431 protein-coding genes, 4 pseudogenes and 4 riboswitches (2 of these 439 only partly in view) are annotated in these 461373 nt (G+C 44.1%); of the genes and pseudogenes, 198 read left to right on the plus strand and 237 right to left on the minus strand.

What is annotated here, in order from left to right:
• From ACQCN2_RS04425 to ACQCN2_RS04435, 3 genes are all read left to right on the plus strand, one after another.
• On the plus strand, window positions 1-383 hold the end of the coding sequence (locus ACQCN2_RS04425) for a c-type cytochrome (RefSeq protein WP_426927686.1). It extends 409 nt beyond the left edge of the window; the window shows 383 of its 792 coding nt (coding positions 410-792); its start codon lies off the left edge, out of view; it ends in the stop codon at window positions 381-383.
• 94 nt (window positions 384-477) lie between these two features.
• The gene (locus ACQCN2_RS04430) at window positions 478-1077 is read left to right on the plus strand and encodes a DUF1405 domain-containing protein (RefSeq protein WP_426927687.1); all 600 of its coding nucleotides are present in this window, start codon (window positions 478-480) and stop codon (window positions 1075-1077) included.
• Between the two features lie 48 nt (window positions 1078-1125).
• Complete coding sequence (locus ACQCN2_RS04435; protein ID WP_426927688.1) at window positions 1126-1941, plus strand: sporulation protein YpjB; 816 nt, start codon at window positions 1126-1128, stop codon at window positions 1939-1941.
• 81 nt (window positions 1942-2022) lie between these two features.
• Here ACQCN2_RS04435 and ACQCN2_RS04440 read toward each other — a convergent pair whose 3' ends face one another.
• Window positions 2023-2883 carry a YitT family protein gene (locus ACQCN2_RS04440; protein ID WP_426928168.1) on the minus strand — a complete coding sequence of 287 codons (861 nt, stop codon included), beginning with the start codon at window positions 2881-2883 and terminating at the stop codon, window positions 2023-2025.
• Window positions 2884-3065: 182 nt separating this feature from the next.
• On the opposite strand from ACQCN2_RS04440, the gene ACQCN2_RS04445 reads away from it, so the two are divergent.
• From ACQCN2_RS04445 to ACQCN2_RS04530, 18 genes are all read left to right on the plus strand, one after another.
• Window positions 3066-3398: a nucleotide pyrophosphohydrolase gene (locus tag ACQCN2_RS04445; protein WP_426927689.1), complete on the plus strand. Its 333-nt coding sequence runs from the start codon at window positions 3066-3068 to the stop codon at window positions 3396-3398.
• A gap of 7 nt (window positions 3399-3405) precedes the next feature.
• Complete coding sequence (gene dapB, locus ACQCN2_RS04450; protein ID WP_426927690.1) at window positions 3406-4212, plus strand: 4-hydroxy-tetrahydrodipicolinate reductase; 807 nt, start codon at window positions 3406-3408, stop codon at window positions 4210-4212.
• Window positions 4213-4256: 44 nt separating this feature from the next.
• Window positions 4257-4652, plus strand: a complete 396-nt coding sequence (locus ACQCN2_RS04455) for a methylglyoxal synthase (RefSeq protein WP_426927691.1) — start codon at window positions 4257-4259, stop codon at window positions 4650-4652.
• A gap of 6 nt (window positions 4653-4658) precedes the next feature.
• Window positions 4659-5363: a bacillithiol biosynthesis deacetylase BshB1 gene (gene bshB1, locus ACQCN2_RS04460; protein ID WP_426927692.1), complete on the plus strand. Its 705-nt coding sequence runs from the start codon at window positions 4659-4661 to the stop codon at window positions 5361-5363.
• 30 nt (window positions 5364-5393) lie between these two features.
• The gene (bshA, locus tag ACQCN2_RS04465; protein ID WP_426927693.1) at window positions 5394-6557 is read left to right on the plus strand and encodes an N-acetyl-alpha-D-glucosaminyl L-malate synthase BshA; all 1164 of its coding nucleotides are present in this window, start codon (window positions 5394-5396) and stop codon (window positions 6555-6557) included.
• Between the two features lie 123 nt (window positions 6558-6680).
• Window positions 6681-7937, plus strand: coding sequence for a CCA tRNA nucleotidyltransferase (locus ACQCN2_RS04470; RefSeq protein WP_426927694.1), 1257 nt, complete (start codon window positions 6681-6683; stop codon window positions 7935-7937).
• Window positions 7900-8883 carry a biotin--[acetyl-CoA-carboxylase] ligase gene (locus ACQCN2_RS04475; protein ID WP_426927695.1) on the plus strand — a complete coding sequence of 328 codons (984 nt, stop codon included), beginning with the start codon at window positions 7900-7902 and terminating at the stop codon, window positions 8881-8883. The genes ACQCN2_RS04470 and ACQCN2_RS04475 overlap by 38 nt, the downstream gene beginning before the upstream one ends.
• A gap of 249 nt (window positions 8884-9132) precedes the next feature.
• Window positions 9133-9993 carry a 3-methyl-2-oxobutanoate hydroxymethyltransferase gene (panB, locus tag ACQCN2_RS04480; protein ID WP_426927696.1) on the plus strand — a complete coding sequence of 287 codons (861 nt, stop codon included), beginning with the start codon at window positions 9133-9135 and terminating at the stop codon, window positions 9991-9993.
• On the plus strand, window positions 9990-10841 hold the full coding sequence (panC, locus tag ACQCN2_RS04485) for a pantoate--beta-alanine ligase (RefSeq protein WP_426927697.1): 852 nt from the start codon (window positions 9990-9992) through the stop codon (window positions 10839-10841). Before panB ends, panC begins: the two co-directional genes overlap by 4 nt.
• 51 nt (window positions 10842-10892) lie before the next feature.
• Window positions 10893-11276 (plus strand): aspartate 1-decarboxylase, encoded by a 384-nt coding sequence (gene panD, locus ACQCN2_RS04490; protein WP_426927698.1) that lies wholly within the window; start codon window positions 10893-10895, stop codon window positions 11274-11276.
• 114 nt (window positions 11277-11390) lie between these two features.
• Complete coding sequence (locus ACQCN2_RS04495; protein WP_426927699.1) at window positions 11391-12842, plus strand: tetratricopeptide repeat protein; 1452 nt, start codon at window positions 11391-11393, stop codon at window positions 12840-12842.
• 78 nt (window positions 12843-12920) lie between these two features.
• The gene (gene dinG / locus ACQCN2_RS04500) at window positions 12921-15815 is read left to right on the plus strand and encodes an ATP-dependent DNA helicase DinG (protein WP_426927700.1); all 2895 of its coding nucleotides are present in this window, start codon (window positions 12921-12923) and stop codon (window positions 15813-15815) included.
• A 35-nt stretch (window positions 15816-15850) separates the two neighbouring features.
• Entirely contained in the window at window positions 15851-16738 is an 888-nt protein-coding gene (locus ACQCN2_RS04505) for a ComEC/Rec2 family competence protein (protein WP_426927701.1), read from the plus strand.
• A 17-nt stretch (window positions 16739-16755) separates the two neighbouring features.
• On the plus strand, window positions 16756-17376 hold the full coding sequence (locus ACQCN2_RS04510) for a redox-sensing transcriptional repressor Rex (protein WP_426927702.1): 621 nt from the start codon (window positions 16756-16758) through the stop codon (window positions 17374-17376).
• 47 nt (window positions 17377-17423) lie between these two features.
• A complete protein-coding gene (locus tag ACQCN2_RS04515) occupies window positions 17424-18719 on the plus strand; it encodes an amidohydrolase (protein ID WP_426927703.1) in 1296 nt (431 codons plus the stop codon).
• A 397-nt stretch (window positions 18720-19116) separates the two neighbouring features.
• Complete coding sequence (locus tag ACQCN2_RS04520; protein ID WP_426927704.1) at window positions 19117-19815, plus strand: hypothetical protein; 699 nt, start codon at window positions 19117-19119, stop codon at window positions 19813-19815.
• A gap of 56 nt (window positions 19816-19871) precedes the next feature.
• Window positions 19872-20360, plus strand: coding sequence for a cell wall elongation regulator TseB-like domain-containing protein (locus ACQCN2_RS04525; RefSeq protein WP_426927705.1), 489 nt, complete (start codon window positions 19872-19874; stop codon window positions 20358-20360).
• A gap of 178 nt (window positions 20361-20538) precedes the next feature.
• Window positions 20539-21846, plus strand: coding sequence for a DUF3880 domain-containing protein (locus ACQCN2_RS04530; RefSeq protein WP_426927706.1), 1308 nt, complete (start codon window positions 20539-20541; stop codon window positions 21844-21846).
• A 7-nt stretch (window positions 21847-21853) separates the two neighbouring features.
• Here ACQCN2_RS04530 and ACQCN2_RS04535 read toward each other — a convergent pair whose 3' ends face one another.
• Window positions 21854-22837, minus strand: coding sequence for a CgeB family protein (locus ACQCN2_RS04535; protein WP_426927707.1), 984 nt, complete (start codon window positions 22835-22837; stop codon window positions 21854-21856).
• Between the two features lie 134 nt (window positions 22838-22971).
• Between ACQCN2_RS04535 and ACQCN2_RS04540 the strand changes: the two genes are divergently transcribed.
• The 19 genes and pseudogenes from ACQCN2_RS04540 to ACQCN2_RS04630 all read left to right on the plus strand — a co-directional run bounded on the left by ACQCN2_RS04540 (window position 22972) and on the right by ACQCN2_RS04630 (window position 47027).
• Window positions 22972-23685: a glycosyltransferase family 2 protein gene (locus ACQCN2_RS04540; protein ID WP_426927708.1), complete on the plus strand. Its 714-nt coding sequence runs from the start codon at window positions 22972-22974 to the stop codon at window positions 23683-23685.
• Between the two features lie 173 nt (window positions 23686-23858).
• Window positions 23859-24389, plus strand: coding sequence for a hypothetical protein (locus ACQCN2_RS04545; protein ID WP_426927709.1), 531 nt, complete (start codon window positions 23859-23861; stop codon window positions 24387-24389).
• Entirely contained in the window at window positions 24382-25887 is a 1506-nt protein-coding gene (locus ACQCN2_RS04550; RefSeq protein ID WP_426927710.1) for an AAA family ATPase, read from the plus strand. Before ACQCN2_RS04545 ends, ACQCN2_RS04550 begins: the two co-directional genes overlap by 8 nt.
• Before the next feature lie 106 nt (window positions 25888-25993).
• Window positions 25994-30526 (plus strand): WIAG-tail domain, encoded by a 4533-nt coding sequence (locus ACQCN2_RS04555; protein ID WP_426927711.1) that lies wholly within the window; start codon window positions 25994-25996, stop codon window positions 30524-30526.
• A gap of 201 nt (window positions 30527-30727) precedes the next feature.
• Complete coding sequence (locus ACQCN2_RS04560) at window positions 30728-31903, plus strand: pyridoxal phosphate-dependent aminotransferase (protein ID WP_426927712.1); 1176 nt, start codon at window positions 30728-30730, stop codon at window positions 31901-31903.
• A 115-nt stretch (window positions 31904-32018) separates the two neighbouring features.
• Complete coding sequence (asnS, locus tag ACQCN2_RS04565) at window positions 32019-33326, plus strand: asparagine--tRNA ligase (protein ID WP_426927713.1); 1308 nt, start codon at window positions 32019-32021, stop codon at window positions 33324-33326.
• Window positions 33327-33462: 136 nt separating this feature from the next.
• Window positions 33463-34131, plus strand: coding sequence for a DnaD domain-containing protein (locus ACQCN2_RS04570; protein ID WP_426927714.1), 669 nt, complete (start codon window positions 33463-33465; stop codon window positions 34129-34131).
• A gap of 123 nt (window positions 34132-34254) precedes the next feature.
• Window positions 34255-34605 (plus strand): hypothetical protein, encoded by a 351-nt coding sequence (locus ACQCN2_RS04575; RefSeq protein WP_426927715.1) that lies wholly within the window; start codon window positions 34255-34257, stop codon window positions 34603-34605.
• A gap of 179 nt (window positions 34606-34784) precedes the next feature.
• The gene (pepF, locus tag ACQCN2_RS04580) at window positions 34785-36596 is read left to right on the plus strand and encodes an oligoendopeptidase F (protein WP_426927716.1); all 1812 of its coding nucleotides are present in this window, start codon (window positions 34785-34787) and stop codon (window positions 36594-36596) included.
• Between the two features lie 104 nt (window positions 36597-36700).
• Complete coding sequence (locus ACQCN2_RS04585) at window positions 36701-37828, plus strand: FtsW/RodA/SpoVE family cell cycle protein (RefSeq protein ID WP_426927717.1); 1128 nt, start codon at window positions 36701-36703, stop codon at window positions 37826-37828.
• Between the two features lie 190 nt (window positions 37829-38018).
• Complete coding sequence (locus tag ACQCN2_RS04590) at window positions 38019-39239, plus strand: efflux RND transporter periplasmic adaptor subunit (protein ID WP_426927718.1); 1221 nt, start codon at window positions 38019-38021, stop codon at window positions 39237-39239.
• A gap of 2 nt (window positions 39240-39241) precedes the next feature.
• The gene (locus tag ACQCN2_RS04595) at window positions 39242-42325 is read left to right on the plus strand and encodes an efflux RND transporter permease subunit (protein WP_426927719.1); all 3084 of its coding nucleotides are present in this window, start codon (window positions 39242-39244) and stop codon (window positions 42323-42325) included.
• A gap of 222 nt (window positions 42326-42547) precedes the next feature.
• On the plus strand, window positions 42548-42976 hold the full coding sequence (locus tag ACQCN2_RS04600) for a hypothetical protein (protein ID WP_426927720.1): 429 nt from the start codon (window positions 42548-42550) through the stop codon (window positions 42974-42976).
• 28 nt (window positions 42977-43004) lie between these two features.
• Window positions 43005-43400 carry a hypothetical protein gene (locus tag ACQCN2_RS04605; RefSeq protein ID WP_426927721.1) on the plus strand — a complete coding sequence of 132 codons (396 nt, stop codon included), beginning with the start codon at window positions 43005-43007 and terminating at the stop codon, window positions 43398-43400.
• On the plus strand, window positions 43372-44625 hold the full coding sequence (locus ACQCN2_RS04610; RefSeq protein ID WP_426927722.1) for a glutathionylspermidine synthase family protein: 1254 nt from the start codon (window positions 43372-43374) through the stop codon (window positions 44623-44625). Before ACQCN2_RS04605 ends, ACQCN2_RS04610 begins: the two co-directional genes overlap by 29 nt.
• 24 nt (window positions 44626-44649) lie before the next feature.
• Window positions 44650-45048, plus strand: coding sequence for a DUF350 domain-containing protein (locus tag ACQCN2_RS04615; protein ID WP_426927723.1), 399 nt, complete (start codon window positions 44650-44652; stop codon window positions 45046-45048).
• A 61-nt stretch (window positions 45049-45109) separates the two neighbouring features.
• Window positions 45110-45898: pseudogene (locus ACQCN2_RS04620) on the plus strand (SDR family oxidoreductase).
• Window positions 45899-45937: 39 nt separating this feature from the next.
• On the plus strand, window positions 45938-46429 hold the full coding sequence (locus ACQCN2_RS04625; protein ID WP_426927724.1) for a YajQ family cyclic di-GMP-binding protein: 492 nt from the start codon (window positions 45938-45940) through the stop codon (window positions 46427-46429).
• 133 nt (window positions 46430-46562) lie between these two features.
• The gene (locus tag ACQCN2_RS04630; protein ID WP_426927725.1) at window positions 46563-47027 is read left to right on the plus strand and encodes a hypothetical protein; all 465 of its coding nucleotides are present in this window, start codon (window positions 46563-46565) and stop codon (window positions 47025-47027) included.
• Between the two features lie 68 nt (window positions 47028-47095).
• Here ACQCN2_RS04630 and ACQCN2_RS04635 read toward each other — a convergent pair whose 3' ends face one another.
• Window positions 47096-48367: a MerR family transcriptional regulator gene (locus ACQCN2_RS04635; protein WP_426927726.1), complete on the minus strand. Its 1272-nt coding sequence runs from the start codon at window positions 48365-48367 to the stop codon at window positions 47096-47098.
• 118 nt (window positions 48368-48485) lie between these two features.
• On the opposite strand from ACQCN2_RS04635, the gene ACQCN2_RS04640 reads away from it, so the two are divergent.
• The 3 genes from ACQCN2_RS04640 (at window position 48486) to ACQCN2_RS04650 (ending at window position 52462) form a co-directional block, all read left to right on the plus strand.
• Window positions 48486-49760 carry an NAD(P)/FAD-dependent oxidoreductase gene (locus ACQCN2_RS04640; protein WP_426927727.1) on the plus strand — a complete coding sequence of 425 codons (1275 nt, stop codon included), beginning with the start codon at window positions 48486-48488 and terminating at the stop codon, window positions 49758-49760.
• A gap of 172 nt (window positions 49761-49932) precedes the next feature.
• Window positions 49933-51603: an AMP-binding protein gene (locus ACQCN2_RS04645; RefSeq protein WP_426927728.1), complete on the plus strand. Its 1671-nt coding sequence runs from the start codon at window positions 49933-49935 to the stop codon at window positions 51601-51603.
• A 142-nt stretch (window positions 51604-51745) separates the two neighbouring features.
• Window positions 51746-52462 (plus strand): polysaccharide deacetylase family protein, encoded by a 717-nt coding sequence (locus ACQCN2_RS04650; RefSeq protein ID WP_426927729.1) that lies wholly within the window; start codon window positions 51746-51748, stop codon window positions 52460-52462.
• A 215-nt stretch (window positions 52463-52677) separates the two neighbouring features.
• On the opposite strand, the gene leuD is transcribed toward ACQCN2_RS04650, so the two are convergent.
• A complete protein-coding gene (gene leuD / locus ACQCN2_RS04655; protein WP_426927730.1) occupies window positions 52678-53265 on the minus strand; it encodes a 3-isopropylmalate dehydratase small subunit in 588 nt (195 codons plus the stop codon).
• A 28-nt stretch (window positions 53266-53293) separates the two neighbouring features.
• On the minus strand, window positions 53294-54712 hold the full coding sequence (leuC, locus tag ACQCN2_RS04660; protein WP_426927731.1) for a 3-isopropylmalate dehydratase large subunit: 1419 nt from the start codon (window positions 54710-54712) through the stop codon (window positions 53294-53296).
• A gap of 121 nt (window positions 54713-54833) precedes the next feature.
• Between leuC and ACQCN2_RS04665 the strand changes: the two genes are divergently transcribed.
• From ACQCN2_RS04665 to ACQCN2_RS04725, 13 genes are all read left to right on the plus strand, one after another.
• Window positions 54834-55721 (plus strand): LysR family transcriptional regulator, encoded by an 888-nt coding sequence (locus ACQCN2_RS04665; protein ID WP_426927732.1) that lies wholly within the window; start codon window positions 54834-54836, stop codon window positions 55719-55721.
• 83 nt (window positions 55722-55804) lie between these two features.
• On the plus strand, window positions 55805-56155 hold the full coding sequence (locus ACQCN2_RS04670; protein WP_426928169.1) for a thioredoxin family protein: 351 nt from the start codon (window positions 55805-55807) through the stop codon (window positions 56153-56155).
• A 92-nt stretch (window positions 56156-56247) separates the two neighbouring features.
• A complete protein-coding gene (locus tag ACQCN2_RS04675; protein WP_426927733.1) occupies window positions 56248-56967 on the plus strand; it encodes a glycerophosphodiester phosphodiesterase in 720 nt (239 codons plus the stop codon).
• A 19-nt stretch (window positions 56968-56986) separates the two neighbouring features.
• Window positions 56987-57895, plus strand: coding sequence for an RluA family pseudouridine synthase (locus ACQCN2_RS04680; protein ID WP_426927734.1), 909 nt, complete (start codon window positions 56987-56989; stop codon window positions 57893-57895).
• Between the two features lie 118 nt (window positions 57896-58013).
• Complete coding sequence (locus ACQCN2_RS04685; RefSeq protein WP_426928170.1) at window positions 58014-59099, plus strand: YheC/YheD family endospore coat-associated protein; 1086 nt, start codon at window positions 58014-58016, stop codon at window positions 59097-59099.
• Window positions 59100-59265: 166 nt separating this feature from the next.
• Window positions 59266-59793: an ACT domain-containing protein gene (locus tag ACQCN2_RS04690; RefSeq protein ID WP_426927735.1), complete on the plus strand. Its 528-nt coding sequence runs from the start codon at window positions 59266-59268 to the stop codon at window positions 59791-59793.
• Between the two features lie 31 nt (window positions 59794-59824).
• Window positions 59825-60628, plus strand: coding sequence for a DUF92 domain-containing protein (locus ACQCN2_RS04695; protein ID WP_426927736.1), 804 nt, complete (start codon window positions 59825-59827; stop codon window positions 60626-60628).
• 18 nt (window positions 60629-60646) lie between these two features.
• Window positions 60647-60871 (plus strand): hypothetical protein, encoded by a 225-nt coding sequence (locus tag ACQCN2_RS04700; RefSeq protein ID WP_426927737.1) that lies wholly within the window; start codon window positions 60647-60649, stop codon window positions 60869-60871.
• A 34-nt stretch (window positions 60872-60905) separates the two neighbouring features.
• Complete coding sequence (gene kapB / locus ACQCN2_RS04705; protein ID WP_426927738.1) at window positions 60906-61295, plus strand: kinase-associated lipoprotein KapB; 390 nt, start codon at window positions 60906-60908, stop codon at window positions 61293-61295.
• Between the two features lie 237 nt (window positions 61296-61532).
• Window positions 61533-61787: a hypothetical protein gene (locus ACQCN2_RS04710; protein ID WP_426927739.1), complete on the plus strand. Its 255-nt coding sequence runs from the start codon at window positions 61533-61535 to the stop codon at window positions 61785-61787.
• Between the two features lie 242 nt (window positions 61788-62029).
• Window positions 62030-62497, plus strand: coding sequence for a hypothetical protein (locus ACQCN2_RS04715; RefSeq protein WP_426927740.1), 468 nt, complete (start codon window positions 62030-62032; stop codon window positions 62495-62497).
• Window positions 62487-63557, plus strand: a complete 1071-nt coding sequence (locus tag ACQCN2_RS04720; protein WP_426927741.1) for a phosphodiester glycosidase family protein — start codon at window positions 62487-62489, stop codon at window positions 63555-63557. Before ACQCN2_RS04715 ends, ACQCN2_RS04720 begins: the two co-directional genes overlap by 11 nt.
• Before the next feature lie 28 nt (window positions 63558-63585).
• Window positions 63586-64659 (plus strand): phosphodiester glycosidase family protein, encoded by a 1074-nt coding sequence (locus ACQCN2_RS04725; RefSeq protein WP_426927742.1) that lies wholly within the window; start codon window positions 63586-63588, stop codon window positions 64657-64659.
• Between the two features lie 94 nt (window positions 64660-64753).
• Here ACQCN2_RS04725 and ACQCN2_RS04730 read toward each other — a convergent pair whose 3' ends face one another.
• Window positions 64754-65107 carry a nuclear transport factor 2 family protein gene (locus tag ACQCN2_RS04730; RefSeq protein WP_426927743.1) on the minus strand — a complete coding sequence of 118 codons (354 nt, stop codon included), beginning with the start codon at window positions 65105-65107 and terminating at the stop codon, window positions 64754-64756.
• 95 nt (window positions 65108-65202) lie between these two features.
• Window positions 65203-66420 carry a branched-chain amino acid ABC transporter substrate-binding protein gene (locus ACQCN2_RS04735; RefSeq protein ID WP_426927744.1) on the minus strand — a complete coding sequence of 406 codons (1218 nt, stop codon included), beginning with the start codon at window positions 66418-66420 and terminating at the stop codon, window positions 65203-65205.
• Window positions 66421-66786: 366 nt separating this feature from the next.
• On the opposite strand from ACQCN2_RS04735, the gene ACQCN2_RS04740 reads away from it, so the two are divergent.
• A complete protein-coding gene (locus ACQCN2_RS04740) occupies window positions 66787-67119 on the plus strand; it encodes a magnetosome magnetite crystal formation protein family (RefSeq protein WP_426927745.1) in 333 nt (110 codons plus the stop codon).
• A gap of 51 nt (window positions 67120-67170) precedes the next feature.
• Here the strand turns inward: ACQCN2_RS04740 and ACQCN2_RS04745 are convergent, their stop codons facing one another.
• Window positions 67171-67386, minus strand: coding sequence for a hypothetical protein (locus ACQCN2_RS04745; RefSeq protein WP_426927746.1), 216 nt, complete (start codon window positions 67384-67386; stop codon window positions 67171-67173).
• Between the two features lie 170 nt (window positions 67387-67556).
• Here ACQCN2_RS04745 and ACQCN2_RS04750 point away from each other — a divergent pair, with 170 nt between their 5' ends.
• The 6 genes from ACQCN2_RS04750 to ACQCN2_RS04775 all read left to right on the plus strand — a co-directional run bounded on the left by ACQCN2_RS04750 (window position 67557) and on the right by ACQCN2_RS04775 (window position 75398).
• On the plus strand, window positions 67557-68315 hold the full coding sequence (locus ACQCN2_RS04750) for an NUDIX domain-containing protein (RefSeq protein ID WP_426927747.1): 759 nt from the start codon (window positions 67557-67559) through the stop codon (window positions 68313-68315).
• Between the two features lie 40 nt (window positions 68316-68355).
• A complete protein-coding gene (locus ACQCN2_RS04755; RefSeq protein WP_426927748.1) occupies window positions 68356-68910 on the plus strand; it encodes a cysteine hydrolase family protein in 555 nt (184 codons plus the stop codon).
• 3 nt (window positions 68911-68913) lie between these two features.
• Window positions 68914-70356, plus strand: coding sequence for a nicotinate phosphoribosyltransferase (locus ACQCN2_RS04760; protein WP_426927749.1), 1443 nt, complete (start codon window positions 68914-68916; stop codon window positions 70354-70356).
• A 146-nt stretch (window positions 70357-70502) separates the two neighbouring features.
• Window positions 70503-72716: a GDYXXLXY domain-containing protein gene (locus ACQCN2_RS04765; protein WP_426927750.1), complete on the plus strand. Its 2214-nt coding sequence runs from the start codon at window positions 70503-70505 to the stop codon at window positions 72714-72716.
• A 208-nt stretch (window positions 72717-72924) separates the two neighbouring features.
• Window positions 72925-74214, plus strand: a complete 1290-nt coding sequence (locus ACQCN2_RS04770; protein ID WP_426928171.1) for an NCS2 family permease — start codon at window positions 72925-72927, stop codon at window positions 74212-74214.
• Between the two features lie 131 nt (window positions 74215-74345).
• Window positions 74346-75398: an Ig-like domain-containing protein gene (locus ACQCN2_RS04775; protein ID WP_426927751.1), complete on the plus strand. Its 1053-nt coding sequence runs from the start codon at window positions 74346-74348 to the stop codon at window positions 75396-75398.
• Between the two features lie 90 nt (window positions 75399-75488).
• Here the strand turns inward: ACQCN2_RS04775 and ACQCN2_RS04780 are convergent, their stop codons facing one another.
• Complete coding sequence (locus tag ACQCN2_RS04780; protein ID WP_426927752.1) at window positions 75489-76853, minus strand: peptide MFS transporter; 1365 nt, start codon at window positions 76851-76853, stop codon at window positions 75489-75491.
• Between the two features lie 424 nt (window positions 76854-77277).
• Window positions 77278-77607 carry a rhodanese-like domain-containing protein gene (locus tag ACQCN2_RS04785; protein ID WP_426927753.1) on the minus strand — a complete coding sequence of 110 codons (330 nt, stop codon included), beginning with the start codon at window positions 77605-77607 and terminating at the stop codon, window positions 77278-77280.
• A gap of 402 nt (window positions 77608-78009) precedes the next feature.
• On the opposite strand from ACQCN2_RS04785, the gene ACQCN2_RS04790 reads away from it, so the two are divergent.
• From ACQCN2_RS04790 to ACQCN2_RS04810, 5 genes are all read left to right on the plus strand, one after another.
• Window positions 78010-78210: a cold-shock protein gene (locus ACQCN2_RS04790; protein WP_426927754.1), complete on the plus strand. Its 201-nt coding sequence runs from the start codon at window positions 78010-78012 to the stop codon at window positions 78208-78210.
• Between the two features lie 146 nt (window positions 78211-78356).
• Window positions 78357-78785 carry a universal stress protein gene (locus ACQCN2_RS04795; protein WP_426927755.1) on the plus strand — a complete coding sequence of 143 codons (429 nt, stop codon included), beginning with the start codon at window positions 78357-78359 and terminating at the stop codon, window positions 78783-78785.
• 173 nt (window positions 78786-78958) lie between these two features.
• Complete coding sequence (locus ACQCN2_RS04800; protein WP_426927756.1) at window positions 78959-80647, plus strand: methyl-accepting chemotaxis protein; 1689 nt, start codon at window positions 78959-78961, stop codon at window positions 80645-80647.
• 134 nt (window positions 80648-80781) lie between these two features.
• Window positions 80782-81642 (plus strand): AraC family transcriptional regulator, encoded by an 861-nt coding sequence (locus tag ACQCN2_RS04805; RefSeq protein WP_426927757.1) that lies wholly within the window; start codon window positions 80782-80784, stop codon window positions 81640-81642.
• A gap of 85 nt (window positions 81643-81727) precedes the next feature.
• On the plus strand, window positions 81728-83107 hold the full coding sequence (locus tag ACQCN2_RS04810; RefSeq protein ID WP_426927758.1) for a DUF1254 domain-containing protein: 1380 nt from the start codon (window positions 81728-81730) through the stop codon (window positions 83105-83107).
• A gap of 131 nt (window positions 83108-83238) precedes the next feature.
• On the opposite strand, the gene lgt is transcribed toward ACQCN2_RS04810, so the two are convergent.
• Window positions 83239-84030, minus strand: coding sequence for a prolipoprotein diacylglyceryl transferase (gene lgt, locus ACQCN2_RS04815; RefSeq protein ID WP_426927759.1), 792 nt, complete (start codon window positions 84028-84030; stop codon window positions 83239-83241).
• 237 nt (window positions 84031-84267) lie between these two features.
• On the opposite strand from lgt, the gene ACQCN2_RS04820 reads away from it, so the two are divergent.
• Complete coding sequence (locus tag ACQCN2_RS04820) at window positions 84268-84645, plus strand: rhodanese-like domain-containing protein (protein ID WP_426927760.1); 378 nt, start codon at window positions 84268-84270, stop codon at window positions 84643-84645.
• Window positions 84646-84954: 309 nt separating this feature from the next.
• On the opposite strand, the gene ACQCN2_RS04825 is transcribed toward ACQCN2_RS04820, so the two are convergent.
• From ACQCN2_RS04825 to ACQCN2_RS04865, 9 genes are read right to left on the minus strand one after another with little or no spacing between them, the layout of a single operon-like run.
• Window positions 84955-85698 carry a polysaccharide deacetylase family protein gene (locus ACQCN2_RS04825; RefSeq protein ID WP_426927761.1) on the minus strand — a complete coding sequence of 248 codons (744 nt, stop codon included), beginning with the start codon at window positions 85696-85698 and terminating at the stop codon, window positions 84955-84957.
• 43 nt (window positions 85699-85741) lie between these two features.
• Window positions 85742-86692, minus strand: coding sequence for a Gfo/Idh/MocA family oxidoreductase (locus ACQCN2_RS04830; RefSeq protein ID WP_426928172.1), 951 nt, complete (start codon window positions 86690-86692; stop codon window positions 85742-85744).
• A 57-nt stretch (window positions 86693-86749) separates the two neighbouring features.
• Window positions 86750-87448 carry an N-acetyltransferase gene (locus tag ACQCN2_RS04835; RefSeq protein WP_426927762.1) on the minus strand — a complete coding sequence of 233 codons (699 nt, stop codon included), beginning with the start codon at window positions 87446-87448 and terminating at the stop codon, window positions 86750-86752.
• 37 nt (window positions 87449-87485) lie between these two features.
• Window positions 87486-88709: an acyl-CoA reductase gene (locus ACQCN2_RS04840; protein WP_426927763.1), complete on the minus strand. Its 1224-nt coding sequence runs from the start codon at window positions 88707-88709 to the stop codon at window positions 87486-87488.
• Window positions 88709-89797, minus strand: coding sequence for a LuxE/PaaK family acyltransferase (locus ACQCN2_RS04845; RefSeq protein ID WP_426927764.1), 1089 nt, complete (start codon window positions 89795-89797; stop codon window positions 88709-88711). The genes ACQCN2_RS04840 and ACQCN2_RS04845 overlap by 1 nt, the downstream gene beginning before the upstream one ends.
• Entirely contained in the window at window positions 89794-91188 is a 1395-nt protein-coding gene (locus ACQCN2_RS04850; protein WP_426927765.1) for an AMP-binding protein, read from the minus strand. The genes ACQCN2_RS04845 and ACQCN2_RS04850 overlap by 4 nt, the downstream gene beginning before the upstream one ends.
• On the minus strand, window positions 91185-91928 hold the full coding sequence (locus ACQCN2_RS04855; protein ID WP_426927766.1) for an SDR family NAD(P)-dependent oxidoreductase: 744 nt from the start codon (window positions 91926-91928) through the stop codon (window positions 91185-91187). Before ACQCN2_RS04855 ends, ACQCN2_RS04850 begins: the two co-directional genes overlap by 4 nt.
• Window positions 91928-92164, minus strand: coding sequence for an acyl carrier protein (locus tag ACQCN2_RS04860; RefSeq protein ID WP_426927767.1), 237 nt, complete (start codon window positions 92162-92164; stop codon window positions 91928-91930). The genes ACQCN2_RS04855 and ACQCN2_RS04860 overlap by 1 nt, the downstream gene beginning before the upstream one ends.
• A 14-nt stretch (window positions 92165-92178) precedes the next feature.
• Window positions 92179-93042: a DapH/DapD/GlmU-related protein gene (locus ACQCN2_RS04865; protein ID WP_426927768.1), complete on the minus strand. Its 864-nt coding sequence runs from the start codon at window positions 93040-93042 to the stop codon at window positions 92179-92181.
• A 302-nt stretch (window positions 93043-93344) separates the two neighbouring features.
• Between ACQCN2_RS04865 and ACQCN2_RS04870 the strand changes: the two genes are divergently transcribed.
• The 5 genes from ACQCN2_RS04870 to ACQCN2_RS04890 all read left to right on the plus strand — a co-directional run bounded on the left by ACQCN2_RS04870 (window position 93345) and on the right by ACQCN2_RS04890 (window position 98952).
• On the plus strand, window positions 93345-93863 hold the full coding sequence (locus tag ACQCN2_RS04870; RefSeq protein WP_426927769.1) for a hypothetical protein: 519 nt from the start codon (window positions 93345-93347) through the stop codon (window positions 93861-93863).
• A gap of 56 nt (window positions 93864-93919) precedes the next feature.
• Window positions 93920-94897, plus strand: coding sequence for a CgeB family protein (locus ACQCN2_RS04875; RefSeq protein ID WP_426927770.1), 978 nt, complete (start codon window positions 93920-93922; stop codon window positions 94895-94897).
• A 355-nt stretch (window positions 94898-95252) separates the two neighbouring features.
• On the plus strand, window positions 95253-95783 hold the full coding sequence (locus ACQCN2_RS04880; protein WP_426927771.1) for a hypothetical protein: 531 nt from the start codon (window positions 95253-95255) through the stop codon (window positions 95781-95783).
• 190 nt (window positions 95784-95973) lie between these two features.
• A complete protein-coding gene (locus ACQCN2_RS04885; RefSeq protein ID WP_426927772.1) occupies window positions 95974-97449 on the plus strand; it encodes a protein adenylyltransferase SelO in 1476 nt (491 codons plus the stop codon).
• Window positions 97450-97611: 162 nt separating this feature from the next.
• Complete coding sequence (locus ACQCN2_RS04890) at window positions 97612-98952, plus strand: 2-carboxy-D-arabinitol-1-phosphatase (protein WP_426927773.1); 1341 nt, start codon at window positions 97612-97614, stop codon at window positions 98950-98952.
• Between the two features lie 125 nt (window positions 98953-99077).
• Here the strand turns inward: ACQCN2_RS04890 and ACQCN2_RS04895 are convergent, their stop codons facing one another.
• The 3 genes from ACQCN2_RS04895 to ACQCN2_RS04905 are packed head-to-tail and all read right to left on the minus strand — an operon-like array spanning window position 99078 to window position 102837.
• Window positions 99078-100187 (minus strand): Ger(x)C family spore germination protein, encoded by a 1110-nt coding sequence (locus ACQCN2_RS04895; RefSeq protein WP_426927774.1) that lies wholly within the window; start codon window positions 100185-100187, stop codon window positions 99078-99080.
• Window positions 100184-101284 carry a GerAB/ArcD/ProY family transporter gene (locus tag ACQCN2_RS04900; protein WP_426927775.1) on the minus strand — a complete coding sequence of 367 codons (1101 nt, stop codon included), beginning with the start codon at window positions 101282-101284 and terminating at the stop codon, window positions 100184-100186. The genes ACQCN2_RS04895 and ACQCN2_RS04900 overlap by 4 nt, the downstream gene beginning before the upstream one ends.
• The gene (locus tag ACQCN2_RS04905; RefSeq protein WP_426927776.1) at window positions 101281-102837 is read right to left on the minus strand and encodes a spore germination protein; all 1557 of its coding nucleotides are present in this window, start codon (window positions 102835-102837) and stop codon (window positions 101281-101283) included. Before ACQCN2_RS04905 ends, ACQCN2_RS04900 begins: the two co-directional genes overlap by 4 nt.
• Before the next feature lie 205 nt (window positions 102838-103042).
• Here ACQCN2_RS04905 and ACQCN2_RS04910 point away from each other — a divergent pair, with 205 nt between their 5' ends.
• The gene (locus tag ACQCN2_RS04910) at window positions 103043-103336 is read left to right on the plus strand and encodes a hypothetical protein (protein WP_426927777.1); all 294 of its coding nucleotides are present in this window, start codon (window positions 103043-103045) and stop codon (window positions 103334-103336) included.
• 82 nt (window positions 103337-103418) lie between these two features.
• Window positions 103419-105074 carry an AAA family ATPase gene (locus ACQCN2_RS04915; RefSeq protein WP_426927778.1) on the plus strand — a complete coding sequence of 552 codons (1656 nt, stop codon included), beginning with the start codon at window positions 103419-103421 and terminating at the stop codon, window positions 105072-105074.
• Between the two features lie 330 nt (window positions 105075-105404).
• On the opposite strand, the gene ACQCN2_RS04920 is transcribed toward ACQCN2_RS04915, so the two are convergent.
• Entirely contained in the window at window positions 105405-105581 is a 177-nt protein-coding gene (locus ACQCN2_RS04920) for a hypothetical protein (RefSeq protein ID WP_426927779.1), read from the minus strand.
• A gap of 192 nt (window positions 105582-105773) precedes the next feature.
• On the opposite strand from ACQCN2_RS04920, the gene ACQCN2_RS04925 reads away from it, so the two are divergent.
• The 16 genes from ACQCN2_RS04925 (at window position 105774) to ACQCN2_RS05000 (ending at window position 123838) form a co-directional block, all read left to right on the plus strand.
• Window positions 105774-107693 (plus strand): putative thiazole-containing bacteriocin maturation protein, encoded by a 1920-nt coding sequence (locus ACQCN2_RS04925; protein WP_426927780.1) that lies wholly within the window; start codon window positions 105774-105776, stop codon window positions 107691-107693.
• Window positions 107690-109633 carry a TOMM precursor leader peptide-binding protein gene (locus ACQCN2_RS04930; RefSeq protein WP_426927781.1) on the plus strand — a complete coding sequence of 648 codons (1944 nt, stop codon included), beginning with the start codon at window positions 107690-107692 and terminating at the stop codon, window positions 109631-109633. Before ACQCN2_RS04925 ends, ACQCN2_RS04930 begins: the two co-directional genes overlap by 4 nt.
• Before the next feature lie 22 nt (window positions 109634-109655).
• Window positions 109656-111236, plus strand: a complete 1581-nt coding sequence (locus ACQCN2_RS04935; RefSeq protein ID WP_426927782.1) for a SagB family peptide dehydrogenase — start codon at window positions 109656-109658, stop codon at window positions 111234-111236.
• A gap of 181 nt (window positions 111237-111417) precedes the next feature.
• Complete coding sequence (locus tag ACQCN2_RS04940; RefSeq protein ID WP_426927783.1) at window positions 111418-111855, plus strand: CcdC protein domain-containing protein; 438 nt, start codon at window positions 111418-111420, stop codon at window positions 111853-111855.
• A gap of 66 nt (window positions 111856-111921) precedes the next feature.
• Complete coding sequence (locus ACQCN2_RS04945; protein WP_426927784.1) at window positions 111922-113163, plus strand: sensor histidine kinase; 1242 nt, start codon at window positions 111922-111924, stop codon at window positions 113161-113163.
• A complete protein-coding gene (locus ACQCN2_RS04950) occupies window positions 113160-113834 on the plus strand; it encodes a response regulator (protein WP_426927785.1) in 675 nt (224 codons plus the stop codon). The genes ACQCN2_RS04945 and ACQCN2_RS04950 overlap by 4 nt, the downstream gene beginning before the upstream one ends.
• 139 nt (window positions 113835-113973) lie before the next feature.
• A complete protein-coding gene (locus ACQCN2_RS04955) occupies window positions 113974-114792 on the plus strand; it encodes a MerR family transcriptional regulator (protein WP_426927786.1) in 819 nt (272 codons plus the stop codon).
• A 30-nt stretch (window positions 114793-114822) separates the two neighbouring features.
• The gene (locus ACQCN2_RS04960; protein WP_426927787.1) at window positions 114823-116046 is read left to right on the plus strand and encodes an MFS transporter; all 1224 of its coding nucleotides are present in this window, start codon (window positions 114823-114825) and stop codon (window positions 116044-116046) included.
• Window positions 116047-116333: 287 nt separating this feature from the next.
• Window positions 116334-116813, plus strand: a complete 480-nt coding sequence (locus ACQCN2_RS04965; protein ID WP_426927788.1) for a DUF6530 family protein — start codon at window positions 116334-116336, stop codon at window positions 116811-116813.
• Between the two features lie 23 nt (window positions 116814-116836).
• The gene (locus ACQCN2_RS04970) at window positions 116837-117961 is read left to right on the plus strand and encodes an AAA family ATPase (RefSeq protein ID WP_426927789.1); all 1125 of its coding nucleotides are present in this window, start codon (window positions 116837-116839) and stop codon (window positions 117959-117961) included.
• A gap of 68 nt (window positions 117962-118029) precedes the next feature.
• A complete protein-coding gene (locus tag ACQCN2_RS04975) occupies window positions 118030-119049 on the plus strand; it encodes a vWA domain-containing protein (RefSeq protein WP_426927790.1) in 1020 nt (339 codons plus the stop codon).
• 166 nt (window positions 119050-119215) lie between these two features.
• Window positions 119216-120040, plus strand: a complete 825-nt coding sequence (locus ACQCN2_RS04980) for an aminoglycoside adenylyltransferase domain-containing protein (protein WP_426927791.1) — start codon at window positions 119216-119218, stop codon at window positions 120038-120040.
• 127 nt (window positions 120041-120167) lie between these two features.
• Complete coding sequence (locus tag ACQCN2_RS04985) at window positions 120168-120899, plus strand: YheC/YheD family protein (RefSeq protein ID WP_426927792.1); 732 nt, start codon at window positions 120168-120170, stop codon at window positions 120897-120899.
• Between the two features lie 161 nt (window positions 120900-121060).
• Window positions 121061-122095, plus strand: a complete 1035-nt coding sequence (locus ACQCN2_RS04990) for a DinB family protein (RefSeq protein ID WP_426927793.1) — start codon at window positions 121061-121063, stop codon at window positions 122093-122095.
• Between the two features lie 171 nt (window positions 122096-122266).
• Window positions 122267-122413 carry a DUF488 family protein, N3 subclade gene (locus ACQCN2_RS04995; RefSeq protein WP_426927794.1) on the plus strand — a complete coding sequence of 49 codons (147 nt, stop codon included), beginning with the start codon at window positions 122267-122269 and terminating at the stop codon, window positions 122411-122413.
• Window positions 122414-122651: 238 nt separating this feature from the next.
• A protein-coding gene (locus ACQCN2_RS05000) for an IS3 family transposase (RefSeq protein WP_426927795.1) occupies window positions 122652-123838 on the plus strand; the annotation gives its coding sequence in 2 pieces (ribosomal slippage) (window positions 122652-122937 and window positions 122937-123838; 1188 coding nt in all).
• 64 nt (window positions 123839-123902) lie between these two features.
• Here ACQCN2_RS05000 and ACQCN2_RS05005 read toward each other — a convergent pair.
• On the minus strand, window positions 123903-124568 hold the full coding sequence (locus ACQCN2_RS05005) for a tetratricopeptide repeat protein (RefSeq protein WP_426927796.1): 666 nt from the start codon (window positions 124566-124568) through the stop codon (window positions 123903-123905).
• Between the two features lie 528 nt (window positions 124569-125096).
• A complete protein-coding gene (locus ACQCN2_RS05010; RefSeq protein ID WP_426927797.1) occupies window positions 125097-127160 on the minus strand; it encodes a response regulator transcription factor in 2064 nt (687 codons plus the stop codon).
• A gap of 149 nt (window positions 127161-127309) precedes the next feature.
• On the opposite strand from ACQCN2_RS05010, the gene ACQCN2_RS05015 reads away from it, so the two are divergent.
• The 3 genes from ACQCN2_RS05015 to ACQCN2_RS05025 all read left to right on the plus strand — a co-directional run bounded on the left by ACQCN2_RS05015 (window position 127310) and on the right by ACQCN2_RS05025 (window position 131070).
• Window positions 127310-128542 (plus strand): DUF418 domain-containing protein, encoded by a 1233-nt coding sequence (locus ACQCN2_RS05015; protein ID WP_426927798.1) that lies wholly within the window; start codon window positions 127310-127312, stop codon window positions 128540-128542.
• 165 nt (window positions 128543-128707) lie between these two features.
• The gene (locus tag ACQCN2_RS05020; RefSeq protein WP_426927799.1) at window positions 128708-128857 is read left to right on the plus strand and encodes a hypothetical protein; all 150 of its coding nucleotides are present in this window, start codon (window positions 128708-128710) and stop codon (window positions 128855-128857) included.
• 161 nt (window positions 128858-129018) lie between these two features.
• On the plus strand, window positions 129019-131070 hold the full coding sequence (locus ACQCN2_RS05025; RefSeq protein ID WP_426927800.1) for a thioredoxin domain-containing protein: 2052 nt from the start codon (window positions 129019-129021) through the stop codon (window positions 131068-131070).
• Window positions 131071-131214: 144 nt separating this feature from the next.
• Here ACQCN2_RS05025 and ACQCN2_RS05030 read toward each other — a convergent pair whose 3' ends face one another.
• The gene (locus ACQCN2_RS05030; protein ID WP_426927801.1) at window positions 131215-132612 is read right to left on the minus strand and encodes a hypothetical protein; all 1398 of its coding nucleotides are present in this window, start codon (window positions 132610-132612) and stop codon (window positions 131215-131217) included.
• Window positions 132613-132706: 94 nt separating this feature from the next.
• Window positions 132707-132868, minus strand: a complete 162-nt coding sequence (locus ACQCN2_RS05035) for a hypothetical protein (RefSeq protein WP_426927802.1) — start codon at window positions 132866-132868, stop codon at window positions 132707-132709.
• 174 nt (window positions 132869-133042) lie between these two features.
• On the opposite strand from ACQCN2_RS05035, the gene ACQCN2_RS05040 reads away from it, so the two are divergent.
• Genes ACQCN2_RS05040 through ACQCN2_RS05050 form a run of 3 tightly spaced genes read left to right on the plus strand, consistent with a single transcriptional unit; the run spans window position 133043 to window position 137257 of the window.
• On the plus strand, window positions 133043-134347 hold the full coding sequence (locus ACQCN2_RS05040; protein ID WP_426927803.1) for an AAA family ATPase: 1305 nt from the start codon (window positions 133043-133045) through the stop codon (window positions 134345-134347).
• A gap of 18 nt (window positions 134348-134365) precedes the next feature.
• Complete coding sequence (locus tag ACQCN2_RS05045; RefSeq protein WP_426927804.1) at window positions 134366-136069, plus strand: vWA domain-containing protein; 1704 nt, start codon at window positions 134366-134368, stop codon at window positions 136067-136069.
• 18 nt (window positions 136070-136087) lie between these two features.
• The gene (locus tag ACQCN2_RS05050; protein ID WP_426928173.1) at window positions 136088-137257 is read left to right on the plus strand and encodes a glycosyltransferase family 2 protein; all 1170 of its coding nucleotides are present in this window, start codon (window positions 136088-136090) and stop codon (window positions 137255-137257) included.
• Between the two features lie 29 nt (window positions 137258-137286).
• Here the strand turns inward: ACQCN2_RS05050 and ACQCN2_RS05055 are convergent, their stop codons facing one another.
• Window positions 137287-138165, minus strand: a complete 879-nt coding sequence (locus ACQCN2_RS05055; protein WP_426927805.1) for a 5'-3' exonuclease — start codon at window positions 138163-138165, stop codon at window positions 137287-137289.
• An 84-nt stretch (window positions 138166-138249) separates the two neighbouring features.
• On the opposite strand from ACQCN2_RS05055, the gene ACQCN2_RS05060 reads away from it, so the two are divergent.
• The 8 genes from ACQCN2_RS05060 (at window position 138250) to ACQCN2_RS05095 (ending at window position 144804) form a co-directional block, all read left to right on the plus strand.
• Window positions 138250-138594, plus strand: coding sequence for a DUF952 domain-containing protein (locus ACQCN2_RS05060; RefSeq protein WP_426927806.1), 345 nt, complete (start codon window positions 138250-138252; stop codon window positions 138592-138594).
• A 198-nt stretch (window positions 138595-138792) separates the two neighbouring features.
• Entirely contained in the window at window positions 138793-138987 is a 195-nt protein-coding gene (locus ACQCN2_RS05065) for an alpha/beta-type small acid-soluble spore protein (protein ID WP_426927807.1), read from the plus strand.
• 205 nt (window positions 138988-139192) lie between these two features.
• A complete protein-coding gene (locus ACQCN2_RS05070) occupies window positions 139193-139471 on the plus strand; it encodes a hypothetical protein (protein ID WP_426927808.1) in 279 nt (92 codons plus the stop codon).
• Between the two features lie 111 nt (window positions 139472-139582).
• The gene (locus ACQCN2_RS05075; protein ID WP_426927809.1) at window positions 139583-140476 is read left to right on the plus strand and encodes a M23 family metallopeptidase; all 894 of its coding nucleotides are present in this window, start codon (window positions 139583-139585) and stop codon (window positions 140474-140476) included.
• Window positions 140477-140618: 142 nt separating this feature from the next.
• On the plus strand, window positions 140619-141431 hold the full coding sequence (locus ACQCN2_RS05080; protein WP_426927810.1) for a GTP pyrophosphokinase: 813 nt from the start codon (window positions 140619-140621) through the stop codon (window positions 141429-141431).
• A 191-nt stretch (window positions 141432-141622) separates the two neighbouring features.
• A complete protein-coding gene (locus ACQCN2_RS05085) occupies window positions 141623-142888 on the plus strand; it encodes a D-alanyl-D-alanine carboxypeptidase family protein (RefSeq protein ID WP_426927811.1) in 1266 nt (421 codons plus the stop codon).
• A gap of 99 nt (window positions 142889-142987) precedes the next feature.
• The gene (gene pyk, locus ACQCN2_RS05090; protein WP_426927812.1) at window positions 142988-144076 is read left to right on the plus strand and encodes a pyruvate kinase; all 1089 of its coding nucleotides are present in this window, start codon (window positions 142988-142990) and stop codon (window positions 144074-144076) included.
• A gap of 269 nt (window positions 144077-144345) precedes the next feature.
• A complete protein-coding gene (locus ACQCN2_RS05095; RefSeq protein ID WP_426927813.1) occupies window positions 144346-144804 on the plus strand; it encodes a MarR family winged helix-turn-helix transcriptional regulator in 459 nt (152 codons plus the stop codon).
• Between the two features lie 103 nt (window positions 144805-144907).
• On the opposite strand, the gene ACQCN2_RS05100 is transcribed toward ACQCN2_RS05095, so the two are convergent.
• The 3 genes from ACQCN2_RS05100 to ACQCN2_RS05110 are packed head-to-tail and all read right to left on the minus strand — an operon-like array spanning window position 144908 to window position 148619.
• Window positions 144908-146041, minus strand: a complete 1134-nt coding sequence (locus ACQCN2_RS05100) for a Ger(x)C family spore germination protein (protein ID WP_426927814.1) — start codon at window positions 146039-146041, stop codon at window positions 144908-144910.
• 13 nt (window positions 146042-146054) lie between these two features.
• Window positions 146055-147149, minus strand: a complete 1095-nt coding sequence (locus tag ACQCN2_RS05105) for a GerAB/ArcD/ProY family transporter (protein WP_426927815.1) — start codon at window positions 147147-147149, stop codon at window positions 146055-146057.
• Between the two features lie 33 nt (window positions 147150-147182).
• Window positions 147183-148619 carry a spore germination protein gene (locus ACQCN2_RS05110; protein ID WP_426927816.1) on the minus strand — a complete coding sequence of 479 codons (1437 nt, stop codon included), beginning with the start codon at window positions 148617-148619 and terminating at the stop codon, window positions 147183-147185.
• A 122-nt stretch (window positions 148620-148741) separates the two neighbouring features.
• Between ACQCN2_RS05110 and ACQCN2_RS05115 the strand changes: the two genes are divergently transcribed.
• Window positions 148742-148960, plus strand: coding sequence for a hypothetical protein (locus ACQCN2_RS05115; RefSeq protein ID WP_426927817.1), 219 nt, complete (start codon window positions 148742-148744; stop codon window positions 148958-148960).
• A 29-nt stretch (window positions 148961-148989) separates the two neighbouring features.
• On the opposite strand, the gene ACQCN2_RS05120 is transcribed toward ACQCN2_RS05115, so the two are convergent.
• Window positions 148990-149427, minus strand: a complete 438-nt coding sequence (locus ACQCN2_RS05120; protein WP_426927818.1) for a chemotaxis protein CheW — start codon at window positions 149425-149427, stop codon at window positions 148990-148992.
• A gap of 223 nt (window positions 149428-149650) precedes the next feature.
• Between ACQCN2_RS05120 and murI the strand changes: the two genes are divergently transcribed.
• Complete coding sequence (murI, locus tag ACQCN2_RS05125) at window positions 149651-150442, plus strand: glutamate racemase (RefSeq protein ID WP_426927819.1); 792 nt, start codon at window positions 149651-149653, stop codon at window positions 150440-150442.
• A gap of 93 nt (window positions 150443-150535) precedes the next feature.
• On the opposite strand, the gene cls is transcribed toward murI, so the two are convergent.
• Window positions 150536-151978, minus strand: a complete 1443-nt coding sequence (gene cls, locus ACQCN2_RS05130) for a cardiolipin synthase (RefSeq protein WP_426927820.1) — start codon at window positions 151976-151978, stop codon at window positions 150536-150538.
• 298 nt (window positions 151979-152276) lie between these two features.
• Between cls and ACQCN2_RS05135 the strand changes: the two genes are divergently transcribed.
• The 9 genes from ACQCN2_RS05135 (at window position 152277) to ACQCN2_RS05175 (ending at window position 159058) form a co-directional block, all read left to right on the plus strand.
• A complete protein-coding gene (locus ACQCN2_RS05135) occupies window positions 152277-152411 on the plus strand; it encodes a hypothetical protein (RefSeq protein WP_426927821.1) in 135 nt (44 codons plus the stop codon).
• 314 nt (window positions 152412-152725) lie between these two features.
• Window positions 152726-153979 (plus strand): MFS transporter, encoded by a 1254-nt coding sequence (locus tag ACQCN2_RS05140; RefSeq protein WP_426927822.1) that lies wholly within the window; start codon window positions 152726-152728, stop codon window positions 153977-153979.
• A gap of 226 nt (window positions 153980-154205) precedes the next feature.
• The gene (locus ACQCN2_RS05145; protein ID WP_426927823.1) at window positions 154206-155072 is read left to right on the plus strand and encodes a GNAT family N-acetyltransferase; all 867 of its coding nucleotides are present in this window, start codon (window positions 154206-154208) and stop codon (window positions 155070-155072) included.
• A gap of 40 nt (window positions 155073-155112) precedes the next feature.
• On the plus strand, window positions 155113-155589 hold the full coding sequence (gene ybaK / locus ACQCN2_RS05150; RefSeq protein ID WP_426927824.1) for a Cys-tRNA(Pro) deacylase: 477 nt from the start codon (window positions 155113-155115) through the stop codon (window positions 155587-155589).
• Between the two features lie 66 nt (window positions 155590-155655).
• Window positions 155656-156408, plus strand: coding sequence for a hypothetical protein (locus tag ACQCN2_RS05155; RefSeq protein WP_426927825.1), 753 nt, complete (start codon window positions 155656-155658; stop codon window positions 156406-156408).
• A gap of 139 nt (window positions 156409-156547) precedes the next feature.
• Window positions 156548-157228 carry a metal-dependent hydrolase gene (locus ACQCN2_RS05160; protein ID WP_426927826.1) on the plus strand — a complete coding sequence of 227 codons (681 nt, stop codon included), beginning with the start codon at window positions 156548-156550 and terminating at the stop codon, window positions 157226-157228.
• A 15-nt stretch (window positions 157229-157243) separates the two neighbouring features.
• Window positions 157244-157624, plus strand: a complete 381-nt coding sequence (locus ACQCN2_RS05165; RefSeq protein ID WP_426927827.1) for a VOC family protein — start codon at window positions 157244-157246, stop codon at window positions 157622-157624.
• Window positions 157625-157939: 315 nt separating this feature from the next.
• On the plus strand, window positions 157940-158389 hold the full coding sequence (locus ACQCN2_RS05170) for a MarR family winged helix-turn-helix transcriptional regulator (protein WP_426927828.1): 450 nt from the start codon (window positions 157940-157942) through the stop codon (window positions 158387-158389).
• A gap of 33 nt (window positions 158390-158422) precedes the next feature.
• Window positions 158423-159058 (plus strand): nitroreductase family protein, encoded by a 636-nt coding sequence (locus ACQCN2_RS05175; RefSeq protein ID WP_426927829.1) that lies wholly within the window; start codon window positions 158423-158425, stop codon window positions 159056-159058.
• Window positions 159059-159108: 50 nt separating this feature from the next.
• On the opposite strand, the gene ACQCN2_RS05180 is transcribed toward ACQCN2_RS05175, so the two are convergent.
• Window positions 159109-160662: an alkaline phosphatase family protein gene (locus ACQCN2_RS05180; RefSeq protein ID WP_426927830.1), complete on the minus strand. Its 1554-nt coding sequence runs from the start codon at window positions 160660-160662 to the stop codon at window positions 159109-159111.
• A 136-nt stretch (window positions 160663-160798) separates the two neighbouring features.
• Here ACQCN2_RS05180 and ACQCN2_RS05185 point away from each other — a divergent pair, with 136 nt between their 5' ends.
• On the plus strand, window positions 160799-161398 hold the full coding sequence (locus ACQCN2_RS05185; protein WP_426927831.1) for a GNAT family N-acetyltransferase: 600 nt from the start codon (window positions 160799-160801) through the stop codon (window positions 161396-161398).
• 28 nt (window positions 161399-161426) lie between these two features.
• Here the strand turns inward: ACQCN2_RS05185 and ACQCN2_RS05190 are convergent, their stop codons facing one another.
• A complete protein-coding gene (locus ACQCN2_RS05190; protein WP_426927832.1) occupies window positions 161427-162341 on the minus strand; it encodes a class I SAM-dependent methyltransferase in 915 nt (304 codons plus the stop codon).
• A 190-nt stretch (window positions 162342-162531) separates the two neighbouring features.
• On the opposite strand from ACQCN2_RS05190, the gene ACQCN2_RS05195 reads away from it, so the two are divergent.
• From ACQCN2_RS05195 to ACQCN2_RS05205, 3 genes are all read left to right on the plus strand, one after another.
• On the plus strand, window positions 162532-163506 hold the full coding sequence (locus ACQCN2_RS05195; protein ID WP_426927833.1) for a quinone oxidoreductase family protein: 975 nt from the start codon (window positions 162532-162534) through the stop codon (window positions 163504-163506).
• 338 nt (window positions 163507-163844) lie between these two features.
• Complete coding sequence (locus tag ACQCN2_RS05200) at window positions 163845-164930, plus strand: GRAS family protein (protein WP_426927834.1); 1086 nt, start codon at window positions 163845-163847, stop codon at window positions 164928-164930.
• A gap of 597 nt (window positions 164931-165527) precedes the next feature.
• The gene (locus ACQCN2_RS05205; RefSeq protein WP_426927835.1) at window positions 165528-166094 is read left to right on the plus strand and encodes a GNAT family N-acetyltransferase; all 567 of its coding nucleotides are present in this window, start codon (window positions 165528-165530) and stop codon (window positions 166092-166094) included.
• Window positions 166095-166246: 152 nt separating this feature from the next.
• On the opposite strand, the gene ACQCN2_RS05210 is transcribed toward ACQCN2_RS05205, so the two are convergent.
• Together ACQCN2_RS05210 and ACQCN2_RS05215 are read right to left on the minus strand one after the other, a co-directional pair.
• Window positions 166247-166816 carry an adaptor protein MecA gene (locus tag ACQCN2_RS05210; RefSeq protein ID WP_426928174.1) on the minus strand — a complete coding sequence of 190 codons (570 nt, stop codon included), beginning with the start codon at window positions 166814-166816 and terminating at the stop codon, window positions 166247-166249.
• A gap of 123 nt (window positions 166817-166939) precedes the next feature.
• A complete protein-coding gene (locus ACQCN2_RS05215) occupies window positions 166940-167488 on the minus strand; it encodes an MOSC domain-containing protein (protein WP_426927836.1) in 549 nt (182 codons plus the stop codon).
• Between the two features lie 222 nt (window positions 167489-167710).
• Here ACQCN2_RS05215 and ACQCN2_RS05220 point away from each other — a divergent pair, with 222 nt between their 5' ends.
• The 3 genes from ACQCN2_RS05220 to ACQCN2_RS05230 are packed head-to-tail and all read left to right on the plus strand — an operon-like array spanning window position 167711 to window position 169942.
• Window positions 167711-168487 (plus strand): amino acid ABC transporter substrate-binding protein, encoded by a 777-nt coding sequence (locus tag ACQCN2_RS05220; RefSeq protein ID WP_426927837.1) that lies wholly within the window; start codon window positions 167711-167713, stop codon window positions 168485-168487.
• A gap of 33 nt (window positions 168488-168520) precedes the next feature.
• Window positions 168521-169180 carry an amino acid ABC transporter permease gene (locus ACQCN2_RS05225; protein ID WP_426927838.1) on the plus strand — a complete coding sequence of 220 codons (660 nt, stop codon included), beginning with the start codon at window positions 168521-168523 and terminating at the stop codon, window positions 169178-169180.
• Window positions 169181-169195: 15 nt separating this feature from the next.
• Entirely contained in the window at window positions 169196-169942 is a 747-nt protein-coding gene (locus ACQCN2_RS05230) for an amino acid ABC transporter ATP-binding protein (RefSeq protein WP_426927839.1), read from the plus strand.
• A 66-nt stretch (window positions 169943-170008) separates the two neighbouring features.
• Here ACQCN2_RS05230 and ACQCN2_RS05235 read toward each other — a convergent pair whose 3' ends face one another.
• Window positions 170009-171346, minus strand: coding sequence for an amino acid permease (locus tag ACQCN2_RS05235; protein WP_426927840.1), 1338 nt, complete (start codon window positions 171344-171346; stop codon window positions 170009-170011).
• Between the two features lie 264 nt (window positions 171347-171610).
• On the opposite strand from ACQCN2_RS05235, the gene ACQCN2_RS05240 reads away from it, so the two are divergent.
• From ACQCN2_RS05240 to ACQCN2_RS05255, 4 genes are all read left to right on the plus strand, one after another.
• Window positions 171611-172036, plus strand: coding sequence for an SRPBCC family protein (locus ACQCN2_RS05240; RefSeq protein WP_426928175.1), 426 nt, complete (start codon window positions 171611-171613; stop codon window positions 172034-172036).
• A gap of 1 nt (window position 172037) precedes the next feature.
• Complete coding sequence (locus tag ACQCN2_RS05245) at window positions 172038-172364, plus strand: ArsR/SmtB family transcription factor (protein WP_426927841.1); 327 nt, start codon at window positions 172038-172040, stop codon at window positions 172362-172364.
• A gap of 184 nt (window positions 172365-172548) precedes the next feature.
• Window positions 172549-173169 carry a nitrite reductase gene (locus tag ACQCN2_RS05250; protein WP_426927842.1) on the plus strand — a complete coding sequence of 207 codons (621 nt, stop codon included), beginning with the start codon at window positions 172549-172551 and terminating at the stop codon, window positions 173167-173169.
• Window positions 173170-173285: 116 nt separating this feature from the next.
• Entirely contained in the window at window positions 173286-173930 is a 645-nt protein-coding gene (locus tag ACQCN2_RS05255) for a histidine phosphatase family protein (protein WP_426927843.1), read from the plus strand.
• A gap of 1224 nt (window positions 173931-175154) precedes the next feature.
• Here ACQCN2_RS05255 and ACQCN2_RS05260 read toward each other — a convergent pair.
• The 4 genes from ACQCN2_RS05260 to ACQCN2_RS05275 all read right to left on the minus strand — a co-directional run bounded on the left by ACQCN2_RS05260 (window position 175155) and on the right by ACQCN2_RS05275 (window position 178065).
• The gene (locus ACQCN2_RS05260; RefSeq protein WP_426927844.1) at window positions 175155-175778 is read right to left on the minus strand and encodes a DUF2306 domain-containing protein; all 624 of its coding nucleotides are present in this window, start codon (window positions 175776-175778) and stop codon (window positions 175155-175157) included.
• A 94-nt stretch (window positions 175779-175872) separates the two neighbouring features.
• Complete coding sequence (locus ACQCN2_RS05265; protein ID WP_426927845.1) at window positions 175873-176460, minus strand: TetR/AcrR family transcriptional regulator; 588 nt, start codon at window positions 176458-176460, stop codon at window positions 175873-175875.
• A gap of 227 nt (window positions 176461-176687) precedes the next feature.
• Window positions 176688-177245, minus strand: a complete 558-nt coding sequence (locus ACQCN2_RS05270) for a sugar O-acetyltransferase (protein ID WP_426927846.1) — start codon at window positions 177243-177245, stop codon at window positions 176688-176690.
• 370 nt (window positions 177246-177615) lie between these two features.
• Complete coding sequence (locus ACQCN2_RS05275) at window positions 177616-178065, minus strand: hypothetical protein (protein WP_426927847.1); 450 nt, start codon at window positions 178063-178065, stop codon at window positions 177616-177618.
• Window positions 178066-178192: 127 nt separating this feature from the next.
• Between ACQCN2_RS05275 and ACQCN2_RS05280 the strand changes: the two genes are divergently transcribed.
• Complete coding sequence (locus ACQCN2_RS05280; protein ID WP_426927848.1) at window positions 178193-178516, plus strand: DUF3899 domain-containing protein; 324 nt, start codon at window positions 178193-178195, stop codon at window positions 178514-178516.
• A gap of 189 nt (window positions 178517-178705) precedes the next feature.
• On the opposite strand, the gene ACQCN2_RS05285 is transcribed toward ACQCN2_RS05280, so the two are convergent.
• From ACQCN2_RS05285 to ACQCN2_RS05350, 14 genes are all read right to left on the minus strand, one after another.
• On the minus strand, window positions 178706-179722 hold the full coding sequence (locus tag ACQCN2_RS05285; protein ID WP_426927849.1) for an ABC transporter ATP-binding protein: 1017 nt from the start codon (window positions 179720-179722) through the stop codon (window positions 178706-178708).
• A gap of 11 nt (window positions 179723-179733) precedes the next feature.
• Window positions 179734-180675 (minus strand): ABC transporter permease, encoded by a 942-nt coding sequence (locus ACQCN2_RS05290; RefSeq protein WP_426927850.1) that lies wholly within the window; start codon window positions 180673-180675, stop codon window positions 179734-179736.
• Between the two features lie 2 nt (window positions 180676-180677).
• Entirely contained in the window at window positions 180678-181610 is a 933-nt protein-coding gene (locus tag ACQCN2_RS05295) for an ABC transporter permease (RefSeq protein WP_426927851.1), read from the minus strand.
• An 82-nt stretch (window positions 181611-181692) separates the two neighbouring features.
• Complete coding sequence (locus tag ACQCN2_RS05300) at window positions 181693-183351, minus strand: peptide ABC transporter substrate-binding protein (RefSeq protein WP_426927852.1); 1659 nt, start codon at window positions 183349-183351, stop codon at window positions 181693-181695.
• 71 nt (window positions 183352-183422) lie between these two features.
• Window positions 183423-183761 carry a cupin domain-containing protein gene (locus tag ACQCN2_RS05305; RefSeq protein ID WP_426927853.1) on the minus strand — a complete coding sequence of 113 codons (339 nt, stop codon included), beginning with the start codon at window positions 183759-183761 and terminating at the stop codon, window positions 183423-183425.
• Between the two features lie 95 nt (window positions 183762-183856).
• Window positions 183857-184411, minus strand: a complete 555-nt coding sequence (locus tag ACQCN2_RS05310) for a helix-turn-helix domain-containing protein (protein ID WP_426928176.1) — start codon at window positions 184409-184411, stop codon at window positions 183857-183859.
• Between the two features lie 392 nt (window positions 184412-184803).
• A complete protein-coding gene (locus tag ACQCN2_RS05315) occupies window positions 184804-186453 on the minus strand; it encodes a M20/M25/M40 family metallo-hydrolase (protein WP_426928177.1) in 1650 nt (549 codons plus the stop codon).
• Window positions 186454-186496: 43 nt separating this feature from the next.
• Window positions 186497-186700 (minus strand): 2-keto-3-deoxygluconate permease, encoded by a 204-nt coding sequence (locus ACQCN2_RS05320; RefSeq protein ID WP_426928178.1) that lies wholly within the window; start codon window positions 186698-186700, stop codon window positions 186497-186499.
• 145 nt (window positions 186701-186845) lie between these two features.
• Complete coding sequence (locus ACQCN2_RS05325; protein WP_426927854.1) at window positions 186846-187568, minus strand: amino acid ABC transporter ATP-binding protein; 723 nt, start codon at window positions 187566-187568, stop codon at window positions 186846-186848.
• Complete coding sequence (locus tag ACQCN2_RS05330) at window positions 187565-188293, minus strand: amino acid ABC transporter permease (RefSeq protein WP_426927855.1); 729 nt, start codon at window positions 188291-188293, stop codon at window positions 187565-187567. The genes ACQCN2_RS05325 and ACQCN2_RS05330 overlap by 4 nt, the downstream gene beginning before the upstream one ends.
• 51 nt (window positions 188294-188344) lie before the next feature.
• A complete protein-coding gene (locus ACQCN2_RS05335; protein ID WP_426927856.1) occupies window positions 188345-189154 on the minus strand; it encodes an ABC transporter substrate-binding protein in 810 nt (269 codons plus the stop codon).
• Window positions 189155-189176: 22 nt separating this feature from the next.
• Window positions 189177-190748 carry an aminomethyl-transferring glycine dehydrogenase subunit GcvPB gene (gene gcvPB, locus ACQCN2_RS05340; RefSeq protein ID WP_426927857.1) on the minus strand — a complete coding sequence of 524 codons (1572 nt, stop codon included), beginning with the start codon at window positions 190746-190748 and terminating at the stop codon, window positions 189177-189179.
• A gap of 28 nt (window positions 190749-190776) precedes the next feature.
• The gene (gene gcvPA / locus ACQCN2_RS05345) at window positions 190777-192165 is read right to left on the minus strand and encodes an aminomethyl-transferring glycine dehydrogenase subunit GcvPA (protein ID WP_426927858.1); all 1389 of its coding nucleotides are present in this window, start codon (window positions 192163-192165) and stop codon (window positions 190777-190779) included.
• 51 nt (window positions 192166-192216) lie between these two features.
• Complete coding sequence (locus tag ACQCN2_RS05350; RefSeq protein WP_426927859.1) at window positions 192217-192999, minus strand: SDR family NAD(P)-dependent oxidoreductase; 783 nt, start codon at window positions 192997-192999, stop codon at window positions 192217-192219.
• 280 nt (window positions 193000-193279) lie between these two features.
• Here ACQCN2_RS05350 and ACQCN2_RS05355 point away from each other — a divergent pair, with 280 nt between their 5' ends.
• Complete coding sequence (locus ACQCN2_RS05355) at window positions 193280-194758, plus strand: sigma-54 interaction domain-containing protein (RefSeq protein ID WP_426927860.1); 1479 nt, start codon at window positions 193280-193282, stop codon at window positions 194756-194758.
• Between the two features lie 413 nt (window positions 194759-195171).
• Here ACQCN2_RS05355 and ACQCN2_RS05360 read toward each other — a convergent pair whose 3' ends face one another.
• The 4 genes from ACQCN2_RS05360 to ACQCN2_RS05375 form a co-directional block, all read right to left on the minus strand.
• Window positions 195172-195738 carry an SLOG family protein gene (locus tag ACQCN2_RS05360; protein WP_426927861.1) on the minus strand — a complete coding sequence of 189 codons (567 nt, stop codon included), beginning with the start codon at window positions 195736-195738 and terminating at the stop codon, window positions 195172-195174.
• 83 nt (window positions 195739-195821) lie between these two features.
• A complete protein-coding gene (locus ACQCN2_RS05365; RefSeq protein WP_426927862.1) occupies window positions 195822-196793 on the minus strand; it encodes a DUF6946 family protein in 972 nt (323 codons plus the stop codon).
• Between the two features lie 324 nt (window positions 196794-197117).
• Complete coding sequence (locus ACQCN2_RS05370) at window positions 197118-197270, minus strand: DUF5071 domain-containing protein (protein ID WP_426927863.1); 153 nt, start codon at window positions 197268-197270, stop codon at window positions 197118-197120.
• A 94-nt stretch (window positions 197271-197364) separates the two neighbouring features.
• Window positions 197365-197715 carry a hypothetical protein gene (locus tag ACQCN2_RS05375; protein ID WP_426927864.1) on the minus strand — a complete coding sequence of 117 codons (351 nt, stop codon included), beginning with the start codon at window positions 197713-197715 and terminating at the stop codon, window positions 197365-197367.
• A 568-nt stretch (window positions 197716-198283) separates the two neighbouring features.
• Between ACQCN2_RS05375 and ACQCN2_RS05380 the strand changes: the two genes are divergently transcribed.
• The gene (locus ACQCN2_RS05380) at window positions 198284-198778 is read left to right on the plus strand and encodes a hypothetical protein (RefSeq protein ID WP_426927865.1); all 495 of its coding nucleotides are present in this window, start codon (window positions 198284-198286) and stop codon (window positions 198776-198778) included.
• A 361-nt stretch (window positions 198779-199139) separates the two neighbouring features.
• On the opposite strand, the gene ACQCN2_RS05385 is transcribed toward ACQCN2_RS05380, so the two are convergent.
• Both ACQCN2_RS05385 and ACQCN2_RS05390 read right to left on the minus strand, forming a co-directional pair.
• Entirely contained in the window at window positions 199140-199850 is a 711-nt protein-coding gene (locus ACQCN2_RS05385; protein ID WP_426927866.1) for an alpha/beta hydrolase, read from the minus strand.
• Window positions 199851-200176: 326 nt separating this feature from the next.
• Entirely contained in the window at window positions 200177-201082 is a 906-nt protein-coding gene (locus ACQCN2_RS05390) for a DMT family transporter (RefSeq protein ID WP_426927867.1), read from the minus strand.
• Window positions 201083-201192: 110 nt separating this feature from the next.
• Here ACQCN2_RS05390 and pdxR (ACQCN2_RS05395) point away from each other — a divergent pair, with 110 nt between their 5' ends.
• Complete coding sequence (gene pdxR, locus ACQCN2_RS05395) at window positions 201193-202584, plus strand: MocR-like pyridoxine biosynthesis transcription factor PdxR (RefSeq protein WP_426928179.1); 1392 nt, start codon at window positions 201193-201195, stop codon at window positions 202582-202584.
• 171 nt (window positions 202585-202755) lie between these two features.
• On the opposite strand, the gene ACQCN2_RS05400 is transcribed toward pdxR (ACQCN2_RS05395), so the two are convergent.
• The 25 genes from ACQCN2_RS05400 to ACQCN2_RS05520 form a co-directional block, all read right to left on the minus strand.
• Window positions 202756-203505: an SDR family NAD(P)-dependent oxidoreductase gene (locus ACQCN2_RS05400; RefSeq protein ID WP_426927868.1), complete on the minus strand. Its 750-nt coding sequence runs from the start codon at window positions 203503-203505 to the stop codon at window positions 202756-202758.
• A 20-nt stretch (window positions 203506-203525) separates the two neighbouring features.
• Complete coding sequence (locus ACQCN2_RS05405) at window positions 203526-204302, minus strand: enoyl-CoA hydratase/isomerase family protein (RefSeq protein ID WP_426927869.1); 777 nt, start codon at window positions 204300-204302, stop codon at window positions 203526-203528.
• Window positions 204303-204344: 42 nt separating this feature from the next.
• On the minus strand, window positions 204345-205499 hold the full coding sequence (locus ACQCN2_RS05410; RefSeq protein ID WP_426927870.1) for an acyl-CoA dehydrogenase family protein: 1155 nt from the start codon (window positions 205497-205499) through the stop codon (window positions 204345-204347).
• Window positions 205500-205517: 18 nt separating this feature from the next.
• On the minus strand, window positions 205518-206369 hold the full coding sequence (locus ACQCN2_RS05415) for a 3-hydroxyacyl-CoA dehydrogenase (RefSeq protein WP_426927871.1): 852 nt from the start codon (window positions 206367-206369) through the stop codon (window positions 205518-205520).
• 19 nt (window positions 206370-206388) lie between these two features.
• Window positions 206389-207582 (minus strand): thiolase family protein, encoded by a 1194-nt coding sequence (locus tag ACQCN2_RS05420; protein WP_426927872.1) that lies wholly within the window; start codon window positions 207580-207582, stop codon window positions 206389-206391.
• 48 nt (window positions 207583-207630) lie between these two features.
• Window positions 207631-208377 carry an SDR family NAD(P)-dependent oxidoreductase gene (locus ACQCN2_RS05425; RefSeq protein WP_426927873.1) on the minus strand — a complete coding sequence of 249 codons (747 nt, stop codon included), beginning with the start codon at window positions 208375-208377 and terminating at the stop codon, window positions 207631-207633.
• A gap of 30 nt (window positions 208378-208407) precedes the next feature.
• On the minus strand, window positions 208408-210057 hold the full coding sequence (locus ACQCN2_RS05430; RefSeq protein WP_426927874.1) for an AMP-binding protein: 1650 nt from the start codon (window positions 210055-210057) through the stop codon (window positions 208408-208410).
• A 34-nt stretch (window positions 210058-210091) separates the two neighbouring features.
• Window positions 210092-210889, minus strand: a complete 798-nt coding sequence (gene menB / locus ACQCN2_RS05435) for a 1,4-dihydroxy-2-naphthoyl-CoA synthase (protein WP_426927875.1) — start codon at window positions 210887-210889, stop codon at window positions 210092-210094.
• A 19-nt stretch (window positions 210890-210908) separates the two neighbouring features.
• Window positions 210909-212063: an acyl-CoA dehydrogenase family protein gene (locus tag ACQCN2_RS05440; protein WP_426927876.1), complete on the minus strand. Its 1155-nt coding sequence runs from the start codon at window positions 212061-212063 to the stop codon at window positions 210909-210911.
• 189 nt (window positions 212064-212252) lie between these two features.
• The gene (locus ACQCN2_RS05445; protein ID WP_426927877.1) at window positions 212253-213593 is read right to left on the minus strand and encodes a sigma-54 interaction domain-containing protein; all 1341 of its coding nucleotides are present in this window, start codon (window positions 213591-213593) and stop codon (window positions 212253-212255) included.
• A 12-nt stretch (window positions 213594-213605) separates the two neighbouring features.
• A complete protein-coding gene (locus ACQCN2_RS05450) occupies window positions 213606-214028 on the minus strand; it encodes a MaoC family dehydratase (protein WP_426927878.1) in 423 nt (140 codons plus the stop codon).
• A 222-nt stretch (window positions 214029-214250) separates the two neighbouring features.
• Window positions 214251-214985, minus strand: a complete 735-nt coding sequence (locus ACQCN2_RS05455; RefSeq protein ID WP_426927879.1) for a 4'-phosphopantetheinyl transferase family protein — start codon at window positions 214983-214985, stop codon at window positions 214251-214253.
• Complete coding sequence (locus ACQCN2_RS05460) at window positions 214982-220198, minus strand: SDR family NAD(P)-dependent oxidoreductase (RefSeq protein WP_426927880.1); 5217 nt, start codon at window positions 220196-220198, stop codon at window positions 214982-214984. Before ACQCN2_RS05460 ends, ACQCN2_RS05455 begins: the two co-directional genes overlap by 4 nt.
• Complete coding sequence (locus tag ACQCN2_RS05465) at window positions 220195-220716, minus strand: hypothetical protein (protein WP_426927881.1); 522 nt, start codon at window positions 220714-220716, stop codon at window positions 220195-220197. Before ACQCN2_RS05465 ends, ACQCN2_RS05460 begins: the two co-directional genes overlap by 4 nt.
• A 38-nt stretch (window positions 220717-220754) precedes the next feature.
• Entirely contained in the window at window positions 220755-225497 is a 4743-nt protein-coding gene (locus tag ACQCN2_RS05470; protein WP_426927882.1) for a beta-ketoacyl synthase N-terminal-like domain-containing protein, read from the minus strand.
• Window positions 225498-225952: 455 nt separating this feature from the next.
• The gene (locus ACQCN2_RS05475) at window positions 225953-227020 is read right to left on the minus strand and encodes an ABC transporter substrate-binding protein (protein ID WP_426927883.1); all 1068 of its coding nucleotides are present in this window, start codon (window positions 227018-227020) and stop codon (window positions 225953-225955) included.
• Window positions 227021-227055: 35 nt separating this feature from the next.
• A complete protein-coding gene (locus tag ACQCN2_RS05480; RefSeq protein WP_426927884.1) occupies window positions 227056-227838 on the minus strand; it encodes an ABC transporter permease in 783 nt (260 codons plus the stop codon).
• Entirely contained in the window at window positions 227839-228735 is an 897-nt protein-coding gene (locus tag ACQCN2_RS05485) for an ABC transporter permease (protein WP_426927885.1), read from the minus strand.
• A 14-nt stretch (window positions 228736-228749) separates the two neighbouring features.
• Window positions 228750-229883 (minus strand): ABC transporter ATP-binding protein, encoded by a 1134-nt coding sequence (locus ACQCN2_RS05490; RefSeq protein ID WP_426927886.1) that lies wholly within the window; start codon window positions 229881-229883, stop codon window positions 228750-228752.
• Between the two features lie 28 nt (window positions 229884-229911).
• Window positions 229912-231510 carry an amidohydrolase gene (locus ACQCN2_RS05495; protein WP_426927887.1) on the minus strand — a complete coding sequence of 533 codons (1599 nt, stop codon included), beginning with the start codon at window positions 231508-231510 and terminating at the stop codon, window positions 229912-229914.
• A gap of 54 nt (window positions 231511-231564) precedes the next feature.
• Window positions 231565-232767, minus strand: a complete 1203-nt coding sequence (locus ACQCN2_RS05500; protein ID WP_426927888.1) for a saccharopine dehydrogenase family protein — start codon at window positions 232765-232767, stop codon at window positions 231565-231567.
• A 417-nt stretch (window positions 232768-233184) separates the two neighbouring features.
• A complete protein-coding gene (locus ACQCN2_RS05505) occupies window positions 233185-234534 on the minus strand; it encodes an MFS transporter (protein ID WP_426927889.1) in 1350 nt (449 codons plus the stop codon).
• A gap of 213 nt (window positions 234535-234747) precedes the next feature.
• The gene (locus ACQCN2_RS05510) at window positions 234748-235869 is read right to left on the minus strand and encodes a cupin domain-containing protein (RefSeq protein WP_426927890.1); all 1122 of its coding nucleotides are present in this window, start codon (window positions 235867-235869) and stop codon (window positions 234748-234750) included.
• 27 nt (window positions 235870-235896) lie between these two features.
• The gene (locus ACQCN2_RS05515) at window positions 235897-236370 is read right to left on the minus strand and encodes a DinB family protein (protein ID WP_426927891.1); all 474 of its coding nucleotides are present in this window, start codon (window positions 236368-236370) and stop codon (window positions 235897-235899) included.
• A 16-nt stretch (window positions 236371-236386) separates the two neighbouring features.
• Window positions 236387-237322: a fumarylacetoacetate hydrolase family protein gene (locus tag ACQCN2_RS05520; RefSeq protein ID WP_426927892.1), complete on the minus strand. Its 936-nt coding sequence runs from the start codon at window positions 237320-237322 to the stop codon at window positions 236387-236389.
• Window positions 237323-237640: 318 nt separating this feature from the next.
• On the opposite strand from ACQCN2_RS05520, the gene ACQCN2_RS05525 reads away from it, so the two are divergent.
• Entirely contained in the window at window positions 237641-238399 is a 759-nt protein-coding gene (locus ACQCN2_RS05525) for an IclR family transcriptional regulator (RefSeq protein ID WP_426927893.1), read from the plus strand.
• 326 nt (window positions 238400-238725) lie between these two features.
• A complete protein-coding gene (locus ACQCN2_RS05530; protein ID WP_426927894.1) occupies window positions 238726-240480 on the plus strand; it encodes an LTA synthase family protein in 1755 nt (584 codons plus the stop codon).
• Between the two features lie 77 nt (window positions 240481-240557).
• Here the strand turns inward: ACQCN2_RS05530 and ACQCN2_RS05535 are convergent, their stop codons facing one another.
• The 7 genes from ACQCN2_RS05535 to ACQCN2_RS05565 form a co-directional block, all read right to left on the minus strand.
• On the minus strand, window positions 240558-241364 hold the full coding sequence (locus tag ACQCN2_RS05535) for a histidinol-phosphatase (protein ID WP_426927895.1): 807 nt from the start codon (window positions 241362-241364) through the stop codon (window positions 240558-240560).
• 176 nt (window positions 241365-241540) lie between these two features.
• A complete protein-coding gene (locus ACQCN2_RS05540; RefSeq protein WP_426927896.1) occupies window positions 241541-242440 on the minus strand; it encodes a DMT family transporter in 900 nt (299 codons plus the stop codon).
• A 296-nt stretch (window positions 242441-242736) separates the two neighbouring features.
• Window positions 242737-244377, minus strand: a complete 1641-nt coding sequence (locus ACQCN2_RS05545; protein ID WP_426927897.1) for an amidohydrolase — start codon at window positions 244375-244377, stop codon at window positions 242737-242739.
• A gap of 310 nt (window positions 244378-244687) precedes the next feature.
• Complete coding sequence (locus ACQCN2_RS05550; protein ID WP_426927898.1) at window positions 244688-246295, minus strand: amidohydrolase; 1608 nt, start codon at window positions 246293-246295, stop codon at window positions 244688-244690.
• A 49-nt stretch (window positions 246296-246344) separates the two neighbouring features.
• Window positions 246345-247826 carry a sodium:solute symporter family protein gene (locus ACQCN2_RS05555; RefSeq protein ID WP_426927899.1) on the minus strand — a complete coding sequence of 494 codons (1482 nt, stop codon included), beginning with the start codon at window positions 247824-247826 and terminating at the stop codon, window positions 246345-246347.
• Window positions 247826-248023, minus strand: coding sequence for a DUF3311 domain-containing protein (locus tag ACQCN2_RS05560; protein ID WP_426927900.1), 198 nt, complete (start codon window positions 248021-248023; stop codon window positions 247826-247828). The genes ACQCN2_RS05555 and ACQCN2_RS05560 overlap by 1 nt, the downstream gene beginning before the upstream one ends.
• 19 nt (window positions 248024-248042) lie before the next feature.
• Window positions 248043-248255 (minus strand): DUF3311 domain-containing protein, encoded by a 213-nt coding sequence (locus tag ACQCN2_RS05565; protein ID WP_426927901.1) that lies wholly within the window; start codon window positions 248253-248255, stop codon window positions 248043-248045.
• Between the two features lie 210 nt (window positions 248256-248465).
• Between ACQCN2_RS05565 and ACQCN2_RS05570 the strand changes: the two genes are divergently transcribed.
• Both ACQCN2_RS05570 and ACQCN2_RS05575 read left to right on the plus strand, forming a co-directional pair.
• Window positions 248466-249887, plus strand: a complete 1422-nt coding sequence (locus ACQCN2_RS05570; protein ID WP_426928180.1) for a sigma-54 interaction domain-containing protein — start codon at window positions 248466-248468, stop codon at window positions 249885-249887.
• A 121-nt stretch (window positions 249888-250008) separates the two neighbouring features.
• Entirely contained in the window at window positions 250009-250596 is a 588-nt protein-coding gene (locus tag ACQCN2_RS05575) for a TetR-type transcription factor C-terminal domain-containing protein (RefSeq protein ID WP_426927902.1), read from the plus strand.
• Between the two features lie 45 nt (window positions 250597-250641).
• Here the strand turns inward: ACQCN2_RS05575 and meaB are convergent, their stop codons facing one another.
• The 15 genes from meaB to ACQCN2_RS05650 all read right to left on the minus strand — a co-directional run bounded on the left by meaB (window position 250642) and on the right by ACQCN2_RS05650 (window position 268959).
• Window positions 250642-251598: a methylmalonyl Co-A mutase-associated GTPase MeaB gene (gene meaB / locus ACQCN2_RS05580; RefSeq protein WP_426927903.1), complete on the minus strand. Its 957-nt coding sequence runs from the start codon at window positions 251596-251598 to the stop codon at window positions 250642-250644.
• A 16-nt stretch (window positions 251599-251614) separates the two neighbouring features.
• Window positions 251615-252976 carry a phenylacetate--CoA ligase family protein gene (locus tag ACQCN2_RS05585; RefSeq protein WP_426927904.1) on the minus strand — a complete coding sequence of 454 codons (1362 nt, stop codon included), beginning with the start codon at window positions 252974-252976 and terminating at the stop codon, window positions 251615-251617.
• Window positions 252977-253015: 39 nt separating this feature from the next.
• Window positions 253016-253408 (minus strand): cobalamin B12-binding domain-containing protein, encoded by a 393-nt coding sequence (locus ACQCN2_RS05590; protein ID WP_426927905.1) that lies wholly within the window; start codon window positions 253406-253408, stop codon window positions 253016-253018.
• Between the two features lie 16 nt (window positions 253409-253424).
• Window positions 253425-255050: an acyl-CoA mutase large subunit family protein gene (locus ACQCN2_RS05595; RefSeq protein WP_426927906.1), complete on the minus strand. Its 1626-nt coding sequence runs from the start codon at window positions 255048-255050 to the stop codon at window positions 253425-253427.
• Between the two features lie 212 nt (window positions 255051-255262).
• Window positions 255263-256873, minus strand: coding sequence for an FAD-dependent oxidoreductase (locus ACQCN2_RS05600; protein WP_426927907.1), 1611 nt, complete (start codon window positions 256871-256873; stop codon window positions 255263-255265).
• A gap of 33 nt (window positions 256874-256906) precedes the next feature.
• Entirely contained in the window at window positions 256907-258100 is a 1194-nt protein-coding gene (locus tag ACQCN2_RS05605; RefSeq protein WP_426927908.1) for a saccharopine dehydrogenase family protein, read from the minus strand.
• A 91-nt stretch (window positions 258101-258191) separates the two neighbouring features.
• A complete protein-coding gene (locus ACQCN2_RS05610; protein WP_426927909.1) occupies window positions 258192-260249 on the minus strand; it encodes a copper amine oxidase in 2058 nt (685 codons plus the stop codon).
• Between the two features lie 37 nt (window positions 260250-260286).
• Complete coding sequence (locus ACQCN2_RS05615; protein ID WP_426927910.1) at window positions 260287-261717, minus strand: purine-cytosine permease family protein; 1431 nt, start codon at window positions 261715-261717, stop codon at window positions 260287-260289.
• A gap of 28 nt (window positions 261718-261745) precedes the next feature.
• Window positions 261746-261907 carry a hypothetical protein gene (locus ACQCN2_RS05620; RefSeq protein WP_426927911.1) on the minus strand — a complete coding sequence of 54 codons (162 nt, stop codon included), beginning with the start codon at window positions 261905-261907 and terminating at the stop codon, window positions 261746-261748.
• A gap of 57 nt (window positions 261908-261964) precedes the next feature.
• Window positions 261965-263395 (minus strand): gamma-aminobutyraldehyde dehydrogenase, encoded by a 1431-nt coding sequence (locus tag ACQCN2_RS05625; RefSeq protein ID WP_426927912.1) that lies wholly within the window; start codon window positions 263393-263395, stop codon window positions 261965-261967.
• An 86-nt stretch (window positions 263396-263481) separates the two neighbouring features.
• Window positions 263482-264195, minus strand: coding sequence for a GntR family transcriptional regulator (locus ACQCN2_RS05630; protein WP_426927913.1), 714 nt, complete (start codon window positions 264193-264195; stop codon window positions 263482-263484).
• A 265-nt stretch (window positions 264196-264460) separates the two neighbouring features.
• Window positions 264461-265867, minus strand: a complete 1407-nt coding sequence (locus ACQCN2_RS05635; protein ID WP_426927914.1) for a DJ-1/PfpI family protein — start codon at window positions 265865-265867, stop codon at window positions 264461-264463.
• 182 nt (window positions 265868-266049) lie between these two features.
• Entirely contained in the window at window positions 266050-267324 is a 1275-nt protein-coding gene (locus tag ACQCN2_RS05640) for a sensor histidine kinase (RefSeq protein WP_426927915.1), read from the minus strand.
• 88 nt (window positions 267325-267412) lie between these two features.
• Window positions 267413-268087: a response regulator transcription factor gene (locus ACQCN2_RS05645; protein ID WP_426927916.1), complete on the minus strand. Its 675-nt coding sequence runs from the start codon at window positions 268085-268087 to the stop codon at window positions 267413-267415.
• 2 nt (window positions 268088-268089) lie between these two features.
• On the minus strand, window positions 268090-268959 hold the full coding sequence (locus ACQCN2_RS05650) for a hypothetical protein (protein ID WP_426927917.1): 870 nt from the start codon (window positions 268957-268959) through the stop codon (window positions 268090-268092).
• A 211-nt stretch (window positions 268960-269170) separates the two neighbouring features.
• Between ACQCN2_RS05650 and ACQCN2_RS05655 the strand changes: the two genes are divergently transcribed.
• The 3 genes from ACQCN2_RS05655 to ACQCN2_RS05665 all read left to right on the plus strand — a co-directional run bounded on the left by ACQCN2_RS05655 (window position 269171) and on the right by ACQCN2_RS05665 (window position 270476).
• Window positions 269171-269443 carry an autorepressor SdpR family transcription factor gene (locus ACQCN2_RS05655; protein WP_426927918.1) on the plus strand — a complete coding sequence of 91 codons (273 nt, stop codon included), beginning with the start codon at window positions 269171-269173 and terminating at the stop codon, window positions 269441-269443.
• On the plus strand, window positions 269440-270105 hold the full coding sequence (locus ACQCN2_RS05660; protein ID WP_426927919.1) for an SdpI family protein: 666 nt from the start codon (window positions 269440-269442) through the stop codon (window positions 270103-270105). Before ACQCN2_RS05655 ends, ACQCN2_RS05660 begins: the two co-directional genes overlap by 4 nt.
• Before the next feature lie 74 nt (window positions 270106-270179).
• A complete protein-coding gene (locus ACQCN2_RS05665; RefSeq protein ID WP_426927920.1) occupies window positions 270180-270476 on the plus strand; it encodes a hypothetical protein in 297 nt (98 codons plus the stop codon).
• Between the two features lie 153 nt (window positions 270477-270629).
• On the opposite strand, the gene ACQCN2_RS05670 is transcribed toward ACQCN2_RS05665, so the two are convergent.
• From ACQCN2_RS05670 to ACQCN2_RS05780, 23 genes are all read right to left on the minus strand, one after another.
• Window positions 270630-271739 carry a PRK06851 family protein gene (locus ACQCN2_RS05670; RefSeq protein ID WP_426927921.1) on the minus strand — a complete coding sequence of 370 codons (1110 nt, stop codon included), beginning with the start codon at window positions 271737-271739 and terminating at the stop codon, window positions 270630-270632.
• A 264-nt stretch (window positions 271740-272003) separates the two neighbouring features.
• Complete coding sequence (locus ACQCN2_RS05675) at window positions 272004-273371, minus strand: right-handed parallel beta-helix repeat-containing protein (protein ID WP_426927922.1); 1368 nt, start codon at window positions 273369-273371, stop codon at window positions 272004-272006.
• 84 nt (window positions 273372-273455) lie between these two features.
• Window positions 273456-275324, minus strand: a complete 1869-nt coding sequence (locus tag ACQCN2_RS05680; protein WP_426927923.1) for a polysaccharide biosynthesis protein — start codon at window positions 275322-275324, stop codon at window positions 273456-273458.
• Window positions 275325-275344: 20 nt separating this feature from the next.
• Window positions 275345-276301, minus strand: a complete 957-nt coding sequence (locus ACQCN2_RS05685; RefSeq protein WP_426927924.1) for an ATP-grasp domain-containing protein — start codon at window positions 276299-276301, stop codon at window positions 275345-275347.
• Window positions 276301-277578, minus strand: coding sequence for a type III PLP-dependent enzyme domain-containing protein (locus tag ACQCN2_RS05690; RefSeq protein WP_426927925.1), 1278 nt, complete (start codon window positions 277576-277578; stop codon window positions 276301-276303). The genes ACQCN2_RS05685 and ACQCN2_RS05690 overlap by 1 nt, the downstream gene beginning before the upstream one ends.
• Window positions 277565-278743, minus strand: a complete 1179-nt coding sequence (locus tag ACQCN2_RS05695) for a DegT/DnrJ/EryC1/StrS family aminotransferase (protein ID WP_426927926.1) — start codon at window positions 278741-278743, stop codon at window positions 277565-277567. Before ACQCN2_RS05695 ends, ACQCN2_RS05690 begins: the two co-directional genes overlap by 14 nt.
• Before the next feature lie 45 nt (window positions 278744-278788).
• A complete protein-coding gene (locus tag ACQCN2_RS05700; protein WP_426927927.1) occupies window positions 278789-279451 on the minus strand; it encodes a sugar transferase in 663 nt (220 codons plus the stop codon).
• Window positions 279448-280344: a UTP--glucose-1-phosphate uridylyltransferase GalU gene (gene galU / locus ACQCN2_RS05705; protein ID WP_426927928.1), complete on the minus strand. Its 897-nt coding sequence runs from the start codon at window positions 280342-280344 to the stop codon at window positions 279448-279450. The genes ACQCN2_RS05700 and galU overlap by 4 nt, the downstream gene beginning before the upstream one ends.
• Window positions 280341-281618, minus strand: a complete 1278-nt coding sequence (locus ACQCN2_RS05710; protein WP_426927929.1) for a glycosyltransferase family 4 protein — start codon at window positions 281616-281618, stop codon at window positions 280341-280343. Before ACQCN2_RS05710 ends, galU begins: the two co-directional genes overlap by 4 nt.
• 90 nt (window positions 281619-281708) lie before the next feature.
• Window positions 281709-283583 carry an asparagine synthase (glutamine-hydrolyzing) gene (gene asnB, locus ACQCN2_RS05715; protein WP_426927930.1) on the minus strand — a complete coding sequence of 625 codons (1875 nt, stop codon included), beginning with the start codon at window positions 283581-283583 and terminating at the stop codon, window positions 281709-281711.
• A 4-nt stretch (window positions 283584-283587) separates the two neighbouring features.
• Complete coding sequence (locus ACQCN2_RS05720; RefSeq protein ID WP_426927931.1) at window positions 283588-284712, minus strand: glycosyltransferase; 1125 nt, start codon at window positions 284710-284712, stop codon at window positions 283588-283590.
• Window positions 284709-285845 carry a glycosyltransferase gene (locus ACQCN2_RS05725; RefSeq protein WP_426927932.1) on the minus strand — a complete coding sequence of 379 codons (1137 nt, stop codon included), beginning with the start codon at window positions 285843-285845 and terminating at the stop codon, window positions 284709-284711. Before ACQCN2_RS05725 ends, ACQCN2_RS05720 begins: the two co-directional genes overlap by 4 nt.
• A gap of 5 nt (window positions 285846-285850) precedes the next feature.
• Window positions 285851-287059, minus strand: coding sequence for an O-antigen ligase family protein (locus ACQCN2_RS05730; RefSeq protein WP_426927933.1), 1209 nt, complete (start codon window positions 287057-287059; stop codon window positions 285851-285853).
• Window positions 287060-287070: 11 nt separating this feature from the next.
• Window positions 287071-288423, minus strand: a complete 1353-nt coding sequence (locus ACQCN2_RS05735) for a phenylacetate--CoA ligase family protein (RefSeq protein WP_426927934.1) — start codon at window positions 288421-288423, stop codon at window positions 287071-287073.
• A gap of 2 nt (window positions 288424-288425) precedes the next feature.
• Window positions 288426-289802 carry a phenylacetate--CoA ligase family protein gene (locus ACQCN2_RS05740; RefSeq protein WP_426927935.1) on the minus strand — a complete coding sequence of 459 codons (1377 nt, stop codon included), beginning with the start codon at window positions 289800-289802 and terminating at the stop codon, window positions 288426-288428.
• The gene (locus ACQCN2_RS05745; protein ID WP_426927936.1) at window positions 289799-291160 is read right to left on the minus strand and encodes a lipopolysaccharide biosynthesis protein; all 1362 of its coding nucleotides are present in this window, start codon (window positions 291158-291160) and stop codon (window positions 289799-289801) included. The genes ACQCN2_RS05740 and ACQCN2_RS05745 overlap by 4 nt, the downstream gene beginning before the upstream one ends.
• A complete protein-coding gene (locus ACQCN2_RS05750; protein ID WP_426927937.1) occupies window positions 291111-293453 on the minus strand; it encodes a nucleotide sugar dehydrogenase in 2343 nt (780 codons plus the stop codon). The genes ACQCN2_RS05745 and ACQCN2_RS05750 overlap by 50 nt, the downstream gene beginning before the upstream one ends.
• A gap of 22 nt (window positions 293454-293475) precedes the next feature.
• Complete coding sequence (locus ACQCN2_RS05755; RefSeq protein WP_426927938.1) at window positions 293476-294240, minus strand: tyrosine-protein phosphatase; 765 nt, start codon at window positions 294238-294240, stop codon at window positions 293476-293478.
• Window positions 294241-294260: 20 nt separating this feature from the next.
• A complete protein-coding gene (locus tag ACQCN2_RS05760; protein WP_426927939.1) occupies window positions 294261-294944 on the minus strand; it encodes a CpsD/CapB family tyrosine-protein kinase in 684 nt (227 codons plus the stop codon).
• Window positions 294934-295647, minus strand: coding sequence for a YveK family protein (locus ACQCN2_RS05765; RefSeq protein WP_426927940.1), 714 nt, complete (start codon window positions 295645-295647; stop codon window positions 294934-294936). The genes ACQCN2_RS05760 and ACQCN2_RS05765 overlap by 11 nt, the downstream gene beginning before the upstream one ends.
• 208 nt (window positions 295648-295855) lie before the next feature.
• Complete coding sequence (locus ACQCN2_RS05770) at window positions 295856-296374, minus strand: methylated-DNA--[protein]-cysteine S-methyltransferase (protein ID WP_426927941.1); 519 nt, start codon at window positions 296372-296374, stop codon at window positions 295856-295858.
• An 18-nt stretch (window positions 296375-296392) separates the two neighbouring features.
• Window positions 296393-297019 (minus strand): bifunctional transcriptional activator/DNA repair enzyme AdaA, encoded by a 627-nt coding sequence (locus tag ACQCN2_RS05775; RefSeq protein ID WP_426927942.1) that lies wholly within the window; start codon window positions 297017-297019, stop codon window positions 296393-296395.
• 215 nt (window positions 297020-297234) lie between these two features.
• Window positions 297235-299001: a methyl-accepting chemotaxis protein gene (locus ACQCN2_RS05780; protein ID WP_426927943.1), complete on the minus strand. Its 1767-nt coding sequence runs from the start codon at window positions 298999-299001 to the stop codon at window positions 297235-297237.
• Between the two features lie 211 nt (window positions 299002-299212).
• Between ACQCN2_RS05780 and ACQCN2_RS05785 the strand changes: the two genes are divergently transcribed.
• The 4 genes from ACQCN2_RS05785 (at window position 299213) to ACQCN2_RS05800 (ending at window position 302634) form a co-directional block, all read left to right on the plus strand.
• Complete coding sequence (locus ACQCN2_RS05785) at window positions 299213-300544, plus strand: cytochrome ubiquinol oxidase subunit I (protein WP_426927944.1); 1332 nt, start codon at window positions 299213-299215, stop codon at window positions 300542-300544.
• Between the two features lie 21 nt (window positions 300545-300565).
• Entirely contained in the window at window positions 300566-301606 is a 1041-nt protein-coding gene (locus ACQCN2_RS05790; RefSeq protein WP_426927945.1) for a cytochrome d ubiquinol oxidase subunit II, read from the plus strand.
• Window positions 301607-301679: 73 nt separating this feature from the next.
• On the plus strand, window positions 301680-302327 hold the full coding sequence (locus ACQCN2_RS05795) for a TetR/AcrR family transcriptional regulator (RefSeq protein ID WP_426927946.1): 648 nt from the start codon (window positions 301680-301682) through the stop codon (window positions 302325-302327).
• A 94-nt stretch (window positions 302328-302421) separates the two neighbouring features.
• Window positions 302422-302634: a hypothetical protein gene (locus ACQCN2_RS05800; RefSeq protein WP_426927947.1), complete on the plus strand. Its 213-nt coding sequence runs from the start codon at window positions 302422-302424 to the stop codon at window positions 302632-302634.
• Window positions 302635-302825: 191 nt separating this feature from the next.
• Here ACQCN2_RS05800 and ACQCN2_RS05805 read toward each other — a convergent pair whose 3' ends face one another.
• The 5 genes from ACQCN2_RS05805 to ACQCN2_RS05825 all read right to left on the minus strand — a co-directional run bounded on the left by ACQCN2_RS05805 (window position 302826) and on the right by ACQCN2_RS05825 (window position 307000).
• Complete coding sequence (locus tag ACQCN2_RS05805; protein ID WP_426927948.1) at window positions 302826-303809, minus strand: ketoacyl-ACP synthase III; 984 nt, start codon at window positions 303807-303809, stop codon at window positions 302826-302828.
• A gap of 185 nt (window positions 303810-303994) precedes the next feature.
• Window positions 303995-304531 carry a cysteine hydrolase family protein gene (locus ACQCN2_RS05810; protein WP_426927949.1) on the minus strand — a complete coding sequence of 179 codons (537 nt, stop codon included), beginning with the start codon at window positions 304529-304531 and terminating at the stop codon, window positions 303995-303997.
• Between the two features lie 33 nt (window positions 304532-304564).
• Window positions 304565-304924 carry a Lin0512 family protein gene (locus ACQCN2_RS05815; RefSeq protein WP_426927950.1) on the minus strand — a complete coding sequence of 120 codons (360 nt, stop codon included), beginning with the start codon at window positions 304922-304924 and terminating at the stop codon, window positions 304565-304567.
• A 123-nt stretch (window positions 304925-305047) separates the two neighbouring features.
• Window positions 305048-305368 carry an MGMT family protein gene (locus ACQCN2_RS05820; RefSeq protein WP_426928181.1) on the minus strand — a complete coding sequence of 107 codons (321 nt, stop codon included), beginning with the start codon at window positions 305366-305368 and terminating at the stop codon, window positions 305048-305050.
• Between the two features lie 39 nt (window positions 305369-305407).
• Window positions 305408-307000: a long-chain-fatty-acid--CoA ligase gene (locus tag ACQCN2_RS05825; RefSeq protein ID WP_426927951.1), complete on the minus strand. Its 1593-nt coding sequence runs from the start codon at window positions 306998-307000 to the stop codon at window positions 305408-305410.
• A gap of 157 nt (window positions 307001-307157) precedes the next feature.
• Between ACQCN2_RS05825 and ACQCN2_RS05830 the strand changes: the two genes are divergently transcribed.
• Window positions 307158-308441, plus strand: a complete 1284-nt coding sequence (locus ACQCN2_RS05830) for a hypothetical protein (RefSeq protein WP_426927952.1) — start codon at window positions 307158-307160, stop codon at window positions 308439-308441.
• A gap of 23 nt (window positions 308442-308464) precedes the next feature.
• On the opposite strand, the gene ACQCN2_RS05835 is transcribed toward ACQCN2_RS05830, so the two are convergent.
• From ACQCN2_RS05835 to ACQCN2_RS05855, 5 genes and pseudogenes are all read right to left on the minus strand, one after another.
• Entirely contained in the window at window positions 308465-308896 is a 432-nt protein-coding gene (locus tag ACQCN2_RS05835; protein WP_426927953.1) for a DUF3147 family protein, read from the minus strand.
• Window positions 308897-308901: 5 nt separating this feature from the next.
• A complete protein-coding gene (locus ACQCN2_RS05840) occupies window positions 308902-309270 on the minus strand; it encodes a DUF3147 family protein (protein ID WP_426927954.1) in 369 nt (122 codons plus the stop codon).
• Window positions 309263-310093, minus strand: a complete 831-nt coding sequence (locus ACQCN2_RS05845; RefSeq protein WP_426927955.1) for a formate/nitrite transporter family protein — start codon at window positions 310091-310093, stop codon at window positions 309263-309265. Before ACQCN2_RS05845 ends, ACQCN2_RS05840 begins: the two co-directional genes overlap by 8 nt.
• A gap of 221 nt (window positions 310094-310314) precedes the next feature.
• Window positions 310315-310827 (minus strand): hypothetical protein, encoded by a 513-nt coding sequence (locus tag ACQCN2_RS05850; RefSeq protein WP_426927956.1) that lies wholly within the window; start codon window positions 310825-310827, stop codon window positions 310315-310317.
• 40 nt (window positions 310828-310867) lie between these two features.
• A pseudogene (locus ACQCN2_RS05855) lies at window positions 310868-310990 on the minus strand (IS1595 family transposase); the annotation flags it as partial.
• Between the two features lie 473 nt (window positions 310991-311463).
• Here ACQCN2_RS05855 and adhE point away from each other — a divergent pair.
• The 3 genes from adhE (at window position 311464) to pflA (ending at window position 317184) form a co-directional block, all read left to right on the plus strand.
• Window positions 311464-314073, plus strand: a complete 2610-nt coding sequence (adhE, locus tag ACQCN2_RS05860) for a bifunctional acetaldehyde-CoA/alcohol dehydrogenase (RefSeq protein ID WP_426927957.1) — start codon at window positions 311464-311466, stop codon at window positions 314071-314073.
• Between the two features lie 89 nt (window positions 314074-314162).
• Window positions 314163-316424 carry a formate C-acetyltransferase gene (pflB, locus tag ACQCN2_RS05865; RefSeq protein ID WP_426927958.1) on the plus strand — a complete coding sequence of 754 codons (2262 nt, stop codon included), beginning with the start codon at window positions 314163-314165 and terminating at the stop codon, window positions 316422-316424.
• 4 nt (window positions 316425-316428) lie between these two features.
• Window positions 316429-317184, plus strand: coding sequence for a pyruvate formate-lyase-activating protein (gene pflA / locus ACQCN2_RS05870; RefSeq protein WP_426927959.1), 756 nt, complete (start codon window positions 316429-316431; stop codon window positions 317182-317184).
• Window positions 317185-317292: 108 nt separating this feature from the next.
• On the opposite strand, the gene ACQCN2_RS05875 is transcribed toward pflA, so the two are convergent.
• The 3 genes from ACQCN2_RS05875 to ACQCN2_RS05885 form a co-directional block, all read right to left on the minus strand.
• Window positions 317293-318054: an SDR family NAD(P)-dependent oxidoreductase gene (locus ACQCN2_RS05875; protein WP_426927960.1), complete on the minus strand. Its 762-nt coding sequence runs from the start codon at window positions 318052-318054 to the stop codon at window positions 317293-317295.
• Window positions 318055-318186: 132 nt separating this feature from the next.
• Entirely contained in the window at window positions 318187-318525 is a 339-nt protein-coding gene (locus ACQCN2_RS05880) for a zinc ribbon domain-containing protein YjdM (RefSeq protein ID WP_426927961.1), read from the minus strand.
• A 37-nt stretch (window positions 318526-318562) separates the two neighbouring features.
• On the minus strand, window positions 318563-319336 hold the full coding sequence (locus ACQCN2_RS05885; protein ID WP_426927962.1) for a Cof-type HAD-IIB family hydrolase: 774 nt from the start codon (window positions 319334-319336) through the stop codon (window positions 318563-318565).
• Between the two features lie 173 nt (window positions 319337-319509).
• Here ACQCN2_RS05885 and ACQCN2_RS05890 point away from each other — a divergent pair, with 173 nt between their 5' ends.
• The 3 genes from ACQCN2_RS05890 to ACQCN2_RS05900 all read left to right on the plus strand — a co-directional run bounded on the left by ACQCN2_RS05890 (window position 319510) and on the right by ACQCN2_RS05900 (window position 322147).
• Window positions 319510-319695, plus strand: a complete 186-nt coding sequence (locus ACQCN2_RS05890) for a CDGSH iron-sulfur domain-containing protein (RefSeq protein ID WP_426927963.1) — start codon at window positions 319510-319512, stop codon at window positions 319693-319695.
• 204 nt (window positions 319696-319899) lie between these two features.
• On the plus strand, window positions 319900-320697 hold the full coding sequence (locus ACQCN2_RS05895) for a copper amine oxidase N-terminal domain-containing protein (RefSeq protein WP_426927964.1): 798 nt from the start codon (window positions 319900-319902) through the stop codon (window positions 320695-320697).
• A gap of 520 nt (window positions 320698-321217) precedes the next feature.
• The gene (locus ACQCN2_RS05900) at window positions 321218-322147 is read left to right on the plus strand and encodes an acetamidase/formamidase family protein (protein WP_426927965.1); all 930 of its coding nucleotides are present in this window, start codon (window positions 321218-321220) and stop codon (window positions 322145-322147) included.
• A gap of 393 nt (window positions 322148-322540) precedes the next feature.
• On the opposite strand, the gene ACQCN2_RS05905 is transcribed toward ACQCN2_RS05900, so the two are convergent.
• The 6 genes from ACQCN2_RS05905 to ACQCN2_RS05930 form a co-directional block, all read right to left on the minus strand.
• Window positions 322541-323413, minus strand: coding sequence for an alpha/beta fold hydrolase (locus ACQCN2_RS05905; RefSeq protein WP_426927966.1), 873 nt, complete (start codon window positions 323411-323413; stop codon window positions 322541-322543).
• Between the two features lie 69 nt (window positions 323414-323482).
• On the minus strand, window positions 323483-324400 hold the full coding sequence (locus ACQCN2_RS05910) for a helix-turn-helix transcriptional regulator (protein WP_426927967.1): 918 nt from the start codon (window positions 324398-324400) through the stop codon (window positions 323483-323485).
• 262 nt (window positions 324401-324662) lie between these two features.
• The gene (locus tag ACQCN2_RS05915; protein WP_426927968.1) at window positions 324663-325736 is read right to left on the minus strand and encodes an ABC transporter substrate-binding protein; all 1074 of its coding nucleotides are present in this window, start codon (window positions 325734-325736) and stop codon (window positions 324663-324665) included.
• On the minus strand, window positions 325733-326536 hold the full coding sequence (locus ACQCN2_RS05920; protein ID WP_426927969.1) for an ABC transporter permease: 804 nt from the start codon (window positions 326534-326536) through the stop codon (window positions 325733-325735). Before ACQCN2_RS05920 ends, ACQCN2_RS05915 begins: the two co-directional genes overlap by 4 nt.
• A gap of 10 nt (window positions 326537-326546) precedes the next feature.
• Window positions 326547-327338: an ABC transporter permease gene (locus ACQCN2_RS05925; RefSeq protein ID WP_426927970.1), complete on the minus strand. Its 792-nt coding sequence runs from the start codon at window positions 327336-327338 to the stop codon at window positions 326547-326549.
• Complete coding sequence (locus ACQCN2_RS05930) at window positions 327328-328434, minus strand: ABC transporter ATP-binding protein (RefSeq protein WP_426927971.1); 1107 nt, start codon at window positions 328432-328434, stop codon at window positions 327328-327330. Before ACQCN2_RS05930 ends, ACQCN2_RS05925 begins: the two co-directional genes overlap by 11 nt.
• A 317-nt stretch (window positions 328435-328751) precedes the next feature.
• On the opposite strand from ACQCN2_RS05930, the gene ACQCN2_RS05935 reads away from it, so the two are divergent.
• From ACQCN2_RS05935 to ACQCN2_RS05965, 7 genes and pseudogenes are all read left to right on the plus strand, one after another.
• Window positions 328752-330086 carry a protoporphyrinogen/coproporphyrinogen oxidase gene (locus ACQCN2_RS05935; RefSeq protein WP_426927972.1) on the plus strand — a complete coding sequence of 445 codons (1335 nt, stop codon included), beginning with the start codon at window positions 328752-328754 and terminating at the stop codon, window positions 330084-330086.
• An 8-nt stretch (window positions 330087-330094) separates the two neighbouring features.
• Window positions 330095-330706: a TetR/AcrR family transcriptional regulator gene (locus tag ACQCN2_RS05940; protein WP_426927973.1), complete on the plus strand. Its 612-nt coding sequence runs from the start codon at window positions 330095-330097 to the stop codon at window positions 330704-330706.
• Between the two features lie 30 nt (window positions 330707-330736).
• On the plus strand, window positions 330737-331168 hold the full coding sequence (locus ACQCN2_RS05945) for a DUF3995 domain-containing protein (RefSeq protein WP_426927974.1): 432 nt from the start codon (window positions 330737-330739) through the stop codon (window positions 331166-331168).
• Between the two features lie 58 nt (window positions 331169-331226).
• The gene (locus ACQCN2_RS05950) at window positions 331227-331349 is read left to right on the plus strand and encodes a LuxR C-terminal-related transcriptional regulator (protein ID WP_426928182.1); all 123 of its coding nucleotides are present in this window, start codon (window positions 331227-331229) and stop codon (window positions 331347-331349) included.
• A gap of 60 nt (window positions 331350-331409) precedes the next feature.
• The gene (locus ACQCN2_RS05955) at window positions 331410-331826 is read left to right on the plus strand and encodes a heme-copper oxidase family protein (protein ID WP_426927975.1); all 417 of its coding nucleotides are present in this window, start codon (window positions 331410-331412) and stop codon (window positions 331824-331826) included.
• 114 nt (window positions 331827-331940) lie between these two features.
• The gene (locus ACQCN2_RS05960; protein ID WP_426927976.1) at window positions 331941-332087 is read left to right on the plus strand and encodes a hypothetical protein; all 147 of its coding nucleotides are present in this window, start codon (window positions 331941-331943) and stop codon (window positions 332085-332087) included.
• A 31-nt stretch (window positions 332088-332118) separates the two neighbouring features.
• A pseudogene (locus ACQCN2_RS05965) lies at window positions 332119-333569 on the plus strand (IS1182 family transposase).
• Window positions 333570-333767: 198 nt separating this feature from the next.
• Here ACQCN2_RS05965 and ACQCN2_RS05970 read toward each other — a convergent pair.
• From ACQCN2_RS05970 to ACQCN2_RS06005, 8 genes are all read right to left on the minus strand, one after another.
• Window positions 333768-335741 carry a methyl-accepting chemotaxis protein gene (locus tag ACQCN2_RS05970; RefSeq protein WP_426927977.1) on the minus strand — a complete coding sequence of 658 codons (1974 nt, stop codon included), beginning with the start codon at window positions 335739-335741 and terminating at the stop codon, window positions 333768-333770.
• Window positions 335742-336066: 325 nt separating this feature from the next.
• A complete protein-coding gene (locus tag ACQCN2_RS05975) occupies window positions 336067-338040 on the minus strand; it encodes a methyl-accepting chemotaxis protein (RefSeq protein ID WP_426927978.1) in 1974 nt (657 codons plus the stop codon).
• A 237-nt stretch (window positions 338041-338277) separates the two neighbouring features.
• Complete coding sequence (locus tag ACQCN2_RS05980; protein ID WP_426927979.1) at window positions 338278-339573, minus strand: VTT domain-containing protein; 1296 nt, start codon at window positions 339571-339573, stop codon at window positions 338278-338280.
• 203 nt (window positions 339574-339776) lie between these two features.
• On the minus strand, window positions 339777-340763 hold the full coding sequence (locus ACQCN2_RS05985; RefSeq protein ID WP_426927980.1) for a 5'-nucleotidase, lipoprotein e(P4) family: 987 nt from the start codon (window positions 340761-340763) through the stop codon (window positions 339777-339779).
• 330 nt (window positions 340764-341093) lie between these two features.
• Window positions 341094-341762, minus strand: coding sequence for a beta-phosphoglucomutase (gene pgmB / locus ACQCN2_RS05990; protein ID WP_426927981.1), 669 nt, complete (start codon window positions 341760-341762; stop codon window positions 341094-341096).
• A 26-nt stretch (window positions 341763-341788) separates the two neighbouring features.
• Window positions 341789-343522: a glycoside hydrolase family 3 protein gene (locus ACQCN2_RS05995; protein ID WP_426927982.1), complete on the minus strand. Its 1734-nt coding sequence runs from the start codon at window positions 343520-343522 to the stop codon at window positions 341789-341791.
• Between the two features lie 100 nt (window positions 343523-343622).
• On the minus strand, window positions 343623-344993 hold the full coding sequence (locus tag ACQCN2_RS06000) for an MFS transporter (RefSeq protein ID WP_426927983.1): 1371 nt from the start codon (window positions 344991-344993) through the stop codon (window positions 343623-343625).
• A 254-nt stretch (window positions 344994-345247) separates the two neighbouring features.
• Entirely contained in the window at window positions 345248-347761 is a 2514-nt protein-coding gene (locus ACQCN2_RS06005; RefSeq protein WP_426927984.1) for a GH39 family glycosyl hydrolase, read from the minus strand.
• A 189-nt stretch (window positions 347762-347950) separates the two neighbouring features.
• On the opposite strand from ACQCN2_RS06005, the gene ACQCN2_RS06010 reads away from it, so the two are divergent.
• Window positions 347951-348442: an NUDIX hydrolase gene (locus ACQCN2_RS06010; protein ID WP_426927985.1), complete on the plus strand. Its 492-nt coding sequence runs from the start codon at window positions 347951-347953 to the stop codon at window positions 348440-348442.
• Window positions 348443-348506: 64 nt separating this feature from the next.
• Here the strand turns inward: ACQCN2_RS06010 and ACQCN2_RS06015 are convergent, their stop codons facing one another.
• The 5 genes from ACQCN2_RS06015 to ACQCN2_RS06035 all read right to left on the minus strand — a co-directional run bounded on the left by ACQCN2_RS06015 (window position 348507) and on the right by ACQCN2_RS06035 (window position 351754).
• Window positions 348507-349049 carry a 1,2-dihydroxy-3-keto-5-methylthiopentene dioxygenase gene (locus tag ACQCN2_RS06015; protein ID WP_426927986.1) on the minus strand — a complete coding sequence of 181 codons (543 nt, stop codon included), beginning with the start codon at window positions 349047-349049 and terminating at the stop codon, window positions 348507-348509.
• Between the two features lie 162 nt (window positions 349050-349211).
• A riboswitch (SAM riboswitch) is annotated at window positions 349212-349315 on the minus strand.
• Window positions 349316-349400: 85 nt separating this feature from the next.
• Window positions 349401-350267 (minus strand): aldose epimerase family protein, encoded by an 867-nt coding sequence (locus tag ACQCN2_RS06020; RefSeq protein ID WP_426927987.1) that lies wholly within the window; start codon window positions 350265-350267, stop codon window positions 349401-349403.
• 273 nt (window positions 350268-350540) lie between these two features.
• Window positions 350541-350825, minus strand: a complete 285-nt coding sequence (locus tag ACQCN2_RS06025) for a hypothetical protein (RefSeq protein WP_426927988.1) — start codon at window positions 350823-350825, stop codon at window positions 350541-350543.
• Window positions 350826-350987: 162 nt separating this feature from the next.
• Window positions 350988-351173 carry a hypothetical protein gene (locus ACQCN2_RS06030; protein ID WP_426927989.1) on the minus strand — a complete coding sequence of 62 codons (186 nt, stop codon included), beginning with the start codon at window positions 351171-351173 and terminating at the stop codon, window positions 350988-350990.
• Window positions 351170-351754 (minus strand): PadR family transcriptional regulator, encoded by a 585-nt coding sequence (locus ACQCN2_RS06035; protein WP_426927990.1) that lies wholly within the window; start codon window positions 351752-351754, stop codon window positions 351170-351172. The genes ACQCN2_RS06030 and ACQCN2_RS06035 overlap by 4 nt, the downstream gene beginning before the upstream one ends.
• Window positions 351755-351964: 210 nt before the next feature.
• Between ACQCN2_RS06035 and ACQCN2_RS06040 the strand changes: the two genes are divergently transcribed.
• The 3 genes from ACQCN2_RS06040 to ACQCN2_RS06050 all read left to right on the plus strand — a co-directional run bounded on the left by ACQCN2_RS06040 (window position 351965) and on the right by ACQCN2_RS06050 (window position 356730).
• Window positions 351965-353170, plus strand: coding sequence for an alpha/beta hydrolase family protein (locus ACQCN2_RS06040; protein WP_426927991.1), 1206 nt, complete (start codon window positions 351965-351967; stop codon window positions 353168-353170).
• Window positions 353171-353210: 40 nt separating this feature from the next.
• Window positions 353211-353377, plus strand: a riboswitch (M-box (ykoK) riboswitch).
• 317 nt (window positions 353378-353694) lie between these two features.
• Window positions 353695-355419: an ABC transporter permease gene (locus ACQCN2_RS06045; protein WP_426927992.1), complete on the plus strand. Its 1725-nt coding sequence runs from the start codon at window positions 353695-353697 to the stop codon at window positions 355417-355419.
• 12 nt (window positions 355420-355431) lie between these two features.
• The gene (locus ACQCN2_RS06050; RefSeq protein WP_426927993.1) at window positions 355432-356730 is read left to right on the plus strand and encodes an ABC transporter ATP-binding protein; all 1299 of its coding nucleotides are present in this window, start codon (window positions 355432-355434) and stop codon (window positions 356728-356730) included.
• A 56-nt stretch (window positions 356731-356786) separates the two neighbouring features.
• On the opposite strand, the gene infC is transcribed toward ACQCN2_RS06050, so the two are convergent.
• Window positions 356787-357272: a translation initiation factor IF-3 gene (gene infC, locus ACQCN2_RS06055; RefSeq protein ID WP_426927994.1), complete on the minus strand. Its 486-nt coding sequence runs from the start codon at window positions 357270-357272 to the stop codon at window positions 356787-356789.
• Window positions 357273-357481: 209 nt separating this feature from the next.
• On the opposite strand from infC, the gene ACQCN2_RS06060 reads away from it, so the two are divergent.
• From ACQCN2_RS06060 to ACQCN2_RS06070, 3 genes are read left to right on the plus strand one after another with little or no spacing between them, the layout of a single operon-like run.
• Window positions 357482-359104 carry an SWIM zinc finger family protein gene (locus tag ACQCN2_RS06060; protein WP_426927995.1) on the plus strand — a complete coding sequence of 541 codons (1623 nt, stop codon included), beginning with the start codon at window positions 357482-357484 and terminating at the stop codon, window positions 359102-359104.
• Window positions 359101-361935 carry a DEAD/DEAH box helicase gene (locus tag ACQCN2_RS06065; protein WP_426927996.1) on the plus strand — a complete coding sequence of 945 codons (2835 nt, stop codon included), beginning with the start codon at window positions 359101-359103 and terminating at the stop codon, window positions 361933-361935. The genes ACQCN2_RS06060 and ACQCN2_RS06065 overlap by 4 nt, the downstream gene beginning before the upstream one ends.
• Window positions 361936-361942: 7 nt before the next feature.
• Window positions 361943-362086: a hypothetical protein gene (locus ACQCN2_RS06070; protein ID WP_426927997.1), complete on the plus strand. Its 144-nt coding sequence runs from the start codon at window positions 361943-361945 to the stop codon at window positions 362084-362086.
• A gap of 48 nt (window positions 362087-362134) precedes the next feature.
• Here the strand turns inward: ACQCN2_RS06070 and ACQCN2_RS06075 are convergent, their stop codons facing one another.
• Together ACQCN2_RS06075 and ACQCN2_RS06080 are read right to left on the minus strand one after the other, a co-directional pair.
• Entirely contained in the window at window positions 362135-362455 is a 321-nt protein-coding gene (locus ACQCN2_RS06075; RefSeq protein WP_426927998.1) for a DUF3986 family protein, read from the minus strand.
• Window positions 362456-362719: 264 nt separating this feature from the next.
• Window positions 362720-362956 carry a DUF3892 domain-containing protein gene (locus tag ACQCN2_RS06080; RefSeq protein ID WP_426927999.1) on the minus strand — a complete coding sequence of 79 codons (237 nt, stop codon included), beginning with the start codon at window positions 362954-362956 and terminating at the stop codon, window positions 362720-362722.
• A gap of 89 nt (window positions 362957-363045) precedes the next feature.
• On the opposite strand from ACQCN2_RS06080, the gene ACQCN2_RS06085 reads away from it, so the two are divergent.
• Window positions 363046-363252: a cold-shock protein gene (locus tag ACQCN2_RS06085; protein WP_426928000.1), complete on the plus strand. Its 207-nt coding sequence runs from the start codon at window positions 363046-363048 to the stop codon at window positions 363250-363252.
• 146 nt (window positions 363253-363398) lie between these two features.
• Here the strand turns inward: ACQCN2_RS06085 and ACQCN2_RS06090 are convergent, their stop codons facing one another.
• Window positions 363399-363608 carry a hypothetical protein gene (locus tag ACQCN2_RS06090; protein WP_426928001.1) on the minus strand — a complete coding sequence of 70 codons (210 nt, stop codon included), beginning with the start codon at window positions 363606-363608 and terminating at the stop codon, window positions 363399-363401.
• Window positions 363609-363709: 101 nt separating this feature from the next.
• The gene (locus tag ACQCN2_RS06095) at window positions 363710-366013 is read right to left on the minus strand and encodes a heavy metal translocating P-type ATPase (RefSeq protein WP_426928002.1); all 2304 of its coding nucleotides are present in this window, start codon (window positions 366011-366013) and stop codon (window positions 363710-363712) included.
• A 162-nt stretch (window positions 366014-366175) separates the two neighbouring features.
• On the opposite strand from ACQCN2_RS06095, the gene ACQCN2_RS06100 reads away from it, so the two are divergent.
• Window positions 366176-366547: an ArsR/SmtB family transcription factor gene (locus ACQCN2_RS06100; RefSeq protein ID WP_426928003.1), complete on the plus strand. Its 372-nt coding sequence runs from the start codon at window positions 366176-366178 to the stop codon at window positions 366545-366547.
• A gap of 50 nt (window positions 366548-366597) precedes the next feature.
• Here ACQCN2_RS06100 and cobT read toward each other — a convergent pair whose 3' ends face one another.
• The 22 genes from cobT to ACQCN2_RS06210 all read right to left on the minus strand — a co-directional run bounded on the left by cobT (window position 366598) and on the right by ACQCN2_RS06210 (window position 390548).
• Window positions 366598-367656 carry a nicotinate-nucleotide--dimethylbenzimidazole phosphoribosyltransferase gene (gene cobT, locus ACQCN2_RS06105; RefSeq protein ID WP_426928004.1) on the minus strand — a complete coding sequence of 353 codons (1059 nt, stop codon included), beginning with the start codon at window positions 367654-367656 and terminating at the stop codon, window positions 366598-366600.
• A complete protein-coding gene (locus ACQCN2_RS06110) occupies window positions 367653-369161 on the minus strand; it encodes a cobyric acid synthase (RefSeq protein ID WP_426928183.1) in 1509 nt (502 codons plus the stop codon). Before ACQCN2_RS06110 ends, cobT begins: the two co-directional genes overlap by 4 nt.
• Window positions 369162-369207: 46 nt before the next feature.
• On the minus strand, window positions 369208-370587 hold the full coding sequence (locus tag ACQCN2_RS06115) for a cobyrinic acid a,c-diamide synthase CobB (protein ID WP_426928005.1): 1380 nt from the start codon (window positions 370585-370587) through the stop codon (window positions 369208-369210).
• Entirely contained in the window at window positions 370580-371731 is a 1152-nt protein-coding gene (locus ACQCN2_RS06120) for a cobalt-precorrin 5A hydrolase (RefSeq protein WP_426928006.1), read from the minus strand. The genes ACQCN2_RS06115 and ACQCN2_RS06120 overlap by 8 nt, the downstream gene beginning before the upstream one ends.
• Window positions 371728-372507 (minus strand): precorrin-4 C(11)-methyltransferase, encoded by a 780-nt coding sequence (gene cobM / locus ACQCN2_RS06125; protein WP_426928007.1) that lies wholly within the window; start codon window positions 372505-372507, stop codon window positions 371728-371730. Before cobM ends, ACQCN2_RS06120 begins: the two co-directional genes overlap by 4 nt.
• The gene (gene cobI / locus ACQCN2_RS06130) at window positions 372504-373214 is read right to left on the minus strand and encodes a precorrin-2 C(20)-methyltransferase (RefSeq protein WP_426928008.1); all 711 of its coding nucleotides are present in this window, start codon (window positions 373212-373214) and stop codon (window positions 372504-372506) included. The genes cobM and cobI overlap by 4 nt, the downstream gene beginning before the upstream one ends.
• Window positions 373207-374427 carry a precorrin-6y C5,15-methyltransferase (decarboxylating) subunit CbiE gene (cbiE, locus tag ACQCN2_RS06135; RefSeq protein ID WP_426928009.1) on the minus strand — a complete coding sequence of 407 codons (1221 nt, stop codon included), beginning with the start codon at window positions 374425-374427 and terminating at the stop codon, window positions 373207-373209. The genes cobI and cbiE overlap by 8 nt, the downstream gene beginning before the upstream one ends.
• A complete protein-coding gene (locus tag ACQCN2_RS06140; protein ID WP_426928010.1) occupies window positions 374411-375514 on the minus strand; it encodes a cobalt-precorrin-5B (C(1))-methyltransferase in 1104 nt (367 codons plus the stop codon). The genes cbiE and ACQCN2_RS06140 overlap by 17 nt, the downstream gene beginning before the upstream one ends.
• A 6-nt stretch (window positions 375515-375520) precedes the next feature.
• On the minus strand, window positions 375521-376168 hold the full coding sequence (locus ACQCN2_RS06145; protein WP_426928011.1) for a precorrin-8X methylmutase: 648 nt from the start codon (window positions 376166-376168) through the stop codon (window positions 375521-375523).
• Between the two features lie 2 nt (window positions 376169-376170).
• Complete coding sequence (cobK, locus tag ACQCN2_RS06150) at window positions 376171-376947, minus strand: precorrin-6A reductase (protein ID WP_426928012.1); 777 nt, start codon at window positions 376945-376947, stop codon at window positions 376171-376173.
• The gene (locus ACQCN2_RS06155; protein ID WP_426928013.1) at window positions 376944-377981 is read right to left on the minus strand and encodes a sirohydrochlorin chelatase; all 1038 of its coding nucleotides are present in this window, start codon (window positions 377979-377981) and stop codon (window positions 376944-376946) included. Before ACQCN2_RS06155 ends, cobK begins: the two co-directional genes overlap by 4 nt.
• Window positions 377982-377997: 16 nt before the next feature.
• A complete protein-coding gene (gene cobJ, locus ACQCN2_RS06160; protein ID WP_426928014.1) occupies window positions 377998-379623 on the minus strand; it encodes a precorrin-3B C(17)-methyltransferase in 1626 nt (541 codons plus the stop codon).
• A gap of 18 nt (window positions 379624-379641) precedes the next feature.
• Window positions 379642-380331, minus strand: coding sequence for a HoxN/HupN/NixA family nickel/cobalt transporter (locus ACQCN2_RS06165; protein ID WP_426928015.1), 690 nt, complete (start codon window positions 380329-380331; stop codon window positions 379642-379644).
• Window positions 380332-380470: 139 nt separating this feature from the next.
• Window positions 380471-380684, minus strand: a riboswitch (cobalamin riboswitch).
• On the minus strand, window positions 380679-381329 hold the full coding sequence (locus tag ACQCN2_RS06170; protein WP_426928016.1) for a histidine phosphatase family protein: 651 nt from the start codon (window positions 381327-381329) through the stop codon (window positions 380679-380681). (Overlaps the previous riboswitch by 6 nt.)
• The gene (locus ACQCN2_RS06175) at window positions 381326-382063 is read right to left on the minus strand and encodes an adenosylcobinamide amidohydrolase (RefSeq protein WP_426928017.1); all 738 of its coding nucleotides are present in this window, start codon (window positions 382061-382063) and stop codon (window positions 381326-381328) included. Before ACQCN2_RS06175 ends, ACQCN2_RS06170 begins: the two co-directional genes overlap by 4 nt.
• Window positions 382064-382104: 41 nt before the next feature.
• The gene (gene cobO, locus ACQCN2_RS06180) at window positions 382105-382647 is read right to left on the minus strand and encodes a cob(I)yrinic acid a,c-diamide adenosyltransferase (protein WP_426928018.1); all 543 of its coding nucleotides are present in this window, start codon (window positions 382645-382647) and stop codon (window positions 382105-382107) included.
• Window positions 382648-382786: 139 nt separating this feature from the next.
• Window positions 382787-382987, minus strand: a riboswitch (cobalamin riboswitch).
• 107 nt (window positions 382988-383094) lie between these two features.
• Window positions 383095-383679 carry an HAD family hydrolase gene (locus ACQCN2_RS06185; RefSeq protein ID WP_426928019.1) on the minus strand — a complete coding sequence of 195 codons (585 nt, stop codon included), beginning with the start codon at window positions 383677-383679 and terminating at the stop codon, window positions 383095-383097.
• A gap of 150 nt (window positions 383680-383829) precedes the next feature.
• Window positions 383830-384369, minus strand: a complete 540-nt coding sequence (locus tag ACQCN2_RS06190; RefSeq protein WP_426928020.1) for a C40 family peptidase — start codon at window positions 384367-384369, stop codon at window positions 383830-383832.
• A gap of 396 nt (window positions 384370-384765) precedes the next feature.
• Window positions 384766-386193, minus strand: a complete 1428-nt coding sequence (locus ACQCN2_RS06195) for a HAMP domain-containing sensor histidine kinase (RefSeq protein WP_426928021.1) — start codon at window positions 386191-386193, stop codon at window positions 384766-384768.
• Window positions 386190-386870: a response regulator transcription factor gene (locus ACQCN2_RS06200; protein ID WP_426928022.1), complete on the minus strand. Its 681-nt coding sequence runs from the start codon at window positions 386868-386870 to the stop codon at window positions 386190-386192. The genes ACQCN2_RS06195 and ACQCN2_RS06200 overlap by 4 nt, the downstream gene beginning before the upstream one ends.
• A gap of 98 nt (window positions 386871-386968) precedes the next feature.
• Entirely contained in the window at window positions 386969-388276 is a 1308-nt protein-coding gene (locus ACQCN2_RS06205; protein WP_426928023.1) for a ribonuclease H-like domain-containing protein, read from the minus strand.
• A complete protein-coding gene (locus tag ACQCN2_RS06210) occupies window positions 388266-390548 on the minus strand; it encodes a DEAD/DEAH box helicase (protein WP_426928024.1) in 2283 nt (760 codons plus the stop codon). The genes ACQCN2_RS06205 and ACQCN2_RS06210 overlap by 11 nt, the downstream gene beginning before the upstream one ends.
• Before the next feature lie 142 nt (window positions 390549-390690).
• On the opposite strand from ACQCN2_RS06210, the gene ACQCN2_RS06215 reads away from it, so the two are divergent.
• Window positions 390691-391254 carry a hypothetical protein gene (locus ACQCN2_RS06215; protein WP_426928025.1) on the plus strand — a complete coding sequence of 188 codons (564 nt, stop codon included), beginning with the start codon at window positions 390691-390693 and terminating at the stop codon, window positions 391252-391254.
• A gap of 6 nt (window positions 391255-391260) precedes the next feature.
• Here the strand turns inward: ACQCN2_RS06215 and ACQCN2_RS06220 are convergent, their stop codons facing one another.
• The 6 genes from ACQCN2_RS06220 to ACQCN2_RS06245 form a co-directional block, all read right to left on the minus strand.
• A complete protein-coding gene (locus ACQCN2_RS06220; protein WP_426928184.1) occupies window positions 391261-391830 on the minus strand; it encodes a GNAT family N-acetyltransferase in 570 nt (189 codons plus the stop codon).
• A gap of 158 nt (window positions 391831-391988) precedes the next feature.
• Window positions 391989-393566 carry a hypothetical protein gene (locus ACQCN2_RS06225; RefSeq protein ID WP_426928026.1) on the minus strand — a complete coding sequence of 526 codons (1578 nt, stop codon included), beginning with the start codon at window positions 393564-393566 and terminating at the stop codon, window positions 391989-391991.
• The gene (locus ACQCN2_RS06230; RefSeq protein ID WP_426928185.1) at window positions 393550-394065 is read right to left on the minus strand and encodes an RNA polymerase sigma factor; all 516 of its coding nucleotides are present in this window, start codon (window positions 394063-394065) and stop codon (window positions 393550-393552) included. Before ACQCN2_RS06230 ends, ACQCN2_RS06225 begins: the two co-directional genes overlap by 17 nt.
• A 68-nt stretch (window positions 394066-394133) precedes the next feature.
• Complete coding sequence (locus ACQCN2_RS06235) at window positions 394134-395288, minus strand: hypothetical protein (RefSeq protein WP_426928027.1); 1155 nt, start codon at window positions 395286-395288, stop codon at window positions 394134-394136.
• A 27-nt stretch (window positions 395289-395315) separates the two neighbouring features.
• Window positions 395316-396350 carry a hypothetical protein gene (locus ACQCN2_RS06240; RefSeq protein WP_426928028.1) on the minus strand — a complete coding sequence of 345 codons (1035 nt, stop codon included), beginning with the start codon at window positions 396348-396350 and terminating at the stop codon, window positions 395316-395318.
• Window positions 396351-396546: 196 nt separating this feature from the next.
• Complete coding sequence (locus ACQCN2_RS06245; RefSeq protein WP_426928029.1) at window positions 396547-397221, minus strand: tetratricopeptide repeat protein; 675 nt, start codon at window positions 397219-397221, stop codon at window positions 396547-396549.
• A gap of 163 nt (window positions 397222-397384) precedes the next feature.
• On the opposite strand from ACQCN2_RS06245, the gene ACQCN2_RS06250 reads away from it, so the two are divergent.
• From ACQCN2_RS06250 to ACQCN2_RS06290, 9 genes are all read left to right on the plus strand, one after another.
• Window positions 397385-397963 (plus strand): undecaprenyl-diphosphatase, encoded by a 579-nt coding sequence (locus ACQCN2_RS06250; RefSeq protein ID WP_426928186.1) that lies wholly within the window; start codon window positions 397385-397387, stop codon window positions 397961-397963.
• Between the two features lie 23 nt (window positions 397964-397986).
• Window positions 397987-398514 carry an RNA polymerase sigma factor gene (locus ACQCN2_RS06255; protein WP_426928030.1) on the plus strand — a complete coding sequence of 176 codons (528 nt, stop codon included), beginning with the start codon at window positions 397987-397989 and terminating at the stop codon, window positions 398512-398514.
• A 12-nt stretch (window positions 398515-398526) separates the two neighbouring features.
• Window positions 398527-399003, plus strand: a complete 477-nt coding sequence (locus ACQCN2_RS06260) for an anti-sigma factor family protein (RefSeq protein ID WP_426928031.1) — start codon at window positions 398527-398529, stop codon at window positions 399001-399003.
• A 9-nt stretch (window positions 399004-399012) separates the two neighbouring features.
• Window positions 399013-399843, plus strand: a complete 831-nt coding sequence (locus tag ACQCN2_RS06265) for a hypothetical protein (RefSeq protein ID WP_426928032.1) — start codon at window positions 399013-399015, stop codon at window positions 399841-399843.
• A 53-nt stretch (window positions 399844-399896) separates the two neighbouring features.
• Window positions 399897-400496 carry an undecaprenyl phosphate transporter UptA gene (gene uptA / locus ACQCN2_RS06270; RefSeq protein ID WP_426928033.1) on the plus strand — a complete coding sequence of 200 codons (600 nt, stop codon included), beginning with the start codon at window positions 399897-399899 and terminating at the stop codon, window positions 400494-400496.
• A 5-nt stretch (window positions 400497-400501) separates the two neighbouring features.
• Window positions 400502-401659 carry an MFS transporter gene (locus ACQCN2_RS06275; protein ID WP_426928034.1) on the plus strand — a complete coding sequence of 386 codons (1158 nt, stop codon included), beginning with the start codon at window positions 400502-400504 and terminating at the stop codon, window positions 401657-401659.
• A gap of 20 nt (window positions 401660-401679) precedes the next feature.
• Window positions 401680-402336 (plus strand): phosphatase PAP2 family protein, encoded by a 657-nt coding sequence (locus ACQCN2_RS06280; protein WP_426928035.1) that lies wholly within the window; start codon window positions 401680-401682, stop codon window positions 402334-402336.
• A 48-nt stretch (window positions 402337-402384) separates the two neighbouring features.
• Window positions 402385-402552: a hypothetical protein gene (locus ACQCN2_RS06285; RefSeq protein WP_426928036.1), complete on the plus strand. Its 168-nt coding sequence runs from the start codon at window positions 402385-402387 to the stop codon at window positions 402550-402552.
• Between the two features lie 114 nt (window positions 402553-402666).
• A complete protein-coding gene (locus tag ACQCN2_RS06290; RefSeq protein WP_426928037.1) occupies window positions 402667-403221 on the plus strand; it encodes a GNAT family N-acetyltransferase in 555 nt (184 codons plus the stop codon).
• Here the strand turns inward: ACQCN2_RS06290 and ACQCN2_RS06295 are convergent.
• Together ACQCN2_RS06295 and ACQCN2_RS06300 are read right to left on the minus strand one after the other, a co-directional pair.
• Window positions 403205-404092 (minus strand): GNAT family N-acetyltransferase, encoded by an 888-nt coding sequence (locus ACQCN2_RS06295; protein ID WP_426928038.1) that lies wholly within the window; start codon window positions 404090-404092, stop codon window positions 403205-403207. The two genes, ACQCN2_RS06290 and ACQCN2_RS06295, sit on opposite strands and share 17 nt — an antisense overlap.
• Window positions 404093-404199: 107 nt before the next feature.
• A complete protein-coding gene (locus tag ACQCN2_RS06300; RefSeq protein WP_426928039.1) occupies window positions 404200-404940 on the minus strand; it encodes an SDR family NAD(P)-dependent oxidoreductase in 741 nt (246 codons plus the stop codon).
• A gap of 118 nt (window positions 404941-405058) precedes the next feature.
• On the opposite strand from ACQCN2_RS06300, the gene ACQCN2_RS06305 reads away from it, so the two are divergent.
• The 4 genes from ACQCN2_RS06305 to ACQCN2_RS06320 all read left to right on the plus strand — a co-directional run bounded on the left by ACQCN2_RS06305 (window position 405059) and on the right by ACQCN2_RS06320 (window position 407976).
• Window positions 405059-405946 carry a LysR family transcriptional regulator gene (locus tag ACQCN2_RS06305; RefSeq protein WP_426928040.1) on the plus strand — a complete coding sequence of 296 codons (888 nt, stop codon included), beginning with the start codon at window positions 405059-405061 and terminating at the stop codon, window positions 405944-405946.
• Window positions 405947-405970: 24 nt separating this feature from the next.
• Window positions 405971-406759, plus strand: coding sequence for an arylamine N-acetyltransferase family protein (locus ACQCN2_RS06310; RefSeq protein WP_426928041.1), 789 nt, complete (start codon window positions 405971-405973; stop codon window positions 406757-406759).
• 333 nt (window positions 406760-407092) lie between these two features.
• Window positions 407093-407605, plus strand: coding sequence for a GNAT family N-acetyltransferase (locus tag ACQCN2_RS06315; protein ID WP_426928042.1), 513 nt, complete (start codon window positions 407093-407095; stop codon window positions 407603-407605).
• Window positions 407606-407709: 104 nt separating this feature from the next.
• On the plus strand, window positions 407710-407976 hold the full coding sequence (locus tag ACQCN2_RS06320; protein ID WP_426928043.1) for a DUF1259 domain-containing protein: 267 nt from the start codon (window positions 407710-407712) through the stop codon (window positions 407974-407976).
• Between the two features lie 425 nt (window positions 407977-408401).
• Here the strand turns inward: ACQCN2_RS06320 and ACQCN2_RS06325 are convergent, their stop codons facing one another.
• Window positions 408402-409094 (minus strand): hypothetical protein, encoded by a 693-nt coding sequence (locus tag ACQCN2_RS06325; protein WP_426928044.1) that lies wholly within the window; start codon window positions 409092-409094, stop codon window positions 408402-408404.
• Between the two features lie 880 nt (window positions 409095-409974).
• On the opposite strand from ACQCN2_RS06325, the gene ACQCN2_RS06330 reads away from it, so the two are divergent.
• On the plus strand, window positions 409975-411252 hold the full coding sequence (locus ACQCN2_RS06330; RefSeq protein ID WP_426928045.1) for an erythromycin esterase family protein: 1278 nt from the start codon (window positions 409975-409977) through the stop codon (window positions 411250-411252).
• Between the two features lie 113 nt (window positions 411253-411365).
• Here ACQCN2_RS06330 and ACQCN2_RS06335 read toward each other — a convergent pair whose 3' ends face one another.
• The 5 genes from ACQCN2_RS06335 to ACQCN2_RS06355 all read right to left on the minus strand — a co-directional run bounded on the left by ACQCN2_RS06335 (window position 411366) and on the right by ACQCN2_RS06355 (window position 417405).
• Window positions 411366-412550, minus strand: coding sequence for an aminotransferase class I/II-fold pyridoxal phosphate-dependent enzyme (locus ACQCN2_RS06335; RefSeq protein WP_426928046.1), 1185 nt, complete (start codon window positions 412548-412550; stop codon window positions 411366-411368).
• Window positions 412543-413481, minus strand: coding sequence for a D-alanine--D-alanine ligase (locus ACQCN2_RS06340; RefSeq protein WP_426928187.1), 939 nt, complete (start codon window positions 413479-413481; stop codon window positions 412543-412545). The genes ACQCN2_RS06335 and ACQCN2_RS06340 overlap by 8 nt, the downstream gene beginning before the upstream one ends.
• Window positions 413482-413527: 46 nt before the next feature.
• Window positions 413528-415018 carry a MocR-like pyridoxine biosynthesis transcription factor PdxR gene (gene pdxR, locus ACQCN2_RS06345; protein WP_426928047.1) on the minus strand — a complete coding sequence of 497 codons (1491 nt, stop codon included), beginning with the start codon at window positions 415016-415018 and terminating at the stop codon, window positions 413528-413530.
• Window positions 415019-415115: 97 nt separating this feature from the next.
• The gene (locus ACQCN2_RS06350; RefSeq protein WP_426928048.1) at window positions 415116-416126 is read right to left on the minus strand and encodes an LCP family protein; all 1011 of its coding nucleotides are present in this window, start codon (window positions 416124-416126) and stop codon (window positions 415116-415118) included.
• Window positions 416127-416394: 268 nt separating this feature from the next.
• Window positions 416395-417405: a YpdA family putative bacillithiol disulfide reductase gene (locus ACQCN2_RS06355; RefSeq protein ID WP_426928049.1), complete on the minus strand. Its 1011-nt coding sequence runs from the start codon at window positions 417403-417405 to the stop codon at window positions 416395-416397.
• 390 nt (window positions 417406-417795) lie between these two features.
• On the opposite strand from ACQCN2_RS06355, the gene ACQCN2_RS06360 reads away from it, so the two are divergent.
• Window positions 417796-418158, plus strand: coding sequence for a hypothetical protein (locus ACQCN2_RS06360; protein ID WP_426928050.1), 363 nt, complete (start codon window positions 417796-417798; stop codon window positions 418156-418158).
• Here ACQCN2_RS06360 and ACQCN2_RS06365 read toward each other — a convergent pair.
• The 12 genes and pseudogenes from ACQCN2_RS06365 to ACQCN2_RS06420 form a co-directional block, all read right to left on the minus strand.
• Window positions 418150-418773, minus strand: coding sequence for an NUDIX hydrolase (locus ACQCN2_RS06365; RefSeq protein ID WP_426928051.1), 624 nt, complete (start codon window positions 418771-418773; stop codon window positions 418150-418152). The two genes, ACQCN2_RS06360 and ACQCN2_RS06365, sit on opposite strands and share 9 nt — an antisense overlap.
• Complete coding sequence (locus ACQCN2_RS06370; protein ID WP_426928052.1) at window positions 418773-419387, minus strand: DJ-1/PfpI family protein; 615 nt, start codon at window positions 419385-419387, stop codon at window positions 418773-418775. Before ACQCN2_RS06370 ends, ACQCN2_RS06365 begins: the two co-directional genes overlap by 1 nt.
• Window positions 419388-419452: 65 nt before the next feature.
• On the minus strand, window positions 419453-419764 hold the full coding sequence (locus ACQCN2_RS06375; protein ID WP_426928053.1) for a hypothetical protein: 312 nt from the start codon (window positions 419762-419764) through the stop codon (window positions 419453-419455).
• 47 nt (window positions 419765-419811) lie between these two features.
• The gene (locus ACQCN2_RS06380; protein WP_426928054.1) at window positions 419812-420405 is read right to left on the minus strand and encodes a YdeI/OmpD-associated family protein; all 594 of its coding nucleotides are present in this window, start codon (window positions 420403-420405) and stop codon (window positions 419812-419814) included.
• A 124-nt stretch (window positions 420406-420529) separates the two neighbouring features.
• A complete protein-coding gene (locus tag ACQCN2_RS06385; RefSeq protein ID WP_426928055.1) occupies window positions 420530-421327 on the minus strand; it encodes an ABC transporter ATP-binding protein in 798 nt (265 codons plus the stop codon).
• Window positions 421320-422279 carry an ABC transporter permease gene (locus ACQCN2_RS06390; RefSeq protein WP_426928056.1) on the minus strand — a complete coding sequence of 320 codons (960 nt, stop codon included), beginning with the start codon at window positions 422277-422279 and terminating at the stop codon, window positions 421320-421322. The genes ACQCN2_RS06385 and ACQCN2_RS06390 overlap by 8 nt, the downstream gene beginning before the upstream one ends.
• Before the next feature lie 32 nt (window positions 422280-422311).
• Window positions 422312-423319 (minus strand): ABC transporter substrate-binding protein, encoded by a 1008-nt coding sequence (locus ACQCN2_RS06395; RefSeq protein WP_426928188.1) that lies wholly within the window; start codon window positions 423317-423319, stop codon window positions 422312-422314.
• Between the two features lie 202 nt (window positions 423320-423521).
• The gene (locus ACQCN2_RS06400) at window positions 423522-424535 is read right to left on the minus strand and encodes an ABC transporter substrate binding protein (RefSeq protein ID WP_426928057.1); all 1014 of its coding nucleotides are present in this window, start codon (window positions 424533-424535) and stop codon (window positions 423522-423524) included.
• Window positions 424536-424704: 169 nt separating this feature from the next.
• Complete coding sequence (locus ACQCN2_RS06405) at window positions 424705-425541, minus strand: metallophosphoesterase (RefSeq protein WP_426928058.1); 837 nt, start codon at window positions 425539-425541, stop codon at window positions 424705-424707.
• A 128-nt stretch (window positions 425542-425669) separates the two neighbouring features.
• A pseudogene (locus tag ACQCN2_RS06410) lies at window positions 425670-425891 on the minus strand (DUF3892 domain-containing protein); the annotation flags it as partial.
• 483 nt (window positions 425892-426374) lie between these two features.
• The gene (gene rarD / locus ACQCN2_RS06415; protein WP_426928059.1) at window positions 426375-427259 is read right to left on the minus strand and encodes an EamA family transporter RarD; all 885 of its coding nucleotides are present in this window, start codon (window positions 427257-427259) and stop codon (window positions 426375-426377) included.
• Window positions 427256-428353, minus strand: a complete 1098-nt coding sequence (locus ACQCN2_RS06420; protein WP_426928060.1) for an AbrB family transcriptional regulator — start codon at window positions 428351-428353, stop codon at window positions 427256-427258. The genes rarD and ACQCN2_RS06420 overlap by 4 nt, the downstream gene beginning before the upstream one ends.
• Window positions 428354-428552: 199 nt before the next feature.
• On the opposite strand from ACQCN2_RS06420, the gene pdxK reads away from it, so the two are divergent.
• On the plus strand, window positions 428553-429371 hold the full coding sequence (gene pdxK / locus ACQCN2_RS06425) for a pyridoxine/pyridoxal/pyridoxamine kinase (protein ID WP_426928061.1): 819 nt from the start codon (window positions 428553-428555) through the stop codon (window positions 429369-429371).
• 89 nt (window positions 429372-429460) lie between these two features.
• On the opposite strand, the gene ACQCN2_RS06430 is transcribed toward pdxK, so the two are convergent.
• On the minus strand, window positions 429461-431614 hold the full coding sequence (locus ACQCN2_RS06430) for an ATP-dependent Clp protease ATP-binding subunit (RefSeq protein WP_426928062.1): 2154 nt from the start codon (window positions 431612-431614) through the stop codon (window positions 429461-429463).
• Window positions 431615-431808: 194 nt separating this feature from the next.
• On the opposite strand from ACQCN2_RS06430, the gene ACQCN2_RS06435 reads away from it, so the two are divergent.
• Both ACQCN2_RS06435 and ACQCN2_RS06440 read left to right on the plus strand, forming a co-directional pair.
• Window positions 431809-432036: a DUF3951 domain-containing protein gene (locus ACQCN2_RS06435; protein WP_426928063.1), complete on the plus strand. Its 228-nt coding sequence runs from the start codon at window positions 431809-431811 to the stop codon at window positions 432034-432036.
• Window positions 432037-432143: 107 nt separating this feature from the next.
• A complete protein-coding gene (locus ACQCN2_RS06440) occupies window positions 432144-432740 on the plus strand; it encodes a hypothetical protein (protein WP_426928064.1) in 597 nt (198 codons plus the stop codon).
• A 59-nt stretch (window positions 432741-432799) separates the two neighbouring features.
• Here the strand turns inward: ACQCN2_RS06440 and ACQCN2_RS06445 are convergent, their stop codons facing one another.
• Both ACQCN2_RS06445 and ACQCN2_RS06450 read right to left on the minus strand, forming a co-directional pair.
• Window positions 432800-434062, minus strand: coding sequence for an MDR family MFS transporter (locus ACQCN2_RS06445; RefSeq protein WP_426928065.1), 1263 nt, complete (start codon window positions 434060-434062; stop codon window positions 432800-432802).
• A gap of 103 nt (window positions 434063-434165) precedes the next feature.
• A complete protein-coding gene (locus tag ACQCN2_RS06450) occupies window positions 434166-434729 on the minus strand; it encodes a GNAT family N-acetyltransferase (protein WP_426928066.1) in 564 nt (187 codons plus the stop codon).
• An 86-nt stretch (window positions 434730-434815) separates the two neighbouring features.
• On the opposite strand from ACQCN2_RS06450, the gene ACQCN2_RS06455 reads away from it, so the two are divergent.
• Entirely contained in the window at window positions 434816-435418 is a 603-nt protein-coding gene (locus tag ACQCN2_RS06455) for a cupin domain-containing protein (protein WP_426928067.1), read from the plus strand.
• A 113-nt stretch (window positions 435419-435531) separates the two neighbouring features.
• Complete coding sequence (locus ACQCN2_RS06460) at window positions 435532-435828, plus strand: hypothetical protein (RefSeq protein WP_426928068.1); 297 nt, start codon at window positions 435532-435534, stop codon at window positions 435826-435828.
• A gap of 259 nt (window positions 435829-436087) precedes the next feature.
• Here the strand turns inward: ACQCN2_RS06460 and ACQCN2_RS06465 are convergent, their stop codons facing one another.
• Genes ACQCN2_RS06465 through ACQCN2_RS06480 form a run of 4 tightly spaced genes read right to left on the minus strand, consistent with a single transcriptional unit; the run spans window position 436088 to window position 440651 of the window.
• Window positions 436088-436369 (minus strand): cupin domain-containing protein, encoded by a 282-nt coding sequence (locus ACQCN2_RS06465; RefSeq protein WP_426928069.1) that lies wholly within the window; start codon window positions 436367-436369, stop codon window positions 436088-436090.
• Between the two features lie 45 nt (window positions 436370-436414).
• Entirely contained in the window at window positions 436415-437833 is a 1419-nt protein-coding gene (locus ACQCN2_RS06470) for an MATE family efflux transporter (protein WP_426928070.1), read from the minus strand.
• 45 nt (window positions 437834-437878) lie between these two features.
• Window positions 437879-439351 (minus strand): aldehyde dehydrogenase family protein, encoded by a 1473-nt coding sequence (locus ACQCN2_RS06475; RefSeq protein ID WP_426928071.1) that lies wholly within the window; start codon window positions 439349-439351, stop codon window positions 437879-437881.
• Window positions 439352-439364: 13 nt separating this feature from the next.
• A complete protein-coding gene (locus tag ACQCN2_RS06480) occupies window positions 439365-440651 on the minus strand; it encodes an NAD(P)/FAD-dependent oxidoreductase (RefSeq protein WP_426928072.1) in 1287 nt (428 codons plus the stop codon).
• Between the two features lie 163 nt (window positions 440652-440814).
• Between ACQCN2_RS06480 and ACQCN2_RS06485 the strand changes: the two genes are divergently transcribed.
• Window positions 440815-442050, plus strand: coding sequence for a MerR family transcriptional regulator (locus ACQCN2_RS06485; protein ID WP_426928073.1), 1236 nt, complete (start codon window positions 440815-440817; stop codon window positions 442048-442050).
• 57 nt (window positions 442051-442107) lie between these two features.
• Here the strand turns inward: ACQCN2_RS06485 and ACQCN2_RS06490 are convergent, their stop codons facing one another.
• The 4 genes from ACQCN2_RS06490 to ACQCN2_RS06505 form a co-directional block, all read right to left on the minus strand.
• Complete coding sequence (locus ACQCN2_RS06490; protein WP_426928074.1) at window positions 442108-443022, minus strand: radical SAM/SPASM domain-containing protein; 915 nt, start codon at window positions 443020-443022, stop codon at window positions 442108-442110.
• A 216-nt stretch (window positions 443023-443238) separates the two neighbouring features.
• The gene (panD, locus tag ACQCN2_RS06495; protein WP_426928075.1) at window positions 443239-443619 is read right to left on the minus strand and encodes an aspartate 1-decarboxylase; all 381 of its coding nucleotides are present in this window, start codon (window positions 443617-443619) and stop codon (window positions 443239-443241) included.
• 100 nt (window positions 443620-443719) lie between these two features.
• Window positions 443720-444769: an Ldh family oxidoreductase gene (locus tag ACQCN2_RS06500; RefSeq protein WP_426928076.1), complete on the minus strand. Its 1050-nt coding sequence runs from the start codon at window positions 444767-444769 to the stop codon at window positions 443720-443722.
• 71 nt (window positions 444770-444840) lie between these two features.
• Window positions 444841-445620 carry a YheC/YheD family protein gene (locus ACQCN2_RS06505; RefSeq protein ID WP_426928077.1) on the minus strand — a complete coding sequence of 260 codons (780 nt, stop codon included), beginning with the start codon at window positions 445618-445620 and terminating at the stop codon, window positions 444841-444843.
• A 171-nt stretch (window positions 445621-445791) separates the two neighbouring features.
• On the opposite strand from ACQCN2_RS06505, the gene ACQCN2_RS06510 reads away from it, so the two are divergent.
• A complete protein-coding gene (locus ACQCN2_RS06510) occupies window positions 445792-447207 on the plus strand; it encodes an APC family permease (RefSeq protein WP_426928078.1) in 1416 nt (471 codons plus the stop codon).
• A 70-nt stretch (window positions 447208-447277) separates the two neighbouring features.
• On the opposite strand, the gene ACQCN2_RS06515 is transcribed toward ACQCN2_RS06510, so the two are convergent.
• Complete coding sequence (locus ACQCN2_RS06515; RefSeq protein WP_426928079.1) at window positions 447278-448222, minus strand: NAD-dependent epimerase/dehydratase family protein; 945 nt, start codon at window positions 448220-448222, stop codon at window positions 447278-447280.
• Window positions 448223-448362: 140 nt separating this feature from the next.
• Between ACQCN2_RS06515 and ACQCN2_RS06520 the strand changes: the two genes are divergently transcribed.
• Both ACQCN2_RS06520 and ACQCN2_RS06525 read left to right on the plus strand, forming a co-directional pair.
• Complete coding sequence (locus ACQCN2_RS06520; RefSeq protein WP_426928080.1) at window positions 448363-448713, plus strand: winged helix-turn-helix transcriptional regulator; 351 nt, start codon at window positions 448363-448365, stop codon at window positions 448711-448713.
• 88 nt (window positions 448714-448801) lie between these two features.
• The gene (locus ACQCN2_RS06525) at window positions 448802-449140 is read left to right on the plus strand and encodes a histidine triad nucleotide-binding protein (RefSeq protein ID WP_426928081.1); all 339 of its coding nucleotides are present in this window, start codon (window positions 448802-448804) and stop codon (window positions 449138-449140) included.
• 52 nt (window positions 449141-449192) lie between these two features.
• On the opposite strand, the gene ACQCN2_RS06530 is transcribed toward ACQCN2_RS06525, so the two are convergent.
• The 4 genes from ACQCN2_RS06530 to ACQCN2_RS06545 all read right to left on the minus strand — a co-directional run bounded on the left by ACQCN2_RS06530 (window position 449193) and on the right by ACQCN2_RS06545 (window position 451947).
• The gene (locus tag ACQCN2_RS06530; RefSeq protein ID WP_426928082.1) at window positions 449193-449873 is read right to left on the minus strand and encodes an NUDIX hydrolase; all 681 of its coding nucleotides are present in this window, start codon (window positions 449871-449873) and stop codon (window positions 449193-449195) included.
• The gene (locus tag ACQCN2_RS06535) at window positions 449870-450289 is read right to left on the minus strand and encodes a MerR family transcriptional regulator (RefSeq protein ID WP_426928083.1); all 420 of its coding nucleotides are present in this window, start codon (window positions 450287-450289) and stop codon (window positions 449870-449872) included. The genes ACQCN2_RS06530 and ACQCN2_RS06535 overlap by 4 nt, the downstream gene beginning before the upstream one ends.
• Window positions 450286-451305, minus strand: coding sequence for a medium chain dehydrogenase/reductase family protein (locus ACQCN2_RS06540; RefSeq protein ID WP_426928084.1), 1020 nt, complete (start codon window positions 451303-451305; stop codon window positions 450286-450288). The genes ACQCN2_RS06535 and ACQCN2_RS06540 overlap by 4 nt, the downstream gene beginning before the upstream one ends.
• Before the next feature lie 123 nt (window positions 451306-451428).
• Window positions 451429-451947 (minus strand): hypothetical protein, encoded by a 519-nt coding sequence (locus ACQCN2_RS06545; protein WP_426928085.1) that lies wholly within the window; start codon window positions 451945-451947, stop codon window positions 451429-451431.
• A gap of 164 nt (window positions 451948-452111) precedes the next feature.
• Here ACQCN2_RS06545 and ACQCN2_RS06550 point away from each other — a divergent pair, with 164 nt between their 5' ends.
• Together ACQCN2_RS06550 and ACQCN2_RS06555 are read left to right on the plus strand one after the other, a co-directional pair.
• Entirely contained in the window at window positions 452112-452648 is a 537-nt protein-coding gene (locus ACQCN2_RS06550; RefSeq protein ID WP_426928086.1) for a GNAT family N-acetyltransferase, read from the plus strand.
• Between the two features lie 23 nt (window positions 452649-452671).
• Complete coding sequence (locus ACQCN2_RS06555; RefSeq protein ID WP_426928087.1) at window positions 452672-453163, plus strand: GNAT family N-acetyltransferase; 492 nt, start codon at window positions 452672-452674, stop codon at window positions 453161-453163.
• On the opposite strand, the gene mug is transcribed toward ACQCN2_RS06555, so the two are convergent.
• Window positions 453143-453646, minus strand: a complete 504-nt coding sequence (gene mug / locus ACQCN2_RS06560) for a G/U mismatch-specific DNA glycosylase (RefSeq protein WP_426928088.1) — start codon at window positions 453644-453646, stop codon at window positions 453143-453145. The two genes, ACQCN2_RS06555 and mug, sit on opposite strands and share 21 nt — an antisense overlap.
• Window positions 453647-453850: 204 nt before the next feature.
• Between mug and ACQCN2_RS06565 the strand changes: the two genes are divergently transcribed.
• The gene (locus tag ACQCN2_RS06565) at window positions 453851-454660 is read left to right on the plus strand and encodes a TrmB family transcriptional regulator (RefSeq protein WP_426928089.1); all 810 of its coding nucleotides are present in this window, start codon (window positions 453851-453853) and stop codon (window positions 454658-454660) included.
• A gap of 101 nt (window positions 454661-454761) precedes the next feature.
• Window positions 454762-456108 (plus strand): amino acid permease, encoded by a 1347-nt coding sequence (locus tag ACQCN2_RS06570; protein WP_426928090.1) that lies wholly within the window; start codon window positions 454762-454764, stop codon window positions 456106-456108.
• A gap of 73 nt (window positions 456109-456181) precedes the next feature.
• Here ACQCN2_RS06570 and amrA read toward each other — a convergent pair whose 3' ends face one another.
• On the minus strand, window positions 456182-457588 hold the full coding sequence (amrA, locus tag ACQCN2_RS06575) for an AmmeMemoRadiSam system protein A (RefSeq protein ID WP_426928091.1): 1407 nt from the start codon (window positions 457586-457588) through the stop codon (window positions 456182-456184).
• A 134-nt stretch (window positions 457589-457722) separates the two neighbouring features.
• On the opposite strand from amrA, the gene ACQCN2_RS06580 reads away from it, so the two are divergent.
• The 3 genes from ACQCN2_RS06580 to ACQCN2_RS06590 all read left to right on the plus strand — a co-directional run bounded on the left by ACQCN2_RS06580 (window position 457723) and on the right by ACQCN2_RS06590 (window position 460591).
• Window positions 457723-458091, plus strand: a complete 369-nt coding sequence (locus tag ACQCN2_RS06580; RefSeq protein ID WP_426928092.1) for a hypothetical protein — start codon at window positions 457723-457725, stop codon at window positions 458089-458091.
• 126 nt (window positions 458092-458217) lie between these two features.
• Complete coding sequence (locus ACQCN2_RS06585) at window positions 458218-459819, plus strand: flavin monoamine oxidase family protein (protein WP_426928093.1); 1602 nt, start codon at window positions 458218-458220, stop codon at window positions 459817-459819.
• A gap of 469 nt (window positions 459820-460288) precedes the next feature.
• A complete protein-coding gene (locus ACQCN2_RS06590; protein WP_426928094.1) occupies window positions 460289-460591 on the plus strand; it encodes a hypothetical protein in 303 nt (100 codons plus the stop codon).
• A 482-nt stretch (window positions 460592-461073) separates the two neighbouring features.
• Here the strand turns inward: ACQCN2_RS06590 and hmpA are convergent, their stop codons facing one another.
• A protein-coding gene (gene hmpA, locus ACQCN2_RS06595; RefSeq protein WP_426928095.1) for an NO-inducible flavohemoprotein crosses the window boundary here: on the minus strand, window positions 461074-461373 show its end. It continues 981 nt past the right edge of the window; only the last 300 of its 1281 coding nucleotides appear in the window; the start codon falls outside the window, past its right edge — the gene reads right to left on this strand; its stop codon occupies window positions 461074-461076.

Consider the following 461373-nt stretch of genomic DNA (forward strand, 5'->3'; position numbering starts at 1 on the left):
CGATCGCTACAGGGTTGATGCTTCTTTCGCTCGTTGGAATCTTTTATCTAACCAATGCGGCGATGGTAGAGCATAACGCCAAACATGCGAGCAACCATGGCGGTGGAGCAGGTGGAGGTCAAGCAGCGGCGCCTGCAGACCCGAGCTTTAAGCCGGATGAAATTTGGACGAAACAAGCTTCTTGCCAAGGCTGCCACGGTGCCAACATGGAAGGTCAAATGGGTCCGAACCTGCAAAAGATCGGAAGCAAGTACAACGCTCAACAAATCGAGGAGATCATCGCAAAAGGCAAGACTGGAACTATGGGTGCTATGCCTGGCGGAATGATCAAAGATCCAGCTGAAGTGAAAAAACTTGCTGAATATATGGCAACCTTGAAATAATTTGATATAATAAGTTAGGAAAAGCTGGCTAACATGGTCAGCTTTTCCCTTATAAAAGGGGCAGAGTTAGGCTATCCGTATAGGAGAGATATTCATGAAGTGGGCATGGGAGTGGTTCTGGGGATCTTTAGGGAAACCCTGGTTTCTCTGGATATTACTCATAATCAATTTTTTGGGAACAATCTATGGTTTCATCTGGTATGGCAATCAGTTGGCAGATACACCAGCAATGCTAAGGATTTTCGTGCCTGATAGCCCTACGGGTAGCGGCCTGTTTACCCTCGTGCTTTTGAGTTATTTACTGGGACGTCATTTTCCTTTTCTTGAAGCGCTGGCTGGTATTACCAATTTCAAATATGGAATATGGGCGTGTGCCATTATCGTGTCTGGATGGATGCTGGGTAACGAAGTGCACTGGACAGACATTATGCTGCTTACATCTCATGCGGGAATGGCAGTGGAATCAGCGTTGTATACCAAGTTCTATCGCCTCAGCTGGCTTCCTGTGGGCTTTGCGGCGTTATGGACGTTAAATAATGACTTTATCGATTACGTGATGGATACACACCCCTGGTTGCCTGATCAACTTGTTCCTTACACGACGATCGTTGGTTTATGTACGGTGGCGCTTAGTCTGGTTTCCATCGCTTTGATCTGGTATCTGAACGATCGGCTTACAAGAAAAAAGGTCTAATCTTGTCCTCCTTTCCATAGTCTGTACTATGGGAAGGAGGTTTTTCGTTTGAAGAAAAATATGAAGATTTTACTGTTCTTACTCGTGGTTGGACTCCTGCTGGCTGTACCGATCAGTAATTTCTTTCAGTTATTTGATGTTCCCCCTACTCAAGAACAGATAGGGAAATTAGATAAATTAGCGGACGAAATGCTGGAAGCTGCGAAAAAAGGGGATATGGATACAGCGCGTGTCCGTTTGAACCGTCTGGCTGAAATGTTCCCCAATCAAACGTTGCCCGTTACCATTCGGATTGAAAGCTTGAATGCGATCACTCAGTCTATCCTTGCTGCTAAACAAACGTTCTCTTCTGCGAAAGCGGGGGAGGATCTATATATCTGGCACGCGACCAGAGTAAGAGTGGCCATTGATGCATTGAGCCACGAACATCAGCCGATGTGGAAAAATTATTATCCTTCCTACAGTGATCAAATGCAGCATTTGTTACAGGCCTCGGTAGAAAGGAATGCGGGAATGTTCAGGGCACAGCTTGAGGAGAATTACCGACTTTTCCTCGCCATTCGTCCCGCGATGAGTATTCATCTGAAAGAACAGCAGATGAATCTTATCACCACAAGTTATGAACAATTAACAAAAGAATTGAAGAAGGAGAATCCTGATTGGCAGATGGTAAGAGAAACGCTGAGAGATCTTCATTCGACGATGCAGGAATCCTTCTCGGGAAATGAGACAAGTGCATGGGGAGTTCTGGTTGAACCGGGTTCTCCGTTTATGATGATCATGACGGTTTCCCTGGCGGTTACGCTTACGCTTGCCTATGTGGCATGGAAGAAATATTCAGGTGAACAAGGAAAACTTGTGTAAATGTGAACAGCCGATCCTAAGGAGGATCGGCTGTTTTGTATAGATCTTGCTATGTCCATGCTAAGTTTATTGAGACTTCATTTAATTGTGCAGTGGCTTTTTATTTTCATCCAACGTGAAACCTTCACCAAGCACTTCATGCACGTCGTTCACTACGACGAATGCGTGGGGATCAATTTCTTGCACGATATTTTTATAGCGCGCCACTTCATTGCGGGCTACGACACAGTATACGACCTCTTTATCCGATCCGGAGTAAGCCCCTCTTCCGGACAACAAGGTAACACCTCGTCCAAGATTCAAGAGCTCTTGGGCGACATCAGTGGCATGTTCGGAAATGATGGTTAATGCTTTTGCCGCGTACGCCCCGTCTTGTAAGAAATCGATTACCCGTGCCGCGATAAAAACGGCTACCAAGGTGTACATGGCGCTTTCGACACTTAAATAGACAAGGGAAGAGCCAATCACCAGGATATCGCTTAGAAATAAGGTTCGGCCGATACTTACTCCAAATTTAAGTTGGAACCATCGAGCGATGATATCAACGCCACCCGTTGTACCCCCGTAGCGAAAGATAATTCCCAATCCGGTTCCCACCGTCACACCGGCATAAAGGGAAGCGAGTAGACGGTCCTGCATCACTGCTGGATGAAGAATGATATCAAAGATAGAAAGTGCGGCGGATAATGAAAGTGTTCCAACGATGGTATAGATGAATGCGGTTCGCCCTAACACTCTCCAGCCGATGATGAAAAGGGGCACATTGAGAGCCAGGTAGACAAGACCTTGATCAAGCGAGGGAACCAGGAGTTTAATGATAATACTGATACCGGTAATCCCGCCTTCAGCCAAGCTGTTTGGAATATTGAATTGATTAATGCCGAAACCCATAATAATTGTACCAATGATGATGGCCAGAATGCTTTTCAGCCTGATTTGCACCATTCCCTCACTCCTTATATCAATGATGAATAATATGGACATGGCTTCCAGAGCCATTATAATCGAGGTTTTTCGGCTTGTCCAATCTGTGATACACTATTAACCGTACATGATTTGGCAAATCGTGTTTGTATACGTTACGATAGTAAGAAACCTGACGGTATTAAGACGAGGAGGCTGTTATGGATCAAGCGAAAACGATGCGTGAGATTCAACAGGAAGTCGATCAATACATATCTCAATTCAAGGAGGGGTACTTCTCGCCGCTCGCGATGATGGCCCGAATGACCGAAGAAGTGGGAGAATTAGCACGTGAAATCAACCATTATTATGGAGAAAAACCTAAGAAAACAGATGAAGAGGCAAAAACCATTGATGAAGAATTAGGTGACGTTCTGTTTATTGTCATCTGTTTTGCCAACTCGTTGAATATCGATTTGCAAGAAGCGTTTGATCGTATTATGCACAAGTTTAATACGAGAGACAAAGATCGTTGGACACGAATAGAGGAGTAGAACACAAATGAACCATTCCAAGATTAAAGTTGCTGTTGCTGGCGCAAGGGGCCGTATGGGTCAAGAAGTGGTAAAAATGTTGCTTCTGGAAGAACAGTTTCAATTTGTCGCCGCTATTGATACCAAGTTCAATGGTGAGGACATTGGGAAGTTTGTCGGGGGAAAGGAATTAGGAGTTCCGATCTACACGTCAATAGAGGAAGCTTTTACGACAAAGAAACCGGATGTACTGGTTGACTTTACGACCCCGCAGAGCATTTACCATCATATGGATGTCGCCTTGTCACATCGTGTACGACCTGTAGTGGGTACGACCGGGCTTACTGCTGAACAAATGGATGAATTAAAAAAGCGCTCCAGTGAATCGGGAGTCGGAGCCATTATTGCGCCTAATTTCGCGATTGGAGCCATCCTTTGTATGAAGTTTGCCAGTATGGCGGCGAAATATATGCCGCATGTGGAGATTATCGAGCTTCATCACGATAAAAAACTGGACGCACCAAGTGGAACAGCATTGAAAACAGCCGAACTAATTGCAGAGGCGCGCACGATGGTCTCCCAAGGACATCCAGATGAAGAAGAGAGTATCAAGGGTGCCCGAGGTGCTGAATATAACGGTTTCCGCATTCATAGTGTTAGATTACCGGGAATGGTAGCCCACCAGGAAGTTTTGTTTGGAGCAACGGGACAGACCTTGTCCATTCGCCATGACTCCATTAATCGGGAATCGTTTATGCCTGGCGTCAACATGGCTATCAAAGCGGTCATGAATCTCGATCGTTTGATTTATGGTTTGGAACACTTGATTGATTAGCATAAAACCTAGAATAAGTTGATCCTTTTAAGGAGAAATGAACGATGAAAATAGCGCTAATCGCACATGATCGTAAAAAAGAAGAAATTGTACAGCTGGCTGTGGCCTATGAAAATATTCTTTCTGGACACGAGTTGTTCGCAACAGGTACGACGGGAACACGCATCATGGAGAATACCCATTTAGATGTGACTCGCTTCTTGTCAGGGCCACTCGGGGGCGATCAACAAATTGGTGCCATGATCGCTCAGAATCAAATGGATATGATTATTTTCTTACGTGATCCACTGACGGCACAACCGCATGAACCAGACATTATTGCGCTCTTAAGATTATGTGACGTGCACAAAATTCCATTAGCCACCAATATGGGAACCGCGGAAGTATTGCTGAAAGCACTTGCGCAAGGGGATCTTGACTGGCGACAAGTAGTAAGCTGAGAGGGTATGCATATGAAACCATTAGATATTTTAGCGATTGGCGCTCATCCCGATGATGTCGAGATTGGTGCTGCGGGAACGTTAATCAAAGCGGCCAGAAGCGGCAAGCGTGTTGGAATTATGGACTTGACGTATGCGGAATTGTCCTCAAACGGCACGGTCGAACGCAGACAGGAAGAAGCGGCAGCTGCGACGCAATTGATCGGGTTGGCTGAGCGAATCCAGTGTGATTTCCCAGACCGTGGGTTAGAGGAAGTAAGATCGGAAGCCATTCGCAAAGTGGTAGATGTGATTCGCGAAACTCGTCCAAACGTTGTCATCGCGCCATATTTTCAAGATCGACATCCTGATCATGAGAGTGTCAGTCGAATTGTCAAGGAAGCGATATTTAACGCGGGTATCCATAAATATCAAGGATATCAAGCATTACCTGCGTATCGTCCGAGCAAGTTTTATTATTATTTTATCAATACAACGGTTACACCTAGCTTTTTTGTCGACATAACCGACATATATAGTGAGAAAACAGCCGTGCTTTCTTGCTATCGTAGTCAATTCGAGCAGGAAGCTGGAAGTGTTGTGACCCCATTGAACAATGGATACATCGAGTTGGTGGAAGCAAGAGAACGATTATTTGGACAACAGGCTGGAACAACATATGCTGAAGGGTTTGTAAGCTCAACTCCACTCGTCTTGGATTATTTGCCATAGGCAGAAAATAGGGCAAAGGAGAGCTTTGAGATGAACATAGGAATTACGTGTTATCCAGCGTTGGGAGGTTCAGGCGTCGTAGCGACAGAGCTTGGCAAGTTGCTGGCTGAACGGGGGCATAACGTTCATTTTATTACCTCGGGTATGCCATTTCGCTTAGGACAGTTTCACCCCAATATTTTTTATCATGAAGTTGAAGTGAATCAATATGATGTGTTTAAATATCCGCCTTACGATTTAACTTTAGCGAATAGAATGGCCCAGGTAGCGATGAACGAAAATCTGGACATCTTACATGTTCATTATGCGGTTCCTCATGCACTCTGCGCCTATTTGGCTAAACAAATGGTCGGGGAACATTTGAAGGTTGTGACTACGCTTCACGGAACAGATATTACAGTCCTTGGCTATGACCCAAGTCTGCAAGAGATGATTCGTTTTGGGATTGAGCGAAGTGATATGGTAACAGCGGTTTCACAAGATCTGATCGAGGAGACTGCAGAACTTCTTCAGGTGAGCAAAAAGATTGAGCTTGTCTATAATTTTGTGGATAAGCGTCGTTATTATCGTCGTGAAGTAAAACAATGGAAACAAATGTTTGCTCCTCATGGTGAAAAAATCCTCATGCACATTTCCAACTTCCGTCCGGTGAAACGTGTGGCCGACGTCATGGAGGTGTTTGATCGAGTTCACCAAAAAATTCCTTCTAAGCTGTTGTTAATTGGTGAAGGACCTGATTTATCGTTAGTTCGCAAAATGGTTTGTGAACGTGAACTAGGTAATGACGTGATCTTTTTGGGGAAACAAGAGGATGTTGCTGAAGTCATTTCGTTAGCCGACATCATGTTGTTGCCTTCTGAAAAAGAAAGCTTCGGTTTGGTGGCCTTGGAAGCAATGGCATGTGGTGTTCCGGTTGTCGCTACAAGGGCAGGGGGAATTCCTGAAGTTGTTCTAGATGGTCAAACCGGATTCCTGAGCGAAATTGGCGACGTGAACAAAATGGTCCAAGATATTATGGTGCTTCTGACGAACGACTCATTGTACCAGGAGTTTTCTCGTACATCGGTGGAACGATCCTGTAATACCTTCTGTCATGATACCATTGCCTCCCAGTATGAGAGGTTGTATCTGAAGCTGCTCGGTCGGCATGAGGAGTCAACCCTTAATCCATGCTCCTTTAATGCTTCGGTTTAAATATCCGAAGCATCTGCAATAATTTTGCAATTAAGATCATAAAGCCAAAGAATGCTCTCATCTCAATTCTGACTCCTTTCCATTGTGTTGATGAGTCGGTATTTTAGAACAGGAGGAATTGTGGTGTTGAAGCAACTTGCAAGTGAACTGATTAAAGAATTAGAAAGCAATGGATACGAAGCTTTTTTCGTTGGAGGATGCGTCCGGGATTGGCTCATGAATAGACCCGTACATGATATAGATATATGTACGAATGCCCATCCCTGCGACGTCAGCCGAATTTTTCCGAATCATATCCCCACTGGATTAAAGCACGGCACCATTTCCGTGAAGCATGGCGGTCATTTGTTTGAAGTCACGACTTACCGTACGGAAGGAAAATACTCGGATAATCGCCGGCCAGACGAAGTGATGTTCGTCGCTGATCTGACGGAAGATTTGGCGCGCAGAGACTTTACGATGAACGCAATAGCAATGTCCCGTACTGGAGAAGTCATCGATCCATTTAACGGTCAATCCGATTTAGATAAGAAGATCATCCGGGCTGTCGGAGATCCGGCTACTCGATTCCAAGAAGATGCCCTGCGGCTGTTGCGTGCTGTGCGTTTTGCCGCACAATTAGGCTTTACGATCGAGGAGAAGACCAAACAAGGAATGGAAGTAACGGCAGTCTATTTATCACGGATCGCCATGGAACGGATTCGTGATGAAGTCTTAAAGATGTTTGCGAGCGATTATCCACTGCTTGGGTTTGAGACAGTGAATAAAACCTCCTTGCTTCAAGTATTTCCTCTTCTCCACAATCTATTTCAGATGGCTGAATCCCAAGTTTGGCGACTTGTGCATGTCCCTTCAATTCAGCAGAAGGTGGCTTTCGTCTGTTTTGCCGGATTGAAGGATCAAGCGGCGGCGGATACCGAAACAATATGTCAGTTCATTCGATTATCCAATAAAGATCGGGATTCCATTACCAATTTGGTTACGATCCTCTCGAGACTGAAACCTGTTTGGGATCACCCCCATTCTATTGAGTGGGGACCTTTACTGGTCAAATATGGACAAGTTGTCTGTGAACAGGTGGATGTGATACTACAGGCAATCTGGTGGAGGAATCGAGACGGACTGAGTACAAAGCGATTAACGGAAACGTATCAAGAAATGCCGATTCATCATCTTAAGGAATTAGCGATTAGCGGCTTAGAGCTGCAACAAGCCTTTGACCGTAAAAAAGGCGAATGGATTGGCTGCACGCTTCACTATTTAGTTGAACAGGTAGCCCTGCATCACTTACCGAACACCCCAGAGGAACTGCTTATGGCTGCACGAAAAGAGGTGGAAAAGAATGAACATCAAACAGGAGATATTGAAGGCGTTTCATGACCATCCTGACCAATTTATATCAGGTGAAGAATTGAGTCATACTTGCGGTTGTTCCCGAACAGCTGTATGGAAGCACATTGAGGAGCTTCGGCACGAAGGTTATGAGATTGAAGCTGTCCGCAAATCGGGATATCGTTTGCTTACGGCACCTGACAGTATTTTGGGAGAAGAGATCATGCTGAACCTCGATTCCCGATGTATTGGCCGGAATGTGATTAGTTATGACAGTGTAATGTCGACGCAACCGCTGGCACATGAAGCAGCCGTCAAAGGAGCCGTCGAAGGCACCCTGATTATTGCGGAGGAACAGACTGGCGGGAAGGGTCGAATGGGTCGACCATGGCACTCTCCCAAAGGAAGCGGAATTTGGATGAGTCTTATCCTGCGGCCTGATATTCCATTGCCAACCGCCCCGCAAATCACGTTATTAACAGCAGTCGCCATGGCGAAAACCATGCAAGAAGCTTTGGGCGTAGAGGCAAAAATTAAGTGGCCCAACGATATTTTTATCAACGGTAAAAAAGTTTGCGGTATTCTCACTGAATTGAATGCTGAAGCCCATCAAATCAAGTACTTAGTGGTAGGTATGGGGATCAACGCCAATTTATCCTTGCAAGAGTTTCCGCCTGAGCTGCGAGAGATCGCTACCTCTTTACAGATTGAAGCAGGACGGCCGATTCGGCGCGCAAACTTTATTCAAGACTTTTGCCGGACGTTTGAGCGGTTGTATGAAGGCTATCTGGAACATGGATTTGCTCCGATTCGCGCCGCGTGGGAAGCGAATTCTTATACGATTGGCAGACAGGTACAAGTACACTCTTCACAGACACCGCTGTCGGGTACAGCGATTGGGCTTGATCCAGATGGTGTATTAATTGTACAAGACGCACTTGGTCAAGAACACAAGGTCTATTCTGCTGACGTGGAATATGATGCAAAAAAATAATGAATCTGTTATACTTCCGTAGTGAGGCTGTATCGCTCTTCTATAGCGAATGGCACTCATCGGAAGTTCTTTGTTTTACCATTCATTTTACATTCTGCTCTGAGCCAATCAGGACCGAGACAGAAGGACATCCAATGTATCGTCATTACACATGGACGACCTTCTTTGCTTTGGTAAAAGAGGGTTTTTTGCATTTGGGTGAGTTCGTGTTGGTTGAAGGCGAAGAAGCAAGACGAGGTGGGGGAAGCCATGTTAGGTAAAAGTGCTCCTGTAACAACATCGGATCTTCGCAAAGCAAAACAGGAAAAAAGTCCAATCGCAATGGTAACAGCGTATGATTATCCATCTGCGAAAATCGTGGACGAAGCGGGAGTCGATATGATTCTCGTCGGTGATTCACTGGGAATGGTCGTACTCGGTTATGAATCGACAATCCCTGTTACGATGGAAGACATGATCCATCATACCAAGGCGGTAACTCGAGGCGCCAAGCGAGCGTTTGTGGTCGCGGATATGCCTTTCCTCAGTTACCATGGTACGCCTGAAGAAGCGATCCGCAATGCTGGACGCCTGATGCAGGAGGGGCTTGCCAAAGCAGTGAAAATCGAAGGCGGTCTGGAAGTCGCACCTTTGGTGAAACGGATGACGCAAGCCGGAATCCCGGTAGTCGGTCATATCGGGTTGACACCGCAGACTGTTTACCAGATGGGCGGTTACAAAGTGCAAGGAAAAGATATCGAAGCTGCTCACCGATTGATAGAAGAGGCTAAAGCGCTTGAAGAAGCGAATGCTTTTGCCATCGTTCTGGAATGTGTGCCAGCCGAAGTCGCTGCCAAAGTAACCGAGAGTGTCAGCATTCCGACAATTGGAATCGGAGCTGGTGCTGGTTGTGATGGACAAGTACTTGTCTTCCACGATATCCTAACCTATGCTTCAAGCCTAAAGCCCAAATTCGTGAAACAATACGCGAATGTTGGTGAAATGATCTACCAAGCTGTTTCCTCTTATGTTGAGGAAGTGAAGGACAGACGTTTCCCGGCGCGTGAACATACATTTGCAGCATCTGAAGAGACGATTGCACAATTATATGGTGAAGGAGTTAAGCTATGATCCAGGTATCGACCATCACCGAATTACGAAGCTATTTGAAAGATAAACGTCGAGAAAATCTTACAGTAGGGTTTGTTCCGACGATGGGATATTTGCATGAGGGCCATATGAGCTTGATCCAAGCGGCGAAAGCGCAAAGTAATGTGGTTGTCATGAGTATTTTTGTCAATCCGTTGCAATTTGGACCTAACGAAGATTTTGATCGTTACCCACGCGATATAGAGCATGACCGAACATTGGCGGAAGCGGCTGGTGTTGATTTTCTGTTCACACCAAGCGTTGAAGAGATGTATCCAAGAAAAATGCTGACACAGGTTATGGTTTCTCAAGTAAGCGAATCCTTGTGTGGCAAATCTCGACCAGGTCATTTCGATGGAGTTGCCACCGTAGTGTCGAAGCTCTTCCAAATCGTGCAGCCTGATAAAGCCTTCTTCGGTCAAAAGGATGCGCAGCAAGTCGCCGTCATCGAACAAATGGTGCATGACTTGTCTATTCCTGTTGAAATCGTCCCTTGTCCGATTATACGTGAAGCAGATGGACTGGCCAAAAGCTCCCGCAATGTCTATTTAAAAACAGACGAACGCGAACAGGCATTGGTTCTAAATCAAAGTCTCCAGTTGGCGAAAGAAAGAATAGCCAAGGGTGAACACTCAACCGAAACCCTCGTGGAGATCGTTAAGGCCACCATTGCAGAGAAACCGCTTGCCCAAATCGATTATGTGGAACTTTTGAAGTATCCAGAATTGGAAGTGGAATCAGAGTTGCAAACCGGTGAGACTTATTTGCTTGCGTTAGCCGTGAAGTTTGGTGTAACGCGTTTGATTGATAATGTGATCATAACTATCTAATTTGTCGTTCTCATAGAAATTGACACCCAACCATTTTGAGGAGGAAAACACATGTTCCGCACGATGATGAAAGCGAAAATTCATCGAGCTACGGTTACCGAAGCCAATCTCAATTATGTAGGAAGTATCACGATTGATAAAAAAATCCTAGATGCGCTCGACCTTCTTCCGAATGAAAAAGTACAAATCGTGAATAACAATAACGGAGCAAGACTGGAGACCTATATTATTGAAGGGGAACCTGGAAGCGGCGTGATTTGCTTAAACGGAGCAGCTGCGCGTTTAGTGCAGCCCGGCGATGTTGTGATTATCATCTCCTACGCTATGATGACGGATGAAGAAGCAAGAACTCATCAGCCGAAAGTAGCGATTATGGGAGAGAATAACCAGATCGTAGAGATTATCGGAGAAGAGATTCACGCAACGATTCGTTAAGAAGCTCACTCTGCTGTTCTCAATCGTACTGACTCGGCAGGTAAGGAATTGAATAGAGCCACCCTTCCAGTGGGACAATGAAGTTATCAGTGTTCTACTAGGGGGTGGCTTTTTATGAAGTTTGAAGAGTATTTCAGTTCCTTATTGAACCAGATTGATCGTATCGAGAGAGATTGGGAGACAGCTGATGGCAATCGTCGAATGATGCTGGCCGGGGAATTGCGTGAGCATCGTCAAATTAGTGATCAGATTGTAGATCAGTGGATTCAATATGAAGAAAAGCTCTCCCATCTCATTAAAAAAGTAAAGCAGTCCACCATAAAAGCCTTCGAGGAAGAGCAAATCATGCAATCCCATTCGCAACTCTTTACGCAAGCTCCTACAACACCCTCGAAGTGGACGAAACAAGAAGAAGCGGAAGAGACTTATCAGCATCTATTTCGCAAAGGTGAAGGTTTTTATCATTTGAGGTTGTTTGAGGATGCGAAGTCTCATTTTGCCGACTTGATCCAACACTATCCGGATTGGGAGCACGGACGTTTGTATTATGCATACAGTCTGTTGTTTTCCGGAGATACGGAAGCGGGCATCAAAGAGTTTCGACTACTAAGTCGCTCCGCCAGTTCCCCAAAAGTAGCTACTATCAGTTATAATGCGATAGGAAGCATATTGGCTCAAACTCAACAGTATCTCGAAGCGTCTCAAGCTTTTCAAGAGGCGTTAGAAATTGCGCCAGATCATCCTGAAAGCTTATATAACCTTGCCCTATGCTACTTGCATACAGGGGATGCGCAAGAGGCCATCGAAGCGATCGAGGAGTATTTAGAAAACCAGGAAGATGATTGGGAAGCACATGTTGTGTGGATGCGAGCGGCCAAGCTATTACATTCACAGGATCAGACGGTGAGATATGTTCCCCCTGTACGTATCCAGGTGCCTACACGTGACTCCGATCCGCAACTGCTTCGCGAGATGGCTATGAACTACGAAGCCAACGGGCAGATTCATCTTGCCTATAAATGCTACCAAATACTGGTGGAGGTATGTCCGGGACAAGGCTGGACATGGCATGGACTGGCTTGGAATTCGTGGCTGATTGAAGGGAAAGAGCGCGCAATCCCGCTTATCAAGAAAGCGATCAGCTTGGCTCCCAAGAATGTGGATTATCTGTTTTCATATGGCTGGATGCAGCTTTGTGGCGGGCAGATAGACCAAGCCGTTAAGATTTTTCGTTTTATCCTTTCAACCAATCGCAATCATTACCTTTCCTTGTCTGGTATGATTTCCGTTTATGCCAAACTGGGAGATTATCTGGAAGCGAAGCGGATCGCCCAATCGTTTCTCGACGCAGAAGATCGTTATGTTCGGTCATTGGGATGCTATCATTTGGGCAGAATCGCTGTATCACAAGAAAACTGGAAACTGGCAAAACACTACTTTAAGCAAGTGATATATGACACGGATCAGTTTAAAGAAGTACCCCACTATATCCAACTGTGTAATCACAAATTGGGTGTGCAACACTCGCTGCAAGATGAAAATCTCTACCCAGTCAACAGTATGTAAGCAGGATTTTTTACATAACTGCCGAATGCTACGAAGGGATGAATAAGCGAGGCAGCTTACATATAGAGGTGACGATTGTTGAATAGTTTCATCGTCGTTGATTTTGAGACAACAGGGACCCATCCCAAACAAGGGGACAGCATCATTCAGATCGGTGCGGTAACCATTGAGGATGGGCAAATTATAGAGCAATTCTCGACATTAGTGAATCCGGGACAGCCGATTCCGCCATTTATTACAGTATTGACGGGAATAACGGATGAGATGGTAGCTGATGCTCCCGTTTTGGAAGAAGTTTTACCGGAGTTTTTAAGACTCTTGGACGGGCGAACATTTGTTGCGCACAATGCTTCTTTTGATTTGAACTTTTTACAAGAAGCCCTGCTGAGTCAGGGCTATTATCCATTTGACGGAGATTCGATCGACACAGTAGAGCTGTCAAGATTTTTACTTCCAATGCAAGAGAGCTACCGTTTGGTTGAACTTGCCGATGAATTTGAGATCCAACACGAAAATCCGCACCAAGCGGACAGTGACGCCTTGGCCACAGCGGAATTATTTTTGCATCTGCTTCAATTGTTGAAAGAATTGCCGCTTGTGACCATCCAACGGCTGCAATTGCTCGTTTCTTCGTTTCGTTCGGATATCGGCAAACTGCTCCGCCATATGGAGATGGAGAAAATGCTTTCGCTTTCTTTTGAAGAGGCGGAGCAAGCGATCGATTCAACCAAGGATGAGCAGTGGGATATATACAGACAGCTTGCTCTTCGCAAACGACCGAACATCCTTTCTGCCAAGTCAGATCCGCTGTATTCGGACTATGAACTTGAGGTTTTTCTGGAGAGTTTGTTAGGCGAAGGAGGAACCTTATCCAAGACCCAGACAGGTTATCAACGCAGGGAAGAGCAGGAAGCGATGATTCGCGCCATTTATGAGGCCATTACGGATGAGGTTCATCTATTTGTCGAAGCCGGAACGGGAACGGGTAAATCGCTTGCGTATTTAATTCCAAGTGTTCTCTGGGCCAAAATGAATCAGCAGCAGGTCATGATCAGCACGCATACCATTCAGTTGCAGGAGCAGCTTTTTCAAAAAGACATCCCGAATTTGCAGCAAGCGCTTCCTTTTGAACTAAAAGTCGCTCAACTGAAGGGACGAGGGAATTATATCTGTCTGCGTAAATTCGAACATGCCTTGTTGGAACCGACGGAATCAACTCACGAGATGTTTCTCGCCAAAGCCCAAATCGTAACCTGGTTGACGCAAACCGTTACGGGTGATTACGAGGAGTTAAGTCTTCCTCCCGCCGGTAATCTCTTGTGGCAGCAAATCAAGAGTGATACCCACTCCTGTCTCAATCGACATTGCCCGTGGTTTTCGCGCTGCTACTATTTTCAGGCGAAGGAACGAACGAGAGACGCTGATCTCGTGATCGTGAATCACGCCTTATTGGTAAGCGATATGCAGGCAGAGAGCAATATTTTGCCGCCAAGCGATGTGATGATTATCGACGAGGCGCATCAGCTTGAAGACGTGGCTAGTCAGCATCTCGGGCTGAATTATTCCACTGTTCAACTCGTTCAGTTATTGGATCGGTTGGAAGTGGATGAAGAAAACGGCATGCTTGATTCCTATGGAAGAGAGTTGATTGAATGGCGCCCGGCACTTTTCCAGTCCGTAGAGAATGCGCGTCACGAGCTGCGACAATCTCATATCCAGGCGAAAGAGGATGCTTCGCAATGGACTCAGCTTCTGTACCACTGGGCGTTGAAGCGCGCGAAGGAAACCACAGAGATTGGGCGTGCGACCATTCGTTATAAACTGTCGGACTTCTACGGAAAAGACGAACGGATCCGCAAAACATCAGATAAACTGATCGTGAGTTTGACTCGATTCGCGGAACAATTGGAAGCGTACCTCAATCTGACCAAGTCTGTTGAGGATACGTTCACCTATTCTATCAGAAGCTATCAGACGAATATGAGAGGACTTCTGGAAGAAATCAAGCAAACAACTCAAGCAATTCATATCCTGCTCGTGGAAGAAAGAGAAGACTTGGTAAAATGGATGGAGATTGAATCACGCACATCCCGCAAACATCTCTTCCTGTTCAGCTCTCCACTCGATATCGCCGAAGCTATGAGAGAGCAATTGTTTGAGAAGAAACGTAGTGTGATTCTTACTTCAGCGACGTTGACGGTGAAAAATAGCTTTGACTACCTAGTGGAACGATTCGGATTTGATCCCAAGCAATCAAAGAATTATCGTACGCTATCGCTGCCGTCTCCGTTTCATTATGAAGAACAGGGATTGCTGTTACTGCCTGCTGACTTGCCGTCTATTGCGGAAAGTGATGGACAGTATCTCAATGCTGTCATTCAGGGATGTATTGACGTAATTTTGGCTGCACAGGGAAGAACACTCATCTTGTTTACTTCCTACTCCATGCTTCGTCAGGTATATGATGGGCTGAAAACAAGATTGCCGGACGAGGAAGGCATTACCTTGTTAGGTCATGGCATCGACAGCAGTAATCGAAACAAATTAGTTCGCAAGTTTCAGCGGGAGCCACGAACGGTATTGCTTGGGACGAGCAGCTTTTGGGAAGGGGTAGACATACCGGGTGATGCTTTAAGTTGCCTGATTATCGTTCGGTTGCCTTTTGCGCCGCCAAATCACCCATTAACGGAAGGGCGTTCGGAGAAACTAAAGGAAGAGAAGAAAAATCCGTTCATGGCCTTGTCGCTACCTCATGCAATCATACGATTCAAGCAAGGAGTAGGACGTCTGATACGCCATCATCAAGATCGTGGAGTCATTGTGGTATTTGATACCCGCATTGTCGAATCCAGGTACGGACGATCCTTCTTGAAGTCGCTACCGCCTTTTCAGACGAAGACAGGTACCTGGACACAATTGCGTGAAATGATTCGACCATTTTTGAACGGTATGCTAGTGGACGAAGAGTCATAGAATGAACCAACTGTTTTATAAGGGTGGTTGGTTCCATGAAATATACGTACCCATTGCTTCTGATTCTTACTTTACTACTTGCGGCCTGCACAATAGATGAGCATCTGAAGAATGTCGTCAAAGTGGACGACCCCATTTTGAGCGAAAATGAGAATGACTTTATCGGCATGGTGACAACATTTTTCCCGCTGAATGAGGGAGAGAGCACACTGATCCGCTTCCCGAATGGCAAGAAATTGCTGATTGATACAGGCAGTGCACAAGATGCTTCAGATTTGATAGAGTTATTACAGGAACGCAAAGTAACCAAACTGGATTATGTCATCATTACCAACGATTTACCCAACCATGCGGGAGGTTACCAGACACTCGCCAATAGCTTACAGATTGACACGGTAATGATACCAGAAGCCATCAGCAGATCCATTCGCCATGTCGTTCCGATTGGTCAAGCTAAAAAACTAGTCCTTCTTCGGGAAGGAGATGAGCTGGCCTTCGATCATGAGATCACCATAAAAGTACTCAATCCAAGTGAGCCGTTATTTCTTTCTCCACAAGATCATTCTCTGGTGTTCCTTTTACGGCAAAATAAAATAAAGTATCTATTCACAAGCGGCATTGGAGAAAAAAGTGAAGAAAGACTCCTGGAGCGCCATCCAAAACTTTTGCGAGCTGAGATTCTAAAGGTGGCGAATCAGGGAAGCAATCAAGCCTCTTCGCAGGTGTTTTTAAGTAAAGTGGACGCGCAGGTGGCTGTTATCGAGTCCGGAATCTTGGAGAACGGATTCAAGGGAACCCAGTCGGAGATCATGGAACGATTAAGCGAATCCTGGGCGGAAACATACGTAACAGGACAACACGGAACGATTACGATTTTATCCAATGGAAAAGACTACAAGGTTTTAAAGCGTAAAAAGGAATAGAGAGGGGGAATTGGAGCATGAAAGCACCTAAAATTTCAGATGCAGTTGTCAATCGACTTCCAATTTATTTGCGTTATTTAACTTCATTGAAGCAAATGGACGTTAAAACGGTTTCTTCTCAACAAATGGGAAAAATATTAGACGTGAATCCGGCCCAAATCCGTAAAGATCTAGCCGCGTTCGGGGATTTTGGGAAAAAAGGGATTGGTTACGATGTCGATTATCTTATCGAGAAAATCAGACAAATTCTAAAGCTTGACCAGGAAATCCATGTTGCTCTGGTGGGGGCAGGTCACCTGGGACATGCGATCAGTAACTATAACGTCTATTTGAAGGACAACATGCGGATCGTCGCTATTTTTGATGCGGATGAATCCAAGCAAGGAAAAGAGATTGCCGGCTTAAAAATTTATTCGATGAACTCCCTAAAAGAAGTCGTGTCCAGCATGCAAATTCGTTTGGCCATCATCACTGTACCTGCTCAGGCAGCGCAGGAAGTAGCGAATTTGTTAGTCGAAGCGGGAATTGAAGGGATACTTAATTTTGCGCCAATGAATCTTCGAATGGAAAAGGATGTGCGAGTGCATAACGCGGATGTGACATCCAGTTTGCAAAGCTTAGCGTACTACCTTACCTAATGGCTAAAGGTTTGTATATCACACAATGATTGGAGAGTCCTAAGAAAATGAAAACGATCATTACACATGCTACTATCATAACCGTGAATCCAACGAATGATGTGATTCTGGATGGAGCAGTTGCTTTCGAAGGAAATATCATTACATATGTAGGTGAGACCCCAGCGGATCTGTCTGGCTATGATGAAATCATTAACGGGAAAGATAAATACATACTCCCAGGTTTTGTTAATACTCATGGACACGTGGGAATGTCCCTTTTGCGCGGGTATGCGGACGACCTTCCGCTTCAGCAGTGGTTGGAAGACAAGATGTGGCCGCTCGAAGCTCAATTTACGGCTGATCACGTCAAATGGGGAGCTTATTTGTCCATTATCGAAATGATCCGTACAGGTACAACCACCTTTGTGGATATGTACGATCACATGAATGAAGTGGCCCAAACTGTACAAGACTCTGGTATGCGCGCTCGTTTGTGCCGCGGTATGATTGGATTCTGCTCAGCTGAAGAGCGTAAGGCCAAACTAGAAGAAGCCACTCGATTTGCCCGTGACTGGCACAATCAAGCAGATGGACGCATCACTGTGATGATGTCTCCACATGCGCCGTATACTTGTACACCAGATTTTATTACGCAAATTCTTGAACGCGCTCATGAGTTGGACCTTCCGATGCATATTCATATGTCCGAAACGGCTTTTGAAGTGGAGCAAAACGTGAAGGATTATGGAGTTCGTCCAGTAGCCCATCTGGAGAATTTGGGAGTATTTTCACGACCAACGCTTGTGGCGCATGCCGTACATTTAACGGATGAAGAGATCGATACTTTGGCAAAATATGATGTGAAAGTATCTCATAACGTCGTGAGCAACCTAAAATTGGCGAGTGGTGTAGCTCGGGTTCCTGACATGCTTGCGAAAGGCATCAGTGTATCGCTTGGAACAGACAGCTCAGCCAGTAACAACAACCTGAACCTGTTTGAAGAGCTGAAGTTGTCAGCTATTCTTCATAAAGGTGTGAACCATGATCCGATTGCCGTTCCAGCCGAACAGGCACTTCGTATGGCAACGATCCTTGGAGCAGACGGTGTCTTCCAAAAAGACAAGCTTGGTTCACTTGAAGTCGGCAAACAAGCGGATATGATCATGCTCAACAGTGCCCAAGCTCACTTCCATCCTGCGCATGACCCTATCTCGCATGTGGTGTACGCAGCCAATGGACGTGACGTATCCGATACGATTGTTGCGGGTCAATTTATCATGCGAAATAACGAACTTCTGACGGTCGATGAAGAACAAGTTATTTTTGAAGCGAATCGTATGTTTCAAAAGCTGAATCGATAAGTTTCACCCTCATGGAGATGAATGAAAAAGTCCTCCCATCAGAGCATTGACGGGAGTTTGGTGCGGCAAAAAGTGTAGGTAGGGGTATTTTGGTTAGCTTCCATCGTGGCAGTTCCGCCAAATGTGTTTCAATGAGGTGTGGCGATAATCAATTGTTGATGGCTGAGGTAATGCTCTAAGCGGTGATGATAACCCTGCCCAGGAAACGGTGTACTCCTGTAGCAACGACTCCATTGGATCCAGGGTTGTCGTCGGCAGTTTCACACGCTCACCTCCTTGGGGTGTAACTGTAGTATGACCCTTCGTCCTTTCGCTATGTTTAGCAAGTTTTCGGCATCGTTCTAAAACCTTCTTGTCCTGCATAATTTTTAGGAACCTGGGACGAGGGGGGATAGAATTGTACATCAGACGAAAACAGCTTTGGTGGCTATTTCCTATTTTTGTGAGTTTGTTTGTACTTGGAGTCGCCCTGGCGAAATGGACAGAACAAACCTTACCCCTCTATGCACACTCAGCAACTGATGGTGAAGAAGGTACGCTTGATGCAAACCGGATTCAAGTAGAGAAATTAATCAACCAACTAAAGGCAGATTATCCAATCTCCTATCAAGTCCAGACGCGGGGTCAGTTATACCGGGGAGTGTATCATGGAGAAGGGTTTGACTTATCCGGTGAGGTGTCAGGTCACACCATCAACATGAAGCGCTCAAACTCAAAGCTTTCCCTTGTGATAGATGGTCACCAGGAGAATCCGGAGTTCTTACCCTACGCCTTGTTTACACCATATGAACATGCAGCAGTGATTCAGGGACAATTACATTCCATTGAACCCCGTATTCTGGAGGGGAATCCATCTAATCGTAAAGGATTCCAGTTCACTCTTCCTGCCGATCAGGTTCGTGAGATGTTAGCCTTATGGTTAGGTCCTCAATTTCAAGCAGATGCTGTCCTAGATCACTATATGGAGAGTGTAGTCATCCGCTATGAGCTGTGGTATGATACGAATGATCATCAGTTGAAACAGTTGACTGTCAATCTGGAAGCCAGTCAATCGCAACTTTCAAAACATGATCAACTAATTTTTCGGTTTTCTTAAGAGAAGAAGCAATTCCTTATGGATCATGGTTGCTTGGATAAAAGGAGTAAACGTTTGTGTATCTTCGGATTGGATTAGTCATTGTAGCGATTGTGTTGGTAATCGGCGGCTTTTCGTATAACATGATTTCAAATGTGATTAGCGACAAGAATCAGTATGAGGATCAGGTTCGACAATGGACCAAAGAACGAACAGGAATAACCCAGATCGATCAGATTGATGAATACCGTGGCAATAAAACATATGCGGTTGTCATTGGAAAGAACCAAGTTGGTACACCTATCGTTGCTTGGTTGACTCCTGATTCTGTTGATTTTGAGATTCTTGATGGCGCCGTTACCAAAGAAAGCGTGAAGACCGCCTTGGAAAAAGGGTACAAAAACCCGAGAATTATTCACATTGTTCCAGGCAAGGACGCTAAGAATAAGTTCTGGGAAGCCGTATTTGTCGATCAAGAAAATCGTTACAATTACGTCTATTATGATTTTTGGACTGGCAAAGTCATCAAGTCTTATCGTCTCAACGCAGTTACAGCTGCTTCATAAGCGTTAAAACCTTCCCTATAACAGGAAGGTTTTTTTGTTATGTGCACTTGACCAATTATATTTGGAGTGGTGAATTCGCTCAGGACGATGATGAAGGTTCCCAATATAATAACATCATCGATCGTGAACAAAGGACAGTGTTGCGTTATTAAATTTTGAAGGGGTGGGGGTTACATTCATGCGAGTGCTATTTTTGGAAAGTCACCCCAAGTGGATAAATGGACTTCCAAACGGCTTTCGTGATGCAGGCCATGAGGTAAAGGTATCGGAAGCGTTTAACGATGTCAATCAGCTCAAACAGATTATCGCTCAATTTTCTCCTGATTTAATGATAACGATAGGTTGGACGAAAGAATTTTCAAAAGAAAAACAGAAGTGGATTCGGAAGGCTGTCAAGGAAGCCGGGGTGCCACATGTTTTTTGGGCAACTGAAGATCCTAACTGTACAGCGCAATACTCCTTACCTTATATCGAGAATACAGCTCCAGATTTTGTATTTACCGCCTGTCCGTCTTCAGTCAATTTGTATCATCAAAAGGGGATTGCAGCAGCATATTTAGGCTTTGGATACTATCCAAGTAGTCATCATCCCGCAGAGCCGGAAGACAAGTATCGCTGCAGGATTGCCGTGGTTTCTAATGCCTTTCCTGCTCAGCCGCTTCAGGTATACCCGGATCTCTGCCGTATTCAAGCGATGAACACACTGATTCGACCACTATTGCAAGAGAATATCCGAGTAGATTTTATGGGAACGGGTTGGGAACGAATGGGGTCATTTTTTGAGCAAGACATCCCTAGTGAATGGAATCACGGATATTTGGAGGATTCGGAGTTAAAAAAAGTTTACTCTTCAGCCGATATCCTGATTTGCTTGCAAAATAGTGATACAAAAGTATCGATGGAAACCTATGAAATTCTTGCTTCAGGGGGCTTTCTTCTCACTCTTGATACCCCAGCTATTCGGAATCTGTTTCGACCCGGAGTGGATCTTGTGGTTGCAGATTCTCCTGAGAGTACATTGACTTTGGTTAACCACTACCTGCGAAATCCAGATGAACGCAATCGGATTCGTAAGCAGGGAAGGGTTGCCGTAGCCAATCATCATTATAGGAATCGCGCAGAGAAAATAATTACGGTCTTGAGCTGTCATGGTATGTTAAATCATTCAGATCCACTTTTTCATTCAACCATACTTGTGTCATCAAGCAAATCAAGGAAAGTCCAGAAGAAAAACAGTGCGAAGACGAAGAACACGAAGCTAAAGAATACGAAGCTAAAGAACACGAAGAGGAACAGCGGTGCCAAGTCAATAAAAGCGCAGAAGAAATCATCTAGGCGTGTTATCTGGTATAAAGTAATCGAAGGAGATACGATCGTTAAAATTGCTCGAAGATTTGGTGTAACCGTCAGACGAATCATGCAATTAAATCACTTGGGTACTCGTGTGCTTAACGTCGGTCAACTTCTCAAAATTAGAGGGAAGTAAGCAAGGATTAAGGATTTAACAAGCCATGTTCGATAAGCCGTTCAATAATGTATTGGGCACGATTCCGATACGAGTGCTGTAGTATTGCTTCAGGGGCTCTTTTACGAATTTCAAGGCGACGTTTTGGGTGAGTGAGGTAGTAATTGATTTGGTTGAGAGTCTGTCTTGGAGAGGCGGAAGTGATCAGGTGTACGCCCGAATGAAATTGCTGTTGAATAGCTGGTGTATCAAGGGTAAGCATAAGTCCTCCCGCAGCCAAAATTTCATAGGTCCTCTGGCTTACTTGATCCATTCGGTTCTGCAATCCAATCACGATGTCAGCAGAATTATATACGTGGTTGGTTGCTTTGTACGGGATTTTTCCGTGAAGCCACCCCATTGGAATGTGAACGCCTAGAAATCGCTCTGCATTCTTCCATCCTTCTCCCCAAAAGTCCACCCGGATTTTTCTCTTCAGCAAAGGCTTTACCAACACCTTCAGAGATTTTAACCTTTCGTTGCCCTCCATACCAAACGTATAGGCTTGCGCGTTAGCGACCACGGCGATTCTTCGTTTATACTTCTTATTTTGATTTGTCGGGTAATGAATGCCCGAAGAATATCCAAAGTCTAAATAGTCAGCGTGAAACCCAAGAGACCTGTATAGATCAACGGTTTGAGACGAAATCGTAAATATATAATCAGGCTGCATGGTTTGTACTAAAGGAATACAGAAGCTGTGGGTGTGTATGGGGTCCTCGACTGACCAATAAATGTGCGGAATGCCTCGTAGTTTTACTTGGTTTCGGATCCATTCTTTTGAAATTCTTGACGTTTCTCTGCTCCACCCTTGTGTAACGACTAAATCCGGAGAATAATCATCTATCATTTTGGCTAAATCATTTTCGTTTGTTAGTCGGCCAGAAATTTTAACATTGTGGGAAAGTTCTTGAAAGCCTTGGGAGAGAGTATGTTGCAACTTATAATTACTATCAATGAATAAGACCCTCATGTCAGGTTTTCCCCCTCGAAGCGTGCTGATTTATTCTTTCTATTCACCTTCGGAAAAAAGGGTTCTGAGCAAATCATCATATTCTAATCCTCTAGAAGTGTTAAGGAGAGGTGTGAAGGAAGGTGGGTACGCCGATGAAAACGGATGGTGTTACCATCATTACATGTACGAATAAACCATATTACATGGATAATATTTTTGATAATTATCATAAACAACTTTGGGATAAGAAAGAACTGATTATCATCTTAAATAGAGATGATTTTGATTTGAATGAATGGACCATAAAAGCAAGCGGCTATCCAGATGTATCTGTTTTCCAGCTCGAGTCTTCTATAAGCTTGGGTCGATGCCTGAACTTCGGAGTAGAAAAAAGCAAATATCCGTACATTGCCAAGTTTGACGATGACGACTTTTATTCACCTTACTACCTGAGATCCTCAATACGAGCATTTAATAGAACCAAAGCGGACATCGTAGGCAAACGATCGTATTACACTTTTTTTGAGGAAGACAAAGCGTTATACATCCGATTTCCGAATAGAGAGAGGTCTTATCAAAAGAGGGTAGCGGGTGCGACCATCATGTTCAAAAAGAAAGTGTTTAAGCAAGTATCTTTTAGAGATGTGACGCTTGGTGAAGATTATCACTTCCTAAATGATTGCAGGAGAAAGGGATTTAAAATATATTCAACCAATCGGTACAATTACGTGTCGATCAGGAGAAGTGACCCTAGCTATCATACATGGATCCCAACAAAAGAATATATTCGCGGAACAGGAAAATTCGTCGCGTATACGGACGATTTTTACAAATACTCGGTAAGACCTATATCGAGGATGTCTTAAGAGACCAACAAGAGCTGATAGATGATCTATCAGTTTTTTTGTTTTATGATCTCCCTCTTTATCCATTATCTACATAGGAATGACGATTGCTAAATGTGCTATACTTAAAAACGTCCCGAAATGATAGATGAAAATCTATACGAATGGTATACAAATAGAAAGGGGAGTATTTCATGCAATTGCGTAAGGCACCGATTCTTATATCATTGCTGGTTACGATGGCTCTCCTGTTTGGCGGTTGGTTTTTATATCAAAAGGTAGAAGTAGAAGAACCAATTCGTACTGAAATATCAGGAATGACGTCAGCGACACTGGCAGATTTACAGATCAATAAAGATCAGATATTGATTAAATTGACAGTGACCAATCCGGACAAGTTTCCTGCAGAATATATGGATTTACAGAACTATATCGCTCAAGATATTACCAATAAAAAGGTGGAAGTCGATCTGACTAACCAGAATCCTGCGTTAAAACAGATCTGGATGGATGGTACTTTCGCGTTTACCGAAGCATTAGATCTTCGAGAATACAGCAAGATCCCTCAGCTTGTTAGCGATTGGAAAGTGAAAAACCACTTGGACAATGCGTCCACCGCTATGGATCAGAACAACATCTATGTCTTCTTGAAACGTGGATCTGAAGAATACTATACAATCGTTCCGCGCAATACCACAGATGGAGAGGTGAGCGCGCGTGGGTAAAGAAATATTGTACGGGGTCGTCCCGGCAGTTATCATTTTTCTATTGTATTTAGGAATTAACATTGGTCCTTTCTTGTTGTTTGCAGCTGTTTTGGCAGGTCTGTACTTTTTGGTGTCTCGTCAAGGAGGGATTGGTGCCACAGCCAAGAATGGTCGTAAAGGCAAGCATACGGTTCCCAAGACGGATATGACGTTTGCCGATATTGGCGGACAAGAGCGTGCAAAGAATGAGCTGAAGGAGGCTCTTGATTTTCTGGTTCAAAAAGACAAAATTAACCATTACGGAATTCGTCCGATGAAGGGTGTGCTCTTAACTGGACCTCCTGGAACGGGCAAAACCTTGATGGCAAAAGCGGCAGCCAATTATACGAATTCAGCTTTTCTTGCGGCTTCCGGTTCACAATTCGTGGAGATGTATGTAGGGGTTGGTGCCCAGCGGATCCGTGAGTTGTTTCGTGAAGTGAAGACGATGGCTGAACGGAATGGACAGGATTCGGGGATTATTTTCATCGACGAGATCGATGTAATTGGTGGAAAACGTGAAGGCAATCAACAGCGAGAGTACGATCAGACGTTGAACCAATTGCTGACGGAGATGGACGGTATTCAGACGGAAGAGAAGCCGCGAATCCTCTTGATCGCAGCTACCAACCGTAAGGATATGCTTGATTCCGCTTTACTTCGTCCTGGCCGCTTTGACCGTCACATCGTTGTGGATTTGCCTGATAAAAAAGCGCGTGAACAAATCCTGCAAATTCACACCAAAAACAAGCCGATTTCTCAAGAAGTTACAATCGGGAATGTTGCTCAGGAGACCTTTGGATTCTCCGGCGCACAGTTGGAGAGCGTTGCCAATGAAGCAGCCATCTATGCGATGCGTGAGCAGTCTGATGTCATTTTGTCAAGCCACTTCTCCATGGCTGTTGATAAAGTGATGATGGGTGAGAAGAGTGACCGCGAAGCGACGGGCGATGAGAAAAAACGCGTTGCCCTTCACGAATTAGGCCATGCGATCATCAGTGAACAGGTACGTCCAGGTTCAGTCTCTCAAGTTACCCTTAGCCCGCGTGGTCAAGCGCTCGGTTATGTTCGACAGAATCCAATGGAGGATCGCTACCTGTATACGAAGGAAGCGTTGGAGAAACAAATCATGGTTAGCCTCGGAGGAGCCGTAGCCGAAGAAATTTACTACGGTGGCCGAAGCACAGGCTCTCGCAATGACTTTGAACAAGCGTTGGGTATGGCGCACGAGATTGTAAAAAGCGGTATGTCCAAGCTTGGGATCATTCACGTCGACTATATCGATAAAAATCAAATTCATGAAGAAGTGAATCAGACGCTGGAAGAGCTTCTGACAAGAACAAGAGAAGTTCTCAAGCAATACGATGATGTATTCAAAAATAGTTTGCATATTCTATTGGAGCAAGAGGTACTCAGCGGAGATCAATTCCGTGAGATGCTTCAAAAAATCCAGCTTACAGAAGAACTAGTAGGATAATTCCTGCTAGTTTTTTATTTTCTCCGAAACTTGTGCCAACTATATGGGTGAATGAATATGCTACATATGACATGAACAGGAGAATTGGAAAAGGAAGGGAACCAAAATGGCCAAACCACAGCGAAGAAGAAAGAAGCTAAGCCAAGAGCCAGCCAATTTGTTTGAATCAGAAGTGTATCAGCCTCAGCTTGAGTGGCTATCAGATAATGATCAAATACCGCTCAGGGAAACGGCTTCGAACAACGTAAAATCATATCCTCCATTGCGTTCGGTACCAATGGAGTCTACTCATCAGGAGTCGACCGCATCCAAAGAGACACACTCACCTCGTGAAGATGCGCCTTCGAAAGAGACGAAAATTACAAACCAGAAGAAATTCACCAAAGTCGTCAATGAACGAAAAGAAGAGTTTCCTACCGCCACTTCCGTCATATACACAGATGATTTGATGGATCAGTCCATAACAACGGAGAAGATTGCCAATCGTTCCATCACCGCAAGCAAAATTAAACATGGAAGCGTGGAAAGGGAACTGATTCAAGATTATGCGATTGATCATACGAAGCTGGCTAATCACTCGGTAACCTCCAGTAAAATTGCGCCATATTCCATCGGAGAAGAGCATATCGCGAATCAGGCAATCTCTGGAGAGAAACTGCAGGACCGATCCATCCACGGCAGTAAACTGATGAACAATAGTATCACGTCGGATAAGCTAGCAGATAAAACGATTGATTCGATCAAAATAGCTGAGGGCTCTATCCAATCCAGACACATACATGATCAAGCCATTACATCTGAATTGATTCAAGATCAGGCAATTGTCTCTGAAAAGATTAAATACGGATCCATTCAATCGAACAATATAGCCAATGGTGCCATTAATTCCGTCAAGCTGTCGGATGGTGCTGTGACATCGTCCAAGTTGAGAGATGGTGTCATCACGTCAGAGAAGCTTGGTGACGAGGTTATTGGCGCACATCACTTACAACTGCATGTCATTCAAAACAAGCATTTAGCTGAAGGGGCTGTTCTAGGCGAAAATATTGCGTTTGATCAGGTTAGTGGAGAGCACTTGAAAGAAGAAATAATCGACACCAGCCACTTAAGCAGTGAAGCTGTTACGGCAGAAAAAATCGCCAATAACGCGATTACTAGCCAGCACCTTCAAGATCAATCGATTGTCTCTTCAAAAATTTCACGTGAAGCGATCAGCGATATTCATTTGCAGCCTTTTTCGATTCAAACCAGGCATTTACACGATTATTTAATCACGAATAAAAAAATCGGTGACCAGCAAGTAACTGAATCCAAGATAGCGGATGCGTCAATCACGACCGCCAAAATTGCGGAGCAAAGCATTGCATCACAACATATCGGGCTCGATATGATTCAAACCGAACATATTCAAGATAGCTCCATCACCGCAGCCAAGCTGGCGAAGCGGAGCGTCGAGCAGGCTCATCTCAAGGATCGAATTATAGACCGTCAACATATCAGTGAAGCGGCTGTACAGACGAATCATTTGGCGGAGCAGTCCATTACAGCCTCCAAGCTTGCTTCAGAGTCAGTTTCAACCGATAAATTGACGGGTTCCGCCGTTACAAGCAGCAAATTATCGGATTACTCCGTCACTTCGTCCAAAATTGCCAACGAAGCGGTAAAGAATCATCACATCGCTACCGGTGCAATCAGTAAAGAAAAGATTGGGGACAAAGTGATTTTTGGTCAACATCTTGCAACCAACTCGATTTCCACTGAACATCTGCAAGAAAAGGTTGTCGGGACGGTACATCTGATGAACGAGGCCGTAACATCCGAAAAAATCGCCGAAGAGAGCATTAAAGCAGCCCATCTGCAGCTCAAAAGCATACGTCACGAGCATCTCGGGCTAGATTCTGTTCAAAGTAGAAATATCCAGCAAGGAGCCATTACTGCTGATCATATTGAGCCGTTTTCCATTACAAACAAACACATCTGCTCTGAAGCAATAACGAGAGACAAGATTGGTGAACTGGAAGTCATGAACAAACATCTTGCCAATCATTCAGTGTCGTCTCTCAAAATTATGAATGAAGCGATTGAAGAGAACCATCTAAAGCCATTCGTGATTCAAAGCCAACATCTAGCAAACGAAAGTGTTACTTATGAAAAAGTGGGGAAACAGCAAATTCAAGGATATCATCTAGCTGAAGCCGCCATTACAGCTGATAAAGTTGCTGACGGCAGCATTCTCTCCCACCATATTCAGGGTGGGGCCATTACCACTTCTCATCTCTCTGATTACAGTGTGAGCAAGGAGAAAATCGATGATGACTCAATCACGACTGAGAAAATCATTAATTACTCCATTACAGCTGAGAAAATCGCCTATGGCGCAGTAACGACGGAAAAAATAACCGACGACTCGATCACAACCGAAAAAATCGCTTCGGCTTCGGTAACCAAAGAGAAAATTGCTGACGCTTCTGTCACCACGGAAAAAATCGCCGAAGATTCCGTAACAACTGAGAAATTGATAGACGCTTCTGTTTCTACAGAGAAAATGGCAAATTCGTCAGTAACGACGGAGAAAATCGCCGATGTGGCGATTACCTCAGAAAAAATTGGCAACACAGCCATTACGACAGAGAAAATCGCTGACGGTTCAGTAACGACGGAGAAATTGGCGAGTGCTTCGGTTACCTCCAAAAAGATCGCAGAAGGCTCAATTACTACCGAGAAAATCGCGGAAGACGCGGTAACGACGAATAAAATCATCGATGGAGCGATCACCTCAGACAAATTGTTAGATGCTTCCATCACGGCAGCGAAAATTTCGGATGCCTCCATTACGTCAGGTAAAATTGCCAATACCGCTGTCACGACCAAGAAGATTGCCAATGCAGCCATCACCACGGAAAAACTTTTTGACGGGTCCATCACTAGCGAAAAAATCGCAAATAACAGTGTAAATTCAGGTAAAATAGCTAACTCCGCAGTGATAACCGACAAGATTGCCGACGAAGCAGTGACGACAAAAAAGCTAATGGACGCTTCTGTAACGACAAAGAAACTGACCAATTTATCCATTACCGCAGACAAATTGGCGGAGGCTTCTATTACAACGCCAAAGATCGCCAATACTTCCATCACAACAGATAAACTGACTGACAAATCTGTAACGGAAGATAAATTGGCGGATGCATCGGTAACAACCGATAAACTCGTGGATACTTCTGTGATTACAGATAAAATCGCTTTTGCCGCTGTTACGACCGAAAGGATTTCTGATCAAGCCATCACTACAGAGAAGCTCTTTCAGTCAGCGGTCACAACCGACAAGATTGCCAATGCTTCTGTGACAAGCGAAAAAATCTCTGAAGCAGCCATCACTGTTCATAAAATTGCGGAAGACGCGGTTGCTACTGATAAAATCGCTGACACAGCAGTGACAACAGAAAAAATCGCCGATGCGGCTATCACCAAAGAGAAAATTGCGGATGGTTCCATTTCTTCAGATAAAATCGCCGATGCCGCTGTAACAACTGTCAATATCTCGAATTTCGCGGTATCCACGAAAAAAATCGCCGATGCCTCCGTCACAAGTGAAAAAATAGCGGACGCGGCGATCACGACCGAAAAAATTGCCGATGCTGACGTTACAACCGAGAAAATCGCGAACTCATCGATTACGACCAGGAAACTGGCCAATGCCTCTGTTTCAACCGATAAGTTAGCGGATTCGTCTGTCGTGTCTGAAAAACTTGCCAACGCTTCGATCACAACCGATAAAGTTGCCAATGCTGCCATCACGACTGAGAAAATTGCCGATTCTTCCATCGAACCAAAGAAGCTTACTTTCTCACCCGTAACCACAACAAGTGGAGAAAGCCGGAATTTACAACAGTGTGGAATTGTACCTTTTACGATGGAAAACAAAAAACAATCGCTTCAGATAGAAGTTCAATTCCCAGAACCATATGCAACGAACCAGTATGTGATTGTTGCAACGACCAATTCTCCTTCTTGCCATGTCTCGATCCACACATTGAACCGTACACGCGCGATTTTATCCATTGATCGGTATATTGCAAGTGGTCTCGTGAACGGCGTGGTTCATTGGATTTCCATGGGAGAGAAATTATTAAACCCGTTAGAAATTAATGAATCAACCATGGAAACGGCCAATACTCATGCGCAGGATCCAACCTCTGTGGAAACAATCCGTCAAGTGGTCGACGATACAATAAATGAAGTAATTACAGAAAGCGCTATTGATGAAGTTGAAGTTGTAGAGGAAATTGACGGGGAGATGGAAGTAGTAGAACCACTTAGCGAAGTTGAAGAGGTGGAAGCAATTGAGGAAGAAGTGGATGAGGTACACGAATCCGCAGAGTCCATCGTCCATCAGCTCGAGGAAGTCAATGATCTAACAGAAGGATTGGTGGATAAACTAACGGTTGAACTAATAGATGAATGTACCGATGAAGTTACGGTTGAAATAACAGTTGCAATAACAGATGCAATAACAGGTGAAGAACCCGAAGACGATAGCGACCATTTTTTCGATGAATTTGAAGGGAACTGGGACGATAACGATGAGATTGAAGATGAGCCGAAACAAGAAGCGACAAAAGCGCTAAATCGTTTTGAATGAAGGTTAACCAGGACATAACCCGCCATTCTGATTGAAGATTCGTGTTAAAGAATGGCGGGTTTCTTTTGTTTTGTTTTAGGGGATTACTATACAAAAGAAAGGATGATATGTTAGGCTAATCGTAGTATCATTATCCAGTTGAGGATAAATAGAATACATAACAAGTATTATGTTAACTTGTTGAGGGGGTTCCTTTTTACCATGAAACTATCGAAACGAGTCTCAATTCTTGCACCATCTCCTACGCTTGCGATCACTGCCAAGGCGAATGAGTTGAAGCGTCAAGGAGTAGATGTGGTTGGTTTAGGTGCAGGCGAACCAGATTTCAACACACCAACTCATATCATTGAGGCAGCGGAAAAAGCGATGCGTGAAGGAAAGACCAAGTACACGGCCACTGCAGGTGTACCGGAACTCATTCAAGCCATTCGAGAAAAATTCGAACGAGACAACAATTTATCCTTCGGCCCTAAGCAAATCATCGTAACCAATGGAGGGAAGCACGCTTTATTTAACCTCTTCATGTCCTTGCTTGATCCAGGTGATGAAGTAATCATTCCAATCCCGTTTTGGGTAAGCTATCCAGAAATGGTCAAGGTAGCGGATGGGGTGCCTGTTTTCATCGAAGGACCAGAAAGCAATCAATTCAAAGTAACGGCTGATCAGGTAAAGGCTGCCATTACTCCACGCACCCGCGCAGTGGTTATCAACTCTCCAAGCAATCCTACCGGAAGTATTTACAGCCGTAAAGAATTAGAAGAGATTGCAGATGTTTGCTTGACTCATAAAGTATTAATGATATCTGATGAAATTTATGAAAAGTTAATTTACGATGGCCAGGAGCATTTCAGTGTAGCGAACTTGAGCCAAGAAGCGTTTGAAAATACAATTATTATTAACGGTATGTCCAAGCCGTATTCGATGACAGGCTGGCGGATGGGCTATGCGGCAGGGAACCAACAGCTTATTCAGGCAATGGTTGACCTGTCTAGCCACTCTACCTCCAATCCGACTTCATTTGCTCAATTCGGTGCCTTAGCTGCTCTCACTGGTTCACAAGAACCACTCGAAACCATGAAAGTGGAGTTTGTTAAGCGCCGTGATCGAGTGGTTGAATTGCTGAACCAAATTGATGGGATTTCCTGCTTGAAACCACAAGGAGCCTTTTACGTATTCCCTAACGTAGCTGGCGCTATGGAGAAGAAAGGGTATACCAGTGTTGATCAATGGAGCGAAGCGTTACTTGAAAAGGAAAAAGTAGCGCTGATTCCCGGAAGCGGATTCGGTTCTCCGAATAACGTCCGTATTTCTTATGCCGCTTCCATGGAACAGCTGGAAAAAGGTATTGAGCGCATTAAACGATTTGTGGAAGAATAGGAACATCTTCACGACCTGTCCTTATTGGGGGCAGGTTTCTTTTTGTCGAATGATCGTGCGACGATTGAATTACGTATGTGGTAATAGTATAATTGTGAAGGTTATCTGTAAGGTAATGGAGGGAATTTCTTTGACACTAACAACCATTGCCCAAGTAGGGCAGCATGTGGGACAAGAAGTACGAATTGGCTGCTGGCTGTACAATAAACGCAGCAGTGGGAAAATCCAATTCCTCCAACTTCGTGACGGTTCCGGTTTTATTCAGGGAGTCGTGGTGAAAGCGGAAGTGAGCGAGGAAGTGTGGGAAGCCGCAACCAAGCTTACACAAGAAAGTTCGATGTACATAACCGGGATTGTCCGTGCGGAAGAGCGCGCTCCAAGCGGTTACGAATTAACCGTAACGGGAATTGAGATTATTCAGATTACCGAAGAATATCCAATCTCTTTGAAAGAACACGGCGTTGATTTCTTGATGGATCACCGTCATCTCTGGTTACGTACACCTCGCCAACGTGCGGTAATGGCGATTCGTTCCGAGATTATTCGTGCTGTATACGAGTTCTTCCAACAAAATGGCTTCTTTAAAGTAGATCCGCCAATTCTCACACCAACTTCTGCGGAAGGAACAACGAACCTATTCCACACCAAGTATTTTGAAGAGGATGCGTATCTTTCCCAAAGCGGTCAGCTTTATATGGAAGCAGCTGCGATGGCATTAGGTCGCGTGTATTCTTTTGGCCCGACTTTCCGCGCTGAGAAATCCAAAACCCGCCGCCACCTGATCGAGTTCTGGATGATTGAGCCGGAAATGGCGTTCGTTGACCACGAGGAAAATCTGCGAATTCAAGAGCAGTTTGTTTCACATATCGTTCAATCTGTTCTGAAAAATTGCCAAAGAGAATTGAAAGCACTGGATCGAGATGTCTCCAAGCTGCAAAACGTTCTCGCGCCATTCCCGCGGATTACGTATGACGATGCAATCAAGCTGTTGCAGGAAAAAGGAAGCGAAATCAAGTGGGGAGACGACTTTGGTGCTCCGGATGAGACAATGATTGCCGAGCATTATGAGAAACCGGTTTTCATTACTCATTACCCAACTGAAATCAAGGCGTTCTACATGAAGCCACATCCAGAGCGTCCAGAGGTAGTGCTTTGCGCTGACCTTATCGCACCAGAAGGCTATGGCGAAATTATCGGCGGTAGCCAACGGATTGATGATCCTGAATTGCTGGCTGAGCGCTTTAAAGAACATGAGCTTTCCGAAGAATCCTACAAGTGGTATTTGGATCTTCGCAAATACGGAACTGTGCCTCACTCCGGTTTTGGGTTAGGACTAGAGCGTACGGTAGCATGGATCTGCGGACTGGATCATGTTCGCGAAACGATTCCGTTCCCACGTCTTCTGTATAGACTCTACCCATAATTGGTTCTTTACACAATAAGGTCTCATGTGAAACAATAATAGTACACTCCGTTACTTGCGTAGCGGAGTGTCAATTTTTTTACATTCGTTTTTTATATTCGTGATTGGTATAATGAGTTAGAGGTGACGTATTATCATGGATCAACATATTCTTCAAATTCTGCAAGAGGGTGCGACGTCCGTATCCAATTTACTACTAAAAAGATATAAGCGGATGGCTCTTTCAGATAAAGAGATGATGCTGATTATCCACCTCTTATCCTTTCAGCAGGAAGGAAATCTATTTCCAACCCTCGTTCAATTGGAAGAACGCTTATCCATGACCAGTTTGGAATTGATTCAACTGCTGCAAAGGCTGTTAAAGGAAGAATACTTAACCATTGATGAGATGATTGATGAGCAGACAGGAGTTCGCTCCGAGCGATATAATTTGGAACCACTATTCCGACGTCTGTATCACTGCCTAAACGATGAACATCGGGCTACCTCAGCTTCAATGGATGAATCGATTTCGGAGGTGGCGGCGAGCCAGCATTTGGGAGGCGTCTACCAGCAATTTGAACATACATTTGGCAGACCCTTATCGCCATTTGAAATCGAGACCCTGCAAATTTGGCTTGAACAGGATCGGTACCCAACGGAATTAGTGCTTACCGCATTGCGGGAGGCTGCTTCGGTTGGCAAGCTTTACATTCGTTATATTGATCGAATTTTGTTAGAGTGGCAAAGACAGCGAATTACAAGCGTTGAGGAAGCGCGCAATTATATTTTACGTTTTCGACGACAATCCTCTGCGAATGTATAATCAAGTTAGAGAACCGTTTCAGACGACAAGGTCTGGAACGGTTTTTTTGTGATCCTGTCTTCTGCTTTTTTTGTACCCGTAGTTCAGTGCCTACATATGATATAGGGAAGGAGGATGGGCTGGATGGAAGACCGCAAACATTTTATGAATTCTCATTGGATTACACCCGATGTATTTAGTGGTGAGATTCAACATGCAGTCGGACAGAGTAATTATGTCAAACGAGTTATGGAGTTTGAGCAGCAAGAAGTGACCATTGAAGAATCCGATGTAAAATGGAATGAACTAATCGAAACGATTGCTGACCTGAAAAATCGCGTGGTTCAACTGGAAGAAAGTGTGACCCAACAGCAAGAAAAAATGGATGATCTCAAGAAATATATTCGTGAATTAGAGGAGAATCAAACAAAAGAACGAGCACATTTATATCAGGTTGTTCTATTGTTGAAACAAGAATGGGAAACCCTCAAATAGTACAGTGACTCCCCAAAGGTGCCTGTTCCTTTTGGGGGTTTTCTCATTTCGGGAATAGGAAGATGAACGTATTAACAAGATTGACGCAAGGTAAGAATTGGGATACGTTATGTAATAAGCCAGATTGGCATACTATGCAATGACGCGCTGATTGAATGATTGATTAAAGGAGTGACATGATGAATAAATCCAAAGCGTTGCCCAAACGAAGTGAAATCCCTCAAGATTTCAAGTGGAAGCTTGAAGACATTTACGCCACCGATCAAGATTGGGAAAAAGACGTCAAGGAAGCCAAAAGCCTGATCGAAAAAGTTCAAGCGATGAAAGGCTCCTTAGGGGAATCAGGAAAAAATCTGCTCGAAGCCTTGACCTTGCAGGATGAATTGACCAAATCATTGGATCAAATTTACGTATATGCGAGAATGCGACGTGATGAAGACAATGCCAACGCAACCTATCAAGCGTTGACCGATCGTGCGGCCACACTAAGCACGCAAGCCTACAGTGCGATATCTTACATACAACCAGAAATTCTGGCTATCCCTACGGAGAAACTGAACGAATTACAGAAGAGTGAAGCAGGTCTTGAGCATTACCGATATATGTTGGAAGAGATCAGCCGTCTGAAACCACATACCTTATCAGAACAGGAGGAAGCCCTCCTCGCCCAGGTTAGTGATATTTCACAGGCTCCTTCAACGATTTTTGGCATGCTGAACAACGCCGATATCAAATTCCCGACAATTGTGAATGAAAAAGGGGAAGAGGTGGAGGTAACCAAAGGACGATACACTCAATTCATGGAAAGCAAGGATCGCCGTGTCCGCAAAGATGCCTTTGAAGCATTGTATTCAACATATGGCAAGCATCGCAATACCATTGCGGCTACCTTGACTTCCGTTGTGAAGCGTGACGTGTTCTACGCGCGCGTACGCAAATATCCATCAGCGCTTGAGGCTTCTTTGTTTGCTGACAACATCGATCTTAGTGTATATGATAATTTGATCGAAACCGTGCGTGAGCATCTTCCATTGATGCATCGCTATGTTGCGCTTCGCAAACGTCTTTTGGGCTTGGACGAACTTCATATGTACGATCTGTATGTTCCAGTTGTGAAAGAAGTGCATATGGAGATCCCGTATGAAGAGGCGATCGGTACCATCAAGGAAGCGCTTCATCCACTTGGCGATAATTATGCTCAGGTACTTGAAAAAGGGTTTACGTCTGGCTGGATTGATGTCTACGAGAATGAAGGAAAGACGAGTGGAGCTTATTCTTGGGGTTCTTACACCACTCATCCTTACGTCCTCATGAACTATCAAGACAACCTCAACAACATGTTTACATTGGCTCATGAGATGGGGCACGCTCTGCACAGCTATTACTCTAATCACAATCAGCCTTACACGTATGCCGATTATCGCATTTTCGTTGCTGAGGTAGCATCGACCCTGAACGAAGCTCTCCTCATGCATCATGTATTGGATACAACCAAGGAAAAAGATCAACGTATGTATCTGTTGAACTACTACCTGGAACAATTCCGCGGAACGGTGTTTAGACAAACCATGTTTGCTGAGTTCGAGAAAATTATTCACGCCAAAGTGGAAGCCGAAGAAGCTTTGACAGCGGATACGTTAAGCGAAATCTATCGCAACCTGAACGTGGAATATCACGGAAAAGAGATGGTTGTGGATTCAGAGGTCGATCTGGAATGGGCTCGAATCCCGCATTTCTATAACAACTTCTACGTGTATAAGTATGCGACTGGCTTCTCAGCGGCTACGGCGCTCTCCAAACAGATTCTGGAGGAAGGACAGCCTGCCGTTGAGCGGTACCTCAGTTTCTTGAAAAGTGGCGGATCTGATTATCCGATCAACCTGTTGAAAAAAGCAGGGGTAGACATGAACACGGCAGAACCAATCCGAGAAGCGTTAAGTGTGTTTGAACAGTTGCTGGGAGAAATGGAAGAGTTAGCTGGAGTCAAATAATACAAGAATTTAAGAATCACAGTAACAAGCTCGCATAGCGTATGCGGGCTTTTCTCTTTTTCTGGGTACACTAAACGCTGATCGTCAGAAGGAGGGGAACAAGCTTGGAAAAGATCGAGAAGAAGAATCCTGCTATCCTTTATCTCGTTTTATGCGGGCTTGTTTTCTACAGCTTGGCAGCAGTATCGACGGCTACCAAATCCAGTCCGGTCAGCGTACTTACCTATAAACAAACCGTCTGGGTAGGAATTGGATTTGTGGCGATGATGGTCATCAGCCGTATGGATTACCGAATTTGGGCGAAGAAGGCGTTTTGGCTATATGGTTTTGGGATTCTTGCGGTTTGCAGTGTGTTTGTATTTGGAAAAAAAATTAACGGTGCCCTAAGCTGGATTGACTTAGGCGTACTCAGCATCCAGCCCTCCGAATTAACCAAAATCACCACTCTGATTATGTTGGCCCGCATATATGAACTGCACGATGGAGTATTTTACCGCAGCGAGCAATTAATTCTCGTGGGAGGAATCATCGCCCTTCCAACTTTATTGGTATTGATTCAACCTGACTTAGGAATGGCTTTGGTTTATCTCTCCTTACTTGGATGTTTTATGCTTGTGACACGAATACCGGGCTGGGTTCATCTGGCTTTGGTGACAGCTGTACTGGGATTGATTCTTGGGTTGTTTTCTCTGTATAGCTTCTCTGAGAAGCTATTCTATCAAGTGATTCGCCCTCATCAGTTTGAACGGCTAACCTCGTTCTTGCATCCCGAAGACGATCCGCTGGAAAGTGGGTATCAATACATTCTGGCTAAAAAAATAGTGGGGAGTGGTCAGCTTGGCGGAATGGGGATCTTGCAACTATTAAATTCTTCCCATGAGAAGCTTCCGGAACAACACACGGACTTTATATTCGCCGTCATCGCACATCAATGGGGGTTCGCAGGAGCCAGCGCTCTCTTAATCCTCTATTTTTTACTGTTTACGCAGCTTGTTCATTGGGCGATGAATACTCCCGATTTGTTTGCCAGCTTTTTTATCAGTGGAATGGTTACGATGTGGTCTTTTCAGATCTTTGTCAATATTGGCATGAACATTGGGCTATCTCCGATTACAGGTCTTACCTTGCCGTTTATTAGCTACGGAGGAAGTTCATTTATTACCAATCTCATGGCTTGCGGGTTTCTGCTTAGCATGCATACACCATCTCCGACTAGGCAGCTCGAGAAATAATTTTTTATTAATTTTGTGTATATATCTTGCAATTATTTCCTCCTTGCTTCGTAATGTTAATAGGTAACTCTAACCATATATGGGGTTCTCCGTCTTAAGGAGGAGAACATTTCCTGCTGGTGACCGTTACACATGATAGAAGAAACTGGCAAACTGGTATTACTGATCATATGATTTGGAGGAAATCACCGTGAAAAAAGGATTAACGCTATGCCTCGCTACTGTTCTGATCCTGACAGCAGGCTGTGGTGCGAAGCCGGATGAAGCAGTTAAACAAGAAACAAAAAGTAAGGTGGTGGAAGTTTACAAGATTCCAACTCAAACACCAAACGTGATTCTCTCTGCAACGGGAATTGTGTCTCCGAAAGAGGATGTTTCGCTCTCGTTCGGGACGTCGGGTAAGATTGTTCAAATGAAAGCGCAAAACGGCGTGTTTGTCGGCAAAGGAGAGGTTCTGGCTACTCTTGATACCACCTATGCCCAAAAAGAGCTTGAAGCAGCTTCCGGGCAAATTGATGAGGCATATGCCAAACGTACGAAAACACTAAAAGGAGCCACCCAGGAAGCAATTGAACAGGAGCGTCTCCAATTAAAAAGTGCTCAGCAACGTTTGGATAAAGCAAGATCGGATGTAGCTCAAAGCCAACAGTTGTTTGAAGGTGGAGCAATATCTCAAAATGAGTTAACGAATAAGAAACGGGATCTGCAGCAGGAAGAGATTTCTTTCAGGAATCAACAAATCTCCTTGGAGGAACTCCTCAAGGGTGCCAAACCTGAGGATATCGCAGTAGCTGATGCGTCGATTAAATCAGCTTCAGGACAGATTGCTCAAGCGAAGAAGTCATTGCAAGATACTAAGCTTATTGCGCCATTTGCCGGAACAATTGTGCAAGTCAATCAACAGGTTGGAGAAATGGCTAGCCCAGGTCATGATGTCATTCATCTCGTTGACTTGTCAGAGGTGAAAGTTGCCATTGATGTAACTAATGATGTGATTGGTCAGTATAGAGAAGGCGAAACCGTCAATGTATCCAATACAAGTGGTTTGAAATCAACAGGAAAAATCAAATTCGTTTCTCCGGTGGTTGATGAGAAAACGGGTAAATATCATGTTGAAATAACGGTGCCGAACCAAGATCGCTCTTGGCGTGGCGGGATGCTGGCAGCGGTTGAGAAACCAAGAAAAGTGAATGGACTCATCGTTCCGCTGGAGAGCGTGGGCATTAATCAATCGAAGCGATTTGTCATGATCGTTAAAAATGGAATTGTGAAAAAACAGGAAGTGCAAGTCGGTCAGATCATTGGGGAGCAAATGGAAATAATGTCCGGGGTGCAAAGCGGCGATCAACTGATTCGTTCGGGTATCACTTATTATGCTGACGGCGAAAAAGTTGTGCCTAAAGGAGAGTAAGCATGGAAAAATTAATATATTTTTTATTGAGACGTAAACTCATCGTCTTTTTAGCCACCTCCCTGATTGTCTTGGCAGGGTTAGGATCGCTTTTCAGCTTTACGGTGGCGCTTGTGCCTAAAGCCAACTTCCCAATTATTAGTGTTAGTGTAACAGGAGGTTCTCTCCCTCCAGAGGAAATGGAGGAGAAGGTCACCAAACCAATTGAAAAAGAAATCAAATCCATTGCCGACGTAAAGGATTACACGTCTAATACAAGTACTGGTTCTTCATTCATCACGATTAAGGCCGAGGAGAAATCCGGAGAGAAGGTAAAGCAAGACGTTCAGAATGCGGTAAACCGTCTTCGTAACTCGTTTCCCAAAAGCGTAGATACAGTTAATATCAGACAGGATAGCTTTGGAGACGACAATCTGATCGATTTTGCACTATCTGGATCGGATCCGCAAGTATTGATGACATTGGCGAAATCTACGCTAAAAGATAAAATCGAAGCCGTACCTGGCGTGAAAGAAGTAAAAGTAGAAACCATTGGTTTTGAGAATAAAATTGCTGTTACTTTCAAACCAGATCAATTAGCAGCTTATAACATTACACCACAGGACGTCATGAATCAGTTGCAGCAAGCCAACTGGAAACAAGCGGTCGGAACCTTGCAAAATGCTGGTTATGATACAGTCATCATGATTGATCATTCACTTAAAACGATCCAGGATATTGGGAATGTCATGATCAAAACTCAAGATGGCCCTGTGAGAATCGGGCAGCTGGCTACCATTGATGATTTACGCGGTAAAATGAATGATGCGGTAGGACTGCACGATGGTAACCCTTTTGTCTGGATGAGTGTCAAGAGAACTGCGGATAGCGATTTGATTTCAACTCAGGATGCTGTTGAAAAAGTAGTAGATGAAATTAACAGGAATGCAAGCGGAAGCTACAAAATGTACGTCATGTTTGAAGCCGTTTCGTTTATTAAGCACGCGGTGAATAATCTGAGTACAGATGTAGTGATCGGGGGTGCGCTCGCGATCCTGATCCTGATTGTGTTCCTGCGCAACTGGCGCGTCACATTGGTTATTGCAACCACATTGCCACTGTCCGCATTTATGACGTTCATTGCGATGAAGGTTGGCGGTTATAACATCGATTTGGTTACATTAATCTCGCTGAGTCTCTCCGTCGGTTTGATCGTAGATGCGGCGATTGTGGTACTGGAGAGCATCTATCAGTTCCGTGAAAAAGGCGAACCATTGGAGAGGGCAATCGTCCTTGGTACCAAAGAGGTTATGACTCCAGTTATCGCTTCTCAGATTACCTTGATCGCTGTATTCTTACCGCTCGTATTTGCTAATTTTGAGGATTGGCTGAAACCGATTTTTATGACCATAGCGTTTACGGTGACAGCTACGATTGTATCTTCTACGGTTGCTGCATTCTTCTTTGTTCCTGTGTTTGCTGAGCGTTTCCTGCGTAAAGACAAACAAGGATTGCATAGTGAAGAAAATCATGGGAAGAAACAAAATAAAATCGTGCAATGGTTTAACAAACTGCTTCAAGTTGCCTTGAACCATCGTGTCAAAACCTTACTGGTTGCTTTTCTCATGTTTGTCGGGGCGATTTTCTTGGCGCCGATGGTTAAAGTAGAACTAGGCATGAATGAGAACGAAAATTTCATTTATGCCAAGGCCGATCTGGCGGATGGTACACAAGCTGCGACGACCATTAAAGAAGCGACTGCCGTCGAAAAGTCGCTACGTCAAGTTCCAGAAATCAGTGACTTGTTTGTAATTGTGGAAAAGAATTCCGCTCAGTTCTTTATCCAATTAGTAGGCAAGGCAGAACGAAAACGCAATAAAGAGGAAATGTCCAAGGATATCAACGATCGCCTCAATAAAATTCAAGGTGTGGATAAAATAGCGATGTCTTTTGGCAGCCAGAATGATAAACCGCCTGTTCAGGTGGACGTTATCGGTCAGGATTTAGATACTACCCGCCAATTAACAGCGGATGTTGAAAAAATGTTGAGTACGATCCCAGGTCTGTCAAACGTCCGAGACGATTTTCAAAAAGGCACCGAAAAAATCACTCTGGTTCCGAAAGAAGACGTCATGGAACAGTTAAATGTCAATCCACGTTCCATGCTTGCTCAAATTAGTGGGTTCATTGGCGAGCAGAATGTGACGACCATAACGGCTGATGGGATTGATCTCGACGTCGTGGCCCGTTATCCTAAAGAGTGGATGAAACACCCTGATCAGTTAAAACAATTGTTAGTTACCACAGAAACAGGAAATAAGGTTCCGTTAACTGATTTAGTAGAATTGAAATACACCAAGTCTCCTATTACCTTAACCCATCAAAAAGGTGATCGTATCGTAACAGTATCTGCCGACGTATTAGGTGGAGACGTAGGCGCAGCGGGACGTCAAATTGAAGAGAAGCTCGCACAGTTTGCTGTTCCAGCAGGCTACAAGGTGGAGATTTCAGGTAAACTGAAAGAACAAGGCGCGAACTTTACAGCATTAGCTATGGTTCTATTTGGGGTAATTGCCCTGATATACATGATCATGGTGACACAATTCGGCCGACTCTCTCATCCGTTTATCATCATGTTAACCATTCCGATGGCGGCTGTCGGGGTAATTGTCGGATTCGTCATAACCCAGCGATCGTTTGGTGAGATGGCAATGATCGGGATCATCATGTTGGTTGGGATTGTCGTCTCCAACGCTATCCTTCTCATCGACCGGATCAACTTGCTTAGAAGCCGTGGGATGGACGTTAAAGAAGCGATTCTTCAAGGAACCAAGGACCGTATTCGCCCCGTACTAATGACCAAATTGACTGCAATCTTGGGTATGCTGCCGATGGCCTTGGCTTTTTCAGAAGGTGCTGCTATGGAAGCACCATTGGCAACCGGTGTAATTTTCGGTCTCGCGTTCCACACTGTGGTTACATTGATTTTGGTTCCAGTGATGTATTCGTTGTTTGAAAGCTACTTCGCTCGGAGGTTGGCACGTAAAGAACGCAAGCTGCAACGAAAATTGGAACGAAGCATGATGAAAGAAATTCCGAATTCTTAGTACCTAAAAATGATGAAGAGACACTCGAGGAAGGCGTGAAAACATGCCTTCCTCTTCGTTTTCGTTCACATCCTCCGACGGCTCAATCGGAGCTAATCTTGATCGTTATGATTACATTTCAGATGGTAATTTTTAGTTGAACTGTAACCAAATCCTCTGACATTCGTATAAACGATATGGTAAAACAATAAAGGATGTTTGTAAGAAAGCGGGGGAAACATCTTGCACCTTGTCTATAAGCTGTTGAATCGATCCAATGTAGAAGCGTCAACGATCTTGCGTGAAGTTGAGTGCTCTCAGGAGGAATTGCATGTACGAAAGCTGGTGGATGCCAGCTTGTTTACCGGGACCTTGTACGAACATACCTCCAATGCGTTAGAAGAGCTAGAGGTCGTGTATGTGGAACAACCAAAGATTCCGCCTTCTTTGCCCAAGCACCATCAGCATGTATACGGGTATACAGTTGAATATTACGAACAATTGGATGACTCCCTACGATTGGTGCAAAGTAAGAATTTTGCTGATTTTGCTTCAATTGTTACCCGATTGCTTGATCATTACACCGTACTTGGCGGAAAGGATTACGAGTTGACCTATACCATTCTGGACGAGAACAGAGGTTGTGTCCTTATTTATGTCAAACCGGAATGAACTGTAGGTATGAAAGGAGCAGAACCAGATGAATTGGAACATGTGGGTGGAGAGAACCTTTGAACGTGAATGGAAAAAGCATTCGAGCTCCTTTCCAGGGCAAAAAGCTTCCAAGGTCTCTTTTCACCAAAAAGCTCTTGTGGCCACTGGGGTAATTACACTATCGGCACTAGTAAGTGGCTGTGGAAGTGATGACGCTAGCCCAACGGCTTATGAGGAGTGTAAGTGGGAAGCCTCCAAGGGAAACACCTATAACTGTGATGACGACACCGGTTCTTTTTACACATCAAGAGGCTATTCTCGAGGCAAAAAAACCGTCCTCTCATCAACATCCGAGTATGCGAAGTATAAAGCGAGTCAAATGAGTTCAAGCAGTTCCAAAGGAGGCATTGGAGGTGGAGGATCCGGTTTTTTCGGGGGTTAAAGTAGAGGCACTGCCAGTTTCACATGAAAAGGCATTCTCTATCACCAGAGACTGGTGCGATTGGGATCGCATGCATGGCAGCGAATACTTGGTTCCATCCGTACTTGTATTCTCCAAAGAGCGAGTGAAGCAAATCGCCACCTTGACTGAAGAAGCTTATCAGATCTTCCAGAAGACCCTTCGCTACGTGCAACAGGAAGTTCCGGATCCTTATCTGATTCACCAATTAGGAATTCCTGAATCCCTCGTGTACGCTTCTCGTTCTTATGTTCCGTTTGATGCCATTACTCGCTTCGACATTGCGATCAGTGATAAACGGATGGTCATACTTGAATATAATTCAGATACGCCAACTGGAGTAGTGGAATCCGCATATGTTGCCAATTCGGTCATTCGTCGATATACCGCATATGAGAATCCGTCAGCTAAATTAAACGATCGTATAAAAAAATCGATTCGAAACTGCATTCATTATTATCATCATCAAGGATTTCAGGGTGACATTCTGTTTAGTGCGACGAAATATAGCAACGAAGACATCGGAACGGTGCGATACGCTCAAGCAATTAGTCAAGTAGAATCTGTATACGCGCACCTGGAAGATTTGCGACTACGCGCCGAAGGTCTGTATGCTGGTGAGAAAAAATCCTCCATCTGGTATCGGTTGTATCCTTGGGAGCATCTGCCTCACGACGTTGATCAGGATGGGTTTCCGGTTGGGAAGGCTCTCATTTCTTTGATTGAAGAAAATAAACTTGCGACGATTTCTCCACCCCAATCGATCATTACTCAATCCAAGGGACTCCAAGCCTTCATATGGGAAATGGCGAGGTTACGCCACAGGATTTACGATGATGCTGAGCGTGACTTGATTCAACGCTTCATGCTGCCCAGTTTCTTTGATTCCGATCACTTTCGATCACAAGGGATTCCGTATGTATCGAAGCCGTTGTTTGGGCGTGAGGGAGGAGCAGTTAGGCTATTTGGTTCCAACGGACAATTGGAAGAGCAAGATGAAGCCGAGCATTATTGGGATCAGCCTGTTATTTATCAGCAAAGAGTGGATTTGCCTCAAGTACATATTCAGACGGAAGAAGGACCGTTCAGTGGTTTTATGTTAATTGGAGCTTTTTGTGTAGGTGGTAAGTTTGCTGGAATACTACCTCGAGTTGGAGGTCGTATCACAGGCAACCTGGCTTACTACTTGCCAGCAGCAATGAATTAATCGATTGGATAGGAGGGCTCTGGAATGGCCTTATTTTTAACGTACTCTTTTCTTGGTTTTTTGCTTCTGATTGGAAGCATTCTGATTATCCCTTTAGTGACACCGCATCATGAATGGAAACTGATCAAAGAGAAAAATCGCTCCGCCGTCATCGTTTTCGCCGGACAAATCTACGCGATTTCGAATAACCTGTATTCCGCGATCGCCAATAGTGTCAGTATTCCTGATTTTTTACTATTCGGGGCTGTGGCGATTATTTGGCAGATTCTGTTGTTCTATCTGGTTGAATTGGCCACGACAAAGATTTTTTACAAACAACGTTTTTCGAATCTCATCATTGAGAATCAGATCGAACCGGCGATTTTGTTCGCAGTTTTTGCCGTTTCCGTCTCGAATGTCATCAGTCCTAGTTTAATTTCCTAGATCGGGAGTATACAATATGTAATAATGATTCACTATCAGATAATCAGTTGGAGATGATCAAATGGATCTGCAATTAACCGGTCGTACGGCCATTGTGTTGGCTTCTAGTAAAGGGTTAGGAAAAGCAACAGCAGTATCGTTGGCTAGTGAAGGAGCACAAGTAACCATTTCTGGACGGGACGAAGTGGCATTGCATGAGACGTCGAAGGAGATTGAAAAGGTATCAGGGATGGCGCCGTTAACAGTAGTCACAGATGTCACCAGTAAAGAAGATATCGAACGGCTCGTTGCCAAAACAGTCGAGCGATTTGGTACAGTCGATATCCTGATCAATAATGCGGGAGGACCTTCTGCAGGTACCTTTGATTAAATGACGGATGAACATTGGCAGCAAGCGTTCGAATTGAATCTGCTTAGTTTTGTGCGTTCTATCCGTTCTGTACTTCCCTTCATGCGCGAGCAGCAGTTTGGGCGAATTGTCAATTTTGCCTCGTCTTCCATTAAGCAACCCATCGAGAATCTCATTTTATCCAATACGTTTCGTACCGGGATTATCGGTTTAGCCAAGACGTTGTCCACCGAGTTAGGTCCTGACGGTATTCTCATCAATACAATCGGGCCAGGTAGAATTTCGACGGATCGAGTCGCTTCTCTGGATCAATTGACCGCCAATAGAAAAGGAGTAGATCGTGAACAAATTCGTCAGCAGGTGGAAGATCTTATACCACTAAGACGGTACGGAGAACCTGAAGAGTTTGCCCGAGTCGCAACTTTTCTGGCTTCACCCGCGAATAGTTATGTGACAGGTCAAGCATTGCTGGTAGACGGAGGATTGGTTCGTTCCATCTAATAGTCAAGTACATACTGTTTACAATAAGGGAGGGTCTATATGAGTAAAGAAAGCTCGTTTGATATTGTTTCGAAGGTGGATATGGCGGAAGTGAATAATGCGATTTATACCGCGATGAAGGAAATTGAGAACCGCTTTGATTTTAAAGGTAGCAAAAGCTCCATCAGCTTGGATAAAGAAGAAATGGTTTTGGTCTCTGACGATGAGTTCAAATTAAGTCAACTCAAAGACGTTCTGCTAGGTAAACTAGTAAAGCGGGAGGTCTCGATTAAGAATATGGATTACGGCAAAATTGAGCCAGCTGCGGGATCAACTGTACGCCAACGGGTTAAACTTGTACAGGGTATCGATAAAGACAATGCCAAGAAAATCAATACAATCATTAAAGATACGGGGCTAAAGGTCAAAAGCCAAATTCAGGATGACCAGATCCGCGTAGTCGGGAAAAGCAAGGATGAACTTCAAGTGATTATCACTGCGATTCGCAAGGCCGACTTGCCAATTGAAGTCCAGTTTATCAATTATCGCTAGTACATAGGTAAAAAGCAGAAGGACAATCCTTCTGCTTTTTTGTTTAATCTCTGCTTTTTTCGTAATCTCTGATTCTATCGTTCGCTCTTCTTGCGTAAGCATGTACAAATAGGCAAGAAAGGGAGAATGGATTATGAAGGTTTTCGTCATTAGTTTACGCAATCTTATCATTGGTGCAGTTGTCGGTCTGTTCATCATCATCGGTGCGATTATTCTGGTCGTAAAAGATCCAATCAATGTCTCAAGTTCATTTAAACCTGAATCAAGTTCGATTCCAACCGCTTCCCCAAATCCATTTGAATCACCAAAGCCAAGCTTGTCTCTAGATGTGCAGCAAGATGGATCCACCGCTCATGTCAAACTGATCACGCAGAACTTCAAGTTTGAACAGCAGGGGAGCAGTGACTCAACCAATGTCACCCACGGAATGGGACACGCGCATCTTTATATTGATGGTACCTTGATCAAACAGGTATACAGCCCCGAGTTCATTTTGAAAAAGTTGCCAGAAGGTGAACATGAATTGAAAGTAGAATTGGTTTATCCGAACCATATGTCCTATCAAGTATCCCAGACCAGAATACTTTCCGTGAATTAACGTTCCGATCATGGAGCGTTTTTTCTTTTGCATTCAATTCAGCCAGCTTGATTTGTCGGAATCCCTTTCTATTGAGTTGCTGTATACGCGATAAAGTGTAATTTTTCTTCATCCATATGAAAATCCACGTAACGTCCTGGATTCATTGTATTACCCACGTATTCTTGCTCCGTAATCCGAAATTCATTGCGTTTCATATGCTCTTCATAATAACCCGGACACAAGTTGAAACGATTAGAGCCCTTATAGAGCTCCCGCATATTGGCTAAGGATTTGGCATTAGCGTCATAGTAGGAAAAGTTCCCAATAATCTTACTTTTCTGGTGCAGATATGGTTTTATTTTTTCAAGCGGAAAAATTTCATGAAATAAAGAATGGTCATTAAACGACAAGCTATCGATGACAAAATCAATGGAACCATGCTTGAGCGGAAAATGTAAGTCACTGTTAACGAGGTACAGGATGGATAAGTTGGGGTTAATATGGTCGATCTTATCTTTAAGCTTTTGCATCATTTCAAGCGTATCCCCGCAAAAAATATAGAGAGCGTTGGGCTGAAGGGAAGTTAAATATTTTGGTAAGAAAACGAAAGAGTGTACGTGTGTTTCGATGACAACCATACCTGGTTGTACATCCTGTTTCATTTTCGTAAAAATCCACTGACTTCCTTTTTCGATAATACTGATTAAACTCGGGTGAATTCGCTCGAATACATCCTGCTCATAAAAATGGTATTGCATCGGAACCTCGCTGGCTTTTCTTGTTGTAATCACAATACCATCCTTGATTACCGCTTCATAACCGCAATGGCAATGCAGGGAGGCTGTGGAAATATGTTGATTTTGAATAAGCGCATCTTGCATCCTCAAAGGTCCTTGGCATGTTGGACAATAGAGTAATGGAATGAACTGAAAGGGCACACCGGTCACAGCCTTGGCTAGTTTCAATTGACTAAGTTGAACAATTTTCTTATCCATTTTGTCAATGGTGTGGTTCAGGGCTTGTACATCCTGCACGATCATTTGTTTCTTCTCGTTTAGCATATGGATGAAAAAAGCAATATCCTCAGGGTTCGAAAACAGCGTAATACGTTTAAAGGATAAGAGCTTGTGGATTTCTTGCAAAGTGAAATGGAATTGTTTCAGTTCAGCAATTAAAGACATATCTTCTAAACAAGTCTTATCGAATGTATACTGGGATCCCTTTTTCAGAGGAACGATTAATCCAAGCGAAATGTAATAACGAATCGTATTGTTTGCCACGTTAAATTTTTTGGCAAATGTGCCAATTTTCAGATTAATCACCCCGATCAGCAGCAGATTCAAAAAACTTACAGTCAACTATACATTTTCCTAAAATGACAGGAAAAAGCCTCTTGCGATCATCTTCACTGTATCTATTATAGTTAACGCGAGAACATCGTGTAAAGGCTTACAGAAGCTATTGGGGGTGAATGATATGCTGACAGAAACGGTTTCTTTATGGCAAGGAACGGTCAATCGGAACAATAGACGTCCTTCTCTTCTGGGTCAAATAGAGACGGATGTGGTCATTGTCGGAGCAGGATTTACGGGTATTTCATCCGCTTACTTTTTGAGTAAAAAAGGGATATCCGCAGTTGTTTTAGAGCAAGAAACGGTGGGGTGGGGAGCAACGGGCCGTAACGGCGGCATGATGAATACTGGATATAAGCCATCCGCGGAAGGCATGATCGCGCGATGGGGCCTTGAGGATGCCAGAAAACTGGATCAGATTGCGATCGATAGCATTCATTTAGTGGATGAACTAGTAAAGGAGCATACCATCGATTGTTCCATTCGACATTGCGGTCACATAGTCTTGACGAAAAATCCCAAATCAATGAATCGGTTGCGTAATGAAGTTGGCGCTATGCAAAAATACTTCGGCCGTGAAGTGAGGATTGTTGAAGGTAACGAACTCCAGAATGAGATTGGTTCTAATTATTATAAATTGGGGATGGTTGATTCACAAAGTTACGGGTTTCATCCCTTGAACTATGCGCTTGGACTTGCGGATGCTGCCGAATCGCTGGGTGCAAAATTTTATGAGAAGTCGAAAGTAACAAGCATCAAACGCACAGGTGAAACTGTAACCGTTTTAACAGATAAAGGAGTCGTGAAAGCAAAAGAAGTGATCGTAGCCACGGATGGTTACTCTTCAAGAATCTCCAAAGAGCTGGATCAAGGCGTCATTCCAGTAGCAAGTTATGTGATCGCTACGGAACCGCTGGACGAAGATTTGATTAAACGCCTGATTCCAAATAATCGTATGTTATTCGATACGACCAAAATGACGAATTATTTCAGAATAACTCCGGATTCGAGAATGTTGTACGGGGGTTCGGGTGTTAGACATGACAGGGGGCATAAGTATTTCCCTGAACTTCATCAAAAAATGCTTATGGTATTCCCGCAGCTTGCTCCATATAAAATTGACTATCGCTGGAGTGGATTGATAGGGGTAACGAAAGACTTTTTCCCAGTAATCGGCAAGATGGAGGATGGCAGCTATTTTGCGACAGGATATTGCGGTCATGGCGGCTCGCAGTCAACGCTTCTCGGAAAAATTCTTGCGGATTGCATTGCCAAAGAACAAGATCGAATCGAGTACTTCGAAAAAAACGCTCTCAAACCATTTCCATTTTCAAGCCAAAAAGGCATGTTGATCAATTTAGCCAATATTTACTATCGCTGGTTGGATCGAAACGGTTAGGAGGCCCTTGAGTTATGGGGATAATTGGTATCATAACAGTGAACATAATGATTATTATGTAAACTAATAAAAACATCTCATCTGCCAGTATAAGTAAAAGCAGGAATGTATGCGCTTTATATCGAAATAATAAACAGATAATATCGAATTATGAGAATTTATGATGAGGTGAATGATTGTGATCCAATTACGCTCCATTACCATTGGCGATCTCCTCGATGAAACGACTTCCAAGTACCCTGATAAAGAAGCGGTTGTCTACAAGGAAAGAGGCCTTCGTTACTCCTTTCGTGAGTTTCAGCAGCTTTGCAACGAGGTAGCGAAAGGTTTCATGTCTCTAGGCATTCAAGCAGGCGAGAATATGGCTATCTGGGCTACCAATGTTCCCGAGTGGGTCACCACGCAGTTCGCTTCTGCGAAAATGGGCGGAGTTTTGGTCACAGTGAACACCAGCTATCGGACACATGAATTGGAGTACCTGCTTCGCCAGTCTGAATCCACGACGCTTTTGATTATTGAATCCTACCGAGATGCGAGTTACGTCGAGATGATCCAAGAAATTTGTCCTGAACTATCTCAGTGTGAACCGGGTCAGCTTCAATCTGTCAGACTTCCTCATCTTCGTAATGTGATCTTTATTGGAGACGAACGCAAGCCAGGTATGTTCCTGTGGAGTGACTTAGTTGAGCTTGGCAAGGAAGTAACGGACGAGCAGCTCATGCAGCGTCAGCAATCTCTATTGCCTGATGATGTGATTAACATGCAATATACCTCTGGGACAACCGGCTTTCCCAAAGGGGTTATGCTTACCCATAGCAACATTGTGAACAATGCGATCCAGGTTGCGGGCTCCATGAATTTAGGGCCCGAGGACCGGCTGTGTATTCCTGTTCCATTTTTCCACTGCTTTGGCTGTGTGATGAGTACATTGGCTTGCGTGGCGACAGGAGCAACAATGGTTCCCTTGATTACTTTTGATCCAGGACTGGCTCTGTCGATTATGTCAGAGGAACGTTGTACCGCTATCCAAGGAGTACCAACGATGTTCATTGCGGAGCTTAACCATCCAGACTTTGACTCATATGATCTCAGCACCCTTCGCACAGGCATCATGGCAGGCTCCCCTTGTCCGATTGAGGTCATGAAGAAGGTCGTCGACAAAATGGGCGTACGCGATATCACGATTGCCTATGGCCAAACGGAGTCTTCGCCTGTTATCACACAAACTCGTAGGGAAGACAGCATTGAGCGTCGAGTAAGCACTGTAGGTCGAGCGCTTGGTCCGGTTGGAGTGAAAATCATCGATCCAGTCAGCGGTGAAACACTGCCACCAGGCGAGCAGGGGGAACTTTGTACACGTGGCTATCATGTGATGAAGGGCTACTACAATATGCCGGAGCAGACTTTCAAAGCGATTGACCATGAAGGCTGGTTGCATACCGGAGATTTGGCGACAGTTGACGAAGAGGGGTATTACCGTATTACTGGTCGTCTCAAGGATATGATCATTCGTGGTGGTGAAAATGTCTATCCGCGTGAGATTGAGGAATTTCTCTATACCCACCCCAAAATCCTCGATGTTCAAGTGGTGGGTCTGCCTGATGAAAAATACGGTGAGCAAGTCCTAGCCTGTGTAAAAATAAAAGAAGGCGAGCAATTGACGGAGGAAGAGGTCAAACAGTATTGTGAAGGCAAGATTGCGCGGTATAAAATTCCATACTACATACAAATTGTTACCGAATATCCTATGACGGCATCCGGTAAAATCCAAAAATACAAATTACGTGAGCAGGCCATTGTCGCCTTAGGATTGGAAAAAGCAGAGAACATCGAAACTGCCTAACCCATTTTCCAACCCCTTGTCACCTTCGTGTGGCGGGGGTTTTTTCATTGGTTTATCATCTTGGGTTCATGGAAAAATTGGCTCAGCTGCTGATATAATACAGCCATATTTTAGCTGATTGGCGTATGTAGGAGGGCCCGAAGTGAAAAAATCAATCCTTCGATGGGGTACTGTCATTATCCTTTTCGTCGCAGTTCTTTACATAACCTATGACATGATGAACTCAAGGACATTTCAGGTGTTCGGTGAGATTGTTCCCCGCGTCGAAACCACACAAAAGGCTGTTGCCCTTACAATTGATGATGGACCGAATGGGAAGGCGGATAAGCTGATTCACTTATTGGAAGAGGAAAAAATAAAAGCTACCTTTTTCTTGATCGGTCAGGAAATGGAGAAATATCCGCAAGAAACGGTAAAGCTGATACAAGCGGGCCATGAGATTGGAAATCATTCGTATTCTCATCAACGAATGGTGCTGAAAACCCCTGGCTTCATTCAAAACGAGATTGAGCGTACAGATACACTGATTCATCAAGCAGGTTACCAAGGAGACATCCTTTTCAGACCGCCATATGGGAAAAAACTCTTCCTATTGCCGTATTACCTCAACAAGACCAATCGAAAGTCGATAACCTGGGACATCGAACCTGATTCCGATCCCCAAATTGCTTCATCAACGGATCGAATGATCAACTACGTGGTTCACGAAGCCAAACCGGGTTCGATCATACTATTGCACGGTTGGCACTATTCAGATGAGGAGGCATCACATGTCATCAGAGGAATTGTTGGCGGTTTAAGAGAGCAGGGATATACCTTCTTAACCGTGTCCGAGTTAATGCTATTGCGGGGAAAATAAACTACGAATACCCTATCTCTCATCGGTTCCTTTCTTCGGAATCATCCCGAACAGTTTGTGCATGCATGTAGAAGCAGAGTAATCAGCCCAAATATTGTGAGACAATGATAAGGCTCCGCTTTGTGTACGAGATACACAAGGTCGGAGCCTTTTATGGTTCATGATTCGCAATCGTCCCTTAAATGAGTCCTACAAGCGATGTCTAGGCAGTTATCTTAGGTTCGGGCAGCCTCATAAGCAGCGATCTTCTCCTCATGCTGAAGTGTCAGCCCGATATCATCCAGGCCGTTCAACAGGAAGTAACGACGATAAGAATCCACATCAAAAGAGTAGGAGAGACCGTAATCATCTTCCACCAATTGTTTATCAAGGTTAACACGTAGCTGATAACCTTCATGTTTTTCTGCTCGATCAAACAGCTCTTGAACCTGATCTTCGGAGAAGGTAATCGGGAGAATTCCGTTTTTGAAGCAGTTATTGTAGAAAATATCGGCAAAAGATGGGGCAATAATCACTTTAAAGCCATAATCAAGCAAAGCCCATGGAGCGTGCTCCCGAGAAGAACCGCAACCAAAGTTATTGCGGGCAACCAGAATGGAAGCCTCTTGATAGCGAGGGTGATTGAGCACAAAGGAATCGATTTGTTCCCCTTGTGGAGTGAATCTCCACTCATAAAAGAGGAATTGACCAAAACCTGTGCGTTCAATTCGCTTAAGGAATTGCTTTGGAATAATGGCATCTGTATCAACATTCACCCGATCAAGCGGAGCTACTACACCTGTATGAATTACGAATGGTTCCATCGTTTCATCCTCCTATCAAATTACCGAGTTAGACGTTCGCTGTTTCTTTCAGCCATTCACGCACATCAACGAAGTGCCCTGCAATAGCCGCCGCAGCCGCCATTTCTGGTCCAACGAGGTGAGTACGTCCACCGCGTCCTTGACGTCCTTCGAAATTGCGGTTGGAGGTAGAGGCGCAGCGTTCACCATTTTCAAGAATATCCGGGTTCATGGCCAAACACATGGAGCAGCCAGATTCACGCCACTCAAAGCCAGCCTCGATAAAGATATGGTGCAAGCCTTCTTGTTCAGCGCGTTGTTTGACTGTTTGAGAACCTGGAACGACCATAGCGTGAACGTGTGGAGCGACTTTTCGTCCTTTGGCAACCGCTGCCGCTTGACGCAAATCTTCCATTCTACCGTTTGTGCAAGATCCAATGAAGACACGATCGATCTTGATCTCACTCATTGGGGTACCTGGCGCAAGTCCCATGTAGGCGAGGGCGTCTTGTGCCGCTTTCCGTTCGTTGGCGGTAGCAAAGCTCTCGGGATGAGGGACTACGTCTAGAATGCTGGTTCCCATGCCCGGGCTGGTTCCCCATGTTACCTGTGGAGCAACCTCAGTTGCATCGATTTCGACAGTATGATCATAAGTTGCTCCTTCATCTGTCACCAGATCTCTCCATTTCTCAACGGCTAAGAGGAAGTCTTCTCCTTGTGGGGAATAGCGGCGACCTTTCAGATAGGCGAAGGTCGTTTCATCTGGAGCGATCAAACCGGCGCGTGCTCCGGCTTCAATGGACATGTTGCAGACGGTCATCCGTTGCTCCATGGTCATATTTTTGATGGCGTTCCCTGTGTATTCAATCACGTATCCCGTTGCGAAATCAGTCCCATACTTCGCGATGATGGCTAGAATCAAGTCTTTTGCCGTTACGCCAGTAGGTAGATCGCCATTAACGGCAACCTGGAGAGTTTTGGGCTTCTGCTGCTGCAAGCATTGAGTGGCTAGAACGTGCTCAACCTCACTGGTACCAATTCCAAAAGCAAGGGCGCCAAATGCTCCGTGTGTTGAGGTGTGGCTGTCACCACAGACGATCGTCTTGCCTGGATGCGTTAACCCTAGTTCGGGACCGATAACGTGGACAATTCCTTGATCGGGGCTGTTTAAGTCCGCGAGTCGAATTCCGAATTCATCACAATTTGCGGTTAAGGTCTCCATTTGTTGACGAGAGATCGGGTCTTTGACATTGTAGCGATCTTTGGTGGGAACATTGTGATCCATCGTAGCGAAGGTCAGTTCCGGTCGACGTACCTTGCGATTAGCCAGTCGAAGACCTTCAAACGCCTGTGGCGAAGTTACTTCGTGAACCAGGTGCAAATCGATGTATAAAAGGCTTGGTTTCCCCGCTTCCTCGTGAATAACGTGTTGATCCCAGATCTTTTCGAATAATGTACGTGGTTTCATGTGATTCCCTCCCTGAACCTTTTTCTGTTTGACTATTATGAATAGTTGTACCATGATGTGTATAATAGGTCAAAGATATATTAATTATAGATTCGATAGGTTTTACCTATAGGAGGTTACCATGGAACTGAGACAAGCCCGATATGTATTGGCTGTTGCGAGCGAACGTAGTTTTTCGAAAGCGGCTGCCTTGCTTCATCTCGCTCAGCCTTCACTCAGTCAACAAATAGCCAAGCTGGAAAAAGAGTGGGGGGTCCAGTTGTTTCACCGCTATTCCCAGCAGATCGAGCTAACGGATGCGGGAGAGCGCTTTGTTCAAGTCGCACAAGCTTTGATTGACAAGGCTGAAGGGCTGGAAAGAGAGATGCGAGCATACGCCAAAGCGGATTCAGGCAAGCTTGTGATCGGCAGCTTACCCATAACCGGTACGCATGTGTTGCCCAATGTTCTCTCGGCGTTTCATCAACAGTATCCAGGAATTGAACTGAAGTTGGTAGAGGAGCGGTCTAGCCAGCTGGAGGAAATGCTGTTACGAGGGAAACTGGATGTCAGCCTGTTGACGATGCCAATTACCGATCCGCAGCTGTTGATTGAGCCCATTATCCATGAGGAAATTTTCCTGGCGGTACCTCCTCTGCACCCTATGGCACATAAGGCAGTTGTCTCTATTGAAGCATTGGCGGATCAAAACTTCATCCTGTTAAAAGAAGGCCAAGGTTTTCGTCAAATCTCCATGGACTTATGTCAGGCAGCCGGATTCAAACCAACGATTGTGTTCGAAAGCACTAATATACAGACGGTCCAATCTCTAGTTGCCGCTGGCATGGGGATTTCGTTTATTCCGCAAATGATTACGCGCTCGCCTTGGATAACAGATTCTCCTGTTTATGTAAGGCTAGAATCACGACCGCACCGAACACTGGTCATGGCTGTTCATAAGGATCGCCATCTGTCGCTTCCGGTCAAAGCGTTCATGGAAGTGTTGAGAAGAATATCCAAGTCGTCTTGAATCGTGTCCTCTAAGAGATTAGATACACTTTCGAAAAGAATATGGTAAACTACAGCTAAGAACAGAGTGGAAGGAATGAATCCATCATGAAGGAACTTAAAACACAATCCGAATTCGATGAAGCGATTGCTTCTTCAAAACCGGTTATTGTCAAATTCTATACAGATTGGTGTCCGGATTGCCACCGAATTGATCCGTTTATGCCGGAGGTGGAACAGGCTTACGCGGATAAACTGGACATGGTAGCCGTTAATCGGGACAATTTTGTCGAGATCTCTCAAGAGCTGCAAGTAATGGGAATCCCAAGCTTCATCGCTTTCCAAAACGGTAAAGAACTGGTGAGATTCGTGAGCAAATTAGGTAAGAGTCGTGCGGAGATCGAACAATTTCTTGATCGTACGGTTCAGGTGAGTGAAGCACTAAAACAAGCGTAATAGCATGAGTGTATAAGAAAAAGAAACCTGTTCATCCTGAGGTTTCTTTTTCTTTGGTTCATTTCACAATGGATAACGAGAGGATGAAACCCATGAGAAATCTCTGTATCGCCCATCGAGGCTGGTCTGGCAAAGCACCGGAGAATACGCTTGCGGCTTTTGAACTTGCTCTTCGGCAACCCGGAGTGGACGGGATCGAACTGGACGTCCATCTAAGTAAGGATGGGGTTCCCGTTGTCATTCACGATTTTCACTTGTCTCGAACAACGAATGGAGCAGGGAAAATAGCAGATTCTACATTCAGCCAATTGCAACAATTGGACGCTGGTTCGTGGTTTGCTCCGTCATTTTCTTCACAACGTATTCCTTCGTTAGAGCAGGTTTTGCAAATGTACAAGGGGAGTAAGCTGATTAATATTGAACTGAAACAAATTGATAATGTCTACGATGGGTTGGAAGAACAGGTGGTTCAATTCGTTCATTCCTATCGGATGGAGGAGCAGGTGGTGATCACATCATTCGATCATTATAGCGTTCAGAAGGTAAAACAGCTTGCTCCACACCTCAAAGCTGGTCCAATTCTTTGTGGTAATCCGTTGCTTTTGGAGGAACAGCTGCAAGAAATGAACGCAGACTTCCTCTCCATTGACTGTGAGTTTGTTACCCCACGGCTGGTTGATAAGATGAGGAAGTCGAATACTACCATTATGGGGTGGACAGTGAATGAACCGGAAACGATGAAAGAACTGATGAATCTGAGCAAAGAAATATGGATTTGTACCAACCATCCAGATCGGTTGCTAGCGTTATAGTCGAAAGGAACGTGAATAAATGATTTCAATGATTAGAGAAAAGGAGTGGTTGGTTGGTGAACTTCAGCCGCTTCCCAAGGAGATGAACTATGGCACCTTGCTGCGTGATCAGTGGGGGTTGCCCAAAAAAATGGCCCATCTTCTGTTTCAACATAAAGAGGTTTTGGTAGATGATCAGCCGGTCCTGCAACATACCCCAGTCCATGTGACGGGCACTATCAAGCTGCGGGTCCTTCAGGAAGAGGACTACGGAATCGAACCGAAGACGGGCAAGCTGGAGATTGTGTATGAGGACGACCACCTTTTAATTGTCAATAAACCAGCAGGTTTGCTGCTTCATCCGACGGAAAAATCACATGAAATCACGCTGGATCACTACATAGCAGGACATTTTCAGCAACAGAACCTTCAAACCAAAGTTCGCCATGTCCACCGATTGGATCAAGAAACGTCAGGAGCTGTGCTCTATGCCAAGCATGCCCTTGCCTCTTCGTTGCTTGACGAGTTGTTGCGGCTCCGAAAAATCAAGCGATCCTATACGGCTTTTGTTCAAGGAAGAGTCAATCAAGAGCTGGGGAAAATCGATGCTCCAATTGGTCGTGATCGTCATCATCCAAGCAGGCGACGAGTGACTCCGCAGGGTGAGCATGCCGTGACTCATTATCAGGTTGTCAAACGGTACCCGCAAGCGACTCAGCTTCTCTGTCAATTGGAGACAGGCCGAACTCACCAGATTCGGGTTCATCTTAGCCACATGGGTCATCCACTAATCGGAGATACCTTGTATGGCGGAAGTGCCAAACTGATCACAAGGCAAGCTCTACATGCCGAAAAGCTGACATTGGTTCATCCATTTGGTGGGCAAACCATTCAGGTCGATGCTGCTTGGCCAGATGACATGATTGAGCTTCAAGCGAAGTTTCGCTAACCACCGTATTAATCCTATGATCACTTAAAAGGACGTCGGATCCTCAGCTTGGGCGAACAAGGCCTTGCTCATCTTGAATAGACTGCCTGAAGAGGAACCGACAGAAAAGGGTGATCGAGTGAATAAACCCATTATCGGAATACTTACTAGGCGGGAAGGCAAGCGATTTATGGAGCCGCAGTACTTTCGTCGATTAATTCGGGCGGGTAACGAGCTGGGAGCGATTGTTTTTCTATTCTCTCCAGCGGATGTACGGATACAAGAAGGCAAAGTGAGAGGATATGTCCCGAGTTCGCAAGGTGGCTGGTTGGAACGCTGGTTTCGCAGACCAGATGTGGTGATTGATCGCTTCCGGTATACACCGAACCAATCATTTCGTGAATATGTTCAGTTTCGCAACAATTCCTCGATGGTTTTTGCCAATAACCGGTTAGCGAATAAATGGAGAGTTCATCAGGTGCTTTGGAAGGATGAACAGATGCGTCAATGGCTGCCAGAGACGTGTCATTATCAGCCGACAGCGTTTCGAAATATGTTAGCAAAGCACAAATATGTGTTCGTCAAGCCTAGCAATGGAACAGGTGGAAGAGGAATTTTACGGATAAAAAAAACAGCCAACGGTTATGAGTTGCTGGGCCGAACCAAACAACGAAATATCATTCAAGTCAAGCTAACCACTCCCCAAGCGTTATCTTACCGGGTGAAAAGCTGGGCACAAGGCGAACTCTTTGTCGTTCAGCAGGGTCTTGCCCTTGACTTGATTCCCGGAAGAACCGTCGATATCCGTCTGTTGATTCAGAAGAATAGTGAAGGGCAGTGGGATATCACAGGGATGGGTGTAAGAGTAGGTGGTAGCAAAAGTGCCACCTCTAATTTGCATGGAGGCGGCAAGGCGGTTCCAGCGGTTGAGTTTTTAACCCCACGGTTCGGATCAGAGCAGACTTTGTCCATTATTGGTGAGTGCCATGAACTTGCACATCGGGCGGCAGGTGCATTGGAGAACCATTTTGGCAGGTTAATTGAACTAGGCTTAGACATTGGAATTGACGTCAACGGTCGGGCCTGGCTGATCGAGGTGAATCCCAAGCCCGGGCGTGAAATCTTCCGAGAGCTGGGACAGAAAACAATCTACAGGCAAGCGATTCGACGGCCGATAGAATATGCGATGTATCTAAGCAGAATAAGCCGAGAACGAAAAAGCTAAAAGCTTTGTACAGCAAGCAGTGTCTATAATAATAGGCCCTGCTTTTTTACGATCAAAAGCTGACCTGTCATGATGTGCAGGAAGGATTCTTTTCGTATGACAGGCTGAGGGATGCCATGTTAGAATAAGTAAGCCATCATGCTACTGAATAGGAGTGAACTTACCCATGATAGATTTGAGCAAGTTACGATCACTCGCATCACTCATATATCGGATGGAGCCCGTCTTCTCCCATGCATCCTTAACCAACCTTTCCAATGACAATCGGGATGAGGTAACCAAGTACCTGCAAGAAGGATTAATGGAAGGGAATCCTACCTTATCGATAAGCATCCAGACAAGCTCAGGAGAGTATGCGAACCATTTGGCGATATTAACTGTAGGGAGTAATAAATATACGTTTGCCAAGGATTATCAGGAACCGTACATCAGTGAAATCAATTATTTTTCCGCCCGAATTACCGCGGACACCAACGGAATGCTGGTTTTTCATCGGGATTACCCGGGTGTGGTGTTTGACGTTTCCCGTATATTGGCGGATCACCAAATCAACATATCCAAATTGAACGTGTCACGTGAACAAAAAGGAGAGAATGCCTTACTGGTTTCTTTAACGGATGAGGAAATTACAGCGGAAGTGATCAAGCAAATTGAACAACTTCCTCAGGTTACTCGCGTGATTTCGCTTCAGTAAGGCTTTGGACTAGGAAAGGATGATGAGCATCATGAATTGGCTCATGGGGTTACTTGCCAGTTCGTTGATCGCTGGCCTAGCCTATTGGAAGCGTTCTCTCACATTCTCGGGAGTCCTTGGTGCGATCCTGATCGGCACGATCCTGTATGGCGCTGGAAATATCGGATGGTATGGGGTTCTGCTCGCGTTCTTCCTTTCTTCCACGCTTTTAACCAAGTGGAGGCAGGCGAGTAAAGCCAAATGGGAAGCAGGATATGAGAAAACGGGCAGAAGAGATTTTGGTCAAGTCATGGCCAATGGAGGATTAGCTGCGTTCCTGTGCTTGATCGCATCACTCTATTCAAACGGGATATGGTACGCTGGATTTCTCGGAGTGATGTCAACAGTAACCGCCGATACCTGGGCAACCGAAATCGGTTCTTTGAGCAAACAGGCTCCTCGTTCCATTCTGACAGGAAAGAAAGCGACTCCGGGTACCTCAGGGGCCATAAGCTTATTGGGACTCTTGGCAAGTGCAGCTGGAGGATGTTTGATCGGGCTTGTTGGGGTGGTTTTTAACCAAGGACCAGTATACCTTTCTTACAGTTTCCTTTTGATTGTAATTTGCACAATCTCCGGCCTATGCGGTTCTTTGCTGGACTCGCTTATGGGAGCAACCCTTCAAGCCAACTATCAATGCAAGAAGTGCGGCAACAGGATGGAGAAAAGACAGCACTGCAATCAGCCAACAGAGCTTGTCCATGGGTACTATCTGATCAACAATGATTTGGTTAATTTCATCAGTTCGATCGGTGGAGCAGTCATTAACATTGGCCTAATCAACTTAATACGTTAAGAGAGAAGGAGTATGAATATGAGTGAATGCAAATTGGATCATAGCACAGAAGATGTGAAGAAGAAGCTTGCTGAGCAATCGGGCCATCTTCCTGAAGATATTCGTACAGCACTAGAGACACTTTTAGATCAACCACTCGAGCAAGAGAGACTGAATCAGGTATTTCACCTATTGAAAAAATATGATTTGGCTACAGTGGAGGAGAGACAGGAGCGAGATGTGAAGTTCCGGGCTCTAGTCTAATCAGTTCCATCCAACTATGAAAGGAGCTAGTCCCATGACCAATCAGTCCCTACAGGTAGGCGATCTTGTTCTTGCCTCTAACAAATCAGGCGTATACATAGCAGAAATCATTGATCTCCTTCCTCTCAAGGCAACCATTCAGACGCTAGCGGTTGTGAAGCATCCTTTACAAGGAGACCTTCATCATCCGTATGAAGCGAATGTTTCAGTTTTTCATCAGCGTCGGGCACTGTCCTATCGTGAGCGATTTATGACTCTGCTTTCACAACTAGAGCCTTATGAGGGTGAAGTTCCAGAGTATCAGGAGTCACTCAGGGACGCACTTGATCGAGAAATAACAGAGCTTGGACAGCAAGACGGGAAATGGGCAGAACTATCGCTTCAACAGTACAAGCTGCTAAAGCAAGAATACGTTAATAGGTAAGTTGGGAAGCCGTCTCATCAGGCGGCTTCATGCATCATTTCTCGGGAAAGCGCAGAAACAGACAATTCTCGCCTATAATCAGGCAAGTTCGCCTACTGATAAACGAAAACGCTTACAAAAAGGTGGAGGGACGTCCAAAAATGTCGGAAAAAGACAGAAAGTTCCGCTTGAGGGTGTTTCCTACTATCCAGTATTCTAGTGATAGAGTGATTTGAACGAATTGGAAGGTGTTGCTTTATGTCCATAGAATTACAAGAAATCGTCGCAATGTTGCAAGAAGAAAAGACTCGATATGATCAATTAATCGCAATCAGTATGGACAATCTGAATAATTTACGTAATCGGAAAATGGATGATTCTATCAATGAGGATCAAGGGGAAATAGAGGAGACAGTACAGCGGATGGAAAGTGAAATTGAAATGTTGCATTCGCTCGTCGAAACGATCTACTTCAAGCTGAGAATTCTCACCCTGAACAATCATGCTTCCTGACAGTAGCACAAACTGGATTGGCTGGATCATTGCCCTGCTTTTGCTGGGTGGTGTCGCGTATTACGTGTACAAGTGGAGATAATTCACCCAAGATGATAGAATTTACCAATAAAAAGAGTGCTTCCAGTTGTTGGAACACTCTTTTTATTTTGTTATAATATTCGTTGTTTATCGAACCAAGACGAGAAGTGTTATAATAGAACTCTGTTCCGTTTAAGGGTAGTAGAGTAGGAGGTAGAGAAATGAGTAATCAGCAGATTCTGGAAGACAAATACAAGAAAAGGGAAAACCGTTCGATAGGGAAAAGTATTGCCAAAAGTTTGCCGATTGGAAATTCCAAAAAAATGGTCATGATGGCAATGTCGATTCTAGTATGGGTGGGTTTGCTCCTAGGTGGTTATTTCTTGGCGAATCAATATGCGAAGCAGACGCAACAATACATAGATCAGCGTCTTGATAAGATGCAAGCGACGAATCAAGAGCAAATGCATAAGCTTGAACGCGATTTGGCGACGGTCCAGACCGAAATGACGAAGGTTCATGATGGACTAGCCTATATAGACGAAGAATTGAAATTAACCGGCAAAACCATCGGTGGCTCTGATAAAACCAAACAGGCATTGCAACAACGGATTGACCAGTTAAATCAACAATTAATCCAGCTAAAAACCTCATTGAAAAAACTGGAGGACGCAACTCGTGCTTACTAAATGGCGTGTGTATGCGCTTTTTTTGCTGGCACCCATTATCGGGTTTACCACAGGGTTTTATCAGAGCAACCCGGCTCAGGGTTTAGAAGACTCACGGCTAGAGATTCCAGTTGAAAAATCAAATGATCACATTCAGCAGATTATGAACAAGCTTGAGGAAACGGATGACGTCATCGTCTCGACGGCGAACTCGCTAGATCAATTAAAAGGAACTGCAACGAAGGAAAGTAAGGAATACGAACAACAAAATAGCAAGATTAATGCTTTGCTAGCAACTAGTCAATCGCAACTGAAAAAGTCTGGAGACGTATTGGATCAGATCCTTTCCAAGATGTTAGGCAATCCAATCGGGCAATCGTTTACTACCAACGCCACGGTAAAAGTATATTCGCTTGAAGAGTCAGGATATAGCGGATATATGGCCAAAGTTCGGTTGAAAGATCCCAATGCCCTCAAGGTCGTGTTAGCGAACGATAAGCTAGTGAGCAAAGGGGAAACCACCAGTCATGCGGGAAGCCGCAAGGGCGCGATTCTCGCCGTCAATGCCGGGGGATTTAACTATGGACCGAACGGAAATCTCAGTCCAATAGGGATTACCGTGATAGATGGGCAGATTAGAACCTTTTCTGATAACAAAAATGTAAGCTTTGTTGGCTTCAACAACCAAGGTAGATTAGTCGGTGGTAAAATTCATTCACAGGCTGAGTTGAAACAAAAAGGCATCTTGCAAGGCGCCAGCTTCCTTCCGACATTGTTACAGGGAGGGAAGAAACAACCCATTCCAAGTCAATGGGCGAATACGCGCCACCCTCGTACCTTGATTGGTCACTTCGATAATGGAGATCTGTTATTTATCGTAATCGATGGTCGAGGATATGGCGGTAGCAAAGGAGTAACGCTGGAAGAAGCCCAACGCAAACTGTTGGAATTCCATGTACGAGACGCGTACAACCTGGATGGTGGCGGCTCGAGTGCCTTTTATTACAAAGGAAAAATTCTTAACCACCCATCAGACGGAAGAGAGCGTAAGGTAATCAGTAATATTGTTGTTTTACCTTAAGTACGAGGTGTGGAGGTGTTAGGGGCTAATGAAAGGTAAATGGATGCCGATGTTGGTTTGTTTGTTGCTATGTGTATGCTATACACCTGTTTCAGCAATGGGAAGCAAAACAGAAACAATCCAGATGAAAACAGGCAAAAAGGTGGTATCCTATGTCTATTTTCACCCTTCAGAAAATGTGGAGCTGAAGCCGGTCTTTGCTCAAGGAAAAGTAGGAATGGCAGAGGAATTGAATTCAATGGCAAAGCATAACGAAGCAATTGCTGCCATTAACGGAACGTTTTTTAATGCCTATGATCACCAAGATTTGCAGCCACAAGGTGGAATCGCCAGCAACCAGCAATTGCTCCATTGGCGTGGTGGCCCCACACTTCTAGGCATTTTGAACAATAATGAACTGTTTTTTGGTTCCGCTGATAGCGTCCGCATAGCGGGAAGTCGGAATGATTCCTGGGAGTGGCCACAAGCTTGGTATGCCTGGTTTGTGAATCATCTGCCCACTTCCCAAAACGAGATCGTCGTGTTTACGCCACAGTTTCGCACGAATCAGCTTCAGTTGCCAGGCTTCTCTTTCGTGAATGTAGCGCAAGGGAAGGTGGCTACGATTACCAAAGATCAAACGCAAATTCCATCCAATGGATTTGTCATAGCCTATGGAAGCGCGCAAGCCAAAACGGCGGCCTCTTTTCAAGTAGGGGATCGTGTGGCTTATCGAGTAGATCTTCCGGAACCTTTTAAAACATGGAAATATTTGATTAGCGTTGGACCAAAGCTGTTAACGGGAGGCAAAGTTGACGTGAATTTTCAACGGGATGGGATTCGAGACCCCAAACTATTGACTCAATCCGCGCAACGAAGCTTTATCGGTTATAAAAATGATAAAACCATCGTTATGGGCACAGTAGCGAATGTGACCATCCCGCAACTAGCAGAACTCACTCAAAAGCTTGGACTGCAAGAAGCAATGAACCTTGACGGGGGAGCATCCTCAGGTTTGTACTACAACGGTAAATACCTGACAAAGCCAGGACGAAAGCTGAGCAATTGTTTAGTCGTTGTGAAAAAGCCTGCTTCAAAACCCGCACCACCAGATAGTAAATAATGAAATTGTTCAACAAAGAAGGGGCTATCCCGGAGCTTGAAAATGGCTCTGGGATAGCCCCAATACGTTTCGAAAAACCTATATTGGTCATTGGTTAATGGTTATGAATAATCGTACTTTGGTGATAGAACATTTGCCAGCACCCGTTTGTCAGCTTCCAAATGGAGCTGCGCATCGTATGGATCATTCTGGTTTCATCAGTCAAATGGTATGTTGCTAGTACAACATCATTTGATAGGGGATGTAGTTTAAAATCATTGATCGTCATTTTAAAAGACTTTAACCCATTCTCACAATCTTTCTTGTACCATACATTCCCGTAGCTCCCCACTTCAAACCAGTCATCAGCAAGCAGCTTATCAAGCTCAACAGGAGATTCACGAATTTCAGGTTTCAGTAAACATTCTTCCAATTCAAGGATATGAGCTTTTAAAAGGTTTAACCCCATTTCCTTCCTCCTAAAACGCATATGATTTTCTTAAGCAAGAAAATGAAAACCGCCGACAGAATTCTGCCGGCAGTTTGTCGTGTAAGTGGGCCCAATTATTTCGCTTCACCCAAGAATTTTTTACCATTTGCTTCATATTTGTACGCGTATACGGAAGCGTATTTGTTATCGCCTTTTTCGTCGAAGGTCACTTTTACGAATTGACCTTGGAAATCAGTGGTTTTGTGGATTGCATCGAGAACTTGTTGACGGGAAGGCTTTTTGCCGCCGTTCGCTTTAATCGCTTCCTCAATTCCATGAATGACTACGTTTGCTGCATCGTATCCGTAAGAAGTGAAGATCCCAACTTTTTTGCCGCTTGCTTTTTCATAGTCAGCAACCCACTTTTTGCCTTCATCAGTAGAAGTTACATCGTCAACTGTCGAGGTATAAACAACGCCTTCTACAGCAGGTCCGGCGATCTTCGCCATATCAGCGGAGTCTAAACCGTCAGCACCCATGAAAATGCCTTTGTAGTTTTTCTCGCGGGCTTGTTTAACCAAGATTCCGCCTTCTGCATAATAGCCGCCGAAGTAGAGGAGATCAGGGTTTTTGGCAGTTACTTGGTTGATGACCGCACTGTAATCCTTCTCACCTGGAGTGATCCCTTCGAAGCCAAGGACTTGTACGCCGTCTTTTTCCAACTGTTGTTTCACTTGTTCAGCAAGCCCTTGTCCATATGCGCCTTTATCGTGGATGATAAAAGCAGTTTTTACGCCCAATTGGTTTTTAGCGTACATCGCAGCTTTGGAACCTTGTTGGTCGTCGCGAGCGCAAATACGGTGAACGGTTTTCTTGCCATCATCCGTCAGCTTGGAGCCTGTCGCAGATGGAGAAACCATTGCCAAGCCTGCTTCTTCATATTTAGCAGAAGCGGGAATAGAAGAGCCAGTTGTAATATGACCGACAACAGCGAGTACATCAGGGTTGGAAATCACCATTTCCGCGTTAGCGACACCTTGTTTAGGGTCAGCTTGGTCGTCTTGTTTGCTTAATTCGAGATCGAAGCCAAGTTTTTTAAATTCGTCTTTTTTCAAATCAACCGCATATTGCGCTCCAGAAAATGCGGAATCACCATAATCCGATGCGGAACCGGAGAGAGGTCCAATACCTGCAATCACAATTTTTCCGCCATTTCCACCAGCATCACCTGCTGGTTGGCTAGTACCTGAATTGGAGCTAGGCGTAGCGGAATTACCGCCTCCACAGCCCGTTAATGCTGTTCCTAATGCAAAAGCAGTGGTTACGAAAGCTAAGGTTGATTTTTTCATCATGTAATTTTACTTCCCCCTTTAATTAATTTCTTTAATTTTCAGACAAAACAAGCGAGTATTTCCCATGATTTGGTATGTAATCTTTAAGGAAAAACAGATACTGCTTGGCTTCTTTTTCATTTTAATAAAAAATTAGAAAATTGCAATAGAAATAATTATCTGTCTTCTTTTAAAAAATAATTTATTTGCGGATAACCTATTAAACTGAAGCATAAATTTATGAGCTGATGAAACAGAATAGACGCAAGTAGTAAGCATCGATAGGCATTTAAGGAGCATTTCTCTAGAAACGTGCATAGAATAAAAGAAATGACTACTCAAACGGTGCGAAGTTTTAAGCAAACTAACAAGGAAGGATGTAAAGACATGTCAAGTGTAGTGACTCCTCAACCAGATCCGCAAGATGTAGAGAAGAACAAAGTCATCGCATTGCTCTCCTACATTATTTTCTTTCTTCCGTATTTAGCTGCGAAAGATTCTCCATTCGCGATGTACCATGCAAATCAGGGGCTTATTTTGCTTCTTACCTCTCTTGTTTTAAACTTTGTGGGTTCGATTATCCCGGTGTTGGGGTGGTTTATTATCATTCCGTTCGGTAATTTGGCGATTCTGGTTTTTCTCATTCTCGGAATCCTGAACGCCGTGAATGGGCAGATGAAACCACTGCCGTTGATCGGGAAATTCCAGTTAATCAAGTAAGGGAAATAGTAAAAAAAGGCTTTCACGTCTTAGGTGAAGGCCTTTTTGGTGTTAATCGGAGGAATCTTCCAACACCTCATGCAGAAAGTGATACAAATTCTTTATTTCAAAATACGAAAGCGATAGACTTCTGGCAGGTTTATAACCTTCTTGGTCCATTGAATCCGTGCGTAATAAGACGAGAGTCTCACTTGCGCCAGAAAACGTTGCCGTTAATACCTGTCGACCATGATCATTGAGAACAGCTGTCTTCGTTTTATTGTTCATGTTTCACCCTCCGCAAATAGGCTATCTTACTCTATTCAGTTTGTCAGAATTTCATACCAGGAGGATTCAATCAATCACGGAAAATAAATAACGACAAATCGATAGTATCAATTTGACAATATTGGTTCATCCTACGTACACTGAAGTAGACAGATCATTGGGAGGGAATTATGTCCAAGTATCGTTCCCCTGACGGATTGCCGGTGGATATCTGTGTTTTTACGATTTTATCGGAACAGAAGAAAACGATAACCAAGTCACTTCCTCATAAAGAACTGCACATCATGTTGATCGAGAGAAAAAAACCGCCGTGGGAAGGGAAGTGGGCACTGCCTGGTGGATTTACCCGCGAGAATGAGACATTGGAGCATACGGCATTTCGGGAGCTGCGTGAAGAAACCAATATTGGTGAGAATGTCCACATGGAGCAATTAGGTGCTTATTACCGACCTGGACGAGACCCGCGTGGCTGGATGCCGACTGTCGTATTTGTGGCATTGGTAGACGAATCCCGGCTGGCGCATCGTAAGGCAATGGATGACGCGGCGGATGTCTGTTTGTTTCCAGTGACGAAGGCATTGAAGATGGAGCTCGCTTTTGATCATCGTGAGATTCTGCAGGACGCTTTAGTGAAAATTAGAACGCATATGTTGACGACAACGATTGCCAAAGAATTCTTGCCTCCAACCTTTACGATCAGTGAATTGTATCAGGTAATCCAGACGATTGTTCCAGAATTTACGGAGGAAAAGCCTAATTTTGTGCGCAAATTGGTCTCGACCAAGACCCGAAAAGGTTTATTGGAAGAAGTCCTGGATGAGTATGGACATCCGCTTTACTCGGGTAGATACTCGCAACGCAAAGCGAAATTGTATCGGTTTACCAATTACCAGCCGAAGATCTCGATCTACAATTCGTTAATGTTTTGACTTCTTTCGTTAAGTTTCAGTCTAACAAGGGGGAAGTAACATGAAAAAAGCACTCATTGTGATTGATTATACGTACGATTTTGTTGCTGACGATGGCAAATTGACCTGCGGAAAACCGGGCCAGGAGATCGAGCAGCGAATCTATGAAATCACGGAAGCGTTTATCGCAGCAGGGGACTATGTGGTGATGGCAGTGGATGGTCATGAAGAGGGTGACATCTATCATCCTGAGAGTCAATTGTTCCCACCGCACAACATCGTGGGTACGGATGGGCGTAAGTTATTTGGTTCTTTGCAGTCCTTGTTTGAACAACATCGTGAAAAAATTCACTGGTTGGATAAAACAAGGTACAGCTCATTTGTTGGCACTGACCTTGAACTGCGGTTGAGAGCGAGAGGGATCGAGGAAGTTCATTTGGTTGGAGTTTGTACAGATATATGTGTTTTGCATACAGCGGTAGATGCCTACAATAAAGGATTAAGGATCGTTATTCACGAAGATGCTGTACAAAGCTTCAATCAGGAAGGTCATCGTTGGGCTTTGCAGCATTTTCAAGGATCACTTGGCGCATCCGTGGTGAAGAAGGGAGAGTAGGACATGTACGGTGAACAGCTGGCTTTACATACTGATAAATATCAAATCAATATGATGTACGCACATTGGAAAAACGACTCTCATCGAAAAAAAAGCGTGTTTGAGGTTTATTTTCGCAAGCTTCCATTTGGTAACGGTTATGCTGTCTTCGCTGGTTTGGAGCGAATTGTCCGATATATATACAACTTGAAATTTTCCCCTGAAGAGATCGCGTTTCTGAGAGAACAAGAAGAGAACTATGACGAGGCATTTCTTGAGGAGTTGTCTCGATTCCGCTTCACAGGAACGATTCGCTCTGTGCAAGAGGGAACAATTGTATTTCCGAATGAACCGCTGGTACAGGTGAAAGCGGATGTATTTGAGGCGCATCTAATCGAAACGGCAATCCTTAATTTCATGAACTACCAGACGTTGATCGCGACAAAAGCGGCACGAATCAGGCAGGTAGCTCCTCATGATGTTCTGCTGGAGTTCGGAACCCGTAGAGCACAAGAAGCCGATGCTGCAATATGGGGAGCTCGAGCGGCTTACCTCGCAGGGTTCGATGGAACGTCGAATGTCCGGGCCGGAATGATGTTCCAAATACCGGCCAAAGGAACGCATGCGCATGCTTGGGTACAAGATCATCCTACGGAAAAAGAAGCATTCGTCAATTTCGCCAAAGCCTTACCGGACAACGTCGTCCTTTTGGTAGACACTTATGATACATTGAATAGCGGGGTTCCGAATGCCATTGAAATTGCCAAAGAGCTGAAGCAGCAAGGAAAATCCTTAAAAGGAATCCGCCTCGACAGCGGGGATCTCGCGTATTTATCGATTCAAGCGCGCAAAATGCTGGATGAGGCGGGTTTCCAAGATGTAAAAATCATGGCTTCCAGTGATCTCGATGAACATGTCATTTTCAACCTCAAAGCACAGCAAGCCAGGATTGATTCATGGGGCGTCGGTACACAGCTAATAACCGCGTCAGACAATCCTTCGCTTGGAGGAGTCTACAAGATTGTGGCAAAAGAGGAGGATGACGAGCTGGTTCCGACCATCAAAATCTCCAGCAATCCTGAAAAAATTACGACACCAGGCTACAAAGATTTATATCGAATCATCAATCGAAAAACAGGCAAATCAGAGGCGGATTATATCGCCATGCATGACGAAGAAGTACAAGGGCAGCCTTCATTGAAGCTGTTTGATCCCGTTCACACCTACCTGCATAAGTTTGTTCAAAACTTCGATGCAATCCCACTCTTGAATACCATTTTTGAAAACGGTAAGCAGGTATACGAACTTCCTTCGCTTCAAGAGATTCGCAAGTATCATCAAGAGCAGTTGGGACTTTTCTGGGATCAATATCTTCGTATTCTTAATCCGCATAAGTATGTGGTTGATATCAGTCAAAAAGTTTGGGACACTAAAATGGATCTGATCCATCGTTTTTCCAAAAAGTAAAGTTGCGCAAGCCATGAGACAGCATTGAATGAATGCCTGTACATGGCTTTTTTTCAACCAAGAGAAATAACAGGCAATCCCTTCACAAAATCTGGTAGGAGATGTAGGATGTTCCTAAGAAGAAGAGAGTAGGAGTTGAAGCGAAAATGAGAGCCAAGTTGATACGAACGGGATATTTATTAGGGGTGTCATCCTTGCTTGCGGCCATCATTTACTTTTTTGCGGCCAATTGGGGCGGTTTCAGTCATTGGGAGAAGCTTGCCACCAGCACTGGTTTCTTACTTCTAATGTACGGGTTGTCCATTCTGTTCGCCTTCCGCAGCAGGCGAAATTATCTTACCCATCTCCTATTAGTTGGCGGTTCGATTACCTTTGGCGTGTGCACGGCGCTTGTCGGCCAGATTTATAATTCACATGCCGATAGCTACTTGTTATTTCTTGTCTGGTTGGTTCCTGTTCTATTACTCGCTTTCGTTACCCGAAAACAAGCGTTTTACGTAATGGGATTGTTTCTGCTTGAATTGACGATGTGGTTCTATATCTTCCCGTCTCATGTGGGCTTTTGGTCATCAGAGCTAAGAATCTTGATTTCCCTCTTAATTGCCGCATGGATCAATAAGATGATTTTTGTACTGACTTACTACCGTGTCATTCACTCGGAGCTTGTCAAATTCTTCAGTTATCTTGTGTTCTATGGAATTATCCTTGCATTGGCTAATACTTTGATATTTGATACGTACGGCTTTTATATGAATGCCATCGCAGTGGTTGTCTTTGCGGTCTGCTTTTACACCTTCCTGAAACGGTCTGTTCAGAAGTCCTACGCCTTGTTGACGGGTTTGTTTGCATCCTTGTACTTGATCTCTAAGTTCATTGAGATTGCGGTGAGGAATTTTGAGGAATGGTTTTTCTTTCTGGGCATCGTTGTCTTTATCGGACTACTGATCCTTAATATCAGTTTCATAAAATATGTCAATCGAATATCGGAACAAGTGGATCCTAGCGATGCAGAAGTTGTGAATGCCGAACAGCTGAAACGAAAGAGTGAATCAGGGACACTGATTGGACGTACCGCTGGAATCGGTTTAACCATCGCTTCTATTGCGATTGGCTGCATCTCGATTATTGGGTTTATCATGATGGTATTTGAATCGGAGTATTTCTTGTTCATTATCTCGATTGCCATGTTGGCTGTGATTCTATTGATGAAGAATGTTCACTCGTATATCCGTTATACGATTATGGCCATCGGGTTAACCGTAGGATTTGTAAGCTTATTGATGATTCGCGAAGTTACCATAAGTATGTGTTATGTAATCATTCTGGCCGCTGTCTGGTGGATTTCACGTGGATTGTATGAGCGACTCATGATTTACAGCACATTTGCCGCGCTTATCCCTAATCTTCAGCTGGATTGGAGTTTTGAAGAAGCGATTTTGGTTTCGTTTCTCATTCATTTCGTGATTTTTATTTCACAAAGCGTTGCACCGGGTAAGTCTGCAGCTTATTTAAAGGAATTGAGCTTTTTTTACGGGTTCGGATTTTTCTTCTGGCTCACCTTTTTTCAGGAAGACAGCCTATTGTTCTACTATGGTAGTAATGCCTTGTTTTTTGTTCTTGCGACAGGTTCTCTTTTTCTTTGCCTCAAGAGGGGATACACCTATTATTATGTCATCAGCATGGTTTTCTGGTTTCTTTATGTGATCTATAAATACTATGACCTTTTCTGGAGCTTACTCAACAAATCGATTACACTGCTTGTGGTCAGTGCGCTGTTTTTTGTTGTGACCTATTGGTATGAGCGAAGAGGAGAACGAATCATCAGCCAAGAACCGAGTGATGTACGCCTCAAAATAATACCGATTTCCCTGATCATATTGCTTCAGTTAGGGGTAACTGGCTATCAAGTTGTCAAAAGTGAAATCATTCTCTCTCAAGGAACCGAGATTAAGCTCAATTTGGCACCCCTTGACCCTCGTTCCCTTTTACAAGGAGACTATGTACGCTTGAATTATGATATTTCAGATGCCCACACACTTCCACTGCCTGAACACAATCAATGGGGCTTCGAACAAAAAGTCAGGGTGGTTCTTCAGCGAGATGACAAGGGGATTTACATCCTGAAAGGACTTACCGATGTAAATGGCCCTAGTTCGAAGATAAATGAAGTTATCCTCAATGGTAAAAGACAAGGAGATCGGTTAGAGTACGGAATAGAAACCTTCTTTGTTCCTGAAGGGAAAGGTTTTGATGTGCAGTCTCACGCTAAGTTTGCGCTTGTTCGGGTTGGAAGTAACGGGGATGCGATTCTGGAGACACTTCTTGATGAAGCGGGGAACCCACTGCTTGGCACGAAGTAATGTGCATTTTCACTTCCTCTTTCAAGTAAATCGGAAAGTATATAAGTTTCTGATTTACATAAGTGCAACTACGGCTCTGCTGTCACTAAGGCTCGGCAATCGCCGAGTTTTTCTAATATTCAACTGAGGGTAGATTTGGTATAATATTCTTTGGTGCTTTTTCGTGGAGCACGGGTGGGAGAGGGAACAGAATAAAGAAGGAGTTACATTGCTTACAAGATTCAATCAGATCTTCGAATTGACGAAGAACAACACCTCCGTCAAACAAGAGATTACAGCAGGATTTACGACGTTTTTTACATGCGCGTATATTCTGGCGGTGAATGCGATGATTCTCTCTGACGCTGGAGTGCCGTTGGAAGCAGGAGTAATTGCCACCGCGTTAAGTTCGCTTGCGGGATGTTTGCTCATGGCCTTTTGGGCAAATTCGCCGCTTGTGCTGATTCCAGGAATGGGCATTAACGCATTTTTTGTCTATACACTGGTTCAGTCCATGGGGTTATCCTGGCAAAGCGCGTTAGGTGCTGTTTTCGTCTCTGGAATCATTTTTGCCGTGTTAGCCTTTACGCGGTATTCGACCATGTTGGCGGCAGCGATTCCTCACTCGCTAAAAGATGCGATTACGGTGGGAATTGGACTTTTCCTAACCTTCATTGGACTTCAAAAAGGCGGACTCATTGTCAAAAACGATTCCACGTTTGTTGCGATGGGTAATCTCGGAAGCCTTCATGTCATCCTCACATTAATCAGCTTGACCATTGCGCTGATCCTATTTGTGAGAAATGTCAAAGGCAGCTTTCTCATCAGCATGGTAGCGGGTACGATTCTGGCTATCCTGACTGGAGAGGTGACATTGACCGATTGGCATGCGGAAGGGTTTAGCTCGGCTTCTTTGACGACGGTCTTGGGTGCTTTTTCTCTGAAAGACATGATCTCATTGCCGTTCTGGATCGCGTGCTTTTCGCTTTTGATGATCATCTTGTTTGAGAACATGAGTTTGATCCAAGGAATTTTACCTGACCAAGGGAAGTTTAAACGTTCGTACCAAACAACGGCCATTGCAACGATGATGTCCGGAGTTTTTGGAACAAGTCCAACGGTGGCGTCCGTTGAGAGTGCGGCTGGGATCGCTGCGGGTGGAAGAACAGGGCTAACGGCAATGACAACAGGAATACTCTTTATGGTATCGCTGTTTTTATTGCCTTTCGTGAAGCTGATACCTGACAGTGCGGTTGCGCCAATCCTGATCATAATTGGCGCGTTGATGATCCAGCACATCCAAAAGATTCCGCTACAGGACTTCTCAGAAGGGTTTCCCGCTTTTCTGATCATCGCCTTGATTCCATTGACCGCAAGTATTGCCGATGGAATCGCGTTTGGTTTCATCGCTTATCCGCTGATGAAACTGGCACTCGGAAAAGTAAAGGAAATTCCTGCACCGTTGTATGTACTGTCCAGTTTGTTTTTATTAAACTTCTTGTTGCATTCGATAACTTAAATGAAAAAAGGTAAGCTATCTACTCTTGGGTGGATAGCTTTTTTCTATTAAAATCAACTTTTGTCTATGATCAGAGATAAGAATGTTAAATATACTGCAATAGTATCTAAGGTAGAAAGGAGGAGATTTGGTTGTCTGGTGATCCAACGATCCTTGAAGCTCACACGCTGAGAACCATGGAAGAGACTACGGTTTACGATCAACTCTTTCCTACCACGGATGATACTTCTACAGCCTATGGATTCCAAATCACGTCACAACCGCAAAATGGAATCGCCGATGTTCATACGGATGGGCTGATATCGTACACGCCATACGAAGAGTTTGTAGGAACGGACCTGTTTACCATTCAGGTAGAGGATTCTCATGGCGTTTTAACCAGAAGGACAATTCGAGTTCATGTGGATCCAGTTCCCGATGAACCAGCCCGCCTCACTAAACGACTACTTACTTATACCAATACACCAATCTGTGGTTCAATCGTAAGTGAGAATTCGAATAAAAAGCCATGTACTTGCGGAATTGCCTCTGTGCCAAACGAGGGTACCGTTATTCTTCATTCTGACGGGCATTTTGTCTATACCCCATACCCTAATTTTCGGGGAACGGATCGGTTTAGTGCCTATATAACAGATACCAAAGGTGAATTCGAATTGGGGAACATTACGATTAACATACATGAGCGTAATTGTGAGCCGAATTGTGAACCGATTCCTGAGACATGTCCAAAACCTACTCCAAAGCCATCCTTGGAACTAATTCCGGTAGCTATTGAAAATTGTAGCTCAGCGACTGAAACGATCACCCCGATTGATGATTCTAACCGTGATTCTCTGGAACAAGTCGAGGACAGAGTCGTATATCATGAGAGTCAATCTCGCCCTTCTACTTCGTGGGACATAGGTATTTCTAAACCCGTCCAGAATTGGACCGTGTGTACAGATGAGGGAGTACCGATTCAGGGAAGTGTAAGAAAAAACAGGGGTCGCAATCACCATACTTTCGACTTGATTCAAAAGCCAAAACACGGCGCGATACAACTAAAAAAGCAAGGTAAGTGGACGTATGAACCAAATGAGGGTTATGTAGGGATGGATCGTTTTTTAATACGCGTGACAGATGGAGAAGGGCGTTCTAGTATTGCGCAAGTAACCGTCTTCATGAAAGAAACGGATGAAGAATAAAAAGAAAAAAGGATGGCAAAACCATCCTTTTTCACTGCTTCATTTGTGCGAAGAAACTTTAAAGTGATAAAGTCTTTCGCTATCAAAATACTATTCCATCATTTGAACCAATTTTTTCGAGAGAAGTAGCAGAATGGATCCAAGCAAGATCGCCATTGCCCCAATCGCTCCGAATACTTCTAGGTATCCAAGAGATTCTGTGAAAGCTGCAAGTTGTCCAGCCAGAATGTTGGCAATACCAGAACCTGCCAACCATACACCCATGAGAAGAGAAGCTAACCTAACTGGCGCGATTTTACTTACCATAGACAATCCAACAGGCGACAAGAACAACTCACCTAGTGTATGAAGGAAATAGGTGAATACGATAAACAACATGTTTGCTTTAGTCAGCAGATGTGTTTCGTCGCTACCAGTTTTTAATACAGCTGTAATCAATACCATGAAGCCTAAACCTAGAAGAACCATCCCTAATCCCATTTTAGTAGGGATTTTCAGGTCCCCATTCTTTCTGTAAGAAAGTTTAACCCACAATGCGGAAATGATTGGAGCCAACGCTACGATAAAGAATGGATTCAAGGATTGGAACCAAGAAGTAGGAACTTCCCATCCCATAATTGTTCGATCGACAAATTTATCTGTATAGATTGTTAAAGAACTACCAGCTTGTTCAAAACCTGCCCAGAAGAAAATTACGAAACAAGTCAGAATCAAGATGACTGCTGTTCTTTGTTTTTCTTTTGATGTCAACTTCGTAGAAGTGCTGCTTTGGGAAGTTGCAATTTTTTCTACTTTGCCAACTGGTTTTTTACCAATATCGCCAAGGAAGCGATTACCAAACATATTGAAAATGATTTGACCGATAATCATCCCGATAGACGCTACCAAGAAACCGTAATTGTAACCGTAATGGATGATACCATTCATGTTTGTTTTGAAGTAGTCTTCTGCGAGAAATCCGCACACTAATGGAGAGAAAAAGGCTCCAATGTTAATCCCCATGTAAAAAATAGTAAACGCGGAATCTCTACGATTATCATTTGGACCATATAATTCACCAACGAGGGTGGAGATATTAGGTTTAAAGAATCCGTTTCCAATGATCAAGAGTGCAAGTCCGAGATACAGACCCATCATTGAATGTTCTGCAAATAAGACAAAGTTACCGGCAGCCATGGTGATACCACCGATGGTAATGGCTAACCTTCTTCCAAGGTAACGGTCTGATAAATACCCACCGATAAGTGGTGTAAAATAAACGGCGCCTGTAAACCAACCATAAATGCTCAGCGCCCAACTTTTCTCCATTCCGAGACCACCGCTAATAAATTCGTGCGTCAAATAGAGAACAAGTAACGCTCTCATGCCGTAATAGCTGAACCGCTCCCATAGCTCAGTAAAAAACAATAAGTACAATCCAGAAGGATGTTTCTTTTTTTCTACAACAGTCCCCATTTTACTGCCTCCTTTTTTCTAAGATGTCTGATGATTTTTGAAATAGTTATGAGGCAAGTTTAATTCGCGAACCAATATTCAGTCAATGTGAGGAACTGGAAAAGTGACTTGATAAATGTTTATTAATAAAACATATCTTCCCCAGCTTTCAAGTGGATATACGGGAAAAACCTAATAAAATAAGCTCGAAATTATAATAAAAAATTAAATCTCAGTAATTTATATAACCGAAAAAAATACGCTTATTCTAAAAATAAATCAATTCAAAAAACTTTTTGTATAAACAAAGTTCAGTTGATTGTGTCAACTCTCGGACGATCTCCAACCTAAATATAAAAAAGGAGAGTCCATCCTTTATATAGGGAGACTCTCCTTTTTATCGCAGGTAAATTGACAGCTATCTAACTTCTCTGTTATTTTAGAATCACTGTTGTTTCCAGGAAGTCAAACCTCCCTCGAGAGAAACCGCTTGAAAGCCAGCTTCACGAAGCAATGCCGCTGCTTTTTGAGCTTTATTGCCGGAGGTACATAATGTGATAATTTCGGAGTTTTGCGGCAAAGTCTTTAATTGAATAGCTGCTTGATCAGGTTCATCCCTCATCAGGAGGTAGGGGATATTGAGGGTCTCAATGCCTTCTTCATGTAAACTTCCCGAGAGGTATTTGTCTTCGTCTCGCACATCCAAGACCAGAATAGATTCTTTGTTATTGATTTTCTTTCTTAATTCAGCGGGAGTTATCAAGTCTGATTTCATGCTTATTCCTCCAATCTTTATTTCCACTTCAATTATAGCTTGAAAATGAACTTTGGAAAATAAGATGAAAAAAGTAACTTGAATGATTTTGAAATGTATGCTATCATTAACCGATGCATAAACTCGAATCCGAATTTTTATTTCGCTTTTTTGGTTTCAATCCACACTGGCGCGGTCTTCGGAGCCGCAAGGATGGAAGAGAGGTAGGGCTTTCGTTGTTTTGAGTTTCAAATTTGCGTTCAGCATTTAATTTCATAGTTTTACTGAAGCTAATAATTATCGCATGTTTGATAAGGATTATCACTTCTTGTTTGAAAAGGTATTCCTTACAAATATGTGATTTTTTATTGTTGTATCGATAATAAAGGTTGCATAACACAACATTTTTGGAGGTATTTCGTAATGACAAACGGAACAGTTAAATGGTTTAATGCTGAAAAAGGATTCGGTTTCATTCAAGTTGAAGGCGGAGAAGACGTATTCGTTCACTTTTCTGCAATTCAAGGAGACGGTTTCAAATCTTTGGACGAAGGACAACGCGTTCAATTCTCCATCGTTCAAGGAAACCGTGGCCCACAAGCTGAGAACGTAGTTAAATTGTAGTTCTCTCAAAAAGCTGCCTGATAAAGGCAGCTTTTTTTATTTCATAAACTTCCTTTCTTTTCGACTTTCATCGAAAAAATAGATAAATCTTTCCAATCAAGAAGTGATATAATTTGGATATATTAAACAATAGGGGTGGCATAAGCATGTATTCGAATATTTTAGTTACATATGATGGGTCCGAACTCTCCAAAAAATCGATTGAAGTTGCCGCTAGCTTCGCCAAGGAGAATCCTTCCCTGCATGTGGAAGTGATCTACGTGTCTAATATTCCTTATGTGGTTGTTGGCGAAGGAGTCTTTATTCCAACACCTGCTCAAACGGTTGATTATTTAGCTAGCTCTCAAGCAATTCAGGATGAGGTAAAAGAATTAGTCGCTTCTATTCCTAACTCGACCGTGGTTGTAAAAGAAGGACCCGTTGTGAAGACAATCCTCGATCATGCGAATGCAATCAAAAGCGACCTCATTATCATCGGTAGCAAAGGACACAGCGCGATTGGCGAATTCGTTCTGGGGAGTGTCAGCCATAACGTCGTTCAACATTCCAAAATTCCTGTGTTGATTGTAAAATAACCAATTGACAGCGATGGAAAAAGAGTCAGCCTTAGGGTTGGCTCTTTTTTTTGAAGTGATCTAGTTTAAATTGTAGTAAAAAAAATGTAGTATTAGTAATATAGAACATCATCCTACATAAAACACATGGATACGACAAATTTTGGCAGGGCTAGGAAACCAGGGGGAAAGTTATGAAAATTAAGATCAAGCTGATTCTTGCGATGGGCTTACTCTTAGGTACGTTAGTTTCAATGCAGTCTATTAATTATTACACGAGCAAGCAGGTTCGCAGTTCCTATCAGGAGATGGTGGAAGGTTCACAGTTTCGCTATTTATTGAAAGCGGTTCAATTTCGAATGACGGGCATTTCTAATGATGAAAGAGCTTACCTTCTCAAAGGAGATGAAGAGTTCACCAAGGAAATTAACCAGAAGGCAGAAGAAGTCATAGCTGATCTTAAAGAGATGGAGAAGATGCCGAATGTTCCTCCGGCTGATCGTGAGAATCTGGCGAAGGTGAGAGCTTTATTTACCGACTTTATTCAAGCCAGCGATCAGGTGCGGCAAATGTACAAGGAAGGCCATCATCTAGAGGCAGATCAGCTCCATTTTACGACTGAGCGACAAGTGCGTAAGGAACTGGATTTGATCGTAGCAGACCTGTTGACGAAAGTGGAAAAGGATCTCTTGGAAGAAGGGAAGCGTAATGAAGCCTTTGCGAACTTAATCGATCGGATTACCTGGATTTTCACCGGGATAGCGCTCTTGTTCGGATTTATCGTGGGAATTCTTCTTTACCGCTCGATTGTGAAGCCAATTCAACAGGTGAATCGTCAATTGAAAGAAATTGCCGATGGTGAAGGGGATCTTACGAAAGAGCTTCAAATCAGCTCCAGAGACGAGATCGGGGAGTTAGGGGATTCGTTTAATCGGATGCTGGCAAATCTGCGGAACTTGATTCTGCAGGTACGATCAAATACTGTGCAAGTGGCTTCATCATCGGAAGAGTTGACAGCAAGTGCTGCTCAAACCAGCAAGGCCACAGAGCAGATCGCGCAAACCATTCAGGAAGTGTCGGAAGTAACCGAACAGCAAGTCCAAAGTGTAGAAAGCGGATCAAGAGCCATGAATCAGCTATCTGCTTTTGTCCAACAAATTGCATCAAATGCCCAGAGTGCCTCCGCTACTGCTCTACAAGCCGCCGATATGGCTTGGGCAGGAAATCAGGACATGCAAACGGCAGTAAATCAAGTAGGTACGGTTAATCATACCATGAACAACTTGACAGAAGTGGTGAAAGGGCTAGGTGTCCGGTCACAAGAAATTGGCCAAATTGTAGAAGTGATTACTGGAATTGCAGGACAGACCAATCTTCTTGCTTTGAACGCGGCAATAGAGGCGGCGCGAGCTGGTGAACATGGAAGGGGCTTCTCCGTTGTTGCCGACGAGGTACGTAAGCTTGCGGAACAGTCTTCACAGTCCGCTCATCAGATCGCCCAATTGATCGCAGCTATTCAAGAAGAGACGAATAAAGCTATGAGCACCATGGAGACGAGCAGGGTGGAAGTTTTACAAGGCATCGAAATCGTTACGGCTGCTGGAGCGATTTTCGCAGAAATCCAACAAACTGTAAAGGAAGTTTCTGCCCAAATTGAAGAGGTGTCAATGGCATCCCGTCAAATGGAAGATGGAACACAGGGTGTCGTAAAGGCAATCGACCAGATTTCTGCCGCAACTGTACATACATCTGCCGGAACACAAGAGGTATCAGCAGCCACAGAAGAGCAATTGGCTTCCATGGAAGAAATCGCTTCTTCAGCAGCGTCCCTCTCGAAAATGGCCGAAGAATTACAAGGATTGATTGATCAATTTAAAGTATAGAGATTCTAGCAGACTCCCCGAGGGAAATCCTTGCGGGAGTTTTTTACTGTCAATCGCACGGATTATCAAAAAAATGGAAGATACCTGTAGTAGAATGATTGCAAGAAATCAAAACAAGGGGCTTGATCATCTACATGAACTATTTTAGTAGAATCCAGAATGCAATTGAGTTCATTGAAAGAAATCTTCAGGAAGAATTGCGTATGACTGAAATTGCAGAGGAAGCTGGGTTTTCTTCGTTTCATTTTCAAAGACTTTTTCAAGCTATTTCCGGTTTTACTGTACAAGAGTACGTACGAAAGAGACGACTAACGGAAGCCTCCCAACTGCTTAGGGAAACGAGCAACAATATTTTGGACATTGCTATTACCTATCAATATGGTTCACAAGAGGCATTTACCCGAGCGTTCGAAAGTTATGTCGGGATGACTCCCGCGAAGTTTCGTAAGACAGAAATCAGTTTTACACACCAACACAAGATGAACTTCTTGGAGTACGAAAATAGAATGAAAGGAGATTTGCAAATGAACAAGCCAGATTTTATCCAGTTGGACGCAATTGATATTGTGGGGGTTGAATACAAGACAAACTTGAATAATGAGCAATATTTCCAAGAAATTCCCGGATTCTATGATGACTTCGGGAGAAACCAGTACTACCTGCAGATTCCCAATAAAAAAGCGCCAGACTTCGCCTATGGGATTGCTTGCAATTTTGGTGATGACGGACAATTCTCGTTCGTTATTGGAGAAGAAGTAGAAGGAATCCAATCAGGCTTAGAGAGCCCTCTTTTTCATCTATCAATACCTGCGGGTACCTACGCTAAATTCAAGGTGGATGGTTCTGTTCAGGATACGAGGAGATATATTTATGGGACGTGGTTGCCCCATTCCAAATATGAAAGAAGAGAAGGTCCTGATTTTGAAGTGACCGATGTTCGCAACTCTATTTTTCCGCATGATATCAAAATAACTGTGTATATCCCGATCAAATAGGAAGTTAGCAAGAATGCCTAAATGAACATAAGATGTGGAGAACTTCATTTGACAGTGCAGCCATTGATCATTCAGGTGGTGTTTTATGAATAGAGATCACTCCAATGTTCGGTTTATCTCCCATCATTTAGCGACTGGTTCGTTAAGCTTGGAAAAGGAACGGGTACTTACATCATATGCCATAGATGCATATATCTATGGCTTTCCACTTGTTCTGATGGAAATCACCAAAAGCACGGGTTATTTTCGTCTCATGCAAAGGAATCGTTTTTATCATCAAAGGGAATTCTCGACTCCCTCGGTGACACAAGTTGTTAGACCCAACGTCGATACTTTATATTCTATCGCTTGGTTAGATCTGAATGAAGGTCCCTTGTTGTTACACGTTCCCAATACCCATTCTCGTTATTATCTTCTTCCTATGTTGGATGCCTGGTCGAATGTGTTCGCATCCGTAGGAGCACGTACGACGGGGACTAACGAGCAGTTGTACGTGATTGTCGGACCCTTTTGGAAAGGTACATTACCAGCCCATATTCCCGTAATTCCGGCGCCTACCCGTATACTTTGGATTGCGGGGCGAACACAATCCGATGGAGTCAAAGATTATCCACAGGTCCACTCCATCCAGAATCAGTTCAAATTGACTCCACTTTTTCACTCCACTTCACCCAGCCGTCAAGGCAATTTTCTAGATGGGTTACGATTCACTGAAGAGCCTCCTAGTAAAATAATTGGTTCGTTGGATGCTGCCTCATTTTTTACTTTAATGATGGCAGGAATGGAGAAGAATCCGCCTTATCCGGCAATTCAGACTCCAGACATGACCTGTAAACTACGTGCTTTAGGACTCATTCCTAGTCCCTGCTTTCAGTTTCATACACTCGATTCGTCTACCCAGCATGCACTTCAATATGCCGCAGAAAATGGCCCCTACGTAATCGAGAAACTAGGTAATGAGTTACTTCACAAAAACGATTACAACGGCTGGAGTATCCTTTTACAAGACATGGGTTTTTACGGTACGAATTACCAGCAAAGGGCCGTTGTCGCACAAAAACTATTCGGCGCCAATCTTCCGCAGGATTCCGTTTATGCCTATAGTTTTGTAGCCCAAAACGGGAGCGTCTTGAATGGACGTAATTCCTATCGAGTTCACTTCCAACCTGGACAATTACCTTTGACCAATGCTTTTTGGTCGATCACTCTTTATAATGAAGACGGGTTTCTCGTAGATAATTCTCTCCACCGATATGCTATTAGTCCTCATTTGGGCAAACTGAATGATAACGAAGATGGTTCACTTGATATTTATATCGGGAGTACATCTCCGGGGAGTTCGTTGGAATCCAACTGGCTGCCGGCACCAGAAGCGCCTTTTAATCTCATGTTACGAATCTACTGGCCCAAACTGCCCGTACTTGAAGGAAATTGGCATCCACCAGCGGTTGTACAAGTAAATTAAATGGGCCCATCCTGAATCGACTTTTCGAGACGAGTCCAATCCATATCAAAAAAAGGATAGGATGCAGATTTTATCTGACATCACTATCCTTTTTAGCATTTTATAAGCTAGTGAAATTGTACGGTCAACGTCTAAGCAGGATTTTGACTTTGCTTAGATGTTGTGAAGTGGATGTAAAGACCGGCAATGAACGCAATCACGATCATACTGACCGATGTCCATTGGGCAGCCGTCCAATTAAACAAGTATCTTGGTGAATCTCCGCGAAGCATTTCCAAGAGAAAACGTCCGATGTTGTAAAGAATGTTACTGATCAAAAATAAATAGCCACGCTTTAAATTGGTTCTCATTAGAATCATAAGGATTGCAAAAATAATGACATCCATCTGACCTTCCCATACTTCAGCAGGCCACAAGGGTCTGTCTCCAAATGTTGCCCGGGCATTTGTCCCTTCAGGAAATAGAATTCCAAAATTCCCGCCAGTAGGATCGCCAAAGGCATCTCCGTTCATGAGATTCGCATCCCGTCCAATGCTTTGCGCAAGAATGAGACCAGGAGCGCACAAGTCAGCCAATTCCCAAAAGGAAATATGGTGCTTACGGACATACCAGATCCCCACTAAAATGGCACCAACAATTCCTCCCTGAATCGACAAACCACCATGCCAAATGGCGATAATCTCCTCAGGATGCTGGGAATAAAACCCCCACTCAAAGAAAAATACGTGCCAGAAACGAGACCCAATGATGGCTCCAAAAATCAACGGGATCATCAGGTTCATTAAATGCTCGGCGAGGTCGTCCTTTTTTTGGAGTTTTGCCAGAGTGAGCGTAACTCCCACGCCAAGAAGAATGGCCAACATGAACAAAATACTGTAAGAACGAATAGGAAAAGAACCTATCCAACCAAGATATTGCAGCAAACAAAACCACTACTTTCTATGTAATTTAGGCAAACGTGAATGCTTAGTCACTGTTCAATTTAAACACATGGGTAGACAAGGACTTATCTTACCATCATATAACTTTTACACCATAATGACAAAAATTAAAGTGTTCGTTAGAAGAGATAAACAAATTGACAACAATCAAACAACGGAATTAAAATACCTATAGGGGTATATTAAAAATGCAAGTTCGCGATGATTGGGAGGTAACGTATGGATTGGATTCAATATGTCATTCTAGGTTTATTGGTTGTTTTCATTATGCGTAAGCTTATGCCAGTAAAAGGGCTTAAGAATTTAACACAAGAAGACGTAATGAAGCTTCAGCAGAAACGAAATGAAGTTGTCTTTATTGATGTAAGAGAAGCGTTCGAGTACAAAAGCGGACATATTCAGTCTTTTCAAAATGTACCGTTAAGTACTCTGGAAAAACGCTTGAACGAGATAGATCGCGATAAGTCCATTGTTCTCACATGTAAAAGCGGAATGAGAAGTCGTCAAGCGGCGAAAGTTTTGCTTAAATATGGTTTTACGAAGGTAAGTCATCTGCAATCGGGTCTGTCAGGTTGGACTGGGAGCTTAGTTAAATAGGGAGGAAATTGTGATGCATGAATATGTGAATGTCCATTCTAAGGAAGTAATCGAAAGAATGAAGAATGGAGAAAAAATGGCGATTGTAGACGTTCGTGAAGCGATGAGGCAGTGACAGTGGTGGAATGAACGCTTGGCAGGGAGAGGTTGTTCGGAACTGAGATCTTGCAACGAGAGGAAGTAGCTGGTTGAAATAGTCAAAAAGGGTGTCCCGTAAAGCAGTATAAACTGCTAGTGGGACACCCTTTTGGGATGTAGCCGTCGGTTTCCAATATAAAAAGGTGTAGGTGTTGGAGAGACTTGTGAGCACTATTTCCATACATTTCGAAAAGAGTAATTCTTATAGCCCTCAATGTTGTCAATGAGCATCGATTTTAATTCACGATCCTTTTCCGCTATGAATTGACTGATTTTCTTGATGGGATCGTTCTCCTCGCCAAACACCCACCAAATCGGATGAGTCAATACGTGAAGTTTGGGATAGCTCGTGATGTGGTTGCAAACACAGTCTTCTCGCCAGCAGTGATTTGAATCCGATAAATACTTGAACTCCTTCATATACAATTGACCATAGGCGTTAATCAATCCATCTATTTGTAAATTGCTTTTCAATAGGAATTCGCTAGGTCGGTGAAAAGAAAAAACAGTAACAGGTTCATCGATCGCACGCGATAGACATTGAACCTCGTTACAAATTAGGTTGCTTAGAGCTTCCTCAGAGAGAGAGTTTTCATTCATCTCAAAATGTAAACCCAATTGATGTCCCATTTTTTTGATCTCTTTTAACCTGTCGAGGACCTGTTTGTTCCAAACGTTGTAAAAAGGGGAGCTTAACCAAACAAAATAAGTTGATTTGGCACCTTCTTCCGCTTCAAGGCAAGCCATCTTATGGGCGTAATTCACACTTTGATCAATATCGTGTCTTAATAGGACGACCTTCTTTTTTTCGTTCATTCGGGAAGTGGCCTCATGATAATCAATAAAAGAAAATCCCTCTTGAGTAAACTTACGCAAAATTGCACGATAATGTGCGGTCGTAAGTTGACATTCCATTAATTAGCCTCCCAGCCGTTCAATCTCAGGGATACCACATGAATTACTTTTTCGCATGTATCGCTTCCTTAATCTTTAGAGCTACCGCTAGTGCCTCAAGCCCTTCCTCAGGGCCGATTTGAGGTCTGTTCGATTTGGTAATACAGGATATAAAATGGAGCAATTCTTCATATAAGGGGTCAGATTGAGGGATGAGAATTTTTTCGATGAGGGTTTCTGTTTTTATATTATGATCCACTTGGGGAGTAGGTTGATGGTAGATGAGGAGTTCTTTCGTTAGATAATTAACAGATATCGTTCGGTCCGTTTCATAAATGGATAAGCTTCTGGTTTTCTTCATCGATACTCTGCTGGCAACTAAAGTTGCGATTACCCCATTCGTGAAGGACAAGAGTGCGGATGCGCTGTCAATGAACTTCGAATTTGTGAGTGAGACTCCAGTGGCTGTAACAGTGTGTAATGGGCTTTTTACAAGATGGAGGACGATGTCAATATCATGAATCATTAAATCGAGTATGACATCTGTATCTAGGTTGCGATCTGAATGTGAAAGTCTTTTTGCGTCTATGGAGATCATATTGGCAGGTTTACAAATATCCTTTAGAGGCCGAATGGCTGGATTAAACCGTTCAACATGGCCAACCTGGAAGACTTGACTAGCCTGAACAATCGATTTTTGAAGTTCAGTTGCTTCCTCTACGGTAACCGTTATCGGTTTCTCAACCAAAACATGTTTACCCTTTTCTAACGCAATCTTTGCATAGAAGAAATGAAGTGGGGTAGGTGTTGCGATAATAACAGCATCGACGTTATCAATCATCTCTGTGTATGTGGAGTAAGCTTTTGCGTTGTATCTGGTTTCAATTTCTTGAAGTTTCGCCAAATCTATATCATATATGGCGATTTGGTTCACATCATGAATCATCTGGAGGATGCGACAATGATTCTCTCCCATTTTGCCTAATCCGACAACTCCAACGTTAATAGGCGGCATATAAATCACGGAAGGTTATTTCTGTGGGATATTCGGTTATAAACATTGCACTTCACCTCAATCATTCTTGGTACTGATTAATTTTGCTGGGACACCTGCAACGGTTTTTTCGTCAGGAACATCGTGAAGCACAACGGCTCCAGCCCCCACAATTGCACGTCTTCCAATCGTTACTCCGGGTAATAAAGTAGCGTTGTTTCCAACTTTGGCTCCTTCTTTTATGGTAGGCCCTTTCAACGTGTATGGCTTTTTCCCCATGTACTTATCATTGGACATCGAAACGCAGGGACCAATAAATACGTTATCCTCAATCGTTGTATCACCTGTGATATAAGCGGATGTCTGGATTGTACAGTAACTTCCAATACATGTGTTGAGTTCCACAATAGCTGCTCTTCCTATGACGGTATTAGCAGAAATGATTACATTTTCGCGAATACCGGCCTGGTCCGCAATGTAGACATTATTTCCAATATTCGTGCCTGCGTTAACCATTACGCCATTCCCAATGATGCAGTTTTCCCCAATGTTTAAACATTGCAGGGTGCTGTTAGAAGGCCGCATTCCGCTTTTCTTGACAGGGACTATTCCTAAGATGGAATGACTTCCGATCGTAACATTATCTCCAATGTTTGTATTTCTTAAGATAATGCTGTGGTGACCAATCGTTACATTCTCCCCGAGCAAGACTCCTTCTTCGATAATGACATGCATCCCGATTGTCGCCGTATCAGGGATATGAGCCGAATTTTCCATTGTAATCACCTCAACATGAAGGAATTGAACGTATTGCTTACTCAATGGTGATTTCCCTGGTTAGATACAGCAAGAGATCATATCCGTCCCAGGTCAGTTGAAAATCTAATGAGTGGCCGACTTCAACAATGCGATCAATTCCGTATCCGCCCAATTGTGTGGCAAATGAACGTAATTCTTCCCGATCAAAACCAAAAACAGCCAAAGTTTGATCCTTTCTCGTCAATAGAGGAATTAGCTTGAATAAAGAAGGAAGCTCCATCTCCAAAAATAAACCGCCACCACAATGTTTCTCCCTGATTTCATTTGTGAGGGAGGTAATGTGAACACGGTAAGGCAGGTCGGTTTTAGAGGTGGATAATTGGTCGCCGAGTCCTTGTAAAGCATAACTATATCCTGTAATCATTCGGGTAATTCCAACTTCGCTGCCCCAATGTAAGGTTGTCGTGTCTAATCGATTCTTCACTAGGTTCCAAAATCTCGCTTTAGCCTTGACTGTTTGATCCTGTTCGCCAATCCAAATCACCAGTTTGGGAGAGGAACAAGCCAGCTGATCAAACCAAAACGCGTCATTCATAAATTTTTGTACCAGTTGGTTTAGGTCCTCATCGGTGGAGTCTAAAATTGTTGCTGCATGTATAGCGCAAATGGAAAACTTCCCTGTAAAGCAAAGTTCCGTCGCATTAGGCGGCAAGGGTATGGACCGGATCTGACGAATGGTTTCATCTCCGCCCCAAATGACTCGCACATCACAGAGTGAGGACAGCTCACGCGTAATGGTGTCATTATGTTCATAGCTAATAATCACCACTCGTTTTCGCAACTCTGAAAATTCGTCTTTAATCAATACATTATTTAAGATCGTAAGCAGAAGTGTCATCTGTTCAGTACGATTTCGGGAAAGTCGAATCATATTTTTGTTGCCGACCAAAAGGGATACGAACCAGGAATACATAAAGATGGAGTCAACATTTGAAGGGGCAAAATGCAAGACTAATCCACGTGGCACAAGTATCCGGTTGTTCCTTTTCGTTTCGAAATTCTGTTTGATTTCTTGTAAATGGAAGCCTCTCATCCAATGAGCCATCGAGAGTAATTCGGGAAAACGTCGGTGCGATTTGCTCAATAATATAGTTCGAGATACCTCGTCAATAAAGCGTATAGTGGTGGAGTGGAAGGGGGGGAGTGGATGACAAGCGAGAAGATCTTGAACGATAGAACTCCAGGCTAACTGTTGATCATTCGGTAATAGGATATCCATTATTCATTCACCTGATTGTAGGCATGTGTATCACTGCAACCACGCAGTTCTGAGGCTGGAAGACGTCCGCTAATCGTGAAATATTTGCCCTTGCGTCCACATTTACAGTCATCTTCTCCCAGTACAGTACCCAAGTCTTCTGTTAGCAAGCTATGTCCGGGATAACTATTGGGCAGAACGCTTAAAACTTGTACGATTCCCGTTTGATTCGCCAGGAGCGGCTGAAGCGTATAAGGGTCACGCACAATAATGTCGGCAAAGTCAGGAGCATGCAGATGCCCTTGATCGCATTCCATAAACACAGAACCTATTTGTTCAACCATGCCATAAAAATTGTGGATTTGTTTGATCCCGAATTGTTCCTGCAGTTTATTTTTAAAAGTAGGGTTATCGACAGCAAGTTCCGTTAGCTTTTTCCAACCTCCACTATGGATCAGAATACTGTCGTTTAAGTTTAAAACTAGATTTTTTCTCAGTAACGGAAGGTAAAAGTACTGCCAGATCATAAACGTAAAACCAAAAATGAGGATTTGTTGCCCTTTGTGCTTGTCGAGGAAAATTTGGAGATCGTCTAATTTGACGTTCATGTTTTCATCCAGTAAATAAAAATGATCTTTTCCGACGAACGCTAATCCTAATAAGCCAGCTCCTCGAGCGCTAAAAGAAGAGCGATTTTTAATGACGTCAGAAGAGTCCACAAGGATCATTGGATACCGCTTATGACCAATAAAAGACTTAAGGATGGAGACGAGAGCTTTTGTTTGTAAACTGGCGGTATCTTTGTCTAAATAAATTCGTGACACCGTTTGAGAGGTAGTACCACTGGAAGTTAACGTCTTAATGATCGACGCTCGCGGAACGCTAAATAACTCATGTAGCTTAAACATTCTTACGGGCAACATCGGTATCTGTTCATAGGAAAACGGGCTGGCTACATCGGGGGGAAGAGCGGAAAGGATTGAGCGATAGGCCTCGCATTGAGTCATGTGCTTTATCGTTAACTCGTTGAGGATTTTTTGCAACACTTCTTGTTTACGACTTCGCTCCAGCTGATAGGGGTTATCTGTAAATAAGTGTTCGATATTCATTTTAAAACCCTCTCAAGTAAAGTTTGGTAATCTACTTTGCCTGTGGCTAAGCGAGGGATGTCTTGTTGAACCACCACTTTGTAAACGGTGGGGTGCAATTGATAGGTTTGACTGAGGAATTGTTTCATTGGTGATTGCAAAGCTTCGTCCGAAATAACGACAATTAACTGATCATCCTTACCGGTGCAATAGCATGGAATCCCCAAAGTTTTCTCGGCAGTAAGCTCAATATCGTCCAAATTGACACGCAGACCAAGAGGTTTTAAGAAGCGCTTTTTTCGTCCAATGATGGAAAAAAAGCCGTTGGACTCTTGTCTGGCAATATCTCCAGTCATTAATTTACCATTCATTTCGTCCGTTTTACTTAAATCGTTCCTTGAGTACGCGTACCCCATCATGACATTCGAGCCGTAGTAAATTAATTCACTTGTCTCTTCATCAAGTTCCAATTTTCCATCCGGTATCGGAATTCCAATTGTACCGATTCCCTCTTGTATTTGATCGTGGGGGACATAGCTGATTCTGGCCGTAGCTTCCGTTTGGCCATACATGATATAGAAACGCAGATGGTTATTCTGAGCAACGTCTGCAAAGTATCTTTGTAACTTTTCGTCCAGTCTGCCCCCTGCCTGAGTAAGCGTACGTAGGGAGGGAATCATCATCTTGTCAAAATGAAGTCGATACAGCATCTGATATTGGTACGGCACTCCAGCGATTGAAGTAGCGCGTTGATCCTGCAAAAAATCCCAAAAGCTGCGCTGTGTTAAATGATCCTCTGTCATTAAAAGAGATGCGCCTACTTGAAGGTGGCTGTTAATAACCGAGAGCCCATACGAATAGTGCAGAGGTAATGTCGTTATTGGACGATCATCCGCTTGAAGTTCAAGATAAGCAGAAATCGATTCAGCGTTTGCTTGTAAATTCTGATAAGACAATCTAACCATTTTGGGACTACCAGTTGTACCAGATGTAGAGAGCAATATGGCTAGATCCGGATGTATAGGTGGATGGAAAGCAACGGAATTTAGATGCAACATTTTATATTGAGATTCTTCATAATGAAGTGTGTAATTCAACGGTGTCGCAATCTCTTGGGGGAGCCAGATCCATTCAGGCTGATAGGTCATCATTAATTCCTGGAGTAAGTTCCAACTTAGTTTGCTATCCAGAAGACACACTGCGTGCTTTCCTTGTAAAGCCGCCAGATAGCCAACCAATGCTGTCGGGCAGTTTCGGCAAAGAATAAAACCGAGAGATTTATGGGAGGAGGGGAGGTGAAGTGAGAAGCGTTGGATCTGATCAAGTATATCGCCAGAAGAAAAGGATTGATTCGAGGCATGATGAACAACCATCGTCGAGTTGTGGTACTGAGCGAGGTCCCAGAAGTTCATATCAACATTCCACCATCTACACCAATGATCTGTCCAGTGATATAGGAAGCGGCATCAGATGCCAAAAAGACCATCACATTGGCTACCTCCTCTGGTCGGCCGATTCTCCCCATTTTGATCATCGAGAGAATTTCTTGTTTTCTAGCTGGTGAGAGGTTTTGGATCAGATCGGTGTCGATGAATCCAGGAGCGACAATATTCACTCGTATATTGAGGGGAGCCAGTTCTTTGGCAGCTGATAGAGACGAGCCGATTAGTGCGGCTTTACTTCCACTGTAGACAACTTCACTTTCTCCTCCAAAACGTCCGAGTATAGAACTGACATTAATGATCGAGCCTATGTGATGACGAGCCATTATTCTAGAAGCGTACTGCATATGATTGATCGCGGAGTAGGTATTGCTTTCAAACGTTTCTTTGATCATATCCTGTGTAATCATTCCCAGACGCGCGCTTTGCATGATTCCTGCGTTGTTGACCAATACATCCAGGCGTTTGTATGTCTTTAAAACGATAGAAGCGGCCTCTTTGATTTTATCTTTATCAGTCACATCATAGGGAAGTAGAAGAGGATCTGAACCTGTTTGATTCCGAATTTGCTCTGCGGTACTTTGAAGGTGTTCAGAATTTCGAGAGCTAATAATAACAGATGCTCCCTCTGATGCAAAAGCGATGGCGCAAGCCTGACCTATTCCACGGGAAGCGCCAGTGATCCAAGCAACTTTTCCCTCTAATAACATTACAATGCAACTCCATATTTGTTCATAAGGACCTCTTTCACCTTCTTGAAACTGTTGAAGTCTATTACGTCTTCTGTATCAATCATGATATTGAATGTATCGTCCAAAGCGGCGATTAAGGCCATATGCGCCACGGAATCCCAGTTGGGGATGCTGTTATATTCTAAAGAGTCAATGATTTGTTCTTCGGGTAGATCTAACGTATCGGCAAATATTTTTCTTAGTATTGCACTCATGACCATCCCACCAATCATTTCGTCACTTTTCTTGCCGGATTTCCAAAAACTTTCTCGTTCGGCAGCACATTTTGTAACACGACCGCGCCTATCCCGATAAACGCATGATCGCCAATCGTTACCTTTTGCAGAGTAACCGCGTTTAATCCCATCCAGACGTTTTTACCGATGCGGCATCCACCGCCTAGAATTACGCCAGCAGTTAAGATTGATGATTCATCCAAAAAACAGTTATGTCCCACATGGACGTGATCATCAATTTTGACGTGGTCGCTTATGATTGTGTTTTGTAATGAGCCTCTGCAAACTGTAGAAAAGCTGCCGATTTCTACGTCATCTCCAATGACTACAGAACCTAACTGTTTGATTCTGATGGGAACCCCCTCTAAATCTCTCTCCATTCCGAAGCCTTCTTCTCCGATAACCGCACAGGATTTTATTAAACAATTGCGGCCAATCGTAACGCCGTTTTCAATGACGACATTTTGTCCAATCGTTGTATGTTCACCGATCGAAACCCCTTGACCAATGATTGAATTCTTACCAATTCGAACAGTAGGGTGGATACAAGTTAGAGACGTAACCGGCTGAAACCCTACATGATCGTCTATGATCTGTAAGGCTCGAGCAAAATCTAATCGGGGATGTGCGGATACTAGAACGGAAACATTGTCTTCGAAGTTGATCGCTGAACCGATAACGGCATAGGATTTGGTACTCTGGATTTTTTCTTGGATAACGGAAAATGTAAGCGAATGATCGTTAATGGAATGGACGGGACAAATACATTGAATAGGAGTGTCTTTACCTAGTAGGGTGAGACCTAACTTTTCTGCGAGCCAAGATGCTTTAATATCTCTTTGTAATTGTGCACTCATTATATTCACCCCAACCTACCAACAAAAGCTTTCTTCCATTATATGAGAAGGGATTGGAGAAGTTATAAGAAAATCAACCATTTTTACTAGGCAAAGAGGAACGATCGCGAGAAGGTCTTTTGATTCATCCAAACCGTGAAAAAAAAGAAGCTTTATTTTAAATTGTCTAGGGGATAAGAGCCGTGTATCCTTCCATCTAGTTATCATACAAATACAAGACAGGAATAATGAACACCATCATCTTTTATAAGGGTGATCATCATGGGAATTGGTAATCTATTAATTACGGGAGCTGCTGTGGTATGAAGGAACTTCATCAACAAATTGATTCAAAGATAGTATCAAACGCGCGAAAGTATATTCGAGAAGTGATTACCAAGATAAAGTCAATGAACAGGGAGAAGCTAAGGTACGTGTATTTTTTGCCAAATCGGTATTATTGTCATAAGAATGAGATTTATGTATCTTTTCGCATTGAATTGATGCCCCTTGAACTTCGAATAGTAAAAATGAAATTACATGTGCCATTGCCTGAAGCTAATTCGAAAGCGACATCGATTTTAGTTCGGGAAATTTCATCAAGTTGGGATGAGTCGCTTACAGTAAATGGATATATCCCATCGCATTCCAGATTCATAGAAGAAGTAACAGTTGAAGGAAAAGCAAAGGAGTCAGAAATTGACATAACAAAATTCCAAGACAAGTGGAGACATGACTGTGAAGAAAATCATGGCATTCACCTCCAATTTGGGGACGAACTTTCTTTGTTTCATCATTTTGTGAAGGGCAATTCGCCCTATCTGGTCGTTACAACAGTGTAAAGGAAGAAGTTGACCTGTGTCAGCAGAAGAATTTAGGGGGAAAGGGTTAATCATACATGAGAGTATTATTTATTGATAGTAATGAAATATTATTTGATTTACTACCACATGGATTTCGCGAAGCTGGTCACCATGTAAAAGTTTCGGGGAGAATAACAAAAGAGGCGGATATAAAAGCGCTGATTGATGAATTTAAACCACATTTGGTCGTAACCAATGGATGGGGGCCTGAGCAGACGTTAGAGAAACAGGTTTGGATCAAGAATCAAACGAAATCTCATAAGATTCCACATGTTTACTGGTCAGTTGAAGACCCGATCTTTACGAATCATTTTGTATTACCTCTTGTAAATACCGCCCAACCAGAGTTTATTTTTACGATCTGTCAATCCGCCGTTAATTTTTATCGTTCGATTGGTTTTCCTACAACGTACCTGGATTGGGGAGTTCAACCATCCACCAATTATCCCATTCCTCCAGTGAAGCAGTATGAAGTGGATATCGCGATTGTTGCCAATTCTTATTATCGTACGTTGGATCAATTTGTAGATTTTCGCATTGAGTCCATGAAACAATTAATCGAACCTCTTGTTACAAACGGAATACGGGTTGATATTTGGGGAGAAGGATGGGATAAGATAAAACCATTTTTAGGGGTAGAAATACCGTCTGGATGGATTCGTGGGGTAATACCATTTTCAGAATGCAATAAAGTATATAGTTCCGCTAAAATGATGATTGGATTGCAAAATATGAAGACCCAGGTCACCCAAAGAACGTATGAAATTTTAGGCTCGGGTGGTTTTCTTTTAACCAATGATACACCGGCAATTAGGCGATTGTTTGTTCCAGGACGAGATCTTGTCGTTACGTCCTCTCCAGAGGAAACGTTACGAATCGTTGATTTTTATTTAAACAATCAAGAAATTGCGAAGACCATCCGATCTCAAGGCCTTAAAGAAGTAACTCGTCATACGTATCGACGAAAAGCCGAATTTATTATTGAGACGCTGAGCAAACATGGAATTCTTTAGGTTTAAATTAAGCTTCTATTCCATAAAAGCCTCCTCGATAATCACGATAATATTTTGTATAATCCATTCCTCCGTACAGTCCGATCATAAACTGATTCAAAATGAACACCGCCTTGGGCTTTATCCTTCAAGTAATTCGACTGTCTTACACCTTTTTCCTACTCAAAAGGTAATCGAACCATTGGCTGGATGATTGAAGGGCGTCGGAACTAGACGCTCTTTTTTTAAGAATTCTAAATAAAAAATATGGCTCTATAGGAAAAATTTTAATTGTTTGATATCATAGAAGTAACAATTGTTTACATAAACTAAAACTAGTCAAAGAAGATTTCTAAATGGGGAAGGATTTAAGACAATGAAAAAAGTGGCTGCTTTAGTATTATTCGCTTGCTTGTTCAGTTCTAACGTCTACGCGAATAGTGAAATAACCAACCCGCCTAGCGTTTCGGTACCAACCGTTACAAAGAGTAACGGAGTCACAATTGAGAAGGCTACCACGTATGTAAAATCACTGACCATAAAAAACGGTAAATTATATGGTACGTTTGATTATGTAGAGTGGTATTTCGGAGATAACGCGCAGAAAGCTTATCAGAAAGATTGTCCGAAATGTTCTGGCTATGATGGAAAGGGACATATTCCATCTATGTACTATATTCGAAACCACAACAAGAAGCTAAGAACTTATCCGATTGCACAGAACGCAGAAGTCGTATTGCAAACCAATTCATTGGGCAAAGATGGCAATTTCCAATGGAATGAAAAAGTGAACATGAAGACTTTCCAACAGTTTGCCCAGAAAAGAGGAATCCCTTATAATCTCCCTTTTCATATTGAAGTGAAAAATGGAGTGGTCACGAAGATTACAGAACAATATATCCCTTGATAGATAAGAGAATGAACCTCATACTTCTATGGTATGAGGTTTTCTTTTGGTTGTCCTTCGTGAGCAACAAGCGAATTTAGCACCATTGCTATGATGGGAAGGGCATAATAATAGGAGAGAAGAAAAACACTAAAAAGGGTTGACCTTCGGAAGGCATAGAAATTGATGAATAAAAACAAAAGGAGATACGATGACAACACGAAACGAAATAATAGAAGCAGGATGGAATTTTGACAACAGTTATGCGAGACTGCCGAAATTATTTTTTAGCAGCATAAACCCAACGCCTGTTCGCTCACCGCAGTTGATCATTCTCAATGATCCGATGGCATCCTCCCTGGGATTGAATGTACAGGCGCTCCAAAGTGAAAATGGGGTAGAAGCACTTGCAGGCAACCGGATTCCCGAAGGTGCTTTGCCTCTTGCTCAGGCATATGCGGGGCATCAATTCGGACATTTTAACAAGCTAGGCGACGGACGGGCTTTGCTGCTTGGCGAGCAAATCACGCCCCAAGGTAAGCGATTTGATATTCAACTCAAGGGTTCAGGTAGGACGCCATACTCCCGCGGTGGCGATGGTCGGGCGGCGCTTGGACCGATGCTGCGTGAGTACATCATTAGCGAAGCGATGCATGCGCTTGGTATTGCGACTACCCGCAGTCTTGCGGTTGTAACAACTGGTGAGTCAGTCTTCCGTGAAACCGAGCTTCCTGGCGCAATCCTCGTCCGAGTGGCATCCAGTCATCTGCGAGTGGGGACATTCCAATACGTATCGAATTGGGGCACTGTGGATGATCTGCGGATTTTGGCGGAATATACCTTGCAACGCCATTTTCCAGATGTTGGCGAGGAGGAGAACCGCTACCTTTTGCTACTTCAGGAAGTGATTAAGCGTCAGGCCAAGCTGATCGCTCGTTGGCAGCTCGTTGGCTTCATTCATGGTGTGATGAACACCGACAATATGTCCATTAGTGGAGAAACGATTGACTATGGGCCTTGTGCTTTCATGGACGCCTATGACCCGTCAACTGTATTTAGTTCGATTGACGTGCAAGGCCGCTATGCTTACGGCAATCAGCCGTATATGGCCGGTTGGAATCTCGCAAGATTCGCTGAAGCTCTATTACCTCTGTTGCATGAAGATCAGGAGCAGGCTGTCAAACTGGCCCAGGATGCAATTTCTGATTTTAATGAGCTATATCAACAGGAATGGCTTTCGGGAATGAGAGCCAAATTGGGTTTACTTAACGAAGAGCAAGAGGATGAGTCTTTGATAGAAGACCTCCTCAACATGATGCAGAAGTCTCGTGCGGACTATACCAATACCTTCCGCGCGTTAACTTTTGATTCGCTGGAGGATACCCTCCTGAATGGAACTCCGGAATTTACTCAATGGTATGAACGTTGGCAAGCAAGACTAGGTAGACAGCAGGAATCGAAAAACTCCGCACAACAACTAATGCGTAATAGCAATCCTGCGCTTATCCCTCGGAATCACCGGGTAGAGGAGGCGTTAGAAGCAGCAGTGAAACACGGAGATTACAGCGTGATGAATAGGCTTCTAGGCGTTCTTTCTAATCCTTACGAGCACACCTTAGAACAGGCTAAATACGCCACGCTGCCTGAGACTTCAAACCGTCCGTATAGGACTTTTTGTGGTACCTAACGGTCAAATGCTTTTGTTAAGCACTAACATTTCGTTAGTGCTTATTTTTTTTACACATAACGAACAAAAACCAGTTCATTATTCCTTCATCGTGTACATATTTGACATTCGATCATTTCAGTATAATGAGCGCATATGAAAAAAATAAGGGGGAACCTACAGTTGAAAAAGAAATTTACAACAGCCATATCAATCATCATCATGTTCGCTATCATGTTAGCCACATACAATTCTGGGGGAGCCATCGTAAGCGCCGAAAGTAATAAACATAAGGATAAAGAGCTTACTTTCTATTTGGTACGGCATGGGGAAACTGTTTTCAACAAGCAAAAGCGGATGCAAGGGTACTCGGATTCTCCTTTGACTGAAGAAGGAATCGAGGTTGCCATCAAATTGGGGAAAGGATTGAAAAAAATTCCGTTTACTGCGGCTTACAGCAGCACAAGCGAGCGAGCGATTGATACGGCCGATCTGATCTTAAAAGGCAGGAACATCCCAGTTATCAAGGACAAACGGCTGAAAGAAGTCAATTTTGGCAGTTGGGAAGGGGAATACACAAGCGATATTCTGAAGCAGCATCCCGATCTGTATGATAATCCGGATATCTATAAAACAGTTGGCGGAGAATCTACTCAAGAACAGCTGGAGCGGATGAAAGCGGTAATGAACCGAATGGTGGAAGAAAACAAAGCAAATGGCGGCAATGTTCTTGTCGTTACGCATGGTCTTGCTATTTTAAATTATGTGACTCAACTGGATCCGCAAAGCTGGGATTGGGACAAAGGCGGTTTGCCCAATTCGAGTGTAACGACCGTTCAATGGAAAAACGGCAAATTTAAAGTGTTGAAGGTTGGTGATCAAAGCTACGCGGATAAAGGAGATTTGAAGCTTACCATCTATCTGGTGCGTCATGGAGAAACTGTATTTAACGTTCAAAATCGCTTGCAAGGCTATTCGGATTCACCATTAACGGAAAATGGAATCAAGGCTGCCGAATACTTGGGAAAAGGTTTAAAAGACATTCCATTTAGTGCGGCTTATAGCAGCACGAGTGAACGGGCGGTTGATACGGCCGATATCATTTTGCAGGGAAGAAAACTGCCGCTAAAGTCGGATAAGCGGTTGAAAGAGATTAATTTTGGGGATTGGGAAGGGGATAATGTTAACGATATTCTGAAGCAGCATCCCGACTTTTATGAGAATCCTGATCTTTTGAAAACGGTAGGTGGAGAATCTTATCAGGAGCTGCTGGAGCGGACAAAAGCTGCATTAGATACTATCGTTATGGATAATGTGGGAAAAGGCGGCAATGTTCTTGTCGTATCACACGGTCTTACCATTTTGAATTATGTAACGGATTTGGATCCGCAAAGCTGGGATTGGAACAAAGGCAGTTTGCCAAATTCAAGCGTAACAACGGTCGAGTGGAAAAACGGCAAATATAAAGTGTTAAAAGTCGGCGATCAAAGCTATGCGGAAAAAGGCGAGAAAGCCACCAGATAAAATGCGGTAAGTCATTCATGAGATGTTAACGTAAAACAGTATCTAGATATAAAATTACTTAAAAACGCATGATTGTCCCGTTCGTTTGGGAATGATCATGCGTTTTTCGTGATAGAGAAATAACACTATTTTGTCGTTCCCATCCCCGAAATGGTTGCTTTTACATGTACCTTCACATCTGCTTTCGAAAAGGTATCCCCCCACCGATTCTTCACTGATTTCCACTGCTCGTATTCGTAAGCGCGAGCATACAATCCGAACCCGATCGGGTCGATTTTAGCTGATTGTATTTTGTGTATCAGTTTGTTCATTCGTTTTACCATTTCCTTTTCGATATCCCGCTCCAGCTTTTTCGATTCTTTTCTGACATCCAGCTTAAACATACGCTCCGTTAGAATTACTCTCATTTTGACCCGAATGTCGAATTTGAACTTGTCCTGCGCATAATCGGTTTTGGTTTTGACGGAAATGTCATTAGCAGAAAAACTGTAGATATTCGCCGGAAAAATCTTGCCAGGTGGTTGATCGGGTGCTTGAAATGTAAAGGGAAATTCCCCTTTGGTTTGATGCTGAAGAATATGCAGAAGTTTCGTTTCGGTTGGATCAAGGGAGAGCTTGTACTCGTCCTGCTCTCCAAGCAATGCGGTTCCAGTGACTAATAGCCTCTCTTTTTTCTGCAGCTCGGTTATGCTTGCGGTTTTGCCCTTCTCGAATGCATCACGCCGCAAATCCTGCAGGCTTGTTTTCACAGTGATATTGCGACGATGAGCAGTATCAATCAGTTTTGACAGATAGAGTGGAAGACGCGGTTTGTCTTTTGGCAAAAATTTAATCACATCGTAGGCGTTCCCGTTCACCATTACGATTCTTCCGGTGATCGAATTTTTAGGATCTCGAAGAAAGGGTTCCAGCAACTTTAACCAGTGCTTATGCTTTATTAAACTTTTTCCAATCAAAATCGCCTGTACTTTTCCACCGGTTGTCAAAGCCATAAAGGTTTTGTCGGCTTCCTCCCTCTGTTCTCGCATGGAAGGCGCCGGCGTTATGTATATCTCCTCCTTGATCTTCGCTTCCCGACTAAAAACAGGGCTTGAGTTCGAAAAGATCAGATTGTTTTTTTCATCAAGGTCAATACCAACCAAAAGCGACAAGGATACATCTTCTATATCGGTCCTGTCCATACACCCTGTTGTCAACAATGTCAGAGACAGGAAGCCAATCAACATTTTTTTCATCCGACTTTTCCCCTCCGTAAAAGCTCAAAACCTCGGACATAGAGATACAGGATGACAGGTAACGCATACATGACCACCAGTGCAGCTTTGGTTAATACTTTTGTCCAGCTCTCGCTTAGAATCCAAGTTGGATTAATCACATAGACACAGACAATCGCCAATAAGAAATAGATGGCGGTGTGCTTGCTGTGATCCTGTTTATTCAGTATTTGAGAGCTAGAAAAAACCGTACAGTAAATGTAGACGACCCATGCTTTGGATACCACCAATAAATAAATGGCGAGAAAGATCATATCGAACCGCTCCAGAAAACGAAACTCGATATTTTTGAGCAAGCTCAAAACAGGTTGATTCAAAGATGTTATTCCGTCAGGCGTAAAAAAAATGAAACATACGATGGTCACGTACAAATAATAGAGCATCGTGAGTGTATTCGCGATCAGAAACCCGTGTATCGCGTATTTTTTCTTTTGCAAAAACGGATAAAGAAAAAAGAGGGCCTCGATTCCGGCATAGGCAAAAACCGTATTGGTCAATCCTTTTACCACAGGTCCCCAACCTTCCTTGAGTACGGGAAGCAGATGAAGATGATTGCCTTTCCCCAAGGGAATGAGCATAACAAGCGGCATCCACATCGTTAAATAAAAGATCAGTTCAACATACCGACCTTGAACGCGTACTCCATTTCGAACGACAAGGAAACTCGGTATAGCGAAAAGAAACACCACCAAATAGGCGGGTGTTTTCGTCAAAAACCATGACTTAATGTAGAGCATCGAGTTGACCATAATGTCCAGGCCAAAAAAGGCAAAGTAGGCAAGCAAAGGGAGGAGAAGCAGTTTACCGAACCATTTCCCAAATAAATAGCCGAATAGGTCAGGAAGCGTAAAGTCCGGGTACTTACGAAGCGTCAGTAGCATGAGACACCCCGCCAAACAATTAATCACCCAAGCTATGACAATACAAATCCATCCATCCGTTCCACTTGTTTCAGCGACCGTTCTCGGAAGCGACAATACACCGGTTCCCACTTGGGCCGAATGGAGAAGAAATATATACTGAATCAGAGTGATTTCGTTCATGGCGTATTTCCTCATGATTGCTTCTCCTTTGAGCGTTTTGCGTCAATCTTGATTTCTTGGATTGGTCTCGCGCTTTGCGGACGTCTGAACATTGCCCATAACGGTAACCGAATGAACGTATCCTTCATATCTTTCAAGCGAAAGGGAGCAAGAGGGCTGCCATAAGGAGTCCCAAGTGATTCCAAGGATACCAGATGGGCAATCAGAGTCATATAGCCGATGACGATACCGACAATTCCAAACCAAGAGGCCATCAACATCATCGGAAACCGCAGCAACCTGACTGCTGTCCCCATGTCATAACTAGGGATGATGAAAGAAGCGATAGCGGTTGAGGCAACCACAATGACCATGATGTTACTGACGATCCCCACCGAAACGGCTGCCTGACCGACAACGATGCCGCCAACGATGCCAATCGTTTGTCCAACAGGCGCAGGTAGTCGGATACCAGCCTCTCGCATCATTTCTAGCATAATTTCCATCAACATGGCTTCCAAAAGCGGCGGAAACGGTACCCGTGACCTAGATTCGGCGATCGACAAGAACAATTGAAGAGGAATCACCTCATAATTAAAGGAGATAAATGAAATGTAAACGGCCGGCAAAAACAAAGCCATCAAAAAAGCAAAAAAACGAAGAAGTCGAATAAACGATGCAATCAGCCAGCGCATGCTGTAATCGTCCACACTCTGGAAAAAAGAGGTGAATGTACCCGGTGCTACAATTACACTGGGGGAGCGGTCCACAACAACAACAAAGCGACCTTGAAGAATTTGAGAGACGGCAGTATCCGGCCGCTCTGTCAGCATGAATTGCGGGAACGGCGAATACCAATTGTCCTCGATATATTCGGAGAGTTCCCCTGTATTGAGCACACCGTCCACATTGATCATTTCAATTCGTGATTCCAGTTCTTGAAGAACTTCCGATTTGGCGACATCTTCGAGATAAACGACCCAGACTTTTGTTCTTGTCCGCCTGCCTATGATATGTTCTTTGATCCGAAGTTCCCGATTCGGAATGTATCTTCGAATGAGGGCAATATTTTGCATGCCGGTTTCCAGGAATCCTTGATGTGCGCCTTTAAGCGAGCTTTCTAACTGCGGGTCCTCAATGGAACGTTGCGGCCAACCCGCTGTATCGTACACCCATGCTTGTTTTTGCCCTTCAATAAACAGCACGCTTTCTCCCTGCAATATAGCGTTTTCCACATCATTCCAGAACGACACAGTATAATAGTTACTGATTGTCGGCAGAGGAGAACCATTCACTTGTGGCGCATCGTAGATCATCGGGTGCAAAATGTTTGTGTTCAACGACGTTTTATCTGTTAATCCGTCAAGATAGACCAGCGCAAATCGTGTCTGGTTAGAACCCGCAGCAAATTGGTAGATGATTAAATCAGGTGACGCTGGGAACGTTCGTTTGATTTCTTCTATATTATCGAATAACTCCATAGAAATAGGACGGTATTCCTCAATAGGATCCGTTTGCAGGTTCATTTTCCCCAATTTTTTTCTTTGTTGATTTATTTTTTTTCTGAAAAAATGGGTGAAAAAGTACATAGGAGTCCTTTCCATTCGTTAATGAAATAATTGGCATTCATTAGTATGGTAAAAAACTAGCATCCTATACGACTTCGTCATCGACTTGTCGCTCTGAGATTTCCAGTGGGCTCGTACAAATGACGGAAAATTACAAAAATTCAACCCTCCTAACCTCACTTGATGAGATTCCGCAGCATAGAATGAAGGAAGGTGGTGATGAGCAATGGGCTACTCATTGACTGACTGGGTGATCTATACGATGTGGCTGATTTTTGGATTTATGATCGTTGATTTATTGATCGTCTTGTTTCGATCTTTTTGGCAAGGATCATTTGACCCGGTGTTCGTTCTGGACTACTTGAAAGATATTCTCTACTATATCCTGCCCCTGAACTTGATTATCTCCATGTCCTCGATTGACCCCACCGGATATATCCTGGTGACCTTCTATTTTATTGGAGGAATTGCTGTCATCCTCAAGTACATCTTGGACATTAAAAGAAGATTTAGATCTTGAATGCTACTCGTCAGGCAGCAGACAGCAAGAGGGGTATCGCTCTGCTATAATAGTTAAAATATTCAGATATAGGAGGAGTTCCATGAAGAGCTATCAGTGGATTAAGTGGCGCAAAGTCATTCTCTGGCTCACCATCCTTGTCACGCTCGGCATCATTTTGGTGACAGGTGGACCGACCTACTGGGCTATTGCATGGAGTATTTTTACCCTTCTTTTTCAGTTGCTCTTTGCAATCCTATTTGTCATCATACAGTTCGCTGCGCTCTTTTGGTTTTTGGCACGCGGTCGAACGTATTGGATTTTGCCTGGGGAAACAGGCTCGACGTGGGAGGATTACCGAGGAAACCCCGAAATTGTCGAAAATGCCAAACGGATCGTTACTTTGCTCAAAGGAGTCAAAGAATTCAAGGAGATGGGTGGAGAGGCGATTCGTGGATTGCTTCTCTGCGGGCCTCCTGGTACAGGAAAATCTTATTTGGCACAGGTGATTGCCAACGAAGCACAGGTTCCTTTTGCCTACGCTTCGGCACCGAGCTTTCAAAATATGTTTTTTGGCGTGGGGAATCTCAAAGTAATGGGCTTATATCGGAAGGCCAGGAAGCGGGCCAGAGAATACGGCGCATGTATTATCTTCATCGATGAGATCGATGCCATCGGAATGTCGCGTCAAGCGGGCGGAATGGGTGGAGGAATGTTTGGGATGGGAGGTGCGGGTCTGTTAAATGAACTGCTGCTACAGATGGATCCCCCAAACATTGACAACACCAAAATTGCCAAGCTGCTGCGGTCCCTTGGATTACGTCGAAAAAAGGCGGAGCGTCCAGCCGTCATGACGATCGCTGCAACGAACCTCCCAGATATCCTGGATACCGCACTGCTCCGCCCTGGCCGTTTCGATCGTCAGCTTTGGGTCGATTCTCCAGACTATGATGGTCGGGTGGATGTGTTCCAGTACTATCTCAAAAGAGTAAAGCATGATGAGACGTTGACTCCTGAGAAAACGGCACTCGACACGATTGGGTACAGTCCGGCGCAAATCAAACACATCGTCAACGAGTCGGTTGTGATCGCTCATCAGCGGGGAGCACAGGTTGCCAGTTATGAAGACTTCCGCGCCGCCATGGAGACGTATGAGTGGGGGATCAAGCAGCCTCTCAGATCCATGAGTGAAGACGAAAAGCGCAACGTCGCCTACCATGAAGCCGGTCACGCAGTCGCGCAGTTTATGTTGAAACCCCATGAACGTGTCTGGAAAGTTACCATTATACGTCGTGGTGGAGCGCTCGGACTGGCTGCCACTAAGCCGACTCATGAACGATATAACCGTAGCGACAGTGAGATTCTGGCGGAAATAAAGGTATGTCTTGCTGCCCGCGCGGTTGAAGAAGAATTCTTGGGGAAAAAATTAAACGGAGTGACATCAGACCTGAAACATGCGACAGAATTGGCAGGGGCTTATCTTGGCCTCGTCGGCATGGGGGATGAGCTGTTTAGCTGGCTTGCGTCCGGTTCTCGAAATGACGGACTCAAGGCGCTTCGGCCGAAAATCAACGAGTTACTGAATGAGCAATTACTCCAAGTGAAACAGCTAGTACGGGATTATGCCGATTTCGTCCACGCGATCGCGGGTGATCTGTTAAAGCGCGGTGATCTAACGGGTGAGGAAATTGAGCAGATCTATCAACAGTTGTACGGTCAAAACAAGCCCAATTCGGCGCAAGATTCGTCAGATGAGTAAGGATTTCTTTAGATAAAAAGGAGCCGGGGTAAGTAAATTCCGGCTCTTTTTTTGATATCTGATCGATAAAAAAGCAAGAAAGGTGTAACCATTAGCGGATGATGTTTCATACAACTATTGTATATTCGCCTGAGTATTCAAGTAGTTGACGGTCTGACCCGTTCGCTATTGTAGCTCCGAAGTATATTCGCCTAGGGTCACTAACTTCATGACGGAGGTTGTAAAAATGGATGATTTCAAAAAAGATCTTAAAAAGTTGAAGGTTGACAGTTTTCAAGGTGGAAGTGTAAATCCTTGGGACAATGAAGCCCAGAAAGATGCCGTTTTGGTTCAAAGAAGATGCGGTCGTTGCAGTTGTTCTTGCAGATCCTGTAGTTGTTCTTGCAGTTGTTCCTGCAGTTGTTCTTGTAGTTGTTCCTGCAGTTGTTCCTGCAGTTGTTCTTGCAGTTGTTCCTGCAGTTGTTCTTGTAGTTGTTCCTGCAGTTGTTTTTGTTTTGTTATTACCATATGAAGTCGTTGATCTCGTTTAATAAAAGCTTCTAAAGGAATGCCTGGGAATAAAGGTAGCCTCTGCATGGGTAAGAAATTATCTGGCAGGGGCTTCTTTTAAAAGATATAGCATGACGGACAAATTGCAGTACATAAGATTACTGTGAAAGTGATGTGTTTTGATAATGACTCAGAGTAAGGAGGCGTGACATGACAAACTTGAACCCTTCTATGCGTCTGAAAGTGAAAAGGGACACGTTTTTTCTTCCAGATCCAAATGGCAGCGTGTATTTTCGGAACAACGTTGGTTCATTCCGCATGGAAGGCAGCGGGATCGATCAGTGGATTGAAAAACTGTTGCCGGTGTTCAATGGCGAACACACTTTGGAGGATTTGACAGACGGATTGCCCGACGAATACCGGGATCGGGTGTTTGAAATCGCAGAAAACTTATTTAAAAACGGTTTCGTTCAGGATGTGAGTCAAGATCTTCCGCATCAATTGACGAACAAAGTTCTTCACCAGTATGCTTCTCAGATTGAATTTTTGAATAATTCCACCGACTCTGGCGCTTACCGATTTCAATCCTATCGTCAAGCTAAAGTGTTGACGGTAGGCTCTGGTCCTTTTTTTGTCTCCCTGGTTGCGGCGCTGCTGGATTCCGGCTTACCGAAGTTCCACATGCTAATTACTGATGCGGTGCCTACCAATCGACAGCGGATAGAAGAACTGGTGGCCCATGCTCGCCAAAAGGACGCCGAAGTAGCAATTGAGGAGCTTATCCCGCAGGAAAAGGGAGAGAGTTCTTGGCGGGAGGCTGTGCAGCCGTTTGATTCGATATTGTATGTCTCGCAGGATGGTGATGTAGAGGAACTGCAGGTTCTTGATAGGGTTTGCACGGAGGAGGGTAAGGTACTACTCCCCGCCATGTGCCTGCAGCAAGTAGGTTTGGCAGGTCCACTGATACATCCAGACGCTAATGGATGTTGGGAGTCGGCGTGGCGTCGAATCCACCAATCCGCGATCTGTAAAGACCCGCAGCTGCACACTTTCTCATCCACAGCAGGAGCGATGCTTGCGAATGTGATCGTGTTTGAATTGTTCAAAATGGTTACAGGTGTGACCAAATCTGAAATGAAGAATCATGTATTTCTGCTTGATCTGGAGACGTTGGAAGGAAGCTGGCATTCGTTTTTGCCCCATCCTTTAGTGAAACAACAAACTGAGGTCAATTGGATTGAAAATCTCAATTCTCTCCTTGAACAGAATTCGGTCAAAAGTGAGTCAAATGGATCGATTCCTTTCTTCACTATGTTGACATCTTCTAAAACAGGGATATTCCATATCTGTGAGGAAGGGGACTTGAACCAGCTTCCGTTGGCCCAATGCCGTATTCAGGCAGTCGACCCGCTGTCGGAAGGACCTGCTCTCTTATTGCCAGAGATGGTTTGTACAGGTATGACACATGTGGAAGCGCGAAGAGAAGCGGGGCTGACCGGACTTGAAGCGTATCTAGCGCGTATGGTTGAACCACTGGTAGAACCACATGAATTTGTCGGTGTCGGAGTGGGAGAAAACATTGCGGAGGGTATATGCCGTGGTTTGCAAAAATGCTTGTATGAAGAACTGGGCAAACAGCAAAATGATCAAAACCCCCATGTCACTCCAATAAAAACCACAGTTGAAGATGAACATTGTCAGTTTTACTTGCAAGCATTGACCACGTTGCAGGGAGCACCGATGATCGGCTTGGGAGCGGAGGTGTTTGGCTTTCCTGTTGTTTGGGTCGGAACGAGCGACTACTGGTATGGCAGTGTCGGATTGAATGTAACAATGGCTTTGCGTAGGTCGTTGCAACAGGCACTGTTTAAGGCACAAAACAAAGCGGAACTCCTTATGCCGCAATCATTGAAGGTTTCATCCGTTCGTTTAAATCATAACGAGCCACAAAGCTTGGTGATTCCTTCGATTGAAGAAGCGACTCAAACGGAGGTCTTGCAGACTGCCCTACAGATATTGAAACAAAATCATAAGCGGATCTGCCTACTCGATCTGGCGCTGGAACCATTTTTGAAAGAGGAAATGGCCGGAGTGTTTGGCGTTTTGTTACGAGAGGAGGTGTCCCAGTGAGCTCTGTCGTTATGATTGTCGGAGAAGGGCTTTTGGCGAACTACGTATGTGGAGCGTTGTCTGATCAATACCAAGTTGTTCGTCAGCCCGATTTGCAGGCAGGAGTTTCGAAAGAGATTAGCTTGGCTCTGCTATTGAATGACGCCTGGAACCCCTCCGTTCATCAAGAGGCGGAAGAGGTGTTCCAGTCTTCGGGAATCGCATGGCTACGCGGTTTCGTTTCATTTGGTGAGGGCATAGTCGGGCCGCTGGTTCGCCCAGGGACGCCGGGGTGTTCCCAATGTGCAGACCTGCGACAGCTCATGGCGGGGCGTGACCGTAAGGAGATGTGGGAGCTGCAACAGAGACTCGAGGAGTACGGGGGAATGTTCCATGATGCTTGGGCATCGCACTCTGGACTTTTGCAGATGACTCACCTGCTCGTAGCGGAGGCGCAGAGGGTGTTGACAGGTGGTCAGGCACGCACGGAAGGACGAGTGTTTTTCATTCACTTACAAACGCTAAAGAGCTCACTTCACTTCTTTCTGCCTGAACCGTCTTGTAAAGCTTGCGGTCAATTACCAGATGATTCTTCGTTGGCAGCCAGCATTTCGCTACAACCAAATACGAAGATCAATGTTGACAGTTACCGTTGCCGTCCAATGAATGAACTAAAGAAGGTACTGAATAAAGACTATTTTGATCATCGGATAGGCTTTTTGAATGGGAAAATGCGTGACCTCATGTCTACGTTTGCCGATGTGAGTGTAAATCTGCCGTTGTTCAGAGGTGACGAGTCAACAGCAGGACGGACTCATTGTTATGCGGTTAGCGAGGCGACAGCCATTTTGGAGGGCTTGGAGCGGTACTGTGGCATGACACCCCGTGGCAAACGGACCGTGATCCATGACAGTTTCCGTAATCTGGCTGATCAAGCACTCGATCCCGTCAAGGTTGGGTTGCATACCAAGGAACAATATGAGATCCCTGGTTTTCCCTTCACACCGTTTGATCCTGACCGACCTATCAATTGGGTGTGGGGTTATTCATTTTTGCAAGAACGTCCGATTTTGATTCCGGAGTCGCTTGCCTATTACAGTTTGGGCTGTGGTCAAGGGTTAGTCTATGAGACTTCCAACGGATGCGCGTTAGGCGGAAGCTTGGAAGAGGCTATTTTTTACGGAATTTTGGAAGTAGTAGAGCGTGATTCGTTCCTAATGACTTGGTACGCACAACTACCTCTCCCTCGTCTTGATCCATATTCCGCCAATGACCAAGAATTGCGTTTGATGGTCGAACGTTTACAGGCGGTGGCAGTATATGATGTCTATTTGTTTAACGCGACGATGGAGAATGGGATTCCAAGCGTCTGGACGTTGGCGAAAAACAGGAAACAGAAGGGTGTGAATCTGATTTGTGCGGGTGGAGCCCATCCGGATCCTGTACGCGCGGTAAAGAGCTCGTTGCATGAGGTGGCAGCCATGCTGCTGTCACTTGACGAGAAACTCGAGACAAACCGGGAGGAATATGAGCGTATGCTTCAGGATCCGTTCCTGGTGCGGAAGATGGAGGACCACTCAATGCTGTACGCATTACCCGAAGCAGAGGTGCACCTCCAATTTTTACTGAATGAAAATCGTCCATTGCGTACGTTCGAAGAGGAATACAAGCAGAGTGTTAAGCATGCCGATCTAACAGATGATTTGAAGGACATCCTCCAGTCGTTTTGCCAATTGAATCTCGATGTGATTGTGGTAGACCAGACGACACCCGAAATCTTACGAAACGGACTGCATTGCGTGAAAGTACTGATTCCAGGGATGTTGCCGATGACGTTCGGACATCATTTTACCCGCGTGACGGGACTGGAGAGGGTACTACATGTGCCGGTGGAACTTGGGTATACGAAGGAACCGTTAACCTTTGAACAGCTCAATCCACATCCACATCCGTTTCCATAAGGCCTGACGAGGAGGGAAAAGGATGAATTTGGATGAATTTCTGTACAATCTCCATTTTGACACTGACAAGGCTAGACCTCTGGACTTTGAGGTGGATTGGGAAGATGCGCCACTTCCATTTAAGCTCTACCGTGGACTGCCTGTGATTCCATTTTCTGCAGAAGTACCGCTTACACTCGTAAAACGAGAGGCACCCGTGAAGCCTGACCTGCACGAAATCGGGCATTTTCTCTGGTACGTATTCGGACTCACTCAATTCAGCCAGTCCGTCCCAGAATCGGACTTCCCAGAATCAGTTTTTAGTCCGATGCAGTCGTACCGTCGGTTTGTTCCCTCCGGTGGTGCGCTGTATCCTAACGAGTTATATATTTATCTGAAACTTGAGGATTTTTCGCCGGGAATTTATCATTATGATGTCTCACACCACCGGTTGGTGTTGTTGCGTAAAGGAAATTTTGACTCCTATATCGCCCAGGCTTTGGGGAATCGCTGTGACACTTCGGCATGTTTTGGCACTGTTTTTGTGTCGACCATGTTTTGGAAAAATTTCTATAAATACCATAATTTTTCCTATCGCCTGCAAGGACAAGATACTGGCGTCCTGATCGGACAAATGGTAGAAGTTGCGAAACGGTTTGGCTATGAATCGGGCGTGTACTTCCAGTTTCTTGATCGGGCAATCAACCATCTGCTTGGGGTGCTCGAACAAGAAGAAAGTGTATATGCGGTCATTCCACTGTCAATTGAGTCCGGGATCACATGGTTTGGGAAGTGTAATGACGAAGATCGGATGGTTACTGCTATTGAAATGTGCCGGGAGTTGCCTGCGATTCAGCATGACCACTACGTTCAATCACGGAGGGCCATCGAGTATCCGATGCTGATAAAAATGAACGAAGCGTCAATGTTGGAATCGGTGCAATCGTTTCGGCAGATTGAAGGGGAGAAGGAGTTTGTCTCTGAGGGCCATGCGGTCAATCTGCCACATGTGAAGCCCTTGACTTACGATCTGGCATCAGTTTGTCAAAAGAGGTTTTCACCTGGAATGAATTTTGTTTTAGGCAATGTAAGCCAAACACAACTAGCCACTTTGTTGCAAGAGGTGTCCGCTTCCTTCGCTTATCGTAATGATTTGGATGAAGAATACACGTACCCCCAATCACGTGTCTCACTGAATTGCTGTTTGTATAACGTAGAGGGCATTCCTGCAGGAGCTTACCACTATGACAATGCCTCTCATACATTGCGGCAGGTACGACTTGGAGATCAGAGGTTCTGGCTGCAAAAGGGAATGTACATGGAGAATGTAAATCTTTTTCAGGTGCCGCTATGTTTTCATGTTTCAGGGGCGAAGGATCACCTGATACCGACACTGGGATATAGAGGATATCGTATTCAACAGATGGAAGCGGGTATGCTCGTGCAACATTTACTGTTGACGGCGACTGCGATCGGGATGGGAGGGCACCCGCTCCTCGGATTTGATTCGAATACCAGTGATGAGATCTACCAGATGGGTCCGCTTGGAAAAACCAGCTTGATTCAGATCCCGGTGGGTCCCCATCGGATTAGCTCCCGGTTGGAGGGAGGCTTGCATAGCTAGGAGCGCATGAAGCTATTCCATTCTCATGGAGTGGCTTCTTTTCATTTTTGCTAGTAGGTTGATCCTTCATGTTCGATCTACGGATGGAGTGAATAAATCAACCTGTGGATGGACTCCGATTCGGCCGCAGTCGATTAAACTGATCATGTACCCCAAATATAGGAAGAGGAAAGGGTGTAACATGACCAGTTATTTCATTATTACGGCTATTGTTATATTGTTAATGCTCAGGGAGAAAGAAATTCGTCCTTCCCGTTTATGGATCACACCGGCACTTTTCGTATACTTGATCTTTTCAAGCTTGACCCAGATCGACTTGAATGGAGGCAACCTGTTATTGTATTTGATCTCCCTGGTTGTCGGGCTTGTGATTGGCGCATGGAGAGGCAAGTTGGAGAAGGTGCAAATACACCCTGTTACGGGTAAAGCGACCTCAAAAGGCTCCTTTGCCGGAGTCGTCATTTTCTTGATTGTTATGCTGCTTCGCTTGCTTGTGAGCAGTTGGGGAGCGCATCACGCCCTACTATTCTTAAGCACCGCATTGTTGTTTATCCCGCTTGGCAGCGTCATTGCTCGCCGTTACGTCATTTACATGAAGTACAAACAGCTTGTGGGCTAAAGTCACTAGATTTGTTGCATCCGTTATAATAATATAAACAACAACTTACTAGAATGAGGATCGTATATGCATATCAAACAGCAACTTGCAGAGGCAGGACAATTCATGTCCAACCGTATTCGAACCATTTTTTTAAGCTTCATTTTGTTGTACATCTTCGTAGGGACGATGAAAACAGCCTCGTTGCCGGACATGGCGGCGGGGCTGTTGGTCGGCGTCGCTTATCTGGCTCTTCTTTGGAAGCCTGGTTGGCTGAGGGAAGCCCGCGCTCGCACTTTTGCTGTAATCGGTATATGGTTGTTGACAGTACTGTATGGGGTTCTGTTCGATGCCTGGAGCACAGCCGTCTCCCTTGTATTCTATCTTGTTGGCTATACGGCCTTGCGGCTTGAGAATAATCTGTCCGTCCTGTTGACGATCGTAATAATTTCAGTGGATACGGTGATTTTCTTCTTGCGGCAAGAGCAGCCAAACATGATGATCGATTATCTAATCGTAAGTATTGGCATTTACGTATTGTTCTGGGGATCGAGAATGAAGCGGGAAGCAACTATAGCAAGCAAACGGCACTATGAACAATTGCGCGAGGTTCACGCAGAATTGGAGCAAGCACATAAGGAGCTTCAGAAGACTCACAGTGAATTGGAGGATGCTACTGTTCGGTTGCTTGGGTTTGCTGTTCTGGAAGAGAGAAACCGGATTTCCCGCGATCTTCATGACAGTATCGGACATGGCTTAACATCCGTAATCGTTCAGCTTCAAGCATTGCCGTATATAATGAAGACGGATGCCGCAGAAGCAGATGTTTCTCTCAAAACCGCTCTTGAAGTGGCCCGTCGCTGCTTGCAAGACGTACGTACGGTCGTTCACCAGATGGCTGTTGACGATGCGGGGCTCGGCTTGATTGCTGTTCAAAGTTTGGTGAAGCAAGTTCGGGAGCAGGGCGGCTTAGACATCGCGCTCGTCGTTAACGGACAGGTTAGCAAGTGGAATCCGGAAATTTCCGAATCGATGTACCGGATACTTCAAGAGGCGCTTACTAACGTCATTCGTCATGCGCATGCTTCACAAGTTGAGGTTGCCGTCTCTGAAAGCGAAGATGAGTTGACGATGATGGTGACCGATGACGGGGTATGGATGAACGGTACCCAAATTTCACTCGGTTTTGGGCTATCCAGCATGAAGGCGAGAAGCGAGAGGGCAGGCGGATCATTATGGATTCAACAGGTAGTTCCCCATGGTATGAGGCTTATTGTGAAGATGCCGCTACGCGATAAGGATTGGCAAACGGAAGGTGGAGGAAAATGAAGGAGCAATCGATTCGGGTCATTGTTGTGGACGATCAGCATCTGGTCCGACACGGTTTGCGGTTTATCATTAACGCTCAGGAGGACATGGAAGTAGTAGGGGAAGCGGCTGGCGGGCACGAGGCTGTTCTTTTAGCAAAACGAGTCCGTCCCCAAATAGTGCTGATGGACGTTCAAATGCCAGAGGGGGGTGGAATAGAGGCAACACGTGAAATAATAGCCTCTATTCCGGATTGCAAGGTGATTATTCTGACCACGTTCGATCAGGAAGACTATGTATACGACGGCATACGTTCGGGAGCGGTCGGGTATCTTCTCAAGGACGCGACACCGGAAGAACTCCTTGATGCGGTTCGAGCCGCATGGAGGGGGGAAGCGATTTTTCGGACGGCTGTTGCCGCCAAAGTCATTGGTCAGGTCCTCCGTTCATCCGATGCTCTTCAAGTAACGGATCTGACTTCTTCCGCTTTGCCTTTCGAACCTTTTACGGAGAGGGAAATGGAAGTGCTGCAGCAGATGGCGCACGGTTTACGCAACGAAGAAATCGCCAACAAACTTCATATTGGTGAAAGTACAGTCAAGACGCATGTTCACCGCATCCTTCAGAAGTTTGGTGTTGAAGATCGGACACAAGCGGTCGTCATTGCGATCCGTAATCGAATTGTAAAATAGCTGATTGCATCTCGGGCACTAACACCTTCGTTAGTGTCTTTTTCATTGTTTGGCATTGATTCTTGACTCTCCCCTTAACTGGAAAGTTATACTCGGTAAAGAAAGAGGAGAATCGAAGTTATCATGCCAGGAGGTTTACATGTTTAAAATCAGCGAGTTTTCGAAGATCAGCCAAGTGTCCGTCAAGACACTTCGATATTACGACCAATTGAGTTTGCTTAAGCCGGCTCATACCGACAAATTTACAGGGTACCGGTATTACTCAGCTGACCAAATGTTTCAACTGAATCGAATATTAGCCTATAAAGAATTGGGCTTCTCTTTGGATCAAATTCGCAAGATGGTGAACGAACAAATCCCGCTAGAAGAAATCAGGGGGATGTTTCGCGTCAAACAGAACGAGATTCAGTCAATTCTGGATAATGAACAGGCCAGACTTACTCGAATCATGGACCGGCTGAATGCCATTGAGATTGAGGGTGCGAACAAGAGCGCTCACGATGTCATTCTGAAAGAAGTCGAGCCTCAACTTGTGCTGTCTTACCGCCAAAGAGCTTCGTTTGGACAAATTCCTGAACTCTTCCAACAACTAGACGCTTATATTGGAGACATTGGTCAGCCATCTTCGTCTTCCATTGTGCTTTGGCACGGCTGTGAGAATTGCGAGGACAATATCGACATCGAAGTAGCCCGTCCGCTTACCGTTGAAATACCGAGCACTCCTCTCTATATAGTTAAGCGGTTACCGGCGGTTCCAATGATGGCTACGCTGGTCCATATCTGCCGGACGAAGAGTCAATGCACAGCGAGTACAGAATTGGCTTTATGGATCGAACGAAACGGTTATCGAATGAAAGAGAATGAGCCGAGGCGTGAAATCTGTATTCCTCATGAAATAAAAATCGATGATCCGGATTCTTACGTGGCCGAGATCCAAATAGCCGTCGAAAGAATTTGATGAAGGACACGAGGAAGGGGAGCTTCAACTTTGACGAAACAACAAAAGCTATTGGTTTTCAATTTCTTTTTATTAACCTTCGTGTTAGGAACAAGTGAATTTGTTATTGTCGGGTTATTAAATGATGTGTCATCCGGATTAAGAATCTCGATCTCAACAGCAGGAACGCTTGTATCTGCCTTTGCCATTTCTTTTGCAGTAGGTACGCCAATTTTGACGGCCATATTCAGTAGGTTCCACAAGTACCCACTCATGCTTGGTTTGATCACGGTCTTTATTGGAGGCAATATCATTACCGCTCTATCCGAGTCGTATGTGCTGATTCTTGTTTCCAGAATAATCACTGCCCTTGTCACCGGGGTCTTGATCTCACTTGCCATGGCGGTCGCCAGCGAAACGGTGCCTGCTGAGAAGCGGGGTAAGGTCATATCAATTATTTTTTTGGGTTTTACAATCGCCAGTGTAATCGGAGTGCCGCTTGGGACATCTATCGGACAATGGGGCGGTTGGCATATGACTTTTTGGTTTACCGCTCTATTGGGTGTTATTTCTTTCGTCGCAAGCTCAGCGACAATACCTAGAGGGTTAATGGGAACGAAGAGTTCATTCGCGAAGCAAGCTGGTTTATTAATCAATCCACGTATTGTCTTAGCCTTTTTTATTCCGGCTTTAAGCATCGCCGCTACCTATACCGTATACACATATCTAACCCCTTTGCTTCAAGCGGTACTTTTCGTGCCGGGTCGGTATATTAGTCTAGTCTTTTTACTTTACGGAGTTGTTACCATATTCAGCACGTTAATCGGCGGAAAAATAGCAACTCGCAACGGGATTGGAAAGTTGCGGTTCATCTTTCTTATTCAAGCTGCCATTCTCACGTCGCTTTACCTTTCCGCCAATTCGATTGTCACGGGATTGGTTAGTATTTCATTCATTGCCCTTGCCATGTATACGATGACTTCCACGATGCAAGTGTATTTCCTTGATTTGGCCGATAAACATTTTCCTACCGCTAAAGATTTGGCTTCCTCATTGACTCCCGTGTCGGTAAACGTCGGAATCGCGTTAGGATCGGCTCTTGGGGGATTTGTCACACAGAACAAGGAATTAATCGATGTTTCTTGGGTCGGGGGGATCGTTGCAGTAACTGCATCATTGCTGACCTTTATCAGCTACAGTTTTGATCGGAAAAAGTCAGTTATAAACGGTAAATATGTCTGCGCAAAAGTAGACCCTAAGAGAGTAACCAATTGATTTCTGAATGGTCAGTCGAGAAGCACTTATTACTTCGAACCATGTAACTGTATTCCATTGAACCTGATAGTTAAACAAGCCGGAGTGTGTTTAAAAACATGCGCTTCGGTTTGTTTTTTTTGTAGACATCATTCTGATTCGCAATTACAAATTATAGACAGAACCAGGTTGACAAATGATGGAATGTAGATTAGCATGAATTTAACATTTAGTAAATCACTGAATTAGTAAATTAGTAAATCGGTAATAATTAAAGTAGTAAATCATCGAATGGAGCGTGTAGAAAAATGAAAATCCCAACAACCCTAAAACATAAACCAGTTGTCGTATCGGAAAATTATGAGCAGGTTGACGGCCGATACGCGCGGAACACGGACGCAAAAGGTCTTTCCTTAGGATTGGCTCAGTGGAATGATCGGGGAAAGGTCGACATTTCGGCAAAAGTATGGAGATACACAGGTGAAAAATGGTCAAGGCAGTCCGAAGAGCTTCCAATGCACCGTGTTCTTGACCTTGCCATTTTGATTTGCAGAACGAACTTATACTTTCAGGATGCCTATCGGTTCCCGAAAATGTATGACCCTGATCAGACCTTGATTGATCGCATTGGGCTGCAAGGGGACGCAATGAGTGTCTCCGTTTGTACAGAAAATCCGATGATTGATCAAGATATTCAGCTGTTCTCACAGGCTCTTAGCGAGGATGGAGAAATGATCGGAGAAAGACTTCGTGTATTATCCAGGATTTTAAAAGATATGGGATATTAAACTCTTTGAAAGGGAGAAAGGATATGAACAACTGTGAAGAATATTACTTGTCCCCTACAAGACAATTGACGGATGTAGAACAAGAGCTTATTTGGAAAAAACCGTTATCTCATAAGATCAGCGAGGAAGAACTGCGCATTTGTAAAGAAGTCAAACGGAATTGGAATCGCGGGGAAATGAAAATCGCCAATATTTTGTTAGAGGGTGACGCAGGATCGGGTAAAACTCAACTGGCAAAAGCATTGTCGTCTAATTTTGGGCTGCCCTATACCAAAGTGACCTGTTTCGCCGATATGGACAAATCAGATATTATTGGGGCCATTTTGCCGGTTCTTTCATCTGAGCAATTAGATAAGTTGGAGCCTTCTGAGCAAACCGTTTTGAAAGCATTGTATGAGAGTGATGGATTTCAAAGCGCTGCTGAAATATTGATGAACGTGCTTGGAATTACACAGGAACAGGCCGCCATAAAGATGAAGCAATTATTGAAGATGGTTACGCAAAACACCACGGATGAAGTGGTTGAGTATCGATTTTACCCATCCGAAATCGTCAGAGCCTATGAAAAAGGGTACCTCTTGGAAATACAAGAGCCGACCGTTATTCGGGATGCCGCGGTGCTAATGGCACTCAACTCCGCTTTAGAGCTAGACGGCAGCATTAACCTTCCTACAGAAATCATTGGCAGACACCCAGATTTCATAGCGGTCATCACAACAAACCGTAGTTATGCAGGAACCAGACCGCTAAACGAAGCACTGCGGGACAGAGTTCAGCATACGGAAAAGATGGATCTGCCAACGAAAGAAATCATGATAGAACGGGCAATATCCAAAACAGGTTATCAGGATGAACAGGTGTTGGGTGTCTTAGCAGATATCATTATTGTTTTGGACAGAACTGCCCGTGCTAATGCGATTAAAGGCGTGGCTGGAATGCGCTCATTCTTCTACTGGGCGGATGCGGTTGCCAGTGGTGCTTCAGCAAAAGAATCTCTTTACCACAAAGTTATCTACAAGATCACAACCGATTCCGAGGAAATCAAACTTTTGGAAGAAGCGTTGAAAAACCATGGTTTGTTAACGGAGTTAGATCAAGTGGAGAGTGAAAGTAAAAAAAAAGAATATCCGATGAGCCAGTTGAGATAAGAACATGGGGAGGTAGCGATGACACTGATTTTGACCACAACAAGAGGGATGAGGAACAGGGAATCGCTTTGAAAAAATCCGCGGATAGTGAAGATAGCACAACCGAAGTCTCTGATGATTTCACCGATCTGAAAAGTTCAGATACGGGAGAGGATGGTACTCTCCAATACCATCAGGCGAATCCTGAAATAATGGAAGAAGAAGCGAAACAAAAAGAACGAAGTTTCCGTAAAAAGCTGAATCGCGACGCAAGGGAAGCAGTGTCCGATTCTATTCATCAGAGGGTTAAGCTCATTGTTCACCGTCCCGATTACAGTATGGAATCCCAGGAGGAATATCTCCGTCTAAGTAGGGAACTCATGCCTGTTATACAGCAGATTGCAAGAAAGACGCTCCCACTGTTGGAACATGAGAATTCTGTTGAATTTGCGAGAAATCAATATTATGGAAGCAAATTTCATGCAGATAGTGTTGCTTATCGGGATTATCGGTATTTTGCCAAGAAGCTACCTCCAACTGAATCCCCCTCCCTTGTGGTCGGTCTAAGGGTAGATGAATCAGCTTCCATGTCTGCTTTTGGGAGAGTAGAAGCTGCAAAGCGCGCTGTGATCGCTGTATACGAATTTTGTCAAATGTGTCATATTCCGATTGTAATATATGGGGATACAGCGGATGTTTCCAAACTGGAGCAGATGTCGATTTATGCCTATACCGATTATGATAAAGCAGATCCCAATGATCGATTCAGACTCATGGGGATTCGAGCCAGAAGTAATAACCGTGATGGAATGGCTCTTCGAATTATGGCAGATCGACTAGCGGGCTCACCACAACAGACCAAATTATTGATCAGCATAAGTGATGGGCAACCAAAAGCAATGGATGATTACACTGGAAGTTACGCAATCAAAGACATGCAACTAACCATCGCCGAATATGAACGTAAAGGAATTACATTTCTTGCAGCGGCAATAGGCCAGGACAAGGATGTCATTAATCAAATCTATGGGAATGATAGATTTTTGGATATTACCAATCTGACAGAGCTGCCGGCAAAGCTAGTTCGGCTCATCGCTCGGTATTTGTGATCGTATGCCAATCTGACAAACATATGGGTGGCAGAAACCTATCGCTTTCATAGCATAGGTTTTTTCTTTTTATCAGGGTATGTGAAACTCTAATTCTTCTAATTTTATACAAAAGGTATTATATGCTAATCTTGATAGTAGTTGGTTTTGCTTTTTGGAGGTGCTTATGACTATCAATAGTAGATTGCCTGATCAGGTCAAGGACATACTGGATGTATATTTTAATAGGTTCCAATCAAATTTCCCAGATTTGCTTGAAGCTTTTCATCTATACGGTTCTGTATCATTAGGAGCATTTATTGAAGGCTTGAGCGATATTGATTTTGTTGCTGTTGTACAGCGAAATCTCAGCGAAGCGGATCTTGCCATTCTCAAACAAATACATCGAGAGATTCAAAGGAAATATCCCAGAACCAGTCTGGATGGAATCTATATAACGAAGGAAGCTATAGAGGGCTTGAACATTGAGGCTGCAAGGTCTTGCCTCTATTTTAACGATGGGAAGTTTCGAGGCGTTAAAGAATTCCATCAAAACTCAATTGACGCCTACCAATTGAAGAATTTCGGAATCCCGATCATCGGAATGGAACCTCAAAAATATAACTTCTTAATTGATTGGGACCTGCTCATTCATCATATGTGGAATAATCTCAATACCTACTGGGTTCATTGGAAAAATAAATGTGAAGGGCCACTGTCTATCCAATACGTAGGTTTATATCTAAGTCCCCACATGATTGAGTGGGGTGTTCTGGGAGTATCACGTTTATTTTATTCTTTCAAAGAAAATGGCATAACCTCTAAAGTTGGAGCAGGTGAGTATGCCTTACAAAACGTGCCAGAAAGGTGGCACAAAATTATTCATGAATCCATGCGATTGCGAAAGGGAATGTCAAAATCATATTATTCATCTATTTTTGATAGAAGAAACGATGCATTGGCTTATATGGAGTATCTAATTCAAGAGAGTAACTTCCTATTAAGTAAATAAAGCAAATGACACGATGAGGCATGAAACCCCTTTTTGTTACAGCACGTCAAAGAGGCTTGGCTATCCGGTGCATTCTCATCTTTCGTTCATACGTTATTGGTAGAAAAACCGACAAGGTGGATGAGCCATGGGCAGAACGAAGATGAAGAAATACAAATGCATGATCGGATCAAAAAATCTGGCTTCTCACGTACCGGAGACACGATGGATGACGAAAACCAATGTCTTCAATCTTGTGACGAAATATGGCCAGGTAATCCTCAAACCGCTTGGCGGAAGCCGGGGCAGAGGGATTATCCGCGTTGCACGGCTTGGAGATGGTCATTATCAGATTCACAGGGAAAATCAAAAGCGGATTTTGCATGGCCAAGATCAGATGTACAGCTTTCTGAAAAGAAAGACCGGAGGCAGCACTTACCTTGTTCAGCAGAGAGTCCCGCTTGCAACCGTTCAGGGTCGTCCTTTTGACATCAGGGTTATTGTGCAGCGAAGAAGCGTTTCAAAAGAGTGGAACGTTACCGGGATCGTTACCAAAGTAGCTGGCCAAGGGTATATCGTCACCAATATTACGAGAAGCAAAGGGACACTGTTGTCAATCGGCACTGCGTTACATCGATCTTCATTGAGTGGCCATTCCCGGGAACTCCTTATATCCAGGATCAAAAGGCTCGCTTTGCTAACGGCAAAGAGACTTGGCAAAATCTATCCACACCAGCGTATTTATGGAATGGATATCGGGCTGGATAAGAACGGACATGCGTGGATGATCGAAGCAAACCGAAAGCCGTTAATGTCCCACTTTCTCAAATTGAAGGACAAAAGCATGTATCGGCGAATTCAGGCGTATAAAAAGGGTTAAAAAAAGCGGGATGCTTCTAAATTCCTGTGTTGATAGATCCTATTCATTCTCATACCTATTTGGGTATGAGTTTTATTTTTTTCTGTGTATGCTAAGCTTGGTGTATTCCAAAAAAAACCAATTAGACACATAAATTCATTAGTTTGAAAGAGGTGGATTTTATGGAAAAACACATTTTTTTTGCCCATAGCGGTGGGGCACAAGGGAGCCCAGGTCAAGGGAGTTTTAACTTGGTTGAGTGGTTACGATGTTCACTTGAAGAGGAGTGTGTAATACATGATCCGATCATCGAAAAGCCGGAAGAACCCACTTATGGTATGTGGAAAGCAATGTTTGACAAGGAGTTTACAAATTTAGCGGGGGAAGTCATTCTAATCGGTCACTCTTTAGGTGGCTCTATGCTTTTGAAATATCTCTCCGAAGTAAAGACCGAGTTACAGATAAAGGCGCTCTTTCTAATTGCTATACCATTTTGGGGTGAAGGTGGCTGGAGTGTGGGCGATTTTGAATTGAAGAACCATTTTTCAAAACATCTGCCTGTGTTACCAACTGTTCACTTCTTTCATAGCTGTGACGATAAAAATGTCCCTTTTCAACATGTGGAATTATACAAAAGTCATTTTCCAAATGCTATCATTCATAAACTAAACGGTAATGACCACGCCTTTGCTGATGGATTACCAGAACTTGTTGAGCAAATCAATCTAGTACGTCTCAATTCTGAAATAATCGAGACAAAAAAAGAATTATTACAAGTCATATCATTGTTTAACGATACTGATATAGATACGATTCCTACTTCTGGTGGGTGGAGTGCTGGGCAAATATTGGAACATATAACAAAAGCCGTGTCACCAGAAATATTGTATGGTATGGTGAAAAAATCCGATAGGCGGCAGAATGAAAAGGTAAAAGCTATTAAAAGAGATTTCTTAGATTTTAATTCGAAAATGAAATCCCCGGACTTTATTGAACCAACAGAGTCCATTCACTATATTGAAGATATACTTTTAAAAATTGAGAAGAAGTTTGAAGCACTTATTGAAGCTTCAAATACACTTGACTTGTCAGAAACCTGTATAGAGTTTACTTTACCTGTATACGGTGAATTTACCAGATTAGAATGGATCTATTTTTTTATGTACCATATCCAACGTCATACAAACCAATTAATAAAAGTGTCAGAATTAAAATGAAAACTTAATGGAAATCCATAATGCGGAATTGGCGTATGAACTGGAGCCTACACATAATGTGTAGGTTTTTACTTGTCTTTGGGTATGATAGGATAATTATAAAACATTCCAAAATACATGGAGGTGGTGCCCCATGACAACGAACAATACACCCAATAGAAGTGAACCACAATGAGCAATATTAAAGTAAAAAGAATCTATGAAGAATTAGAGCAAACAGACGGAATGCGGATCCTTGTGGACCGTCTTTGGCCCAGAGGGGTAACGAAGGAAGAGGCCTCATCCTCTTATAAAGCACGGGTTTTCCCCGTTTTTTAGGATCCTTGGTTATTGTTTATTTCAATGATAATTTTGTTACATTAATTTAGGAGAAATCAGCTCGGTTTGAGAGAATACTTCGCTGGCAGTGATGAGGTCAGGGGAGAGGTCCCCCTAAACTCCAAACAAAAAAGCAAACCCTATCGTCGTATAGTGATATTATCCCCTCCAAGTAGACAGTGAAAAAAGACCAAGTAGAAATTCTTGGTGATACACTGTTTCTTGGAGGGGATTTTCTTTGGCTAAAAAAGGACAGCGATTTGAAAAATACTCGGAAGAGTTAAAGATGAAGGCTGTAGAGATGTATTTACATGGTGGGAAAGGTTATCAATCCGTTGCAGATGCACTAGGAATACGGAATGCCAGTCAAGTTAAAGCGTGGGTAAAGAAACAACAAAATCATGAAACATTACAGGATCAACGGGGGAAACACGCAGCCTCTCATCCCTTTATTGGTCGACCTCGGACTAAGTTTTCCAGCATTGAGGAAGAACGGGATTATCTGAAAGCGCAGGTTGAATTCCTAAAAAAGCGCAATCCAAATCTACTCGGGGAGGAATAATTCCGAAAGTAAATCGCTTTGAAATCATATCTTCTCTAAGCAACATTTACCCGATTACGTGGTTGGTAGAAATCGCAAAAGTATCCCGTGCGGGATTCTATAAATGGAAGAGCACCGAAGGATTGCGTGTAGAACGTCACTATGAAGAGATGAACCTAAAGGAACACATTTTATCGATCCACTTGAAGCGACCCTTTTTTGGATATCCACGGATACATATCGCTTTGAAGAAAGAGGGGTTCATCGTCAATCACAAACGAGTTTATCGCCTGATGAAAGAACTCCATATTCAGTCAACCATCCGTAAGAAGCGACGTTATTACAGTAAAAAGGCATCCGTAGTTCATCCAAACCGTGTGGCTAGAAATTTCAAAATAGAACAACCTAATCGATTGTTTGCAACGGATATTACATATATCGCCTTAGTGGACAAGTTCTATTTTTTGTCCGCTATCCAAGACCTTTTTAATAACGAGATTGTTGCTTGGAAAGTCTCCAAAAGAAATGATCTGCAGCTGGTTTTAGACACCACAGAGGAGCTTTATAAACAAAGAGACGTGCAGGGGGCCATTCTCCATTCGGATCAAGGCTTCCAATACACGTCCCAACAATACAATCGACGGCTCGAAGAGTACGGACTTCTAGGCAGCCATTCTCATAAAGGAAATTGCCTAGACAACGCATGTATTGAGTCCTTCTTCTCTCATCTTAAGACCGAAACATCATACTTTTCGCACTGTAAAACAGAAGAAGAACTCTTTCAAGCCATTGATAAATACATTTGGTTCTATAACCACGAACGTTTCCAAAAACGACTAAACCAGTGCGCTCCTGTTGAGTACAGGAACACACTGGCTGCATAGTCTTTTTAGAGTCTGTCTACTTGACAGGGGTAAGTGCATAGAGTCTGCTTTTTCTATATCAAATTTAAACTAACTCACCCAATTCTTTCAATCTAGCAATACGTTCAGGCTCATTGTGAACAAGCCATTGATCAAGAGAAAGCATTTCGTAGGCTTGAGCAAAGTAAGGTTGTGCCTCAATTCGTTTCTCTAAGAACAACAAACATTCTCCTATTTCTTCATACACATATCCGTCCGGATTTTGGATTTTCTCGGATTCCTTCAATAATTCCATTTGGATTTCAAGCGATTTATGAGGCTGATTCATTAAGCGAAGAACCTTGGCAACGCACCATTTTGCAATAAAAATCGTTCCTGCATTACCTTGTTCTTGTCTAAAACGAAGTGCACTTTCAAATAGATCAAGAGCCTCTGCCAAGTTTCCAGCATCCACCTGAGCCCAACCAATATTGTTGTATAATGATCCAAGCCAGCGTTTGGCATCAGGATGTTGTTCAGCATAATGTAGTGCTTTGAGATTCCAAACCATTCTCAGCTCAGGAGTTGACTCAGCAATTCCTAACATGTGTGCTGCATCAACTGCATAATCATCTTCACCATACTCGATTCCAATTTCCCAAGCCTTCAAAAATAATGGCCGTGCTTCTGCTTGCTCAGATGAAGAGTTATACACTCGTCCACGTTCTAATAAATATCGAATTTGTGCTGCTTTCGAAGTATCATCCAACATTTTTTCTACCTGATTTAAGGTTTCATGCGCATCGTAAAAATTTCACTGTAACCCTTGTGTTCGTGCTATTTGGGTCAGTAGCTCTGCAATATAAGCTCGATCAGCAGTATCTTCTAGTTGAGCTAATACACTTCTAAATTTCCGCTCAGTTTCCTCTGGATGATAATAGTCCCACAGCTTATCAAAATCTCTCATATCCCACAGCTCCAGTTCACAATATCTCTTATTATAGGAGGAAAATTATGTAAGTGTAAAGGACAGAAATAACGTTAACGGGATCGTTGCGAATAGTGCGATTTTATTGCTCTTCGTTATCATTTTCTTCGTTATCATTTTCTTCGTTATCGTATTGCACTGTTAAAAGGTCAAGACATTTACTGGATTGTAAGTTTTTTGACTATTTTCAACTTGACAATATACTCACCAAAATACGGTATCTGTCGTTTCCATGCATCCCTTCCACTGTGTTGCCTTCTGCATCCTAGATTTATTTTCTCGCTTTTTATTCGAAAAATCTGAATCGGTATATCACTCCCGCTGCGTCAGAAGTAAACGAAGCAGATTAGTTCGGTTGCTGACTTGGAGTTTTTCATATACGGATTTAAGATGCTTCTTGACGGTTACTTCCGATAAAAATAGTTTTGCTGCAACTTCCGCGTTGGTTTTCCCCTGGATGACAAATTGCACGATTTCTTTTTCCCTAGGCGTCAGAACATCCGGTAATGCCGGTACTTTCGTCTGAGTCGATTTCGTTTGGTTCGGTGACGTCTCGGAGCCTGCCCCTGATGAGTCCTTCATTCCGGTTTTTAGCAATAAGTCCTCCAATACCAGTTCAAGCTTGTTTCCTCTGGTGTCTAATACATAAGTTGATGTTGGCGTGACACCGTCATAATAACAATGCTTGATGCCGTGCACTTCCTGAAAGCCCATGTCCAGATGCGGCTGGATAAACATTGGGTGGGGAGGGGGGGAAGTAATCAAAAAGCTTCCGGAAATCATGAAGGAGAATAACAAAGAGATGGCTTCCATCGTGAGGGTTGCATCCTCCGAGTTAGCAATATCAATGATCCGAATAAACCATCCTGCCGGCCGATTGACAGGAACAAGAAAATGTTCGTATTCAGAAGAAGAAAGGCTGTTAAAAAATGGCGAAGCCAAAGGATCGTTCAGCAGGTATGGCATTGTTTCGGAATGGATTGGGAAGATCACTGATATTCCTACGACCTCGCCCTCTGTCGTCCGAAGCAATTTCACAATCTCATGATCGATCTCAAGATAGCTCCGCAGTTGAATCGATTCTAATTTCGATAAATCGATTCGAGTGTCCATTTTATGTTCGATAATCTGGTTGGAAACGGGATCGATTTCGGTCCTTACAACAGGAAGAGCCTCGACATACCTGCGCTCTATATATAGTTCGCCCTCGCTCACGTTATTCTCCGTCAACGAATCCCAATAATATAGTCCTTTTTTGGAGGGGGATAGGATCCACCGAATGGTAGCATTGCCGATATACCAAAACAGTTCCCCTAATTCCCATGACGCGCTTCCGTCTCGCGGAGCATGTATGATTCGCGACTTATAATAAGCCGCACAACGCACAAGCAGGGTTTTGTACCGGGAAGGTGTGCGTTCCTTTAACATTTTGCACACCGCGTCCCTCATCAGATCGTGAAGCATCCATCCCCGAGCCGCCTTGCGGACGAACGATAATCGACATAATTGGGTGAACATTTCGGAAGAGATTGTCTCACCACCAATGAAATACAATGATTCCTGATCGAATTTACGCAAGACGGATGCAACCTCCACCCACTGCCGAAGATCCTGATCTGGCACCTCTCTGAACCAAATCTCCGCAAGTTGGTCGAACCAGTCCTCCCCATCAGAGGCTTCCCAATCATCGGTGTTTCCAGAGAACGTCGATACCGATAAGGATAAAGCCAGCGGATGCCCATGCGTAAGGGTCCATATTTTCTTTTGTTGGTCTGGCGAGGAGATTCCACATTTGCGCAAATAAGCAAACGATTGCGGGCGGTCGAAAGATCCGAGAGAGATTCGCACGACTCGCTCTCTCCATGCCGGGGACTGCTGCCATTGTCCCTTTAACGGGTTGCGTCCGGCGATAACAACCAAGACTTGATTCGGAAGCCACTGAATTAGCTGTTCCCGCAGCCACGGATCGAGGTCATCCATTTCTTCGTACGTGTCAAAAGCGATCGTCACCCGGGTGCTTTGTGAGATCTCTTTTATTGCGAGTAAACAGAACTCAGTTAGATTGGGTTCGTCCTTACTTCGTGTTAAAGAGGGTGCTGTACACTGCTGCAACAGCCTTTTGCAAAGTTCTTCCGGAGTATGGTGGAAATCACGGCTATCCAAATAAAGAAACACACAGTCCTGTTGAATGGACATTCTTCGCATGGTATCCAGCAGGGTACTTTTGCCGACACCTCCGGTACCAAATAGATTCCAAATGTTTTTTTCATCTACCGATTCACCGTTTAAAAAGCGGAGATACTGCTCGGTTTCACGGTCACGGCCGACAAGAAAGTCATTCTCTTTTTGTTGAACACGGCTCAACCGATCATTCATCTTCGTCCCTACCTCAGAATTGTATTTTTTACAAATATTTACCTTGAGTATATATCGAATTATCCCTAAGGGTAATACCTTGCTGTGAAGAAATTCATTATAGTTGCGGTAATGGCGACGAGTTCATTTGTAAGAAAGGAATGATTGCATTGACGTTTCAACCGGTTTCAACCGCCGAACGTATCTCATTAATTGACGTATTAAGGGGATTTGCGGTTTTCGGCATCCTTTTCGTAAATATATGGTTCATGAGTACACCTGACCTTTTTTTCCAGCGCGTCGGCGTGCTGCCGGAGGAGTCTGCGGTCAATCAAGGGGTAAGGCTCGTGACCGATATGTTCTTTGCTGGGAAGTTTTATCCGATCCTCTCCTTCTTGTTCGGATTGGGTTTCTTTCTGCAGATGCGCCGTTCCGAGCAAAAGGGGGAGCGAGTCTACAGGTTTTTCTCTCGTCGGATGTTCATCCTGTTTCTTATCGGCATTGTTCATATGTTTTTTTTGTATAACGGCGACGTTCTGCATAGCTATGCTATAATCGGCTGCTTGTTGATGTTGTTTTACCGGCGTAGGAACAAAACCGTGTTAATATGGGCCATTTCGATTCTTGTCCTCTTCTTCGCCATGTTTACGCTGGCCTTCCTACAACCGCAAGAAGCTTCGAATGTCGATGGCATCGCGAATTACAAGATTGCGGAAAATACCGCCGCCGCTGCTATTGTGGCGTATCAGCAAGGTACTTATGGAGAGTGGCTAACCTTCCATCTCCAGTATGAGGTACTTCCGAATTTGATGTCGGAGCAGATCGGTTATCCCAGTATGTTTGCGATGATGCTACTCGGATTTTATTTCGGTCGGATCGGTGTCTTCGAAAGTATCGGCAATTATTTGCAATTATTTCGTAAAATCAGGAACATTAGCGCCACAATAAGCATCCTTGTGATTCTATTATTTGCCTGCACAAGGCTAGGATACTTCGAATTAGGTGTTTATCAAGCGCTGCTCGGTCAATTTCTAATTTACGGTTGGGGGATATTCCTTAGTTTTCTATATATTTCGCTATTGGTGCTGACTTCCCAAAAATCGATCGGGAAAAGGCTCCTTTTACCGATGAAGTCGGTGGGACGCATGAGTTTGACGAATTACATGCTGCAGTCGATTTTGTCGATAGCCATTTTTGCTGGGCTAGGACTCTATGCAAAGCTGAATTTACTTACGGTTTTCGGCTATTGTCTAATTGTGATCGCAGCCGAAATCGGGTTTAGCATATGGTGGATGAACCGGTTTCCACTCGGACCGATGGAATGGGTATGGAGGAGGTTGTCCTACGGAAAGCTTGAGCGAGTACGGACGGTCGCAGCTTCTACCTCGAAACTTGTACCCTAGCTCTACCATATCGGGGAGAGGTACTTGTCGGGACTGCCGATTTTTATTCAACAAGGACTATTCGGTTTACTCTATTGGATCCCAAAGGGTTTGGGCAACGAGAAAAGACTATATCAAAACTATTGAAATCAAAAAAACAAATGAATTAATGGTGAGGTTGATAGAATGGCTGTTCGCATGATGAAGTTATCAGTATTTTTCTTCTTTTTTGGGTCGCTGATGGGGATGGGCATGTCCATGACGGAAAATTATGCTCTAACCCCCGTTCACGGGCATCTCAATTTAAAAGATATTATTGTAAAACTGTGGATATGAAAAGTGGAGTCTGTTTTTTCTGGATAAAATTGGTGCATAATAATCTCCAAAGGAATCAAAAAAGTAAATGAAAACAACAAGAGGCACTAACGACATTCGTTAGTGTCGTTTGTCTTTGAATATGTACGATTTATTGATATGAATACTATAGGAGGTACTGAATGGAAAACCATGCAGGGAAAAGGCCGAACCGTCTACATAACGAAAAATCACCCTATTTACTCCAACACGCTTATAATCCAGTAGACTGGTATTCTTGGGGAGATGAAGCATTCGCAAAGGCTGAACAAGAAAACAAGCCTATTTTTCTTAGTATCGGCTATTCCACCTGCCATTGGTGCCACGTCATGGAACGAGAATCATTCGAAGATGAGGAAGTAGCCGCTCTCTTGAACGAGCACTTCATCTCAATCAAGGTAGATCGGGAAGAACGCCCCGACGTAGACCACATATATATGGCGGTTTGTCAGGCGGTAACGGGAAGTGGAGGCTGGCCGCTGACGATTGTCATGTCACCAGAGAAGAAGCCGTTTTTTGCCGGGACTTACTTCCCGAAAAAGACAAAGTTCGGCCGACCAGGAATGATGGAGATTCTAAATAAACTCCATACCGTTTGGGAAGCGGACAAAGAAAAGATCAACAAAACGATTGATAGGATCAGCGAAGCGGTCACGCCTCATCTTGACCCGACTGGGGAAGGCAACTTATCCGATGCGATTTTTCAAGAAGCGATGGAGCTATATAGAAGTTCCTTTGATGAACAGTACGGAGGATTCGGCGACGCGCCCAAGTTTCCGACTCCGCACAATCTTTTGTACCTGCTCCGACATTCCAAACTTCATAAAGACGAGAAGGCGCTTGCCATCGTGGAGAAGACGCTAACTTCCATGCATCGCGGAGGAATATACGACCATGTGGGGTTTGGTTTTGCGCGGTATTCCGTTGACCGGGAGTGGTTAGTTCCCCATTTTGAGAAAATGCTCTATGATAATGCGTTACTTGCCTACACCTATTTGGAAACCTTTGAGGCGACTCACATTGAATATTACGCTCGTGTAGCGCGGGAAGTGTTCACTTACGTCCTGCGTGATATGACGGATCCTGAGGGAGGTTTTTATTCGGCGGAGGACGCGGACTCTGAAGGGGAAGAGGGCAAGTTTTATGTCTGGACACCTGAGGAAGTGCGTGAAGCGCTGGGTAAAGATATTGGAACATTCTACTCTAATGTTTACGATATAACGAAGCACGGCAATTTTGAAGGGCACAGTATCCCGAACCTGATTCACCAAACCATTGAGTCGTTTGCCAAACGCTTGGGAAAAACAGCCGAACAGATCATCCCGCTCTTAAATGGAGCTCGCGAGAAATTATTTGCCGTCCGAGAACGGCGTATTCATCCCGACAAGGACGACAAAATCTTAGCTTCCTGGAACGGCTTAATGATCGCCGCTCTTGCCAAGGGCGCTCGAGTTTTAGGCGATGAACGGTATGAACTAGCGGCAAGGAAGGCCGTTACTTTCATTACCTCCAAGTTGCGAAAAGCTGATGGTCGCCTGTTGGCTCGTTACCGTGATGGACACGCCGCCTATCTTGGATACGTGGACGACTATGCGTTTTTGACCTGGGGATTACTTGAACTGTACGATGCGACCTTTGAGGAGATGTATTTACAGGAAGCTCTTTCACTAACCGATGAACTTCTCCGGCTATTCTGGGATAAGGAGCAGGGCGGGCTTTTCTTTTATGGTGAAGACGCTGAACAGCTGATCGCGAGGCCAAAAGAAATTTATGATGGTGCAACCCCTTCTGGCAATGGAGTGACCGCCTACAATTTGCAGCGCTTGTACTACTTAACCGGAAGGAAGGAATTCCAAGAGTATGCGGAAAAGCTTTTGCATGCCTTTGGGGGAGATATTGAGCATTACCCAATTGGGTATAGCTTCTCTTTGATGGCGCTTCAGTTGGCTATGAATCCGCCAAGTCAGGTGGTCATAGCGGGAGAACGTGCTTCAGAGATAACCAGGAAAATGGCCGCAGCCGTTCGCGTGGAATATAATCCATTGCGTGTTGTGCTGATCCATGATCCTAAAGGCAACCTTGCTTCCCTTGCTCCTATGGCGCAGGACAAAACAATGGTAAACAACAAGCCCACACTTTATTTGTGCGAGAATTTTGCTTGTCAGGAGCCTGTAACAGATTTGGAGAATTTATAAACGACACAAACCCTCAGTTCACACAGAGCTGAGGGTTTTGGTTTTGTTTACTTATCACATAAAAGCGAATCAGCATTGGTCCAGATTCACGAAGCGCGTTTACTAATTGTTTGTCTCTCGAAAGATAATGTTTGCATTTTGCAATTAAATTAGAAACATTGCAAAAATAGTTGTGACAACAAGCCCGACTACGACTGGAACGAGGTTGCGCCTCGCTAATTCAAACGGATCGACACCACATATGGCTGCAGCGGGAATTAGTGCCCACGGGATGAGAGTACCGCCTCCGACCCAGATCGCAGCGATTTGACCAAGTGCTGTCAGCGTGGCAATTCCGGTTCCGAGCGCATGAGAGAACAGCTGAGCCACTGAGCCTGCCAATGTGATACCGGAGAAACCGGAACCATCCAATCCAGTAATGACGCCAACCGACGTAAGCGTAACTACCGCTACTTCCTTATTCAGTGGAATCGTATTGGCGAGGGCGATCCCTAAGTCATTGACGATACCTTGTGAACCATGAGGAAGAACATCGCCGAAAACCTTCGCAAAACCAGAATCCCCCATATAGAAGAATGCGGCTATGGGGATGACAGGACCAAACACTTTGAAGCCAAATTGAAAGCCTTGAATGAGATAATCGGTTGTTTTCTCAAAACCTCCGTCTTTGTGAGCAATCAGGGAGGCAATCATCATAATGAGCATGGCTGTTCCGCCGACGAGAGCTGTCGCGTCTCCTCCTTTTAGATCGAAGAGGAACATACTGACCACATCAAGCAAGAAGAGGAATGGGACGAGAATCGCTAAGGCCCGGCGTGCGGGAGTTGACAAGGGGCTACGTTTGTTGGCAAACACTTTTTTCTCTTGATTGAAGGTTGTGGCATTCTGTTTTAACGTCCCTTTTTTCAAATCTCTACGCAAAAACCAGAAGGCTGTAAGCGTCGTAACCAGACCCATGATGATGACTAATGGTACGCTGGCAGATATAACGTCGCCTACCGGAATACCCGCCGCCTTAGCGGTCAAGGTAGGAGCTCCTTGGATGATGAAGTCGCCGGAGAGAGCGATTCCGTGTCCGAACAAATTCATCGACATGGCCACCCCGAGTGCAGGTAATCCTACTCGGACGGCTACCGGCAACATAACCGCTCCGATCAAAGCGACGGCAGGGGAAGGCCAGAAGAACCAGGAGATGACCATCATGACAACCCCGATCACCCAATACGCAAGGGAAGGATTGCGAATCAGCGAGGTCATCGGTCGAATCATCGTCTCATTGACACCTGTTTCGGTCAGAACGTGACTCATGGCAACGATAATACAGATGACCAGGATCGTCGGCAACAGTTCAGAAATAGCGTAGATAAAACTGCCGAAAATACCCCCGATAGAAGAAATCAGCGATCCGGTAGCGGTAAAACCGAGCAGGCCCACCCCAATAATACTGACGATGCTTGTATCTCGCCGAAAAATCATGTGCAAGATGATTAAGATAATGAAGAACACATAAACCCAATGGAGAAAAGTAAGTTCAATTCCCATGTCACACCCTCCTGTTGACAGAAAATTGTTTCTATCAGCAGGGTATGCTAGAGGCCCATCATGGGTGAAAGCGGATATATGTGAATTCTTACACCTATATTGCGGGTTTATCGCTTTTGCTATGGTAGAGAAGGCGCCATACTTCCCACATCATATGATGGGTGACGTGATCCAACTCTTCAGTGCGGGAGAGGACTTTATAAATGCGTTCCATTAAACGTTCATATTCTTCGTCAGACAAGTGGAATTGAGGCATGAATCTTCCTCCTTCTATTTCCTACCTATTATTTCCTAGCGTTTTGAATCTAATCAGGTGGACGTGCTCATAACTAGCTTTTTCCAACCGATTATGTCACTATAGAGCACAGAGAGTTTGGAAGCTGATGAGTAGGAGGGAGGCGCCTCCCATCACGGTGAGCGTGCCGTAGAAATGAAACCCAATACAGACCAGTTGCAAAAGAAAATAGACAAAGCCGTCCACTTATTGGAAAGCCGTTTTTTGGAACGCAGTGAATTAATTCGTTTACTGCTCTTAAGTATGTTAAGTGGTGAAAACGTGCTGTTAATTGGTCCGCCTGGAACCGCCAAATCACAGCTGGCAAGAGCGATTTCCCAACTGTTTGGCTCTGAGCATTGGTTTGATTACTTACTGACCCGTTTCACTACACCAGACGAGATATTTGGACCTGTATCCTTACAACAATTAAAGCAAGACCAATACGTTCGTAAGACGAAGGGATACCTGCCGCAAGCGCAGTTCGCCTTTCTTGATGAAATTTTCAAGGCCAATAGCGCGATCTTGAATTCGCTTTTGTCCATATTAAATGAACGCATGTTTTTCAATGGGAACGAAAAAGAACCAGTACCCCTGCAATTCCTGATCGCCGCTTCTAACGAACTTCCTGAGGAGAACGAACAATTAGCAGCGTTGTACGATCGTTTCCTGATACGCTATGAGGTTTCTTATCTGAAGACGGCGGCAAGCTACGAAGCGATGTTTAATTTACCGACAGATCCTTTGCCGGCGGTGTTCTCACTGTACGATAGTAAGGATATTCAAGCGGAAAGCAAACATGTAACGATTCCGGAAGCGATTATTTATTTTCTGTATAAACTAAAGCAGGACATGGAAGAAAAAGAATACATACTCTCCGACCGCCGTTGGAGCAAAATCGGACATGTTTGGAAAACCTCGGCAGCATTGCATGGCAGAGATACAGTGACGATCTGGGATACCATTTTTACTCCGCATATGCTGTGGGATTTCCCTGAAGAGCTTCCCGTCTTGACCGAGCTTTTTGATAAAAGGTTTGCTGAACTGCTGAAAACCGAAGTGGAAAACGAACTGCCGCTGCGTTCCTACCAGCAGGTTGCAGAGAAATGGATCGAACTAGAGTATGAGTTACATGCCTTCCAGTTTAAAAAAGAAGTGGGCGCCAAGATGAGCAAGGAACAACAGGAACGATTCCGCTTGCTGCTGGAAGAGTGCCGTACTCAGCTGGAAGAATCAGCGAGAGCGCTTTGCAACCGCTTGGTAGACTGGCAGCAGCACGAAAAGGATCTGCCCGCTTATCTCCGTAGGAAAAATATTTTATTGCACCAAATGGAGAAATATACCGTGAAATATACCCATCTTCGTATTGAAGGCGAGAGATTGTTGCAAATGCTGCAAGGGAATTATCGGACAATTTTTGACCGTGAGATTGCTGGTGCCGAGTACGATTACACGCTGTAAAAAGGTGGGGAACGAGACTTGATCATCCGTTGCAAACGCGTCGACCGTTACGTGTTCGACGCTTATTTCCGTTCTTCGCGAGTTGCCAAAGAGTGGATGACTGGCGCCAAAATGCATGCCCCTTGGTTTGATAATGAGTTGTTCGCCGATTTTTTCTTGTGCTTTTTTCTCCAACAGCCCGAGGTTGACGAGACGAAGGAAGCGACGCCATTTCACCGCTGGATGGTGCGGACGCTTTTGAAGCAATATTTTTATCAAACGATCCATCCGCGCACGATTAATCAGGAGACGGCTGCCTTCAAAACAGCGGTCAAAGCTTTGATGTGGTTGACCGAGACCTATGCGGATGAAGTGAAGAAGAAAGAAAAGGAAGAGAAGAAATCAGCGGTCGGTCAGGACGCGAAGGTGGGTCAGCAGGGCGAGCAGCCTTCCAATGTCAGTGAGCGTTTGACCACCCAACAGATCGAGCGCCTCAAGCTAATCGGCTATACCCTTCAGCAAGGAAAACGAGTAGTAGAAGACAAGCAAGCCGCAATAGACACCAAGCCACTGGTGATGAATGAGATACGCGCGTTAAAAGAACGAATCACTGACCTTCAGGAAGAAATGCGAACCCAATATACCAAGCGGGCGAAACTGACGGCCAAGCTCAAGAAGACAGAAGAGGAATTAGCCCAGCGAGAAAAACACATGGACCGTTTGGAACGCCAGGAAAAGGAAGCGATTGAATCGCTGGAGCAGGAACTGGGTAAATGGCTAGAACAGTCGTTAAAAGAAGCATTGGAAGGAGAAGAGACCGAAACTCAATTCGTCTCTAATCTGATTGAAGCTAGCCAGCGAGTGGCCAACAGACGCTGGGGCAGTGAGTTGGGAAAATTGCGCAGACAAGCCTTCGAAAAATACATGGTGTGGGTAGAAAGGCTCAAGCGTTATCCTGATTTACTGGCTTTCATCCATGAAGTGGGACGAAACCTGCATCATTTTCGGCTCAAGCGAAAAGAAATTCGCACACGACAGCTTCCCGAAGAGTATTACGATCTGCGTCAATCAGGGGATATCGCTCACCTGCTTCCAAGTGAAGCGGTGCTTTTAGCGGATCCTGAGCTGGAGACCTATTTCGAACTCAGATGGATCGAACAGAAGTTGTTTACCTATGACACTTCTGGTTGGGTTGATCAGCCGCCAAAAGGACCCGTCATTTGCATGCTGGATACCTCCCATTCCATGCGGGGAAGCAAGCTTCGGATGGCGCAAATTTTTGTCATGACGTTTGCCGCGATTTGTTTGATCGAAAAAAGAGATTTTCATCTGATTTTGTTTGGAGCCAAGGGTGAGCTGATCGAACACACCTTATATCACAAAAGGCCCAATTGGGATCAATTCTATGCCTTTGCCAAGCTTGCCTTCGGTGGCGGTACGCATTTTGACGCGCCGATGAAGCGGGGGATCGAGATAGTGGAGAGGTCGCCGCAATTTCGAGGAGCTGATTTCGTGATGGTGACAGATGGCGTGGGAAGGATATCTCCATATGTCCAGGATCAATTGGCGGAATTGGGGAAGAAGAAACAGGTGAAGCTCCACTCGTTGATTGTAGGATCTGCTCGTCAACATCTCGTCCAAGCCTACGATATTTTGGGTGTGTCGCATCAGATCAGGTTCGCCGCGACTTGGGAAACGACGGAGGAAGAGAATACCGGTATACTTTTGGATGTGTTTCAGTAGAAGGGAGGTGAGCAGGTGATGGACTTCATGGGAATCCTCGGGATTATTTTCTTAGGAATTTGGCTTGGTTTAATCGGAAGGGGTTTGCCAGGACTATTACGAATGACCCAACTGAGACGTACTTCCAAAGTGGAGCTTCCCGCAAGCTATCATAAATGGCCCAAAGTAAGTATCATTGTGACCGCATGTAACGAAGAGCGAAGCATCGATGAAGCCATTCGGTCCCTGCTCGCTATCGATTATCCTGATTACGAGATCATCGCGATCAATGACCGTTCAACAGATGGCACGGGTCGCATTCTAGATGAGATTCATCACAGGAATCCCAAGGTGCAGGTCCTGCATATCGAGAAGCTTCCAGAAGGTTGGCTTGGCAAAAACCACGCGTTATACCAAGGTACCAAGCAAGCCCATGGAGATTGGCTGTTATTTACAGATGCGGATGTGGTGTTTGATCCAAGGGTTCTCTCGATAGCCATGAGTCATGTTCTTTATCAGGGTTACGATCATCTTGCGTTGGCTCCGAAGATGGTTTCTTCCCGTTTTTGGCTACGCGGTTTGATTTTCTTGTTCATGTTTAATTTGATGCTGTTTTTTTGCCCGCAAAATGCGAAGAATCCTCGTTCTAATGCCTATATGGGAGTTGGCGCCTTCAATTTGATTCGGTCCGATGTGTATCAGGCGATTGGCACCCATCAGGTGATTCGCATGCGGCCAGATGATGATCTTAAACTGGGTGAGCGAGTCAAACGATTAGGCTACAAGCAAGACTTCGGCTTGGCGGAGGAAATTCTCCGAGTAGAATGGTACCCATCCATTCTTGATATGATGAGAGGGCTGGAGAAGAACACGATGGCTCCGTTCGAGTACCGAGCGAGCTTGTTGTTGCTGGGATTAATTCCACTTTCACTTTTGTATCTGTTGCCTTTCATCGGTCTTTTTGTGACAAGTGGTTGGAACAGAGCGGTCTATCTGTTAATGTTTTTCTGTTGTCTTCTCTACTTTAGTTTGCATGACCGATTCTCTTTTCGTTCGGTGGTGTATTATTTACTCTTTCCGATCCTGGTTCCGCTATTCATTTATACACTGGGAAGAGCAGCCATTCTCATGTGGAAGAGAGGAGGGATTATCTGGCGAGGAACCCTGTATCCGCTCGAAACCTTGAAAATGACAAAACCCCGCCTGTAAGCAGGCAGGGCAAATATAGTAGGTTAAAGTTATCCAACCCGTGTAATCAGTGAACGAGAGAATTCAAGTTCATTGAATTTAGAGTGAACGAGGTCAGTGTCATAATTCCAGTGGGCTTCCTCATGCGTAAATTCCACAGGGACATCGCATAAAATCGTAGCCAATTTGCGACTCATGAAGATTTGTTCGCGATGATCCTCTAGCTTGGCTCGTGTCTTGGCAGTCAAAGACTCAAGATTTTCGTACAGGCCCTCTAAGGTGACGTGTTCACGAATTAGCTTATACGCTGTTTTTTCGCCAATGCCAGGACAACCCGGGATACAATCGGATGCGTCACCTTGTAGGGCTTTTACATCCACGACTTGTTCAGAAGTAATCCCGCGAAGCTCAAACAGACTCTGTGGGGTATAGTGTTCATGTTTCCCGCCGTTTTTGAGGATTTTGACAGAGACGTAATCATTCACCAACTGCAGGCTGTCGTAATCGCCTGTGGCAATTACAGTGTGATGACCTTCGCCCGCAAGCTTCGAGCTGACGGTTCCCAGAATATCGTCGCCCTCATAACCAGTCAGACCAAGATTGGGAACGGAAAAGGCTGAGACGACTTCCTTTACCAGATCAAATTGAGGAATCAGTTCGGCTGGAGCCTCTACACGGTTTGATTTATAGCCTTCATACCATTGGGTGCGAAGTAAGGATTCTTTGCCGGCTACGTCCCAAGCGACTATGACGTGAGTCGGACGAACAAGATCAACATAGTCGAGCATCATTTTAGTAAACCCTAAAACAGCGTTCGTATAAAGTCCGCTGGAGGTTTGACGGATAGAGCCTCCCCAAGCCGACGCGTAATAGGCGCGGAACAGAAAGCTCATGCCATCAATACATAAATATTTAAACGGTTGTTTCATTTTTTCCACCTCTCTAGACATGACCTGTCCATTATAACACAGAACAACATTCATTTCTTACATACGCGATAAAGGAGAATGATTATGCAAATCATATACTGTCTTGTTCCAAAAACCTACTGGAGTACCTATGAAGGAAAAGAAAGCTACCTGCCAAGAGATTACGCGCAAGAAGGATTTATCCATGCGACGAAGGGAGACGACTTTTTGCGTAAAGTGGCGAATAGAGTCTACGCGGATTTTCACGATGAACTGTATGTCTTAGTGATCAACGAGGAGCGGATTCAATCTGAAGTGAAGTATGAGATGGCCAAGGACGGAAACTTGTATCCACACATTTATGGGGAACTCAATCAGGATGCCATTCAGGAGATTCGCACCATGATTCGCCAAGATGGAAACTGGCAGATTGGGGAAGTGATCTCCTAAGCTAACACACTAGTTCTTACAATATTTACACATGATCAGCCATGTATGGGTTTCGATTGAAGAGGGATGATAACAGCAACAAAGCAGTACAACTACTCAACCTCTCATCGACTCTCGGCCTCAACGGGAGACAAGCTCAAATAAGCTTGGCGGTTCAAGTCCGTACCGGGAGAAAAAATGCTTAAGGAGGCATAACAAATGGCAAACAACTCAAGCAGCAACAACCTGTTAGTTCCTCAAGCAAACCAAGCCCTTGATCAATTGAAGTATGAGATTGCAGCCGAATTTGGTGTAAGTCTCGGCGCGGATACTACTTCTCGCCAAAACGGTTCTGTTGGTGGAGAGATCACGAAGCGTTTGGTTAGCTTCGCTGAGCAACAACTTTCTCGCTAACAACAACTTAATAACTGGATGCGGAAAGGGGTACCTTAGGGTACTCCTTTCTCTTTTTATTGACCATTGTTTTTCCTAAGCCTAATTCAAGTAGTTTGGTGAAAACGCACAAGCGACACCTGCGGACTGTCATATGGTATTGTGTGAGCATCTAGGAGACCGGGGAAGGCGCTCTTAGAACTGATCCTGATAGGAGGAGGTAAGCATGAAGAAGAAGGAAGTTAATAAGTTACTAAAAGAAAACCCTGAGTTTCATAATTGGATTAAAAAAGACTCAGCAAAAATGTCAAATATCCGAAAAAATCCTCACGAAGCGACGAACTTGTTCGCCAAGTGGAGGTCTGAAACTCAAAAACGACCGTCCATGCTTGATTTTCACTCTTTGTCAGAAAAAAGCAGAAGAGCTTCACAAATATTAGGAAATGTCCAGAATGTGATGGAAATGCTTGCCGAATTTTCAAAAAATGAAGGCAATCGACTTTAGGAAAAAAGGAACTTGCCTTTTTTCCTTTTTCACGTTACTTTAGCTTTCAGCAAAAAGCTTGTCTCCCCTTATCTTTTCTTTGGTATACTGGAAAAAAGGGGGAAATCTACCATGTCACCTCTGAAATGGTTAATCGCTACAAGTTTTCTCGTGGTGGGATTGTTTCTATTTCCATTTCACGTGAATGCGCCAATTCCGGCCAATGAACCAGAGGCATCCAAACCTTCTCAACAAACATCAGATCCCGCTCCTTTACTGTACACGAAACCGGATGTGCTATATCCAGGGGACGTTTTATTCGTTGAGAGTCCATGGATGGATACGATAAGGCTATGGAATCGTACCTATTCCCTCAAACCAAGTGGTGACAAATATGTCCTATTTATTCCGATCCCCATCGATATGAAGGCTGGAACCTATCCGCTTCAATCGAAGGAACATCAACTATTGGGCCATGTACAAATTAATGCCAAAACCTTCCCGTTTGATTCCATTACTGTTAGCAAACAAATGGAAAGCATGAAGACCAACACCAAACGAATTCAATCAGACCAGTTGAAAATAAATCAGGCAAGATCTCAATCATCCTCGACACCATATTTTACGGGAAAGTTCAAGTTGCCGGTTGAAGGGAAATTAACCACACCATACGGGTATAGACGTATCGTTAATAACAAGCCGGACAATCCACATTTAGCGATTGATTTGGCAAACAAAACTGGAACTCCCATTGTCGCTGCCGAAAGCGGCAAAGTGGTTTTGGCTGACGAAATGTACTTGAATGGTAATATAATTATAATTGATCACGGGTTGAATTTATTTGCGACCTATTCACATCTTTCCGAGATCGATGTCAAACCGGGAGAGATCGTGCACAAAGGTCAAGTTATCGGTAAAATTGGTACAACCGGGTTTTCAACTGGACCTCATTTACATTATGCCATGTTGATTGGAAATACATTTGTGAATCCGAACGTGTTTTTTGATACAGTATTTATTCCGTAGTCAATACATATTGTCAATAAGTCAGACATATGTTTGCAGGAATTTGTATAAAACATGTTGAATGATAAACTGTTAAATCATTCCTAACCTCTTTAAGAGATTCTGTACTTTCCGATTCAAATAAATGGAGGGTATTTCTGCTATGAACACCATGATTCCGAAAAAAGTATTAAATTCGTTAGTAAGCTTCTTAGCCCCTTATGAACAAGCGGTAGATGAACTTAAATTAAAGCTTAAAGGTATCAAATATGGATTTCAAAAAATGGGTCGCTACTCCCCGATTGAGTTTGTCGTCGGTCGAATCAAGAAAACAGACAGCCTGATGAAGAAAGCACGAGATAAAGGCGTGGATTTCACACTCGACACCTGGCAGGAGGACTTAGCTCGAGAAATCACCGACATTGCCGGATTGCGTGTGGTTTGCCGTTATATCGATGACGTTCTGGAAGTAAAACAGCTCATTTCGGAACGAGAAGATGTGGAGATCCTCGATGTAAAAGATTACATTACCATCCCGAAAAATTCGGGCTATCGAAGCATTCACATGATTTGCGCCTACACCGTTTATCTTGGTGGCTTTAAAAAGAAAATTATCTGTGAAATTCAAATTCGTACGTTGGGAATGAACTTTTGGGCGACCAATGAACACGAATTGCGTTATAAATATGCGGGGAACATCCCAGAAAACGTGTTGCAGCAATTGAATGAAGCGTCAACTATTACGCATCAATTAGATGAATTGATGAATAACCTGCGTCAGGAAATTCTGACCCCATCACCGGTGGATACAACGTTAGAGGATAAGTTGGAAGAAGTCTTCTCCTTATATGTGCGACAAGACCTCGAGTCAGCTGCCGCGCTATACAAGGAACATCTTAGCCAATACGAAGGAGCGTTCCAGGATAACCCCAAATTCCAGATGATTCACGAACTATTGGGTAAAAGACTTCGTTAACTCCAGATCAAGAGAATAAGCCTCTCCATTACCGACAGAAGAGGCTCCTCTTTTTGGGGGACAAGCCTAATTCCAATCCACTTCCACTTATTTCCTATCATTTATAACTTGTCCAAGGATATGTGAAATTGGTAAAGTGTTAATTGTATTTGTATCCAAATGAATACTCGACTGCTGAAAGGATTCTACTGATGAGATACTTACTTATTTGCTTCCTTGTGCTCTCTAGCCTGTTGCTTCCTTTTTCCAGCCAACCAGTTGAGGCTGCGAATCAAACTTTATCAGCTGACATGATCAATGCCGAGTCAGCCGTTCTAATTGACGCAACCACTGGCACCGTGTTGTTTGAAAAAAATCCCGATATGAGACAATTCCCTGCCAGCACAACCAAAATCGCGACGGGAATTTATACGATTGAGTATGGACATTTAGACGATCTTGTTACTGTTTCCCATAAAGCGCGGACAGTAGAAGGAACACGTGTCTACCTAGGAGAAGGAGAACAGGTACAACTTCACAAACTTCTTTACGGCTTATTGATGAACTCTGGGAACGATGCTGCCATTGCGATAGCCGAGCACATGGCGGGAAGTACAGATGAATTTGCCAACCGAGTCAACCAATTCTTGAAGGATCGACTCAATCTCAAGAACACGCATTTCACCAATCCACACGGCCTTCATGATCCGAATCACTATACCACCGCTTCAGACATGGCCAAAATTGCGCAATATGCGATGTTTAATCCTGTTTTCCGCGAAATCGTGGCAACGAAGAAACTGCCATGGGACGGAAAAGAGTGGAAAACCGTCTTGGTCAACCACAATCAGATGTTGTGGAGCTATGAAGGGACTACAGGAATCAAGAATGGATTTACGGATCAGGCGAAGCATGCCCTTGTAGAGTCCGCCAAAAGAGGCAATTCAGAGTTTATTGCTGTGGTCATGAAGGGTGATTCTAGAAACTTGAACTATCGGGATGTCACCAAAATGCTGGATTATGCGTTTGCCAATTATGAAACAGTTCAAGTTGCCAAAGCGGGTGACAAGTTTAAACCAACCGTGCAAGAAACCACCTCCAATCAAACGCCGCGTGTAGATTATTACTTTACGGATAAACCATTGTACGTGACTGTTCATAAAGGAAGTCAAATGATTAAGGAAGTGTCCGCCAATGGACATTTAACTGTTCTTGAGGACTCAGGTTCCAACAGCTCGCAGGTCTTTTCATTGAAGCCGAAGGAATTACCACAGGTGGCCTCTGCTCACTTTGAGAATTTACTGGGAAAAGCGACTGAAGATTCCATTCCGCGTTACGCGATTCTTGCGACCTGGTTTATCGTCAATCTGCTAATGCTCTACTATGTCATTACGAGAAGAGGCAGAAATTCGATTGATCAACGACGAAATATCAAACGCTATGACTCATCAGAAACACCAGATGCAGACTATCAGTAACGATAGTCTGTTTTTTTGCGTCTAATGGCAATTCCTGAATGGAAATCAGTCGGATAAGAGAAACTGGTGAGAGGATGTTTCAATGAAGGAGGATTAGCATTGAGTATTGATATCGTCTGCACGATTGGTCCAGCCAGTCAAGACATAGAAAAGCTTCGTGAATTAATCTCCCGCGGGATGACCGTCGCGAGAATTAATTTATCACATGGAGATCAGAAGACGCATCGAGAAGTGATCCAAACCTTACGTCGATTAGCTCAAGAAACTAATAAGAAGGTGAGAATTCTCGGCGATCTGCAAGGCCCCAAGATTAGGCTAGGGACAATCAACGGGAATCAGGCGGAGTTAAAAGAAGGGCAAACCTTCAGACTCTATACCACACAAGTTGAGGGAAACGCCACGCAGGCGAGCATCGATTACGCAGGTGTAACCCAGGACGCCAAACCAGGCTTGCGTGTCCTTATCAATGACGGAGAGATTCAATTGAGGGTGTTGAACGTTTTACCTGATCATTTAGAAACAGAGGTATTGGTTGGAGGAGTAATCTCCAATCACAAAGGAGTGAATCTCCCGGGGCTAATCATCCGACTTCCTGCGCTTACAGAAAAAGATAAACAGGACTTGCGCTTTCTGTTACTGGAAAAGGTAGAAATGATCGCTTGTTCGTTTATCCGTACACCCGAACATTTGGATGAAATCCGTTCATTTGCTGGGCTTTCCCAAGGACATCCTCCACAGATCATCGCCAAGATTGAGACAATGGAGGGTATCCGTAATTTCTCGTCGATCTTGCCCAAAGCAGACGGCGTAATGGTGGCACGAGGTGATTTAGGGGTTGAGCTTCCGTTTCCGTGGATCCCGTTATTACAAAAAGCGATGATCTCCGAGTGCAACAAAACCAACACCTTCGTGATAACGGCAACACAAATGCTGCAATCCATGGTCGAGCATCCTGTGCCGACGAGAGCGGAGGTTACGGATATTTTTCAATCGGTCTTGGATGGTACCAATGCGGTCATGCTTTCGGCTGAGAGCGCTGCCGGACATTACCCCGTTGAGAGTGTCGAGGTATTGAAGTCTGTCGCCCGCTTTGCACAGCGAGTTTGCACCAAGCAACCATTTGATCTGGGAGATATGCTGGATTTGCTCTCTGAAGATTTCCCGATGGTGGTGACTTCCTATCAATAGCGCAATTGAATTCTGTTGAGGTTTTCTGTTTTTTGTATAATTATACATCGTAGTTTCGGTCTCATTTTCAACAGCGCGCCCAAATTAGACGATGAATATTTATGCACTAACCTATCAAGAGAGAAATGTGGTTAATTGAAATAGGCAGTTTGAAACTTATGTTAAGTTTTGGACTGCTTTTTTGGTGGTTTGACTTCTTACGTGTTATACTTAAATAGGTTAAATAATAAGTGGTTTAATATATTCACAATAAAGTGTGGGGCGATCCTATGAAGAATCCGATCGACAACCAGAATCAGACAGAACTGGAGGGCCAAATTAAACGGTTCGAAACTGGTTTCATGACTACTTTTCGTAAAATTGGACCTGAACTTACCGAAAAAGCAGACACCAAATTAACCGGACAGCAGTTTTTTGTCCTTTACTTTCTGTTTAACAAGGGAGTTTGCAAGGTAACGGATCTGGCGGAAAAAATGAAGGTGAAGCCTAGCGCATCTACCGTAATGATTGACCGACTCGTCAAGAACGACTATGTTCACCGTCGTCATGATGATAAAGACCGTCGAGTGGTGCTCATTTCGTTGACGCAGAAAGGTGAACAGGCACTCCAAGAAATGCTTGTGTTGCGAAGACAGGTAATTGGACGCTATCTTTCCGAGATTGATCCTATGAAATTGGATATTTTTCTTGATGTCCTCGAACAAATTGCCGCCAAAAAATTGGAGTAGTGGAAGTAAAAAAAACAAACCTGAGGATGACGTCAGGTTTGTTTTTTTACGACACTGCTGTCGCCAAAGGCTCGGCAATCGCCGAGTTTTCTAACGAGAAGTATTATGAACTCAGATTGGAATGATCGATTCTGCTCTTTACTACGATCTGAATCTGGAGATTTGGGTAGATTTGTCGCCAGTTTTTCTTCATGTTTTTCCATTCCTGGGGGTGCTCCCGATGGATGACCTCTCCGATGCCTAATAAATCCAAGTTGTTCTTTTGGGAATACCGGATCAAGTCCTGATTTTGTAGCGTAATTCTTGAATTCAATTGTTCCTCCCACTTTGTCAATTGGTTCGATGTTATTTTCTCTCCGCATTGTACCTCGACAATATCAAATTCAGGTAGCATCTCCATGGTAATCGTTGGGTGATTGTCCTGAAGCTTGCTTGTGATCTTGGTGTGATTACGCACGTTTTCAAAGGTAGCATAATCATTTCCTGTACCGCAGGGCAGTATCTCAACAGCGCTTTTCGCTTCGTTAATTGCGCGGACATACGCTTTGGTTTTTACCACATCCATCAAGGAAAATAGCTTGTCATCTTTGAATGTGAACACACCTAATGAACGCAAAGACTCTTTAGAAGTCTTGGGCAGTTTGAATAGCTCGACAGCGGGAATCGTTAGCGTCTTGTACTTATTGGTCAACGCTTCACCAACCTGCATGAGGGTGACTCGTCGGGTGTTCGCAGTTGAATGTTGTGCTTCTTCAAGCCCTCTTAAACCAATGGAAATATAGGACTGCTGGGGGATAGAAGCGCGGAAAATGTCAGAGGCTTTACCGTTTGCGATGAACACATTCATGGTATTGCGAAAATGGCGAAGTCGAATGAGCGTGTCAAAATTTTTTCGGAGCCCTTCCTGTGCCATTTTCTTGCTGAAAATGATCGCGTTGACATGACCCCAAATCAAATGACGAGAGGAGCTGTTCCGTAAATTGCGAGCGGCTTCAAAAATCGAATGCCCAGTAGAGGTCAAATAAATCGACTTCCCGCTTAAACCAGCCGGCCCCCCTTGACTCTGTGATTTCAAATCAGATATTTCGACGGTTAAGCGTACGAGATTATTCTTTTCTTGATCTACCGCAATGGTATGGATAATGGCAACGGAATTCAATTCTTGTCTTCCCCAGCATCCGGTGAGTAAGACGGTCAGCATCAGATTCAGGATGAGAAAGAGAAATCGTATTGGCATATTGTACTCCTCATCAAGTGGGTTTCTTGATCAGCTTTTTCCGAAGTATGGCTAGTAAAAGCAAGGCTGACGGAATACCGATTTGAAACAGGGCGAAATACCAGGCATTCTGTGAATAAATCGTACTGATTTGGATAAAATTCGGCACTTTCCACTTGGTGATCACGATCATGGCCAAGGCGATCGGCAGGATGACCACTCGATAATTTTTCAGCTGCAAGGCTGTTGATATCCCATAAACTGCACCAAAGAAATAACTTGTAAACTTGACGTATACTCCAAGAATCCATATCGCCACTACCAAAATATCGATTCGATCGAGGATATTCGCAATATTGATGTCTTGAATGAGGGTAAATGTCGGGTACGTTAGTGTCGAAGTAGTTTCAGCTCCAAAATCCATTATGGAGGCAACGACGGAGGCACATATAAAAATGGTTGACCACCCCATGCTCATCATGAGATATTTCTGTGTGTTTTGATCTTTGCGTACGTGATTGGTGATCATCAGAATAATCATAATGTCACCGAAGAGAGTCTCTGTTTCAAGCATTCCCTTTAATGGTTTGACGACTCCGTTCTCCAATACAGGTAACAAATTTTCAGGATGATATTGATTTAATAAAAGACAGAATACGAGCAAATAGATGCCAAATACAATGGGGAAAATAATCTCAGATACACGAGCGAACACTTCTAATCCGTGAAACGCTGTAAAGGAAGCCAGGATCATACCAATCGTCACATAGACATAAAACGGGGTGGTCGGTTCAACGGTAATTAACAGAAATTCCGTAAATTCACGTAAAACCCACGTACATAAATCGATAAAATAAAGAATAAAGACGAAATTGAGGAGCCCCCCTATAAAGCGCCCCAGTAGAATTCGGTTTATCTCCATCAGATTTTTGCCTGGAAATTGTTTCTCCAGCCAAAGAATGACAAGTGCATTGATCATGCCAAAGAATCCGGCAATCAAGACGACATACCAACCATCCCTGTTCGCTGTGGATGTAACAGCCTTGGGAATATACAGAATAGGAGAGGCGATGGCGATTACCGTGATGAGGCTGACAAACTGCTTATTTGAGATGACTTCCTTACCCAAGTAGTCCCACCACCTTACATGGAAAGAATCATATTATTCACGAAAACGAACATCATCTTCAACGCGAAAAATTGACGGACGCTTTTTATTCAAAAAATGGGGACGGCGGATGAAAATGTCTGTGCTGTTATACATGCTGTACGGAGCAAGCGGAGAAAAGTAGGGAATCCCAAAAGAGCGTAAGGATACTAAGTGAACAAGCAATAAAATGCCTGCCGTGATGATCCCGACATAGCCAAGAAGTCCCCCCATGATAATGATCACGAAACGAAGCATGCGAATAGCGTATGCTCCTGTATTGGTTGGGAGCGTAAACGAACAGATACCTGTAAACGCGACGAGGATAACCGTAACAGGAGAAACGATTCCCGCTTGTACGGCTGCTTGTCCGAGAACAAGTGCTCCCACGATGCTAACCGCAGATCCTACCTGTCTCGGAAGGCGAATTCCCGCTTCCCGAAGAATCTCAAAAGCACCCTCCATGAGTAAAACTTCGACAAGGGTCGGGTACGGAACAGGCTCATGTCCTTGAGCAATACTCATGAGGAGCGTCGTAGGCAAAAACTCATGATGGAATGTTATGGTAGCGACAAAAAAGGCTGGCAAATATAACGTAACAAATCCACAAAAAAAACGAAGTAACCGTAATGCGGAAGCAAGGTAATAACGCCAATAGTAGTCTTCGCTTACTTGGAACGTCTGTAGAAACAGATAGGGAACCATCAGTGTCATGGGTACGCCATTTAGCATGATGGCCACACGACCTTCTAGCAACGCTCCAACCACTCGATCAGGTCGTTCCGTCGATTCTATCAATGGGAATAATGTCCATCGGTTGTCCGTAATCCATTCTTCTATATATTGAATGTCTAACACAGCTTCATATGGGATACGTTTAAGGCGATTGTGTACCTCTTGCAGAATTTTCTCGTTGACAATCCCTTTCATCGATAATACGGCAACTTTGTTATGTGTAATCGTCCCTAGTTGAAGGTATTCAACAGTGAGCAAGGGGGATGGACAGTGAAAGCGAACCAGGGCTATATTATTTTTCATCGACTCGTTAAATCCGTCATGTGGGCCTTTAATGCTGACCTCATTATCTGGTTCGTTTACGGATCGCGTGTTGACCGCATTTGTGTCATAGGATAAAGCGGTTGTCATCCCATCGAACAGCGTAATTGTATTCCCTTTAATGATTTCGTCTACGATTTCTTTTATTGTATGCAGTTGTTTGGTAGGGACCACTTCAATTAATTGATCCGACTGTTTTTGCCTCGATTGCAAAGGTATTTTTTTTAGAAATTGACCGGGGTCTGCCATTCCTGAAAGGTAGACGATCGTAAAGGAATCGCTCTCGTTAAGCTGAATGGATTGGATAACGATATCCTGAGTAAAGTTAAAGGCTATTTTAATCGCGTGGACATTGTCCTTGACGGATGGTTGAATAGTTGGTTCGGAGGAAGGCATAGAATCAACCCTTTCATGGAAGGTATTATTTCCCAAGATCGAGTTATTATTCCACTTCATGCATAGAACAAGGTTTACTAGAAAAAATAGATAGTAAAGTTGGATTCAAAAGGTGAAGGATGATGAAACCTTACGTTTGGATGAATGTGGTATCACTCCTATGGGTGTTGTTTTTGATGAAAGTTCTTCCGGAGAGTGATTATCTTCGAGAGCATGAAAATGATTTATGGCTGTATGCGTATATCGTTGTGGGTGTGACTTTGCCAATTCTCGTCATGATCTACGTCGTGGACAGAATTGCTCGTCGCAGTGAAAAACAGGAAATAAAAAAACAAACCTGAAGTGAGTTTCAGGTTTGTTTTATTTCTGTTTACAGATCACCAATGACATTATCCACTAAGTAAGGAAGATCAAGCAGAATGATCATTCGTTCACCAAGTTTGGCAATCCCGTAAATGAAACCAGAATGAAACATGGATGGGTTCTGGATCGATGAGCTTGGAATATCGACAATGTCCGTTGCTTCTTCTACAATAAATCCAACGTCTTTCCCCTCAATGTTTACCACGATGAAGCGTGTAGCATCTGTCATGACGGTAGAGTTTCCGTTTAAAATTTGCTTTAGATCGACGACGGGAATCACATTACCCCGAAGATTTATCACACCTTCTACATACGGATTTTGTCTGGGGACGGAAGTGATGGCTTGCGCTCTTTCAATGGAGACGACTTCCATGACGGAAATCGAATATTCCTCATGATCAATTCGGAAAATAACTTCTTTTTGGCTGACACTTGTTTTATTCACGGAACTCACCCGATCTCTTTTGTTTGATTTTACATAATTTAGAATTTTATCATATCAGGAATTCATTCAATAAACTAGCACATACAATAAGCTGATTGACAAATTTTTATCGATACAATGGAAAACTCATGGAAATATCATTGCAATTCTGCTTCTTGAATAGTTAAATTAGTAGGTAATTATCTAAGGTATCATCGGGTGTTGACTAAAGGAGACTGTGGTTATGAAGATTGCCTTTTTTGATTCTGGATTAGGTGGTTTAACTGTCCTGCGCGAGGCTGTGAAGTTGTTGCCTCACGAAGAGTATTACTATTTTGCGGATTCATTGCATGTTCCTTATGGTCCGAAGCCCAAGGAGGAAGTAAGGGAATATATATTTCAAGCTGTCGATAAGCTTTCACAAATGGGAATTAAGGCCTTGGTAGTGGCTTGCAATACAGCGACGAGCATTGCGGTTAATGAGTTAAGACAAACATGCAATTTTCCGGTTATCGGCATTGAGCCAGCGGTGAAGCCGGCGGTCGAACGATTCAGAGAATCAGGCCAAAGAGTGCTGGTACTCGCCACGTTACTTACTTTGCAGGAGCCAAAGTTTCATGAGCTTGTTCGTCGTGTGGATGACGAAAATATCGTGGATTATTTGCCATTTCCTGAGTTGGTCGAGCATTGTGAGAATTTACAATATCATGATGACATTATCCTGCCGCTACTTAAAAATAAACTGACTTCCTACGACATGAGTCAATATGGTGTCATCGTATTAGGCTGTACGCACTTCCCGTTCTATAAATGGCACCTGAAAAAAATACTGCCGAACAACATCGAAATCATTGACGGCAGTGTGGGAACCACCAAACGATTAAAGCAAGTGCTTGAGGAGAATAGCTTGTTACGTGAACAGACAAATCAAGAACCTACTCAGATCACTTATCTGTCGTCACTCGACGATGGGGGCGAGCAGAAGCGGATGGAGCGGGCGATGAATTATCTTATCCATGCTGAGATGAACGCCTAAAGCAAGGTTCTATAACGGTTAAATGGATCAAAAGGTTGCTTCGTGGTGAAGCAACCTTTAATACGTTACTCATTATCCGCACAAATCTCGTAACTAGAAAATAGGTGACAAAAGTCTTGCGAGTGACTCGAAAAACCGCGTGAGCAGCGAACGTTTTTGGTACGCTTCCAAGGTCAGTTCTTGGCAATGCGTCAAGTCGTTCATGAAAATCTCAGCCAATTCTTCTGCAGTCGAACTGTCGTAGATGAACGCATTGGTTTCAAAATTCAGCTTAAAGCTGCGAATATCCGCATTTGCGGTTCCCACCGTGGCGATTTTATTGTCAACGACCATCGTTTTGGCGTGTAGAAAACCTTTTTGATAGAGATAGCATTTGACGCCATTATTCAAGAGATAACCCAGATAGGTAGAGGAAGCCCAATAAACTAATCGGTGGTCTGCTTTATAGGGAAACATGATTTTGACGTCGACTCCAGAGAGAACAGCTGTTCGCAGAGCGGTGAGGAAGCTATCATCTGGAATGAAATAGGGAGTTTGCAAATAGATCGTTTGACGGGCGGAATAGATCATTTTCAGATAGCTGTTGCGAATTTGCTGCCGATCGGAATTCGGTCCGCTGGATACAATTTGCATGCCGACTGTCCCCTGGTGCTCCATTATCGGGAAATAGTCAGGAGTTGGCGACAATCGATTGGAGTTAGCCAGATTCCAATCAAGGAAGAAACGCGTCTGCATGGTGACTAACGCGCTGCCTTCGATCTTCAGATGGGTATCTCTCCAGTGACCAAAGTATTTGTTTTTGCCCAAATACTCATCGCCAACATTAAATCCTCCGAGAAAACCGATTTTTCCATCAATAACTACGATTTTTCGGTGATTTCGGAAGTTTAGCCTTATGTTTAGATAGGGAATCTTGGACGGGAAAAAAGCGGCTACCTGCCCACCTGCCGCTTGCAGCGGGGTGAAAAATTGTCTAGAAAGCCTGGAAGAACCAATCGCATCGTACAAAACTCGCACCTCAACGCCTTCCTTCGCCTTTCTGGTGAGCGCTTGGGTAACTTGCTGTCCCAAGGAATCATCTCTAAAAATGTAATACATAAGGTGAATGTGATGCTTGGCTTCCTCAATGCAGCGGAGCAGTTCCGTGAATTTTTTGGTTCCTTCCGTATAAATTTTCACCTGGTTATTCTGAGTAAATAAAGCGTGGTCATTCATGAGATTCATGTAAATCATATTTTGATAATAAGGCATGGAAGGGTCGTTAAACGTTAGTCCGTCTTTCTCGATCAACTCGGTTTGTTCGAGTACCCACGAATGAAGGAGAGAAAACTCCTCTTCCTTAATTTTATAAATTCGACGCTTGCTCAGGTTTTGCCCCAGGATCAGATACAGCACGAAGCCAATACCAGGCAAGAAGAGCAACACCATTAACCACGCCCAAGTAGTGGCAATGTTTTTTCGTTCGAGAAAAATCAAGACACCAGCCATGAGCAGGTTGATGACAGATACAGATACGAAGATATTTTGAAAGTGCATAAAAAAATAGCCTCCGGGATTTTTTCTTTTGATGAGGTTAGAACTTTTTTAGGCTCAAAGGTTGAGGAATGGTAGTAACGAAGAATAAATGTAGGTTCTTCTTACAAGGATTATAACAAGTTCTCAGCATTATCGCTCCAACAAAGTGAAAAGCTGAACAGTTGGTTAATAAATAGTTTATTAACAAAGTAAAATCCGTCAGCTATTGACAATAAACGAAATGCTGGATTATATTTTAACTTATGCAGATGGAATTTATTCCAGTTCACTGTGTCTATCAGAAGGGGGTTAGAAGATCATGGACTTTGTATGGGATGAAATCAAAAGCCTTGCAACAGGCAAAAGATTCAACATGAACTCAATAGAGCACGCAAATTCCGAGCGTCTTTCCCTTTTTGGATTGTTTTCATCCGGCTGCTTAATCGTAACCTGAGTAGCTTGTTTGAAAGCAGTGAAGTGGGTACCTGTTGACCATACAGTGAAGACGTCGGGTTAACCGATGTTTTTTTATGAATAAAAAAGATGTCGGTGTTGGTCGACGTCTGGTTATAATGGGAGACGTCGATCTAAATCGGCGTCTTTTTTTAGTCGGTCGGTAATTCGACAGAGATGTAGGCTAAGGGTACCTCATCGGCTCCAATGATCTGTTCATTGATGGAACTAAACCAAGGGAGGAGAAGAACATGGTTCATGATAGAAGTATCGAAGGGTTAAAAGATGAGAAAAGAGTGAAAAGGAGAGGATATCATGTCAGCAAGTACACCTGCTGCAACTGCTGCGAAAGCATCGATGGGGGACTTATTCCGTAATCGTGTAATTCGGACCATCTTATTATCTACATTTTTTCTGCAAATCGGAATCTGGGTGAGAAACTATTCAATCCTACTTTATGTGATGGATCGAACACATGAAGATCCAGTGGCCGTATCACTAATTTCAGTGGCTGAATTTGCGCCAATCTTCCTGTTTTCCTTCATCGGCGGAACTTTTGCGGATCGTTGGCGGCCCAAGAGAACAATGGTATGGTGCGACGTATTCAGCGCGGTATCCATCTTCTTCGTGTTGTTGACTTTGGTTTTCGGAAGCTGGAAAGCCGTCTTCTTCGCAACGCTGTTTTCATCCATTCTGTCACAGTTTTCCCAGCCGGCGGGAATGAAGCTGTTCAAGCTGCATGTGTCAACCGAGCTGATGCAGATGGGGATGTCCATGTACCAGACGATCTTTGCCCTCTTTATGATTTTGGGACCCATTATCGGGACGTTCGTTTTCAACCATTACGGAATTCAAGTGGCCATTGCCATTACAGGTTTCGCATTCTTGTTGTCTGCCGCAATCCTCTTACTATTGCCCCCTGACTACGATATCGAGGAAAAACAAGAGAAAACCACATTATGGCAAGAGATGAAGGATGGTTTCCGTTACGTATTGGACAGTCGGGCGTTATTGTGTCTGGGTGGTTGCTTCGCTGCTGCCGGTTCTGCGCTTGGCTTTACACAACCGTTAACAATATTCCTCGTGACCGAGCGACTCGGATTGCCGAAAGAACAGCTGCAATGGTTAATGGCGGCGTTTGGAATTGCGATGATTATTGGCGGAGGTCTGACTATGGGGCTTTCTAAAAAGGTGGAGCCACAGAAACTCTTGATTTTAGGCATGGGAGTCAACGCGATAGGCTTTATCGCGTTGGGATTGTCGACTCATCTGTGGTTAACACTACTTATCGAGTTTATTTGTGGGCTGGTGATGCCATGCATCCATATTGGAATCAACACCTTGATTTTGCAAAACACGGAGACTGAGTTCGTAGGGCGTGTCAACGGGATTTTAACCCCACTCTTTATGGGTGCTATGGTACTGACGATGACTAATGCGGGATGGCTGAAACAGAGCTTTTCGCTGGTCTGGATGTTTGAGGTTGCCAGTGTGTTGTTTATTATTGGGGCGCTGGTTATCGTACCTTTACTGAAAAAGCCGTTAGCTGTACAAGAGCAAACCAAATAGAATTCATAACATAATCATCAAGTTATGAAACCATCACTTCCAAAACCGTCACTTCTATAACGTGACGGTTTTTCATTTTTCAGAATGGTCACGTTCCAAAAATATAATGTCCTTATTTTTATTTGGTAAATGATGGTGTATAATAAGAGAACGTTTGTTCTGAAGATTGAAGTGCTTTTCCATATGGAAGAGTCGACTCTCTGACAAAATTGAGGAGTTGTAGAACATGCGCAACGAAACGAGATACACAATGGAGCAGTTAAATAAAGAAGATATAGCCGGTCTTGTTAACCTTTCAGCATCAGTAGGTTGGGATTATGATGAACAAGAAATAAAAACGATTCTCTCGGCAGGTACGGTATATGGTCATAAGAATGAAGGAGGAGTGGTCATTTCTAGTGCGGCCATTATCCCATATGAGAGTGAATTGGCGTCGATTGGAATGGTCATTGTCCATGAAAACTACAGAGGTTATCGATTGGGGAAAGAATTAACGACTGCTTGTATTCAATCGGTTCCTTCTGACACAACCATTATGCTGATTGCGACTGCAGACGGACAGCCTCTTTATGAAAAGTTAGGATTTCATCCTGTTTCGACTGTGCATAAGTTTATTTGCTCTCACATGAGTCCATTCGATACAGCCCATGATCTCAACCAATATCAAATAGTGCCTTTAACTAACCAGTATTTTTCACACGTTCTAGAGTTGGATCGAGCTGCAATGGGAGCGGACAGAACAACCTTATTGAAGTCAAGAATCCAACAAGCTAAACAGGGAGTTGTCGTCCTCAATCATCAAGGTGATGTTGTTGGATTTGGTTTAGGTATAGAAGGCCCCATCCATTTGGTGCTTGGGCCAATTGTAGCCGTTCATGATGAATTGGCGATACTCATGATCGACCACTTGATGAAAGGCTACCGCGGGAGTGTTAGAATAGACGTACCATACGGCAAAGAGGCAATATTTCCGTCCCTGGAGAAGCGGGGATTCAAAAAAGTGAACCATCCACCAGTAATGATCAGGAATTCTACTACCCTGCCTGATCGAAACGATACCCTTTATGGAATTGCTGCCCAAATCTTTGGTTAATAAAACTGCGTCAGCGAAGCGCGTAAAAAAGGAGCAAACGATGAAGCAAAGTAAAACAAATGCGATGCGAATTTTGGACAAGGAAAAAATCGCTTATACGATGTTAACATACAGCGCGGATGACGGAAAGATCGATGGAGTATCCGTTGCGCACAAAATTGGACGAGAAGAAGAGATCGTATATAAAACCCTTATTTCTCAAAGCACTAGCAAGTCTTATTATGTTTTTGTGATTCCGGTAGCGGCTGAACTGGATTTGAAGAAAGCCGCAAAAGCAGTTGGAGAGAAGAAAATCGAAATGATTTCGGTGAAAGATATATTGAACGTGTCGGGATATATTCGCGGGGGATGTTCGCCAATCGGGATGAAAAAACTATTCCCGACGATTATTGATGACCAAGCCCAGTCACTTGAAACCATCATCGTAAGCGGAGGAAGTATCGGCGTGCAAATGGAATTGCAAGTGGAGAATTTGGTGAATGCAACTAAAGCCAAATTTGCAGATGTCGTGAAGTAAAAGGAAGTGATTCGAACATTTGTTCTGGAAACGTAATTTATAGGACTGTGCCAGCGTGGAGGGGAAATGAACAAAAATTCAGTTTTAGCCAATATCAAGCTACTCGTACAAATGCATTCGGATGGTCAACTTGGCGGTGAGGTAATGCCGGAGGATGTCCTTATAGGAATCGTCCCGGATCAGGAATTGCCGAACGTGTTGACCCTTGGGATGTCATTAAATTACCAACGTAATTCATACTCACTCTGGAAGGCAATTGTTGAGGCTTATCAGGATCCGAATGCCCGATGGATTTTTCGACCCCGTGCTGTAGCAGAAACCAACCTGGACGAATTGCGTAATGTGCTGATCAGCTACCGTGTTGCATTACAACCCAATCGTCATCCAGAAATCTGGCAAAGAGTCTCAAAAGGGATATTACAGTCATCTCCTAGTGGTGATGTGATGGGATTATTTGAATCTGTTCAATACGACATTGCGGCATTGAAGAGCATCATTCAGACCGAACGGAAGTCAGATTTTCCATATCTTGCGGGCCCGAAAATCTTCAATTATTGGTTGTATGTCATGGAGACGTATATCGGAATCCGCTGGAAATCGCGTGAGCTTATTACTATCGCTCCTGATACGCACATCTTGAAGGCTACCGTTAAATTGGGAATTTGTTCTGAAGAGGTATTAAATGGAACGGAGAAGGACCGGCAGGTAGTGTCGAATGCTTGGGAAAACGTGTTGAAAGGAAGCGGTTTGGCACCTATTGATGTCCATACTCCCCTGTGGCTTTGGAGTCGAGCTGGCTTTCCTTCACTTACCAAATGAGGGTTAGCGTGCTGTTTTACAGTTGGTATAAATGGATATGATTGACAAATGGAAGGAACGGACTAATATTAAGTTCGTACAATATAAATAATGTATACAATTTAAGAACTACTTAATTTTTGAGTGGAGGTCATGCACGATGAAAATTACTTTTCACGGTCATTCCTGTGTTCAATTACATACAGAGATGCACTCCATTATCATTGATCCTTTTTTGGACGGGAATCCTCTGGCTACAACCAAGGCAAATGAAATCAAGGTGGAATACATTCTGTTAACTCACGCACATTCCGATCATATTTCCGATGCGCTGCAGATTGCCTTGAACAACGATGCCACGATTATCGCTAATTTTGAACTTGCCCTTTACTTTGCGAAACAAGGAGCCAAAGTTTTTCCAATGAATATTGGCGGAGCCGCTTCGTTTCCTTTTGGGAAGGTCAAGTTTACACAGGCGTTCCACAGTTCTTCCATTGAAGTGGACGGAGAGTTTTTGTATGGAGGACTTCCGGCTGGTTTAATCGTAGATATGGAGGATCAAACGGTATATCATGCGGGCGATACAAGCCTTTTCTCCGACATGCATTTGTTGGCGAAGCAGGGAATTCAAGTAGCTTTTCTTCCGATCGGGGACGTTTTTACTATGGGCCCAGAGGATGCGGCAACAGCGGCAGAGTGGATTCAGCCAGAAATCGTCATCCCTATTCATTACAATACCTTCCCGCCAATTCAACAGAATCCAGAGCATTTTATACAACAGTTGCAAGAGAAGGGGATCAAAGGAGTAGTCTTGAATCCTGGGCAACAAGCTCGAATTTAAACAGGAGGAACAAACGTGAAAATTACCCGATTGGATCATTTTGTTCTGACTGTAGCTGATATAGACGCTACTTGCCGTTTTTATTGCGAATTGCTGGGGATGGAAATCATTACGTTTGGAAGCGGAAGAAGAGCCTTGCACTTTGGTGAGCAGAAGATTAATTTACACGAGAAAGGGAAAGAATTCGAACCCAAAGCCAATCAACCTACACCAGGATCAGCTGATCTCTGCTTCATCACCGAAACACCGTTGTTGGAAGTCATCGAGCAAATTACGGAATACGGTATCCCCATTGAAGAAGGGCCTGTGAAGCGTACGGGTGCTTTGGGCCCAATTGAATCCGTGTATTTGCGTGATCTGGATCAGAATTTGATTGAGATTTCGAATTATTTATAAAGGACGCTTGAAGGATCAACCAGGAATAGCTGCATCTTTTCAGACCGAATAGAGAACAGATTTCAAAAGAACCGAGGGTGCCGAATTGCTGGCACCCTTTTTTGAATACAGAAGCTTCTACTCAGGATCAACGGCTTATTACCTCGGGGAACGGTTTAAATCCCAAGTAGAGGATGAATACTAACGTGAGCTCCTCCATCATGAAGAATTTATTCTTGACAATGTAATACTGTTGAGATAAATTAAATTTACTAAATTTAATTGTGCACAATTAAATGGTTAACTGAGAATACTCTAGGGGGTATGTTAAGGAAGATGAACAGAGAGGATTCTCTTAAGCTGGACAACCAACTTTGCTTTTCAATTTATGCCTGCTCCAGAGAAATTACCAGCTTGTATCGTCCGTTTCTGGATCAATTGGGCATTACCTATCCACAATACCTTGTTCTTCTGATTCTATGGGAAGCCGAGGAGTGCACGGTAAAAGAGCTTGGTGAACGTCTGTATCTTGACTCTGGGACACTTACGCCTATGCTTAAGCGAATGGAAGCCGCCAATTTAATCAAACGTCAGCGTTCACAGATGGATGAACGCAAAGTATTGGTTCAGCTTACAGACAAAGGGAAGGAAATGAAACAAGAGGCGTATTGCATCCCAGAGGCTATTTTTGAACAAGTGGGAGTTTCACAAGATGAATTTGTGATGCTGTTAGCTAAGTTCAAGCAGATGTTACATACCATCCACCAAGCGAATCAACGAGCTTAAGTAAAATACACACCATGAGAGGAAGTAAGATTGATGACTCAAACTGAGACAAGCATGACAATTGAAGACGCAATGCGCACCCGTCACTCCGTACGCAAATATGAAAAGGGAGTAACCATTCCAGAGGCAGAATTGAATCAGATGATTGAATTGGCTGCAACTGCTCCATCCTCTTGGAATCTGCAGCATTGGCGTTTTCTCGTTGTAACAGAACAAGCCAATAAGGATCAACTTCTTCCGATTGCTTACAACCAACAACAGGTTTCTGACGCGTCCGCCGTCATCGTGATACTTGGTGACCTTGAAGCAAACAAATCCTTTGAAGAAGTGTACCGTCCAGCATTGGAAGCGGGGCAGATTCCACAACAAGCGTACGATACACTTAATCAAAATGTACAAGCAGTTTATCAGGGGGACCAGCAAACAGCACGTGATGAAGCCAACCGTAACGCGGCATTTGCGGCTATGCAGTTAATGTTAGCAGCCAAAGCCAAGGGATATGACACTTGCCCGATCGGTGGTTTTGACCGTACCAAACTTATCGCGGAATTGAACATTCCTGCTCGATTTACTCCAGTCATGATGATGACACTTGGAAAAGCAGCGGCTCCCGCGCACGCAACAGGGCGCTTTCCAATTGACAAAATGATCATTCAAGAGAAGTTTTAATAACCAAGAAACGGTCTGAATCAGCAGGCCGTTTTTCTTGTTTTTGCTTACTATCTGATCAACGAAAGAATGTATTCCTTCACATCAATGATACGCCTAGGCGGTGGAGGAACAGACCCATTGGTTGTTATGATAAACGGTAAAGTCGAGTCACTCGCATCAAGTGAGCCGTGATTTCCCCCATGAAGGTGATTGGGAGCGCCATCTCCTGTAAATTCATAACCTGGTTTTGTCGTGACAATCAGATATCGTCCTTTATGGGAGGAGAAGGCAGTTTGCAATCTTTTTAATCCATCTGGATAATTGGTTGAGAACAAACGTTTGTCATCTGGGCGTGTCTGGAGATCTAGCACTGATAAATCGCCTCTAATATCCCACGATTGATCAAAAACATCACGTTTTTCATGTCCGCTTCTGTAGCTTAAATCACGGTTATCTTTTCGGACTTTGATCCATTCATGATCTTGCCAAGCGATCAGATCAATCCGAGAATCGGTTTTCAAACGATCCACAAGTGATGGAATCGATACCCGATCGGACAAAGCGTAGACATAACACATGCGTCCATTTATCGCAATCGCCATATCGTCAACGGATGCTTGTTTCTTTCCTGTTCGGTACAATCGATATCCTGAAAATGTTTTTTCCAAATCAATCAAATCATTTTTACTGCTGCCCGTCGCAGTCACGCCACTATCTCCCATCACGATGAAAACATGGGAATCGAGTGCGCGATCCCAACTGCCAAAAGAGCCCAAAATCTGTTGCAGCTGGCCATCTAGTTCTTTGATTCCGCTCTGGGAAGCGGGACCGGCTTTATGTAAATCGCTATCCAAATCAGGAAAATAAGCGAGCGTTACATCCGGTAGACGATTTTCTTTTAATAAGGCTACCAGACTTTTGGCTGTGTACTCGTTGTTTACTCCTAACGATTGGAAGGGGCTTGTTGGCAGCGGATTATCAGTTACTCTAGCAACGGAACCCAGCGCGAACACGTCTGAACCATGGACTTTTACAGCATAAGTACCTTTCGTACCAAAAAAATGCTCGCCAGGTCCCCGGAAAATCAGGCCATTAATGGAACCGCTGGTATAACCATTCACCCGTAAGTCCTCATGCAATGTACTCGTCTGCTTGGACAGGTGCACTTGATTCAGATTGTAGAAACTATCCTTAAACCATTGAACGACACCAGGCTTCCAAATCACCCTCGCCCCGTCACCGTAATTCACCATTCGACGTTCCAATGGATGAAACCAGACTAACCCCGGTATATGATGAACATCAGCATAGGCGCCCGTAAGAAGAGAGCTATCTATCGTGACGGACATAGTAGGAAAAGAACTAATCATTTCACGTTGATACACACCTCTCTTCATCAGGTAAGAGAGAGCGGGAACTTCATTTTTATTGATCAGTGTGTCAACTGAATTCGCAAGTAATGAGTCCACTAAAAGAATGACTACTTTACGCTTGGCATGAGTTTCTTTCACCTGAAAAGTGTTGTTTTGCCAATGCGAATAGCCAGACTGAACCCAAATCAAGCAAGCTAGCAGGACAAGACAACATGTAGTGAGCAGTAATTTGCCAGGATAAGTTCGCATGTTTCCGAAAGCCCCTCTGAATTTTTACATAGTGTTCCCAGGATTACCTCGACTAACCACTTTTCTGTTGCGGGTTCTTTCCAGAAGCGGGTAATCGCGTTAAGATGGTAAAGAATGGAGGGGATTCGCTTCCATTGTGCTTCAGGATAAACAGGCAGAAATGATTTCTGGGAAGCAAGAAATTGTAAAGCGTTTTGATCTTTATTTACCTATCACCAAACGCAAAAAACTTTATTTTGCAGAATTGACCAGTCTATCTGATTCGTTCGATCCTACTAATCTGGAGTTTACGAATTCATCGTGCTCTGCAAATAAAGAAGATTCAAGCAAATGCGGGAATTTCCGCAAAGCAACTGTCGCAGACTGCGATCCGCTTTATGATCTGAAAGAACAAATTGAAGAGTTCGAGCTAGGCAAAACCGCTCGCGAAAGCTTTCGACAAACGCTTCGATCCGGAACCGGCAATGCATATTTTTTTGAAGAAGCGGGAGAAGTTCTAGCCAGTGCTTCTACAACTGCAGAGAATTCTTTTTCGGCAATGGTAGTTGGTGTCTGTACGCATCCCAAAGCAAGAAGAAGGGGCCTTGCTACTCAATGCGTAAGGCAACTATGCGATGAACTATTAAATGAAGGGAAGTTACTCTGTTTGTTATACGATAACCCTGCGGCTGGATCCATTTATCGTAGAATCGGGTTTCAAGAAATCGGTTTGTGGTGCATGAACTACATTGGATAAACCGTCCTTTGATCAGGGTCTTTTAACCCTATTTAACAACTGCCCGGGCAAAATGCACATGTTCAAAAGCGGTATAACCATCTGTTCGGTTCTTAAAGTATCGTTCTTGGATATCAGCGGGGGACAGGTTCTCTTCAAGACGTAGTCCGACGATGGCTAGCTCAGCAGCAAGATTAGTCGGATCCAAACCAGTGATCATGGGTTCACCAGACATCTGTACCGCATTTTGCATCCTTTTAACCCGAATCGCTGTTCGTTCTGGAATAAAAGCGTGAGCATCCAAGTAATCAAAAATGATAGAGCTTCCTGAGGGGACAAAATTCGCTATTGAACGCAACGTATCCAATACCACATCACGGTGGAGATAATATGTAACCCCCAACCAACTAAAGAAGCTAGGTAAACTTGGATCGAAGGAAGACTGTTCGAGAGCGGAGATAAGGCTTTGTTGATTGAAATCCACTGGGACGAAATGAAGGTTCTGGGGAAGTTGCCAGCCTAAATCTTCTAGACGACGACGTTTCAATTCCTGAGTTGCGGGATGATCGACTTCAAACACTTGGAGTCTTGAGCATAATTCTGGCTCGCGAAACGCAAATGTATCCAAGCCAGCGCCAAGGATTACATATTGCTGTACACCTTGATCCACTAGAGCTTCAAGAGAATCTTCCGTATAGCGGGCGCGGCTCACTGTAATCGGTGTACTTTGAACCCTCATCACAACCGCTAAAGCCGATTGCTCGTCAGGACAATGATCAACTTCTTCGGGAGCAAAGAACGGAAGCGCTCTAGCCAGATTTTTACCCAAGTTCATGAATTCTTCCTCTGTCAGCATCTGAGAAGCCAGGTAGTCGTCAAAAATTATCGGAGAAACATTCCGGGCGTGGTAGGCACGCCCAAAGGCAGAAATTAAGGCAGTAATACTCGCTTTATTCTTGTACATGCTACAACCTCCTTAGGGAATGAACAGTGGACTCTCTTGCCACTTACTAGTTATAACACACGATCAAGGAAGATGAAAATACATAAATAAATAATCATACCATAAAAATAATTATTTGTCAATGTGAATTCAAGCGCATTCTTCTTCACTTTTTATAAAATGATGGAATTGTGAATGGGAGGGAGATCAATTGAAAGCAATACTTGTAACGGAATTAGGCGGACCAGAGGTTTTGAAGTTGACGGATGTCGATTTACCAACGATGAAGACTGATCAGGTGTTCATACGAGTGGAGAAAACAAGTGTAAACTTTGCCGATATTAAATCACGGGGTGGAAAAAAGGGCGGGAAGCTCCCGTTCATACCAGGCTTAGACGTAACCGGTGTTATTGAACGTGTGGGCACCGATGTTCGACATCTGAAGATGGGCCAGCGGGTCATTGCTTTTCCCGCAAGCGGGTCCTACGCGGAATATGCGGTTGCAAACGAAAATCTAACCTTCCCAATTCCAGATTGCATGGATTGGGATACCGCGGCAGCGTGCCCAATTGTATCCTTTACAGCCTATAAACTTCTTGCGGACATTGCCAGAATGGAACAAGGAGAAACAGTTTTGATCCATGCAGCGGCTGGTGGAGTCGGAACAACCGCGATCCAGCTAGCCAAATGGTTAGGAGCGGGTATGGTGATCGGGACAGTGGGAAGTGAGAGTAAAGTGAAAATTGCACGAGAGGCAGGGGCAGACCACGTCATCTCTCATGAACAAAAGGATTTTGCGGAAAAGGTCCTTGAATTGACGAATGGTCAGGGAGCTAATGTTATTCTGGATTCCATCGCCGGCAAAGTAGCCGAAAAAAGCATGGATTGTCTAGCTCCATACGGACGTCTGGTCAACTTCGGGAATTCAAGTGGAGAGGTAGGGCATTTTAAAACAATCGATCTACATGCGAGCTGCCGTTCTGTATTAGGATTTAGTTTTGGCACGACTCGGAGCCAACGTCCGAATCTGTTGCAAAATACCGCAGACAAGGTGTTGCCTTTAATCGCGGAAGGCAAACTCCAGATCAAGATTGGCAAGCGTTTTCGCCTGGAAGAAGCAGCTCAAGCACATGAATGGTTGGAAAGCAGACAAAGCATCGGTAAGATCTTGTTGGACGTGAAGTAAAACCTCTCCCTTACTCAAACAACTACCTAATTTTACCCTGTAAAGAATGGTTTGGTTTCCGTAAAATGGTAAAACCCTATTCTTCATTTGTTACCCGATAAGAGCGATTATCGGGCTTTTTTCTGTGCAAATGCTTTTATTCATCATGCTCTGGCCACAATTAAAATACGTAAATTACCCGATACACAATCATTCAACGATTATCTAAACTAAGGTTCGTGCCTGAATCAAACGCATAGTTTAATCACTTTTATAATTAACTGGAATATAACTAATCATGTAATATCCTGACGTCTATCAAAGAATCACTCAGATCATGTTAAAATTTGGAGGGTAAAATGAGCAGTGAGGAGTACCAAATTCTTTACAATAGTGTCAAAGCGTTAGCAAAGGGCGAGGAATACCGGGCTCATCAATTGTTAAAAAACATAATTAAGCGAGAAATCAATATTAAGGAAGACGCTAATGATATTTTGATATATTTATTTGCAAAATCACTGATGAAACGTATCGATACAGGGATGACCAAAAAAATCAATTTATACCTACAAAGCTTTGAAATCCCCCAAATACATCTATTTAATTTGTTGGCAAACAGCATGCCTATCATTCGCGCAGCTAGTCAAATTTCAAATCAATTGCTCGCTCAATCGATTGAGGGGAAAGAATCGATTGCTTTGTGCAATATTGGGATCGGAACTGGTCGCCAGGAAATAGCTTTGTTGGAAGAATTACAGCAGCGTAATCAACTTCCTAAGAAAATCACAATATACGCAATAGAGCCTTCTAAAGAAAGCATAGAGAAAGCGCAACAGGTAATAGAAGATGCTGCAAGGCGTATGAACATCGAAGTAATCTTTTATCCTTTTGTATCTACTATAGAGGATTTACCTGAGGAAAATTGGCAGGTAATTGCACAAAGGGAAGACCCATTATTTGTTAACGCGGCATTTGCCCTACACCATATTCGTGACAGAGTCGGGGAGGTAGACACTAGAACGCAAATGATTCGGAAAATCCACAGTTTAAGTCCTAACAAATTCGTCTTATGTGAACCGTATTCGAATCACTATACTTCCGATTTGCATGAGCGATTCCTTAACTGTTGGCATCATTTCTCACTGTTATTCCAATTAATCAACGAGTTAAGTTTGACGAAGGAAGAAAAGTTCAGCCTAAAATTGTTTTTTTCTCGAGAAATAGAAGACATACTCGGAAATCCTGAAGAGTTTCGAACGGAAAAACACGAAACTGCAGAATCATGGCTACAACGCTGCACCGAAGCGGGGTTTACACCATGCAATGAATTATCTTCTAGAGACGTGTTTCATGATCATTTGGTGGAATGCAGTGAGAAGAGTGGGTATATCGGATTAAACTATAAAGGAGAAACAATAGTAGCAATCCTCAGTATGGCTCGATAAGACTTCTTATCGGGCTTTTATTTTTGCAAATGGATTTTATTGTATAATAACCTATTGTTGGAATCTATTCGTTACATTATTCTAAATATATTGATTGAATACCAAAGGAATACCAAGATGATATCGAAGTTGATCAAACTATTTCAACGAGATAACAAAACAGAAGAAAAGACGAACAAAAAAGTGATCCGTAAAGAATTACAAAACAAAAAGTCCATTAGAAAAGGGGAGTTAGGTGAATACAAAGTTAACATTCAATTAGACCAAATGCCTAAAGAATATAGACATCTCACGGTATCGTTTCTCTAGTTTCATTTACGAGGCGTTGCACATTTAGCGTGGATCCTGAACTTCGTAAGATTGGTTCTAATAACTTAATCGTATATGATGTGGAACTAACGGAGTTCATACATAGAAAAATCAATAGAATCAAAGAGACGACACAACAACCACGATTTACACAGGAGCAAATCGATCAGATTTACAACACTTTAACCCGAGAGAATATTATCGACCCAATTGCTCGAAAAAATCATGTTGAACGAATACAAGGAACGAATAAAAGTCGAAGACAGAAGTAGAAAGGATTGTGTATTCATGGATATTAATGTTGTTTTTGAACAGTTTCCTACAATAGAATTTGAAAATCTAGTCCTGAAAAAAATTGAAGGTACACACCTCGATGAAGTATTTGACATTTATAATAATGATAACGTGTTCACCTATTGTGGAATCATCCCCAAACATAATAAAGAGACTGTCAAATCAATGATTGGCCATTTTGAGAGGGATTATAATAAAAAATCAAGGATTAAATGGGGGATATTTAGCAAGATCGGAGACGATAAACTGGTTGGTATTATTGAAGCGCTTGATTTTAATCAAAAAGTAGACATAGTGACAATCGGTTACTTTTTGGCAGAATCGTATTGGGGAAAAGGGATTGCGACAAGCGCGGTCAAAGCATTAATTGGATTTCTGTTTGACCATGTCAACGTGAACCGAATTCAAGCTGAAGTAATGCCTTCAAACGAAGTATCCAAGAAGGTCCTGCTAAACAACGGGTTTATAAAAGAAGGCACATTAAGACAAGCAACTTTATGGTCAGGCAAAGGAATTGTTGATTTAGAGATTTATAGTATTCTAAAAAGTGAATATAAATAAGAGGTAAAGTATGAAGTTAAGGGGATCGATAGTTGAATACTATAAGACAAAGCAGCGGCAGTCTAGGACTTTTTTGCTTTTCCTAGTCAGCCGCTGTTTTTTACACTATTTTCTGTCCAATGCGAGTTTAAGTCCAATTAATCATGTTTTGGTTAACATGGGAAGAGACGCTTAATCTCACGGAAGGCATCCTTCTCCATTATCACTTTACCGTAGGTTTCGACCATTTCAACCGTCACATCGATCTGTTGGGCATAGTCTTCGATAATAGCGCAAGCATTAAGATAATCTTCCATTGAAGTAAACTCCGTTCCCGTTACAAGCAGTGTATATGTTCCGTTGTATACATAAAGCTTGCCCACTTGCTGCAGACGTTCGGGCAGTTTCGCGGCGCACAATGTGAGGTCTTCAAAGTCTCGGAAGGCAAAGGAAAGGCCTGTTCGGATCAAATGACTTTCCCGTCTGATCTCTGTCGTTTCTTTTTCTTCCGTTAATTTGATCGTTATATAGAGACCCTGTGAGGGCACGTAAGCAACATCTGTACGGGATGGCATGTCCAATGCTGGGAAGTCATGAGTAGACTCTGCAAAAAGTAACGCCTCATCCACAAAATGGTTAATCATTGTTAGATTGGATTCGTGGTTATGAATATCAAACCCTCGAGTGGAAAGCTCCGCCTCACTGATATAAATCGTAATCGTCTGATTATCGACAATCTCCATCTTCACTGCCAATCCCTCCTTTAATGTGACTGCTACCCCTAGGATAAATTGATAACTGGATAGGGGTAGCATTTAAATATACGCTTTTTCAGCTTCTTAGACAATAGGAGGTTAAAGGAAGGTTCATTCGGGAAGATAAATGTTAATACTGTCGTCACAAGTTATGATCCCTTCACGTTCAACAGAGCAGACGATGCCTCGAAGTTTTCTCGCTGCAGGTACGAATTTTTTGACCAATTCTGGTTGCTCGTAAATAGATGAAATAACGTTTCCCGGACCTACACACGGGAGATTTTCACCTTCTGATATCAAACCAGTGCCGTTTGGAAAAAGCAATCGTGCCCCTTGGCTAAGAGAGGTCAATTGCGGAAATCCACTGATCAAGAGATTCGCACCGAGCCATTCAGGGCGGATTTCAGGAAGTCCTAAGTTGGCAGCAATCTGTTCACATTCCTCTAGTGAGACGATACTGATTTGCCTTCTATTGGCGATCATGATGCCACGTTTATATATTTTTTGACGTGAATCCGCGGGTCTAAGCAATCCAAAATGACGATCATCAGGGATTCCACCTAATTCAACATCAATTTGACCTAAGGGACGGGTAACAAACGTTTCCGGATCGTCCGCAATAAAAACACCCTTTACCTGGGCGACAAATTTACTCATCAAGTTTCCCTCCTTTTACCCAAAGAATAAATACTTCAGACAATTCAAATAATATAAGAAAGGAACTGAAGTAGCAACCATCTGTTTACATTAACAAAATCGTTTGTTGATCAAAAGAAATCTTCTAAAAACTATCGACTCTTTCAATTCTTTATGCTAACATATTACCAAGTTACCAGTTTACCACTTTAATAAGATAAACTATGTTGTTCGGGGAGGACCATCATGAAAAGATTCGCGGGATTCATTCTATTAATTGGTATTATTCTATCGATGTTGACTGCATGTGGAAGCTCTACGACAAGTTCTTCAAGCAAAGACTTAATCATAGGGATCGATGATAAGTTTGCTCCGATGGGATTTAGAGACGAGAAGAACGAACTTGTTGGATTTGATATTGACTACGCCAAAGTGGCAGCCGAAAAAATGGGAAGAAAAGCAGTATTTCAACCGATTGATTGGAGTACAAAAGAATCGGAATTGAACAGTGGTCGCATTGACTTGATTTGGAACGGCTATACGATTACCGATGAAAGAAAACAAAAAGTACTCTTTACCAAGCCTTATCTAAAAAATGAACAAGTTGTAGTGACGTTGGCCAATTCTACTATGAACCAAATGAGCGATCTGGAAGGTAAAGTGGTTGGTCTGCAATCGCTGTCTTCCGCAGCTGACGCGTTGAACGCGAATGAAATCAAATCCAAAATCAAAAACATTACGGAATACAAGGACAACGTATTGGCTTTAAGTGATTTGAAAATTGGACGTATCGATGCGGTAGTGATTGACCAAGTTGTTGCGGATTACTATATGAATAAAGAGAAAAATGTCTATAAGGTCCTTGATGGTTCCCTTGCGCCAGAAGAATACGGAATTGGTGTGAAGAAGGGGAATGAAGCTTTATTGAATGACCTACAAAAAGCGCTCGACGAGATTAACAAAGATGGAACAGCCACTAAAATCTCAGAAAAATGGTTTGGCCAAGATAAAATCTTAAAGTAAGAACGAATCCGATTTCATAATGGGAGTATGTATATGAACGCTGACTATCTAATAACTATTCTTAAACCTATGCTAGAAGGGGCACAGATGACGGTTTTATTATTTTTCATTGCGATCGTCGTCTCGATTCCTTTGGGGTTTGCTGTCACATTAATCGTCAAACGTAAAAATAAATGGCTCGCAGCGATTGCGAATGCTTATATTTACGTGATGCGGGGAACTCCGCTCTTATTGCAGCTGTTAGTGATTTGTTTTGGTCTTCCAATGATACCGGTCATCGGGGAACACCTTGTTCTTGATCGTTTTGTTGCCGCTTGTCTAGGGTTTATCCTGAACTATGCTGCTTATTTTGCAGAGATTTTTAGGGGAGGACTCCTGGCAATTGACAAGGGACAATATGAGGCCGCACAAGTGCTAGGCTTTAATAAATGGCAAACGACGACCAAAATTATCGTACCGCAGATGTTTCGAATCGCGCTTCCTGCTGTTTCGAATGAAGCGGTTACGCTTGTGAAGGATACTGCGCTTTTATATGCGGTTGCCGTCCCAGAGTTATTGCACTATGCGGAGACAGCCGTGAATCGCGACTTTACGATCGTTCCATTTTTCGTTGCGGGTGCGATTTACTTATTGATGACGCTCATCTTAACCGCGTTTTTTAAATGGCTTGAAAGACGATATAAATTTGAATAAAGGGAATGGCGTACAATGGCAATGATTACGGTTTCTAATCTGAAAAAGTCTTTTGGTAATTTAAACGTACTGGATCATATTGCGTTTGAAGTGAATAAAAACGATGTTGTTGCTGTAATTGGTCCATCAGGTTCGGGTAAGAGTACCATGCTCAGAAGTTTAGTCAACCTCGAACAAATCGACGGGGGAAGCATACGCATCAAAGACGATTACCTGGTAAAAGACGGTGTGTATCCAAGCGGTAATGAAATTAAGCGGATTACTTCCAATATGGGAATGGTTTTTCAGCACTTTAATCTTTTTCCGCATTTAACTGTAAAAGAAAATCTTGAGCTGGCTCCAAGAGTAGTAAAAGGAGAAAAGACAGAGGAGATTAGTAGTAGGAGTCTTCAACTGTTGGAGAAGGTAGGTTTATCAGATAAAGCATCCGTTTACCCAGCCAAGCTATCGGGTGGTCAAAAGCAACGGGTTGCCATTGCAAGAGCCTTAATGATGAACCCTGATATCCTTCTTTTTGATGAACCAACTTCAGCGCTCGATCCGGAGTTAACAGGAGAAGTGTTGCAAGTGATCAAGCAGCTTGCTGAAGAACATATGACCATGATGGTTGTTACCCACGAGATGGGCTTCGCCAAAGAGGTAGCCAACAAAATCATGTTTATGGACAACGGCGAGATACTAGAATCAGGTACACCTGAAGAACTTTTTACAAAGCCTCAATTCGATCGAACCAAGTCATTTTTAAGAAACAGTCTCAAATAATTGAGGCACAAGCTCATAGAGAAAGCCCCTTCCATCGTGTGAAGGGGCTGATTTGTTTTTTTCGGACTACCCGGCAATATTGTTGTCCTTTCTAGACCTTGCTAGTAGAACAAGAATCGCTAAGACACCAAGACAAACGACCGAACTCATCATGTTGTTAGGATCCGTAAGAATGATCACCAGAATCGTAAACAGAATGGCAAGTGTCACATAAATGCTATAAGGATACAGTCGTACTTGGAACGGAGGCAGCTGATTATGGGTTTTGCGAAACTTCAATTGAGCCAAACAGATAGTGATCCACAAGAGAAGAGATACAAACCCCGGGATGCCCATGAGGTATTGAAAAACATTGGCTGGAGTAAGGTATGCTGCCAGCGCTCCAATAAATAAGCAGATGCAACTTATGAATAAACCAAAGATCGGGACTCCTTGATTCGTTAGTCTGGTAAAAGCCTTAGGCGCTTGACCATCAGTTCCAAGTGAATAGAGCAGACGGGTCGTGACGTACATACCTGAATTCGCTGCCGAAACGACCGCAGTTAGCATGATGAAGTTCATGACATGAGCAGCGTTGGCTAGACCGAAAGAAGTAAGAACCTGAATAAAAGGGCTGTTCGTGTGACCCAACTCGTCCCACGGAACTAAACCACAGATAATGAGGATCGGAAGAATGTAAAACAGCGCAACTCTCCATATCACGCTTCTGATCACTTTGGGTAGAACTCGTGTGGCATCTTTTGTTTCCGCGATGGTAATCCCGATCATTTCTGCCCCTCCATAGGAGAAGAGCACAACCAGAAGAGATGTGAAGACACCGCCCCAGCCGTGCGGCAAAAATCCGCCATGCGCCGTGAAATTAACAAAAGATGAAGCTGTTCCTGATGAAGGTTCGAACAAAAGATATCCGCCTAACAGGATAAACACAATCAGGCTAAGTACTTTAATTCCCGCAAGCCAAAATTCCATTTCTCCGTAGTTTTTCACGTTGGTTACATTGATCAAAATCAAACCGATACCAACCAAAAGGCTGAGGATCCACAATGGTGTGGAGGAGAACCAGAATTGCAAAAAGGCACCCGCAGCAACAATTTCAACAGCCATTACCAACACCCAATTGACCCAATACATCCAACCGAGAATAAAAGAAACCTTAGGGCCAAAAGCCTTTTGAATCAGCTTGCGGATATCAAGCGATGGGTAAACAGATGCCATCTCGGCCAGCGCATTCATCACCATGAACAGCAAAAGCCCACCCAACAAGTAAGCGAAAACAACCCCCGGGCCCGCAAGAGAAATTGTCTCTGAGCTTCCTTTAAAAATCCCTGTTCCAATCATGCCGCCAATTGCCATCATTTGAATATGGCGTGGTAGCAAACCTGTTTTCAATTGCTGTTTCGACATTTTTTATTCCCCTTTACTTTGCTACCTAAAAGCATAACAGCATTAGTGCAAAAAAGTAAGTGTACTTAAAAATGTTTAAATATAGGGATAATTCATTAAAATCAAACGATATCTTGAATATGAACCTCCTTTTCAAACTCATACATTATCACCAAGTCATAAGGGAATAAATGAAGTAAGAATTAACATTTGATATAACACCAAAGGGTGTTATAATTTGTTGTGTCACCTTTTGGTGTACTATTTTTTTCTGGAGGCTTAAATATGCAAACACATGGAACATTACCAGAAATCCGTAAAACGGTTGTACTCAATGCTCCGATTGAAAGAGTTTGGAAAGCAGTCGCAACATCAGAAGGAATTGCTTCATGGTGGATGCCAAATACTTTTGAAGCTAAACTGGGGCACGATTTTATACTTCATACAGGTCAATTCGGAGATTCGCCTTGCAAAGTAACGGAACTTGATCCTCCAAACCAAGTTGGTTTTGATTGGGGGAAGGATTGGCATCTTGTATTTGAATTGAAAAAGTTAGAAGATGGAAAAACAGAGTTCACGCTGATTCATTCCGGTTGGGATCCAGAAAAAGTCACAGAGTTTGGACAACCTCACTCGATCATTCGCGGCATTATGGACGGCGGATGGGAGAAAATTGTCAAAGAGAAGCTTCCAGCAATTATCGAGGCTTAAATTGGTTACATCTCAGTCCAAGCATGATGTTTTTCAGGCAATCGCTGATCCTACTCGCAGGAAGCTATTAAAATTGCTTGCTGAAAAGGAAATGCCGATTGCTGCGATTACGGAATGTTTCCCGATATCCCGTACTGCTGTAAACAAGCATCTACATGTGCTTTTCGATGCTGGTCTAGTCTACAGTCAGAAGGTCGGACGGGAGACTCGGTACAAACTTCAACCAGAACCCCTCGTTGAACTGAAGCAATGGCTTTCTTTTTTTGAACGATACTGGGATGAAAAACTGTCTGCTTTAAAAGAATTTGTAGAGGCTGATAACAAATAGTTGTTTGATAACCGAGAAGGGCGGATTCGCTCTCTCGGTTTTTTATTTGGGTAACGCTAGTGGTGCTTAAATATAGGTTCATTTTTTCCTGGAGGAATGTAACAGAACGGAAGTAAATACAATACAGTGGTAGGGTATATTTCTATGATCCTTATTTAAATTGAATAACGGGAGTGTGGAGAGGATGAAGCGAGCATCTTTTGCAATATCACCAGAAATTAATGTTGGGGGACCCATGTTCACAGCAAAAGATCTCATCATGATCGGTGAGCTTGTGGGAAGTGAAGGTACGATTGAACTCACAAATCTACAGCAACTCATCGTAAAAATGAACGAGGAAGAAGTACCGGTTGCCATGAAAAAAATTCAAGAATCTGGTCTATGTGTGTATCATACAGGGTCTGTTGTTAAGAATTTATCTGTCTGTGCCTTTTGCAAAGGAGCAGAAATAGAAGGATTGGACGTGGCAAGACAAATTAATACCGCTATCGCGGGAATTGAAGTGCCATTTACGCTGAGAGTAGGGTATACCGGCTGTCCCAATGCTTGCGGTGAGCCAATGGTCAAGGATATTGGCATCGTAAAACGTGGAGATCTGTTTGAAATCTATCTAGGCGGTCAATCCAAAACACTTGATGTAACTATTGGTCAATTGTTGATCGATCAAGTGGATAGAAACGAAATCATCCATAAGGTATTAAAAGTGATTGAACTCTATCAAAAAGAAGGCAAGAAAAGAGAGAAATTTAACAAGTTCATCAATCGTTACGGTATGGAAATGCTTAGAACAGCGATTACCCTTTAATTCGGAACATTGTTCGTATTTGTTTATTTGAAAACTTGGTCCAGAATAAAATAACAAATTTGACGAATGATATAGCATGATTGCAAAAACAACTATGAAAGGAATCCGACTATATCATGCTTCTAAGAAAAAGATTGCTTTTATACCTCTTTTTCATAACGTTTTTGTTATCGTCCGGACTTCCTACTGCAGCTGCGGAGAAGCTTAAAGAAGGGAATCTGTCAATAATTCATGAGCTTCGTAATGGCGGTTATATCCTTTACATGAGACATGGTGATGCGACGATAGGGCAAGATCGGACAATTGTGGACTTTAATGACTGCGAAACCCAAAGAAATTTGAGTGAGGAAGGTAAAAAACTGGCCAAAGCAATCGGACAGATTTTTAATAAGCTTAAGATACCGATTCACTATCCTGTATTGGCAAGTCCTTATTGTCGGACGCGAGAAACGGCTGGAATCGCTTTTGGTAATCAGAACGTCAAGATAGTTCCTTTTTTGGCAGACATTTTAAAAGTAGGCAGAGCAGATATAGCGTCTAAAGAAAAACAAAATATCGTTGATAAATTTACTAAGATGATGGAAATAGCTCCTCCTGCGGGTTCTAATCAAATCATCATTGGACACGGATTTCCTAGCGGTACAGTGCTTGGTGAGATTCCGAGTATGGGTACGGTTCTTATAAAACCAAAGGGACAGGGAAATGGGTATGAAATCGTAAGAAGAATAAATCTGGATGAGTTCATGAGAATGACCGATTAAATGTACTTAGAAAAACTTTCATCAATGTATTTAAAATTATTGATCATTATGTTTAGGTTTGAAGCATTACCTTTTTTATTTTTAATGCTGATAAAACATCATGTTTGTCTCGTTTTTAATGACACAAACATGATGTTAAGGAACTTAGATATTTTCGAGAAAAAGGATGAGAATGATACACTTCATAGTACTAATATGTTTGTGTCCATAACAAATCTGACCCAGTGAAAAATACATCTTGGATAATCGTTATTGTAATTATTGAGTCCGATAATATATATTATGTAAACAAAAATTTAAACCAACCGTACCAATAAGTCGAGGGTCATGCTTCTCATAATAATCGGTATCAGGAGCCGATATTCTTAGGAGTTTTTGATTATTTCCGGACCCGTCCGAATAACTTTTGGGCCGTTCTAATAACTCCCTGAGATGGTTTATAAGCTGTGAATACGTCCTCATAATTGATTTTTTACAGGACTTTCACATGAATATCAAAAAGAATATCAATAAAGCAGCGGATACAAAACTCAACGATATGGCGTTTATTATTACTGCAGCAGCAAGATGACAAAGTGGATATTCGCACACTTCAAGAATGATTAGGTCATGAAAGCTTATCGACCACCTCTATCTACATCCATGTGGATTTTAATCAAAAATGGAAGGCAATCCAGGCGTTATCCATCTAAACCTTAAGTAAAGAAAGTTTCTACCTGTCAGTAGTAAATAAGCTATCGACAGGTATTTTTAATTTAATTAAAAACATATGTTAAAAATATATTTACATTAAAAATATTTCGTTGTATGATAAAGTCAGGACAAATGTAAAAAAATACCAAATCAATAAATTGGAGGTTCTGAATATGAATCAAGTAAATAACAACTCACTAAAAATTCACCTCACTCCTCCACCCAAACGAAATCATCAACGAACTTTAGATAACCTAGCAAGACTTCTTGAGCAACAAAAATTGAAGGTTCTAACATAAAAAAGTGGTCCCATGTAGGATCACTTTTTTAGTTTGAGAATAGTCGTGGAAAATTGAAAAATTCCACCGTTGTTGATTCAAGACCAAACTTTATCGTATTTGATTTCAAACATGTGCTTAACCTTTTTGTATCATAATTACTGTTAGTTAAAAAACAGCTTTAACTTGTGATAAGGTTCGCCACGCTGTCTGTGACGGTAAGTTCTGAAAAAGGTCATCCTTCACGGGTGGCCTATTCATGCGATAAAGCTTTCATTCGGATTACCGCCTCTATGACCAACAGATTAGGAACCCAACACAACCAAGCTACAACCCTGTATCCAACCTCGAAATTTCCAAATAGCAGGACCAGCGGCGCCAGCCAGATTCTAAGAGTTACAGCGGCAAAAGTAAGCGCGTAGCTGCGAAGCATCCATGCTTTGTGAGACCGTAAGTCTTTGATCATAATTTTACCCAAAGCAGTGAAGGTGGCTACTACCCACAAAATATCTAATGCAATGAAACCAAGTTCAGCTATCCAACCACCTGTTGCAAAAAGAGATAAATACAGACTCACGATCCCACTTACTGTAATAGAGATAATATACCCATATCCCAGTAGTCTGTGCTGACGTTTTCTTTCCTTCGACGGCTTCAGGAAAATCTGAAACGGTCCAATGATCAAGGCCAACATGGCCGTCACAATATGTACATACAGCACATAGACCCATGGTTTTAGTTGAAAATCTGGTGTTTGCAGTTTGAAAGCGACGAGTCCCGCATCACTGGCACGAAGTACCCCATACTGAACAATCACATACCCCGCAATAGAAAATGCAAATATAAAAATGAGTGCTCGAATGATCTTTTTTGCCATTTCAAGTCCCACTCTCCTCTGTTAATAAATTTCCAATTATGGTTTCTTATTATTTACTATTAATTAATCACCGTTCAATTAAAAGACAAAAAAATTACGTCAATCCCCGCAACAATAATTGGACATGTAAATTGGCCAATTTGGCAATGTCTTCATATGATTGTGTACTGTGAATATAAAAGTTCACAAAACCATGAAGAGACAGAAACAGCACCCAGATCAATTCGACGTCATTTGCCCGTTCTGTGTTGATCACTTGTAGCGATTCTTTCACTGCGCTGAAAAATTTCTCATAGCTGTTCATCTCCGATTGCGTCGTGTAGCATTCCAGTCCCGGTTCCTGAATCAAAAACATCAGTTCGAATGACCGTTTGTTCTCCAGACCGAACCGGATAAAAGATAAAAAAATCAACTCAAGCCGATCGCGTCCTGGATTGGGCGATGTTCTTAGCGCTTCTTCGAGCAGTCCATCCAGTTGAAGAAAATCCTCGGCTTTCAACTCACTAAACAAATCCGCCTTCTCGCGAAAATGATAATAAAGAGATCCAGGCGAATAACCCAGCTCCTTCGCAATCCCACGCATGGATACATTGCGATACCCATGCTGCACAAACTGCTCCCTAGCTACTTCAAGAATTCTTTTTCTGCTTAGTTCATGCTCAACGGCTTTTCTAGGTGCCAAGTAAATTACCCCACTTCAATTGAACGGTGTTTAATAAACTATAACATAGGCAGTATAGCCACGTCAAAGAGTTGCGCTGATTTTATTAACTTGCCGTTACTAATGATATGGTTCTCCGCGATGTCTGTTACGGCAAGTTTTAGGGCAATCCTTTGCGGGATTGCCCTTTCATTAACCTCGCTTTGTTCAACTATCGATTCCGTTAGTACAATACATGCTTCTAAGCATCAATATTGTTTCTCTTGGATGGACTTCAACACTTTAGCTGGATTCCCTGCGACAATCGTATTTGCTGGCACATCTTTCGTCACTACCGAACCGGCCGCCACAATTGAATTGTCTTCGATTGAAACGCCGGGCAGAATGGCGGAGTGCCCTCCAATCCAGACATTGTTTCCAATCTTAATGGGAGCACCATAGCCAGTCTTATTTCGGTTCTTAGGTTCAATAGAATGACCAGCCGTGTAGATCCCTACATTTGGTGCGATCATACATTCGTCGCCAATACGTACTTCCGCCATATCCAAAATGGTACAATTATAGCCAGCATAGAAGTTGCGGCCAACATGTATGTTATAACCTAAATCGCAATGGAAATTGTGTTCAATACCTACCCCTTCACCAACGCTACCGAACAGTTCTTTAATGATTCGTTCTTTCTCTTCCGTATCCTCGGGATTAGAGCTATTGAAGGCCATCACAAGCTTTTGTGCACGCAGGCTTTTCTTCCGTAGTTCTTCCGTTCCGCGTTCGTAGAATAACTTTTCTTTCTTATTTCCGTTCATATGTATTCTCCTTGGGTTCTAGATTTTATCTAAGTATATAATATACGACGATTCGAATGTGTTCTTCTCTTTACCTAAGGGGATTCAATGCATGTAACGTAATCGAATTATTTATATTGGAACTATTCTGCCCTTTAACGCAGCAATGCTATTGAAAAGTTAAATATCGCTTAAAACCTTAGCTTTGAAAATCTAAGTAACAAGTAGACAAGAGTGGCGGAAACTTTTCCAATGAAGTCCACGTGTGGAACAAAAAAGTTATAAATAATTAGTATACAACTTAATAATATAGAACCTACAAATTCCCGATCGCTGATTTTATACTTATTAAATAAAACTCCAAGAAACAAGACAATAAAAGGAATTAACTCTACTTTTCTAGAATCTTCAAGCCATCTCGTTCATCATCCCAAGCCACTGAACTTAGTTTCCATCCATCCGGCGTTTTAATGAATTGCATGGTTTTCATTCCTTTTGTTTCGAACGTTTCACCTGATAATACCCCCGCTTTTCGATAAAGACTGAGCCGGTGAGCAATATTGCCGAATATCTCGGTTCGTTCAGCTAGTTCCTCTTCCTCGAAGTCAACCAACAAACCATCCGTCAACAGTTTTTCTCGAGGTTCAACGAATTGCTGGAGGTTGTAGATTTCAGGAGCTGACCCCGTATTTTTAATGATTAAACCAACAGGAACAAATTGTTGATAAATCTCTCTCACATTCGGTTTTGCCCCTTCTTTGTTTGTGAAAGACTGGTAGAAGGCAGCGGTTATCTCGTTAATAATCCTTTTTGTTTCCGCTTGTTGCTGGTTGCCTGTCATTTTTTTCTCTCCCTTCTGAGTAGGAATTTTGCCAACGAACCTCTATTTTCTCAGGAATAATGAAACTTCCACCCTATGTTCAACTGTTATGCTATGATCAAGGAAAGAACGAGGAGGAGAACGAACTATGCCGTCAGTGACACCGGAAAACCTGCTCTTATTAATCAACCGCCTGTTTCTCGTCGGCCTGATGCTACTCATAATGGGAGGTATCCTCATCGTCCTGTGCTCCGGCTTTTTGAGTGTCTTTCTTCAAGGTTTCAGCAAAATGAAGAGCTTACTTTTACGCCAGGCACGAGTGTTGGAGAGCGACTTTTACGCAAGGAAGTTGGTTTTATGTGCAAACAAAAACAGCATTCTGCAAAAAAGAGTGCTGTTTACGTTGCTTGGTCTCGGTGTCTTTCTGTTGCTTCTTTCCGCCGTACTGACCGTTTGCTATTACCTCGCCTGAATGAAAAAAACGCTAATATGATTGTCAGATCTTCTATTAGAGAGGTCATAATTCGATACCTTCTTGCGTTCCCAATACATTGTCCTCAATCCGGACCCCGCAGACCTACGAGATATAAATGCCCGGTTCAATCTTAAAGACCATTCCTTCAATTTTTTTATCCGTTTACCTCGACCAACTGTTACGCCATCATTTCTGCCTCCCGCTTGCGATCAGTTCCTCAATTCTTGGTGCGCGCGGATCATGTAGCCAGCACGCCGCCTGATGGCCATCCGCAAACTGCGATGATTCGGGCATCTGCCTCGCGCACATTTCCATAGCATAGTTGCATCTTTCGGCAAACGGACACCCTTGCGGTGGGTGAAACAGATCGGGCGGTGTCCCGTCGATCGGGATCAACCGTTCCTTCGATTCGCCGTCCATTCGTGGCATGGAGCGCAACAGTCCCCACGTGTACGGATGCTTCGGCTCGGCGAATATCTCCTTTACTGGCCCCGATTCCACCACGACGCCCGCGTACATCACAACAGCCCGATGAGCAATTTCTGCCACCACACCGAGATCGTGGGTAATCATGATGATTGCCAGATTAGTTTTGGCCTGTAGTTCTTTCAATAAATCGAGAATTTGTGCCTGCACCGTCACGTCCAATGCAGTAGTTGGCTCGTCGGCTATGACCAGCTTTGGATTGCAGGCTAACGCGATTGCGATTACGACCCGCTGCCGCATCCCGCCGGAAAACTCATGCGGGTATTGTTCCACCCGTTTTTCTGCGTCAGGAATACCTACCTGCCGCAACAGCTCTATCGCTTTCGCTCGCGCTTCTTCTCGGGACACACCGTGATGATAAACCAATCCTTCGGTTAGCTGCTTGCCAATCTTCATCGTCGGGTTAAGCGCAGTCATCGGATCCTGAAAAATCATCCCGATCTGTGAGCCACGAAGCTGCAATAGTTCCGATTTAGCCATTTTCGTAATTTCTTTGTCTTGAAAGCGAATGCTGCCGTCCACAATACGGCCGTGCGGGCTGGGAATCAGCCCCATGATCGCCTGCGCGGTTACGCTTTTTCCACAGCCACTCTCTCCCACGACCGCTACCGTTTCCCCTGCATTTACATGAAAGGTAACGCCGCGCACCGCCTGCACTTCGCCGCCATAGGTCTTGAAATGAACTTTCAGGTTGCGTACTTCCAGTAAGTATTCCATCTCATCTCCCCCTATTCGCGTATGCGTGGGTCCAGCGCATCCTGCAAGCCGTCTCCAAACACGTTAAAGGCAAACATCGTCAGCGAAATCATCAAGCCTGGAAAGAACAGCCGCCACCAGTCTCCGGTCAGAATGACACCCAGTGCATCATTGGTCATCGTCCCCCAACTCGCGATCGGCGCCTGCACGCCAAGCCCTAAAAAGCTAAGGAACGACTCGGCGAAAATGGCCGCCGGTATGGTAAAAGTTAAATTAACAATAATGATTCCGATGGTATTGGGGATCAGATGGCGCCAGAGAATGCGCCCAAAAGAAGCCCCTAGCACGTGTGCTGCCAGGATGTATTCATTCGTCCGCAATTGCAGGATTTGTCCGCGAACCAGGCGGGCCATACCTATCCAGCCCGTCACGGTTAAGGCTGTAATAATGGTTGAAATCCCCGGCTCCATCACCACCATGAGCAGGATCACCACCAACAAATATGGTAGTCCGTGCAGCACCTCAATGACGCGCATGATTGCGTTGTCGATGCGCTCTCCCTGTTTACCGCGTCCAGCCATATAACCTGCGATGCCGCCAACTGAAACGCCGATCACCAGATCGATCAGCGCCGCCACAACCCCGATGGTCAAAGAAATCCGCGCACCAGACCATGTTCGGGCAAACATGTCACGCCCCAAATCATCTGTCCCGAACCAATGCTCGGCGGAAACGGTCATGTTGGCATCCAGCAGACTCTGATCGGCATAGCTGAACGGTGTTAGGGAGGGGCCGATGATTGCCATGACAAAAATCATCAGGATGAGTACCAGACCGACCATTGCCAGCTTGTTTTTGGCAAACTTTCGCATCACTTCCTGAAAGTACGAGAGACTGGGCCGCTCGACTGTCGCCTGCTTTTCCGTCTTGACTAGCGGACGGAAAAGATCGTCCGTATTCGTCTGCGCGTTCATCCTCATCCCTCCTTGTTGTTCAGCTTGATACGTGGATCAATCAGCGTGTAGGCAATGTCGATAATCAGAATAGTAAGAATCAGCACGGCGCTATAGAAAATGGTCGTGCCTAGAATGACTGGATAATCACGGTTAAAAATACCATCAACAAAATATTTACCGATTCCCGGGATGGCAAAAATCTTTTCGACCACGAACGAACCGGTAATCAAGGCAGCCATCAACGGACCAAGAAAGGTAACCACCGGCAAGATTGCATTTCGAATTCCATGCCGGATCACAACAAGCGTAGTGGGCAGTCCCTTCGCCTCTGCAGTCTTAATGTAGTTCTGATTCAACACATCAATCATGCTTGTGCGCATATAGCGGGTAATCACGGCTAACGGACCAAACGCCAGCGCAAGTGAGGGAAGAACCGTATGCTTCCATGTGCCCCAGGTGGCGACGGGAAAAATCGGCCACTTCATCGCAAAATAATTAATGAGCAACGGTGACATCAGAAAGCTCGGAACAGAAATCCCGACGATTGCCAGTACCATCATTAAATAATCCAATCCTCGACTGCGATTGAGCGCTGCCACGATACCAAAGAAGATTCCCAGCACAATTGAAATCACGAGTGCTTGTGCCCCCAGTAAAGCTGAAGCAGAAACACCTTCAGCAATCATGTCGTTGACATTGCGCGTGTCCGACTTAATCGACATACCCAAATCAAGGGAGACAAGATTTTTCAAATAGAGTACATATTGAACCGGCAACGGCTCATTTAGATGGTATTTGGCCCGCAGGTTTTCCAGTACCTGCTTGGGAAGCTTTCCCGATTCAGCTGCAAACGGATCGCCTGGAATTATGTGCATCAGGGCAAACGTCAGCGTCACGATGATCCAAAGCGTCAGGAGTACCATCAGAAAGCGTTTTAACAAATAACGGGACACGAGTTTCCCTCCTCTTCACAGGTCTGTCGGGGGATGAATAGGAAAGGGAAGGGCATTGAATTTCCCCTTTCCTTTATAAGCTTTATTTAGGCGCTATCTCAACCGATTTGTAATCCATCAGTAACGCAGGATGACGCAGAATGCCTTTTACATTTGGCTGTTCCATGTACACCTTTGTGCTGTAGTAGAGAGGAAGCACAGGCATGTCATCAAAGAACATCTTCTCTGCTTCGTGCATCAGGCTGAAACGTTTCTTTTCATCAGGCTCCACACTTGCCTTCTGGATCAATTGATCAAACGCATTATTACTGTAGTTGATGCGGTTGCCCGGGTGGCCCGTCTGGAAAATCTCAATAAAGTTAAGCGGATCAGCATAGTCAGCGTAGAACGTGGAGAGAGAAACCTGATGCTTGCTCGCACGCTGCTCTGCCAGGAAGACTTTCCACTCCTTACTTTCTAGCTTCACGTCAACTCCTAAATTTTTTTTGAACATTTCTTGCAACACCTGTGCGACCGACTTGTTCAAATCGTTCGTGTCGTAGGTAAGCGTCACTTCAGGCAACGCGCTCCAGCCTTCTTCCTTCATTCCTTGGGCTAAGAGCGCCTTGGCTTGTTCCACGTCATTGTCCTTGAAGAAACCGCCACCCACTTGACGGAAATCCATTCCACCTGGTTCTGGGAAGCCAATCGGTACGATTCCCATCGCCGGGATCTGTTTGCCCTGCGTTACCTTGTCGATGATCAATTGACGATTAACAGCGAGTGCAAACGCTTTGCGCACACTTTTGTTGTTAAACGGCGGCATCGCTGTGTTTAGTCGGTAAAAGCTGGTTGCTGCTTCCGGCGTAATTTTTGCTTCACCCGATGCTAGTAGCTTGCTTTTTACATCTTTTGGAACGGACTCTATGTTGTCCAGCTCGCCAGACCGGAACATTTGGAACTGCGTGTTTTCATCATTGACCATCACCCAGTTAATGCCAGCCAGCTTCACTTTATCCTTATCCCAGTAGTTTTGGTTTTTCACCGCTTTGACAGATTGGTCGTGAGTCCATTCACTCAAGGTAAATGGCCCGTTAGACGGAATGGTTGCTGCTTCCGCTGACCAGTTCGGGTTGGCTTCCACGTTCTTTTTATTAACCGGATAGAAGACCGGCGTTGCCACCAGACTGAGGAAATAACCGGTTGGTGCTTTCAGCGTCACTTCCAGGGTTTTGTCATCTAATGCTTTTACCTTTACATCGTTTTCAGTGCCTTCCCCCTTGTTGAACTTCTCTGCACCGTCTATCACAAATGCAAGGAATGAAGCCGGGAAGCCATTTTTGGGGTCTACCATGCGCTTCCATGAGAATTCGAAGTCTTGGGCGGTTACAGGATCACCATTTGACCATTTACTGTCCCGCAACTTGAATGTATATTTTTTGCCACCGTCGCTGATCTCCCACTTTTCCGCCATCGCTGGTTGCGGAACGTGGTTTTCATCCAGTCGAACCATGCCCTCCAGTACGTTGTAAAGCACCTCGAACGCAACCTGATCGTAAGCTTTCGGCGGATCGAGTGAAACCGGTTCCGTTTTCAGGTTTGCCCGTAAAAATGCTTTTGTATTGGCATCCGCTTTGGGTGCTTCCTTTGTCGCTTGCGTGTTGTCGGCCGGTTTGCTTGTAGCCGCTTGCTGACTGCACCCTGTTAGAACTAAACTGGCCAACAGCGCGGTCGTACCAAAGATTTTCAGTACTTTTTTCATTGCAATACCTCCCTCTTTTTCATAACTTCCAACAATCCTGACATGCGTCCTCTTCTTGAAAAGGCCTCTTATCAGCGTTCGACTAGCATCCAGACGATTTCACAGTCCTCGTCCCCAGCGTTATACGCCCAATGCTCCTCTCCGGCAGGGATCAGCGTCGCTTCTCCTGCCGAAATCGTGTACTCCTTCCCCCCACTGCCAGTCTGAATCGAACCGCGGATGATATAGGAATACTCATCTTGTTCGTGAGCCCCTTCACCCTTTAGTGGAACACGTACCTTGGGTGGTATCACCACAGTACCGAACATAACCTTACCTCCGTCGATGATTTCCTTGGGAAACAGTGTTTTGAGCTTAGCGTCATCCGGTCGGTTGTCCGGCTTCACTTCGTTGGCGTTTATCACGATCATTTCAAAACTCCTCCCTTTTTGTATTTTTTGGGCAACGTATAATTAACAGAAAGTTCAGTTAATTATCTCTAAAAAAAGGATGAAACATGGTCACCCTAGCTATTTTGTTTAAAAATGACTGGCGTCAGTACACTTATCACCTGTGCGGTTTCCTCAGTAGGATTGTACCAGGTATGATCAAGCGTGGACGGAAAGTGGATCGAGTCCCCTTTGGACAGAAGATACTCCTGGCCGTCAACGTTCAGGATCACTTTCCCTTCCAGTAAATAGTAGAACTCTTCGCCAGGATGGTTAAATACCACATCATGTTTCTGTCTCGGTGGTAGCGTCACATGAAACGGCTCCAAGGCCCTCCCTGCAAAATCCCCGCCCAAGCGCACATAGATTGCGTTCGATCCCTCAATTTGGAATTGCTTGCGTTCGCTCTCCGGTACAAAATACTGCTGGTTTTTTTGTTCCTCAAAAAAAGTGGTCATCGGAACGTTCAGCACCTCAGCAATCTTTTGCAGCGATGTGATTGCCAACGAACTGTTTCCCCGTTCCACCTGTGACAGGAAGCTGATTGACAAGCCCGACAGAGTGCTGAGCTCCTTTAAGGTCATGTTTTGCTGCGTGCGTAAAATTCGAATTTTTTCGTAGATGCTATCCAGAAATCTCACCTCTTGTCAGAATTAATAGCATATTCTTATTTTTACTTTATGAAAACACATTATTCTTATACCATAATTTCGTGAATGATTATTTTTCCAATACTGTAATTATCTTCAGTATAACCACACATTTTCATCATTTGATAAATATGTTTCTTCCATCAATATTTGATTAGAAAAGTTGGAATGAAGGACTTAATTTCTAATATTGACAATACCATCAACACTTCCAAGTTTTTGCATAATATCGATTGACTGGCTGCCGCCAACGCAATTCCCCTGCCAATTCCTTTAGCCGCTCCTATTATCAGGATGGTTTTCCTTCTAAGTTCAGATCCATCAAATGCGCAGGCTGTCAGCGTATTTTCCTGTCACCATGTTACGATCCTCTCCTATCCCAACAATCTGCGAATCACTTCATTTGTAATATTCGGGACAATTTCCGTGGAGTATTGCAATTCCATCCGCTCGTACTTCTTATGGGCGTCATACCCGTAAGGCCCAATGTTGATAGCTGGCACATTGATGTCTCGAATGTCTTGATAATCAACGAAGTGCTTGGTACCCCATCCGGGATTGTTTTCGGCAACCGCAAGAATCCCCTCATCATCGTCACTTAATGCCACGCAGCTCATGTCACAAATATAAGGAAAGAAATTTCTTGTCACGATGGGGTGCTGATAGTATGGTTGCACCTGTTCCACCGCTTGCTCCAGCGCATTCAACAAATGTTGTTCACGTTCATTTTTACCTGTCAGCTCAATGCGCGGGGAATAGAGTGATGAATAAAACAGAATAATCGCTGGACTCTTATCTTTCATCCAATTCCATTCCTCTTCCACGACCCGCGCTGCAAACATACGTGTATCGAGACTTTTATCCAAAAGCAGCCTGGCTTTGAACTCCTTCATATGCTGTATAAATGCTTCGCCGTTCTCTTCCACAAGTAGTTTCTTCATGTCCTCGTAGATGAGCACTCTCGTTTTCCACGGCAATTCCCGCGAAGGCTCGCCGATGCGTTCACAGTATTTTCGATAACGCTCCTGCAGGGTTTTCAAGGCATTCGTAAAGGCGATTTCTGCTTGCTCCTTCAGCATGACAAGAACGTCCTTGGGTGACCACGATTGAATAAAGAAATTATAGTAGACGTAAGCAGCAAGAGCAGTCTGCACCGTATAAGACGGTTTTAAATCCGTTTGCTTTAACGAAACCGGAGGCGCAGGGATCTCTCCCAATGATTCATCGCACAAATCAGGATTATAGCTTATTTGTCTCGTTAGCTCTGCTGCTAGAAAGTTTGGATCCAAACCTTCAAAGCTGGAGCCCACATGGGTTTCTGCCCCTGTAATGAAGAAGGAGGGCAACAGTTTCCCGATTGTTCCTTTGTAAATATAACGATTCTCGTCACCTTCATAGCGAGGAGCCACAAAATCTGAATTAATGAGCGCAATATAATCAAAATGATGCTCCTCTCTCCATCTTTTCAAATCCTTAAGCGCAGACAAGACACCTTGTGAGCTGACTTCCTCATCGCACTCTGCCAATAACACGAGATTGCCTGTAAGTTCTTCCGGGTGCTCAGAGTAGTATTTTAGTAGATAAACATGGCTAGCAACGCCGCTTTTCATATCTAAAACACCGCGTCCAAAGTGCCACTCACCTGAATGCAGCTGTTCCTTTACCAGCTCCGGCAACAGTTCGTCTTGCAGTGCTTCCATCAGTTCACGAGGAAAACAGGCCTTGTCTTTTAAATGGTTGTAATCCTCAATGCCAACCGTGTCAATATGTCCCATTAAGATAACGGTTTTGTCACTTTGCTCCTTCGTTCCTTTGACGCAGGCCAAGACGTTGTACCGTTCATACTCATCATTCACTGTGCGCGGCATAATGAGATGAGAAGGATTTTTTTGAAAATAAGGAAAGGTTGCGAGCAAATTATGCAAGCTCTTTGCGATATCAATTTCACCGGTGGTATTGACAACGCTTTCAACTTTTACTAATTCATCGGTGAATCGGAGTACTTCATTTCGGCATGACAACATTTTCACGGCACACTCCTTTTTATAAAATTCAGCATTAGAGCGATTATTTACTGTCCGTCTTATTCAGTTGGACATTGACACGCTTAGCCCACCATGCCGTTATAAACGGAACTAAGATAGCTGTTACGATGGCGCTGGCTGCAACCATTACTGTGGCGGAACCGGCAACGGACGCACAAGCGGAATTGGCTGCAGAAACTATCGTTAAAACACCAGCGGCACTGCCCGCTGTGGTTGCTACTGCTATTCCCGCGACTCCGTTACCCTAGCGTGAGGTTAATGACATCAGGGTACTGTGCCACCATATTTGCTATTTTTCTGATACCAGACACTTGCATTTGTCTTACCGCTCGATTAATCAGATGCTCCATCATGTAACCTCCATCACTAGTCTACAAGACTTGTTGAAGAAAGCGGCGTGTCCGCTCATGTTGCGGTTGGGTAAAGAAGACCGTCGGGTGACCTTCTTCAATCATGTGCCCATCTGCCAACATGATCACGCGGTCTGCCACTTCCCGCGCAAAGCCCATCTCATGCGTCACAACAATCATTGTCATGCCCTCTTTCACTAGATCCTTCATCGTCTGAAGTACCTCGCCAACTAGCTCTGGATCCAGCGCCGAAGTAGGTTCGTCAAACAGCATCACGTCCGGGTCCATGGCCAGCGCTCTGGCAATCGCCACTCGTTGTTTTTGCCCTCCTGATAATTGATCGGGATAATAATCCGCTTTATCGGTCAAGCCTACTTTCTTCAAAAGCTGCATCGCTTTGTCTGTTGCTTCTTGCTTGCTTTTTTTCTTCACGTGAACAGGCGCCTCAATCACGTTCTCCAGGACTGTCATATGGGGAAACAGATTAAAATGCTGAAACACCATTCCCATATGCTCCCGTACCTTGTTCAGGTCCGTTTTTTGCGTATCAATCACCTGTCCGTTTATTTCAATCTCTCCACTGCTATTCATTTCCAGAAAATTCAGGCATCTAAGTAACGTGCTTTTCCCTGATCCACTCGCTCCAATCAGCACCACTACCTCCGACTTCTTGATTTCTAAGGAAATGTTTTTTAAAACTTGCACGTCGCCAAACGATTTCACGAGATTTCGCACTTTGATCATACGATAGTCCCCTCTCGCAATTTCTCGTCTCTACTTTTCGATTTGCCCGTCTTCGCTTCACTCTGCTTCCCGACATCCAACCTTTTCTCTAGCTTGTTGACAATAACCGTGAAGATAAACACGAGTGCAAGATAGTACATGCCGACAACAAAATACGTCTCGAACGGCATATAGTTCTCCGCTTGTACAGAGAGGGCGTTGTTAAACAGCTCTGTAACAGCGATGTAGGCAACAAGCGACGAATCTTTCAATCCGATAATGAATTGGTTGCCGAGCGGAGGAATAGCTCGTTTGAATGCCTGTGGAAGTATAATGCGCCGCATGGCAAGTGCATAGGGCATTCCCAACGAACGGGCTGCTTCCATCTGTCCGCGATCTGTCGATTGAATGGCTCCTCGGAATATTTCTGCGATATAGGCCCCGGAGTGAATCCCCAAAGCAAGAGCGCCTGCGGTAAAGTCGCTTAAGACCAAAACACTTGAAATTCCGTAGTACAAAAACATCAGCTGAACGATCAAGGGGAGTCCGCGTACCAAGAAGATGTAGAAATCAGCAATCTTCTCCAGAATGAAGATGCCCGATACCTTGAAAAAGGCGAAGATCAGTCCAATGACCGAAGCGATCAGCAACGATACAATGGTTAAGGTGACCGTTGTCCAGGTGGCTTCTAAAAAGGCAAGTCCATGTGTTTGGAAAATGGAGTAGATGCTCTGAAAAAATGTCATGCCGTTCAACACCTCCCAAAAGGTGTGCCGTTTTCAGCACACCACTTTTGCCTACTTCAACAGATTCGTGCCAAACCATTTCACACTGATTTTCTCATAAGTCCCATCTTCGACCATCGCTTTAATCGCTTCGTTGATCTTTTTGAGGAGAACAGGATTATCCTTATTTACAGCGATCGCAATGTTCTCTTTCTCAAGTACGTCTCCTACAGACTTGATTTGCAAGCCCTGCTCTTTGATTGCGGATACCCCGACAATTTTATCTGTAATAACAGCGTCTACGCGTCCGGGAACAAGGTCTTGCAAAGCGTAAACGTCACTGGGGTACCCTTTGATTTTGGCGGTGTATTTCTTAGCGATCTCCTTGTACGTGCTTGCTTGAACGACGCCAATCGTCCGATCCTTCAAATCATCCTTGGTTTTCAACGTATCGTTCGTTTGAGCTACAAAGATTTGTCCACCAGAAATATAGTAAGGATCGGTAAAGTCTACCTGCTTGGCGCGCTCTTCTGTAGCAGTCATGCTCCCAATAATAGCGTCGTACTTCTTCCCTTTCAAACCTTGTAAGATCGTTTCCCACGGGTTCGTTACAGGATTGGGCTCTAATCCAATTCTTTTGGAGATCTCATTTCCAATTTCGACGTCAAATCCCGTCAGGTTCCCACCGGAGTCTTTGTAATTGAGTGGCTTTAACAAACCGCTCATCGCAAAGGTAAGCTTGCCGTCTGTTACCAATTGCATTTTTTCTTCCGCAGGCTGTGATGCTGGCGCGGAAGTTTGTGAAGCATTTGAACCGCAACCGCTCAGGAAGGTTAGGACTAGAGTGCCCACAAGCACTACCATTGCCAGTTTCTTTTTCATGATTAGCCCCCTATTTTTCCAATTATTTATGTGAGAATTCGCTTTTTGCCTTCTTGAGGTACGCTCTCCAGGTGATAGCCCATTGTTTGGGATCATCCAATACAGCTTCCTCGATCCTGTGCACAACGCTCGCATGCGGAGCTGTTTTCACGATCTCGGGCTGTTCGTAAGCTTCTTTGGAGATTTGCGCCAACGCATTGATATATTCATCTAATTCCGCTTTGGAGTATGACTCTGTGGGCTCCAGCGTGAATGGTTGCGGAACCACATACGGATGATGACTGGTCCAATAGTGTAGGCCGAAATCGCACATTCTGCGCTGTACATCTTCTGTCGTTATCCCTGTTTCTTTCGTCAGTTGCTCCCAGCTGTAACGGACCTGCTCCAATCGTCTGCCTTGGATATAAGGGGCACTCGCTCCACGAATTTGCGTGATTTTATGGTACAAGTAGTTGTTGTTCAAGACAGCTACCTTGGCCACTTCTTCCAAACCTTCTGCTCCCAAGCTGCGAATCCACGCATACGCACGCAGTACCGCTGGTGGAACTCCGTAGAAGCTTCTCACTTTTCCGATGCTGTCTACCAAATCCTGTTTAAACTTGTAGCGCTCTCCATCGAAATCGACGATTGGGCCAGGCAAGAATGGTTCCAGCTCTTTTAATACTCCAAGTGCGCCTGTGGCAGGCCCTCCGCACGCATGCGGAATCGAAAATGTCTTGTGTAGATTAAAGAAGCACATGTCAAAGCCTGCGTCTCTCGCACGGGTGATGCCGAGAAGTCCATTCGCGTTCGCCTGATCGTAATAGCAGATTCCCCCTGCCTCATGTACCACTTGGGTAAATTCTTTGATCCGCGGATTGTAAATGCCTGTATCTTCCGGATTAGCGACGACAAATCCAGCTGTCCGTTCAGACACGACTTGCTTCAGTTCATCGAGATCGGGATAGCCATCTTTGTCAGGATAGAGCGTAATGATTTTAAAGCCCTTTACTGCTGCTGTCGCTGCCTGCGAAGGATGAGAAAAAATAGTAGTGATAATCTCATCACGCTGCTGGCCTTCTCCTCTCGACTCATGGTAAGCCCGCACAATCGATGCCATCGCAAACAATGCCTGCGTGCCGCTTCCAGGTTGGAAAGAGAAGCTATCCATCCCTGAAATCTCTCGCATCGCCAAATCTAATTTGTAGGTAATCTCCAGCATCCCTTGTGTAGTTGAATCGTCTTGCAAAGGATGTAATTCTGTCATTTTGGGAGAACCCGCAAACTTTTCATTCACTTTTGGCGAGTACTTCATCGTGCATGTTCCCTGCCCCATTTCCACGTTTAGATCAGCACCAAGTGTTTCTTGAGAAATCCGGAGGTAGTGGCGCAGGACCCTCATCTGGCCAATCTCAGGCAAGTTCGGCAACTGCTTGCGCTCCATGCCCGCAGGGATCTTTGATAGGCCATCTCCTACAACGGCTTCAATCTCTTCCTCTACTTTGGGAACCTCTACCCCTTTTTCGCCTGGCTGATGCAGTTCAAAAATAACTGGTTCATCCCACTTGGCTTGATGGAATTTTCTCACTTTATGGTCTCTTGCAATGCGTTTCATCCTGCCATCGTTCCTTTCTCTATCGTTTCTAGACAATCTCCCGGATTGCTTGGACTGCTCTATCGATATCCTCTTTGCTGTGTACTTCCGTCACGCAGTATAGAGCGCATTGTCCCAATTTAGGGAAAGCTTGCGAAATATCTACCCCGCCAAAAATTCCTTTTGCAAGCAGCGCTTGATTGATCTCTTTCACTGACTTACCCGTTTGACTGAAATCAACGAGAAATTCTTTATAAAACGCAGAAGCAAACTTGCAGGTAACACCAGGAATGGCTGAAAGCTGATTGGCCGCATATTGCGAACGCTGCATAATTCCCTGTCCAACTTCCTTCATCCCATGTGGTCCCATCAGGGCAAGATACACGCCTGCGGTAATTCCCCATAGTGCTGTTTGCGTACCTACAGACTCCTTGCCTTTTTCACGCTGGGCAAATGAAGTTCGTTCATACGCCACATCCCCAAAGCCGTATTCGCCTTCCACCTCCGTTGGTGCAATACCAAACAAGCGAGACGGATATTCCATGACAAAGGTGGGATCGTCATGTGTCGCGATAAAGCCAGACTGGCCTCCGCCGTAATGCATGTGAACGCCTAATGGCTGCAAGTCACCGCAAACGATATCTGCTCCATAATGACTAGGCGGAGCCAAAACTCCTAATGAATTTGGGTCAACGCCGACCACACAAAGCGCTCCAGCTTGGTGGGCGAGATCGGCGATTTTCTGTCCGTTTGCCTCAATCGGCCCCAGAAAAGTCGGATTTTCAAAATAGACAGCAGCCGTATTTAGACTGAGCTTACTCTTTAAATCATCCAGATCCAGCATGCCGGTGCTCTCTTCGTAACTCACCAACAGGACTTTGAGATCGGGAGAAGTATAGTTTTTTATGATTAACAGTTTGTCTGGAGAGATATTTTTGGGCAACAACAGTTCCTTGCGCTTCGTAATGCGAGAGGCCATGCGCAAAGCAGTTGATGCGGCCTGTGCCCAGTCGAAGGTGGGTACATTGACAACATCCATGTCAACCAGTTCAGCGACCAAACTCTGGTATTCAAACAGTGCTTGGAAGCGACCGTGATCCTCGTATGGTTCGCCGGCATAGGCAGTCAGGAACTCCGAGCGCGAGTTAATTTCATCGACGACAGCCGGGATGAAGTGCTGCCAGCAGCCCGCTCCCAAAAAGCTGATGTTCTCTTTGCAGGTTGTGTTTTTATCCATTATTTTTTCCATGTGGCGCTGCAGCTCATATTCCGTCAGCGCAGGCGGAATATTCATTGCTTCCCTTAGACGCAATTGCTCCGGGATATCCACATACAAATCTTCCATACTTCCTACGCCAATTTCTCGCAGCATTTCCTCCTGGACTTGTGGTGCTGAGTTGGGAATATAGGGATGTGCAACTTGACGATTCTTTTTCATATTTCTAGCTTCCTCCATTTCCATATAAGGGTGTGGCGCATCTCATCCTACTCACGCTAAACCTCCGCCATCCACTACCAGTACCGATCCCGTAACCCATGCCGACAGATCGCTTGCCAGGAACAGAACCGCATTGGCAATATCGCGGGGAGTTCCCAATCTCTCCAGTGGACGTCCCGCTGCTGATGCTCGTAAAAAGGAACTTTCCTCTTGCTGTAATTGACGAGCTTCATCCCGAAGCAACGGAGTGTCGGTATCACCCGGGGAGACACAGTTGACACGTATATTTTCCTTTCCATGGTCAATTGCCATGGCACGCGTCAGATTGACAACACCTGCTTTTGCCGCACAGTAGGCTGCTGCCTTGTCTCCGCCTTTCAACCCCCAGCCGGATCCTGTGTTGATTATACTTCCCCCTCCTCCCCTCGCCATGACAGGAATGACGTATTTGGAGAGGAGATAAGCTCCTTTCAGGGAGACGTCTATTACCAAATCCCAATCCTGTTCCTCCAACTCCACAACCGTTTGGCGACGAATGACCCCCGCATTGTTAAACAAAATGTCAATGTGGCCGAATGTTTCGGCAGTCTGAGCTACTGCACGCTCACAATCGCTATGAGAGCTTACATTGCACCTGAAGAAATTTGCCTTACCTCCTGCCGCTTCGATTTTGGCTGCTGCTTTCTCGCCGAGTGTTTCATTGATATCGAGGAGCATGATTTGTACCCCGAATTCCGCCAATCGTTCCGCTGTCGCGAGACCAATCCCAGAGGCCGCGCCCGTGACAATTGCTACTTTTCCTTGTAACTGAAACACATCTTTGTCTCTTTGCATGGTGATGATATCCTCCTTCATCCTTCTTGCCTTCACTTAAAAGCAACAATTGTGCCAACATTCTTATTTAGGCGTACAATGCGTATTTTCTCATTCACACAATTGTCGAGGTGAGTAAAACAGTTCTGGATTTGTCATAATTGTCACTTTTATTGTCAAAAGACGTGACAAGCAAATTGTCATACCTGTCAAATTCATTTACAATTGAAAAAGAAAGAATATTTAGTCTATTCATTACCTGAAAGCTGTTGCATACACTTCTTTAGAAAGAGGGTTGTACATGCATTCACTTGAGGTATTCAAACCATCCATTGAAAAGATTATCACCAGTGTCTCTCATATTTTTGATGTTGACGCAGCAGTGATTGACCAACAAGGAAAACTGGTGGTAAGCACTGATCGATACTTAAAGTATAAAGGTCAAAGCGTGCACGTCCCTTCCATTGAAGAAGTGCTCACAAATGGGCAATATCTCGTAGACAAACCAGGCTATATGGATACCTGTTCGGGCTGCCGGTTTAATACTCACTGCCCAGCGAAAATGGAGATACTGAACTGTATCAACCTGGAAAATCACGCCATTGGTGTCGTGGCGCTCACCTCTTTTACAAAAGAAGGGCAAAATCGACTCTCGAAACGATTGGATAAATATCAATTGATTCTTCAAGAAGTGACCGAAATCATTGTCGCAATTGTCAAACAGAAGAGACAAATCCCCTCGAGTCATTACTCTTACCAAATGCTAGAAGATACTAGGCATGCCTCCCATCTTACAACAAGACCTGTTACCATCCCTGATCGGATCCCCTCCTATGATTCGATGAAAGGAACGAGTCAGGCAATCGTCGAGATCAAACACAAAATCGATAGAATCAAAAACAGCACTTCAACTGTACTGATTACAGGAGAAACCGGAACTGGAAAAGGACATCTAGCCAAAGCCATTCACGAAACAAGCAATCGGGCGACTTTTCCTTTTGTCTCTGTAAATTGTGCCAGTATACCTGAAAACTTATTTGAGAGTGAACTGTTTGGATATGATGAAGGGGCATTTACTGGTGCTAAAAAAGGGGGTAAACCTGGCAAATTTGAATGTGCCGAAGGTGGGACTCTCTTTCTCGATGAGATTGGGGATATGCCTCTCCAGATGCAACCAAAGCTGCTGCAAGTCTTGCAGGAATCAACCATTGAGAGAGTAGGCGCAACAAGATCAAACCCTATCAATGTGCGGATTATCGCAGCAACCAACCATGATCTTGAAGAGATGGTTGCGCAGAAAAAATTTAGAGCGGATCTCTACTATCGTTTGCATGTCATTCCGTTAACCGTTCCCCCTTTGCGAGAGCGAAAAAGTGATATCGAAGAACTGGCCCTTGCTCTTTTACAAAAAGGGAGAGTGAAAGCTGGCAGAGAAATCTTTGGTTTTTCCTTGGAAGCGATCGCCGCTCTGCAAGCGTACTCATGGCCGGGAAACATACGTGAACTTGAAAATGTAGTGGAATACGCATTACATATGGAGACAAAAGATGAGATTTCTGTGCACAGCCTTCCAGATCGCTTTTTGAAGCACAAAGTTTATCATGATCAAGCGATGATAGTATCATTGACGGATGTGCAAGCAGAAACGATTCGAGCTGCTTTGAACAAGCACGGATACGATGGAAAAGGCAAAGCGGAGGCCTCAAAAGAACTCGGTATAGGCATTCGCACCTTGTATAGAAAACTGAAGGAGCACAATATAAAGGGACCTACATGGTGACAGAAAAAACCTCCCTTCTCTTTGGTCAAGCCCCCTTTTAGTGGATCCATAAGAAAAACCCCGCCGCTTGCTGACGTCTTAATTCAACAGCCGCCAGTTTTTTTCCCGGTGGCCGACTTATTTTCATCTGAATGGCCCGCATATTAAGCACTTCACGGGCAAAAAAGCCGATCTGATCAAACACTCGATCATTCGGATTTACGCAAGATGCTTATCAATCCCAAAAGTAAAACCCCCGTGATTTTTCTCACTCAGAGGGAAGTTGAGCTAGTAAACACGAACAATTTCATTGAAAAATAGTTTAATGTGCGTATTTCTCGTTGGTTCAGTTATTTCTTTTCGCCTACACGCTTATCCATTTTCCTTCCCATGAGGGGTCATAGCAACTAGCTTATCATAGCTGGTTTCTTTGTTTAGAAATAGTCATTGTATAATTCTTGTTGCTGTTCTTCTGCAATGGTCTGTAAGTCATATGCGTTAATTCGAAATAACTGATACTCGCCCATATCCGCTTTCTTTGCGGCGAGCTTACTTAAAAATTTCGGGGAGCCTTCGTTTTCTTCATCGTAAACTAATAAGATACCGTCTGAATTGGAGAGCAAGAATTTGTCTTTCTCTCCAAGCTGCCAAACTCCCTGGTAAGGTGCTTGATAGACACTATTGATATAGTCGGCTTGCATCACAATATTTCGGTAGTAATCCTGAGTCTCTTCTTTCCATTTTTCCTCTTGATTCAAAAAGGGAGTAATTACCGCAAGTTTTAGATGTGGATACTCCTTTTTTAATTCCAGAACAGTTTCGGCTGCCCACATTTCTACCCCGAGTTGACCTGATATGATAACCCATTCCAATTCTTCCTCAAGGAATCTTTCGAGTTCACGCTTCAGTGCTTTCTTAATAATTGCTAACCCAGGATTTTTTTCATTAAATATGCCAAGCTCGTGAGCTTTGTATCCTGAAACAAATAAACGTTTTAACATGTTGCCACCTCTAAGTTTAAAAGATGCTCTAATGGAAGACTTTCCTTGCTAGTATGAGATAATTACCAGCCTATGTTGTGAAACTACTTCCTACTTTCACCTTTTATCCAACCAAAATATAAATTGACGTCATTTATCTGATGGTAGCCAATAATCTGATTGATTTTGCCAGATAGATTAAACAAGTAAATAAAGGCCTCGTAGTCATCAAACCAGTCATTATTATCACTAAAAGAATGAACCAGCATTAAGGCATTTTTAGCTCCATATTTTTTGGCCTCAATTACTGCAGAAGCTGCTCGATGAAACAATTGGTAGCGTAAAGAAGAGTCTATTTCTTTTGTGATATTGAGCGTCTCCTTAATATATTGAAATCTCTCATTCTTTCCTTTGCTACCATTTATATCCCATTCAGCAAGTGATGGCCCAAATGGCTCGGACACTTTCCCTTCGACCATAATACTGACCAATCCTTGTCTACCCTTTGCCAAAACAAATAAATCATTTTGAGATGGTCTACTACCACCAGGAAGTGGTACCTTGTATTCAGGTATAGCTTGTAATACTTGTAAATCCTGAAATGGTTCTAAACATGAAGAGTTCATACACTCCTGAATTTCCGATGGTAAATAATTTATACTATTTTGCCATGAATAGGCCAATTCTTTTGCAGAATAGCCAGATTTCCATTGTTTATCAGGATCTGTTAAAAATGAACGCCATTCTTCAGCATACTTTATCGGACGAAAAATTAGGCTATTCGAAAAGTTTTCTGCCTCTTCTGACAGAGAAACGATTGCTCTCATAATAATGAGTCTGAGTTCTTTTTCAGTAAAGTCTTTAATTTGCACCCATCCTCTCTCATCTACATCGTATAAATGAGTAGTATCTGAGTATACATATCCATTCCCAGATGGATGAAATTCCCTAGCTATTACTTTTCTCCTTTTCTTTGATTCAATGTATTCGTAGTTTACACGACCTTCACTATCTTGTATCTCAATTAATTCTGGAAACGAAAGTATAATGGCTCTTTTTTCAATAAAACTTAGCATTAAATCAACACCGTTCTTCTGAGGTTATTTTTTTCTAGCGATTTTTGAGTATAGAAGAGTTCCGATAGTGGCGCTTATCGGAACTAAAAACTATATAGCTTATGCTTTGTTTTGGAAAGTTAATCAGGACAATGCCTTCATTCGTTGAATGGAGGTACGTGGTATATGAATTGTAAAACGATTGCGTGATAAAACGTATAGGAGACTAAATCAATTGATGTTTCTCTAAGATTTTCATTGCTTCAAGTCTTACATCATCATCAGCAAATACTCGTCTAGATAATTCTTGTAACTCATCTTTTAGTTTGATTACGAGTTCAGTTGCTACTCATCCACTATGAAATATAAAAGCCAATAGACCCAATGTTCATCCTTACCCAATACGTATTCCTTCAGGTGCTTACTTACCGGATCACCCAGTTGAACTAACCGTTTCGCAATCGTCATAGCGCCCGGCCAATTCATTTTTAGTTCCATTCGAAAGTAACGTTACCTTCGTATTAGAAAAAGGATCAAACTCATCTACATTCCTCGTCTCCCACATTCCTTCAATCATAACGTCCTTCAGCATTCATATGAGATTATTCATCCACTCTTCTAATGTGTCCCTTATCTCAAACCGATTCTTTGAACACATCTCTCTCAATACTTCCCAATGTTCATTGACGAGGACCAACTTGTATTGACCCAGTATGCTTGAATCCGGATAACATCCCACATCAAGGATTACTTTATTTTTTCGTGGAATCCCCCATTGCCCATCTTCAATCTCCATTTTTACGATTTGCAAAATATCCTCAGTGAAATATTTCCCGTTCTCGATAAAATCATCACCGTTTTTACTTAGAATCGGCTCTACATCTGAAAATTTGTTATAACAGACAGCAAAGCCCATTGGAATCTTTAAAGGGATTAGAGTCATTTGAATCACCTCTTATTTACTAAACGATATTATGGAAACCGAATGATTCTTAACCTCATTCGGATTAGGCAGTAGCGTATTATCGTTGGTAACCTGAACACCGTTGATTGTTATGGTTTCCATAACCTTCCCTCTACAACATAAATGTTCCCTATTCTAATGTGTTGAGACCGTGAAAGGGTTATATTAAAGCTCAGTTAATTTAGATTTATTTTTTCACATTTTTTGTTATCAGTGTCCAACTTTTCCCGTCACCTCAAAAGACTTTCCTGCAGTTAGCGTCAAACAGCCCCCACCTTGAAAAAAGTTGAGAGCTTCTTTAATGCTGTATTTATGATTTGAACATGCGGCAAGTCAGTGGTTGAGACGATGACCATGGAAGCATGCTGTCCAGCACTTCTGGATATTTCAGATCAGGAAGATGTGGGAGTTGCTCGAACAAGTAAAGCAAGTACTTGAACGGGTTTAGCCTACGCTCAGTTTTTGTAACACTCTCTAGACTTTAATCATAAAACTAATTTAAACAGGTTTTTTAGGTATTATTATTGAGACCCACGGAGGATTAGAAATGCCTAATTTTTTACCTTTCAACGGCACGGTAACTATGATTAGTGATTTCAATATAACGGTAAATGACAAATCAGGATGCTACAAATTAATGTCCGTACAAAACGAATATGGGAATCAAGTAAATTTTGTAGTGGCTCCCAACACTTACTTTGTAGATCATGTGACGGTAAAATTAGGAGATAGGGTCACCGGGTTTTATGATGGAAATGCAGCTGCACCCTTTATTTTCCCACCACAATTTCGAGCAATTGTTATGGCTAAAGATACACCCTATCAAAATGTGAAGGTAGATTATTTCGACAATCAATTGATAAGTAGTGATGGGCAATTAAAGCTTAATATTAGTAATTACACTCAGATTTTACTGCCCAACAATCAAGCGTTTACTGACAACCCAGCAAATAGAAATTTAATTGTTGTCTATGGTCCAACAACAAGAAGTATTCCCGCCCAAACCACTCCATATAAAATAATTGTATTGTGCGAGTTTTAGAAAAATAAATGGGATGGATAATTGACACCATCCCATTTATTTTTAATAGGAACTCAAAAATATAGTAGGCATCTCTAACCTAATTATTAGGAGGTTTATGAATATTACTCCTATGGATCATGTTTACAACGACGGCGACATATTCAAGTATTCTTTAACAGGCTACTGCATAAGTGCTATTATTTATACTTGAAGTTGCCATCAAAATGGTTGTTTAGATCCCATAGTTCCTTTATTGGGATAGTTTTCTTTGAGCAGTTTCCAATCCCTAATTGAGCCTCTTTTGAAAAAAGAGGTGGATATCTTGATATTCCTTGATTTCCATTACCATTCCAAACAATCCGGGGAAAAGTAATTATTATCATTTAACGTATATATGTTTTTTCAGCCATTGTCTGAAATACTGCAACTGTTCCTCAGTATGGAAATAGTGTTCTCCATTCTCCATTACTTGCAAATTACAGTTAAAACGTTTATTAAATTCAGATACAACGTCAAACTCACATAAGTTATCTTCTGAACCATAGAGAATTGAAGTTGGATTATTCCAAGCAACAATAGGATTTTCTTTCACATAACAGTAGTAATCCCAATAGAGAGTTTGTCCAATAGGTGTAGAAATTTCTTTCTCTATTTTTAGTCTACTCTCACTTACGTTAAACCATGTCATCATATTATTTATGATACGTTCCATATTTACCACAGGAGAGAGAAACAAGCACTGCTTCAACGGCTCATGGCTAAATTCTAATAGACTAAAATACGCTCCCATGCTACAAGCAAAAATGCTTATATTATTTGATAACGATTTTGCATAGGTCATAATTGTATGAAGGTCTTGGACACAGTTTTGAACTTTGCAAAGATAAGTATCATCCTTACGATCACCATGTTGAGGTAAATCAAAACTAAGCACCTGATAACCTACTGCTGTTGCTTCTTCTGCAAATACAATAATTGATTCATCTGCCTTGTTTGACATGTTACCATGCACCACCACAAATAACTTATCTGATTTGTCACCCCACAAAATCGCTGGAATATTTTCTATTTTAAAATTAATTTTCATCATTACAATTTATCCTCCATGAAATACAAATAATTCGTCATCCCTAATTATACTGTTCATCTCCTACGTCATCCTGCCTTCGTCATGTTGATCAAACCAAATACATCCACTTCAAATTGTCTTCTAATCTGCTCATCAGTAGCTGCTTCAAGAATTCCCATTGATCCATATCCTGCATTATGGATATAAATTCCTCTTAGGTTGATAGTAATGTATGGTGACCCCTATAGTCTATATTCCATTTGTTATAGTGTTCAAGCATTCTTGGTCAACAACCTGAAAACCAAATAAATGAGCTCTATTTTCAAGTTCACAAGACTTATTCCTTCTTAATTAGCTCTTTTTAGAAGGATTTTCGCATTTTGCTTCCGAGTTCCAAACCCTAATGCGATGGCTGCGCCAATACAGCTAGAAAAGCAACCAGCAAACAAATACCATGATGGATCTGACTCACCGATTAAAACTGAGGCTATTCCTCCAATTACCGGGAAAAGTGCAACCATATAGCCACTTTGAGCTCCTCCAATTTTTTCTACAAGCTTCAAATAGAATAACCATGCTGCAAATGAAGCAACCAGAGTTAAATATAGTAACCCAGATAAGTATGAAAACGATGTTGGAAATATAAATTCTTGTCCTTGAAATAATACAAGTACTCCCATCAATAGACTGCCCACCGTAAATCCAATGGCATTCGCGTAGATAGGATTCACCTTGCGACTTGCATTTCGTGCTGAGCTGGCATCACCTACTGCTGTAAGAATCGTACCTAAGATCGCAACCATAATTCCTTTGATGTCATTGGACCCTTGAAAGTTGTTCAAATTCGGATAGATGAGAATACATACGCCTAATACACCCAAAATCCCCCCAAACAAAACGCGTGAATGTAATTTTTCTTTTAAAAAAATCCGGAGAGTAATCGGGGTCAAAATCACCTTTAATGAAAAAACCAATGTTACGATTGCTGCAGAACTCAAAATTGTGGCGTAATAAAGGCATAAGTAGCTTAATGCAAAGTTACATACACCAAAAACTATTACAAATGGGATATCTTTTCTTGTTGGCTTCCCTCTTGGTTGAAGGAACCAAACAAGAATCAAAAATAAAAAGGCTGTCATAACTAAACGATACGTTAAGGATAATTCCAAGCTGACAGGAGTTCCTTGAATTTTTACTGCTATAAAGTTGAGTCCCCATACTATCAAACAAAATATGTACATAAATATTGTCATAAGGTATCTCCCAGATCAAAATTTTTTCTGTATTCATTATTCATTTATTCTGTCATTTCTAAAAGGTACAGTTTACAATAAACACAAATGACAGAAGAGGTATTTCGATGATGAATGAACTAATATTTAATATCAATCGAAAAAGTAATGCTCCAATGTATCAACAAGTTTATCAATACATACGTACTCAGATTCTATCTGGTAAATTAGAAAAGAATACAAAATTGCCATCAATTAGACAACTTGCACTTCAATTAGAGGTCAGCAGAAACACAACTCAGGTAGCCTATGAACAATTGCAATCGGAAGGATATATTCGAAGTGAGAACAAAAAGGGATTTTTTGTAGAAGCAACTACATTGGATGAGACGCTTAATTATGAACCCATTAGAGAACAGCATCATGAAAAAAATCAAACTGATATAAAAACTATTGACTTTAAGATTGGGACAGTGGATCAAGAGAACTTCCCTTTGAAAAAATGGAGAATGCTTACAAACAAAATCGTTAAAGACTCTAGCATGTTTTCATACGGAGAAAAACAAGGCGATATTCAATTAAGAAAGGTACTAGCAGATTACTTGTTTCAATCGAGAGGGGTTAATACTTCTGCTGAACAGATTATTATTGGCAGTAGCACACAACACTTGTTATTACTTTTGTCGCTGTTGCTAAAGCAAGACTATCATTATCTGGCAGTAGAAGACCCTGGATATAATGTGGCAAGGGAACTATTTGCTCTTCAGTCATTTATCATTGATCCGATCCCGGTAAAAGAACATGGCATCCTAGTCGATCGCCTTTTAAAGTCTCCTTCTAGACTTTTATATGTCACTCCTACTCACCACTTTCCATATGGAGTAACTATCCCCGTCAATGAAAGATTAAAGTTAATCCAATGGGCAAAAAGGGTGGAAGGATATATTATCGAGGATGATTACGATAGTGAATTTCGATACATCCATCAACCTGTACCGTCTCTTCAAAGTTTAGATTCTAATGATCGGGTGGTTTATTTGGGAACCTTTTCAAAAGCACTGCTACCTTCTATCCGTGTCAGTTATATGGTTTTACCCAGGAGGCTAGTAAGTGAATATAAAAAGATTCTCCCTTTGCTTGAGCAAACATCCTCATCTATTCATCAGAGAACACTGGCGACCTTTATGAATGAAGGATATTGGTACTCGCACTTAAGGAAGATGAAAGCTTTGTATAAACGTAAAATGAATCTATTGAATAGGGAATTACTAAAACACTTTAAGAATTATGTTGAAATAAAAGGTGGTAGCTCCGGAATTTTCGTTATTATTGAAGTTAAAACCAAAATGAGTGAAAAAAAGCTAATTGAAAGGGCATATGAACACGGAATTGTAGTTTATCCTTGCTCAAAATATTTCTCAAAATATATACCACAATATCCACATATTCAACTTGGATTGGGTAATTTATGTGAAGAAAAGATAATAAAAGGAGTTTCTCAACTAGCAAAAATTTGGTTGTAATACAATTGGAAACCAAAAAAGTTGCGTTCAATAATGGGAAATCTTTTCAACAGATCCTTCACGGACCCCAATATGCGATAACGTAAAAAATTTATCAATCGGATAAACATAAAAAAAGGGACGATTTACGCCCCTTATAAAAGATGCCGTCCTGATCTGCTTGAATTTCTGTCACCCAAGCATGCTGTGCCCACCATTGACGGAAATGACTTGTCCTGTCATCCAATCTGACCACGATGATAACAAAAAGAGAATGATCCCAACCACATCGTCCACTTTCCCCAGCCGTTTAAGCGGGTATTGCTGAATGATCTTTTCGATTGTTGCTGTATCATAGTTTAGTCCCTTGTCGATGAGCCCCAAAGAAACGGTGTTGCATTGAATGTTTTTCCTGCCAACTTCCTTCGCCAACGATTTGAGAAAGCTGATGGCACCGTTTCTGGCGGCACCCGAAATAATTAAATTTCGATCCCCCGTTCGCGCTGAGTCACCGACAATGTTGATAAACTTCCCTTGCGTTTTCTCCATCATTTCCGGTAAAAAAGTATAGGCTAGATGAAGGACACCATAAAAACAAACGTCAACCTCCCGTTTCCACTCCTCCGGTTTATAGTCAAAAAACGATTTATTTTGTACCCAGCCTGCATTATTGACAATACCATTAACGCTTCCTAGTTTTTGCTTAATATCGATTTTCATGTTTTCAACATCTTCTATAGAAGTGAGATCACCTTTTATCAATACTGCTGTTCCGCCAGATTTTTCAATTAACTTGGCCGTTTCACGTGCTTCTAACTCAGAGTTTTGATAATGAAGAGCAATATGCGCACCTTGGCTGGCTGCCGCAAGCGCGATTCCCCTGCCGATTCCTTTAGCCGCTCCTGTAATAAGGACGGTTTTTCCTTCTATGTTCAGATCCATTCCGTTTCCCTCTCATTTTCCTATTTTCCGATAAAAGAAGCAGGACGTTTTTCGAGAAATGCTGACGTTCCTTCCTGTTTATCAGATGAGCAATAAAGGACCGCCTGTGCCAATCTTTCTATCATTAACCCTGTATTTATATCAGTTTCCCCGCCGCAACTTATTGCAAGCTTGGCTAACCGAACCGCCAGCGGTCCTTTGGATAAGATTTTGTTTACTTTTTCTTTAACCGCGCTCCACAATTCCTCAAGAGGGACAACGGAGGAAACGAGACCAATTTCTTTCGCTTCGTTGGCAGATAAAAAATCGCCTGTTAATATCAAATTTAACGCTCGGCTTTTGCCAATCAATCTCGTGAGTCGTTGGGTTCCGCCTGCACCCGGAATAACCGCCAGATTCAGTTCAGGTAGTCCAAATTTGGCATTCTCTGACGCGATTCGAATATCACACGCCATGGCGAGTTCACAGCCCCCGCCAAGAGCATATCCGTTTACAGCGGCAATGGTTACCTTGTGGCAATTTTCGATTTCCTGGTAAAAGCTTGCCATAACGGAAGACAGAGCATCAAACGGTTGGTAATTTGCTACCTGATTAATATCTGCACCCGCTGCAAACGACTTATTCCCTGCTCCTGTAAAGACAATTACTCGTACGGTTTCATCATTTTCCAGTTCATGAAAACGTTGTCTCATTTCTGCGACTGTGTCTCTATCCAGCGCATTTCTAACATTGGGACGATTGATTTTAATAATCCCCATGGCACCTTCTTTTTCAACCAATATATTGTTGTGTATCATATTCGCTCCTTTCTACTCCATACGGCTATCTAGCAAGCTTGATCATGATGATTTGTATTTTTCATGAAGCTGGGAAGCAATAATATTTTTTTGTATTTCTGAGGTACCCTCGTAAATTCTCGTGATACGTGCATCACGGTAAAAGCGTTCGATTGGATATTCAGATATGTAGCCGAGACCTCCATGAATCTGTACTGCTTTGTCAGCTATTCGGTTGTACGTTTCTGACCCCAGCAGCTTTACCATCGCGGCTTCTTTTATTACCTTCTTGTTTTGGTCAACCATCCACGCCACTCGGTATACCATCGAACGAAGAGCCTCTGTTTCCATTGCCATCTCAGCCAGATAATGCTGGATAATTTGTTGTTCAAAAATGGGTTTGCCAAATTGAACACGCATATGCGCATAATCGAGCGACATTTCTAACAATTTGTCACAAGAACCTAGATTTCGCGCCGCCATTCCAGCACGTCCGTTAGCCAGAATTTTTAAAGCGTTAACGTAGCCTTGCCCTTCTGCTCCTAATACATTTTCAACAGGAACTTCACAATCTTCAAAGAAAAGCTCCGCAGAATGTGATCCGTGAAGACCCATCTTTTTTTCCTTTTTGCCTACTTTAAAACCTGGGGAATTCTTCTCCACAATAAATGATGTGATTCCCTTAGCGCCTTTGGTTGGATCGGTTACGGCCATAACCGTAAAAACATCCGCGATAAAGGCGTTGGTAATGTAATGCTTGCTTCCGTTCAGGATATATTTATCGCCTTTCTTTACTGCAGTGGTTTTCAGATTAGACGCATTGGATCCAGCACTGGGTTCTGTTAACGCGAAAGCTCCCAATCGATTCCCCGAAGCCATATCAGGTAGATATTTGCGTTTTTGTTCTTCGTTCCCCATCTCCACAATACCGACGGAACCGATTCCGATATGACCACAAATCACGGTTGTATATCCATTATGGGTACGACCCAGTTCTTCAGAGGCTGCACACTTCCCTACCATTCCAATCCCCAAGCCGCCGTATTCTTCCGGTATGCTAAGCCCAAACAACCCCATTTCTTTGGACATTTCCATGATTTTCTTGGGAATTTCATCCTTTTCCTCAATCTCCATTGCGTACGGTTCAACTTCATGATCGATGAATTCGCGAATACCGTGTTTTAAAGACAGAATCTCATCAGACAAACCAAAATCCATATGCTTTCCTCTCCTCTCTCAATCATCATAGGTGTAAATACCCCGACCCGATTTTCTGCCAAGCCGACCTGCTTTTACATATTTCACCAAAATAGGAGAAGGACGATATTTCTCTCCTAAACTATGATATAAATACTCCATGTTACGTAAACGGGTATCTAACCCGATTAAATCAGCAAGCTCAAGAGGACCCATGGGATGATTAAGTCCGAGCTTCAACGCTTTATCAATATCTTCAGCGGAAGCGACCCCTTCCATCAGCATGTTCATCGCTTCATTTCCAATCAAGCAATTCATGCGACTTGTAACAAAGCCAGGAAACTCATTCACTTCAACGGTTTCTTTCCCCATTTTTTCTGATACTTTCTTAACCACTTCAACCGTCTCATTGGATGTATCCAGCCCACGAATGATCTCAACCAACTTCATCCGATGCACTGGATTAAAGAAATGCATGGCAAGTACTTGACCAGGTCTCTTGGTTGAAGCTCCTATTTCAGTAGGGCTCATCGTCGAGGTATTCGTTGCCAAAATAGCATGAGAGGGAGCATACATATCCAGTTGTTTAAATATTTCGACTTTTAGTTCGATGATTTCCAACACCGCTTCGATGACCAAGTCGGCATGCGTAACCGCTTCCTGAAGAGTATCCGTATATGAAAGGTTATTTCTCACCAAATCCCGTTGTATTTCATTAATATAGTGGTTCTGAAGCTGTTTATCCGCTAGCGTTTCGATGGATTGACTAGCCTTCGCTAGGGCTACATCAGAAATATCTTGGAGTGTCACCTGAAAACCGGACAACGCCGCGGTATAAGCGATTTCTCTGCCCATGATGCCGCCGCCTATGACAGCAATGTGGTTGACCATGTCATGTTCTCTCCCTTTCTTATGCGTTGCAATTTTCGTAGACTGTTGTGATTCCTTGCCCTCCTCCGATACAAAGCGTTACCAATCCGTAGCGTTCGCCACTTCGCTCCATTTCGTGGATCAGTTTGGTTGTGAGAATCGTCCCAGTTGCTCCAAGCGGATGTCCAAGTGCAATAGCCCCTCCATTGACATTGACTTTTGCCAAATCAACATCTAGCCTTTTAAGAACAGACAGGGCCTGTGCTGCGAATGCTTCATTTAATTCAATTAAGCCAATTTGACCAAGCGTTAAGTCAGCTCTTGCTAATGCTTTTTGGGTTGATGATACAGGCCCAATCCCCATAATTTCCGGTGAAACGCCCGAAACGGCTTGAGAGATTATTTTGGCTTTGGGCTCTAATCCGTATTTGTGTAAAGCATCCTCAGACATCAATAAGACAACAGAGGCTCCGTCATTGCGCCCACTGCTATTGCCAGCCGTGACCGTGCCCTTCTCTTTAAAAACTGGGCGAAGCGCACCAAGCTTCTCGATCGTTGTCATTCTTGGATGTTCATCTACAGCAAATAGCCTTGTTCCTTCTCTGGTTTGTACTTCATATGGAACAATCTGGTGTTTGAAACGATCCTCTCTTATTGACTGTAGTGCCAATTCCTGACTTCGTAACGCAAATTCATCCTGTTCCTGTCGCGAAATACCATATTGTTCGGCTAATATTTCAGCCGTATAGCCCATGGTTAATGTACCGTATTCTTCAATAGGTTGGGATCTAGATTGGCTTTCGGTGTTCGGGTCTAAAAGCAAGGTATTACCAGTTCCAGTTCCGTACCGAGCATCTCTCATGTAAAAAGGAGCTGTGCTCATGGACTCAGCGCCACCGGCTATCACCACGTCTGCATATCCACTCATGATTTGCTGGGTCGCATTGTTAATGGATTGTAAGCCTGAACCGCATTGCCTTTGGATCGTATATCCAGGAACTTCAACTGGCAGACCTGCCCGCAATAATGCCAACCGTGCCAAATTAGGTGCATCAGCGCTTTGTTTTGTATGACCCATTATGACTTCATCAATAGCAGTTTTGTCGATTTGCGTACGATTGACAATGTCTTCGATTACTTTTGCCGCCAGAAAATCAACTGGAACGGTTCTCAGGCTCTCTCCCATTCTGCCAATAGCCGTACGAACAGCTTCCACGATATATACCGTTCTCATGCTCTCCCTCCTATCCGGATCATTGGAACAGCGTGAACAAAAGTCCTCCTAAACCATTGTCAAACCGCCGCTGACGGAAAGGGTTTGACCCGTTACGTATTGCGCTTCATCTGATACGAAGTAGGCGACTGCTCCGGCAACATCTTTTGGCTGTGCCAATCGTCTAAACGGAATGGCTTTTTCTAAAGCACTTGCAAGCCCTTCATTATAGGAACCAATTTCTCGGAAAAGTGGGGTGTCACTTGGACCTGGAGCCACACAATTGACGTTAATTTTATAGCGGGCCATTTCTCTCGCTATGGTTTTGGTAAAAGCAATGACCCCTCCTTTAGCTGCCGAGTAGACTGCTTCACCGCTTGATCCAACCCTCCCCGCGTCTGAAGCGATATTGACGATCTTTCCATAACCTTTCTCGATCATAATAGGCAAAATCTCTCTGCATGTATAAACTTGACCAAGCAAGTTGATATCGACGATTTTTTTCCATGTATCTGGCTCACTCTTTAAAAAAGGTTCCACCTTGTCCCAGCCCGCATTGTTAATCAATACATCTATTTTTCCAAAAAGATTTAATGAATCGGTCACAGCTTTTTTTACACTCGCTAAATCCGTAACATCACACAATACAGCAACAGCTTCCTTACCCGCTTCTTTTATGAGGGAAACGGTTTCTTCGGCATTGTCTCTATTAATATCTGCAACAATCACTTTCATAGATCGGGAAGCGAGTGTTATGGCAATCTCTCGGCCGATGCCGCTGCCTGCCCCTGTGATAAACGCAATACGTTGTTCCATTCTGCATCCACTCCATTTCTTTTCAACTTGTCAGGTTGTCTTTTCGTTGTTGGAAATTTTTTCGATGATCATTTCGCGCAGACGATATTTTTGAATTTTTCCACTTGGTGTTTTGGGGAAATCGTCAATGATTTCAATATGTTCTGGCCAATATTGCTTCGCAACGCCTTTTGATTCCATATACTCGGTCATCGCATCCATTGTTAACGGAACCTTACCCGGCTTCATGCTAATACATGCACAGGCTTTTTCCTGTAGGCGAGGGTCCGGCATAGCGATGATTTGGACATTAAAAATATCCGGATGTTCATATAAAACATTCTCGACATAGGCCACCGGAATGTTCTCGCCACCGCGAATGATGATATCTTTGTTGCGTCCTGTAATCCGAATGTATCCATCTTCATCCATCATCGCTCTGTCCCCTGTAATAAACCAGCCATCGTCAAACTCCAATTTGGTATGCTCTAAACGCTTTAAATACCCCACAAACAATGTTGGACCTTTGCAGAGCAAGCTTCCTTCTACATTCGGAGGATTCGTGTTTCCTGCTGGGTCCACTACCTTGATTTTCATCCCTGGTAAGGGCGCTCCATCAGTGTTGGTCACCTTTTCTTCAAGATCATTGGCCAGGGTTGCTGTAACCATTCCATTTTCTGTTTGGCCCCAGCCCGTTAGGATTCCGCAGGGCAGCTTTTGCGTTGCTTGTTTCACAAGAGTTCGCGGAATGGGTGCTCCCACAGCAATAAAGTAACGCAATGAGCTTAAATCAAACTCCTCGATTCCTTCCACTTGCAGCGTATCCTGTAAAAAAGGTGTGGCACCTACGGTTAAAGTGATTTTTTCTTTTTCAATCCATTCAACAAATTCCTTCGGGTTCCAAATATCCTGATAAACTGCACTTCCAGCGTACATAATTGGCAGGCGGACACCGTAAAGAAAACCAGTCTGATGGGCAAATGTGGAAGCCATGAAAATAACATCATGGGGTGTTAACTTCAAATGATCGATCCAATTCATTGAAGCCATGGTCACGGTATTATGAGTATGCATGACTCCTTTTGGCTCCCCTGTGGTTCCAGAAGTAAAAATGATTTCAGTCACTTCATTAGGGTCAAAAGCGAATTGATCGAGTTCTGCCGGGTCTTTTCGTTCTTCCCATGGCTCTTCTATAAGCTCAGAAAAAGATTTCATTCCGGCAGGCACATGGTTGCCAAGGACATAAACATGCTTCATCGATGGCCACTGCGGCAAAAGTCTCTCGATCATTTCTGGATAATGAAATCCGCGGAACTCTTCAGGGACCACAATCATTTTGGATTCAGTCATCTTGACCATAAATCCAATCTCTTTGTCCCGATAAATCGGCACTAACGGGTTACTGATGGCTCCAATTCGTGTTACCGCAAAATGCAAGATCACGAATTCGTTCCAATTCGGAAGTTGAAAAGAGATAACATCTCCCTTTCTCAAACCGATTTCAAGAAGTCCAAGTGCAACGCGGTCTACCAGCTTTCCAAGCTCTCTGTAGGTATACCTGCTCTTTTTATCAATCAGCGCAACTTTATCGGGGGCTTTTGCGATGGCTTCCTTTAAATAATCCAGGATCGTTTTGTTTGGCCACACTGATTGATACTCCTTGATATATTCCTCCGTCAGAATCGTTTCCAGATTCATCATTTCTTCCCCCCTTATACTGATGGTCCACCCATTTTTATTGCCTGAACCTCTTGAAGTCTACCGCCCTTTTTTCAATAAAAGCGTTTCTTCCTTCCGCAGATTCATCTGTTTTGTAAAACATCGCTAAACTTGCCATGGCTAACTGCGAAATCCCCGCAATAGTAGCTGAATCTGCATTGAACGAATATTTCAACATCTTAAGGGCTGTTGGACTCTTTTCGATAATCGTTGACGCCCACTCTTCTGCGGCTGCCATCAGTTCCCCTTGAGGAACAATTTTATTGACCAAGCCCATTTCTTTTGCTTCCTGGGCAGAGTACTTCTCACACAGATACCATATTTCTCTCGCCTTTTTTTCTCCAACAATTCTGGCCAGATATGCAGAACCAAAGCCTGCATCGTAGCTGCCTACCTTTGGACCGCTTTGACCGAAAATGGCATTCTCAGAGGCAATGGTTAAATCACAAATCACATGAAGAACATGACCTCCTCCAATCGCATAACCGTTCACGGCGGCTATCACAGGCTTCGGAATATTACGGATGACATGGTGAAGCGCTTCCACTTCTAACCCGATTCCACCGCCTAAACCTCCCGAGCCATCGTATCCGCTATCTCCTTTTTGTTTCTGGTCGCCACCCGTACAAAATGCCTTCTCTCCCGCTCCTGTTAATATGACCGCTCCAATCCGATTATCATCCCAGGAATCTCTAAAACACCAAATTAACTCTTGGACCGTTTGCGCCCGAAACGCATTGTAAACTTCGTGGCGGTTGATGATGACTTTTGCTATTCCATTCACTTTTTGATAAATGACGTCCGTTAATTCCATCTTGCCAACCTCCAATCTATTAATAGGGGCGAAACTCTTTTCCGATTAACTCTCTTGCGATTACCATCTGGTTTGCTTGAGCGGTTCCATCTCCAATTTCTAACCCGATGACATCACGTAACCGTTGTTCAAGCGGCATCTCCTTCGTATAGGCATAATGACCGTTTAAGAGCATACATTCATGGATGGCTTCCTGACTCCATTTCGGACTTAGCCACTTTACAGAAGATGCCTCTTTGGAATGCGGTTTCCCTTGATCGCGGAGCCACAGCCCACGATAAGCTTGCCATTTGATCAATTCCAATTGCGTATTGTGAGTAACAATCGGGAAGGACACACCTTGGAATTTAGCTAACGGCTGCCCGAAAGCTTGCCTTGTTTTGACATGCTCGATGGTTTCTTCGATGCTTTGAAGGGCTGCACCGACACATTGCAGTCCTATTAACAGCCGGCTTAGATCAAAACCATTCATCACCTGGAAAAATCCTTTATTCTCCAATCCAATCAGATTCTCTTCTGGAACCTCTACGTCCGTTAAATAGATGGATCCTCTTCCAATCGGAATGTTTCCCATGTCGTCATAACCTCTGCATTCCACCCCCGGAAGGGAAGCGGGAACAATAAAAGCGCTGATTCCTCGGCTCCCTAAATGGCTATCCGTTTTTGCAAAAATAATAAAGGCATCTGCGATCGTTGCGACACTGATTCCTGATTTTTCACCGTTTAAAATATAGCTTTTGCCCTTGTGTACAGCGGTTGAACGAATCCCTGCCGCATCGGTTCCTGCCGTAGGCTCAGTGATAGCTATACCGACAATTTTCTCTCCGCTCGCAATTTGCCCAAGCCATAGGTTCTTCAATTCCTCTGTTGCATGACTGCAAATGATTTCTGAAACCAAAGCATTAAGCATCACTGCATACGTTAAGTTAAAATCCCCGCGACCGATTTCTTCTGCGGCAATTCCTGTCGTTACACAATCAGCGTTGCTTCCACCATATTCTTCTGGTATTCGTAGGCCGTTCACCCCCAATTCACCGAGTTTTTTCCACAGATGCCGGGGATGCTTATTTTCCCTGTCCCACTTGGTATAATGGGGAAGCAACTCATTTAAGGAAAACTCTCTCAGCATATCTCGAAAATATTCTTGTTCTTTCGAGAAAGTAAAGTTCAGCATGTTTCATCCTCCTTCGTCCTGTACCTATCGCAAGTGTCGTGCCAACAACAATAGAGGCGGTTATAGGGTTTTTATCTATAATATTTCGCTCAATTAAGAAAATTTTCGTAAATATAAGAATTATAATTGCTAAAAAAGGACTATCTCTAGTTCAAGAGATAGTCCTTCTCGGTTGTTGGAAATTCATCACTACTTTATCTTGTACTTGGCCATTTTTCTGTAAAGGCTTGAAACGTGTATTTTTAATTTTTGAGATGCTAAAATACGATCACCATCAAATTCTTTCAGAGAGCGAAGAATGGCGGACTTTTCGGCTTTTTCCACTTCATCCTCTAAACTCATCAAGATCGTATGTTCCGTACTCACTGAATTTTCATTTTTTAAATTTATTAAAGGAGGTAGACACAGACATTCTAATGCCAGAGTAGGACCTTGTACAATATTCATTCCGCGTTCAATATGCGCTTTTAATTCACGAACATTGCCTGTCCATTCATTCTCCATAAGCCACTCTTGCAGTTTTGGTTCAATCTGTTTGACGTTTTGCCCTAATTTCACATTGAATACATTGATAAAATAATACGCCAACGGAAGAATATCTTCTTTTCTTTGCCAAAGTGAAGGAATTTTCAACTCAAACACATATAGTCGGTAGAATAAGTCCTGACGAAATTTCCCTTCCTGCACAAGAGCTTTTAAGTCCCGATTTGTAGCTGCAACAATTCGGATATCGACATTTTTGCTTCCCGTACCGCCAAGCCGTTCAATTTCTCTTTCCTGCAAAACTCGCAACAGTTTACCTTGAACCTGATAGGGAAGTTCAGAAATTTCATCCAGAAATATCGTACCATTCTGCGCCATTTCGATTTTGCCTGGCTTTCCTTCTTTTTTCGCTCCGCTGAATGCTCCAGCTTCATAACCAAAAACTTCTGATTCAAATAATTCATCAGGTATGGCAGCACAATTGATCGCAATAAATGGGTGGTTCCTTCTTGCGCTGAGTCCATGTATCGCTTGAGCAAAGAGTTCCTTACCTGTTCCGCTCTCTCCCGTTATTAGCACGGTGGAGTTACTCGCAGCAATTCTTGCAGCCAACTCCTTTATTTGTGCCATAGAAGGACTTTCCCCAATAATATCCTCAAAGCTGTATAGATTGTTATTACCTGATCTTTTCTTTAATGAGGGTTTATTCAATGCATTACCGAAAGAAATTATCTGATCATAATCGACCTCTTCTTGTCTTACAACTACATCGAAAAGAAAATGATTAAGGCTTCGTGTAACCCGAATCAGGCAGGCATATCCGAATATATTGCCATAAAACACCTGTTTTCGAAAATCATTAAACAGAAAATGCTTCCATGAAATGCCTTGGATAATATTTGTGATCGGTGCACCTAGCAAGTCTGCCTTTTGCTTGGCAAAATGATGGCAAAATTCAGGACTAGAATCAATCAGTTTTCCGTCTACATCAACTTTGATATATCCCCATTGATTGACTTCCTTTTCCACACTTCTTATATTCTCCATTTCTCTCACCTATCAACTGAGATTGGGAAGCAAATAAACCACAACTTGTCCTTTTATCACTTCATCCCCTGCTTGATTAAAGCAAATTACCTTTTGGGTAACCCAATTTCTGGATAGGTTAATATTAATAACCTCCAATTCTGCCGTGATTTCATCGCCTACATGTACAGGGTGATAAAAAACCAGTTCCTTTTGCAACAATAAACATGCACTTCCAGGTAGTTTCTCGCTAATCACCTGGGTAATTAAGCCCTCAGTTAACAAGCCTGGTGCAATCGGATGATTGTAATAACTTTTCCAGGCATCTTCATGAGGCTGGTAAATCGGACTATAATCCTTTGTCAGCTTATTACATAACTTCACATCTGTTTCGGTGAATGTTCGCCTTAGCCGGGCGATTTGTCCAATATACATTTCATTAATGGTGAAGCCCATTTTTTCCATCTCCCGCTTTAAAAATACTGAAGATTCAAACAGATATAGATACATATTAAATGAATCATTATGATTATCCTGCTCAGTTCGAAACCTGACTAACTGGAATTTTTCGATAAAGAAAGCATCAAAAGCTCTCACTTTTTCGGAACTACACTAAGAAAAAAAGCTCACGAAATCTAATCAATAGTTTCGTGAGCTTCAAAACGTAAAATTTTCTTTTCAGTTCCCTGTGTGTTCTTCATTTCCGACAAGCACGAAGATAACCTGCCCATCTTTCTGTTCGTAAAGACCTTTCAATATAAACGACTGCTTAGCTTCGGCATTCATTCCGTGATCATCATACACGCTGCAAATGGCCTCAAGCGAACGATTTGGTGAATGATGGCTATCAAGTTCTCTTATTTGTTTGACGGGGGTTATTTGTATCTGGGACAGTGACAAGCGCAAGCCCGTGCCAAGCCATTTCAAAAAAGCTTCCTTTGCCGCAAATCCAGTGCATATCGCAAGTGAATGACGGGGGTGAACACCCAACCAGTTCATCCAACCTGCAAGCTCCCCGTCCCGAAAAACATCTTCTATAAAAGCAGAACTGTATGCTTCTATCGTGACATTGTCGATACCGATTCGCATATGGGATGCGGTCGCATATGCCTGTTGATCCGCATGAGTAATTGATACATGCACGTCTGATCGTGTTGCCGTATCATGCAGGAAGACATACGGTTTCCCTGCTTCCTCTCCTTCTTCCTCCCGAAGGACGGATAAGTTTCCTGTATTCTCGAGCGTTAAGAAAGAACGAAGCGCTTCCTTCACTGCCTTTCTTCCTGCTACAAAGTCGGCCATTCGTTTCGGACTTGTTTTTGCACTGAGCAAAGACCGTTCTCGCTGTGTCAGTTCATCCAGTTGTAAGAAAGGGCTCACCGGACAATAAGAAAGAGAAAAATCGGCTGTCATCGCATGATCCTTCTTGCGAGGAATGCATTGATCTCCATAATCGTTTCCCCATTTTCCCCAATGACCAAGATGTCAAAGAGGAGTTCGGTCCCTTGCTGTTGGGTCATTTCACCATAGACGCGCACTCGTTCCCCGCTGCCGCGTCTTCGTCCGAACCGTACGCTACCGATCGAAATGGGCAGACTTACCACTCCTGATCCAAAGGTATCTATGCTATCGGCAATTTGCAGGGAGACATCCAGTAGAAACGGATCGACTTGAAACGTTGGCGCACTCGTGAACGAAAACAGCTTGCGATCATCGGGAGGAGCAGCGGTCGCTACTCCTTGCTTAGCATTCATCGTATACTCACTAGCCCTGCAAAAAAGCGGACCAATCTGTAAGGTTTCCCGATGTGTATGGTAAAGGACACCTGAATAGGAAGCGCCAGTAATTGTGGGCAACTTTTTTGGCAAAAGTCTCGGTTCTTCTTTATGAAAAGTGAATGTAGCTTCCGCGTTAACACGATCCTTTTCCAACAACCGTCCTGATACGGTGACATCAGATAGCGCACGCGCACGAAGGACACGGATTTCTGCCTTATCTTCAAGCATAATCGCTTCCGCACGCAGGTTGACTGGCTTATTGGCGTATAGCTTGGTTGGGTGGAACACTTCAAACTGTTGGACACTGTGCAGGCTATACCCCGGTGATAAGAGCGCAGCCGCTTCGGCCAGCATCTCGAGATAACAAACCATTGGAAAAATCGGAATCTGATCGAGGCAATGCTGGGCAAGATAACGATCCTTGTCTACACGGATCGATCTTTCTACTTGTACTGCACCGTTCTTCTTATCCAATATCCTGTCGATAAATGGCCAAGCGCCAGGATTGACAGGCATGCGGTTGTCTTGAAACGCTAACGTACGCTCGTCTTTTCCATCCGCCTCTGTCCCACCGGCTGGCCATCTTTGGAGAAAATCTTCCCGTGCGATAAGTGTTTCTTTTTCCCTACCGCAAGCAAGTTCATGCAAAAACCAATAGATCCCCTCGTGAGTCGATGTGAATGGCACCCCATTTTGCTTGATTACGTGGGTAATGGACGGATCAGATACGGCTGCTCCAACAGATTCCCAAGCCGTCCAATTCAGCGTGACATGATGCAGCGGATGCGTACGTTGCCTGCATTTGGCGATCAATAAGGATGCCATGAGGGAATTCGCCGCACTGTAATCCGCCTGCCCTTTATTGCCAAAACGGCCTGCGCCCGAGCCGAAGCACATGAACGAACGCAGCGGAAGCTCTTTTGTCGCGTCAAGCAGATGACACATGCCCGTTACTTTGGTTCGCAACGTATGATCAACCATGTCTTTCGTTTTTTTGGGGAGAATCGTGGACCATTCCACCATGGCTCCGTGAATAATCCCATCGATCCGTCGATGTTTGCGGATGATACGATCAATCAATTGATGGACGGATTCTTTTTGTGTAATATCACATACTTCATACGTGATGCCAAGCTCTTTTGCCTTTTTTAAATTTTGATGCAATTCACGTTCTTTCGATTGACACAGGAGCCTCTTTTTGCACTGAGCCAGTGTGATGGACGGGTCTTGCCGGCGTAGGATCACGTATTGATTGCGCTCATAGTCGGCAAATTCTTCAGCGGTCATCTCTAGCCATGGTGCGAGATGATCTGTGATCGTTGTACGCCCACATACGATAACGGTTGCACCCAGCTGGGCCAATGCTTTCGCGCACTCAAAAACAACACCGCGTCCTCCGCCAGTAAAGAGAAAAACGTCACCTTGGGAGATGGTGCGTGCCAATGTAGTCTTGTCGGTAAAATTGGCGTTCTTGTGATGAACGACAAATCTCCTGTCCGTATAAGCGACTTCCATCCGCTCGTTGCCATCCTCTACCTCCCTGATCATCTGGGAGATGACACGCTCGATGGGCTCATGTGCAGGAAAATCGATCGTCTTCGCTAGGACAGCAGGCAGTTCTTGTTTGAGTGATTTAAGCAGGCCTAACATAAAAGAGCCAAGCACATTTCCCTCGTCACAATCCGTCACACCCAGGTTACCCCCTAGGCATGTGAGCGCGATGTAACAGGTGGATAGCGTTGCCGCCTGCTCAAAACGGTCATAAAAGTAGCGCAAGAGCATGAATGTATGATCACTATGCTTCTCGATTTCAAGTGCCAGTTCATCGGCTGTAAAAGAAAGCAGTTCAGGCCGTTCCTGCAGCAGGCGCATATCGATCACGCCATCTATTACGCCGTTTTGCTGCTCCCAGCGCTGCAGGTACGTGTAGCATTGCGTTTCAGTTTTAGATTTGTCCAACGTGAGCAAACAGACAACGGCTCCCTTTTCTTCTAGGCCCTTTTCGCACATCTCCCATTTATCCCCGTTGTCCTGGATCAATAGAAATCGCTTGCCGCTCAATGGAAATAACGGTGCTCTTTTGGGCAAAGATACTGGTACGAGTTCCACTGTAAAACGATCGCACTGTTGCGCCTTTAGTAATGCCGGGAGCGGTTGAGATAAACGTGCGGGGAAATGGCTTGTTTGGACCTCGGCTTCCTCTATTATGGCAAAGTAATTGATGCCACCCATGCCGAATGCGCTGACACCCGCACGTCGTTTTCTGTCCTCACGACTCCCCCATACGCGTGGTTCCGATGCTAGTTCGGGGATGAGGAGAGCGGAACGTTCATCGACATAGCTCGGAGGAATCACTTTATTGTGCAGAGCCATCGTTGTCTTGATCAATCCAATGATTCCGGAAGCGGAGCTCAGATGGCCGATTTGTGATTTGATGGCTCCGATGGTGTAGGGGTAGTAATCGGGACGTTCGCCAAATACTTGACGATACGTATTGATCTCCGTATCATCGCCTAGGCGTGTGCCGGTACCATGCGCCTCCACATGGTCAATATCTTGCGGGATGACATTCGCTTGACGCATAGCCTGTTCTATTGCGCGGATTTGGCCCTTGCTGCTAGGAGCAAGTACGGAAGCTCCTTTACCATCACTGGAACAACCAATGCCACGCAACACCGCATAGACCTGATTGCCATCACGTAGCGCATCAGATAGACGCTTGATCACCACTGCTCCTGCTCCTTCTGCAGGCACAAAACCATCGGAATCACGATGAAAAGGTGGTATCCCGTGTGTGGAGAGAGCCCCCAGCAGCTGAAGGGTCAGGTTGTATTCGGGAACGAGATGGTACGCGACCCCACCGACGAGTACGGCATCCGCTTCCTTCGCATGGAGACGTCTGATCCCTAGTTCGAGCGCGGCTAGCGATGAGGCGCATGCCGCATCTACGGACAAGATCGTCCCCTGCGCACCTAGCGCTTTGGCTACAACATGAGCATTGGCTATGCCGCTGCTCGACAATTGGTAATCGTAAGTGTGCGCATTCTCCATTTGGTAACTGGTGAGCATCTTTTGGAGTACGTTGCCGATTTCCGTATGCGACAAGCCTTGCTGCGAGAGAATCGTTTGAACATCTTTGAGATAATTGGTAAAAAAGGTTTGCTTGTTTTTCGTATTTTCTGCTTCTCGTACCGGCAATTGACCAATGATGACGTCAAGTCGACTCTTATCACTGGTAGGCTCCATAATGCCCGCTTGTTGCCCGGCCTCGATCCCGCTCAGCATGGAAAGGATGACCCCACCATCTAATGGTCGCAAATCCTCACTTGAATAACCCGATTTTTGTCCATCGATATGTGGCATTTGTACGACGCCTGCCAGTCTGGATGGGGAGATTGTGGCAAGCTCTTTATTGCTGCCGATGACTTTTTCGTAGCTCCACTTCCATTTTGGCAAGTCACCGATGCTCTTGTAATTGAGTAGAGTGTGTTTCCAAAATGCATCGCGTTCAGCCGCACCTGGTACAATTACCCCCATGCCGACAATTGCGATGGGCTCCTGTTCAGACACAGGCGGAATACATCCCACTTTGCGTTCGCTTGCCGTGGTTGTATCACCTCGGCTAATCAGCGCATGATAGGCAACGGGCGCAATACCGACATCATTGATGGCCGTCACATTGTCATTGTCCAGATGAAGAATGCCTGTCATCAGTTCGACCAGTCCCGCAGCTGATTGCAAATACCCGACATGAGGGACTGCCGACATCAAGGGGATATGCTCGTTGCTGGCTGTATGACCGTAGTATAGAGAGAGGCCACTTCTTTCTGCTAACCCCCACAAGGTAGCATGATCATTTCTGACTCGAATGTTTGTCACTCTCCGAGGATCGATGCCTGTGAGTTGTATTGCTTTCATAGCGGCTTTTCTGGTGGCTTCAGCGATTTCATGCTCATCGTTGCGTATGGCAATCGCAGATGAGGAAATCCCTTCCACGAAGCCATAGACAGGTTTGTCTTCGATATCTTCTTCTCGCAGTAGGACCATTGCGACTCCGCCTTCGCCAAGTGCAGGGACGCGCAGGGAGATAGACGAATCCCCCAAATACTCTAATAAGCAAGAAGCCGTAATCAATGGTGAAATTCCAGCGACTAGCGCGAAATCACAAGCGTTCTGTTGCAGAGCACGCATGGCTTCTTCCACAGCCGCAAGTGAACTGCACACCCCTGCATTGATTGCGATATGTCCACCTTGTATATCGTACAGGTTCGCTATTCGCCCAGCCATCAGACTCGCTGATGTTGTCATCGTATCGGGCAAAATAGGTGGCGTCTTGGCACTGTGAAATGCCATAACTTCTTGGCTGATTGACGATGCGTTGCTCAAATAATGATCCTGTAACACTTGCTCTAACAAACGAGAAAATTCACCTTGTCTGATGCGCGGACCATGATCGGTGTCAGGCGCAGGCCCAAGTGTATGAGCAGCCATGAAAATCCGTCCATGCCGAGCGAGGCTTGTGCCTCTGGCGATACCCGCATCTTGCAAGGCTTCGTGCATAATCGTCAGCCCCACTTTTTCCATCGGATGCATATGCTTCGTTTGATCGGGTGGAATCGGCATGGTTCGCGCGTTGAGCTCTGGCACATCGACTAGAGCGCCTAGTAACGGTTCTTTGATGTCCAATCCCCAGCAGGCACGGTACCATCCAGCATCAAAACGCTCTGTTGGAAGTTTGCCGATCGCAGTCCTGCCGCTAGAAAGCATCTCCCTCCACTGTTGTACAAAATTCGCTCCCGGCAATCTGCATGAGAGACCCACAATCGCCATTCTCTTTCGTACGCTCACTCCGGTTTCCCTTCTTCCCCAGCTCTAGCCTTCATCTGTCGTAACCCGCGTATGTCATTCCATTGAATGAGCCTTCTTCCGTGTCGATCAAAAAGCGATACGTCTGCACGGTAAGCCGTGGAAGTCGCCGACAAGGGTTGCAGCCGCAAATAATAGGTCTTATCATCGAGTGATGCCATGTAGCACTCGATTTGTTCTACACCGATTACGTCTGTTTTTCTTCCATATGTCTCATGCCATGCCTGTATGGCTATTTGACAAACCGCTTCGGTTACATGTTGAATGATTTCCTTCACATTTCGCTGTTCATGCTCGTGGCCATGTAACCAGACCACTTTAGCCCATGATTCCCCACTGTTATTGGCTACTACCCATTCTATGGCCAAACAGCCATTGTTGAATGCCCCGCTGCTTTCCTTTCCACCAATCGAGCCGCTCCTGTATGCGTCCTGTTCGATCGTATGGATCGTTTCCTTAATATCCAGAAAACGAATTGCTTCTGTCTTCTTGCAAGTCACAATCCAATCATCATGGACCAGGCTCAAACCAGGGGGCTTTATCTGAAAAAAACGTTTTGTTTCACTTCATCATTCACTCTTTGGACACGGGATGTAAAGTAGTCGATCAGTTTTCGTAAGGTATGGTAATCACGTACACGAAAACCGCTTTCCTGCTCCAAACCATAGTGTTGGCGAGCGTCTGCGAGAATGGCCACTTGCTTCACCGTATCGATTCCGAGATCAGCTTCCAGATCAAGATCAAGCTCCAGCATGTCTTTGGGATAACCTGTACGCTGAACCATGAGGGAAAGGATGAGTTCAGTCACTTCTTCCCTTATTTCTCCTTCACTTCTCGATTGTGCCTGCTGCTCTATGACTGGCTGTTCGTTATGAACCATGGTGACAGGCTCTTGTTTAGATGCCGGTTCTTCATGAAGACTCGACACCGCCTTTTCTAGCTGTGAGCCCCATTGTTTGATTTGTGCTTGCATTGGATGTGACTCTTCAATTCTTTCACTCGTACGGGATTGCAAGAAGGCATCAATCATATCTCGCAACGATTTCAAAAATAATAGAGTCGCTTGCTCTCCTACTGAGGTTTCTTGTATTCTTTCTTGTTTCACATTCATCTCGTTTCTCTCCTCATCTGCCAATTGGGGGTATAATTCAGCTTTACCGTGTACAAAAAGACACGCAAAAGTCCGATATATCTGTTTTTTTTCACCGATTTTGGGGTGAAGGGATGCTTGCGTCCAAAACTCGTTTCCTTTCAATGTCTCGGAAATATAAGAGCTCACTGCCCACTTAGGCCCACACTCCACAAATAGTCGAACACCTTGTTGGTACGCCTTTCCTATCGCTTGGCGCAGACGTACAGGTTCTACAAATTGACTTTCCAGCAAGGCAGGATACTTATGCAGCGACATGTTCCCCAGCTCTTCGCCAGTAATCGTCGAGATAATCCCGTACTTCGGCGGCGAAAAAGTGCACCTATCCAACACGCGACGATAAGGAGGGCGAGCGTTGGCAATCATCATGGAATGGTAGCCATGAGATACCGGCAGCACTTCAGATTGGATATGTTCTCTGTCTAAAATGTCGCGCAGTTGCCTTAGTGTCTCAGTCTCACCGGATACGATACACATGCCCGGGCTATTATCGGCAGAGACCTCACAATATCCATGGACACTGCGAAAATACATTCTCACTTCTTCAGCGGAGCAGTAGACGGTCAACATTTGCCCCGAATCCGGTTGTTGTAAGGAAAGGACGGAAAGCGTACGCTCACGCACAGCTTTGAGCGCATCTCGTAAGGACATCGCTTCTACTGCGACAAGAGCCGCCAACTCTCCTGCGCTTTGACCGATGGCTGTATCGAATTGCAGACCATAAGCACGTAGCAAGGTAAAGATCGCGCAATTCACGGCAAAGACAGCACAGTGGATATCCTCGTCGGTTTGTTGGAAAGCTTCGGGATTTTCCGTGAAAAACGTTTCGGTCAATGACTTTCCACATAACGCTTGGTATTCCTCATCTACTCGTTTCATGAATGCAGCCACGATGGGAAAACACCCCATAGCCTCTTTAAGCATATTGGCGTATTGCACACCCTGCCCGGGAAAAACGACCGCCACTTTCAATGAAGGGTCCACTTTTGCGGCAAAAATACCTTGTTGCCGTAAGAAATCAGGTTGAATGCCTTTGGATAACGCACTCGCCAACAGCTTTGATTTGCGCAATAATTCACGAGGACGATCGGCTACAACCGCGATCCGATAATTTTCTTTGTCCTGCTGATGAATGGTTCCCTGCCATTGCTGCAAAGTCTGAAAGTACGTTTGATCCGTGACATTTAGCATTTCTACCGCCAAGGTCACCAACCGCTGTGCACAAATCTCAAGACTCTCGCCTTGTAGGATAGCGATAGGCAATACATCATGTGTTTCATGAGTCGGATTCATTACGTATTCCTCCACGATGATATGACTGTTTGCGCCGCCTAAACCAAAGCCGCTGACACCCGCTCGTCTTGGCTGTCCATTGGCGGACTCCCACCGCTCACACGCTGTTACTACCCGAATATTGCCATTCGTTTGAGCAATCATTGGATTTTGCGCCTTGATGTGCAGCGAAGGAGGTATGACACCCTCTCGCAAAGCAAAAATGGTTTTCATCATCGCCGGCACAGCAGCTCCAGCCAGCAAATGTCCAATATTGGACTTGACGGATCCGATACGCATTGGCTTTTTACGTTCCTTACCATACGCCCTCGTCATCGCCTCAATCTCGATTGCGTCACCCATCGCCGTGCCAGTACCATGACATTCGACATAATCGACTTGCTCTGGTGACAGTCCGGCCTGCTGCAGCGCTTGCTCCATAGCACTTGTTTCCCCTTCTAGAGAAGGCGCGAGGATGGAACCGCTTTTGCCATCTGATGTGCTTGCGACCGAGCGTATGACTGCTAAAATAAGTTGACCATCCTTCTGGGCATCCGACAAGCGGCGCAGAACGAAAAAGCCACCGCCCTCTCCAGGCACAAAACCGTCCGCATGGGCATCAAATGGACGAATGGTATCCGCGGACAACGCCTGAATGCCACAACCTCCGATGTAGAATTCGGGAGCCATATCCGCATTGATACCGCCAACTAGCACCACATCACTCGTCTTGTGCCGCAGTGATTGGACTCCTAATAAAAAGGCTAAATGCGCCGAGCAGCAAGCACCATCCGTGGCATACTGAGCTCCCTGAAAGTCAAAATGCTTACCAATTCGTCCTGCGGTAAGACTTCCCAAATAGCCTGGTAAGGTATCTTCGTTTACCTCTGGCAAGTCGGCGAAAAAACGTTGTCTGCTTTCTTCAAGGATGGCACGACTAATGTCGGTCGAGACGCTGCCTCCCCATTCTTGCAAGACTTCCGATACGATACTTTCCACCTCTTGATAATTCACCCGTGCATCCGCACGTAATTTCTTTTTTTGATAGGCGAGAAAGCCTACGATGACCGAGGTTGCTTCTCGATTCCATGTTTCAGGATCATAGTTTGCGTCTTGTAGTGCGCGCGCTGCACATTCCAAAGCAAGATAATGCGAGTCATCGACATATGCAGCAGATGTTGGTGGAATTATCCATTTGAGAGAATCAGATTCCAGCGAAGATAGGAATCCTCCCTTTTTCGTGTAGGTCTTCTTGGTGTTTGTTTTGCGTTCATCATAGTAAAGTTCAATGTCAAAGCGTTGTGCGGGAATAGTCGTGATCGAATCTTTCCCCGCCAAGAGATTCTCCCAAAACATCTCCACATCTTCTGCATCCGGAAATATGCCTGCCATACCAATAATGGCAATAAGCTCGTTTTCGTAGGCTGAGAGAGACGTATCGTCCTGTTGGCTTTCCTCTCTAGTCGCGTATGCTTCCAAAACAGCATGATAATTGGTTCCTCCAAACCCGAAGGAACTGATAGCAGCTCTCGGGAGTTCAGCACCGTTTTGCGGATGTAACTCCATCGATCTTTGCGGGATAATAAAAGGGGTCTCTGATATTTTCATGAGTGGATTGGGTGACTCAAAGTGAATCTGGGGAGGAATTGTGCGATGATACAGGGTCAAGACAGCGCGCAAAAGTCCAGTCGCGCCGGCCGCTGCGCCTAGATGGCCGACATTGGCTTTTGCCGAACCCAATGCAATTCGATACGATGCTCCGCTCTTGTGAAAACGAGACAATGCCTTCACTTCACTGACATCGCCTACTTGAGTGCCTGTCGCATGACACTCGATATAGCTGATGGTCGTCGGGTCGATACGGGCATCGTCATACGCGCGCTGCATGGCAAGCGCTTGCCCTTGATCATCAGGAGCCACAATTGATTTGCCTCTGCCATCTGATGAATGCCCGATGCCTTTCAACACTGCGTATATCTTTTCACCATCCCGGTTCGCATCTGTCAGACGTTTGAGCGCAAACATTGCGGTGCCTTCTCCCAGCAGTGTCCCATCCGCTTGGGCATCAAATGCACGCAGCATCGATTCGGAGAGCCCTCCAATTTTGGCGAAAGCGATCATATTGAGCGGAGTTAAAATCTCACTTGCTCCTCCGATTAAAGCGAGATCGATGCTACCTTCTTGCAAAGCGCGACTGCCGGCTTCCAATGCCGCCAGGGAAGAAGCGTAGCCTGCATCTATCGACACATGTGGACCACGAATATCGAAGTATTGCGCAATTCTCCCACATGCGATGCTAGCGAGCGAATGCACGATCATATTTTCATTTGCTCCTGATTGAAAACTATCGTTCATACGTGTTTCGATGGTGTGAATCAGCTTTTCCTGCCATTCCGTAGACAGAGCCTGCATGCTCGGACTCTTGCGCAGTGCTTGCATAATCGCATCTTTGTGTATCTGAAGACATGTATCCTTTTGCCATGCTAATCCCGTCGAACCAATATAGATACCAGTGCGATGCTTTGGTAATACATTCACTTGTTCCAATGCTTGTGAGCCTGCATCGAGTATCATAAATTGCATCGGATTGCTGCCATTCACTTCGGACGGTGGAATTCGAAACTTTTTCCAATCAAATTGGTAGTTGCGGATGGCTCCTGCTGTTATCGTATACGTCTTATCTGTCTCGTCCCTGTTACTATTCATATAATTTTTCCAGTTCCAGCTATTGTGCGTATCCAGTGGTCGTAGGGCAGTATACCCTTTGATGTTGTTTTCCCAAAAAGTTTGAGGAGAAAATGCATCGGGCAAGATACAACCTAGACCCACGATCGCAATATCCTTATGGTGTGCGTTCAACTACAATACCTCCTAAGCTCATGAAAGCCGTACGACTTCCAAAAAACGACTCGCTTTCACTATATGCATCTTATATACCGAGATATATGGGAAATCGTTCCTGTGAACCAGGAATTTCGTCCTGTATAGTAAGGAAAAGGTAATGAATGGATATTCACAGAAAACAGGTCCATCATGGTGGTATCTGCCCATAATCGACCTGTTCGTTTTGACGCCACAATTTAGACAAGACATTTTGATCCTCCAAATTGACATGCCAAGAGTGGACTCGAACCTCAGTATAGAGAAAAATTGAAAGGGTGCGTATCGAGTAAATTACGTATTTCAATTGAGGGGTAGAATAAGTGGCTGTAACAAAAACAAGTGACCAAAAAGATGGTCACTTGTTTCTTAAGAACGACTTTTTAATCATTTCATCTTCTTTTTTTACGTCATTTACTGTTTCTTCCTTATTGTTACTCTAATAACCATTGCTCATAGCGTACCTGCACTTGATCGAAGTTCTTGATCCAATAGGAATCGTCGACGCTAATTTGCTGTTTCTGCAGCTCTGGTGTCACGCCAAGACGCTTCTTGTCTTGTTCCGATAACATGTCAATTGCCTTTTGGTTTGCTGGTGCGTATCGCGCTGTCTTCCCGAATTCAGCCTGGACTTCCGGTGAAGTGGCGAAAGCGATGAATTTCATTGCCAGATCTTTGTTTTTGGTGCCTTTCGGAATGACCCAGCCTTCATATGCGCGGAACGCGTTTTCGTATGTGAAATCAACAGGCGACCCCTTTTGCTTCTGCAACTGGATCGTGCCGTCGTATGCGGTTGAAAGGGTTGCCGTTCCGTTCATCAACAGATCCGGCACCTGAGCTCCACTTGTCCACCATGTTTTAAAATTCTTCTTGATTTCATTCATCTTCTTGAATCCGCGATCCAAATCCAATGGATATAGCTTGTCGACGGGTACGCCGTCAGCAAGAAGCGCCATCTCCAGGATTGGGGCCGGGAATTTGTAGGCGGAACGTCCGCCAGGGTATTTGTTCACATCCCAGAAATCAGCCCACGTCTTCGGTGCATGTGCGGCATCTACTTTCGTGGTATTCCAACTCATTACGACCGCAAACGATTCTGAAGCGATGAAATGTTCGCTTGAGCTTTGCTCGTTGTATCCGTCTTTTTTGACGACGTTGTAATCCAGCGGTTCAAACAGCCCTTGGCTGCCAGCCAATCTGCCGTAGAACGAATCGACGTTCACGACATCCCACGTTACATTACCGCTGTCGACCATCGCTTTCAGCTTTCCGTAATCTGGCGGTGTTTCAATTTCAATCTTCACGTTGTATTTTTTCTCAAATGGCTCGATAATAGTTTTTTTGCGCATATCAATCAAATCCGCATCCCAGTCCACGATGGTCAGCTTCTGCACTTCTGCTGCACCTTGCCCTGAATTGTTCGCCGGCTCCGATTTGCTGCAAGCGAATAACGAACTGCTTAAAACGGTAATCAATGCAATGTTGCCGATCTTCTTCAACACGGTAATACCCCCTTTTTTGGTTTAGACGAATAAACCTACTCTTTCTGGTAACTCATTTTTGCAGATCGTGACGAAATCCATCCCTGAATGAGGAACAGCGCGACGGTCATTACAATCAACACGGTAGATACAACCGCAATGCTAGGATCGATGCTTGTTCGCAAGCTTTCCCAGTACTTGACCGGCAATGTTTTCGTATTGGCCCCCGCCATAAAAAGTGAAATGATCGGTTCATCAAACACGATCGAAAAGGCGAACAGCGCCCCCGAGATCACTCCAGGTTTAATCAATGGAAGCGTAACCTTGAAAAATGCGCCAACAGGCGTGGAACCCAGTCCCATAGCCGCCAATTCCAAATTGCGGTCGACCCCCTTCAAGCTGGAGGCCACCGTCGTAAATACGACCGGAATCGCAATGACCGCGTTTGACAAAATCATCCCTGTATACGTATCCGTCAATTTGAATGGAGCAAAAAAACGATACAAACCGATCGCAACTACAACTGCAGGAACGACCATTGGCGAAAGCATCAAGGGAATAAACAGTTTCTTGCCCCAAAAGCTTAAACGTATAAAGGCCAACGCAGCCATTGTGCCTAAAATAACCGATACAATCGCCGTCGTGCACCCGATGAACAGACTCCGCGAAAATACCTCGATCCATACCGGGCTATTCATCACTTTTTCATACCAAGTCAGCGAATAGCCTGGCGGTGGAAGTTGGAAATACGACACCGATGTAAACGATAACGGGATCACCAGCAGGATCGGGATCACAAACATAATCAGAATGATGGCGGATAGAATCCTAATCCACACTTACAAAACCCCCTTTACTGCTGAATGATTCCGAAAAATCAGAATTGGGATAAGTATCAGAATCATAGTCGCCGCCAGAAGAATAATGGAAAGTGCGGCCGCCAAATGCCAATTCAATGTCACGTTGATAAAATTCGCAATCAAATTGGAAATCATCATGTCCTTCGGGCCGCCCAGGATGACTGACGTAATGAAAAAACCGAGACTGAATACAAAACAAATCAGCACTCCTGCCACTACGCCTGGAATCGACAACGGGAACAATACGTCTCGAAACACTTTCCAAGGGCGAGCTCCCATGCCTTCCGCCGCCTGGAGCAATCGCTGGTCGATTCCTTGCATGACCGAATAAATGCAAAGCACCATGTAAGGAAACAAGTAATGAACCATCCCGACAACATTTCCGGTCATGGAGTAAAGAAGATGCACGGGTTCGTCGATTAAGCCAAGTCCCATCAGTATCGAATTGATCGGTCCTGTGTCTTGGAGCATGACCACCCACGTAAACGTCCGTATGAGCACGCTGATCCAAAATGGAATCATAATGAGTGCCAGCACCACTCTTTTCCATTTCTCCGACTTCATCTGGTAGAGCGTGTATGCAATCGGATAGCCAAATAGCAAGCTGGCTATGGTCGCAATCAAGGAAACGTTAAATGTGTAGAGTACAACCTTTACATAAACCGGTGTGGTGAACACCTGAAGGATGTATTCAAATGTGTAGGATTCTCCGTTATGCACGCCTAATTTCATTATTTTGATAATTGGGAAAAATGTAAGCAAAAACATGTACAATGCCGGAATGATCACGAGAAGCCAATGCAAGCCCGGCACTGCAGATAGGGTAAATCTTCTTTTCAACGGCATTGTCGTCATGTTCACTTCAGCGTTATTCATGGATAATGCGCCCCTTAGGATATTTTGGCTGCTCCCCTGATGTCGTTATCGTCAGGTTTCAACGTTGTCTCATCGGGTACAAGCGCTGCTTCAGTGGCATTCCAGCCGATTCGGATTTCATCGCCAACGGCAATCTCCCTTGATGAAGCATAAGGCAGCTTGATGGTCAGCCTTTCCTTCGTTTTGGTCGTCCCTTCGATTCGAAACGATTCCCCAACATATGTTTTTTCCAGCACCGTCAATTCGTGAATGTTCGTAAATACTTCCCCATCTCGAACGACATGGATATTCTCCGGCCGAATCGCAATCAACACCGCTGACTGGTCAAGAACGTCCGACTGCTCTACTCTCACCTTGGCAACCTGGCCGTCTAGCAGCTTCACCACGGCCATACCCGCATCTGTATGGATGAGCTCACTTTGAAGTAAATTAATTTCCCCGATGAAAGCCGAAACGAATTTGCTCTTCGGGTGGTTATACAGTCGTTCCGGCGTATCGATTTGTTCGATGCGACCTTTGTTCATGACGCAGATTCGATCCGACATGGTCAGCGCCTCTTCCTGATCGTGCGTCACATTGACTGTAGTAATCCCGAGATTTTGCTGAATATGTTTAATTTCATACTGCATTTGATGACGCAAGTTTTTATCCAGCGCACCAAGCGGTTCGTCCAGCAAAAGGAGCGGAGGATTGAATACAATTGCCCTGGCGAGCGCAACCCTCTGCTGCTGGCCGCCGCTAAGCTGATTCGGATAGCGTGAAGCAAATTCTTCGAGTCTGACGGTCTGAAGAGCACGGCTTACATGCTCTTTGATATCCGCCTTCGAATTGTTACGCAGTCGCAAAGGGTAGGCAATATTGTCAAAAACCGTCATGTGCGGAAACAGGGCGTAATTCTGGAAAACCATGCCGATATTGCGGTCATACGCTTTCTTTTTCGTGATGTCCTGACCGTCCAAAAAAATCGAGCCATCGTTCAGCTCTTCAAATCCTGCGATCAGTTTCAGCAACGTCGTCTTCCCAGAACCGCTCGGCCCCAAAATGGTGACAAATTCTCCTTGTTTGATTGATAGATTGACGTTGTCTACCGCCTTATATTTCTTATAAAATTTCAGCGCGCTTTTAATGTCCAAATGAGCTGTCATCATCACTCTCTCCTGTTCTTTGGCATTCAAGCTATTTTTCATATACCACTTTGCCATCCATGATGGTCAACTCAACATTAGAATCCTTAATCTGCTCCGCTGGCACGTTGAACAAATCACGGTCAAGAACGACCAGGTCAGCCAGTTTGCCTGCTTCCAGGGTACCCAATTCACCTTCCCTAAACACGCCGTAGGCCGCTGTTGCTGTATACGCTTTCAAAGCTTCCGCCAATGTTATTGCTTCTTTCTCATTAAACAGCCCACCGTCGTTTGCGGATCTTGTTACGGTACGATAGATTTCCATCATCGGATTTAACGTGACGATCGGATAGTCAGTGTTGAGCACGACTTTTGCGCCAGCATCCAGAAGTGATCGGACGGCAAATGTGTACTGCTGTCGTTCACCGAGGCACGAAAAATAGTGGTTCTTGTTAATCAGGCCCATGTGATCCGGCTGCATGGACGCAATCACGTCCAGTTTTTGAAAACGCGCAAGATCATCGGGATGCACCACTTCGATATGCTCGATGGTATGTCTGGAATCTCGTGTCCCATTCACTCGCTGCGCTTCCTCAAACAAATCAAGCGCATGGCGGACGGCACCGTCTCCGACTGCATGGAAGCGAATGCGGAATCCTTCTTTATCGGCGGCAAGCACGTATTCCTTCATCGACTCGGGAGGATTGGGGCCACACGTCTCTGGCAAATCCGAATACGGATCCACGAGAAGAGCTGTGTGTGTCGTTACTACCCCGTCCAAAAATTCTTTCAGGCCGGAAAATCTCAGTGTCCCAGACGTGTACCTGTCCCGGTGCTGCCTCGCACGTTCGATATTGTCGTCAAGCCCAATCAAAAAGTGAATGCGGGTGGTCAACCTGCCTTCTCGCTCGAATTCCTCATAAAGTGGAAGTTCATTCAATTCCAAGTCGGTCACTTTGAAAATATCGGTGATCGAGGTAACACCAAACTTTGCGCAATGGCCCAGAAACGTCTCGAACACTTGGCTCTTCCTGTCTGCCGGAAGTTTCATTGCATGTCGAGAAGCCATACTGGCCGCTGCTTCATAAAGAATTCCCGTCGGCTCGTTGTGCTCATCTCTCATGATTTCTCCATTCGGTGGGTCTGGTGTATTCCGGTCAATGCCGAGTAACTCCAGAGCCTTCGTATTCACCCACACCGTATGGCCTGACGCATGGAACAAAAACACAGGGCGATCCGGGATGACGGCATCCAATGTCGAACGATGCGGCAGATTCGGCTCATCCCAGTACGTATGATACCAACTATAGCCTTGCACCCACTCGTCATCTGGCCTAGACTTAGCAAACTCGGCGACCATCGCAGCCACTTCACTCTCGGATCGCGCTTCCAGGAGGTTTACATGATCCTCCATCAGGCAGCCAGGTACAACATGAAGATGCATATCGTTAAACCCTGGGATAACAAGTTTATCCGCAAAGTGATAATTCTTCGTGTCAGGCCCGATGAGTGCTTCCCATTCATTCTGGTCGCCAACTCCCACAATTCTGTTCCCTTTGATAGCGATGGCAGCCGGTTTCGGCGCATTTTCAATACCAGTAAACACTGCGTTGCTTGTGATTAGCATATCGAGCTGATCCGCATGCTGCATTTCTTAACCCCCTCAACAAAGTAGTACTAGTAAAAAAGCAATAATCGTACCAACCTACTGTTTTTTCGTCTCGCTGTATGTGATATAAAGCTCGACGTTTTTCTTTTCTAAATACGAAATGAACGCTTCAGGATCTATGCACAGCTCTGGTGGTTTGACACCTTTCTCTGTAATTTCGCCCTTTAACAGCATCTGGGAAACGATGGAGGCAGGAATCGCTGTGGCATACTGGGTTGGACTCACGCCCCATTCCTCATGATAGCCGGTCAACAGTTCCAATCGAACGCGTGCATCGTTGCCATTCTTCTTCCCAACGACTTCGACCAAGAGCGAATCTTTGCCCCAGACAGGTTTTTCTTTTCTGGAAAGCACCTTGCCGAGCAAGGAAACCAGCTGCCTGCGTGGAACCGTGCCGTCCTCCAATTCCGATGTGTCTACAAGCCCTAACTCTTCTAGCATTTTGATTTTCTCGATGGTCGCTGGATCCCATGTGTCTTTGTAAGTGATTTCTTTTACCCCCGGGAAACTTGTAGGCAGTGTGGCCAGTTCTGAATGAATGATGGAATACGTTTTTTGGATGCCTAAATCTTTATGAAAATGTGTAAATTCCTCATCTGCCAGCGGCGGGATCTCTACCAGAACACCGTTTTTGACTGCAATGGCGTTTTTTACCGCTTCATCGATGACCGTATCTGCCGCGAAGGCAAATGTTGCGCCTGAAGACGTAGAACCATAGCGGATATGAAATTCTTCAGCGGAATCAAGCAGGTTTACGCCGTATCGGCAAAAAATGTTTGAAGAGCCCGGATCGGAACCCATCCCCGTTATCGCGAGAATATTCGCTTCCTTCATTTGGGCATCAAGCTTCAACTGTTCATTCGTCATTTTGAACAATCCGCCCAAATCAAGCACGTCGACGCCAACGGCTGAAGCCGCTTTCATCGCATCCAGATTGAAGATGTAGTTTGTTGCATTGACGCAAACCCTTCCTTGCTTCAGTACTTCTTTCGTCGCTTCCAAGTCTCTGATATTCAGCGTAGTGGTCGTGATCTTTTTGCCAATCCATCTCTCCAGTTCCATCAGTCTCGTCTCATCCAGGTCAGCCGCAACGACGTCGATTCCGCTTTCTACCAAATCTTTGACAATTACTTTGCCGATGGTGCCTGTCGCACCTAATACAACTACTTTTTCCAAGAGAATCCCTCCGAATATCGTTTCTTCGCCACACCGTTGTTCAGCTCTCACTAATCTCGGCATGTATACACTCTCTTGAATAGCAACTATTATTCCAACCGAATTTGACAAAAAACGGGCGATTTCCGGTTCTATTTTACTAACATGATGCCATCGCGCATCGGAACTTGATGAAGTAACGCATCAACTGAAGCGTATGATGCAAAAAAGCCTCTCGTGTGGAGTGATGTGTCCTCCCTTATACGTATCCTCTGAAATATACAATTACACAATCCTTTACCAATCCCTTTTTATGTAAAAAGAAATCCCAGACGAGTAACGGGGGACTCGATAAAAACGGAAAGGTTGCTTATCGGGTAATATAAAAAGATGACCCATCAGAGGCTCACCTTTTAAAAAGTGTTCTTCTATGGGTCACAGTTTATCGGTAAAATTAAGGTTGTACTAGGCAATTATTACATTCAACAATTAAGCACTTAACTAACCAACAATTTGAATATCCGATTCTACCTTTATCGCTTGGTTTCTTTGTCCGTATTTCTCTTGAACAAACATAATCGCTAAGGCACAAATAATACAAGGTACAGCAAATGATAAGAAATTGTACTGAATTGGTAGACTTTTGCTTAATAAGAAACCACCTATAGCTGGACCTAAAATTCCTCCGATTCGCCCGATACCTAATGCCCATCCAATACCGGTGGATCTGATCTCAGTTGGATAAAACTGAGAAACATAACTATTTGCAATGATTTGTGTTCCTGTCGTTGTTCCCCCTGCAATAGCGATCAGTATATAAAGTAAAATCATGTTTGGCTTGAAGCTTAAAAGAGTTAACGATGTGAAAGCAATTAAAAAGAAGGTAATGAGCACTTTTCTAGCGCCAAATTGATCCGCTAACTTTCCGCCACAAATGGCTCCGATAACCGCTCCTATATTAAGTGTTAATAAGAAAGTTAAACTTGATCCTAGTGGATATCCAGCTGTCTGCATAATTTTGGGCAGCCAGGTACTTAACCCATACATAACAAGTAAGCACAAGAAGAAAGACACCCAAAACATCATCGTGCTTAAAGATCTTCTCTCTTTAAAAAGATACTTTACCGGAAATCCTTTAGTTTCATCTTGAGTGTTTAAAACAAATTCAACTCGATCATCCTGAATTTTATTTAATGAAAGCTTATTCAGAATTTGTTTAACTTTATGCTTTTCATTTTTAAGCATGTAGAATTGAATAGAATCGGGAAGTACCTTATACAGTACTGGTAAAATAAACAAGGGAAGTATAGATAACCATACAACAGCCCTCCAGCCGTAGTGAGGGAGTAATGCCAAAGCTCCTAACGAGGCGACTACTCCGCCTAAGGCATGTCCACTAAACATAACGGAAATGAGAGTACTTCTAATTTTTTTAGGTGAATACTCGGTGATTAACGCGATCAAATTGGGCATTACTCCTCCTAGTCCTAATCCCGCAATGAATCTCTGAAGGATAAAAGAGCTAATTCCACTCGCAAATCCAGAGGAAAATGTAAAGATGGAGAAGATCATTGTACAAGTTAAAATAACGTTTTTTCTCCCGAATTTATCAGCTACAGGTCCAAAGAGTAATGCACCCAGCATCATTCCAAATAGAGCCGAACTACTGATCGTTCCTGCTTCTACTGGGCTGATATGCCACTCTTTCATTAATGCCGGCAATATTGCTCCTATCATAAACATGTCGTATCCATCACAAACGATTACAAAAATACAGCAAATTAACAAAACGAGGTGAAAGCGGTTAAACTTGGAGTTATCAATCATTTCATTGACATTTATCGACTGCATTTCTCAACCTACCCTCTTATCGATTAGTATGAATTCAAGCGTTCTCCCACTAGCCCCCAAAAATATGTTTGGCGGCTAGAATTGCTGTGAATCTATGATGAGCGACTGTAATAGGAGAATAGGAATTTTAAAATATAGAACATTATGATAATTCAAGATGATTTATGATATCTAGCCTAGATGAGAAATGCTAGATATCATGTGTCATGGAATCTAAATGTGAGTGAGACTCAGGGGTTGGAATACCTCTTTGATTTCTTGATGTCCATTGTTCACATCTAAGTTTTCTTCACGCTCAATATTAAATTGTTCCATAATAGGCAAATCACTTACGGAGAACAAATAGGATTCTTCAGAAGCGACGTGTTCGTGCCATGCCCAGTTAGGAACTATGAAGATATCGCCTTTAGACCAATCAAAGCGAACTCCATTGATAACAGAGTAACCCGAACCCTTAAATACTTGGTAAATGGTTGAATGCGTGTGCCGATGAGCCTTGGAATGATATCCTGCTGGTAGTTTTTGCATCCATGCTGCAATCGTAGGATTCGCCGTCTTCCCGCTTGAAGGATTAATAAATTCTACAGCATAGCCGTCATATAAATCGATCTCAAATCTACTTAATCCTTCTAGTGCTGCAAGTGTTTTCTCCCACTTATAGGATCCAAGTGGAGCAATCTGTGATGTACGATCAGAAATTGGCCGAACCATTCCACCCTCATAGCGCTGCGCAGAGTAATTATCCGGAACGTTTGGTTGTTCAATTTGTTCAGGATGTGATTCAAAAAACGTTCCTGCAAGCGCATACATAGTCGGGATGTCTAAACAATCCAACCAGATCATTGGTTGAGATCCTAAATGTTCATGCCCATGCCAAAGTCCACCTGGTGTGATAAGGTAATCTCCTTCTTCCATAAAAATGCGTTGTCCTTGAACAATCGTATAAGCACCTTCGCCCTCAATAACGAATCGTAAAGCGTTTTGAGTGTGACGATGAGATGGGGCTATTTCGCCTGGCAGGATTAATTGAACGGCAGCATATAAGGTATTGGTTGTAGAAGCCCATCCCCATGGTTTTCGATCTTTTAGGCCAGGATTTTGAAGATAAATTGCTCGTCTTTCTCCACCACGTTCGGGTGTAAAGATCTCAGTAGCTTCCATCAGCTTAGCGTATAATATTTCCCACTTCCATAGATATGGAATCGCATCAGGAGTTGGCTGTTTGTGCATTAAGTCAGGAATTGCATTCCATAAAGGTCCTAAATGATAGTGTTCAATCTCTTGGTTGAACGCTTTTACCGTATCACTTTCCATGAAGCTATTTTTCTCAGCCATCGTCATCATCCCTTCAACGTAAATAATTTACACAGTTTGCTTCATGTTTCGTTTAATTTGTTCTAAGTGTTTCTGCATATGTTCCACTAAGAGATGGTCCACGATAAAACGAAGCGGTTTGGTTCCAAATCTAGGATTTCGACTTGGTGATTCTATCAGTAATTGCCTATCCGTTAATCCTTCTAACACTTCTACAACGATATTTTTATTGCTCTCAATTTGAAAGAGAATATCCTCGATCTTTCTTTGATTTGCAACGTCTACAGCTCTTAGTCTTTCTTCATCAGCTAATCCTCTTCCCCATTCGGCCCCTGGTTTTTTTACCAATTGCTCGATTTCTCTTAACCAATAAGGAATAGCTTCTTCAATATGACACAATACTTCCTTGATCGACCAAGCATCCATAGATGGTTTACGATTAAGCGTTTCGGAATCCATCCCTTTTACGAGAGCTGCGATTTGATCGGTTGTGGTATTTATGGATTCTATTGCTTTTTGCACGAGGGTGACCTCCAAACTATTGGAATTTTTTTACTTTATTTTCTAATACGCCAACTCCATCAATGGAAATACGAACCACATCCCCATCCTTTAAAAACACTTGTGGATCTCGGGCGACCCCAACCCCACCCGGTGTGCCGGTTAAAATAACGTCCCCTGGCTCCAGGGTCATTAAATTGGATAAGAATTCAACAAGGTATGGAACAGTAAATACCAGATTACTTGTATTGGTATGTTGTCGCTGTTCATCATTCACTGTAAGAACTACTTCTAATCCCGATGGATCCGAGAGTTCATCTGTCGTCACAAGCCAAGGACCCATTGGAGCACTGCCCTCGACAGTCTTTCCTTGAAGCCATTCAATTGTCCTGCGCTGAATATCACGATAAGTCACGTCATTTGCGATGGTATACCCGGCAACATATTCTAATGCTTCTTCCTTTGAAACATTTCGAGCGCGTTTTCCTATTACAAAAGCAAATTCAGCTTCATAATCGAGTTGTTCAGAAACTGGGAAAAACGGAATATCATCTTGCGGACCTATTATGGTATTAGCAAACTTGGCAAAGATAACCGGATAAGGGGGGATTTCTCGTCCCATTTCTAAAATATGTTCACGGTAGTTATGACCAACACAAATCATCTTCCCAGGATTTAGAACGGGAGCTTCAACTTTTACCTCGGATAATTCATAGACGACCTTGTATTGGTTACACGTTGGGTTACTTTTAACATAATCAATAGCCGATTTGGCTAATTCGATACTCTCTTTTCCACCCTGTAAAAAGTCGACCATATTTGAAGGGATATAAGCGTCTGCTATTTGTTTAGAACGTAGCTTTCCTTGCCCTTCCAAAAGGAATTGATACGCATAGTTAAGATCATAAATCACCTGATCCTCCTGACTACCAATTCGTACATTCCCTTGATATGAATAACTAACTAATTTCAACCCTCTCACCTCATTATCGAATTAGTGAACTTTGTTCTCTAAATTAATAATATTGTGACGGTGTTTATTTTGTCAATAATTTGTAACTTATTATTTTAAATTATTAGTCGTATTAAAATATTTTGAAATTGTACACACAATTTCAATTGCAAGCTTGAGATTTATGTGGCTGATATGATACCTTGTTTTGAGCAGACATTTAGTTCTGTCTAACTACCGCTTTACTCATTATTATGAAATTGGAAATCTCAAGTCTGTACTTAAATGAAATAAAATAATTTCGTGATAAATTAATTGTGGATAAGAGGAGTTGCTGCTGTGGACGATTTAAAAAAAGGAAGTACTATACAATCTCTACAAGTTGGGATGCATGTATTGGACATCATTCACCAAAATAAGGAGCCTATGTCTTTTGTAGATATTTGTGAAAAAACAAATATCACGAAAAGTAATTTATACAAATATTTAAATACATTTACTCAGCTAGGAATTCTCTATCGCCACAAAAAAGATGGAACCTACATTTTAGGTAGCAAATTGATTGAATATGGTATGGGTGCAGCAAATCATGAAAATGTCGTCGAAAGAGTCACACCCTATCTCCATGAAATTCATCAGGAATTAAATGAGACTACCCTACTAACCATTTGGACTCTACATGGACCAATGGTTGTAAATATGATCAATAAGACACAGGGTTTTAATATAGGAGTTCAAATTGGATCCACTTTGCCTATCCTTTCGGCTGTAGGAAAGATTTTTGCTGCTTCTGCCGAGCCAAGTATCGAAGAGTGGAAGAAAAGTTCTTGCAAAGAGTGGTCTGAACAGGAATTGTTAACCTTACAAAACGAGTTAGAGTTTGTCCGAACAAATCATATAAGTTTTGCTAATGAACCATTAGTCCCTTCAATATCATCAGTTGCGATACCAGTCAAAAATTTTAAAAAATCGGTCCTTGGTGCTATAGCGATCGTTGGCTTTTCTTCAAACATTGTAAGCGAAATCAATCACCCCATGAGTCAGTATTTATTAAAGATCGGAGAAGAGATATCTAGCGGATTTGGTTATCAAAGATAATTACCTCAACCCACCTCATTGGCTATTCAAAACTTGGTGGTCTTAAATTGTATACGAAAAACAAAAAAAGTTCCGATAACAGCGATTATCGGAACTTTTTTTGTCTAATTAAATATATAAACTGCATAATTTTTACTCCAAACTTGAAATAACTATGTTGAGTGCTGTGTATGTAAATTGTCTATTTATTGTATTAACTCAAGAACTTCTTGATTAATTTCACAAATTATGTTCTCTTTTAATAGTAGTTTATCGTTCAAGTAACGATGATCTGTAGTGGGAGTATAGTTCGACTCATTTCATTCATCAAAGAAGGGGCTTTTTTCGTGTTTTTTTATACAATCATCTCTACTCTAATTAAATTTGTTTTGTTCGAATGTTTCATGCTTAATTCATCCAACAGCTCATCTCAATGGATTCACTCCATTTTGATGATTCAGGATCGTTTGTATCTTTATGTTGCCTTTATTATCTTTTTCCTATCTGGTATTTGCTTGCTTCACAGTAAACATCGCAACTTGCTTTTAGTTGGAGCAAATGCTTTTCTTTCCCTTGTACTTATTGTTGATTTGAGCTATGCCCGCATGTTTCTCACAATGCCCTCGATTCACTCGCTCTTGCATGCGGAAAATGTTAAGGAGTTAGTAGAGAGTGTCGTCAACTTCACTCAATGGAGTGATCTGGTATTTATCGTGGATTTGCTTGTTATCGCTATATTCAATAAGAGATTAAAACCTTACTATTCTAGATTTCAACTTTCGCGACTTCCGATTTCCGTCATGTTCCTTTTATCTTTACTTGTAATATTATACATTCCTGTTACTACAACCTTTTTTGGGCAAAAAGATGAAAAGTCCCTATTCAAGATGATGGATTCTACGATTACTAGTTATAACTTGTCTCCGTTAGGCTACCATCTTTTGGACAGCTATCTCTTTTTTAAAGAAGGATTTCCTCAGCCATTGACCCAGACACAACAAAACCAAATCGGCTCATGGTTTATTGATAAAGAGGAACCTCTCCCAAACAACCAATATCAGGGCTTGTTTAAAGGGAAAAATTTAATTGTGATTCAGGTAGAGAGTCTTGAGCGGTTTGTACTGCAACGTACGATTGACGGCCAAGAAATCACACCCACGCTGAATAAAATGGTGAAGAATGGTCTTTATTTTTCTAATATTTACGAACAGGTGAATCAAGGAACTACCTCCGATGCCGAGTTTATGACGAACACTTCGATCTACCCGCTTCGTCAAGGGAGCACGTTCTTTAATGATCCTAACAACGTGTATCATTCTCTACCTGTTTTGTTAAAGCAAAACGAGTACTCAACCGTTGCTCTTCATTCCGATAAAGCTTCTTACTGGAACTGGGCGCAAGCCTTACGCTCAATCGGATTCGAGAAAACGGTTGATAGCAGTCATTTCGTACATGATGGAAATATTGGGATGGGGTTATCTGACGGTTCGTTTTTAAGACAAGCTGTCCCAGTACTGAATAGCATGAAACCGCCTTTTTATTCGTTTATCGTTACGTTGTCCAGTCACTTTCCTTACAACCTTCCAGATACCTATCGCGATTTAAAACTGGAAAAAAGTCTGGATCGCTCAGTCGCGGGTGGTTATATCCAAAGCGTTCATTATGTAGATAAGCAAATTGGCCAATTTCTAAATGAGTTGGACCGTAAAGGGATCTTGCAGAATAGTGTAGTCGTTGTGTATGGGGACCATGAAGGGGTTCACAAGTATTTTCGTAAAGAGATGAGTAGTTACCCTGAGTTTGCTAACGGTAAACGCGTCCCGTTGATCATCTATCATACAGGAATGGAGCCGAAACAGATTGATACCGTTGGAGGGCAAATTGATATTTTCCCAACACTGGCTTATCTGATGGGAGTTCCAGAGGAAAAGTACAAAGAAAGCGCAATTGGTCGAAACCTATTGAAAACAAGCAAAAGCTTTGCTGTGCTGTCCGATGAAACCTATGTGGGGACAAAAGTGACAGAGAGCGAAAAGCGTCATAGACAGCAGGGACTTTCCATTGCGGATCAAATGATCAGAAGTGATTACTTTCGGAACTAATAGGAACTGCACCTCCATTTGTTGGTCATGTCTAACAATGGGGGTGCAGTTTTTCTATTTTCTATATCTACTCCCTCCTATAAATGTACAAGGAAGCGTTGTTTTTGCCGAAAACACGCCCATTCTGAAAAGCCAATTTCTCTTAAGCGTTTTCTGACCAACTCAAATTCGTCACCCACTCGTTCTGGATCATGGGCATCTGAACCAAAAGTAACTTTCACTCCGTAATACAGTGCCCTTTCCAAAATTTCAACCGATGGATACCAACCACCGCTATCTTTAGTTTTTCCTGAGGTGTTTATTTCAATGGCAATATCACTTTCCGCAATCACCCGTAGCGTTTGCTCAACGGCTTCTGTCTGGATTGACGAAAAAGCAGGATAAAACCCTTTCATTGCATCAATATGTCCGAGAATCTGGAACATCCCGCTGCGGGCTGACTCCTGAATCAGGTTGTAATAGGTCTCTTTGGCTTGGATTTTTTGTTCGTTACTGAGATTGTCCCAACGACCTTTTTTAAATATGCTAATGCCATCTGAAAAATGGACAGAACCAATAATATAATCAAATGGGTATTGATCGAAATGACGCCGATAATCTCCCACATTTTCAGGAAAAAAATCGGATTCCACCCCAAGTAGCACTTCTATTTTCCCATGGTACTCCTCTTTCAGACGTAATACCTCGTCCACATACACTGGAAATTGGCTTTTTGCCATGGCGATCCCCGGAAATGCCTGGTCTTCGCTATAAGAAAAGTAAGGGGAGTGATCGGAAATGCCGATCATATCCAATCCATTTTTAATAGCGGCTTCAATATAGTCCCGAATGTTGCCTCTAGCGTGTCCACAGCGTTCATGATGAGTATGAAAATCAAACTTCATAGGTACCTCCTATTTATCTTTAACTCCTGTCTAAACGTCAAAGCTCCTCTTATACCCTATCATATTTTCCTAATTCCTGAGCAGCCATCCTTCTATCGTGTTCTATCACCGTACATCGAGCGATAGACAAAAATCCCGTACACTCGATATTAGGTTTATGGAAAAAAATCATTCACTCATTCCGCAGATTTGGCAGTCATGGCTGAGGAGCTGAATTCAGTCATATAGATTCCAGTGAGCAAGAGCAAAACGCCAAACAGAATGCTGACGGTCACTGGCTCTCCCCAGATAAGCCAGGAGAAACCGAATGCGAACACTGATTCTAGTGAAAGGATCAGACTCACGCGTATCGGGGTTGTGTAAAGCTGCGCCTGCATCTGAACCATGTAAGCGAGCAGGGTACCGAGGATTAATTCAAACAGATAAGCAAACCAGCCGTAGCCTGATAAAGGTGTCGGTGCCGGCTCAACAAACAGGGCGATGATTAAATCGATCCCCCCTACTGTCGCAAGCTGCACCATGGTGAAAAGCATCGGGTCCAAATCCAGTTCTTTCTCATATGTACGATCAACATACACCGTATGGATGGCAAAAAAGACCGCGCAGACGAGCACCAGCAAGTCCCCCGGGTTCACACCTTGCCAGCTGCCATCCCACGAAAAGAGGCTCAAACCAATAAAAGCGCTGATGCAACCGATGATGGGGCCCTTCTGAATCTGCGTGCGGGACCAAACAAAGTAGAGAAAAGGGACCATCACGACGGACGTGCTCGTAATGACACCCGCTTTACCGGGGGTGGTCATATCAATTCCGAATATTTGAGCCGTAAACGCGCTGCAAAGAAAAATACCGGCGATACTGCCAGTACGTAAGTAGATTCGACTTAGTTGTTTCAACTTTTTCCACTGCCATACTCCTATTAGGATTGCAGCCAGCAGAAAACGCGAACCGGTAAAGAATAAAGGGCTCATCTCCTCTAGCAAGTCTTTGGCCAGCACAAAGGTATATCCCCAACTAATGGCAATCCCTAGCAGAGAAAGGTCGGCAAAAAGCATTCTTTGTCGTGATCCAAACACAATATCATGTCCTTTCAATCATTTACGCGAACCTTCATTTATTACAATGACTAAAATGACTAACAAAATGATTTTATCAATTGTATTTGGTGCAATTCTGGTATGTCAATTAATAATTTTTCTAAATTTTGGATTTTCCTAACCTAAATTGGATTAAGATGTGTCGTTTATAACAAATAACCCACACTATAACTCTGTCAGTGTGGGCGAATTAGGAAATTTCCATTTATGGGGTACTTATACTTTTGATTTGTTTCAGCCGCTTTCTTGTCTAATAATCATTCTTTAGATTTGTATTATCGATCCCTTTCCTTACTGATGTCTCCATCCTCAAACACTATTTTCCCGTCAACCATCGTTATTTTTACGGTTGTTTCTAGAATTTCTTCAGTGGGCACAGCAAACAGATTCCGGTCAAGCACGACGATATCTGCCAATTTTCCTACTTCTAGCGTACCCAGCTCATGTTCTCGAAACGTTCCGTAAGCGGGGATTGCGGTATAGGCTTTTAACGCGTCTGCCAATGAAATGCTTTGTTCGGGATTCCATTCCCGCTCATCACTGTTATCGATGCGAGTGACGGCACGATAAATCTCTGGCATCGGATTTAATCCAACGATAGGAAAATCACTGCTAATCGCAACATTTGCCCCCGTATCCAGGATCGATCGGGTCGCCCAAGCATATTGTCCCCGATCTTCCCCAATAAAATTGATATAGGTTTCCCGATCTGCAGCGTACATATGATCTGGCTGAATGGAAGCGATTACACCCAATTCGTTGAAACGGTGGATGTCATCCGGGTGAATCACCTCGATATGTTCAATCGAATGCCTCGAATCTCGTTTCCCATTTGCCTTTTGCGCCTCTTCAAAAGCGTCCAGTGCTAAGCGGACGGCCCCGTCACCAAGAGCGTGAAACCGAATGCTGAAACCTTCCTTGTCTGCGTCTTTCACCCACTTTTTGATGACGTCTGGAGGAAATGCGGTGTCTCCACAAAATTCTGGTCTGTTCGCATACGGCTCTAGCAGATGAGCTGTGTGGGCTGTTACTACGCCATCGACAAACTGTTTGAGCGCAACGACTCTTAGCATACTGGATTGATAGGTTTCTTTTAACCGCTTGGCCCGATCCAGATCGCTGTTCAATGCTGGCAACAAATGAACCCGAGCGCTCAGACTGCCATTCTCTTCAAATTCTTTAAAAATCCCGTAATCCTCTAATTTCTCATAGACTTCCGTCGCATACAAATCATTCATGGAAGTGATACCTAGACGGGCAGCATGTTGGAAGAAATTTGTAATCATCTTAATTTTCTTTTCTTTAGTTAAATTGTAGGCTCCATCCGTAATCAATGCCATCGCGTGCTCGGAAAGGACTCCGGTTGGTTCTCCATTTTCATCTTTGTAAATGACCCCGAACTGAGGATTTGGCGTGTCTTTGGTAACATTCATCACTTCCAACGCTTTGCTATTTACCCAGGCGTAGTGTCCCTCATTATGGAAGAGAATCGCTGGTCGATCAGGTAGTACCTTATCCAATGACGAGCGGTGCGGCAACTGTTTGTTTTGCCAAAATCCCGCATCCCAGCTAAATCCGATGATCCACTGTTCCTCTGGGCGCGATTCGGCGTATTCCTTCACCATTGCCGCAACTTCCTCTTCAGAGCGAGCCTCATGCAGATAGATGCTGTCGAGAAAGATAGACCCTAAAATAATATGAAGATGAAAATCGTGAAATCCGGGCATAATCAGTTGATCATCAAACTGATATATTTTGGTATCCGGCCCGATCCATGGCTGCATCTCTTCATCAGAGCCGATTGCGGCTATCTTGTTGCCACGAATGGCGATAGAAGAGGCAATCGGCGTATCGCTTAGTCCAGTAAATACTGCGTTGCTGGTAAGAATGACATCTGCTTGTTGTTGCATGGTCATTGACGATCATACTCCTCTTCCATTTTGATTCAATCGAAATTATGCCTCGATACGTTCTCCCCGCTCCAATTCATCGAAGTAGTTCGGTGGGGTTGTAAACCTCTCTTTTTTCCACTGTTTTATCCGACGTTGCTACTTCTTTATATTCTTGGGTCTGTCATCATATGATCAACATCCAGAAAAAACGAGAGAACATTCTGTTTATTTCGATGTCTAAAATCTCCACTCTCTCAAACGAGGCTGCTCCCAAACAGTGGGAAACACTCCTCCTTACATATATAGGGACAGATGTTCCCTAAAAGTTCATTTACTATCTTTGAAATACAATTTCGCCATCAAGAACGGTAAGATCCACCTTAACATCTTGTATTCGCTCCGGTTGAACATCAAGGATCGACTCACTCAGGACAACCAAATCGGCCAGTTTCCCCGTTTCAATACTGCCTTTAATGTCCTCTTCGAAACTGGCATAGGCCCCGTTCCAAGTAAATAGCCTGATTGCCTCCAATAAGTTAATCCGTTGATTGGCTCCAACCACTTGACCTGATGGACTAAGTCGACTCACGGCTCCATAGATTCCTAATAGCGGATTAAATGGGGTAACGGGACTATCCGATCCACCTGCAGCGACAACTCCCCTATCGATAAAGTCTCGAGCAGGATACTGATAATTAACGCGATCTCCATAATGTTTAATATAAGCATCCCCATACTCAAGGAAGAACGCGGGGTTAGGGATTGGCACAACATCCAACTGCTTCATGCGTTCAATTAAATCCGGCATACTTATTCCGGCATGTTCTATGCGGTGCCGATGGTTTGTTCTCGGATGCTTCTTCAATGCTTCTTCAAAACAATTCAGCATCATTTCGATCGCCCGGTCTCCTTGAGCATGTGCCGTAATTTGAAATCCTTTTTCGTGAGCCTCTCCTAAGATATGATTTAATTCTTCTTGGGAATAATATAGAATTCCAGATTCATTCGGATTGCTGTTAAAAGGCTCTCGCATTGCCGCTGTCGGACCGCTGCTGCTTCCGTCCGTAAACACTTTGACAGGGCCGAATCGAAATTTTTCGTCGCCTGAACCAGTTATGTTTCCCGATTCAATGACCTCGATCATTCCTTCATGTGTATCGGATTTATCAAACTTTGCAATCATCGCGTAGACCCGAAGTTTTACTTCTCCGGAGCTAACCGCTTCTTTCAATACCATGATATTGGTACCCCCGGCATCGTGAATACTCGTAATACCGGTTGCAAGCATTTGTTCTGAAGCAAGCGACATTGCCTTTCTTGTTTCTTCCAAGGTGTATTTAAATAACTTCCCCACCATCACAGGTTCCCTGGCGGTTTCATATAAAACGCCCGTTAGCTCTCCATTCTCATCCCGCCCGATTTTTCCGCCCTCAGGGTCGGGAGTCGTTTCCTGAATACCCATTAACTCCAAAGTCTTGCTGTTCACAATCGCAATATGACCACACGCTCGCATAATGACAATCGGATGCTCTGAGGTGATCTGATCTAGTTCTGACTTTGTTGGAAGTCTCTGTTCAGCCATTTGCCTCTCATTGTAACCGAAACCTCTTACGCACTTGCCTTCCGGCGTTTTTTGAGCTTCCTGACGTAATGCTTGTAAGGCATCATGGATTGATGTAATACTTTTTTCTTTAAAATCGACACCATTGTTCCAAGTGCTTGTATATTCGAGGTGAGTATGGGAATCAATAAAACCCGGAAGTAAGCTTCTTCCTTTGAGATCGATAACTTGAGTAGCTTCACCGATCCATTTATCTACTTGTTGGTTGGATCCTACTGCAACAATACGGTTTTCCTTGACTGCGACCGCTTCCGCTACTTCGTTTTGTTTGTTGACAGTAATCACTTGACCGTTCAAAAAAACAAGATCTGCATGATTCATTGGTTAAACCCCTTTCAAAATGTAATTCGATGAGGACTAATTTATAGTTCTAGTAATTTGGGGAAGATACGGTTTCTTTTTTGGCAACGCTTTTGCGAGTAAGCACACTGACTACAAAGGTGATAAACAGATTCACGAAAAGCGCGATAAATCCGGTATTTAAATCTTTCATTGCTTGCGGCAAATCGGGGAACAGTGTCCCAATTGTCGTCTTAGATATTGTCAAATACGCTACGGTCGCTACGCCACATAAAATTCCCCAGGCAGCTCCATATTTATTGACCGGGTTGTTGTTCGGAAGCAAACTACAGATGAGAGCCGGAAATAACTGCGTGATCAAGCTATAAGACATCAGTAACAAGGCGTACAGCGCATTACCTCCATTAAGGACAAAGTAAAGTGAAATCAACGCAACGACCGGAACGGCTAGTTTCGCCACCGTGGCTATGTGCGCCTCGCTGCTTGACTTGGCCAAAGGCTGGTAGATGTTTTTCGCAAATAATGTCCCAATGGTTAGCAGGATAACGGAGGTAGGCACCAGAGCGGTTAGAAGTCCAACCCCGCCGATCACCCCGATGAACCACGGGTCAAAAGTTTTAATAGAAAGCCTTAACAAGGCTAAGTCCCCTTCCGCCCCCTTTAAGCCGGGAACTTGCAGGATGGCAGTAAAGCCTACCAAAAAGACGAAGACAAGCAGCAAGGTGTACAGCGGCATGATCATCGTATTGCGGCGAAACACTTTTTCGCTCTTGGCTGACAACGCTGCGGCAAAAGACCCAGGATGCATGTAAAAACCGACTATCGTCAATAAAACGGTGGAAATAACCCAGCTGACGCTCTGTCCTTTGTCGGGCAGTGTCAGATGACCTGGTTTTGCTGCTTGAACCGCTTCAAACATCGGTTTAATTCCGTCATAGTAGTGATAGGGCAAATAGATCCCCAGAAAAACCACGATCATCACGATTGTGATGTCCTTGATAATTGCCGTCCAAGCGGCGCCATGAATCCCAGAAATCATGACATAGACTGTAACGACTATGGTTCCAATCCACATGGCCAACGTGGGAGAAATCATCCCATAAGAAGTTTCCGATACGATAATACCAAGCCCTTTTAATTGCAGAACCAGCATCGGAACGCCAGCGACCATGCCGACGGCGGCGACCAGCATGCCAAGCGACGAACTTTCATATTTGCTGCGGAAAAAGTCGGAGATCGAGACGAGCCTGTGTTCTTTGGCATACCGCCAAATCGGAGGCAGTAGATAGTAAGAAAAGACATAGGCCAATGTCATGTACGCAAGGACATAATAAGCAGGAGAGCCGACCTGATAAATCATCCCGCTTCCACCAAGGAATGTGAATGTCGTAAAAAACTCGCCTGCAAGCAAAAGAAACACGAAAGCGGTTCCAAAACCACGACCTCCAACGGCCCATTGTTCCAGATTCATTTTTTTGCCCCTGCCAGATCGAATGGCAAGAAAAATAGCCGCGATCAGAAAGGCAAACATAATTAGCATCGTGCTGTTCATCAGACTTCCTCCTCCCGATTTGAAGGATCAATGAAATTGATGATGGCCATCACAGCCGAGGTCAGAATGACCCAAAGCACGATCCAAAAGAGTAAAAACGGCAGCCCTAACACCATTGAGGTGGCCTTGTTTGCAAAAGGGAGCCCGCCCAGCATGCCAATAAAAGGTATCAGTCCCAATACATGAATCGTTTTCATGAGTTACCCCCTTCATCTTTTACCTATTAAGAGAATGAGCGCCAAGATTGGAAATAGTAAACATGACGAGTGAAGCCAAAACAATCCAAAGAACGATCCAAAACAGAGTAAACGGCATTCCCAGTACAAATAGTGATTCTCTGTTGGCAAATAAGGCGGTCCCTCCCAATATTCCGATAAACGGAAGTATAGCCAAATTAATTCCGCGCGGTGCCCTTTTACATTGCAACACTTATGCCAGTATTTAGTATCAAAACGCACTAAAAAAACGTAAAAAATCTTGTCATATTTGCAATATTCACACTATTATTAAGTGTAATGATATAATACCGTTTCAATCGATTCGTTTATGGTTCGTTCTTTTGGCTAATATATCAACTCCCCTTCTCTGTTGAACTGTTTATGGTTCAGTGCTGAATCCATCCTAAGGAGGAAAAATGTGATGCATGACATTCCTGCACCAATTGAAACAAAATATCTCTTGAAAATTTTGGACAGCCTTGAAAGCGGAATTAATATCTGTAACAACGACGGAACAATTATTTGGGTGAATCAGGCTGGCTGCAAAATTTTAAACAAAAGCAGACAAGAGCTGATCGGCAGGAATGTTTTTCACATGAAAAAAGAAGGAGCGTTTACTCCTTCTGTGATTGAGATGGCATTACAAGCCCAACGACCGGTTGCCACTTTGCAAGAAGTAACCGGTGGACATAAGCTGGCGGTAACGGGAGATATCATTTTTGATGAACAGGACAACCCGATTTACTTTATGGCGCAGGGTAACGATATCAGCAATTGGTTAGACAATATTTCTCCGTATCAATGGGAAGAATTACGCCCGATCTTGAATCGGTACATACCGGAAATAAAGAAAGAGAATCCTCGGCCTATCCTTCTCACTGAGGAACAGCCCTTTATCGGACAAAGTAAAGTACACCATTCGCTTGCAGAAATCATGGGAAGAGTAGCGCGTGTGGATTCAACTGTGATCATTACAGGAGAAACCGGAGTTGGCAAAAACGTGGTGGCCAAGCGTATTCACGATTTGAGCGATCGTTACCCTCATCCCTTTGTTCATTTGAATTGCGCAGCCATTCCAGATTCACTTCTCGAATCGGAACTTTTTGGCTACAATAAGGGCGCCTTTACAGGAGCGAATCCAACAGGCAAACCGGGGCTGGTCAAATTAGCCGAAAAAGGAACACTTTTTTTGGATGAAATCAGTGAACTTCCGCTTCATCTACAACCTAAGCTGCTTCATTTATTGCAAGATAAAACCTATATGCCCATTGGCGGATCACATTTAGTAAAAGCTGATGTTCGCATGATCGTAGCGACTAACCGAGATATCGAGGAAATGGTAAAAGAGGGAAAATTCCGAGCAGATCTGTATTATCGTCTCAATATTTTACCTGTTACCATTCCCCCGCTGCGTGAGAGAAAAGAAGATATTGTACCTCTCCTCCACTGCTTTTTACAAAAAAATTACCAGTTGCACAACCTTAAACGCACCTTCTCGAAGGAAGTAATGGACGTCTTGCAACGTTATCCGTGGCCGGGAAATATACGCGAGTTGGAAAATACGGTGGAGCGGCTCGTTATCATGGCAAAAGAGGAACAAATCTCGATTCATGATTTGCCTAAACACTTTCACTCCTCTAATGTGGAAAAAGAGGCTCTGGAGTCTTTGCAAAAAGGCAATACGCTAAGCGATATTCTTGATCATGTGGAAAAAAGTATCATTGAACAAGCGTTCAAGGAACATAAGACTACGCGCAAAACGGCAAAAGTCTTAGGGATTACGCAAACATCGTTGATGCGTCGGTTAGGAAAATACGATATCCGCAACGAAATGAATAGCTAAAGTGGAATCGTCTTTGACACTTTTGAAACGAGTTCAAAAAAATACGAATTATTTAAAAATTGAATGTTATAATATTGTTGGATAGATTGGTCGGCGCTTAGTGATTAAAGGAGGATTTGAAATGGCAACTTTTCGTGAAGAACGGGCACAAGAGAAAAAGCTGACTATATTGAGGACGGCGGCTCAACTTTTTAACGAGAAGGGATATCACGGTACGACAATTGAAGATATAGCCAATCGGATGCGGTTGACCAAAGGAGCCATTTACTATTATGTAAACAGCAAAGATGATTTGCTTTACCAGTGCCACAAAATGATTGCGACTAAGTGTATAGAACAAATCAAGGAAATTGCCGAAAGTGAACTGCCTGTCTCCCAAAAGCTTGAAAAGGCCATTGAGTCCCTAATTCTGAACATTACCGAAGAAAAAGCGGTGTTTAATATTATAAATCGTCCCAGCATGGTATCCGAAGAATTCCGCAATAATGTATTGGAGCAACGAGCGGAATACGAACAATATTTTCAACACATTATTGCAGAAGGTATTGAACAGCGAGCTTTCCATTCGGAGAACCCCACGTTAACGCGATTATTAATGCTGGGCTCGGCCAATTCTATTGCCAATTGGTTTTCGCCGGATGGTTCGTTATCTAGTAAGGAAATCGCCGAATTTTACAGTAAAACATTGGTCAAATCCATCCTGGTATGAACGAGTTAGGATACAATCGCGACTTCCTTCCATGCTTCCACCTCTTCACGTGTCGGTTTGCCCTTTTTCTTGAGGACAAATCCAACGAAACGCGTCCGCGATTTGATCATTTCCTCTCAGGATTCCGTCAATATAGGATTTCCACTCTGCTGAATCTTTCGCCTGTTTAATCAATTGGGATACTGCCTCGTAGACTGATTGTTCCACAAGATATTCAATTTGGACACGTTTGAAAGGCGTCAAACACCCTGTATGTTTCAGAAAGTTGTAGTGGTTTCTTAAACACTCAACCAGTGTCTCGATTCCTTCGCCGGTTTGGGCGACCGTCTTGATGACGGGTATGTCCCATTGGTCTGTTGGGCTTTTTAAATGAAGCATGGATTGAATCGATTGAACCACAGCAGCTGATCCGTCGCGGTCCGCTTTATTGACGACGAAGATTTGTCCGACTTCCAGAATGCCTGACTTGATGGCTTGAATGTCATCGCCTAATCCGGGAGCAAGTACGATCATGGTGGTATGGGCAAACTTGATAATTTCGATCTCTGATTGCCCGATTCCAACCGTCTCCACGAGTATGAAATCGAATCCTGCGGCATCCAAAAGGCTGATCGCATCCCCAGTCGTACGAGAAAGTCCCCCTAAATGCCCATCACTTGAGATACTACGCATGAAAACTCCCGAATCGGATACCGAATCCATCATTCGGATACGATCCCCAAGGATAGCTCCACCACTATACGGACTGGAAGGATCAACTGCCAAAACTCCTACCTTCGCTCCCGATTTTCGAAGTGCTTTGATTAATTGATTGACCAGTGTTGATTTTCCTACTCCAGGTGCGCCTGTTAATCCGATGACATGGGATTTTCCCGTATGCGCTAAAACTTTTTGCGCGATTTCTCTACCGACCGAATCTTCCGCTTCAATATGAGTTAATCCACGTGCAACTGCCCGAAGATCTCCTGCGCATATTCTATACACCCATTCGTCAATATTCATGGTACCCTCTTCCTTATCAAAGAAGTCTTCGGTCTATGACCCGACGCGCCTTTACGTCGAAACGCTCCAGTGTCTGTGGCTCCAATAATTCCAGGTTAAAGCGAATACCGGTTTGGGCGCGCAAATGCTGATGTACCTCGGTATGAAGTCTTGCCATTGCGATTTCCCGTTCATGAGATGGAATGGAACGAATCCAATCCGGATGATATTCAACTTTGACTGTGGCCTCATCCATGTGGGAAACACGTTCAAGCACGATTCTATGCTCATTCCCTAGACCTTCTATCTCCAGCAAACTGCGTTGAACGGCGCTTGGATAGACATTTACTCCACGAATTATCAACATATCATCTAATCTGCCGTACACACCGTTGGGTAGCCGCGGATAGGTCCTTCCACATGCACAAGCCTCAGTGGTTATATGAGATTCGTCCCCGGACCAGAATCGAATCATTGGTTGTCCCTTTCTTTTGAGATGCGTGTAAATGACCCCTCCGCTTGTTCCTTCGGGGACCGCTCGATAAGGATTTTCTTTGTCCACGATTTCCGTGTAGACTTCATCCTGAAGGACATGCATACCATTCTTCTGTGCGCATTCCACATTCGTGGCCCAAGGTGTCATTTCGCTGGTAGTCGCACAGTCCATGACATCAATTCCCCAACCTTCTTCGAGCGATTTTTTGATTCCTGGAATTCCGGCACCCGGTTCACCGATAAAGATTCCGATACGCAGCGGAGAGTTTGATGTGTCATATCCTAATCGTTGGGCCTCGTCCATTAAGCGTAGCGCAAATGTGGGAGTGGTAATCAAGACACTTGACCCAACCTCGTACATGAGGCGAATGTGTCGTTCAGCATTGCCCGCTCCAGGGGTAAACGCGGTTGCGCCGATTCTTTCAACCCCCCACAAGGACCCCCAGCCTCCCATGAACATCCCTAAGTCCGTACTGATTTGAACGACGTCCGTACGTCTGACTCCTGCGGTGAATAAGGCTTGGGCCATCACTTCTCCGATGTACGCAATGTCCTCTTTGGAGAAAAGATAGAAGGTTGGACGCCCTGTTGTGCCGGAAGAGCCATGGATGTGCGCTCCGTCTTCTGGATCAAATCCCAAATAACGTCCGTAGGGGTGGTGTTGTCTCTGTTCCTCTCGCAAAATGTCTTTGGTTAAAATCGGTACCTTTTCCGTAAAATCTTCCAGCGTATTGACCATAGATGGATGGAAGTGATGCTGATCATAAAACTCACGATAAAAAGGCATCTGATGATACACATAGTCAAGTTGTTGCTTAATGTGTGCGAGGATCATCTCGTTGCGCTTGTGGACGGGCATCGTTTCTTTTTCTTTGTCCCAGTATTCATTGATCACGTTTTCCATATATACCCTCCTTATATACATGTAGAATAGAGTGAGTTTCTATTGAATCTGTTCCTCGATAAAGTCTGCAATATCCGTCAAATTGGACCCAGTCCCAAAGATGCGGGTTACCCCGGCATTTAATAGTTGTTCCTGCTCTTCATTGGGAACTACGCCGCCCAGAATCACCAAAATCTCCTGCATTCCTTTTTCTTTTAGCCCCTGTAAAATGCGAGGAACCATAACCAAATGGTTTCCCGAGAGACTTGACAGTCCAAGAACTTGTGCGTCCTCTTGAATAATGGTATCCACAATAGCTTCTGGCAGTTGATTTCCGATGTAAATGACGTCCATCCCTCGTTCAACCAAATAGCGACTTACCATAACCGCTCCACGATAATGAGAGTCTAAACCCATCTTCGCCATAACGACCCGAATTTTTCGTTCTTTCACTTATGTCACCTCCCAACTAGAATAATGGCTGATGCCAGCCCCCATGTAGCTCCCGAAAAACATTGGAACATTCGCCTACCGTAGCTCCTGCCTTGACTGCTTCAATTAGAAATGGGATGGTATTTTCATTGTGTTGAACAGCAGCGCGAAGCTGTGCAATTGCATGAGTAACTTGTGTCTGATTTCTCGAATGGGCATTTTTTTCAATCTTCGCGGTTTGTTTGGACAGAGTTTCCGGAACCTTGAACGTTCCAACTTCGATAGGAGCGCTTTCTGTGAAACAATTCACCCCTACCACCTTGCGTTTACCCTGGCTGATCGCCCTTTCACGTTCATACGAGGTCTGAATCAGTTCGTTGTGAACCCATCCTTGCTCGACCGCTTTCACAAGTCCGCCAAGCTTCTCGATCTGAAGGAGGTATTCTTCTATTTTTTCTTCCATCGCTTTCGTAAGGCTTTCAACATAATAGGATCCTCCTAAGGGATCAACCGTTTTGGTGACGCCTGTTTCTAGAAGAAGGATCTGTTGTGTTCGTAGTGCCGTGATCGCAGATGCTTCCGTTGGGATACAAATCGCTTCATCGTAGGCACTCACATGGAGACTTTGCGCGCCTCCCAAAACAGCAGCCAATGAATGGAAGCTGCTTCGGATGACGTTGTTCAATGGTTGTTGGGCAGTTAGAGCGGAACCTGATGTTTGGACATGAAAGCGAAGCATTGAACTACGCGGATTGTTTGGTTGAAATCGTTCCTGGAATAAACGAGAGTAAATCCTTCGAGCGGCACGGAATTTAGCAATTTCTTCAAAAAAGTCATTATCTGAACTGAAAAATGAAGAAAGACGAGGTGCGAACTGATCAATCTCACATCCGCGACAGATCATATCGTTGGAAGTCTCAAGCGCGTTCGCAATCACCAGAGCGGCCTCCTGAACAGCATTAGCTCCCGCTTCCCGGTAGTTATAGCCTGTAAAGCTGATCGGATTCCATTTGGGAACATGTCTGGTACAAAACTCGACGACATCCATTGAAAGCTTGAAGGAAAAACTGGGCTGAAGAGTGTTGGGAGCTGTAAGAATAACGGTTTCCATCATAAAGTCGTTTTGCAGAGTGCCTTGTAAATCGTTCAAGGAGTAACCCCTTCGCTGTGCCGCCGCCAAAAACATAGCAAAAATCACGCCCGCGGCAACGGGATGTGATAAAACTAGAGAAACACTTGTCTGATTTAACGGTATTCCTTCAAATAACGCTAACATGTCATCCAAGGTATCGATCGCCACTCCACCTTGCCCAACATCCCCTTCGGCAAAAGGGTGATTGCTATCATATCCTCGATTCGTTGGAAAATCGAATACACAATTGATACCGGTGGCTCCCTGTTCAAGCAAAAGCCGGAAACGCTGGTTGGTATCCTCCGGGGTCGCAAAACCCGCAAGCTGTCTTATGGTCCATGTTCGGCTTCTGTACATGTTGGGATGAATGCCTCGGGTATACGGATATTCACCCGGTTGTCCCAATAGAGTCGAATCCTCTTGGGCTATGTCTGATGGCGTGTAGTAAGGTTTAATCGGAATGCCTGATTCCGTGACATAATCTGAGCGAGACTGTTCATCAATTGAATTCTGGTTTGAATGTATAGACATTTCGTTCCTCCTAACGTTTGGATTAAAAACAACGGGTATTTTTTTGACTCTTTGTTTAAATGTTTATTGTAGGACTGGATGGATTATGTTATCGATTCATGTTGAAATATTCGGATTGCTACCAAAAAGAAACAGGCTCGCAGTGGAGCCTGTCAAATCGAGTGAATCTTAAGTTCCTATCCTGACGTAAGTTCTATCCTGACTGATGGATATCAGTAGTTGGCCACCGCTTTTTGACTGGCAAGGATTTGCTGTACAGCACGTTCCGCAGACTCCACCGCACCATTCAAAAAACCGTAGTATTTAAGGGCGGTATGTTCACCTACAAAGAAGCAGTTTCCCTCCTGTTCAGCCTGAACACCGTAAAAGCTTGTGTATTGACCGACCCCATAATAGGAAAAGGAGCCTTTCGTCCATTTATAGCCGTACCAGTTGTCTACTGTGGCAATTCCGTTCCACTTTTCTTTGGCTCCAGGCATGTTCGGTTCTAGCTGACCCAGAAACCTTTGTGTTAGCTGCTCTGTTGTACTTTCCCCAAACGTTTTGGCATATTCTCCGCCAGTATAGTTGACAAGAATCCCCGGTTTCCCGTTTTGTGAACGAGTAACCTCCCAAGAAGTCTGAAAATCAACTTCTAATACAGCCCCAGTCTGCCCTTGTTTTCTCCAGTACCGATCTTTAAATTGGACGTTCAGCTTGGAGCAGGCGCCAAATCCCATTTCACGGATGGCCTTTACTTTCAGCTTGGAGAAACCAGCACGGTTGAAATCGACAGACGACCGCAAGATGGAAAAGGGCAACGCCAACACGACTTGATCCGCTTTCACTTCTTTTGTTATGGATTTGTTTTGGAAGGTTAGCAGGTATGTTCCGTCCGTCTCCCTTTTAATAGCGACAAGCTCATGCTCCGTCTGGATTTGCCCGCTTAATAAATCTGCCATCCGAGTCGCAATCTGATCGTTTCCGCCGCGTACATGGTATCGTTCATCCGAACTGCCAGTGACAGAAAACTCATCAGCACTAGGGCACGAAGCCAATGTGAAGATCAGATACAATGCGCTTTGTTCTTCAATCTCTGCTGCGCCATCCGCTGTAAAACTCAAATTAAGCAATTGCCCCATTCTGGATTGAAGTCCACCGGGCACATTTTTTTTGATCCAGTCCGCTATCGACATTTGGTCCAATTCCCAAGCTCTTTTGGTGTAATTCTGGTAGGTGACATCACCAGCGTCGGTTGCGTCTTTCTGAATGATTGGCCAAATTTGCTTGAAGTCTTCCGTCATTTCCTGGAACGTGTAAGGAGCTTGATTAATATAGCACATATCTTCCGTTCCATTCTGTTCACCTTTGTACGTATCGTCCAGCTTCAAACCAAGCTCCGCCGCCAAGTTTCTGATCTGGGTATGTTCTGTATCGATTAGTTCTCCACCGTGTTCGGCAATTTGGCCATCCGCAAAATCGTCTCGTCGGGTATAACATCTCCCACCGACACGCTTGGCTGCCTCGTACACGTCCGCGATGATTCCTTTTTGCTTTAATCGGTAAGCGACTGTAAGACCTGCCAAGCCAGCTCCGACAACCACGATTTTATTCTTGTTAGAAAATTCTGAATCTGCTTTTGCCACAGCTGCACCCAAATTCCAAAACATACTGGTGGATGCTGTTGCCGCAGCGACCATCGCGGTACCTTTTAAAAAAGCTCTGCGCGAAATGGACTTTTCCATCCTTTCCTGAATCACCTGATCTACTGGCACATCTCGTTCATGCGCTTCACGTGCGATTGAAACTGCGTTCATTATTTTTTGTCCTAATAATGATCTCATGTGTTGGCTCTCCTTTTATGGAAGGTTGCTTTTCTAAATTTGCTGTATAAAATTAGCGAAAACGCGAATATCTCTTTTGGCAAGCTCCGCGAAGTAAATTTGGGGATCGATGACAGCTTCCGACGCAAAAAATCCCTTTTCCTTGATTTGTCCCGATGCCAGCATTCGGGTGGTAACCGCTGCCGGAAACCCGACCGAGAAAACCCCTTGAGACATATGCGGCCACTTGGCATACGGAGAAATCACGCAATCCATGATGTATGAACAGCTTTGTCCCGCCTTTTCACCTTGCACCTCGACGCGCAACGCTTTATGATCATCATGCTTGAAAGGGACGTCTGATTGAGTCATTAGTGCCTGATCCTCTGTCTTTTTCAGGACGGCCGCCAATACTTGACGAGGAATCACTTGCTGGCCCTTTACCTCCACCGGTTGATCGCTGCCCATGCCGATTTTCACTAGAAACTTGAGCTTTTCTTCAAAAACGCGAGGCAAAGACAACTTGAAGGAAACTTCCTGAATTCCTTTGTCTTTAAAGTATATGGGCATGGTCGCTACTTCTGAATGAATTGTATGGATGACCGTTTGTCTTCCGATTGGCGCGGGAAAATCAATCTCTTCCGCACCGGAGAACGGTTCCAGCTCAATAAACTGACCTTCCTTGAATTCATAGGAATTCATGATAAATTCGTCCAGTAAGGTTTCGATGGCATATGGCGGAGTAAAGCTCGTGTCATCCAGGTTAAAATTAACGATTCCATCTCGAATCTTCACCGATCGAACCTGGTCCAACTGATCGTACGCATACCTCGCCATGACATTCACGATGCCAGGCGCACTTCCGGAACCAACAATGCCAGTAATGCCTGCTTGTTGAAATTCATCATGCATGTCAAGCTGCTTTCGCGCCCAATGAAATAATCCGCCAAAATCGGTATAGTGCGTTCTCGACTCGATGCAAGCTTGCATGACCTTCAGGTTAAAGTGGTGTGAGCTCCCATTCAGGCACGCGTCATACCCATCCAGTGTTCGCACCAGCTCGTCGTGATTGTTTAAATCAATTTGCTGGATCAACACTTTATCTGAATTAAGGAAGGATTCTCTCTTCTTTAGCGCTTCCATATTCATATCAGCTAACAAAACCTTGGTAATCGATTCATGTTCAACAAAATCCTGAATGGCTCCTAAGGAAACCTTACCGGCCCCACCTAAGACAGCGATCTTCATCAAGTTTCTCCCCCTGTTTTTTGTTCTCTGCTTGAAATACGGGATTGTAGCTTCTAACTATACCTTTGGTGCGCAATCTAAACACATATTTTCAATGACTTGTTGGTTTCTTATCTGGAGACGGCTTAGGGAGATCGAGCGTAGGTGTACGGTCAAAGAAGTTAAAGGGCTTCAAGAGAATGGACGCCCATTCTGTAGGCATCATCGGCCATTCTTCCGCACGTGTAATATGGGTGGTTCCCGTCGTCAACCAAACCACATCGTCGGTATTCACAATTGGCCGATTTTGTTTTGTCCACAAACCTAAGCCCGTTTCGCCCGTGTTTTGATTGACATATTTCCCTTCTGGATAGAGCTCGTTCTTTTGGTAAGGTGTTACCCAAATGTGCTTGGTGGCGTATTGCATCCGCTGCAACGGCCAGTCATCATCGGTAAAGAGAGGGTCTTGAGCGAATGGATGGGACGTACCGGCGTTTGCGATGACTTGGTACCCAGTCGGATAGCCTTGCTTATTATTTTTAGATGGATTGGTCACCAGTACAATTTTGTCAGGGTCCCACTTCTGGATCGCGTCCTGTTCCTTCTCGTATGTTTTCGCTTTTACGACCATTTCGCTTTTGCGCGGACTGCTGTTGTCTGTGAGTGGTTCGGCTTTGGGTTTCCATTCCACCACAGAGTTATTCATGCCGTCCACATCCAGATCGAGGCGGAAATTGTACAGATGCTGGTGATTGACACCGAGAATATGCTCATCCAGCAAAGTTCCATTGCGCACTTCTTTTTCATCATGTACATGCGCCATGTTCTCGGTGTGGACTCCTTTTACCGCCTCAAGTCCAGATGCCCCTACGTTCACCCTGATATTCCCGTCTTGTTCAAACACCCAATCAAAGAAATAGTCATAGTTTCCGACCGTAGAGACAAATCGCATGACAAGCTCTCGGCGTTCCCGACTCTCTGTTTTTCCGGAGATAAATGCATCCCAATGGGAATATTCTGGACTCGCGTCACGTTCATACAATGCCATGACATTTGAAGAAACAACTGGTTTGCCCATATAATCATAGATTAGCTCATTAAGATACGTCGCATAGGGCGGCGCATCAGTCCCAGGCTCGAGCGGCCGTGAAAACAATGCCATGCCGTAATCGCCTGAATCCATCCATGCCCGATAATACCAACCAGCGCTAGGATCTCCGTAAGGCACAGTCATGCCGCCTAAGCAGCCGCTGTACATGATTTTTCTTTCGGTTCCATGGTCATTGTAAGTCACCGTGGAAATAATCGGCCCCACTCGCGGATCTAAACGGTAATGGAACTTCCAATTTTGCCAGGTTACAACATGACCATCTATTTTGTAATTGGCCCCTTTTGGCTGAGAAACGGTAAGCGGCTTTAATGGCGGACGTGTTTTTCCGTGGTCTCCGTTCCCGTAGCTTGCGTCCGCTTTGGAAACGGGTACGTCACCGGTGTCTTCCACTTTGAGAATTTTCTTCTCCACCAAATCCATGGTAATGATCAGGCCTTCGATCGGATGAGCATAAATATTACCGTCACCTGTATTGAGGAAAGTAGTTGCCTTAGCCAGCCGTTTGGTGGGATCTTCCTCGGGTCTTCCGAAATAACCGACTGAGCCGGTGCCATCTGTCACCACTTTGCTCATATCGGTAATCCCGCGTCTGGCAAGCGCTTTTTTCACTTCAGCGCTTTTCATAATCAAATCAGTCGCGACGGCATATTCTTCAGCGGTAAACAAGGGTTGACCCACTTTGATTTCTGTCCAGGAGGTTACGGATTTTTGTCCTAAATCAACGACCCCCTCGAAGACTTGGCGGCCTTTCATCACTACAAAAGAAGCTTTTCTGGTAAATTTCATTCCCGGTTTCCACTTCCACACGTCTGCTTTGTCTGGCTCCTCCAATCTCAGTTCATAAAAGCGGAGGTCAGGGGAAGCATATCCCTTGTCTTTCAGGATTTGATTCACGGCAATCATTTCATCTGCGGTCAGTGGATCAAGAGGATGACGGACAATCTGCTTTTGTTCAACTCCGTGTGCCATAGCCTGAGGTGAATTCACATAGGGAACAAGGACAGTTCCGGTAAGTGCGGCCGCCGTCACTATAAGTGGTAAAGCTAAGGGCTTCTTCATTACAAACTCCTCCCATGAAATAGAATGTTTACCCAATTTAGAACGTTTTGGTCAGCTTCTCGCTTGTTGAACGGCTATAACCGCCCAAACCTTTTGGAATAATAATCAATTTGGTCAAAACATAGTAAAGTACGGAAGCTAGTATCGTAACGGGCATTGTCGCTGTGGCGTAGAGGAAAAACGATGAGTTGTCGAAGGTAATAGGATTCAAGATCAGGAAGTACACAAGGGTTGATATAATGAGGACAACAATCGCGAGATAATTAGTTCCACCCCAATAATGATAAGGTTTATCCTTTTCGTCCGAATAAAGGGCGGCTAGTTGGATGCGTTGTTTGCGTAAAACGTAGTAATCCACAAAGCTGATGCCTGTTAGCGGGCCCATGATCGTGCCACAAAATGAGAGAAAGGAACCAGCGTAATTGAATATTTGATCCGGAAAGAATAGTAGCGGAGCAGCGGGCGCCAAGAAAACAAAGCAGAGTTTACCCCAGCTTGTATGCATGAATCCTTTAATTTGTTTGAGCGCCAGTGTGTTCGAATAGGCCATTGCGGTCGTTGATGTCACATTGGCAATCGCGATAAACACCAAAGCGATCACACCGATAATTGGACCACCAATAGGTACCATCCACGCGGTTGGGTCCGCATTCCCCACGACAAGCCCGGAAACGAGTCCTGTCATAGCCCCAATGATAATGCACAGGTTAATCCCGATCATATTGGGCCAAAAGGCAGCACGCTGTGTTTTGGTTAGGCGCGCCATCCCACCCATGATCGGCCACCAGGAAAAACCCGTGCCTAAACTCATCTCTAACGCGACCATATAATTCTTCCAATTATCGTCATACGGTGCGGAAGGCTTTAACGCCAAGATTTCACCAAAGCTGTGCTGGGAAAACAGCATATACATCATGACAACCAGCATCAGGATCAAGCCGGGGGCAACAATTCGATTCAACCATTTGATGGATACGGGACCCTTGGCGACCACGATCCAGCTTAGCACCAGTGCCAACAAGGAAAATCCGATAACAATGCCAATCGAGGGTTGGTTGACGTGCGCTACAGCCGAATAAATATTGCTGGCTGAATTACCAAACATGATGCTAAGGATTGCCACCCATCCGAATTGAATGAGCAGAACAAAAAACAATGGAAATTTGAGACCATTGATGCCAAATATGCTTCGTTGCGAGATGTACTGATCGACCCCGAATTTGACGGAAGGCATTGAAACAGCGAGACAGACAAACAACACGGAAATCGTATCTCCCGCCATCAAGGCGGCAAATCCCTTTTTTAGATCCACGACGGTTGACAAAGACCCACCGATCATAAAGCACCAGGTGGCAATGGCAAGCCCAATGTTCACCATTGTGTAATCATAAGCACCCCAAATTCGCTCTTTCGGAAGAATCGGGAGTAGACCAAACACGCTTTCTTGCTCGACAGATTGTTTGCTCATTGGGTTTCCCTACTTTCCAAACGATTATTTAATACCATCCCCACGCAAATATCAAAAGAGAAAGGACAATCAGTAGAGCAACGCCAACATAATCGATCATACCGAGCCCTTTGGTTGAGGGATCGTCAAATTCCGGATTGTTTAGGATGGATATTCTAGTATTCAGCTCATCGATAAACTCTTGATCCATTGCATACTCACCTCTCTTGTATAAAACTGAATTTTCAGACTAGGAAAGGCAGATTATTTACTTGAATTTAATCATCGCATGCTTGATCTGCGTATACTCCTCAACCGCATACATGGATTGGTCTTTTCCATAACCCGATAATTTGAAGCCTCCATGCGGCATTTCACTTGCAACGGTGAGATGTGTATTGGTCCAGACCGCACCGTATTGCAGTTCTTTTGTCGCTTTCATCGCTCTGTCTACGTCGCGAGTCCATACGGATGCGGCCAACGCGTACGGGCAATCATTGGCCAATCGGATCGCCTCATCGTCCTGAGTAAACCGATTGATCGTAATGACAGGTCCAAACACTTCCTGCTGAATGATTTCGTCCGATTGTGCCGCTCCCGCAATTACGGTAGGCTGATAGTAAAATCCGGCTCCTTCTGGTACAGTACCTCCTGTAAGTACCTCGGCTTGCGTATTGTTTCTGGCGCGATTCACAAAATCATGCACTCTCCTACGATGCTGTTCGGAGATAAGTGGCCCCATTTCTGTTCCTTCCTGCAAGGGATCGCCTACCTTGATTTTCTCAATCGCCGGAATCAATTCTTGCACCAAGTCTTCATAAATGGCGTCTGCCACATAGATTCGCGTTGCAGCCGTACAGTCTTGGCCGCTATTGTAGAATCCCGCAACACTGATTCCTTTTACCACCTCTGTCAGATCAGCATCATCAAAAACCACAACAGGCGCTTTTCCGCCCAACTCGAGGTGGACTCTCTTTAAAGTACTGGCCGCCTGTGAAGCAACGGAGATTCCTGCCCGCACGCTGCCAGTCAGGGATATCATCCGGATTTTGGGATGAACGGCCATAGCGGAGCCAACTGTCGTTCCATGTCCAGTCACAACATTCAGTACACCTGGCGGCAAGACATCCCTACTCAGCTCTGCAAGCAACAACGTGGTTAAGGGAGTTAGTTCCGACGGTTTCAACACAATGGTATTGCCAGCCGCCAACGCGGGGCCGATTTTCCATCCAGCCATCATCAAGGGATAATTCCAAGGCGTGATGGCGCCGACAACTCCGATCGGTTCGCGACGAATGACGCTTGTATGATTCTCCACGTATTCTCCAGCGTTCAGTCCTTGCAAGGTTCTGGCAGCGCCGGCAAAAAAACGTAGGTTATCTACAACCAGATCCACATCACTGATCGCATACGCGAGCGGTTTGCCAACGTTTTGGGACTCTAACCTTGCGAACTCATCTTTGTTGCTCTCAATTAAATCCGCCAAATTGAGCAATACACGGCTGCGCTCTGCAGGCGTCGTCTTTTTCCAGCTTTGGAAGGCATCTTCGGCCGCTTCAACCGCTTGATTCACATCTTGTGCGGTACAAACCGGAACTTCCGCAATTACTTCTTCCGTTGCCGGGTCGATCACGGCCTCATACGAACTTCCGACACTCTCCAACATTTGACCGCGAATCATAATTTCAAGTCTTTTCATCTTCTTCATCTCCCTCTTTTGGTAAAACCGAATGAAAACGAATCTTCAACCCGGTACCACCCCCTTTCAGGTGAATTGAGAATGGATTATGACTCTTTTCCCTTCGTTTTCTTGGAAAAAGGCTTAAAAACTTCTGTAAAATCAATAGCTTTCATCTCTTTGTTCGATTCAAGATGTTTTCGGACGGTCGTGAAATGATCAAGAAATTTACGTACCGCTTCTTCCTCGTCTTTTTGGCGAATCGCTTTGATAATGCTCCGATGTTCGCTCGGACAAAGCGGACTTTCCTTTTCCGCGCTGTCATGGTAGGCCAAGTGAATATTGGTGATATTTATCAACTCTTGGCTATAATTCTCGATCAGTTCATTTCCGCTTAATCGGATTAACCCCTGATGAAACTCCGATGTCACTTCAATTGCTCTTCCGTATTCACCATTCTTATACAACTCTTCTTCCAGTAAGGTAAGCGCTTCCAATTGCTTTAATTGTTCTTCGGTTGCTTTACGGCAGGCCAGTTTCACGGATTCTACTTCCAAGATGGTTCGCAAGTGAAACACTTCTTCAATTTCTTTAGGGGTTGGTTGATTAATAACCGCCCCTTTGTTCGGGAGAATCTGTACCATTTTCTCGTATTGCAACCTTTTCAAAGCCGAACGGATGGGTGTCCGACTAACTTGAAACGCCTCAGCTAATTGTTCTTCGCCCAACTGTGTCTTTAACGGGATTTTTCGATTTAATATCGCTAATTTGATTTGGTGATAAACGAAGTCTTCCATCGAATTGGTTTCAGTTTTTCTCATAAACAACTCCCCTAGTTCATTACATGTATACAATCGATGTGCACAATGATTACTCCTTTTAGAAATAAAAACAGATTGTGAGGATTTTTATTGCATGATGTAGGAAAAACCTCAACTTTTTCATCTGTACATTTGTATACACAATTGTATTCATCCATTGTTTTTTATATGCTACCGGGAAAGTGAAGGAGAAGTAATCTGAACACAAAGAAAAAACAGATCAATCTGGCGGGATTCACCATCATTGACCTGTTGATCGTACGCTTTATTCGTTAAACCCAACTACATGAATTGGTTTTTTGGTAGATTTCAAGATTGCTTTTTTCATAATGAACCTTCTATCGATCATCGAGGCGATCAATAAGGATAAAGTAACGACTAGTAATAAGTGACTATACGTCTCAAGCGGAAGTGCCTTGCCTTCTAATGTTATATTATGGGCGCGGTATTCTAAACGTTTCACCCCGTGCTTGGCAGTTAAAACGTCATCTTGTTTGGACAAATCCTCCAATGGCGCTTCAAAAACATACCGGTTTGGAGCATTGCTATGAATGAGCAGCGTCTGGTCTGCGTGACCTTTTTCGTTCCAAAGCTTGATATCTGCCTGAGCTAGTGACTTGGCATTGCCGCCGGGGATGATCATTTTATCCAGTTTTGGCGCGTTCGCAATTGTGTGTCGAGCTAATAGATTGAGATGATGTTTGGTAGAAAGAGGTGCGCTTGTGCTTGCAATGGTCATGACCCGAGACGTTCCTGTATCTCCGTAAGAATCAAAAATAGAAGATAAAGCGAGTTCATCCATGTCTTTATATAGAAGAACACCCATTTGATTCTTGGTCCAGTGGAACGCGCTATTCAGGAAATAGGTTGAAAATTGGATGTCCATCTTAAATGGATCTACCTTTGGATGAGAGACGAGCTGATAAGTTGGATAACTGATTTCCTCGGATATTTTTGCGGCAACGTTCTCTCCCAGCTTCTGAGAAATCAAGTGAAGCACACCATCAATCCCTGCTGTTTGACCGGCTGTCGTCAATGTATTCCCTTGTTGAACATATCGTACGTCATCTACCCAGCGAGTATCCGTATATTGACCGCTCAGAAAAGGGATCGCCTGCCAGTGAGAGGTAGCGGATTTCCCTTTTAAAAGACCAGCATCGGCGAGGTTACCTGACCCGCCACAAATACTTAAGAAGGTCGTTTGACTGTTAGCATGCTGTTGAATCCATTTTCTTGTGGGCTGATAACTTTCTTCATGATTGATCGGCATGAACGGAATCACGATAATATCAAGGCTTTTGCCGACTAACTGATCCAATTCTTGATAGGTATAATGCGGGATCACATCGAGACCGCCTGATAAAGACTTCACGTTTTTGTCGGGTGCAACGGCGTATACATTATAAGCATCTGTCATCGAGAACAACGTATAGGGAATGAGAAAATCAAAATCCTCCGTTGTGGTCGAAGAATCTCCCAAAACAACCGCTACTGTAGGTTTATTCGGATTATAGAGGGGTACGTTCACTACCGGCAGAGAAGGAACGGGCTCTTGACGCAGTGCCTCGTAAAAATCTTTTCTTGAATCAAGAAGTCCCAAAAAACCGATTCCTCCAACAAACACAACGAAGCTTAATACATAAACAACAATACGAAGCAATAGCTTTTTCATCTTATTTCCTCCTTGGAATGTAAATTACAATACAGGGGTATGGTATAACCATTTCTCCTCCTGCTCATGGGGTTATTTTCCTTTAGCAACACAATAAACCATCAATTTGAACTCAATATGAACTGAGCAACCAAATAAAAAAGCCGCTCATTGGCGGCATCAATCGAGTAACTTTATCAGAATCACTGTGGAAGTGAAACCTCGAACTTCGCACCATTTCCCGGCTCTCCTGTAGCCTGAATATCACCATGGTGCATGTCGATGATTTGTTTGACAATGGATAACCCAAGGCCATTTCCTTTTACAGAAGAATTGCGAGCTTTGTCAACCTTATGAAACGGTTTAAAAATGTCGACCCTCTCTTCTTCCGGAATGCCAATCCCGTTATCCGCAAAGAAAACGATGATTTGATTGTCTTTCATTATCGCTTCAATCCGAATCTTACCACCCACGGGCGTAAATTTGATGCTATTGCTTAATAAGTTGATCCATACCTGGCTGAGCTGATCCTCATCGCCTTGAACAGTTAAAGGTTTGAGATGGAGATCAATTTCAATTTCTTTCGCGCCCCAGTGAGGCTCTAAGGCAATCACAATTCTACGTAGTTGCTCGTCTAGCCGGTACATTTTGATGTTTAACGTACTATTTTCATGTTGTAAATGGGATAATTGCAGCAAATTTTGACTTAATCGGGATAATCGTTCGCTTTCTTCTTCAATAATGGTTAAATAACGTTGTCGACTCTCCTCGTTCATTTGCTTCTGTTTTAACGCCTTGGTAAATCCGGTAATAGAAGTTAAAGGGGTCCCAATCTCATGTGATACGTTGGACACGAAATCCCTTCGCATTTGATCCAGCCTGCCAAGCTCCTTGACCATTTGGTTAAAGCTCACACTTAAAATCCCGATCTCGTCTTTTCGTTTCGTCGGAAGCTCGACATTGAATTGTCCTTTGGCCATCCTTCTGGTCGCTTCCGTCAACTGGTGAATCGGTTTCACAATGTAACGCGCAGCAATCAGAATGAGAAAGCTTCCAATAAAGAGAATCAGCACATAAAGCAAATGAATGGAATTCATCGTTTCACGTTCTGCTCCATCGCTCTTTATCGTTATGAACAAGGCATAAGGCTGACCAGCCACCTTGAATGGAAGTCCCACGAATGGAATCCGATCCATATTGTATAAGGTATGGTCTGCTTTGACGATACGAGCAACCTTTTCACCTGTGATGACAAGATTAACCTCATCTGATTTGACCTGTATGGGCCAATCTTTATCATCAAGAAGTGGCTTACCATCCCGATTGTAAAGCTGGAGCGTGGTTAGCGAAATTCCCGATAAATTTTGCATAAAAGGAATCAGTTCAGCCGAGGGTGTGGATTGATAGGTTTTGATCATTTGGTTGCCAGTTGTGGTAAGCATTTCTTCTATCATAATTTGATCCCGATCTTGATACATCCAGGAACTCACAAAAAACGCCACAACGAGGCTCAGCATTACAATACTGACAAAGATGATCACCACACGAGTATATAACGACTTAATCTTAGTTCACCTCTAATCGATAACCTAGACCGCGAATGGTCACAATTCGGAATTCTGACTCGTATGGGGCAAATCTTTCACGCAGGCGCTTGATGTGTACATCTACCGTCCGTTCATCCCCTTCATAATCGATGCCCCAGATTTGCTCGATCAACGTGTCCCGAGTAAACAATTGTCCCGTGTAGCTGCCGAATTTATATAACAATTCGAACTCTTTCATCGGGATCGTGACGGAATCTCCATTCTCGTAGATTACAAGATAACGTGAACGATCTAGCGTAATGCATCCGATTTTTATGATATTCGAAGTAGATATTCGATATCGTTTGAGTAGCGCCTTCACTCGAAGAACCATTTCCACCGGATCGAATGGCTTGACGATATAATCATCGGTCCCCAGCTTAAATCCATGAATTCGGTCCCGCGCCTCTCCTTTCGCGGTCATCATCAAAATAGGCATCTCGGCAAATTCCCGGAGTTTCTCGCATAACACCCAACCATCCATTTGAGGCATCATAATATCCAGAATCACCATATCAACAGGATGATTCTCCACGTAGTCCAAGGCGTCCGCTCCGTTCGATTTTTCAACGATTTCAAAGCCTTCATCTTTTAAATACAAGGTAACTAACTCCCGGATGTGTGGCTCATCATCAACCACAAGTACCTTTGGCAAATTTACTTCCCTCCCTCGATTTCCACTACAAACGGAAACGCCCTTACTTTTCCATCTTGTTTGAATTCAGCCCATATTTTATAAATTCCTGCCTGTTTGAACTCGGTTTCGAAAATGGTTTCCTGATCATTCGCTGGATGAACATGAAGGAATGTTTGAGCATTTTCATCCAGAATGACCACATGCCCCATCGCTCCCAAATAAGGTGACAGCTTGGTTTTATCCAAATCGAACATTAACGTTATCGGTTGATTCGCTTGCGTAGAACTTAGTTTAAGCTTTACGGTTTCGCCGTCTATAGTCTGAAAAAGCTGATTGTCAGGCTTAAGCTTATCGTGGTGGCTATCCGTTAAACCGCTTGGGTTGCCAACGACAAACGGCACGGGAACCACATGATAAGCTAAATTCTTCGGTTTGATATCAATAAATGCTTTGTAAAATCCTTCAGGAAGGTTGCTTTGTACTCGAAATTCTCCTTGGCCGATTTGTTCGGGATGTACGTGATAAAATTTATTCAAATGGTCATCTACAATAATAAAATGAAGCAGCTTTTCGTGGTTAACTACTAAATCATTCACTGGATTTCCTGTTTTATCTTTTAAGAAAATCTTGATTTCATTTCCATTCGATTGAACAAACGTGGTGACCTCACTAGTCCCTTCATGTCCAGAAGCATTTTGGTGATCATGCCCGCTCTCCTCATGGCTTCCTTCAGAATGACCCGGAGCTTGATTCCCTTCGTGTTTCATCGCGGATGCAATCTGTGTTTTATCAGCGAAATATTGGTCATACACTTGAAAACCACCGATTACGACCGCTACATAAAGAAGTGCCGCAATTACCCATTTATCAAACTTGAGCCATTTTCTCATGTTAACAACTCCTCACCATTTCATTATTGTGTTGGATAATTTTTCTATGGCAACAATAAATCACCTTTATGAACTCAATATGAACGAAGCGGGTAAAATAAAACTCGTGTTTTTAGATTCATGCCATTTGACAGGAAAAAGAAAAAAACATATACTTCAATTAGACATTTAGATAATTTTCTAATTGTTTAAGGGATGAGGTGAACTTTCCATGAATGAATCATTTAAAGCGTTATCGGATCCGACTAGAAGAGCCATCATCAAGCTGCTCCGCGAGAAGGATCGAACAGCCGGTGAAATAGCCGAGCATTTTCAAATGACCAAGCCTAGTATCTCCCACCACCTTAACGTGCTGAAAACGGCGAAGCTGATCTTAGACGAACGTCAAGGACAAAATATTTTGTACTCATTGAACACGACTGTGGTTCAAGAAGTTATGGGCTGGTTTATGGAAATTATTAAAAAAGGAGAGGAAGAAACATGAACAAAAGCACCAAATCATGGAGCTGGAAAGACACCCTGATCATAATCATCGCGCTTGTTCCGGTAGTAATTGGAGCAGCGATGTATAACCAACTGCCCGAACAAATGTCTTCCCACTTTGACATGAACGGAAACGCTAACGGTTTTATGAGCAAGCCTACTTTCTTTATTTTTATGACGCTTTTGAATGTCTTTCTAGTCCTCCTGTTAAAAGTGGCTCCCAAACTTGACCCAAAGCGTGCCAATTATGAAAAATTCTTGGATGTGTATACCTTGCTTCGTTTTGTGATCGTCATTTTCTTAAGCGGTATCTTCGTTATGGTGTTGCTCGAAAACCTGGGTTACGGCGTTTCGATAAGGACTGGCACGTTTCTATCTTTGGGTGGATTGTGGATTGTGATGGGCAATTATTTGGGCCGTATTCGTCATAATTACATGCTAGGAATTCGGACGCCGTGGACGCTCGCCAGCGAAGAAGTCTGGAGAAAAACGCATCGTATGGCGGGACCTGTGTGGGTAATTTGCGGGATTGTTATGATTTTCGGCAGCTTTTTCAGTGGAGCTTCATTCTCTTATCTGTTCCTCATTACGATTGGTATTTCAGTAGTCTTACCCTTGATCTATTCCTATCTGGGATTTAAAAAACTTGGGCAAGGAAAGTAGAAATAAAAAGAATAATTTCAGTTTGAATTAACAACGATAAGGGTGAAAAAACCTATGAAAGGGGATTTTTACCCATGCATACTGGCTTTGAAAAACCATTTATTCGAATTCATCTGTTATATCACGCGAATCATAAACCCATTACCCCAGAAGAAATGCAATCCGAAATTAACAGCCATGGCTACCACGTCAATTCACAGGAAATCCAACAGGAATTGAGTCATTTAGCAATGGAAGGGTATGTCACTGCTAATGGCACCCAATTCCAAATTACAACAAGCGGACAAAGCGAACTGCAAAGCGTTCAGCAACATTTGGAGCCTTTATATCAAGAAGTTGTACAAAATAAGCAGGCTGAATTCCCTATGTAGAAGGTAACTACTATTAAAATGCGCAAAAACAACCTCCTGTTCAATCTGCAGGAGGTTGTTTTGTGGGCTATTTTGCAAATTAGATTCTTGTGCTTCTTGTTTGTTTTAAGAACTGGGCATGCTATTCAATTGAAAAATTATTGTTTAGTACTCTTATATCATTGAATTCTTGCGGCTGAGCAGTTCTTTAAATTCCGTTTGCAACTGAAGTCGGAGCTGTTCAACGATTGAAAAATCCGTTGCCTCCGTATAAAAAGCCTTCAGTTGTGAATCGATGGCTTCGGCTTCAGCCAGATAGGAAGTAGCCTCTTTCATTTTTGCGGAATAGCGTTCTTTAATGTCGGACAGCTCTGTTGCATACTCTTCATCGGTTCCGGGGGTCATGGTGAGCTCATACATATCCAATACCTCATCCCCCTCTCGATCTGGAAAGTATTCATGAGGAGCGGTGCTATCAAAAATGGCTGTGCTGAGCGTTGGGAAGATCAGCATATCAAGACTATTCGGATCAAACCCGCAATGGTACACTTGTACTTCCACTCCACTTGTTTCGGCGGCGGCGGTCAGCTTTTTTAGCAGAGTTGATTTACCGGAACCTGGTCTTCCTTTAATGAAAATCCTTCGTTGCAACTGAGCGGTCAGGCTTTGAATAAAATCGTAGGCGCCATTCGGGGTGGCGGCTCCAAAAAACAAGTGGCGGCCGGTTGTCGGAATGGCGTCTCCACGTCCATCGAATAATTCCTGAGCCAGGTCTTGTGCAACTTGATTGGCCTTCACAAAATCCATACTCTTGATATAAAATCTTTCCCAATCATCATGAATCTGCAAGGCTTGGGCAAAGGTTTCATACGCCTTCGAATAGGTCTCATCGAGAGTTGCTTTGAGTTCTTCAATTGTTGTCAGATTCTCTTGCGTAATTCGGCTATTATCGAGTGCTTCCCCGAAATTGTAGGTATGGATCTCACAAATATCGTCGATTGGGATGTCGTCACAGGCCTCTTCGTCAACGACGCCCACGTTCAATTCTGTTGCAATCAACCCCTCAAGCTCGTCGGAACGAAGGGGTGAATGGAAGCATTGTACGTTGTGGCCTTCTTCCAACAAGGTATCAGCCAATTGCCTAATAACTGTCGACTTGCCAGTCCCCGGAGGACCTGAAAGAACAAATATTCGATTGAGCCCTTGAAAGGCGGAATGATACAAAAAATGGGCTCCTCTAGCGGTGTTCCCGTGAGCAAAGTAATGAGAGGATTTTCCGGTCAAAGTGAAACACTCCTTTTGTGCTTATCCTGTAGATCCAGAATAATTACAAGTTCCGTGAAAGCTACAGTCATAAGCGATATGGGATAAATGCCTATGCTTCAGCCTATTCCGACACACGCACAGGTGTTACTTTGTCACCTCAAACACCATTGTGCAATAACATATCAGAAAGGAAACTATCTCGTAAACGGTACTTTGTTGAATCAAAAAAACCTTCAAGCAGTTTGGACACCGAAAAAGGTGCTCTGCCGAAGGTTTTCAGTTTTAAGGATTCCAAGAATTAAATTGTTCCGTTGGATTTACCGAAGTATCGTTAACCAATGGGCTTCCCGTTACTTGGGCGATATTCTCCCGCACAAAGACTCGAACCCCGCTTCCTATAGTCATCAGTCGGATCGCATCTAACCCATTGACGAACTGATTGTTGCGAATGGTCACATTCCCTTTGGTGATTTGTACGGCAATTGCCCTGTCAACAAAACCATCAAACAGATTATTGACGATATCAATCAGACGGTTGGCAGTCGAATCGCTTTTTCCAATGTAGAGCAAATAGGGAGCTGAATTATTTCGAAATCGATTATCACGGATCAACGTATGCAGGGTAACTCCGGTTCCGGTTTGTCCAAGTGTCACTATGGCTTGCTTTGTATGATTATCAAAAAAATCGTTGTCGATCATCCGGATGTCTTCTGCTGATTCCTCGACATTGATCAAGTGAGAATACATCGTTCCATCAACGGGGTCAACGCCATTATTACGAAACGTGTTGCTTTGGATGAGAATATTTTTACCGTTTGCGAGTCCTAGTCCGAGCGCGTTTTGCTCTACGCGATTTCGCACAAACCATGCTTTATAGCTTGTGGCGCCCTGATTATTCACATCGCCTGACAGCTTCAGATTGGCTGGAAAACCGCGAACATGATGAAAGTAGTTGTCGTGGATATGCAAAAAGCGACCCGATCCAAACATATCAATCCCATCACCATTTAAATAGCGAAACTCGTTATAACTTAGGTTAAGATTTTCACTGTCCCCTCCGTTGAATTTAACACCATCCCCTGTTGCCTTTTCAAACAAGCATTGCGTAATCACGATGTTATTCGTTTTTTGGCACATGACCAAATTATCCACCCGATATTCTCCTGTAGCCTTACAGCGATCCAGTTTCAGGAACTGGTTCCAAAATGTCTTGTCGTTATAGTCAATCGGGTCTCCATCATAGGCTGAATAGAAATAGGCAAGGGCTCCATTGGTGATCTGGCATTGACATAGTGAGACATACGACAATTTGATTCCTCTTAAAAAACGTGCTGTCCCTGGTACGGCGGCTGGATCAAAGGTAAGGCGATTGATCTCGATATAACTTGAATCTTGTACCCGAAATAAATCGTGTCGCCCCCCTTTAATTACCGAACCGTTTCCCTCTACATAGATGTTACTTGCCTTGTTAATCTCCAGTGGTCCTGAGATCTTGTAGGTTCCTTTAGGAAACACAAGTACGGAAGCGACCCCACTCTGTAATACTGCGAGAGCAGCTTTAATTGCAGCGGTATCATCGGTCGTTCCGTTACCTTTTGCCCCGTATTCCATTACATTGACTCGTTCATTTGCGTCCAGTTTGAAAGCCACGCTTTTTCTCCCTCACTTCTCTTATTGATGACTCTTTCGATCACCATTCTATGATTACGCCGGAGAATGCGTGTGGACTAGGGTTTACGATTTGATAAATTCTCTCTCTACTGTCCTTTGATAGGTGGGAACAATATGGTGCAAAAGCGAACAGATCTCTTCATGCAGCTGTGGTGTATCATTTCGTTGCATAATCGATTCCAGTCTGCGCAGTACATAGGCAAGTTCTTCATAGGAAAAGTCACTTGGTTTGCCGATAAAGATTCGGTTATGTTTGGAAGCCGTTGCCCCTTCCTCATTGGTTAGGATTTCTTCATACAGCTTTTCTCCCGGACGTATCCCCGAATAAACGATTTCAATATCGATATGAGGCTCCAAGCCAGACAAACGAATTAGATCATGTGCAAGATCAGCAATTCTGACTGGTTTTCCCATATCAAGGATGAAGATCTCTCCTCCTCTAGCAAATGCTCCCGCCTGAATAACGAGTTGAACCGCCTCTGAGATCGTCATAAAAAAGCGGACCATGTCTGGGTGGGTTACGGTAACAGGCCCTCCCCGCTTGATCTGATCTTTAAAGAGTGGAATCACGCTGCCCCGACTTCCTAATACATTTCCAAAACGAACCGCAACAAATTTGGTCATACTCTCTTTATCCAGGCTCTGGATCAATAATTCCGTCATTCGTTTGGTAGCGCCCATCACACTGGTTGGATTGACGGCTTTATCTGTTGAGATGGCGACAAAGCGATCGGCATGATATTTGTGGGCGCATTCCGCGACATTTTTGGTCCCAAAAATGTTATTCTTAACCGCTTCAACTGGATTCCATTCCATTAACGGCACATGTTTATGCGCAGCCGCATGAAATACAATGTCAGGGCGGTATTTCGCAAAAACGGATTCGATTCTTACGCGATCCTGTATATCCGCGATAATCGGCTCAATCGATAGAGTGGGATAATTCCGACGCAATTCGTTTTCGATCGCATAGATGCTGTTTTCACCGTGTCCGAGGAGTAGCATCATTCTAGGCTGAAGACGGGATATCTGACGACATAGTTCCGATCCAATCGAGCCGCCTGCACCTGTTACTAACACGACTTTGTCCGTGAGATAAGCGGAAATCTCCTGGATATTTACTTCAGCCGGTTCTCTGCCGAGGAGATCCTCTACCTGAACATCACGTATCTGGCCGATCGTCATCTTTCCTTCGATCAGATCACGCAATCGTGGCAGCAACTTAACCTGCAGTCGTGCGCTTTTGCATTGCTCGATAAGGTTTGCTAATTCCAGTTTATCCAGTGAAGGAATCGCGATAATGATCAGATCAATTTGATGTGATGCTATGATATGGATGAGATCGTTTCGTGTACCAATGATGGGAACGCCCATGACATGCAAATTTTGTTTTTTGGTGTCATCATCGAGAAACGCGACTGGATAGATATCGGTTTCGTCGGTGTGGATCAGTTCATCGACCAACATTTTTCCTGCTGATCCTGCTCCAACGATTAAGGCCCGCTTATGATGTGGCTGGAAAGAAACCGTGCTATAGTGCAGCAGTCTCCATGCGAGCCGTGACGTACCTAAGCCCATCGAGGCGATCAGCCACGAAAGAATAAAGATCGAGTTCGGAATAATTGTCTCTAGACCTGCCAGACGTAGTACATGGTAGATTCCCCAAGTGAGTATCAGCCCCACTATACTGGCACGGATGATCAGCGATATCTCACGGATTCCAGCGAAGCGCCAAGAAAAGCGATACACTTTGGACATTAAGAAACTGAGAATCGTACATCCACCAAATAACAAGATCGTGTCAGGAATCGTGGTCCAAAACGGTTTGGGGATCTCGCCTTCAAAGCGAATTGCATAACCGAGCAAGACGGCAGCGCTTAACAACATAGCATCAAGCAAAACGGTGGCAATCAATCGATGTCTATCATTCATTGATATTCCTCCATTTTCGCCTAAACGATCCTGACCTCATCAAATTTAAGCATTGTACTACCGGCTTGATACCGGCCTAGCTCTGGGTCATTAGACTGCCCTTGCAGATTGTTTAGAAGGAAGCGGAAGAAATTTTGTCCGCAAAGATAGGCATGGGGATAGCCTCCGCCAAAACGTGGATTGATTTCGGAAATAAGATAGTTGTCCCCCACTTTAAAACAGTCAATATCGATGGGACCTACTGGCTTTAATACATGTAACAATTGTTCAATCAGACTTGTGAATTGCAGGTCCTTAATCGCTAGAGAACGATCCGTCTCTCCTGCTCGCATCCGCAGCTTTTTTTTCGTAAATATGGAGATTGGCTTTTGTGTGATAAGATCCACATAGGCATCTACTCCGTATTCCTCCATCTCAAGAAACGGCTGCGCCACCAGATCATGTTCGGGACGCATCGCCTCTTCCAACGCCTGATAGGTTTTCACAATCATGATGCCTTGGCTGGCGCTACCCTTGCGTGGTTTCAGAAGCAAGGGAAAAGAAAACTCCTCTTTCTCAAGTGCTTCTCTCGTCTCCTCCAGGCTTGCGCGTGTTGGTACCGCAGGCAGACCGTGTGCGGTTAAAAATGTGTAAGTTGCTTGTTTATCCAGACAGATATCAATCACATCAGGAGCAGAGACTACCAGGTGGATTCCAGTGTCCGCAAATCGTTCACGGTGCCGCGATAGGAGGGAGAGTTCGGGATCAATCAAGGAGAGAACCGCGCCAACTTCAAAGCGACTGCATATTTCGAGTAGTTTATCTAAGTAGTCGGGATCATCAATGGGTGGAACCAGCAGGTGATCATCGGCGGCATACAAAGCAGGCGCATTCTGATCACAATCAACGGCGACTACACGTCCATTACCAGCTAATGTCTCTTGTAAAAAGTGAATCAGTTTTACTCTACGACCGGCACTCGTGAAAAGTATATTCATCAGCGGTTTACCTCCATCGATTTCACCCTATCATCAAATACATATAGGCTCTCCGGGAAGAATTCCGAGAGCGTCTCTCTTTTTCTGATGGTAAAAACCTCGTCTTGTTGCAGCGCCAAGATTGGCGGTCGCTCTTTGATAAAGGGTGGTTGAAAGACGATGGTATAGGCACCAACGTGGCTAAACATAAGAAAATCCCCAATTTGCGGCAACGGACCACGGTGAGCGCAAAGCAAGTAATCTTTCTCCATACAGGTGTAACCAACGACGTGATAGATAGCCTCGCGGGTTCGTTCATCTTTTCCAATGACCTTTACAGGTAGAGGGTGAGGATGCATCGTAGGCTTAATATTGTGTACACTTCCATCTACGGTGACAAAAGTGCTTCCTCTGTTCTCCTTGATATCTACCACCTGACAGACGAAGGAAAGAGTATCCGCGACCAACGAGATTCCTGGCTCAATGATTAATAGTGGTTGATTCGGCCATGTGCCGAGCTCTTGCTGCATGATTGAACCAATCACTTCAGCATACTCCTCATATGTCGGCACCTCTTGTTGAGGAAACGTCTCGGGCAATGATCCGTACATGCCCCCACCGACATCCAGATAAAGCAAGGTGTCCTGAAGATAAACATTGGCAAGGCGACATAGCTCTCTGGTAATGGTCTCATACACCTTCAAACTGCGATTCGTTGAAAAATGTCCATGTAGACCAACGACTTTAATATTAGACTGTTTCGATAGCTGCTCCAGGGCTGCAAGAAAATTGCCGTTTTCCACACAGAAGCCGAATCGGCTAACTTCATACCCGTTTTGAAGAGGACTCGTGGAGTTCTTTGCGAGATCGATATTGACGCGAAGACCGATGCGGATTGTCCGGGACTGGTTCGCATCCGCATAATCCAGGACGGTTTGTAGTTCAGTGAAGGAATCGAGATTGATCATGCTCTCTTGCTCGAGCGCATAGATGAGATCCTGCTCCCGTTTAAGTGGTCCGTTAAAAATGATCTCGCTCGGGTCAACACCAAGCTTGATCGCTAAATCATACTCTAGCCGGGAGACCACTTCTGCGTATGCCCCGGCGCGATGCAATGTTTGGCAGAGAAACGGCAGATAATTGGTTTTATAGGAATAGGCGATGACCACTTTAGGATAGTAAGTGGCAAACGCTTCAGACATCCGTTGATAATTTGTTAGCAATTTATCGGGCATAAACAGATAAAAGGCTGATTCTTGCAGCTGGTACCACTCTTGAAGTTTTTCATAGGGATACATGGCGATTCTCCCCCGAACTGCGAAAATAACAGCTTTTCAAATGCTTCAGTACACGGGCTTGATCATCTACCCTCAGATTGGAGCCAGATGGAAGACATACACCCTCGCCAAACAATCGATCTGCGACACTTGTTTCTTCCTCGGGGTCATGCGGATAAAAACCACAGTCGGCAAATAGCGGTTGACGGTGCATCGGCTTCCAAACATGTCGCGCTTCAATGTTGCCTTCTGCCAGCGCGTGAACCACCTGCTCGGGGGTAACATTGCAGTGACTTTTCTCCAAGGTCATGACACTAAGCCAGCGTGTCGACATTCCCTCGGCAATTTCTGGCATAAAGGAGATCCCCGGTAGATCGGCCAATTCCTCCACGTAACGGGCAAAAACCTGTCGTCTGGCGCGAATCCGTTGATCAAGCACCCGTAATTGTCCTCTGCCTACAGCCGCTAACAGATTACTAAGCCTGTAATTATAGCCTATTTCGCTATGCTGATAATACGGTGCGGCATCTCTGGCTTGGGTTGCCCAGAAGCGGGCCTTTTCCAAGGATTCTAGATCATCTGAAACGAGCATTCCCCCGCCCGATGTCGTGATGATTTTATTGCCGTTAAAAGAGAAAATGCCAAAACGACCAAACGTGCCGCTTGAGCGTCCGAGATATGTCGCACCCAAAGATTCAGCAGCATCCTCGATGATCGGAACACCATAAGTATCACAAATTCTGCCGATCTCCTCCATACGCCCGGATTGTCCATAAAGATGAACCACGATCACCGCTTTGGGTAAACAGCCCTTACTGGCGGCCTCTTCCAATGCCCTTTTGAGTGCCACGGGAGACAGGTTCCAACTGGTTGGCTCCGAATCGAGAAAGACAGGGGTAGCCCCAAGATACAACACTGGATTCACACTGGCGATAAAGGTGAGTGTCGAGCAAAAAACGATATCACCTGCTCCCACTCCAACCAACCGCAGAGCGAGATGTATCGCTGCTGTTCCAGACGAAACCGCTAATGCGCCCTTACAACCAAGGCGTTCGGCCATCTCCTGTTCAAACGCATCTACATGCGGTCCAAGCGGAGCGATCCAGTTGGAACTAAATGCCTCGTCCACAAATGCTTGTTCTTCCCCGCTTAAATGGGGCGGAGATAGAAAAATTCGTTGGTTCATCTCAACTCATTTCTCCTTTCCCGGCGTTTAGCCCACCTATGGTTTTCACCGTATTTTGGTTTTTTGGTTCATGATGGTGTCGGAGAATTCTTGATGTCCCTCAGTGGCGGTTGATCGAACTGGTGTGCCCGTAAAATCGGCGACGAACAAATCTGCTTGTTCTTTTGTCTCCTTGCGGTTAAAAACCTTGGTGAAGGTAAGCCACAAGATTCGCAAATCGATCAGAAAGCTGCGATGATCCACATACCAGACATCAAGCTCAAATTTTTCCTCCCATGTCAGCGCATTGCGTCCATGTATCTGCGCCCATCCGGTTATTCCCGGCTTCACATCATGGCGTCGCGCTTGCTCAGGGGTATAAAGCGGCAGATACTCCATCATCAATGGGCGTGGTCCTACCAGGCTTAGTTCTCCTTTGATCACATTCAGAAGCTGTGGCAGCTCATCTAAACTAAATCTTCGCAGGAATCGTCCGAATGGAGTGATTCTTTGCTCATCGGGTAACCAAACTCCTTGCTCGTCCCGTCCATCGGTCATTGTGCGAAATTTGTAAATGAGAAATGGTTTTCCCTTTAAACCTGGTCGCCATTGGGTAAAGAAAACCGGAGTACCAAGCTTAAAGCGAATCAAGACGATAAGAAGCAGAATCAGAGGGCACAACAGGATCACGAGTACAAGGGAAATCGTTACATCAAAGAATCGCTTCATGACACTGGACTGGCGGGCTTCGCATGTTCTTCCAAACGGTCGGCCAAAAGGGTAAGAACCTTTTCTCGCAGATCTTCCCGAGCCAGGGCAAAATCAATCGTCGCTTCTAAAAAGCCCATTTTATTCCCGACATCATATCGCTTTCCGGCAAACTGATAAGCCATAACCGCCTGTTGTCTTGAGAGGATGCGCAAGGCATCGGTTAGTTGAATTTCTCCCCCTGCTCCTGGCTCCAGTGTCTCAAGGATGGAGAATATTTCTGGCCGAATAATATATCTTCCCATAATGGCCAAGCGTGAAGGCGCTTCACTTTTCTTAGGCTTTTCAATCAAGTCGCGCACATGATAGATGGACTCCCCAAGCAACTGATCGGTATGAACAATTCCGTATCGCTCCACCTCTTCCTCCGATACTTCCTGGACGCCGATGATGGAGGAGTTGAAGCGGTTGAATGCCTTGATCATCGAACCTAAGCACGGTTGCTCAGCCACGACGATGTCATCGCCTAACAAGACGGCAAAGGGTTCATTACCAATAAACTTACGGGCGCACCAGACCGCATGCCCGAGTCCAAATGCCTCCTTTTGCCGGATATAATGGATTTCTACCAGATTGGTGATCCGTTCAATCTGCTCCAACTCGGCAAAGCGTTGTTTCGCCGAGAGTGTAGACTCAAGCTCATAGGATTTATCGAAGTGATCCTCGATAGCCCGTTTCCCTCTTCCCGTGACGATAATAATATCCTCGATTCCAGAAGAGACAGCTTCTTCAATAATGTATTGAATGGTGGGTTTATCTACGATGGGCAGCATCTCTTTGGGTTGTGCCTTGGTTGCCGGCAGAAAGCGTGTGCCAAGTCCGGCCGCAGGAATAATCGCCTTACGTACTTTCATTTTGCATAGACCCTCCCTTCCTCATGAATGGGCCGGGTGTGCCCAATAGCGCCAAGCAACACGTTTTCCATCTGCCTGGCCAATTTACCCCTCTCATACTGTTCTTCCGCCAGCTTGCGCGCGCGCAGTCCCATCTGTTGCAACTTCGATTGTTCATGGATCAAACTTTGTAATAATTGGGCAAGTTCTGTCGGTTCTTGAGGGTCAACATAAAACCCGATCCCATGAGTCTCGACGATCTCTTTGGTCCAACCGTTGGAATTGACGATGATCGGCTTAGCTGCGGCTAACGAGTCGAAAAATTTGTTAGGAGAGTTGGTTGCGAGTATCGGCAACGGTAAAAAGGAGGTAATCGTTATATCGCTAGAAGCCAAAAAGTAAGGCATCTCTTTTCGTGGGATTGGTCCGGTAAAAAATACGTTTGTTACTCCATGTGCGCGAATCATTTTCTCCAGCTCAGGCCGCATTTTTCCTTCTCCCGCTAAAAGAAAGACGACTCGCTCCTCTCCCTGTTGATGCAATTGAATCGCGGCCTCGATAACAGCTGTCAAGCCGTTTGCTGGACCGAGTGCGCCACCATGTAATAGAACAAGCTTCCCCGCTAGTCCATACTTTTCTTGAAGTTGTTCCAAACGTTCGGCTGAAAGAGTTTGCTCATCGAACAGGTCAAGATCCGCACAATTGGGAATCATCGTAATCTTGTTCTCAGGAATCCCTGTGGCACGTATGCCCTCGGCCATCCCGGGCGAGAGCGCAACGAGATGTGTCGCTTCCAGATAGGTCTTTTTCTCCAACAAGCGTAGCAGACGGATCAGAAAGGGATGACGAATCGCCCCAATCTGGATTGGCGCTTCTGGCCAAAGATCACGGATCTCGAAGACAAAGGGAATGCGTCTCAACTTTTTGACAATCAGAGCGGGTATGGCAACGGTTAGTGGCGTGGATGTTGCGAGGATCAGATCAACTCGTTTACCAAATAGAGCCAACCAGGTGGCAAAGAAGATAAAGAGGAAAAAAGCAAGCACGCGACGGACGAAGCCCATGTAATTAGAGTAAGCGACCTTCACAGCCACAATACGAATTCCATCTAAGTGCGCCTTCCGAAAGAGTAATCCTTCGCTCTCCCCTTCGATTTTTGGCAAATAGGCATCTCCGGTAATAATCGTGACTTCATGACCGCTACGTACCAGATGTTTGGCAAACTCATAGGAGCGTGTACCCAATGTACCTTCTCGTGTCGTAAAGTATTGATGGATATACAGAATTTTCATCATTCAACTCCCCTTACCCACCTCTACCTCTATCAAGGAATTCGCTACTGGTACTTTATTCTCAAACGGGAGTATTCAGAACTAGCTACTTTTTCACGAATAAAATTGGCGCAGCCAAACCTCCAAAGCGAGCGGCGCAAATATATCCTTGAACCAAATCGTTCCCTTCCCTACTGGTTGTGCGCAATATTGATCATATTTTCTTTGCAGCTGTCCTCGATCGATCAGATGATGTTGAAAAATCAAACTTTCCTTCTCGAAGTAGCGAAGCACCTCAGAGCGCAGCTCCCCTTTCAACCACTCGCTCTGTGGATTGACGAAGCCTTGCTTATCCTTGCGCCATACAATCTGGGCGGGAAGCAACGGCTGCATCGCTTGCCGAAAGATATACTTGGTCCAGCCGTTTTTCAGCTTATAAGAAGGAGAGAGCGGAAGAAGCTTTTCTACCAGACGATAATCAAGAAACGGCAGTCGAACCTCGCGCGAGAAAGCCATAGACATTCGATCCTCGTAATGTGTCAAGACAGGAACAGAATAACGGGTAATATCCAACTGTTGTCGCTCAAGCAGACTCATTCCAGACGAAAGACCGACATTCATCGGCTGATACGAGTGCAACGCTTCTCCGCTGATATCGTGCTCTTTTGCTCGTAAAAAGGCGGGAAGGTACCGTTTCGCCTCCGAGTAGTTGAATTGATGCAAAACTGTTCCTTGTTTCCAAAATGCGTAGAGCAGATGATGAGCCTCTTTGTACATCCGTTTGCGCCATAGCTCCTGCAGATAGAAGCCTAGATATTTGCGGTAGCCGCAGAGAAGTTCATCTGCCCCTTGGCCGCTCAATATCACAGTGATTCCCAGATGTTTCGCCTGTTCCATCAAGAGATAGTGCGCGACTGTGGAGAAACTGCCAATCGGCTCGTCATTATGCCAAGTGACCTGGTGCAGGTAATCGAAGGCTTGTGCCGCGTTAAAATCAAGGACAACCTTCTGTACAGGGCGGTTCAAGAAGCTGCTCATCTGATCAATAAACGGGCTTTCATCAAACCTCGGATCTGGACTGACCGCGGAAAGCATGTGTAAGTGATCCTGTTGGCTTATCACTTGGTTCATAACAGTAGCGATTGCGGATGAATCTACCCCTCCAGAGAGTAGAACGCCAACGGGAACATCGCTGCGAAGCCGCAAACGGACCGAATCGATAAACAGCTCACGTAATTGTGAAGAAAGTTCCTGTTCATCATATGGCTCATCCAATACGTTCGGACTTGGAAACTGCCAATAGGACTTTTGCTTTGGCTGTAAAAGAGTATCGCAAGCAAGATCAAAGCGAAGATAATGGCTGGGAGCAACTTTATGAATCTCATGAAAAAATGTATCGTCCGAAGCGCCGAGCAGCGTTTGATGGATATAAGCACCCACAGCCGCATGATTGAGCGAAAAATGCTGATCGGTTAGCTCCCGTATCGTCTTGATTTCGGACGCAAACAAAAGCTGCCCCTTGTCGTAGGCATAATAGAGCGGCTTCACCCCAAAACGATCACGGCTTAGATAAAGCTGCTGATGAACTTGATCGAGCCAAGCGAATGCCCACATTCCATTTAGTCGGGGTAGTGTATCATCTATCCCCCAATGATGAAGCGCGCAGAGAATCACTTCGGTATCACTATCGCCGTGAAATCGATAACCTTTGGAAACCAGCTCGTCGCGGATTTCTCGGTAGTTATACACCTCTCCGTTGTAGATAAGGACGCCTTTTTCTCCCTGTGCGATCATCGGTTGAGCACCTGACTCACTAAGATCAAGAATGGCCAGACGTTGATGACCAAGACCGATCTGCCAAGCTCCCACCTGATACTGCCCGATTCCCTGTCCATCGGGTCCACGATGCGCTTGAATCTTTTGAGCTCGGTATAATAACGGGTAAAGAGAATTCTCATGATGGCTGACGATACCTGCGATACCACACATCCGTTTATCCCTCCTTCACGTTTTGAACGGACATAGGCTGAGACTTTGTCTCATTTTGTACAAGTGGTAGCAGAATCTCCCCGATAATCCGTCCCTCCTGATAATTCAAGGCGGTCTCATGCGCTTTTTCGCACATCGCTTGATGCCTGTAGGGGTTTACTTGTAAATATCTCAAATAGTTTGCAATCTCTAAAGGTGACTTTATCTCGACCAGAAAACCGTTTATCTCATGCTGAACTAACTCGGGTATCATCCGCCATTTCGTGGAAATTACCGGAATGGACGAAAAAAATGCTTCCAGGATCGCGGCCGGGTATCCTTCTCCCGGATGATAGGAAGGCAACAGGAGAACATCGTACGGTGCCAATGTTGTTAAAATCTCGGTTCTCTCAATCACACCGCCATAATGCGCCTGCGGATGTTGTGCCAGCAATCGAAAAAACTCCTCCCGCTCCTCCGCAAAGATCGGTCCGTAAAACGTGCACTCCCAGTCAGGAGCATGCTGCAGTGCATTAAAAATATCAAAGATTCCCTTCTCCGCGCGTATTTGTCCGACAAAGACGGCATGTGGTTGATGATTGAATGATCTTGAGGCAGGAGGAAGCGGTTCAAACGGCAAGAAATTAGGAAAGTGAACGACTTGTTCACTTCGTAACCCCACTTGTTCTATGAAAAAGCGGCAAAGCTGTCGAGTTTGTGGCAGCACATAATCGCAGTTTGCAAAGACACGTTTATTGAGAAGTTTCCACCAGCCAGGCAAACGGTTCATTTCCTCGTCAAAATCTCCACCGAAAATCTTTACAATCACCTTTTTTCCAGAAAAGTGGTAGAGCAGGATGAATAGGATCCCAATCGTATAGGCAAAACGGTTATTAGCCCAAAGCAATATCCCGTCCACTCTTTTCTTGGCTCTCCATGCGGCTAAAAAAAAACGGACCGCATTTTTAAGATCACTGCGATCCAAGCTCCGTACCAACTTGCTTTCCTGATCCTTACGGGACGTATCAAGAACTTCCAGGGTAATGCCAGCTTGTTGCCAATACCTGCTCTCCACCATCCTCGAAAACGATACGGTGTCACCCCCAATTGGCGGTGGCAACGGTCCCACTGCTAGATATGTGCCGCTCATGTAAGTTTCCTCCTCCCTTTCGTCAGTACTTGATGAAAGGTTTCCTCATACTCTTGTGTAATTCTTCCAGCGTCATAGCAACTTGCTCTTTCTTCCCCCGCGGCGAATTTTATTTCGCCATTCAGCATGCGGCACATACCTTCGGCTAATGCGGGAACGTTCTGTGATTCAACCAGATACCCATAGCGATTATCCTGCAATATTTCCCTCGGTCCGCTGGGACAATCTGTTGCTACGACCGGACATCCACATGCCAATGCTTCCAGTACGATATTCGGGAATCCTTCCCAGCGAGAGGAGAGCACGAATAGATCGGCGTGAAGCATATATCGATGAGGATTCTCTTGAAATCCGGCAAACGTGACATGTTGTGCAAGATCAAGCGACACTGCGAGAGACTCTAGTTCATTTCGGAGTGGCCCCTCTCCGAGAATCGTTAATTGAACGTCCTGCCGATGGTTTATTACCTGACGTAATGCGTGCAGGAGCAGGTCAAATCCTTTTTGATAGGTTAGGCGGCCCGCTGCAACGATTTGTTTTCCGCCTGGTCTACTCCAGGTACATGGAAGCATCAAGGCTTGTCTAGTCACAGCACCCAGATCAAGAGGGTTGTAAATTTGTTTGACCTGCTGTTCGGCCAAAGCCGGTAAAAAGTTTAGGAGATCATCATACATGCCCACAGACTGTGTAATGATCATATCTGCTTTGGGGTAAAGCAACTGGTAGAGCGTCTTAAACAACCAGCGCTTCAATGGCGGTAGAGCGGCTAGTGCGCTCCTTGCCGTATTCGCTTCTCGAATAATCAGTTTGGTCCCTTTGCGATAAAATCTTCTTGCCGCTAGTACCGCAAAATTCATGTAATCCATCGTGGAGAAAATGACATCTGGGTTGATACGGTTTATCTCGCGGATCATTTTGAGCCAGGCATGCCGAACCCTTTTCACGTGCAGATGATTTACATGAATATCTGTTGGAATATCCTTTACATATGGCCCCTTCAAATCGAGGGCAAGCAGAATTGGTTCGATCCGACTGCGATCAAAATGGCGTAACAAAGTAACGACCACTCGCTCCGCCCCTCCACCCGACAAATTCGGTACAATGCACATCACCTTGATCAGTGGCAAGTTCATCTCTTTCACCCCCCTTGCGCATAAGCTTCTTCAGATCGTTCGTTTCTGATCCCTGCCTGTTTCACTAATAGAAAAAAAGCAATGGCGGTCATCAACCAGGCACTTTTCTCCATATAGCTGACGAGCGCTACATCCCAAAGCAAGGAATTCACAATCATTAAAAAAATCAGTAAATAGCGACTGTCACGAAAAAGCCTTATTACACAGAGCAGAAAGAGCAGCAGCTTAGTTAGATAAAACAGTAACGTTCCGAATAATCCGAAGTCTGCTAGCATTTCCGCGTAGTTATTATGCGAATACGTCCCGTATGTGCCAACGACACGAAACTGATCGATTCCAACGCCAAAATAAGGATGCTCCACCCAGACCGCTAACGCCTCTTCTATCATTGCCAACCTTGTCGTTCCGCTCGTATTCTCTCCAGCTAGTAAATGGATAAACCGTTTGGTCACGGTCAACTCCTGGATCTGCTCCCAAAGCACACTGCCAATCACCAAGGGAAGAATAAAAAGTAGAAGATACACGGCAATCAATAACGCTTTGCGAACATTGGAGCTGGCTGACCAAAGTTGAAGTCTAACCGCTAAATAAATGAGAAATAATCCCCAGAACAACAGCATTTTAATGCTTCCGGAAAAAATGGTGGCAAAAAAGATAAAAAACAAAGCGACGAGAGCAAAAAGCTGTTTTTTTTCCTCCGCCGCCAACAACACAAAGGCTGCGGTAGTCAAATGAATCGCCAACGTGTTGGGATTGCCCAGCATACCAGCCAAACGCATGTTTTCTCCTGCGGTAGCAAGCTCGGGGAGAGCACTCAACATGATGATGATCCCGCTGATCAAACAACCGACAACAACGGACTTCCAACTGCCCCCATTAAGCAATGCCACCCAGAGAAACAATCCCCCCAATGCTGCCGAGTATAAGCTAAACATCGACACCATTGCTGAGTCAGGAGCGGGTGACCACCAGACTGAGATCAGTGCGTAGAATAAAAATAGGAAGGGCCAGACCATCCATCGTGAAACCACTAATTGTCCTAGGCTAAGATAGTGAAACAGCAAAACAACTCCCATCATGGCGGCAACCACTAGAGAACCTCTGGAGAGAATCGGAATGTCAGGAAAAAGCAGAACACTGCAGACATAGAGGAATAACAGAAGGGAAAGTAGCTTATTGGATGTGGGCTTCTGTCTCGTGATTGCGGTACTCACCTGATCACCCCCTACCTTGGTACTTGGGAGATCGTATAGCGGTATTTACCAGATGGTGTGGGATCGATCTGTTCGCAAAGCTCCACCTCCACCTCGCACTCCATTACCTTTCGTATCTGTGATTTAATTTGTCTGATCTCTTCCTGAAGCGAATAAGCTACCTGGTGCTCGGGATAGGGAACGATCAGAACTCGTACCAAATCAGGCTTTTCTTGAATGACCTGAAACTTTTTCACAAAGGGGCGTGGATCGATCAACAGCAAAAACAACATACCATCTATCCATCTTCCCTTACGATCAACGAAGATATCATTCACCCTGCCAGTGATTTCCTCAAGCAATGGATAGCCACGCCCACAATCGCATGAGGCGGTACTCCATCTCCCCATATCACCGATTCGATAGCGAATAAATGGCATCGCATAATTAATCAGTGGAGTGACTACGATCTCTCCAATCTCTCCCGGCTTAGCCGGATTTCCATCCCGGTCGATGATTTCGATGAAATGAGTGAGCGAAGAGACATGTAATCCTTTATGTCGCTCACACTCGCATGCCATATCGCCCACTTCCGTTGATCCATACCGGTTAAATACAGGTGCCTGGAATACCTGTTCGAGTTTCTTCCGCATATGGGGATATAGTGTTCCCGCCGATGTCATGATCGCTTTAGGTGGGTGGACGACCATTTTTTCCAGCTCGCAGAATCGGGCCAACTCATACAAACTTTCTACGTAGGCAAGAATCTGCTTAGGTTGAAAAGTATTAATTTCCTTAATATAGCTTCTCATTACATCTGGCGTCATGCGTAAGCAACTTAACCAGCGTTCATTACGTAGCCAGCATCCAATTCGGGTACGAAACCTCTCTTTTCCTTCCATTAGACTCCGTTCCAATCCCCATAAGCGTACCTGCTTATCGATGAGAGATCGTCCGGTCCATTCATCATCTAATATCTTAATGGCTTGATTCCAGGCAAAGTAGTCACGATCCAGTATCAGTCTAGTGGCTACACCCGTTGAACCTCCCGTTGTGTTTTCGTACCACTTACGGGTTGCCAAATCATCGGATGTCAGCTGTGCGTAATTTGTACGTATCTGCTCTTTATTCAAAAATGGAAGCTTTTGAAATTCATCTAGCTTAATCTCACCCTGATTGGTCACAAGACCATGTTGCTCAAATAACTGGCGATAATAGGAAGTATGACGATAGGCATGATCAAGTAACGCGTATAGCCTCTCTTGTTGCAGCGATGTAATCTGCTCCGGTGATAGCCATTGCCACTCACGTAACTTATCTAAATATTCCAGAGTCCTTCCCTGCAAGGAGACTCTTTTTTCCCATACAAGTCGTTTAATACTCATGGTTAATCCCTCTTTATTGGTGTGACCTTAGAAATGGTAAAGCGGTACTTTCCGGACGGAGTGGTTGGTATCTCCTCCACAAATTGAAGTTGAATCTGACACTTTTCACCCATCAGTTGGTTACACTTTGAGGTAATGAGGTCGACTTGCTCACGGTAATATGCACGAGGCGAGGCGACTGACAGCGTTGGGATAATACTGATCTGCAAGCGCTCTGTCTCCTCCTGCAGGACTTGAAATTTTTTTACCATCGGAATGGTACCTAGCAGAATCACAAAGAGGCGGCCGTCGACTAAATTGCCATCTGGGGTAAGAAACAGATCATTGACCCGTCCAGTGATTTCTTCGAGAAGCGGCCAATTACGTCCGCAACTGCATGTCTCGCTAGACCATTTTGCCCGATCCCCAATGCGGTAGCGAATCAAAGGCATCGCGTAATTATGCAAGCAAGTGATAACCAGTTCTCCTTGTTCACCAGGAGATGTATGTGTTCCATCTGGTCGCAGGATTTCGACATAGTGAGTTAAAGGAGATACATGTAATCCACGATGTACCTCGCATTCACAAGCAATTGCGCCGATCTCCCGTGAGCCGTAACGGTTGAAAACGGGACAACGAAATACCCGTTCCATTTGTTCGCGCATATGCTGATAGAGCATACTCGCGGTCGTCATGATCGCTTTGGGGGAATGAATGGGTAGTTGGTGTTCTTCGATGTAGCGGGCAATTTCATACAAGCTTTCTGCGTAAGCAAATAGTTGTACCGGGGCAAACCCATTGATCTCGGCTATGTAGGACTCGATCTGTTCTCGGGACATGCTGCGAGTATTTAGCCAGAGCTCATTGCGAAGCCACCGTCCAAGATTGGTCCGCCACGATTCGTGTCCTACCATCAAGTCTCTTTCGGATGCCCACAATAATATTTGTCGATCAACCATTTGGCGACCGCTCCACTGGTCAAACAGAATTTTCAACGCTTGGTTCCAGTAAAAATAGATCTCGTCCTGCAACAGTCTGATTGGCTCACCTGTTGAGCCCCCCGACCAGTTTTCATACCATTTCCGTTGATCAAGGTCATCTGATTTTAGCGGATCGTATGAAGGGGTGAATTGATGTCGTTCAAGAAGCGGGATCTGTGAAAAACTCTCCAGATCAATCCTACCGTTCTCACCGATGACCTTGGCGTCTCGAAGTACACGCTTATAGTAAGGAACATGTTGATAAGCGTGATGTAACAGCGCGGATAGCTTCTCCTCCTGAAAATCGTCAAGCTGCTGTCTCTCCCACCACTGCTGCTCCTGCAGTTGACTAACAAGATGAAGGGTTTCCCCTTGCAAGGCAACCCGTCTTTTCCATATGAACTCTTTCCACCTGCTCATGATTCGCTCTCCTTTATCCCCTCATCAATCACCGTGACAGCTGTCTTGTGACGTTTGGTAAAAAACAGCACAATGAGAATCAGCATCGCGTTAAAAAAACAGCCAATCATACTGTACAGCGCAATACTTTCGAGCGGAGCGAGATGAGACACGGCCCAAAATAGACAAGCGGTGCGTACGACAAATAATGTAAGTTCATAGACAAACAATGCTCGCTGCCAACCCAATACTTGAGCAGTAACAAAAGCGGGAGAATTAAGAAACCCCATAAACAGCCAAGTCACGAGCCACTGTGCAATATGACCAGCTTCTCCCCACGCATGCCCAAGAAATAGCGAAAACAATTGGGAGCCAAACATGAGGATCACTATTGCCGGCAGAATCCCGATTAAACCAAGCATCCAAGTGGCTTTTTGCAGTAAATGGTATAAACTCTGACGTTCGTGGATCGCTTTGGAAGCCCTTTGATAGTAGACCTGTGTCAATGATTGCCCTAAAAAAGTGAGTGGCATGTCTATTAAACGATGTGCCAGCGCATACCAACCAACGATCGCAGCACCATAGGCATGAGTGAGGAAAAACGCGGGTACATTTTGTGATAGTGCGTTAAGCAAGGCTTGTGGTGCACTATATAGTGGAAAACGGATATAAGCGCGTACGATTTGACGGATGTCGGGCCATGACCAGCATTGCCTCCAGAAATTACGCTGCTCCCTCCAGATTTGCCAGGTGAGGATAGATGAGGCCACCAACTGTCCAAGAAATTGTCCTCCCATTAATCCCAAAGGTCCGGGATACATTGCGCCAATGCTTACTTGAGTCGTACCTGCGGTAACAGAGCGGCTTATCTGTGCCTGGGACAATCTTTTATAGCGCTCTGTTCGGGTCGTCCAATAGTTTAGAGCTTGAAAAAAACCAATGGCTATCAAGTGAATAGGTAAAAACCAAAACCAGCTCACCAGTTCACGTGGAAGAGCAACCGCCATGATTTCACTTCCCACAAGCAGAAGCAAGCAAAATAGGACAGACGCCATCCCCACAGGAATGAGCAGCGAGAGCAAGAGCAAACGTCCTGCCTCCTCCTCCCGCTTAGGCAAAACAATTGCCGCTTCATAGCGACCACAGGCAAGGACAGAGAAGATACTGACCAGCGACGAGTAGAGCGAAAAAACGCCAAAAGATGAAGGATCGTACAATCGGCTGAGAACCGGGGCGATTGCTACCGTCAATACTTGAGCAAGCCCCGTACCCGTCATCAAGATCAGCACCTGCTGGAGAAATCGATTTTTGATGAGCAACCGTAAGCGATTAGCGGTATGAGTGCTCATGGTCTTTGCTAGTTTGATACCAGTGAACAAAATGAGAAAGCCCTTCATCTAGTGAAATTTTCGGTGAGTATCCTAGCCACTCTCTGCATTTTGTTAGATCGGCCCACGTGGTCGGTACGTCACCTGTTTGCGTTGGCATCCATTCAATGGTCGCCTTCTTCCCGATTTGTTGCTCCAGTAAAGTGACGAGATCAATTAGTCGAGTCGGTTTGTCGTTGCCCAGATTAAACACGTCGTAACCGGTAAGCTCAACTTCCATAGCACTGCGAATCCCTTGTACAATGTCCGTTACATAGGTATAATCGCGACTGGTTGTTCCATCTCCAAAAAGTTGAATCGGTTGATTCCTAAAAATTTTATTGGTAAAAGTATGAATCGCCAGGTCAGGCCGTTGCCTAGGGCCATATACGGTGAAGAAACGCAAAGCAACCGTCGGTAACCCGTAGCAGTTGGCATAGCTGTGACAGAGTGCTTCCCCTGCTACTTTGCAAGCGGCATATGGAGAGGCAGCTTGAAGGAGTGGGTCTCCCTCCGCAAACGGGACTTTTTCATTTAACCCATAAACCGAACTGGAAGATCCAAAAATGAATCGCTTTACACCATATTGAACGGAGTGATCAAGCAGATTTGTCGTTCCCACGATGTTAGCCTGAACGTAAGAGGCTGGATTTTCCACCGATGGGCGCACACCCGCTCGCGCCGCCAAATGAATCACGATTTCCGGCTTCCACGCGCGAAATAGTTTCTCCAGTCCTTCTCTATCACAAATATCCAGCTCGCTGAATTGATAGCCGCTTACATAGCGATGATGCGCAATATTCTTTTCCTTTTGCTTGCGGTCATAAAAGGCGTCCATATTATCAACGACATGTACAAGATACCCTTCTGCCAAAAGCTGGTCGACAAGATGGCTCCCGATAAAACCTGCTCCACCTGTAACAAGGATACGCTGCCCTGTCGGCTCGACTGTATGCCCGATACCCTGATAAGCAAAACCAGCTGCTTGAAGGCGATCTGGATCCAGATAATTACGGGCATCGATTAGCTTTTTTTGACCCATGAGCGCACCTAGTCGCATGTAGGAGAGCTCGCGAAATAATGGCCATTCCGTTACCAAAACAACAGCATCGGCATCCGTAAATAACTCTTCCACCGAATCGCAGTATTCAACAGGTAGATCTGGGAACTGCTTTTGACAATTAGGTATCGCAACGGGATCATATACCTTGATCCATGCGCCAAGCTGAAACAACTGCTGAATCAGATCGAGGGCTGGTGCGTCTCGTAAATCATCGGTATCCGGTTTAAATGAAAGACCGAGTAACCCGATTGTTCGATTTTTACAGTCATACAACATATCTTGCAGCTTCCCGATGACATTCTGCCTTTGCTTTTGGTTGACGGAGAACGTGGCTTCAACCAGCTTCATATCTGCGCCCATTTCCCTACCTAAGTAGATCATTGCTTTCACATCCTTGCCGAAGCAGCTCCCTCCCCAACCAATTCCAGCTTTTAAAAAGGAAGAGCCGATACGCCTGTCCAAGCCGATTCCCTTTGCGACTTCACGAATATCCGCCCCGGTCTTTTCTGCTAAATTGGCAAATTCATTAATAAAGGAAATCTTCGTTGCCAAAAACGCATTGGATGCATATTTAATCAGCTCCGCACTGGTCGGGCTGGTTGTCAGTAATACAGGCGCCTGATAATCTACGGGACGCGGGGCGACTGCAGGCGGTTGAAAGGTTTGTTCGGTAATCGGTTGATAGAGTCGCTCCACAATCGGCAACACTTGATCATGATCTGCGCCAACAATGATGCGATCCGGATAAAACGCATCGTGAACGGCTTCTCCCTCGCGCAAAAATTCAGGATTGGAAAGAACGTGTACGTCCCTAGCGATTCCCCTTCTTGCGAATTTAGCCTCAATGATGCGTTTTACCTCTTGTGCTGTTCCTGGGGGTACCGTTGATTTGATGAGGATCAATGGACATTGACCATCAGAGCGTTCCGCAATAGATTCGGCCACTCGATATAGATAAGAGAGATCAACCTGACCATCCTCTTGTGAGGGAGTTCCTACAGCAATCAGAAGCACGTCTGCCCCGTCAGTAAAATCGTCCCAGTCCGCCGTAAACGTCATCCGGTGTGCCGATCCCTCATAAATTTCTTGCAAGCCCTTCTCGTGGAAGGGAAGTCTTCCCCCTTGCAGACCCTCGATTTTTTCTTGATCTGTATCGAGCAGGGTAACTTCATGACCCAAATAGGCAAAAACACAGCCGGTGGTTAGTCCTACATAACTTGATCCAATTATCCACACTCGCATCTCGTACCCTCCCTCTTACTCCTTACCAAAACCACCACTTTTTTCTGGTAACGAACCCTATCTCCCAAACTTTACACGGTTCGGCATGCAAGATAGCCTGCGCATTGTAATGAAAACGGGTAACGTCTTCCTCTGGTAATAGTTCACTTAGGACTGTAAACGCTTCGGAAAGCTCTGCGCGACGATACCGTACACGATGGGCATCGGAAGCCACGAGATGGACCAGCCTTTGACGAACCAGTTTATGAGCAAATTGCTTCGTACGCTTCCCCATCTTGCCGGTTAAACTATCACCTGTTATCTGTGCGATTGCCCCTTTTTTTATCCATCCAACCAAACGATCCTGCTGATGACGAAGCGCTACGATACGCTCTGGATGCGCAATAATCGGTATGATTCCGTTTTGCAACAGTTCATCGATCAAGATATCAGTGAAAAGAGGCAGCGTCAGAGAGGGTAATTCCAGGAGCAAATACTTTTCCTGATCACATAACGTCATGATTTGTTTGTTCATCAGATGCTTGTATAACTCAAAATGAATGTGTACCTCAGCACCAGGATGGAGTCGTATCGGGATGTGGTGTCGCTCCAATTCCTTTTGCAGAATACCCATTGATTCTACTGTTTCTTCGGGTGTATTATGATAGATTCCATCATAGGTATGAGGGGTCACAATCATATCGGTAATCCCGTCTTGAAAAGCGATGCGAGCCATTTCAACGGCCTCTTCCAGCGTCTGGGCCCCATCATCTCTACCCGGAAGCAAATGGCAATGGATGTCAATCATCCCGGCATACATCCCATTTCTTAATCGCCTTGCACATATTCATAATAGTAGTCCTTACTTTTGACTTTTTTGTCATTGAGCACAGCGCCAATCAGATTAGCTCCCACATGCTCCAACAGCATTTTCGCTTTTTGAACGTTCGCTAATTTTACTCTTCCGCTTCGAACCACTAGTAAAACCCCTTGCACCATCGTGGCAAATAACTGAGTATCCGTCACAGGGAGAATTGGCGGGGAATCAATCAGCACCATATCGTAGCGGTTTTGTAATTGCTCTAGTATCATTCGCATTCGCGGTGTACTGATCAGCTCTGCAGGGTTCGGTGGGATCGGGCCGGACGTGATGACATCAATGCCGATGTCTGGAATACGCTGAATCACTTGATCCATCTCCGCACGATGTAACAAAAGATCGGAGAGACCTTGTTCATTGTCTAGACGAAAAACGCGATGTAAGGCTGGCTTCCTCATATCACCGTCCAACAGCAGAAGCCGGATACCGCTTTGGGATAAGACAATGGCCAGATTGCTGATCGTGGTTGTTTTTCCTTCTCCCGGCGCTGCACTGGTAACCACCAACGTGTTGTAATGATCTCCATTGCTGGCAAACTGGATATTGGTACGCAAGGTGCGAAATGCTTCCGCCGCCGCATTTTTCGGATGAGTATAACAGATCAATTTACTGAACGGCTTTTTATCCCTCAAGCGAGACACCTCTTTCCTGTCTGTTTTTTTGCGCCTTTTTGGGATTAATCGTATGAATGACACCTAGCACGGGGATTCCTAAGCTCTGTTCGATCTGCTCCTCCCTGCGTATGGTTTTGTCCAAAAATTCGAGAAAGAACGAGATTCCAAGACTGAAAAGAAGTGCGACGAAAAAGGCTACTGCCATATTGATGTATGGCTTCGGACTTACAGGTACATAGTTGGCTGAAGTACTTGCTTCATCAAGAATGGCGACATTGTCCACCTTCATGATTGATCTGATATTCTTCTGAAACGAGCGAGCAAATTCATTGGCAATACTCGCAGCTAGCTTTGGGTCATGATCCGTTACAATGATCGTGGTTACTAGTGATTGCTCCGTTTCTTGAACACGAACTTGCTTGAGCAGCTCATCAGACGTTTTGTCCAATTTAAGGACGGTAAGTACCTCTTCAGCGATCTTTCTACTTTTAATAATCGCGCTATAGGTCTTGACCAATTCTTGATTGGCGCGAACATCATTATAAAGCTCCGAAGGATTCTGTCCTTGAACCACAATGGTTGCTTGCGCCTCATATGCAGGGACGAGGACACGGAAGCTAACATAGCCGCTCAAGGAAACAGACAGGACAATACAGAACAATATCAGCCATATACGTTTTTGCGACATTTTGCCTATCGCGATCAGATCAATGTTTTCCATGGCAGTCGATGCTCCTTGTCAAAGGCTTATCGAAACGTTTGGACTAATACAACCATATGGCCTAGGTCCCGTTCTTATTCCATGAACTTCTACGCGATGATGATCTAAAAGGAGATGTCGAGAAATATATGGCGGATACCGATTGTTTTTGAGGGATTTAATGAGGAGGTATTGGAGATTAAAGGGGAAAACAAGCTGGCAGAATACATCAACGTTCTCGTTCTAGTTCCAAGAGCTGTGTCTTTCTATCCAATCCTCCCCGATATCCAGTCAGTGAACCATCTTTCCCAATTACCCGATGGCATGGTACGGTGATCAAAACTGGATTCGCACCAATCGCAGCTCCAACCGCGCGCACTGCTTTCGGTTTTTTTAGTTGATCCGCAATATTTGAATAGGTTTGGGTTTGTCCATAGGGAACCCCGCATAGTGCATTCCAGACAGCTATCTGAAATGGAGTACCATGAAGATCAAGAGGAATGCTGAAGTTCGTTCGCTTTCCTTGAAGGTATTCCCTTATTTCTGTTGCATATAGATGTAGTTTTTCATCATCACGTATCAAAAGACTGCCAGGAAATCGGTTTTGTACCCAAATAGACAATTCTTCAAATGGTTTATTCTGCGAACCTACGTAACAAAGTCCTTTTGACGTGGCTGCTATATAGAAATGCCAGTCCTCAAGATCCAGTAATCCCCAGTAAATCGTCGCATTCATTGATTTCTCCATAGACTAAGACCTCCAATTCTATTTGATTCCGTTCATTTGGCGATAGTCCGCTGGCGTATATCCAGTTTTCGCCTTAAACATCGTGATAAAATACGGCGTGTTGGGAATCCCCACCAACATCGCGATATCTGAAATGGCTTTATCCGATCCTATTAAAAGATCAATAGCCCTAGCAATTCTTGTTTGTTGTAGATATTCATTCGGCGTCATTCCTTTTACTCGTTGAAATACACGGTGCAAGTGATAAGGACTGCCATGGCACATCTCGGCCAGAGTATTCAGTGTCAACCTAACACTATAATTTATGTCCATACAATGCTCAATCTGATTGACCCACTCCTGATCAGGTAAACGACGATTGGTCGGTTTACATCGTTTACATGGACGGAAATTATCTGATAGCGCATGTTCTGCGTTTTGAAATACACGCACATTTTCTCTTTTAGGTGCTCTGGATTTACAAGAAGGCCTGCAAAAAATCCCCGTGCTCTTCACACCATAGAAAAACTGACCATCGTAGGATTTATCATTGAGGATGATGGCTTGCCACTTTTCATCTGTTATGGGTTCCTGAACTCCGGCCTCTCTATTTATAGGATGAACGTTGAATTTATTCTCATGCTCATGACCTTTACTCCCCATCATGTATACACCTCCACTCCTAGTATATCTTTAATAAAGCCCGTCTGTACGTGATGAAGAATGAAATGGCAAGATATCGAAATCAGTTCCCGAAAGAAAACGATCAGCTGATCTAGAGCCGTACCGAGCGAATATTGTGAGACAAAAAGAAAAAAACCTCCCTGATTCGAAGTAATTTCTTTTACGATTCGGCGGAGGTTTTTTGATGATTATTGGGATTAAATTTGAACAGCAGCCTTACTTCTGTAAATTTCCTTTTGTTTGACGAGGATCATCTTTAATTCCGTCAAATGAGAGACAACCTCATCAGAAACAAGTGTGATCTCATCTAGCAGCTGATTTGCTTTCTGATGATCGCCTTCATTAACAGTTTGAACCGCCTTCCTAGCCAATTCATGAATCCGTTGGTGAGGTTTGTCTAATTCTATGAATACCTTTTCGTTCCCAAGTAAACGTTGGGCGAGTCCGTAATACCATTTTCCCAAGCGGCAATCCCGGTAGGAAGCGACCTGATTCTCGTCTAATTGCTCAAAGCCGAGGATGAGATTATAAACCTTCCAACGCCAGAGCAAGTGATCCGTAATGGCTAATTGAATAATGTCTTCCTGACTGATTTTCATGTTTTTTGACACGGTTTTGACCCGGTAGGTATCAATTAATTTACTTAATTCATATACAGCTGCACCAGTCTTGCGGGCAATATCTCCCCCATTCCTAACAGCCTCTGAAATCATGTGATTTCGATGGGAGATATCGTCGGTTGTAGTAGCTTGTTCCTCTGTAACATCGGCAATTTCTTCAAAATGTCTACCGACTAATTGAATTGATTGATTAATATGATTTAATTCAGTAATCAACTGCTCCGCCTGTGAAACACTAAATTGCAGACGTTCTGCTGATTGATCTGATAAGTCAAGAATTTCTTTCGTAATATCGGTTAGTTGTTTCATATCATCATTTGTCGTGGACACTGAATTTTTCGTATGCTCCGCCAGCTTACGTACTTCCTCTGCGACAATGGAAAAACCTCTTCCGTGTTCACCCGCACGAGCCGCTTCTATGGATGCATTCAGAGCCAGGAGATTGGTCTGATCCGCTACACCTTTAATGACATCCATCACTTCGCCCATTCTTTCTACACTATTAGACAACCGATGGATTTTCGCTTTAATGGTCTCCTGCTCATTTTGAATTTCTGTTAAGGAATGCGACACTTCCGTTAGAGAGATTACACCTTGATCCAGCTTCTCTAGGCTAACATGGGAGCTATGGGCTACTTGAGAAACTGAGCTTGCCACCTCTTCTATACTAGCCGTTAATTCTTCCATTGCCGAGCTAACCGATAAACTGTCTTCCAATTGACGGTCTTGGTATTCTAATAAATGTCTGATTTCATCGATTTGAGAGTTTCTTTCAATAATTTCAGACAAACCATTAATAAATTGACTGGCTTGAAGCTCCATGTAGGTTTCAACCAGAATCTGCTGATCGAGGGTTACAAGGCTTTCGTAAGCTAAAATCGCGTTTAGCATTTCATCTGGTTTTTTATAGAGAGACTGGGTGATGAACGGAAGCAATTGTTGGTTAATGAGATGAAAGGAGGACAAAAACCAATCGGGAGTCAATCCAATTTTTGCATGTGCTTCAGCAATTGCGCGGCGGTTAAACACATAGTTCAAATCAATTTCATACTCAAATAAATCGATCAAATATTGATGAAACATCTGTTTGATCTGATCCCCTGAAGAATGATTACGAATGATTTCATTTAAGAACGGAACTTGCTGTAAACGATTGTAAAAGTTATCGATAATCGTAGATGAATGCTTCAGGTAGATTTCCTTAAGCTTGTGGACAGTTTCTACGCGAATTTTCGTCAGTCCAAGAAAGTCTAGCTTCTCTTGCAATCTCTCATTTGCTTTTATATCCGAAGAAGAGACTAAAGAGAAATAGTCGTAATGCACTAAGTTATTTTTTCTAAACACTCATAATCCCCCAATTTATAGATAAATACCTGACACTTTATCCTAGTTTATTAGAACTGTTACTGGTTAGCCAGAAGAATCACGACAAAAATATTACTATATTACGAAAATTTATACAAATGTTCACAACAAAGAATCTTAGGTATTTAGGAATGACATATGCTTCCATGGAAAATAATTGAGATAGATGACATGGAAAGGAAGATAACTGTTGACTCATGTTCTGACAGCACGCTCTTTGTTCGGCACGACGATGGGTATGCATATTATCTTTGCAACCCTTGGGGTCGGCATTCCCCTGATGGTGTTATGTGCGGAATTGCTCTATCAGAAAACCAAAGATCGAGATTACGCCGTTATGGCCAATCGGTGGACGAAAGCGTTTGCCGTCTTGCTTGGAGTTGCGATTCCAACAGGAACAATCGCAGGTGTCCAACTAACCCTCCTTTGGCCTGGATTTATGGAGCTGATCGGCAAAGTAATGGCTCTTCCCTTTCAGATCGAAATATACGCCTTTTTCGTAGAAGCCTTGTTCATGTCGATTTATGTATACGCGGCAGATCGAATCTCAGCCAGAATGAGAATTCTCAGTGTGAGCATGGTCGCCATCGGAGCAGCAGCCTCCGCTATTCTTATTACGAATGTCCATGCCTTTGAGGGAACACCGGCAGGCTTTCGAATTGTGAACGGTAATTTAGTTGATGTTGATCCGTGGGCTGCCTTTTTTAACCCCAGCTTCTTCGTTACTGCCACACATGTTGTGTTTTCTGCCTTAATGACCGGTTCATTTGTTATTGCTTCGATTGCTGCGTTTAAGATGATCCGTGAACGGACCAACTTGAGAATCTACCAGTTTCATCGCAAAGCGCTCATGCTTTCGCTTGCTTTTGGCGGGATCTTTTCTCTGGTAACCGCTTTTAATGGTCATGAATCGGCTCAGTACCTGCATCGCTATCAACCTGAGAAACTGGCCGCAGCTGAAGGACTGTTTGAAACGCAATCGCATGCGCCTCTAGCGATTGGCGGATTCACGGATCCGAACACCCAAGAAGTAAAATATGCGATTCACATCCCCTGGGCGCTTAGTTTTTTGGCTGGCAATCGATTTGACACCATTGTAAAAGGGCTGAATGACTTCCCGCAGGACGAGTGGCCCCCGCTGTTTGTCCATACCCTGTTCAACGCGATGGTAGGAATTGGCTCCCTTTTGATTCTTCTATCCATCATCGGATTTTCCTGGAACAAGCTTATGAAAAAGCAAGTTTTTCCACGCTGGATGATGTGGTTATTCGTTGCTTCAGGGCCTCTATCCATGCTGGGGATCGAGTTTGGATGGATTTTTGCTTGTACAGGCAGGCAGCCATGGGTCATCTATCACATGATGAAAACCGAACAAGCTGTTACCACCACTCCACTTGGAACTCTGTTCATTCTGTTTACCCTGGCCTACCTAATTCTTGGGCTAGCCGTTGTGCTTGTCCTGCTCTATTACTTCAAACGACATCCGCTCCAAAACGAAATAAATGAAAACGCCAAAATCTAATTTGAACAGGAGGAAAGTCCAATGTCCGATCAAATTCTGGCGATAACTGTCTTATGGGGTTTTGTCTTCATCTACTCGGTAATGGCGACCATGGACTTTGGTGCAGGCTTCTGGTCCATGGTTTACCTGAATCGGGAGAAGACGAATGCCACGAACATCGCGAATCGCTATCTTTCTCCGACATGGGAGGTAACGAATGTATTTATTGTTGCCATCGTGGTCGCATTAGTTAGTTTTTTTCCGGGTGCTACCTTTACCTTGGGGACGGTATTGCTCATACCAGGTAGTTTAATTCTTCTTCTGCTCTCTGTACGTAGCGCCTTTCTCGTCTTCTCGCACGTTGCGCATGATTATCGTAAAATCTTAACCGTTATTTCGGGGATTACCGGTTTTATCATCCCTGGTTTGCTCATTCTTGTACTGCCCATCACCCATGGCGGATTTATTGAACAGGTCAATGGTGGACAGGAACTGCAATTGGGTAGATTGCTGCTCAGTCCCCATGCTCTCTCGTTTGTAGGGTTTGCGATCACAAGCACCTTGTTTTTATCCTCTCTGCTCTTAACCGATTATTCCAAAGTGGCGGATGAGCGGGATGCCTACCGGATTTATCGAAAAGATGCCCTGTTAGTAGGACCTCTCAGTTTGTTAATGGCATTTTTCATTATCATCACAATGAAAACGGAGGCAACGTGGCTCTACGCCAACCTTACTTCCTATTTTCCCTATTTGTTTGGTTCTGTACTTTTTTTCTTCCTCGGTTATGTGGTATTGCTTCTTCCAAAAAGAAATAAGCAGGAGCGTGGCTATCCTCGCCTCGCAGTTGTGTCGGTGGTTGTACAATATTTGCTGGCAGGCTATGCCTACGGTCGGGCGCATTTTCCCTACATGGTTTATCCCATCGTTACAGTCGAGTCTGGCTTTACTCATCCGGAAACGTTTCATGCGGTATTCGTCTCCTACATCGTTGGGTTTCTCATTCTGTTCCCGGGGTTCTTCTATTTTTGGCGATTATTCATGAACGATCGCAAATATATGAAGCAGCCAAAGGAAGCTGAGTGAAGGTACATAATGATTGACATACAAATCCTAACATATTAACATACATATGAATGTATGTAAGGAGGTGGTTCATTTGCCACGCAATAAATACCCTGAAATAACTGAACAGAGAATATTAGACACCGCCACCAAGCTTTTCATTGACAAAGGCTGGGAAAAAACAACCATCCAAGATATTGTTGACGAATTAGGGGATTTGACTAGGGGTGCTTTCTATCATCATTTCAAATCGAAAGAAGATATTATTGACGCCGTTCTCAATCGATTGGCATTAGAACATAATCCTTTTGATATAACAAGAGAAATGACAGGCTTAAATGGTCTAGAAAAACTAAAAAGTGCGTTTTTACTTTCCTTTACGAATCACGGACAGATTGAGGCAATCAAGTCTATCCCCTCCATTTTAAAAAGTCCTAAACTTGTTGCCAACCAATTAAGAGAGTGTATCAACATAGGGGCTCCTGATATCCTTGCGTTTATTGAGGAAGGTGTGATCGACGGTTCACTCTTCGTCCAATACCCAAAGCAGACTGCTGAAACTCTTATGTTACTAACCAATATTTGGCTGAGCCCGATTATTTTTTCAGTAGATACAGATGAATATATGCTAAAAGTAAAACACCTGCAGGAATTGTTTAATGGTATTGGGTTACCTATCTTTGATGATCAAATACTATCCGCTCTCGAGAATTTTCACAAAGAAATTGGCATTCCACGATAGGCTGTCACGATGCCGTTTTTTTTAATAAAATACATACATTTATATGTATGTTAGTTTGGGGTTACGCAAATAGATGACTGGAGGTTTAATCAATATGGAAGAAATGATTGAAAGTTATATAGACAATGCTCTTGATAAAATTGCTTCTCCGTTAATAATGTCTAGTATTTTTTTTGGTGTCCTACTGTTGACTTTAGGAATTGCTTGTCTTGTAAAAAGATCTTCAGCAAGAATCCTGAATCCTGTTGGATTGGTGTGCACGGGGTTCGGTACAGTTGTAATTATAAGTGGTTTGATCCAGATTTGATTTTTTTGATTGCTTGGGAACAATCGGTTATTTTCAACCAGGAAGAATTTTTTCTTCCTGGTTTTTTTACATTGCCAGTACTTGAGCCAACCTCAACCAACCACTGATTCGATCTTTGATTTGCAAACTTGTTCCCAAGCCCTACGTGTTCGTTTGTTTTTAGAGAAGGCATTGATTGGATTGGATGTTGATTAGATTGTCCATTGGACCAGCAATCCACAATAAGCCAATCCTCCACCGAACCCGTACAAAAGAATATTGTCACCTCTTTGAAGCTTTCCTTCCTTGATTCCTTTATCTAAAGCCAAGGGGATGCTGGCAGATGAGGTGTTCCCGTACTTTTCTAAACTGTAAAGTGTCTGTTCGATCGGAAACCCACTTTTCTCACACATGGATTCGATCATTCGGAGGTTAGCGCTGTGTGGTACGAACCAATTCACATCTGATAAATCCATGCCTGCTTTCTCCATCACCTTGGTCATTCCTTGAGGGACAGTGGTGACGGCCCACTTATACACTTCCCGTCCATTCTGAACAATGAAGCCATGATCTTTTAAAAGAAGTTCATCCATCCGATTGGACAGATTGGTGCAATATAAATGCATCCCCGCCTCGCCAACTGATCCAAGATGAGAAGCAAGGAAGCTGGGACACTCTTCATCGTATTCAACAAGCGCGACTCCGGCACCATCTCCGAAAAGAACACACGTATTTCGATCCGTGAAATCGGTAATCCTGGACAGCGTTTCTGCCCCAATGACGAGTACTTTTTTATTTAATCCGGAGGTCACCAATCCATTCGCTAGATGTAGTCCGTATGTAAAGCCGCCACATGCTGCGTTAAGGTCAATGGCTCCGGTATTGTTGATGCCCAATTTGCCTTGCACCAACGACGCTACACTAGGTGTGTGAAAATCAGGTGTCATCGTGCAAACCATGATCATATCCACATCATCTACTGGTTTGTTGAACCGTTCCATTAAATTGCGAACAGCCTGCACACACAAATCACTTGTGAATTCATTCTCATGGGCAATTCGTCTTTCTCGAATCCCTGTGCGTTGTACGATCCATTCATCACTTGTCTCCACCATTTTTTCTAAATCAGCATTTGTTAAGACACGCTCTGGAACATAAGAGCCGATTGCGGTTATACGGGCTTTAGATACAGTCATTTTTTAACCCTCCAGTTGGTTGGAATTAATTATGATCAAGTATTATTACCAGGTACTAATTTTAGACAAAGTAAGTTTATCATGTTACAACTCCGGCTTCAACTCTCTCTACTACTTTGTTATGAAAATTGTCAAAAAAGCAAAAAACTCCCTTAGTAAGAAAGGGAGCTTAACGAAAGTAAATCTTACAATACAATCTTGTTCGAAGGCACTACTTGGATACGGCTCTTCGGAGTACCTACCGTACTCAGGTTATGGTTGTGATGATTAATAATTTGTTCAGCGGGTAAAAGACCATCTACTGTCGTATGACCATCCTCGACTAACGTAACCTGAAATCCTCTTGAGATGGCAGCGCGACAAGTCGTATCCACACAGAACTGGGTTTGAGCACCGACGACTACCAAATGTGTAATTCCACCCCGGTCAAGCTCTTCCTGAAGTATTGTCTCATAAAAAGCGTCTGTTGCCTGCTTATGGATGATAACGTCGCTTGATCTTGGAGTTATTCCTTCAATAAACTGCCAGAACTGCGATCCCCTAGCCATGGGCTCACCTTGCTGACTTTCATGCTGTACATAGAAGATCGGTATTTGTTCAGAAATCGCCTTCTCAATCATCTGGTGAATGACTCCGAGTGTTTCTTCCTTGCGATATGTCCCCCACATAGGTCCAAATTGAACATCAATTACGAGTAAAGCGGTTTTCGGATCTTTTACCAAACACCTTCACTCCCTAAATCTTTCTGCTTTTGTTTAATACCCTACCTCAACGGAGGCGATAACCACATAGGCAAGATCGTTCACATCATCTTTGTCAGCAAGTACGACACCACTGGACGTCAGCATTCCGCCATCAATCACTTCGAAAGTCACTTCTCCATAAGGCAATTCTGCTTTGACAGCCTCCAAATCTACATGATCCTTGTCAATTGGAACGGCTAATCTTACGTGGACCTTCATGTTATGTATGTCGTTATCAGGCAGGACGGAACGCAAGCCCGGCATTGAATTATGGTGGATGGCGTTTTGAACAGCTCGAACGGACGCTTTGGTTACGTTCTGACCGTGAAGATCAATGCCCATTCCAATTTCAATAAACATTACTTTTTCCATTCGTCTCACTCCTATTTTGTATGATCGCAACTTTATGCTCGAACTACATCGTCATTATATCAAAAGCTGCAAACGCAAAATAGAAGAGCTGCAAACGAAATAACTTCTAATTAGATTACGAGTTCACTCATCATTTAATTTCGGATGGTACTGATACTTCTTCAGATCTATCCAGCGGCGGTTCGCAACTTCCACTCCTTCTTCCTCTAAAAAGGAGATTTGCGCAAACTGAGCTTCAGGGTCTTGTAGGCCAATTTCCCCTTTGGAATTGATCACTCGATGCCAGGGTAGATGATATTTGCTACTCATGGAATGCAGAATCCGTACAACCTGTCTGGCCCCTCTGGGACTACCGGCTAAGGCGGCGATTTGACCATACGTCATGACGGTTCCTCTCGGGATGTTTTGAATAATCGCGATCGCTCTTTCCGTGAAAGGCTTCAATTGCATGGTGTTCTTTCCTCTCTATTTGTTCAAATCTATCTAGTTGACTTTACGTTCCCCCGCTTGCCAGAAAGACTCCCGCAATACTACCTTTTGGATTTTTCCGGATGCGGTCTTCGGCAGCTCCTTGACGAATTGAATCGATTTGGGACATTTGAAGTGCGCCATGCGCTGACGGCAAAACGCGATAATGTCTTCCTCCGTCGCTTGATGTCCCTCTCGCACTACACATACGGCGTGCGGAACCTCTCCCCATTTTTCGTGCGGGACCGCAATGATGGCAGCTTCGAGGATGCTAGGATGCTCATAGAGTGCTCCTTCAATTTCTATCGAGGATATATTTTCGCCGCCGCTAATAATAATATCCTTCTTCCTGTCCACAATGTCGATGTAACCATTCGCATCAATCGTTGCCATATCCCCTGTGTGATACCAACCATTAACAATCGAACGCGCTGTTTCTTCCGGTTGCTGCCAGTACCCTTCCATCACCGAATTGGAGCGACAGATAACTTCACCCACTTCGATTCCGTTTGGTTCAATATCTTCGCCATATTCATTCACGACTCGCGCTTCCACGTTGAGCATACTGATACCGGCTTTGGCCTTCATCCGGTGAATAAGCTCTTCATTGCCTTCATCGCGGATCGCCTTCTTCACGTGACCCACCGTAATAAAAGGAGAAACCTCCGTCATGCCATACACCTGGAGGAATGTCCAGCCAAGCTCTTTTTCGACGGCTTTCACGAAAGAAGGAGGAGGTGCAGAACCTGCGATCACGACACGCATATTCTGGTTAATGTGAGCAGTTTTGGACGATGGTTCATTTAAAATCATGTTTAATACGGTGGGAGCCATACAGGCAACCGTGACCCCTTCCCGCTCTATGAGGCGAACTATGTGTGCTGGATCTATTTTACGCAGCATGACATGAGTCGCTCCCATTCCCGTAAAACAGAACGGTGTCCCCCAGCCGTTAACATGGAACATCGGCAATGTGTGAAGCAAGACATCTTCCTCTTCTGCTCGAGTATGAATAATCGTATTAATCGCGTTCATGTACAGGCTGCGGTGCGTTTGAATAACACCCTTGGGCCTTCCTGTAGTACCACTCGTATAGAGAATGGTTGCCATATCTCGCTCATCGACTTCGACATTGACGATCGTTTCGGGAGCGCTTTCAAGAATAGAATCATAGTGAAGCCAATCACTTGGATTCTTACAACCTTCTACCGGCAAAGATACATAAAACTCCACCTCAGTAAGGCCTTGTGCAATCGGTGTAATAAGAGGAGCAAGTTCTGCGTCTACCAAAATCATTTTAGCACCGGAGTGGTTCATAATATATTCATAGTCGTGTGGAAGTAGCCTTGTGTTCAATGGAACAATGACAGCTCCAAGCAGGAAGGCGGCATAGAAGGCTTCGTACATTTCGAGACGATTGGGTGAGAGTACAACAATACGATCTCCCTTCTGGATTCCATAGGAACGAAACGCATTGGACAGCCGATTGACGCGTTGGCCAATCTCTTCGTAGGTAAATCTGCGTTCGCCATCAATTACAGCTGTTTTTTGCGGATAATGGTAGACGGCCCGCTTTAAGAAGTCCTGCAATAATAATGGTACGTACATGAGACATTCCTCCCCCGAATACATATATATGGATATAACTGTATATTTTACCAACATACCACATTATCGTTACAGTATCAGAATAATCTGTGAACAATTCTTCACATCTTAAACTGGATTAGCATATACCCATTTTTATCGGGAAGGACGTGGTACAATGCCGTTAAATCTCAAACTTGGAACGGCGAAAGTGGACATCACACCGGCAGAACCATTACAGCTTGCGGGATTTTCTGCACGACACGGCTTGAATTACGAAATAATTGATCAACCGATCTTTGCGCGTATTCATTATTTTGAACAGGACCATAATGTAAGCAACAAAAGAAAATCATTAGTCATTTCGGCCGATATTCTTTCTTGGGGCCTTGAACTCATAAAGCGACTACGGACTAAAATCTACAAAAGGTGGAAAATAACACAGAATGCAATTATTTTTCATGCGACCCATAATCACTCTGGCCCTCAAACATCCAATTCACTGATCGAAATCGGTGAACTCGAACCCCGTTACATCCAACTGCTGGAAGCTCGATTGTTGAAAGGAATAGGAAGTGCCATTGGCAATTTAGAAGAAGTTCAGGTGGAACGCGGTAAGGGACACTGTCCGATTGGAATTAACAGGCGAAAATACGTGAACGGTAAGATTGATATTGCTCCTAATGTTGATGGCCCTAAAGATCCAGAAGTTAATGTTATTCGTTTCACTACAATGGAGGGTAAAACCAAAGCGCTGTTTGTGCATTATACATGCCATCCTGCAACGACGAACCGGAATGTGTTGTCAGCCGAATTTTGTGGTATCGCTGTTGATTACCTGGAACGGTATTTAGGGGAAGGTGCTTTTGTTTCTTACCTGCAAGGGTGCTGTGGTGATATCGATCCTCTCTTGCAAAAGAGTGGGACGGAGGGTACCGAAGCGATTAATATATTGGGCCATATTCTTGCTGAAGAAGTCATCCGTATTGTTAATACCTCGCTAAAGCCAGTAACTATTGATGAACTTCGTTGCAGTCAAAAGACTATCGATCTTCCCTTCCAAAGAGTGCCTTCTATTAAAGAGTTAAGGCAAATCGAACAATCAAAAACCGGAATCGTGAAGAAATGGGCCCAAAAACTATTGGATGAGCCGGAAAGATTGCAACAGTCAATACCTTTAAAATTGACGAGGTTAGATATCGCAGATGGGTTATCTTTTCTGGCGTTCAACGCAGAAATCGTAGTGGAATACGGTTCATTCATTAAAAATAATTTTGCCAATAAGATACTGCCTATCCCCTACAGTAACGGTACGATCGGTTATGTCGTTACAGCGAAACAATTAGAGGAAGGTGGTTATGAACCGGAAGAGTCTATATTTTGTTACGGGTTGCCTTCTCGGTTCGATCCCATTATTGAAGAAAAAATCCGCAGCGGTATCATCCAGTTTTTAAACTCATGAGCAAGATGAGTTTTGAGAGGAATTTACTCGTTTATATAAAACAATAAGCCGGAATCCTTGTGTACAGGATACCGGCTATTTACATTCTTCCTACTTATTAAGGACGCTTTTACAGCTTCTTTTATACGATAAATGAATAATGCCCCAACATACCATAGGAGTAATCCCAAGACAACGCTTAGCCACCAGATTTTGGTGACCATGAGAGATATCAGGACGACTATCACACAGAGAGCGCAACCAGCCATTCCGAAGACAGATCCCCTGGCAATCTCCGCCGCTTTGTGAGATCCATAAGTTAAACCGACCATCATGACGGAGATGATCATGACTGATGGAAAAGTGGCAGCGATACCGCTTAAGACCTTCCAGGAAGATAGACTAGAAATGAGATAACTGAGCACAACGGCAATCCCACCCAAGAAAAAGCTAAGTATCATCCGTTTGCGTTCCATTTTGGTTAGCCTCCAATTTGTGTCGATACATAAGAAACAATAATGGATACACACAACCATCCGACGACTGACTGAACCAAGCCTTTTTTCCATCCGTATTTGGTACTCATTACGCCCACCGCCACAGCGCAGAGGATGTTAATTCCCATTCCGATCAGTGCCCCTTTGGAAAGCGCGATCGATCGACTAATCAGTTCGCTGCCGGAAGCGTCAAGACGAATGGTCAACACAGCAGCAAGATAAACAGCAGGAAAGGCAGCAAAGATTCCGCCTATGGTTCCACCGATTTTGCGAGCTAAAAATGTTGAAGCAACCACGGCTCCCCCACCCAGCACGAAACGGATGAGAATGCTGGACAACGATAGGTCAACCATAATTCTTACCCCTCACTTGTACAGGTTTGATGGTATTACTAGATTCTACTTTTTCATCGTTTTTCAGATAAGCAAGCCAGTATGCACCCGCTACAAATATACTTCCACCCACGGCATTTCCCAAGAAGACAGGGACAAAATTTCTCAAATAATCCAACCACGAGAAGTGTCCAGCAAAGATGGCTGCCGGAATCACAAACATGTTGGCTACCACGTGCTGAAATCCAATAGCGACGAACGCCATGGTCGGGAACCAGATTCCAAGGATTTTGCCTGACATATCCTCGGCTCCATATGCTAACCAGACGGCTAAAGCAACTAGCCAGTTACAACCAATCCCTGAAATGAAGGATTGCAAGAAGGTTTCCTCCAGTTTCGCATGGGCTATGGCAACCGTCTTCAAAGCATATGGCCCAGTCTCCGTCAAACCAAGCACATGTCCGAACAGATACGCGACACACAAAGCTCCCAAAAGATTGCTGAGGGTTACCCAGAACCAGTTGGTGACAAGAGCTTGCCAACTAATTCGTTTGGCGAACCGGGCAAGCGGGACGGCCATCATATTCCCTGTCAAGAGCTCTCCACCCGCGAGTAACGTAAGAATAAGACCTAATGGAAAGATGGAAGCTCCCAGAAATGAACCCACACCGGCCCACTCCTTAGGAAAGACAGCAGCAACCCGGATGTTTAACAAGAAACCAAGTGAGATAAAAGCACCTGCCAAGAATCCCAAAACGAGTGTTTGACTGATTGGCATTGTGGCTTTTTTGAATCCTGTTTCAACTGTGACTTTGGCAATGGCATCAGGTTTGAGATAAGACATAAATAACTGCCTCCATAGTGAGAAGATTCTATGTGAAATATTTCACATGTTTTCTGCGCCTTCATTCTACCCTCTTCCCTCTCATTTTCCTAGTGAAAAAAAATGTAACTTAAATAGAGCGTTTTCAATGGCGACCAAGGATTTTTTTAGAAATAGCTCTGTTGATAATCCAGTAAAAAAGAAAAAGAACCTGATTATGGTCCTTTTATTGGCGTTTATTTCTATTCTCCTAACCATTGTTGCACTTTTGTATCCATCTCCTTTTGTAAATCCTTTATATTTCCAATATCTTGTTGCGCCAATTTGAAGTATTTTTCAGGAAACATCTTTTTTAAAGAAGACTGATACAAATCACCGTCTTGAGGTTCTATATATTCGATAACAGAGTAGTGCGCATCATTCTTCTTTAACCGAATGACAGCAGGCAAAGAATGTCCGGATTGGATTTCTTCACCAGAGGATTTATTAAAACCACCATAATAAGACCACATATAGACACTTAAGACTCCATTTGATTCACTAGTGCCATATACTTTATGGACTTCAAACTGTTTTTCTGTGTGAGCATATGAAGATAAGTATTTTTGAATGATGTAATTAGAAATTACCTCATCCATCTCTACGGTAATGTTTTTATCCCCATCTTTGAGTTCTATCCCATTTCCATTACAACCTGTTAATAACACCGCTACAAATAGCAGAAATAACCCGGTTAATTTTAATGTGTTTATCAAAAGTTCGTCTCCTCTGCTCTTTAATTGAACAATTGTATTCCTAATAAGGATACGCTCTCAAAGAATGATACGTTTCATTATTTGGTAATAAACAACTCTCTACTATCATTTTGCTTATAGAACCATCATCCCTTCTATTTCTCACAATATCGGTGAATTGAAACCGAATACTGGCTCACTTGCCGAAAATGACGCAAGAGATTGAATGCACATAGTCTTAGAAATAAAAGAAAAAACCTCAAGATGAATCGAAGGCTTCCATTTTTCAATCTGATGTTTCGAGATCAACGTCACAATCCTGTGTATACTCTACTGACTTAATTCTCTACACCTAATGCTGTTATTCCCCCACCGTAAATTTCTTAAAAACCTTATTCGAACAGCGAAAAACCTATCTATAAGGGAGTGAAAACGGTTAATTCAGCAGATAAATCATTATAATCTCGTAAAATAGGGTTTGTGAATTATTTCACAACGTTATATTATGAGTGTGCAAAGAGATTCGGTAGGGGGAAAACGAACTACCTGGAAAACAATCGCCATTATACTTGTGAATTATTTCACAAAGTCTCCTTTCCACTCTCTTTCTGTTTTGCGATTACCATTCAAAGCTCACTATTGGAGGATGAAGTTCACATGAAAAGCAAAGCGGATACTAAAGCAGTAGAAACAATTACTGTAGACGTAAATGGCATGATTGATGGCTTGCTCGCCAACGCCAAAACAGCTCTTGATGAAATGATGAAACTTGATCAGGAAGCAGTAGACCGCATTGTGCAGGCTATGGCCTTGGCTGGATTAAATAAACACATGGAATTGGCTAAAATGGCTGTGGAAGAAACCGGCCGTGGTGTTTTCGAAGACAAGATCACGAAGAACATCTTCTCTACCGAATATGTTTATCATAGCATCAAATACGATAAAACTGTAGGCGTTATTCACGAAAACGAAACAGATGGATATGTAGAAATCGCTGAACCAATCGGGATTATCGCAGGTGTTACACCAGTAACAAACCCAACTTCTACTACAATGTTCAAATCTATCATTTCTATTAAAGCAAGAAACCCAATCATCTTCGCCTTCCACCCATCTGCACAAAAATGCAGTGTGGCTGCTGCAAAAACCTTGTTGGATGCAGCAATTGAAGCTGGTGCTCCAAAACACGCGATTCAATGGGTTGAATACCCTTCTGTAGAAGCAACACAAGTATTAATGAATCACCCTGATGTATCCTTGATCCTGGCAACTGGTGGTTCTGGAATGGTTAAATCCGCATACAGCAGCGGTAAACCTGCTCTTGGTGTAGGACCGGGTAACGTTCCTTGCTACATCGAGAAAACAGCAAACATCAAACGCGCTGTAACTGACTTGATCCTCTCCAAAACTTTTGATAACGGTATGATTTGCGCTTCTGAGCAAGCGGTAATCATCGATGAAGCGATCTATGCTGAAACAACTGGGTTCATGAAAGAAAATGGTTGCTACTTCGTATCTCCAGAAGAAAAAATCAAACTAGAAAACATGATGATGAAGCCTGGTACATGTGCGGTTAACCCAACAATCGTTGGTCAGTCCCCTGCAATCATCGCCAAAATGGCAGGCTTCTCCGTACCAGCTGACACCAAAATGATCGTTGTTGAGTTAGAAGGTGTTGGACCGAAGTATCCATTGTCCGCTGAGAAGTTAAGCCCAGTACTTGCTTGCTTCAAAGTAAAAAACAGCGAAGAAGGGATCACTCGCGCAGAAGAAATGACCTTGTTTGGTGGTATGGGTCACTCCTCTGTTATCCACTCTACTGATGATGATGTGATTAACGCTTTTGCGAAACGCCTAAAAACTGGACGTCTGATCGTGAACTCCCCTTCTACTCACGGGGCGATCGGTGACATCTACAACACATTGATCCCATCCTTGACACTTGGTTGCGGTTCTTACGGTCATAACTCTACAACTTCTAACGTAACATCTCGTCATTTGATCAACATCAAACGTGTCGCTAAACGGAGGGTCAATATGCAATGGTTTAAAGTACCAAATCGTATTTACTTCGAAAACGGCTCTCTTCAATACTTGGAGAAAATGCCGAACATCTCTCGTGCGATGATCGTAACCGATAACTCCATGGTGAAATTCGGTTATGTCGATAAAGTGTTGACTCAATTGCGTAAACGTCTTGATTATGTTCACTGCGAAATTTTCAGTGAGGTTGAACCAGATCCATCCGTTGAAACCGTAATGAACGGTGTAAAAATGATGAACAACTTCCAACCTGACGTCATTATCGCTCTTGGTGGCGGTTCCGCAATGGATGCTGCCAAAGGTATGTGGTTGTTCTACGAATATCCTGATCTCTCCTTCGATGACTTGCGTCAGAAATTCTTGGATATTCGTAAACGTGTGTACAAGTTCCCTAAATTGGGTACCAAAGCACAAATGGTTGCGATCCCTACAACATCTGGTACTGGTTCTGAGGTTACATCTTTCGCGGTTATTACTGATAAAACTCAAAATGAGAAATACCCATTGGCTGACTATGAATTGACTCCAGACGTGGCGATTATTGACCCATCTCTTGTCATGACCGTGCCAAAAGGTGTAACGGCTGACACTGGTATGGACGTACTCACCCATGCGATTGAAGCGTATGTATCCATCATGGCTTCTGACTATACCGATGCGTTGGCACTGAAAGCAATTGAGCTTGTCTTTAAGTACCTGCCACGCGCCTATAAAGATGGTAAAGACGCAGTAGCCCGTGAAAAAATGCACAATGCTTCCACAATGGCTGGTATGGCGTTTGCCAACGCGTTCTTGGGTATCAACCACAGTCTTGCGCACAAATTGGGTGCTGAATTCCATGTGCCACATGGTCGCGCAAACAGTGTTCTCTTACCTTTCGTTATCCGTTACAATGCGTCGAAACCGACTAAATTCGTATCTTTCCCTAAATATGAGCGCTTCATTGCAGATGAAAAGTATGCGGAAATCGCCCGTTTCCTTGGTTTGCCAGCTTCCACCACCGCTGAAGGTGTTGAATCTTTGATCAAAGCGGTTAAAAACTTGGCAAAAGAAGTTGAGGTTCCAGCATCTATTCAAGCTTGCGGAGTAAACGCAGCTGAATTTGAAGCAAAAGTTGACACGCTTGCAGAACGCGCATTTGAAGATCAATGTACAACAGCCAACCCTCGTCTTCCACTTGTAAAAGAACTTGCCGCCATCTACCGTCAAGCGTACAAAGGCTAAGCATCTACCTCTCCTCCCGGTTGAAGGTTCATCTTAACCGGGGGGAACCTACATTTTACCATACTCACCTATGAAGGGAATTGAGATATATGAAAGATGTAAACGAGGCTCTCATTCAAAAAGAACAAGCATGGAAAGGCTTCAAACAAGGCGCGTGGGCTAACGAAGTAAACGTACGAGATTTTATTCAAAACAACTGGATTCCTTACTTGGGTACAGATGAATTCTTGGCTGGACCAACCGAGAACACCAAGAAGCTAGAGAGCATCGTAAACGATCTGTATCGTCAAGAACGCGAGAAAAACGGCGTGTTGGATATTGATACCAAAACACCTTCAAGTATCGTCTCCCATGGACCTGGATATATCCAAGAAGACATTGAACAAATCGTAGGTCTTCAAACGGACTCCCCTCGCCGCCGCTCAATCATGCCGTTTGGTGGAATTCGCATGGTTGAGGATTCTGTTAAGGCATATGGATACGAAATGGATCCGCTTGTTAAAGATATCTTTACGAAATATCGTAAAACCCATAACCAAGGTGTGTTTGATGCCTACACTCCAGAGATGTTGCTTGCGCGTAAAGCGGCCATTATTACAGGCCTTCCCGACGCTTATGGCCGTGGACGCATTATCGGGGATTATCGTCGTGTCGCCCTGTATGGGATTGACTTCCTGATTGAAGACAGAAAACATCAGTTTTCTTTAACGAATAAAGAATCAATGACTGAAGCAGTAATCCGTGAACGTGAAGAGATTACCGAACAATTCCGTGCGCTGAACGAATGCAAGCAAATGGCTGCTTCTTACGGTTACGACATCTCTAAACCAGCAGCGAATGCGAAAGAAGCTGTACAATGGGTGTATTTTGGTTATCTCGCCGCCATCAAGGAACAAAATGGTGCCGCAATGAGTATTGGTCGTATCAGCACATTCCTCGATATTTACTTTGAGCGTGACCTGCAGGCAGGTGTCATTACCGAAGAAGAAGCACAAGAAATCATGGACCACTTCGTCATGAAGCTCCGCATGGTGAATTTCTTGCGTACGCCTGACTACAATGATTTGTTCAGTGGCGACCCTACTTGGGTAACTGAATCTATTGGTGGTATGTCACAGGATGGCAAACCACTCGTAACCAAAACGTCTTTCCGTATTCTGCATACTCTTTTCAATCTAGGACCTGCTCCAGAACCAAACTTGACTGTTCTTTGGTCTAAAGATTTGCCACAGAACTTCAAAGATTTCTGCGCCAAAGTGTCCATTGAGACAAGCTCCATTCAATACGAAAATGATGATTTAATGAGACCGATTTATGGTGACGACTACGGTATCGCCTGCTGCGTATCCGCGATGAAAATTGGTAAACAAATGCAATTTTTTGGTGCTCGCGCCAACCTTGCCAAAGCCCTTCTCTACGCAATCAACGGCGGTGTAGATGAAAAAATGGGTGTACAGGTAGGACCAGCAGTCGCTCCTCTTCAAGGTGAATATCTGCAATACGATGAAGTAATGGAACGTTATGAACAAGTGATGGATTGGTTGGCGGAGTTGTATATCAATACACTGAACGTCATTCATTACATGCATGATAAATACAGCTACGAGCGTTTCGAGATGGCGTTGCATGACCGTCATATCCTGCGCACAATGGCTTGCGGTATCGCTGGACTCTCTGTCGTAGCCGATTCCCTAGCTGCTATCAAGTACGCCAAAGTAAAACCGATCCGCAATGAACGAGGCATTGCTGTTGACTTCATTACAGAAGGAGAGTTCCCTACTTTTGGTAACAACGATGAGCTTGTCGACCAGATTGCTGTTGAAATGGTTGAGAAGTTCATGAGCAAATTGCGCAAGTATCCAACCTATCGCAATGCGGTGCACACTCAATCCGTGCTTACCATTACATCTAACGTGGTCTATGGTAAGAAAACAGGTACAACACCGGATGGTCGTATCGCAGGCGAACCATTTGCGCCAGGTGCGAACCCAATGCATGGACGTGATCAAAAAGGAGCTCTCGCATCCTTCACCTCTTTGGCGAAATTGCCGTATGAAGAGTCTTTGGATGGTATCTCCTACACCTTCTCTATCGTGCCAGGTGCCCTTGGAACAAATCGTCAGGATCGTGTGAAAAACCTGGTATCCCTACTTGATGGTTACAGCATGCAAGGTGGTCACCACGTGAACGTTAACGTATTTGATCGGGCTCAGCTTCTCGACGCAATGGAGCATCCAGAGAAATATCCACAGTTGACCATTCGTGTATCTGGTTATGCGGTGAATTTCATTAAATTGACGAGAGAACAACAACTTGATGTAATCAACAGAACTTTCCACGAAAGAATGTGATGGTATGGAAGGCAAGATTCATTCGGTAGAAACTATGGGATTGGATGACGGACCGGGTATCCGCTATATTCTCTTCATGCAAGGATGTCCGCTGCGATGCCAATTCTGTCATAACCCAGATACCTGGCAGTTAAGCGATGGCAGGGCTGTAGACAGCATGACGATTTTTGAGGAAGCCAAGAATTACATGCCCTACTATCGCGCATCTGGAGGCGGAATTACGGTAAGCGGTGGAGAACCCCTCATGCAAGCGGCATTTGTAAAGGACCTGTTTCGAGCGTGTAAAGAAGCCGGCATCCATACCGCACTGGATACCACGGGCATGATTTGGAATGATGACGTGGAAGAGTTACTCCAGTATACCGATTTGGTCTTGCTTGACCTTAAGGAAATGGATGAAGGAAAGCACCACGAGCTCACCGGCTGCTTGAACAGATCAGTTCTACAATTTGCAAGGTATCTGGCTCGGCATAACATTCCCGTCTGGATCCGACACGTCCTTGTCCCAGGTCTCACTGACCATCCAGATAGCATCGAACAGATTGGTGCTTTCATTCAGCCCATGACCAACATTCAACGAGTCGAGCTGCTCCCCTTTCACAAGATGGGTGAGTACAAATGGAAAGAATTAAATCTCCACTACAAATTGACCGAGACAGAACCTTCCTCTGAGCAAGAAGTACAACAAGCGTACGCCTTGCTTGGAAAATATCTCTCAAAACAGATTATGCCAGGCTGGATTCCCCCCACTTCCGCATAATTGATGATAGTAAACCGCAACGACCCTCTCCCCAAGGTTGTTGCGGTTTTTTGTGGTAATACCGGCGTGGCTAACACCGCCCTGATTGTCAATACGTTCCTTTACAAACTATTTTCTTGTTCTCGTCACATACGGATAAATCGGATCTCTTAATTGAAATTCATACGTTTCACCATTCACAATGCCTACAACCTTTTCGCTATCATAAAGTTCTAACATAAATCCAGCCATTTCTTTCGCAGTATGAAATTTAGGAACTACACCTTCATATTGGAATGAATCTGAATCCAACGCACGTTTAGCAAATTCCGTTTCAGTTGCAGCAGGAGCTAAAACTTTGGCTTGCAAGGCGGCTCCTTTTTCTTTCAATTCTTGTGCAAGACCTTCTGTAAAGGCACTTACGTAGAACTTTGTCGCGCAGTAGGTCACAGCATCGGCAACGATCAGGTATCCTCCTCCAGAAGAAATATTGATGATTTGCGTTCCATCAACCTCTGCATAATCTCGTACATAAAGCGAGGACAGAACGGTTAACGCCTCTATATTCAAGTGAAGCATCGTCTCGATTTTATTTAAATTTTGTTCCCCCACAGAAGCAAAGTTTCCAAAACCGGCATTGTTAATCCATGTCTCGATCTGATAATTCCGAAGACTTTCGTAAAATTCATATACGTTCGCTTTATCAGATAAATCAACGGTTCGAATGACAACATCCAGGTCTGCATTAATTTCAGCCACTTTTGATTTTAGCTTTTCCAATTCTTCCGTTCTGCGGGCTGCTATGATCAAGTTTTTTTCGCGAGCTGCAAAAGCAAGCGCCGATTCGTACCCAATCCCTGAACTGGCACCCGTAATAACCGTATATTTCATATATATTCCTCCTGAATTTTATTGAATTCTTTCATTGTGAACGAACTACGAGTTGATTATACTGGATAAAATTAAGATGTATGCTTCATTGGCTAAAAAAAGGCCAGCGATTTCTCGCCAGCCCTCTAGTCGTTACACCTTTTTAACGAATTCAGATTTTAACTGCATAGCTCCGATACCATCGATTTTGCAGTCAATATCATGGTCTCCGTCAACCAAGCGAATATTTTTCACCTTCGTGCCAATTTTAACGACTAATGAAGTTCCTTTTACTTTAAGGTCTTTAATTACCGTTACAGTATCACCATCATTTAGGACGTTTCCATTCGCGTCTTTGACGACCTTGACCTCTTCTTTTTCGCTCTCTGATTCTAAAGTCCACTCATGTCCACATTCTGGGCACACAAATAGAATCCCGTTTTCGTAAGTGTACTCTGAATTGCATTTTGGACAATTTGGCAAGCTAGACATTTTTTCATTTCCCCCATTGGCTATGTGAATTCTACTATTATAACAGACCGACAAGCTCCAGACCATGTGCGATTCCGTGTTCGTCAACGTCTTTGGTTACGTATTTGGCCGCTTGCTTCACAACATCGGAAGCATTGCCCATTGCTACACTGTTAGCAACCGAACGAAGCATTTCCAAATCGTTTAAACCGTCTCCAAAAGCGTACACGTCCTCGCTTTTAATTCCCAATTGATTCACCAAAACCTCAATTCCTTTAGCTTTGGATCCTCCAACCGGAAGTACGTCAACCGCGAGCGGATGCCAGCGTATAAACTGAAAATGATCAAAGTCAGTCTGATTTGGCAATTCTTCGTCTTTCGAACAGAATAAAATCGTTTGATAAAGATCTCGGGCTTCATAATACGCCGGATCGAATGCGGGATGATCAAACTCTAGGGAGCCCATGCTTTTTTGTACAAATGGATGGAATTCGATATTGGTCTTCATATCCAGATGATCCATATATAAAAGCGGCAATTGGGACTTTGAACAGTAGTCTGAAAGGGAGCGAATGGCTTCTTTATTGAGCGGGTTTGTATAAATTGGCTGGTTATTCAATACAACATATTGTCCGTTATAGCTAACATAGGTGTCAATTTCCAGCTCAGCGCGCAAGTCCTCAAACATGAAGGGTGCGCGACCAGTGGCGATAGCTACATCATGGCCCTTTTCACGCAATGCTTGAATGGCTTGTTTGGCAGATGCGGGCAACTTCTTCCCGTGGTCGAGAAGTGTTCCATCTATATCGAAAAAAACCATTTTCTTTGTCATGCTTTCTCTCCTTTTTGCTTCCTCTTTTGTCTTATCTCTCTATCCAATAAGGTTTTTTCACCCTCACTTAATTTTATCATAGATTCAACCTCTTGTTCCTTTTCCCGTGTTTTTTCATGTAAATGTAATATCAAGCGGATGACAAGGCATATAGTGAACTGGAGGTGAAAAGTATGGCTGAAATCAAGATATTAGACAATGGTCCGTTAGTAGTATCAGGAACGAAATTAATCGATGGTGAAGGAACTCCTGTTGAAACAAAAGAACAGTTCTATCTCTGTCGATGTGGTTTAAGCACGAACAAACCTTATTGTAATGGTGCACACAAAAATACGTTCGAAAGTCAAGTAAGAGCGTAAAAACATGGATTAATAAACAGAGTCCACTCTCCCAGTAACTAAAGGAGATATTGGACTCTTCTTTCTTGCTATTTCAGCTATTTCTTATGCATCTTAAGTTTCAGGAATCCACGTTCTTATTCAAACTTATCAATCGCCCACATATTGGAATAGATAGAATAACATGCTATAATCCCCCTGAAAAACTAATTGGGGGAAATTTGGATGAATAGAACTAATATGAAGCTAATTATTTTTGTGTTTTTGTTTACTACACTGTTTTTTATGAACCTTGAATTTTCCACACCGAATCAAGTTCTGGCCTATGATATAAAGAAACACGGAACATCAAAGTATGCTAACGGGGATACATACGAAGGTGATGTCTGTTATTCTGATATCCTTAAAGAATTCAGCCCTTGTGGAGATTATGGGCAAATCCTAAATCCAGAAGGACAGATCATTTACGAAGGGTTTTTTGAAGAATTCTCATCTGGGACGCCTCATCCTAGGTATGTCAAGGACGTGTACAAAACGATTACCGGAATAACCGTGTATGGTACACAGAGTAGAGCCTTGATGGCCCCGATACGAGATTTGGCTGATGCTCTGGGATTTACAGTTGAGAAATGGGATCCTAAAACACAAGAGGTTACGATAAAGAAAGACTATACCACATTGGTTTACCGGTTAAACTCAGACGTCGTGAAAATTAACGGTAATGAATTCTGTGATTGGACAACCGTAAGGCTCATAAATTCCAAAATATACGTACCAGTTGAATACCTGCTTTCCACAGAATTACACCTCTATATACACGCTTATCAAACAGAAAAATCATTTGTAATCCACCCCTATTTCGGCAGGGAAGAAGATATCATCGAGATCACGACGATTGAAGGAAAGAAAATCGTGATTAATAATGACCTCATGACTTCCAAAAAGTTAAGAGATTTAACACTAGCAAGATTAAAAGCAGAGGAACAAAAACAGAAGCAACCAAAACCAACAAAAACAAAATAAATTGATGAATGTTTTATCCAGTAACGCAAAAGAGTCCACTCTCCTGCTAATAGGTAAGAATGGACTCTTCTTTCTTTCTATTTCAACTATTTCTTATGCATCTTAAATTCTAGGAACAGTTCGTTGTAGTGCGCCAACATTTTCTTCCCTAGGTTCTCATAAATCTCCAGACCCTCGGTAATCAGGGTATTTTTCACTTATTTCTATTTTGACATACATTCATGTTTTTGTTCTTTTTACCGCTCTATATCAAGTGAATATATTGTTCAATGAAAGTAAAGTATTTCTGTAGTTCTTTATGAAAAATTTAAAGAACTACATGTTATTCGCGTATGTACTTAGAAATCTAATTGGAAAATTAAAGAGGTAGTCTGGAATGAAAAAACGTTCCAGGCTACCTCTTTTTACCCAACTATCGAAAGCTCAATTACATTAAAAGTAAAATCTCTGTCACTCATAAAATAACCTCCATAATTTCCTATTGTACAATAATATAGAAGGTAAATTGGGAGGTGTCTTTATGGCTGAGTATTATATTCGCCCAGAACGTTCAACTTTGCACGGTTCTTTTTCAAAAGAGTTCACTCCAATAGTATCAATCAATTCAGGTGACACTGTTCGCTTCGAGACTCTTGATGGTGGGTGGAATGCTGGTACATTTCAATTGGACGGTGTGAGAGAGAAATTCTGTGAAAGACGTCATCCACAAGACAGCGGCCATGCCTTGATCGGACCTATTTATATTAATGGAGCAAGACCAGGAAAAACATTGGCTATTCGTATAAACGATATTAAGACCGGCAATTGGGGCTGGAGTACCGGAGGTGGATTTCCGAATATTATTAACAAAAGATTGGGTCTTCACGAGGGACCAGAGTATGTTTTGAGGTGGGACCTAGATGCCTCGAACAATTTAGGGATTAGTAACAAAGGACATAAAATACAGCTCAGACCCTTTATGGGTATTATGGGTATGCCTCCAAATGAAGATGGGATCCATTCCACTTACCCCCCAAGGTATTGTGGAGGGAATATTGATTGTAAAGAACTTATTGCTGGCAGTATCTTATACTTACCCATAGCAGTAGAAGGTGGACTTTTTTCTGTTGGTGACGGTCATGCTGTTCAAGGTGATGGAGAGGTATCTAGTCCAGCTCTCGAATGTCCAATGGAGTTAGTTGATCTTACCTTCACATTACTTGATCAATGTTTATCGTTCCCAAGAGCAGAGACTCCCGATAAGAGAATTACCTTTGGATTCCATGAAGATGTACATGAAGCAGCGATGATTGCCTTAGAGGGAATGCTTGATTGGATTCAGGAATTGTATAGTTTTGAGCGAAAAGAAGCATTAAATTTGGCAAGCCTTCTTGTTGATTTGCATATTACTCAACTAGTCAATGGCGTAAACGGTGTACACGCCTTATTATCCAAAGAAGCCATTCTTTAAAAAATAAATTAAAGCTTATGACTAGTTCAGCAAAAACAGCTGCTGTAAGACCATCTGCGGCCTTTAGTGTTACTCATGATTAAAACAAGGTGTTCCTTACGATCCAAGACTACATGCTAAAAAGTGCGGTGTAAAATGGAACGAAGATTATGAGAAAAAAATCAAAGTTAAAACAGAAATCGGCTTGTTTGAGTTAGAGGCTGATAAATTAGCAGAAGAACCAATAGATATTGAATAATTGATAGCCCAAAGTGGAGACCTAAGTGCTTTGATTATAGATCTTTGCAAAAACACCTGAAAAAATGGAAATTAGTCGATATATTTATTAGCCGTTTTTTATACACCTATATAGTCAAAGCACTACGTTACATTAGACTGGCTTTGTAATTTGAACTATCGTGTTCCGTTAGCGATCAAGGTATTCAGAATAAATTCCCTTATGGCGATTGAAGTTTCTTCAGGTTGTTCTTCCGCTGAAAAATGTCCGCAATTTTCGATTATCTTGGCATTGATATTTTGCAGGCCGTTTTCTCTAAATCCGGCAAGGTATTTTTCAATATTTGTGTATTCATCCGATCCTCGCAAGTAAAGAACCGGCGTTGACACCATAACATTTTTTGACGCGACATTATCCTTCTCATCCTCAAGGAAACTTCTGTATAAATCAAACCCTGCTTTCAATGCGTCTAAACGGGAATAGGCTTCGACATATGATTTCCTGCGGGCTTCACTCATTCTCTTGCCTTTTCCGGCTAATACATCATAGAAAAAGGAGAAATAAGGAAGTTCTTTGCCTGAAATCAGTATCTCTGGCAATTCAGGTACGTTATGAAATGCAAAATGCCTGATGTAAGGATTACTTTTCACCTCGTTCCACGGATCAACACCGGGAATGGCGACATTCATAATCACCGCGCGCGAAAGCCTGTCAGGAAAGCTTTTCAAGAAAGCATACGTCACCTGGCCTCCAGCATCACACCCTACTAAAGTGACATCATACAAATTCATATGATCCATAATCCCTCGAACATACTCGGCTATATTGCGTTTGCTGTATGACTGCAAAGGAATTACTGAATTCCCGATACCGGGGATGTCGATAGCGATAACATGATACTCTTCGGCAAGCCTATTCATCACGCCTTCAAACTCCAGCCAACAAGTCGGCCAACCGTGAATAAAAAACACTGTCGGCTTTGATATGGAACCGGCTTCGACCACATGGATCGGGACCTCTTTGACAATAACTTCCCGGTGTGTGAACAAACCTTCTCACTCCTTTTATATTTTCTGATCACCTCACGATCCTAACATTCAAAATATGACAACAGCGTGTCATGGTATATGCTGGGTATGGATTGTTTTTATTTCTTCTATTTTTTGAAGAAGATTTTCATTGACATATTGCGGTTCTAAAACACGAACAGCTGTTCCAAAAGAAAGAAGAAAGTCATATAACCATTCGTCATCCGGCAATCTTACGGATACAAGAAGAGATCCATCTTCACTTCGGATGATGTCCTTTTGATTAAATTCATCATAAACTCTGTACGCCACATGTGAAGCAAAACGCAATTTCAAATGAATATGGGAGTACGCTGCGCCAGCCGAAAATTGAATTGGTGGAAGGTGAAATTGTTTATCTGCAAAACTTTCTGTCAACATCTCAATATGTTGCATTCTGGTGATTTTAAAAGTTCTGTAGTCTCCTTTTGAAAGACAATATCCCTGCAAATACCATGACTTCGCTTTAAAGATCGCTTTTAACGGATATGCTGTCCTTTTGGCAATGTCACCGTAGGGGTTTAAATAGGAAAATGAGATGGCTTGCTTTCTGATTATGGCTTCTTTCAAAGTTTCAAACCTTTCGTGATCCGGGTCACGGTCAGCCCAATGCGAGAAATCAATCTCAATCCAATTATTACCGGTTTTATCAAAAAGAGTGCGGAGCTTCGAAAGAATACCGCTGACATCCACATGATCTGTTGATGACAAGCTTTGCAATGCAAATAAAACGTGATGCTGTTCTTCCTCGGTAAGCACAGTCTTATTCAAAACATAATGCTCAAGGAGCGATATTCCCCCACCCTTTCCTTGCAAGGTATAGATGGGAATACCTGCCGCTGATAAAGTCTCTATATCGCGCAATATCGTTCTCACGGAAACCTCAAAATGTTCCGCCAATTCTTTGGAGGTTACTCGTTTCTTATCAAGTAATCGATAGATGATTCCAAACAGTCTATTAATCTGCATGATATTCCTCCAATACTTAAAATTCCCCCTCTAGTGAGAAACGAACGATTTTATGCAACCATTTATTTCAACATTTAGCTGAGTTATCCTGCCCTCATGACTTCCAAAAAGTTAAGAGATTTAACACTAGCAAGATTAAAAGCAGAGGAACAAAAACAGAAGCAATCAAAACCAACAAAAACAAAATAAACAGCTAATGCTTGATATAGCAAAAGAAAAGAGTCCACTCTCCTGATCATCGTTGAGAATGGACTCTTTTAAATTATTTCTTATGCATCTTAAACTCCAAGAACAGTTCGTTGTAGTGAGCCAACATTTTCTTCCCTAGGTTCTCATAAATTTCCAGCTTCTCTGTAATGGCAGGATCCGGGTAGAATCGTTTGTCGGAAGAAATTTCTTCTGGCAAATAATCCATGGCTTTCAGATTTGGCGTGGCATAACCAACGTACTCGGCATTCTTGGCCGCATGTTTAGGATTCAGCATGAAGTTGATAAACTGGTGGGCGCCTTCAATGTTTTTGGCTGTTTTTGGAATCACCATGTTATCGAACCACAAGTTTGACCCTTCTTCGGGAACGACATAATCCAGCTTGTCATTATGCTCCATAATCTCAGAAGCGTCACCTGACCAAACAACACCTACGGCCGCTTCCTGATTGGCCAATAGCATCTTGATCTCGTCCCCCACAATGGCTTTGATATTCGGGGTCAGTAAATCCAGTTTGTGTTTGGCTTCTTGAAGGTGATCTTCATTCACATCATTCAATGAATAATGCAAGCTGTTAAGCCCCATTCCGATAATTTCACGCGCCCCATCTACCAACAGAATCTGATTGCGCAAATCTGGACTCCACAAGTCATTCCAGCTGGTGATTTGCTTCCCGCCTAACATCTCCGGATTGTAGATAATCCCCACTGTGCCCCAAAAATATGGAACAGAGTACTGGTTATTAGGATCAAAGGACAGATTCAAATAACGAGGATTGATATATTTCAGGTTGGGCAGCTTCGTGTGATCAATCGGAAGCAACAGATTTTCTTCTTTCATCTTACTGATGGTGTATTCTGAAGGAACCGCTACATCGAAAGTGGTCCCTCCTTGCGCGATTTTTGTGAGCATCGCTTCGTTGGAGTCAAAGGTTTGATAAATCACCTTGATTCCGCTCTGTTTTTCAAACTCCTTGATCAGCTCAGGGTCAATGTAGTCTCCCCAGTTATAAATGGTCAGCGTATTTCCATTCGAATAACCTTCACTGGAGTTTAAGTAGTTCGCCAGATATTGCAAGGAAATAGCAACCACGAGGATTATGATAAACATCCGGGCGAGTTGTTTCATTGGCGAACCCCCACTCCGTTCTGGCGATGGTTGCGTTGGGTAATAAAGTAGTATCCAACCACCAGTGCTGTGGTTAACAAGAAAATCAGAGTAGAAAGCGCATTAATGTTCAAGGCGATACCATGTCTTGCCCTGGAGTAGATCTCAACCGATAAAGTGGAGAACCCATTGCCAGTTACAAAAAACGTTACCGCAAAATCATCCAGCGAATACGTAAGCGCCATGAAGAATCCGGCGAAGATGCCTGGAGTGATGAATGGCAGGATGACCTTCGAAAGAACATTCCAACGGCTTGCGCCAAGATCAAGCGCGGCATCAATCAAAGTCGGACTCATCTCTTGCAGTTTAGGCAGGACCATAATCACCACAATTGGCACTGAAAAGGCAATGTGCGACAAAAGTACGGACGTAAATCCAAGCTTGATTCCCAAAATCGTAAACAAAATGAGAAATGATGCGCCGACGATTACATCAGGACTTACAATGAGTACATTATTCAAGGTTAAAAGCGCGTTCTTCACCTGACGCTTCTTCACGTAAGAGATCGCAAGTGCCCCAATTACCCCGAGAATCGTTGAAATTGCTGCTGAGAGCAAAGCAATGACCAAGGTATTCAATACGATGATGAGGAGTCGCGTATCCTCAAAAACTTCTTTGTACCAGTCAAGCGTAAATCCTTTAAATTCATGCATGGATCCACCGCTGTTGAACGAATAGTACATCAAATAAAATATCGGGGCGTACAGAATGATAAAGACAAGGATTAGATATAGATTGGACAGTTTCCGTTTTCTCTCCACCTTACACCCCTCACTTTCGGTTTCCTAAAATAAACATAAGTATGGCCATTACGATAATTAAGAAAACGGCTATAGTTGAACCCATTCCCCAATCCTGTGTGACCAGAAAATGCTGTTCAATTGCTGTTCCCAATGTAATGACGCGATTTCCCGTAATTAGACGGGTAATCATGAAGAGAGATAAGGATGGAATGAAGACGGCTTGACACCCCGATTTGACCCCATCTAGAGTCAATGGAAAAATCACTCGATAAAACGTAGTCCACGCTGAAGCCCCTAAATCACGAGCGGCATCCACCAAGGTGGGATTCAGCTTGTCCAGCGCGTTAAAAATCGGCAAGATCATAAATGGTATAAAGATATACACGGCCACAAAAATAAAGCTGAAATCGGTAAACAAGATTTGTTGCTTGCCTATTCCAAGCATCTCGAAAAACGCGTTGGCAGGGCCAAATGTGCCAAAAATACCAAGGAACGCATAGGCTTTTAACAACAGGTTGATCCAGGTTGGCAGAATAATTAACAGCAACCAAAGCTGTTTGTGCCTTGTTTTGGTCAAGAGATAAGCGGTTGGATAAGCAACAAGCAAAGAAAACGCCGTTATCAAAAAAGCGTACCAAAAAGAACTGAAGGTCATCTTCAAATAGACAGGCGTGAAAAATTTTACGTAATTATCCAGCGTTAGATTACCTTCAATATCAAAAAAAGAATAATACACAACCAAGAGGATTGGCCCAACGACAAATAGGACAATCCATAAAACATACGGAATCAGATAGAGGTTGCGCGTTCTATTTTCCATGGCTAACCTCATGATAGGCTTCCAACCGTCTATCAAATTCTTCTTCCGTTTCGCCAAACCGCATGACATGAATCGCTTCCGGATCGAAATGAAGGCCGATCTGATCGCCTACTGTCGCTTTTTTGGTTGAATGGACTAGCCACTCGTTCCCGGACTCATCATAGCTGCAAATCTCGTAATGCACCCCTCGGAACAGTTGAGAATCTACACGGACCTGCAGTTTGCCTTGTTCAGGCGTGGTGATCTCCAGATCTTCGGGACGAATGACGATTTCTACTGCCTCATTCGGATTAAACGCCTGGTCCACACATTCAAACTGCTTACCAGCAAACTCCACAAGAAAATCTTGAATCATTTTGCCTGGTACAATGTTTGATTCTCCGATAAAATCAGCGACAAAACGATTGATCGGTTCATCATAAATATCAGTCGGCGTGCCGCTTTGCTGAATTTTCCCTTGATTCAGGACGAAGATCTCGTCAGACATGGCCAACGCTTCTTCCTGATCATGAGTGACAAAGATAAACGTGATCCCGAGCCGACGCTGCAGCTCACGAAGCTCATACTGCATTTCAGTACGAAGCTTAAGATCGAGAGCGGATAGTGGTTCATCCAACAGGATGATTTCCGGCTCGTTCACAATGGCGCGGGCAATGGCGACACGTTGTCGCTGTCCTCCTGACATCTCCTTGATTTCACGAGACTCATATCCTTCCAGATTGACAAACCGCAACGCCTCTTTTACCTTGCGTGTGATTTCTGCGTTCTTCAGCTTCTTTATCCGCAACCCGAAAGCGATATTCTCGAAAACATTCAAATGCGGAAACAACGCGTAATCTTGAAATACCGTATTAACCTGCCGCTGGTTGGCGGGTACATGGTTAATAACCTTTCCTTTGAAATAAATATTGCCTTCTGTTGGTTCCGTAAAGCCAGCGATTAAGCGCAGAATGGTCGTTTTCCCACAGCCTGATGGCCCAAGCAAGGTATAAAACTTTCCACTCTCGATTTCGAAGCTAACATCATCCAACACAGGAGGGTCGTCACTATAGCTTTTAGTCACCTTGTCAAAACGAATGATTGATTGATCGGTCATTTCGGCAAATACTCCTTGTAAATTATTAGAAAACTCGACGATTGCCGAGCCCTGGCGACAGCAGAGTCGTAGTTTCACTTATGTAAATCAGAAACTTATATTCTTTCCGATTTACGTACAAAAACCTTATTAATTATACATGATTCTGGCAAGACTGTAATCTAAACATTCAAGATTGACAGCATTTTAAAACAAATTCTTGTCATTTTTCGCCAATTTACTCGTTGACGATAGCTCTTTGGTTCTATATATTTAAATTAAATAAACGTTCATTTAATTAATTTGTCTGCACATTAAATCCTATTGGAGGTAGGCTAATGTCAACAGTTGCAATAATCGGTGCTGGTATCAGTGGATTGGGAGCTGCTTATTCTCTTCAAAAAATGGGCCATACCGTTGACGTCTTCGAGCAAACTCAATTTGTTGGCGGAAGAATGAGAACTTTTCGTGAACATGGTTATACATGGGACATTGGCGCTCAGTTTATGGTCGATTCCTACTCGAATATGAAAAGCCTGATGAAAGAACTTGGTATCGCGCAAGACGTATCCTATGTCCATCCCATTCAAGCAATGGCTACAGACCTACACCAGATCTTCCGCTTTGCGTCTGGCTCCCCCGCCAGTTTGCTGAGACATCCAAAGCTTAGTTTTCGCTCCAAGCTGGCCATATTCAAAGTAATGGGTCTAGCGATGAAACATCGGAAGCATCTGGATTTTCATTCTTATGAGCGCTTGGGGGATTTGGATAACGGACATGATTTATCCTGGTGGAGAAACCAGACAACAGATGATCTTGTCGATTGGGTGCTTGGTGTTCCAACTTCCACACTCTTTTTTTGGGCGGAAAAAGAGACCCCCTGGTACTCCGCTCTGTTGTCTTTACTAGACGCTAAGAAAACATGGTCGATCTATTCGCCAAACAGCGGGATGGGAATTGTCACGCAGAAGCTCGGCGCACGTGTTCCTGTACATATTAATTCTCCCGTCCTATCTGTACAATCTACAACAGACAACCAAGTTCGCGTCACGATTCAGAGCAATTTCGGGCAAGTGGAACGATTTTTTGATAAAGTCATTATAGCCACCCCAGCCCCTATCGCCCTTTCTATGCTTGAGAATCCTGTTCTTGAGCTAGGTCAAGAGCAAACAAACTTCCTCGAACAAACAAAATATACGGCCAATTTGACAACGGGGATTGGTTACAAATCAGCACCTGAGAAACAGGCATACGGATTCGCGGTTCCCTCTGCTCTGAAATCTTCTTTAGCGGCAATTGGCTGGGACCACTTAAAAGGAAGTGAGCGAGCCCCTGCCGGATGCGGTCTTGCCGTTGCAATGCCTACACACGCTTACAGTCTGGCTAACTGGAATCGTACTGACGAGGAGATTCAAGCCGATGTTGTGAAGATGGTTAGCGATTATTATGAGGAAAGTCATCAGAATCTTGTCTTCAGCAGACTGCATCGTTGGCGATATGCGATGCCTATTATCTACCCCGGCTGGGTGCATCCATTACGGAACGCATTGAATGCTAAGCTGCCTGAAAAAGCCAAAATCTATACCTGTGGCGATTATTGGGCTGGCCCCACAACCGAACATGCGCTTTTGTCTGGTTATCGAACCGCGCGACAAGTGGCATTAAATCAGTAGGAGGAACTATGGCACGAAAAACGGGAATCACCATTACGAAAGATGAAATACTGGACGCTGCGCTACTTGAATTTTCACGGAATGGATATGATGGAACCAAAGTAAGCTCGATTGCTAAAGCATCCGGGATTACCCCCGCTGCCATCTACATTCACTTTACAAGCAAAGAAGACTTGTTTCATCAATTATTAACACGAGAGTTTGACAAGGCTTCCATCACTCCGCCAGCGACCGCATTGTCCCTTAGGGATTTGCTAATTCATATGGGCAACCAATTGGTCCAGATATTTAAGAACCACCCCGCTTTCACCAAAATCATTTTTATTGAAGGGATCAAGAATCCAGCGATCGCCAATCCCTTATATAAACAAATCCTTCGTCAGGCTACGATTTTGGAGGAAGAATTACTGCGGCATTTTCAATTGGAACCCAATGAACGCAATACTTCCTTGATCAATTACGCCTCTCGCTTCTTTCTGGGGGCAATCGGTTGGGCCGAAATGACACTAGACGTTTTTGACGGAAGAGAACAAGAACCTGTAGATGATGCCTTAATGGTTGAGCTATATACTGACTTTTTTCTTAATGGGTTACAAGGACTAAAGGTTAATGAGAAGTAAATCATTTGAAAAATTGAGGTGGAATGAATAATGGTTACGTCTTTGATCTTACTGGCTGCCTGTATTCTATTGTTCCTGAGTTTTATTCACATTTACTGGGCTTTGGGAGGAGGCTGGGGGAAAAATGCGGCATTACCGATCAAGGCAGATGGTACGACTCGAGCATTTACTCCTAGCGCGGCAGGTACATGGGTGGTGGCTCTTGTACTTTTCCTACTCGGATTGGTTTTGCTCACACAAAGCGGGCATTTGACCATTCTACGAGCAAACAAGGTAACGAAGATGATTTGTTTGCTATTTTCACTCCTATTTTTCCTTCGGGCAATTGGCGATTTTCACTATGTCGGATTTTTCAAAAAGGTAAAAGGCACGATTTTCGCTAGGAATGATACGTGGATGTACAGCCCACTTTGCGTCTTTTTATCTTTATCGTTTGTGATTTCTTACGCGAATCAATCTTGAGTGAGGAGAAAGCATCCTTCTTTGCTAGCATTTAAAAATCCCCTCAGGCTTTCCGGAGATCGCTGAAAAGCTGTTTGTCAGCAGCAGAACGGTGACGACACATCTGGATCGAATCTATAAAAAGTTGGAGATACACTCTCGCACAGCTCTTGCGCATAACATGGCCCATCAAATGAAATAAGTGAATGGCTTAATTTTTTTACACCTTATTTTGTAAGTGAATAAATATTTTGGAGGAGTAATGAAAATGGGAATTAAATTTATCAAGATCTCTGTTGTCTACTTTTTAATTGGCATTATTATGGGGATGTTTATGTCGATCACCCACAAAATTCAGTTTGCTCCGTCCCATGCGCATATTAACCTTTTGGGCTGGACTTCTCTAGCTCTGGCCGGTGTCATTTACACGTTGTTCCCGCGGCTTGGATTAACCGGTCTGGGAAAATGGCACTTTTGGCTGCACAATCTGGGTCTTCCCGTGATGATGATTGGGCTGCTTGTGCTTGAAGCGGGCAATCCGGCTATTGAACCGGTGATTGCAATCGGGGCTAGCGCTTTAAGTATTGGTGTGCTGCTGTTTGTCATCAATGTGATCGGCAATCTCAAGGGTTCTGTAGTCAGCGGAGCGGATTCGAGTAAGGAGCAATATAAAGCGTAGGAGTACGGCACTTCCAGAGATCCTGAGGATGTTTTCTTCCTCAGGATCTTTTGTTTTTTCCTGTCAATCATTTCATCCGGAACGGGGTACCTTATCCGTAAAGGGGGATTATTTGTGAACATGCTAATTGCGCTTGCCTTGCTGTTCTCATGCACATCAGGAATCAGTTTTCACATAAAAACCAATAAAGCTTCCACTGTTCTGTCTCCAACTTCCGCCTCTGAAATCCTAAAGGAAAAATCGGACTTTTTTGTTCTATAATTAAGGCAACTATTTCAGACGGGTGGGCACTATGATTCAAAAACAACAATCCATGACATTCAGTCAATATATGGACCTTTATAATTTAATCGTTCCAACGGATAATCTTTTGCCGCGGATCAATGAACTAATCGACTTTACTTTTGTATATGATGAACTAAAAATAAATATTGTCTGGATAACGGTCGAAACGCTATTGATCCCATCCGTATGTTCAAATATTTATTATTAAAAACCATCTATGACCTGTCTGATGTTGATGTAGTTGAGCGTTCGAAATATGACATGTCTTTTAAGTATTTCCTCGGCATGGCTCCGGAGGAGGAGGTGATTGAACCCAGCTCTTTGACCAAGTTCCGGAAACTGATGCTAAAGGACATCAACCTCTTGGACATGCTTATTAATAAAACCGTGGAAATTGCGATTGAAAAGGCAATCATCAAAAGTAAATCAATTATTGTCGATGCCACACATACGAAAGCACGATATAACCAGAAGACGCCAATAGAGATCCTGACGGACCGTTCTAAAAAATTGAGGAAAGCTGTCTATAAGATTGATGAAACGATGAAAGAGAAGTTTCCTGCTAAGTCAACAACCGATGTCCTTAAAGATGAGATTGCATACTCCCAAAAGCTCATTGAAGTTATTGAAAAGGAAGAAAGTCTGGCTCAGTATCCCAAAGTGAAGGAACAACTGAACCTTCTGAAGGAGACAATTGCTGACGATATTGAACACTTACAGAGCTTAAAGGATCAAGACGCTAAAGTTGGCCATAAGACTGCCGATTCGTCTTTCTTTGGCTATAAAACTCACATTGCGATGAGCGAAGAACGAATTATCACGGCGGCAACGATTACGACTGGCGAAAAAAATGACGGAAAGCAATAAAAGACATTGATTGAAAAAAGCATCGAAGCCGGAATGAAGATTGAAACGGTCATCGGTAATACTGCTTATTCCGAGAAAGACAATATCCAATACAGTAATGAAAATGAAATTAACCTAGTCTCTAAATTAAATCCTTTGATTACCCAGGGAGTCCGGAAGAAAGAAGACGAATTTGAATTCAATAAAGATGCAGGTATGTACGTCTGTAAAGCGGGGCATTTGGCAATCAGGAGAGCCCGAACAGGGAAAAAAGGTGTAAGTAAAAACCAAATGGACACGTACTACTTTGATATTGAAAAATGCAAGAAATGTGCTTTCAAAGTTGGATGTTATACAGAAGGAGCCAAAAGCAAAACCTATTCAGTTTCCATTAAATCAAACGAACACTCAGAACAGGCGAAATTCCAAGAAACAGAGTTCTTTAAGGAGAAGTCGAAAGAGCGCTACAAAATTGAGGCAAAGAATAGCGAACTAAAACACAGACACGGGTATGATGTTGCTATATCCTCGGGTCTAATTGGTATGGAGTTACAAGGGGCAATGGCTATCTTGACGGTTAATTTGAAAAGGATACTAAAACTCATAGATTAAATAAAGTAAACCGGAGTGGAATGTAAGAAAAAACCGACTCTCCGTTCGGAAAATATTGGAACGAGAGTCGGTTTTTCTATTTGTGTTATCTGAAAATCTAAAAAACGTAAGTTTTTCAGTGCCCTCGGCTTTTTCCGAAGGGGATTTTACCACACTCATGCAGTTTATCGTAATCTTGATAGGTACGCTCTTGCAAAGCTACTTAATTTTGAACTGGTTAATTGCGTGTTGCAATTCATCCCCGAGATCAGCCAAATTTTTCGCATCGCTTGAAATCTGGTTGGCTCCCGCTGATTGTTGTTGACTAGCCGCACTTACTTCTTCCGCCCCTGCAGATGCTTCCTGTGTCACCGCGGAAATCTGTTCCATGTTCTCGCCAACTGCTTTTCCTAGCTCTTCTAGATTTTTAATCGCAGCAAAGATTTCGGTGTTTTTACTCAGTACATTCTCAATATGATTCGAGATCTCCTCAAATGCTTTTCCAGCCTGCTGTACACTCTTCGCTCCTTCTTCCGCTACACGCGTACCCGTTTGAGAAGATTCCACTGCACGGTGACTTTCTTTTTGAGTTTCCTTAATCAGTACGGCAATCTGTGAAGCCGACTCACTTGTCTCGTTTGCCAGCTTTCGCACTTCTTCTGCTACAACGGCAAAACCTTTTCCGTGCTCGCCTGCTCGAGCTGCCTCAATCGAAGCATTTAACGCTAGTAAATTGGTTTGCTCGGCTATACTTGTAATCATTCCGACGATGTTTCCAATCGCTTTTGATCGCTCGTCCAGCTTTTCAATAATATCCGATGTTTTCTTCACATTGTCGTGCACCTCCGCCATTTTATGTATGGCCTCATTGGCATATCCAACACCGTATTGAGCGGATTCTTTGCTCTGATTTGATACGATAATGACTTCATCTGTATGAATGGCAATCTGATTAACCGTATGAACCATGTCATTGACTCGATGGGTAGCATTCGTTACAGATGAAGCAATCTCTACAGTCCCTGAAGCAAGTTCAGAGATCGTAACCGCTACTTGTTCAGCAGACATTTTCGTCTCTTGGCTTGATATCGCCAATGTATTTGATGAAGTTTTAATATGGTCGGAAACATTGCCAATCTGCCCCAATAGCTCTTGTATCTTCGCGATCATTTGATTAAAGTTGTCTCCTAACCGTCCCACCTCATCATTGGCCTTATGTTCTACCTTAATCGTTAAATCTCCATTCGCCACAAGCGAAGTTAACTTACTCATCCTTTCAATTGGACGAATCAGTCGAACAGAGAAAATGTAAATTACAACAATGGCAAAAATATTGACGATTATAACAGTTACAAAGGATAATTTGGTTAGTGCTGACAATTGTGACGACGCTTCAGCTACTGGGACTGTCATCATCACGTTCCAGCCTGTTATCGGCAGTTTGCTATAAAATGTATACTTATCTACACCTTCAAACGTATACCGTACAACTCCCTTTTCACCACGTTGTGAGGCTTCATGAGCTTCGTTGAGTTTCGGTACATCTAGTTGAGTAATATTACGCTTCATTATTAAATCTTGATGGGGATGGCTAAAAATAAGCCCGTCATTCTGGGTTAGAAACGCATATCCCGTTTCTCCAATTTTCACTTCGTTCGTAATCTTGTTCAAGTTAGCAACCGGAAATAATGTCCCTAGTAATCCAATGGTTTTCCCTTCCTTGTTTTGAATACTGGAAGCCACCATAATACATAATTTCCCTGTTGTTTTAATCTCAATTGGATCAGAGATCACATAGGATTCTCCATGCATAATCCGCTTAAAATAATCACGGTCGGCTATATTGGCTTTAACATTTTCTGTTGAAACTGTATCTCCTTTGGCATCTGCCACTAACAGCATGGAATACTCGGGATATTGGATTAACTTTTTCTTTAAGTAAGCCATCTGAGTAGCCGGATTCATACCTGTTATCTCTGAGCCTGTTGCAATGTTTGCTAAACGTTCCTCATGCATCTGTAAGCTATCATTTAACTTGGTTGTTAACAATTCCAGTTCAACCATCGATTTTTCACGAAAGTTTTGCTCAAGGAAGTCTTGAGCCCTACTATTGTTTAACCAACCAGCCCCGATCATGGCAAAACACAAAATCGGAATAATAACTGACAATAACTTCGTTTTGATACTTTTCATTTTTGCCTCTCCCTTACTCTACTCCCAATATTATACTTGGTATATTTATCTATCAAATTAATGATAAAGAATAATGTGACAACCAGCAAGAATGAATAGTACAAACGTACCTTGTCTAAATGGTGAACACCAGTTTTTTACAATCTAATCAAGTAGGGAGACTACAGAGAAAATAGTTTACAAAAAAAGATTACACCCTTCTTCTCATGATTTAGAAGAAAGGAGTAATCCTTTTATTCGTTCGTTTTCTCTTTTCGTAAAATGCGGAAAATCTCTAACACGATATTTAAACTAAGCCAAACCCCACTGAAAACATAGTTGGCAGCTACTTAATTTTGAACTGGTTGATCACATGTTGTAATTCATCACCCAGATCAGCCAAACTGTTCGCATCGCTGGAAATCTGGTTGGCCCCTGCCGACTGTTGTTGGCTGGCTGCACTTACTTCTTCCGCCCCTGCAGATGCTTCCTGTGTCACCGCTGAAATCTGTTCCATGTTCTCTCCAACTGCTTTTCCTAGACTCTCTAAATTTTTAATTGCCGCATATATTTCGGTGTTTTTGCTCAGTACATTCTCAATGTGAGTAGAGATCTCCTCAAATGCTTTTCCAGCCTGTTGTACAGTCTTCGCTCCTTCTTCCGCTACACGCGTACCCGTTTGAGAAGACTCCACCGCTCGTTGACTTTCCTTTTGTGTTTCCTTGATGAGTGCAGCAATCTGTGATGCCGACTCACTTGTTTCATTTGCTAGCTTTCGCACTTCTTCTGCTACAACGGCAAACCCTCTTCCATGTTCACCTGCTCGAGCCGCCTCAATCGAAGCATTTAACGCTAGTAAATTAGTCTGATCGGCTATACTTGTAATCATTCCTACGATGTTTCCAATCGCTTTAGATCGTTCGTCCAATTTTTCGATAATATCCGATGTTTTCTTTACATTGTCGTGCACCTCGGCCATTTTTTGAATGGACTCATCTGCGAATCCAACTCCGTTTTGAGCAGATTCTTTACTCTGATTTGATGCAAAAATGACTTCATCTGTATGATTGGCAATCTGATTGACGGTATGAATCATGTCATTGACTCTATGGGTAGCATTCGTAACAGATGAGGCAATTTCCACAGTCCCGGACGCCAGTTCAGAGATCGTAACCGCTACTTGTTCAGCAGACATTTTCGTCTCTTGGCTGGATACTGCCAATGTATCAGATGAAGATTTGATATGGATAGAAACATTGTCAATCTGCCCCAATAGCTCCTGTATCTTCGCAATCATTTGATTGAAGTTATCCCCTAACCTGCCTACTTCATCATTTGCCCCGTGTTCTACTTTAATCGTCAAATCTCCATTCGCCACGAGTGAAGTTAACTCACTCATTCTTGCTATTGGACGAATCAGACGAGACGAGAATATGAAAATCACGATACCCGCAAGAATAATCGCGATTAAGCCTGTGACAAAAGAAATTTTCTTCAGAGATGACAATTGTGACGAAGCTTCAACAACTGGTGCTGTCAGCATAACATTCCATCCTGTAATCGGAAGTTGCTGATAAAATGTATACTTGTCTACACCTTCAAAAATATACCGTGTACTCCCTTTTTCTCCGCGCTGAGAAGCTTCATGTGCTTCCTTCAGTTTAGGTACATTTAGCTGAGTGATATTGCGCTTCATTATTAAATCTTGATTCGGATGGCTAATAATAAGTCCGTCCTTCTGGGTTAAAAACGCATAGCCGGTTTGTCCAATTTTTACCTCTTCCGTAATCTTATTCAGGTCAGATATCGGAAATGATGTTCCTACCAGTCCAATGGTTTTCCCTGCATTGTTTTTGATCGGTGTAGCAACCATAATACTCAATTTTCCTGTTGTTTTACTTTGAACTGGATCAGAGATCTGGTAGGATTCCCCCTCCATAATCTTCTTAAAATAAACACGTTCTGAAATATTGGCCGTTTTATCTTCCGTTGTATGTGTATCACCTTTGTCGTTAGCAACAAAGAGCATCGTATACTCAGGATACTGAATTAATTTTTTCTTTAAATAGGCGATCTGAGCTTCAGGTTTCATACCTGTCATCTCCGCCCCAGTTGCGATATTGGATAGACGTTCTACATGCATTTGTAGACTATCATTTAACTTTGTTGTTAAGTAATCCAAATCAACCATCGACTTTTCACGAAAGTTTTGCTCTAGGAAATCTTGAGCCTTGCTATTATTTAACCAAACCACCCCTATCAGGGCCAAACACATAATCGGAATAATAACTGATAATAACTTCGTTTTAATACTCCTCATTCTTGCCTCTCCTTTACACTTCTTCCAATATTATACTTACCATAAATATGTACCTCATTCATAATAAGTAATCGAGAGACAAACAGCAACAATTAATAGTACAAATGCACCTTGTATAGTTGGTGAACACTACTTTTTTACTGTGGGATCAACAAGGCTCATAAAGGAAAGAAAAATAGTTGACAAAAAAAGAAATCCACCTTTCTTCGGTTGATCAAGAAAAAGGGTGGATTTCTTTCAAACGTTCGTTTTCTCTTTTCGTAAAATCCGGAAAATCTCTAACAACACGATATTTAAACTAAGCCAAACCCCACTGAAAACATAGCCAGCAACAACATCACTTGGAAACTGCGCCCCAAAATAAATACGGCTCAAACCCACAAATAGTGAAACAACGATCACGAGCAAAGGAGCTGCCACGTGAATGACCGAATTCGTGAGATGTCGTACGAACAAGAAGGCACAAAACCCAAGAACCGACAGTGTGATAAATGTTTGTTCGCTAGGAAACGTGTTCATTACAATCTCTCTTAAAGGTAAAATGCCGACTCGATGAAACAAACGTCGTAATATCTCGTCCCAGAATTCTCCGCCTACTACTACAAGTATTAAAAAGGATGCTTCGAGTATACGATCCTTTCCCCTTCTCATAATCAGCCAGAATGTCAGGGCAATTACTGGGATCAAGAACAGATAAGAAGAAAAGAACGAGACACCGCTCATAAAGGATGACCATCTCGGGCCAAAGATCCCGTGTACCAGGAACGTAACAACTGTATCAAACTCCGTCAGTTGGTTAGATAAGAAATCATGAATTAAATCAATCATCCAGATCGTAAGTAATAAAAATGCGGTGAACGTTATAGCGACCAAAATTTTCACTCGGCGCAAGGAATGGAAAATCATTACCCCTTTTTTCAACGTGAATGTAATGAATTCAATGATCTGGGTTTTATACTTTTTATAAAGAAAAGACAATATAAACAACGCTACAATGATAATGGTTGTGATCGATAGATATTTTTTGATCGCTTCATGATAATGTGTCCACTCTGGCCCAAAAATTTTTCCTAAAGTAACAAATATTAAAGCCCATAGAAAAGCCCCCGTATAGGCATAAAGCATGTAAGCTCGAAATGGGATTCGTGTAATGCCGGCAAAATAACCGGTAATATGCCGGACACCCGTGATGAAATAGTTAATGACGATGACCTTGTTACCGTACCTTTGAAACCATTGTGAAGTCTTCTGTAATCGTTCCGGACCCATATGAATGCGGGAGCCGTATTTTTCGAAAAAAGGTGTACCTAGCTTAAATCCGATCCAATAGGCCAAGGTCATTCCAATGGAACTTCCCGCCGCAGCCATTAGAATACTAAGCATCCAATTCAACTTCCCTTGAAATACAAGAAAACCGCCGTACCCCATAACAAATTCCGCGGAAACCGGTAGAAATATAAGTTCCAGCATCGGAATTATAAATAATACGAGATATCCGTGCTGATCGATCCAGTGCATGATTAAATCTAGCATAATTCCCCTGCTTTCAACCCCATGATTTCACTTTCAAGTATATCCTTGAACCTTTCCAACAATCCAATAGAATGAATGAATCTTCTTCTATCTTAAAAGACTTAAGACAAACCAATTTTGTTCAGACGTTATAAAAAAATGACCAAAATAAAAAACCTGAGACCTAGGAGAATCCCCTAGACTCAGGTTATGAACGTTACTTCTTATTTGATATCAGATTTATAAGGAGTCAAAGCGCTATGGCGAGCTTCAAGCTTTTGCTCAGGTGTCAACTTGTTGTTGAAGTTGTACAATGCGCTTTCCCAATCGCCGTACATTGGGTTTGGCAATACGATGAAGTATTTGCCGAATTTGTCTTTCATTTCATCTACCGCTTTATTACGCTCAGCAACTGGTTTCGCTTCAAATACGCTAGCGAAGTCCACAAGGTTGTCGCCCATCAAAAGCGCAATGTGATGGTCTTTCGCCACTTGTTGACGGCGTTCTTCTTTGGAGCTTACTTTATCTTTGAACAGCATATGGCTTTCTTCAGCTTGTGGGAAACCAGCTGCTTTCAGGTTTTTGATGGTTGCTTGAATTTGATCAACGGAACGGTTAGAGATGTAGTAAACATCTGCGCCGCTTTTCACAGCTTTGTTCAAGAATTCTACAGAACCTGGTACAGCTTTCGCTTCAGCGAGGTTAACCCACTCATTCCAAGTAACCGGATTGAATTCTTTACCTTGTTGGAGCATCAAAACGTTGTGCGGACTGTTATCGAGGATTGTTTCGTCAATATCAACAATAACGGCTCTTTTTTGTGTAATGGATTTGTCAGCCAAATCTTTATCCAGCATCATGTCAGCGAGTGTGAACGCTTGATAGTAAAGCGCGCGCGCCTCACCAGCAGTTTGGTACCAAGCATCCGCCATAACAAACTCTTTAGTCAATTCGGAAGGTTGCGATTTAACTTCAGCTGGAACCACTGTTGCTGCAGGTGTCGCTGGTTTTGCAGGAATTGCAGGAGTTGCTTTTTTCACAGGTGCAACTGTTTTTGCAGGCACGACAGCTTTCGCCGGAGCTTTCACTGGTGCGGTAGATTTAACAGGAGCCACTGGAGTTGCTGGTTTCGCAGGTGCTGTTGCCGCGAAAATGGAGCTTGGAGCAAGCAAGGAAATACCTACGAGTAGTGCAGTAGTACGTTTTAGCATCGATTATTCCCCAATTCTTAGTAATTTTTTCTCTTTTGCTTTCTCATCATAATTCGACAAAATGACCTTGTCAACGATTGGTATTAATAAAATCTTAACATTCTTAACAAGAAATCAGAAGATAAACGAAGAAAAAGAGCGAACAAATGAGTTTCGCTCTACATAAACAAATTTCTCTATTGTTAAAAAATTGAGTGAAATGGGTTCATATGCTTGGCTAGGCTGCTGTACGTTTCATTATCCTCCCCCCTGGCAGAACCTTTTACAACTGGAAATGAGACTGGAGAAAAATAAATTGCACCGAGACCTGCCACCTACTACGGTCTGGGGTTATGAAGTGGGAGGAAAAAGTTTGTCCATGTCCAAATGGCTTACTCCTTCTACAACAACATCAGCTTTCACCAAACTCTCCTTTTGACCGATCCCTACAACAAACATTCCTAAAGCTTTTGCGGCATCAATTCCTGCTTGTGAATCCTCAAAAACAACACACTTCTCATGAGCGACACCAAGGGATTTGGCCCCCAGCATGAACACTTCAGGATCGGGTTTGGCATGTAAGACCTTGTTTCCATCAATCACGGCTTCAAACAAATCTTCAAGCTGCATTCGCTTTAAAATAAGCGGAGCGTTTTTGCTAGCTGAACACAAGGCAATTTTCACTCCCCTCTCTTTAAGCTTGACCAGGTATTCTCGTACTCCGGGAAGAATTTCAGACGAATTCATTTGTTCAATAGATTCCACGTACCATCGATTTTTCTTCTCGGCTAAAGCTGTTTTGGACGATGCATCCAAATTCAGACGACCTAATTGAAGCAGAATCTTCAACGACTCCATTCTGCTAACACCTTTTAATCTTTCATTTTCCACCTGTGTGAAGTGAATCCCTAGTTCTTCGGCAAGTTTCTTCCAAGATAGATAATGGTACTTGGCTGTGTCCACTATGACTCCATCCAGATCAAATAACGCAGCCGAATATTTTTTGTCTTTCTTCATCATGTGTTTTCTCTCCCTGCACCTTGTTCCTAAAGCTTCGCGTCCCAATATCCACAATACGGATCTACAGGGCTGATCCCCTTAAACTCGGATTTGCCCAACAACTTTTCCACAATGGCCTCAATGACATATTCGTTGCCGGATGAATACCCATTAATAAATGTTGGAATCCTCGGAACATCTTGTAAATGATAAGGATTGGCGACAGAAATAAACATCGTTGGAATCTCTCCAGTAAACCAGGGCATATCATAACCGAACGGATTTTCCCATTCGACCCTAACGACGGTTTGATTGCTGTAGGTTTCTAGATTAGAGAAATAGATGGCCACGTCGTACTTTTGTTTCAATTCTTCAATTGGCTCCATCCAATATTCGTTAATTTCATCAATATTTTTTTTGTTATGAAAAAGTGTTACGTTGAACCCTTCCTTTTCCAAAGCCGCAATGAACTTCTGGCTGACCGGCTCTTTATGTCCAATTACGCCTTCAGAGTTATCGCCTTTTACGAACAACAGAATATTCTTCTGTTTTTCTGGCGAGAGAGGCAATAAGTTTTGCTTATCCTTCACCAGTGTGATGGATTTGTCGGCGCATTCTTTTGCCCACGCTTGATGCTCCTCGCACTTTAAAACGCTTAATGCGGACTCGGGTGGAACCAACTTACCCTCTTCTTTTTGCTGATGCAGTTTCAAGGACGCTTTGGTCGCCAAAATTCTTCTCACGGCTTCATCTAATCTATGAAGAGAAATAATCCCTTTCTCTACGCCTCTCATCATATACTCATAGTCTTCCTTAAGATTTTTGACGAAGAGGAACATATCGCATCCAGCAGCTATTGCGCCTGGAACAGTATCTTTGCGTTTGCCTGCCATCATCATTCCACCCATAATGGAAGCATCTGTGACAACCATCCCGTTAAACCCTAATTGGTTTCTCAATAGATTCATCATTAATTCGGGAGCGAGCGAAGCCGGCAGGAGTTCTTCATTTTTTAAACCTGGGTTAAACTTTCTCGAATAGGCAGGCAGCAGAATGTGAGCTGCCATAAGGGTTTGCGCGCCCGCTTCGATCATTCCCTTGTACACTTTGCCGAATGTTTCATCCCACTCTTCGCAAGACAATGAATTGATCGTCGGGTGAAGGTGCTGATCTCTCGCATCAATGCCATCTCCTGGCCAATGTTTGATGGAAACAGCCAAACCTGCTTCGTGAATTCCTTTCATATAGGCTTTTGCCATTCGAAGTACGCGATCCGGATCAGAGCCGAAAGTCCGGGTGTTGGTAATCGGGTTATGATAATTCACATCGATATCGATGACGGGTGCAAATGCCCAGTTACAACCGACTGCTCTTCCTTCTCTTCCAGCGACCAACCCCAATTTATAGGCCATGTCTTCGTCGTCAGTAGCCGCGATTTGCATTTGTTTTCCAAAATAGGTGCCTTCTTGCGAAATTCCATTTCCACCTGCTTCTAAATTGGCTGCGATCAACAGAGGGATCGTGGAATGCTTCTGAAGAAAGCGATGGTTTTTTTGATACTGAGCGGCTGGTCCAGGTCTGTACATCACTCCGCCAGGTTGGAATTCTTCCAGAATCAAACGCAAATCTTCTTCCTTATTCGTCTCCCCTTCTAGACAAAAGAGCTGACCTACCTTTTCTTCGAGTTTCATGCCCGCTACTGTCTGTTCAACCCAATCAATATCTTCATCACTTAAGTAAAACGGATTACTTTTATAATGAATCAACTGTGTATCATTCATTTTTACAGTCCCCCTGCACGTTTCCATCTGTTATACAATCTAAATATTCTGGCATTTTTATCGTTAATTTTTGATAAGAAAGCCCTTCGTATTCGCCTTCCTAATTTCTTGATTTCAGTTCCACCATCATTTGGTTATACTTCTCCTCACTGAGGTTGTAGAACATAATCGCGATGAATGAAAGCATGGTGAGAATAGCCGGCAATAATGTCATCATATATCGGATTCCTTCTAGAGTCTGCTCGGACTGCTGAGCATCCGCGACATACCCTGTTGTGGCCAAAATTGCTGCGCCGACCGTACTTCCAATGGCCATCGCCACTTTTTGCACAAAGCTAAATGCTGCGTAGATGACACCTTCCGGACGAACTCCGTGCTTCCATTCTGCATATTCAACGGTATCTGCGCACATCCCCCAACCTATCGCTGTTGGAATCATGGAGAATATGCTTGCGATAATGTTGGTGATAAACACGAGCTCAACACTGGATGGCCCCCCAAAGTATGAAATACCAGAAGCAATAGCCGATATAACTCCACCGAAGATCGAGGCGTTTCGCTTGCCCATTTTTTTGGAGAGGTAAGGAGCAAAAAACGGTCCGATAATGGCTGCCACACTGCATAGCGTAAAGAATGGAGTAACGAGGTCTTCGTTGCCAATATAGTACTTGAAATAATAAATGACCGCCGCCATCTGGATGCTTAATGCCCCAAGTGCAAACATAAAGGAAAGGGATACCGATAAAAATGGCTTATTTTTAAAAATTGCGCGAAAGATATCTTTTAACCCGTATTTTTCAGTTTTCAAAACAACTCTTTCTTTGGTGGAAAGAAAACATAGGAAATATAAAATGCCGCCAACAAGAGAAAAAATGACCATGGTCCATTGCCAGCCTTTGGTGGGACTTCCTGCTCCAAGCCAATCGACTAAAGGCATCGTAAGTGCGGATACAATTAACCCCCCCAACATAGCAAACATCATCCGAACAGAAGAAAGCACTGATCTTTCTTGGAAGTCCTGTGTCATCCTTGCCGTAAGTGTTGAATACGGGATGTTAACCAATGAATACGCCATTCCTAAGATAAAATAAGTAATATACGCATAGACAATTTTTCCGGTTTCGTTTAGATCAGGAGTTGAAAAGCATAAAATACCTGAGATGATAAACGCGGGTGTTCCGTACAAAAGGTAGGGCCGGGCTTTTCCAAATCTGCTTTTCGTTTTGTCGATCAGTGCGCCAAGCACCAAATCAAAAACGGCGTCCCAGATTTTTGTGACAAAAAACAGCGTTGCCACTATTCCTGGTCCAATACCATACACATCGGTATAAAAAAACATCAAAAAGTTCGAAATCATCTGGAAAATCAGGTTGGATGACAAATCGCCGAAGCCATAACCGATCCGTTCAAACCATGATAATTTTTGTACGGCTAATTGTGTTTTTGAAACTTCTTTTACTTGTATTTCCATCGTTCCACCTCTTTCTACGTTTTGTACTTCAATTGCCTTATTCATGCTGGTTATTTTGCCACTATCTGCGAGTCCCCCTTCGCTAGATTGTAAACGCTTCCAAATTTATTTTATTGGAAATGAGAGTCAATATCATTGACCTATATTGCTGAATTTCATTGGTATTATTTGCGGATTTTTCTGATCGTCCGGTCATAAGAAAATAAGCCTCGGTTCAGTTCCGAAGCTCGTTAGGGGGTTTTGAAGTGAAACACTTATAGGACTTTTTCCAAAATGATCAGTTCAACACCATGCACGGGAAGTTGAGCAGTCACCTCATATTCAGTCACCTCAAACAAATAGGACACTTCTAACTTAGGAAAGGCTTTTGCTTTCAAATAAGAAACATCCTCTCCTGTTAAGTCCATTGGGGCTCCCATGTTTACCCACGCGTCAAAGGAGGAGCCGTCTTCCCGGTTCAAGACATAGTTCGTCCTTCTATAATTCCCATGTAGACCCTTCAGGTGGATTCTGATGTTCTTGTAAGGTTTTTCTTCATAAACCGAATATCTTTCAATTTGATTCAATCCGGTAATATCGCCGTTGCGAAATAAGTAGTCAAAGTAAACATAATGATACAGAAGAATCTGAATATGACCGTCGCGTTTCGTTACGATATAGTCTTCGCCTTGTTCGATCAATTCATCGCCCAATTTGGATAAGAAGGTATAAGCGAAATACGAAGACTTTTTGATTCCATGATGATTGATTAACCCAAATCCTCCATGAAACGGGGTAAGACCCGCTTTAAACTCTTCAAAAAGATCCGTAAAAGCCCAATAGCCTAGTGAATCGACAGTACCCCTGGTTTTCAAAACGCTATCGATGATAAACGGTGCCATAAATGCCGTATCCTGGATCAAATTTCTGCTGGAATGTGAAATATTCCATTCTGTTACATGGATCTCTATTTTTTGTGTGGACAAGCTTTCGATGGTTTCTTTCATCCGCTTTGCTTGTTCACCTGTATAATCACTTCCGCAATAGTAAGACCCATAGGGATTACCCATCGTCTCGTAAAATGTTCCTGAGTCTTCCCCTTGACTTGATTCGATATGATCATCTTCGCAGTATATATGGTAAGAAATAAAATCCAATGGTACTTGATTCGCATGACAAAAGTCCAAAAACTTCTTGATCCACGCTTGGTTTAGTGGAAAAGCAAGTCCGGGGCCGCCAACCTGAAATCGGTTTGAAATCTCATAAATTGCCGTTGCTGTTTCCTTGTAAAACTCAAAAAACTCTTCCTTGCTTCCGTCCCAAAATACACCTTCGTAATCGGGTTCATTCCAAACCTCAAAATACCAGTTCTGTACCTCTTTCATCCCGTATCGATTCACACAATGCTTAATCAGAGCCGTTACCATTTGAGTCCATTGCATAATATCGTTCGGGGGTGAAATGTTACCTTTCCACCAAAAGACCGTTTCATCTGTCTTTTTAAGCTCCGATGGCATGAAGCTAAGCTCCAAAAATGGCTTGATTCCGATTTCCAGCAAGAAATCGAATAGTTGATCGACGTATGTCCAGTTGTATATGATCTCCCCTAGAGTATTGCGATTACAGAGCATCATTTCATCGTTAAATATCCCATGAAATCGAATATACTCAAAACCGATCTCCTTCTGCATTTCTCTCAGTTGCCTACGCCAATCCTCCCTTAATCCTTCAATCGCCCTGCCAAAGGTGGCCAGCTTTCTCCAGTAGTGTGGAAAAGATGTGCCTTCCTGATCTGCTCGGATTACATGAAATCTTTCTTCCGGTGGCACGGATTCCTGTATCGTTTTATTATCAAGCTGCTGGTAGGCGAACAAATTTTCAAAAATAGCGGTATGCTCGATATCCAAATATCCTTTATGAGAGAGATTATCACCGTTTACGTTAGACTCCCTTAACCTGATCTGTTGTTTATATTCGAGTGGCTTGCACTTATATTTCTTTTTGAAGTGTTTATAAAATAGCTTGATATCGGAAAACCCACAACTAGCTGCGATATCAGTAATGGTTTGGTCACTATGTAACAGAAGATCAACCGATGTCTCCAATCGTTTCTGGATCACATACTCCTGAAAGGGTACCCCTACATGATCTTTAAAAAAATGAGACAAGTAATAAACACTTAAATACTCTTGATTGGATATTTGCTGCAAGGAGATTTTTTGTGCGTAATTTTCATCTACATATTTAATGATTCGATCAAGACGTTCCAGATTTTTCTTATGATTTTTCACCTTTACATCATCTACAATGATTGGGTTAAAATACTTGATTAAGTGAAGGAGCAAGGAGTTGACGATGATTACCAGTTGAAACAGGTATCCCTCGCCTTTTTTATTCATTACCCACATCAATTGTGCTAGATAGTGTCTGATCTTATCAAATCTTTCTTGATGCATTTCGTCGAAAAGGAAGGATTTAACGTCAAAAGTCAATTTACCGAGATCAGGATAATAGGAATGAGAAAACTTCGGATTGATTTGGAAGGCCAATAAAATATTGTCTTCCCCTGTTTTATATGTGCTGTGTACTTCATTCCGATTAATTAAAATAAGGTCCTTTTCTTTTAACAAGTAATGGTTTGGTCCAACCATGATACTGAGTGAACCTTTTAGAACAAAAATGACTTCAATTTCATTATGCCAATGCAATTCTACCTCATGAACACGATGCACAAATATATTAATGGGAAGACCAGACTGATATTCAATGATTTCATAGTTGTACTTCATTCAATCACTCCAGGAAATTAAAAATCATCCATTTTATATAGATTAGATTTGTATTTTCATTCTCCTTTAACTATTCATAATTTTCAAGCATTTATGTGTAATAAAGCTTCTCTGGGGCTGTACAGATTTCACTATTTGTGAAAATATAGAATTTATACAGTCTGTTTATTCATTAGAGGGAGGAATAATATGAGGGAAATGATTCGCATCCAAGGAACTCAAGGTATTTTTCATAATCGCATCGTGGGAGTTGTCCTCCACCAAGGTCATGTATTGCTGCATCGCAATATACACGATGATTTCTGGGCTCTTCCAGGAGGCAGAGGCGAAGTTATGGAACCGTCTGAGATCACGATCCAGCGTGAATTCCAAGAAGAACTTGGTGTAACGGTTTCCGTTGAACGATTGCTATGGCTGGTGGAAAACTTTTTTAGCCATGAGAACCTACCTTATCATGAACTGGCTATGTATTATCTGTTATCCATACAAGACAATTCTCTTCCTAGGAATATGCAAGAGGAGTTTACAGGAATAGAACACGATGTCCAGCTGATCTTCCGGTGGTTTCCGCTTGAAGAATTGGAGCATCTCCCGCTTTATCCGTCATTTTTACGAACGGCTTTACAAGAATTGCCCACCACTATTCAACACATTCGGCATTATGATGAACCTGAAGAATAAGAGAGAGTGCCCCGGTTCGGAGGCACTCTTCTTTTATCAGTTTATTTTGCTAGATGGAGTTAACTTATGCTTTTTGAAAGTTTGGATCTTCGTACGGTTGTGCTACCCAGCCATCTTTTTCAATAAACAGACGGACCGCCACCACTTGGCGATTCTCCATCAGGGTAAAGAAATGCGGATTATGTTCAGGCACGGAGATAACGTCGCCCGCCTCCAATTCAACATCGAAATACCCTACTTCTTCAGGTCCTTTGATAATGAAAATCCCCCGGCCTGACACGATCGCACGAATCTCGTCTTCTGTGTGAGTGTGAATGGCCTCAAATTTTTTCAGTAATTCCTCAAGGTTCGGTGTCGCATCTGACAAAGAGATGACATCCCAGATCAAATAGCCTCTACGTTCAGCCAAATCGCGAATCTCTGAATCGTAGGTCGCAAGAATTTGTTGTTTCTCCTCATCGGATAGGGTAAATTTATCCTTTAGTTCTGTGGGGAGCTTACTGGTGTCCCACTGTTCAAACAAAATCCCGTGTTTTTCCAGAAAAGCGAGAACATTTTCTTTACCACTGATTCGTTCATTGGTGTTACGGATTCTGATTTCAGCCATGCTTCATTCCTCTTTTCTTTTTTCATGTATTCATGTCAGTCTTGCCAAACTTCAGAAGATTGGCTCAGTTTCTGGCGTATGAGTATTTCCTTCCATCGTATGACTCATGAAGCAGGAAAAACAAAAAAACTTCTCCGATAAGAAGAAGTTTCACCTACCTCACTCTTATCTGCCAGAACAAAATGTCCTGCTGGAATTAGCACCTTCTACTACGTAGTGGTTGCTGGGCATCATCGGGCCAGTCCCTTCGCCTCTCTTGATAAGAATATTTTGTTAAATTAATCCTACTATAAAACTTGGATTTATGCAATGGAATCTTGCGTCTTCCTTACTGGAAATTGTGAACATCGTTTATTGATCGACTGATATAGTGATGCGCGTTCGTAACGCTTCTTTGGGCTGGACATATAGCAGTTCTTTTTTGAGATTCATCTCATTTGTTTTGGCCATCCAAGGTTCTACACACATGAACGGGGATCCAAGCTCTGTCCAGATCACCATATAACGGAAAAGCTTGTCGTACGTGATCATGACGTTGCGATTGATTTCTGGAAGAGCAAAGCTGACTTGCGGCTCTTGTGTGTCAAGCAGAACGACAGATTCACTCCGCTCGCTTAAATTAAAGGAGCCCTCATACCCCTTAATCCCCCCGTCATTGTAATCAAGATACTGGGTTGCATCGGTTTTGATGTGAATCGTTTTGTGGTCTGTCGCAAAATAAGGATGAAAACCGCTGTACATAGGCATCGGGATTTCTGAGTGATTCCAATATTCCTGATGGATAATGAGCGCATGATCCTGCAGCTCGTAACGGAAAATCAATTCAAAATCAAAAGGGAAAGATCGTTTGGTCTCTTCATTACTCCTCATACCGAGTGTGATTGAGAGCTCATTTTCCTCTTGTATTTGGAGCACTTGCCACGGGTGATTTCGTGCTACCCCATGATTCTTCATTGGGAAAGTCTGGCCGTGAAGTTCATATTCTCCGTGTTCAAGTTGCCCGCAAATTGGGAAAAGAATCGGGATTCCCCCGCGAATATTGGAATCTGGATTATGAAGCGTTTCCTCGTTCAGAAATAATAGTTCATCTCCCAGAAGCTTAAGGCTAATGACGATCCCCCCGCGTTCTGGAACAACTTGAAAAGAAGATTTCGTCTGATGATTCACAAGCTCATAAATGGTTAAGTTGCCTTCCTTGCGAACAGCTGCTTGATTCATTATTACTTCATCCTTTGTCTCATGGCTTATCTCTGTTGTCATTTTTCGATTTTCTTGACCCAAGTGAATCTTTCTTGTGTCCCTCTCCCTGAAATTATAATATGAAACGATGCCATGTCCAAATAACTTCTCTGCGTAGCATAGTCAGAATGCGCTGTCCCCAATACTGGATTTCCCTGACACATAAAAATGGACCCTCTTTTGCGAGGTGTCCATTTTTATGTGTCGAATCAGTTTACATAACAAATGTTATGTAATTTATGTTGTAACCGCTTACATCTTTTTGCCATAAATAACGGAGAACTTATTTGTGTTCACAGGTTTTAACACGCTAAATAAAAAGATCACAACATACATCGGAAGAACATTGTAAAACACTAGCGGAATGTAAAACATCCATTCCCCACTCTCTCCCCATTGGGCCACCATTAACCCTAATAGAGTCACCAAAACCATCGTATTGAGACCAGCTGCAATACCGATCCGTTGTGGAATCTTCGATGACAGAAGCAAAAAGTTGGTGATCATCACGACTGCAAGAAGAGTAAATGTCAACATACAATCCCCTCCAGTATTTTCCTTCCTACCCTTATTATATCAGGAAAAACTGAAAATAGTTCACAATTTTGTAACATTTTACAGGTTTATACCCTTTTTATTTTCTAAATAGAGCAATCCTTGAATGGTGCTGTGATTGTTGTGTTAAGCGGTATTGTTTCGTTAGCGGTTCAAACCGTATCTTTCCATGTTTTCTGTTACTCGATTGTCAAGCTCTACAACGTATGTCTCCGATTTAATCTCGATAACCGTTCCGTTTCCTATGTACATGCCTCGCTCAGTGAACGGTACGCTATCTCCGATTTTTAACTCTTTCTCGATTGATGATTTGGCAATCTCAATATTCACGATGAATATCCCTCTTTCTGTTCTTTCACCTGTTTAAGGCTTGATGATTTGTTCATTAGTTTATCACACCAGGTAATATAAAGTCGCTCATATTCAATTCCAAATTCCACAACCGAAATACTAGAGGCGATCGGGTCGTGAGTGTTGGATGGATCAAGCATGTCCGTTAACTCCTTCACTTTCTCCAAATAGGCAGCTAGCTTCTCTTCATGTTGTTGTTTGACGATCTCAATTTGTCCCTTCATCTGCTCCGGATCAATTAGCCAGGAGTTATAGGTCTTCAAAAGGAAATCATCCCGTGTATGTTCGACTTCGCCTGGTTCCATCGTCCATTGTATGACTTCTTCCTGACCTGCCTCTGTAATCTCATACAACTTTTTGGTCGGACGGAAGCCGTGCTGCTCAATTCCTTGTAGCCTAACCAGACCCTCGGTTTCCATCTTGGCTAGCTCTGGATAGACCTGATTGCTCCCCGCCTTCCAAAAAGGTCCCAAGCGATTGTTCATATGCTTCTTAATATCATAGCCACTGAGAGGCTCTCGTGCTAATAAAGATAAAAGCGCATTACGGATAGAGCTCATTCAACCACCTCTTCTATTCTTTCAGCCAATTCTACATAGGTTCATTTTAACTCATATTAATGAATTATCAACTGATAAAAGATAAGTCAATTTTAACCTATGTTATCATTGACTTAATTAAACCAATGGGTTATTTTGGTTTTAGGTTCAATTTAACCTATGCGCAGATTAACCTAAGAATGAACTTAATCATCTGAGGAGGAAATATGTATGAAAGTAATCTTTGAAGATCAGACCTTTTCGTTTGAACTTTTACGAACATTAAGTTACGCACCGTTTGGAGGAGCAGATATTGGGGAATGTCTCTCTACCGCCTACCGGATTGAAGAAGGCGATTTTGAGAGCTGGTATTCGGAATGGTATAAAACCGCGAGTCGTGTATATTCTCAGGCAGTTGAGTATTTGGAACGTGGCCAGCGAGTCAGCGCAAGGGAAAGTTTTTTACGAGCGCACAATTACTATCGTACTGCGGAATTCTTCTTGCACGGAAATCCGGACGATCCTCGGATTCTTGATACTTGGGGAAAAAGCAGAAGTTCATTTCAACAAGCGATTCCATTAATGGATACACCTGTTGAAGTATTGAAGATTCCTTATGAAAAAACCTATTTGCCGGCCTATTTCTTCCGTGTGGATGACGCGATGAAACCACGACCTACCCTGCTCATTCACGGAGGTTTCGACTCCACGGTCGAAGAGCTTTATCTGGAGGTTGTAGCATCTGCGTTGCAGCGTGGATACAACTGCCTCACCTTCGAAGGTCCAGGTCAAGGTGCTGTCATTCGTGAGCAAAAAATCCCGTTCCGTCATGATTGGGAAAAGGTGGTTACTCCGATGGTCGATTATTTGGAATCGCGACAGGAAGTAGATCGGAATCGAATCGCCTTGATGGGCATTAGTCTTGGCGGATATTTAGCTCCTCGCGCTGCCGCTTTTGAACATCGATTGGCAGCATGTGTTGCCAATGACGGGATGTTTTCCAATCAGTTCGGTGCCATTAGTCGCAAGTTTTACCCAGGGAACCCAGAAGATTTAGAAAACCCAGTATTATTGGATAGTTTCTTGCAGAAGTTGATGAAGCAGAGTATCGGTGTTCGTTGGGCCGTCGAAAATGGAATGTTTACCTATCAAGCGCAATCCATGCAAGAACTGATCGAAAAAACAGAGCCTGTCACGTTAGAAGGCGTCGCCGATAAAATCAAATGCCCTACTCTGGTATGTGAAGCTGAAAACGATCATTTCTTCGCTGAACAACCCCAAATGTTGTTTGATGCCCTAAATTGCCCAAAGACCTTCATGCGTTTTACCACAGAAGACAGTGCGGAAGAACATTGTCAATTCGGAGCTTTGATTTATTTTAACCAACGTCTATTTGAATGGCTGGATGAGACGTTGGGTTCTCAAAGTAATTCTTGACAGTTAATATATTCAGGAGTAATATCCAAACAGTAAATGAATAAGTCCTCGTTAGGTGAGGCTCCTATACAAACATAGGCCACTGCCCAGAAATATCGAAAGATGCCAATGGGTAGAACAGGAATTGCCGGATTAAGGCTCTTCTTAAGGTGGCTAAGGGAAACCCTTTACGTTGTATAGTGCCAAAGCTGTACTAGGGGGAAACGGCCTATTTAGTGATGACCTTTAGCCCCCTGGGACCAACCCAAGGGGCTTTTCATATTGATGTGTGTAAAGGGGGAATACTGGAAATGGATAGTAGCAGTCGATTATGTGGCATCTTGAATCTTTCATATTTTTTCTCAGGCAGGAAGAATGCTATTCCTTGTATACAGGATAGGTCTGTCTATTTTCAGTCTGTCTTCTCATCAATAACTGACTGAACAAGAATGGGCCCTAATCCACATATGTTGAAGGAATGTTGCACTCTCCCAGTTTGAAGCTGTGGAGAGTTTTTTATTTTGGAGAATTGGGGCTGTTTGTTTATGAAACGAAGTGTATTCAATAATGTTAATCAGCAAAATAAATTCGGTTGGGCAGATGTCCTGGTCATTTTCTTATTATTATCCATACTTTATGCGGCGGCGAAGCTTGGGTCGGGTATGGAGGTTCCGTTTTCGCCAACTCAGCAACCCACCTTGAGCCTTGATCCGCTCTGGCTCCCCTACTACGCGGGTCGTTCGTTGCTTCGTATGTTTATTGCGTTTGCCGCTTCAATGCTTTTTACCTTCATCTATGGTCGCATCGCCGCGTATAACCGGACGGCGGAAAAATTTATGATACCGGCCATTGATATTCTTCAATCTGTTCCCGTCCTTGGATTTTTATCGGCGACAGTGCTTGCGTTTATGGCGTTGTTTAAAGGGAGCTTGCTCGGCGTGGAATGCGCTTCGATCTTTGCTATTTTTACGGGGCAGGTTTGGAATATGACGTTTAGTTTCTATCATTCCGTCAAGACGATTCCTCGCGATTTGCTTGAAGCGGCAAAAATGAATCGGTTGGGCGGATGGCACCGCTTTAGCAAACTGGAAGTGCCGTATTCCATGATCGGCTTGGTTTGGAACAGCATGATGTCATTTGGCGGGGGTTGGTTCTTTCTTGCGGCCAGTGAATCCATCACCGTTCTGAATCAAGACATCCGCCTGCCAGGAATAGGTTCTTACATGGCTTTGGCTACAGATGAGGGCAATATCCCTGCAATTATCTATGCAATCCTGACCATGGTGATTATGATTGTGGTCGTCGATCAGTTATTCTGGCGTCCGATCATCGCCTGGAGTCAAAAGTTCAAAAATGAACAGACGGAAGCAAGCGTCGTTCCTACCTCTTGGGTATTTGACATTCTGAAACGGGCTAGGTTCGTTCGTTTTATGAAACAAAATATCCGGATCTTGTTTCATGATTGGTTCCTTGTGTTTATCAAACAAAATTCACAAGAGACTGTCCCCCAGTCACAGGCTCATATCAAGCGTCTGTTGAAATGGTTGCTGGCTGGTCTGGCAATTGTGCTTGCCTTTAGGTATGTGTACGAAGGACTTCTTGAGATAGCTAGTCTTAGCATGAGTGAGGTCTTCCATGTCATCTTCCTAGGATTGCTGACAGCCCTGCGTGTGTTCGTTTCGACACTTCTAGCAGTTATGTGGACACTTCCTGTAGGGGTTTTTATCGGAACAAATGTGCGACTATCACGCGTTGTGCAGCCAATTGTACAGATTTTAGCTTCTTTTCCGGCAAATATGGCGTTCCCGATCTTCATCATTTTGTATGTGAAGTTGGGTATTTCGATGGAAATTGGCTCCATCCCTCTGATGATGCTCGGGACTCAATGGTACGTGTTATTTAACGTGATTGCTGGAGCAATGGCGATTCCGTCCGATCTAAAAGAAGCTTCGGTGATTTTACAACTAACACGATGGCAGAAATGGAAAACGCTCATACTTCCCTCTGTCTTTCCATTCCTCGTGACCGGTTGTATAACGGCTAGCGGAGGCGCCTGGAACGCCAGTATTGTTTCGGAAATCGTCTCCTGGAAAGGCACCGATCTCCAGGCATCCGGGTTAGGCTCGTACATCGCGCAAGCGACGACAAAAGGAAACTGGCCGGAAATCATCTGGGGCATTATCGTAATGTGCTTGCTGGTTGTGATCATTAATCGCTTCGTATGGCGTAAGCTTTATGCGCTGGCTGAGATGAAATACCACGTGGAATAAGGGGTGTCGAATATGAAAAAAACACTGATTGAGTTGCGGCAAATCAGCAAACGGTATGATTTGCAAAAAGAAACAAACGCGACGATTTTGGAGGATATCAATCTCACGATCAGAGAAGGCGAGTTGGTTTCTATTTTGGGGCCATCAGGTTCAGGAAAATCCACCTTGCTTCGCATCATTGCCGGTCTCGTCTCCCCTACGGAAGGTGCTGTTCTGTATAACGGTGAACCCATTGTCGGTACGAATCCGGGCGTTGGCATGGTGTTTCAATCGTTCGCGTTATTTCCTTGGCTGACGGTTCTTGAAAATGTAAAGCTAGGACTTGAGAATAAACCGTTACGGGAAGCGGAAAAAATGCGAAAAGCCCTCTCCGTCATCGACATGATCGGGCTTGACGGATTTGAAGGGGCATACCCAAAAGAATTGTCGGGTGGGATGCGGCAACGGGTTGGCATCGGAAGGGCTTTAGTCATGGAACCAGACATACTGCTTATGGATGAACCCTTCTCCGCGCTTGACGTGTTAACAGCAGAGAACCTGAAGCGTGATTTGCTGGAGTTGTGGACAGAAAGAAAGATTCCAACCAAAAGCATTATTATTGTGACGCATAGTATCGAAGAAGCCGTCTATATGTCTGATCGCGCGATCGTTCTGTCCAGAGACCCTGCTCGTGTGATTTCTGATATATCTATCAGCATGCCTCATTGGCGGGATAAACTGAAACCTCAATTTACCGCGCTTGTCGATCGTATCTACTCTATTCTCACGAAGCGTGAAGTCAAGCCAGTTGATCTGCCAGGAGAACCGAAAAAGCGAATGGAAAAAGTACAGGAGGTTCCGGCAGGCGCTCTCACTGGATTCGTAGAGCTCATCGATGATCTTGGAAAAAAGGTGGATCTATACAAGCTCGCTGATCAATTAAGCTTGGACTTGGAAGACTTCTTGCCGATTGTCGAGGCAGCTCAATTACTTCAGTTTGCTGCCATTCATCAGGGCGATATCGAATTAACGGATATTGGCTATCAATTGGCTGACGCAAGTGTTCTTGAACGCAAGGAGATCTTCAAGAAACAAATCCTGCAGCATGTTCCCATGTTGGAGAAAATGATCTGGATTCTGCAATCTAAATCAAACAATAAAATGGAACGAGAATTTTTTATGGAAATTTTCGAGAAGCATTTTGGTGCAGAAGAGGCTGCTCACCAATTGGATATCTTAATCGATTGGGGTAGATACGCCGAATTAATTGCATATGATGAGAAGGCGGAGGTTCTATATTTGGAACATGAATCTGCTCCTGCAATGGATTGATTAACGCAAGAAGCCGGTAATCCTCAAGTTTAGGATTCCGGCTTTTTCAGTATAATTTAGAGTGGATGAATCACAGCGACGACTTGTTTCCCGCTTACTTGAATTCCTTTCTCTTGTTTACCGCAGTGCTTAAGATCCCTCACAAGCTCTTCTATTAACTGCTTTGCTTGCTGGGTCTCTTTTTTATCCAGCTTGACTGTCAACTCTACCCCATCACCGGCTGTAAGAATACGCTCCGCTTGTCGCTTCTTCGTATCATAGTCGTGCTCTTCTATAAAAGCACTCAGGCGGATTTCTTTGAGCTTAAGCCCTTTTTCCGCTTTTCGTTCCTTTTGGCGTTCCTTCACCTGTTGTTCTTTAAAACTTGATTGACTAATAAGCTGACAAGCTGGCGGACTTGTGGCGAGTGATAAACAAACAAGATCTACCTTTAGCTCTTTGGCCAACTTGAGCGCTTCTTTTGTGGAGACGATTCCTAGGTCTTCCCCGTTGATCCCGGTCAACTCAATTTCGGATGCTTTGATTTTTTCGTTCATAATCATTGGATAACGTCACCTTTCTTGCTCGGTATGAGCCTACTTTACCAGCTTCACTATTAAGCGTAAAGGGATGGGAACAGGGTATTTGCATATGGTTAATAATAGGATAGAAGTTTAGAGCTGGGACAAAAGTGTGGGCAAAACCTCTTTTTATATTTCGCTTGAATTCGGTATAATGAAAGGATACGACTTTCATCGGAGGAATCGTCTACATGTTGCAAAAACAGTTATCACGTGAACAAGTCACCCACTTGGGCGAACAACTCCTTAAATTTATGGAAGACCACATTATCGAAGCAGGCTATCAATACTTCTCCAAAGGGATGGTCTTCAATATTCATGTTATAAATGATGGAAGTTTGATTACCAGTGATGTTCAGGGAACGCGAACGTACCACGTCGAGATCGACCTAGAAACTTTTGTCAACAGCAACTGCGCGTGCTCGTACTCGCGATTTTGCAAACATATTGCGGCTACTTTTTTTCAGATATACAGTGTGTTTGATAACCCGAAAAATTATTTGCAGCTTGTTCAACAACCGCGCAAGATTGAATTCTCGCCTGCCATGCTCTACCCGATTCCGTTACGTCCTGTGAGCGTCAACAGACCTGACGAGCAACTTCCTGATGCCAATCCGGTTCCCCTGACAGAAGTGAGCGATGTAGAGGCTTGGTGGGGCTATTTTGAGAGTATGAACATTGGATTGCCAGGACACGATGAAGCGGCTCAAGTACCGGTTACCATACGCAATAGCTATCAGCGCTTGATCGCCCTTGCCTGTGACTGGAAAAAGGAACGCTCACAGCTTTTCGCGGTTCATGCCGTTCTCTTTTACTTGCAGAGATTTGAAGCTTATGTAGCCGAATTCAGCACCCAAACGACTTGTTTCTGGTTTCGGGGATTGTCTCAAACCGTCGAATTGTTAATGGAGCAATTAGAAGGGACTTTGTTTCAACTCAACAAGAACGTTCTTCGTGAACAGTATGGGGAATTGCTGGAACAGACCCTTTCCCTTGTGAAACAATTGAAATCTCGGCCTGCACATACGGTTGAATGGACGAAGATTTACCGGATCCTTTGGTGGTACCTCCTAGTTGAATTTTCTTGGATTCAGGCAGAAGTTGAAGAACTTCAACAACGAACAGACGACGAAGAAGTCAGTCGCGCAGAAATCCGGCGCACCAATCTCTTGCTTGCCCACTTCGCTGTAATGAATGGAGAAGACGAAGTCGCCTTGCAAATATGGCACGAAAATGACAAGCTACCTCTCTCCTTTTATCTCTTCTATTTAAAGGCTTTCTCTGCTAGAAGCGAATGGCAACGCCTACTCACCTGGTATGATTGGTTGGAGCAGTTAATGGCTGATACACAAGGAGAGGAATTACGTCTTGTGACGGCGATTTGGCGATTAGCATTTGAACAAACTGACAGATCGGATGAGTGGGGATTGATACTTCGTAGACTTCTTCCGGGGAGCTACTACGAATACGTATCGTACTTATTTGAGAAGGAAAGGTACCGCGAATGGCTGGATGTCCAGATGTCGTATGGCGTATCTTATTCTCATATCAATGGCGTCTATTTAAAGAATGTCGAAGAGGTCGAGCCAACGTTGGTCTTCTCCTTTTACATTCGGGAAGTAAACCGATTGATTGAAGAAAGGACACGGCCTTCTTATAAAGAAGCGATTAAGTTGCTCAAAAGATTGCACACGCTCTATCTTCAAGCGAACCAGAATGAACGCTGGGAACCGCTGTTACAACATTTGTCTACTACCTATAGCCGCTTACGCGCATTCCAAGAAGAATTAAGGAGAGGAAATCTGATTTCATGAGTTCAGAATTACAGCTTGCCGCACAGCTTTTGGAAGATGGTTTTTTCTTAATTGCCGGTACTCAAATTGACGGTTCGCCCGTTCATCCGCGAGAACTTGCCGGAATACTGTTTGCTTGGGATGAGCCTTCCTACTATGGAACTTTCATCAGCAAAACCGAGCAAGCCATTCAATTGCAACCAAGGCAAGCTCTCGATCTGTTCACCTCTCCATCCTGGCTTGAGCATATGACTTATTCTCCGGAAGAGTCATTCCTCGAGTTCCAGCAGGTGGCCCAGATGGTGAATAAGGCCTTGCTTGAAGGCAGCTTTGTTCCTAGCCTGTATGATTGGAAAAAGGGCTTCATTGGCTGGAGGATTCTCCCGACAGAGGATCAGCTAATTCCTGAATATGCCCACAGTTGGCTTACGCATATATTAAATGACATGCTGGATGAAGAGACGAAACTAGATCATGCCTGGAGAGAGGTTAATCGACAGTTTCCCACCCTCTTGCTGATGGGCAAACAAATATCGGCACAAGTCGACGAACAAGAATGGTTACAATCGATTGGGCTGTTGCCTGATCAAACACCGTTTCGAACTTGTTTGCAAGTAGTTGAATCCGTGAGCAACGATCAGGAATGGCGTTTACAGGTATTACTTCAGGATCGCGGGCAGCCGGAGCTAACCTACGAGATGTCGACCCATTCGCTTACAATCGATGATGAGCTGCCGCTAGATTGGCAAAATCATTGGAATCGTTACCTTCGTGACGTACAGAAATTCGCTGAGGTCATCCCTTGGTTAGTTGACGACTCTGAAGGACTTCCGATTCGAACTCGATTGACTAATGAGGAAGCGTGGAGGTTTTTAACCGAAACCAGTTTACAGCTGATTCAGGCTGGGATTCACGTTCTTCTCCCCGCTTGGTGGGAACAAGTGCGTCGGACGAAACCGCGTCTAAAAGCAAAGGTTAAATCCTCAACCACTGCCGCCCAGCAGTCTTTCTTCGGAATCTCACAGGTGATGGACTTTGAATGGAAGCTCGCAATTGGGAATATCGAGTTAAGCGAGGAAGAGTTTGATCAGTTGTTACAGCAAAAGCAACGGCTCGTCAGGGTAAAAGGTGAATGGATTCAGCTTACACCGGCTCTGTTGAAACAGCTTCAACAAACCTTGAAGAAAAATCGCGAAAATCAGCAGCTTACCTTTCGTGAAGTGATGAGACTTCATCTGTTGCAGCCAAGAGAAGATGAAGTATGGGAAGATGACCCAGATGATTTTTCGGTGCCAGTTGAAGTCGAGTTGAACCAACCGCTGCAAAAACTCTTCTCCCAATTACAAGAAACGAAACGTCTTCCGATGGTGGAGCAACCAGCCAGCTTTCTTGGGACACTTCGCCAGTATCAGTTGGAAGGTAGCTCATGGTTGCTCTTTTTACGCAGGTTCGGCTTAGGAGCATGTCTTGCTGATGACATGGGATTGGGCAAGACCATTCAGTTTATCACGTACCTTCTCCAGCTGAAGGATGCTTCCGAATCAATGGGACCTTCCTTGTTAATTTGTCCGACGTCTGTCATCGGCAATTGGCAGAAAGAATTGGAACGCTTCGCCCCTTCTTTGAAGGTACATGTGCACTACGGAAATAAGCGGTTAAAAGATGAAGAGTTCATTTCGACAGTTCAAAAACATGACGTTGTGATCACCACCTATGCGCTTAGTCATTTGGACTTACATGAGCTCTCCTCTATTTCGTGGGACACGATCTGTCTCGATGAGGCCCAGCACATCAAGAATTCCTATACCAAGCAAGCATCAGCCATACGTGGGTTAACGGGCTACCATCGGATCGCGATGACTGGAACACCGATTGAGAACCGATTGACAGAGCTTTGGTCAATCTTTGAATTTCTCAATGCCGGATATCTGGGAAGCTTGCATGAATTCTCACAGCGCTATGTATTTCCGATCGAACGCGATCATCGTCAGGATCTCGTCACGCAGGTGCAACGATTCATTCAGCCATTTCTTCTGAGACGGGTCAAAACCGATCCGGTAATTCAACTTGATTTACCCGAGAAGAATGAAGCGAAAGAATATGTGCCGTTAACGGTCGAACAAGGAGCCCTTTATGAGTCAACGATACGGGACATGTTTAACCGTCTGGATGATACTACACCAATGGAACGTCGCGGATTGATCTTAACAACGTTGACCCGTCTCAAACAAATCTGTGACCACCCAGATCTGATACTTGGACAGTCGCTCCCGCTCGTGGACGTGTCACGTTCTCACAAAATTACTCGCCTGTTGGAGCTGGTTGAGGACATCCGCAGTAAAAAAGAACGCTGCCTCGTCTTCACTCAATACGTCAAAATGGGTGAATTGCTTCAGCGGATTCTCGTTCAGGAGGGGTTCGGACCTGTTAACTTCTTGTATGGCGGAACACCAAAAGAAAAACGAGACCAAATGATCTCCCAGTTCCAAAATGCTTCTCTTCCTGACACCGAACGCCCAGGGGTCCTTATCTTGTCGCTTCGAGCAGGAGGAACCGGGTTGAACCTGACGGAAGCCAACCACGTCTTTCATCTGGATCGCTGGTGGAATCCGGCGGTCGAGAACCAGGCGACAGACCGCGCGTATCGTATCGGTCAAGAGCGCGCCGTTCAGGTGTATAAATTCATCACCTTGGGCACGATTGAAGAAAGAATCGATGAGATGATGGAGAGGAAACTAACGTTAAGTGAACAAATTGTCGGTTCCAGCGATAATTGGATTACAGAGATGTCGACACAAGAGCTGCAAGAGCTTTTTATGCTTCGTCATGAATGGATGGATTCGAAAGGATAAATGATGGATGCAGAAATCAACAGTTCAAACCAAGAGTCAACCTGTTCGTGTGCCAAACGAAAACAAATTGGATCGCGCCGAACTACCAGAAGTCTGGCTCAAATTCTACGATCAAGTGCTCCAGATCCGATTAGCCCAGATAAAAAAGTGATGGAAACCGAAAAAGCAGCCCACTCAAGAAGAGCGGGCTGCGTTTACCTTAGTCGTTTCGTTGTCTGCGGAATTGCATTACCTCATTCTCTGCCCACTCACGGAAACGGTCTTCTACCACGTCTTCTGGAGCGCTTAAGCAGTACATACCCAGCGTTTCATTCAGATAAGGAGCATGTTTCCCTAGTAAATACTCTTGTTCGATCTGATCGTCAAACTGGTTGAAGAACACGTCCCACATCGGATTATTTTTTCGCTTGATCGCAACTGCCTCTACATAAGGGATATATGGAGTTAAAAAGTTATCAATTTTCTTTTGTACGGAGAAATCATATTGTGTTTCATCAAAGTAAACTGTGTTTGTCGCCATGCTTTATTCCTCCCTGCTTCCTTGATGACTTCATGATAACTCCGAATGGTAAGTTATGTAGTGAAAAAAATCACAATGTATATCGTCCAAATTCTTGTAGCCTTATAGCTTCTCAATAAACTTTGGATGTTTTCCGCGAACGAATTTCCACCTATTTCCTTATCCTCCTGCATAGAATCATACAAAGAACCCTAGCGTTGATCATGATGATCTTGGCTAGGGTCTACCCGAATGAGGAGGGAACAATGAGTCTCCTACATCGATTTAGAAAAGAGGCAGGTTGTCAAGGTTGTTGGATTGGTCGTTATCAGGTATACTACGAAGATGAAGTCCTCCATCTTTACCCTTTAACACCTCTACATGATCAATTCGTCCTTCAGCGGCTAACCGTTGCGCCACGAGATAATCTACCTCGTTCCCATCTGATAATTTGAGACGAATGATGTCTCCATCACCATTTTTACGTACGGCTACTACATGAGGAATGCTTTCGTTTGTCACTTCTTTTTCCTCCTTTCTCTTTACTTGAATAGGTTTTCCAACAAAAGGGTTATAATACCTATAATTCACGCTTTGATGGAGGTGTTTGTTTGTACTACTCAAAGAAGAACCAAGAGCCAATAGTTGAACAACAAACGGATATCTGGACGTGCAGCAAAGACAATTGTTCCTGCTGGATGCGTGAAGATCTATCGTTTGATAAGGAACCTACATGTCCAATGTGCGGCTCAGACATGTTAAAAGACACCAAAATGTTGCCACCACTCTTCGGAGGCAATTTCAAAACATCTGTGTAGAGAGTACAAAACAAATAATCCCTAGGAATTCGCGTTGCTATCCTAGAACCTTCACAAAATGTAGGGATACAAATGAAAAGAAGAGTGAGACACCCATCGTGTCCACTCTTCTTTGCTTTAAGCTAGCGTTAGTCATCCGGATTGGATTAAACCCCGGTACGTCTGCGTTGATTGTTCGGTTTCTTGGTTTGCTGGCTTTTCATCATTTGGTTACCAGCTTTTTGATTGTTCATAGAATTATGGTTCGATTGTGCTTGTTTTTTCTCAGCGAGCTTTCGTTTCATCGCCTCTTGCAAACTGATTTTGCCCGGTGTGGCGGTTGCCGCCTCTTTGTCGTTGAGGTTTTGTTCCGTCAAGCGAATGCACTCCTATCATTCTTTACACTTTCATGTGATTAAATCTAATCATATTACATTCTGATCGGTTTTACTATGGTCTTATAAGGTTACTCTACACCTTATTGCTTCGTTTTCTTCAATAATCGCAAACTGTTCAAGATAACCAGCATCGCGGCTCCCGTATCACTCAGGACAGCCATCCACAGTGTCAGCCAATTCGGAATGATGAGCAAGAGAGCGATCGATTTAATCAGAAGGGAGAACCAGATATTTTGTTGAATAATCACGCGTGCTTGGCGGCTCAACTGTTGGATGAGCGGCAACTTCTCCAGATCGTCCCCCATGAGAACAATGTCAGCTGCCTCCATGGCGGTGTCCGTTCCAACTGCCCCCATCGCGATTCCAAGATCAGCTGCCGCCAGTGCTGGAGCGTCGTTAATTCCGTCTCCTATCATGGCAACCTGACCGTTCTTCCGCAATTGTTGAATGACTTGTAGCTTTTGCTCCGGAAGCAGTTCGGCTCGATATTGTTCAATGCCTACCTGGCTCGCTATATGCTCGGCCGTCCCCTCATTATCGCCTGTAAGCATCACCGGAGTAATTCCGCTTTCTTTAAGTTGCTTGATCGTTGCCTGACTTGAGCTTCTCAGCCGATCCGCTACAGACAGCACACCGATTACTCGATTCGGCTCGCCAACGACGACGATGGTCTTGCCAGCATTTTGCCAACTGCTAAGCTCTGGGAATTTCTCGTTAACCTGTAAGCCCTGTTCTTCAAAAAGCGCAATACTGCCCACCAGATAAGTTCTTCCGTGTACCTCAGATTGTACTCCTTTACCTGGTATGGCTTGATGCTGGGGGCTTGGTTCGAAGCTGATTCCTTGATCTTGGGCATAAGTCACAATGGCTTGCGCGATCGGATGAGTTGAATTCTGTTCAACACAAGCCGCTATCTGGAGCAGGTGTTCTACTTCCTTCTGGTCATGAACCACCACATCTACAACTTGTGGACGACCCTCTGTGAGTGTCCCTGTTTTGTCAAATACGATATGGGTAAATCGGCTGGCAGCCTCTAAAGCCGCTCCACCTTTGATCAACACTCCGCTTTTTGCGGCGCTGCCAATCGCGGAAACAACGGCAACTGGAGTCGAGATCACCAATGCACACGGACAAGCAATGACGAGAAGCTCTAACCCCCGATAAAACCAGCTTGCCCAGTCTCCAGTGAAGAACGGCGGCACTACCATGATCAAGAATGCGATTCCGATTACAATAGGCGTGTAAATCCGGGCAAATTTGTCAAGATACTGCTCTGTCGGCGCTTTTTTCTCCTGAGCCTCTTCCACCAAGTGAATGATTCGAGCAATTGTAGAGTCTCCTAAACGCTTGGTGGCGCGAATCTCTAACGCTCCATTCTCGTTAATAGACCCCGCGAAAACTGAATCACCAGCTTGTTTCTCGACAGGTAAGGACTCCCCTGTAATTGGAGCCTGATTCACACCAGAGGCTCCCGATAGAATAACGCCATCCAATGGAATACGTTCTCCTGGCCTTACAAGGAATACCTCGCCGACTTGCAGTTCTTCTACCGCTGCAACGACCCATTGCCCATTTTTCTGGACAGTAACCTCCGGTGGCGTCAGGTTCATCAAGGAACGGATGGACTGTCTGGTTTTGGCGATAGACATGGATTGCAAGACATTGCCCACTCCGAACAAGAAGACAACCGAAGCGCCCTCAAGCCATTCACCGATGAATGCGGCGCCAATAGCCGCGATGGTCATCAGCACATTCATGTCCATTGAATAGCTTTTTAGCGAGTACCACGCGCTTTTCGCAGGTTTCCATCCCGCGCTGATCATGGCAAAAGCGTACAGAATGACCGATACGCTTTGCATCTGCCAGTGGGAAGCGATCCAGCCAAAAGCAATTAGGATTCCGGAAAGCCCCGTGCTCAAAACGCCTTTATCCTGCCACCATTCTAAGGGCGATTCTGCTAGCGGGCGATGCTGTTCGATCAATTGGCCTTTATAACCAGCTTCTTCAATCGCCTGAATGACACGCCCAGGTTCCGTTGTAAAAGGAAGCTTCATCTTCGCTGTACTGAAATTTACGCGAACGTCATTGGTTCCAAGCGAGTGAGCCACATGCTTTTGCAAGCTGGCAGCACATGAACCGCAGTCCATTCCTTCAATGGCAAATTCCATGTATGCTGTACCGCTTCCTTCTTGATTCCCTTGTTTCAGGTATGAGGTGGTACGTTCATGGGTATCGTTATGTGTATGGTCATGGTGATGTTCATCGTTATGATCGTGGTTATGGTCATGAGTATGATCATGGTTGGTATTATCATGTTGAGAGTTGAGTAACTTCTCCTTGTCCGTACATGTACCGCCTTGGCAACATGATTGTTTGTTGGTCATCCTGCATCACATCCTAACAAAACGTATATGAATAGCATACCACATGTGCTTCGAACATTAAAATACCCATTTGAATATTTAAATGTGTACATTTCTTTTATTTCACTGTGTACATGTTCAGGTTATAATAAAAGCATGCTTGAAGTAAAAAGGTGGATGTCTATGTCAAATCACGAGCAGGATTTCTGTGAAATTCAATGCTTTGATGAAGATAAAGTAAACCGTTTGAAGCCGCAGACGGTTGAGGCGGAAGGATCGGCCCAAATTTTTAAAGCCTTGGCGGATGATACCCGCGCTAAAATTATTTATATCCTCTCGTTGGAAAATGAATTATGTGTCTGTGATGTTGCTGCTATTATTGGCACCACGATCGCGAATGCTTCCCATCATTTGCGGTTGCTCCGGAATATGGGGCTGGCTAAATATCGAAAGGAAGGCAAACTTGTCTTCTATTCGCTTGACGATGACCACGTCCGTCATCTCATCACGGCTGGTGTTGAGCATGCCAAAGAGACCAAGCAGAAAAACCAATAATAAACGATAACAGCCTTAGCCCACGTGATTGTGAGCTAAGGCTGTATTATTTAGGAATGACTGGACGATATCCCTGCTGAAGAGAAAGTTGCCATTTCACGGATCATGCGTGTCGATGACTCTACGATTGGGAAGGCAACTGCTGCTCCGCTGCCTTCTCCTAATCGAAGCTGTAAGTCTAGTAAAGGAGTTTGGCCCAGCTCCTCCAAAATCGCTTCATGACCTTGTTCCACAGAGCGATGACTGATGATGAGGTACTCTTTTACCGCTGGACAGAGTCGAACTGCGAGATGTGCTGCTATCGAGGAGATGAATCCATCAACCAACACCGGAACACGTGAAGCCGCCGCACCCAAGATGGCGCCGGCCATGGCCCCGATCTCTAACCCGCCCACCTTGTCCAACACATCGATCGGATCAAGTGGATTCGGCTTTCTCGATTCAAGGGATTCTTTCACGATCCGAATTTTATGATTCCAGGACTGATCAGAGATGCCCGTTCCTTTTCCAACCAATTTCTCGGCTTCGATTCCTGTCAAAGCTGACAATATCGCGCTGCTCGCCGTCGTATTCCCGATCCCCATCTCTCCGATGATAATCAATTTAGCTCCATCCGTAAGCATTTTCTCGCATGCTTCGATCCCAACCAGTATGGATTGCTCGGCTTCTTCTCTGGTCATCGCATCCTGTATGTAAAAGTTGTTTGTTCCCTTTTTCACCTTCTTGTTCCAAACCTGCGGGATATCCAAATCGCTGGCTACTCCCACATCAACCACCTGTAAATGCGCCCCGATTTGACGCCCAAACACATTGATGGCTGCTCCTCCGTTCACGAAGTTGTAGATCATTTGAACCGTCACTTCTTTGGGAAAAGCAGAAACCCCTTCATCTACCACTCCATGATCGCCCGCAAAGACGATGATTCCCGGAGGGGTCACGACCGGGAATGGTTCACCTGTGATACCCGCTAGCTGAATCGCCAGTTCTTCCAATCGTCCAAGACTTCCGGGAGGCTTGGTCAGTTGGTCAATGTGTGCTTTGGCTTGCTCTGCCGCTTCTTGGTTAAACGGTTGAATTTCTGCAATTCTTTGTTGAATGGATGAGTTCATTTGATTGGCGCCTCCTGTGTTTTTAAAGCGAATTCTTTCATCTTTTCTTTAATGCGTTCGATTTGAACATGAATACCCACCTGCTCCGCCAGATAGTTAAAACCGTCTTCACGTATCTTCAAGAAGGAAGGGCGTTCAGGCAACGGCTCAAGTCCCTTGCTTGCACGGATGGTTTCCAATAAGAAATGACGGAACGAATCATTATGAAAAAGGTCATGAAAATAGGAGCCGACAAGCTTGTTCGCTCGATCGAAGTAACCGTCTACTTTCCCTTCCATTTGGATAAACGGATGCGGGTTTCCGTCTGGATAGAAGGTTTGCCCCATATGAATCTCGTAACCAGTTAAATCAAGCTGCTTTCCTTCCACTTCCATATGTCCTTGGGAAAGAACTGTTGTTTTAGTTTGTTCCAATGTCGTTATGGCTGGAATCAATCCCAAGCCTTCTATACGAAGTTGAGGGGATTCCACCTGATGCGGATCGAGAACCGCTTGACCCAACATCTGATAGCCGCCGCATAAGCCGATGATCGTTGTGCTTCCCGCGGTATGTAGCCGTACAATTGCCTGTTCTAATCCCTGCTGACGCAGGAACAAGAGATCCTCCAAGGTATTCTTGCTTCCTGGAAGAATGAGAACATCAGGTGTTCCCAACTCTTCTCCTCTCGTCACATAACGGATCTGGCAGTCTGGTTCCACGAGAAACGGATCCACATCCGTAAAGTTGGAAATGCGTGGATACTTGATGACGGCAATATCGATTGCTTTTTCAATGGAGATTTGACGTTCGTATTTATGCAGGACGAGCGAATCTTCAGCATCGATCCACAAATCTGGCAAGAAAGGAATGACGCCTAAAACAGGCACACCCGTATACGATTCAAACCATTCCAGTCCGGGGATCAACAAACTAAGATCACCACGGAATCGATTAATAACAACACCGATTACCCGCTTGCGATCTGACTCATCAAACAATTGCAGGGTACCGACGAGACTGGCGAAGACCCCGCCTCGCTCGATATCAGCGATTAGAATGACAGGAGCGTCAGTCAAACGAGCCACACGCATGTTCACCAGCTCTCGATCGTTCAGGTTGATCTCAGCCGGACTGCCCGCCCCCTCGATAACAACGATCTCATACGTGCTGGCTAATCGCTGATAAGCTTCGGTGATTACCTGCAATCCCGTGTCAAAAAAGTCGGAACGATAGGCTTTCGCTTGCATGCTTTGATAAGGGACACCATGCACGACGATTTGCGCTTCATGATCGCGTGACGGTTTGATCAGGATCGGATTCATATCCGTGGTCGCCATAATCCCACTGGCCTCCGCTTGAACGCCCTGTGCTCTGCCTATCTCTTTGCCATCCGGGGTGACGTACGAGTTATTGGCCATGTTTTGTGACTTGAACGGCGCCGTCCGATAACCCTCCTGCGCAAAGATCCGGCAAAGTGCCGTGACAAAAACACTTTTTCCAGCGTCCGAGCTCGTTCCTTGCACCATGATCGGCAACGCCTTTTTTCCAGGATAAACGCTCGTTTTATCTACCTCATTGTCCACGCGCCACTCCTCCTTTAAGGCACGCTTGAATCCATCTTTCGACTAATTCCGGACACGAGGCAAAATGCAGATGCGTATAGCCTGCCACCAGATTGTCTTGCACAAATCCTTCCGTTTTGGTACCACGCAATCCTTTCGTCTGGTAGGCTGGCGTGATCTCATCTGATGAGGCGAACGTAGAATAATGGAACTCATGACCTTTGGCTATGGTATCTTCACCGAATAAGAAATTCCCTGGCTGACCCGTAACTTCCCGATAGCCAAGAGCAGCCAGTCGTTTCTGCATCGCAACCGTGCCAGGAATCAGCCCGACCATGGGATAGGATTGTCCGTCGGTTGTCGTAATCGCTTCGGTCAAATACATAAAGCCCCCACACTCCGCCAAGGTTGGGATGCCGGAACGGATTGATTGCCGAAAAGATTCCAGGACAGTTGTGTCTTGTGAGAGCTGCTGGGCGAATTCCTCTGGAAAGCCTCCGCCGATATACAAGCCATCCGCTTCAAGGGGTACTGTTTCACCTGCCAACGGAGAGAAAAACAGCAACTCTGCCCCATATGCCTCCAATAGCTCAAAATTCTCTGGATAGTAAAAGTGAAACGCGGCATCCTTGGCTACGGCAATTTTAACGGTGGAGACTGATTGTTTACATGTAAACAATCCAGAATTGACTGTCAGCTCTGGAGCTTCCGCTATTTCCATCAAGCGATCAAGATCAATCGTGCTGGTGATCAATTCACCCAGACGTTGAAACAAAGCATCCAGTTCACCGCGTTCGACCGACGGTACTAGTCCTAGATGACGCTCAGGGATCTCAATATCGGACTCCCGTAGCAGGTAGCCCAGAACCGGAATGTTGCACTCTTGTTCGATTGCGGCTTTGACAATTTGGTAATGTCCGACGCTTCCCACTTTGTTGGCGAGAACGGCTGCGATCCGCACATCGGGGTTAAATAGCTGGAAGCCTTTGACCACGGCAGCCGCACTGCGGGCCATGCTTTGACAATTGACCACCAACAGAACAGGTGTACGGGTGAGGATGCTAATTTCGGCAGTGCTACCACGATCACTGGTCGCTTCCTTGCCATCAAAAAGCCCCATGACCCCTTCGATGATGGAGATATCGGCGTCTGTACTGCCTTTTGCCAAGATTTCACGAACGACTTCGTGTGAAAGCATCCAACTGTCGAGGTTGCGCGACACTCTCCCCGTGACGGCTGTATGATATGTTGGATCAATATAATCGGGTCCGCATTTGAACCCTTGGACCGTGAGACCTCGTTGTTGCAAGGCAGCCATTAAGCCAATCGTCACGGTGGTTTTGCCCACCCCACTGCCTGCACCTGCCACAATCAATCGTTTGTTAGCCAATCGATGCCCCTCCTAACGGATCAAATGTGAGGAGACCAACCGAGATGGTGACATTGCCTGATTTCTTCTTGGTTAATAGGAGCTTGTCGGTCTTAGCGTATCGCTTGGCGGCAGGCTCACTGACGGCATAAGCGCCTGTATAGCGGTAAACCGTTTCGGAAGGCTCTTCAATGTTCATTTCATTCAATTGATCCGCTGTATAAGTAATGAACTCCCACTTGTACTGCTGGCAGACTTGTAGTAGACCTGCTTCGTCCTTCTTCAAATCAATAGAGCAAACCGCTTTGACACTTCGAATCGAGAGCCCCAGCTCGGACAACGTTTCCTTGATCACAGTTTCAATCTCTTCATATGAAGTTCCTCGATTGCATCCCATTCCTAGTACGAGCACCTTCGGACGATACAGGACACCGTTGGCGAGAATAGGTTCTTCCTCAGGGGTCAACTGCCGATGGGTGATGATGAGGGCGCCTTGCACTTGAGCTTCCAACGCATTCATCACGGTGTCATATAATTCGATATTGGCTGGCATCGGCGTATCGTGCATCCACCAATTGGGCTCGCCTGACTCTTGAATGAAAGCGACTCGCTCACCGTTCACCACAGAGGCGCTAACGGGTGTCAACTTGTCGTCCGACTCCCATACCCAGCCAAACCGTCTGCCTAATAAATCAACAGGAATGGTCTTTTGCACGTCCGATGCCGTCGTGACTATCGGTCGTGCGCCTATGTCAGCCGCAATCTGTCTGGCAAGCTCATTGGCTCCTCCCAAATGACCGGAGAGCACACTGATCACGTTCTCACCCAGATCATCGAGTACGACCACACCTGGGTCTGTTTTTTTATCGCGAAGCAAGGGGGCAATCATGCGGATCAACGCCCCCAGAGACACGACACAAACTATTCCCTGGTAGACAGGCCACAAAGCTGGGAACAACAGACGAACACTGCCGGTAAAAAGCTGGATCGACCGCTCCTCCTCGTCCCCCTGAGCGAACTTGCTCATATAATAGATATCCGTGTTGGGCATCAGCTTCTGAATTCTTCGCGCCAGCTCCACTCCGTGCTTCGTGATGGCGATGACAGCAAGTTCATTTCGCTGTTGGATTTGTGGAAATTGTCCTTCCTGCAGCTCGATGATCATGGCGTGCTCACACCCTTGCGGAATCCGTGGGTGAAGGTTTTGTCATACAGCTTGGAGCGGTATTCTTCCTTGGTGTGAATTTCAGGATCAAGCGCCCAGCCCGCAAGAATCATCGCATGGGAGCGAATTCCATTGGCCGCTATATCTTGATCAAGATGCTCGATAGTGGTACGAACGATTTTTTGATCCGGCCAACTCGCTCGCTGAACCACAACCACAGGAGTGTCTTCACGCCAGCCAGCTTCGATTAGCTCCTTAACGACTTTTTTCGTCAGAGTGGCACTTAAGAACAGCGCGATGGTGCAATGATGAGAAGCTAGCTCGCGCAGTTTCTCCCGGTCGGGAACAGGAGTGCGACCTTCTGCTCTCGTCAGGATAAGCGTCTGGGTCAAATCCGGAATCGTTAACTCGGCTCCAACAGCAGCTGCCGCAGCAAATACGGAGCTTACTCCTGGAACAATTTCGACCTCAATTCCTTCGTGTTTCAATAAGGCGATTTGCTCCATGATGGCGCCGTATACGGATGGATCACCTGTATGCAGGCGGACAACTTTCTTCCCCTGCTTGATTCGCTCACTCATGAACTGTACCAATTCCTCCAGCGCCATCCCTGAGCTTTGAACCACTTGTGCACCTTCCTTGGCTTTTGCCGCCAACTCGTCATTTACCAGTGAATCTGTGTAAAGCACTACGTCCGCTTCCTGTAGCAAGCGCAATCCTTTTACGGTGATTAAATCCGGGTCGCCTGGGCCCGCTCCGACAATATACAGCTTCATTTTCTCACCACCATTAACGTTAGGTATCCCGGGTCTGCACCCTTCAGCTCATCCACATTGTGCCAAATCATTTCTTCTTCGGATGTAACTTTGCTCACGACGGAGGCTTTATCCGTCAGATTCAGCTCATGCAAGAGATCGATAATGAAGTCCAACACCTTGGCAATCTTGAGAAATACAACACAATCATGGGTAAGCAAGGCTTGGCGCATCGCTTCTCGATCATCTGTCGCCGGAATAATCCCGATTTGCTCGTCTCCGTCCGCCAGTGGAATGCCCAATCGGGAGGCTGCACCAAGGAACGAGGACACTCCCGGAATCGTCTTAACTTCGGCTTCAGGGTGTTTCTCTGTAATGATTCGCATCATATGAATGAAGGTACTGTAGAACATCGGGTCCCCTTCAGTTACGAAAGCCACGTCTTTACCTTCTTGAAGCTTCTCCCAAACCTGTGTCACTGCACTTTGCCATTCGCGCTCCAGGATGTCCTTGTCCTTGGTCATTGGGAAGACGAGACCGAGCATTTCTTTTTCCTGCGGGCGAACATATAGCTCCACAATGCGCTGGGCATAGCTCATGCTTCCCATGCGTTTCTTAGGGTAGGCGATAACTGGTGATTCGCTTAGGATTCGAAAGGTCTTGACGGTGATCAGCTCCGGATCTCCAGGTCCTACACCTAATCCGTACAGGGTGCCAATCTTACTCATGAGTTAGTTCCTCCTCTGGTCGTTTTGCGGTGATGATATAGATCGGGTTGAGAGCCTCAAAGCGGTTCATCCCTAAAATCGGTTTGCTTCTCGAAAGCTGTGCCAACGTAATAGAGGTTTCAAAGCCAGCCTCCGCAAAGCTTTGACAAGCCTCGTACAAATTCTCAATCGTTGCGGCATTCAAAACAATTCGTCCATCAGGTTTCAAGCGCTCACAACAAAGGCGGATCAACTCACGGATTTCGCCGCCAGTACCGCCGAAAAAGACAGCATCGGGGTCGGGAAAATTCTCCAAGCCTTCCGGTGCCTTGGCGTGTATGGCCGTGATATCCGCCCGAAACTTACGGATATTGGTCAAGCAATTGGCGAGATCATCGGCGTTCTTCTCGACCGCGTAGACTTCACCTTCACGCGCGATGCGGGCGGCCTCAATCGCCACCGAACCAGTGCAGGTGCCGATGTCCCAGACAATACTTTTAGCATGAAGCTGAAGATTCGCGAGACTAAGAATGCGAACTTCTCGCTTCGTAATGAGTCCCTTGTCTGGTTTGCGTTGGGCAAACGCTTCGTCAGGAATACCCAACAACCAGCTTGGGCCATGCGTTTCTTGGCGCAAGATCACCACATTCAGCTCGGAAAACGTACCCGCGGCCATCTCCTCTAAGGTATACCAGCCAGACTTCTCATCTAAACTTCCCAGATTCTCGGCGACAAACGCGCGATACTCTGTCATCCCAAACGACAAGAGATATTCCGCTACTCGCTGTGGGCTATTCTCCAGGTCTGTAAGCATAGCAACCTTGGGTTTGCCGTCGATGCGTTGCGCCAACCCCTTGATGCTTCGGCCATGCACACTGGTCAAATACGCATCCTGCCAAGACTCTCCCATGCGGGCAAACGCCAGTTGTATCGAACTGAAGTGCGGATAAATCTCCACCTCAAGCTTGGAATTAAGGTAACCGCCAATCCCGTAAAAGAGCGGATCACCCGATGCCAGGATGACTGTCGACTTAGGTTCACGTTGAAGCCGCTCGATGATAGGGCTAAGCCCGCCTTTCATGACGACTCGTTCCCCTGTATATTCAGGAAAAAAAGAAAAATGACGCTCTCCACCCACCAACCGTTCGCTCTCGAGTATCCACGAACGATATTGCGGAAGGATTCCTTCTGCACCGTCATCCCCAATCCCGATGACTTTAATCCGCTCTGTCATGCACGCTCATCCTTCCTAACAAAACTCCTTTGAGCGTAATTAAATACGTCTCAATCTCTATTCCGCCTTGCACAGCCTTCAAACCTACATGACAGCAATATTCGCACAGCTTCTCGTAAAATTGAGGATACTGCTCCATGTAGTCGCCCACCTGCGATGCGGTGTTGCATTCCAAAATGTGTGCGATCATCTCTTCAGTGGCTCCAGCTTCTCTTGCAATCTGCGCCAAAAAATTGAAGTCGACAGCATTTCCCTTAGAGTGCACCATCATATGACCTTGAGCAAACTTGGAGAATTTACCCATCATTCCGACAAGTGTGACCCGTTCGATCTTTTTGCGCTTGCATTGTTTCAATGAGAAACCGACAAAATCCCCCATCTCGATGAACGCCTCTTCCGGTAATTCCGGATACTGCTCCATGGCAAACTTCTCGCTTCGACCTCCTGTGGAAAGCACAAGATGTCGACATCCCGACTCATAGGCGACATCGATCCCGCGGGCAATGCTCGCCATATAGGCGCTCGTGGAGAACGGAACTACGATACCTCTGGTGCCAAGGATAGAAATGCCCCCAAGAATCCCCAACCGACTATTCAAGGTTTTCTTGGCGATCTCTTCTCCATTTGGCACGGAGATGATGACCTCAAGGCCGCGATCCAGCTCAAACTGTCCGAGCAGGCTCTCGACTTCTTGCAGAATCATCTGACGAGGTACAGGATTAATAGCGGCTTCACCAACAGGAACAGGTAGCCCCGGCTTCGTGACACGTCCAACTCCGATACCACCATCCAGCTTTATCCCAGGTTCATCGCGCCAAGTGACCTTGCTCAAAATTAACGCTCCGTGCGTAGCATCCGGGTCATCTCCGCCGTCTTTGATGACGCCAGCTTCCGCCATTTCTTCGGTATATTCGCACTGAACAATCGTAAACGTCACATCCGTTCCAATCGGGATGCGAATGCACGACGATTCCTGATACTCCTGTAAAATAAGCGCCGTTAGAGCTGCCTTGGTTGCTGCCGCAGCACATGCTCCGGTCGTATAGCCGTGACGTAATTCCCGTTTATTCTCAGGTACTGGCTGCATGGCTTATCACAGCTTTTCTGCCAGAAGAGAGAGTGCATTTACAGTAGAAACCGCGACTGGACTTCCACCTTTTCGTCCAATATTGGTGATAAACGGAATATCCAGTTTGGCCAGTTCTTCTTTGGATTCAGCGGCCGAGACGAATCCCACGGGAACCCCGATGATGAGTCCTGGCTTGGCTTCGCCCTCTTTTACCAGACGAATCAGTTCCAACAAAGCTGTCGGAGCGTTCCCTATGGCAAAAATTCCACCCTCGGCTTCCTTGATCGCCTTGCGCATGGAGACAATCGCACGTGTAATGCCAAGCTGTTTGGCTTCCTTGATCACGTCTTCGTCCGAAATATAGACGCGAACATCTCCTCCGAATTTATCGATGCGCGGCTTGTTGATGCCTGCCTGCACCATCTGAACGTCCGCGACAATCAGCTTCCCTGCTCGTATCGCTTCAACGCCTGCGCGAATGGCATCTGGGTGAAACACGAGACTTCTTCCCAGCTCAAAGTCAGCCGAAGTATGAATGGCTCGCAGGACAACGGGGAGCTGTTCATCTGTAAAAGGATGCTCACCTAGCTCTTCCTTGATCATCTCAAAGCTTTTGGCCTCGATTTCTTGCGGTTGGATGGTTAACGGTTGAAATTCTGTACGAAAATCCATGGTTAGTTTCCTCCTCTTAAGAACTTGTTTAATTGTTGGATGACTCCGGTATATTCTGAAAATTGACTGCCATATTCAATCGTTGGTCGGTCAATGACGATTACTTCGATACCCATTTCCAGAGCGGCTTCCACCTTTTCATCGAACGCTCCCGCTTTGCCCGTTTCCTTGGTTACCATCACGGTTACTTCGTACTGGGCGTACAAAGCTTTATTCAGTTCCTTGGAAAAGGGGCCTTGAATAGCCACGATCTGTTTTTGCGGTACGCCGAGCTCTTCGCATTTTTGCAAGTTATCCACACGTGGAAGCATGCGGATGATCATCGTGGTGTCAGGCTGTCCGAGAAGTCTCTCGGCAAAAATTTTCAATGTTTTGCTGCCTGTCGTAAGCATGATGACGCCCTTTTTCTCGGCCGCAAGCTCGGCCGCCTCCTTATAGCCTTCCACCACGGTAATGAGATTGTGATCGGGGAATTTAGCGTTCTCCCGTTCATATCGAATGTACGGAATTCCCGTAGCCTTAGCGGCAGACAACGCATTCTTGTGCGCTTCCTCGGCAAAGGGATGGCTGGCGTCCACTATCGCCTGAAAGCCTTCTTCCTGAATCAGCTCGATCAGGTCAGCTTCCGTCAAACGACCGATTCGGACAGGGAGACCTGTCTCTTCCATGCTGTTGGCGGCACTCTCGGTAACCACTGTTGTAAGCAACGAGTAGCCTGCTTTCTTGACTTGAAGTGCCAATTCTCTCGCATCGCTCGTCCCTGCCAAGAAGAGAATCATCGGGTTCCCCCCTGCGGCACCTTCACGTTCGGTTGATGGGTGTGGTCATGTGCGTGACTGTGACCGTGACGATGATCATGGTCGTGATGATGCGCATGTCCATTTTCTTGGTCATGAAGGTGCCCGTGATCGTGGTGATGATCGTGTTCATGTTCGTGAGCATGCCCGTGATGGTGATCGTGGTCGTGGTCGTGATCATGGTGGTGATGATGATGGTGGTGGTGCTCCATTGCCTCGATCCGGTAGACGCACAAATCGCAGCTCATTTTGACCTCACCGTCGAACGCTTCCTTCACTCGTTCCAACACAACCTGTTGCAAATAGCGATGAGCACCAAAATAATGTCCGAGTACAAAACCAATCTCAGAGTATTGTTGCCCTAAACGTTGGGTGAAGGTCTGCAAGCGTTTCATCAACACACCTGTAAAGAGGAGATAAGGCAGAATCACCACTTGTTTCGCACCCAATCGGATACAACGGTCAATTCCTTCCTCAACCGTTGGAGAAGTTACTCCCATAAACGCTGTCTCGACGATTGTGGACTTGTGCTTTTCCCAGAAGAGTCGTGACATTTTGTAAATATCACTGTTAGCATCAATATCACTGCTTCCCCTGCCGACAAGCAGAACGGCCGTTTGTTGATCAACATGAAGCGCATCATGTTTTCCACTATGTACAGCCTCCTGAAATCTTTCACCCAACAGCTCAACCATATTGGGATGAATACCCACTGGCTTCCCGTAAGTGAACGTAACGTGAGGGTAAAGCTCCTTCATCTCGTCAATCTCATGCGGGATATGCAGTTTGGCGTGGCCAGCGGCAAAGAGCATTAACGGAATGACGACGATGCGAGTAGCCCCTTTTTGAATGCAGGTCTGAAGCCCTTGCGTGACTGTCGGCTGTTCAAACTCCAAGAAACACGTCTCAATAATCGGAACATCGATTTGTGGCGCTAACGTATCAATGAACTGAATGACTTCCTGATTGCCCTCTGGGTCTTTACTTCCATGACCGACAAATAGTATCGCTTCCATCTGTTCGCCTCCTTATTTAGTCTCCGCAAGCCGCTTCCTCGAGGAGTACTTTTTGCTCTTGATAGACGTAACCTTCTACATTCCCTTTACGTTTGAAATATTTGTGGAATCGCTCATTCGGGAACGCTTCTTGTTTAAAGCGGGACACGATCCGTTCAACCACTGAGACGATTTGATCTGGATCAATTCCTTCCTCCACCATCGTGCCAGCGTATGCGTTGCGCCCAACGTTTTTGGCTCCGAGGAAAAGATCAAATTTGCCTCTTCGAAATACAAGCCCAATATCTTCGTTGACCGCGTTATAACAAGTCATCCCGCAGCCGTTTATGCCGATTCTTAATTCTTTGGGAACCTCTAGTCCACCGACCACCCTGTGAAGCTCTTCGGCGTAAGGCATTCCTTCTGTCTTCTCTCCGTTGCAGAAGTCGCAGGCTTTGATTGTCACTACATCACCGATTGGCATCGTGATAAGTCCTGCTTCATTCATTCGAGTGACAATCGCTTGCGGTTCAGTTGTCGGCACGCGAAGAACGATTGTATGGTGCGGCGTATATTCGATTTCTCCCTTTTCCCCGGCTACATCAGCAATGGCGAGCAGTTGTGCGGTGGTGAACTTCTTATTCACCACACCCGGACTGATCGCGAACTCAAAAATGGCCTCCATCGGATAAGGGGATTGAAAACGGTTTGTTGAAGCTGATTTGGCGCCCACTTGTGTCGTCGGCGAAACCATCTGCAAGGCTTGCACGGCCCAATCGTAAGGAGACAGTGTGTTGCGTTCTTCCCCTTCACTTTCATCCAATGCACCTTCAGTCGCCGCCAAGGACCAAGGCTCATTTTCCTTTCGCAAGCGCTGGTGAAGAAGCAACGGTTGCTCGTCAGCGGATAATGTGTACTTTCGTTTGTAGCCACGAGGGGTAATCATTTTCCCGTCATAGACAAAGGTGGAAGTGTTGCCCACGATGACGGTTGAGAGCATTCCGATCTCGCAATCCAGCATGTGTTCCAATGTAGTCAACTCCACCTTTTGTCTGTCGCGATAGGCGCTTTTGACAATACCGACAGGCGTATCGGGTGAGCGGTACTTGCTGATTAGTTTCTGAGCTTCTTCGATTTGTCTGGTTCGACGTCCACTTTTGGGATTGTAAAGGGCTATGACGAAATCGGATTGGGCCGCTGCATCAATCCGATTGGCAATCAGCTCCCAAGGGGTCAAATGGTCGCTTAAACTGATCGTGCAGGCGTCATGCATCGTAGGCGCGCCGAGTAAAGCGGCGCAAGAATTAATCGCCGAGATTCCTGGAACGACTTCAACCTCGACGCCATCCTCTGATCTCCAGCCCTTTTCCACGAGAACCTCATAAATTAATCCCGCCATGCCGTAGACACCTGCGTCACCACTAGAGATGACAGCTACCTTATGACCTAATTCCGCTTGTTTCACGGCTTCTCTCGCGCGCGTCACTTCCTCTGTCATGCCCGTACTGACGATTTGCTGATGGGTTACCAGCTCCTGAATCAATTCCACATAGGTTGTGTATCCAATAATCATGTCGCTTTCTTGGATCGCTTCACGAGCGCGTTTGGTGATATGTTCATCACTGCCTGGACCAAACCCGATAACCAACAATTTTCCTCTCATATGTCTCCACCTTTCTGATTAAACCCCTTGGATAATCGTAATTCCTAAAACCACACTGTACGCTCCCGTGATACAGCCAAGGAGCAAATAAGCCCATTGTCGAGCTTTCAGGTTAATAAAGCCCCATGATGCCACATAGGTCACCATGAAGGTTGCGACCAACAAACCAACGGTAAAGAACATCAACTGCATACAAGCCGTCCCAAAATTGTTCAGTCCGACGCTAGAGGAAATCAACATGACCTGCGTTGGTGTTTCTGCCCCGATTCCGTGAAGAATTCCGATACAGAAAGCACCGATGACTCCCCATTTCTGGAGGTTGGGCTTCATTTCAGATTTAGTAAACATGCGGCTGATTAATCGATATCCCATCTCGAAACGACTTTGATGCTGGTAGTCTTTGCGTTGGCGAATCAAGGTGAACAGCATGAATCCACCGAGAACCACCAAACTAATTCCAACTAACCGCTCCAAGACTACCAGCACCGATTCTGGAAGATGTGAACCGAAGAAAATAGCCAGCAACCCGATCACCATCACGATGGAACCATGTCCAAGCGCGTACGTGATTCCCATGCGCAGTTGTTTCTTGCGCTGCTGTTCTGCTCCCACCATGTCAACAATTGCGGCAATATGATCGGAATCCATCCCATGACGAAATCCCATTAACACGGCATAAATCGTTACTGAAAGTACATCAATAAACATGAGAGTCCTCCTCGAAAGAAATAAAAAAAGGGCAATTCCAACCGATTCAGTGTGGTTAGAATTGCCCCAAACTTCCCGTCTAAGCGTATGGAAGAATTGCGCAAACGTTCTAACACCCCCCTATATCCTCGTAGGTTGTCATGTGTTATGGACGTAGGCAGGTCTCCTGGCTTATGGGATCCATCAGAACACCTTCCCAGGGATTTACCCCAGTGGCTCTATCGTTCCAATATTGCTTGCGTCATCAGCAAGCTCCCATCACAGTGGCGGGACCGCGCCGGATTTGCACCGGACTTCCCTTTTAAGCTGTGGAATCATTCGATTCTTTCAGCACCTAATTCCGTGTTTTATGAAGTTGTCAAAAGTTGAATCTCTCGTTTATTTATCCATAACTCGACGAATCCGGCATTATGTAGAATTCCTGCATCCTGGCCGAACATTCTCGACAGACGCTTGATGATGCTGCCATGGGTTACGATCAGAATGTGTCCATCCAGATTCGTTTGATTGGATGTCTCTAGAATCCGTTGCAGTCCTCTGGTAATGCGAAGACTGATTTCATCGATGGATTCGAATGGAGGGCGGCTAAGCTCGCTCCTTTGTTGGATGTTCGTTTGTTGACGCTCAATCTGAAAGCTATGAAGGATTTCTTCGAAGTCGTCGATCTGGTACAGCTGTTGAATCTCGTGGACTGTCATTCCTTCCAAGCTCCCAAATGACCGCTCTCGCCAATCAGCACCCTCGATCAACGGGACGTGCAAAAGCTCCTGGCAAATCAAGGCTGATTCCTTTGCCCTCCTCAGCGGACTCGTAATAATTTGCGAGATGGAATAGGGAGCTGCATCAATGAATTTTTGTGCCGTTTCCCTTACCTGGACTCTTCCCAGATCATTCAGAGGGATATCCTGCGTTCCTTGTACTCGCTTCTCTTTGTTCCAATCGGTCTCTCCGTGCCTCATGAGGATTACGCGAATCATCTGGTCATCTCGTCTGTTCACCAGCCATCCATCCTTTGTTCATACATTCCCTCATTTTGAGTTGATACGGCTTCATAAACGGATTGATAAACGAGCCGACCAATCGCATTGCCTAGTGTTGTCGCGGTTCCCGCAAAAGCGTGCTGCCCTGAATAGAGTTCACTTTGACTAGCCGCCAAGACGATCGCATCACTGGTTGTCCCTGTAGCAATCCCTCCATAGCGGTCCGCAATCTGCAACTCTTGTAAAGCCGCGCATTTGGCTTCCGTTGCCGTCATCAATCCATTCAGCATGGCGGAGGGTGTCAAGTTCCCGTCAATCATCACAAAAATATTAATCGTTCCCATCTGATAAGCCGGAAATGTTGGTCTCATTTGACCTGCGCGAGCACTGTTCCCTGTTCCCGCTGTCGCACAAGTCAAGATGCGAAACTGATCCCCTATTTCAGCAAAAAATGCTGCATGTGTCAGCTTCGCCGCAGTTAACAAGCCAACCGAGCTCTCCACTGGATAGCCCCACTTGATGATTTGGCGGCTCATCATTTCTTCAGGAGCTTCACAGTGATAATCCAGTGGAACACTGCCATTGATGAAGTGGGTAGCGTACTCTGTTCCTCCACGCCAGAGAGCGCTGCTTACCGTGAGAAGCGGCTGTTTACTGTAAAGCAACAGATGATCGCCCTTGTAACTGCAAACAAGCTCTGGCCAAATCTCTTGCTGAAAGGATGTTTGTAAGTCTCGAAAAGGCTGCGTCATGCTTCACATCCCCCTTCCTGCCTAAAAGCACGCTGGGCTCATCAGAATTCAATCCCCCGAACGGCAGGAATGCCTTCATCGTAATAATGCTTAATTGGTTTCATCTCCGTTACCAGATCCGCTAACTCAATCACTGCTGGATGTGCGCTGCGACCTGTTATCACCAGATGCAGATTTTTGGGGCGTGTGCGAATCATCTCCACCACATCGTCAAGCGGAAGCACGTCACTTATCGGAAATCGTTCAATAGCCAGCGCGTTATTCAACTCGTCCAGAATGATCACGTCGTATTCACCGCTGGACACCTTTTCACGCGTAAGCTTCCACGCTTGTTGGAGCGCATCCCGATGCTCCTGCGGTGTTTTTGTCCAGGTAAACCCTACGCCAGTCTGGATCATTTCAACACCGAGTCGTTCCAGAGTGTTTTTCTCACCATAGGATCGTTCCGGCGATTTAATGAACTGGATCATTAACACCCGCAGCCCTTGCCCAACCGCCCGCAAGACCAATCCCAAGGAAGCTGTGGTTTTTCCTTTTCCATCACCCGTATACACAAGGCACAAGCCCGGTTGGTTGCGTACCATCGTCTCACTCCTTTTCTTAAACGAGTCCTCTTGAAAATTTCATCGAATAAAAAAACGCTTTGTCCCCCAGTCGGAAACAAAGCGTTAGCAGTACAATTGTTCGGTTACCGCTGACCCTTTCCTTTGACCCGAAGGAAATCTAGTCGTTAACAAACAGGCAGGTCTCCTGGCTCAAGGATCTTTGTTTGACTTCTCCTTCCCGTCAAGAACTGACAGTGGATGGCAGAATGCAGTGAAGACAAACTCCCCTTATACAGTGGCGGGACCGCGTTGGTTTTGCACCAATCTTCCCTTTTAACCTCACCCTTTAGAAGTGAGGACCCGATTGCGTTGGATATAGAGTTGTGGTGTAATAAACCTTGTCTTAATAATAACAGAGAATGGTAAGGATTCAAGCAGAATTGATCATTTAGTCATTTTGGACCAGATTTATCTTTTCACACGTTGCTATTGTTCCTTAAGCATCCTCGTTACGTCTTCGATCCACTTCCCCGCCTCATCAGCCATCAGAGTTTTCCACCCGAGCTGAGCGGCTTGCCGCAAATTCATCTTCTGATCATCAACGAATAAGACGAAATGACGACCATTTAGTCGTTTTTGTGCTTGCGCATAGATAGCAGAATGCGGCTTGAAGTATCCAACCTCACTGGATACCGTGAAACTTTTCACATACTTTGCTATTGGCTTTAATGCTGGAGTAATCCATTCGATCCGGTGGTTGCTTAGAATGTGAATGTCTGATCGTTCACTCCAGTCTGGCAGACGTTCCATGGCTGGTAAAGGTTTCAGCTGTTTGTGCAATAAAGAGCGCGCGTGTTCACGATCAATGGAAGGAAAATGGCGGCAAAGCCAAATCCAGAATTCCTTTTCCGTGACGCTGCCCGACCATAATGCCTTACTCATCTCTTGCTTGTATCTTGATCGTAGTTGCTCATATGGAACATTGGCATGTATCGCAAGCTCCTCCCAGAATGGAGAAAGATTGGTAAGCAGTACCCCGCCAACATCGAGGATTAATTGTGGTCGATCCATCGATTCGTCTCCTCCTCTATGTGAATCCACTTCTTATACTTATCGCTGCTTCAACTCGATTACCCTATCATACTACCACACTTCTTGACCTTGGCGTCCAAACCAAAAACGAGTGATCGTCTGACCGATCACTCGTCTGTAGCTCATTCTCTATCCATTCAATACGCGTCTAGCAGTCACGAAGTGGTCACTCCACCAGCCGCTACCCATGTTGCTAAATCTTACTCCACCCTTCCCAAAAGTATGGAGAACGACATTATTTCCGGCATAGATTCCAACATGTCCAATACGTTTAATCGAGTTAGCTGGATACTTCATCGTAGCTGGGGTAGAGAAGAACACAAGGTCCCCTACTTGCAAATTATCGCGTGAAACATAGGTGCCTTTTGCCGCTTGAGAGCGAGCGCCACCTTTTCCAATATTAACTCCTGCTCCTTCTAAGAAGGCCCAATACGTAAACTCAGAACAGTCCATTGTACTCTTATCCGCACGTGATGAAGCATATTGGTACGGGGTTCCGAGATATTTTTCTCCGGCTTGGATGACTTGTGCGCCTACACCGCTGGTTGATTGAATAGGAGCAGTAGCCGCGGAGCTAGTTGTTGCCGCATAAGCTTGACCACCTATTAATAATGTTGAACACATGATAGCCGCCATAGCGGACTTTACCTTCCACAAGTTCTTGTTCATATTCTTTCATCTCCTCGCTGTGTAGTTCGGTTGTTTGTTCCTCACAAGCAACATGATAGAGATGAAATCTGAGAGACTCCGAAAGGTTTTATAAGAAGTTGATGAGAAAACCGTAATAGTTCTGTGATACTAAAGAAAAGACTTCGTCACTTTTCGTTCTGTGGAAGTTCGCAGAGAAGATAGTGAAGTCCGTTCTTTCACTTGGTATCACTTCCAAGGAGACTGTGTTTCGCCCCCCCGATGAGAGGGGGCAAGCCGACAAAATCTTTTCTTGATGGGCTTACGCGTATGGAAGGAATGTTTATTTGCTTTACTCTATTAAAACAATTAAACATTCCGCTAATAAGAAAAAACCGTACAACTCCTCTGCACGGTTCTTCAAGACTAATCCTGTCATTATACAAGTAACGGAAAAGTGAGAATCATACTGGTTCCCTTTCCCTCGTGGCTTTTAGCGGAGATTGTGCCATGGTAGCTTGTTACCAAGCGTTGGGCAATCGACAGGCCCAGTCCAATCCCGCTCGAATCGCGATTCCGAGCTTTATTCGCCCGAAAAAACCTTTGAAAAATAAACGGCAACTCTTTTGGAGGAATCCCTTGACCATAATCTTTAATGATCATGACCAGATGGTTCCCTCGTCTTTCGCTCTTCATGTCGATTGTTTTGCTTTGGCCCGAATATTTAATCGCATTGTCAAGTAAAATCAGCAGAATTTGTTCCAGATGATTGGGTTTGATTCGAATGAGTAGACCTTCACTATCCTTTAAATCTTTCGTAATCGTGAACTCCGGATGCAAGAGACTCATGTTCAAGACTAATTTTTCGATAATTGGTGTTGGGTTCACTGGCTGTGCGTCGCTGAAGGTTGTTGGTTTCTCGGAACGGCTAAGTTCCAAAAGCTCCAAAACAATCAGTTTAAGCCTCTTGGTCTCTTCCAGCGCCATAGTCAAGGATTCACTCAAGATTACTGGATCTTCTTTTCCCCACCGGTTTAAAAGTGACAAATGCCCTTCAATGATGGCAATCGGTGTGCGTAGTTCGTGGGAAGCGTCTTCGACAAACTGCTTTTGCTGTTGAAAGGAATGTTCCAAACGATCCATCATCTCGTTGAATATCGAGGCAAGTTCACTAATTTCATCTCGATTTGCAAAAAAATTGACCCGAAGCGCCAAACCCTCATCTCGTTTGTTGCGAATTTCACGCATGGTTTCCGTCATCATTTTGATTGGTCTTAACAGCTGCCGAGAAATCACGTAACCGCCCACTCCACTGATCAAGACAGAACCAATGCCTGCAACCAGCAACAAATACATGATGATCCGGTTCAACTCATCAAACTCTTCCATACTGCGTGAAATCTCTACCGTACCCCTAAACCTGCCGACAGCGATGGGATTGCGAACCACCAGAAGATGCTGCGAATCATAGTGGAAACTACCTGTTTCCAAATGTGTGACGGCTCGAGGCTTGACTACTTCCGGTTCTATCAGATTTGAAATCTGAACCAGTGCAGCTCCATTTTCATCTAATATGCGGACCATCTGATGCTTATGGTTAAGGGTTGTGAGAAAATCCTTGCTTTTGGCAAGCTCTGTTAAAAATGGTTGATCGGTGTCCTTAAAATACGCCTTCACCTCATTGCTCGTCTGAACCACACGATTGACCTCTTGATTGTATAACCATCCATTAATCACAACGTACTGAAGCGTGTTGTAGCCGATGAAACAGAACAACAGAAACGCGGACGACCAAATCGTCAACTTCCAAGAGATTGGGAGTCTCTCAAGGGACGGTATATACTGTGGCGTAGAATATCGTTTCATTCCCTCATCACATAGCCAATTCCGCGAACGGTCTGAATGTGTCCGTCTTCTACTGGAGACTTTAGTTTATTGCGCAAGTAACGGATGTAGACGTCCACAATGTTGGTTTCGACTGTCGTATCATATCCCCACACTTGCTCCAGCAGCACCTCTCGCGACAACACCCGATTCACATTATTCATCAAAGCGTACAACAACTCATACTCCGTTTTGGTCAACTCAACTGGTTCGTCATCCACTGTTACGATACGTGATTCCGGATCCAGGACCACATTTTTAAACTTCATGAGCTGGGCAACTGATTGCTCCTCAAGATTTTCCGTTCTTCTCAGGATCGAACGTATACGCGCCAGTAGCTCTTCAATGGCAAAAGGCTTGGGGATATAATCATCTGCGCCACTATCCAGTCCTGACACCCGGTCAATGACGCTGTCTCGCGCCGTTAAAATGATGATCGGCGTTTGTTTCACACTCCGAATCCGGCGGCATATCTCAAAGCCGTTGAGGTTAGGCAACATGACGTCAAGGATGATTAGTTCCCACTCTTCTTGCAAAGCCTTCTCCAATCCATCCCGACCCTCAGGCACGGTCGTGACCTGGAACCCATCATGCTGAAGTTCAAGCTCAATGAATCGCGCTAAATTTTTTTCATCTTCAATTAACAATATGGACTTCATTTCACGACCAACTCTTTTGTGTAATTTAGCGTTCACAACCCTTGATAGTTGTAACTTTTCCCATTAGACAAAAAGAAATACTTCCCAACTTCAGGCAGTCAGAAAGTAAGCTGATCATTTATCTTAGTATGGTTGATTTTCTTTTCCAGTCGTTCCAATCGTTTGCGGTATTCGGCAAGCTCATTATTTGCTTTTTTCCGAAGCAATTGTCCTTTTTTCTTGACGAGTTCCATACCCTTTAACGTGTAAGCTAGGGCCTTTTCATAATCCTTTAGTTGATGTTCATAGATTTTGGCCGCTTCGATATAAATCACATCGGGTAACTGGTGATTCTCCTCTATCGCTTCTTCCCAAAGACGCAAGGCTTCACGCCATTGATTCTGTTTTTTGTATAGAAGTCCCAAGGCTAGCTTGGCTTTGCCTCTCAGGAAATGATCGGTTCGGGCAACCCTATGGTATTTGTCCATGGCGATAGCTTCAGCGCCTACCGCTTCGAACCATCTCGCCAACTCAAAGCTCTCTATTACAGAAACCTCCTCATTTCCCTTACCGAGTAGCATATGAGAGATGTGAATATAAAGGGAAATCAGCGAAAGAACGTCCACCTCATTATGAATCAGTACCCCTTCTATAATGGACGGATCTTGATTGGCCAGAAAGTCAAAGTACAAAATAGGCGCCATATAACCCGGCACATCATGATCACGTACAATGCCCAGCTTAGCTTGCTCAATCAAGGAAAGACGGCAAGATTCCAGTTCACCCTTCCATAACCGTCTCGCTCCATGCAACAAATCGTAATGACCAAACGCAGGGAGTTCAGGAACGGAATGGCGAACCAAGGTATGCCTAGTTTTGACTTGTGGCCAGTCGAATGATTTCCCGTTAAAGGTAACTAAATCCTTACTGACCCGCACATCGTCAAGAAACGATTGATACAATACAGCCTCCGCATGCGGTTGGGCAAGGAAATGTTGACGGACAATCACTTCATTCTGTTCAAAGCGACTATACCCTAAGAGAAATATCGTATTTCCCGCTCCACCGTGTAATCCCGTCGTCTCCGTATCGAAGAATAACAGATTAGTCGCCTTCTTACCTGCTGTGGACAGTGGGTGTTCCAAGCCTGCCTTGTCCCAAGCATCGATTACCTCGCCCAGTTGCTCAAACGCATAACGTCCATGTCTAGTTGTGATCGGATAGCGAACCTCTCGCACCATGACATATTCGTCAGATGAACCATACGGAGTCGCATTCAGTTTGGACCATTCTTCAAGAAAAGGAATTTCTTGAACCGACGTCTCAGTTGTCTCTGCTGTCTCAGTCTCGTCCGCTTGATCGAACTGCCGCATATTCTCCAGGCTCATATGTCCCTTCATTCGTTGCAGCTTGTTTTTAAGAGACATAAGCTCCTCCACCTTGGGCAACCCGAAGTAAAGATAACGTCAATTCTTTCCCGTCCTCTTCAATCGTTCCTACACAAGAAGGACAACCCGAACCACAAGGGCATGAACAGATCAAATTCTCGGCTTGATTCAGAATCGTGTTCATTTCCTGATACACTTGTTCGCTCAGTCCGATCCCGCCAGGATAACGGTCATAGAAGAAGATCGTCGGCTGACCCGAATGAACGGCCTTCCGCTGGGCGATGACATGCAGATCGGCAGGGTCACACATAACGAACAACGGAGCTACGTGCTGCAAGACATGCGCAAGGCCGATGAGACCACGCTCAACCTCTTCTTTTCCCATCGATTGAAGCGAGCTCTCGGCAAAATGAATCCAGGCCGCATTCGTGTGCAATTCCTCCTCAGGTAGGTGGATGGGGCCAGAGCCAATGTTTTCGTGCGTTTCGAATTTTATCTTTTTAAAAATCGTCGCCATGGCATGTACCGAGACTTCTCCATAGGCAAATTCCGTCCCCTGAACGGCTTTGGATTGATCCTCTTCCAGCACCTTCAGCTGAACGGCAAGGTTCGCGTCCGTGTAATAATCGACCTGAACCTCTCGTACATACGCTTTTTTCTCTTCATAATCCAGCTTTTCCACCTGGAATTGAGTTCCTTGGTGCAAATAAATGGCTTCCTCATGCAACAAGGTAAGTGAACTGAATCGATCCATCTCGCCAATCACGCGCTCGTTTCCACGCTCCGTAATGTCGATAATCACAACATTTTCCTGAGACGCGGAGCGCAAGCTGATGTTATGAGCAGGGAATGAATCGTTCATCCAGAACCACTTGCCCTTGGAATAATGAAGAACCTGCTCTTCCGTTAAGAATTCCAGGATTTCCGTGATCTCCACTTGCCCGAATTGATCCCCCTTCGCAAAGGGCAATTCATACGCCGCACACTTCAAATGATCCACAAGAATAATCAGATTATCCTGGTTGATGCGCGCCGATTCCGGGCTGCGGTTAAAGAAATACTCGGGATGTGAAATCACATACTGATCAATCGGGGTAGAGCTGCCGACCAATACGACCGCAGACTCCCCATGCCGTCTTCCAGCCCGTCCCGCTTGCTGCCAGGTACTCGCCACCGACCCAGGATACCCCGTAATAACACAAGCCTGTAGCTGTCCGATATCTACACCTAATTCAAGCGCATTCGTACTGACTACGCCCATAATGTCGCCCTGACGCAACCCCCGCTCAATTTCTCTGCGTTGACTTGGCAGATACCCCCCTCGGTACCCTTGAATCGTTTTGGGTCCAAGTTTGTGCCGTATCAATTCTTGCAAGTACTTCAGCAATATCTCCACCCGCACCCTGCTACGAGCAAAAAGAATCGTCTGAATGCCGTTCGCGAGAAACTTCTCCGTAATATCGCGGGCTTCCAGTGTAGCACTCCGCCGAATATTCAATTGCTGATTAACTACCGGAGGGTTATAAAACAAGAAGTGTTTCTTGCCGGATGGAGCCCCGTTGTTATCGACCAGCTCCATCGGTTCCTCGGTAAGCTTTTGAGCAAGCTCCTTGGGGTTGGCAATGGTTGCGGACGTGCAGATAAACTGTGGGTTGGTGCCATAATAGTTGCAAATACGTTTTAACCTGCGAATGACATTGGCGACATGGCTACCAAACACTCCGCGATATGTATGAAGCTCATCAATGACGATAAATTGCAGATGTTCAAAAAAAGATACCCACTTCGTATGGTGCGGCAAAATAGCTGAATGGAGCATATCCGGATTGGTAATGACGATATTGCCCGCCTTGCGAACCATTTGACGAATATTGGCTGGCGTGTCCCCATCATAGGTTTCGGATTTGATCGACAATCCCATTTCATTCACCAATTCGTGCAATTCGCTCTTCTGATCCTGCGCCAATGCTTTGGTCGGAAACAAATAGAGCGCGCGAGCTTGCGGATTCTCCGTCAAAGTTTGTAGGATCGGCAAGTGGTAGCACATGCTTTTACCAGATGCGGTTGGGGTTACGGCTACGATATTCTTGCCTTCACGGATCAATCGATATGCCGTTTCCTGATGGGTATATAAAGAAGGAATCCCCCTGTTGGCTAGAGTCTTGCGAATCCGTTCGTCCATCTGCTGTGGAAACGGAACCGATTGCGCCTCTCGAGGGGGAATGGTCATCCAATGGCTAATATTCTTCATAAAGCGCTTGTCTTCGCGCAGTTGTTCCAGTATTTCTCCAAGTGATTGTTTCAATTGCATGCGATCACCCTCTCCCTTCTATTGTACGAATGGGCGTTCGCTTTGTAAATGTGTTTGTGTTTCGGCTTACCACCTGTTTCTCGTATCATTAAGCGGAACTGTTGCTAAACTAATGAAACCAATAAGATGTGGGGTGACGATAATGATTAAGTTGAGCTTCTTCACCATAACTTTCGTGCTATTCCATTTTTTAGCTTCATCCGGTCTAGTGGTGTTTGCCGAAGCACGAGATAAAACAGTGACAGCAGAAGTAGAATTTCGGGTCATAGGGGCACAAGAAAATCAGATAGGTGCGATGGTTCCCAATGCACGAATATTAATTGTAGACAACAAAGGAAATTTACTACGTTCTGGGTTAACAAATAAGGATGGAATATGGCGAGTGCTGATCACTACTGAGATTGACCCTCGATTTACAATGGTAGAGAAAATGAGTACGGTAACAGCCATAACGATTGCGAATGGTTTTAATGAAGCCATTATTTTCGATGTCCCTGTAAAAAGTGATGCTGTTCAAGTGATCGTATTAAGCCCTCTAAAAAGGAACTCTCGAAATGAACCAACTTATTCACTGGGCATGCTCCATCGGCTGACTGTAATTCCTTTGATTGATACCTACGCGAAACAGGCTGGGCTTATTAGAGTGAATTCAATTGAAGGAGATCCAGATTCGCCGCATTGGAGTCCTACCTTTGGAAAACCATAATTGGTTTTATTTATCCCCCCGATTTTTATGATAAATCAAGAAGTCCGTCCATTTATCATTTTCATAGCTAAACGCTTTTCTTTCGCATTCAAAGTTGAATCCAGCTTTTTCAGCAAGTAGAATCGAGGGATGATTGTCGGTATTAATATGCAATTCAATCCTGTGGAAATTAAAATCAGTGAAGAAACCTTCCGTTGCGGCAACTACGCTCTCTCTTCCATAACCCTTTCTCCAAAACTGGTTGTGAATCGAGTACCCCATCATGCCCCAATGGTAATCCATCCTGAGTATCGTAAAAACCTCAATCTTCCCGACGTTCACTCCATCGTCTTGGCGGAATATTCCAAGGTTATACATTTTATCTTCTTTTGCCGATTGGTTGTAACCATTGATCCGGTTGGTAAACCATTCTTCCGTATAGGTGAACATATTGGAAGGACGACCATCATCGTATTTATGCTGTGATGGCAATCGATGATCAAACTGTTGATACCAGTTGGGATAGTCCTCGTGGTTATAGGGGCGTAGGATTAATCGGTCAGTCTTTATCTCAAAGTTGATAAAGTCCAACTTGATCTCCCCCCAATTAAAGTAGTTTGTAACGATCGTATTGAGATGTTACCACACAGGTAAGCTATAACTAAAGAGAGACTCGGTTTTAAATAACCAAGCCTCTTTAGGTTCATGATTTTGGCATGAGCTCTCTGGTGGCTGTCCTTTTCTTCTCGGTATTTCTACCTTACGAGTTCGCCTGTTAGAGCATCAACAAAATAGAGCGGTTCATCATGATAATAGATGTGATAAACCAGACGAGGCTCAGCTTTTTCGGAACCAGGCCTTTGTTTGTAGATGTATGCAAGCTGAAGTGGTCTGCTCGCAAGATATCGGGCGATCGCTTTATCTACCGACATAGCCTTGCTTCGATCCGGTAAAGCTTGCGCTACCTCCCGTGTTAGAGTGGAATTCAACCCTACGAGCTTCTTCTTCTTAACATCGAAATGTACCGCGTAACTGTGATCAATCACCGGAAGTCCCTGATAGGATTTATAAAACACATAGGTCTCTACATCCCCCGCTCTCTTCACTGTTCCAAGCAGTAACTCGGACGTATCAGGGGTTATATATGCTTGAAGTTGTCTTGCTACTTCTTTTACCTGTTCCTGATCAGGCCTGGACACCACATCTTCTTTCCCAGTGTATTGTCCGTTTTCATAATCAAGAACCTCACCTGTATCCTCCCTCACAGTCAACCGAACCGAATTCTGGTTGCCATTCTCCAGCACAAACTCGCGAACACCATCCCCCGCATGAACCCTGATTGGTGCATCGATGGATACACCCCATTCTTGTAATAAGGTCTTCGCTTCATCCTCAGTCCGAACGGTTAGCTTCTTCCCACCGGGTGTGACAGGAATCGGCGACATGTTAGCCAGGCTCCAATCTGGATGGTATCGGTAGGTTTTCCACACCTGTCCGTTTTCGGCATCGATATCGCCTGAAATAGGAAAAACGTATTGAAGTCGCCCTTCCCCCTCCGAATACACCAGCTGCGCATTCTGCCCAAAGATTTGGACTGCCTTGTTCTTCGGTATGGCTTTGGACGGATGCAGAAATGTCAAACCCGTCAGATCATTTGTCTGCACAGTACTTCGCTGCGGTTTCCCCGATTTGTCCAACGTTACCGAATAGCTGTCTGTAAGAATGGGGATATTGTTTACCATTCTATTCATCACGACGTAATCATTTTCGAGATTGGATAGCATTCGATTCACCTGATAATGAGTAGCATCTTCTCCTGCTACCTCCTGCAGATAAGTCATCGCCTGAGTGAATACAGGATAATCAGATGGTTGTACTTTTGATGAGACAATGACCGTTCGAGTGGAAGGTACTGACTTCTCAGTAGGTTTGCTGATCGCTTCTTCCGTAGTTTGACGCTCCTCTTTCTGTACAGAAGGCAACATTGGTTTCACGGGTTTCGTCTGCTCCAAACTTGGAACAGTCGGTTTTGGCAGTTGCTCCTGACTATTTGACAGTGGAATATGATAAGAAGATAACGGTGTCTTAGCTGGAGCAGGTTGTTCTTTTTGTATCTGACCTGCCATCATATACAAGCCAAAAGCAGAGGCCAACATTGCAGTTACCACACCTGTTTTCAAAGAGAAGGTGAGCAGTCTCTTGGATTTGCCTATTTGATTGGTCTCCTGATCCAGCACGTTTCGTAATCGCTCGACAAACTCCTCGCGCGGTGGCGAACTTTTTTGCAGTTTTCTCAGTCTGTTCAGAAGTTCATGTTCACTTTGCCAATCCACTATACAGCTCCCCCCTCACTGTTTTTGATAATTTCGTATGTAATAGCTTTAGCGCCCGATGCATGGTCGTTTTCACATTGGCCTCGGAACACCCCAGACTTTCTGCTGTTTCCCTTACGCTATACTCCTTGATTCCACGCAGGATGACAACCATCCGGTACCGAGGAGGAAGCGTCTGAATGGCAGCGATTAACTCCTGCTCCACTTCCTTGCTCTCGGCTTCCTTTTCCGGGTTCCCTTCAGTAGCCGTCATCATGAAGGATATCCAGTTACCAGAAAGAATTTGCTGCCATTTTCTTTTTCGATAATGATTCATCGCCGCATTCTTGGCGATGGCAAACAGCCAGGTTTTCACGTCGGACCGCGCTTCAAACCGATCCAGAGAGTGTATGACACGCACAAAAACCTCCTGCGTCAAATCTTCGGCGTCATTCTGGTTTCCGGTAAAATATAAAAGAAACTGGTACACGTCGTGGTGATGTCTCTCGTACATCCACATGACCTGCTGTTTTTGGTCGCCGTACACAGAGGCTCCTCCCCCTCCCTTGATGTCATTCGTGTGTCCGTCTATTTTTCTCTGGATATTATCACTTGGGCGATCTCACCGTTACCTGTGATTAGAATGATGATTTCTCCTTTATGGTCGGGGTATGAAAAGAAGACGCCCTTCAACCTTCCATTGTTCCAATCGTCCATTCGATTCACCTTGTAGTCTTTTGCCTTCTCACCTAACCATCCGTTCAGGAAATCGGTTGCCCTCTGTTTCGCCAATGCTTCGGTCGGTCCGGAGTTGCTCCTGATCTTGTAGATGAATTCGCTCATCTCACCCGTCTTCGCATCCAATTCTAGTTCCGCAGTCCCGTCAGCGAACCGTTCTTGCCCTTCCTTTTCCTTCCAATAAATTGTAAAGGTGTCATCCACATCGTTGTAAACCCTTTGTTCGATTGGCAGGCTTTTCAGGCTTGGGACTAACTCCAGCATCTTTTTGTAGGTAACTGCTGCTGACGTAGGAATCTCGTCGTTCGGCATCACTCTTTTATCCAGATCAGCAGCAAACCATTTGTCGAACACAACCGGCTTTGTAACGATTTCATAGCGATCAATTTCTCCGTGCGTGCCAAAGATAACCGTGGCATAGCGAGCCGTTTTTCCGTCACTTGCGATTGGTGCCCTAAAGTTTACTTTCGGTCCTAATTTTTTCCCTGGCTCATTCGGCTTTTCCTCTCTCCACACAGATACGCTCTCGTAGGAATTGGCATTCGCACCGTACAAGCTGTCAATGAGCTGCTTTGCCCTTTTTTTCGCCTGTTCGTCAGAAATCTCCTTGTCAGGTCCTTTTGGCAAAGCGTACATTTGGTCCCCCTCCGAGTCCTTGCCAATCGGCTCCCAGAAGGTAAAATCGCGCAGGTCGCCTGGATCCTTATTGAGGTTCATCCGTAAAACGGGAGTACCAGGTCCATTTATGCTCAATTCCACGGTAACGATGTTTTTGCGCACACCCTGCTCCACTTTTTTATGCTTGTACTGCTTTACTTTTGGAAAAAGAACAGCAATGTGCTGAGCGTACTGATCCGCTTTTTGGTTGATCGTTGTTTGGGACAAAAATTGCGGTTGTGCTGCCGCTGCCTTGGCGGTTGGCATGACCCCCGAGGTAGATGCAAAAAGTACAGCCACAGCTGTTGTAATCGCTCTCCATCTAGTTATTGTCTTTTGGGTATTCATCTCTCGCTCCTCCTATAACATTCCGGTTTACTGTACAATACCGTTTTCTTGAGTTACCCACATGGAGTAAAAAACTCCCTTGTCTGTCATCATTCCATGTAAAGTGGGGCTACCTTTCTTGGAAAAGACAAAGTAGTTCGGCGTTTGCATAACTCCCCGCTGCATGTCATAGCCTTTTAGGTCAATGTCAAGCATCTTTTTGGCTAATGGGGCTGCCACTGCGATTACTTTTTCCTTGGTATATCCACGGAACATCTCATCCTTGATTTCCGTTAAGCTTTTGAACTGGGAGATGAACTTCTGTTCTTCCTCACCATTTCTAAATCGAACAACCTTTCCCGTTTCCGCTCCGATTTCAATCGTACTGGTGTATTTTCCGCTTCCCAAAAACTCTAACTTCCACACATTCTTTTTCATGTTATCAATGTCACTGTAAACTCGATGTACATCTTTTAGCTGTGTTCCGATCTTCAAAGATTTACTGGCAATGTTTGAGGCAGCAACGATTTTGGGATCTACCTGCGAAACCGCCGTATTCATAACCGCGTGAATAAGCTGGTCGCCTTGAAACCATACTGAGCCGTCCGCTCCTTCTAATATGGTCATAACCTTTCCTTTATTCGGGCCATCTCCACGTAGATTTCTTACAGCGGTATCAAATGTAAGTGTACGAGCCGGGGCTAACATTTTTACAGCTTCCATCCCTTTGCTTTTCCATTTTGGTTCAAGCTCGTTATAGGGAAATTTGATTAGCGCTTTGTTCACGATTCCTGTGGCTTTTTCCACTTCAAACTGACTTTTCTCGTCCACGGACTTGATATACCACATATTCTCTGTTTCTCGCACCGCGCCTAACTCAATCTTGCTGTTAGGAGCTAGTTCCTGGATCTTGTGCTGGATCGCCACCGTAATCTTATTGTCCAACCCGATTAGTGTTGTTTTTTGTTGCAGATTCACAACTGTTGCAACCGGCTCCTGAGCCATACAGACTGGAGTTGCTACCAGAACGGTTAATACACCAAGCGTTGCTGCCCATTTATATATATTTTCATTTCGTTTCATATCGATTTCCTCCCAATCATTTTACATCATTTGGCTCATGAACCGTCTATTAGTAACTTGAGGAGGAAAAAGGTTACAAAAGTTTTTTAGAAAATGTACTAGAAAACAAAAAAGGACTTCAATCTTGAAATCCTTTGACTAAGAATATTGATTAAATCCATTTGGCAAACCAAGCGACATAGTCCCCAGCTAATTATTACCCAAACCACATCTTCCACCTAGCCAAAATTGCCCAGCGTCGCTCCGTTCGTTTTTTATAGGCCGGTAGTCCGCGGTATACGTCTACAGCCTCTGCGTAGGTTCGTTTTGCTTGTTCCTTTTGCTGCAATTGCTGATAGATCACGCCCATTTTGTATACCACCTCAACCGAAGACGAATGAAGCGAACGGCATTCCTCCAGATAGGCTAAAGCCTTTGTTTTATTGGCATGAATAAATGCTTCACTAAGATGTAGATAAGGTTCTCCATACTTAACGCGCGGATTTTTAGCCAAGGCTTCCTTAATCAGGGCTTCACCCGCTTCGATCTTCCCTGTCTTGATCAAGCTGATGCCATAGTCACTCAAGAATTCCGTAGAATCCTGCATCACTCCCTTGATCTCCTCTAAGTATTTAAGCGCCTCTTGATACCGACGCTTCTCCATGTAAATTCTGGCTACTTCGAGCTTGGCCGCGGTATCGTGTGGATTCAAACGCAATTCCTGCTTGAGTTTGGTCAGACGTCGATTCAGCTGGAATGGTTTAAACAGATTGGGCAACAAGCGGACAAAGCGTAAATCGAGCAAATATAAAAGAAAGAGCAGCACTAAAATGGCCGCAATTGGACTACCAGTGATCCACCAAAGGATTGAAAACAACAAAAACTTACTCAAAAACAAGCACCCTCTCTATACCATTCATCATCTTTTGTATTCTACCATTTCTTCTAAATATTTCAATTTAGAACCAGAAAAAATTCTCCTTCGCCTGAACTTTTCGGGATAAACCCTAGTCCTTTCATATGACTACATGAATTAAAGGAGAATTTTCGTGAATATGGATTGGACACTCTTTCAGATGATTAACCATCTTTCAGGACACTCTGTCTTTTTGGATCATTTTATGATTATGTACACCAAATACGGCCCGTTGCTTTTTGGAGTGATCTTGCTTTGTCTGTGGTTTGCAAGAAGCAACAACCAAATGAAAAACCGTCAAACCGTTTTACTTTCGGTTGCAGCCACTGGTGTTGCTTTGGGAATCAACCAGATCATTAGTATGATGTACTTTCGGCCAAGACCTTTTACTTCGCATGTCGTGAACCTTTTAATTGATAAATCAATCGATCCTTCTTTTCCAAGCGATCATTCGGCAGGTGCATTCGCTCTGGCTTTGAGTATTTCACTAGCGAATCGCAAACTCGGGTATGGTATGGTTATACTAGCATTGTTACTCGCCATTTCCAGAGTGTATGTCGGAGTACACTACCCTTTCGACGTAATCGGCGGTGCGTTCACTGGATTAATGGGAACTTTACTCGTCAAATGGCTGAAACCTCGTTTAATGCCTATCATCAATTGGTTCCTTGATACATTTCAAAAAGCCGAAAATACATTTCTACACAAAGAGGTGTAGTTTTTTCTAGGGGTTGAACCTGTGTGGATCAGGAGTTCTTTCAAATCATTGCTGACGCAAAGCGTGGAAACATCGACGCATTTACCCAGTTAATGAAACGATGCAAAACACAAGTGTTTCAACAAGCATTTGCCATGCTGAATGATCGGGAAGAAGCGAAGGATGTGACCCAAGAAGCTTTTATCAGAACGTATCAGTCACTGAAAAAGCTAGAGAGTGAATACGCCTTCTCTTCTTGGTTGACCCGCATCGTTTCTAACTTGTGCTATGATCGCCTTCAAAAAAGAAAGAAAGAAAACGTGGTGGTCACCAGTGACAGGATTGAAGAGACGACGACCCTTTCTGACACGACAGACTCCATGCAAATGCGAATCACTATTCAAGAAGCCATGCAAAAACTTTCCTTTGAGCATCGGGAAGTGATTATCCTTCGAGAAATAAAGGGATTTACTTATGATGAAATCTCGGAGATTTTAAAGATTCCAGTTGGGACTGTCAAATCTCGTATCTATTCCGCGCGAATGGCGTTACGAGATGAGCTTTCAATGTAGGGGGAATGCAACATGGACAATCATGTGCAAGAATTACTTTCTTCTTATCTTGATAATGAACTGTCACATGAAGAGCGTATTTGGGTGGAATCCCATTTGAAGACATGTGAAGAATGCCAAGTTTTCCTCTATGAATTATCAAGTATGAGAAATTACATCATCTCGACCTATCAAGAGATTGAGATACCGGAGGATCTAGAGCTGCAAGTGATGGCTCATCTGAACAAAGCGACGTCATCTCCAATCGGTTTAGTCGCGATTGCTTCACTAGCGTCCCTGTCACTTTTGGTTTTGCTTCCTATCCTTCTTATTGGAATGGGTGTCTTTTCTTCCGTCGTCACGATATTTGGCAGTCTTTTGCATCTTGCAACGGTTATTATTTCATCCATTCCGACTGTGATTACCGCCATTTCCGCTTTTTCCGTTGTTCTTGTGGTCTTCTCGATTTGGTCGTTAAGACGACTTTTACTATTGAAGGAAATTACCTAGGAGGATACGATGAGATACGTCAGACATTTATTTGTCTTATTTCTTGCTTGCTTGATTCTTGTTCCGATTGCGCCTGCCTACGCGGCAGAGCAAACCATTATTCAACATCGAGATACAGTTGTCTCCACTCATCAGGTAGTCGAGAACTTAGTCGAGTTCGGCGGGAATGCGACTGTAGCTGGTACTGTCCGGGACTCTGTTATTGTGATGAACGGGAATTTGGACATCCAAGATTCCGCTCACATCATGGGTCTTGTGCTGGTCATTGGTGGAAACATCACACAAGCACCTGGCGCGCAAGTAACCGACAACATCCTACATATCGCGGTGAATGACGCGACCCTGAACAGTCTGTTGCTCGGTGGGGTTCTTGTTGTTGGAGTCTGGTTTGTGCAACTAGCCTTTAGTATCCTGCTATTGATTTTACCAGTAATGACTTCGACCATCGCCAAAAACAGACTAGATTCACTCTCTATGATCCTTCGTCGTTCACCTGGAAGATTAATGGCAATCGGGTTTCTCATTAGTTTGCTGATTGTGGCCTTGACCCTTCTCTTATGCATTACCGTGATTGGGATTCCTGTTGCCCTACTTCTTGTGCTTGGAGTAGCTTTGGTTGTGATCGTTGGTTTAACGGTGCTCAGTCAGATCATTGGGGACTATCTGCCTGGAAGCTTTGAACGTCCTTCGTGGATTAATGTCCTGGGCGGCGCAGCTCTGATTACGGGTGGAATCAATTTCCCTTTTCTCGGAGGGTTATTGCTAGTCGGAATCGTTTGGGCCTCACTCGGTATGATCACCATTAGGTTATGGGAGACACAGAAACATTCACGTTCTTGAACTTATTGAACGCAATCTCAGTCATTTAATGGAGTGGATATAAGGAGGAGATCATGAAAGACTTTGTTTTAGGGGTTTTAACTTACCTCGGTAGTTTTGGATATGCTGGAATCATGCTTGGACTTATGGTAGAGGTTATTCCAAGCGAGATCGTTTTATCCTACGGCGGCTTTATGGTTTCACAAGGAACGATCACCTTTGCAGGCGCCGTGGTTGCAGGGGCGATTGGCGGAACGATTGCTCAACTATTTTTGTATTGGATTGGTTATTTCGGCGGGAGACCTTTCCTTGAAAAGTATGGAAAATACCTGTTCATTCGAAAACATCACATCGACCTTGCGCAAAGATGGTTCGAAAAATATGGGACAGTCGTCATTTTTACAGCTCGCTTTGTTCCTGTAGTAAGGCATGCGATCTCTATTCCTGCCGGGATTTCCAAAATGTCCTTTATGAAGTTTACGATTTACACGTTGCTTGCCACGATCCCATGGTCTATTCTTTTCATCTACCTGGGAACTCAGCTCGGAAAGAATTGGGACAAAATCAATGAAGCGGCAGCTCCTTACAGCAACATCATTGTGATTGTTGCAGTTGCGATTTTGCTTGGGTATTTGTGCATTTCGTACCTGAAGAAAAGAAGACAAGGTGCATAGAGGAAATGAAATTCTTTCGAGTGAATTCCATTATTTTTATCATAGGTTTAGTCAGTTTTTTCACGGATCTATCTAGTCAAATGATTGTACCTATTCTCCCCTTGTATCTGACAACCGTGCTGCATGTGCAGGTTTCTACTGTTGGCATCATTGAGGGAATCGCAGAAAGTACAGCCAGTGTCTTAAAGCTATTTTCCGGTTGGATTTCTGATCAAACGGGGAAACGCAAACCTTTAATGATCGCTGGATATGGATTATCTAACCTAATCAAACCTTTCTTCGCTCTGAGTTCCACTGCTGGACAGATTCTGACGATACGTTTTGCGGACCGTTTCGGCAAAGGGATTCGTACTGCTCCTCGGGATGCTCTTTTGGCGGACGTAACAACCAAAGAGGAACGAGGAAAAGCTTTTGGTTTTCGGCGTTCCATGGATACGTTGGGTGCAGCCCTTGGTCCACTTGTAGCCTATTGGATTCTCTCATCTCTTCAAGGCAGTTATCAAACCGTGTTCTGGGCATCCGCCATTCCAGGTGCGATCGCTATTCTTCTTCTCTTTTTCTTTGTAAAAGAAAAACGAGAAGAATCACCGGTGGAAAACAAAAAAACACTTCCAAAGATTAGCTTTAAAAATCTGAATCGGCGGTTTATATGGTTTACACTTGTCTCCACAGTGTTTGCGATCGCTAATTTTTCGGATGCGTTTTTAATTTTACGAGCACAAAATATCGGGATGGAAACAGCCCTCATTCCGCTTGCGTATCTCATGTTCAACCTGGTTGCCAGTATTTTTTCCGTACCTACTGGAATACTGTCAGATCGCATCGGCCGCAAACCAGTCATTGTTGCTGGCTATTTGATATTCGCTGCTATCTATTTTGGATTTGGCTTTATAAACAATATCCTTTCGATTTGGGTGTTGTTTGTCCTTTACGGATTTTATTACGCAGCCACTGAAGGAATTCAAAAAGCATACATTGCTGATATTATACCTGAAGGACAAAGAGGAACGGCCATGGGAACGTATAATGCCTTTACCGGACTGGCTGCATTACCAGCAAGTATATTAGCTGGTTTTCTCTGGCAAGCTTTTGGTCCTACTGTCGCGTTTAGTGTCAGTGGTGTTTTAGCAATAATCGCTGCCCTCTTCATGATCGGGCTTTAAACATAATTTGAGGTGACTACATGAATTTCAAACTGCAACTAACTCGAGCATTTATCCTAAGTTTGCTTTGCGCGATTGCTTTTGGATTGATTGCCTACCTAATCAGTGCTCATCGAATAGCTCAATTCGACAGTACGATTAGTTCGTTTATCCAATCTTTTGAAACTCCCACGCTGACCAGTGTCATGGAGATGTTCTCTTTTATTGGTTCTGGACTAATGGTGGTCTTGCTTTCCCTTTTTGTTCTCTTTTATCAATACAAGTTTTTGAAACACCGTTCTGAGCTTGTGTTATTCATTGCCGTCGTTGCCGGCTCAGGAATTATGAATCAAGTGCTGAAAAGCCTTTTTCACCGCAATCGACCAAGCCTTCATCAGCTTGTGGAGGCTGGAGGCTTTAGCTTTCCAAGCGGACACTCCATGGAGGCGGCGGCGTTCTACGGAATTCTGACGTATTTGTTATGGCGGCATATCGATTCACATGCGGAGCGCGGAATTCTCGTTTTCCTAAGCACAGCGATGATTATCCTAATCGGAGTCAGCCGCATTTATCTGGGTGTGCACTACCCGAGCGATGTTCTGGGGGGATATATTGCGAGCGGATTCTGGCTTTTTGCTGCGATCTGGGTTCATCAGATGTATAAAGAATCGCAATCTGAGAGGAGTAAGAACGAATGAGGAGTCTCTTTCTTGAACACATTAACCGTGTCAAGGAGGTGACAAATCATGGAGGAACGCGGTAAACAAGGCGGAAAACCCTATGATAAGCAGGTAAAAGTCAATACCAATTCATCGTTAGACGAAGAAGAAATTGAGCGTCGCCATCAGTTTCAGATGCTTCCGACGCCCGATGAAAAACATGCTTCCGAAGTCATTACCAAAGTTCAGGTTTAGCACAGTATAAGTTGTACCTCCACTTCATTGTTGTGGAGGTTTTTTATTTTCTTCTCCATTTTATTTATCCGTTGTATCATAGGTGGTATCCGTTCGCGTCGTAAGGGGGCAAATATGAAATATCCCACGTTAGAAACAGAGCGTCTTGAGCTCCAACCGATTTTGTTAGAGCATGCGCCAGCGCTTTTTGAAATCTTTTCAGACGAAGAAACCATTCAATACGTTCCCATCCCCAAACATCACGCCATAGCGGATACTACTGCCTATCTGGAGAAACTTATGGCGAATAACGAAGCCGAAAAAGCATCCGTTTGGTCTGTCTATAGCAAAGAAGAGAACCGCGTTTTTGGCAACCTGGGTCTCTATGCTGAAGATCCTGCGAATCATTCGGCTTCACTCGGCGTGATTATCCATAAAGACTTTTGGCGCAAAGGGTATGTCGTGGAAGCGCTGCAGAAGGTTATCGATTATAGTTTTTCGACCAAAGACTTGGTTCGGATTGAGGCCCGAGTAGATAGTAACAACCCAGCTTCCTATAAAATGCTGGAGAAGCTCGGCATGGTCTATGAAGGAACGTTAAGAAAAGATTGCTTTCTAAAAGGCTCACAGCGAAGCACTAAGATCTACTCCATTTTAAAAGAAGAATGGATGTCTAGGCTTGTGAAGTGAGCGGATGTTTGAAATGTTCTGGGAAGTGGAACGCTCCTTGGTGCTTCACAAAGAGTACGTTGTCATTTCCCTTGTAAGTCGCTCTTATCAACGGTAATGACTGGTCATCAGGTGTAAAGTGAAAGATCACCTCAGTGGTCTCTTTCGTCATGAGTTCGTTGATGATCCGATTCAAATCCACAAGTGTCCTTGAAATCACGTCATACAGATGGAGTTCGTGGCTATCGTGTTTACAAATGACGATGACATCATCATGCTCCAGATAGTAGATATCTTGTGGAAAAACATACGTCACATAGAACATCAGAAGCTCCGCAGCGTCAATAGTTCCAAACATGCGCGAAACCGACACTCTTTGCCCTGCTCTGTCATAGATAAAACGCAGATCATCCGGTTTCTGAACATCAAGTTTTCGTATGCTTTTCTCCCGATTCCCTTCCCCATTCACTTTCATGCTGAATTGTGTCTCATCCATGCTGTAAAATCCAAATTTCGGATAAAACTCCAATACAGATCGATTGGCAAACAAATACATCAGATCGTATTTTCCCTCATAATCCTCAAGCACTTGATTCATCAGTCTGGCAGAAAGTCCCTGAATCCGGTAGTCTGGATGCGTCATGACTGTGCCGATTTGAATCGTTGCTTTTCGCTCATGATTTACCACAAGATTTAGCTTATTTACCGATACATTCGCAATAATCTGGTCGTTCAACACAAACGAATAGGGCACATACTTGTCTGTCCAGTAGCCTTGTTGGTACCACTGTTCAAAGTTAAGGCCAAAAATCCCTTCTGCCAACTCATTAAAGCTTTTTCGTAATGGTTCATTCTTTTGAAATCCCTTGATTAACTGTAACGACCACTCCATGTTTCTCCTCCAGCTTGTGGATGTTAAAGCCCTGCTCGTATTATTGTAAACCATTTCCTAAAAAACAGAAAACTGAAAAGTGAGGTTACAGTTAATCAAAGAGGTATTTATAAAGTTTGACCACTATCTACCGTTATAATCTGTCCCGTCATCGCTTCTTGTTCCAAAGCTGCACAGATTAATTGAGCAATATCCTCGGGCGTGGAAATACGTTGCAGCAAAAGATTGGGAGCTAGTCGTTTCATTTGTTCTTCCCTACCAGCCCACCATCTTGTCTCTACCGCACCCGGTACGACGCAGTTTACCCTGATGTACGGCGCCAAAGCACGAGCCAATGATTTCGTAAGAGCATGTACCGCCGCTTTGGATACTGCGTATGGAAGCGAGGAACCTAATCCCGTTTGTCCCGCGATGCTGCCGAGATTGACGATTGCGCCTTGTTTATTCTTTTTCATGTACGGAGCGACGGCCCGAGCCGTATAAAACATCCCTTTGACATTCACATCAAACAATTCGTCCCAAATCTCCTCCGTTGCACCTTCCAGATCATCCATCGGGATATGATGCGTGATGCTGGCGTTATTCACGAGCAAATCAATGGTTCCGAATGACTCCGTTATTTGTTCCACCATCGCCCGGACTTCCTTGTCTTGCGAAACATCCGCTTGAATCGCGATAGCGCGTCCCCCAGCGTTATGAATGAGCTGCACTGTTTCTTGTGCATCGAGTTTCGACCGTGAGTAGTTTACTGCTACGACTACCCCTCTTTCGGCAAGTGCTAGACATGTTGCCCTGCCTATTCCCGTACCGCCGCCTGTAACCAGAGCTACTTTGTTCAACAATTCCATAAGATCCTCTCCCATTTAGAATTATGGTTTGATTGTAAATCTTTCTAGAGTATTTGTATAATTGAATTAAACGAACTTCAAGTTCAATAATTATGAATACAGGAATAGAGGTTCTACTATGGATACCAAAACATTAAAAACCTTTCATTGGATCGTCAAATACGGGAGCTTTATCCGAGCTGCAGAAGAAATGAATTATGCGCAATCCACTGTCACCATGCAAATTCAAAAACTTGAATCTGACCTGGGTGTTCAACTGCTCGAACGAGGCAAACAAGTTCGGTTAACGGAAGCTGGAAGAGTCTTTTATGAGCAAAGCTTGGAAATCGTCAAAAGAATGGATCAAATGGAAAGAAACCTCTCGGATATGCAAAATGGAGAATCGGGACATGTCCGTCTGGGGGTGACAGAGCCGGCCGCAAGTTTTCGTTTGCCGCAATTGTTAAAAAGTTTTGTGAGTGATTACCCAAGAATTCAGCTTTCTGTGGAGATTGCAAACACGCATACATTAAGCGAACGTCTTCTGAATGGAAACCTTGATTTGGCTTTGTGCTCGGCCCCGGATTTAGATTCAGAGCTTTATTTTGAGCCACTCTTTAAGGAAGAGTTTGTTGTATTAATGCCAGAGGATCACCCTCTTACCAATAAGGCGGTGATTGACCCCGATGATTTCGACGGACACCGTCTGCTTATTACTTCAACCACGTGTCCCTATCGAAAAAAACTTGAGATGCTCATACAGGAATCGGGGAAAATCCAAGTGCATACGATGGAGATTGGGAGTATGACAGCGTTAAAATACTATGTCGAATGCGGATTGGGGATCGCTCTAGTACCGAGAATTGTTTTGAATCCATCGGTTACGGGCACAACCGTCCGGCCGATGAGCGGCAGTCTTGTCGACATGACACTCGGACTACTCTGTAAAGCATCGGAATATCCATTAAAACTAGCTAGTTCGAAGCTGTACCACTATCTCAATCAAGAACTTGGTCAGCATCCATAAAACTGCTAAATTGGGAGGTAATGTATGAGTGAGCTGAATGTTTTATTTCGTACCCGAATCGGGATTTCAGAAAACGAAAAGATTACATTTGAGACGTTGGACCATGTTCTTGAAAAAACAGCACTAGCCATCCCCTTTGAAAATTTAGGGATTATTCAAAATAAAACACAAGAAATTTCCAAAGAACATTTACTAAACAAACTACTTCTCAATAACGAAGGTGGACTTTGTTACGAATTAAATTCGATGCTCTATTTCTTTTTAGTTGAAAATGGCTTTGACGCAGTTCTAGCAAGCGGGGTTGTTTACGATCATGCCGCTCAAACGTACCAAAACACGGGAAGAACTCATGTAACCATACTTGTCACCCACCAGGAACAAACGTACTTGGTCGATACGGGCTTTGGAGGAAATTTGCCATTAAAGCCTGTACCGCTTACAGGAGAAACCGTCACCTCTTGGAATGGAGAATTTCGGATCGGAAAAGTGGATTGTGAATATGGGGATTACGCACTTGAAATCAAATTAAAACACAAGGATACAGACTGGAGAACTGGATATGCCTTTTACACGAAGAAACCCACAATGAATATTACGGAATTGAATGAGATTCAGACCATTATCACTAGCCACGATAGTTCGCCATTCAACAAGCATCCACTCATCACCAAGCTAACAACTAAGGGAAATAGTACCTTAACCAATGCCTCATTCACGCAATGGGATAACGGAATCGTTACAAAAGAAGAAATTGACGACACCAGATTTATAGACCTATTGAGACAGCATTTTGGGTTAACGTCTTTCCCCTGATTACACAAATAATGTTGTGTAATATTTCCTTCATAACGTTTTCTTCTGAGACAAACCATATCTATGGGTCAAAATGAAAAATTAGGAGGACCCACATTAGTTCCACCCCCACTTCATATGCAGACCCCTGAGCTCGTTAACGCATAACATTGTCAACAAGAAAATCTATTACTTTTCCTAGCCCCCTCTAAGTCCCACTTCCTTAGAGGTTTTTTTTCTTCGGTTTGTGCTAATATCAGATAAAACATTGGCATATTTTTTTATTACGCTTAAACCTTCTCGTTTATCAAATCGTGTGCGGAGTAAAAACTCCCAAAGAAAGGGTTGCTGACTTTGACCAAAATTATTGAAACAAATAGGTTAATTTTTAGGCGCTATACAGAAGACGACATTGATAGTCTATTCCGAATTCTGTCTGACCCTATCACCATGGGTTTCTGGCCATCCCCTTTTAGCTACGAACTGGTTTCTAGTTGGATCAAAAGAAACTTATCAAACTATCAGGAGCTTGGTTTTGGCCGATGGGCAGTTATACTGAAGGAAAGCGGTGAATTAATTGGTGATTGCGGAATCACGCGATCTGATCTCAACGGCACAATGGAAAATGATTTAGGATATATCATTGATCATAACTATTGGAACCGTGGATATGCTTTCGAAGCCGCTAACGCTTGTAAGAATTATGCTTTTGAACAATTAAAGTTAGAACGCCTTTGTGCTAACATGCCAATTAATCATTCCAGATCAAAAAATGTTGCACTAAAAATTGGCATGAATCTAGAAAAGGTATTTATCAATCATAGAAACCGAGACATACAGACATATCTTTTATCAATTGAAGTGTAAATAGAATCACCACTGGTTCAACAAAAAAAATAGGCTTTCACCTAGGGCATTTTCATCTCCACAAAAGTACACTGTATTAAAAACTTTTTGAAGAGATAATTTCGATGGCTAAAGATCCACTTTGCAAGCAATTTGGTGACATCCTTGGGATTCCACCACAGGTGATTAATGGTGTATGCACCTTAATGACCGTTAGAAATATTCCTGTAACAATTTTTGGACGTCATTCTCGTTCAGCGCTAACTACCGCACTTCACAATCACTGGCTTTTTAACAACCCTGGTATCATGTATATACACTTTGAATCAATCGACGATCCGATCCAATTTGCTCAGAAGGTTCGTCACGCCATCTCAGTACTAAAACATTAAACTTTCGCCACTTTATGTGGTGTTTTTTAATAAGCAAATTTATGAATCGGGCTTTGTTAACTTTTCATATTCGTTTAGCTTTATTTCGTATGGGTTTTCCTCCTCAACTATTAAAGTAAATAGTTGCCTTCTGTACTATTCACCAATTTTTCCATTCCTTTACTATTGGATTAACACCATGCTGTAGTTGGAGTTATCCATGAGCTTAACGTTAGTACCCACGAATTACTAATCAAACTTGATGAGGCAACCACTACCATAGGTGAAGCACTTGTAAAAATTGGGTTTTGTTCTCCGATGGATGGAATAGTACTGAGATGTAGTGAAAAAGGTAACTATAGGCATAATCCTCCCCCTTTCCCTAAACTGAGAAAAATAAAAAGCCGCTCGTGGGAGCGACTTCACCGTATTATTTTCTTTAATTCTTATTCATCTACGACAATTTGAATAGTAGATTCCCCTAACTTTTTATCAACTAGGTAAATAGCATAACTGATCTGATAGACTCCAGTTTTTTTAGCCTTGAATACTGCAGCTTCGTATATGTAGTTGTTGTCAAATGGCATATTACCATAAAGCGCCTGTACATTGTTTGACCAACCAGAGCTCAATCCGAAGTCAGCTTTTTGTTTAGGGAATCTTGCAATTAGATATGCATTACCACCATCTTTTAATCTTATATGATAATTAGCAGGTAAAATCTCCACATCAATCTTTTTTGGTATTTCTGGTATTTCTGGTGCAATCACTTCAATCTCTTGTTCTAATAGTCCACGGTATTGGAGTACCCCTTTAGAATCTTTCATCAGTATTTGATAAGAAAATTTAATTATTCCAGGCTTACTAGTGTCCAGTTTAGCATTGGAATAATAATAATCCCCTATTAACTGTGTCTTTTCTTTTGTAGCTGCCCCTGACCATTTGTCTTTAGCAAAAAATGTACACCTCTGAGTTATGGCTTGTAATGTCACCTTATCGCCAACATTTAGTTTTAAAGATTTTGGAAGACCAATTAAATTTACTTGAATAGGTTTTGGTTCAGGGTTTTCTGCAAAAGAATGTCCATTTAAGGAGAAAATCAACAATAACATAAGAATAAATTGAGTATATTTTTTCAACTAATATCCTCCTAGATAACCAAATTGTCTCAAATTATCTTACCACAAGATGGATAGGATTTGACTACAATATGTAGAGTCAATGCACGTTATTTGAAGTTAATTGATACTGAACTAAAATTCTGATTCCTCTTTACTCAAAAATAAAAGGGAGCTGTCTCAAAAGGCAATTTTTTCTGTTTACCATCCCCCCTTCGTATTTGTCTTGAAACTAGTTTCTCTATATTTCGTATAGCTAATTAGTATTTACTATTCATTTCAGCGGAGGACTACATAGATGGAACTAGGAAAGATTGGATTATCTATTATCTGTTTTATTTTCGGAGGTATTTACATATTTTTCCCAAAGTACGTACGTTTACGGAACCTATGGGAACAAGGTAATAACGATGCAAATTCCACCCCTAGAAGTGTTTTGATTTTCAGAAGGATTAAAGGATGCTGTTTGATAGTAATTAGTATTTTAATACTTTTCGGGATGCATTATTAAACTACTCCTTAACACAGTAGGCTACCTATTTTTTAGGTGGTAGCCTAAGTTGTATAGTTGATTGAACAGGTCTGAACAAAAATAATCGTCAATAATAAGAGCCTACACTAGGATGTGCAGGCTCTTTTCCTCAAGAACAATTATTCAAGGATTAATGAGCAACCATTTTCATTATTCTGCTGTAATCATTACATGAATCAGTGCCCTGGGAATAAATTAATTCAATGTAGTTAAACGACAACAGAAAGAAGTATAATAGTTTACATGGTAATAATAACCACAACATGAGTGTCGTACGTTTTTATCAATCCGAGTGGGAAGACGATATATGCGGTTGTCACCTTACATCCTATTTAAAACGAATGAGCAGCTCAAGAAAGAGAGAACGATATGAAGAAAAGTCTCCTGATCGCAATAAGCCTGTTGGTCATGATGAGTGTATTGACGGGTTTCCAATCTATATCACCCAACACGTTACAACAGTCATTGAAATCTAACCTTGTTCCTGTTTCAAAAATGGTACTTCCTTCGAAAACCATCATCGGATTTGGAGAAGCTACACATGGTAACAAGCAATTCGCAATGCTAAAGTCAGATATTTTTAAGTATTTGGTGGAGAAACAAGGATATCGCGTATTTGCCATCGAAGGCGATTTCGGCGGCGGTCAAAAGGTCAATGAATACATTTTAGGAGGCAGTGGAACTGCGCAGGATGCCGCTAAAGCAATCGGATTTGCGATTTATAATACGCAAGAAATGGCTGCCCTACTCTCTTGGATGCGCTCCTTTAATGAGCAGCGGGATGCGAAAGATAAAATCCATTTTTATGGTTTTGACATGCAACGCTATGACAATAACAAAAGCGGGCTATTCTCCTATTTAAAGAAGGTTGATCCGACACTGGCCTCCACGTATGGGATTGCGCTTACAAATCTGAATGATAAAACGGTCTATGATCAGAAGCAGGCTACCGTAGCAGATGGGCTCACCCATATTAAAAAATTGATGGAGCGGATGAAAGATAACAAATCCGTATATACCGCAAAAAGCTCTGAGAAAGAATATGAGTTGGCTCTAGCCTATGCCGAGGCTATCATGCAAAACGCTACACTGCGCGGTACCAATGCGAACTATAACAATACCCGTGATTACTTTATGGCTGAAAAAGTGAAGTGGATTTTATCCTATGAAAAGAAATATTCCGGTCGCAAAAACATATTCATAACAGGACATAATGGACACATTGAAAAAACTTCTACATCCATGGGAATGACAACCTGCATGGGAGCGTATCTTGCAAAAACCTTCGGTGACCAATATTTCGCGATAGGAAGTGAATTCTATGAAAGTACCTTCATTGCGAATGACGCCACTACCAACGAGCGAAAAGAGTTTTATGTAAAAAATAGCGGGAACGATCGGTTAGCGGTTCTGTTTGCACAAACAAACATGAAGGATGGATTTCTAGACTTTGCAAAGGCAAGACATGATCAAAATTTCACCGCATATCTGAATAGCGTTCAGCCCATCAGCGCAATAGGCGCAGTCTTTAGTGGATGGTATGGAAAAATTGAAAAGATGTATACTTTACAGATGATTCCAGCGAAAGCTTTTGATGCTATTATTTTAGTGCGTACGGCTACTCCTTCGATCATGATAACGGATTAACCGAGTGCGAATTGTCGGGGTGACGGGCTGATGGATCACACAATAAGAGAATGTCCTTCCGATGTTGCGGAAAGGCATTCTCTTTCCTTTTAAGTTAAGAAAACGTCAACAAGTTAAACCGGTTGCAACACCTGCATAAACCTTCCCATCCGCTCCAGCGCCTTCTCCAAATCAACGAGGGAGGTTGCATATGAGCAGCGAATAAAGCCCTCTCCACCCGATCCGAATACATGTCCCGGCACGACTGCTACCTTCGCTTCCTCCAGCAGCCGAAGTGCGAACTGCTCAGATGACAGGCCCGTAGAAGCAATTGAAGGGAAGGCATAGAAAGCCCCTTCTGGCTCGTGACAGGCCAGCCCGATTGCATTCAAGCCGGCTACAAACAGCTTACGGCGTTCATTGTAGCTTGCCATCATTTCATCTTTGGCTGCCAAGCCATGACGCAATGATTCGAGTGCGGCGATCTGTGCGATGGTAGGGGCGCACATGGCTGTGTACTGGTGGATTTTCAGCATGCCGGCTATCAACTCGCGCGGGCCGCAAGCGTAGCCTACCCGCCAGCCAGTCATCGCAAACGCTTTGGAAAAGCCACTGATAACAATCGTACGCTCCTTCATGCCCGGCAAGGAGGCGATACTGACATGCTTTCTCCCATAAGTTAGCTCGGCATAAACTTCATCCGAAATGACAACCAAATTATGTTTGATAATGATCTCTAAAATCGGCAACCAGTCCTGCTCTGTCATAACTGTTCCGGTCGGATTACTCGGATAATTAATCATCAAAACCTTTGAACGAGGCGTAATCACCGCTTGCAACGCTTGCGGAGTCAGCTTGAACTGCTCCTCTGCTGTAGCCGACACCTCCACGACTTTACCACCATGTAGTTGGGTAATCGGTTCATAGGCAATATAGCTTGGCGCCGGAATCAACACCTCATCACCCGGATTGATCACTGCTCGCAGCGCCAGGTCGACGGCTTCACTGCTCCCCACCGTCACGATGATTTCCTGCTCGGGGTCGTAGGAAAGATCAAAGCTACTGGAAAAATAAGTCGAAAGCTCCTCCCGCAGCTCCATCAAGCCGGCATTTGAGGTATATTTCGTTCGCCCCTCACGCAATGCCTGGGTGCATGCTTCTCGTACCTTTTCCGGTGTAACGAAATCTGGCTCTCCGACTCCAAGGGCAATTGTATCTTTGCCTGCTGTATTCAGATCAAAAAAAGCTCGAATTCCTGATGGCACAATATTCCGAACACGCGAGGATAAAAACTGACCTGTGCCCTCTTGACTAAACATTTTGCACCATCCCCCATTCCTGTTTCCGCTCATGGATTGAGGTAGTAATAATACGGTCCAGTAGCTGTGTAAAGCTCATACCTGCTGCAGCTGCGCTCTTCGGAAGCAGGCTGTTGGTCGTCATTCCTGGTAAGGTGTTTACTTCCAGCACGTAAGGTACATCCTGACACAATATCATATCGACCCTTGCATAGACCTTGCACTGCAACAGCCGGTAGCTGGCAAGCGCCGCCTTGCGCACACGCTGCAGGGTAACGGGTGGAAGCTGGATCACCTTCTCCTCGGCGCCACCGGTCTCATATTTCGCTTTGTAGTCGAACCACTCCGAATGCACAGAGCGAATCCCGATAATCGGTAATACCTCTCCATCCACAATCGAGCAGGTAAGCTCCGTCCCTTTTAGATAGGTTTCAATCAAGATCGCCTGATCCAAATTGAAAGCCTCCTGAACAGCCGGTAGCAGCTCCGTCTCATTATGCACTAGCTGGATGCCGATGCTGGATCCCCCCATATTCGGCTTCACAATAACTGGATAACCCAGCTGCTCCACCGCCTGCGGATCATAATCGTCCATTCCCTGCCAGCAGAGGCCTGCAGGTGTTTGCACGCCCCCTGCCTTCACAAGCAACTTGGACAGCTGCTTATTCATGCAAAGACTGCTCGCCAAGACACCGCTGCCTGTATAGGGAATGCCCAGTGTCTCCAGCGTTCCCTGCACCGTTCCATCCTCTCCATATTGACCATGCAGCGCCAATAGAGCGACATCGATGCCTGCCTGCTGGACCTGTGGGATTAAATCCGTTCGTTGCTCGATCACAATTGGAACCACCTCATAGCGACTGCGATCCAAATGATTGATCATCTCTTGACCTGTCTTGAGCGAAACCTCACGCTCAGAGGAAATACCACCCATTACTACGCCAATCTTCATCATGACACCTCATTTTTCTTACAAATTGTTGTGTGTTTACGGATTGTTATCCCTCAAGAAAGCTACGCGCCTGTTTGCCGATTATCTGAATCCCTCGCTCGATATTTTCATCTGTTACTCGTGAAAAACCGAGCCGCAATGTATTCGTCCCTTCGCCTTCTTGAGTAAAGAACTTGTCTCCCGGTGTAAAAATTACACCCTGCTCTACGCAAGCTTCTAGCAGTTGGCTTGTATTTACGCCTGACGGGAAAGTAAGAAACAAATGCAAGCCCCCGTCGCCAGACAGGTTCGCCTCAGGCAGATATTCTTCACACATTGCCTTCGTCAGCTCATATTTGCGCTTATATTCCACACGCGCTTTTTTTACATATTTATCGAAATTTCCATTGAGCAAATATTGATATAATATCGATTGATCGATTGTTGATGTATGAATGGTGCGAGCACGCTTAATGCTTTCCAGATTGTCGATCAGCGCCCGGTCTCCAAGCACCCAGCCCACTCGCAAGCCTGGGAACAGCACCTTGGAGAAGCTGCCAATATAGATTACACCGTTCCCTTGCCCTGCTGTCGCGATTAATGGCGCAATATGCGCTCCCGAGTAACGCAGCTCCTCATTGAATCCATCCTCGATCACCGGAATCTGATAGCGCGTCATTAATTTCATAACGGCGCTGCGCTTCGCCGGCGACATGACAATGCCTGTAGGATTATGATAGGAAGGTGTCAAATAGGCCAGGTCGAAGCTGTTTGTCTGCTTCTGTAATACCGCTTCAAGCTGATCCACATCAATACCGTCACGCTCCATCGGAATGCCGGTAATCTCAAATCCATGCAGCTTCAAATTTTTGATCGCTGTATGATGGGTCGGATTTTCACAAATTGCCGCTCCGCGTTGCGCAGAAGGGCGTAGTGCAGACAGCACAATGTCAAAGCCTTCTGTAAACCCGCTTGTAATCAATATATCCTTGCCGCTTATATCGACGCCCTTATTCTCCATGTAACGCATCAGGTAATTGATCAACGGCTTGTAGCCTTTAGCGTAGCCGTAGTTGAGAAGTACCTGTCCTTCGATTGCCATCCGGTCCATAAAGGCTCGCCTTACATCCCCCAGATCAAACAGCTGTTCATCAGGAGCGATGCTCGTGAATGAGATGGTTCCTTTTTTGGCGCGAATGCCCTGCTTCATCATATCCAACTCTACAGCCGAGACAGCATACTCGTTCATTCTTGACTTCCAGTCGATCTGCCAGACGGCGGATCCGTCAACTTCTCCGTTATTTGCAGCCAAACGGCCCACCATAGCGGCCACATAGCTGCCTTTCCCAGGAATCGCATACGTATATCCGTCATCCTCCAGGCCTTCATAGGCTGCAATGATTGTATTGCGGCTCACCTTTAAGAGACCGCTCATTTCTCGTGTGGAGGGCAGCTTCTGATCCGCCTGAAGCGCCCCTTTTATGATTAAACGTTTGACGTATTCTTTCACTTGTATCGCGACCGGCCGATCACCGACGTGCTTGAAATCCTGAAACACCCTTCATCGCCCCCATCTATAATGATGGCATGGAAGACGAGAGAAAAAAAGAACCACCGCACTGGATTTTTCATCCTTCGGTGGTTCCGTTCGTGTTCTAATTCGTCTTGAATGATTGTACGATGGATTTTAGCGCTTCCGTATCGGGAATCCAATAATAGAGTTGCGCTTTCACCAAGGGGTCCATAGCAAAACTTCCCTTTCCAGGAAGCTGATCATAGCGTATGCCTTCACCGGTTAACCCTTTGAACAGGAGGGACAAGCTTAAGAGGTCAGTGTCTGTGAAATTAGTATCAATCATATCTTGCTTCACTTTTTGGTACAGCTCAGGAATTTGGGGAATATTATTCGGCTCAAGTACCTTCGTTAGGATTGATTTGAGAATAAGCGACTGACTCACTTGTCGATCCATATCGCCTCTCGGCAGAGAATGCCTTTCGCGTGCAACCTCAAGTGCCTGAGTACCGTTTAAATGATTAACTCCTGAAGGAAAGGCTTTGATTTGATAAGGGAGATTGACATCAACCCCACCGATTTGATCGACAAAATGTTCAAAACTACGAAAGCTGACCTTGACGTAATAATTTACTGGTAGATCTAACAACTCCGTAACGGATTGGATCGCCGCCGTTGTTCCAGCGTGGTTGCCTCCGTGAAGGTTTCCGAGTACGTGTGCATGATTAATTTTGGTATACCCCACCCCATCAATCTTGACTTTGGTATCACGAGGAATGGAAAGCAAGGAAACCTTTTTAGTCACTGGATCAACATGGGCAAACATGATCACATCCGTACGGGCAATGCTTGCTTCTGCTTCATCGATCCCAAGGATCAATACGTTAAAAGAAGGATCAGGCTTCGATTGAGCTGGTTTCTGCGAAGTTTCTTGTGGTGTAGAGGATGTAGCTTGTGGAGAAGATGCGGCTTCTTGTAGCGGCTTCGTTTGTTCATTTTGAAAAGAATGTGGCTCTCCAAGTACAGGATGCGGATTTCTTGAGAAGTAACGCGTGGGTTCGAGGTACCAGTAAAGACTGACAGATCCAATCAACACGAATAGGAGTAAAAGCAAGACTCCACCTATCGTGTATTTCAACCAGCGACGCTTCATCACAATCACCTCTTGAGAGGTTTAGCCTGTATGGATGACAGATGGATACTCATGGCTTGGTCATTGAATAAGCATGAGTTCTCGTCCAATTGGACCCATTTTTTCAGAACTTTTGGCTTAATCTTATGTCCTATTTTAAAAATTTATGACTTTTTCGTAAGTGACGACAAGATAATGACTTCGTTCCAATCTAGCGCAATAAATGCGCGCCAAAAGAAAAAACCCGGATAGCCGGGTTTCAAATAAGCAATGTTAAAATGTTCTTTTCCTACTTCTTCATATGCTTTGCAATTAACGCACCGTGATGTCTTCCATTTTCAATAAAAATAGAGTTGGCACGATTCCCAGCCGCAATTACTCCCGCGATGAAAAGATTGTGTACGTTCGTCTCCATCGTCTCAGGGTCATAGAGTGGCGCTCCCGTCGTATCGTCGGTTTCTACACCGAGTCCATTCAACATCGTTCGATCTGGTCGATAGCCGATTAAAGTAAAAACGTAATCATTCTCCAAGGTCAATATACCCCCTGGCGTATTTACTTGTATAGAGGCTTGGTTGATTTCGGTTACTTGCGATGATGTATAGAATGTGATTCGACCTTTGTTCACCATACTTTCGAAGAGTGGCCTTGTCCACGCTTTAACATGTGAAGAGAGCTCAGGTCCACGGTAGATTACCGTCACTTCGGCTCCCGCTCGCTCTAAATCAAGCGCCGAATCGACCGCAGAGTTATTCCCGCCAACGATGGCTACCTTCTGACCACTGAAAGGATGAGCTTCCTTATAATATGAAAAGACTTTCGGCAAATCCTCCCCTGGAATCTGCAATCGATTGGGATGATCGAAGTACCCTGTTGCCATCACCAGATGCTTACACTCCAATGTGTGTCTCTTCCCATGGCGATCTGTTGTCATCACCTGAAAAAACTCGTGATCAGTCTGACCGACAAGTTCGTTTCCATGAGACTGAACTCCTACGATTTGGTTAACTTCAACCACCTGTTCATATTGACGAATTCGAAGCTCATTTCGAGTCGCGACTGTCCGGTAATAGGTAAGGGCTTCGAGTCTGGTCGGTTTTTCATTCGGCGTGTTAAAAGGTATCTCACCAATCTCTAACAATTCCGGTGTGGAGTGAAATATCATATACGTTGGGTACTGATAGATAGAATTGACGATCGGTCCCTTTTCAAGCAGCAACGGATCAAACCCAGCCTTGCGTAACTCAATCCCGGCAGACAACCCACATGGTCCTGCGCCAATAATGATTACATCTTCCACTTTTCTTCTTCTCCTTTGGTCACTATCCAATATTTCTCTACTTACTTATACGGTATTATTGTATCAGGTTCGCGACAAATATGAATCTTTTCGCATAACCGATTTCACTTGATTTTCAGCAAAATCTAACTCATTACGCATGTTGGGACCCTATTTTTTTCGTTTTCCATTCAGGAAAAACCAGAGGAATGGCGAATATGTACAATAGGGAATAGTTCTCAATAAAACAAATGATTACCGGCTCCGAATTAGAACATGGATGTGCTTAAAATGCCGACCGTTTTTTTGTTTACATAATATTTATTATGTATTCTTTCGGTTGCTTTGAACACACAAAGACAAACTCTAGTAAAAAGATCATCTATTCTATTCGTAATCAGGAGGCTCCCTATGAAATGTCCTTGGTGTGATCAACCAATTTCACAAACCGATACATTTTGTCCTTCATGCGATAACGCTCTGATCGATTTTGAAAAGGAGCTACCAGAATCCTCTGATCAACCTTCAGGGCTTCAGGACGTCATCGTCAAGAAACTAGACTGTCCCTATTGCCAGCAAGAAATGCTATTCCTTGGTGAGCAAGAACTCCAACGCTCCTCCGCTTTCAGCAATCTATTCCTGGGAGAATTAGGGGATCTCATCAAAGGAACGCTTCGATTAAACATGTATGTATGCAAAACCTGTGGTAAAGCCGAGTTTACTGTTACAGATGATACCCTGCGACGTATACAAGAGTTTGGTCAATTAGATTAGAAGGGACAGCTTCGCTTTGATTCGAGTCAGGACCTCCCAATAATAGTGCTGCTGATGAGGAACGAAATCTGTAAGAGTGAGCACCGTTTTAACCTCAAGTGCTTCATTCCCAATGATTTCGATTCCCTCCGCATCTACTTGGTCCCTCTTATCTTCCAGTAATTCGAATAGCCGCTCCAACGAAACGAGATATATCCCCGAAACCTCCTCCTCTTGGAGCTTAAAATCACTTAGCTTATGCTCACTCTGATACAGGTAAACATGACTGAATTCCCTGTCGATAAAATCAGCAGTGATAATCTCATTGGCTATCACCCCAAGTGAAATGAGCTGATCCCATTCCACTTCCACTCCTAATTCCTCTTGGATTTCTCTAATCCCATCGACTGGGGCTTCATTCTCCATCAAGTGACCTGCTGCTGTGATGTCAAATTTCTCAGGAAACGTATCCTTCCCTTTTTGTCTTTTTTGAATATAGAGATAAATCTCATCTTGAATGATTTGGGCAAACCAGCAATGAAACGTTTGATGCCAGCAACCTTTTTCGTGTACTTGAGCACGTTCCATAGCTCCAATCTTGATCCTATCTACATTAAAGATATCGAGTCTCTCCATCACTGATCTCCTTCTCGCCTGATAACAATTCCACGTCGTTCATACTCCATTCTTACTTCTACGGCCGAAGCTACTGTTGGTCCATAAAACCGTTCCACGATCCACAGACCTAAATCCACACCCGCAGTCACACCTCTCGCGGTGATGATAGACCCTTCATCTACAATGCGAGCTCCTGCCATCTCGGCGCCGTAATCTTTAAGTTCATCGGCTGCGAGGTGATGCATCGCGATTTTCTTGCCTTTTAAGATCCCTGCTTCTGCCAGTAACATTCCGCCTGTACATACACCGGCTACAATCGTTCCTATTAGATGAACTCTGCCAATGTATCGTGGAATGTCACCCTTCTCCGCTTCTTTTCTTGCTCCTTTTATAGCTCTATGGTTCCAGCCGCCACCTGGTACAATCAAGAGATCAGGTCGATTCTCCTCCAAAAGCAATTCATCCGCCCTTATCTTCACCCCGTATGCTGTCCCCACATCTAAGGTTCCGTTTGCCGAAATAAGCTTAATGTCAAAATCAGCCCCAACTTCATTGGCTCTTTTCAATACTTCAAATGGAGCGAGAGAAACCATCTCCCCGAAGCCGTCAAATAGTAAGAGATGAACGTTCATATTGTACTACGCCTCCCAGTCTCGGTCGTCCATTTTGCATTCCTTTCATTGGATTGAATTTGTCTCTAATCGTACTGGGCATCTTCTTTTCTCGTTATCCCTTCTATAATCAAGTCCAATTCGGTCTCAAAGTTCAGATACAACTCCGATGGCAGTTGCGACACGACTTCATCAATCTCAGGCAGAGACAACGCATCCTCCAACGTATTTGGCTTCACTTTCATTCCTTCGATCCATTGACGAAGCCGTTCAATCAACTCGTAGAAAGAATCCTCGAACAGATTGGCATCCTCTTCCGCTTGCTCTTCGCTGCTCCTCTTCATTTGATCCCAGTTCTTGATCATCTTACGTAGTGTTAATTGAATGTCATCTGGCAAGATCCCAACACTCCTTCCTTCTGGTGCCCATTGTAGCTTCTATTTCCTCAACTCTTTTTATCGTAAATTTTTTCACCTTTTTCTAGCATCGCGATATACTGTTCAATTCGTTTCGTTCTGGTTTCTTGTTTTTTTGCGTTATGTATTCTAAATAGGATTGCATATTTATTCTGCCTATCTAAAGTATCATAAAATGCCTTCGCCTTGGCATTACGCTCCAATTCGATTGCGAAGTCCTCAGGCAAAGAGGCACTACTTTGCGATTCGTAAGCCTTATCCCATTGTCCACTCTGTTTGGCAGCTTCAATCGCCTTGAATCCGGATGGTTTCATTCTTCCTTTTGAGATGAGAAACTCCGCTTTTTCTCTATTCACTTTCGACCAAATGCTCTTAGTCCCACGTGGCGTAAATCGTTGAAGCCATGTTTTGTCATCAAACTTTTCCTTCTGACTGTCGATCCATCCATAACATAACGAGCTTTCAAGCGCTTCTTCATAGGAAACAGAAACAACGCCGGAATCTTTCTTAGCGATCTGCAACCGGATTCCTGGAGAAGAATCATAATTATTTTCAAGCCAATTCTCAAAAGATTGTTGGTCAATAAAGAACAGAATCGGTAATTCACTCGAATTCTTTTTCACTTGATTCGCCTCCTGATTAAAGTGTACATAAATATCTTGGCAAAATACAGTAAGTGGCGCTGTCATAAATGAAGAAATCCCCAAGCTCGATGTAAAGAAAGAGCCAGGGGATTTCAATTAGGTCTTAAGCCAGAATCATCTTGTCCTCTACGAACGATTCTCCGCCTCTTGCCGTTTCAAATGCTTTCAGCAAGTCTTGGGTTGTCATTTGACGTTTCTGTTCTTCCGGAATGTCCAAGATGATTTGCCCATTATGGAGCATCAGGAGACGATTCCCCATGTGCAGTGCTTGCTCCATGTTATGCGTCACCATCAGGGTGGTTAGTTTGTTCATCTCAATTACTTTTTTCGTCAGTTCGACAATCAGCTGAGCGCGCTTTGGATCAAGCGCAGCGGTGTGTTCATCAAGTAACAGGATTTTCGGATTCGTGAACGTTGCCATTAACAAACTTAAGGCTTGACGCTGGCCTCCTGACAAGAAGCCTACCTTTGTTTTCAAGCGATTTTCGAGCCCTTGATCCAATAATTCCAGCTTCTCTTGAAACAACCTCCGCTTTTCCTTGCTGACACCTAATGATAGCGTGTAACGTTTGCCTCTTGAATACGCGATTGCGAGATTTTCTTCAATCGTCATATTCGGCGCAGTCCCCGCCATCGGATCCTGAAATACCCGTCCGATAAAAGCAGCCCTCTGGTGTTCGCGAAGCTTGGTGACGTCCTTACCATCAATGGTAATCTGTCCACGATCCGGTAAAATTCCACCAGAAATCATATTCATCAAAGTAGATTTACCAGCTCCATTGCTCCCGATCACCGTAACAAAATCTCCGGGAGCCAACCGCAAATTAATTTCTTTCAAAGCAACTTTCTCGTTAATGGTACCCTCATTAAATACTTTGCCAACCTGGGAGATATTAAGCATGAGTTTTTCCCCCCTTGATTCCACTGTTCGTTTTGCGCCATACACCCTTCACCATATTCGGAAGCGTCAATGCGAAAATGACCAGTACGGCAGTAATGAGCTTCATGTCGGATGGAGAAAGTCCTGCACGGAGCGCCAAGGCAATGACCAAACGATAAACTACGGAGCCTAGTATGACGGCAAGTGTCGCTCGGAACAACGATTGGTGACCAAAAATCACTTCACCTACAATGACCGAAGCAAGACCAATGACGATCATTCCGATCCCCATGCCTACATCCGCAAACCCTTGATATTGCGCAATTAAAGCACCGGATAGCGCGACCAATGCGTTAGACAGGCTAAGTCCGATGATGGTGGTCGAATCCGTATTAATCCCGAAGCTCCGAATCATTGCCGGATTATCCCCAGTCGCACGCAGTCCTAACCCAATCTGGGTATGCATGAACCAGTCAATCAAACCCTTCACAATCGCCACAAATACCAAGAAGATAAGGGCAACACCCGTAAGAATCGTGATCCCTCCAACATCCAGGCCGAGTATATGCAATTCAGGAATACGAAGGTCTGGTATATGCAAGTTTTGAGCATAGGTGTATAAGGTATCTTCCCGCAATAAAGGCAAATTGGCACGATCCATAATTCGCAGGTTAACGGAATACAATGCGATCATGGTCAAGATTCCGGCGAGGAGTCCATTAATCTTCCCCTTCGTCGTTAATATTCCTGTAATAGCGCCAGCAAGAGCTCCAGCCAGCATAGCAATCACCGTTGCTATCAGCGGGTTATATCCAGCAATAATCAATTTGGCACCGATGGCCCCACCTAAGGCAAAGCTGCCATCAACGGTCAAATCTGGAAAATTTAGAATTCGAAAAGTTAAATAGACTCCGAGGGCCATGATGGCAAATAACAGCCCTTGTTCAACGGCGCCGTTTAAAGCGAGATTCATTGTATCCTCCTAGTTGTCTTGATTTCATTGGGTTATTTGATGACTTCATCCGCACGATCTAGCATCGCTTTTGGCAAGGTTACACCCATTTTAGCTGCTGCCGCCGGATTGACGGTCAATTTCATTTTACTTTGTTTTTCAACGGCCATATCAGCTGGCTTTGCTTCACCTTTCAATACTTTCACAGCCATATCTGCCGTTTGTTCCCCTAGCTTCGTGTAGTCAATTCCATAGGTTGCGATGGCTCCGCTTTTCACAGAGTTTTCTTCGCCAGCGATGACTGGCAATTTTTGTTCTTCGGCTATCTTCAATATAGCGGCGAGAGACGAAACTACCATGTTATCCGTTGGTACATAGAACGCGTCTACTTTTCCAATCATCGATTCGGCTGCTTGCTTCACTTCAGTCGGATTGGTGATGGCGGCTTCCTGAATCGTAATACCCAGTTTGCCAGAAACGGCCTTCGCCATGTCAATCTGTACCTTGGAATTCACTTCACCAGAATTGTAGATAATTCCGATCGATTTGGTTTCAGGCTTTATCTCTTTTATCAGCGAAAGTTGTTCTTCCACTGGGTTCATATCCGTTGTTCCTGTCAGGTTTCCGCCCGGTTTATCCATGGATTTGACGAGCCCTGCAGCAACTGGGTCGGTGACCGCTGTAAAGAGAACGGGAATATCCTTCGTAGTTTGAGCGGCTGCTTGTGCTGTTGGCGTGGCAATCGCTAAGATCAGATCTACTTTGTCTCCGGAGAACTTCTGTGCAATCGATGTTGCAGTATCCATGTTTCCTTGTGCGGATTGCAGATCATAGGTAACATCCTTGTCTTTGGCATAACCCTGCTTGGCCATTTCGGAGATAAAACCATCTCTAGCCGCGTCCAATGCCTGGTGTTCTACGATTTGGACTACTCCGATTTTGATTGGCTTCTTGCTTCCAGAAGCGTCTGGAGTTGGTGACGTCGTAGGTGCGCTTCCACCCTGCTGACCACAGGCTGACAATAATAACATGGAAGCAGACAACAACAAAGAGGCTACCATTGCTTTTTTGGATTTTCCTGCAAACGATTTTTTCACATTCATGTCCCCCTAGCTTTTCATACTTTTTATTATATATTCCAGCTAGTCAGAATTTTATCACAAAACCTTTCTACTTTAAACCCCTAAAGTTTAATGCCTAAAAGTATAAAAGCGTTAAAGGGTTTTATTAGGAGAGCCGTTACGCTCTCCTTGTTCATCTATGTTATTTAAAAATTTCCTTTGCTTGTTTACGCAATTGATCCGGCACGGTTAATCCGAATTTAGCAGCAGCTGTTTCGTTGATGTACAGGTTGGTTTCTTTGCAAACTTCAACTGGCGTATTGGACACTTTTTGGCCTTTCAGGATTTTCGCAACCATATGACCAGTTTGCTTACCCATTTGATAGTAGTCGATACCGTAAGTAGCAACGGCTCCTCGTTTCACAGTGTCTGTATCGGAAGCGAATACTGGCTTTTTCGCTTTTTCAGCAACCATCAAGACTCCATCAAAAGCGGAAACCACTGTATTATCGATTGGAATCAAAATCGCATCAACCTGATCCACCAAGGATTGTGTCGCTAATTGCACTTCAGATTGGCTGCTGATTCCGGTTTTGACCAATTGAATGCCTTTGGCTTTTGCCGCTTTTTCCAGCTCATCAACTTGAACACCGGAATTTACTTCGGAAGTCGTATACAATACGCCTAGTTTTTTAATCGATGGCATCATTTGTTGAATCACTTCTAATTGCTTCTCCATAGGCACTTTGTCAGAGGTTCCTGTAATGTTGCCTTCTGGTTTGTCCATAGATTGTACGAGTTGTGCAGATACTGGGTCAGTTACCGTGCTAAAAATAACGGGGGTATTGGTTACCGCTTTGGCAGCAGCTTGAGCGGATGGTGTCGTAATGGCTACAACCGCATCGTCTTGATCACTGGCAAATTTTTGCGCAATGGTCACCGTATTGTTCATGTCGCCGTTCGCGTTTTGGAAATCAATCTGGAGGTTGTCTTGATCCTTAAAGCCATCTTCGGCTAAACCGTCCACAATCCCTTTGTGAACAGAATCAAGTGCGGGATGCTGTACGAATTGGGTAAGACCTAACTTCACTTTGTGTGCTTGTGAAGTTGGCGCGGTAGTCGTTTGCGAGGAATTCTGTACATTGGCGGAACCACATCCACCTAGTACAAATGCGGTCAAAAGGGTACAAACAAATAAACTCATGCTCTTTCTCATCTTATCTCGTCTCCTTCTCTTCTCTCACTCAACTAAAAATCTCTCAACTAGTTATGGATTATAGCACACATTATTTGAAGTGCAAATCATTTTTTGAATCATCATAACCGATCAAGCCGGTCAAAATCTTTCCAAGAATCGCTCTTGGCGTAAGGTTCAACTGGTTCCGTCATTTCTGTTGCTGCAGAGTGATCACTGTGATCTCCGGGCGACTAAAGAAACGGACGGGAAGAATGGTAGTTCCAATGCCTCTCGTCGTATAGATGGTCATATTATGCAGCTTGTATTCCCCGGCGTTGTAGTTTTTTCCCAATCTGGAGGTCAATACGGGCCCACCAAAAGGTATACGTACCTGCCCCCCGTGACTATGCCCCGACAATTGAAGATCAATGGGGAACTTGCTACTTATGGCTGCGTAATCAGGTTCATGTACCAAAAGAATCGTCGGCGCTTGTTCGGATACCCCTTGTAGGGCTTTTGCCAAATCGGGATTCCCGTTTATAGCATCATCAACTCCAACGATATTCAACCGTCCACCGTTATGGACCATCGAGTCTGATTGGTTGACGAGCAGCTTGAATCCTCCCAGCTGAAGATGCTTGGCAATCTGGTCTGCGTCTGTACGGTAATCATGATTGCCAAGTACGGCAAATTTCCCGAGAGGAGCCTGAAGTCGCGCCAATTCGCGACTTGCTTCTTGGATCATCGGCAATGCATCCCGTGAATCCAGCAAATCTCCCGTAAAACAGATGACGTCTGGCTTTTGTTCATTGATCTGATCAACCAGCTTACGCAAATGATGATTCTCGTAATAAAAGCCTACATGTACGTCGCTGAATAGCACAATTCGCAAACCAGCCATTGAGGCAGGAAGCTTGGCGATGGCAATCCCCACAGGGCGAACCTCGACCCAAAAGCGTTCGATGAGCGTAACGTACACAAGCGATCCCAAGATGATAATCAGCCCGATCAGCCAAGTGAGCGGGATGGATAGGATTTTTTCCATAACGTTCTCCTCTGTTTTTTCTTTACCCTGATAGGTTACGTGAACGTGATCTTCCAATTTTACCAAATTGCACCGTATAGATGGAATCCTCTTTAACAAATGATATAAAAAAAGCCCGATATCTTGGGCTAAAACTGAGGAAGATTGTCCAGATTATTTTCTTTGATGCCGTCCGGCTCGCTGCGAAGGATGTCTCTGCCGTATTTGTGAAACACATCGACGTGAGACAGCTTCCCTGCCTTGGCCTCCGCTAACGCAGTCAGGTAATCCAGCTCCCGTCCTGAGCTTGTTTTGAACGCGATGAGATCGCCATCGTCGTTTTTACGGACAGCTACAATCTGTTCTTGCCCGCCTTGCGCATACTCTTGATTCTCCATCGTTTCATTTTGAGTCATTTGTCCTTGGCTAGCAGGCATTGGACGGTTAGTGATTGTGAATTGCTCATTGGTTTGAGTCAACTGTCCCATCGTAGGATTCGTTTGCGAGACTTGTGGAGCATTCTCCTGAATCGCCTGCTGTTCCCCTCGCATTTTGTATAAAGCGTAAATCTCTTCAAAATCCTGATTGGTGCTCATAGGAACCTCCCTACTTCGTACATCATGACGAATTAGCTTCAAGTTGCTGGTAAGGTTAGGTTTCCAATGGATTGGAACAACTATGCACTTGCCTTTTTTCCGCTTGCTTTACCAGGTTTCAATATGAGCTGTTTCAACCCGTCCAGATTAACGAAGACGATTACAGCCCCATGCGGTACGATCCCGTTAATCGTATATTACTGCACATAAAATAGAGCTTCGCATCGGAAGCTCTTTTTCTCGTTTCAAGAGTAGTATTTAAGCGGCTTTGGCCGTGACGACCTGTTTTTGTCTCATGGAGCTGAAGGTAAAGACAAACAGCGAGCACCAAATAAATCCAAAAGCAATCAAATCCGGTGTCGTAAATTTCTCATGAAAGATGAAGATGGCGAGCAGCAGACTCGTGCTCGGCGCCAAATACTGAATGAAGCCAACCGTTGTAAATGGCAGGATTTTGGTTGCTTGAGCAAACCAATAGAGCGGCAGTGCTGTTGCCGCACCGGACAGCAATAAAAGCAGGATAGAATACCAGGGGAGAGTAAAAGCAGTAGCTTCCCCCTTGACCTGAACAAACATCAGATAAAGCAAAGCCAGCGGTGAAACCAGAATCGTCTCCCAAGCAAGACCCAGCATGGAGTCTATCTTGATCATTTTTTTCGCAAGACCATACAACGAGAATGAGAGAGCGAGAGAGATCGCAATCCAAGGAACCTGGCCGTACTGGAATGTAATAATTGCGACCCCAATGGCGGCGAATCCAATCGAAATCCATTTTCCGATCTGAAGTTTCTCCTTCAGAAGGAACACCCCAAACAAGACATTCAGTAACGGATTGATATAATAACCGAGACTGGTCTCGATCACGTGTCCCGCATTAACCGCCCAGATGAAGATCAGCCAGTTTGAACTAATCAGCAAAGAACAACAAAGGATGGCCAGCTTCTGTTTCCGCTCAGAGACTGCCTGCTTAAGCTGACTCCAACGCTTATTAATCGTCAACAGCGCCCCTACGAACACAAACGACCAGAGGATTCGGTGCGCGAGAATCTCCCAGGCCGGCATCGTTTGAAACAACTTCCAATAAAGCGGCAATAGTCCCCATAAAAGATAGGCGGCCACTGCGTAAAGTACCCCTTTTTTCATGATTCTCTACCCTCTTTTCCTGTAGCAAGCATTGACGATCTGTTTTTTCTCCACAACAACCATTTCTTCAATAACGGCGGCACAAATAACATAATAAAGAACATCCGAAACAGCTGATAACTACTGACCATCGAGAGATCCGCGTGAACGATGCTAGCCGTTACACCCATCTCCGCAATCCCACCTGGCGCCGTACTCAAAAACGAAGTGGAAGCCGAAGCCCCCGTCAAGTAGGCAAGCACCTGGCTGATCGCCAAAGCGGCACCGACCAGCAAAATACTGCTGGTTACGGTAAAACCGCCAATTTTCTTGAAAATACCGAAGTCACTCACCTTCATGGTTAACCCGATATACGCTCCAAAAATAAGCTGAGAGACAATCAATAATGGACCAGGTAATGGCGGTGCTTGAATACCGGTCACGATGGCGATGATCGCGGTAAAGAGCAGCGGACCTGTGATGATGGCAGCAGGTAAGCGGATTAGCTTACCGCCCCAAGCCCCCGTTATGGCTACAGGTATGTACAACAAATACGTCCACCACGGAAATAAACTGACGGAAGTCGCATTGCTGGTGACAGCCGAACCGGCAGAGGATATGGCCCCCTTGGATAGTCCGTGTACGGTCAGAAACGGAATGATAAAAATAACAGCCAACAAGCGAATCGTCTGCATGAACGAGACAATCGAAACGTTGGCTTCCTCAATCTCCTCACTAATGACAAGCATCTGGGATAATCCCCCTGGAACACTTCCGAATATACCGCTCGCCACGCTGATCCCGCTCTTCTTGGCAACCAAATACCCCATAGCCAGACTGAACAAAACCAGACTAATCGTGGTAACCGCCATATAAGGAAGCTGACGTCCGATATCCCAGGCAGTCTCCCGGGTAAACGAAGTACCCAGCATGTAGCCGAACAGGACAGAAGCAACCTGTCGAAAAGAAAATGGACAATCTAACTCCCTTTTCACGCCAAGATGCCAGATCATGACTCCAGTGATGGACCCAAGCATCCAAGCCAACGGTATATGCAGCAAGGAGAATACAACGGCTCCGATGATCGCAACGATAAATGTTTCCACAATTTTCATGACATTTCTCCCATTATAAACCCAACCCATTCCGTGCTTCGATGATTTAGGAAATTTAACAGATTCCCACTATGGTGTCAATACAACATGAGCGTTATAAACTATTGACAGTTCCCTGCTTTTCCCTTTCAATTAATGATAAATAAACTAATATCCGCGGATTGCAATCGATATTCGCGCAGGTGTAAGGAGTAGGGTTATGACAATGCATAAAGCGTTAACCATTGCTGGATCTGACACAAGCGGCGGTGCTGGAATTCAAGCCGATCTGAAAACATTCCAAGAGCTTGGCGTGTTTGGGATGAATGCCTTGACCGTAATCGTTGCTCAGGATCCCCACAAAAATTGGTTCCATGCCGTATTTCCAATTGACGTAGCGACATTGGAAGCCCAAATTGAAACTGTCATGGCTGGAATTGGAATCGATGCTGCCAAAACAGGTATGCTAGGTTCTCCAGAAGTAATTGAACTCGCTGCACGAAAATTCAAACAATATCAAGTGAAAAATATCGTAGTTGACCCTGTAATGGTCTGCAAGGGCGCGGATGAAGAATTACATCCTGAATCCACAGTCGCTTTGCGCGACGTTCTCGTGCCATTGGCAACGGTTGTCACGCCTAACCTGTTTGAAGCAGCCAAACTAAGCGGGATGGCTCCTATCACCACTGTAGAGCAAATGAAGGAAGCCGCAGAGAAAATTCACGCGCTTGGCGCCAAATACGTGCTAGTAAAAGGTGGCGGCAAACTCCAGCACGAAAAAGCGGTAGACGTGCTCTACGATGGTCAAACATTTGAAATCCTTGAATCTGACCGAATTGAGACAACCTACACCCACGGAGCTGGTTGTACCTACTCCGCTGCTATTACGGCTGAATTAGCAAAAGGCAAGTCTGTTCGCGATGCGGTTCACACCGCCAAAGCCTTTATTACCGAAGCAATTCGCCATTCTTTCCCGCTTAACCAATACGTAGGCCCAACCAACCACGGAGCTTATCGCAACAGCTTGGTATCCAAGTAAGCATCATTAAAAACTTCCTGATGCAATCTGGGTAGAAAAAAACCATTGAGACGAGTTCTTGTCAACTCGATTCTCAATGGTTTTTTCATTTACGCAATCTTAACTACGGTAATGTGATCATCTACTACATCCACTCTGATTTCTGTTACGTTTTCTTCCTCAATAATCAGATCGGCAATACCATCCTCCACGTATTCCTGAATCGCTCGACGCAATGGTCGTGCTCCGAAGGCTGGGTTTACTCCAAGCTCCACCAGTTTGTTCATCGCTTCTTTCGTTACCGTAATGGTTTTTCCTTGTTCCTTCATGGTTGTTACCACATCTTCTAACATCAGCTCGACGATTTGAATCAAGTCATCGTTATTCAGCTGAATAAACGGGATAATCGCATCAAAACGATTCAAAAACTCTGGTCGGAAGTAATCGCCCAAGTTGTCGATCAAAGGAATCATTTCGACTTCCGCTTCCTCTTCTCCCTTAAATCCGAGTGACTTCCTATTCTGCTGTGTCGCACCAGCATTACTTGTCGCGATAATGACCGTATCCTTGAAGCTTACCGTACGTCCCTGACTGTCGGTCAAACGACCATCCTCAAGAATCTGCAGGAACATATGCATGACATCTGGATGCGCTTTCTCCACCTCATCCAATAAGATGATGCTATAGGGGTTACGACGGACTTTTTCGGTTAACTGTCCAGCCTCTTCATGGCCTACGTAGCCTGGAGGAGAACCAATCAGCTTGGAAACGGAGTGTTTTTCCATGTATTCGCTCATATCGAGACGAATCATCGCTTCCTTCGAACCGAAGAGCTGCTCCGCAAGCCTTTTGGTCAACTCGGTTTTCCCTACACCGGTAGGTCCAACAAACAAGAAGGAAGCAATCGGTCTTGTTTTGGAGGTAAACCCCGCACGGCTGCGGCGAATCGCTTTGGCTACCTTCTTCACCGCTTCTTCCTGCCCAATCACTTGAGCTGCCAGTTGTTCCTCCAGATTTTTCATCTTGGTTTGTTCCGCTTGTTGAAGTTTTTGCACAGGAATTCCTGTTTTCTTTTCAATTATTTCTTGAATGTCCTCTACACGCACTTCCCCAGTAACGGCGGAGTTTTCTACTTGGTTCAAACGACTCTCCAGTTCCAGCTCTTCTTTTCTGATTGAAGCGGCACGTTCGTAGTTTTCCTCTTGCGTTGCCTTCTCCTTCGCTTGGCGAACCTGCTCCAGTTTGGCCAAGAGGTCAGATTCGTCACTTGCTGAGTGGCGCAAATTTACTTTGGAACCCGCTTCATCCATCAAGTCAATGGCTTTATCCGGTAGATAGCGATCTGCAATATAGCGCTGGGATAGCTGGACACAAGCCTTCAAAACCTCATCTGTATAAGCTACCTGGTGGTACGCTTCGTATTTCGGACGCAACCCTTTCAGAATTTCAAACGCTTCCTCACTGGATGGCTCCTTCACGATAACCGGTTGGAAACGACGCTCCAGCGCGGCATCCTTTTCAATCGTGCGGTACTCTTTCAGGGTCGTCGCGCCAATTACCTGCAATTCACCGCGCGCCAAGGCAGGCTTGAGGATGTTTCCTGCGTCCATGGAGCCTTGTGCGGAACCTGCTCCTACCAACAAGTGAATCTCGTCAATGAAGAGGAGAATGTTTTTGCGTTTTTTCAACTCTGCGATGATTTCTTGCATTTTTTCTTCAAATTGGCCACGGATTCCAGTACCGGCAACTAATGAGGATACGTCAAGCGTATACACTTCTTTATTTGCTAATTTGGCTGGAACCTTACCCTCGAGAATGCGCAGGGCCAAACCTTCAGCAATCGCAGTTTTACCAACCCCAGGTTCACCGATCAGCACCGGGTTGTTTTTGTTTCTACGGTTAAGAATCTCGATGACGCGATCTACTTCAACATCACGACCGATGACAGGGTCAATTAAGCCAAGTTTTGCCGCTTGATTCAAGTTGCGGCAAACCTCATCCAGTATGCCTTGAGATGGATAGTTCTCCACAACCGCTTCTCCACTTTTCTTTCGAGGAGGTGTCATGGAAGAAGAAAAGAGTGAAGAAAACATCTGATCAAAAGGACTCTTACCAGACAAGGAACCAAATGGCTGCGGGACGTTCATGCCTTTGGCTACTTTTTGGTAGCATTCATGACACAGGTTAAGGCTCTGCGCCTTGTTATTGATGACCATATTCAGTTTAACGTTCGCTTGATTTTCTTTGCAGTGTTGGCAAATCATACAGCTTCCCTCCTAATAGATTCTTAACGAAGAATCTTAATCTGATTTTGCAAGGTTTTTGACTTTGACTAACCTTGACCTTTATGACCTTATTATACTTTGACCTTTCTTGACCTTCAAGTGGAAAATTTTATTTTATAACGAAACTTTTCCCAGAGCTCATTCGTAGACATCTTAACTACCTACTATAAGGAATGATTGCTTTGTTCATAACGCTAGTCTTGACAAGCACAATCGCAGTTCTTATACTTATTGCTTTCGGAATGGCGCTCTACAAGTTTTTTTCTAAGAAAAAGATTGTGGAGCATTATTACACTCCCCTCGATTACGTCTTCGGGCAAACCCAAGTGGAACATCACGAACAAAAGGTTGAAAAGAAAGAGACAGATGAGGATGAAGAAGACGATCCCCCTTCCCGATGATGTTCCAGTTTTTGAAATGGTTTTTCGTGACCATACCATCTTTTTGGGTTACACTAGAAGGTAGGTTTTACGTCTACCTACACTATCCATTTCATCGAGGTGTCATCGTGAAAAAGTTATTAACCCTTTCGCTTATTCTCTCACTGATATTTGTATTAACCGCATGCGGGAACCAAAGAAATAATGCTGAAAACTCCCCGAACGTAGGCGGTGGTATATCTGCCGAAGTCATGAAGATCATTTCGAATAAGTCGGCGGATTCGGCCAAGCTTGGACAAAGCGTTCAAGAGTTTGAGAAAAGACTGGGGCAACATACTACCCCTGAAGTGTATCAGTCAAAAGAGTTGGTCTCTTTTCAAACCCAGGCAAATCGCCCACTCACTGTTGTTTATGATCAGTCAGGGGATCACAAGGTGACTCACATTTCGACGACCAAGGATTTTCAAAGCAACACGTTCTTACTGGACAGCAAATCGCAGGCACAAGGCTATGAGGATGAACTCTTAGCGCTCGCAAGCCTTACCGCCTTCATCCCAAGTGATGCCAACGTCCAATCTCAGACGATTAAAAAGATCGGTGAGCGTCAGGAAATGCATGTGATTACGTTAACCTCACAAACTGTCCCAAACCTTGTTCTTTATACGATCGAAAAGGATAACAAATCCTTCGAGGCCATGCTGACTTCCGAAGACCCGACAAAATAAAGCGAAAAGAACCCTTACTGTCTCTCATTAGGAGAAAGTAAGGGTTCTTCTATTGTGCTTTAGGCCGCATGCTCTTCTTGCTTCGTCTTTTTTTCCAGTTTAGTAAACAGGATCATGAATAAGACAACTGAAACAACCCCAGATAAAAAGAACAGGCTGCCCATGGTATATGAGTGCAAAAACGAACCGATCGTAACGGCTAAAGATCCCAAAACCATATTGAACCTGTGAGACGTCCCGAATACAGCCATGTATGTGCTTCGCTTATCGTCTGGAATCATCTTTGGTACAGTACTCTGCATAACAGGCACCCAAACCAATTCACCAATCGTAGCTACTGCGGCAAATAAGAGCAATAACCAAGGTTGATTAGTAAACGAGACAATCCCATACCCTGCCGCGTAAATCAAAATCCCAGTAACTAGAGCAAACCTCTTTGAAAGCTTTCTGATGAAGTGAACAGCAACTAATCCAAGCAAAACGACGATGAAGGTGTTGGTCGCTGTCAATAACCCAAACATTCTCACTCCATCAGCCTGCAAGCTGTACCCGCCGATTGTGAAAAGCGTTTGCTGCTTGAACTCCTGAATCAACCGTACGCTGGTATATTGTCCTGCCATGTTCTCAATAGAACCATTGAGAACCCCTGCTAATAAAAACAGCATAAACAGTTTATCCGTAACCACTGACTTATAGGAGTGAATAATGGATAAGATCGGGTTTTGCTTCGGTTGCTTATCTTCTTTAGGTGTGTACGTCTCTTTAATGAAAAAGTAGATGAGTATAATAGAGAACAAAGAGGCACCCGTCGCTCCCAAGAAGATCTCAAATCGATGGGATTGGAAGAAGAACCCGCCAACCAAGCTACCTACCAACACGGATACATTCCAAGCCCAATATCCGAACCCATAGATAAGCGGTCGATTCGCTTCTGTGGAACAGTCAATTAGCATCGCTTCCTGTGCTGGTGAAGAAATACCCCAGAAGATACTCATCAACATGGCCATCGCATACGTCACCCACGTCGAATCAAACCATGGAGAGTTCGCCAAAGCCGTGATGCCAAACGCCGCAAATCGCAGGAACTCAGAGAATAGAATAACCTTTCTCCGCCCGATTTTGTCAGCCAAAGTCCCCCCATAAAATTCGGCAACAACTCCGACAAGTACATTCACCATCAAAAGGATACCGGTAAGCGCCGCTCCCATCCGTTGGGCAAAATAAATCGTCATAAATGGAAAGATCATATTTCCAAGAATATTCGCGACAAACATCTCAAGAAAACGCACTTTAATATTTGGATGTAAATCCCTATATCTCATTAATTGGCTCCTTTGCGTTTTTTTGGTTAAGAACCAATATATGATAAATAAGAATAATTTTCAATCAATAAATAATTTTCTAACAGTATTTCTTCTAAACGTTCTAAACATATTCCATCAACCAGCAATCATGCCACACCCCTTCGTGCCATTCATGTTGCTGAAGAACTCCCCTTTTGCAAAAGCCGCATTTCTCATAACAACGGATAGCCCGGAGGTTACTCACTCTTGGATCAACAATGATTCGCTTTACTTTCAGCTCCTCTGATAAGTACCCGATCATACTGTCCATGACCATCTTGCCAATCCCCTGATTCCAATAGTCCGGCTCCCCGATAAACTGATCCATTCCATAGGCAGCTTCCGAAGTTGGCAATTGATATCTCTGCAACATCTCGACCGAGAGCGGATAAAATTGCAAATACCCAATGGGAGAACCCTCATATTCCACAAGGCAGCGGTTTATGTTCGGGACCTCTTCAGGATGGTTTGGGTAGAACTTCTTCCTGACTTTCTCTTCATTGTAGACCCGATCCCGCCCCTCATAATACTGCAAGACTCGTGGATCGGATAACCATTTCACCAACCAAGGAATATCCTTTTCGTTCAGACTTCTAACACATAGCGAAGAATCATCTGTAAAATAGCAAGAATTTGGCTTCAACACATTCCACTCCTATTTGAAGTTGATTCCACAAGAAAGAGTCGTTATGTTTGGAATATACCATTTTTTTGAAGTGGAGGAAATTGAATATGACGCATATCACTCTTCAACTAAAGCGGAATATCCCCGGTTTACAAAAAATTTGGCACAGTGCGAATGAAACCTGTCGACTGATTGAAGGTTATTTAAGCCCGGGAGATGAGATTGGACCACATACTCATCCCTTAGGAGAGGACTGTGCAATCGTCTTATCTGGACGATTAACCTACTATCTTAGCAACACTCGTACAATGGAAGTCGGACCTGGGGAGGTCGTCTTCGGATTTCAAAATGTGATTCACGGGTATGCCAATTTATACAAGGAACCTGTTCATTTATTGATCTTCGCAACACCGAAGGACACCGGGTTAGCCTATCCATCTGAAAATGATCCAGCTGTGATCCACCTTCCAGATCATGCTCGAGTTCTCTCACCCGCTAGCAAGCCAGCTTCAACAAGGGAGTCTGCGTACTCATCTTTTTCTTTTGTTGACGTTGAGGAAGTGTATGAATTACCTCATGAAGAAGGAATGACGAATGTGTTTGTTGATTTCGAACAAAAACAAGTGCATATCTTTGACAATCTGCCGGTTTCACTTCATGTAGATTTTGGCGCCGAAAAGAAGTTCTTAAGATACCAGGTACGTAGTTGAGTTTCATGAGCTCTTTTGGTAGGTGTCAAGGCCAGGAGGATTTCATGTCTTTCAGGGAACAAATCGAAAATCACCTCGTCAAATCAGTAAGATTGAAATTGGGGTGAGACGGAATGTGGATGAATAAAATGGCCGTGCTGTTTAACATTCTTCTAGGCATTAGCGGATTTTATGTAATGGCATTCGTGCTGATTACCGGAGGCTTCCTCGATGTTAGACCTACACCTAGTATAATGGGATACATCGTTTTACTTGCCTATCTTATGGCTTGTATCCTGACGAATCTGTTATTTGCGCGTAGGTCTTCTCATGTCATGAAGTACAGCGTGACCGCCTTGCTCATTATGCTTGCTGCATTTGGTGGCACAGTTCTTCTGAATCGATTTTGGGTGACCTTATTTTCGAGTTAAAGAATGATCCAAACCATGAACACCTCATTTTTATTCCGAGTACGGAAAATGCCTTGGTGGGATCTTGATGAGTTGAAAAAATAATGGATAGAGAAGTCAGTCATTTACACCTGACTCCCTATCCATTTCTTTTGTGTATCTTGTAAATAGCTCCATCATCCACGGTTAAATCGACTCGTGCGTTTCGTTTCAATATTCTGAATTACACACCTAATAAATATGGCAGTACCAGTCAATAGACTTTACTCCCTATATCACATTATTTCAAATTGATTTCATGATTCATTATATAATTCTTTTTCAAAAACTCAGGACAATCCCATTCGCAAACAAGGCCTTTAGCCAAGGAAACGACCCAGTCCTTTGTAATATGATACCTTTCTTCATCTACTGTAATAAACACTTCACCGTCGGTCACATAGAAAACCTCTTGCTCCTCTACATGCCAAGTACCTTTATTGGGTTCACCTACCCATGGTTCCCAAGTGTCAACTCCTAGTTGTTGTGCTTCTTCAACTGTAAGTTTTTTTGCAAAGAACACCCATATCCTCTCACTTTCTAGTATTTCACTTTGAATAAATAGCTTCTATACGCGTGCTGTCGCAACACTCGTATTTTTTAAGAGTTTAAACTCTTTTCTAATAAAGTAGATAGCAATTAGTACGCCTGGAATTTCTGCCGCAGGACCTGAGTACCATATGCCATCCACTCCCCAAAATATTGGGAAAATAAACATAAACGGGAACGAAAACAACACCATTTTGCTTACATTAATAAATGTTGCCGTCCAGTTTCTCTCTTGCGCTTCGAAATAGCCGGCAATAAGCAAGCTCACGGCATTTAATGTAAACAGGCAATTAAACACCATTGTCGTCCAGATGCCCAGTTTCTGTAATTCAGGATCACCGCCAGAGAAAAATGACATAATTGGATCTGCAAAAACGATTAATAATGCAGTCAATATCACGAATAAGAAAACCGTGAAGATAATTCCCATTTTAATGGCTTGTTTCACGCGATCAAAGTTACCCGCACCGTAATTGTAACTAATGATCGGTTGGAGTCCTGTCATCCCGCCGAGCGCTATTAACGCAAGCAGATTCGTGGTATAACCGTTTTGAATGGTGAAAGCGGCAACATGCAGCCCACCACCATAGCTTTGCAGTAAATTGTTGAAGAAAATAATGGCGAAAAACATCATGAACTGACTGGAGAAAGATGCAAACCCGGTCCAGGTCACTTCACCAATTGTTTTTAGTTTAAATTTCATGTCTTTCCACTTTGGCTTCAGATTGGTTTTCCCAAACCAGAAATAAAACATGAGCAAAACAGGGATCGATTGGGCTACCGTATTCGCCCAAGAAGAAGCCATCATCCCTATGTCAAACTTCGTAACTAAAATCCATTCCAGAATCGCCCCAAAAATTGAAGCGACGATCCAACTGCTCATAGATAATCCAGGTTTTTCATCGATATTCGCTAAAATACTTAAGACAACAGCTAAAATCGTTATCGGCAGAGAAATCCACAACAACCGGCTGTATTCCACCGCGTAGGGAAGCGATTCATCACTTGCTCCGAACCAGGTCATCACTTGATTTTCAAAGACCAATCCAATAACAGCTATCAAAACTGAGACAAAAAGTGTAAACCATAAAGTTTGACCCATGATGCTTCTTGCTTCAGTAATTTTGCCTTTACCAAGCCGAAGCGAAATAACCGCTCCGGCTCCCACGCCAAAAAGAACACCAAGCATACGGGTAATTACCATGACCGTAAATCCAATCCCGATCCCTTCGACTTCTAGCACCTGAAAGCCACTGACGAAATAACCATCGACAATGGATGATATACCCAAACCTACATTCGCCATAATTCCTGCCAAAGCAAAGCGGAGATATAATAACGGAATACTTTTGGTTCCTAGCACGGAATCATAGGCTAACTTATCCGATGCTTCTTCTGATTCAATCTCCAAAGGCGGAGGATTGTATACTTGTTCCATCTGCATCTCCCCTTATCAATAAATGATCCAATTAGTTAAGCCCAATTAATTGGCGTACCAACCTACCCTCTTGGCATGTTGATGGATATTGATTTGCTTCGTTTCCATAAAATGCTCCAGCCCAACAGCTCCTAACGCTCTGCCGATTCCACTTTGCTTGTATCCACCCCATGGACTATCAACATACGCGATGTGATAACAATTTACCCATGTAATTCCCGCACGCAATTTAGTAATCACACGCTTTGCTCGCTCCATATCTTCCGTAAATACAGCACCGGCTAATCCATAAATGCAATCATTCGCTTTTTGGATAGCATCTTCCTCATCTGTAAACTTCTGAACAACAAGGACTGGACCAAAAATCTCTTCCTTTACAATGCGCATATCTCCGTTTACATCAGCAAAGATTGTTGGCGCAATAAAAAATCCGTTATCCAGCCCATTTTCTGTTAGTCTGTTGCCACCGCATACCAGCCTTGCGCCTTCTTCAAGTCCACTCTTGATGTACTGTAAAACTTCATTCATATGAGACTCACTTGTTAGAGGTCCCATCTCCATGATGTCGCTTTCACCATTACCAACCACAATTTGGTTTGCACGCTCGGCCAGTCTTTCCACAAACTTATCGTAAATCGACTCTTGCACAAGCAAACGTGAAGCAGCTGAACAAACTTGACCGGCATTATGGAAAATACCAAACATCGCATTATCAACCGCCACTTCAAAATCAACATCATCGAACACAATAAGCGGGGATTTGCCGCCCAATTCAAGCGTAATTTTTTTCATATTGCCTGCGGCAGCGCGCATAATGCTTTGGCCTGTTTTGGTTCCGCCCGTAAAGGCAACCTTGTCAACATCATGGCTTTCGGCAAGCTCATTCCCAACTTTTGATCCAGGTCCCAGTACTAGGTTTGCCACTCCAGATGGAAGTCCGACTTCTTCCATGATTTCGAATAGTTTGAATACAGTGACTGGAGTGATCTCAGCAGGCTTAAGCACGATCGTATTCCCAGCGGCGAGTGCAGGAGCAATTTGCCAAACCGCTAACATCAGCGGGAAGTTCCAAGGTACGATAAGTCCACAAACTCCAACCGGTTCATGAATAATCTTGGTTTCCGATGAATCATCGCGAGTGAACGATTCCTTTTTCATGTCTTTGATCAAGTCAGCATAATAGCGGAAGCATTGGATCGATACTGGAATATCAGCATAGGTTGTGGCTCGAATCACCTTACCGTTATTGGCAGTTTCCAGCCGCGCAAATTCAGCTGCCCTCTCTTCAAGACGGTCTGCAATCTTATAGAGATAGTCCGCTCTTTCATCAGCAGATAGATTCGACCAGATTCCACTGTCAAAAGCTTTACGCGCCGCCTTGATTGCCAACTTCGCATCCTCTACTGATCCAACAGCAGATGTCGCGATCACCTCACCGGTTGCGGGATTAAGAATGTTGGTTCTAGCACCGGATAACGCTTCTACCCATTTCCCGTCAATGAACATATTAATCTTCATAAACACCTCTCCTTTATCCAATCATATCAAGTAATTTGAAACCAAAATGCGCGAGGTTCACTAGCATCGTCTTCTGATTATAGAAGGGGAATGCTTTGATGGGCTCCCTTTCAAAGCGATACCCGCCCGCATTACCCGTAACGATCCATTGTGCCAACAGCTTGCCTAACAATGTCGAGTAAGCTGCTCCGTGCCCTGTATAACCCGTAGCAAAATAGGCGCCTTCTTGAGATCTGCCGATAATCGGAAATTTATCTACTGTAACGCCGATGAATCCACCCCAACGGTAATCGATTTTGCTTCCGACTAGTTTCGGCATAATCTTAACCATTGAGTTGTACACTCCTTGATAAGCTGCGTCGCCTAAGTTGGGTCGAATATCTCCACCGCCAAAAACGATCCGATTATCGGGTGTACGACGGAAATAGTAAAGGAAATTACTTGTATCAAAAACCATGCGATCTTTTGGAATGACCGTATTCAGCAATGATTCTGGAAGCTGCTCAGTAGCAATAATACGCGCCGAAATGGGCAGTACGCCTTTGTTCAGTTCTTTCATGATTTTTCCTGAGTAACCATCTGTCGCCACAATAATGTCTTTTGCGGTAACAGCGCCTTTTTCTGTTGTAACCTTCACACGGTTCTGGCCGTATTCAATCGATAAAGCTTTAGAATGCTCGAAGATTCTTGCGCCAATCGATTTCGCAGCTTCCCCTAAACCAATCGCATAATTCAGTGGATGGAACGAGTAACTGGAGTTGTCGACTAAGACGCCATGATAAAGTGGGGAATCGATCTCTTCATGAATTTGACTGCGATCAAGCACGTTTGATTCGTACCCGAAATTTTTGTTTAAGTACTCGCTCTCCAGTTTCAATCCTTCCAAATGCTTGGCTTTGTAAGCCGCCACAATGTGACCTGTATTTCGAAAGTCACAGTTGATTTGATGCTCTTCAATCATTTGTTTCACCAGTTCGATGCTATACAGAGATAGATCGTTCAACTGTTTAGCCTCTTCGGTCCCATACTTTTTGGCAAGGTCCAGCATCGTATCCTTATAGCCTGGCAATACCATTCCACCGTTACGACCGCTGGCGCCATATCCGATTGTTTCTTGCTCCAAAACGATGACATTCTTCCCTAATTTCTGCAAATGATACGCAGAAGAAAGACCTGTGAACCCTGCTCCAATAATGACAACGTCCGCCTCTTCATTTCCTACCAGAGGCTTTCCTTCTTCATAGCTGTTTGCAGTCGCAGTCCACAGGGAGAGAGTATCCATTCGATCCATTCTTTCCATAGGCTCTTCTTCTCCTTGTGTGACAAGTATGTTACAATAATGTTAAAATTATTTGAATTTTGAGTATATATTATGAAATGGAGTATTCTCCCCGTCAACACCCTTTTGAATACGTTTTCATAAAAGAAAATGGAGTTACTCCACTTTTTTTTCGGAGGTATTTATGAAAATTGGTGCATTTGCAAAGCTTTTTCATGTTACGACCGATACCGTCCGCTTTTACATTGAACAAGGATTATTAATCCCAGACAAAAAACAGACCCAGTATCAAATGAATCAATTGTGTCACGACGACATGGTTTTTATTACGGAACTAAAGAAATTTCAGTTTTCTTTGCAAGAAATCAAACAAATTTTGGCGTATCGGCGTGTTACCAACTTCTCGGATCATGAGGATATCGACTATTATAACAACTTGCTGATCGATAAAAAGAACAAGCTGAACAAAGAAAAAGAGCACATATCAAAAGCTATCCAATTGATTGAAAAGGCCGTTCAAACCAGCTTGCCTTTAACCAAAGAAGAGAATTTCACGGGAATCCCACTCTCCTTTGTGCATCTGCTTTATTGTCCGAAGTGCCACATTCCACTTGAAATTAAAGATGTGATGATAAAAGAAGTTTACATACAAACGGGGGGCTTAATTTGCGACTGTGGATACGAGGCATCAATCGAGGAAGGCATTATTATAACGGCGAACTTATATGAGACTTCTCCTTACCCGTCCTATTTTTACGATAAAGAAACGATTAAAGAGATCAATCCCAGTATGATTAACATATTTGAAAAAGGTAATTTATGGTTCAAAAAGATTCTGCAAACGATCGATTTGAAAAACAAACTAATCGTGGAAACTAACGTTGATGCTGTCGTGTCACTTCCCAAATATATCGATGTGCTTGATACTAGCGCATATTATGTATTCAGCGGTTATTCGCTTGCAATGCTCAAAAAGATTAAAAAAAGAATCGAGCATAAAAACAAAAACCTGAACGTTCTATACATTTTAAATTCCGATCTTAACCTCCCACTAAAGCCGCAAAGCATTGATGTTTGGATGGATAGTTTTACTACAAACGATTTTTCATTGCTTAATCCAGAGTTTCCTATTCATGTCCTCAAAAACCATTTCCATAGCGGTTCAACAATTATCGGCGGATACTCCTATTATGATAGCTCGGCCAAATCTTTGAAATCTGTTTCAGCTTTATACCCAAATTCCCACAAACATACTTTATATTCAAAGTACCTTGAAGAAAATTTATCAGTCAATGGATTTCAAATCACCCAAAGTGAAAATATTGGTTACTGTACAGATCCGGGAACTTTTTTTGATTATCATGTTGTAAACGAAAAATTCCATAACCTCATGTATGTTGCATGTATGAAAAACGGATAGAGACGTCAGTATTTTCCCTGACTCCCTATCCGTCATGTCTCGCGAAATTCTCATAGATTAATTGAACGAATGAAGCACACTTTGCCCTGTTTCTAGCAGATTGAAACGTTTGCGATAGCCGCATTTACGGCAAAGCTCCTCAACCGCTTCCCTTCTAGAAAAACCCTCAATGAGGTTGCTTGCTCTCTCCCCGGCCATAATCTCGGAAAAAGGCGTTTGGTGAACATTCCCCAAATTGATAACACCTTCTCCATCTAAACAACAAGGGACGACTGTGCCATCAACCAGAATAGCGGCATGGGTTCGAAGCGCATAACAAAAACCTTTTCCGTTGTCTTCCTCCGCCTGCAAGCTAGGCCACTCAAACTCGAAGTCTTGATTCAAATAGACCCGATCTGTCAGCTTGAGTCCTTTGCCAGGCGAAAGTTTTTCTTCAATCTGATAGGGAAGATTGAACTCCTGCTCGATCATTGCCAAGAGCTCCCGATTCTTCTGCTTCTGTAGATTGGTCAGGTTGTTTGTGTCCAGATTCCACAAGCGATAGGAGATAAAGACATTCGGATTTTGAATCACCTCTCGGGTAAAAGAGAGAATGTTGCTAATATATTCCGGTTTATTCTCTGATCCTTCATGACCATCAAAACTATGCAGCGAGAAGTTCATCTGCCGAAGGGCTGGTTTCCCCAACAGCTTGTCCCTGTTTTTGGCGATGAGTGTACCGTTAGTGGTGATGTTAACCTTGAAGCCCTTCTCGTGACTGATATCGAGCAGCTGGTCAATCTTGGGATGTAGTAGCGGTTCCCCTTTTACATGGAGGTAAATGAAGTCCGTGTACGGTTTGATTTGATCCAGAATCTCGCTGAATTGTTCTACCTTGATAAAATTAGCCGGACGCTCAGTTTGTGGACAAAAGGCACAGGCAAGATTGCAGACGCTTGTGATTTCCATATATATTTTCTTGAGCTTTTTCATGACAGTTTGTTCCAATCTATTTGAGATTTTGAATACTCATAATTCTAGGCAGATATTCAGTATATCATAGATAAACGGGAGTGTTCTCTTCAAGATGATGGTAGACTTACCGAAGTACCTCACTTTAAGATAGGGTAATTCCATTTTTTCCAGTTAAAATACACCATCCAACGCATAACCGCCAGATGGTGTTGGGTTCTCTCTTCCATTTCCGCTTTAACCGTTCGTCACATTGTGATGCTCTTCTATATGCGTAATCAGGTTTTTCTCATCGACGAATACCACACGCGGTACCAGTAAATCCACTTCCGATTCCTCAAACATTCCCATGCTTAAAATGATCACCATATCCCCAGGTTGAAACAAATGAGCGGGTGGTCCGTTTAAACAAATTTTACCGGACCCTTCTGGTGCTGGTAGCGCATATGTTTTCCATCTCGTCGCATTTCGCAAGCTGGTGATCTGAACGATTTCGTATGGTTTAATGTTAGCTCCCTTCATGAGAAGCGAGTCTATTGTAATACTACCCACGTAGTGCAATTCCGCCTCGGTCACAGTGGCTCGGTGAATTTTGCCTTTGCACATATAACGTTGCATATGCCCATCTCCAACTCCTTTCCAATCAGCCCAAAAGTGTGCTCGCACTATCAATAGCCTATGTGAATGGAGCTATCCTTGAGACTACTTTTAATAAATTTCATCCAAAATGAACCTGATACCTTTTCCCCAGCTCCGTCAGTTCATCGATGATTGGCTCGGCGACAGGGATTCCCTGCTTTCTGCGGGCCAGGCTCTCACGATGTTCAAGCTCACCAGGAAGATAAATTTCCTCGATCCCTTCTGCGCGCTTAACCGCTTTGATCTGCCGGACGTAATCAGCCATTTGGTCAAGAAAAAGATCCAGTGAAATAAAGTGTTCAATGTGTATAGCAACGAAGACGTGGCCAATGTTCTGTGGATAATCGTCATTATCGTACAAGCTATAGACGGTTTTTCCGAAACCAGCTCCTGTCAAAATTCCCGTTAGCACATCGATAAACATTGCAATACCATACCCCTTAGGCCCACCTACAGGGAGAATCGAGCCGCTCAAGGCTTTGGATGGTTCATCGGTTGGGTTTCCTTGATCATCAATCGCCCAGCCTAGCGGGATTTTCTCTCCTTTTTTCTCGGCCAAAGCGATTTTGCCACGCGCGACCACTGTTGTTGCCATATCAAGCAAAAAGGGAGGATCTGTACGTGTTGGAATTCCGATAGCTAGCGGGTTAGATCCAAAAAATGGCTGTGTGCCTCCAATCGGCGCCATGGTTTCTGGAGCATTCGTGAACACGAGCAGGATGATCCCTGCTTCGATCGCTTTTTGCGCATAAAAAGAGCATGCACCAAAATGATTGGAATGCCTTACCCCAGTCATCGCGATTCCCGTTTGCTTACTCCGTTCGAGACAAAGCTCCAAGGCTTGCAATCCGATGACGGCCCCAAATTGGTTCTGTCCGTTTAGTAAAATCGTTGCCCCTTCATCCGTGATGATCTGCCCGCTTTTCTTGGGATCAACTAAGCCCTTCTCCATTCGCTCCATGTAGATTGGCAATCGGGAAATTCCGTGTGACTCAATTCCTCTCAAGTCGGCGTGAATGAGTGACTGAGCAACCGTTTCCGCAAAATGGGAGGGAACACCTGAGCGAATCAATACGGCTTCACAAAAGTTCTGCAGGTACATCCAATCAAATCGCTTGGCACGACTCAAAACGAACCATCCTCTCTTATTTTAAGGTAGGTCCATACCGTAATGTCTCTTCGATTAGGTTAGTGACCCGCTTAGCCGGATTTCTGTTGTTTCTTTTTACGTCTGCTGGCTTTGTACGCCTGAGCCAAGCTTCGTATGCGATAGTAGGCTTTTTTATCAGGGAGTTTCGCAAAAAGAGAATGGGAGGGAAAATCGAAGTTCACTTCAATAATTCGGATGTTTCCTTTCGAATCAACTCCGTAGTCAACTCCAATTTGTGAGGATCGCTTGTAGCGATTGAAGTAGTTCGCTATTTGGTAACTAAGCGAAATGAGTCGCTTTTGAATCTCATTGACTCGTTGCCCATGAAACAAACCTGTCCGATGAAGCGCTTGTTCTACTTTAAGCACATAGCCCTTTCCCCTTGCCACATTGGTGACAATACTATTGGTTCCAGCCACTTTGGACACCATTCCCGCATATTGCCAGCTGCCCTTGGCATTTCGCATCATCATCACGCGTATGTCAAATACCCTTCCCCTTACCTTAGTCAAAGGAATAGCTTGTTGCACAATATATCGTTGGTTAAGACTTCTCCTCCTGATTTTTCGATAGACATCTTGAATGGTTTGCGAATGACTCACTTGTCCTTTTTCATGAACAAGCTTATAGATTTTCCCGTTCTTCCATACCTTCACGATCCCTTTCCCTCGATGCTCACGATCTGGCTTCACATAAATCGTGTGATATTTGCCCAGAAAATCTTTTAATGTTACGAACCGAAAAATTGCCGTTGCCGGAAGATGCTTGCGTATGGTTGAGTGTTTGCTATAAAACTTGTGGAGGCTCCATTTGGAAGAAGGAATGGGCATCAATCTTACCTCCTATCGATAAGTTATCCATGACAATATATCCACGGACAAATAAATTGACACGACGTTCACCCAGCAAAGAGAGAATTTGTTCGCACATGATTCATCTGAATCGTTCATAAATTTGGAAATTGTAAGGATACTTGACTTCATAAGGGAGGATTGCGTAATGTGAGTACACCCAACCACCAAGAGTCCCGATTGGTCCGTAATCTGTCCATTTGGGATACCATCGTCATGTCAGCGGCTTTCATGGGGCCTGCCGTCTCGATGTATTACAACACACCCTACGCCACTAGCTTCGCGGGAGCTGCCATGCCTTTTGCTTTTCTGCTATCGCTTTGCGCCTGTTTGCTTTTGGCCAACACGATTGGGGAATTCAGTCGTCTCGCACCAAGTGCCGGAGCTTTTTACACCTTCTCCGTTAAAGGCTTTGGTCCTAAGACGGGTTTTCTGACAGGTTGGTTGATGTTTCTCGGATACAGCGTGTTGGAACCTGCTGAGCTCGCTTTGCTGGGAATTACGGTAAGCGATTTATTGCGATCTTATCTTCATCTGGAAGTTTCTTGGGTGATCATCTCACTCATTGCTTGGGCTGTTGTGTTGTGGCTTTCATGGATCGGGGCGAAACAGTCGTTGAAATTAAGTCTGCTCCTATTTTTGGCGGAGATTGGGGTCTTGTTTATTTTATGTATCGTCGTATTAACCAAAGGTGGGTTTGACGGTATTCACTTCGAGGTTTTTCATCCATCGTTAAGTCCTAATGGATTTTCGGGGATCGCGCTTGGAATGATCTATGGGATTCTCTCATTCGTCGGATTCGAAGCAGCTACGACTCTGGCAGAAGAGGTACGGGATCCTAGGCGTAATGTGTACCGAGCTTTAATGGGCTCTACGCTGTTGGTTGGATTTCTCTATTTATTGTCCACATTTACCGTGGTGAACGGGTTTGGAATCCAGAATACTCAGGCGCTCGCAGACGATGTCTCGCCGTTTGTCACTTTGGCGACGAACTATGGCGGGCCAACCTTCGTGCTGTTAATTGCACTGGCTGGTGTAAGCAGTATTCTGGCTGTTTCCATTAATGTGCACAATGCCATCGCGCGCGTCATTTATGTCATGGGCCGTGAAGGGATCATTTCACAAACACTGGGTAAGATTCATCCCACCCACCACACGCCGAGCAATGCCATTCTTTTGCAATCTTTTGTCAGTATTGTCTTATTGCTTGGGATGGGGTTATGGGTCGGTCCGTCCAACACGTATGGTTATCTGGGGGCACTTCTGACGCTTGGAATCATCCCCGTTTACATGCTTGCTTCGTTCGGGTACGTCCGCTATCAAAAGCTTCAAGGTAACCTACGCTCCCACCCATTCAAGAATGGCGTGGTTCCGATCATAGCGGCTCTGCTCATGCTGGTGCCACTCTCCGGTTCCTTCTACCCAATTCCTCCTGCTCCTTACAGCTATCTCCCCTATATTGTTCTGACTTACGTTATCATTGGGTACTTCGTCATTTTACGGTTAAGTAAAGATCCCACTCGTTTGGAACAGGTAGGGAAGATACTCTCAGATTCCGAGCAGTAATGGTAAATGCCTCCGTTTAAATGAGATCGGAGGCTTTTGTGTTTTCTGTGTATGCAAATGGAGGCGTGACTCACTGTCGATCCAGTAAGTCATGAACGGCGACTTCGACAGCCTCATCAAGTGAATAGCGCGTATTGAAGCCTAAACTACGTATCTTGCTGTCGTCCCAAATACGATTCACGGTGAAGGTTTTGTGAGCGAAACGATTGAGGTGATAAGCAGCCATTTGCTCGTCTGTCAAAGTTGCCGGAATGTCAACTGTCTGCGCAATTCGACCTGAGAAGCGATCAATCTCTCGCTTCAATTGACCCCACGTGGTATCGAATCCCTTGAGCAGGTAGATCCCGTTATCATTCACTGGCTTCTTATATATACCTAACCAGACCATCGCCCTGCCTATATCCCGCGTATCGACGAGAGTAATCTGTGTGTCCCCTTCATCGATCATTGGATACTGATCGCTTGCGTGAGCTAGGAATAAACGCGCAAAGAATGACTTCTTGTCCCTCGTGCCGATCGTACTTGCCGGTCGTAAGATAATGGTCGTCATTCCATGCTTCCTGCCTATTTCCTCCACGATGCGCTCACGAGCGATACCTAGTTCCTGGATCGGAAATTCGGGCTGTGTCACATAGGATTCGTCTATAGGCTCATTGCTCCTAAAATCGTAGACCACAATCGTACTCAATTGAATAAATCGATTGATCCCTTGGGAAGCCGCGGCCTCTATCAGCTTGCGCGTAAGATGGATTTCTACATCAGCTTCCAAAAGAATCGGCGTCCCCAATTTCGCTTCAGCTGTACAATTATACACAACATCCTGACCGATCATCGTTTGACCAATTGCGTCGGGGACAGAATAGTTTATTCGTAAGACCTTCACACCTAGATTCTCTAAGAATTGAGTATTCGATGTTTCTCGAACAACCGCTGTAACCTGATGGCCAGCGAGCTTTAGCTGTTCTACCACATGCCCCCCAATGAATCCACTTCCTCCAAAGACAACTGCTTTCATCTGAATTACTCTCCTTCTATTCACGTATGACTTGCTTTCCAAGGGGCCCCTCATGCACTATACTAAATGAAGTGCTATTTAAATCACAGTACGCAAAATTATTATAGTTACTATATTTCATGATAGTAAGGTGAATCGAGATGAAGAAGCTGGAGGCAGCCCACCCGAAAACCGAGCGTGAAAAAAAGTGTCCCATCGAGAAAACCATCAATGTCTTGGGTGGCAAGTGGACGTTTCTAATCCTGAGAGATTTATTCTTGGGGCCAAAACGATATGGGGAGTTACAACGGTCATTGAAAGAAATAAGTCCCCGCACCTTATCACTGCGGCTTAAAGAACTTGAAGATGAAGGGATTGTGAACCGCACCATCTACTCAGAAATCCCACCACATGTTGTTTACTCGTTAACGGAGAAAGGCAGCTCGCTACGCCCCATCTTTGAGGCAATGAAAGCATGGGGAAACCAGTGGGACATTATGCAGAAGAAATGACCTTCGTTGACCAAAACGAATTCTAGTTGGAGTGTCTGTCCTAAATGCAGTACAATAGGAACAAAACAAGTTGAAGGAAGTGCTTTCCATGGACTGTCTCTTTTGTAAAATTATCAATCAGGAGATTCCCTCCAAAAAGGTTTATGAGGACGATTACGTCTATGCCTTCCATGATATTAATCCAATCGCTCCTGTTCATGTCTTAGTCATTCCGAAGAAACACATCGCTTCTGTACTTGATATTCACGCAGAAGACAAGGAACTGATTGGTCACATTCACCTTGCCATCCAGAAGGTTGCCCAAATCATGAACCTTACCGAGAGCGGCTTCCGTGTCATAACCAATACAGGCGTTCACGGTCAACAAACTGTCTTCCACCTTCACTATCACGTGATTGGCGGACGTCAATTGGAATGGAAGGCGTAATTCGCAAATGATAAAAAGGTTTGAGCGACATGCTCAAACCTTTTTTCATCAACTACTTCTGGATGATCTCCAGAAAATGATGGAGGATTTTGGCCGTAAGACCCCAAATGGTAATCTCGCCGAACTGATAAAAGTAATGCGGGATTTTGGCTTCCCGCCATTTATAATTCTCACCATCTGGGATTAAATGTAAGGGGTAATCTTCCGGAAGCATCGGTTTCATCGATACCTCGTAGCGTGCTGGCTTCATCGTGAGCAAGTCCTCTAAGTCGATCGAGAAGACTCGTTCCACTTCCGCCGGATTGGGGTTGATCGCCATCGGATCAGTTAATCTACCAACATACGCATGGATCGTGATTTGAGCGTGAGAGAAGACGGTATCCAGACTGCCCATGTATTCAATCGACTCTAGCGGAATTTGCAATTCTTCACTGGTTTCTCTTTTGGCGGTATCCCAAAAAGAATCATCTCCGGATTCCCATCGGCCGCCCGGAAAGCATATCTCGCCTGCTTGACTTCTCAGGGTATGGGCTCGTTCTTCAAACAAAACCGCAAGCTTGTTGTCCTCTGTTTGGATGAGTGGAATCATTACGCTATAAGTTCGGGAAAGTTGATCGCCAAGAATCCCAGGTTGATAGCTTTTCATTTTTTCGGCAATCTGTTGGAGATCGTATCGTGATGGATTCATATCGTGTGAGATGGCGCTCGTCCCCTCCTTTTCCTGTCCGCTCATTTCGCCTCGTGTTCTTTTAAGCGATCATCGTAATAGGTACGTTTCTCTTTTGCTGTAGACAATACCTTCTCTAACAATCTGATTTGTTCTTCCAGCTTCTCAATATGGGTGTCAAGTATCCCAATTCGATTACATAACGTCTCTTGGATGTCTATCTCCTGTTCATTTATGGTCAAAAGGCAACCATCTTTCATAAACAAGGCAATATCCTCCAGCTTCATACCCGTTTGCTTCAGTCCATGAATGAAACGGATTAAGCGAAGATCCTCCTCATGATATCGTCGTATTCCATATTTATTTCCATCCTGCGAATGAGGTTTTGTCAAAAGTCCGATTTTTTCATAGTATCGAAGTGTAGACGCAGGGATTCCAGTCAAATTCGATGCTTCTCCGATTAAGTATGTAATCCTGCTCATCTCCTTTCATCAGCTAAAAGTACGACTTTACCGACAGATATAGACTTTTCCAGCAATTCTTGTGCTCGAGCTGCTTCCCGCAACGGTATACGGTGTGATAGTAACGGTTTGATCTTTCCTTCAGCTAATAGAGTGAAGAGGAATTTTGCGTCTTCTTGGAACCAGTCGAGCCTTTCCTTTTTGAGATTCGTTATGCTGTAAAGATGGATGGGATTTCCTTTGTCTGTTGTTTTTCTTGCGGCTAGACTCGTCCAGTTGTTTACCCACTCATTTTCGTCTTCCTGTTGAAAAATCGATGTGTAACCATAGCCTACGAAACGCCCTTCCTCTCCTAATGTTTGAAGTGAGCGCTCCCAGTTGTCGCCACCAATTGGATCAAAAACGGCATCCATGCCAGCGGGTGCATGAAGTCTTAGGAATTCTACAAAATCTTCACTCCGATAGTCGATAGGTGTCGCGCCATATTGCAGAACGGTTTGGTGTTTCGTTGAAGAAGCTGTTCCGAACATTCGCAACTTCGCAAGTTTCCCAAGCTCAAGAAGCGCTGTCCCTACCCCACCGCTTGCACCATGAATAAGAATCTGCTCTCCCTCGGAAACACACGCAATCCTGTGGAGCATTTGGTAAGCGGTCACATAATTCAACAAAACGGCTACTGCGAGGTCTGAATCAACTTGATTTGGAACGGCAACCACCTCATCGACCGTGGCATACACGTACGCCGCATAACCTCCCGTACCATTAAAAAAGACGGCTACCTTTTGCCCTATGGAAAATAGTTGCACGTCTTCTCCCAACTCGTCAACAATTCCTACCGCATCGTACCCGGGTGTAAAAGGAGGGGTTGGTGATAAAGGATAAAGCCCCTCTCTTCTCATGACATCTGCAAGAGCAACTCCTGCGCTTTCAACCTTTACGCGAATCTCGTTAGGTTGAGGCTTCCGCAGGGGTTCCTTGACCACTTGAAGTACTTCTGGCCCTCCGTATTGGCTAACAATCACACGAGTATTGAACATTATACATCTCTCCTCAACTAACTTGAATAAGATGACTGCATTGTAATGGTTAAAGTTAAGTCGAAGTCAAGCCTGAATTGTTGATGGTTAAAACAAAAAACGAGCAACACCAACGAAGTGGCATTACTCGTATTTACCTGTCAGGAGAATTCGATTTCCCTGCTCTTCCACCCATCGCACCTGATCGCAGATTTGTTCCAGCGCGCTTTCCAGGTCTTGCTCATGGGCGAGTTCCACTTTAAAAGTAAATCCTAGCATTAACTCATTTGGCTCTGCCTCAAAGTGTGTAAGTCGATACTGGTGGGATTCTTGTATGACTTGTTTGCGTTTCTCCATCGTGATCGGTAGGCTAAATAAACCGTCCCATTTATCAAACAGGTATCTGGATGTGACCTGAACATGTAGCTGATTAGCCGAAGATCCACGGCCAAATGTAACGAGATCTTCAGGAAAAAAAAGAATACCTGAAGGAAGACATCCGTCCAATTGAAACCAAAGGTCTAAAGGCAGATCGTCTACCCGAAGTCCTATAACATATCGCCCAGGCAAAAAATAGCTGCCTTCCGCATGACGAATAAGCTTCTCCCCGTACACGATCACTTCTTCCGGGGGTTGCTCACCCTGGATGACTTGCACATACATGATCGCTCACCTCCTGATTTGAAGTATGAACCTGTTGTACCCGAAACAAACAGGAGAATATTTTTTGATCGACAAGTTAAACTTAATGATATAATTTACGTATTTTCTAAATATTTCATTCATAAACAAGTTGGGCAAAATTTCAGAAGGAAAGGGAGATAAACATGACTCATCATCCAATCGTGACGGACATTAGGTTTCTTCAACCAGAAGATACAGAACAATACCTCCAGCTTCGAATGGAGGGTTTACAAGTCAATCCGGAATCATTTGGAACCACGTATGAAGAAACATTTCAGATGGATGACCTGGTCGAGTCGTGGAAAAAGCGTCTTATGCCTTCTTCTGAAGTGTTTACAATGGGCGCCTTTCAAGAAGACCGGTTAATCAGTGTAGCTACGTTTGTTCGTGAAAGCAAATTCAAGTTCCAACACAAAGGGACGATTTTTGGCGTTTATACAACTCCAACCCACCGGGGACAAGGGGTAGCCAAGAAACTTATGCAATCGTTGCTGGACAAAATCAGTCAAAGCGAAGGATTGGAGCAAGTTAATTTGACCGTCAATGCTCAGAATGTAATCGCAATTGCCCTATACCGTTCACTCGGATTCGAAGTATTTGGGACAGAGAAAAACGCCATGAAGTATGAAGGTAAGTATTGGGACGAGAATTTTATGAAGCTATTTATAGGTGAAAAATGATGAACCGGTTAGAGGAAAGAAAAATGATACGACCATTTATACTTGAGGATATCCACTATGTAATCGCTTCACATATGGACATTTATGGGACAGAATATGGTTTTGATTTATCGTTTCGGGATTACATCGAGGAAACCACTCGGCATTTTGTCCAAACATTTGATCCTGCAAAAGAAAACCTCTGGATTGCCGAAGTAAACGAACAATCAGTAGGCACTATTGCCATCGTGAATATTGATTCTACCACGGCACAGCTACGTTGGTTTCTCTTGGAACCACAGTTCCGTGGGATTGGCTTAGGACGACAACTCCTTGAGACTGCCATTACGTTTGCAAGGGAATGCGGTTACCGCACATTACGCTTATGGACCTCCAACCTTCTCGAAACAGCTCGTTACCTTTATTTACGATATGGGTTCGCCATTGTGGAACAAACAGAACAAATCCTCTCCGGCATCACTTTAATCGAGGAAATCTGGGAGTTAAACCTAGAGTCACTTGATAATACCGTTTAACTGTCTATAGATCTCTACCATATCTGGCATCGGTATTCTCACCAAACCGCTCGATGATGGAGCCACAAAATCAATGACACCCTCGACGATGGGCTCTGCCTGTGCCCCCCATCTAACTGATTTGCGTTTGCTGTACTCCTCGTAAACGCCTTTCCCCACAAAACAGACGAGCTTCGGACGAAACTGTTCAATTTTCCTTCGAAGCTCAAGCCTGCCTTGCGCATATTCTTCTCGGGTGATCTCGGCCGCTTCTTTGGTAGGACGAGAGACAATATTCGTGAACCCAAACCCTATCTCAAGCAGGTCCTGATCTTCTTCTGGACGATAAAGCCGGCTCGTCAATCCTGCCTGAAACAATATTCTCCAAAAACGGTTATTCGGATTCGCATAATGGTGCCCTACTTCACCTGACTTCAAACTGGGATTAAATCCAACAAACAAGACGGCAAGGCCTTTCCTCAAATGATCTTCAATTGGTTTCATATATGAATGCTCCTTTATTTTATACGTAATCATCTGCCTCCACCACAGTTCACTCCACCTGAAAAAAGTCCTCGATTGCGGCACATCACAATTGTAAACTGTTTTTTATCAAAAACAAAACTCCCCGCACAATCATCAAAAAAGATTGACAAATCAATAAAATCCACTATAGTAAGTAGTACACTAACGACTAACGGAGGAGCTATGGAAGAAGTCTATCAAGCGCTTCAGAAACTTGGTTTTTCACAGTATGAGTGCAAAGCTTATATTGGATTACTAAAGAACTCTCCGATTACAGGTTATGAGATCAGTAAACGGACGGGAGTTCCTCGATCGATGATCTATGAAGTATTAGGCAAGTTATTGGACAAGGGTGCCGTCTTCACCGTACCTTCTGATCCAGTAAAATACGCTCCGCTTCCGGCCAAAGAGCTGATTGGACGCTTGCGAAAAGAGTTTGATCAGTCCTTCAATTATCTGGAGAACAGCCTGACTTCATTGGAGCAAGAACAAGAAGCCAATGTCATCTGGCGGATTCACGGGGACGAGCATGTGATTGCCGAAATGGTCGAGATGATTCATCAAGCGAAGCATGAGCTGTGGATGTCCGTCTGGGAAGCTCAGGTTCCGCATATCAAAGAGGCTGTCGATCAAAAAATGAACGAAGGTGTCCATGCTTTCTCTGTTCTATTCGGCAACGCTAACGTGGAATTGGGCTTAACCTATCACCATAACTACATGGCCCTTGATATCGCGAATGAGCGTATGGGTGGTCATCTGACACTGGTTGCACGCGATAATGAGGAAGTGTTAATCGCCAATTTTTCCTCGAAAAATGCAAGCTGGGCGGTAAAAACAAAGGACCCCGCTCTCGTGTTAGTCGCGACCGAATACATTCGTCATGACATTATGTACGGTGCGCTTGCGAAAGAATTTGGCGCAGAGAAAGTGGAAAACATTTGGAGAAATAATCCTGATCTAACCCATATCGTGACTGGAAAACGGTTCAAATAATCATTGAACCGTCCTTTTACGGGCGATTGATAGTCGTTATCTCACTAACGTCTTAGGTTTCATTGATTTTTCATCCCGCATAAGAAAGGTGCCAGACAAACATGAGCAATCAAACACAAGGATTAGCACGTAATTTGCAATCGCGTCATATCATGATGATCGCCCTTGGCGGATCAATCGGTTCTGGAATTTTTAAAGGAAGCAGCGACTCGATCAGTCTGGCTGGGCCGGGAGTTCTCGTTTCCTATGTGATCGGCGGACTTCTCCTGTTAGCTGTGATGCAAGGATTAGCCGAGATGGTAGTTAATACTCGCGGTGCCAGAACCTATCTAGACCTTATTGATCGTTCTGTGGGGAGTTTCGCAGGCTACTCCGTTGGCTGGATGTCATGGTTTATGTACGTCGTGGTCATGGCCGCGGAAATCGCCGCAGCCTCCTCCTTCCTGCAATATTGGTTTAGTACGACACCGCTTTGGGTGCTCTCTTTATTCGTCTCGTTGGCGATTACTGCGTTAAATCTGTTCAAAGTAAATATTTATGGAGAAGTCGAATACTTTTTGACAGGAATTAAAGTAAGTGTGCTCGTCCTCTTCATTCTCCTTGGGGGCTACATGCTTTTCTTCGGGATTGAAGGACATCCTGCTGTGGGATTCGGGAATCTCACCCAAGAAGGAGGGTTTCTCCCTCATGGTTTAACAGGAGTTGCAGCATCCATGCTCGTCGTCATGTTCTCTTTTGGTGGCGCTGAAATGATTGGAACGACACTTGCCGAAACCGAACACCCTGAAAAAGTGATACCCCGTGCCGCACGAGGTATCATCATGCGAATCTTGCTGTTTTACGCTTTGCCGATTCTCGTGATTGTTAGCTTGATTCCCTGGAACCAGATTTCTGCTTCGACCAGTCCTTTTATCACGGTATTCGAAACGATGGGAATCCCTTATGTTGCTGATTTGATGAATTTCGTCATGCTGATAGCCGTATTCTCGGCTGCGAATTCCAGTATGTACGCCTCTTCGCGAATGCTTTTTGCCAAAGCGCAGGATGGACATGCTCCGAAGTTTATTGCCGGGCTGTCCAATCAACAAAGTCCAGTTCGGGCGATTTTGATCTGTGCCGCATTTTTATATATTGGCGTGATTTTCGCGTTCTTTGCGGAAAGTCAGACATTCTCTTATCTGATGATCATTCCAGCTTATACGGTCATGACGGTTTGGATTATGCTGTTGGTTGCTCATCTGAGAAGCGGTAAGTTGGGGCGAACTGCGGGAGGCTACCGAGCAAAAGGCTATCCGTTCACCTCTTGGGTTTCCTTGATTTGTTTACTGATCATCTTCATTGCTGTGGTCGTCACTTCTCCTGTACAAGGAACTGCTTGTTTCGCTATCTTGCTGCTTTGCATTCTCGGCAGCTATCTGCTAAATCAACGGAAATCAGCGAAACAATAACCCTTGCTGAAAACTATATAAAAGCAAAAAGACAACAGGACGATAATCTGTTGTCTTTTTGCTTTCGGTGTTCTTATGTGTACCGTACCACTTCAAAGCGATACATCGTTACATTCTGATCGTCTTGTGCAATGCCCGCTTTCTCCCTGGTAATCGCAATCTGTTGCGTCACGGTGTCTACTCCCTCCAGATTCGGCAGCAAAAGCCCGCTGGATTGCCCATTTGTGATAATTAAACCGAAACGTTTAGGATCTAACTGGGATAAATCGGTCACATGTTCTTCTGGTGCGAGAATGTCTACTGAATATATGAGATCTGCAAGCTCTTCTTCCTCTACGGGATAAAAGCGTTCATCTTCTGTCCCGGCGGCAATGGCATTTTGAATGATTTCTTCTGAGATGGATGAATGAACTGGCTTGATGGTACCAATGCACCCTCTCAAGCGCTCCGCCTGCTTGATGGAGACGAAACAGCCCGCCTGCTTCTTCATCTCCTCCGGCAATAATTCTGGTACATCAAGAATTCTTCCCTCACGTACATAGGTTTCCAAGGCTTCTCTCGCCAAACGAACAAAGGCAGACTCTTTTAGCCTAATATTCTCAAGCTGTTGAAGTCTATATTGCTTCAACTCCTTGTACAAGGAAACAGTCTCTGATGAAGTGGGTTCAAAGGAAGCGACTGTATATCCGACACCGAACGGTCCCTCATATGATAAGAGATGCCCGCTTACCTTCACTTGATCAAACACGCCTAGAAGGATTGCAAAAGGTGCCAGCGTATCCTCTGCCGCCTTCTCCAAGAAGTCCTGATCCAGCGCGTATAAGGCCATCCAATCGGAAGTTTGGATACTTTGCCGCAACCGCAGGTCAAAGACTTGTCCCTCTTCGCGATATCCTGAGGGCGCGTCAGCCTTCAGGGCATGCGAATTATCTCCGCTTGCGATGATGACGGAGCTTCGTCCTAATGCTTCAATCGCTTTTCTTACACTCGATCCTGCCTGTAGCAATATCTCGTGGGAAACAAACCCTGGGGATAAAAGGACAACGTTTCCATCAAATCCAGCCTCCTGCAAGTAATGAAGCGGAAGGATGGCGGCATAGTCTAATTCTTGTGGGATATGGTAGCGTTTCTTGATCGTGTCATTTACCAAGAATACCGGGAGTCCTGCCGTTTGAGCCTGTCGTATTATTTCATGCGTCAACTCTTGATCACTCTTTACCTGATAGGAGCCTGATACTCCAAAGTCAGACAAATCTCCACGCAACAACTTACCGTCCATTACCGAGACAGCGTCTTCGAACATCGGTCCATGTGGCGAGATAATGACAATGACTTCCGGTTCCAAACGAACGATTTGCTTCGTAAGCTCCCTCATGGCTGATTGCGTATTTTTCACATGAGAAATCTCTTCTTTCCCAATTGAAGGAATCAGCAATGGAGGATGCGGCATCAGAGCGCCGAGCAGGATGGTTTGTTTCAACTTGATCCTCTCCTTCCCTAAACTAATTGTATCCATTTACCAAGATGTTGGTTAGTATATCCAAACTTCGGTACACAATAATAGGAGAATACGATTCGAAGGTCCTCACCTCAATGATCAAAGGAGCATCTAGTATGTCCGAAATCATGATGAATCCACAACTTCGCCAACAAACTGATGAAATTATCCGCGGCTTAACTTTCACCAAAAATTTCCGCTCTGCCACCGCCGAAGAATGGTATGTATTCCTCCCCGGGTTTCAGGACCCTCAGACACAGGGAGCCGCTGGCAAAGTGATTATTCATTATGATTTATTCGGAAATCGGGACGTTTTTATCAACACCACAGTCATATTTGATGATCCAGCTTTGTTCGATCCCCAGGTTCATCCCATGGTTTATTCTATCGTCGATGAACTGGTCAATCGTTTAGTGGGTTATGCCAATACCTTATTAAGTGTTCATGCGGGTGAGAATTCTTACCAGGCGGAATATATCAGCTGATGGATAAGTCTGATAACATGTTATCAGGCTTCTTTACATATTTTGATAATAGGATAAGCGCTGATCTCACTCGGCTATTATTTGAATTTTCCAAAATTATTTTGCAGGAAGGATGGGGGATTTCTTATGGCACGCACATCCTTATTCCAACAGTTGCAACAATCACTTGCCGTCGCGCGCGAGGCATGGAAGCGGAACGTTCCGGTTGAACAAGTGATTGAGGAGCATGCCCAGAAGGCTTTTAGCAGACGGGAATTTTTGCACCAAGCCGCGATGCTTACGGCAGCCGTGGCGGTTCCCAGCTTCTTGTGGAATCTCAATCCTCAAGAAGCCCATGCCGCAACCGCTCCCAAAATCGCCGTTATTGGAGCCGGACTCGCCGGGCTAACCTGTGCCTATCGGTTAAAGCAGGCTGGATTAACTGCGCAGGTGTATGAAGCCTCCTCACGGGTGGGCGGTCGTTGTTGGTCGCGTAGAGGTGATTTTGAGGATGGACAAATTGCAGAACATGGCGGCGAATTGATTGACCAGGATCATAAAGCGATTCGTCATTTGGCTCAGGAACTCGGACTAACCCTGGATAATCTGGTATCTGCCGAGAAAAACGGAACACAACCCCTCTATTATTTTGACAATGAACCCTATACCTATACGCAGGCGACACGAGATATCAAAGATATTTGGCAGAAGCTTCATCGAGATGTCATTGCGGCAGGCTTTCCCACTCTGTACAACAGCTATACGGATAGAGGGTATGCATTAGACCATATGTCCATCGTTGACTGGATTGAAGAGAGCGTGCAGAACGGGATGAACTCCAAACTGGGCAAGTTGCTCGATGTTGCCTACAACATTGAATTTGGAGGAGAATCCAGTGATCAAAGCTCGCTGAACTTACTTTATCTATTAGGCTATCTCGGTCAGGGACAGTTACGGATGTTTGGGGCATCCAATGAGAAATATCACGTTCGGGGAGGCAATGATCGAATCGCCACTAGTCTCGCAAATTATCTGGACGGTCAAATCCACACAGGAGAAGAATTAACAGCGATCCGCAAAAATAGCGACGATACCTATTCTCTCACATTCGGCTCACGGGACATCCAAGCGGATATTGTGGTCATGACAATCCCCTTCTCCATTCTTCGCTCTTCTGTTGACTACAGCGATGCTGATTTTCGCAAGTTGAAAAAGACGGCGATTGAAGAATATGGATTTGGTACCAACTCCAAGCTGTTTGTTCAATTCACGGACCGCCACTGGGAAGGACTGAACTGTAACGGAGATACCATTTCAGACACCGGTTATCAAAATACGTGGGAAGTTTCACGGGGACAGGGCGGCCGCAGTGGTATCTTGGTGAACTATACAGGGGGCCTCATCGGGGAAAGTTTCAACACAGGATCTCCTACTTCCCGAGCCCAGCAATTTCTCCAGCAGATTGAACCCGTATTGCCAGGCATCCGAGATAAGTGGAACGGTCGGGCCGAAATTGACTATTGGACAGGGTACCGTTGGACGAAAGGCTCCTACGCCTATTATCGTGTCGGACAATATACCAAATTTGCCGGAATTGAGCGTGAAGCGGAAGGCAATTGCTACTTCGCTGGGGAGCATACCTCCATTGACTATCAGGGATACCTGAACGGTGCGGTTGATTCAGGCGAGCAAGCTGCTAAAGCGATTGTTGCTAGCAGTAAATCGGTGAAGAAGGTGAAACGCAAGTAATGATCAAAAAGGGCTGCTACAGAGCAGCCCTTTTAATATGGAACCATTTGAATGTGCCTATTATCTAACTTTGTATTTTTCTTCAAGTTTTCCTCTATTTTTACTATAATGGTATAAACTACACGAATACAAAGGACGATTTGGTCATGCCTTTTTTTATTGGAACTGCGTTTTGGTTATTGTCTATTGCCTATAGCTTCTATCGATGGAATACGATCAGGCCTGAAAGCTTTTTATCCGAATACAACTACATAGGTGCTACATTATACGGTGAAATTGGAACTCTCCTGTATCTTCTCTATTTACTCCTTGTGTTTTGGTACAAAGAGAAATGGAAAAATGCATTAATCACATTGGGAGTCCTCATCATTTGTTTTTGTATTTTAAGGACTTACGGTTCATTACATCTATTTGGAGTTTAACCATGAAATTCCCTATTACAAATTATTTTTACTAGGAGAAAACCACGATGATGAAGAAGGTTTTAAAATCATGGACTTTTTGGTTAACACTTATTGCTACCCTTATTTGCCTGAATGATGCGCTATATGAAAACAGCAGATTTATGTATCAACAGCATTTGGGATTGGCTTTGGATCCGCTTTATAGCGAATTTGCTTTTAGTGAGCCCTATCGCTCATTATTTTTTGAGGATGCAGGATTTCTAAAAGCACTTCCCCTAGCCTACTATACCAGAATTGGATTGTCACTCATCTACGGCCTTATCATAGACTTCATAGTGATGTTCATTCGAAAGGCAAGAACGAACTAAGCCAAAGGAAAAAACGATCGAAGTTTGTGTGAGGTGGTTAGCCATGAAACATCAGGATGATAGCGTAGCTGTCTTAAAAACGAGGCAAAAACTATTATTTGGAATGTTGATGTGTTTCTTTCTTATGTATTTACTGCCCAATTTATTCAGTAATACTGAGGGAAATCTTTTTTCCGTGACGTTTCTCTCTAAAACTATCCTCCCGACCATCATTCTGTACTTGATCATTCATTATCTGCTTGTCCCCTACTGGTCAAAAATTAAAGCATGGTTTAACAATTAGCTTTTCTGAGGAGCATGCAGCGTCCCGCCGAGTATTGGAGAAGGCCGGAATGAATCTGGATGAAGTTGTGCCTGATTCTACTGAAATCAATGGCAAGATGGTGAATGACTGTTTTTATTCGTTGGAGAAAGTAAATCATTAAAAAACAAAGTCCTTCGGAAAACCCGCAAGGACTTTGTTCAATCTGTTTCCTCCATTTTTACTCCGATTCAATATCTCCAAATGAACCAAAGAACTCATAGTGAATTCGATCCGGTGAAACTCCCCATTGTTTCAGAGCCTTATAGATTGCTTTCATAAACGGAGTAGGTCCACAAAAATAGAAATCCGCATTCTTATCCGAAACAATTTCTTTTAGCCAATCGAGGGTGATGTACCCTTCTTTATCGTAATTTCGCGCTGCTTTATCTTCATCTGTTGGTGATTGATAGACCACGTAAGATTTTACTTGACTATGATCAGCCGTTACCTTTTGGATGTGATCGTTAAAAGCATGCAC

This window comes from Brevibacillus ginsengisoli (assembly GCF_050113715.1).
GTDB lineage: Bacteria > Bacillota > Bacilli > Brevibacillales > Brevibacillaceae > Brevibacillus_H > Brevibacillus_H ginsengisoli.

Excerpts from the sequence above, each read along its gene's own strand:
- ACQCN2_RS04430 (WP_426927687.1), top strand. The coding sequence starts at position 478 with ATGAAGTGGGCATGGGAGTGGTTCTGGGGATCTTTAGGGAAACCCTGG.
- ACQCN2_RS04445 (WP_426927689.1), top strand. The coding sequence starts at position 3,066 with ATGGATCAAGCGAAAACGATGCGTGAGATTCAACAGGAAGTCGATCAA.
- dapB (WP_426927690.1), top strand. The coding sequence starts at position 3,406 with ATGAACCATTCCAAGATTAAAGTTGCTGTTGCTGGCGCAAGGGGCCGT.
- ACQCN2_RS04455 (WP_426927691.1), top strand. The coding sequence starts at position 4,257 with ATGAAAATAGCGCTAATCGCACATGATCGTAAAAAAGAAGAAATTGTA.
- bshB1 (WP_426927692.1), top strand. The coding sequence starts at position 4,659 with ATGCATATGAAACCATTAGATATTTTAGCGATTGGCGCTCATCCCGAT.
- bshA (WP_426927693.1), top strand. The coding sequence starts at position 5,394 with ATGAACATAGGAATTACGTGTTATCCAGCGTTGGGAGGTTCAGGCGTC.
- ACQCN2_RS04475 (WP_426927695.1), top strand. The coding sequence starts at position 7,900 with ATGAACATCAAACAGGAGATATTGAAGGCGTTTCATGACCATCCTGAC.
- panB (WP_426927696.1), top strand. The coding sequence starts at position 9,133 with ATGTTAGGTAAAAGTGCTCCTGTAACAACATCGGATCTTCGCAAAGCA.
- panC (WP_426927697.1), top strand. The coding sequence starts at position 9,990 with ATGATCCAGGTATCGACCATCACCGAATTACGAAGCTATTTGAAAGAT.
- panD (WP_426927698.1), top strand. The coding sequence starts at position 10,893 with ATGTTCCGCACGATGATGAAAGCGAAAATTCATCGAGCTACGGTTACC.
- ACQCN2_RS04495 (WP_426927699.1), top strand. The coding sequence starts at position 11,391 with ATGAAGTTTGAAGAGTATTTCAGTTCCTTATTGAACCAGATTGATCGT.
- ACQCN2_RS04505 (WP_426927701.1), top strand. The coding sequence starts at position 15,851 with ATGAAATATACGTACCCATTGCTTCTGATTCTTACTTTACTACTTGCG.
- ACQCN2_RS04510 (WP_426927702.1), top strand. The coding sequence starts at position 16,756 with ATGAAAGCACCTAAAATTTCAGATGCAGTTGTCAATCGACTTCCAATT.
- ACQCN2_RS04515 (WP_426927703.1), top strand. The coding sequence starts at position 17,424 with ATGAAAACGATCATTACACATGCTACTATCATAACCGTGAATCCAACG.
- ACQCN2_RS04530 (WP_426927706.1), top strand. The coding sequence starts at position 20,539 with ATGCGAGTGCTATTTTTGGAAAGTCACCCCAAGTGGATAAATGGACTT.
- ACQCN2_RS04535 (WP_426927707.1), bottom strand. The coding sequence starts at position 22,837 with ATGAGGGTCTTATTCATTGATAGTAATTATAAGTTGCAACATACTCTC.
- ACQCN2_RS04540 (WP_426927708.1), top strand. The coding sequence starts at position 22,972 with ATGAAAACGGATGGTGTTACCATCATTACATGTACGAATAAACCATAT.
- ACQCN2_RS04545 (WP_426927709.1), top strand. The coding sequence starts at position 23,859 with ATGCAATTGCGTAAGGCACCGATTCTTATATCATTGCTGGTTACGATG.
- ACQCN2_RS04555 (WP_426927711.1), top strand. The coding sequence starts at position 25,994 with ATGGCCAAACCACAGCGAAGAAGAAAGAAGCTAAGCCAAGAGCCAGCC.
- ACQCN2_RS04560 (WP_426927712.1), top strand. The coding sequence starts at position 30,728 with ATGAAACTATCGAAACGAGTCTCAATTCTTGCACCATCTCCTACGCTT.
- asnS (WP_426927713.1), top strand. The coding sequence starts at position 32,019 with ATGGAGGGAATTTCTTTGACACTAACAACCATTGCCCAAGTAGGGCAG.
- ACQCN2_RS04570 (WP_426927714.1), top strand. The coding sequence starts at position 33,463 with ATGGATCAACATATTCTTCAAATTCTGCAAGAGGGTGCGACGTCCGTA.
- ACQCN2_RS04575 (WP_426927715.1), top strand. The coding sequence starts at position 34,255 with ATGGAAGACCGCAAACATTTTATGAATTCTCATTGGATTACACCCGAT.
- pepF (WP_426927716.1), top strand. The coding sequence starts at position 34,785 with ATGAATAAATCCAAAGCGTTGCCCAAACGAAGTGAAATCCCTCAAGAT.
- ACQCN2_RS04595 (WP_426927719.1), top strand. The coding sequence starts at position 39,242 with ATGGAAAAATTAATATATTTTTTATTGAGACGTAAACTCATCGTCTTT.
- ACQCN2_RS04605 (WP_426927721.1), top strand. The coding sequence starts at position 43,005 with ATGAATTGGAACATGTGGGTGGAGAGAACCTTTGAACGTGAATGGAAA.
- ACQCN2_RS04615 (WP_426927723.1), top strand. The coding sequence starts at position 44,650 with ATGGCCTTATTTTTAACGTACTCTTTTCTTGGTTTTTTGCTTCTGATT.
- ACQCN2_RS04625 (WP_426927724.1), top strand. The coding sequence starts at position 45,938 with ATGAGTAAAGAAAGCTCGTTTGATATTGTTTCGAAGGTGGATATGGCG.
- ACQCN2_RS04630 (WP_426927725.1), top strand. The coding sequence starts at position 46,563 with ATGAAGGTTTTCGTCATTAGTTTACGCAATCTTATCATTGGTGCAGTT.
- ACQCN2_RS04640 (WP_426927727.1), top strand. The coding sequence starts at position 48,486 with ATGCTGACAGAAACGGTTTCTTTATGGCAAGGAACGGTCAATCGGAAC.
- ACQCN2_RS04645 (WP_426927728.1), top strand. The coding sequence starts at position 49,933 with ATGATTGTGATCCAATTACGCTCCATTACCATTGGCGATCTCCTCGAT.
- leuD (WP_426927730.1), bottom strand. The coding sequence starts at position 53,265 with ATGGAACCATTCGTAATTCATACAGGTGTAGTAGCTCCGCTTGATCGG.
- leuC (WP_426927731.1), bottom strand. The coding sequence starts at position 54,712 with ATGAAACCACGTACATTATTCGAAAAGATCTGGGATCAACACGTTATT.
- ACQCN2_RS04665 (WP_426927732.1), top strand. The coding sequence starts at position 54,834 with ATGGAACTGAGACAAGCCCGATATGTATTGGCTGTTGCGAGCGAACGT.
- ACQCN2_RS04675 (WP_426927733.1), top strand. The coding sequence starts at position 56,248 with ATGAGAAATCTCTGTATCGCCCATCGAGGCTGGTCTGGCAAAGCACCG.
- ACQCN2_RS04680 (WP_426927734.1), top strand. The coding sequence starts at position 56,987 with ATGATTTCAATGATTAGAGAAAAGGAGTGGTTGGTTGGTGAACTTCAG.
- ACQCN2_RS04690 (WP_426927735.1), top strand. The coding sequence starts at position 59,266 with ATGATAGATTTGAGCAAGTTACGATCACTCGCATCACTCATATATCGG.
- ACQCN2_RS04695 (WP_426927736.1), top strand. The coding sequence starts at position 59,825 with ATGAATTGGCTCATGGGGTTACTTGCCAGTTCGTTGATCGCTGGCCTA.
- ACQCN2_RS04700 (WP_426927737.1), top strand. The coding sequence starts at position 60,647 with ATGAGTGAATGCAAATTGGATCATAGCACAGAAGATGTGAAGAAGAAG.
- kapB (WP_426927738.1), top strand. The coding sequence starts at position 60,906 with ATGACCAATCAGTCCCTACAGGTAGGCGATCTTGTTCTTGCCTCTAAC.
- ACQCN2_RS04710 (WP_426927739.1), top strand. The coding sequence starts at position 61,533 with ATGTCCATAGAATTACAAGAAATCGTCGCAATGTTGCAAGAAGAAAAG.
- ACQCN2_RS04715 (WP_426927740.1), top strand. The coding sequence starts at position 62,030 with ATGAGTAATCAGCAGATTCTGGAAGACAAATACAAGAAAAGGGAAAAC.
- ACQCN2_RS04725 (WP_426927742.1), top strand. The coding sequence starts at position 63,586 with ATGAAAGGTAAATGGATGCCGATGTTGGTTTGTTTGTTGCTATGTGTA.
- ACQCN2_RS04730 (WP_426927743.1), bottom strand. The coding sequence starts at position 65,107 with ATGGGGTTAAACCTTTTAAAAGCTCATATCCTTGAATTGGAAGAATGT.
- ACQCN2_RS04735 (WP_426927744.1), bottom strand. The coding sequence starts at position 66,420 with ATGATGAAAAAATCAACCTTAGCTTTCGTAACCACTGCTTTTGCATTA.
- ACQCN2_RS04740 (WP_426927745.1), top strand. The coding sequence starts at position 66,787 with ATGTCAAGTGTAGTGACTCCTCAACCAGATCCGCAAGATGTAGAGAAG.
- ACQCN2_RS04745 (WP_426927746.1), bottom strand. The coding sequence starts at position 67,386 with ATGAACAATAAAACGAAGACAGCTGTTCTCAATGATCATGGTCGACAG.
- ACQCN2_RS04750 (WP_426927747.1), top strand. The coding sequence starts at position 67,557 with ATGTCCAAGTATCGTTCCCCTGACGGATTGCCGGTGGATATCTGTGTT.
- ACQCN2_RS04755 (WP_426927748.1), top strand. The coding sequence starts at position 68,356 with ATGAAAAAAGCACTCATTGTGATTGATTATACGTACGATTTTGTTGCT.
- ACQCN2_RS04760 (WP_426927749.1), top strand. The coding sequence starts at position 68,914 with ATGTACGGTGAACAGCTGGCTTTACATACTGATAAATATCAAATCAAT.
- ACQCN2_RS04765 (WP_426927750.1), top strand. The coding sequence starts at position 70,503 with ATGAGAGCCAAGTTGATACGAACGGGATATTTATTAGGGGTGTCATCC.
- ACQCN2_RS04780 (WP_426927752.1), bottom strand. The coding sequence starts at position 76,853 with ATGGGGACTGTTGTAGAAAAAAAGAAACATCCTTCTGGATTGTACTTA.
- ACQCN2_RS04785 (WP_426927753.1), bottom strand. The coding sequence starts at position 77,607 with ATGAAATCAGACTTGATAACTCCCGCTGAATTAAGAAAGAAAATCAAT.
- ACQCN2_RS04790 (WP_426927754.1), top strand. The coding sequence starts at position 78,010 with ATGACAAACGGAACAGTTAAATGGTTTAATGCTGAAAAAGGATTCGGT.
- ACQCN2_RS04795 (WP_426927755.1), top strand. The coding sequence starts at position 78,357 with ATGTATTCGAATATTTTAGTTACATATGATGGGTCCGAACTCTCCAAA.
- ACQCN2_RS04800 (WP_426927756.1), top strand. The coding sequence starts at position 78,959 with ATGAAAATTAAGATCAAGCTGATTCTTGCGATGGGCTTACTCTTAGGT.
- ACQCN2_RS04805 (WP_426927757.1), top strand. The coding sequence starts at position 80,782 with ATGAACTATTTTAGTAGAATCCAGAATGCAATTGAGTTCATTGAAAGA.
- ACQCN2_RS04810 (WP_426927758.1), top strand. The coding sequence starts at position 81,728 with ATGAATAGAGATCACTCCAATGTTCGGTTTATCTCCCATCATTTAGCG.
- ACQCN2_RS04820 (WP_426927760.1), top strand. The coding sequence starts at position 84,268 with ATGGATTGGATTCAATATGTCATTCTAGGTTTATTGGTTGTTTTCATT.
- ACQCN2_RS04825 (WP_426927761.1), bottom strand. The coding sequence starts at position 85,698 with ATGGAATGTCAACTTACGACCGCACATTATCGTGCAATTTTGCGTAAG.
- ACQCN2_RS04830 (WP_426928172.1), bottom strand. The coding sequence starts at position 86,692 with ATGCCGCCTATTAACGTTGGAGTTGTCGGATTAGGCAAAATGGGAGAG.
- ACQCN2_RS04835 (WP_426927762.1), bottom strand. The coding sequence starts at position 87,448 with ATGGAAAATTCGGCTCATATCCCTGATACGGCGACAATCGGGATGCAT.
- ACQCN2_RS04840 (WP_426927763.1), bottom strand. The coding sequence starts at position 88,709 with ATGGATATCCTATTACCGAATGATCAACAGTTAGCCTGGAGTTCTATC.
- ACQCN2_RS04845 (WP_426927764.1), bottom strand. The coding sequence starts at position 89,797 with ATGAATATCGAACACTTATTTACAGATAACCCCTATCAGCTGGAGCGA.
- ACQCN2_RS04850 (WP_426927765.1), bottom strand. The coding sequence starts at position 91,188 with ATGAACTTCTGGGACCTCGCTCAGTACCACAACTCGACGATGGTTGTT.
- ACQCN2_RS04855 (WP_426927766.1), bottom strand. The coding sequence starts at position 91,928 with ATGTTATTAGAGGGAAAAGTTGCTTGGATCACTGGCGCTTCCCGTGGA.
- ACQCN2_RS04860 (WP_426927767.1), bottom strand. The coding sequence starts at position 92,164 with ATGAGTGCAATACTAAGAAAAATATTTGCCGATACGTTAGATCTACCC.
- ACQCN2_RS04865 (WP_426927768.1), bottom strand. The coding sequence starts at position 93,042 with ATGAGTGCACAATTACAAAGAGATATTAAAGCATCTTGGCTCGCAGAA.
- ACQCN2_RS04870 (WP_426927769.1), top strand. The coding sequence starts at position 93,345 with ATGAAGGAACTTCATCAACAAATTGATTCAAAGATAGTATCAAACGCG.
- ACQCN2_RS04875 (WP_426927770.1), top strand. The coding sequence starts at position 93,920 with ATGAGAGTATTATTTATTGATAGTAATGAAATATTATTTGATTTACTA.
- ACQCN2_RS04880 (WP_426927771.1), top strand. The coding sequence starts at position 95,253 with ATGAAAAAAGTGGCTGCTTTAGTATTATTCGCTTGCTTGTTCAGTTCT.
- ACQCN2_RS04885 (WP_426927772.1), top strand. The coding sequence starts at position 95,974 with ATGACAACACGAAACGAAATAATAGAAGCAGGATGGAATTTTGACAAC.
- ACQCN2_RS04895 (WP_426927774.1), bottom strand. The coding sequence starts at position 100,187 with ATGAAAAAAATGTTGATTGGCTTCCTGTCTCTGACATTGTTGACAACA.
- ACQCN2_RS04900 (WP_426927775.1), bottom strand. The coding sequence starts at position 101,284 with ATGAGGAAATACGCCATGAACGAAATCACTCTGATTCAGTATATATTT.
- ACQCN2_RS04905 (WP_426927776.1), bottom strand. The coding sequence starts at position 102,837 with ATGTACTTTTTCACCCATTTTTTCAGAAAAAAAATAAATCAACAAAGA.
- ACQCN2_RS04910 (WP_426927777.1), top strand. The coding sequence starts at position 103,043 with ATGGGCTACTCATTGACTGACTGGGTGATCTATACGATGTGGCTGATT.
- ACQCN2_RS04915 (WP_426927778.1), top strand. The coding sequence starts at position 103,419 with ATGAAGAGCTATCAGTGGATTAAGTGGCGCAAAGTCATTCTCTGGCTC.
- ACQCN2_RS04920 (WP_426927779.1), bottom strand. The coding sequence starts at position 105,581 with ATGGTAATAACAAAACAAAAACAACTGCAGGAACAACTACAAGAACAA.
- ACQCN2_RS04925 (WP_426927780.1), top strand. The coding sequence starts at position 105,774 with ATGACAAACTTGAACCCTTCTATGCGTCTGAAAGTGAAAAGGGACACG.
- ACQCN2_RS04935 (WP_426927782.1), top strand. The coding sequence starts at position 109,656 with ATGAATTTGGATGAATTTCTGTACAATCTCCATTTTGACACTGACAAG.
- ACQCN2_RS04940 (WP_426927783.1), top strand. The coding sequence starts at position 111,418 with ATGACCAGTTATTTCATTATTACGGCTATTGTTATATTGTTAATGCTC.
- ACQCN2_RS04945 (WP_426927784.1), top strand. The coding sequence starts at position 111,922 with ATGCATATCAAACAGCAACTTGCAGAGGCAGGACAATTCATGTCCAAC.
- ACQCN2_RS04950 (WP_426927785.1), top strand. The coding sequence starts at position 113,160 with ATGAAGGAGCAATCGATTCGGGTCATTGTTGTGGACGATCAGCATCTG.
- ACQCN2_RS04955 (WP_426927786.1), top strand. The coding sequence starts at position 113,974 with ATGTTTAAAATCAGCGAGTTTTCGAAGATCAGCCAAGTGTCCGTCAAG.
- ACQCN2_RS04965 (WP_426927788.1), top strand. The coding sequence starts at position 116,334 with ATGAAAATCCCAACAACCCTAAAACATAAACCAGTTGTCGTATCGGAA.
- ACQCN2_RS04970 (WP_426927789.1), top strand. The coding sequence starts at position 116,837 with ATGAACAACTGTGAAGAATATTACTTGTCCCCTACAAGACAATTGACG.
- ACQCN2_RS04980 (WP_426927791.1), top strand. The coding sequence starts at position 119,216 with ATGACTATCAATAGTAGATTGCCTGATCAGGTCAAGGACATACTGGAT.
- ACQCN2_RS04985 (WP_426927792.1), top strand. The coding sequence starts at position 120,168 with ATGGGCAGAACGAAGATGAAGAAATACAAATGCATGATCGGATCAAAA.
- ACQCN2_RS04990 (WP_426927793.1), top strand. The coding sequence starts at position 121,061 with ATGGAAAAACACATTTTTTTTGCCCATAGCGGTGGGGCACAAGGGAGC.
- ACQCN2_RS04995 (WP_426927794.1), top strand. The coding sequence starts at position 122,267 with ATGAGCAATATTAAAGTAAAAAGAATCTATGAAGAATTAGAGCAAACA.
- ACQCN2_RS05005 (WP_426927796.1), bottom strand. The coding sequence starts at position 124,568 with ATGTTGGATGATACTTCGAAAGCAGCACAAATTCGATATTTATTAGAA.
- ACQCN2_RS05010 (WP_426927797.1), bottom strand. The coding sequence starts at position 127,160 with ATGAATGATCGGTTGAGCCGTGTTCAACAAAAAGAGAATGACTTTCTT.
- ACQCN2_RS05020 (WP_426927799.1), top strand. The coding sequence starts at position 128,708 with ATGGCTGTTCGCATGATGAAGTTATCAGTATTTTTCTTCTTTTTTGGG.
- ACQCN2_RS05025 (WP_426927800.1), top strand. The coding sequence starts at position 129,019 with ATGGAAAACCATGCAGGGAAAAGGCCGAACCGTCTACATAACGAAAAA.
- ACQCN2_RS05030 (WP_426927801.1), bottom strand. The coding sequence starts at position 132,612 with ATGGGAATTGAACTTACTTTTCTCCATTGGGTTTATGTGTTCTTCATT.
- ACQCN2_RS05035 (WP_426927802.1), bottom strand. The coding sequence starts at position 132,868 with ATGCCTCAATTCCACTTGTCTGACGAAGAATATGAACGTTTAATGGAA.
- ACQCN2_RS05040 (WP_426927803.1), top strand. The coding sequence starts at position 133,043 with ATGAAACCCAATACAGACCAGTTGCAAAAGAAAATAGACAAAGCCGTC.
- ACQCN2_RS05050 (WP_426928173.1), top strand. The coding sequence starts at position 136,088 with ATGGACTTCATGGGAATCCTCGGGATTATTTTCTTAGGAATTTGGCTT.
- ACQCN2_RS05055 (WP_426927805.1), bottom strand. The coding sequence starts at position 138,165 with ATGAAACAACCGTTTAAATATTTATGTATTGATGGCATGAGCTTTCTG.
- ACQCN2_RS05060 (WP_426927806.1), top strand. The coding sequence starts at position 138,250 with ATGCAAATCATATACTGTCTTGTTCCAAAAACCTACTGGAGTACCTAT.
- ACQCN2_RS05065 (WP_426927807.1), top strand. The coding sequence starts at position 138,793 with ATGGCAAACAACTCAAGCAGCAACAACCTGTTAGTTCCTCAAGCAAAC.
- ACQCN2_RS05070 (WP_426927808.1), top strand. The coding sequence starts at position 139,193 with ATGAAGAAGAAGGAAGTTAATAAGTTACTAAAAGAAAACCCTGAGTTT.
- ACQCN2_RS05075 (WP_426927809.1), top strand. The coding sequence starts at position 139,583 with ATGTCACCTCTGAAATGGTTAATCGCTACAAGTTTTCTCGTGGTGGGA.
- ACQCN2_RS05080 (WP_426927810.1), top strand. The coding sequence starts at position 140,619 with ATGAACACCATGATTCCGAAAAAAGTATTAAATTCGTTAGTAAGCTTC.
- ACQCN2_RS05085 (WP_426927811.1), top strand. The coding sequence starts at position 141,623 with ATGAGATACTTACTTATTTGCTTCCTTGTGCTCTCTAGCCTGTTGCTT.
- ACQCN2_RS05095 (WP_426927813.1), top strand. The coding sequence starts at position 144,346 with ATGAAGAATCCGATCGACAACCAGAATCAGACAGAACTGGAGGGCCAA.
- ACQCN2_RS05100 (WP_426927814.1), bottom strand. The coding sequence starts at position 146,041 with ATGCCAATACGATTTCTCTTTCTCATCCTGAATCTGATGCTGACCGTC.
- ACQCN2_RS05110 (WP_426927816.1), bottom strand. The coding sequence starts at position 148,619 with ATGCCTTCCTCCGAACCAACTATTCAACCATCCGTCAAGGACAATGTC.
- ACQCN2_RS05115 (WP_426927817.1), top strand. The coding sequence starts at position 148,742 with ATGAAACCTTACGTTTGGATGAATGTGGTATCACTCCTATGGGTGTTG.
- murI (WP_426927819.1), top strand. The coding sequence starts at position 149,651 with ATGAAGATTGCCTTTTTTGATTCTGGATTAGGTGGTTTAACTGTCCTG.
- cls (WP_426927820.1), bottom strand. The coding sequence starts at position 151,978 with ATGCACTTTCAAAATATCTTCGTATCTGTATCTGTCATCAACCTGCTC.
- ACQCN2_RS05135 (WP_426927821.1), top strand. The coding sequence starts at position 152,277 with ATGGACTTTGTATGGGATGAAATCAAAAGCCTTGCAACAGGCAAAAGA.
- ACQCN2_RS05140 (WP_426927822.1), top strand. The coding sequence starts at position 152,726 with ATGTCAGCAAGTACACCTGCTGCAACTGCTGCGAAAGCATCGATGGGG.
- ACQCN2_RS05145 (WP_426927823.1), top strand. The coding sequence starts at position 154,206 with ATGCGCAACGAAACGAGATACACAATGGAGCAGTTAAATAAAGAAGAT.
- ybaK (WP_426927824.1), top strand. The coding sequence starts at position 155,113 with ATGAAGCAAAGTAAAACAAATGCGATGCGAATTTTGGACAAGGAAAAA.
- ACQCN2_RS05155 (WP_426927825.1), top strand. The coding sequence starts at position 155,656 with ATGAACAAAAATTCAGTTTTAGCCAATATCAAGCTACTCGTACAAATG.
- ACQCN2_RS05160 (WP_426927826.1), top strand. The coding sequence starts at position 156,548 with ATGAAAATTACTTTTCACGGTCATTCCTGTGTTCAATTACATACAGAG.
- ACQCN2_RS05170 (WP_426927828.1), top strand. The coding sequence starts at position 157,940 with ATGAACAGAGAGGATTCTCTTAAGCTGGACAACCAACTTTGCTTTTCA.
- ACQCN2_RS05175 (WP_426927829.1), top strand. The coding sequence starts at position 158,423 with ATGACTCAAACTGAGACAAGCATGACAATTGAAGACGCAATGCGCACC.
- ACQCN2_RS05180 (WP_426927830.1), bottom strand. The coding sequence starts at position 160,662 with ATGCGAACTTATCCTGGCAAATTACTGCTCACTACATGTTGTCTTGTC.
- ACQCN2_RS05190 (WP_426927832.1), bottom strand. The coding sequence starts at position 162,341 with ATGTACAAGAATAAAGCGAGTATTACTGCCTTAATTTCTGCCTTTGGG.
- ACQCN2_RS05200 (WP_426927834.1), top strand. The coding sequence starts at position 163,845 with ATGAGCAGTGAGGAGTACCAAATTCTTTACAATAGTGTCAAAGCGTTA.
- ACQCN2_RS05205 (WP_426927835.1), top strand. The coding sequence starts at position 165,528 with ATGGATATTAATGTTGTTTTTGAACAGTTTCCTACAATAGAATTTGAA.
- ACQCN2_RS05210 (WP_426928174.1), bottom strand. The coding sequence starts at position 166,816 with ATGGAGATTGTCGATAATCAGACGATTACGATTTATATCAGTGAGGCG.
- ACQCN2_RS05220 (WP_426927837.1), top strand. The coding sequence starts at position 167,711 with ATGAAAAGATTCGCGGGATTCATTCTATTAATTGGTATTATTCTATCG.
- ACQCN2_RS05225 (WP_426927838.1), top strand. The coding sequence starts at position 168,521 with ATGAACGCTGACTATCTAATAACTATTCTTAAACCTATGCTAGAAGGG.
- ACQCN2_RS05230 (WP_426927839.1), top strand. The coding sequence starts at position 169,196 with ATGGCAATGATTACGGTTTCTAATCTGAAAAAGTCTTTTGGTAATTTA.
- ACQCN2_RS05235 (WP_426927840.1), bottom strand. The coding sequence starts at position 171,346 with ATGTCGAAACAGCAATTGAAAACAGGTTTGCTACCACGCCATATTCAA.
- ACQCN2_RS05240 (WP_426928175.1), top strand. The coding sequence starts at position 171,611 with ATGCAAACACATGGAACATTACCAGAAATCCGTAAAACGGTTGTACTC.
- ACQCN2_RS05250 (WP_426927842.1), top strand. The coding sequence starts at position 172,549 with ATGAAGCGAGCATCTTTTGCAATATCACCAGAAATTAATGTTGGGGGA.
- ACQCN2_RS05255 (WP_426927843.1), top strand. The coding sequence starts at position 173,286 with ATGCTTCTAAGAAAAAGATTGCTTTTATACCTCTTTTTCATAACGTTT.
- ACQCN2_RS05260 (WP_426927844.1), bottom strand. The coding sequence starts at position 175,778 with ATGGCAAAAAAGATCATTCGAGCACTCATTTTTATATTTGCATTTTCT.
- ACQCN2_RS05270 (WP_426927846.1), bottom strand. The coding sequence starts at position 177,245 with ATGAACGGAAATAAGAAAGAAAAGTTATTCTACGAACGCGGAACGGAA.
- ACQCN2_RS05275 (WP_426927847.1), bottom strand. The coding sequence starts at position 178,065 with ATGACAGGCAACCAGCAACAAGCGGAAACAAAAAGGATTATTAACGAG.
- ACQCN2_RS05280 (WP_426927848.1), top strand. The coding sequence starts at position 178,193 with ATGCCGTCAGTGACACCGGAAAACCTGCTCTTATTAATCAACCGCCTG.
- ACQCN2_RS05285 (WP_426927849.1), bottom strand. The coding sequence starts at position 179,722 with ATGGAATACTTACTGGAAGTACGCAACCTGAAAGTTCATTTCAAGACC.
- ACQCN2_RS05290 (WP_426927850.1), bottom strand. The coding sequence starts at position 180,675 with ATGAACGCGCAGACGAATACGGACGATCTTTTCCGTCCGCTAGTCAAG.
- ACQCN2_RS05300 (WP_426927852.1), bottom strand. The coding sequence starts at position 183,351 with ATGAAAAAAGTACTGAAAATCTTTGGTACGACCGCGCTGTTGGCCAGT.
- ACQCN2_RS05305 (WP_426927853.1), bottom strand. The coding sequence starts at position 183,761 with ATGATCGTGATAAACGCCAACGAAGTGAAGCCGGACAACCGACCGGAT.
- ACQCN2_RS05315 (WP_426928177.1), bottom strand. The coding sequence starts at position 186,453 with ATGTTGTCATGCCGAAATGAAGTACTCCGATTCACCGATGAATTAGTA.
- ACQCN2_RS05325 (WP_426927854.1), bottom strand. The coding sequence starts at position 187,568 with ATGATCAAAGTGCGAAATCTCGTGAAATCGTTTGGCGACGTGCAAGTT.
- ACQCN2_RS05330 (WP_426927855.1), bottom strand. The coding sequence starts at position 188,293 with ATGACATTTTTTCAGAGCATCTACTCCATTTTCCAAACACATGGACTT.
- ACQCN2_RS05335 (WP_426927856.1), bottom strand. The coding sequence starts at position 189,154 with ATGAAAAAGAAACTGGCAATGGTAGTGCTTGTGGGCACTCTAGTCCTA.
- gcvPB (WP_426927857.1), bottom strand. The coding sequence starts at position 190,748 with ATGAAACGCATTGCAAGAGACCATAAAGTGAGAAAATTCCATCAAGCC.
- gcvPA (WP_426927858.1), bottom strand. The coding sequence starts at position 192,165 with ATGAAAAAGAATCGTCAAGTTGCACATCCCTATATTCCCAACTCAGCA.
- ACQCN2_RS05350 (WP_426927859.1), bottom strand. The coding sequence starts at position 192,999 with ATGCAAAGAGACAAAGATGTGTTTCAGTTACAAGGAAAAGTAGCAATT.
- ACQCN2_RS05355 (WP_426927860.1), top strand. The coding sequence starts at position 193,280 with ATGCATTCACTTGAGGTATTCAAACCATCCATTGAAAAGATTATCACC.
- ACQCN2_RS05360 (WP_426927861.1), bottom strand. The coding sequence starts at position 195,738 with ATGTTAAAACGTTTATTTGTTTCAGGATACAAAGCTCACGAGCTTGGC.
- ACQCN2_RS05365 (WP_426927862.1), bottom strand. The coding sequence starts at position 196,793 with ATGCTAAGTTTTATTGAAAAAAGAGCCATTATACTTTCGTTTCCAGAA.
- ACQCN2_RS05370 (WP_426927863.1), bottom strand. The coding sequence starts at position 197,270 with ATGGAACTAAAAATGAATTGGCCGGGCGCTATGACGATTGCGAAACGG.
- ACQCN2_RS05375 (WP_426927864.1), bottom strand. The coding sequence starts at position 197,715 with ATGACTCTAATCCCTTTAAAGATTCCAATGGGCTTTGCTGTCTGTTAT.
- ACQCN2_RS05380 (WP_426927865.1), top strand. The coding sequence starts at position 198,284 with ATGCCTAATTTTTTACCTTTCAACGGCACGGTAACTATGATTAGTGAT.
- ACQCN2_RS05385 (WP_426927866.1), bottom strand. The coding sequence starts at position 199,850 with ATGATGAAAATTAATTTTAAAATAGAAAATATTCCAGCGATTTTGTGG.
- ACQCN2_RS05390 (WP_426927867.1), bottom strand. The coding sequence starts at position 201,082 with ATGACAATATTTATGTACATATTTTGTTTGATAGTATGGGGACTCAAC.
- pdxR (WP_426928179.1), top strand. The coding sequence starts at position 201,193 with ATGAATGAACTAATATTTAATATCAATCGAAAAAGTAATGCTCCAATG.
- ACQCN2_RS05400 (WP_426927868.1), bottom strand. The coding sequence starts at position 203,505 with ATGGATCTGAACATAGAAGGAAAAACCGTCCTTATTACAGGAGCGGCT.
- ACQCN2_RS05405 (WP_426927869.1), bottom strand. The coding sequence starts at position 204,302 with ATGATACACAACAATATATTGGTTGAAAAAGAAGGTGCCATGGGGATT.
- ACQCN2_RS05410 (WP_426927870.1), bottom strand. The coding sequence starts at position 205,499 with ATGGATTTTGGTTTGTCTGATGAGATTCTGTCTTTAAAACACGGTATT.
- ACQCN2_RS05415 (WP_426927871.1), bottom strand. The coding sequence starts at position 206,369 with ATGGTCAACCACATTGCTGTCATAGGCGGCGGCATCATGGGCAGAGAA.
- ACQCN2_RS05420 (WP_426927872.1), bottom strand. The coding sequence starts at position 207,582 with ATGAGAACGGTATATATCGTGGAAGCTGTTCGTACGGCTATTGGCAGA.
- ACQCN2_RS05425 (WP_426927873.1), bottom strand. The coding sequence starts at position 208,377 with ATGGAACAACGTATTGCGTTTATCACAGGGGCAGGCAGCGGCATCGGC.
- ACQCN2_RS05430 (WP_426927874.1), bottom strand. The coding sequence starts at position 210,057 with ATGATGAATCTGGAAACGATTCTGACGGAGGAATATATCAAGGAGTAT.
- menB (WP_426927875.1), bottom strand. The coding sequence starts at position 210,889 with ATGGAATTAACGGACGTCATTTATCAAAAAGTGAATGGAATAGCAAAA.
- ACQCN2_RS05440 (WP_426927876.1), bottom strand. The coding sequence starts at position 212,063 with ATGCTGAACTTTACTTTCTCGAAAGAACAAGAATATTTTCGAGATATG.
- ACQCN2_RS05445 (WP_426927877.1), bottom strand. The coding sequence starts at position 213,593 with ATGGAGAATATAAGAAGTGTGGAAAAGGAAGTCAATCAATGGGGATAT.
- ACQCN2_RS05450 (WP_426927878.1), bottom strand. The coding sequence starts at position 214,028 with ATGGGCTTCACCATTAATGAAATGTATATTGGACAAATCGCCCGGCTA.
- ACQCN2_RS05455 (WP_426927879.1), bottom strand. The coding sequence starts at position 214,985 with ATGACAGCCGATTTTTCTCTTTCTTATTGTCCGGTGAGCCCTTTCTTA.
- ACQCN2_RS05485 (WP_426927885.1), bottom strand. The coding sequence starts at position 228,735 with ATGAATAACGCTGAAGTGAACATGACGACAATGCCGTTGAAAAGAAGA.
- ACQCN2_RS05490 (WP_426927886.1), bottom strand. The coding sequence starts at position 229,883 with ATGATGACAGCTCATTTGGACATTAAAAGCGCGCTGAAATTTTATAAG.
- ACQCN2_RS05495 (WP_426927887.1), bottom strand. The coding sequence starts at position 231,510 with ATGCAGCATGCGGATCAGCTCGATATGCTAATCACAAGCAACGCAGTG.
- ACQCN2_RS05500 (WP_426927888.1), bottom strand. The coding sequence starts at position 232,767 with ATGCCGAGATTAGTGAGAGCTGAACAACGGTGTGGCGAAGAAACGATA.
- ACQCN2_RS05505 (WP_426927889.1), bottom strand. The coding sequence starts at position 234,534 with ATGCAGTCGATAAATGTCAATGAAATGATTGATAACTCCAAGTTTAAC.
- ACQCN2_RS05510 (WP_426927890.1), bottom strand. The coding sequence starts at position 235,869 with ATGGCTGAGAAAAATAGCTTCATGGAAAGTGATACGGTAAAAGCGTTC.
- ACQCN2_RS05535 (WP_426927895.1), bottom strand. The coding sequence starts at position 241,364 with ATGAAGTTTGATTTTCATACTCATCATGAACGCTGTGGACACGCTAGA.
- ACQCN2_RS05545 (WP_426927897.1), bottom strand. The coding sequence starts at position 244,377 with ATGACCATGCAACAACAAGCAGATGTCATTCTTACCAGCAACGCAGTA.
- ACQCN2_RS05550 (WP_426927898.1), bottom strand. The coding sequence starts at position 246,295 with ATGAATCATGCAGATCTTGTTTTTTTGAACGGTCAAGTGATTACTGTC.
- ACQCN2_RS05555 (WP_426927899.1), bottom strand. The coding sequence starts at position 247,826 with ATGAACAGCACGATGCTAATTATGTTTGCCTTTCTGATCGCGGCTATT.
- ACQCN2_RS05560 (WP_426927900.1), bottom strand. The coding sequence starts at position 248,023 with ATGAAAACGATTCATGTATTGGGACTGATACCTTTTATTGGCATGCTG.
- ACQCN2_RS05570 (WP_426928180.1), top strand. The coding sequence starts at position 248,466 with ATGCATGACATTCCTGCACCAATTGAAACAAAATATCTCTTGAAAATT.
- ACQCN2_RS05575 (WP_426927902.1), top strand. The coding sequence starts at position 250,009 with ATGGCAACTTTTCGTGAAGAACGGGCACAAGAGAAAAAGCTGACTATA.
- meaB (WP_426927903.1), bottom strand. The coding sequence starts at position 251,598 with ATGAATATTGACGAATGGGTGTATAGAATATGCGCAGGAGATCTTCGG.
- ACQCN2_RS05585 (WP_426927904.1), bottom strand. The coding sequence starts at position 252,976 with ATGGAAAACGTGATCAATGAATACTGGGACAAAGAAAAAGAAACGATG.
- ACQCN2_RS05595 (WP_426927906.1), bottom strand. The coding sequence starts at position 255,050 with ATGTCTATACATTCAAACCAGAATTCAATTGATGAACAGTCTCGCTCA.
- ACQCN2_RS05600 (WP_426927907.1), bottom strand. The coding sequence starts at position 256,873 with ATGAGATCATTATTAGGACAAAAAATAATGAACGCAGTTTCAATCGCA.
- ACQCN2_RS05605 (WP_426927908.1), bottom strand. The coding sequence starts at position 258,100 with ATGAAGATCGCTGTCTTAGGTGGGGCCGGTAAGGTTTCCTTAGGAGCC.
- ACQCN2_RS05610 (WP_426927909.1), bottom strand. The coding sequence starts at position 260,249 with ATGAAGAAGCCCTTAGCTTTACCACTTATAGTGACGGCGGCCGCACTT.
- ACQCN2_RS05615 (WP_426927910.1), bottom strand. The coding sequence starts at position 261,717 with ATGAGCAAACAATCTGTCGAGCAAGAAAGCGTGTTTGGTCTACTCCCG.
- ACQCN2_RS05620 (WP_426927911.1), bottom strand. The coding sequence starts at position 261,907 with ATGGATCAAGAGTTTATCGATGAGCTGAATACTAGAATATCCATCCTA.
- ACQCN2_RS05625 (WP_426927912.1), bottom strand. The coding sequence starts at position 263,395 with ATGAAAAGACTTGAAATTATGATTCGCGGTCAAATGTTGGAGAGTGTC.
- ACQCN2_RS05630 (WP_426927913.1), bottom strand. The coding sequence starts at position 264,195 with ATGAGAAAAACTGAAACCAATTCGATGGAAGACTTCGTTTATCACCAA.
- ACQCN2_RS05635 (WP_426927914.1), bottom strand. The coding sequence starts at position 265,867 with ATGAAAAAGCTATTGCTTCGTATTGTTGTTTATGTATTAAGCTTCGTT.
- ACQCN2_RS05640 (WP_426927915.1), bottom strand. The coding sequence starts at position 267,324 with ATGTATCAAGATCGGGATCAAATTATGATAGAAGAAATGCTTACCACA.
- ACQCN2_RS05650 (WP_426927917.1), bottom strand. The coding sequence starts at position 268,959 with ATGAGAAAATGGCTCAAGTTTGATAAATGGGTAATTGCGGCACTTCTT.
- ACQCN2_RS05655 (WP_426927918.1), top strand. The coding sequence starts at position 269,171 with ATGAATGAATCATTTAAAGCGTTATCGGATCCGACTAGAAGAGCCATC.
- ACQCN2_RS05660 (WP_426927919.1), top strand. The coding sequence starts at position 269,440 with ATGAACAAAAGCACCAAATCATGGAGCTGGAAAGACACCCTGATCATA.
- ACQCN2_RS05665 (WP_426927920.1), top strand. The coding sequence starts at position 270,180 with ATGCATACTGGCTTTGAAAAACCATTTATTCGAATTCATCTGTTATAT.
- ACQCN2_RS05680 (WP_426927923.1), bottom strand. The coding sequence starts at position 275,324 with ATGAATGATAGACATCGATTGATTGCCACCGTTTTGCTTGATGCTATG.
- ACQCN2_RS05685 (WP_426927924.1), bottom strand. The coding sequence starts at position 276,301 with ATGAATATACTTTTCACGAGTGCCGGTCGTAGAGTAAAACTGATTCAC.
- ACQCN2_RS05690 (WP_426927925.1), bottom strand. The coding sequence starts at position 277,578 with ATGTATCCCTATGAAAAACTTCAAGAGTGGTACCAGCTGCAAGAATCA.
- ACQCN2_RS05695 (WP_426927926.1), bottom strand. The coding sequence starts at position 278,743 with ATGAACCAACGAATTTTTCTATCTCCGCCCCATTTAAGCGGGGAAGAA.
- ACQCN2_RS05700 (WP_426927927.1), bottom strand. The coding sequence starts at position 279,451 with ATGAAGCGATTCTTTGATGTAACGATTTCCCTTGTACTCGTGATCCTG.
- galU (WP_426927928.1), bottom strand. The coding sequence starts at position 280,344 with ATGAAAGTACGTAAGGCGATTATTCCTGCGGCCGGACTTGGCACACGC.
- ACQCN2_RS05710 (WP_426927929.1), bottom strand. The coding sequence starts at position 281,618 with ATGATGAAAATTCTGTATATCCATCAATACTTTACGACACGAGAAGGT.
- asnB (WP_426927930.1), bottom strand. The coding sequence starts at position 283,583 with ATGTGTGGTATCGCAGGTATCGTCAGCCATCATGAGAATTCTCTTTAC.
- ACQCN2_RS05720 (WP_426927931.1), bottom strand. The coding sequence starts at position 284,712 with ATGAGCGGCACATATCTAGCAGTGGGACCGTTGCCACCGCCAATTGGG.
- ACQCN2_RS05725 (WP_426927932.1), bottom strand. The coding sequence starts at position 285,845 with ATGAACTTGCCACTGATCAAGGTGATGTGCATTGTACCGAATTTGTCG.
- ACQCN2_RS05735 (WP_426927934.1), bottom strand. The coding sequence starts at position 288,423 with ATGAGTATTAAACGACTTGTATGGGAAAAAAGAGTCTCCTTGCAGGGA.
- ACQCN2_RS05740 (WP_426927935.1), bottom strand. The coding sequence starts at position 289,802 with ATGAGCAGGTGGAAAGAGTTCATATGGAAAAGACGGGTTGCCTTGCAA.
- ACQCN2_RS05750 (WP_426927937.1), bottom strand. The coding sequence starts at position 293,453 with ATGCGAGTGTGGATAATTGGATCAAGTTATGTAGGACTAACCACCGGC.
- ACQCN2_RS05755 (WP_426927938.1), bottom strand. The coding sequence starts at position 294,240 with ATGATTGACATCCATTGCCATTTGCTTCCGGGTAGAGATGATGGGGCC.
- ACQCN2_RS05765 (WP_426927940.1), bottom strand. The coding sequence starts at position 295,647 with ATGGAAAACATTGATCTGATCGCGATAGGCAAAATGTCGCAAAAACGT.
- ACQCN2_RS05770 (WP_426927941.1), bottom strand. The coding sequence starts at position 296,374 with ATGGAGAAATCAATGAATGCGACGATTTACTGGGGATTACTGGATCTT.
- ACQCN2_RS05775 (WP_426927942.1), bottom strand. The coding sequence starts at position 297,019 with ATGATGGGGAGTAAAGGTCATGAGCATGAGAATAAATTCAACGTTCAT.
- ACQCN2_RS05790 (WP_426927945.1), top strand. The coding sequence starts at position 300,566 with ATGTCCGATCAAATTCTGGCGATAACTGTCTTATGGGGTTTTGTCTTC.
- ACQCN2_RS05800 (WP_426927947.1), top strand. The coding sequence starts at position 302,422 with ATGGAAGAAATGATTGAAAGTTATATAGACAATGCTCTTGATAAAATT.
- ACQCN2_RS05805 (WP_426927948.1), bottom strand. The coding sequence starts at position 303,809 with ATGACTGTATCTAAAGCCCGTATAACCGCAATCGGCTCTTATGTTCCA.
- ACQCN2_RS05815 (WP_426927950.1), bottom strand. The coding sequence starts at position 304,924 with ATGGAAAAAGTAATGTTTATTGAAATTGGAATGGGCATTGATCTTCAC.
- ACQCN2_RS05825 (WP_426927951.1), bottom strand. The coding sequence starts at position 307,000 with ATGTACGTACCATTATTATTGCAGGACTTCTTAAAGCGGGCCGTCTAC.
- ACQCN2_RS05830 (WP_426927952.1), top strand. The coding sequence starts at position 307,158 with ATGCCGTTAAATCTCAAACTTGGAACGGCGAAAGTGGACATCACACCG.
- ACQCN2_RS05835 (WP_426927953.1), bottom strand. The coding sequence starts at position 308,896 with ATGGAACGCAAACGGATGATACTTAGCTTTTTCTTGGGTGGGATTGCC.
- ACQCN2_RS05840 (WP_426927954.1), bottom strand. The coding sequence starts at position 309,270 with ATGGTTGACCTATCGTTGTCCAGCATTCTCATCCGTTTCGTGCTGGGT.
- ACQCN2_RS05845 (WP_426927955.1), bottom strand. The coding sequence starts at position 310,093 with ATGTCTTATCTCAAACCTGATGCCATTGCCAAAGTCACAGTTGAAACA.
- adhE (WP_426927957.1), top strand. The coding sequence starts at position 311,464 with ATGAAAAGCAAAGCGGATACTAAAGCAGTAGAAACAATTACTGTAGAC.
- pflB (WP_426927958.1), top strand. The coding sequence starts at position 314,163 with ATGAAAGATGTAAACGAGGCTCTCATTCAAAAAGAACAAGCATGGAAA.
- pflA (WP_426927959.1), top strand. The coding sequence starts at position 316,429 with ATGGAAGGCAAGATTCATTCGGTAGAAACTATGGGATTGGATGACGGA.
- ACQCN2_RS05875 (WP_426927960.1), bottom strand. The coding sequence starts at position 318,054 with ATGAAATATACGGTTATTACGGGTGCCAGTTCAGGGATTGGGTACGAA.
- ACQCN2_RS05880 (WP_426927961.1), bottom strand. The coding sequence starts at position 318,525 with ATGTCTAGCTTGCCAAATTGTCCAAAATGCAATTCAGAGTACACTTAC.
- ACQCN2_RS05885 (WP_426927962.1), bottom strand. The coding sequence starts at position 319,336 with ATGACAAAGAAAATGGTTTTTTTCGATATAGATGGAACACTTCTCGAC.
- ACQCN2_RS05890 (WP_426927963.1), top strand. The coding sequence starts at position 319,510 with ATGGCTGAAATCAAGATATTAGACAATGGTCCGTTAGTAGTATCAGGA.
- ACQCN2_RS05895 (WP_426927964.1), top strand. The coding sequence starts at position 319,900 with ATGAATAGAACTAATATGAAGCTAATTATTTTTGTGTTTTTGTTTACT.
- ACQCN2_RS05900 (WP_426927965.1), top strand. The coding sequence starts at position 321,218 with ATGGCTGAGTATTATATTCGCCCAGAACGTTCAACTTTGCACGGTTCT.
- ACQCN2_RS05910 (WP_426927967.1), bottom strand. The coding sequence starts at position 324,400 with ATGCAGATTAATAGACTGTTTGGAATCATCTATCGATTACTTGATAAG.
- ACQCN2_RS05915 (WP_426927968.1), bottom strand. The coding sequence starts at position 325,736 with ATGAAACAACTCGCCCGGATGTTTATCATAATCCTCGTGGTTGCTATT.
- ACQCN2_RS05925 (WP_426927970.1), bottom strand. The coding sequence starts at position 327,338 with ATGGAAAATAGAACGCGCAACCTCTATCTGATTCCGTATGTTTTATGG.
- ACQCN2_RS05930 (WP_426927971.1), bottom strand. The coding sequence starts at position 328,434 with ATGACCGATCAATCAATCATTCGTTTTGACAAGGTGACTAAAAGCTAT.
- ACQCN2_RS05935 (WP_426927972.1), top strand. The coding sequence starts at position 328,752 with ATGTCAACAGTTGCAATAATCGGTGCTGGTATCAGTGGATTGGGAGCT.
- ACQCN2_RS05940 (WP_426927973.1), top strand. The coding sequence starts at position 330,095 with ATGGCACGAAAAACGGGAATCACCATTACGAAAGATGAAATACTGGAC.
- ACQCN2_RS05945 (WP_426927974.1), top strand. The coding sequence starts at position 330,737 with ATGGTTACGTCTTTGATCTTACTGGCTGCCTGTATTCTATTGTTCCTG.
- ACQCN2_RS05955 (WP_426927975.1), top strand. The coding sequence starts at position 331,410 with ATGAAAATGGGAATTAAATTTATCAAGATCTCTGTTGTCTACTTTTTA.
- ACQCN2_RS05970 (WP_426927977.1), bottom strand. The coding sequence starts at position 335,741 with ATGAAAAGTATCAAAACGAAGTTATTGTCAGTTATTATTCCGATTTTG.
- ACQCN2_RS05975 (WP_426927978.1), bottom strand. The coding sequence starts at position 338,040 with ATGAGGAGTATTAAAACGAAGTTATTATCAGTTATTATTCCGATTATG.
- ACQCN2_RS05980 (WP_426927979.1), bottom strand. The coding sequence starts at position 339,573 with ATGCTAGATTTAATCATGCACTGGATCGATCAGCACGGATATCTCGTA.
- ACQCN2_RS05985 (WP_426927980.1), bottom strand. The coding sequence starts at position 340,763 with ATGCTAAAACGTACTACTGCACTACTCGTAGGTATTTCCTTGCTTGCT.
- pgmB (WP_426927981.1), bottom strand. The coding sequence starts at position 341,762 with ATGATGAAGAAAGACAAAAAATATTCGGCTGCGTTATTTGATCTGGAT.
- ACQCN2_RS05995 (WP_426927982.1), bottom strand. The coding sequence starts at position 343,522 with ATGAATGATACACAGTTGATTCATTATAAAAGTAATCCGTTTTACTTA.
- ACQCN2_RS06000 (WP_426927983.1), bottom strand. The coding sequence starts at position 344,993 with ATGGAAATACAAGTAAAAGAAGTTTCAAAAACACAATTAGCCGTACAA.
- ACQCN2_RS06005 (WP_426927984.1), bottom strand. The coding sequence starts at position 347,761 with ATGAAGTACAACTATGAAATCATTGAATATCAGTCTGGTCTTCCCATT.
- ACQCN2_RS06010 (WP_426927985.1), top strand. The coding sequence starts at position 347,951 with ATGAGGGAAATGATTCGCATCCAAGGAACTCAAGGTATTTTTCATAAT.
- ACQCN2_RS06015 (WP_426927986.1), bottom strand. The coding sequence starts at position 349,049 with ATGGCTGAAATCAGAATCCGTAACACCAATGAACGAATCAGTGGTAAA.
- ACQCN2_RS06020 (WP_426927987.1), bottom strand. The coding sequence starts at position 350,267 with ATGAATCAAGCAGCTGTTCGCAAGGAAGGCAACTTAACCATTTATGAG.
- ACQCN2_RS06025 (WP_426927988.1), bottom strand. The coding sequence starts at position 350,825 with ATGTTGACATTTACTCTTCTTGCAGTCGTGATGATCACCAACTTTTTG.
- ACQCN2_RS06035 (WP_426927990.1), bottom strand. The coding sequence starts at position 351,754 with ATGAGCTCTATCCGTAATGCGCTTTTATCTTTATTAGCACGAGAGCCT.
- ACQCN2_RS06040 (WP_426927991.1), top strand. The coding sequence starts at position 351,965 with ATGAAAGTAATCTTTGAAGATCAGACCTTTTCGTTTGAACTTTTACGA.
- ACQCN2_RS06045 (WP_426927992.1), top strand. The coding sequence starts at position 353,695 with ATGAAACGAAGTGTATTCAATAATGTTAATCAGCAAAATAAATTCGGT.
- ACQCN2_RS06050 (WP_426927993.1), top strand. The coding sequence starts at position 355,432 with ATGAAAAAAACACTGATTGAGTTGCGGCAAATCAGCAAACGGTATGAT.
- infC (WP_426927994.1), bottom strand. The coding sequence starts at position 357,272 with ATGATTATGAACGAAAAAATCAAAGCATCCGAAATTGAGTTGACCGGG.
- ACQCN2_RS06060 (WP_426927995.1), top strand. The coding sequence starts at position 357,482 with ATGTTGCAAAAACAGTTATCACGTGAACAAGTCACCCACTTGGGCGAA.
- ACQCN2_RS06065 (WP_426927996.1), top strand. The coding sequence starts at position 359,101 with ATGAGTTCAGAATTACAGCTTGCCGCACAGCTTTTGGAAGATGGTTTT.
- ACQCN2_RS06070 (WP_426927997.1), top strand. The coding sequence starts at position 361,943 with ATGCAGAAATCAACAGTTCAAACCAAGAGTCAACCTGTTCGTGTGCCA.
- ACQCN2_RS06075 (WP_426927998.1), bottom strand. The coding sequence starts at position 362,455 with ATGGCGACAAACACAGTTTACTTTGATGAAACACAATATGATTTCTCC.
- ACQCN2_RS06095 (WP_426928002.1), bottom strand. The coding sequence starts at position 366,013 with ATGACCAACAAACAATCATGTTGCCAAGGCGGTACATGTACGGACAAG.
- ACQCN2_RS06100 (WP_426928003.1), top strand. The coding sequence starts at position 366,176 with ATGTCAAATCACGAGCAGGATTTCTGTGAAATTCAATGCTTTGATGAA.
- cobT (WP_426928004.1), bottom strand. The coding sequence starts at position 367,656 with ATGAACTCATCCATTCAACAAAGAATTGCAGAAATTCAACCGTTTAAC.
- ACQCN2_RS06110 (WP_426928183.1), bottom strand. The coding sequence starts at position 369,161 with ATGGTGCAAGGAACGAGCTCGGACGCTGGAAAAAGTGTTTTTGTCACG.
- ACQCN2_RS06120 (WP_426928006.1), bottom strand. The coding sequence starts at position 371,731 with ATGATCATCGAGCTGCAGGAAGGACAATTTCCACAAATCCAACAGCGA.
- cobM (WP_426928007.1), bottom strand. The coding sequence starts at position 372,507 with ATGAAGCTGTATATTGTCGGAGCGGGCCCAGGCGACCCGGATTTAATC.
- cobI (WP_426928008.1), bottom strand. The coding sequence starts at position 373,214 with ATGAGTAAGATTGGCACCCTGTACGGATTAGGTGTAGGACCTGGAGAT.
- cbiE (WP_426928009.1), bottom strand. The coding sequence starts at position 374,427 with ATGACAGAGCGGATTAAAGTCATCGGGATTGGGGATGACGGTGCAGAA.
- ACQCN2_RS06140 (WP_426928010.1), bottom strand. The coding sequence starts at position 375,514 with ATGCAGCCAGTACCTGAGAATAAACGGGAATTACGTCACGGCTATACG.
- ACQCN2_RS06145 (WP_426928011.1), bottom strand. The coding sequence starts at position 376,168 with ATGGATTTTCGTACAGAATTTCAACCGTTAACCATCCAACCGCAAGAA.
- cobK (WP_426928012.1), bottom strand. The coding sequence starts at position 376,947 with ATGATTCTCTTCTTGGCAGGGACGAGCGATGCGAGAGAATTGGCACTT.
- ACQCN2_RS06155 (WP_426928013.1), bottom strand. The coding sequence starts at position 377,981 with ATGGAAGCGATACTATTTGTCGGTCATGGAAGTAAAGACCCAGAGGGC.
- cobJ (WP_426928014.1), bottom strand. The coding sequence starts at position 379,623 with ATGAGAGGAAAATTGTTGGTTATCGGGTTTGGTCCAGGCAGTGATGAA.
- ACQCN2_RS06165 (WP_426928015.1), bottom strand. The coding sequence starts at position 380,331 with ATGTTTATTGATGTACTTTCAGTAACGATTTATGCCGTGTTAATGGGA.
- ACQCN2_RS06175 (WP_426928017.1), bottom strand. The coding sequence starts at position 382,063 with ATGACGCAGCCTTTTCGAGACTTACAAACATCCTTTCAGCAAGAGATT.
- cobO (WP_426928018.1), bottom strand. The coding sequence starts at position 382,647 with ATGGTACGCAACCAACCGGGCTTGTGCCTTGTGTATACGGGTGATGGA.
- ACQCN2_RS06185 (WP_426928019.1), bottom strand. The coding sequence starts at position 383,679 with ATGGATCGACCACAATTAATCCTCGATGTTGGCGGGGTACTGCTTACC.
- ACQCN2_RS06190 (WP_426928020.1), bottom strand. The coding sequence starts at position 384,369 with ATGAACAAGAACTTGTGGAAGGTAAAGTCCGCTATGGCGGCTATCATG.
- ACQCN2_RS06195 (WP_426928021.1), bottom strand. The coding sequence starts at position 386,193 with ATGAAACGATATTCTACGCCACAGTATATACCGTCCCTTGAGAGACTC.
- ACQCN2_RS06200 (WP_426928022.1), bottom strand. The coding sequence starts at position 386,870 with ATGAAGTCCATATTGTTAATTGAAGATGAAAAAAATTTAGCGCGATTC.
- ACQCN2_RS06205 (WP_426928023.1), bottom strand. The coding sequence starts at position 388,276 with ATGTCTCTTAAAAACAAGCTGCAACGAATGAAGGGACATATGAGCCTG.
- ACQCN2_RS06210 (WP_426928024.1), bottom strand. The coding sequence starts at position 390,548 with ATGCAATTGAAACAATCACTTGGAGAAATACTGGAACAACTGCGCGAA.
- ACQCN2_RS06215 (WP_426928025.1), top strand. The coding sequence starts at position 390,691 with ATGATTAAGTTGAGCTTCTTCACCATAACTTTCGTGCTATTCCATTTT.
- ACQCN2_RS06230 (WP_426928185.1), bottom strand. The coding sequence starts at position 394,065 with ATGTGGATGTACGAGAGACATCACCACGACGTGTACCAGTTTCTTTTA.
- ACQCN2_RS06235 (WP_426928027.1), bottom strand. The coding sequence starts at position 395,288 with ATGAATACCCAAAAGACAATAACTAGATGGAGAGCGATTACAACAGCT.
- ACQCN2_RS06240 (WP_426928028.1), bottom strand. The coding sequence starts at position 396,350 with ATGAAACGAAATGAAAATATATATAAATGGGCAGCAACGCTTGGTGTA.
- ACQCN2_RS06250 (WP_426928186.1), top strand. The coding sequence starts at position 397,385 with ATGGATTGGACACTCTTTCAGATGATTAACCATCTTTCAGGACACTCT.
- ACQCN2_RS06260 (WP_426928031.1), top strand. The coding sequence starts at position 398,527 with ATGGACAATCATGTGCAAGAATTACTTTCTTCTTATCTTGATAATGAA.
- ACQCN2_RS06265 (WP_426928032.1), top strand. The coding sequence starts at position 399,013 with ATGAGATACGTCAGACATTTATTTGTCTTATTTCTTGCTTGCTTGATT.
- uptA (WP_426928033.1), top strand. The coding sequence starts at position 399,897 with ATGAAAGACTTTGTTTTAGGGGTTTTAACTTACCTCGGTAGTTTTGGA.
- ACQCN2_RS06275 (WP_426928034.1), top strand. The coding sequence starts at position 400,502 with ATGAAATTCTTTCGAGTGAATTCCATTATTTTTATCATAGGTTTAGTC.
- ACQCN2_RS06280 (WP_426928035.1), top strand. The coding sequence starts at position 401,680 with ATGAATTTCAAACTGCAACTAACTCGAGCATTTATCCTAAGTTTGCTT.
- ACQCN2_RS06285 (WP_426928036.1), top strand. The coding sequence starts at position 402,385 with ATGGAGGAACGCGGTAAACAAGGCGGAAAACCCTATGATAAGCAGGTA.
- ACQCN2_RS06290 (WP_426928037.1), top strand. The coding sequence starts at position 402,667 with ATGAAATATCCCACGTTAGAAACAGAGCGTCTTGAGCTCCAACCGATT.
- ACQCN2_RS06295 (WP_426928038.1), bottom strand. The coding sequence starts at position 404,092 with ATGGAGTGGTCGTTACAGTTAATCAAGGGATTTCAAAAGAATGAACCA.
- ACQCN2_RS06300 (WP_426928039.1), bottom strand. The coding sequence starts at position 404,940 with ATGGAATTGTTGAACAAAGTAGCTCTGGTTACAGGCGGCGGTACGGGA.
- ACQCN2_RS06305 (WP_426928040.1), top strand. The coding sequence starts at position 405,059 with ATGGATACCAAAACATTAAAAACCTTTCATTGGATCGTCAAATACGGG.
- ACQCN2_RS06310 (WP_426928041.1), top strand. The coding sequence starts at position 405,971 with ATGAGTGAGCTGAATGTTTTATTTCGTACCCGAATCGGGATTTCAGAA.
- ACQCN2_RS06320 (WP_426928043.1), top strand. The coding sequence starts at position 407,710 with ATGGCTAAAGATCCACTTTGCAAGCAATTTGGTGACATCCTTGGGATT.
- ACQCN2_RS06330 (WP_426928045.1), top strand. The coding sequence starts at position 409,975 with ATGAAGAAAAGTCTCCTGATCGCAATAAGCCTGTTGGTCATGATGAGT.
- ACQCN2_RS06335 (WP_426928046.1), bottom strand. The coding sequence starts at position 412,550 with ATGTTTAGTCAAGAGGGCACAGGTCAGTTTTTATCCTCGCGTGTTCGG.
- ACQCN2_RS06340 (WP_426928187.1), bottom strand. The coding sequence starts at position 413,481 with ATGAAGATTGGCGTAGTAATGGGTGGTATTTCCTCTGAGCGTGAGGTT.
- ACQCN2_RS06350 (WP_426928048.1), bottom strand. The coding sequence starts at position 416,126 with ATGAAGCGTCGCTGGTTGAAATACACGATAGGTGGAGTCTTGCTTTTA.
- ACQCN2_RS06360 (WP_426928050.1), top strand. The coding sequence starts at position 417,796 with ATGAAATGTCCTTGGTGTGATCAACCAATTTCACAAACCGATACATTT.
- ACQCN2_RS06365 (WP_426928051.1), bottom strand. The coding sequence starts at position 418,773 with ATGGAGAGACTCGATATCTTTAATGTAGATAGGATCAAGATTGGAGCT.
- ACQCN2_RS06370 (WP_426928052.1), bottom strand. The coding sequence starts at position 419,387 with ATGAACGTTCATCTCTTACTATTTGACGGCTTCGGGGAGATGGTTTCT.
- ACQCN2_RS06385 (WP_426928055.1), bottom strand. The coding sequence starts at position 421,327 with ATGCTTAATATCTCCCAGGTTGGCAAAGTATTTAATGAGGGTACCATT.
- ACQCN2_RS06390 (WP_426928056.1), bottom strand. The coding sequence starts at position 422,279 with ATGAATCTCGCTTTAAACGGCGCCGTTGAACAAGGGCTGTTATTTGCC.
- ACQCN2_RS06395 (WP_426928188.1), bottom strand. The coding sequence starts at position 423,319 with ATGGTAGCCTCTTTGTTGTTGTCTGCTTCCATGTTATTATTGTCAGCC.
- ACQCN2_RS06400 (WP_426928057.1), bottom strand. The coding sequence starts at position 424,535 with ATGAGAAAGAGCATGAGTTTATTTGTTTGTACCCTTTTGACCGCATTT.
- ACQCN2_RS06405 (WP_426928058.1), bottom strand. The coding sequence starts at position 425,541 with ATGGAAAAAATCCTATCCATCCCGCTCACTTGGCTGATCGGGCTGATT.
- rarD (WP_426928059.1), bottom strand. The coding sequence starts at position 427,259 with ATGAAAAAAGGGGTACTTTACGCAGTGGCCGCCTATCTTTTATGGGGA.
- ACQCN2_RS06420 (WP_426928060.1), bottom strand. The coding sequence starts at position 428,353 with ATGAAAATTGTGGAAACATTTATCGTTGCGATCATCGGAGCCGTTGTA.
- pdxK (WP_426928061.1), top strand. The coding sequence starts at position 428,553 with ATGACAATGCATAAAGCGTTAACCATTGCTGGATCTGACACAAGCGGC.
- ACQCN2_RS06430 (WP_426928062.1), bottom strand. The coding sequence starts at position 431,614 with ATGATTTGCCAACACTGCAAAGAAAATCAAGCGAACGTTAAACTGAAT.
- ACQCN2_RS06435 (WP_426928063.1), top strand. The coding sequence starts at position 431,809 with ATGATTGCTTTGTTCATAACGCTAGTCTTGACAAGCACAATCGCAGTT.
- ACQCN2_RS06445 (WP_426928065.1), bottom strand. The coding sequence starts at position 434,062 with ATGAGATATAGGGATTTACATCCAAATATTAAAGTGCGTTTTCTTGAG.
- ACQCN2_RS06455 (WP_426928067.1), top strand. The coding sequence starts at position 434,816 with ATGACGCATATCACTCTTCAACTAAAGCGGAATATCCCCGGTTTACAA.
- ACQCN2_RS06460 (WP_426928068.1), top strand. The coding sequence starts at position 435,532 with ATGTGGATGAATAAAATGGCCGTGCTGTTTAACATTCTTCTAGGCATT.
- ACQCN2_RS06470 (WP_426928070.1), bottom strand. The coding sequence starts at position 437,833 with ATGGAACAAGTATACAATCCTCCGCCTTTGGAGATTGAATCAGAAGAA.
- ACQCN2_RS06475 (WP_426928071.1), bottom strand. The coding sequence starts at position 439,351 with ATGAAGATTAATATGTTCATTGACGGGAAATGGGTAGAAGCGTTATCC.
- ACQCN2_RS06480 (WP_426928072.1), bottom strand. The coding sequence starts at position 440,651 with ATGGAAAGAATGGATCGAATGGATACTCTCTCCCTGTGGACTGCGACT.
- ACQCN2_RS06485 (WP_426928073.1), top strand. The coding sequence starts at position 440,815 with ATGAAAATTGGTGCATTTGCAAAGCTTTTTCATGTTACGACCGATACC.
- ACQCN2_RS06490 (WP_426928074.1), bottom strand. The coding sequence starts at position 443,022 with ATGAAAAAGCTCAAGAAAATATATATGGAAATCACAAGCGTCTGCAAT.
- panD (WP_426928075.1), bottom strand. The coding sequence starts at position 443,619 with ATGCAACGTTATATGTGCAAAGGCAAAATTCACCGAGCCACTGTGACC.
- ACQCN2_RS06505 (WP_426928077.1), bottom strand. The coding sequence starts at position 445,620 with ATGCCCATTCCTTCTTCCAAATGGAGCCTCCACAAGTTTTATAGCAAA.
- ACQCN2_RS06515 (WP_426928079.1), bottom strand. The coding sequence starts at position 448,222 with ATGAAAGCAGTTGTCTTTGGAGGAAGTGGATTCATTGGGGGGCATGTG.
- ACQCN2_RS06520 (WP_426928080.1), top strand. The coding sequence starts at position 448,363 with ATGAAGAAGCTGGAGGCAGCCCACCCGAAAACCGAGCGTGAAAAAAAG.
- ACQCN2_RS06525 (WP_426928081.1), top strand. The coding sequence starts at position 448,802 with ATGGACTGTCTCTTTTGTAAAATTATCAATCAGGAGATTCCCTCCAAA.
- ACQCN2_RS06530 (WP_426928082.1), bottom strand. The coding sequence starts at position 449,873 with ATGAGCGGACAGGAAAAGGAGGGGACGAGCGCCATCTCACACGATATG.
- ACQCN2_RS06535 (WP_426928083.1), bottom strand. The coding sequence starts at position 450,289 with ATGAGCAGGATTACATACTTAATCGGAGAAGCATCGAATTTGACTGGA.
- ACQCN2_RS06540 (WP_426928084.1), bottom strand. The coding sequence starts at position 451,305 with ATGTTCAATACTCGTGTGATTGTTAGCCAATACGGAGGGCCAGAAGTA.
- ACQCN2_RS06545 (WP_426928085.1), bottom strand. The coding sequence starts at position 451,947 with ATGTATGTGCAAGTCATCCAGGGTGAGCAACCCCCGGAAGAAGTGATC.
- ACQCN2_RS06550 (WP_426928086.1), top strand. The coding sequence starts at position 452,112 with ATGACTCATCATCCAATCGTGACGGACATTAGGTTTCTTCAACCAGAA.
- ACQCN2_RS06555 (WP_426928087.1), top strand. The coding sequence starts at position 452,672 with ATGATACGACCATTTATACTTGAGGATATCCACTATGTAATCGCTTCA.
- mug (WP_426928088.1), bottom strand. The coding sequence starts at position 453,646 with ATGAAACCAATTGAAGATCATTTGAGGAAAGGCCTTGCCGTCTTGTTT.
- ACQCN2_RS06565 (WP_426928089.1), top strand. The coding sequence starts at position 453,851 with ATGGAAGAAGTCTATCAAGCGCTTCAGAAACTTGGTTTTTCACAGTAT.
- ACQCN2_RS06570 (WP_426928090.1), top strand. The coding sequence starts at position 454,762 with ATGAGCAATCAAACACAAGGATTAGCACGTAATTTGCAATCGCGTCAT.
- ACQCN2_RS06580 (WP_426928092.1), top strand. The coding sequence starts at position 457,723 with ATGTCCGAAATCATGATGAATCCACAACTTCGCCAACAAACTGATGAA.
- ACQCN2_RS06585 (WP_426928093.1), top strand. The coding sequence starts at position 458,218 with ATGGCACGCACATCCTTATTCCAACAGTTGCAACAATCACTTGCCGTC.
- ACQCN2_RS06590 (WP_426928094.1), top strand. The coding sequence starts at position 460,289 with ATGATGAAGAAGGTTTTAAAATCATGGACTTTTTGGTTAACACTTATT.